The 452,093-nt window shown below is 72.9% G+C and carries 402 protein-coding genes, 7 tRNA genes and 3 pseudogenes (1 of these 412 cut by a window edge); 186 read left to right on the plus strand and 226 right to left on the minus strand.

The window, feature by feature from the left end; all coding sequences use genetic code 11:
• Positions 1-224, minus strand: partial view of a dicarboxylate/amino acid:cation symporter gene (locus tag DS079_RS02030; RefSeq protein ID WP_126984612.1) — the start only. Its footprint begins 1,087 nt before the window's first position; 224 of the gene's 1,311 nt are visible here — the first part of the coding sequence; the start codon lies at positions 222-224; the stop codon falls past the left edge of the window.
• 182 nt (positions 225-406) lie between these two features.
• Between DS079_RS02030 and DS079_RS02035 the strand changes: the two genes are divergently transcribed.
• The 8 genes from DS079_RS02035 to DS079_RS02070 all read left to right on the plus strand — a co-directional run bounded on the left by DS079_RS02035 (position 407) and on the right by DS079_RS02070 (position 10,513).
• Complete coding sequence (locus tag DS079_RS02035; protein ID WP_010551310.1) at positions 407-1,201, plus strand: ABC transporter permease; 795 nt, start codon at positions 407-409, stop codon at positions 1,199-1,201.
• A gap of 73 nt (positions 1,202-1,274) precedes the next feature.
• The gene (locus tag DS079_RS02040; RefSeq protein ID WP_126984613.1) at positions 1,275-2,060 is read left to right on the plus strand and encodes an ABC transporter permease; all 786 of its coding nucleotides are present in this window, start codon (positions 1,275-1,277) and stop codon (positions 2,058-2,060) included.
• Positions 2,057-3,109, plus strand: a complete 1,053-nt coding sequence (locus tag DS079_RS02045; protein ID WP_126984614.1) for an ABC transporter ATP-binding protein — start codon at positions 2,057-2,059, stop codon at positions 3,107-3,109. The genes DS079_RS02040 and DS079_RS02045 overlap by 4 nt, the downstream gene beginning before the upstream one ends.
• Before the next feature lie 201 nt (positions 3,110-3,310).
• Positions 3,311-4,606: a hypothetical protein gene (locus DS079_RS02050; RefSeq protein ID WP_126984615.1), complete on the plus strand. Its 1,296-nt coding sequence runs from the start codon at positions 3,311-3,313 to the stop codon at positions 4,604-4,606.
• A 147-nt stretch (positions 4,607-4,753) separates the two neighbouring features.
• The gene (locus DS079_RS02055; RefSeq protein ID WP_164736096.1) at positions 4,754-5,812 is read left to right on the plus strand and encodes a lipoate-protein ligase LplAB; all 1,059 of its coding nucleotides are present in this window, start codon (positions 4,754-4,756) and stop codon (positions 5,810-5,812) included.
• Between the two features lie 44 nt (positions 5,813-5,856).
• Positions 5,857-7,176 (plus strand): hypothetical protein, encoded by a 1,320-nt coding sequence (locus DS079_RS17000; protein WP_164736069.1) that lies wholly within the window; start codon positions 5,857-5,859, stop codon positions 7,174-7,176.
• 129 nt (positions 7,177-7,305) lie between these two features.
• Positions 7,306-9,972, plus strand: coding sequence for a valine--tRNA ligase (gene valS / locus DS079_RS02065; protein WP_126984617.1), 2,667 nt, complete (start codon positions 7,306-7,308; stop codon positions 9,970-9,972).
• Positions 9,973-10,000: 28 nt separating this feature from the next.
• Complete coding sequence (locus DS079_RS02070; RefSeq protein ID WP_010551303.1) at positions 10,001-10,513, plus strand: hypothetical protein; 513 nt, start codon at positions 10,001-10,003, stop codon at positions 10,511-10,513.
• 73 nt (positions 10,514-10,586) lie between these two features.
• Here the strand turns inward: DS079_RS02070 and DS079_RS02075 are convergent, their stop codons facing one another.
• On the minus strand, positions 10,587-11,894 hold the full coding sequence (locus DS079_RS02075; RefSeq protein WP_126984618.1) for a hypothetical protein: 1,308 nt from the start codon (positions 11,892-11,894) through the stop codon (positions 10,587-10,589).
• A gap of 264 nt (positions 11,895-12,158) precedes the next feature.
• Here DS079_RS02075 and DS079_RS02080 point away from each other — a divergent pair, with 264 nt between their 5' ends.
• Positions 12,159-12,635, plus strand: coding sequence for a hypothetical protein (locus tag DS079_RS02080; RefSeq protein ID WP_126984619.1), 477 nt, complete (start codon positions 12,159-12,161; stop codon positions 12,633-12,635).
• 95 nt (positions 12,636-12,730) lie between these two features.
• On the opposite strand, the gene selB is transcribed toward DS079_RS02080, so the two are convergent.
• The 3 genes from selB to DS079_RS02095 all read right to left on the minus strand — a co-directional run bounded on the left by selB (position 12,731) and on the right by DS079_RS02095 (position 16,153).
• Complete coding sequence (gene selB / locus DS079_RS02085) at positions 12,731-14,539, minus strand: selenocysteine-specific translation elongation factor (protein ID WP_206516130.1); 1,809 nt, start codon at positions 14,537-14,539, stop codon at positions 12,731-12,733.
• Positions 14,539-16,005, minus strand: a complete 1,467-nt coding sequence (locus DS079_RS02090; RefSeq protein ID WP_126984621.1) for an L-seryl-tRNA(Sec) selenium transferase — start codon at positions 16,003-16,005, stop codon at positions 14,539-14,541. The genes selB and DS079_RS02090 overlap by 1 nt, the downstream gene beginning before the upstream one ends.
• Before the next feature lie 53 nt (positions 16,006-16,058).
• A tRNA-Sec gene (locus DS079_RS02095) sits at positions 16,059-16,153 on the minus strand.
• 73 nt (positions 16,154-16,226) lie between these two features.
• Between DS079_RS02095 and selD the strand changes: the two genes are divergently transcribed.
• Positions 16,227-17,246 (plus strand): selenide, water dikinase SelD, encoded by a 1,020-nt coding sequence (gene selD, locus DS079_RS02100; RefSeq protein WP_126984622.1) that lies wholly within the window; start codon positions 16,227-16,229, stop codon positions 17,244-17,246.
• Positions 17,247-17,267: 21 nt separating this feature from the next.
• On the opposite strand, the gene nrfD is transcribed toward selD, so the two are convergent.
• The 7 genes from nrfD to DS079_RS02140 all read right to left on the minus strand — a co-directional run bounded on the left by nrfD (position 17,268) and on the right by DS079_RS02140 (position 25,983).
• Positions 17,268-18,383, minus strand: a complete 1,116-nt coding sequence (nrfD, locus tag DS079_RS02105; RefSeq protein ID WP_126984623.1) for an NrfD/PsrC family molybdoenzyme membrane anchor subunit — start codon at positions 18,381-18,383, stop codon at positions 17,268-17,270.
• The gene (locus tag DS079_RS02110) at positions 18,380-19,381 is read right to left on the minus strand and encodes a 4Fe-4S dicluster domain-containing protein (protein WP_126984624.1); all 1,002 of its coding nucleotides are present in this window, start codon (positions 19,379-19,381) and stop codon (positions 18,380-18,382) included. The genes nrfD and DS079_RS02110 overlap by 4 nt, the downstream gene beginning before the upstream one ends.
• The gene (gene fdnG / locus DS079_RS02115) at positions 19,378-22,674 is read right to left on the minus strand and encodes a formate dehydrogenase-N subunit alpha (protein ID WP_241237513.1); all 3,297 of its coding nucleotides are present in this window, start codon (positions 22,672-22,674) and stop codon (positions 19,378-19,380) included. The genes DS079_RS02110 and fdnG overlap by 4 nt, the downstream gene beginning before the upstream one ends.
• Before the next feature lie 142 nt (positions 22,675-22,816).
• A complete protein-coding gene (locus DS079_RS02125; RefSeq protein ID WP_126984626.1) occupies positions 22,817-23,161 on the minus strand; it encodes a chorismate mutase in 345 nt (114 codons plus the stop codon).
• Positions 23,158-24,498 carry an ATP-dependent Clp protease ATP-binding subunit ClpX gene (gene clpX, locus DS079_RS02130; RefSeq protein WP_010551292.1) on the minus strand — a complete coding sequence of 447 codons (1,341 nt, stop codon included), beginning with the start codon at positions 24,496-24,498 and terminating at the stop codon, positions 23,158-23,160. The genes DS079_RS02125 and clpX overlap by 4 nt, the downstream gene beginning before the upstream one ends.
• A gap of 158 nt (positions 24,499-24,656) precedes the next feature.
• On the minus strand, positions 24,657-25,325 hold the full coding sequence (locus DS079_RS02135) for an ATP-dependent Clp protease proteolytic subunit (protein WP_040367550.1): 669 nt from the start codon (positions 25,323-25,325) through the stop codon (positions 24,657-24,659).
• Between the two features lie 82 nt (positions 25,326-25,407).
• Entirely contained in the window at positions 25,408-25,983 is a 576-nt protein-coding gene (locus tag DS079_RS02140; RefSeq protein ID WP_050815762.1) for an ATP-dependent Clp protease proteolytic subunit, read from the minus strand.
• Positions 25,984-26,382: 399 nt separating this feature from the next.
• On the opposite strand from DS079_RS02140, the gene DS079_RS02145 reads away from it, so the two are divergent.
• Positions 26,383-27,219: a C40 family peptidase gene (locus DS079_RS02145; protein ID WP_126984627.1), complete on the plus strand. Its 837-nt coding sequence runs from the start codon at positions 26,383-26,385 to the stop codon at positions 27,217-27,219.
• Here the strand turns inward: DS079_RS02145 and DS079_RS02150 are convergent.
• The 3 genes from DS079_RS02150 to DS079_RS02160 form a co-directional block, all read right to left on the minus strand.
• Positions 27,206-27,940, minus strand: coding sequence for a dihydrofolate reductase family protein (locus tag DS079_RS02150; RefSeq protein ID WP_241237514.1), 735 nt, complete (start codon positions 27,938-27,940; stop codon positions 27,206-27,208). The genes DS079_RS02145 and DS079_RS02150 overlap by 14 nt on opposite strands.
• 143 nt (positions 27,941-28,083) lie before the next feature.
• Positions 28,084-29,622: a trigger factor gene (gene tig / locus DS079_RS02155; protein ID WP_126984628.1), complete on the minus strand. Its 1,539-nt coding sequence runs from the start codon at positions 29,620-29,622 to the stop codon at positions 28,084-28,086.
• A gap of 85 nt (positions 29,623-29,707) precedes the next feature.
• A tRNA-Pro gene (locus DS079_RS02160) sits at positions 29,708-29,781 on the minus strand.
• A 138-nt stretch (positions 29,782-29,919) separates the two neighbouring features.
• Between DS079_RS02160 and DS079_RS02165 the strand changes: the two genes are divergently transcribed.
• Positions 29,920-29,993: transfer RNA gene (locus DS079_RS02165), tRNA-Gly, on the plus strand.
• A gap of 107 nt (positions 29,994-30,100) precedes the next feature.
• Here DS079_RS02165 and DS079_RS02170 read toward each other — a convergent pair.
• Both DS079_RS02170 and DS079_RS02175 read right to left on the minus strand, forming a co-directional pair.
• Positions 30,101-30,745, minus strand: coding sequence for a response regulator (locus DS079_RS02170; RefSeq protein ID WP_126984629.1), 645 nt, complete (start codon positions 30,743-30,745; stop codon positions 30,101-30,103).
• Positions 30,742-31,842, minus strand: a complete 1,101-nt coding sequence (locus tag DS079_RS02175; RefSeq protein ID WP_100199741.1) for a sensor histidine kinase — start codon at positions 31,840-31,842, stop codon at positions 30,742-30,744. Before DS079_RS02175 ends, DS079_RS02170 begins: the two co-directional genes overlap by 4 nt.
• Positions 31,843-31,961: 119 nt before the next feature.
• Here DS079_RS02175 and DS079_RS17295 point away from each other — a divergent pair, with 119 nt between their 5' ends.
• Positions 31,962-33,512: an ABC transporter ATP-binding protein/permease gene (locus tag DS079_RS17295; RefSeq protein WP_241237515.1), complete on the plus strand. Its 1,551-nt coding sequence runs from the start codon at positions 31,962-31,964 to the stop codon at positions 33,510-33,512.
• Positions 33,513-33,569: 57 nt separating this feature from the next.
• Here the strand turns inward: DS079_RS17295 and DS079_RS02190 are convergent, their stop codons facing one another.
• From DS079_RS02190 to DS079_RS17675, 4 genes and pseudogenes are all read right to left on the minus strand, one after another.
• The gene (locus tag DS079_RS02190) at positions 33,570-34,025 is read right to left on the minus strand and encodes a DUF1801 domain-containing protein (RefSeq protein WP_126984630.1); all 456 of its coding nucleotides are present in this window, start codon (positions 34,023-34,025) and stop codon (positions 33,570-33,572) included.
• A gap of 31 nt (positions 34,026-34,056) precedes the next feature.
• Entirely contained in the window at positions 34,057-34,488 is a 432-nt protein-coding gene (locus DS079_RS02195) for a VOC family protein (protein WP_010551281.1), read from the minus strand.
• A gap of 10 nt (positions 34,489-34,498) precedes the next feature.
• The gene (locus tag DS079_RS02200; RefSeq protein WP_040367546.1) at positions 34,499-34,957 is read right to left on the minus strand and encodes a helix-turn-helix transcriptional regulator; all 459 of its coding nucleotides are present in this window, start codon (positions 34,955-34,957) and stop codon (positions 34,499-34,501) included.
• Positions 34,958-35,221: 264 nt separating this feature from the next.
• Positions 35,222-35,731 (minus strand): annotated as a pseudogene (locus DS079_RS17675) (methyltransferase domain-containing protein); the annotation flags it as partial.
• Between the two features lie 239 nt (positions 35,732-35,970).
• Here DS079_RS17675 and DS079_RS02210 point away from each other — a divergent pair.
• Entirely contained in the window at positions 35,971-37,179 is a 1,209-nt protein-coding gene (locus DS079_RS02210) for an aminotransferase-like domain-containing protein (protein WP_126984631.1), read from the plus strand.
• A 111-nt stretch (positions 37,180-37,290) separates the two neighbouring features.
• Here DS079_RS02210 and DS079_RS02215 read toward each other — a convergent pair whose 3' ends face one another.
• The 3 genes and pseudogenes from DS079_RS02215 to DS079_RS02225 form a co-directional block, all read right to left on the minus strand.
• Complete coding sequence (locus tag DS079_RS02215) at positions 37,291-37,989, minus strand: class I SAM-dependent methyltransferase (protein ID WP_126984632.1); 699 nt, start codon at positions 37,987-37,989, stop codon at positions 37,291-37,293.
• 13 nt (positions 37,990-38,002) lie between these two features.
• Entirely contained in the window at positions 38,003-39,529 is a 1,527-nt protein-coding gene (locus DS079_RS17575; RefSeq protein ID WP_126984633.1) for a hypothetical protein, read from the minus strand.
• Positions 39,526-40,086 (minus strand): annotated as a pseudogene (locus tag DS079_RS02225) (ABC transporter ATP-binding protein); the annotation flags it as partial. The gene DS079_RS17575 and the pseudogene DS079_RS02225, both read right to left, overlap by 4 nt.
• A 524-nt stretch (positions 40,087-40,610) precedes the next feature.
• Between DS079_RS02225 and DS079_RS02230 the strand changes: the two are divergent.
• Positions 40,611-41,147, plus strand: coding sequence for a CarD family transcriptional regulator (locus tag DS079_RS02230; protein ID WP_010551275.1), 537 nt, complete (start codon positions 40,611-40,613; stop codon positions 41,145-41,147).
• A 52-nt stretch (positions 41,148-41,199) separates the two neighbouring features.
• On the opposite strand, the gene DS079_RS02235 is transcribed toward DS079_RS02230, so the two are convergent.
• Both DS079_RS02235 and DS079_RS02240 read right to left on the minus strand, forming a co-directional pair.
• Positions 41,200-42,513: an MFS transporter gene (locus DS079_RS02235; protein WP_126984635.1), complete on the minus strand. Its 1,314-nt coding sequence runs from the start codon at positions 42,511-42,513 to the stop codon at positions 41,200-41,202.
• Positions 42,514-42,583: 70 nt separating this feature from the next.
• Positions 42,584-43,255 carry an SRPBCC domain-containing protein gene (locus tag DS079_RS02240; protein WP_126984636.1) on the minus strand — a complete coding sequence of 224 codons (672 nt, stop codon included), beginning with the start codon at positions 43,253-43,255 and terminating at the stop codon, positions 42,584-42,586.
• A 91-nt stretch (positions 43,256-43,346) separates the two neighbouring features.
• On the opposite strand from DS079_RS02240, the gene DS079_RS02245 reads away from it, so the two are divergent.
• From DS079_RS02245 to DS079_RS02280, 8 genes are all read left to right on the plus strand, one after another.
• Positions 43,347-44,093 carry an HAD family hydrolase gene (locus DS079_RS02245; RefSeq protein WP_126984637.1) on the plus strand — a complete coding sequence of 249 codons (747 nt, stop codon included), beginning with the start codon at positions 43,347-43,349 and terminating at the stop codon, positions 44,091-44,093.
• The gene (locus tag DS079_RS02250; protein ID WP_126984638.1) at positions 44,090-46,636 is read left to right on the plus strand and encodes a glycoside hydrolase family 65 protein; all 2,547 of its coding nucleotides are present in this window, start codon (positions 44,090-44,092) and stop codon (positions 46,634-46,636) included. Before DS079_RS02245 ends, DS079_RS02250 begins: the two co-directional genes overlap by 4 nt.
• 148 nt (positions 46,637-46,784) lie before the next feature.
• A complete protein-coding gene (locus tag DS079_RS02255) occupies positions 46,785-47,966 on the plus strand; it encodes a YihY/virulence factor BrkB family protein (protein ID WP_126984639.1) in 1,182 nt (393 codons plus the stop codon).
• Positions 47,963-48,529, plus strand: coding sequence for a peptide deformylase (def, locus tag DS079_RS02260; RefSeq protein WP_126984640.1), 567 nt, complete (start codon positions 47,963-47,965; stop codon positions 48,527-48,529). Before DS079_RS02255 ends, def begins: the two co-directional genes overlap by 4 nt.
• 137 nt (positions 48,530-48,666) lie before the next feature.
• Positions 48,667-49,092 (plus strand): QcrA and Rieske domain-containing protein, encoded by a 426-nt coding sequence (locus DS079_RS02265; protein WP_053918021.1) that lies wholly within the window; start codon positions 48,667-48,669, stop codon positions 49,090-49,092.
• 7 nt (positions 49,093-49,099) lie between these two features.
• The gene (trmB, locus tag DS079_RS02270; RefSeq protein ID WP_126984641.1) at positions 49,100-49,915 is read left to right on the plus strand and encodes a tRNA (guanosine(46)-N7)-methyltransferase TrmB; all 816 of its coding nucleotides are present in this window, start codon (positions 49,100-49,102) and stop codon (positions 49,913-49,915) included.
• Between the two features lie 34 nt (positions 49,916-49,949).
• A complete protein-coding gene (locus DS079_RS02275; RefSeq protein WP_126984642.1) occupies positions 49,950-50,993 on the plus strand; it encodes an LCP family protein in 1,044 nt (347 codons plus the stop codon).
• A 47-nt stretch (positions 50,994-51,040) separates the two neighbouring features.
• Positions 51,041-51,406, plus strand: a complete 366-nt coding sequence (locus DS079_RS02280; protein WP_126984643.1) for a DUF4235 domain-containing protein — start codon at positions 51,041-51,043, stop codon at positions 51,404-51,406.
• Between the two features lie 185 nt (positions 51,407-51,591).
• Here DS079_RS02280 and phoU read toward each other — a convergent pair whose 3' ends face one another.
• Positions 51,592-52,272 carry a phosphate signaling complex protein PhoU gene (phoU, locus tag DS079_RS02285; protein ID WP_126984644.1) on the minus strand — a complete coding sequence of 227 codons (681 nt, stop codon included), beginning with the start codon at positions 52,270-52,272 and terminating at the stop codon, positions 51,592-51,594.
• Positions 52,273-52,444: 172 nt separating this feature from the next.
• On the opposite strand from phoU, the gene DS079_RS02290 reads away from it, so the two are divergent.
• Positions 52,445-53,710 (plus strand): sensor histidine kinase, encoded by a 1,266-nt coding sequence (locus tag DS079_RS02290; RefSeq protein ID WP_126984645.1) that lies wholly within the window; start codon positions 52,445-52,447, stop codon positions 53,708-53,710.
• 1 nt (position 53,711) lies between these two features.
• The gene (locus DS079_RS02295) at positions 53,712-54,401 is read left to right on the plus strand and encodes a response regulator transcription factor (RefSeq protein WP_010551262.1); all 690 of its coding nucleotides are present in this window, start codon (positions 53,712-53,714) and stop codon (positions 54,399-54,401) included.
• Positions 54,402-54,492: 91 nt separating this feature from the next.
• On the opposite strand, the gene DS079_RS02300 is transcribed toward DS079_RS02295, so the two are convergent.
• On the minus strand, positions 54,493-54,990 hold the full coding sequence (locus tag DS079_RS02300) for a hypothetical protein (RefSeq protein WP_010551261.1): 498 nt from the start codon (positions 54,988-54,990) through the stop codon (positions 54,493-54,495).
• Positions 54,991-55,268: 278 nt separating this feature from the next.
• On the opposite strand from DS079_RS02300, the gene DS079_RS02305 reads away from it, so the two are divergent.
• Positions 55,269-55,751, plus strand: a complete 483-nt coding sequence (locus DS079_RS02305) for a CarD family transcriptional regulator (RefSeq protein ID WP_010551260.1) — start codon at positions 55,269-55,271, stop codon at positions 55,749-55,751.
• Between the two features lie 8 nt (positions 55,752-55,759).
• Complete coding sequence (locus DS079_RS02310; protein WP_126984646.1) at positions 55,760-56,497, plus strand: IspD/TarI family cytidylyltransferase; 738 nt, start codon at positions 55,760-55,762, stop codon at positions 56,495-56,497.
• Positions 56,498-56,604: 107 nt separating this feature from the next.
• Here the strand turns inward: DS079_RS02310 and DS079_RS02315 are convergent, their stop codons facing one another.
• Together DS079_RS02315 and DS079_RS02320 are read right to left on the minus strand one after the other, a co-directional pair.
• Entirely contained in the window at positions 56,605-56,916 is a 312-nt protein-coding gene (locus DS079_RS02315) for a hypothetical protein (RefSeq protein WP_010551258.1), read from the minus strand.
• 10 nt (positions 56,917-56,926) lie between these two features.
• On the minus strand, positions 56,927-57,703 hold the full coding sequence (locus DS079_RS02320; RefSeq protein WP_010551257.1) for an IspD/TarI family cytidylyltransferase: 777 nt from the start codon (positions 57,701-57,703) through the stop codon (positions 56,927-56,929).
• A gap of 159 nt (positions 57,704-57,862) precedes the next feature.
• Between DS079_RS02320 and DS079_RS02325 the strand changes: the two genes are divergently transcribed.
• The 3 genes from DS079_RS02325 to ilvA are packed head-to-tail and all read left to right on the plus strand — an operon-like array spanning position 57,863 to position 60,011.
• Complete coding sequence (locus tag DS079_RS02325) at positions 57,863-58,162, plus strand: PTS sugar transporter subunit IIB (RefSeq protein ID WP_126984647.1); 300 nt, start codon at positions 57,863-57,865, stop codon at positions 58,160-58,162.
• Complete coding sequence (gene ispF, locus DS079_RS02330; RefSeq protein ID WP_126984648.1) at positions 58,159-58,707, plus strand: 2-C-methyl-D-erythritol 2,4-cyclodiphosphate synthase; 549 nt, start codon at positions 58,159-58,161, stop codon at positions 58,705-58,707. The genes DS079_RS02325 and ispF overlap by 4 nt, the downstream gene beginning before the upstream one ends.
• Positions 58,704-60,011: a threonine ammonia-lyase IlvA gene (gene ilvA, locus DS079_RS02335; RefSeq protein WP_126984649.1), complete on the plus strand. Its 1,308-nt coding sequence runs from the start codon at positions 58,704-58,706 to the stop codon at positions 60,009-60,011. The genes ispF and ilvA overlap by 4 nt, the downstream gene beginning before the upstream one ends.
• Before the next feature lie 120 nt (positions 60,012-60,131).
• On the opposite strand, the gene galE is transcribed toward ilvA, so the two are convergent.
• A complete protein-coding gene (gene galE, locus DS079_RS02340) occupies positions 60,132-61,130 on the minus strand; it encodes a UDP-glucose 4-epimerase GalE (RefSeq protein ID WP_010551253.1) in 999 nt (332 codons plus the stop codon).
• Positions 61,131-61,213: 83 nt separating this feature from the next.
• The gene (locus DS079_RS02345) at positions 61,214-62,674 is read right to left on the minus strand and encodes a GuaB1 family IMP dehydrogenase-related protein (RefSeq protein ID WP_126984650.1); all 1,461 of its coding nucleotides are present in this window, start codon (positions 62,672-62,674) and stop codon (positions 61,214-61,216) included.
• 121 nt (positions 62,675-62,795) lie between these two features.
• On the opposite strand from DS079_RS02345, the gene DS079_RS02350 reads away from it, so the two are divergent.
• Entirely contained in the window at positions 62,796-65,714 is a 2,919-nt protein-coding gene (locus tag DS079_RS02350; protein WP_164736071.1) for an LCP family protein, read from the plus strand.
• A 155-nt stretch (positions 65,715-65,869) separates the two neighbouring features.
• Here DS079_RS02350 and DS079_RS02355 read toward each other — a convergent pair whose 3' ends face one another.
• On the minus strand, positions 65,870-67,297 hold the full coding sequence (locus tag DS079_RS02355) for a mycothione reductase (protein WP_126984651.1): 1,428 nt from the start codon (positions 67,295-67,297) through the stop codon (positions 65,870-65,872).
• Between the two features lie 353 nt (positions 67,298-67,650).
• On the opposite strand from DS079_RS02355, the gene DS079_RS02360 reads away from it, so the two are divergent.
• The 5 genes from DS079_RS02360 to DS079_RS02380 all read left to right on the plus strand — a co-directional run bounded on the left by DS079_RS02360 (position 67,651) and on the right by DS079_RS02380 (position 73,246).
• Complete coding sequence (locus DS079_RS02360) at positions 67,651-68,523, plus strand: C40 family peptidase (protein ID WP_126984652.1); 873 nt, start codon at positions 67,651-67,653, stop codon at positions 68,521-68,523.
• Between the two features lie 212 nt (positions 68,524-68,735).
• The gene (locus DS079_RS02365; protein ID WP_126984653.1) at positions 68,736-71,123 is read left to right on the plus strand and encodes an ATP-binding cassette domain-containing protein; all 2,388 of its coding nucleotides are present in this window, start codon (positions 68,736-68,738) and stop codon (positions 71,121-71,123) included.
• A 54-nt stretch (positions 71,124-71,177) separates the two neighbouring features.
• A complete protein-coding gene (locus tag DS079_RS02370) occupies positions 71,178-71,354 on the plus strand; it encodes a hypothetical protein (protein ID WP_010551247.1) in 177 nt (58 codons plus the stop codon).
• 106 nt (positions 71,355-71,460) lie between these two features.
• Complete coding sequence (locus DS079_RS02375; RefSeq protein ID WP_126984654.1) at positions 71,461-72,324, plus strand: putative RNA methyltransferase; 864 nt, start codon at positions 71,461-71,463, stop codon at positions 72,322-72,324.
• A gap of 79 nt (positions 72,325-72,403) precedes the next feature.
• Complete coding sequence (locus DS079_RS02380; protein WP_126984655.1) at positions 72,404-73,246, plus strand: HAD family hydrolase; 843 nt, start codon at positions 72,404-72,406, stop codon at positions 73,244-73,246.
• Here the strand turns inward: DS079_RS02380 and DS079_RS02385 are convergent.
• The 5 genes from DS079_RS02385 to sucC all read right to left on the minus strand — a co-directional run bounded on the left by DS079_RS02385 (position 73,243) and on the right by sucC (position 78,432).
• Positions 73,243-74,070 (minus strand): hypothetical protein, encoded by an 828-nt coding sequence (locus DS079_RS02385; protein WP_126984656.1) that lies wholly within the window; start codon positions 74,068-74,070, stop codon positions 73,243-73,245. The genes DS079_RS02380 and DS079_RS02385 overlap by 4 nt on opposite strands.
• Positions 74,071-74,183: 113 nt before the next feature.
• Positions 74,184-75,200 carry a C40 family peptidase gene (locus tag DS079_RS02390; protein WP_164736072.1) on the minus strand — a complete coding sequence of 339 codons (1,017 nt, stop codon included), beginning with the start codon at positions 75,198-75,200 and terminating at the stop codon, positions 74,184-74,186.
• Between the two features lie 189 nt (positions 75,201-75,389).
• Positions 75,390-76,109 carry a metal-dependent transcriptional regulator gene (locus DS079_RS02395; protein WP_126984657.1) on the minus strand — a complete coding sequence of 240 codons (720 nt, stop codon included), beginning with the start codon at positions 76,107-76,109 and terminating at the stop codon, positions 75,390-75,392.
• 250 nt (positions 76,110-76,359) lie between these two features.
• Complete coding sequence (gene sucD / locus DS079_RS02400; RefSeq protein WP_126984658.1) at positions 76,360-77,250, minus strand: succinate--CoA ligase subunit alpha; 891 nt, start codon at positions 77,248-77,250, stop codon at positions 76,360-76,362.
• 12 nt (positions 77,251-77,262) lie between these two features.
• Positions 77,263-78,432, minus strand: coding sequence for an ADP-forming succinate--CoA ligase subunit beta (gene sucC, locus DS079_RS02405; RefSeq protein WP_010551240.1), 1,170 nt, complete (start codon positions 78,430-78,432; stop codon positions 77,263-77,265).
• A 188-nt stretch (positions 78,433-78,620) separates the two neighbouring features.
• Here sucC and DS079_RS02410 point away from each other — a divergent pair, with 188 nt between their 5' ends.
• The 3 genes from DS079_RS02410 (at position 78,621) to DS079_RS02420 (ending at position 82,793) form a co-directional block, all read left to right on the plus strand.
• Positions 78,621-78,944 (plus strand): hypothetical protein, encoded by a 324-nt coding sequence (locus DS079_RS02410; RefSeq protein WP_010551239.1) that lies wholly within the window; start codon positions 78,621-78,623, stop codon positions 78,942-78,944.
• A gap of 13 nt (positions 78,945-78,957) precedes the next feature.
• Complete coding sequence (locus tag DS079_RS02415; RefSeq protein WP_126984659.1) at positions 78,958-79,602, plus strand: hypothetical protein; 645 nt, start codon at positions 78,958-78,960, stop codon at positions 79,600-79,602.
• Positions 79,603-79,976: 374 nt separating this feature from the next.
• The gene (locus DS079_RS02420; protein ID WP_126984660.1) at positions 79,977-82,793 is read left to right on the plus strand and encodes a multicopper oxidase domain-containing protein; all 2,817 of its coding nucleotides are present in this window, start codon (positions 79,977-79,979) and stop codon (positions 82,791-82,793) included.
• 32 nt (positions 82,794-82,825) lie between these two features.
• Here the strand turns inward: DS079_RS02420 and DS079_RS02425 are convergent, their stop codons facing one another.
• Together DS079_RS02425 and DS079_RS02430 are read right to left on the minus strand one after the other, a co-directional pair.
• A complete protein-coding gene (locus DS079_RS02425; RefSeq protein WP_126984661.1) occupies positions 82,826-85,684 on the minus strand; it encodes a UvrD-helicase domain-containing protein in 2,859 nt (952 codons plus the stop codon).
• Positions 85,685-85,837: 153 nt separating this feature from the next.
• Entirely contained in the window at positions 85,838-86,173 is a 336-nt protein-coding gene (locus DS079_RS02430; protein ID WP_126984662.1) for a hypothetical protein, read from the minus strand.
• A 60-nt stretch (positions 86,174-86,233) separates the two neighbouring features.
• Here DS079_RS02430 and DS079_RS02435 point away from each other — a divergent pair, with 60 nt between their 5' ends.
• Positions 86,234-87,379: a lysylphosphatidylglycerol synthase domain-containing protein gene (locus DS079_RS02435; RefSeq protein ID WP_241237516.1), complete on the plus strand. Its 1,146-nt coding sequence runs from the start codon at positions 86,234-86,236 to the stop codon at positions 87,377-87,379.
• A gap of 70 nt (positions 87,380-87,449) precedes the next feature.
• Here DS079_RS02435 and DS079_RS02440 read toward each other — a convergent pair whose 3' ends face one another.
• Genes DS079_RS02440 through DS079_RS02450 form a run of 3 tightly spaced genes read right to left on the minus strand, consistent with a single transcriptional unit; the run spans position 87,450 to position 89,225 of the window.
• The gene (locus DS079_RS02440) at positions 87,450-87,953 is read right to left on the minus strand and encodes a hypothetical protein (RefSeq protein ID WP_126984663.1); all 504 of its coding nucleotides are present in this window, start codon (positions 87,951-87,953) and stop codon (positions 87,450-87,452) included.
• Between the two features lie 31 nt (positions 87,954-87,984).
• Complete coding sequence (locus DS079_RS02445; protein ID WP_126984664.1) at positions 87,985-89,001, minus strand: alpha/beta hydrolase; 1,017 nt, start codon at positions 88,999-89,001, stop codon at positions 87,985-87,987.
• Entirely contained in the window at positions 88,998-89,225 is a 228-nt protein-coding gene (locus DS079_RS02450; RefSeq protein WP_050815757.1) for a BldC family transcriptional regulator, read from the minus strand. The genes DS079_RS02445 and DS079_RS02450 overlap by 4 nt, the downstream gene beginning before the upstream one ends.
• A gap of 311 nt (positions 89,226-89,536) precedes the next feature.
• On the opposite strand from DS079_RS02450, the gene DS079_RS02455 reads away from it, so the two are divergent.
• On the plus strand, positions 89,537-89,737 hold the full coding sequence (locus tag DS079_RS02455) for a DUF3073 domain-containing protein (RefSeq protein ID WP_029360640.1): 201 nt from the start codon (positions 89,537-89,539) through the stop codon (positions 89,735-89,737).
• 90 nt (positions 89,738-89,827) lie between these two features.
• On the opposite strand, the gene purM is transcribed toward DS079_RS02455, so the two are convergent.
• The 7 genes from purM to DS079_RS02490 form a co-directional block, all read right to left on the minus strand.
• Positions 89,828-90,982, minus strand: a complete 1,155-nt coding sequence (gene purM / locus DS079_RS02460; RefSeq protein ID WP_126984665.1) for a phosphoribosylformylglycinamidine cyclo-ligase — start codon at positions 90,980-90,982, stop codon at positions 89,828-89,830.
• Complete coding sequence (purF, locus tag DS079_RS02465) at positions 90,979-92,469, minus strand: amidophosphoribosyltransferase (RefSeq protein ID WP_126984666.1); 1,491 nt, start codon at positions 92,467-92,469, stop codon at positions 90,979-90,981. The genes purM and purF overlap by 4 nt, the downstream gene beginning before the upstream one ends.
• Positions 92,470-92,538: 69 nt before the next feature.
• Entirely contained in the window at positions 92,539-93,033 is a 495-nt protein-coding gene (locus tag DS079_RS02470) for a hypothetical protein (protein WP_126984667.1), read from the minus strand.
• Entirely contained in the window at positions 93,030-93,827 is a 798-nt protein-coding gene (locus tag DS079_RS02475; RefSeq protein ID WP_126984668.1) for a copper homeostasis protein CutC, read from the minus strand. Before DS079_RS02475 ends, DS079_RS02470 begins: the two co-directional genes overlap by 4 nt.
• Entirely contained in the window at positions 93,824-94,303 is a 480-nt protein-coding gene (locus DS079_RS02480) for a sterol carrier family protein (RefSeq protein WP_126984669.1), read from the minus strand. The genes DS079_RS02475 and DS079_RS02480 overlap by 4 nt, the downstream gene beginning before the upstream one ends.
• A gap of 1 nt (position 94,304) precedes the next feature.
• Positions 94,305-95,603: an adenylosuccinate synthase gene (locus DS079_RS02485; protein ID WP_070501027.1), complete on the minus strand. Its 1,299-nt coding sequence runs from the start codon at positions 95,601-95,603 to the stop codon at positions 94,305-94,307.
• A gap of 293 nt (positions 95,604-95,896) precedes the next feature.
• A complete protein-coding gene (locus DS079_RS02490) occupies positions 95,897-96,322 on the minus strand; it encodes a DUF3151 domain-containing protein (protein ID WP_053917892.1) in 426 nt (141 codons plus the stop codon).
• Between the two features lie 53 nt (positions 96,323-96,375).
• Between DS079_RS02490 and DS079_RS02495 the strand changes: the two genes are divergently transcribed.
• Positions 96,376-98,310 (plus strand): phosphotransferase, encoded by a 1,935-nt coding sequence (locus DS079_RS02495; RefSeq protein ID WP_126984670.1) that lies wholly within the window; start codon positions 96,376-96,378, stop codon positions 98,308-98,310.
• A 42-nt stretch (positions 98,311-98,352) separates the two neighbouring features.
• Positions 98,353-98,778: a D-aminoacyl-tRNA deacylase gene (gene dtd, locus DS079_RS02500; RefSeq protein WP_010551220.1), complete on the plus strand. Its 426-nt coding sequence runs from the start codon at positions 98,353-98,355 to the stop codon at positions 98,776-98,778.
• Between the two features lie 24 nt (positions 98,779-98,802).
• Here the strand turns inward: dtd and DS079_RS02505 are convergent, their stop codons facing one another.
• On the minus strand, positions 98,803-99,474 hold the full coding sequence (locus DS079_RS02505; protein ID WP_126984671.1) for an HAD hydrolase-like protein: 672 nt from the start codon (positions 99,472-99,474) through the stop codon (positions 98,803-98,805).
• A 194-nt stretch (positions 99,475-99,668) separates the two neighbouring features.
• Here DS079_RS02505 and DS079_RS02510 point away from each other — a divergent pair, with 194 nt between their 5' ends.
• Together DS079_RS02510 and DS079_RS02515 are read left to right on the plus strand one after the other, a co-directional pair.
• On the plus strand, positions 99,669-100,415 hold the full coding sequence (locus DS079_RS02510) for a phosphoglyceromutase (protein ID WP_053917896.1): 747 nt from the start codon (positions 99,669-99,671) through the stop codon (positions 100,413-100,415).
• 230 nt (positions 100,416-100,645) lie between these two features.
• Positions 100,646-101,269 (plus strand): C39 family peptidase, encoded by a 624-nt coding sequence (locus DS079_RS02515; RefSeq protein WP_126985092.1) that lies wholly within the window; start codon positions 100,646-100,648, stop codon positions 101,267-101,269.
• 49 nt (positions 101,270-101,318) lie between these two features.
• On the opposite strand, the gene DS079_RS02520 is transcribed toward DS079_RS02515, so the two are convergent.
• Positions 101,319-102,971 (minus strand): helicase HerA-like domain-containing protein, encoded by a 1,653-nt coding sequence (locus DS079_RS02520; RefSeq protein ID WP_126984672.1) that lies wholly within the window; start codon positions 102,969-102,971, stop codon positions 101,319-101,321.
• A 90-nt stretch (positions 102,972-103,061) separates the two neighbouring features.
• On the opposite strand from DS079_RS02520, the gene DS079_RS02525 reads away from it, so the two are divergent.
• Positions 103,062-104,069: an acyltransferase domain-containing protein gene (locus DS079_RS02525; RefSeq protein ID WP_126984673.1), complete on the plus strand. Its 1,008-nt coding sequence runs from the start codon at positions 103,062-103,064 to the stop codon at positions 104,067-104,069.
• 39 nt (positions 104,070-104,108) lie between these two features.
• Here DS079_RS02525 and DS079_RS02530 read toward each other — a convergent pair whose 3' ends face one another.
• On the minus strand, positions 104,109-104,738 hold the full coding sequence (locus DS079_RS02530) for a TetR/AcrR family transcriptional regulator (RefSeq protein WP_070500634.1): 630 nt from the start codon (positions 104,736-104,738) through the stop codon (positions 104,109-104,111).
• A 141-nt stretch (positions 104,739-104,879) separates the two neighbouring features.
• On the opposite strand from DS079_RS02530, the gene DS079_RS02535 reads away from it, so the two are divergent.
• The 4 genes from DS079_RS02535 to DS079_RS02550 all read left to right on the plus strand — a co-directional run bounded on the left by DS079_RS02535 (position 104,880) and on the right by DS079_RS02550 (position 109,425).
• Positions 104,880-106,649 (plus strand): MDR family MFS transporter, encoded by a 1,770-nt coding sequence (locus DS079_RS02535; protein ID WP_241237517.1) that lies wholly within the window; start codon positions 104,880-104,882, stop codon positions 106,647-106,649.
• 214 nt (positions 106,650-106,863) lie between these two features.
• Entirely contained in the window at positions 106,864-107,961 is a 1,098-nt protein-coding gene (locus DS079_RS02540; protein ID WP_126984674.1) for a GNAT family N-acetyltransferase, read from the plus strand.
• Between the two features lie 43 nt (positions 107,962-108,004).
• Positions 108,005-108,670, plus strand: a complete 666-nt coding sequence (locus DS079_RS02545) for a type IV toxin-antitoxin system AbiEi family antitoxin domain-containing protein (RefSeq protein ID WP_126984675.1) — start codon at positions 108,005-108,007, stop codon at positions 108,668-108,670.
• Positions 108,671-108,705: 35 nt separating this feature from the next.
• A complete protein-coding gene (locus DS079_RS02550) occupies positions 108,706-109,425 on the plus strand; it encodes a nucleotidyl transferase AbiEii/AbiGii toxin family protein (RefSeq protein ID WP_241237518.1) in 720 nt (239 codons plus the stop codon).
• A 100-nt stretch (positions 109,426-109,525) separates the two neighbouring features.
• On the opposite strand, the gene guaA is transcribed toward DS079_RS02550, so the two are convergent.
• From guaA to DS079_RS02565, 3 genes are all read right to left on the minus strand, one after another.
• Positions 109,526-111,127, minus strand: a complete 1,602-nt coding sequence (guaA, locus tag DS079_RS02555) for a glutamine-hydrolyzing GMP synthase (protein ID WP_126984677.1) — start codon at positions 111,125-111,127, stop codon at positions 109,526-109,528.
• 142 nt (positions 111,128-111,269) lie between these two features.
• Positions 111,270-111,671 carry a DUF3817 domain-containing protein gene (locus tag DS079_RS02560; RefSeq protein WP_083840098.1) on the minus strand — a complete coding sequence of 134 codons (402 nt, stop codon included), beginning with the start codon at positions 111,669-111,671 and terminating at the stop codon, positions 111,270-111,272.
• A gap of 2 nt (positions 111,672-111,673) precedes the next feature.
• Complete coding sequence (locus DS079_RS02565) at positions 111,674-112,639, minus strand: SURF1 family protein (RefSeq protein WP_126984678.1); 966 nt, start codon at positions 112,637-112,639, stop codon at positions 111,674-111,676.
• A 231-nt stretch (positions 112,640-112,870) separates the two neighbouring features.
• Between DS079_RS02565 and pta the strand changes: the two genes are divergently transcribed.
• Positions 112,871-114,979 (plus strand): phosphate acetyltransferase, encoded by a 2,109-nt coding sequence (gene pta / locus DS079_RS02570; protein ID WP_126984679.1) that lies wholly within the window; start codon positions 112,871-112,873, stop codon positions 114,977-114,979.
• A complete protein-coding gene (locus DS079_RS02575) occupies positions 114,976-116,241 on the plus strand; it encodes an acetate kinase (protein WP_126984680.1) in 1,266 nt (421 codons plus the stop codon). The genes pta and DS079_RS02575 overlap by 4 nt, the downstream gene beginning before the upstream one ends.
• A 59-nt stretch (positions 116,242-116,300) precedes the next feature.
• Here the strand turns inward: DS079_RS02575 and DS079_RS02580 are convergent, their stop codons facing one another.
• Positions 116,301-116,963 carry a hypothetical protein gene (locus tag DS079_RS02580; RefSeq protein ID WP_126984681.1) on the minus strand — a complete coding sequence of 221 codons (663 nt, stop codon included), beginning with the start codon at positions 116,961-116,963 and terminating at the stop codon, positions 116,301-116,303.
• Between the two features lie 207 nt (positions 116,964-117,170).
• Here DS079_RS02580 and DS079_RS02585 point away from each other — a divergent pair, with 207 nt between their 5' ends.
• A complete protein-coding gene (locus DS079_RS02585; protein WP_126984682.1) occupies positions 117,171-117,740 on the plus strand; it encodes a hypothetical protein in 570 nt (189 codons plus the stop codon).
• Positions 117,741-117,849: 109 nt separating this feature from the next.
• Here DS079_RS02585 and DS079_RS02590 read toward each other — a convergent pair whose 3' ends face one another.
• From DS079_RS02590 to DS079_RS02605, 4 genes are all read right to left on the minus strand, one after another.
• Positions 117,850-118,053, minus strand: a complete 204-nt coding sequence (locus DS079_RS02590) for a hypothetical protein (RefSeq protein WP_126984683.1) — start codon at positions 118,051-118,053, stop codon at positions 117,850-117,852.
• Positions 118,054-118,429: 376 nt separating this feature from the next.
• Positions 118,430-119,404: a hypothetical protein gene (locus DS079_RS02595; protein ID WP_126984684.1), complete on the minus strand. Its 975-nt coding sequence runs from the start codon at positions 119,402-119,404 to the stop codon at positions 118,430-118,432.
• Between the two features lie 13 nt (positions 119,405-119,417).
• Entirely contained in the window at positions 119,418-120,527 is a 1,110-nt protein-coding gene (locus DS079_RS02600) for a GuaB3 family IMP dehydrogenase-related protein (RefSeq protein ID WP_010551200.1), read from the minus strand.
• Between the two features lie 72 nt (positions 120,528-120,599).
• A complete protein-coding gene (locus tag DS079_RS02605; RefSeq protein WP_126984685.1) occupies positions 120,600-121,310 on the minus strand; it encodes an exonuclease domain-containing protein in 711 nt (236 codons plus the stop codon).
• Positions 121,311-121,431: 121 nt separating this feature from the next.
• Here DS079_RS02605 and DS079_RS02610 point away from each other — a divergent pair, with 121 nt between their 5' ends.
• The gene (locus DS079_RS02610; RefSeq protein ID WP_053917913.1) at positions 121,432-121,887 is read left to right on the plus strand and encodes a VOC family protein; all 456 of its coding nucleotides are present in this window, start codon (positions 121,432-121,434) and stop codon (positions 121,885-121,887) included.
• Positions 121,888-121,962: 75 nt separating this feature from the next.
• On the opposite strand, the gene guaB is transcribed toward DS079_RS02610, so the two are convergent.
• Positions 121,963-123,462 carry an IMP dehydrogenase gene (guaB, locus tag DS079_RS02615; protein WP_126984686.1) on the minus strand — a complete coding sequence of 500 codons (1,500 nt, stop codon included), beginning with the start codon at positions 123,460-123,462 and terminating at the stop codon, positions 121,963-121,965.
• 202 nt (positions 123,463-123,664) lie between these two features.
• Here guaB and DS079_RS02620 point away from each other — a divergent pair, with 202 nt between their 5' ends.
• A complete protein-coding gene (locus DS079_RS02620) occupies positions 123,665-125,323 on the plus strand; it encodes an inorganic phosphate transporter (RefSeq protein WP_126984687.1) in 1,659 nt (552 codons plus the stop codon).
• A 101-nt stretch (positions 125,324-125,424) separates the two neighbouring features.
• On the opposite strand, the gene DS079_RS02625 is transcribed toward DS079_RS02620, so the two are convergent.
• The 5 genes from DS079_RS02625 to groES all read right to left on the minus strand — a co-directional run bounded on the left by DS079_RS02625 (position 125,425) and on the right by groES (position 130,277).
• Positions 125,425-126,195: a hypothetical protein gene (locus DS079_RS02625; protein WP_126984688.1), complete on the minus strand. Its 771-nt coding sequence runs from the start codon at positions 126,193-126,195 to the stop codon at positions 125,425-125,427.
• 16 nt (positions 126,196-126,211) lie between these two features.
• Complete coding sequence (locus DS079_RS02630; RefSeq protein WP_241237519.1) at positions 126,212-127,087, minus strand: pseudouridine synthase; 876 nt, start codon at positions 127,085-127,087, stop codon at positions 126,212-126,214.
• A gap of 251 nt (positions 127,088-127,338) precedes the next feature.
• Entirely contained in the window at positions 127,339-128,040 is a 702-nt protein-coding gene (locus DS079_RS02635; RefSeq protein WP_126984689.1) for a hypothetical protein, read from the minus strand.
• Between the two features lie 347 nt (positions 128,041-128,387).
• Entirely contained in the window at positions 128,388-129,977 is a 1,590-nt protein-coding gene (groL, locus tag DS079_RS02640) for a chaperonin GroEL (RefSeq protein ID WP_010551192.1), read from the minus strand.
• A gap of 3 nt (positions 129,978-129,980) precedes the next feature.
• A complete protein-coding gene (gene groES / locus DS079_RS02645) occupies positions 129,981-130,277 on the minus strand; it encodes a co-chaperone GroES (RefSeq protein WP_010551191.1) in 297 nt (98 codons plus the stop codon).
• Between the two features lie 638 nt (positions 130,278-130,915).
• On the opposite strand from groES, the gene DS079_RS17005 reads away from it, so the two are divergent.
• Positions 130,916-131,080 (plus strand): hypothetical protein, encoded by a 165-nt coding sequence (locus DS079_RS17005; RefSeq protein ID WP_164736073.1) that lies wholly within the window; start codon positions 130,916-130,918, stop codon positions 131,078-131,080.
• Positions 131,081-131,212: 132 nt separating this feature from the next.
• Here DS079_RS17005 and DS079_RS02650 read toward each other — a convergent pair whose 3' ends face one another.
• The 4 genes from DS079_RS02650 to DS079_RS02665 are packed head-to-tail and all read right to left on the minus strand — an operon-like array spanning position 131,213 to position 135,231.
• On the minus strand, positions 131,213-132,067 hold the full coding sequence (locus tag DS079_RS02650; RefSeq protein ID WP_126984690.1) for a metallophosphoesterase family protein: 855 nt from the start codon (positions 132,065-132,067) through the stop codon (positions 131,213-131,215).
• A gap of 53 nt (positions 132,068-132,120) precedes the next feature.
• On the minus strand, positions 132,121-133,326 hold the full coding sequence (locus DS079_RS17310) for a molybdenum cofactor biosynthesis protein MoaE (protein WP_126984691.1): 1,206 nt from the start codon (positions 133,324-133,326) through the stop codon (positions 132,121-132,123).
• Between the two features lie 46 nt (positions 133,327-133,372).
• A complete protein-coding gene (moaC, locus tag DS079_RS02660; protein ID WP_126984692.1) occupies positions 133,373-133,921 on the minus strand; it encodes a cyclic pyranopterin monophosphate synthase MoaC in 549 nt (182 codons plus the stop codon).
• Complete coding sequence (locus tag DS079_RS02665; protein WP_126984693.1) at positions 133,918-135,231, minus strand: molybdopterin molybdotransferase MoeA; 1,314 nt, start codon at positions 135,229-135,231, stop codon at positions 133,918-133,920. Before DS079_RS02665 ends, moaC begins: the two co-directional genes overlap by 4 nt.
• Positions 135,232-135,483: 252 nt before the next feature.
• Here DS079_RS02665 and moaA point away from each other — a divergent pair, with 252 nt between their 5' ends.
• Entirely contained in the window at positions 135,484-136,584 is a 1,101-nt protein-coding gene (moaA, locus tag DS079_RS02670) for a GTP 3',8-cyclase MoaA (protein WP_126984694.1), read from the plus strand.
• 10 nt (positions 136,585-136,594) lie between these two features.
• Positions 136,595-136,870: a MoaD/ThiS family protein gene (locus tag DS079_RS02675; RefSeq protein WP_126984695.1), complete on the plus strand. Its 276-nt coding sequence runs from the start codon at positions 136,595-136,597 to the stop codon at positions 136,868-136,870.
• An 81-nt stretch (positions 136,871-136,951) separates the two neighbouring features.
• Here the strand turns inward: DS079_RS02675 and DS079_RS02680 are convergent, their stop codons facing one another.
• From DS079_RS02680 to DS079_RS02700, 5 genes are all read right to left on the minus strand, one after another.
• A complete protein-coding gene (locus DS079_RS02680; RefSeq protein ID WP_126984696.1) occupies positions 136,952-138,127 on the minus strand; it encodes a ThiF family adenylyltransferase in 1,176 nt (391 codons plus the stop codon).
• A 227-nt stretch (positions 138,128-138,354) separates the two neighbouring features.
• A complete protein-coding gene (locus tag DS079_RS02685; protein WP_126984697.1) occupies positions 138,355-140,097 on the minus strand; it encodes an ABC transporter family substrate-binding protein in 1,743 nt (580 codons plus the stop codon).
• A gap of 291 nt (positions 140,098-140,388) precedes the next feature.
• Positions 140,389-142,152, minus strand: a complete 1,764-nt coding sequence (locus DS079_RS02690) for an ABC transporter ATP-binding protein (RefSeq protein ID WP_126984698.1) — start codon at positions 142,150-142,152, stop codon at positions 140,389-140,391.
• A 10-nt stretch (positions 142,153-142,162) separates the two neighbouring features.
• Positions 142,163-143,176, minus strand: coding sequence for an ABC transporter permease (locus DS079_RS02695; RefSeq protein WP_126984699.1), 1,014 nt, complete (start codon positions 143,174-143,176; stop codon positions 142,163-142,165).
• Between the two features lie 4 nt (positions 143,177-143,180).
• Complete coding sequence (locus DS079_RS02700) at positions 143,181-144,173, minus strand: ABC transporter permease (protein WP_206516123.1); 993 nt, start codon at positions 144,171-144,173, stop codon at positions 143,181-143,183.
• A 269-nt stretch (positions 144,174-144,442) separates the two neighbouring features.
• On the opposite strand from DS079_RS02700, the gene DS079_RS02705 reads away from it, so the two are divergent.
• Entirely contained in the window at positions 144,443-144,760 is a 318-nt protein-coding gene (locus DS079_RS02705) for a hypothetical protein (RefSeq protein WP_010551179.1), read from the plus strand.
• A gap of 14 nt (positions 144,761-144,774) precedes the next feature.
• Here the strand turns inward: DS079_RS02705 and DS079_RS02710 are convergent, their stop codons facing one another.
• Positions 144,775-146,052 (minus strand): molybdopterin molybdotransferase MoeA, encoded by a 1,278-nt coding sequence (locus DS079_RS02710; protein WP_126984700.1) that lies wholly within the window; start codon positions 146,050-146,052, stop codon positions 144,775-144,777.
• Positions 146,053-146,256: 204 nt separating this feature from the next.
• On the opposite strand from DS079_RS02710, the gene DS079_RS02715 reads away from it, so the two are divergent.
• From DS079_RS02715 to DS079_RS02745, 7 genes are all read left to right on the plus strand, one after another.
• On the plus strand, positions 146,257-147,243 hold the full coding sequence (locus DS079_RS02715) for an NADP-dependent oxidoreductase (protein WP_126984701.1): 987 nt from the start codon (positions 146,257-146,259) through the stop codon (positions 147,241-147,243).
• 55 nt (positions 147,244-147,298) lie between these two features.
• A complete protein-coding gene (locus DS079_RS02720; RefSeq protein WP_126984702.1) occupies positions 147,299-148,576 on the plus strand; it encodes a class I SAM-dependent methyltransferase in 1,278 nt (425 codons plus the stop codon).
• Positions 148,573-149,325, plus strand: coding sequence for a DUF4129 domain-containing protein (locus tag DS079_RS02725; RefSeq protein ID WP_126984703.1), 753 nt, complete (start codon positions 148,573-148,575; stop codon positions 149,323-149,325). Before DS079_RS02720 ends, DS079_RS02725 begins: the two co-directional genes overlap by 4 nt.
• Positions 149,322-149,828, plus strand: coding sequence for a hypothetical protein (locus DS079_RS02730; protein WP_126984704.1), 507 nt, complete (start codon positions 149,322-149,324; stop codon positions 149,826-149,828). The genes DS079_RS02725 and DS079_RS02730 overlap by 4 nt, the downstream gene beginning before the upstream one ends.
• A complete protein-coding gene (locus tag DS079_RS02735; protein ID WP_126984705.1) occupies positions 149,825-150,832 on the plus strand; it encodes an AAA family ATPase in 1,008 nt (335 codons plus the stop codon). The genes DS079_RS02730 and DS079_RS02735 overlap by 4 nt, the downstream gene beginning before the upstream one ends.
• Before the next feature lie 230 nt (positions 150,833-151,062).
• On the plus strand, positions 151,063-152,322 hold the full coding sequence (locus DS079_RS02740) for a DUF58 domain-containing protein (RefSeq protein WP_126984706.1): 1,260 nt from the start codon (positions 151,063-151,065) through the stop codon (positions 152,320-152,322).
• A complete protein-coding gene (locus DS079_RS02745) occupies positions 152,322-152,876 on the plus strand; it encodes a hypothetical protein (RefSeq protein WP_126984707.1) in 555 nt (184 codons plus the stop codon). The genes DS079_RS02740 and DS079_RS02745 overlap by 1 nt, the downstream gene beginning before the upstream one ends.
• Before the next feature lie 51 nt (positions 152,877-152,927).
• Here the strand turns inward: DS079_RS02745 and DS079_RS02750 are convergent, their stop codons facing one another.
• Positions 152,928-154,400: an HNH endonuclease gene (locus DS079_RS02750; protein WP_126984708.1), complete on the minus strand. Its 1,473-nt coding sequence runs from the start codon at positions 154,398-154,400 to the stop codon at positions 152,928-152,930.
• A 355-nt stretch (positions 154,401-154,755) separates the two neighbouring features.
• Between DS079_RS02750 and msrA the strand changes: the two genes are divergently transcribed.
• The gene (gene msrA, locus DS079_RS02755; RefSeq protein WP_126984709.1) at positions 154,756-155,448 is read left to right on the plus strand and encodes a peptide-methionine (S)-S-oxide reductase MsrA; all 693 of its coding nucleotides are present in this window, start codon (positions 154,756-154,758) and stop codon (positions 155,446-155,448) included.
• 12 nt (positions 155,449-155,460) lie between these two features.
• On the opposite strand, the gene DS079_RS02760 is transcribed toward msrA, so the two are convergent.
• The 3 genes from DS079_RS02760 to DS079_RS02770 all read right to left on the minus strand — a co-directional run bounded on the left by DS079_RS02760 (position 155,461) and on the right by DS079_RS02770 (position 159,979).
• Positions 155,461-155,970, minus strand: a complete 510-nt coding sequence (locus DS079_RS02760) for an arsenic metallochaperone ArsD family protein (protein ID WP_126984710.1) — start codon at positions 155,968-155,970, stop codon at positions 155,461-155,463.
• 253 nt (positions 155,971-156,223) lie between these two features.
• Positions 156,224-158,914, minus strand: coding sequence for a S8 family serine peptidase (locus DS079_RS17580; RefSeq protein WP_126984711.1), 2,691 nt, complete (start codon positions 158,912-158,914; stop codon positions 156,224-156,226).
• Between the two features lie 240 nt (positions 158,915-159,154).
• Positions 159,155-159,979 carry a hypothetical protein gene (locus DS079_RS02770; RefSeq protein ID WP_126984712.1) on the minus strand — a complete coding sequence of 275 codons (825 nt, stop codon included), beginning with the start codon at positions 159,977-159,979 and terminating at the stop codon, positions 159,155-159,157.
• Positions 159,980-160,044: 65 nt separating this feature from the next.
• Between DS079_RS02770 and DS079_RS02775 the strand changes: the two genes are divergently transcribed.
• A complete protein-coding gene (locus DS079_RS02775) occupies positions 160,045-161,475 on the plus strand; it encodes a DUF2079 domain-containing protein (RefSeq protein WP_241237520.1) in 1,431 nt (476 codons plus the stop codon).
• A 57-nt stretch (positions 161,476-161,532) separates the two neighbouring features.
• Here DS079_RS02775 and DS079_RS02780 read toward each other — a convergent pair whose 3' ends face one another.
• From DS079_RS02780 to DS079_RS02790, 3 genes are read right to left on the minus strand one after another with little or no spacing between them, the layout of a single operon-like run.
• On the minus strand, positions 161,533-163,017 hold the full coding sequence (locus DS079_RS02780; protein WP_126984713.1) for an alpha/beta fold hydrolase: 1,485 nt from the start codon (positions 163,015-163,017) through the stop codon (positions 161,533-161,535).
• A gap of 39 nt (positions 163,018-163,056) precedes the next feature.
• Positions 163,057-165,282, minus strand: coding sequence for a prolyl oligopeptidase family serine peptidase (locus DS079_RS02785; RefSeq protein ID WP_126984714.1), 2,226 nt, complete (start codon positions 165,280-165,282; stop codon positions 163,057-163,059).
• A gap of 50 nt (positions 165,283-165,332) precedes the next feature.
• Complete coding sequence (locus tag DS079_RS02790; protein WP_126984715.1) at positions 165,333-165,920, minus strand: hypothetical protein; 588 nt, start codon at positions 165,918-165,920, stop codon at positions 165,333-165,335.
• A gap of 77 nt (positions 165,921-165,997) precedes the next feature.
• On the opposite strand from DS079_RS02790, the gene DS079_RS02795 reads away from it, so the two are divergent.
• Complete coding sequence (locus DS079_RS02795; protein ID WP_126984716.1) at positions 165,998-167,212, plus strand: glycoside hydrolase family 3 N-terminal domain-containing protein; 1,215 nt, start codon at positions 165,998-166,000, stop codon at positions 167,210-167,212.
• Between the two features lie 422 nt (positions 167,213-167,634).
• Here DS079_RS02795 and thiD read toward each other — a convergent pair whose 3' ends face one another.
• The gene (thiD, locus tag DS079_RS02800) at positions 167,635-168,510 is read right to left on the minus strand and encodes a bifunctional hydroxymethylpyrimidine kinase/phosphomethylpyrimidine kinase (RefSeq protein WP_126984717.1); all 876 of its coding nucleotides are present in this window, start codon (positions 168,508-168,510) and stop codon (positions 167,635-167,637) included.
• A gap of 205 nt (positions 168,511-168,715) precedes the next feature.
• Between thiD and DS079_RS02805 the strand changes: the two genes are divergently transcribed.
• Together DS079_RS02805 and DS079_RS02810 are read left to right on the plus strand one after the other, a co-directional pair.
• Positions 168,716-169,645 carry a hypothetical protein gene (locus DS079_RS02805; RefSeq protein ID WP_126984718.1) on the plus strand — a complete coding sequence of 310 codons (930 nt, stop codon included), beginning with the start codon at positions 168,716-168,718 and terminating at the stop codon, positions 169,643-169,645.
• Positions 169,646-169,679: 34 nt separating this feature from the next.
• On the plus strand, positions 169,680-170,477 hold the full coding sequence (locus tag DS079_RS02810) for a hypothetical protein (RefSeq protein ID WP_126984719.1): 798 nt from the start codon (positions 169,680-169,682) through the stop codon (positions 170,475-170,477).
• Positions 170,478-170,538: 61 nt separating this feature from the next.
• Here DS079_RS02810 and cls read toward each other — a convergent pair whose 3' ends face one another.
• From cls to DS079_RS02835, 4 genes are all read right to left on the minus strand, one after another.
• Positions 170,539-172,023 carry a cardiolipin synthase gene (gene cls / locus DS079_RS02815; RefSeq protein WP_126984720.1) on the minus strand — a complete coding sequence of 495 codons (1,485 nt, stop codon included), beginning with the start codon at positions 172,021-172,023 and terminating at the stop codon, positions 170,539-170,541.
• Between the two features lie 111 nt (positions 172,024-172,134).
• Complete coding sequence (locus DS079_RS02820) at positions 172,135-173,043, minus strand: Bax inhibitor-1/YccA family protein (RefSeq protein WP_126984721.1); 909 nt, start codon at positions 173,041-173,043, stop codon at positions 172,135-172,137.
• A 180-nt stretch (positions 173,044-173,223) separates the two neighbouring features.
• Positions 173,224-174,357, minus strand: coding sequence for a trans-sulfuration enzyme family protein (locus DS079_RS02825; protein ID WP_126984722.1), 1,134 nt, complete (start codon positions 174,355-174,357; stop codon positions 173,224-173,226).
• 343 nt (positions 174,358-174,700) lie between these two features.
• Positions 174,701-176,014 carry an MFS transporter gene (locus DS079_RS02835; protein ID WP_126984724.1) on the minus strand — a complete coding sequence of 438 codons (1,314 nt, stop codon included), beginning with the start codon at positions 176,012-176,014 and terminating at the stop codon, positions 174,701-174,703.
• A 189-nt stretch (positions 176,015-176,203) separates the two neighbouring features.
• On the opposite strand from DS079_RS02835, the gene DS079_RS02840 reads away from it, so the two are divergent.
• Positions 176,204-177,295, plus strand: a complete 1,092-nt coding sequence (locus DS079_RS02840; RefSeq protein WP_126984725.1) for an ROK family transcriptional regulator — start codon at positions 176,204-176,206, stop codon at positions 177,293-177,295.
• Between the two features lie 15 nt (positions 177,296-177,310).
• Here the strand turns inward: DS079_RS02840 and DS079_RS02845 are convergent, their stop codons facing one another.
• Together DS079_RS02845 and DS079_RS02850 are read right to left on the minus strand one after the other, a co-directional pair.
• Complete coding sequence (locus DS079_RS02845; protein ID WP_164736074.1) at positions 177,311-178,042, minus strand: YggS family pyridoxal phosphate-dependent enzyme; 732 nt, start codon at positions 178,040-178,042, stop codon at positions 177,311-177,313.
• A gap of 49 nt (positions 178,043-178,091) precedes the next feature.
• Positions 178,092-178,165: transfer RNA gene (locus DS079_RS02850), tRNA-Leu, on the minus strand.
• Between the two features lie 64 nt (positions 178,166-178,229).
• Between DS079_RS02850 and DS079_RS02855 the strand changes: the two genes are divergently transcribed.
• Both DS079_RS02855 and DS079_RS02860 read left to right on the plus strand, forming a co-directional pair.
• Complete coding sequence (locus tag DS079_RS02855) at positions 178,230-180,389, plus strand: helicase-associated domain-containing protein (protein WP_126984727.1); 2,160 nt, start codon at positions 178,230-178,232, stop codon at positions 180,387-180,389.
• A gap of 177 nt (positions 180,390-180,566) precedes the next feature.
• Entirely contained in the window at positions 180,567-180,842 is a 276-nt protein-coding gene (locus DS079_RS02860; protein WP_126984728.1) for a hypothetical protein, read from the plus strand.
• Between the two features lie 246 nt (positions 180,843-181,088).
• On the opposite strand, the gene gndA is transcribed toward DS079_RS02860, so the two are convergent.
• Positions 181,089-182,549 carry an NADP-dependent phosphogluconate dehydrogenase gene (gndA, locus tag DS079_RS02865; protein ID WP_126984729.1) on the minus strand — a complete coding sequence of 487 codons (1,461 nt, stop codon included), beginning with the start codon at positions 182,547-182,549 and terminating at the stop codon, positions 181,089-181,091.
• Between the two features lie 237 nt (positions 182,550-182,786).
• On the opposite strand from gndA, the gene DS079_RS02870 reads away from it, so the two are divergent.
• From DS079_RS02870 to DS079_RS02900, 7 genes are all read left to right on the plus strand, one after another.
• Complete coding sequence (locus tag DS079_RS02870) at positions 182,787-183,647, plus strand: hypothetical protein (protein WP_206516124.1); 861 nt, start codon at positions 182,787-182,789, stop codon at positions 183,645-183,647.
• A gap of 32 nt (positions 183,648-183,679) precedes the next feature.
• Positions 183,680-184,534, plus strand: coding sequence for a hypothetical protein (locus DS079_RS02875; RefSeq protein WP_126984730.1), 855 nt, complete (start codon positions 183,680-183,682; stop codon positions 184,532-184,534).
• A 131-nt stretch (positions 184,535-184,665) separates the two neighbouring features.
• On the plus strand, positions 184,666-186,321 hold the full coding sequence (locus DS079_RS02880) for a DNA repair helicase XPB (protein WP_126984731.1): 1,656 nt from the start codon (positions 184,666-184,668) through the stop codon (positions 186,319-186,321).
• Between the two features lie 138 nt (positions 186,322-186,459).
• A complete protein-coding gene (locus DS079_RS02885) occupies positions 186,460-186,915 on the plus strand; it encodes a LapA family protein (RefSeq protein ID WP_126984732.1) in 456 nt (151 codons plus the stop codon).
• Positions 186,916-186,969: 54 nt separating this feature from the next.
• Complete coding sequence (locus tag DS079_RS02890) at positions 186,970-187,692, plus strand: response regulator transcription factor (RefSeq protein WP_062948766.1); 723 nt, start codon at positions 186,970-186,972, stop codon at positions 187,690-187,692.
• 31 nt (positions 187,693-187,723) lie between these two features.
• Positions 187,724-189,310, plus strand: a complete 1,587-nt coding sequence (locus DS079_RS02895; protein ID WP_126984733.1) for a sensor histidine kinase — start codon at positions 187,724-187,726, stop codon at positions 189,308-189,310.
• A 211-nt stretch (positions 189,311-189,521) separates the two neighbouring features.
• A complete protein-coding gene (locus tag DS079_RS02900) occupies positions 189,522-191,810 on the plus strand; it encodes a PhoX family protein (protein ID WP_126984734.1) in 2,289 nt (762 codons plus the stop codon).
• A gap of 216 nt (positions 191,811-192,026) precedes the next feature.
• On the opposite strand, the gene DS079_RS02905 is transcribed toward DS079_RS02900, so the two are convergent.
• From DS079_RS02905 to DS079_RS02930, 6 genes are all read right to left on the minus strand, one after another.
• Positions 192,027-192,578 carry a DUF4031 domain-containing protein gene (locus DS079_RS02905; RefSeq protein ID WP_126984735.1) on the minus strand — a complete coding sequence of 184 codons (552 nt, stop codon included), beginning with the start codon at positions 192,576-192,578 and terminating at the stop codon, positions 192,027-192,029.
• Positions 192,578-193,945 carry a DUF418 domain-containing protein gene (locus DS079_RS02910; protein ID WP_126984736.1) on the minus strand — a complete coding sequence of 456 codons (1,368 nt, stop codon included), beginning with the start codon at positions 193,943-193,945 and terminating at the stop codon, positions 192,578-192,580. The genes DS079_RS02905 and DS079_RS02910 overlap by 1 nt, the downstream gene beginning before the upstream one ends.
• A complete protein-coding gene (locus tag DS079_RS02915) occupies positions 193,942-194,964 on the minus strand; it encodes a ribonuclease HI family protein (RefSeq protein ID WP_126984737.1) in 1,023 nt (340 codons plus the stop codon). Before DS079_RS02915 ends, DS079_RS02910 begins: the two co-directional genes overlap by 4 nt.
• A 122-nt stretch (positions 194,965-195,086) precedes the next feature.
• Complete coding sequence (locus DS079_RS02920; protein WP_241237521.1) at positions 195,087-196,103, minus strand: GNAT family N-acetyltransferase; 1,017 nt, start codon at positions 196,101-196,103, stop codon at positions 195,087-195,089.
• Positions 196,100-196,861 carry a class I SAM-dependent DNA methyltransferase gene (locus DS079_RS02925; protein WP_126984738.1) on the minus strand — a complete coding sequence of 254 codons (762 nt, stop codon included), beginning with the start codon at positions 196,859-196,861 and terminating at the stop codon, positions 196,100-196,102. Before DS079_RS02925 ends, DS079_RS02920 begins: the two co-directional genes overlap by 4 nt.
• An 84-nt stretch (positions 196,862-196,945) precedes the next feature.
• On the minus strand, positions 196,946-198,901 hold the full coding sequence (locus DS079_RS02930) for a glycoside hydrolase family 2 protein (RefSeq protein WP_126984739.1): 1,956 nt from the start codon (positions 198,899-198,901) through the stop codon (positions 196,946-196,948).
• A gap of 384 nt (positions 198,902-199,285) precedes the next feature.
• Here DS079_RS02930 and DS079_RS02935 point away from each other — a divergent pair, with 384 nt between their 5' ends.
• A complete protein-coding gene (locus DS079_RS02935) occupies positions 199,286-200,896 on the plus strand; it encodes a DEAD/DEAH box helicase (protein WP_126984740.1) in 1,611 nt (536 codons plus the stop codon).
• The gene (locus DS079_RS02940; RefSeq protein ID WP_126984741.1) at positions 200,893-201,342 is read left to right on the plus strand and encodes a rhodanese-like domain-containing protein; all 450 of its coding nucleotides are present in this window, start codon (positions 200,893-200,895) and stop codon (positions 201,340-201,342) included. Before DS079_RS02935 ends, DS079_RS02940 begins: the two co-directional genes overlap by 4 nt.
• A gap of 124 nt (positions 201,343-201,466) precedes the next feature.
• On the opposite strand, the gene DS079_RS02945 is transcribed toward DS079_RS02940, so the two are convergent.
• Complete coding sequence (locus DS079_RS02945; protein WP_126984742.1) at positions 201,467-203,020, minus strand: long-chain-fatty-acid--CoA ligase; 1,554 nt, start codon at positions 203,018-203,020, stop codon at positions 201,467-201,469.
• Between the two features lie 147 nt (positions 203,021-203,167).
• Here DS079_RS02945 and DS079_RS02950 point away from each other — a divergent pair, with 147 nt between their 5' ends.
• The 10 genes from DS079_RS02950 (at position 203,168) to DS079_RS02995 (ending at position 213,927) form a co-directional block, all read left to right on the plus strand.
• Positions 203,168-203,518: an ArsR/SmtB family transcription factor gene (locus DS079_RS02950; RefSeq protein ID WP_010550115.1), complete on the plus strand. Its 351-nt coding sequence runs from the start codon at positions 203,168-203,170 to the stop codon at positions 203,516-203,518.
• Positions 203,515-204,513 carry a cation diffusion facilitator family transporter gene (locus DS079_RS02955; RefSeq protein ID WP_126984743.1) on the plus strand — a complete coding sequence of 333 codons (999 nt, stop codon included), beginning with the start codon at positions 203,515-203,517 and terminating at the stop codon, positions 204,511-204,513. The genes DS079_RS02950 and DS079_RS02955 overlap by 4 nt, the downstream gene beginning before the upstream one ends.
• An 81-nt stretch (positions 204,514-204,594) precedes the next feature.
• Positions 204,595-205,131 (plus strand): hypothetical protein, encoded by a 537-nt coding sequence (locus DS079_RS17325; protein ID WP_126984744.1) that lies wholly within the window; start codon positions 204,595-204,597, stop codon positions 205,129-205,131.
• A 285-nt stretch (positions 205,132-205,416) separates the two neighbouring features.
• Positions 205,417-206,829: an FAD-binding oxidoreductase gene (locus tag DS079_RS02965; RefSeq protein WP_126984745.1), complete on the plus strand. Its 1,413-nt coding sequence runs from the start codon at positions 205,417-205,419 to the stop codon at positions 206,827-206,829.
• The gene (locus DS079_RS02970) at positions 206,829-208,085 is read left to right on the plus strand and encodes an aminotransferase-like domain-containing protein (protein WP_126984746.1); all 1,257 of its coding nucleotides are present in this window, start codon (positions 206,829-206,831) and stop codon (positions 208,083-208,085) included. Before DS079_RS02965 ends, DS079_RS02970 begins: the two co-directional genes overlap by 1 nt.
• A complete protein-coding gene (locus DS079_RS02975; protein WP_126984747.1) occupies positions 208,082-209,821 on the plus strand; it encodes an ABC transporter substrate-binding protein in 1,740 nt (579 codons plus the stop codon). Before DS079_RS02970 ends, DS079_RS02975 begins: the two co-directional genes overlap by 4 nt.
• The gene (locus tag DS079_RS02980; protein ID WP_126984748.1) at positions 209,818-210,843 is read left to right on the plus strand and encodes an ABC transporter permease; all 1,026 of its coding nucleotides are present in this window, start codon (positions 209,818-209,820) and stop codon (positions 210,841-210,843) included. The genes DS079_RS02975 and DS079_RS02980 overlap by 4 nt, the downstream gene beginning before the upstream one ends.
• Positions 210,840-211,721: an ABC transporter permease gene (locus tag DS079_RS02985; RefSeq protein WP_126984749.1), complete on the plus strand. Its 882-nt coding sequence runs from the start codon at positions 210,840-210,842 to the stop codon at positions 211,719-211,721. The genes DS079_RS02980 and DS079_RS02985 overlap by 4 nt, the downstream gene beginning before the upstream one ends.
• Entirely contained in the window at positions 211,718-213,418 is a 1,701-nt protein-coding gene (locus DS079_RS02990; RefSeq protein WP_126984750.1) for a dipeptide ABC transporter ATP-binding protein, read from the plus strand. The genes DS079_RS02985 and DS079_RS02990 overlap by 4 nt, the downstream gene beginning before the upstream one ends.
• Positions 213,415-213,927: a GNAT family N-acetyltransferase gene (locus DS079_RS02995; RefSeq protein WP_126984751.1), complete on the plus strand. Its 513-nt coding sequence runs from the start codon at positions 213,415-213,417 to the stop codon at positions 213,925-213,927. Before DS079_RS02990 ends, DS079_RS02995 begins: the two co-directional genes overlap by 4 nt.
• Before the next feature lie 12 nt (positions 213,928-213,939).
• Here the strand turns inward: DS079_RS02995 and DS079_RS03000 are convergent, their stop codons facing one another.
• Entirely contained in the window at positions 213,940-214,350 is a 411-nt protein-coding gene (locus tag DS079_RS03000; protein WP_126984752.1) for a type II toxin-antitoxin system VapC family toxin, read from the minus strand.
• Positions 214,347-214,598 carry a type II toxin-antitoxin system Phd/YefM family antitoxin gene (locus DS079_RS03005; RefSeq protein ID WP_126984753.1) on the minus strand — a complete coding sequence of 84 codons (252 nt, stop codon included), beginning with the start codon at positions 214,596-214,598 and terminating at the stop codon, positions 214,347-214,349. Before DS079_RS03005 ends, DS079_RS03000 begins: the two co-directional genes overlap by 4 nt.
• Positions 214,599-214,731: 133 nt before the next feature.
• Between DS079_RS03005 and DS079_RS03010 the strand changes: the two genes are divergently transcribed.
• Complete coding sequence (locus tag DS079_RS03010) at positions 214,732-215,553, plus strand: hypothetical protein (RefSeq protein ID WP_126984754.1); 822 nt, start codon at positions 214,732-214,734, stop codon at positions 215,551-215,553.
• 79 nt (positions 215,554-215,632) lie between these two features.
• Here DS079_RS03010 and DS079_RS03015 read toward each other — a convergent pair whose 3' ends face one another.
• Entirely contained in the window at positions 215,633-216,601 is a 969-nt protein-coding gene (locus DS079_RS03015; RefSeq protein ID WP_126984755.1) for an MsnO8 family LLM class oxidoreductase, read from the minus strand.
• 106 nt (positions 216,602-216,707) lie between these two features.
• On the opposite strand from DS079_RS03015, the gene DS079_RS03020 reads away from it, so the two are divergent.
• Both DS079_RS03020 and DS079_RS03025 read left to right on the plus strand, forming a co-directional pair.
• Positions 216,708-217,721, plus strand: coding sequence for an LLM class flavin-dependent oxidoreductase (locus DS079_RS03020; RefSeq protein ID WP_126984756.1), 1,014 nt, complete (start codon positions 216,708-216,710; stop codon positions 217,719-217,721).
• A gap of 110 nt (positions 217,722-217,831) precedes the next feature.
• Positions 217,832-218,311 carry a hypothetical protein gene (locus DS079_RS03025; RefSeq protein ID WP_126984757.1) on the plus strand — a complete coding sequence of 160 codons (480 nt, stop codon included), beginning with the start codon at positions 217,832-217,834 and terminating at the stop codon, positions 218,309-218,311.
• An 18-nt stretch (positions 218,312-218,329) separates the two neighbouring features.
• Here DS079_RS03025 and DS079_RS03030 read toward each other — a convergent pair whose 3' ends face one another.
• A complete protein-coding gene (locus tag DS079_RS03030; protein WP_126984758.1) occupies positions 218,330-219,148 on the minus strand; it encodes an endonuclease/exonuclease/phosphatase family protein in 819 nt (272 codons plus the stop codon).
• A 145-nt stretch (positions 219,149-219,293) separates the two neighbouring features.
• Here DS079_RS03030 and DS079_RS03035 point away from each other — a divergent pair, with 145 nt between their 5' ends.
• Positions 219,294-220,061 carry a CPBP family intramembrane glutamic endopeptidase gene (locus DS079_RS03035; RefSeq protein WP_126984759.1) on the plus strand — a complete coding sequence of 256 codons (768 nt, stop codon included), beginning with the start codon at positions 219,294-219,296 and terminating at the stop codon, positions 220,059-220,061.
• Between the two features lie 87 nt (positions 220,062-220,148).
• Here DS079_RS03035 and DS079_RS03040 read toward each other — a convergent pair whose 3' ends face one another.
• The 7 genes from DS079_RS03040 to DS079_RS03070 form a co-directional block, all read right to left on the minus strand.
• Positions 220,149-221,468 (minus strand): TRAP transporter large permease, encoded by a 1,320-nt coding sequence (locus DS079_RS03040; protein WP_126984760.1) that lies wholly within the window; start codon positions 221,466-221,468, stop codon positions 220,149-220,151.
• Positions 221,469-221,471: 3 nt separating this feature from the next.
• On the minus strand, positions 221,472-222,086 hold the full coding sequence (locus DS079_RS03045) for a TRAP transporter small permease (protein ID WP_126984761.1): 615 nt from the start codon (positions 222,084-222,086) through the stop codon (positions 221,472-221,474).
• Complete coding sequence (locus tag DS079_RS03050; protein ID WP_126984762.1) at positions 222,083-223,156, minus strand: TRAP transporter substrate-binding protein; 1,074 nt, start codon at positions 223,154-223,156, stop codon at positions 222,083-222,085. Before DS079_RS03050 ends, DS079_RS03045 begins: the two co-directional genes overlap by 4 nt.
• Positions 223,157-223,274: 118 nt before the next feature.
• A complete protein-coding gene (locus DS079_RS03055) occupies positions 223,275-223,736 on the minus strand; it encodes an SRPBCC family protein (RefSeq protein ID WP_126984763.1) in 462 nt (153 codons plus the stop codon).
• A gap of 114 nt (positions 223,737-223,850) precedes the next feature.
• A complete protein-coding gene (gene groL / locus DS079_RS03060) occupies positions 223,851-225,485 on the minus strand; it encodes a chaperonin GroEL (protein ID WP_126984764.1) in 1,635 nt (544 codons plus the stop codon).
• 397 nt (positions 225,486-225,882) lie between these two features.
• Complete coding sequence (locus tag DS079_RS03065) at positions 225,883-226,506, minus strand: LytR C-terminal domain-containing protein (RefSeq protein ID WP_126984765.1); 624 nt, start codon at positions 226,504-226,506, stop codon at positions 225,883-225,885.
• Between the two features lie 62 nt (positions 226,507-226,568).
• Complete coding sequence (locus DS079_RS03070) at positions 226,569-226,952, minus strand: DUF3263 domain-containing protein (RefSeq protein WP_126984766.1); 384 nt, start codon at positions 226,950-226,952, stop codon at positions 226,569-226,571.
• A gap of 132 nt (positions 226,953-227,084) precedes the next feature.
• Here DS079_RS03070 and DS079_RS03075 point away from each other — a divergent pair, with 132 nt between their 5' ends.
• The 3 genes from DS079_RS03075 (at position 227,085) to DS079_RS03085 (ending at position 231,520) form a co-directional block, all read left to right on the plus strand.
• Positions 227,085-227,762, plus strand: a complete 678-nt coding sequence (locus DS079_RS03075; RefSeq protein WP_126984767.1) for a uracil-DNA glycosylase — start codon at positions 227,085-227,087, stop codon at positions 227,760-227,762.
• A 188-nt stretch (positions 227,763-227,950) separates the two neighbouring features.
• Positions 227,951-229,729: a maltose alpha-D-glucosyltransferase gene (treS, locus tag DS079_RS03080; RefSeq protein WP_126984768.1), complete on the plus strand. Its 1,779-nt coding sequence runs from the start codon at positions 227,951-227,953 to the stop codon at positions 229,727-229,729.
• Between the two features lie 309 nt (positions 229,730-230,038).
• The gene (locus DS079_RS03085) at positions 230,039-231,520 is read left to right on the plus strand and encodes a variant leucine-rich repeat-containing protein (protein ID WP_126984769.1); all 1,482 of its coding nucleotides are present in this window, start codon (positions 230,039-230,041) and stop codon (positions 231,518-231,520) included.
• Between the two features lie 103 nt (positions 231,521-231,623).
• Here the strand turns inward: DS079_RS03085 and DS079_RS03090 are convergent.
• From DS079_RS03090 to DS079_RS03100, 3 genes are all read right to left on the minus strand, one after another.
• Positions 231,624-231,695, minus strand: a tRNA-Thr gene (locus DS079_RS03090).
• 74 nt (positions 231,696-231,769) lie between these two features.
• Positions 231,770-232,573: a DsbA family protein gene (locus tag DS079_RS03095; RefSeq protein ID WP_126984770.1), complete on the minus strand. Its 804-nt coding sequence runs from the start codon at positions 232,571-232,573 to the stop codon at positions 231,770-231,772.
• 148 nt (positions 232,574-232,721) lie between these two features.
• Complete coding sequence (locus tag DS079_RS03100; protein ID WP_126984771.1) at positions 232,722-234,812, minus strand: serine/threonine-protein kinase; 2,091 nt, start codon at positions 234,810-234,812, stop codon at positions 232,722-232,724.
• 160 nt (positions 234,813-234,972) lie between these two features.
• On the opposite strand from DS079_RS03100, the gene DS079_RS03105 reads away from it, so the two are divergent.
• The 6 genes from DS079_RS03105 to DS079_RS03130 all read left to right on the plus strand — a co-directional run bounded on the left by DS079_RS03105 (position 234,973) and on the right by DS079_RS03130 (position 242,890).
• Positions 234,973-235,650, plus strand: a complete 678-nt coding sequence (locus DS079_RS03105) for an AIM24 family protein (protein WP_126984772.1) — start codon at positions 234,973-234,975, stop codon at positions 235,648-235,650.
• Between the two features lie 82 nt (positions 235,651-235,732).
• Positions 235,733-237,988, plus strand: a complete 2,256-nt coding sequence (locus DS079_RS03110) for a circularly permuted type 2 ATP-grasp protein (protein ID WP_164736076.1) — start codon at positions 235,733-235,735, stop codon at positions 237,986-237,988.
• Positions 237,981-239,006: a transglutaminase family protein gene (locus DS079_RS03115; RefSeq protein WP_010550084.1), complete on the plus strand. Its 1,026-nt coding sequence runs from the start codon at positions 237,981-237,983 to the stop codon at positions 239,004-239,006. Before DS079_RS03110 ends, DS079_RS03115 begins: the two co-directional genes overlap by 8 nt.
• A 172-nt stretch (positions 239,007-239,178) precedes the next feature.
• Positions 239,179-240,096, plus strand: a complete 918-nt coding sequence (locus DS079_RS03120; RefSeq protein WP_126984773.1) for a formate transporter FocA — start codon at positions 239,179-239,181, stop codon at positions 240,094-240,096.
• Positions 240,097-240,246: 150 nt separating this feature from the next.
• Complete coding sequence (locus DS079_RS03125) at positions 240,247-241,713, plus strand: FAD-dependent oxidoreductase (protein WP_126984774.1); 1,467 nt, start codon at positions 240,247-240,249, stop codon at positions 241,711-241,713.
• A 199-nt stretch (positions 241,714-241,912) separates the two neighbouring features.
• On the plus strand, positions 241,913-242,890 hold the full coding sequence (locus DS079_RS03130; protein ID WP_126984775.1) for a zinc-binding dehydrogenase: 978 nt from the start codon (positions 241,913-241,915) through the stop codon (positions 242,888-242,890).
• 92 nt (positions 242,891-242,982) lie between these two features.
• On the opposite strand, the gene DS079_RS03135 is transcribed toward DS079_RS03130, so the two are convergent.
• Together DS079_RS03135 and DS079_RS03140 are read right to left on the minus strand one after the other, a co-directional pair.
• The gene (locus tag DS079_RS03135; protein WP_126984776.1) at positions 242,983-243,405 is read right to left on the minus strand and encodes an organic hydroperoxide resistance protein; all 423 of its coding nucleotides are present in this window, start codon (positions 243,403-243,405) and stop codon (positions 242,983-242,985) included.
• Complete coding sequence (locus tag DS079_RS03140; protein WP_126984777.1) at positions 243,402-243,998, minus strand: TetR/AcrR family transcriptional regulator; 597 nt, start codon at positions 243,996-243,998, stop codon at positions 243,402-243,404. The genes DS079_RS03135 and DS079_RS03140 overlap by 4 nt, the downstream gene beginning before the upstream one ends.
• 109 nt (positions 243,999-244,107) lie before the next feature.
• Between DS079_RS03140 and DS079_RS03145 the strand changes: the two genes are divergently transcribed.
• Positions 244,108-244,497, plus strand: a complete 390-nt coding sequence (locus DS079_RS03145; protein ID WP_126984778.1) for a DUF1304 domain-containing protein — start codon at positions 244,108-244,110, stop codon at positions 244,495-244,497.
• A gap of 31 nt (positions 244,498-244,528) precedes the next feature.
• On the opposite strand, the gene DS079_RS03150 is transcribed toward DS079_RS03145, so the two are convergent.
• Entirely contained in the window at positions 244,529-245,740 is a 1,212-nt protein-coding gene (locus tag DS079_RS03150) for a pyridoxal phosphate-dependent aminotransferase (protein ID WP_010550077.1), read from the minus strand.
• 81 nt (positions 245,741-245,821) lie between these two features.
• Positions 245,822-247,402 (minus strand): AbgT family transporter, encoded by a 1,581-nt coding sequence (locus DS079_RS03155; RefSeq protein WP_309298666.1) that lies wholly within the window; start codon positions 247,400-247,402, stop codon positions 245,822-245,824.
• Between the two features lie 246 nt (positions 247,403-247,648).
• Between DS079_RS03155 and DS079_RS03160 the strand changes: the two genes are divergently transcribed.
• From DS079_RS03160 to DS079_RS03175, 4 genes are read left to right on the plus strand one after another with little or no spacing between them, the layout of a single operon-like run.
• A complete protein-coding gene (locus DS079_RS03160; protein ID WP_126984780.1) occupies positions 247,649-249,895 on the plus strand; it encodes an alpha-galactosidase in 2,247 nt (748 codons plus the stop codon).
• A gap of 32 nt (positions 249,896-249,927) precedes the next feature.
• A complete protein-coding gene (locus DS079_RS03165) occupies positions 249,928-250,842 on the plus strand; it encodes a carbohydrate ABC transporter permease (RefSeq protein WP_010550074.1) in 915 nt (304 codons plus the stop codon).
• Positions 250,843-250,854: 12 nt separating this feature from the next.
• Positions 250,855-251,802 carry a carbohydrate ABC transporter permease gene (locus DS079_RS03170; RefSeq protein ID WP_126984781.1) on the plus strand — a complete coding sequence of 316 codons (948 nt, stop codon included), beginning with the start codon at positions 250,855-250,857 and terminating at the stop codon, positions 251,800-251,802.
• Between the two features lie 10 nt (positions 251,803-251,812).
• Entirely contained in the window at positions 251,813-253,228 is a 1,416-nt protein-coding gene (locus DS079_RS03175; protein ID WP_126984782.1) for an ABC transporter substrate-binding protein, read from the plus strand.
• Between the two features lie 71 nt (positions 253,229-253,299).
• Here the strand turns inward: DS079_RS03175 and DS079_RS03180 are convergent, their stop codons facing one another.
• A complete protein-coding gene (locus tag DS079_RS03180; RefSeq protein ID WP_126984783.1) occupies positions 253,300-254,478 on the minus strand; it encodes an ROK family transcriptional regulator in 1,179 nt (392 codons plus the stop codon).
• A 124-nt stretch (positions 254,479-254,602) separates the two neighbouring features.
• Here DS079_RS03180 and DS079_RS03185 point away from each other — a divergent pair, with 124 nt between their 5' ends.
• A complete protein-coding gene (locus DS079_RS03185; protein WP_126984784.1) occupies positions 254,603-255,286 on the plus strand; it encodes a hypothetical protein in 684 nt (227 codons plus the stop codon).
• A 52-nt stretch (positions 255,287-255,338) separates the two neighbouring features.
• Here DS079_RS03185 and DS079_RS03190 read toward each other — a convergent pair whose 3' ends face one another.
• Both DS079_RS03190 and DS079_RS03195 read right to left on the minus strand, forming a co-directional pair.
• Complete coding sequence (locus DS079_RS03190) at positions 255,339-255,932, minus strand: DUF4126 domain-containing protein (protein ID WP_126984785.1); 594 nt, start codon at positions 255,930-255,932, stop codon at positions 255,339-255,341.
• 58 nt (positions 255,933-255,990) lie between these two features.
• Positions 255,991-256,641, minus strand: a complete 651-nt coding sequence (locus DS079_RS03195) for a PH domain-containing protein (protein WP_126984786.1) — start codon at positions 256,639-256,641, stop codon at positions 255,991-255,993.
• A gap of 24 nt (positions 256,642-256,665) precedes the next feature.
• On the opposite strand from DS079_RS03195, the gene DS079_RS03200 reads away from it, so the two are divergent.
• The 6 genes from DS079_RS03200 (at position 256,666) to DS079_RS17010 (ending at position 263,779) form a co-directional block, all read left to right on the plus strand.
• Positions 256,666-257,292, plus strand: coding sequence for a hypothetical protein (locus DS079_RS03200; protein ID WP_010550067.1), 627 nt, complete (start codon positions 256,666-256,668; stop codon positions 257,290-257,292).
• Positions 257,293-257,593: 301 nt separating this feature from the next.
• Positions 257,594-258,229, plus strand: coding sequence for a DUF47 domain-containing protein (locus tag DS079_RS03205; protein ID WP_126984787.1), 636 nt, complete (start codon positions 257,594-257,596; stop codon positions 258,227-258,229).
• Positions 258,230-259,252 (plus strand): inorganic phosphate transporter, encoded by a 1,023-nt coding sequence (locus DS079_RS03210; protein ID WP_126984788.1) that lies wholly within the window; start codon positions 258,230-258,232, stop codon positions 259,250-259,252.
• Between the two features lie 71 nt (positions 259,253-259,323).
• Complete coding sequence (locus tag DS079_RS03215) at positions 259,324-260,115, plus strand: hypothetical protein (RefSeq protein ID WP_126984789.1); 792 nt, start codon at positions 259,324-259,326, stop codon at positions 260,113-260,115.
• Between the two features lie 108 nt (positions 260,116-260,223).
• Positions 260,224-261,861, plus strand: a complete 1,638-nt coding sequence (gene pgm / locus DS079_RS03220) for a phosphoglucomutase (alpha-D-glucose-1,6-bisphosphate-dependent) (RefSeq protein ID WP_206516133.1) — start codon at positions 260,224-260,226, stop codon at positions 261,859-261,861.
• 514 nt (positions 261,862-262,375) lie between these two features.
• Positions 262,376-263,779: a hypothetical protein gene (locus DS079_RS17010; protein ID WP_164736077.1), complete on the plus strand. Its 1,404-nt coding sequence runs from the start codon at positions 262,376-262,378 to the stop codon at positions 263,777-263,779.
• A 72-nt stretch (positions 263,780-263,851) separates the two neighbouring features.
• Here the strand turns inward: DS079_RS17010 and DS079_RS03230 are convergent, their stop codons facing one another.
• On the minus strand, positions 263,852-264,367 hold the full coding sequence (locus DS079_RS03230) for an arsenate reductase/protein-tyrosine-phosphatase family protein (RefSeq protein ID WP_126984790.1): 516 nt from the start codon (positions 264,365-264,367) through the stop codon (positions 263,852-263,854).
• Positions 264,368-264,523: 156 nt separating this feature from the next.
• Here DS079_RS03230 and DS079_RS03235 point away from each other — a divergent pair, with 156 nt between their 5' ends.
• From DS079_RS03235 to DS079_RS03245, 3 genes are read left to right on the plus strand one after another with little or no spacing between them, the layout of a single operon-like run.
• Entirely contained in the window at positions 264,524-265,009 is a 486-nt protein-coding gene (locus DS079_RS03235; RefSeq protein ID WP_010550060.1) for a GNAT family N-acetyltransferase, read from the plus strand.
• A gap of 5 nt (positions 265,010-265,014) precedes the next feature.
• Positions 265,015-266,121 carry an App1 family protein gene (locus DS079_RS03240; RefSeq protein ID WP_126984791.1) on the plus strand — a complete coding sequence of 369 codons (1,107 nt, stop codon included), beginning with the start codon at positions 265,015-265,017 and terminating at the stop codon, positions 266,119-266,121.
• The gene (locus DS079_RS03245) at positions 266,118-266,717 is read left to right on the plus strand and encodes a GNAT family N-acetyltransferase (protein ID WP_126984792.1); all 600 of its coding nucleotides are present in this window, start codon (positions 266,118-266,120) and stop codon (positions 266,715-266,717) included. The genes DS079_RS03240 and DS079_RS03245 overlap by 4 nt, the downstream gene beginning before the upstream one ends.
• A gap of 325 nt (positions 266,718-267,042) precedes the next feature.
• On the opposite strand, the gene ppc is transcribed toward DS079_RS03245, so the two are convergent.
• From ppc to DS079_RS03270, 5 genes are all read right to left on the minus strand, one after another.
• Positions 267,043-269,871, minus strand: coding sequence for a phosphoenolpyruvate carboxylase (ppc, locus tag DS079_RS03250; RefSeq protein ID WP_126984793.1), 2,829 nt, complete (start codon positions 269,869-269,871; stop codon positions 267,043-267,045).
• Between the two features lie 216 nt (positions 269,872-270,087).
• Positions 270,088-270,885 carry an ectoine/hydroxyectoine ABC transporter ATP-binding protein EhuA gene (gene ehuA, locus DS079_RS03255; RefSeq protein ID WP_241237522.1) on the minus strand — a complete coding sequence of 266 codons (798 nt, stop codon included), beginning with the start codon at positions 270,883-270,885 and terminating at the stop codon, positions 270,088-270,090.
• On the minus strand, positions 270,878-271,537 hold the full coding sequence (ehuD, locus tag DS079_RS03260) for an ectoine/hydroxyectoine ABC transporter permease subunit EhuD (protein ID WP_126984794.1): 660 nt from the start codon (positions 271,535-271,537) through the stop codon (positions 270,878-270,880). Before ehuD ends, ehuA begins: the two co-directional genes overlap by 8 nt.
• On the minus strand, positions 271,534-272,310 hold the full coding sequence (gene ehuC / locus DS079_RS03265) for an ectoine/hydroxyectoine ABC transporter permease subunit EhuC (protein ID WP_126984795.1): 777 nt from the start codon (positions 272,308-272,310) through the stop codon (positions 271,534-271,536). The genes ehuD and ehuC overlap by 4 nt, the downstream gene beginning before the upstream one ends.
• 46 nt (positions 272,311-272,356) lie before the next feature.
• The gene (locus DS079_RS03270) at positions 272,357-273,310 is read right to left on the minus strand and encodes a transporter substrate-binding domain-containing protein (protein ID WP_206516125.1); all 954 of its coding nucleotides are present in this window, start codon (positions 273,308-273,310) and stop codon (positions 272,357-272,359) included.
• Positions 273,311-273,575: 265 nt separating this feature from the next.
• On the opposite strand from DS079_RS03270, the gene DS079_RS03275 reads away from it, so the two are divergent.
• Entirely contained in the window at positions 273,576-274,376 is an 801-nt protein-coding gene (locus DS079_RS03275; protein WP_010550051.1) for a GntR family transcriptional regulator, read from the plus strand.
• Between the two features lie 60 nt (positions 274,377-274,436).
• On the opposite strand, the gene DS079_RS03280 is transcribed toward DS079_RS03275, so the two are convergent.
• From DS079_RS03280 to DS079_RS03310, 7 genes are all read right to left on the minus strand, one after another.
• Positions 274,437-274,525 (minus strand) — tRNA-Ser (locus DS079_RS03280).
• A gap of 108 nt (positions 274,526-274,633) precedes the next feature.
• A complete protein-coding gene (locus DS079_RS03285; protein WP_126984797.1) occupies positions 274,634-275,110 on the minus strand; it encodes a peroxiredoxin in 477 nt (158 codons plus the stop codon).
• Between the two features lie 41 nt (positions 275,111-275,151).
• Positions 275,152-276,888, minus strand: coding sequence for a potassium channel family protein (locus DS079_RS03290; RefSeq protein WP_126984798.1), 1,737 nt, complete (start codon positions 276,886-276,888; stop codon positions 275,152-275,154).
• Positions 276,889-277,241: 353 nt separating this feature from the next.
• Positions 277,242-277,916 (minus strand): helix-hairpin-helix domain-containing protein, encoded by a 675-nt coding sequence (locus DS079_RS03295; RefSeq protein WP_126984799.1) that lies wholly within the window; start codon positions 277,914-277,916, stop codon positions 277,242-277,244.
• Positions 277,917-278,003: 87 nt separating this feature from the next.
• Complete coding sequence (locus DS079_RS03300) at positions 278,004-278,621, minus strand: biotin transporter BioY (RefSeq protein ID WP_126984800.1); 618 nt, start codon at positions 278,619-278,621, stop codon at positions 278,004-278,006.
• A gap of 49 nt (positions 278,622-278,670) precedes the next feature.
• Positions 278,671-280,152, minus strand: a complete 1,482-nt coding sequence (locus tag DS079_RS03305) for a lipase maturation factor family protein (protein WP_126984801.1) — start codon at positions 280,150-280,152, stop codon at positions 278,671-278,673.
• Positions 280,153-280,256: 104 nt separating this feature from the next.
• Positions 280,257-280,967: a M50 family metallopeptidase gene (locus DS079_RS03310; RefSeq protein WP_126984802.1), complete on the minus strand. Its 711-nt coding sequence runs from the start codon at positions 280,965-280,967 to the stop codon at positions 280,257-280,259.
• Positions 280,968-281,061: 94 nt separating this feature from the next.
• Here DS079_RS03310 and DS079_RS03315 point away from each other — a divergent pair, with 94 nt between their 5' ends.
• The gene (locus DS079_RS03315; RefSeq protein ID WP_164736078.1) at positions 281,062-283,386 is read left to right on the plus strand and encodes a family 78 glycoside hydrolase catalytic domain; all 2,325 of its coding nucleotides are present in this window, start codon (positions 281,062-281,064) and stop codon (positions 283,384-283,386) included.
• 119 nt (positions 283,387-283,505) lie between these two features.
• On the opposite strand, the gene DS079_RS03320 is transcribed toward DS079_RS03315, so the two are convergent.
• Together DS079_RS03320 and DS079_RS03325 are read right to left on the minus strand one after the other, a co-directional pair.
• A complete protein-coding gene (locus DS079_RS03320; protein ID WP_010550042.1) occupies positions 283,506-283,709 on the minus strand; it encodes a cold-shock protein in 204 nt (67 codons plus the stop codon).
• Positions 283,710-284,203: 494 nt separating this feature from the next.
• Positions 284,204-286,708, minus strand: coding sequence for an ATP-dependent DNA ligase (locus tag DS079_RS03325; protein ID WP_126984804.1), 2,505 nt, complete (start codon positions 286,706-286,708; stop codon positions 284,204-284,206).
• Between the two features lie 100 nt (positions 286,709-286,808).
• Between DS079_RS03325 and ku the strand changes: the two genes are divergently transcribed.
• From ku to DS079_RS03355, 6 genes are all read left to right on the plus strand, one after another.
• Positions 286,809-287,795: a non-homologous end joining protein Ku gene (ku, locus tag DS079_RS03330; RefSeq protein ID WP_126984805.1), complete on the plus strand. Its 987-nt coding sequence runs from the start codon at positions 286,809-286,811 to the stop codon at positions 287,793-287,795.
• 170 nt (positions 287,796-287,965) lie between these two features.
• Positions 287,966-288,277, plus strand: a complete 312-nt coding sequence (locus DS079_RS03335) for a putative quinol monooxygenase (RefSeq protein ID WP_126984806.1) — start codon at positions 287,966-287,968, stop codon at positions 288,275-288,277.
• Between the two features lie 95 nt (positions 288,278-288,372).
• On the plus strand, positions 288,373-288,996 hold the full coding sequence (locus tag DS079_RS03340) for a TVP38/TMEM64 family protein (RefSeq protein WP_126984807.1): 624 nt from the start codon (positions 288,373-288,375) through the stop codon (positions 288,994-288,996).
• 201 nt (positions 288,997-289,197) lie between these two features.
• On the plus strand, positions 289,198-291,369 hold the full coding sequence (locus DS079_RS03345) for a PTS sugar transporter subunit IIA (RefSeq protein ID WP_126984808.1): 2,172 nt from the start codon (positions 289,198-289,200) through the stop codon (positions 291,367-291,369).
• A 5-nt stretch (positions 291,370-291,374) separates the two neighbouring features.
• Entirely contained in the window at positions 291,375-292,526 is a 1,152-nt protein-coding gene (locus DS079_RS03350) for a mannitol-1-phosphate 5-dehydrogenase (RefSeq protein WP_126984809.1), read from the plus strand.
• Positions 292,527-292,603: 77 nt separating this feature from the next.
• A complete protein-coding gene (locus DS079_RS03355; RefSeq protein ID WP_126984810.1) occupies positions 292,604-292,876 on the plus strand; it encodes an HPr family phosphocarrier protein in 273 nt (90 codons plus the stop codon).
• Between the two features lie 90 nt (positions 292,877-292,966).
• Here the strand turns inward: DS079_RS03355 and ptsP are convergent.
• A pseudogene (gene ptsP / locus DS079_RS03360) lies at positions 292,967-294,684 on the minus strand (phosphoenolpyruvate--protein phosphotransferase).
• Positions 294,685-294,883: 199 nt separating this feature from the next.
• Between ptsP and DS079_RS03365 the strand changes: the two are divergent.
• Positions 294,884-295,678, plus strand: a complete 795-nt coding sequence (locus tag DS079_RS03365; protein ID WP_126984811.1) for a DUF1684 domain-containing protein — start codon at positions 294,884-294,886, stop codon at positions 295,676-295,678.
• Between the two features lie 9 nt (positions 295,679-295,687).
• Here DS079_RS03365 and DS079_RS03370 read toward each other — a convergent pair whose 3' ends face one another.
• The 5 genes from DS079_RS03370 to DS079_RS03390 form a co-directional block, all read right to left on the minus strand.
• Complete coding sequence (locus DS079_RS03370) at positions 295,688-296,227, minus strand: hypothetical protein (RefSeq protein ID WP_126984812.1); 540 nt, start codon at positions 296,225-296,227, stop codon at positions 295,688-295,690.
• Between the two features lie 74 nt (positions 296,228-296,301).
• Positions 296,302-296,389 (minus strand) — tRNA-Ser (locus DS079_RS03375).
• Between the two features lie 57 nt (positions 296,390-296,446).
• A complete protein-coding gene (locus DS079_RS03380) occupies positions 296,447-297,163 on the minus strand; it encodes a hypothetical protein (protein WP_126984813.1) in 717 nt (238 codons plus the stop codon).
• A gap of 11 nt (positions 297,164-297,174) precedes the next feature.
• A complete protein-coding gene (locus DS079_RS03385; protein ID WP_126984814.1) occupies positions 297,175-298,059 on the minus strand; it encodes an ABC transporter ATP-binding protein in 885 nt (294 codons plus the stop codon).
• Positions 298,056-298,415: a GntR family transcriptional regulator gene (locus DS079_RS03390; RefSeq protein ID WP_070499812.1), complete on the minus strand. Its 360-nt coding sequence runs from the start codon at positions 298,413-298,415 to the stop codon at positions 298,056-298,058. The genes DS079_RS03385 and DS079_RS03390 overlap by 4 nt, the downstream gene beginning before the upstream one ends.
• 197 nt (positions 298,416-298,612) lie before the next feature.
• Between DS079_RS03390 and DS079_RS03395 the strand changes: the two genes are divergently transcribed.
• Genes DS079_RS03395 through DS079_RS03410 form a run of 4 tightly spaced genes read left to right on the plus strand, consistent with a single transcriptional unit; the run spans position 298,613 to position 301,463 of the window.
• Positions 298,613-299,590, plus strand: coding sequence for an MDR family oxidoreductase (locus tag DS079_RS03395; protein ID WP_126984815.1), 978 nt, complete (start codon positions 298,613-298,615; stop codon positions 299,588-299,590).
• Between the two features lie 44 nt (positions 299,591-299,634).
• Entirely contained in the window at positions 299,635-300,615 is a 981-nt protein-coding gene (locus DS079_RS03400) for an NAD(P)H-quinone oxidoreductase (RefSeq protein ID WP_164736079.1), read from the plus strand.
• On the plus strand, positions 300,612-301,034 hold the full coding sequence (locus tag DS079_RS03405; RefSeq protein ID WP_126984816.1) for a hypothetical protein: 423 nt from the start codon (positions 300,612-300,614) through the stop codon (positions 301,032-301,034). Before DS079_RS03400 ends, DS079_RS03405 begins: the two co-directional genes overlap by 4 nt.
• Positions 301,035-301,037: 3 nt before the next feature.
• Positions 301,038-301,463, plus strand: a complete 426-nt coding sequence (locus tag DS079_RS03410) for a hypothetical protein (RefSeq protein WP_126984817.1) — start codon at positions 301,038-301,040, stop codon at positions 301,461-301,463.
• Here the strand turns inward: DS079_RS03410 and DS079_RS03415 are convergent.
• Both DS079_RS03415 and serS read right to left on the minus strand, forming a co-directional pair.
• Complete coding sequence (locus DS079_RS03415) at positions 301,454-302,320, minus strand: HAD family hydrolase (protein ID WP_126984818.1); 867 nt, start codon at positions 302,318-302,320, stop codon at positions 301,454-301,456. The genes DS079_RS03410 and DS079_RS03415 overlap by 10 nt on opposite strands.
• A 94-nt stretch (positions 302,321-302,414) precedes the next feature.
• Entirely contained in the window at positions 302,415-303,686 is a 1,272-nt protein-coding gene (gene serS, locus DS079_RS03420; protein ID WP_126984819.1) for a serine--tRNA ligase, read from the minus strand.
• A gap of 62 nt (positions 303,687-303,748) precedes the next feature.
• Here serS and DS079_RS03425 point away from each other — a divergent pair, with 62 nt between their 5' ends.
• Positions 303,749-304,900, plus strand: a complete 1,152-nt coding sequence (locus DS079_RS03425) for a diacylglycerol/lipid kinase family protein (protein WP_126984820.1) — start codon at positions 303,749-303,751, stop codon at positions 304,898-304,900.
• Between the two features lie 60 nt (positions 304,901-304,960).
• Positions 304,961-306,481, plus strand: coding sequence for a glycoside hydrolase family protein (locus DS079_RS03430; RefSeq protein ID WP_126984821.1), 1,521 nt, complete (start codon positions 304,961-304,963; stop codon positions 306,479-306,481).
• Between the two features lie 52 nt (positions 306,482-306,533).
• Here DS079_RS03430 and DS079_RS03435 read toward each other — a convergent pair whose 3' ends face one another.
• From DS079_RS03435 to DS079_RS03460, 6 genes are all read right to left on the minus strand, one after another.
• Entirely contained in the window at positions 306,534-307,019 is a 486-nt protein-coding gene (locus DS079_RS03435; protein ID WP_126984822.1) for a hypothetical protein, read from the minus strand.
• Positions 307,016-307,555, minus strand: a complete 540-nt coding sequence (locus tag DS079_RS03440) for a YdeI/OmpD-associated family protein (RefSeq protein WP_126984823.1) — start codon at positions 307,553-307,555, stop codon at positions 307,016-307,018. Before DS079_RS03440 ends, DS079_RS03435 begins: the two co-directional genes overlap by 4 nt.
• A gap of 1 nt (position 307,556) precedes the next feature.
• Positions 307,557-308,534 (minus strand): prephenate dehydratase, encoded by a 978-nt coding sequence (gene pheA, locus DS079_RS03445; RefSeq protein WP_126984824.1) that lies wholly within the window; start codon positions 308,532-308,534, stop codon positions 307,557-307,559.
• Between the two features lie 87 nt (positions 308,535-308,621).
• On the minus strand, positions 308,622-310,253 hold the full coding sequence (locus DS079_RS03450; protein ID WP_241237523.1) for a 13E12 repeat family protein: 1,632 nt from the start codon (positions 310,251-310,253) through the stop codon (positions 308,622-308,624).
• 168 nt (positions 310,254-310,421) lie between these two features.
• Positions 310,422-310,943, minus strand: coding sequence for a GNAT family N-acetyltransferase (locus DS079_RS03455; protein ID WP_126984825.1), 522 nt, complete (start codon positions 310,941-310,943; stop codon positions 310,422-310,424).
• Positions 310,944-310,974: 31 nt separating this feature from the next.
• A complete protein-coding gene (locus DS079_RS03460; RefSeq protein ID WP_126984827.1) occupies positions 310,975-311,382 on the minus strand; it encodes a GntR family transcriptional regulator in 408 nt (135 codons plus the stop codon).
• Positions 311,383-311,461: 79 nt separating this feature from the next.
• Between DS079_RS03460 and DS079_RS03465 the strand changes: the two genes are divergently transcribed.
• Complete coding sequence (locus DS079_RS03465) at positions 311,462-313,456, plus strand: hypothetical protein (RefSeq protein ID WP_164736080.1); 1,995 nt, start codon at positions 311,462-311,464, stop codon at positions 313,454-313,456.
• On the opposite strand, the gene DS079_RS03470 is transcribed toward DS079_RS03465, so the two are convergent.
• Genes DS079_RS03470 through glsA form a run of 4 tightly spaced genes read right to left on the minus strand, consistent with a single transcriptional unit; the run spans position 313,457 to position 317,307 of the window.
• Entirely contained in the window at positions 313,457-314,941 is a 1,485-nt protein-coding gene (locus tag DS079_RS03470) for a glycosyltransferase family 2 protein (RefSeq protein ID WP_126984829.1), read from the minus strand.
• Positions 314,938-315,768 (minus strand): DUF5926 family protein, encoded by an 831-nt coding sequence (locus DS079_RS03475; RefSeq protein WP_070499081.1) that lies wholly within the window; start codon positions 315,766-315,768, stop codon positions 314,938-314,940. The genes DS079_RS03470 and DS079_RS03475 overlap by 4 nt, the downstream gene beginning before the upstream one ends.
• A gap of 10 nt (positions 315,769-315,778) precedes the next feature.
• Entirely contained in the window at positions 315,779-316,258 is a 480-nt protein-coding gene (locus DS079_RS03480; protein ID WP_126984831.1) for a GNAT family N-acetyltransferase, read from the minus strand.
• A complete protein-coding gene (glsA, locus tag DS079_RS03485; protein WP_010550011.1) occupies positions 316,255-317,307 on the minus strand; it encodes a glutaminase A in 1,053 nt (350 codons plus the stop codon). Before glsA ends, DS079_RS03480 begins: the two co-directional genes overlap by 4 nt.
• Positions 317,308-317,519: 212 nt before the next feature.
• On the opposite strand from glsA, the gene pulA reads away from it, so the two are divergent.
• Positions 317,520-323,420 (plus strand): pullulanase-type alpha-1,6-glucosidase, encoded by a 5,901-nt coding sequence (gene pulA / locus DS079_RS03490; protein ID WP_126984832.1) that lies wholly within the window; start codon positions 317,520-317,522, stop codon positions 323,418-323,420.
• Positions 323,421-323,430: 10 nt separating this feature from the next.
• On the opposite strand, the gene DS079_RS17015 is transcribed toward pulA, so the two are convergent.
• Positions 323,431-323,862, minus strand: coding sequence for a hypothetical protein (locus DS079_RS17015; protein WP_164736081.1), 432 nt, complete (start codon positions 323,860-323,862; stop codon positions 323,431-323,433).
• Between the two features lie 157 nt (positions 323,863-324,019).
• Here DS079_RS17015 and DS079_RS03500 point away from each other — a divergent pair, with 157 nt between their 5' ends.
• Entirely contained in the window at positions 324,020-325,150 is a 1,131-nt protein-coding gene (locus DS079_RS03500) for a C2 family cysteine protease (protein WP_164736082.1), read from the plus strand.
• A gap of 130 nt (positions 325,151-325,280) precedes the next feature.
• On the opposite strand, the gene DS079_RS03505 is transcribed toward DS079_RS03500, so the two are convergent.
• Both DS079_RS03505 and DS079_RS03510 read right to left on the minus strand, forming a co-directional pair.
• Positions 325,281-326,666, minus strand: coding sequence for an FtsX-like permease family protein (locus tag DS079_RS03505; RefSeq protein WP_126984838.1), 1,386 nt, complete (start codon positions 326,664-326,666; stop codon positions 325,281-325,283).
• The gene (locus tag DS079_RS03510; RefSeq protein WP_126984840.1) at positions 326,663-327,424 is read right to left on the minus strand and encodes an ABC transporter ATP-binding protein; all 762 of its coding nucleotides are present in this window, start codon (positions 327,422-327,424) and stop codon (positions 326,663-326,665) included. The genes DS079_RS03505 and DS079_RS03510 overlap by 4 nt, the downstream gene beginning before the upstream one ends.
• 108 nt (positions 327,425-327,532) lie before the next feature.
• Here DS079_RS03510 and DS079_RS03515 point away from each other — a divergent pair, with 108 nt between their 5' ends.
• The 6 genes from DS079_RS03515 to DS079_RS03540 all read left to right on the plus strand — a co-directional run bounded on the left by DS079_RS03515 (position 327,533) and on the right by DS079_RS03540 (position 334,686).
• Complete coding sequence (locus DS079_RS03515) at positions 327,533-328,732, plus strand: sensor histidine kinase (protein ID WP_126984842.1); 1,200 nt, start codon at positions 327,533-327,535, stop codon at positions 328,730-328,732.
• Complete coding sequence (locus DS079_RS03520; protein ID WP_206516126.1) at positions 328,732-329,418, plus strand: response regulator transcription factor; 687 nt, start codon at positions 328,732-328,734, stop codon at positions 329,416-329,418. Before DS079_RS03515 ends, DS079_RS03520 begins: the two co-directional genes overlap by 1 nt.
• 115 nt (positions 329,419-329,533) lie before the next feature.
• A complete protein-coding gene (locus DS079_RS03525; protein WP_126984844.1) occupies positions 329,534-330,802 on the plus strand; it encodes a sigma-54-dependent transcriptional regulator family protein in 1,269 nt (422 codons plus the stop codon).
• A 79-nt stretch (positions 330,803-330,881) separates the two neighbouring features.
• A complete protein-coding gene (gene exaC / locus DS079_RS03530) occupies positions 330,882-332,405 on the plus strand; it encodes an acetaldehyde dehydrogenase ExaC (RefSeq protein ID WP_126984846.1) in 1,524 nt (507 codons plus the stop codon).
• A gap of 109 nt (positions 332,406-332,514) precedes the next feature.
• On the plus strand, positions 332,515-333,537 hold the full coding sequence (gene adhP / locus DS079_RS03535) for an alcohol dehydrogenase AdhP (RefSeq protein ID WP_126984848.1): 1,023 nt from the start codon (positions 332,515-332,517) through the stop codon (positions 333,535-333,537).
• Positions 333,538-333,675: 138 nt separating this feature from the next.
• Positions 333,676-334,686, plus strand: coding sequence for an ornithine cyclodeaminase (locus DS079_RS03540; protein ID WP_126984850.1), 1,011 nt, complete (start codon positions 333,676-333,678; stop codon positions 334,684-334,686).
• Positions 334,687-334,740: 54 nt separating this feature from the next.
• Here the strand turns inward: DS079_RS03540 and DS079_RS03545 are convergent, their stop codons facing one another.
• The 9 genes from DS079_RS03545 to DS079_RS03585 all read right to left on the minus strand — a co-directional run bounded on the left by DS079_RS03545 (position 334,741) and on the right by DS079_RS03585 (position 344,142).
• The gene (locus tag DS079_RS03545; RefSeq protein WP_126984852.1) at positions 334,741-336,639 is read right to left on the minus strand and encodes a BCCT family transporter; all 1,899 of its coding nucleotides are present in this window, start codon (positions 336,637-336,639) and stop codon (positions 334,741-334,743) included.
• A 195-nt stretch (positions 336,640-336,834) separates the two neighbouring features.
• A complete protein-coding gene (locus DS079_RS03550) occupies positions 336,835-337,020 on the minus strand; it encodes an iron chelate uptake ABC transporter family permease subunit (protein ID WP_126984854.1) in 186 nt (61 codons plus the stop codon).
• Positions 337,017-338,330, minus strand: coding sequence for a uracil-xanthine permease family protein (locus DS079_RS03555; RefSeq protein ID WP_126984856.1), 1,314 nt, complete (start codon positions 338,328-338,330; stop codon positions 337,017-337,019). Before DS079_RS03555 ends, DS079_RS03550 begins: the two co-directional genes overlap by 4 nt.
• Before the next feature lie 40 nt (positions 338,331-338,370).
• Positions 338,371-340,068: a DUF7937 domain-containing protein gene (locus DS079_RS03560; protein WP_126984858.1), complete on the minus strand. Its 1,698-nt coding sequence runs from the start codon at positions 340,066-340,068 to the stop codon at positions 338,371-338,373.
• 112 nt (positions 340,069-340,180) lie between these two features.
• Complete coding sequence (locus tag DS079_RS03565; protein ID WP_126984860.1) at positions 340,181-340,846, minus strand: DUF6320 domain-containing protein; 666 nt, start codon at positions 340,844-340,846, stop codon at positions 340,181-340,183.
• The gene (locus DS079_RS03570; protein ID WP_126984862.1) at positions 340,843-342,294 is read right to left on the minus strand and encodes an alcohol acetyltransferase; all 1,452 of its coding nucleotides are present in this window, start codon (positions 342,292-342,294) and stop codon (positions 340,843-340,845) included. The genes DS079_RS03565 and DS079_RS03570 overlap by 4 nt, the downstream gene beginning before the upstream one ends.
• Positions 342,291-343,226 carry an alpha/beta hydrolase gene (locus DS079_RS03575; protein ID WP_126984864.1) on the minus strand — a complete coding sequence of 312 codons (936 nt, stop codon included), beginning with the start codon at positions 343,224-343,226 and terminating at the stop codon, positions 342,291-342,293. Before DS079_RS03575 ends, DS079_RS03570 begins: the two co-directional genes overlap by 4 nt.
• Entirely contained in the window at positions 343,223-343,720 is a 498-nt protein-coding gene (locus DS079_RS03580) for a flavin reductase family protein (RefSeq protein WP_126985116.1), read from the minus strand. Before DS079_RS03580 ends, DS079_RS03575 begins: the two co-directional genes overlap by 4 nt.
• A gap of 2 nt (positions 343,721-343,722) precedes the next feature.
• Positions 343,723-344,142 carry a YccF domain-containing protein gene (locus DS079_RS03585; protein ID WP_010549994.1) on the minus strand — a complete coding sequence of 140 codons (420 nt, stop codon included), beginning with the start codon at positions 344,140-344,142 and terminating at the stop codon, positions 343,723-343,725.
• Between the two features lie 81 nt (positions 344,143-344,223).
• Between DS079_RS03585 and argS the strand changes: the two genes are divergently transcribed.
• Together argS and DS079_RS03595 are read left to right on the plus strand one after the other, a co-directional pair.
• Positions 344,224-345,981, plus strand: coding sequence for an arginine--tRNA ligase (gene argS, locus DS079_RS03590; protein WP_126984866.1), 1,758 nt, complete (start codon positions 344,224-344,226; stop codon positions 345,979-345,981).
• A 133-nt stretch (positions 345,982-346,114) separates the two neighbouring features.
• Complete coding sequence (locus DS079_RS03595) at positions 346,115-346,822, plus strand: lysoplasmalogenase family protein (protein ID WP_126984868.1); 708 nt, start codon at positions 346,115-346,117, stop codon at positions 346,820-346,822.
• 9 nt (positions 346,823-346,831) lie between these two features.
• On the opposite strand, the gene DS079_RS03600 is transcribed toward DS079_RS03595, so the two are convergent.
• Entirely contained in the window at positions 346,832-347,767 is a 936-nt protein-coding gene (locus DS079_RS03600; protein ID WP_126984870.1) for an alpha/beta hydrolase fold domain-containing protein, read from the minus strand.
• 124 nt (positions 347,768-347,891) lie between these two features.
• Between DS079_RS03600 and mtnN the strand changes: the two genes are divergently transcribed.
• Positions 347,892-348,617, plus strand: a complete 726-nt coding sequence (mtnN, locus tag DS079_RS03605; protein WP_010549990.1) for a 5'-methylthioadenosine/S-adenosylhomocysteine nucleosidase — start codon at positions 347,892-347,894, stop codon at positions 348,615-348,617.
• A gap of 17 nt (positions 348,618-348,634) precedes the next feature.
• Here the strand turns inward: mtnN and DS079_RS03610 are convergent, their stop codons facing one another.
• Entirely contained in the window at positions 348,635-349,576 is a 942-nt protein-coding gene (locus DS079_RS03610) for a phosphoglycerate dehydrogenase (RefSeq protein WP_126984872.1), read from the minus strand.
• A 61-nt stretch (positions 349,577-349,637) separates the two neighbouring features.
• On the opposite strand from DS079_RS03610, the gene DS079_RS03615 reads away from it, so the two are divergent.
• Complete coding sequence (locus DS079_RS03615) at positions 349,638-351,431, plus strand: alpha/beta hydrolase (RefSeq protein WP_164736083.1); 1,794 nt, start codon at positions 349,638-349,640, stop codon at positions 351,429-351,431.
• 12 nt (positions 351,432-351,443) lie between these two features.
• Here DS079_RS03615 and DS079_RS03620 read toward each other — a convergent pair whose 3' ends face one another.
• Positions 351,444-352,304: a sulfurtransferase gene (locus DS079_RS03620; RefSeq protein ID WP_126984874.1), complete on the minus strand. Its 861-nt coding sequence runs from the start codon at positions 352,302-352,304 to the stop codon at positions 351,444-351,446.
• Positions 352,301-353,521 (minus strand): endonuclease/exonuclease/phosphatase family protein, encoded by a 1,221-nt coding sequence (locus DS079_RS03625; protein ID WP_126984876.1) that lies wholly within the window; start codon positions 353,519-353,521, stop codon positions 352,301-352,303. Before DS079_RS03625 ends, DS079_RS03620 begins: the two co-directional genes overlap by 4 nt.
• Positions 353,522-353,592: 71 nt before the next feature.
• On the opposite strand from DS079_RS03625, the gene DS079_RS03630 reads away from it, so the two are divergent.
• Both DS079_RS03630 and DS079_RS03635 read left to right on the plus strand, forming a co-directional pair.
• Entirely contained in the window at positions 353,593-354,474 is an 882-nt protein-coding gene (locus tag DS079_RS03630) for an NAD(P)-dependent oxidoreductase (protein ID WP_126984878.1), read from the plus strand.
• A gap of 107 nt (positions 354,475-354,581) precedes the next feature.
• Positions 354,582-354,824: a hypothetical protein gene (locus tag DS079_RS03635; RefSeq protein ID WP_126984880.1), complete on the plus strand. Its 243-nt coding sequence runs from the start codon at positions 354,582-354,584 to the stop codon at positions 354,822-354,824.
• Positions 354,825-354,856: 32 nt separating this feature from the next.
• Here the strand turns inward: DS079_RS03635 and DS079_RS03640 are convergent, their stop codons facing one another.
• From DS079_RS03640 to DS079_RS03660, 5 genes are all read right to left on the minus strand, one after another.
• A complete protein-coding gene (locus tag DS079_RS03640; protein WP_126984882.1) occupies positions 354,857-355,111 on the minus strand; it encodes an addiction module protein in 255 nt (84 codons plus the stop codon).
• A 65-nt stretch (positions 355,112-355,176) separates the two neighbouring features.
• The gene (locus DS079_RS03645; protein WP_126984884.1) at positions 355,177-356,844 is read right to left on the minus strand and encodes an FAD-binding dehydrogenase; all 1,668 of its coding nucleotides are present in this window, start codon (positions 356,842-356,844) and stop codon (positions 355,177-355,179) included.
• Positions 356,845-356,846: 2 nt separating this feature from the next.
• A complete protein-coding gene (locus tag DS079_RS03650) occupies positions 356,847-357,167 on the minus strand; it encodes a hypothetical protein (RefSeq protein WP_126984886.1) in 321 nt (106 codons plus the stop codon).
• Between the two features lie 42 nt (positions 357,168-357,209).
• The gene (locus tag DS079_RS03655) at positions 357,210-358,562 is read right to left on the minus strand and encodes a TFIIB-type zinc ribbon-containing protein (protein ID WP_224765440.1); all 1,353 of its coding nucleotides are present in this window, start codon (positions 358,560-358,562) and stop codon (positions 357,210-357,212) included.
• Between the two features lie 31 nt (positions 358,563-358,593).
• Positions 358,594-359,814, minus strand: a complete 1,221-nt coding sequence (locus tag DS079_RS03660; RefSeq protein ID WP_126984888.1) for an SPFH domain-containing protein — start codon at positions 359,812-359,814, stop codon at positions 358,594-358,596.
• Between the two features lie 92 nt (positions 359,815-359,906).
• On the opposite strand from DS079_RS03660, the gene DS079_RS03665 reads away from it, so the two are divergent.
• The gene (locus DS079_RS03665) at positions 359,907-360,833 is read left to right on the plus strand and encodes an arsenic resistance protein (RefSeq protein WP_126984890.1); all 927 of its coding nucleotides are present in this window, start codon (positions 359,907-359,909) and stop codon (positions 360,831-360,833) included.
• Here the strand turns inward: DS079_RS03665 and DS079_RS03670 are convergent.
• The 6 genes from DS079_RS03670 to DS079_RS03695 form a co-directional block, all read right to left on the minus strand.
• On the minus strand, positions 360,823-362,637 hold the full coding sequence (locus tag DS079_RS03670; protein ID WP_126984892.1) for an ABC transporter ATP-binding protein: 1,815 nt from the start codon (positions 362,635-362,637) through the stop codon (positions 360,823-360,825). The two genes, DS079_RS03665 and DS079_RS03670, sit on opposite strands and share 11 nt — an antisense overlap.
• A 96-nt stretch (positions 362,638-362,733) precedes the next feature.
• Complete coding sequence (locus DS079_RS03675) at positions 362,734-363,672, minus strand: Na+-dependent transporter (protein WP_126984894.1); 939 nt, start codon at positions 363,670-363,672, stop codon at positions 362,734-362,736.
• Between the two features lie 33 nt (positions 363,673-363,705).
• On the minus strand, positions 363,706-364,329 hold the full coding sequence (locus DS079_RS03680; protein WP_126984896.1) for a response regulator transcription factor: 624 nt from the start codon (positions 364,327-364,329) through the stop codon (positions 363,706-363,708).
• A complete protein-coding gene (locus tag DS079_RS03685) occupies positions 364,326-365,477 on the minus strand; it encodes a sensor histidine kinase (protein ID WP_241237524.1) in 1,152 nt (383 codons plus the stop codon). Before DS079_RS03685 ends, DS079_RS03680 begins: the two co-directional genes overlap by 4 nt.
• A 13-nt stretch (positions 365,478-365,490) precedes the next feature.
• Positions 365,491-366,291, minus strand: a complete 801-nt coding sequence (locus DS079_RS03690; protein ID WP_126984900.1) for an ABC transporter permease — start codon at positions 366,289-366,291, stop codon at positions 365,491-365,493.
• 62 nt (positions 366,292-366,353) lie between these two features.
• Entirely contained in the window at positions 366,354-367,325 is a 972-nt protein-coding gene (locus DS079_RS03695) for an ABC transporter ATP-binding protein (RefSeq protein WP_126984902.1), read from the minus strand.
• 102 nt (positions 367,326-367,427) lie between these two features.
• Here DS079_RS03695 and DS079_RS03700 point away from each other — a divergent pair, with 102 nt between their 5' ends.
• The 4 genes from DS079_RS03700 (at position 367,428) to DS079_RS03715 (ending at position 370,988) form a co-directional block, all read left to right on the plus strand.
• Positions 367,428-368,942 carry an amidohydrolase gene (locus tag DS079_RS03700; protein WP_126984904.1) on the plus strand — a complete coding sequence of 505 codons (1,515 nt, stop codon included), beginning with the start codon at positions 367,428-367,430 and terminating at the stop codon, positions 368,940-368,942.
• 65 nt (positions 368,943-369,007) lie between these two features.
• Positions 369,008-369,568, plus strand: a complete 561-nt coding sequence (locus DS079_RS03705; RefSeq protein ID WP_126984906.1) for a hypothetical protein — start codon at positions 369,008-369,010, stop codon at positions 369,566-369,568.
• Positions 369,565-369,978, plus strand: a complete 414-nt coding sequence (locus tag DS079_RS03710) for a BlaI/MecI/CopY family transcriptional regulator (protein ID WP_241237525.1) — start codon at positions 369,565-369,567, stop codon at positions 369,976-369,978. Before DS079_RS03705 ends, DS079_RS03710 begins: the two co-directional genes overlap by 4 nt.
• Entirely contained in the window at positions 369,975-370,988 is a 1,014-nt protein-coding gene (locus DS079_RS03715) for a M56 family metallopeptidase (RefSeq protein ID WP_126984908.1), read from the plus strand. The genes DS079_RS03710 and DS079_RS03715 overlap by 4 nt, the downstream gene beginning before the upstream one ends.
• A 28-nt stretch (positions 370,989-371,016) precedes the next feature.
• On the opposite strand, the gene DS079_RS03720 is transcribed toward DS079_RS03715, so the two are convergent.
• From DS079_RS03720 to DS079_RS03760, 9 genes are all read right to left on the minus strand, one after another.
• Positions 371,017-372,231, minus strand: coding sequence for an outer membrane protein assembly factor BamB family protein (locus DS079_RS03720; RefSeq protein ID WP_126984911.1), 1,215 nt, complete (start codon positions 372,229-372,231; stop codon positions 371,017-371,019).
• Entirely contained in the window at positions 372,228-373,106 is an 879-nt protein-coding gene (locus tag DS079_RS03725; protein ID WP_126984913.1) for a cytochrome c biogenesis CcdA family protein, read from the minus strand. The genes DS079_RS03720 and DS079_RS03725 overlap by 4 nt, the downstream gene beginning before the upstream one ends.
• A gap of 1 nt (position 373,107) precedes the next feature.
• Complete coding sequence (locus DS079_RS03730; protein ID WP_126984915.1) at positions 373,108-373,887, minus strand: DsbA family protein; 780 nt, start codon at positions 373,885-373,887, stop codon at positions 373,108-373,110.
• A gap of 128 nt (positions 373,888-374,015) precedes the next feature.
• Positions 374,016-374,852 (minus strand): carbohydrate ABC transporter permease, encoded by an 837-nt coding sequence (locus tag DS079_RS03735; RefSeq protein WP_126984917.1) that lies wholly within the window; start codon positions 374,850-374,852, stop codon positions 374,016-374,018.
• Positions 374,845-375,756, minus strand: a complete 912-nt coding sequence (locus DS079_RS03740) for a carbohydrate ABC transporter permease (protein WP_126984919.1) — start codon at positions 375,754-375,756, stop codon at positions 374,845-374,847. Before DS079_RS03740 ends, DS079_RS03735 begins: the two co-directional genes overlap by 8 nt.
• Positions 375,746-377,026, minus strand: coding sequence for an ABC transporter substrate-binding protein (locus DS079_RS03745; RefSeq protein WP_126984921.1), 1,281 nt, complete (start codon positions 377,024-377,026; stop codon positions 375,746-375,748). Before DS079_RS03745 ends, DS079_RS03740 begins: the two co-directional genes overlap by 11 nt.
• Before the next feature lie 48 nt (positions 377,027-377,074).
• A complete protein-coding gene (locus DS079_RS03750; protein WP_126984923.1) occupies positions 377,075-377,446 on the minus strand; it encodes a DoxX family protein in 372 nt (123 codons plus the stop codon).
• Positions 377,443-378,174, minus strand: coding sequence for a VOC family protein (locus DS079_RS03755; RefSeq protein ID WP_126984925.1), 732 nt, complete (start codon positions 378,172-378,174; stop codon positions 377,443-377,445). Before DS079_RS03755 ends, DS079_RS03750 begins: the two co-directional genes overlap by 4 nt.
• 59 nt (positions 378,175-378,233) lie before the next feature.
• Complete coding sequence (locus DS079_RS03760) at positions 378,234-380,588, minus strand: sialidase/neuraminidase family protein (RefSeq protein ID WP_126984927.1); 2,355 nt, start codon at positions 380,586-380,588, stop codon at positions 378,234-378,236.
• Positions 380,589-380,839: 251 nt separating this feature from the next.
• Here DS079_RS03760 and DS079_RS03765 point away from each other — a divergent pair, with 251 nt between their 5' ends.
• Positions 380,840-381,739 carry a serine protein kinase RIO gene (locus DS079_RS03765; protein ID WP_126984929.1) on the plus strand — a complete coding sequence of 300 codons (900 nt, stop codon included), beginning with the start codon at positions 380,840-380,842 and terminating at the stop codon, positions 381,737-381,739.
• Positions 381,740-381,743: 4 nt separating this feature from the next.
• On the opposite strand, the gene DS079_RS03770 is transcribed toward DS079_RS03765, so the two are convergent.
• The 4 genes from DS079_RS03770 to DS079_RS03785 form a co-directional block, all read right to left on the minus strand.
• Positions 381,744-382,229 carry a DnaJ family domain-containing protein gene (locus DS079_RS03770; protein ID WP_126984931.1) on the minus strand — a complete coding sequence of 162 codons (486 nt, stop codon included), beginning with the start codon at positions 382,227-382,229 and terminating at the stop codon, positions 381,744-381,746.
• Positions 382,226-382,678, minus strand: coding sequence for an SRPBCC family protein (locus DS079_RS03775; RefSeq protein WP_126984933.1), 453 nt, complete (start codon positions 382,676-382,678; stop codon positions 382,226-382,228). Before DS079_RS03775 ends, DS079_RS03770 begins: the two co-directional genes overlap by 4 nt.
• Positions 382,675-383,895 (minus strand): YncE family protein, encoded by a 1,221-nt coding sequence (locus DS079_RS03780; RefSeq protein WP_126984935.1) that lies wholly within the window; start codon positions 383,893-383,895, stop codon positions 382,675-382,677. The genes DS079_RS03775 and DS079_RS03780 overlap by 4 nt, the downstream gene beginning before the upstream one ends.
• 93 nt (positions 383,896-383,988) lie before the next feature.
• Entirely contained in the window at positions 383,989-385,029 is a 1,041-nt protein-coding gene (locus tag DS079_RS03785) for a GNAT family N-acetyltransferase (RefSeq protein WP_126984937.1), read from the minus strand.
• Between the two features lie 145 nt (positions 385,030-385,174).
• On the opposite strand from DS079_RS03785, the gene DS079_RS03790 reads away from it, so the two are divergent.
• Positions 385,175-386,233 carry a MerR family transcriptional regulator gene (locus DS079_RS03790; protein ID WP_126984939.1) on the plus strand — a complete coding sequence of 353 codons (1,059 nt, stop codon included), beginning with the start codon at positions 385,175-385,177 and terminating at the stop codon, positions 386,231-386,233.
• A 7-nt stretch (positions 386,234-386,240) separates the two neighbouring features.
• Here the strand turns inward: DS079_RS03790 and DS079_RS03795 are convergent, their stop codons facing one another.
• Both DS079_RS03795 and DS079_RS03800 read right to left on the minus strand, forming a co-directional pair.
• Positions 386,241-386,741 (minus strand): DUF1648 domain-containing protein, encoded by a 501-nt coding sequence (locus DS079_RS03795; protein WP_126984941.1) that lies wholly within the window; start codon positions 386,739-386,741, stop codon positions 386,241-386,243.
• Complete coding sequence (locus tag DS079_RS03800; protein WP_126984943.1) at positions 386,738-387,904, minus strand: AAA family ATPase; 1,167 nt, start codon at positions 387,902-387,904, stop codon at positions 386,738-386,740. The genes DS079_RS03795 and DS079_RS03800 overlap by 4 nt, the downstream gene beginning before the upstream one ends.
• A 519-nt stretch (positions 387,905-388,423) precedes the next feature.
• Here DS079_RS03800 and DS079_RS03805 point away from each other — a divergent pair.
• Entirely contained in the window at positions 388,424-390,133 is a 1,710-nt protein-coding gene (locus DS079_RS03805; protein WP_126984945.1) for an HNH endonuclease signature motif containing protein, read from the plus strand.
• Here the strand turns inward: DS079_RS03805 and DS079_RS03810 are convergent.
• A complete protein-coding gene (locus DS079_RS03810; RefSeq protein WP_126984947.1) occupies positions 390,084-390,704 on the minus strand; it encodes an isochorismatase family protein in 621 nt (206 codons plus the stop codon). The genes DS079_RS03805 and DS079_RS03810 overlap by 50 nt on opposite strands.
• 71 nt (positions 390,705-390,775) lie before the next feature.
• Between DS079_RS03810 and DS079_RS03815 the strand changes: the two genes are divergently transcribed.
• A complete protein-coding gene (locus DS079_RS03815) occupies positions 390,776-392,833 on the plus strand; it encodes an NADPH-dependent 2,4-dienoyl-CoA reductase (protein ID WP_126984949.1) in 2,058 nt (685 codons plus the stop codon).
• 32 nt (positions 392,834-392,865) lie between these two features.
• Complete coding sequence (locus DS079_RS03820; protein ID WP_126984951.1) at positions 392,866-393,342, plus strand: nucleoside deaminase; 477 nt, start codon at positions 392,866-392,868, stop codon at positions 393,340-393,342.
• On the opposite strand, the gene DS079_RS17585 is transcribed toward DS079_RS03820, so the two are convergent.
• Complete coding sequence (locus tag DS079_RS17585) at positions 393,336-395,210, minus strand: penicillin-binding transpeptidase domain-containing protein (RefSeq protein WP_126984953.1); 1,875 nt, start codon at positions 395,208-395,210, stop codon at positions 393,336-393,338. The two genes, DS079_RS03820 and DS079_RS17585, sit on opposite strands and share 7 nt — an antisense overlap.
• 29 nt (positions 395,211-395,239) lie before the next feature.
• Here DS079_RS17585 and DS079_RS03830 point away from each other — a divergent pair, with 29 nt between their 5' ends.
• The 9 genes from DS079_RS03830 to DS079_RS03865 are packed head-to-tail and all read left to right on the plus strand — an operon-like array spanning position 395,240 to position 406,127.
• Entirely contained in the window at positions 395,240-396,151 is a 912-nt protein-coding gene (locus DS079_RS03830) for a PfkB family carbohydrate kinase (RefSeq protein WP_126984955.1), read from the plus strand.
• Between the two features lie 37 nt (positions 396,152-396,188).
• The gene (locus DS079_RS03835; protein WP_126984957.1) at positions 396,189-396,677 is read left to right on the plus strand and encodes a glutathione peroxidase; all 489 of its coding nucleotides are present in this window, start codon (positions 396,189-396,191) and stop codon (positions 396,675-396,677) included.
• Positions 396,678-396,723: 46 nt separating this feature from the next.
• Positions 396,724-397,869 carry an SPFH domain-containing protein gene (locus DS079_RS03840; protein WP_126984959.1) on the plus strand — a complete coding sequence of 382 codons (1,146 nt, stop codon included), beginning with the start codon at positions 396,724-396,726 and terminating at the stop codon, positions 397,867-397,869.
• 30 nt (positions 397,870-397,899) lie between these two features.
• The gene (locus DS079_RS03845) at positions 397,900-398,388 is read left to right on the plus strand and encodes a hypothetical protein (protein ID WP_126984961.1); all 489 of its coding nucleotides are present in this window, start codon (positions 397,900-397,902) and stop codon (positions 398,386-398,388) included.
• Positions 398,389-398,422: 34 nt separating this feature from the next.
• Positions 398,423-399,490, plus strand: a complete 1,068-nt coding sequence (locus tag DS079_RS03850) for a hypothetical protein (protein WP_126984963.1) — start codon at positions 398,423-398,425, stop codon at positions 399,488-399,490.
• A gap of 25 nt (positions 399,491-399,515) precedes the next feature.
• Complete coding sequence (locus tag DS079_RS17340; protein WP_241237526.1) at positions 399,516-399,956, plus strand: hypothetical protein; 441 nt, start codon at positions 399,516-399,518, stop codon at positions 399,954-399,956.
• A gap of 54 nt (positions 399,957-400,010) precedes the next feature.
• Positions 400,011-402,191, plus strand: coding sequence for a PD-(D/E)XK nuclease family protein (locus tag DS079_RS03855; RefSeq protein WP_241237527.1), 2,181 nt, complete (start codon positions 400,011-400,013; stop codon positions 402,189-402,191).
• On the plus strand, positions 402,188-405,484 hold the full coding sequence (locus tag DS079_RS03860) for a UvrD-helicase domain-containing protein (RefSeq protein ID WP_126984965.1): 3,297 nt from the start codon (positions 402,188-402,190) through the stop codon (positions 405,482-405,484). The genes DS079_RS03855 and DS079_RS03860 overlap by 4 nt, the downstream gene beginning before the upstream one ends.
• A complete protein-coding gene (locus tag DS079_RS03865) occupies positions 405,474-406,127 on the plus strand; it encodes a nucleoside/nucleotide kinase family protein (protein ID WP_126984967.1) in 654 nt (217 codons plus the stop codon). The genes DS079_RS03860 and DS079_RS03865 overlap by 11 nt, the downstream gene beginning before the upstream one ends.
• Here the strand turns inward: DS079_RS03865 and DS079_RS03870 are convergent.
• The 4 genes from DS079_RS03870 to DS079_RS03885 form a co-directional block, all read right to left on the minus strand.
• The gene (locus DS079_RS03870; protein WP_126984969.1) at positions 406,111-406,611 is read right to left on the minus strand and encodes an FBP domain-containing protein; all 501 of its coding nucleotides are present in this window, start codon (positions 406,609-406,611) and stop codon (positions 406,111-406,113) included. The genes DS079_RS03865 and DS079_RS03870 overlap by 17 nt on opposite strands.
• A 355-nt stretch (positions 406,612-406,966) precedes the next feature.
• Positions 406,967-407,182, minus strand: a complete 216-nt coding sequence (locus DS079_RS03875; RefSeq protein WP_053916486.1) for a hypervirulence associated TUDOR domain-containing protein — start codon at positions 407,180-407,182, stop codon at positions 406,967-406,969.
• Entirely contained in the window at positions 407,179-407,736 is a 558-nt protein-coding gene (locus tag DS079_RS03880) for a DUF488 domain-containing protein (protein WP_126984971.1), read from the minus strand. The genes DS079_RS03875 and DS079_RS03880 overlap by 4 nt, the downstream gene beginning before the upstream one ends.
• A gap of 98 nt (positions 407,737-407,834) precedes the next feature.
• A complete protein-coding gene (locus DS079_RS03885) occupies positions 407,835-408,404 on the minus strand; it encodes an XRE family transcriptional regulator (protein ID WP_126984973.1) in 570 nt (189 codons plus the stop codon).
• A gap of 162 nt (positions 408,405-408,566) precedes the next feature.
• On the opposite strand from DS079_RS03885, the gene DS079_RS03890 reads away from it, so the two are divergent.
• A complete protein-coding gene (locus DS079_RS03890; protein ID WP_126984975.1) occupies positions 408,567-409,841 on the plus strand; it encodes an MFS transporter in 1,275 nt (424 codons plus the stop codon).
• Between the two features lie 62 nt (positions 409,842-409,903).
• On the opposite strand, the gene DS079_RS03895 is transcribed toward DS079_RS03890, so the two are convergent.
• From DS079_RS03895 to DS079_RS03930, 8 genes are all read right to left on the minus strand, one after another.
• Entirely contained in the window at positions 409,904-411,649 is a 1,746-nt protein-coding gene (locus DS079_RS03895) for a glycoside hydrolase family 3 protein (protein ID WP_126984977.1), read from the minus strand.
• Between the two features lie 35 nt (positions 411,650-411,684).
• Positions 411,685-413,022 carry an exo-beta-N-acetylmuramidase NamZ family protein gene (locus DS079_RS03900; protein WP_126984979.1) on the minus strand — a complete coding sequence of 446 codons (1,338 nt, stop codon included), beginning with the start codon at positions 413,020-413,022 and terminating at the stop codon, positions 411,685-411,687.
• Between the two features lie 107 nt (positions 413,023-413,129).
• A complete protein-coding gene (locus DS079_RS03905; RefSeq protein ID WP_126984981.1) occupies positions 413,130-413,771 on the minus strand; it encodes a TetR/AcrR family transcriptional regulator in 642 nt (213 codons plus the stop codon).
• Positions 413,772-413,843: 72 nt separating this feature from the next.
• Positions 413,844-415,034, minus strand: a complete 1,191-nt coding sequence (locus tag DS079_RS03910; protein ID WP_126984983.1) for an MFS transporter — start codon at positions 415,032-415,034, stop codon at positions 413,844-413,846.
• A gap of 82 nt (positions 415,035-415,116) precedes the next feature.
• Complete coding sequence (locus tag DS079_RS03915; RefSeq protein ID WP_126984985.1) at positions 415,117-415,977, minus strand: endonuclease domain-containing protein; 861 nt, start codon at positions 415,975-415,977, stop codon at positions 415,117-415,119.
• Positions 415,978-416,160: 183 nt separating this feature from the next.
• On the minus strand, positions 416,161-417,468 hold the full coding sequence (locus DS079_RS03920) for an alpha/beta fold hydrolase (protein ID WP_126984987.1): 1,308 nt from the start codon (positions 417,466-417,468) through the stop codon (positions 416,161-416,163).
• A complete protein-coding gene (locus DS079_RS03925) occupies positions 417,458-418,357 on the minus strand; it encodes a substrate-binding domain-containing protein (RefSeq protein ID WP_126984989.1) in 900 nt (299 codons plus the stop codon). Before DS079_RS03925 ends, DS079_RS03920 begins: the two co-directional genes overlap by 11 nt.
• Positions 418,358-418,470: 113 nt before the next feature.
• Positions 418,471-419,220: a GAP family protein gene (locus DS079_RS03930; protein WP_010549918.1), complete on the minus strand. Its 750-nt coding sequence runs from the start codon at positions 419,218-419,220 to the stop codon at positions 418,471-418,473.
• 102 nt (positions 419,221-419,322) lie between these two features.
• Between DS079_RS03930 and DS079_RS03935 the strand changes: the two genes are divergently transcribed.
• The 3 genes from DS079_RS03935 to DS079_RS03945 all read left to right on the plus strand — a co-directional run bounded on the left by DS079_RS03935 (position 419,323) and on the right by DS079_RS03945 (position 422,962).
• Complete coding sequence (locus tag DS079_RS03935) at positions 419,323-420,606, plus strand: sensor histidine kinase (RefSeq protein WP_241237528.1); 1,284 nt, start codon at positions 419,323-419,325, stop codon at positions 420,604-420,606.
• Positions 420,603-421,316, plus strand: a complete 714-nt coding sequence (locus tag DS079_RS03940; protein WP_126984991.1) for a response regulator — start codon at positions 420,603-420,605, stop codon at positions 421,314-421,316. The genes DS079_RS03935 and DS079_RS03940 overlap by 4 nt, the downstream gene beginning before the upstream one ends.
• A gap of 161 nt (positions 421,317-421,477) precedes the next feature.
• A complete protein-coding gene (locus DS079_RS03945) occupies positions 421,478-422,962 on the plus strand; it encodes a DHA2 family efflux MFS transporter permease subunit (RefSeq protein ID WP_126984993.1) in 1,485 nt (494 codons plus the stop codon).
• 4 nt (positions 422,963-422,966) lie between these two features.
• On the opposite strand, the gene DS079_RS03950 is transcribed toward DS079_RS03945, so the two are convergent.
• From DS079_RS03950 to DS079_RS03970, 5 genes are all read right to left on the minus strand, one after another.
• Positions 422,967-424,007 (minus strand): LacI family DNA-binding transcriptional regulator, encoded by a 1,041-nt coding sequence (locus tag DS079_RS03950; protein WP_126984995.1) that lies wholly within the window; start codon positions 424,005-424,007, stop codon positions 422,967-422,969.
• Between the two features lie 55 nt (positions 424,008-424,062).
• Positions 424,063-425,124 (minus strand): ArsA family ATPase, encoded by a 1,062-nt coding sequence (locus DS079_RS03955; RefSeq protein WP_126984997.1) that lies wholly within the window; start codon positions 425,122-425,124, stop codon positions 424,063-424,065.
• On the minus strand, positions 425,115-425,378 hold the full coding sequence (locus DS079_RS03960) for a cory-CC-star protein (protein ID WP_010549912.1): 264 nt from the start codon (positions 425,376-425,378) through the stop codon (positions 425,115-425,117). Before DS079_RS03960 ends, DS079_RS03955 begins: the two co-directional genes overlap by 10 nt.
• Positions 425,375-427,078, minus strand: a complete 1,704-nt coding sequence (locus DS079_RS03965; RefSeq protein WP_126984999.1) for a carbon starvation CstA family protein — start codon at positions 427,076-427,078, stop codon at positions 425,375-425,377. Before DS079_RS03965 ends, DS079_RS03960 begins: the two co-directional genes overlap by 4 nt.
• A gap of 179 nt (positions 427,079-427,257) precedes the next feature.
• Positions 427,258-428,355, minus strand: coding sequence for a 3-deoxy-7-phosphoheptulonate synthase (locus DS079_RS03970; RefSeq protein WP_126985001.1), 1,098 nt, complete (start codon positions 428,353-428,355; stop codon positions 427,258-427,260).
• A 334-nt stretch (positions 428,356-428,689) separates the two neighbouring features.
• Between DS079_RS03970 and DS079_RS03975 the strand changes: the two genes are divergently transcribed.
• The gene (locus tag DS079_RS03975; protein ID WP_126985003.1) at positions 428,690-428,890 is read left to right on the plus strand and encodes a CsbD family protein; all 201 of its coding nucleotides are present in this window, start codon (positions 428,690-428,692) and stop codon (positions 428,888-428,890) included.
• Positions 428,891-429,019: 129 nt separating this feature from the next.
• On the opposite strand, the gene DS079_RS03980 is transcribed toward DS079_RS03975, so the two are convergent.
• From DS079_RS03980 to DS079_RS03990, 3 genes are all read right to left on the minus strand, one after another.
• Positions 429,020-429,904 (minus strand): hypothetical protein, encoded by an 885-nt coding sequence (locus DS079_RS03980; RefSeq protein ID WP_126985005.1) that lies wholly within the window; start codon positions 429,902-429,904, stop codon positions 429,020-429,022.
• Positions 429,905-429,958: 54 nt separating this feature from the next.
• A complete protein-coding gene (locus DS079_RS03985) occupies positions 429,959-430,489 on the minus strand; it encodes a Dps family protein (RefSeq protein ID WP_126985007.1) in 531 nt (176 codons plus the stop codon).
• Between the two features lie 500 nt (positions 430,490-430,989).
• Positions 430,990-431,640, minus strand: coding sequence for a VOC family protein (locus DS079_RS03990; RefSeq protein WP_126985009.1), 651 nt, complete (start codon positions 431,638-431,640; stop codon positions 430,990-430,992).
• Between the two features lie 301 nt (positions 431,641-431,941).
• Between DS079_RS03990 and DS079_RS03995 the strand changes: the two genes are divergently transcribed.
• Positions 431,942-433,357, plus strand: coding sequence for an FAD-binding oxidoreductase (locus DS079_RS03995; protein ID WP_126985011.1), 1,416 nt, complete (start codon positions 431,942-431,944; stop codon positions 433,355-433,357).
• Here the strand turns inward: DS079_RS03995 and DS079_RS04000 are convergent, their stop codons facing one another.
• From DS079_RS04000 to DS079_RS04020, 5 genes are all read right to left on the minus strand, one after another.
• Entirely contained in the window at positions 433,358-435,031 is a 1,674-nt protein-coding gene (locus DS079_RS04000) for an ABC-ATPase domain-containing protein (protein WP_126985013.1), read from the minus strand.
• Positions 435,032-435,092: 61 nt separating this feature from the next.
• The gene (locus DS079_RS04005) at positions 435,093-435,545 is read right to left on the minus strand and encodes a hypothetical protein (RefSeq protein ID WP_126985015.1); all 453 of its coding nucleotides are present in this window, start codon (positions 435,543-435,545) and stop codon (positions 435,093-435,095) included.
• Positions 435,546-435,646: 101 nt separating this feature from the next.
• A complete protein-coding gene (locus DS079_RS04010; RefSeq protein WP_126985017.1) occupies positions 435,647-436,189 on the minus strand; it encodes a hypothetical protein in 543 nt (180 codons plus the stop codon).
• A 6-nt stretch (positions 436,190-436,195) separates the two neighbouring features.
• Positions 436,196-437,272: a helix-turn-helix domain-containing protein gene (locus tag DS079_RS04015; protein WP_126985019.1), complete on the minus strand. Its 1,077-nt coding sequence runs from the start codon at positions 437,270-437,272 to the stop codon at positions 436,196-436,198.
• 259 nt (positions 437,273-437,531) lie between these two features.
• Positions 437,532-437,909, minus strand: coding sequence for a PH domain-containing protein (locus DS079_RS04020; protein WP_062948362.1), 378 nt, complete (start codon positions 437,907-437,909; stop codon positions 437,532-437,534).
• Between the two features lie 172 nt (positions 437,910-438,081).
• Between DS079_RS04020 and DS079_RS04025 the strand changes: the two genes are divergently transcribed.
• On the plus strand, positions 438,082-441,528 hold the full coding sequence (locus DS079_RS04025) for an exonuclease domain-containing protein (RefSeq protein WP_241237529.1): 3,447 nt from the start codon (positions 438,082-438,084) through the stop codon (positions 441,526-441,528).
• Complete coding sequence (locus DS079_RS04030; protein ID WP_309298667.1) at positions 441,525-441,917, plus strand: biopolymer transporter Tol; 393 nt, start codon at positions 441,525-441,527, stop codon at positions 441,915-441,917. The genes DS079_RS04025 and DS079_RS04030 overlap by 4 nt, the downstream gene beginning before the upstream one ends.
• Here DS079_RS04030 and DS079_RS04035 read toward each other — a convergent pair.
• Positions 441,822-442,484: a CPBP family glutamic-type intramembrane protease gene (locus DS079_RS04035; protein WP_126985021.1), complete on the minus strand. Its 663-nt coding sequence runs from the start codon at positions 442,482-442,484 to the stop codon at positions 441,822-441,824. The two genes, DS079_RS04030 and DS079_RS04035, sit on opposite strands and share 96 nt — an antisense overlap.
• A gap of 120 nt (positions 442,485-442,604) precedes the next feature.
• On the opposite strand from DS079_RS04035, the gene DS079_RS04040 reads away from it, so the two are divergent.
• Positions 442,605-443,633: an NAD(P)H-binding protein gene (locus DS079_RS04040; protein WP_126985023.1), complete on the plus strand. Its 1,029-nt coding sequence runs from the start codon at positions 442,605-442,607 to the stop codon at positions 443,631-443,633.
• On the opposite strand, the gene DS079_RS04045 is transcribed toward DS079_RS04040, so the two are convergent.
• Complete coding sequence (locus DS079_RS04045; protein WP_241237530.1) at positions 443,617-444,939, minus strand: CynX/NimT family MFS transporter; 1,323 nt, start codon at positions 444,937-444,939, stop codon at positions 443,617-443,619. The genes DS079_RS04040 and DS079_RS04045 overlap by 17 nt on opposite strands.
• A 220-nt stretch (positions 444,940-445,159) precedes the next feature.
• On the opposite strand from DS079_RS04045, the gene DS079_RS04050 reads away from it, so the two are divergent.
• Entirely contained in the window at positions 445,160-445,402 is a 243-nt protein-coding gene (locus DS079_RS04050) for a hypothetical protein (RefSeq protein WP_126985025.1), read from the plus strand.
• Between the two features lie 38 nt (positions 445,403-445,440).
• Positions 445,441-445,965 carry an SDR family NAD(P)-dependent oxidoreductase gene (locus DS079_RS04055; RefSeq protein WP_126985027.1) on the plus strand — a complete coding sequence of 175 codons (525 nt, stop codon included), beginning with the start codon at positions 445,441-445,443 and terminating at the stop codon, positions 445,963-445,965.
• Between the two features lie 153 nt (positions 445,966-446,118).
• Here the strand turns inward: DS079_RS04055 and DS079_RS04060 are convergent, their stop codons facing one another.
• On the minus strand, positions 446,119-446,376 hold the full coding sequence (locus DS079_RS04060) for a metal-sensitive transcriptional regulator (RefSeq protein WP_010549885.1): 258 nt from the start codon (positions 446,374-446,376) through the stop codon (positions 446,119-446,121).
• Positions 446,377-446,515: 139 nt separating this feature from the next.
• Between DS079_RS04060 and DS079_RS04065 the strand changes: the two genes are divergently transcribed.
• From DS079_RS04065 to DS079_RS17020, 4 genes are all read left to right on the plus strand, one after another.
• Positions 446,516-447,403, plus strand: coding sequence for a sulfite exporter TauE/SafE family protein (locus tag DS079_RS04065; RefSeq protein ID WP_126985029.1), 888 nt, complete (start codon positions 446,516-446,518; stop codon positions 447,401-447,403).
• Between the two features lie 54 nt (positions 447,404-447,457).
• Entirely contained in the window at positions 447,458-448,900 is a 1,443-nt protein-coding gene (locus DS079_RS04070; RefSeq protein ID WP_126985031.1) for an MBL fold metallo-hydrolase, read from the plus strand.
• Complete coding sequence (locus tag DS079_RS04075) at positions 448,897-449,487, plus strand: rhodanese-like domain-containing protein (RefSeq protein ID WP_010549882.1); 591 nt, start codon at positions 448,897-448,899, stop codon at positions 449,485-449,487. The genes DS079_RS04070 and DS079_RS04075 overlap by 4 nt, the downstream gene beginning before the upstream one ends.
• Positions 449,488-449,634: 147 nt before the next feature.
• Positions 449,635-449,799 carry a hypothetical protein gene (locus tag DS079_RS17020; RefSeq protein WP_164736084.1) on the plus strand — a complete coding sequence of 55 codons (165 nt, stop codon included), beginning with the start codon at positions 449,635-449,637 and terminating at the stop codon, positions 449,797-449,799.
• A 100-nt stretch (positions 449,800-449,899) separates the two neighbouring features.
• Here DS079_RS17020 and DS079_RS04080 read toward each other — a convergent pair whose 3' ends face one another.
• Entirely contained in the window at positions 449,900-451,279 is a 1,380-nt protein-coding gene (locus DS079_RS04080; protein ID WP_164736085.1) for a plasmid pRiA4b ORF-3 family protein, read from the minus strand.
• Positions 451,280-451,403: 124 nt separating this feature from the next.
• Here DS079_RS04080 and DS079_RS17590 point away from each other — a divergent pair, with 124 nt between their 5' ends.
• Positions 451,404-451,532, plus strand: a complete 129-nt coding sequence (locus DS079_RS17590) for a hypothetical protein (RefSeq protein ID WP_271190673.1) — start codon at positions 451,404-451,406, stop codon at positions 451,530-451,532.
• Positions 451,533-452,093 lie beyond the last annotated feature (561 nt).

The raw sequence follows: 452,093 nt of genomic DNA on the forward strand, positions 1-452,093 counted from the left end.
GAGAAGATCCCGTTGAAGGTGGTGAAGACGCGGGCGATCGACTCGGGCATCACCAGGCCCAGACCGATCGCGAGCACGATCGCGACGAGGATCCGGGGCAGGAGGCCGAAGCGGGGGCGACGAGGAGCCGCGGAGGGGGTGCCCGCGGCGGAGTCAGCGGCGCCGCGCGCCGCCGCGGGATCCTCCGCGGCGGAGTCGACAGCGCTGTCGAGATTCGAGTTCATGAGGGTCCGGTTCGCTGAGGAGGGACGGGGACCGGGACAGCGTAGACGGCCGATGCCCGCGGGCGCTCCACTGCAGGGAGGACCGTCCGAGCGCCGGGGGCGCCGACGGGGCCGAGGTGCAGGCCCGCGCAGCACCCACCTCTGTCTTGTGGCACGTTCCACAGCGCACTAAGGTTGATCGAGTGCCTGCTCACGGACGGATCGCCGCTGCCGCCTTCCGCCAGTACTCCACCTACCGGATGGCGACCGCCGCGGGCATCTTCACCAACACGATCTTCGGGTTCATCCGCGCCTCGATCATGTTCGCCGCGATCGGCACGGCGGGCGGCGAGCTCGGCGGGTACACGATGCTGCAGGCGGCGACCTATGTATGGCTGGGCCAGGCGCTGCTCGCCCCGATCGAGGCCTTCGGCACCCGGGAGGTGTCCCAGCGGGTCCACCAGGGCGACATCGCGGTGGACCTTCTGCGCCCCGTGGATCTGCTCAGCCTCCACTACGCGCAGAAGCTCGGCCGCGCGGCGTTCCTGCTGCTGGCCCGCGGCATCCCTCCGCTGGTGGTGGGCGCCCTGGTGACCGGGCTCGCCCTGCCCGAGCATCCGCTGTCCTACCTGCTCGGCGCCCTCTCGCTGCTGCTCGCGATCACGGTCGCCTTCCTCGCCGACATGATGGTGAACCTCGCCGCCTTCTGGCTGGTGGAGACCCGCGGACTGACCGTCGTCTACAACGCGACGATGAACCTGCTCTCGGGCTTCCTCATCCCGATCGTGTGGTTCCCGGACTGGCTGCTGGCGATCGCTCGGGCGACCCCGTTCCCCTCGATGATCCAGACCCCGATCGACACGCTCTCGGGCCGCGTCCCGCCGGCGGAGGCGCTCGGACTGATCGGCGTGCAGATCGGCTGGGCGGCGGTGCTGGCGCTCGCGGCCTGGGCGATGCTGCGCGCCGGCACGCGGAGCCTGGAGGTGCAGGGTGGCTGAGCAGGAGAGGCCGGGCGCCGCGAGTGAAGGGAGCCGAACGGGGGCGCAGGACCGCCCCGTCTCGACCGCGCGCATGATCGCGACCCTCTACGGCTCGCGCCTGCGCTCGCAGGCGACGTTCCGCACCAGCTTCCTCGCCGACGTGCTCGGCCAGGTGCTGATCGTGGGCACCGAGTTCCTCGAGCTGTGGGTGGTCCTCTCCCAGGTCGGCGTCCTCGGAGGGATGACGCTCTCGCAGGTCGCGGTGGTCTACGGGCTCGGCGCCCTCGCCTTCGGGATCGGCGACTTGTTCTTCGGGGAGATCGACGGGCTCTCGGCGCAGATCCGCTCCGGGCGCCTGGAGACGCTGCTGATCCGCCCGGTGCCGCTGCTGCTGCAGATCTCGAGCCTGGACCTCTCGCTGCGACGCATCGGGAGGATCGCGGTGGGGCTCGGGATGTATGTTACCGCGCTGGCCATCGCGGGCTTCTCCCCGACCCCGGCGCTGCTGCTGCTCGCGGTGCTGGCCCCGTTCGCCGGGGCGCTCATCTTCGGAGCGCTGTTCACGATGGCCGGGGCGCTGCAGTTCTGGCTGGTGGACGGGCGCGAGTTCGCCAATGCCTTCACCTACGGCGGCAACTACGTCGCCACCACCCCCGGCGCCGTGTTCGCCCTGCCGATGCGGGCCTTCTTCACCTTCGTGATCCCGGCGACCCTGATCGCCTATGCCCCCGCCCTCGCGCTGCTGGGTCTGCCCGGCCCCGCCCTGGTCCCGTCCTGGGCGGGCTGGGTCGGCCTGCCCGTGGCGCTCCTCGCCTGGACCATCGCCCTGATCCTCTGGCGCGCGGGGGTCCGTCGCTACACAGGAGCAGGTGGATGACCTCTCACCCCGTCCCGTCCCTCCCGACCCCGTCGGACCCGTCGGCCGCCCGCAGCCCCGACGTCGAGTCCTCCCCCGCGCTCGAGCTTGCGCAGCTGCGTCGTGACTACGTCGTGCGCGCCGCCGCCCCGGGCTCCCGCCGGCGCCGGCGGCAGCGGGTGCGGGCGGTCGACGAGATCTCGCTGCGCATCGAGCGCGGAGAGGCCGTCGGCTTCGTCGGCGCGAACGGCGCCGGGAAGTCCACCACCATCAAGATGATCACCGGCATCCTGCAGCCCACGGCGGGCTCCGTGCGGGTGCTGGGGCGCGACCCGGTGCCGGAGCGTCGGCGTCTCGCCCGCGAGATCGGGGTGGTGTTCGGGCAGCGCTCGCAGCTGTGGTGGGACCTGCCGCTGCGGGACAGCTACCGGATCCTCGGCGCGATGCACCGCCTGACCGATCGGGCTCTCGCCGCGCGCCTGGACCGGCTCGTGGAGGGTCTGGACCTGGCGGGATTCCTGGACCGGCCGGTGCGTCAGCTGTCGCTCGGGCAGCGGATGCGCGGGGAGGTCGCCGCGGCGCTGCTCCACTCCCCCGCGCTGGTGGTCCTCGACGAGCCGACGATCGGGCTGGACATGGTCTCCAAGGAGGGGCTGCGTCGCTTCCTGCGCGAGGACCGGGCCGAGCGCGGCACTACCCTGTTCCTCACCACGCACGACATGGGCGACGTCGAGCGGCTGTGCGACCGGATCGTGGTGGTCGCCTCCGGGCAGGTCGCCTACGACGGCGCGCTCGCCGGCTTCCGGGAGCGGCTCGGCTCGCCGCGCGAGCTCGTGCTCGACCTCGCCGCGCCGCGTCTCGAGGCGCTCGCGCTGCCCGAGGGGGCGCGGACCCTCGCGATCGAGGCGGAGGGGATCCGTCACCGGATCGCATTCTCCGGGGCGGAGCTGACCGTGCCGGCGCTGCTGACCCGGATCGGCGCCCAGGCCGAGGTGCAGGACCTCTCCCTCACCGAGCCGGCCGTCGAGGACCTCGTGCGGCGCATCAACGCCGGGGACCGTCCGGGCTGACGACGGCGGGCTCGCCGGCGCCATCCTCCCCGGACCGGCCCGGCCGACGCCGCACCGGGCGCGCCCCTTCGTTCATGCGGGGACACACCGCGCCCCGCGACCTGCGCTGATGCACACTGGTCCCCGGGGGATACTGAGAGATCCCGTGTCCTGCCCGGCAGTCCCCGCCGCGGCAGGGCACGGCGCGAGAGAAGGAGGACCATGGCCCGCTCCTACGCCACCGTCGGACAGATGCTCACCTACGCCGTCGAGCGCACGGTCAACGCCCCGGAGAGCGCCGAGCGCACCGAGCGGCCCGTGCGCGCCGACGCGATCCTCCGCCACATGCTCGAGTTCGTGCTGATGGCCCCGCGCAGCCGCCGTGCGTTCCTGCGCACGGTGCTCCGGACCGAGCGCGCCACCGGCAGCATCGTCGCCGCGCCGCGCCTGCACCGCCATTCCCCCGACCTGGTCGCCGAGATCCTCCCGACCTCCCCCGAGTCCGACGACGGCGCCCGCCTCGGCATCGTGGTGAGCACGGACGGGCTGCTGCGCACCACCCAGCTCGAGAAGCACCTGGCCGCGCTCGGCACCTCGGAGCACCATCTGCTGCTGGCGGTCTCGCGCCGCAACGACCTCGTCGGCGGCGAGGAGCAGCTGCCCGAGCGGGTGCAGGCCACGAGCTGGCGCTCGCTCGCCCGGCGGATGTCGAAGGCCGATCCCGGCCATCAGGCGCTGTGGGAGACGATCGGGGAGATCGGCGAGAACTCGGGCCGGCCCATCGTGCAGTACCCGGTGGAGGCGAAGCGGCTGCTGACCAAGGCGTCGGTCGCCCGGGAGTTCCGCGGCCACCTCGACGTCATGCACCGCGCCTCCCGCGACCTGCTGGGCACCAGCCCGCACTTCTCGACCCGGCGCGGCCAGACCGACGCGCACCTCCAGGCCGGGGTGCGCCTGCACCGCACCGGCCTCGAGTTCGGCGAGGTCGAGCAGGGCACTCCCGTGCACCTCCAGCGCGCCGGCCACGAGCCGGTGCCGCTGGGCATCGGCCTGCCGCGCACCGACGAGGAGAGTGCCGAGGCCGCGGAGCGCCTGGAGACCCTCGCCCGGCGCACGGCCTGGCGCACCGACGAGGGCGCGCTGCCCGCGACGCCGGAGCTGATCGGCGCCCCCGCCTCCCCGGAGGTGGAGGGGGCGCGCCTGCTGCTGTGGGCGGTGCTGAACCCGATGCTGCTGCGGGATCGCGGCTTCGATCTCGCGCCCGCCCGGCGCCAGCCGGCGCTGACGGCGACCACGATGGGGCTGCGCCTGCTCCATCGCGGCGACGAGACCGGGACCACCTACCGGCTCTGGGTGGGCGGCGAGCGGGACTGGACCCACTTGATCCCGAAGGTGACGCGCGAGGCGACGGCGGATCGGCCGGAGGAGACCTACGCGGTGGCGCCCCGCAAGAGCCAGTCCACCGCGGACTTCGTGTGGGAGGTCCACCGGGCGCTGCGCTCGCTGACGATCCCGTGATCTCGCGGCCCGTGCTCGTCAGCCCCGTGCCCCGTCGGCACGGCGGCTCCGCATGGCCGGTCGGCCCGGCATGACTCGTCGGCCCCGCCGCGCCGTGCCGGGATGCGCGAGGATGGGGTCATGGATGCTTCGAGCGAGACCCCGGTGATGCACGGCGAGTACAAGGTCCGCGGCGGCAAGCTCGTCGCCGTCGACGTCACCGCCCAGGACGGCCGGATCGCCTCCGCGCACGTGTTCGGCGACTTCTTCCTCGAGCCCGACGACGCGCTCGAGGAGTTGAACGCAGCGCTCGAGGGCATGCCCACCGATGCGACGGCCGCCGAGCTCGGCGCCGCGATCACCGACCGTCTCGCCGCCCTCCCCGAGCCGGTGGAGATGATCGGCTTCGACGCCGAGGCGGTCGCGATCGCCGTGCGGCGCGCACTCGGGCACGCCTCGAGCTGGGACGATCTCACCTTCGACGTGATCCCGCCCGTCGTCCTTCCCCCGGTGATGCATGTGGCGCTCGACGAGGTGCTGCCGAAGGAGGTCATCGCCGGCCGGCGGCGCCCCCACTTCAGGATCTGGGACTGGGACTCCTCGCTGGTGGTGATCGGCTCCTACCAGTCGCTGCGCAACGAGATCGACGCCGAGGGCGCCGCGAAGCACGACATCGGGGTGGTGCGCCGCATCACCGGCGGCGGAGCGATGTTCATGGAGCAGGGCAACTGCATCACCTATTCCCTCGTGGTGCCCACCTCGCTGGTGGAGGGGCTGAGCTTCGAGCAGGCCTACGCGTATCTCGACGACTGGGTGATGGGCGCGCTCGCGGAGATCGGGGTGAGGGCCCACTACGTGCCGCTGAACGACATCGCCTCCGAGCAGGGCAAGATCGGCGGCGCCGCGCAGCGCCGCTTCGCCGGCGGCGTGCTGCTGCACCACGTGACGATGAGCTACGACATCGACGCGGACAAGATGGGAGAGGTGCTGCGGATCGGCCGCGAGAAGCTCTCCGACAAGGGCACCCGCAGCGCGAACAAGCGCGTGGACCCGATGCGCTCCCAGACGGGTCTCGCGCGCGAGCAGATCATCGGCGGGTTCCTCGAGTTCTTCCGCGCCCGCTACGACACCGTCGAATCGAGCTACACCGAGGACGAGCTCGCGAAGGCGGGCGAGCTGGTGGAGACCAAGTTCGGCACCGAGGAGTGGACCGCGCGGGTGCCGTGAGGCGAAGTAGGCGCGAGCGATCCCGCGAGACCCTACGATGAGCCGTGCTCAGCTACCTCCTCGCCCCGCGCTCGACGGTGCTCGACCTGCTCGAAGGCGACGACGACGCCTCCGTCGGCCCCGAATCCGCGACGGGCTGGACCGTCGCCTGGTTCGAGGATCCGGATCTCATCGAGGAGATCAGGACCGCGATCCTGGTGGACGAAGCGGGCGAGGTGGAGATCGCTCTCGGCGTCCGGCGTGACGGGGTGACCCGCTCCTGGTCGTGGGCCGTGGACGAGGACGAGAAGTGCGTCGACGATGCCGACGGCGTCGTCGAGGTCGGTGACGGCGAGAGTCTGGCCGACGAGGACGGGGCAGCGCGTGAGCTCGCCGCCGCGCTCGGGGCACCGGACGAGATCCGGTCGGCACTGCGAGAGCTGCTCGCCCAGCGCAGGGAGCCGGACAGCTTTGTCGACCGGCTCGCCACGCTCACCGGCCTCCCCGCGCCCTCGCCCCCGCATCCTGTACGCGCACTCGTGCTCTCCCGGACCACGCCCGCCGCGACGCGCCTGACCGGTCAGATCGCCGCGACCGGGCTGGGAGACATCGCGCTGGCCGACCTCGGGGATGGCTGGTCCGGCCTGCTGATGCTCGAGAATCCTGATCTCGGCCCCCAGCTGGCGGATGCCGTCGGGCGCTTCATCGCTGCACAGGGGCTGCGCTCGCGGAAGAAGCGGGCGCTGCTGCTGTGGCGCGGCGAGAACGGCGCAGCCGGGTTCGAGCTGCACCGCGGAGAGAACCTGTACGCCGCGCACTCCTGGGGCACCGGATGGACCGACATCGTCAGCGCCGAGCTGTCGGTGCGCGACGCCTTCGCCGAGGAGCTGCTCGTGCTCGCCCCTGATGCGCCAGAGCATCGTCCGCGCCTGCGCTCGCTGATGCGTGCTGACACCCGGGATCGCGACCCGCTCGCAGAACTCGTCGACCTCCTCGATCTGCCGTCCGACGCGATCGCCGTGCTGGATCCGGGGGTGGACGGTACAGCGGCGGCGCCTTGGGACGACCCGCCGGTGCCGCTCGAGCTGCTCGAGCCGGCCGGGCTCGGACGCTTCCTCCGCGGCCTCGTGACCGGTCGCGGCCTGCCGCCGCTCGCGCCCCGCTGGGTCCTGCGCGCCTATGGGGCACTCTGCGCCTCGCTCTCGCTGCTGAGCGCCCTGTGGGCCGCGACGAAGACGTTGGTCGTCGCGACTGACGGCGCCATCGTGGATCAGCCGACGGCCACCGCCGGGGACTGGATCTTCCTGTGCGTCGCCGTCGTCGCCACCGTCGTCAACGCGGTGATCGCCGCCGGGTCTTTCCTCCAGGCCCGCGCAGCGGAGTGACGGCGTCCGTCGAGGGAGTGCTGACGGACGAGCAGGTTCCGACCGGCCGCCGTCCCGGGCATGCGCGAGAGCGCTCACACTGCTGACGCCTGCGTTGCACGGGGGCGCAGACCTGGAACAATGACCCCCATGACCGACACCGCATCGCGCCCTGACGCCCAGACCTCGATCCCCGATCGCCCCTCCCTCGAGGGCCTCGAGGAGAAGTGGGACGGCGTATGGAGCGAGCAGCAGCTCTACGCCTTCGACGAGGACACCACCCGTGACCAGGTGTTCAGCGTCGACACCCCGCCGCCCACGGCGTCCGGCTCCCTGCACATCGGCCACGTCTTCGGCTACTCGCAGGCCGACATGATCGTGCGCTACCAGCGCATGCGCGGCAAGAACTGCTTCTACCCGCTGGGCTGGGACGACAACGGCCTGCCCACCGAGCGCCGCGCCCAGAACTACTACGGGGTGCGCTGCGATCCCTCGCTGCCCTACGACCCGGGCTTCACGCCCCCGATGGAGGGCGGCTCGAACAAGTCCTCCAAGGCCGCGAACCAGGTCCCGATCTCCCGCCGAAACTTCATCGAGCTGTGCGAGAAGCTGACCACGATGGACGAGAAGTCCTTCGAGGAGGTCTTCCGCACCCTGGGCCTGTCGGTGGACTGGAACCACAGCTACCAGACGATCGACGCCCACTCCCGCGCCACCTCGCAGCGCGCCTTCCTCGAGAACCTCGAGGCCGGCCAGGCGTACCAGTCCGAGGCCCCCACCATGTGGGACGTCACTTATCGCACCGCCGTCGCGCAGGCCGAGCAGGAGGACCGCGACCGCGAGGGCGCCTACCACCGCATCGGCTTCACCCGCCCCGATGGCGAGAAGGTCTTCATCGAGACCACGCGCCCCGAGCTGCTCCCTGCCTGTGTGGCCCTGGTCGCCCACCCCGACGACGAGCGCTACCAGGACCTGTTCGGCACCACCGTCACCTCTCCCCTGTTCGGCGTGGAGGTGCCCGTGAAGGCGCACCCGCTGGCCCAGGCGGACAAGGGCGCCGGCATCGCGATGATCTGCACCTTCGGCGACTCCACCGACGTGATCTGGTGGCGCGAGCTGGAGCTGCCCACCCGCTCCGTCGTCGGCCGCGACGGCCGCTTCCTGCCCGAGGCGCCGTGGATCTCCACCGCCGAGGGCCAGGCCGCCTACGCCGAGCTCGCGGGCCTGACCGTGTTCAGCGCGCAGAAGCGCGTGGTCGAGATGGTCACCGAGTCCGGCGACCTCGTCGGCGAGCCGAAGAAGATCTCCCACCCGGTGAAGTTCTACGAGAACGGCGACAAGCCGCTCGAGTTCGTCACCTCCCGCCAGTGGTACCTCACCAACGGCGGCCGCGACTCCTCCGAGGGCGGGCTGCGCGACGAGCTGATCGCGCGCGGCAAGGAGCTCACCTGGCACCCCGCCTACATGGAGTCCCGCTACCGCAACTGGGTCGAGGGCCTGGCCGGCGACTGGCTGATCTCCCGCCAGCGCTTCTACGGCGTGCCCTTCCCGGTCTGGTACGGCGTGGGCGAGGACGGCGAGACCGACTACGACACGGTGCTCACCCCGTCCGTCGACGAGCTCCCGATCGATCCGACGATCGACGTGCCGGCAGGCTTCACCGAGGAGCAGCGGGGCCAGGCCGGCGGCTTCGTCGCCGACCCCGACATCCTCGACACCTGGGCGACCTCGTCCCTGTCCCCGCAGCTCGCGGGCGGCTGGAACTCCGACCCGGCGCTGTTCGAGAAGGTCTACCCGATGGACCTGCGCCCGCAGGGCCACGACATCATCCGCACCTGGCTGTTCTCCACGGTCGTGCGCTCCCACCTGCAGCAGGACGCGCTGCCGTGGAAGCACGCCTCGATCAACGGCTGGATCCTGGACCCCGACCGCAAGAAGATGTCGAAGTCCAAGGGCAACGTGGTCACCCCGATCGGCCTGCTGCAGCAGCACGGCTCCGACGGCGTGCGCTACTGGGCGGGCCGTGCGCGTCAGGGCGTGGACACCGCCTTCGACGAGGGGCAGATGAAGATCGGCCGACGCCTCGCGATCAAGATCCTCAACGCCTCGAAGTTCGCGCTCGGCTTCGGCGAGGCTCCCGCGGACCCGGCCGGCCGACTCGCCGCGGATCCGTCGGCGGTCACCGATCCGCTGGACCGGGCGCTGCTCGCGCAGCTCGCGGACGTGGTCGACCAGGCCACCGCCGCGAACGAGGACATGGACTACGCCCGTGCCCTCGAGGCCGTCGAGCCGTTCTTCTGGGCGTTCTGCGACGACTACATCGAGCTGGTCAAGGAGCGCGCCCACGGCAACGCCCCGGCCGGCGAGGCCGGTGCCGCCTCGGCGCGAGCGGCGCTCGCGATCGCGCTCGAAGTGCTGCTGCGCCTGTTCGCGCCGGTGATCGTGTTCGCGACCGAGGAGGTCTGGTCGTGGTGGCGCGGCGGCTCCGTGCACACCCAGCCCTGGCCGGAGTCCGCGCCGCTGCGCGAGGCCGCCCAGGGCCAGGACTCCGCGCTCGTGGACTCCGTCGCCCAGGCCGCGATCGTGGTGCGCCGCATCAAGTCCGACGCGAAGGTCTCCCAGAAGACCCCGATCCTCGCCGTGACCGTCGAGGCCCCCGCAGCGGCGCTCGCGCATCTCGAGGCCGCCGCTGCGGACCTCACGGCGCTCGGCCGGATCGAGAGGCTCGAGCTGGTCGCCGGCGCGGGCGAGGAGATCACCACCCGCGACGTGGAGCTCGGCGAGCCGCCGGTCAAGCAGCCGCGCAGCAAGGCCTGAACGACCGGACGCGGGAGGAGCGAGGGCCATGCAGATCCGCACGTACCGTTCCGGGGTCAACCGGATGTTCCTGTGGATGGGCGTGGCCCTCGTCGTGGTCGCGGTCCTGCTCTTCGGCGCGGTGCCGGTGCTCGGCTGGTCCCTCACGCGCAGCCCCGCCCTGCTCGGGATGCTGCTCGGCCTGCCGGTGTTCGGCCTCGCCGGGGCGGTGATGGCGCTGGTCGGGGCTCGGCGCCGCGTGCTCGTCGGACCGGACCGGGTGACCTGGTACGGGGTGCTCGGGGCCCCGAGCGTCGTCCTGTTCTCGGAGGTCGCCCACGTCGAGGTGCCCTCGGGGCGCCGGGGTCCCCGCGCCGTCGCGCTGCATCGCCGCGACGGCAGGGTGCAGGTGATCGGCGCGCTGGCCATGTCCTCGGGAGAGGGCGGCAACAGCGCGGACGGCGCCTACAGGGAGGCGGCGAGCGACCTCGTCGCCTCGCATGCCCGGTGGTGGGCGCTGGCCCGGGGCCCTCAGCAGGGCCGGACGCCGGGACGACGCTGACCCGCCGCCGCTGACTGCAGGGCCTCGGAGCCGCGAGCGACCGCGAGGTGGCCGGCGGAGAGGCCGGTATCGCTCAGAACGGCCACTTGTCGGAGACGTAGTCCGTGGCCCCCTGGAACGCTCCGGAGGCGTCGCCGATCGCGTCGTCGATGTCGTAGTCGCCCGGGGTGAAGGTGTTCACGATCTGGTTCGGATGGACCGCCACGGTGGTGGAGCCGCCGAGCCCGAGCTCGGCCGCGAGCGAACCGGCGACGCTGACGGAGATCTCGTCGGCGGAGATCGTCTGCCCCGCGCCCGCCCCGACCCCGTAACCGGCCTTCTCGCTGATGGAGGTCGAGCCGGAGAACCATCCGCCGGGCGAGGTGGATTCGAAGGTCTGGGTCGCCTGCGCCCCGGCGAAGGCGCGGGCGTCGAAGCCCTGGCTGAAGCCGTTGACCTGACCGTCTTCGTTGCGCGTGACGTGCGAGTACGCGTTCGCGCTGGCGTTCGCGCCGGCGTAGAGGTCCTGCCGGATGGTCCCCGAATTGCCGAGCGGGCCGTCGACGGTGGCGTACTGCGAGGAATAGGCGCCGAGCCCGGCGCGGGCTCCGGCGGCGACGCCGTCCGGTCCGACGGTGCCTCCGGCCTCCGCGTAGCCCTCCGCCCCTACCCGGGCGCCGGCCTGGATCCCGGTCCCGAGAGGTCCGTCGAGGCGGTCGTCGATGCCGATCTCGGCGCTGCCCCGCGCACCGACGGTCCCGGTCACGTTGCCGTACGGATCGGTGGTGACGTTGGTGCCGGCGCTGTAGTCGTACCCCGCGTACCCGTCGAGGAATCCGTAGCTCTCGTCGATCTCGCGCCCGTCCCACAGCGAGTCGCCACCGGTGATCTGCTCGCCGATCGGTCGGTCGTCCCCGTACTTCGCGCCGCGCGAGGTGAAGCCTGGATCGCCGAAGAACTCCTGCGGCCCATCGCCGTCGCCGCCGGTGAACCAGTCCTCGAGGTCCTTGCGGAGGTGGTCGATGACGCCCGGGGTGAGGGGCAGCCCGGGGATCGGCGCGGGCAGCGGCATCAGCGGGCCCGGGAAGGGCATCGGGAACAGGTCGCGCAGGACGTCCAGAAGGCCGCCCCCGTCCCCGGCGGAGGCCTCGTCCTGCTCCTCGGCGTGGCGGCGGATCTCCTCGCCGCGGCCCTGGAGGTCTTCCGCCTTCGCGCGCAGGCCGGGCGCGATCACACCGTGCCACAGGGCGCGGAACGCTATCGCGTCCGGTCCCATCCACGGCACGGAATCGATGAGCCTCGTCGCCGCGTCGGTGATCTCGTCGACCGTCCGCGATCCCTGCTCGAAGGCGGTCCCCTGCTGCCGCATCTGCTCGGTGTCGCCGCCCTGGAAACCCGCCATCATCTCTCCCCCGAAGTCCTCGTCGTGCGACGGGACCGTGTCCGGTCCCGCCCCGCCCCTCTGCTTCTGTCGACCGAGCCGGGCACGGCGACGCCGCTCAGACTAGGCACCCTGCACCGCTCGGACCATGGGGAGTACTCCCCATCGACGCGCCCCGGGGCCCGCCGTGCTGCCACGACGGCGAGGAAGAGGGGTGACCACGCTGAGCTCGTCGCCCCGCGCTAGGGTGGGCAGCCGTCGTCCTCGACCCGCAGGGAGAACCTCGTGCAGGCAGTGATCCGCAGCGCCGGCGCTCAGGTGAACCTCGTCGTCGGCCCCATGGTCGCCCTGATCGGCGTGGCCGCGCTGCTCGCCGGGGTCGTCCTGTCGATCGTGCTGGAGACGATCTGGTTCCTGATGTTCCTGATCCCGGCGGCGATGGGGATCGGCGCCGGACTGCTCCTCCTCCGCGGCGCCCGCAGGTCCCGCCTGCAGATCGACCCGGAGGGCTTCACCTGGTGCGGGTTCGCCGGCGCGGAGCAGTCGCTGCGCTGGCAGGAGATCCACCAGCTGCTGCCGCCCCCGCCCGCGAGCCGACGGGTGGTCGCGATCGCGCAGCTGCGCGACGGACGCCAGGTCGAGGTGCGGGCGCTGTGGGAATCGCCGACCTCCCCGGCCGTGCTGCTCGGGCCCTCGGACCACAGCCGCGCCCAGAACGTCCTGCTCGGCGCGCACCGCGCCTGGCTCGCCGGCCACCGCTGACGCCCGCGGCGCGGCAGAGCCCGCCCCTGGAGGTCAATGCTCCACCAGGCTGCGGCCGAGGCGGGCGGTGCACCCGGGCGCGTCACGGCCCGCGCTCAGCGCACGATCTCCCGGTGCCCGGCGTCCACGCGACGGGTCCAGCCGCGGCCGTCGAGATGCTCGAGCAGCGGGATCGCGACGCGGCGCGTCGTCCCCAGAGCCTGGCGGGCCTCGCTGGTGGTGAAGGGCTGCTCGAGCCGCGCCAGCTCCCGCATCGCGAGCGCGGGCGCGGCGGGCAGCAGCACGACCTCGTCGGGCAGCCGCAGCAGCCGGCCCTGCGCCGCGGCGGCGGCGAGCTCGCGGGCGCCGAGGCGGAGAGCGGCGAGGTCCTCGGCCTCCGGGGCGCGGAAGGGCGTCTCGGCGAGCCGTCGTTCGAGCTGTGTGACCCCGGACTCGGCGGCGCCGAGACCTGCGACGGCGGCAGGGTCCTTCACCCGGCCGGCCTCGAGCGTGAGGCCGGCGGCGGCCACGACCGCGTCGAGCAGCTCCGGGGCGGGCAGCGCCAGCGCGTCGGCGGCGGCCTTGCGGGGCAGGCCGGCGGAGAGCGGATCGGCCTGCACGGCCTCGGCGACGAGGGCGGTCAGCATCTCCCGCCAGTCGGCGAGCGCCCGAGCGTCGACGAGCTGCTCGCCGCGGCGCTCCACCCCGTCGGGCAGCTCCTCGGGGACGGCGAGGCCGTAGCGGCGCAGCACCTGCTCGCTCACGGCGCCGCGGCGTGCGACCTCCCCGGCGAGGTCCCCGCCCGCGGGCATCGCCTCGAGCACGGCCTGGCGCCGGCGGCCGTCGCCGCGCCGCGCCAGGGCGGGCGGGTCGACGTCGAGGACGCGAACCCCGCTGCGCACAGCGTGGCTGCCGCTGCCGCGCAGCACGAGCGCATCGCCGACGGCCAACGGCAGCGGCCGCTCGAGGGTGAGCCGGGCATGCTCCTCGCCGAAGGGGCGCACCCGCGCGGTGACCTGGGCGGTGCCGAGGTGGGCGATCAGCTCGCCCGGGGCGCCCGCGAGGTCCTCGCCGGTGGTGCGGCGCACGTCGACCTGGGTGCTGAGGTGCCACGCCCCGGGGGTGATCAGCGCGTCGCCGCGACCGACCTGCTCCGCGTCGACACCGCGGAGGTTCACCGCGGCGCGGCTGACGGGGCCGAGCTCGGCGAGCCCTCCGCCGCGGGACTGCAGACCGCGGACCTGCACCTCGGTCCCCTCACCCCCGGGCTCCGCACCGCCGTGCGTGCCGATCAGCTCCAGCCGGTCCTCGCGGCACAGGGTGCCGGCGGCGAGGGTCCCGGTGATCACGGTGCCGGCGCCGGAGACGGTGAAGGCGCGGTCCACCCATAGCCGCACCCGCTGCCCGGGGTCGGGACGGCGTGCAGCGGCGACGAGCTCGTCGAGCTGCACGCGCAGCGCGTCCATCCCCTCCCCGGTCACGGCGGAGACCGCTAGAGCGGGCGCGGCGGCGAGTCCGGTGCCGGCGAGCTCCGTGCGGGCCTGGGCGATGACCTCCGGGACCCTGTCGGGAGCGAGGTCGGCGCGGGTGATCACGAGCAGGCCCTGGTCGATGCCGAGGGCGGCGACGGCGTCGCGGTGGTCGCTGGACTGCGCCTGCCAGCCCTCGTCGGCCGCGACGACGAAGCAGACGATGGGGGCGGGGCCGATGCCGGCGAGCATGTTGCCGAGGAACCGCTCGTGGCCGGGCACGTCGACGAAGGAGACCTCCTGGCCGGAGGGCAGGACGGTCCAGGCGAAACCGAGGTCGATCGTGAGGCCGCGCCGCTTCTCCTCGGCGAGGCGGTCCGGCTCGATGCCGGTCAGCGCGCGGATCAGGGTGGATTTGCCGTGGTCGACGTGCCCGGCGGTGGCGATGACCTGCATCATCGCGCAGGATCCTGAGCGGAGGCGTCCTCGGGGCGACGGCGGTTGTCGCGGTCGCGCAGCCGCTCCCGCGCCGCGGCGACGGCGCCGACCAGCGTGTCCTCGTGCTCGGCGGGCACGCAGCGCAGGTCCAGCAGGCAGGCGCTGCCCTGGACGGTGCCGACGACGGCCGGGTCCCCGGTGCGGAGCTCCGCGGCCAGCTCCTCCTCGAGCGCGATCGCCCAGCCGGGCAGCGGCACCTCGGCGCCTCCCCCGCCGCCGACGCGGCCGTCATGGGCGACGGTGCGGCCGCCGAGCCGGGCCGCGAGCGCGTCGGTCCGCTCCCGCAGCGTGTCCGGGTCCGTGCGCAGCGCCGCGAGGACGGGCGGGACGGGACCGGCGAGGGTCGCCTCGATCGCGGCGAGCGCGAGCTTGTCGGCGCGGACCGCACGGGCCAGCGGGTGGCGGGCGAGGCGCGCGATCACCTCGCGTCGGCCCAGCAGGATCCCGGCCTGAGGACCGCCGAGGAGCTTGTCGCCGCTGGTGATGACCACGTCGGCCCCCGCGGCGAGGGCCGAGGCGGCATCGGGTTCGTCGGGCAGCGCGGGCTCGGGGCGCAGCAGTCCCGAGCCGAGATCGGCGATCAGCGGCAGTCCGTGCTCGTGCGCGAGCGCGGCGAGCTCGGCGATCCCGACCTCGCTGGTGAAGCCCTCGATGCGGTAGTTGCTGGTGTGGACCTTGAGGATCGCGCCGACGGGCGACTCGTCCGCGGGAGCCGGCTGCGCGCCCGGTCCCGGGGCGGCGGCGCCCGGCCCCGGGGCGGCGGCGCCCTGCTCCCCGCCGGCGCCGGCCGTGAGCGCCTCGCGGTAGTCGCTCGCATGGGTGCGGTTGGTGGTGCCGACCTCTCGCACCCGCGCCCCGGCGGAGGCGACGAGCTCCGCGAGCCGGAACCCGGCCCCGATCTCGACGAGCTCCCCGCGGCTCCACAGCACTTCGCGGCCCGCGGCGAGCGCGGTCGTGGCCAGCAGCAGCGCGGCCGCGCCGTTGTTCACCACGAGCGCGTCCTCCGCCGCGGGGCAGGCGGCCAGCAGCGCGGCCCGCGCGCCGGCGCCGCGGCGGGAGCGGGCGCCGGTGGCGAGGTCGAACTCGACGTCGGTGTACCCGGCGGCGTCCTGGACCGCCTGCCGGGCCGCGGCCGAGAGCGGGGCCCGGCCGAGGTTGGTGTGGACGATGACGCCGGTCGCGTTCAGCACCGGGCGCAGCGAGGAGGCGCTGTGCTCCCCGAGGGAGGCGAGCACCGCGGCGGCCACGTCCTCCGGGGCGATCTCGCCGCGGCGGGCCCGGTCCTGGGCGGCGCGGACCAGGTCGTGCACCACGCGCTCCCCCATCGCGCCGCTCGCCGCGACGACCTCGGGCAGGGCGAGCAGGCGGTCCGTGCGCGGGATCCGCCGACGCGGGTCCTCCGCGCCGCTCGGGGACTGGGGCACGGGACCTCCTGCGCACGGGATCGGAGCGTCCGCCCGGCGGCGGACGGCAGTATTGGCGGAGGCGGACGGGAATCGAACCCGCCAGACCGAGATGCTCGGTCTCACCAGTTTTGAAGACTGGGGCGCCCACCAGGACACGTACGCCTCCGCGGGCGACGATATCACCGCCGGACCTGGGACGACGCTCGCCCTCCCCGGGCGGCCCGGGCTAGGGTCGGGACATGAGCGACTCCCCCATCCAGCCCCTGGCCCGCCCCGAGATCCGCCTGACCACGATGGCGCACGGAGGCGGCTGCGCCTCGAAGATCCCGCCGGGCGAGCTCGAGGAGGTCGTCTCCTCCCTCGCCGGGCAGCAGTACGACCAGGTGATCGTGGGCCTGGACGACGGGGACGACGCCGCCGCCGTGCGGATCGGCGGGCCCGACGGCGACACCGCCGTGCTCTCCACCGCGGACTTCTTCACCCCCGTGGTCGACGACGCCCACGACTGGGGCCGGATCGCGGCCGCGAACGCGCTCAGCGACATCTACGCGATGGGCGGCGACCCCGTGGTCGCGATCAACCTCGTCGGCTGGCCCCGCGAGGTCCTGCCCTACGAGCTGCTGCAGGAGGTGCTCGCCGGCGGTCTCGCGATCGCGACGGAGGCCGGGGTGCCGGTCATCGGCGGGCACTCGGTCGACGATCCCGAGCCCAAGTACGGCATGGCCGTCACCGGCACCGCCCGCCCGGACCGTCTGCTGCGCAACGACGCCGCGGAGGCAGGCCTGCCGATCACGCTGACCAAGCCGCTCGGGGTGGGCCTGCTGAACAACCGCATGAAGTCCACCGGCGAGGCCTCCCCCGCCGCGATCGAGGTGATGACGACCCTGAACCGGGACGCCTCGAAGTCTGCGCTCGAGGCCGGGGCGCGCGCCGCGACCGATGTGACGGGCTTCGGCCTGCTGGGCCACCTGTACAAGATGGGCCGCGCGTCCGGGGTCGGGATGATCCTGGACCGGGCGGCGGTGCCCCTGGTCGACGGTGCGGCGGAGGCGCTGCGGGACGGGTTCGTCTCCGGCGGGACGCGGCGGAACCTCGAGTGGGTGCGCCATGCGGTCCAGGCCGGCCCCGGCATCGACGAGGACGATCTGCTGTTGCTCGCCGACGCGCAGACCTCGGGCGGCCTGCTGGTGATCGGCGAGGTGCCCGGGTATCCGGTGATCGGCGAGACCGTTCCCGGTGAGGGCATCCAGGTCCGCTGACTGCGCCCCGGGCCTGCCCGTTCAGCCGGCAGTGGTGATCGAGTCGTCGGTGATGCCGGCGGCGCGGCGGGCCGCCAGGCGCGCCTTCTGCGGCTCTATCACGCGGCGCGGGTCCTTCACGGACTCGAGCCCGGCGTTCAGCACTCCGAAGCGGGTCAGGGCCGAGGCGGTCAGCAGCGCGGCACCACTCGCCGCGGCGACGACACGGCTGCGCCCGCCGAGGAGCGTGCCGATGCCGCCCGCGATCGCGAGGCGCTCCGCCCAGGTCAGGAGCTTGCCGGGGGTCCCGGTCTCGAGCGGCTCCCGCTCCAGGGGGTGCATCGACTCCTTCATCAGGTGCATGCTCGCCACGTCGCCGGCGACCCCGGCGGCCGCGAGGAGCCGGGCGGGAGCGGACTCGGCGACGGGGGTGGTGACCATCGCGGCGCCGCCCGCGGCGAGGCTCGCGGAGGAGGCGAAGAGGTAGGAGAGGTGGCCGCGGCCGGCCTCCCAGGTGGGGACCACGGTGTTGCCCAGCAGCGCGCCGGTGTACGAGGCGAGCAGGGGGGCGAGGGCGACCTGGCCGAGGGAGGCCGGTCCCTCGGCGGCCCTGAGCAGGGGGCGCAGCGCCCCGAGCGGGAGCTTCTCCCCCGCCAGGCGGTCGACCTCGCGCGCGCCGAGCACACCGGACAGCGAGGCGAAGCCTCCCACCACCCAGGTGCCGAGGCTCATGGGGCTGGTGACCTTGACCGTGCGCATCATGTTCAGGAACCGCTCGGGGCGGCCGAGGTCCTCGATGAGCGCCAGGGTGCCGAGCCCGACGGTGCCGAGCGCCGTGAGGCGCGCGCTGCGGCGCAGCACCGGGCGACCGGTGCACTGCGCCCCGAAGGCCAGCAGGCCCGAGCCGCCGGCGACGCCGCCGAGGAACAGGTAGACGGCGATCGGGGCCTTCCACGGCGGCGCCTTGACCACGGGCCGACCGTAGTAGGAGTCGTACTGCTCGGACCGCTCGATCTCGACGTCCTCGACGACGGCGCCCTCGCGAGAGCCGTCGCCCATCCCGACCTCGCCGAGGCCGCGGCGGCGTCGGCGCTTCCCTCCGCCGCGCCGGCGGGGCTTCTCCGGCGGACGGTCCGCGTCGTACTCGGTGATGCTCATCGACGCGCCCCCAGGAAGGACAGCGCGACGGCCGCGACCATCCCCGCGGCCGCGATGCCGGTGCGGGCGTAGAGCTTCGGCAGCGCCTTGGTGGGCACCTGCGGGTCCGGCGGGAGGCCGTACACCTCGGGCTCGTCCAGCAGCAGGAACACCGAGCCGGTGCCGCCCACGCCGTCCTTGGGGTTCGCGCCGTACAGCCGCGCCTCGGTCATGCCGCGCTCGTGCAGGTCCGCGACCCGCTGCTTCGCGTCGGCCGTGAGATCGGGGTGGTCGCCGAAGGTGATCGACTGCGTGGGGCAGGTGGCGGAGCAGGCGGGCTGCTCGCCGTCGACCAGCCGGTCGTAGCACAGCGTGCACTTGCTCGCGGTGTTGCGGCGAGGGTCCTCCTCCTCGCGCACGGCGAACGGGGAGACGGTCCCGTCGTCGCGGCGCTCGATGACGCCGAAGGGGCAGGCGCTCACGCAGGTGCCGCAGCCGTTGCACACGTCCTGCTGCACCACGACGGAGCCGTACTCGGAGCGGAAGATCGCACCGGTCGGGCAGACGTCCAGGCAGCCGGCGTTGGTGCAGTGCTTGCACACGTCCGAGGACATCAGCCAGCGGAACTCGGGGGTGTCCGGCGGGGTGCGGTCCACGTCCGAGAGGTCACCGGCGGGGGTCGCGCCCCGCTTGCCGGAGGACTTCGGGCCGATCCCCGGCATGCCGAGGCTGACGAGCTTGCGCCCGGACTCCCGCGCCTCCTCGATCCGCTCCTGGCCCTGCTCGACGAAGGCGACATGGCGCCAGGTGTTCGCGCCGAGCTCGCCGGTGTTGTCGTAGCTCGAGCCGAGGATCTCGAGGTTGCCGTCGATCGGGTTGCGGTTCCACTCCTTGCACGCCACCTCGCAGGCCTTGCAGCCGATGCAGATGGAGGTGTCGGTGAAGAACCCCTTGCGCTCGTGGTCGTGGTCCCATCCCGCGTCCGCGGAGGGTCCTTCCGGTCCGGCGAGCAGGCTCATCGGTTCCTCATCTCCTTCATCGACGGCTCCCCTGTGGGCACGGCGGTGGCCTCCTCCGGACCGCGCACCTCGTGCGGGGTCCCGCCCGTGGCCGGGCCGGCACCGGGAGCACCCTCGGCCCCGTCGACCTGCGGGTGCAGCGCGGGGATCAGCCCGGCCCTGCGGCGGTACTCCTCCACCAGCTCGGCACGGCCCGGCCCGCGGGGGCGGCGCCCGGGCAGGATCGTGCACGAGTTGTTCTTGCTGTTCTGGATCTGGGTGTTGGCGTCGAGGTTCATCCCGATCAGGTCGTTCGCCCCGTCGCCCTGCACCACCGCGGCGCTGCCGCGGCCCCAGTGGAACGGGAGGCCGATCTGGTGGACAGTGCGCCCGCCCACGTGGAGCGGGGTCATCCGCTCTGTGACCAGAACCTTCGCCTCGATCGCGTTGCGGGCCGAGATGATCGTCGCCCACCCGTAGGGTTCGAGCCCGATCTCCGCGGCGAGCTCCGGGGAGACCTCGCAGTACATCTCCGGCTGGAGCTCGGAGAGATAGGGCAGGAACCGACTCATGCCGCCGGCGGTGTGGTGCTCGGTGATCCGGTAGGTGGTGAACACGTACGGATACACCTCACCGCCCTGCGCCGACGCGCCCGGCGAGCTGAGGTTGTCCTCGTCCTGGAAGGTGACGCGGGTGGGATTGGACTGCTGGGGGTACAGAGGATTGGGGATGTTCGACTCCGGCGACTCGTAATGGGTCGGCAACGGCCCGTCCACCATGCCGGTCGGCGCGAAGAGCCATCCGCGCCCGTCGGACTGCATCGTGAACGCATCGTTCCCCGCCAGCGCCGCCACGCCGCCCTTGCCCGGGTCCCCGGGGTCGTCGGGACGCTTCGTGGGCGGGAAGTCGGGCACGTCCTTCCCGGTCCATGTCCCGGTCTCTTCGTCCCACCAGACCCACTTCTTCCGCTCGCTCCACGGGCGGCCCTCGGGATCGGCCGAGGCCCGGTTGTAGAGGATCCGTCGGTTCCCGGGCCAGGCCCAGCCCCATTCGGCGGCGGTCTCGTCCTGCTCCTGACCGGGTGTCCGCTTCCGGGCACGGTTGATCCCGTCCGCGTAGACGCCGGAGTAGATCCAGCAGCCTCCGCTCGTGGAGCCGTCGTCCTTCATCTCCCCGAAGGAGGCCAGCGGCTGCCCGGCCCTCTCACCGGAGATGTGGCGGCCGTTGATCTCGGCGAGCACCGCCTCGGCGTCCGGCTCGCCGTGCTCGTTGACGGGATAATCCCAGGTCAGTTCGAGAATCGGCCGGTCGCGAGGGTCGGAGGAGTCCTTGAGCTTCTCCCGCACGCGGCGTCCCAGCTCGTACATGAACTCGAGATCGCTCTTCGCGTCGCCCGGCGGCTCGACGGCCTGGTCGCGCCACTGCACCATGCGCTGGGTCTGCGTGAACGACCCGGCCTTCTCGGTGTGGTTCGCGGCCGGGAGGAAGAACATCTCGGTGCCGATCTGCTCCGGGGAGAGCTCCCCCGACTCGATCTCCGGTCCGTCCTTCCAGAAGGTCGCCGACTCGATCATGTAGAAGTCGCGCACCACCATCCACTTCAGGTGCGTCAGGCCCAGACGCTGCATACGCCCGTTGGCCGAGCCGACAGCGGGGTTCTGGCCGAACAGGAAGTATCCGTCGACCCCGCCCTCGAGCATCCGCATAACGGTCTGGTACGTGCCGTGAGCGCCGGTGAGCCGGGGCAGGTGGTGATACGCCCAGTCGTTCTCGGCGGTGGCGTGCTTCCCCCACCAGGCCTTCAGCAGATTGATCGTGTAGATGTCCGCATTGGCCCAGAAGCCCTTCTGCTCCTTCTTCCCCACCAGTCGCGTGTACTCGTCGAAGTCGTCCTGTCCGGCCTTCGGCATCGGAAGGTAGCCTGGCAGGATGTGGTAGAGCGTCGGGATGTCGGTGGAGCCCTGGATGGTGGCGTGTCCGCGCAGCGCCATGATGCCGCCGCCGGGGCGTCCCATATTGCCCATGAGCAGCTGGAGGATGCCGGAGGTGCGGATCATCTGCGCACCGCCCTGGTGCTGGGTCCAGCCCAGCGCGTAGGCGAACATCGTCGTCTTCTCGCGGCCCGAGTTCTCCGCGATCGAACTCGCGAGGTACTCGAAGTCCTCCGGAGCGATGCCGCAGGTCTCCTGCACCATCTCCGGGGTGTAGCGCGCGTAGTGACGCTTCAGGATCTGGAAGACGGTGCGGGGGTGCTGCAGGGTCTCGTCCCGCTCGGGCAGGCCGCGCGCGATCGCGTCGGGATCACCCGCATACGCCCAGGTGGTGTTGTCGTAGGTGCCGGTCTCCGGGTCGTAGCCGGAGAACAGGCCGTCGAGGTCCTCGGGGTCGCCGTACGCCTCGGAGATGAGCGTCGAGGCGTTGGTGTACGCCTGCACGTACTCCTTGAAGTACAGCTCGTTCTCGAGCACGTGCCGGATCACGCCGCCGAGCAGCACGATGTCCGTGCCGGTGCGGATCGGGATGTGCCGATCGGCGTTGGCGGAGGTGCGTGTGAACCGCGGGTCGACGTGGATGACCCGGGAGCCGCGCTTGCGCGCCTCGATCACCCATTGGAAGGCGACCGGATGGGCTTCGGCCATGTTCGAGCCCTCGATGACGATGAGGTCAGCGTTGGCGAAGTCCTGCACCGTGTTCGTGGCACCGCCACGACCGAACGAGGCTCCCAGACTGGGAACCGTGGCGGAGTGTCATATGCGGGCCTGGTTCTCCATCTGGATGGCGCCCGCGGCGGTGAAGAACTTCTTGATCAGATAGTTCTCCTCGTTGTCGATGGTCGCGCCGCCGAGGCTCGCGATGCCCATCGTCCGCCGGAGGGGGTTGCCCTGCTCGTCCTCGTCCTCCCAGTGCTTCCGGCGCGCCTCGAGGAAGCGGTCCGCGATCATGTCCATCGCGGTGTCGAGGTCGAGGTCCTCCCACTCGGTCCCGTAGGGGCGGCGGTAGCGGACCTTCGTCTGGCGCAGGTAGGAGTTCGCGAGCTGCTCGCTCGCGGCGCCCTTCGGGCACAGCCGGCCCCGGGAGACCGGGGAGTCCGGGTTGCCCTCGATGTTGATGACGCGTCCGTCCTTGTGGAAGACGCGCTGGCTGCAGCCGACGGCGCAGTACGGGCAGACGCTGTCGACGACACCGTCCGCCTCCGCGGTGCGCGGCATCGTGCTGCGGGTCCGCGGGGACGTGACGGCGGTGCCGCGTCCCGTCGGATCCGCCCCGCGAAGCTGCCGGATCACCGGCCAGTCGAGGAACGTCTTTCGAGCCATGTCCCCGATGCTATCAGCGGTTTCGGCCCGAAGGGCGCGGTCCGCGAGGTCCCGGCGCGGCTCGGGCGGGCAGACCCGCGGCCGACCGACCGGCAGGGCAATGCGGACCCGTCGGCGGGGCGGCGCGGACCCGCTGGGGGCGTCAGGCCCCGGCGGCGCCCTCGTGGCGGATCCGCTCGTGGTGGCGGATCACCTCGGTGACGATGAAGCGCATGAACGCCTCGGCGAAGGTGGGGTCCAGCCCCGCGGCGTCGGCGAGGGAGCGCAGTCGCTCGATCTGCTGCTGCTCCCGCGCCGGATCCGCCGGCGGCAGGCCGTGCTCGGCCTTCAGCAGGCCCACGCGCTGAGTGTGGGAGAAGCGCTCGGCGAGCAGGTGCACGAGGGCGGCGTCGATGTTGTCGATGCTGCGCCGCTCTTCGCCCAGCAGCTCCCGGGCCCGGGCGACGTCCGCCTCGCGCGGGGCGCCCGCGTGGCCGGATGCGCTCATGCGGTGCGCTCCTGCCGACCGCTCTCGTGCTCGCGGTCCGCGTCCTTGCCGGTGAGCATCAGAGGCGCCCGACCCTCGGTCACGACGCCCTCGGTGATGACCACCTTGACCACGTCGTCCCTCGAGGGGACCTCGAACATGACCGGCTGGAGGGACTCCTCGAGGATGGCGCGCAGGCCGCGCGCACCGGTCTCCCGCTCGACCGCCTTGTCCGCGATGGCCTCCAGGGCGCTGCGCTCGAAGTCGAGCTCGACACCGTCCAGCGCGAACATCTTGCGGTATTGCTTCACCAGCGCGTTGCGCGGCTCGGTGAGGATCGTGATCAGCGCCTCCCGGTCGAGGTTCGAGACGCTCGTGATCACCGGCAGACGGCCGATGAACTCGGGGATCAGGCCGAACTTCAGCAGGTCCTCGGGCAGCAGCTTCGAGTACAGCGCCTCCTGCGCGAGCGGGGAGTGCAGCTCGGAGCCGAAGCCGATCCCGCGCTTGCCGATGCGGGAGCCGATGATGTCCTCGATGCCGGCGAAGGCGCCCGCCACGATGAACAGCACGTTCGTCGTGTCGATCTGGATGAACTCCTGATGGGGGTGCTTGCGCCCGCCCTGCGGGGGCACCGCCGCGACCGTGCCCTCGAGGATCTTCAGCAGCGCCTGCTGCACGCCCTCGCCGGAGACGTCACGGGTGATCGAGGGGTTCTCGGCCTTGCGGCCGATCTTGTCCACCTCGTCGATGTAGATGATGCCGCGCTCGGCCTTCTTCACGTCGTAGTCCGCGGCCTGCAGGAGCTTCAGCAGGATGTTCTCGACGTCCTCGCCGACGTAGCCGGCCTCCGTCAGCGCGGTGGCGTCCGCCATGGCGAAGGGGACGTCGAGCATCTTGGCGAGGGTCTGGGCGAGATAGGTCTTGCCGCAGCCGGTGGGGCCCACCAGCATGACGTTGGACTTGGAGACCTCGATGTCCTCGTGGTCGTCGCTCGCCTCCTCGGCGAGGGTCGCGGCGGCGCTCTTCGCGTTCGGGGCCGTCTGCTCGGCATCCTGCGCACGCACGCGCTTGTAGTGGTTGTAGACCGCGACGGCGAGGGCGCGCTTGGCGGGCTCCTGACCGACCACGTACTCCTCGAGGAAGTCGAAGATCTCGCGCGGGGCGGGCAGCGGGGCCTGCTCCTCGGCGGCGGGCTGAGCGGCCTGGATCTCCTCGGCGATGATCTCGTTGCACAGCTCGATGCACTCCTCGCAGATGTACACCCCCGGCCCCGAGATCAGGCGCTCGACCTGCTTCTGCGACTTGCCGCAGAAGGAGCACTTGAAAACGTCTCCGTTCTCGCTCGTACGTGCCACAGCTGTCCTCCTCCTCGGCGCTCAGGTCCGTCCAGCCTACCCGCCGCTCCTCGCGTGACCGCGCAGGCTCGCTGTGGGCAGAACGACGGCCCCGCCGCAGCGGGGCCGTCGTGGTCGATCGTCGTGCGGCGGAGCCGTCGCGGCGGCCCGCCGGATCGTCAGCGCCCGAGCGCCGGACGCGGCTCCTTGCGGGAGGTGAGCACCTGGTCGACCAGGCCGTACTCGAGGGCGCCCTGCGCGGTGAGGATCTTGTCGCGCTCGATGTCGGCGCTCACCTGCTCCTTGGTGCGGCCCGAGTGGTGGGCGAGGGTCTCCTCGAGCCACTCGCGCATGCGCATGATCTCGTTGGCCTGGATCTCGAGGTCGGAGGCCTGGCCGCCGCCGCCCTCGCCGCCCATCGCGGGCTGGTGGATGAGGATGCGCGCGTTCGGCAGCGCGAGCCGCTTGCCGGGGGCGCCGGCCGCGAGCAGCACGGCGGCGGCGGAGGCCGCCTGGCCCAGGCACACGGTGGTGATCTCGGGCTTGATGTACTGCATCGTGTCGTAGATCGCGGTCAGCGCGGTGAACGAGCCGCCGGGGCTGTTGATGTACAGCGTGATGTCGCGGTCCGGGTCCTGGGACTCGAGCACGAGCAGCTGCGCCATGACGTCGTCGGCCGAGGCGTCGTCCACCTGCACGCCGAGGAAGATGATGCGGTCGTCGAAGAGCTTGGTGTAGGGGTCCTGGCGCTTGAAGCCGTAGGGCGTGCGCTCCTCGTACTGGGGCAGCACGTAGCGGGAGGTCGGCATCTGAGCGGCGGCGGCGGGCTGCGCGCCGGCCTGGGCCATGGGCAGCGCGCCGATGGTGCGGGGATCGAAGGTCACGGGGTCTCCTGGTCTCGAAGGTGTCGGAAGGTTCTGGAGGGGGCGATCAGCTGTCGGTGCCGCCGCCGCCCGTGACGTCGCCGGAGCCGGCGACGATCTTGTCGATGAAGCCGTACTCCAGGGCCTCCGCCGCCGTGAACCAGTGGTCGCGGTCGGAGTCGGCGTGGATCTGCTCGACGCTCTTGCCGGTCTGCTCGGCGATCAGCTCGGCGAGCTGGTTCTTCATCGAGAGGATGAGGTCGGCCTGGATGCGGATGTCGGTGGCGGTGCCGCCGAGGCCGCCGAGCGGCTGGTGCATGAGCACGCGGGTGTGCGGGGTCGCGTAGCGCTTGCCCTTCGTGCCGGAAGAGAGCAGGAACTGGCCCATCGAGGCCGCCATGCCCATGCCGACGGTCACGATGTCCGGCTTGACGAACTTCATCGTGTCGTAGATGGCCATGCCCGCGGTGATCGAGCCGCCGGGGCTGTTGATGTAGAGGTAGATGTCCTTGTCCGGGTCCTCGGCGGCCAGCAGCAGGATCTTGGCGCAGATCGCGTTGGCGTTCTCGTCGCGGACCTCCGAGCCGAGCCACACGATGCGCTCGCGCAGAAGGCGCTGGTAGACGTTGTCGTCGAGGCCCATCGGGGAATCGCCGGCCGCGTCACGGGGCGCGGAGGGCTGGCTGCTCTGCGGGGTCTGAGAGGTCACGGGGGCTCCTTGATCGCGGGAATCGTCGATGCGTCGACTCTAGGCGCTGGGCGGGAGGGTGACGGGCCCTGTTCGCCGCAGGCGCACTGGCGCGGCGCCGCAGCCCCTGTGGCGCCCCGCCCCCGGGTTCGTCAAGGTGGGGCGAGAGTCGGTCACGACTTCCTGCCGATCTGTAAAAAACAGACAAAGAGCGTTATCCGGGTCTGCCAAGCGCCTTCAGATGGGCCCCGGATCGCTCTTACCTTGAAGTCACCACCCCGACCCCAGAGGTCGCGACATCCCGCAGGAATGCCCCCGGCCCCCGGTCGGGATCGGAAGGAACTCCCGCTCATCATGGCTCAGCACAACTCCCACCGTCTCCCCGTCCGCGCCCAGCTCCCCACCCGCCAGGCCGGCACCGCGGCCCGCGGGCTCGGCGGCGCCGCCGTCCTCGGCACCGTGGTCCTCGGCACCGCCTTCACCGGCGCCTCGGCCCAGGCCGCGCCCGCCGCCCCGAGCGCCCCGGCCGCTCCGGCCGCCGCCGCTCCGGCCACGGCCGACGCGGCCCCCTCGGTCGCCCCGTCGGCCGCCCTGAACTCCACCCAGAAGCTCCGCTGGGGCTCCCGCGGCGGCGCCGTGCAGGAGCTGCAGTCGGCGCTGAACTCGAACGGCGCGGGCCTCGCGGTCGACGGCGTGTTCGGCAAGCGCACCCACGCGGCGGTCAAGGACTACCAGTCCTCCAAGGGCCTCCAGGTCGACGGGGTCGTCGGCCCGAAGACCCGCGCCGCCCTCAACGGCGGCGTCTCCACCGGCGGCGCCTCCGCCCCCTCCTCGAGCGCTTCGAGCTCCTCCTCCGGCTCCTCCAGCACCATCGTGAACGCGGCCCGCTCCGCCGTGGGCACCCCCTACTCCTGGGGCGGCTCCTCCCTCGGCGGCATGGACTGCTCGGGCCTCGTGAACTACGCCTACAAGGCCGCCGGCATCTCGCTGCCGCGCACCTCCGGCCAGATCGCCAACGGCGGCCGCTGGATCTCCCAGTCGCAGGCCCAGCCCGGCGACATCGTCGCCTGGTCCGGCCACGTCGCGATCTACGCCGGCAACGGCCAGATCATCGACGCCTCCGGCTCGAAGCAGCGCGTCGTCGAGCGCTCCATCTGGGGCAACCCGATCGGCTTCGTCACCTACCGCTGAGCCACCGGCTCCTCGGCCCACGGCCCGGCTCCCCTCGCGGGAGCCGGGCCGTGCCCGTCCATCCGGCCCCGCTCGATCCGGCCGCTGCGCCGCTCCCCGCCGTCCCGCGGGGACGGTAGAGGCGGCCGAATCCGGCCTCCGCGCCGGGGATCGACCCGACCAGCTCCCAGTCGATCCGCCGCCCGCCGGGCACCGAGAAGGCGCGCGTCCCGTCGCCGAGCATCACCGGCGCGGAGAAGATCTGCAGCTCGTCGACGAGGTCGAGCTCGAGGGCCTGGCGGGCGATGTCGGCGCTGATGATCTGCACGTCCTTGCCGTCCGCGAGCTCGTGGGCGCGACGGATCGCCTCGGCCACGTCGACGTCCAGGGCGGTCACCGAGGGATCGCCGGCGAGCTCCTCGGGCCGATGGGTCAGCACGATCTCGACCCCGCCCCAGGCCCCGCCGTAAGCCTCGGAGGTCAGCTCGCCGCGCTCGGCCGCCTGCGCGACCGCGGCGTCGTAGCCCCGCCGGCCGGAGATGATCACGCCGACGGGTTCGGCGAGCCGCGCCACGACCTCGCCGTCCATGGGCGGGCAGGCCTCGAGCCAGGCCATGTCGTGCTCGGGCCCCGCGATGAAGCCGTCGAGCGAGGCGGTGAACCCCCAGGTGACCCTGCCCTGCGGGGCCTGCGCGCCGGCCGCGGCGGGGTCCTCGGGACGGTCGGGTCGCTGCGGTGCCATGGGTCGCTCCCGGGCGTGGGCGGTCCCCGGCGCTCGCCGGGACTGGCAGTCTCCCACCGACGCCGACGGGCCGCCACCCCCGAGAAGGGGTGACGGCCCGTTCGATCTGCCGTGCGGGGCGGGGCCCCGTCAGCGGCGGAGGGTCACTCGGCGGTCTCGTCCGCGGCGGCCTCGTCCTTCGCAGCCGCCTTCTTGGCGGCCGGCTTCTTGGCGGGGGCCTTCTTAGCCGGAGCCTTCTTCGCGGCGGGCTTCTCGGCCTCCGCGTCCTCGGCGGACTCGTCGGCGGCGGCCTCGTCGGCCGCAGCGGCCTTCTTGGCCGGAGCCTTCTTGGCCGGAGCCTTCTTCGCCGGGGCCTTCTTCGCGGCGGGCTTCTCCTCGGCGTCCTCGGCCTGCTCGGCGTCGTCGGCCTGCTCGGCCTTCAGGCCGAGGTCGAGCACGTCGCCCTTCGCGTTCTTGACGGTGACGTCGGCGAGGACCACGTCGAGCGCCTTGGAGCGCTGCACCTCGGCGAAGATCTGCTCGAGCTGGCCGGACTGGGCGAGCATCTGCAGCAGCTGGTTCGACTCGATGCCGTACTGCGCGGAGAGCTGCGTCATGTAGCTCATGAGGTCGTTCTGGTCGACGTCGACCTGGCGGGTGCCGTTGATCTCGTCGAGCACGAACTGGGCGCGGATCGCCTTCTCGGTGTCCTCGCGGATCTCCTCGCCGTGCGGGTCGCCGGCCTCCTTGCCCTCGTTCTGCAGGTGGGAGAGGATCTCGTCCTCGACCAGCTGCTCGGGCACGGGGATCTCGAGCTCCTCGAGGAGCTTCTCGAGCAGGGCGTTGCGGGCGAGCGCCACGCGGTTGCCCTCGGCGTCCTTCTCGGCCTGGACCTTCAGGTCCTCCTTAAGCTCGTCGATGGTGTCGAACTCGGAGGCCATCTCGGCGAACTCGTCGTCGGCCTCGGGCAGCTCACGCACCTTCACGGACTGAGCGGTGACCTTGACCTGCGCTTCCTCGCCCGCGCGGTCGCCGCCGGCGAGCTTCGAGACGAAGGTGGTGGACTCCTCGGCGGACAGGCCGATGAGCGCCTCGTCGAGGCCCTCGAGCATGTTGCCCTCGCCGATGCGGTAGGAGACGCCCTCGACGGACTCGATCTCCTCGTCGTCGATGGTGGCGATCATGTCGACGGAGACGAAGTCGCCGTCCTCGGCCGGGCGGTCCACGCCCACGAGGGTGCCGAAGCGCTCGCGCAGCTCGTCCAGGCGCACCTGGACGGCGTCGGCGTCGACCTCGGGCTCCTCGATCTCGACCTCGTAGGAGGCGAAGTCGGGCAGCTCGATCTCGGGGCGGACGTCCTGCTCGACGGTGAAGAGCAGGTTGCCCTCCTCGGAGCCGTCCAGGCCCGGCACCTCGGTGACCTCGACCTCGGGGCGGCCGACGGGCTTGAGCTCCGCCTCGGCCGCGGCCTGCTGGTAGAAGTCGGGCAGGGCGTCGTTGACGGCCTCCTGCATGATCGCGGGGCGGCCGAAGCGCTGCTCGACGAGCTTGGAGGGGACCTTGCCCTTGCGGAAGCCGGGGATCTGCACCTGATCGGCGATCTTCGTGGTGGCCGCCTCGACGGCGGGCTTGAGCTCGTCGAAGGGCACCTCGACGGTGAGCTTCACCCGGGTGGGGCTGAGCTTCTCGGACTCGGTCTTCACTGGTCAGGTCTCCCTGTAGATGGACATCGGATGGACGTTTCTGGTGGCGCCCCGGAGCTCGCGCGGCGGCGACCCGGCGGCGGAGTCGGGGTGACAGGATTTGAACCTGCGACTTCCCGCTCCCAAAGCGGGTGCTCTACCAAGCTGAGCTACACCCCGGAGGGCAACCCAGGGGATATTACCCGTTCCGCCCGTGCGGCGGCGGGGAGCGCCCGGGGCCCTGTGAGCAGATGCATGTCGTCCCGGCCACGCCGGATGTGCTCGGACGGCTCTGATCTGGTTCAATAGGGGCCGCATGCGGGCGTAGCTCAATGGTAGAGCCTCAGTCTTCCAAACTGATTACGCGGGTTCGATTCCCGTCGCCCGCTCCAGCATCCGGGCCGCATCCTCCCTGCTCAGGGAGATGCGGCCCGGTCTCGTCCGGGCTCGTGCCCGCCCGCTCACCGCGCCCCTGCCCGCTCCCGTCGTGCCGCCCTGCTCATCCCAGCAGCCCCTCGCGCAGCGCCCGGAGCACCGCGCTGGTGCGGTCCCGGGAGCCGGTCTTCTGCAGGATCACCGAGAGGTGGTTCTTCACGGTGCCCTCGGCGAGATGCAGCACCTCGGCGATCTCCCGGTTGCTGCAGCCCTCCGCCACGAGCCGCAGCACCTCGATCTCCCGCACGGTGAGCGCCTGGAGCGGCGCCTCCTGCACCTCGCGCTCGGCCGTCCCGTCGCGGAGGGCGCGCAGCAGCGAGTCGGTGACCGAGGGGGACATGAGCGTGCCGCCGTCGGCGAGGACGCCGACCGCATGGGCGAGCCGCGCGATGGTGACGTCCTTGAGCAGGTAGCCGCGTGCCCCCGCCCGCAGGGCGCGCAGCACCAGCTGGTCGTCGTCGAAGGTGGTCAGCACCAGCACCGGCACCGCGGTGCCCTGCTCGCGCAGCTGCTCGAGCGCCCAGATGCCGTCGTGGCGCGGCATGCGCAGGTCCATGAGCGCGACCTCGGGCGCGTGCTCCTCGATCACCGCGACCGCCTGCGCACCGTCCTCGGCCTCCGCGACCACCTCGATGCCGGCGACCTCGAGCAGGGTCCGGATCCCCTCGCGCACGAGGGCCTGGTCGTCGGCGACGATCACCCGCGTCATGAGCCCGCCAGCCGTCCGCGCACCATGAAGCCGGGCCCCGGGTCGATGGTGATCTCCCCGCCGAGCTGCTCGAAGCGCTCGCGCAGTCCCCGGAGCCCGTTCCCGAGCGCCAGCTCCCCGGCCCCGGCGCCGTCGTCGCGGGCGAGCAGCACGATGTCGCCGTCCTGGGCGCTCACCTCGATCCGCAGCCGCGTGGCCTCGGCATGGCGCAGCGTGTTGGTCACCGTCTCCTGGGCGAGGCGGATGAGTGCGATCTGCTCGCTCTCCCCGAGTCTCAGCCCGGGATCGGTCTCGATCACGACGTCCAGCCCGGGCAGCCCCTCGACCATCCCGCGCAGGGCGGCGCCGAGCTCCGTGGACCGCTCCCGCATCTCCCCCACCGTCGCGCGCACATCGCCCAGCAGCTCCCGGGCCACCCGGTCGGCGCGCTCGACCTGGCGGGCGGACTCCTCGCCCTCGAGGTGGCGGGCGGCCTCGAGGCTGAGGGTGAGGACCGTGAGCTGGTGCCCGATGAGGTCGTGCAGCTCACGGGAGATCCGCAGCCGCTCCGCGGTCCGTGCCGACTGCTCCAGCAGGACGGCCGCCGCGCGCAGCTCGACGTGGGCGCGGGCGAGCTCCGTGCGCATCCGCACCTCGCGCAGCAGGGTCGCGGTGCTGAAGGCGCTCGCGACCTGGATCAGCAGATAGAACGACGAGAGGATCAGCGTCTCGATCGTGTCGCCGTGGGCGAGCTGGACTGAGGCCGCGACCACCCCCGTGTTCAGCAGGATGATCACGGCGGTGGCCGGCGCCGGGACGACGTACACGCTCGCGGCGGCCGTGAGCACCACGAGCACCTGGATCAGTCCGCCTCCGGCCGTCGAGAGGATCAGCGCCCAGGAGCACAGCACCGCGACCGCGAGCGAGGCGCGCTCCCACCACGGCCGGCCGACGACCCCCATGGCCCCGAAGCCCAGCAGGTACGCCACCAGGAGCAGGAACCACACCGGGCGGGGAAGCGCGGACTCGATCGCCCCCAGCAGCGCGGGCAGGGAGACGCCGACGGCGACCACCAGCATCACCGCCCCGGCCCAGCCCTCCGTCCTCAACCACGGCATGGCCCCAGCGTAGGGCGGCGGCTCGGGGACCGCCCGTGCCGATCGTCATGGTCCGCGGACCTCGAGCCGGTGACCGGCGGCACCGGCGCCGCGCACGGCCCCCTCCCTAGCGTCGAGGCATGGACGGACACAGCAGGCAGGACCCGGCGGTGCGGATCGTCGGGCTGCGCAAGAGCTATCGCGGGCGCCCCGCCGTGGACGGGCTCGACCTGGAGGTCGCGCGTGGAGAGACCCTCGGCGCCCTCGGCGCGAACGGCGCGGGGAAGACCACGACGGTCGAGCTGGTCGCCGGACTGCGCCGTGCGGACTCCGGACGGATCTCCGTGCTCGGCCTGGACCCGGTGCGCGACCGCGCCGCCCTGCGGCAGGTGCTCGGGGTCCAGCTCCAGGAGAGCTTCCTCCACGGCGCCCTCACCGTCGGCGAGCTCGTGGACCTGTACGGCAGCTTCTACCCCTGCCCGCGCCCCCGCGAGGAGCTGCTGGACCTGGTGGAGCTGCGCGAGCAGGCGGCGACCCGCTTCGAGCGCCTCTCCGGAGGCCAGCAGCAGCGGGTCTCGGTGGCGCTGGCGATGATCGGCCGGCCCCGCGTGCTGATCCTCGACGAGCTCACCACGGGCCTCGACCCGGCGGCGCGCAGGCGCATGTGGCGCACCCTCGAGACGCTCCACGCCGAGGGCACGACCATCCTCCTGGTCAGCCATGCGATGGACGAGGTGGAGCGCCTGTGCGACCGGATCGTGCTGCTCCGGGCAGGACGGGAGATCGCCGCGGGCACGCCCGCAGAGGTCACCGCCGCCGCAGGCGCCGCGTCCCTCGAGGACGCCTTCGTCGACCTGACCGGGAGCACGCCCCCACGCACAGGAGACCCTCCGATGACCGCCGCCCAGGACACCGCCTCCCCCGCCGCACCCGCGCCGCGCCCCCGACGACCCGGCGCGCGGGCGCTCATGATGATGGTCCGCGCCGAGGGGAGGATGGTCGCCCGCGACGTGGCGGGACTGGTCACGCCCTTCGCCCTCCCGCTGCTGATCCTGCTCACGAGCGCCGCGGGCGCGAGCCACCAGGAGATCGTCGCCGGCCGCACCGTGCTGGACCTGTACGTGCTGCCGCTCGTGCTGGTGATGGTGCTGGCGTTCGTGGGCGTGCTGAACATGCCGAGCTTCCTGGCCTACTACCGCAAGTCCGGGATCCTGCGCCGCCTCGCGGTGACCCCGGCCTCCCCCGTGCTGGTGCTGCTCGCCCAGACGATCGTCTCGGCGGTGCAGGCGGCGCTCGGGATCCTCGTCGCCGCCGCCGTGGCGGCCCTCGCCTTCGGCGCGAATCCCCCGCTGCGCCTGGGGTCGGCGCTGCTCGCCCTGGCCCTCACCGCCGCCGCGATGTACGCGACCGGGATGATCGTCGCCGCCGTCGCCCCGTCCCCGAGCGCCGGGACCGCCATCGGGCTGCTCGGCTTCCTGGGTCTCGGCGCGCTCGGCGGCATGTTCGGAGGGCGCGACTCGCTGCCGGGGCCGCTCGCCGAGATCGGCGCGCTGCTCCCCTTCGGCGCGGGGGTGGACGCGCTCGCGGCGGCATGGGCGGGCCAGCCCCTTCCCGGCCAGGCCCTGGCCGCGCTCGTCGGCGCCGTGGTGGTCGGGACGGTCGTGGCCGGGGCGCTGTTCCGCTGGGAGTGAGGCGGCACCGCGGGGCCCGGCACGGGGCGTCGCCGCCGTCGTGCCGGGCCCCGTCGGTCAGTCGCCGAGGGCGCGCGTGACGAGCTGTGCGATCCGCTCGGCGGCGGCGTCGTCCACCTCCGCGACCGCGAAGGCCGTCGGCCACATGCTGCCCTCGTCGAGGCGGGCGGCGGCGTTGAAGCCGAAGCTGGAGTAGCGCTCGTCGAACTTCGAGGACGGGGTGAAGAAGCACAGCACCTCGCCGTCGAGGGCCCAGGCGGGCATGCCGTACCAGGTGCGGGGATCGAGCTGCGGGGCGACGAGGGAGACGATCTCGTGGACGCGCTGCGCGTCGCGGCGGTCCCCTTCGGGCAGGCCGGCGATCAGCTCCTCGAGCTTCGTGCGGTCGCTCTCGCGCTTCTTCGCGCCGCGGCCCTGGGCCTTCTCGGCGCGGATCTCCTCGGCGCGGGCGCGCATCGCCTCCTTCTCGGCGGCGCTGAAGGTGCCGGGGGTGTCGTCGGCGTCTCTGCCCATGGTGGTCCTCCTGGGGTCGGGCTCGGGTCGTTCAGTCGGCGGTCTGCTGGATGCGGATGAGGTTCCCGGCGGGGTCGCGCACGGCGCAGTCGCGGATCCCGTAGTCCTGGTCGACGGGCTCCTGGACGATCTCGGCCCCGGCGGCCTCGAGCGCGGCGTAGGTCGCGTCGAGGTCGGTCGCGGCGAGGTTCGCGCCGAAGTAGGCGCCCTTGGCGATCACGGAGCGCAGCGCGGCGTGCTCCTCCGCGGTGATCCCGTTCCCCTCCAGCAGGGGGTGGAGCACGAAGGCGGTGTCGGGCTGGCCGACCGGACCCACGGTGATCCAGCGCATCGGGCCGCCGCCGACGTCGAGACGCACCTCGAAGCCGAGCACGTCGCGGTAGAAGGCGAGGGATGCCTCGGGGTCGGTGTGGGGCAGGAAGCTGGAGTGGATGGCGAGGGCGGGCCTGGGCGTTGTGGTCATGGGCAGAACGCTATGACGCGGAGGTGCCGGGCGCTTCTCGATTCCTGACCGGTCTGGAGACCCGTCGGGCGATGCAGGGCGGCATCCCCTCGAGCACCTCGGCGCCCTCGCCGCGGTAGGTGCTCGGCGGCACGCCCACGAGCTCCTTGAAGCGGGTGCTGAACGTGCCGAGCGAGCTGAAGCCGACGTCCAGGCAGATGTCGGTGACGCTGCGGTCGGTGCTGCGCAGCAGCGTCATCGCCCGTTCGATGCGGCGGGTCATGAGATAGGAGTAGGGCGACTCCCCGAACTCCTCCCGGAATCGGCGGCTGAGGTGGCCGGCGGAGAGATGCACCCCGGCGGCGAGCGCCTCGACGTCCAGCGGGCGGTCGTGCTCGCGGTCCATCCGGTCGCGGACCCGTCGCAGCAGCACGAGGTCGGAGGGCGTCTCCCGCGTCGCGGCGGAGGAGGGGGCGGGGCCGTCGGGCAGCGCCCGCACGCGCAGCACGGCGGTGCTGCCGTCCTCGCCGAGCACCTGGTCCACCGCCCCGAGCCGCCCGGTGGCGCGGGCGGCCTCGGCCGCGGCGCGGCACTGCCCGCGATGCAGCTCGAGGAGCAGCACGCCGCCGGGGCCGAGGCGGTCGGCCGCCCCGTCGAGCAGCGTGCGCACGTGGTCGAGCCCGTCCTGCCCGCCGAGCAGCGCCAGGAGCGGCTCGTGCTCGCGCACTTCCCGGGGCATCAGGGCGAGGCTCTCCCGCGGCACGTAGGGCGGGACCGCGGCGATCACGTCGAAGCGCTCGCCCGGTGGGAGCGCCGCCCAGCCGTCGCCGTGGTGGAGGCCGGCGCCCGGCGGCAGATTCTCCCGGGCCACGGCGAGCGCCGCGGCGTCGACGTCGGCGGCGTGGACGCGCGCTCCGGGCACGCGCCGAGCCACGAGCGCGGCGACGGGCGCGGCGCCCGCGCACATCTCGAGCACCCGAGGCGCGCGCCGGGCGCGTGCCTCCCGCACCGCCTCGGCGATCAGCAGGGCCGTGCGCCGTCGCGGCACGAACACCCCGGGCGCGACCGCGAGCTGCTCCCCCATCACCTCGACCCGCCCCACCACGTGCTCGAGGAACTCCCCCGCCTCGCGCCGACGGGTCATCGCCTCGAGCTCGGCGCCGTCGCGGGCGGCCGCGCACAGCACCTCGGCCTCCTCCTCGGCGAAGACGCTGCCCGCGCTGCGCAGCCGCGTCGTCGTCGTGCCCTGACCGCCCGGATCCATCCCCCCAGTGTCCTCGCCGCGGCGCGGCGTGGCCAGGGGCGCGGGCGGGCGGGCGGGCGGGCTCGGGCCGACGGGCGCGGGACGGTCGCCGTCGTCGCAGACCGACGACCCCGTCACCGTCCGGCGCGGCCCGGCGCAGTCCCCACCACGGACCCCACCACGGACGCCGGCCGCCGGGCCGGGCGGATCTCACGTCGACGCCGCCTGCTCCCGTGCGGCCTGCGTGACACGATGGGGCGATGACCACGCCCCCGAGCTCCGCACCGTTCCGCTTCCCCGTCGCCGCGCGCTACGCGGGGATGGAGTCCTCCCCGCTCAAGGACATCTTCGCCCTCGCCGCTCGCGAGGACGTGGTCTCCTTCGCCGGCGGCATCCCGGACCCGGAGCTGTTCGCGCTCGAGGAGGTCACCGCCTGCTACGACTGGGTGCTCTCCCAGCAGGGCGATCGCGCGCTGCAGTACGGGGTCAGCGAGGGCGAGCTCGAGCTGCGCGAGCAGGCCGCGCGCCGCGTCTCGCGCGACCTCCCCACCGACGCCTCGCAGATCCGCGTCACGTCCGGCTCCCAGGAGGGGCTGTTCGTCGTCGCCCAGGCCCTGCTCGAGCCGGGTGACGTGGTGCTGGTGGAGTCACCGACCTATCTCGCCGCGGTCCAGGCCTTCGCGGTGCACGGCGCGCGGATGATCGGGGTGGACACCGACGACGACGGCGTGATCCCCGAGGCGCTCGAGGAGGCGATCCGCACCCACCACCCGCGGATGGTGTACCTGATCCCCACGTTCCAGAACCCGACCGGGCGCACGATGCCGCTCGAGCGACGCCAGGCGGTCGCCGAGGTGCTGCAGCGCACGGACGTGCCGCTGATCGAGGACGATCCCTACGGCGCCCTGAGCTTCACCGGCAGCACCTGGGCGCCGATCGCGGCGCTGCCCGGCATGGGCGAGCGGACGATCCTGCTGAACTCGATGAGCAAGCTGATGAGCCCCGGCGTGCGCATCGGCTGGATGCGCGCGGAGGGTCCGGTGCTGGACACCCTCGCCGTGGCGAAGGCCGCGATCTCGATGCAGTCCTCCGTGGTGGACCAGCTGATGGTCGCCCGCTATCTCGAGACCGTGGACCTCGACGCCCACGTCGCCCGGGTCAGCGCCGTCTACCGCGAGCGGCGCGACGCGATGTCCGCGGCGATCGCCCCGGTGCTGCCGGACGGAGCGCACGTGACCCGTCCCGAGGGCGGGATGTTCCTGTGGGCCGCGCTCGGCGAGGGCTACGACGCGCAGGAGATGCTCGCCGACGCCGTCGAGGCCGGGGTCGCCTATCTGCCCGGCTGGTCCTTCTACGCCGACCATGCGGACCGCTCCACGATGCGGCTCAGCTTCGTCACCCACTCCCCCGCCGTGATCGAGGACGCCGTCGCCCGCCTCGGCGAGGTCATCGCCGCGCACCGCGCCTGAGCCGGCGCCCGGGCCGGCACCTGGGCCGACGCCCGACGGCCCGTCCTCCGACGCGCGGTGTCGCGGCGCACCGCGCCCCGGCTCGGCGGGCGCGGCGACAGGGCAGAGGCGTCAGATCGGCTTCTGCCACCGCAGCGTCGAGCGGAAGCCCTCGCGCCGGTGCAGCACGGCCCCCGGCAGGATCTCCCGGGACCGCTCGCGCAGCTCCTCGTGCGACCATGCCGGGTCTTGGACCGGGATGCTCGGCCCGGGGACGGGATCCCGCACGGGGCGCGGATGCTTCACGAGCCCGATCAGCGGGTTCGACAGCGCATCGCCGATGTCCCACAGCAGGCCGAGGCGCGTGCGGGGCACGGTGAGGGTGACCACGAGCAGACGCCCGCCGGGACGCAGCAGGTCGCGGGCCTGGGCGAGGGCTGGCTCGAGCTCCATGTGGTGGAGGGAGGCGATCATGGTCAGCGCGTCGTAGTGCCCTCCTGTCCCCTCGGCCCGCAGTGTCTCGGCATGCGCCGCGAGTCCGCGCCGGCGGATCGCGACGCCGTCGAGGTCACGGCACCGCTCGGCGGCGACGAGCGCCATCCGGGGGTCGGGGTCGATGCCGTCGACCTGCGCGACGCGCCCGGCGAGGGCGCGCACGAGGTCGCCGCGTCCGCAGCCGACGTCGAGGACCCGCGCCGCCCCCGGCGGCAGCGAGCGCAGCACCCAGCGGTGGAAATGGGCGTTGTGGTCCCAGGGATGGCGCGCGTTCAGGCGGTGCAGTGCCCGTTCCGCCCGGCGGATCACGGGGTTCGGCGTCGTGCGGATGTCCACCTCTCGCCTCCTCTCATGCCTGCAGCTCCCGCAGGCGTCGTCGGGTCAGCAGCACGAGCAGGCCGACGAGCGCGGCCGCGGTGAGGAGCACGGCCCCGGGGCCGGAGGGGAGCACGAGCAGCAGCGCCGCGGCGCCCAGCAGCGGCACGACGACGGCGTCGGCCTGCCAGGCCAGCATGACCAGCACCGACAGGTCCCCCTGAGGGGTCGGGATCGGCGTGGCGAGCGCGAGCGGCATGGTGCCCTTCGCCGCCTCCCAGGCCCGTGCGGCGAGGACCGTGGCGGCCACGGCGACGGGCAGCAGCACGGAACCGCTCCCCGCCCCGCCGCCCACGACCGCGGCGAGCGTCCCGCCGAGCGCGCCGAGCGCCACCAGGAGCAGCCCGGGCGCGGCGGCGTGCAGCAGCAGCTGCGTCCCCGCGCGCTGACCGAGCAGGGGCGGGGCGCCGAGGGTGTGCACCCCGTGACGGATCCCGTCGACGAAGGCTCCCGCCCCGGTCCGCAGCGCGAGGGCGCCCAGCAGCAGCGCCGTCCAGGCCGCCGGCCCCGGCAGCAGCGGCGCCCCGCCCAGGGCGACGGCGCCGAGCAGCACCGCGAGCGCACCGCCCGCGCACCGGTCGGGCGTCCGCAGCCAGGCGACCGCGTCCCGTCGTGCGTACAGCAGCGCCGTCGGGCCCCCGCCGATCGCCCGCAGACGTCGGCCCGCCGCGGGCAGGGCGCGGAAGGCGCCGGCCGCCCCGGCGAGGTCCGTCGACGCCGCGGCGGTGGTCGCGGCCTCCCAGCGCATCGCCTGCACGGCCAGCTCGGTCCCCCGCAGCCGACCGAGCAGCCCTGTGCACAGCGCGACGCCGGCCGCGCCCGCCGCCGCGAGGCCCACCGCCCAGGCCGCGACCTGCCCGCCCGACGGCGCGACGCTCTGGGACCACATGCCGCGGTCGGACTCCCGGACGGCCAGCAGCGGGGGCGCGGCCGCGATCCCCGCACCGAGCCCGAGCAGGAGGACCAGGAGGCGCCGGGGCGTCGGCCGCAGCAGCTGCCCCGCGGACCAGGCTCCTCCCCACAGCAGCCCCAGCCCGGCCCCGGCGAGCGCCAGGAGCGCCGCCGTGCCCGGCCCCGTCCGGCCTGCCGCCATCAGCGTCGCCGCCACCAGCACGGCGGGCAGCGCGGCGGCGAGCAGCGGCAGCAGCAGCGCCCGTGCGAAAGGGCGTCGCAGCACCCGGCCGCGTGGGAGCGGGCCGCCGGCCAGGGTCGCGGTGAAGAAGGGCGGGAGCAGGGCGGGGCCCCGCACCGCGCCGAGGCCGAGCAGGCCGGCGGCGACGGCGAGGGACAGCGCGGTCGCCGTGGGCGGCGCCCCGGCGCTCAGCAGGAGGGCGAGCACGTCCCCTCGTGCCAGCGCCCGGCCCGCCGACAGCAGCGCCGGCAGCCCGAGCACGACGGCTCCCATCGCGACGACGTAGAGCAGATAGAGCAGGTCGCCGCGGGAGCGGGCGCGGGACCGCTGCGCCCACACCTCGCGGACGGGGCCGAGGGAGGCGCTCACCACGGCTCCTCGAGCGCGAGCCGGCCGTCGGCGAGCTGATCGACCAGGCGCGGGCTGTGGCTCGCGAGCACGATCGCGGTCCCGGCCCGGGCCCTGGCGCGCAGCGCGTCGATCACCAGATCGAGCCGGTCGGGGTCCAGGCGCTGCTCGGGCTCGTCCAGGACCAGCACGGCGCTGGGGCGGGCGAGGACGAGTGCGAGGGAGACCAGCTGGGACTGGCCGCTGGAGAGCTCGTGGGGGAAGCGGTCCGCGAGCGGGAGGATCCGCAGCTCCTCGAGGAGCTCCCGGCCCCGCGCACGGGCGGCCGCGGCGTCGCTCCCCCAGGTCGCCCCCACGAACTGGAGGTGCTCGAGGACGGTGAGGTCCCGGGCGGTCTGCGCCGGTCCGATGAGCGCCGCGAGCGCCTCGCGGAAGACGCGGTCGCGGTCGTCGGGGCGCCTGCCCGCCACGCGCACCCGTCCGGCCGTCGGTGCGAGGAGGCCGGCGAGGACCCGCAGCAGGGTCGTCTTGCCGCTGCCGTTGGGGCCGGTGACGGCCAGGACCTCGCCTGCGGCGACGCGGCCGCTCGCCTCCAGCAGCAGCACGCTCTCCTCCCGCAGCACGCCGATCCCCTCGAAGGCCACGACCTCCGGCGAGGTCGAGGGCGGCGGGATCGTCGAGAGAGGGACCGGCATGGCCCCATTCCACCGCATCGGCCCGCCGCCCGACCCCGACGATCGTCGGCACTCCGTCGCGACTCCGGGGAGGAGCGTCCTGTCCGGAGCCACAAGCCCGCCGCCGTCCGATCGCGGCCGTGCGATCGCGGCCGTCCGATCGCGGCCGTCCGACCGGAGCGACCGGGCCCGGATGTGACCCACACGGAAACGTCAGGGCCTGGATTAATTGTCAGATCCGTGAGACCATGGTGAGGCGCTGTCGTAGGCCTCGCCACCCTGTTCCTGCAGGTCGAGCGGGGCTCGAGCCGCCCTCGTCCCCCTCATGGACCGGTCCCGCAGGGCCGGGCAGAGGTCGAGGACGGCCGCCTCGACCCCACCAGGGCCGCGGTACCGGCGGCGCACAGGTCCACCGAGGAGGAACCCCCTTGTCCGTTGCCACTGCGTCCGACTCCACCGCGTCGAAGGTCGGCAAGGTGCTCACGCACCCCGTCCACGGTCCGGTGCGCATCGTCTCGACCCTGACCCGCACCGTCCGGGGCGAGCAGCGCGAGTACGTGGACCTGGAGGTCATCGGCGACGAGATGCAGATCTCCGTGCCCGCCGACGGCAAGGACGTCGTCGGTCTGCGCCCGGTGCTCGGGACGAAGGAGATCGACGAGCTGATCGCCCAGCTCGGCGAGCCCATCGAGCCCCCGGCGAAGAAGGCGTCCTGGGCCCACCGCATCAAGTCCCTGCAGATGCAGCTCCAGTCCGGCCGTCTCACCGACCGCATCGAGGTCATCCGCTCGATCGTGCGCGACTCCGGCGGCACCCCGTCCTCCCTCGCGGAGCGGAACCTGCTCAAGCAGGCCATCGACCCGCTGGCGTCGGAGATCGCGATCGCCCGCTCCGTGCCCCGCGAGCAGGCCGCGGAGCTGCTGCAGAGCACCGCCGAGAACGCGCTGGTCGACGCCGCGGCCTGACCGCCGCTCCCGGTGCTCTCCCCGAGCCGCCGCACCGCCCCGCTGCCCCGTGTCAGCGCCCCCGGGTCCCCCCGGAGGGTGTGACGCGGGGCAGCGTGCGTGAGAGCCACATCCCGCCCGCGACGCAGAGCGCCCCGGTGGCGGCACCCGCGACGGCGACGGGGGCGAGCAGGGTGATCGCGGTGACCAGCAGCGGGGCGGAGAGCCGCCCGGCGCCGAGCATCGTGTTCCACCAGGAGAGGTAGCGGGTGCGCCCGTGGACCGGGGAGACGTCGATCCCGAGGGTCATCACGATCCCGGAGCCGAGCCCGTTGCCGAGTCCGATCAGCAGGCTGGGCAGGAGCAGCGCCAGCACCGCGGCAGTGCCGCTCCCGCCCGCCCAGACGGTGCCGAGCAGCGCCAGCAGGAGGAACCCCGCCCCCATCACGAGCGCGCAGGGCACCGCGACCGCGGAGCGGCCGTACCTGTCCATGAGCGTCCCCGCCGGGATCACCAGCAGGATCTCCAGCGCAGCGGAGATACCGAAGACCACCGAGATCCACACCGGGTCCAGGCCCAGCGCATCGCCCAGCAGCGGGACGATCACGGGCCGGTTCACCCGCGCCATCATCACCGGCGCGATCCCGACGCCGACGGCGACCATCCGCCGCAGCACCGCCCGGTCCAGCGCGACGCGAGCCGTGGTGCGCGGGGCGCGGCCCCGTCGGCCCGTCGCGCCGCCCGCCCGCGCCTCCCCCGGCGGGAGGAACACGGCCACCATCACGGTGCCGGCCGCGGCGGTGAGCGCGAAGAGCAGGAACACCCAGGCCATCGATCCGGCCGCCATCACGACCGCGCCGAGCAGCGGCCCGATCACCTCCCCCACCCGGATCACCCCGCCGAAGAGGGTCATGCCGCGTGCCCGCATCGTCGCGGGCAGGGCGGTGCCGAGATACGCCTGCCGTCCCAGCTGCCACACCTGGGTGCTCGCGGCCATCACCAGCAGCAGGACCACCAGCATGATCCGGTGCACGAGATCGCCGCCGCCCCCGAGCGCGGGCGCGATCAGCATGAAGGCCAGGACGTTCGAGACCACGAGCAGGCAGCCCGTGATCACCAGTGCCGCGCGCGCCCCGATCCGGGAGATGAGGCGTCCGGCGGGGATCGGGCCGAGGAAGGAGGTGAGGCCGAAGATGGTCGACAGCGCCGCGGCCTGCGGGACGCTGAAGCCGAGGTCGCGCGCCAGCAGGGGGATCACCGGCATCAGCGCGGCCAGGCCCACGAACTCCAGCAGGCTCGGCGCGTAGACCGAGGGGACCAGCCCGCGCAGCACCGCCGCGGGTGAGCGCCCGTCCCTCGAGGCGGGGCCGGGGGCAGGGGTGGTCACCGCCCGAGTGTGGCACCGGGTCGTGAGCCGGGGCAAAGACCTCCCGGGGACCGGACGCCGTCCCGCCCCCTCAGGCCTCCTGCGGGGAGGCCAGGCGGGAGCGGAGCGCCTCCGCCTCGACGCGCCGTGCGACGCCCTCGTCCACCCCGGCCGCGACCGCCTCGGCGGCCCAGCGCACGGACCAGGCGCGCAGGTAGCGACGCCCCTCCTCGCCCCGCATCCACTCGCGGGTGGGGACAGGCGCCTCGGCGAGGCAGCCATGGCGCCAGCCGTCGGTGTGCGCGACGAGCGCGAGCAGCGCGAGCTCCCAGCCGAGCGCCACCTCGCCCGGGCCGCCCCGGTCGAAGCGCTCGCGAGGCACGAGGACCGTGTGGCGCAGCCGCAGCAGCGTCGTGCCGTCGTCCTCCGGGTCCAGCCGGATCTGGAGCGGGTCCTCCTCGCCGATCTGCTCCCACAGCAGGGAGAGACGGTGGGGCTCCTCGACCTCGAGCACGGTCCCGCTCGCGCCGTGCGGCGCGGTGAAGCGCCCGCCCTCGTGCAGCTCGCCCCGGACGGGGCCGTACCAGGCCTCGAGCTGCTCGGGGCGGGTCAGCAGGGGCCACAGCCGCGCCGGGGCCAGGTCCAGGTTGGTGGTGAGGGTGAGCACCGCCCGCACCTGCGGGTGGCCGCCGGGGGCCTGCTCGTCGATCTCGAGCTCGCGCCGCACCGCGTCCAGGGCGGGCAGCGACTCGGTGGCAGTCATCGTCTCCTCGGAAGGTCTCGAGCCGTTCCGTGCCGGCGCACGGGCGCGGACACGGACCCTCGAAGCGTAGCCCACCGCGGAGGCCCGTAGCATTGCCGATGTGACTTCAGCGCGAACCTTCCGACCAGCAGATCTCACGGCTCATCTCTTCGATCTCGACGGGGTCGTGACCCCGACGGCCGAGGTGCACATGCGCGCCTGGGCGACGATGTTCGAGGAGTTCCTCTCCTCCCGCGGCGTCGAGGCGCCGTACACGGAGGCGGACTACTTCGAGCACGTCGACGGCCGCCCCCGCTACGACGGCGTCCGTGCGGTCCTCGCCTCCCGCGGCCTCGAGCTGCCCGAGGGCGAGGACTCCGACCCCGGCGAGCAGAGCGCCGGGGCGGAGACCGTGCGCGGCCTCGGCAACCGCAAGAACGAGCTCGTGCTCGAGCTCCTGCGCCGCGACGGCGTGGCGCCCTACCCGGGCACCGTCGCCTATCTGGACTCGCTCGGCGACGGGGCGCGGCTGGCGATCGTCTCCTCCTCCCGCAACGCGGAGGAGGTGCTGCGCTCGGCCGGGCTCCGGGAGCGCTTCGAGCACGTGGTCGACGGGAACGTCGCCGCCCGCGAGGGCCTGCCGGGCAAGCCCGCCCCGGACACCTTCCTCCGCGCCGCCGCGCTGCTGGGCGTCGAGCCCGCCGACGCGGTGGTCTACGAGGACGCCGTCTCCGGCGTCGCCGCCGGCGCCGCAGGGCGCTTCGGCGCCGTCGTCGGCGTAGACCGCGGAGCGGGGCGCGAGGAGCTGACCGCCGCCGGAGCCACCCTCGTCGTCGCCGATCTGGAGGAGCTGGCATGACCCGTCTGCGCTCGCTGCCCGAGGACCCCGTGGACCGCACCCGCCTGCCGGTCGACGAATGGCGCCTGGTCGAGTCACGGCCGGACGGGGACCTGGGCCTGATGGAGACTCTGTTCGCGACCGCGAACGGCTATCTCGGCATGCGCGGCACGCCCGAGGAGGGCCGGGACGCGCACAGCCACGGCACCTTCCTCAACGGCTTCCACGAGACCTGGGACATCAACCACGCCGAGTCCGCCTTCGGCTTCGCCCGCACAGGGCAGACGATGATCTCGGTGCCGGACTCCTCCACGCTCAAGCTGTACGTGGACGACGAGCCGCTGCTGCTGTCGATCGCGGACCTCGAGGAGTACGAGCGCTGGATCGACTTCCGCGAGGGCGTGCTGCGGCGCGAGCTGATCTGGCGCACCCCCGCCGGGAAGCGCGTGAAGGTCTCCACCGCGCGGATGATCTCCTTCTCCCAGCGCCACCTCGCGCTGATGACGATGCGGGTGGAGATGCTGGAGGGCTCCGCCCCGATCGCGATCTCCTCCCAGATCGTGAACCGGCAGGACTTCCGCGACGACTTCGGCAAGGGCGTGGACGGCGGCCCCGTCACCGACAAGGCCGATCCGCGCCAGACCACCGCCTTCACCCACCGGGTGCTCGAGCCGATGCAGGACTGGCACAGCGAGCGGCGGATGCTGCTGGGCTACCGGGTGGCGCGCTCGGGCATGACCCTCGCCGTCGGCGCGGACCACGTGATCGAGTCCGACGCCGAGACCGAGCACCTCATGGACACCTCGGCCGACTTCGGCCGACAGGTCACCCGCGCCCATCTCGAGGAGGGCTCGGTGCTGACGGTGCGCAAGTCGGTGGCCTACCACTCCTCGCGCTCGGTGCCCCATCGCGAGCTCTTCGACCGCTGCCGCCGCACCCTGGACCGGGTGCGTCGTGACGGCTTCGAGGCGCATCTCGCGGCGCAGCGGGAGTACCTCGCGGACTTCTGGCAGAGCTCGGACGTGCAGCTGCCGGGCCAGCCCGAGGCGCAGCAGGCGACGCGCTGGTGCCTGTTCCAGCTCGCCCAGGCCACGGCCCGCTCCGACCAGTGGGGCATCCCCGCCAAGGGCGTGACCGGCTCGGGCTACGAGGGCCACTACTTCTGGGACAGCGAGATCTACGTCGTCCCCTTCCTCACCTTCACCCAGCCGCGCTGGGCCCGCAACGCGCTGCGCTTCCGCACGACCATGCTGCCCAAGGCGCGCGAGCGGGCACGGGAGCTGAACCAGCGCGGGGCCCTGTTCCCCTGGCGCACGATCAACGGCGACGAGGCCTCCGCCTACTACGCGGCCGGCACCGCGCAGTACCACATCGACGCCGACGTCTCCTACGCCTTCTGCCAGTACGCGGACGTGACCGGCGACGTCGACTTCGAGCGCCGCGACGGGGTGCAGGTGCTGGTGGAGACCGCCCGGATGTGGGCGGACCTCGGGTTCTGGCGGGTCACCGCCGCGGGCGTCTCGAGCTTCCACATCAACGGCGTGACCGGTCCGGACGAGTACACGACGGTCGTGAACAACAACCTGTTCACGAACGTGATGGCGCGCTACAACCTGCGCCGCGCGGCCCGCGCCGTGCGGGACCTGCGCGCGGCCGACGAGGCCGCCTACGAGGCGCTGCGCGTCGAGCTCGAGCTGGACGAGATGGAGCTGGACCAGTGGGAGGCCTGCGCGGACGGCATGTTCGTGCCGAAGGACGGCTCCCTCGGGATCCACCTCCAGGAGGACCGCTTCCTGGAGCGGGAGATCTGGGACGTGGCGAACACTCCGGAGGAGGCGTTCCCGCTGCTGCTGAACTTCCACCCGCTGGTGATCTACCGCTTCCAGGTGCTCAAGCAGGCCGATGTGGTGCTGGCCCAGTTCCTGCGCGGCAGCGAGTTCACCGCGGAGGAGAAGCGCGCCGACTTCGAGTACTACGACCCGATCACCACCGGGGACTCCTCGCTCTCGGCCGTGGTGCAGTCGATCATGGCCGCCGAGGTGGGCCATCAGGAGGCGGCGCTGGACTACTTCCGGGCCGGGCTCTTCGTGGACCTCGGGAACCTCCACGGCAACACCTCCGACGGCGTGCACATCGCCTCGGCGGGCGGGGTGTGGAACGCGCTCGTGCACGGCTTCGGCGGGATGCGCCATGACGAGGGCCGGATCGGCTTCGACCCGCGCCTGCCGGCGCAGTGGCCCGAGCTCTCCTTCCCGCTGACGGTGCGCGGCTCCCGCTTCCGGGTGCGCCTGGTGCGCGAGGAGATCTCCTTCACCCTCGAGGCCGGCGAGGAGATCGAGGTCTCCGTGCGCGGCGAGAGCGTGCGGGTGACCGCCGAGGGCGTCTCCGTGCCGCTCGCGGACCAGGGCCCGCTGCTGGACGATGCGGTGCTGTCCAGGCCCGTCGGCCTGGGCGATGCCCGCGCGGACGGCTCGATCATGACCTCCTTCGTGCCGGGCGATCCCGAGGACCCGTGGGAGTACCCGGTCGCCTCCGACCCCGACGACATCGTCGACGAGGGCTGAGAGATCAGCGACGGAGGCTGACCGGCGCGTCACGAGGGCGGGGGCCCTGCGGTGCGGTGGACTAGGCTCCACAGCGCCCGCACGGCCCCCGTCCCTCCGTCCCGACCTCCCGGTCCGGGACCCGACATCCCTCCGGAGCAGCTCCACGGTGACCACCTCCCGTCCGCGTCGGCCACGGCCGCAGGTCGAGCTCGTCCGACCCCGGCTGAGCATCCTGCACGTCCTGAACCGGGTGCGGATGCGGCTGCTGGACATCCAGGTGTGGGACGTGGCCGGGACGATGACCTTCTACCTGCTGCTGTCGCTGTTCCCGGGCGCGGTGGCCGTCGTGTCGATGATGTCGCTGATCGGGATCGAGGCGGAGACGCTCTCCGCGCTCTCCGGACTGATCACCGAGATCTTCCCGACCCTGGATCCGCGCCCCTATCTCGGGGCGATCCAGGCCGTCTCCAGCACCGGCGGCGGCCTGCTGGGCCTGCTGCTGGGCACGCTCGGCTCGCTGGTCTCCGCGTCCAACGGCGTCGCCGCCTTCCATCGCGCGCTGCACAGGGTCTACGACACCCGCGAGGGGCGGCCCTTCCTGTGGTTCCGCACCATCGTGTTCGGCGAAACGGTGCTCATCACCGCGGTGGTGCTGCTCGCGATCGGCATGATCATCCTGGGCGGCGAGGCGAGCCAGCGCATCGGCGAGTTCATCGGTATCCCCATGATCGCCTTCCATGCCTGGAACATCGTGAAGTGGCCGGTCCTGCTGGTCATCCTGATCATCGGGGTGTCGCTGGCCTACTACCTGTTCCCCAACGTGCGCCTGCCGCGCTACCGGCTGATGACTCTGGGCTCGACCCTCAGCGTGCTCACCCTGTTCGGGACCGCGCTGGTGGCCGGGCAGCTGCTCGTCTACGCGACCCGCTTCGCGGAGGTCCTCACCGCCCTCAACGGCCTGATCGCGATCCTGCTGCTGATGTGGATCGCGAACATCGTGGTGGTCACCGGCGCGGCGCTGGACGCCGAGTTCCTGCGCGCCCGCCAGCTCGCCACCGGCCTGGAGGCATGGCACAAGCTCGAGCTCGCGCCGCACGCGACCCACACCCTGGACTTCCTCGCCCGTGACGCCGACGAGGCGGAGGAGCTGGGCCGCGCGGTCGCCGAGTCCGTCCGCAGCGGGGAGCCCCTGCGGCGGGAGCGGGGCGCCTGGATCGTCGAGTCGACCAACCCTCTCGCGGTGAACCCGCCGCGCCGACACCGGGTCACCAGCGACCCCCTCCCCGAGGAGAGCACCGACACGGAGCGCTCCGCCGACCCGTCGAGCCAAGGAGGCTCCCCCGCATGACCGTCCGCCCGATCACCATCGCCGGCCATCGCGCGCTCTCGCAGCGCACCCGCCGCGTCCGAGAGGTCACCGACGAGCTGCGCACGCTCGTCGCGGACATGTTCGAGACGATGGACGCGGCCAGCGGCGTCGGCCTCGCCGCACCGCAGGTGGGCTCCCGCTGGCGGCTGTTCGTGTACTCCTGCCCCGACGCGAGCGACACGCTGCGACGCGGCGTGGTGCTCAACCCGGTCCTCGAGCGCTTCGGCGGGATCGCCCTGGACGAGGAGACCCTCGAGGGATGCCTCTCCGTCCCGGGCGAGGGGTTCCCCACCGCACGGCACCGCGGCGCCCGGGTGACGGGCACGGATCTCGACGGGGCCGAGGTCGTGCTGGAGGACGAGGGCGGGGTGCTCGCCCGCGCGCTCCAGCACGAGGTCGACCATCTCGAGGGGACCCTCTATCTCGACCGGCTCACCCCGGCGAGGAAGCGGGAGGCGCTGGACGCGGTGCGCGACCGGGGCTGGCGCGCGGGCGGCATCCTCACCTGGGACCCGAGCGAGATGGAGGCCGCGGAGGTCTGAGCCGCGGGCGCGGCGGCGACGCTGTGCGTGCCCCGGCGCGCCTCCGGGGATCGTGGGACGATCACGAGGCGGTCGCGGCGGTCACACCCGCTCCCCGCCGCGCCCCGACGCACAGGGACCCTGACTATCCTGGCGGCATGGAACGTCCCTGCCTCTCCCGCCGCCACGCCCTCCTGCTACCCGCCTCCGCGGCCGGTCTCGGAGGCCTCGCGGCCTGCGCTCCGGAGGACCAGGGCTTCGGCACGGCCGAGCCGCTGCGCGCGGAGGAGGGCTCGATCCCGCTGGCGGACGTGCCCGAGAACGCCTCGACGCTGGTGAACTTCGGCGGCCAGCAGCCCTTCGTGCTCCTGGTCCGCGGGACCGGGGAGGACGTCTCCGCCTACTCCGGCTACTGCACCCACAACGGCTGCGCCCTCCGTCAGGAGGAGACCGAGCTGGACTGCCCCTGCCACGGCTCGCGCTTCGACGCGACCAGCGGCGAGGTGCTCGTCGGCCCCGCGACCCGTCACCTGCCGAGCGTGGAGATCGTCGTCGAGGGCGATCAGATCCGTCGCGCGTCCTGAGGCAGCAGTGACACCGCCCACCACTCCCCCGCCCCTGCATCCCGCCCGACGCGATGCCGGCACCACCCGCCGCGACGTCGTCTCCTTCGTGCGCCGCGGCGAACGCCTGACGCCCTCGCGCCGCGACTCCTGGGACCGGCTCTCTCCCGAGTACGTGCTGGACCCGCCGCGCGGCGAGCGCGACACGCTCCCGGCCGACGGGGCCCGGCTGGACCTCGAGGAGGTCTTCGGCCGCCGCGCGGAGCTGGTGGTCGAGGTCGGCAGCGGCCTGGGCGAGAACATCGTCGCGGCCGCGACCGCGCATCCCGAGCGCGACCACCTGGGCGTCGAGGTGTACCTCCCCGGACTCGCCCAGACGCTCAGCCGCGTCGAGAAGGCGGAGCACCCCCGGAACCTGCGCCTGCTGCCCCTGGACGCCCAGAGGGCGCTGCCCGCGATGCTGCCCGAGGCCTCGATCTCCGAGCTGTGGGTGTACTTCGCCGATCCGTGGCCGAAGGCCAGGCACCACAAGCGGCGCCTGATCAACCCGCCCTTCCTCGATGCGGTGCTGCCGCTGCTCGCCCCCGGCGGGCACCTGCGCCTGGCCACCGACTGGGCGCAGTACGCCCACCACATGCGCCGCCGGCTCGATGACAGGCCCGAGCTGGAGCTCGTGCATCCGGACGGCCCGCGCCCCGAGGGGGTCAGCTCCGACGGCGTCCCCGAGGGCATGGCGACCACCGGCTGGGCGCCGCGGTACGGAGGTCGTGTGAAGACCAGCTTCGAGGCCAAGGGGATGCAGGCCGGACGCCTAATATGGGATCTCGCCTACCGCAGGCTGTGACCGCCCCGGCGGCACCGGACGAGGGGACCGATCCATGAACCGCAACGACGACGTCGAGCTGCCCGCCGACTGGGACGACGACTCGGACGTCGGCGCGGAGCGCCGACGAGGCCGCCGCGCGGCCCTCATCGCGTTCGGCCTCGTGGCCGTGCTGGTGATCGGCGTCGGCATCGTGGTCGGCAGCTATCTCAACGGGCTGCGGAATTCCTACGAGAAGCGCTCCGTCGTGGACATCACCCGCGCCGAGGGCGAGCGCCCCGAGGCGGAGGAGGGCACCGGCCAGAACATCCTCCTGCTCGGCTCGGACAAGCGCTCCGAGGAGGCCGCGGCCGCGGAGGGCGTCACCGGTCAGCGCTCGGACGTGATGATGCTCGTGCACATCGCCGACGACGGCGAGAGCGTGTACATCACCTCCTTCCCCCGCGACCTCTACGTCGACATCCCCGGCCACGGCAAGGACCGCATCAACGCCGCCCTCGCCTTCGGCGGCCCCTCCCTGGCGGTGACGACGGTGGAGGACTACACCGGGGTGCCGATCGACCATGTGGCCCTGATCGACTTCGAGGGCATCGAGGGGCTCGTGGACACGCTCGGCGGCGTCGACGTGCAGGTCCCGACGGACTTCGAGGCGGACGGCATCGAGTACACCGCCGGCACGCAGTCGATGGACGGCCGCGAGGCGCTGGTCTTCGTGCGCCAGCGCAAGCAGTTCGCCGACGGCGACTTCCAGCGCAACCGCAACCAGCAGGCGGTCCTCAAGGGCATCGCCGACAAGCTCATCAGCGCCGACACCCTCACCGATCCGCGCAGGCTCGCCGACACGATCGAGGAGGTCTCCCCGTACCTGACCACCGACGAGGGCCTCACCGCCGGCGAGATGACGAAGCTCGGGCTGTCGCTCCGCTCGATCCGAGGGGACGACCTCTACTTCCTCTCCGTCCCCCACGGGGGCCCCACCACGACCAGCGGCGGCGCGAGCGTGGTGGCGACCGACGAGGAGGCGATGGACGTGCTGCGCGAGGCACTGCGCACGGACGACATGGGAACCTATTACGCTCAGTACGCCGGGGCCTACTGAGCCCCTTCGCAGGAGAGCACCCGCGAACCCGACGCCTGGAGGAAACCGTGGCCAATCCGCTCGTGAGCATCATCGTCCCCGTCGCGGGGATCATCGCCGCCTCCGTCGGCAAGAAGGCGGCCGAGACCGGCTGGGGAGTCGTGTTCGGCGAGGACGCCCCGACCACCAAGTCCCAGAAGGCCGCCAAGAAGGACGTCGCCGCGCGGCGCAAGCAGGCGAAGAAGGACGGCGCCTCGAAGGCGGAGATCCAGGCGATCAGGGATCCCGACGACGACCAGCCGGTCTGGAAGCTGATGCTGTGGACGCTGGTCTCCGGCGTGCTGCTGCAGGGCCTGCGGACGGCTGCCCAGCGCGGGGCGAAGAAGGGCGCGGAGCGGCTGACCACCAGGCGGCCCCGCCCGAACCGCGGCTGACCCGACCGGCCGACGGCCTGTCCGCCTGACGCCGAAGGGGCGCCCCGCAGACTCTGCGGGGCGCCCCTTCGTCGTGCTCGGACTCCGTCGGGCTCGGGCTCCGTAGTGCGTGCACTAGGTCATGCTCGGCCTCCCGCGGACCCGTCGGGCCCGGGTGCGGCCGGACCGGAGCTCCGGGGCCCGGCTCAGAACTCCGGGACGTCGACGCCCTCGGAGAGGGTGTCCATCGCGTCGCCGGTGACGAGGAACCCGACGCGGCGCACGAGGGAGACCGCGTGATCGCCCATCCGCTCGTAGAAGCGGATCAGCAACGTCATGTCGATGACCTGGCCGGCGGTGAAGGTGCCGGGCGCGGCCGAGGAGATCTCGCGGGAGACCTCGAGCATGAGCTCGTCCAGCTCGTCGTCGCCCTTCTCGACCTCGGCGGCCTGGGCGAGGTCGCGGTTGGCGATCACCTCGGAGGCCCCCTTGAGGGACTCCAGGCCCACCTCGGACATCCGCGCGATCTTCTCGCGGAACTGCTCGGGGACCGCGGCATCCGGGTGGGTGCGGCGCGCGATCAGCGCGATGTGCGCGGCGAGGTCGCCCATGCGCTCGAGGGAGGAGCTCATGCGCAGGGAGGCGACCAGGAGGCGCAGGTCCGTGGCGACCGGGGCCTGTCGGGCGAGGAGCTCGACGGCCTTCGCGTCGAGCTCGAGGTGACGGTCGTCGATGTGGGGGTCGGCGGTGATGACCCGCTCGGCGAGGGCCAGGTCGCCCTCGAGAAGGGCCCTGGTCGCGTCCGCCAGGGCCGTGCTCACCAGCTCGGCCATGTCCAGCAGGTCGTCGACGATGTGCCGCAGATCGCTCTGGTAGGCCTCGCGCATGTTCTCGCTCCTCTGTCTGATGGGGACTTCTCCCCGATCCTCGCAATGCCGGATGAACGCGCATCGCCCTTGGGTGAACTCGAAGCGTAGTCCCCGTGAACTCCTCCCCTCGTTCGTCCCGACCTGCGACAGGTGGCGGGAGGGTCGAGCGCACGGGGCCTAGGCTGTCCTGGTGCCCCAGTCTGCCCTGCTCCTGCTCGCCGCGGCGATCGGACTCGTGATCGGAGTCGTCGCCACGTCGGCGCTGCGCCGCTCCGAGAGCCGCCGCGCCGAGAAGCCGGCGGCACGGGACGAGGTGGTCCCCGAGGCCGCCGCGGAGGTGCTGGCGATCCTCTCCTCCGCCTATGTGGTGCTGGACTCCGTCGGCGACGTCCTGCGCGCCTCCCCCATGGCCTACTCCTACGGGATCGTGCGCGCCGCCGAGGGCGACTACCCGCGCCTGGCGAGCACGCAGCTGATGGAGCTCGCGTCGGACGTCGGCCGCAACGGCGGGTTCCGCGACGAGCGCCTGACGGTGCGCCGCTCCGCCCAGGGCGACACCGACGCGGTGATCGACGTGCGGATCGGTGCGCTCGGCGAGCACGGGGTGCTGCTGCTGGCCGACGACCTCACGCGAGCGGTGCGGGTGGAGGAGACGCGGCGAGACTTCGTCGCGAACGTGTCCCACGAGCTGAAGACCCCCGTCGGCGCGATCACGCTGCTCGCCGAGACGATGGAGGACGCCGCGGAGGATCCCGACGCGGTGCGCCGCTTCGCCGAACGGATGCAGACGGAGACCCGCCGCCTCTCCCACCTGGTGCAGGAGATCATCGAGCTCTCGCGCGTGCAGGGCAGCTCCGCCCTCACCGACGCCGAGCCGGTCGAGATCGACGAGGTGGTCGAGGAGGCGGTGGCGCTGAACCGCAACTTCGCGCTCGGCTCGAACATCGAGGTCGCCGTCGGCGGCAGCAGCGGGCTGCGCGTCTTCGGCTCCTCCTCGATGCTCACCACGGCGCTGTCCAACCTGATCTCCAACGCGATCACCTACTCCGACCCGCGCACCCGGGTCGGGATCTCGGTGCGGCGCGACGGCGGCATGGTCGAGGTGTCCGTGAAGGACCAGGGCATCGGCATCGCGAAGGACCACCTCGAGCGGGTCTTCGAGCGGTTCTTCCGCGTGGACCGGGCACGCTCGCGCAGCACCGGCGGCTCCGGCCTGGGCCTCGCGATCGTGAAGCACATCGCGACCGACCACGGCGGCGAGGTGACCGCCTGGTCGATGAAGGGCCAGGGGTCGACCTTCACCCTCAGGCTGCCGGAGATGGGCCGCACCGAGACGATCACCGTCGGCTCCCGCACGCTCGAGGTCTCCGCGAACCCGCGCGCGACCGCCTCGACCGACGCTCCCGGCGACGAGCGCCCCCGACCCTCCGACCGACCCTCTGGAAAGGGAAGTTGAGATGACACGCATCCTGATCGTGGAGGACGAGGAATCGTTCTCGGACCCGCTCTCCTACTCGCTGCGGAAGGAGGGCTACGAGGTCGCCGTCGCGGACACCGGCACCGACGGTCTGCGCATCTTCTCCGCCCACGGCGCCGACCTGGTGCTCCTGGATCTCATGCTCCCGGGGATGAGCGGCACCGAGGTGTGCCGGGAGATCCGCCGCACCTCCTCGGTCCCGGTCATCATGCTCACCGCGAAGGACGACGAGTTCGACAAGGTGCTGGGCCTCGAGCTGGGCGCCGACGACTACGTCACCAAGCCCTACTCCTCCCGAGAGCTGCTCGCCCGGATCAAGGCCGTGCTGCGGCGCGGCCAGGACACGGCCGAGGCGGAGGAGGACACGACCCTCACCGCGGGCGGCATCATGATGGACGTCGAGCGTCACGTGGTGCAGGTCCACGGCACCGAGGTGGCCCTCCCGCTGAAGGAGTTCGAGCTGCTGGAGATGCTGCTGCGCAACGTCGACCGGGTGCTCACCCGCGGCCAGCTCATCGACCGCGTCTGGGGCGCGAACTACGTCGGCGACACCAAGACCCTCGACGTCCACGTCAAGCGCCTGCGCGCGAAGATCGAGGACGACCCGAAGAACCCCGTCCACCTCGTGACCGTGCGCGGGCTGGGCTACAAGTTCGAGTCCGGGGCCTGAGCGCCGACCGACGTCGCCCCGAGAACGCGCGAGCGCCCCGCAGCCAGGCTGCGGGGCGCTCGTCGTCCAGGGGGCTCGCGCGGAGCCGGGCTCAGCCGGCGGCGGGCTCGCTCTCCCCGTAGTGGCTGAGGGTGGTCTCGAGCGTGGGCAGCGAGACCGTGGTGGAGAGGTCCCCGGAGGTGACCGCGAGATCGAGGATCGTCCCCGGGAGCACGTCGAGCGCGCCGATCTGCACGGCCTGCTGGCCCTCCTCGGGGCCGAGCTCGACCGTGCCCTGCGCCGGGACCTGCACGCGCGTGGAGAACACGGCGGCACCCTCGTCCTGGCCCTCGAGCTCGACGACGAGGTCCTCGTCGGAGTAGTTCACGACGGTCGCGGAGAAGGTCGGGGCCCCGGTCTCGTCCATCACCAGCACGGCGTTGCGCACGCCGACGTGGAAGGCGCCGTCGACCTCGAGGTTCGCGTTGGTGCCGTCGCCCGCCTGGTAGAACTCGTGGGTCTGCACCGGGCTCATGAAGGTGCAGCCGGACGCCGCGAGGGCGAGGCCCAGGGCGGCGACGGAGAGTGCGAGACGGCGGGGACGGCGCACGGAGGACTCCTGTTCGATGCCGCGGAGCGGCGGGGACGATCGGGGACAGCCCTCACAGGGTACCCCACCGCGGCACCTCGGACGGACCCCGCACCGCAGGTCCGGCGACGGGCTCCTCGGCGCTCGCCGCGCCGCGCCGGACGCTGCGGGCCGCCTGGCGACTCCCCCGCTCAGCACCGCTTTCCGCACCGGCGACGAGAGCGGGTCGGCGCTGGTCGGCGGGCATTTTACCATCCGACCCGGATGGTAGGATGAACGCCGGAAAGGGGACCCACCACATGAACTTCGCTGTCGGCGAGACCGTCGTCTACCCGCACCACGGTGCCGCGCTCATCGAGGAGGTCAAGACCCGCACCATCAAGGGCGAGGACCGCACCTACCTCAAGCTCAAGGTCGCCCAGGGCGATCTCACGATCGAGGTCCCCGCCGACAACGTCGACCTCGTCGGCGTCCGCGACGTCGTGGACAAGGAGGGTCTCGACGAGGTCTTCGAGGTGCTCCGCCAGCCGTACACGGAGGAGCCGACGAACTGGTCCCGCCGCTACAAGGCCAACGTCGAGAAGCTCGCCTCGGGCAACGTCAAGAAGGTCGCCGAGGTCGTGCGCGACCTGTGGCGTCGCGACCAGGACCGCGGCCTGTCCGCCGGGGAGAAGCGGATGCTGGCCAAGGCGCGCCAGATCCTCGTCTCCGAGCTCGCCCTCGCCGAGAAGACCGACGAGGCCGAGGCCGAGACCATCCTCGACGAGGTCCTCGCCTCCTGAGCGCCCCGGTGACGTCCTCGTCCGCCCCGGGGCGGGTCCGACCGCTCGTGCTCGCCCTGGCGCCGCCCGCGCCGGGGATCTCGCACGACGCCGAGACGCCGTCCCTCGAGACGCTCGGCGGCTCGCGCCTGATCGAGCGGCTCCTGGGCACGCTCCATGCGCTGGGCCTGCCCGCCCCGGTCGTCGTCGCCCGCTCCGAGGCGGCGGGACACTTGCGGGCGCTGCTCGATCCGCGCCTGAGGGTCCTCGCGGTCGACGGGGATCGCCGACGGGCGCTGCGCGCCGCGCTCGATGCCTGCGACGACCCGCTCCTGCTCGTCCACGACGCCGAGCGCGCCCTGACCCCGCAGACCGTGATCGCCGAGGTCCTCGCCTCCCTGCACGGAGGCCTGGACGCGGTGGTGCCGGTGGTCGCGATGACCGACTCGGTCAAGGAGGTGCTGCCGGGCGGGCTGCGCAACGTGGACCGCTCCACCCTCGCCGGGCTCCAGAGCCCCCGCCTGCTGCGGCGCGAGGTGCTCGAGGCAGCCCTCGACCCGGCGCAGACCCCTGCTGAGCAGGCGCCTCCGGGCGGGCGCTTCGACGAGATCCACGCCGCCCTGGCCGCCGGCGCCCGGGTGGGGACGGTCCAGGGATCGCACTCGGGCTTCGCGGTGCTGGACCGGCTCACCCTGTGGCAGGCGCAGATCTCGCTGGGCCTGGCCCGGGACACCTCGCACCGACGGGGACTGGCCCGCCGCGGCTGAGCCCCGATGCCGCCGTCGGGCGTCCGGCCGGGGTCGCGCTCGGCCGACGCGTCGGCCCCGCTCGACCGTCCGATCAGCCGTGGCGACCCGCCGTGCCGACCCCGCGCTCAGCCGTCCTGGCGGCTGCGCCAGACGGTGCGGAACTCCTGCGCCATCCGCAGCGGTTTGGACAGCGTGCGCTCGGGGAGACTGCTCGCGAGCTCGCCCGGGTCGCGGCGCAGCCGGCGCATGAGACGGCGCGGCTTGCTGGAGATGCGCTGGCGCAGGTCGGGGAGGTAGTCCTCCGAGACGTCCAGCCGGGTCACCGCGCCGCAGCCGGTGCAGCGGATCTGGGACACGAAGCGCCCTGCATAGACCACCTCGTGCTCCGCGTCCTGCTCGCACGCAGTGCACCGCAGGAAGCTCTCCTCGACGCTCATCGTCCCCTCCTCACGAAGACCTCAAACCTAGCGCGCTGACCACGTCCTGGGCCAGGAGGAGGTCCTGGGCATAGGTGATCTTGAAGTTGGTCTCCTCGCCGCGCACCCAGGTGACCGGGATGTCGGTGTACTCCTCGGCGCAGGAGGCGGTGTCGGTGCCGACGAAGCCGTCGCGCGCGGCCGCCTCGTAGGCGTCCAGGATGGTCGCGGCGTGGAAGCCCTGCGGGGTCTGCACGCGCACGAGCGCTCCGGCGCCCGGCTCCCCCGCTCCGGCGTCCTGATCCCCCGGGCCGGCGAGCCGCTCCCCCGGCGCGACCGGGGCGATGTCCACGGCGGGGATCCCGGGGACGGCGCCGCCGTGCTCGCGCGCGGCGTGCAGCACCGCGGAGGCCAGGCCGTGGGAGACCAGCGGGCGGGCCGCGTCGTGGATCAGCACGGTGTCCACCGCCCCGCTGTCTATCCGGTCGGCGAGATGGCGCAGGGCCGCGAGCTCGGACTCCTGGCGGGTGTCCCCGCCGGGGATGATCTCCAACGGCACATCGGTCTCGCGCGCCTCGACGAAGCGGGCATGCTCGAGGTCCTCGGGGCGGACCACGAACACGAGGATCCCCACCCCCTCGACGCTGGCGAGGGTGTTCAGGCCCCAAGCGGCGATGCTCCGCCCCGACAGCTGCAGGAAGGCCTTGTTGATGCCCGCCCCGACCCGGGTGCCGGAGCCCCCTGCGAGCACGACGCCGGCGGCCCGTCCGACGGGACGGGCCTGGCGCGAGCGGCGGGGCTGGGTCACGCAGGCATCGTAGACGGTGGCGCCGCACCGGCCGTCCCACGGGGGACCGCTGCGTGGTCCGGCCGGGCGGGACGTGACAGAATCGACCCGCTGGCGGACCGTCGGCGCCTTCGTCGCGCCCGGGACGCCCTTTCCACTTCCCCTGCACCAGGAGTTCGAATGCTCACCATCGCCATCGTGTGCGGCGCCGGGATCGCGACCTCCGCGCTGGTCGCCGAGCAGGTGCGCGAGCACATCGCCGCCCGAGGCCGCCGCGTCACCGTCGTGCAGGCCACGGTGATGGACCTGCTCTCCTCGGACTTCCACGCGGACCTCGTGGTCTCCACCGTGGACCTGCCCGATGCCCTCGGCATCCCGCGCGTCTCCGGGATGCCCCTCCTGCTGGGCACGAACCCGCAGGTCACCTTCGACGACATCGACCGCCTGCTGGAGCGCATCGACCCGGACGGGACCCGATGATGCCCGCAGCACCCAGGATCGGCATCGGCGTGGACGTGCACGCCGCCGCCCCCGAGGACTCCCCGCGCGAGCTGTGGATCGCGGGCCTGCGCTGGGAGGGCCAGCGGGCGCTGGAGGGGCACTCCGACGCCGACGTCGCCTGCCACGCCGCGTGCGACGCCTTGTTCTCCGCCGCCGGGATCGGCGACCTCGGCACCCACTTCGGCGTCGGCCGCCCCGAGTGGGAGGGCGCCTCGGGCTCCCGGCTGCTCGGGGAGGCGGCGCGCCTGGTCCGCGAGGCCGGCTACGAGATCGGGAACATCTCGGTGCAGGTGATCGGGAACTGGCCGCGGCTGTCCCGCCGCCGCGAGGAGGCGTGCGCGGCGATGACCGCCGCGGCCGGCGCGCCCGTCGCCGTCTCCGGCACCACCACCGACGCGCTCGGGCTGACCGGTCGCGGCGAGGGCCTCGCGGCGATGGCGACCGCGCTGCTCGTGCCCGCGGACGACGGCTCTGGGACCGGCCGCGCACCCGAGCAGACCCGCCCCGAGGAGGACCGCGCATGACCACCGCCTCCCGCTCCGAGCAGTCCCCGCTGCCCGTCCGCGCCCCGGAGGTCGAGCAGGCCGCGGAGCGCCTGGGTACGACGGTGCGCCGCACCCCGCTCGAGCACAGCGAGCGCCTGAGCGCCCTGGCCGGGGCGGACGTCTGGCTCAAGCGCGAGGACCTCCAGCCCGTGCGCTCCTACAAGCTGCGCGGCGCCCACCTCTTCCTCGACTCCCTCGACGCCGTCCAGCGCGAGGCGGGCGTGGTCGCGGCGAGCGCGGGCAACCACGCCCAGGGCGTGGCCCAGGCCTGCCGCACCCTCGGGGTGTCCGGCCGGATCTACGTCCCCAGCACCACGCCGCGGCAGAAGCGCGAGCGGATCACCTCGATCGGCGGGGACCTCGTCGAGCTGGTGCTGATCGGGGACACCTTCGACGACGCCGCGGAGGCCGCGGCCGACGACGCCGAGCGCACCGGCGCGGTGCAGGTCCCTCCCTTCGACCACCCCACGATCATGGCCGGCCAGGGCACCGTCGCGCTCGAGGCCGCCGAGCAGCTGCGCGAGGAGCACGGCCGGGAGCTGGGCACGATGGTGCTGCCCGTCGGCGGCGGCGGGCTGCTGGGCGGCTGCGGCGCCTGGCTGCGCGAGCGCTGCCCCTCCACCCGGATCGTCGGCGTCGAGCCCGCCGGCGCGGTCTCGATGGCCGCGGCGGTGCGTGCGGGCCGACCGGTCGCGCTCCACGAGATGGACCGCTTCGTCGACGGCGCGGCGGTGCGCCGCGTGGGAGCGGGCCCGCTGCGGATGGTGCAGGCGATCGGTCCCGAGCTCGTCGCGGTGGACGAGGGCGCGGTGTGCACCCAGATGCTCGAGCTGTACCAGGTCGAGGGGATCATCGCCGAGCCGGCCGGGGCGCTCGCCGCGACCGCGGTGGCGACCGGCGTGATCGAGGGCATGGCCGGCGCCGACCAGGACGGCGGGGACGTGGTGGTCGTCGTCTCCGGCGGCAACAACGACGTCTCCCGCTACACCGAGGTGGTCGAGCGCTCCCTCGTCCACGAGGGGCTCAAGCACTACTTCCTGGTGACCTTCCCGCAGGAGCCGGGCGCGCTGCGCCGCTTCCTGGACCGGGTGCTGGGCCCGGACGACGACATCGTGCTGTTCGACTACATCAAGCGCAACAACCGCGAGGAGGGCCCGGCGCTGGTGGGCCTCGAGATCGGGCACCGCGAGGACCTCGAGCCGCTGATGGCGCGCATGGCGGCCTCGAACATGGAGATCGAGCGGATCGACCCGCACGACCCGATCTACCGCTATCTCACCTGAGCGGGGGCGCGCCCGCCCGCGGCGAGGGCACGCCCGGGACAACCCACGCAGGGCCCCGCGCAGAACGGCGCCCCTGCTCCTCGTGGAGCAGGGGCGCCGTGGCATCGGGCGGCAGGGGGCTCAGGCCTCGGGATACGCCTCGACGTCGGGCGTGATCTCCGCCGAGCGGGCCTCTACCGCGGAGCGCACGATGTCGTCCAGGCCGTGCTCGGACTTCCAGCCGAGGGTCTTCGCGATACGGTCGGCGGAGCAGATCAGCCGGGCGGGGTCGCCGGCGCGGCGCTCCCCGATCTCGGGGGTGATCTCGATGCCCTTCGCGCGGGCGATCGCCTCGATCACCTCGAGCACGCTCGAGCCCTCGCCGGTGCCGACGTTGAAGGTGCGGTGGGGCCGCTCCTCACCGCGCAGGTAGTCCAGCGCCGCGATGTGGGCGTGGGCGAGGTCGAGCACGTGCACGTAGTCGCGGATGCAGGTGCCGTCGGGCGTGTCGTAGTCGTCGCCGAAGACGATCGGGGCCTTCCCCTGCTCGAGACGGTCCAGCACGATCGGGACCAGGTTCATCACGGCGGTGTCCGCGAGCTCGGGCCAGCCGGCGCCGGCAACGTTGAAGTAGCGCAGGGCGACGGTGCGCATGCCGTGGGCGCGCTCGGCATCGGCCAGCATCCACTCCCCCACGTACTTGGTCGCGCCGTAGGGGTTGATCGGCTGCGGGGCGAGGTCCTCGGTGACCAGGTCCACGTCCGGCACGCCGTAGACGGCGGCGGAGGACGAGAAGACCACGTCCCGCACCCCGGCGCTCGCACAGGCCGCGAGCACGTTGGCCAGGCCCGCGATGTTGTCGTGCCAGTACATCTCCGGGTTCTCGACGGACTCCCCGACCTGCTTGTGGGCGGCGAAGTGGATCACCGAGTCCGCGCCGGAGGCCCGCAAGTGGAAGGCGAGCTTCTCGCGCGCATCGGGCAGGGTGACGTCGAGCTCGATGAGCTCGGCCCCCTCCGTCCGGCTGCGCAGGCCGGTCGAGAGGTCGTCGACCACGACCACCTGCTGCCCTTGCTCCAGGAGGAGTCGCACCACGTGCGACCCGATGTATCCGGCACCACCGATCACGAGAGTCGTCATGGTCCGAAGCCTACCGGCCACGACGGGGCGGACCGGAACGGGGCCATGCCGCCATGCCGCTCCGGCCCGCCGCGCGGCCCGGCTCAGCTCCAGGAGCTGGCGACCGGACGGCCCTCGGCATAGCCGGCGGCGCTCTGCAGCCCGATCACGGCCCGCTCGCGGAACTCCTCGGTGCTGGCCGCGCCCGCGTAGGTGAAGGAGGAGCGCACCCCGGCGGTGATCTCGTCGAGGAGGTCCTCGACGCCGCCGCGGCCGTCGGCGAGGTACATCCGGGAGGTGGAGATCCCCTCCTCGAACAGGCCCTTGCGGGCCCGGGCGAAGGCGTCCTCGTGGGCGGTGCGATGGGAGACGGCCCGCTTGGAGGCCATGCCGAAGGACTCCTTGTAGCGTCGGCCGGACTCGTCGGTGCGCATCTGCCCGGGCGACTCGTAGGTGCCCGCGAACCAGGAGCCGATCATCACGTTGGAGGCGCCGGCGGCGAGCGCGAGGGCGACGTCGCGCGGGTGGCGCACGCCGCCGTCGGCCCAGACGCTGCCGCCCAGGCGGCGGGCCTCGGCCGCGCACTCGAGCACGGCGGAGAACTGGGGGCGTCCGACGCCGGTCATCATGCGGGTGGTGCACATGGCGCCCGGGCCCACGCCGACCTTGACGATGTCGGCGCCGGCCTCGATCAGCTCGCGGGTGCCCTCGGCGGTGACGATGTTGCCCGCGGCCAGGCGCACGGCCGTCCCCTCGCGGGGGCCGAGCTCGGCCCGTGCGGTGCGGATCGCCTCGATCATCTTGTCCTGGTGGCCGTGGGCGGTGTCCAGCACGATCACGTCCGCGCCGACGTCGACGAGGTCGCGGACCCTGCCCGCGACGTCGGCGTTGATCCCGACGGCGACGGCGATGCGCAGGCGGCCCTCGGCGTCGGTGGCGGGGCGGTAGATGGTCGAGCGGAGCACGCCGGTGGCGGTGAGCACTCCCCGCAGCACGCCCTCCGCGTCCACGACCACGGCGGCGTCGTGGTGGGTCGCGGCGATGCGGGCGTGCAGGCGCGAGGGCTCGACCTCGAGGTCGTCGGGGGTCAGGATCGGCACGTCGGTGCTGAGCTCGTCGCCGACCTGGGCGAACGAGTCCCGCCCGGTGATCTCCTCGGCGGAGATGGTGCCGAGGGGCCGGCGCTCCTCGTCGATCACGACGACGATGCCGTGGGGGCGCTTGGGCAGCAGGTCCGCGGCCTGGCCGAGAGTGCCGTCGACGGTCAGGGTGAGCGGGTGGTCCACGAGCAGGTCCCGGGACTTCACGGAGCGGACGATCGAGTCGATGCGCTCAGGGGCGAGGTCCTGGGGAAGGACGGCGAGGCCGCCGCGGCGCGCCATGACCTCCGCCATGCGACGTCCTGTGACAGCGGTCATGTTCGCGGCGATCAGCGGGATCGTGGTGCCGGTGCCGTCGTCGCTGCCGAGGTCGACGTCGAAGCGGGAGGTGATCGCGGAACGACCGGGCAGGAAGAAGCAGTCGTCGTAGGTCAGGTCGGTCGTCGGGGTATGGGCCAGGCGCATGGGCACCATGCTACGTACGGTGCGCGAGCACGGTCCCGTGCGGCGCCTGGGAGCGGACCTCCACGAGGCCCACACAGCGATCTGTGCGTCCTGTCGCGGGCATATCCCTAGGATGTGGCGTATGACGGACCCCTTCTCGGCCCCGCGCCGCAGCCGCCGTCGGTCCGGACGGCACAGGCAGCAACCGGTCCGACGCACGGAATCCACGCCGCTCCCCAAGGAGCAGGCTCGACGGAACCGTGACGCGGCCTTCGGCGCCCCGAACCCCAAGCGCACCTGGATCGACACCCCGGCGGCGCCCGCCTCCGCGCCCTCGGCACCCGAGGCCCCGGCCGACGAGCGGACCGCCGACGCCCGACCTGCTGACGCGCGCCCCTCGGACACTGTGCCCGTCGGCACCGGGCGTGCCGACGCGCGCCCTGCGGACCCGCGGGAGACCGACGCCCGGACCGACGAAGCGCGTCCGGCGGAGGCCCCCGCGCCCCGGGCCACGACTCCCACCAGCTCCTCGCGCACCGTCCGAGGCGCACGGTCCGCATCGCGGGCGTCCGCGGCCTCCTCGACCGGCTCCCTGCCGCACACCGCCGAGCGCCGCTCCTTCCCGGGCGCCACACCTCGCTCGGACGAGCCTGCCGCGGCGGCCTCTGCGACGAACGGCACCGCGCCGTCCCCCTCGGGAGCTGAACAGACCGGTGCGTCCGCGCCGCGGGGGCCCGAGCGGGCCGTCCCGCGACGGCCCCGTGGACGGCGCGCCGCCTTCCCCCTCGAGCAGCTCGAGACCTCCGCCGACGGCGGCCCGGGCGAGTCGGCACCGTCCCCGTCCCCGCGCGGACGACGCGCAGCGGGCGTCCCGACCCCGGCCGACGAGGCGACGCCGGCGAGCGCCGCCCCCTCCGGGAGCGGCCCCGCCGCTGCGGCCGCGGGCACCGCGGCGGCTGCCGGCGCCTCGGCGGCGGGCTCTGCGAGCTCCTCGCCGCAGGACGCCTGGACCACGTCCGACCAGACGCCCGCGCCGGCCGAGGCGCCCCTCGCCCCCGATCACGAGGTCGCCCCCGTCGTCCCCTCCCCCGCGGAGCCCGAGGACGACGCGGAGCACGCCTCCCCCCACGACGAGGAGAACGCCCTCGCGCACGACCGCACCGCACGCGGCACCGACGAGCCCGGCTCCTCCCCCGCGTCCGCGGCCCCTGCCGGGGACCACGACGCACCGCGGGACGAGGACCGCGAGGGTGTCCGTGACCGTCCGGTCGCCGTCGCCGCGGCCGCTCTCGGCGCGGGAGCCGGGGTCTCCGCCGCCGCGAGCTCGGGTGCCGCAGCCTCCGGTGCCGCGAGCACCGGTGACGCCGGCGGCGCGAGCCTCCAGGGCGCCGGCGACGGCGCCGGTCGGGGCGGAGAGGCCTCCGGCGGAGGCCGCAGCGGCTCGGGCGGCTCCGGCGACTCGCGCTCCGGCGGGGACCGTCCCTCGTCGGACGACGGCTCCCTCGCGAAGGTCGCCGGCTGGACCGTGCTGACCTCCGCGTTGCCCGGCTCCGGCCTCGTCACCACGCGGATGCGACAGATCGGCGTCATCATGCTCGCCGTGCTCCTCCTCGCGGTCGCGACGATCGCGGCGGTCCTCGTGATCGGCGACCCGCTGCGGATCGCGGCGACACTGGGCACCCACCGCGGGGTGCTGATCGGCGCGCTCCTCGTGGTGGTGGTCGTCGGCCTCGTGTGGTGCCTGCAGATCGTGCTGGCGAACCTCGCCCAGACCACCAAGGAACGGCTCGAGGGCGCGAAGCGCTATCTCGCGCTCGCCCTGGCGGCCGTGATGGTCATCGCGGTCGCGGTGCCCTTCGGCCGCGGCGTGCAGTCGCTCTGGGCGCTGCAGGGCCTGTTCGGCTCCACGAGCGTGTTCGGCGGCGACGGCGACGGCCTCGCCGAGGGCCCGGACCCGTGGGCGGACACCCCGCGCCTGAACATCATGCTGCTGGGCCAGGACGCCGGCGCCGACCGCACCGGCACCCGCCCCGACACGCTCATGGTCGCCTCGATCGACACGAAGACCGGCCAGACCGCCCTGTTCTCCATCCCCCGCAACCTCGAGAACGTCGAGTTCCCCGAGGGGACGGTCGCCGCGGAGGAGTTCCCCGACGGCTTCGACTACTACGGGAAGAACGAGAACCTCATCAACGCCGTGTGGGCGTGGGCCGAGGAGAACAAGGACCTCTTCCCGGGCGATCCCGAGCCGGGCCTGACCGCGACCCGCTGGGCCGTCGAGGAGACCCTCGGGATCTCCACCGACTACTACGCGATGGTGAACCTCAAGGGCTTCGAGGACCTCGTCAACGCCCTGGGCGGCGTGGACCTCGTCGTCGAGCGGCGGATCCCGATCGGCGGCGGCGCGAGCGAGGTCGAGGGCTACATCGAGCCCGGCGAGCAGAAGCTCGACGGCTACCACGCGCTGTGGTACGCCCGCTCCCGCGAGGGCTCCGACGACTTCAACCGCATGTGCCGCCAGCAGCGCATCGTGCGCGCCGTGAGCGAGGAGGCGGACCCCACCTCCCTCGCGCTGTCCATCCCGCGCCTGGTGACCGCGACCGAGGAGAACATCCAGACCGACATCCCCGTCGGCAACGTGGACGCCTTCGTGGAGCTCGCTCTGCGCATCAAGGACGGCGGCTTCACCTCGTATCCGATCACGCAGGACGTCACCTTCTCCGGGAACCCGGACTGGGAGTACCTCGAGGAGTGGACGGATGCCTCGATCAAGGACTCGATGAAGAACGACCCGCCGGAGTCCGTGGAGGGCGAGACCGAGCCCGGCTCGACCGAGCCCGCGGAGACCGGCGCCCCGCCGGAGGAGGACACCGCCACCACCGAGGAGCCGACCGCCGAGGCGACCACCACGGAGGAGGAGACCACCACCGAGGAATCCACCACCGAGGAGGAGTCCTCGAGCGCGACGACCTCGGCGCCCACCGAGGAGGCCACCCCGACGGACGCGCCGGAGATCGAGCAGGACCCGCTGAAGTCCTGCCTGCCGGGCGCGGAGGGCTGAGGACCTCCCTCGACGCGGAGAACGGGGGGGGGGGGGGGGGGGGGGGGGGCGGGCCGGCCCCCCCCCCCCCGCCCCCGTTCCGTGCGCCGTGAGACCGACGGCGGTCGGTCCACGAGCCGGATCAGTCCACGAGCTCGTTCAGTCCACGAGCTCGTTCAGTCCACGAGCTGGAGCAGCGCGTTCTCGATCAGCTCGGGCATCGCCGGGTGGATCCAGTACTGGGTGGTGGCGATGTCTCGGGCGGTCTGCCCGGTGCTCATCGCCTGGATCAGCAGCTGGATCAGCGTCGTCGCCTCGGGGCCGATCAGGTGGGCGCCGAGGATCTCGGTGGTCTCCGCGTCCGCGATGATCTTCGCGAATCCGGTGGTGTCCTCCAGCGCCCAGCCGTAGGCGATCGAGGCGTACTCCTGCACCGCCACGCGCACCTCGCGGCCGCTCGCGCGCGCGGTCTCCTCGTCCATCCCCACCCAGGCGACGTGGGGATGGGTGAACACGCCGCTCGGGACCGGCATCGTGTCGGAGCGCCGCAGCTGCTCGGGGTGCAGCACGTTGTGCCGCACGATCCGCTGCTCGTGGTTCGCGACGTGCTTGAGCTGGTGGGGGCTGGAGAGGTCGCCGAAGGCGAAGACGCCCTCGCGCACCTCTCCCCCGGCGAGGACGCGCTGGTACGCGTCGACCTCGACGCGGCCGTCCTCGGCGACGTCGATCCCTGCGGCCCGCACGTCCAGCAGGTCGGAGTTGGGACGACGACCGACGGCGACGAGCAGCTCCTCGGCCCGCAACGTCTCCTCGCGGCCCTCTCGCGTGCCCCGCAGCTCGACCCCGTCGGCCGTGCGTCGGGCCGAGGTGGTGTCGAAGCCGGTCACCAAGTGCAGCCGCTCACCGAGCAGCTCGGTGAGGCGCGCGGAGATGTCGGCGTCGGCGGCGCGCAGCACCCGCTGCGAGCGGGCGATCAGGGTGACCTCGACGCCGAGCGCGGAGAGCACGTGCGCCATCTCGACGGCGACCACCCCGGAGCCGAGGATCGCGAGGGAGGCGGGCAGCGCCTCCACGCGCATGATCGTGTCGGAGGTGTGCGGGGCGAGGTCCGCGAGCCCGTCGATCGGCGGGAGGACGGGGCGGGAGCCGGCGCCGAGCACGATGGTGTCGGCGGTGATCCGCTGCCGGCTACCGTCGTCGCCGTCCACGAGCAGCTCCTTCTCCCCCACGAAGCGGGCGGTGCCGCGCAGCAGGGTGAGGTTCGCGTTGTCCTCGTGGTCGCGGCGGTAGGCCTCGCCGCCGGCGGTGATCGGGTCGATGCGCCCGAAGATGCGGTCGCGGATCGCCGGCCAGTCCACGTGCTGCAGCTGCTCGGTCAGGCCGAAGCGGGCCGCGTCCGCGGGGGTCGCCGCGAGATCCGCGGTGTGCACGAACATCTTCGTGGGGATGCAGCCCAGGTTCAGGCAGGTCCCGCCGAACACGCGGTCGGGGCCGACGCCCCGATCGATCTGCACGATGGTGCGGTCGGCGAGATCGGGGCCCGGGAAGGAGTTCGCCGAGCCGGAGCCGATGAGGGCGATGTCGTAATGGGTCGTCTCAGTCACCGCCTCAGGCTAGCCCCGCGCCGATGCCGATGATGTGGCCCAGATCCCCCATGGACCGTCAAGTCACACCATGTCGCACCATGCTCGCCCGGCGCGGGCAAAACCTCGTTCAAAACGAGGGGGCGGCCCTTTCAACTCGGTGTTCCTCCCCGGGGCCCGGCTCCTACCGTGGATGCCACGTCCACAGCCCATCGGCCCGGCACCCGCCCCGCGGTGCGGCCGCGCGGCACGGGAACGGCCTCCCCGCCCGGGGAGCCGGGCACGATCCCCCTCCCCGAGGGTCGTCACCGAAGGACGCACAGACCCCGCAGGACACCCGCCTCGCCCCGAGGCCGTTAGGAACACACCGCATCATGGCTCTGAACAACTCGCACCGCGCGCTCGGCCGCGCCCGCACCCCTCTCCTCCCCGCCCGCCGCGCCGCGGCCGGAGCGGGCGGCGCCGCCGTCCTCGGCTCGGTGCTGCTCGGCACCGCCTTCACCGGCGGCGCCGCCCACGCGAACGACCTGGCGCTGATGGAGGACTCCTCCTCCTCGCAGTCCACCTCCGCCGAGCAGGCCCCGGCCGCCGACACCGCCTCCACCTCGGCCGAGTCCTCGGCCGAGACGCTGCGCCGCGGCGACTCCGGCACCTCCGTCGAGCAGCTCCAGTCCGCGCTCAACGACCGCGGCGCCGACCTGCCCGTCACCGGCTTCTTCGGCTCGATGACCGAGGACGCGGTCCAGGACGTCCAGTCCTCCGCCGGCATCGCCGTGGACGGCGTGGTCGGCCCCGACACCCGCGCCGCCCTCGAGGGCGGGAGCGGCTCGGTCGACTCCGGCTCCGAGGCCACCATCTCGACCACCTCCGTGTCCACCGGCGGTGCGTCGGTCAGCACCGCCTCGACCTCTTCCTCCGGCAGCGCGATCGTCGACAAGGCCCGCACCGCCGTCGGCACCCCCTACTCCTGGGGCGGCTCCTCGCTCAGCGGCATGGACTGCTCGGGCCTGGTGAACTTCGCCTACGAGGCCGCCGGCATCGACGTGCCGCGCACCTCCGGCCAGATCGAGGCCCAGGGCCGCAGCATCTCGCAGTCCGAGGCGCAGCCCGGCGACCTCGTGACCTGGCCCGGCCACGTCGCGATCTACGCCGGCGACGGCATGATCATCGACGCCTCCGGCTCCAAGCAGCAGGTCGTCGAGCGCCCGATCTGGGGCAACCCGACCGGCTTCGTCACCTACCGCTGAGCCGCCGGCTCACCCGCCGAGCCCCGGCTCCCTCGCCGGGGCGCTCGGCACCATCGCGCCGCAGGCCCGGTCCCGTTCCACGGGCCGGGCCTGCGGCATGTGCCGGGTGGGCGGAGGAGGCCGGCCGGCGGCGGGCAGGGTGGCATCGCGGCGGGGCGGCGGGGTGGCAGTATTGCCTCCGGTCCGTGTCCCGCCCGATCCGAGGAGACCTCATGTCGTCGAACCGTCACCCCGCCGATGCGCACGACGTGATCCGCGTGCGCGGCGCCCGGGAGAACAACCTCCGCGATCTCTCCCTGGACCTCCCCAAGCGGCGGCTGACCGTGTTCACCGGCGTCTCCGGCTCCGGGAAGAGCTCGCTGGTGTTCGGGACGATCGCCGCCGAGTCCCAGCGGATGATCAACGAGACCTACTCCTCCTTCGTGCAGGGCTTCATGCCGCAGCTGGCCCGGCCCGACGTGGACGAGCTCTCGGGCCTGACCACCGCGATCATCGTGGACCAGGAGCGGATGGGAGCGAACGTCCGCTCCACCGTCGGCACCGTCACCGACGCGAACGCGCACCTGCGCACCCTGTACTCCAAGCTCGCCGAGCCGCACGTGGGCGGGCCCGGCGCCTTCTCCTTCAACGTCCCCTCGGTCACCGCCGCGGGCGCGATGACGGTCCAGAAGGGCGCGAGGACCATCGCCGAGAAGACCACCTTCTCCCGCGTGGGCGGGATGTGCCCGCGCTGCGAGGGCATGGGGAAGATCTCCGACGTCGACCTCGCCGAGCTCTACGACGAGGACAAGACCCTCGAGGAGGGCCCCTTCACCATCCCCGGCTACGTGCCCGGCGGCTGGTACGTGAAGATCTTCGCGTCCTCCGGCCTCTACCCCGCCGACAAGCCGATCCGGACGTTCACGAAGCGTCAGATGCACGACTTCCTGTACAAGGAGCCCACCAAGATCTCGATCGACGGGATGAACATGACCTATGAGGGTCTGATCCCGAAGATCCAGAAGTCGATGCTCACCACGGACCGCGACGCGATGCAGCCGCACGTGCGCACCTTCGTGGACCGGGCCGTAAAGTTCATCACCTGCCCCGACTGCGAGGGGACGCGCCTGGCCGAGCACGCCCGCACCGCCCTGATCGACGGGGTCTCGATCGCCGAGGCGACCTCCTGGCAGATCACCGACCTCGCGAGCTGGGTGGAGCGGCTGCGGGAGCAGCACACCTCCGCGTCCGTCGCCCCGCTGCTGGGGAACCTCTCCGCGCTGCTGGACTCCTTCGTGCGGATCGGGCTCGGCTATCTCTCCCTGGACCGCCCCTCCGGCACCCTCTCCGGCGGAGAGTCCCAGCGCACCCGAATGATCCGCCACCTCGGCTCCGCCCTGACCGACGTCACCTACGTCTTCGACGAGCCGACGATCGGCCTGCACCCCCACGACATCGCGAGCATGAACGCGCTGCTGCTCTCGCTGCGGGACAAGGGCAACACCGTCCTGGTCGTCGAGCACAAGCCCGAGACCATCGCGATCGCCGATCACGTGGTCGACCTCGGCCCGCGCGCCGGCGCCCACGGCGGGCAGCTGCAGTACGAGGGCGATCTCGCCGGTCTGCTCTCCTCCGACACCCTCACGGGCACGCACCTGGAACGTCGGGTCCAGCTCAAGGAGCAGGTGCGCGAGCGCAGCGGCGCCCTCGAGATCCGCGGCGCCGACGCGCACAACCTCCGCCGCGTGGACGTCGACGTGCCGCTCGGGGTGCTGACCGTGGTCACGGGCGTGGCCGGCTCCGGCAAGAGCTCCCTGATCCACGGCTCCCTCCCCGCCTCGGAGGAGGTCGTGGTGGTGGACCAGAGCGCGATCCGCGGCTCCCGCCGCTCGAACCCCGCCACCTACACCGGGCTGCTCGACCCGATCCGCAAGGCCTTCGCGAAGGCGAACGGGGTCAAGCCCGCCCTGTTCTCCAACAACTCCGAGGGCGCCTGCCCGGTGTGCAAGGGCGCCGGCGTCATCTACACCGAGCTCGGCTTCATGGAGACGGTCTCCACCCCGTGCGAGGAGTGCGAGGGCCGACGCTTCCAGGCCACCGTGCTCGAGCACACCCTCGGCGAGGGCGAGCAGGCGCGCAGCATCGCCGACGTGCTCGAGATGTCGGTCGAGCAGGCGCGGGAGTTCTTCTCCTCCGCCGGCGCGAAGGTGCCCGCGGCCGCGAAGCTGCTGGGGCACATGGAGGACGTCGGCCTCGGCTATCTCACGATCGGCCAGCCCCTGACCACCCTCTCCGGAGGCGAGCGGCAGCGCCTGCGGCTCGCCACCCACCTGGGCGACAAGGGCGGGATCGTCGTGCTCGACGAGCCGACGACCGGCCTGCACCTGGCCGACGTCGACCAGCTCCTCGCCCTGCTGGACCGTCTCGTCGACTCGGGTAAGACGCTGGTCGTGATCGAGCACCACCAGGCCGTGATGGCGCATGCGGACTGGATCATCGATCTCGGGCCCGGAGCGGGCGCCGACGGCGGTCGCATCGTCTTCGAGGGCACGCCGGCGCAGCTGGTGGAGGACGCCTCGACCCTCACCGGGAAGCATCTGCGGGAGTACGTCGGCGGCTGAGCGCTCCCGCACCATCCGAGAACCACTCCTGCTCAGCACCCCGAGGAGAGCGCGATGCGCATCCACCACCTCGACTGCGGCACTCTGCGCACCCCCGTCGGCCGGATGGTCTGCCATGTCCTGCTGCTGGAGGTCGAGGACCGGCTGGTGCTGGTCGACACCGGCTTCGGCACGGAGGACGTGCGCGACCCGCATCGACCCTCGCCCTCGACCCGGAGGTGCGGATCGTGAACTCCCACGACCTCTCCCTGTTCGAGGAGGCCCGGGCGGCCGGCGGCGCCCCGGGCACGTCGGCCGTCTGACGGGCCCGGCGGCGACGGGACGTACGCTGTCCGTCGTGTCCCGTCCCGTCCCCGCCGCCCTGCTCCCCTGGCTCGACGCGCTGCTGTGCCCGCACTGCCGGGAGCCGTTGGCGCTCACCGAGCGCACCCTCCGCTGCCCGAGCGGCCACAGCTTCGACCTGGCCCGCGCCGGATACGTCTCGCTGCTGCCCGGCAGCGCCCCCATCAGCGGGGACGACGACGACATGGCCCGCGCCCGGGACTCCTTCCTCTCCACCGGCGCGTACGACGCCCTGCGGGAGCTCACCGCGGATCTCGCCGCCCGGGCGCTCGAGGGCACGGACGATCCGCGCGTGCTCGACATCGGCTGCGGCACCGGCCACTACCTCTCCTCGGTGCTGGACCGCGTCCCCGGGGCGCAGGGGCTCGGCGTGGACACCGCACCGCGGGCCCTGCGCTTCGCCGCCCGCGCCCACGACCGGGCCGCCGCGGCCGGCTGGGACGTGTTCTCGCCCTTCCCCCTGCGGGATGCCGGCGTCGACCTCGTGATGGACGTGTTCGCGCCCCGGAACCCGGCGGAGTTCGCGCGGGTGCTGCGCCCGGGCGGGCGCCTGCTCGTGGTACGTCCCGCGGACGAGCACCTGGCCGAGCTGCGCGAGCACGTGCCGGGGATGGTCCGGCCCGACCCGCGCAAGGAGGAGCGGCTCGCCGAGGCGCTCGCCCCGCACTTCACCGTCGAGGACTCCCGTCCGCTGCGGTTCACGGTCGCCCTCGACGACGCGATGGCCCGGGACCTGGTCGCGATGACCCCCAGCGCCCGGCACGTGGACCTCGCCGCTCTCGATGGCCTCGACGGCCCCGGCGGGGCGCCCCGCGAGGTGACCGTCTCGGTGCTCGCCAGCCTGCACCGTCCGCGCTGAGCGCTCGCCGCTCCCGCCCAGGCTCGGCGCCGCCCCTCGCCTAGGCTGAGGGTCCCGTCCGTCCCACCCCAGGAGCGTCGTGTCCTCGTCCGCCCCCTCCCGCCGCCGTGCCGCCTTCCTCGACTTCGACGGCACCCTCGCCGAGAGCGGGATCGTCCCGCGCGCCCAGGCCGAGGCGGTGCTCGCCGCCCGCGCGGCCGGCCATGCGGTCCTGCTGAGCACCGGGCGGCCCGCCTCGATCGTCGCCTCCGACGTCGCCGCGCTGTTCGACGGCATGATCACCTCGGCGGGCGGGCACATTCGGATCGGTGACGAGCTGCTGCGCGATGTGCGCTTCCCCGCCGCGCTCGCCCGGCGCACGGTCGAGGTGCTCGAGGCGCACGGCGCCGCCTACGCGCTCGAAGCGCCCGAGGCGCTGTGGTGCTCGGCCTCGTCGGCCGATCGGCTCGAGCGTCGTCGCCGCGGGGCGCCCGTCCCCTCCGCGGGCGAGCTGGGGCGGGGCTTCGCCGACATCCTCGAGGCGATCTCGGTGCCCGAGGATCCGGCCGCCGTCTCCTTCGCGAAGATCTCGGTGTGGAGCTCGCCGGTGCCGATCGAACAGCTCGCCGCGGAGGTCGGCCCCGAGGTCGGGGCGCTGCCGAACTCGATCTCGGAGGACGGCCGCGGCTCCGGGGAGCTGCACCTCGCCGAGGTCGACAAGGCCGACGGGCTGCGCCTGGCGGCCGAGCACCTGGGGGTGGGCATCGAGGACACGGTCGCGGTGGGCGACGGGGCGAACGATCTGGGGATGCTGCGGGCCGCGGGCACGGGAGTCGCCATCCGCGGTTCCCGTCCCGAGGTGCTCGCCGCGGCGGACATGGAGGTCGCTCCCCCGTCCGGGCACGGCGTGGAGGAGGCGTTCGCCCGCCTCGGCATGCTCTAGCTGCTGCGGCGCAGCCCGATCAGCACGAGCCCCGCGGCGGCGACCAGTGCCCCGGCCCCGAGCATGATGACGCCCTGGGGCATCACCTCGGCGGCGAAGCGCTGCTCGAAGACCTGCACGATCGGGCCGAGGAAGACCGCCTGGTCGACGGCATCGGGGACGAGGCCCTCGATGCGGGTGGTGAGCAGCCAGGTCGCGAGCCCGGCGAGCACGGCGCCGATCCCGGCGAGGGTGAGCATGAGGCGACGGTGCCCGGCGACGAGGACCGCGAGCACGGCCAGTCCCAGGGCGATCGGCCCGGTCCGGTGCGCCCAGGGGTCCAGTACGGTGGCGCGGTGCAGCAGCGGCACGTCGGGGATGCTGGCGAGGGTCACGCTCGCCTCCCCCGGGCGGGGAAGGTCGTCGATCAGCGGCAGGGTGTCCTCGACCCCGGTGAGCAGGGAGTCGATGAGCGGCAGCAGGTCCACGTCCAGGGGCGAGGCGCCGGGGGTGAACAGCGCACCGTGCAGCTCGACCATCGCCCGGTCCCACACCTCCGTATAGGCCTCGGTGCCGGTGAGCTTCGGGGCCTGCTCCTGGAGGAGCGGCGTGGCCCGGTCGGCGACGACGCCGGGGACGAGCTCGTGGTCCAGCGCCTCGTCCACGGCGCTGTCGGTGAGGGAGCGCTGCAGGGTGGCGTCCTCGGCGAGCGGCTGGGTGATCGAGAGGAACCCCTCCTGGTCCACGACGTTGCGCTCGATCCATGCGCCGGGCAGCCAGAGGGCACCGAGCAGCGTCGCCGCAGTCAGCAGCAGGACGGAGAGCAGGTCGCGCAGGGAGGACACCAGGACACGGTACCGCCGTGCGTCTCGTCCGTCGCCGTGTCCTCCCCCACGCACGACGACGGCCCCGCCGCGCCCGAGAGGGGCGCGACGGGACCGTCGAGGGGCAGGGTCGATCAGCCGCCGATGCGGATGAAGGTCCAGCTGCCGGAGTAGATGTTGCGCTCGGAGGTGTCCACGCGGCTGTTGCCGGCGTCGACGAACTGGTTGCCACCGGCGTAGATGCCGATGTGACCGGGCTTGTAGACGAGGTCGCCGGGGCGGGCCTCGGAGCGCGGGATCACGGTGCCGGCGGCGGCCTGGTCGCCCGCGCCGCGGGGAAGGCTGATGCCGTGCTGGGCGTAGACCCACTGCACGAAGCCGGAGCAGTCCCATCCCGACGGGGAGGTGCCGCCGTAGACGTAGGGGGTGCCGATGCCGGAGCGGGCGGTGGCGAGGATGGAGCTGCCCTTGGCGGCGGAGGGAGCCGGGGCGGACTCCTCCTGCTCCTCGGAGGAGCTGCTCTCGGAGCGCTCGGAGCTGCGGGACTCGTCCGCGCTGCTCTCCTGCTGCTCGTCCTCGGCCGGCTCCTCGCGCTCGTTGGAGCGGGAGGAGGTCTCCGCGGAGTCGTCCTCGCGGGTCTCGGTCTGCTCCTCGGCGGGCTCGGTCTCCTGCGCCTCGGCCTGCTCCTGCTCGGCCTGCTCCTGCTCGGCCTCCTCCTGCGCGGCCTGCTCGGCGGCCTCGCGCTCGGCGGCCTCGGCGGCGGCGATCTCCTCGGCGGCCTCGGCGGCGGCGATCTCCTCGGCGGCCTCGGCGGCGGCGATCTCCTCGGCGGTCGGGCCGACCTCGACGGAGAAGGCGGTGCCGGCGGCGGGGGCGAGGGCGGCGACGGCGGCCTCGTCCCCGGCGCCCTCAGCATCCTCGGCACCGCCCGCAGCGGGGATGCCGACGGCGGGGGCGGCGACGGCGGGCAGCACCGCGGCGCCGGCGTCGGCGCGGGGGGCCTCGGCCTGCGGCTCGGCGGTCGCGGCGGCGGCGCCGCCGAACAGCATCGCCGCGGCCATCGCCGCTCCGGCCCCGGCGCGCCCGGCGCGGGAGACGGGGGTGACGGTGCGCATGGCGCGGCGGTGGGTGTGGTGCACGGTGTTCGACACGAATTGCTCCCAGCCCCGGGCTCAGCCCCCGCGCGTGGTCACGTCTCGCACCCTGTTCTCCGGTGCGCGGTGGGGCTTCCGGAAGGGATGTCGCGGACCTCTGCGCCGCGACACGCCCTCGAGACTAAGGCCTGGTCGCGCCCTCGTCAGGGTGACTGGAAGCTTCTGGGGAAGGGCTTGACGGAGGCTTTACCCGGCGTCGAGCGGGGTCACGTGGAGCTGATCGGCGTCGAGGTCGCCGAGAGCGACCTCCCCGTCCTCGGGGCCCCGGACGACGACGCTCGCACCGACCCGCTCCACCGACAGCTCCGCGCCGGGAAGGATGCCGTGACGTGCGAGTTCTGCGAGGAGCTCGACATCGCTCTGGAGCCGCTCGCCGATCCGCTCGAGGCGGACCTCGCGGCTCTGGCCGTCCTCGACCGCGACGCGCAGCTCCTGGGCCGCGGAGGACTCGTCTTTACCCTCTCCCGTGGCCTGGGTCTCCTCGATGCCGAGGGCGGCGAGGCCGGGGATCGGGTTGCCGTAGGGGTCGACGTAGGGCGGGGCGATCTGGCGGGCGAGGCGCTTCTCGACCTCGAGGCTCATCACATGCTCCCAGCGGCACGCCTCCTCGTGGACGTGGGCGTAGTCCAGCCCGATCACGTCCAGCAGGTGCCGCTCGGCGAGTCGGTGCTTGCGCATGACGTCGGTGGCGACCTCGGTGCCCTCGGCGGTGAGCCGGATGCGCCGCTGGTCGTCGAGGTGGAGCAGCCCGTCGCGCTCCATCCGGGCGACGGTCTGGGACACGGTGGGTCCGGAGTGGCCGAGCCGCTCGGCGATGCGGGCGCGCATCGGGGCGATCCCCGCCTCGTGGAGCTCGAACACCGTCTTCAGATACATCTCGGTGGTGTCGATGAGATCTCCGGACACAGGCCCCTCCTCGGTCAGCGCGACTGGCGACGTCCAGCTTATCCGGCGCGCCGACATCAGGCGCGCAGTTCGCCCCGGGCCGAGCCGGGCCGCACGGCGCTCTCTCACCGGCCCCTCCCCCGGACGGCGACGTGCCCCGGACCCACATGGGTCCGGGGCACGTCGGTCTCGCGCTCACCAGCGCCGAGCCGCAGGGATCAGGGTGTCTTGATGCCTGATCTCCTGCCGCTCGTTCCGCGCAGCACGTCGATCAGGAGAGGCCCTTGATGATCTCGCGCATGAGATCGGCGGTCTCGGTGGGGGTCTTGCCCACCTTGACGCCGGCGGCCTCGAGGGCCTCCTTCTTCGCCTGCGCGGTGCCGGCGGAGCCGGACACGATCGCGCCGGCGTGGCCCATCGTCTTGCCCTCGGGGGCGGTGAAGCCCGCGACGTAGCCGACGACCGGCTTGGTGACGTTGGCCTTGATGTACTCGGCCGCGCGCTCCTCGGCGTCGCCGCCGATCTCGCCGATCATGACGATGCCGGCGGTGTCGGGGTCGGCCTCGAAGGCCTTCAGCGCATCGATGTGGGTGGTGCCGATGACCGGGTCGCCGCCGATGCCGATGGCGGTGGTGAAGCCGATGTCGGCCAGCTCGTACATCATCTGGTAGGTCAGGGTGCCGGACTTGGAGACCAGGCCCAGCTTGCCCGCACCGGTGATGTTCGAGGGGGTGATGCCCGCGTTCGACTTGCCGGGGCTGATCAGGCCCGGGCAGTTCGGCCCGATGATGCGGGTCGCGCCCTTGGCCTGCGAGTAGTTGAAGAACTCGGCGGAGTCCTTGACCGGGATGCCCTCGGTGATGATCACCAGGAGCGGGATCTCGGCGTCGATCGCCTCGATCGCGGCAGACTTGGCGAACTTCGGCGGCACGAAGACCACCGAGACGTTCGCGCCGGTGGCCTCCATGGCCTCCGCCACGGTGCCGAAGACGGGCACCTCGGCGCCGCCCTCGAAGGACACGGACTGGCCGGCCTTGCGCGGGTTCACGCCGCCGACGATGTTCGTGCCGGAGTCGAGCATGCGCTGGGAGTGCTTCATGCCCTCCGAGCCCGTCATGCCCTGGACGATGACCTTGCTGTTCTCATCAAGGAAGATAGACATGTCGGGTGCTGCTCACTTTCCTGCGGCGGCGGCCTCGGCGACCTTCGCGGCGCCGCCGTCCATGGTGTCGGCCTGGGTGACGAGGGGGTGGGCGAAGTCCGCGAGGATCTTGCGACCCTCCTCGACGTTGTTGCCGTCGAGGCGGACGACGAGCGGCTTGGTCGCCGCGTCGCCGAGCTTCTTCAGGGCGCCGACGATGCCGTTGGCGACCGCATCGCACGCGGTGATGCCGCCGAAGACGTTGACGAACACGGCCGAGACCTGCTCGTCGCCGAGGATCACGTCGAGGCCGTTGGCCATGACCTCGGCGCTCGCACCGCCGCCGATGTCCAGGAAGTTCGCGGGCTTGACGCCGTGCTTCTCGCCGGCGTAGGCGACCACGTCGAGGGTGGACATGACCAGCCCCGCGCCGTTGCCGATGATGCCGACCTCGCCGTCGAGCTTGACGTAGTTGAGGTCCAGGGCCTTCGCCTTGGTCTCCAGCGGGTCCTCGGAGGTGACGTCGACGAGCTCGGCGTGGGCCTCGTGGCGGAACTCGGCGTTGTCGTCCAGGGTGATCTTGCCGTCCAGCGCGACGATGTCGCCGGCGCCGGTCTTGACCAGCGGGTTGACCTCGACGAGGGTCGCGTCCTCCTCGCGGTAGACGTCCCACAGCTTCTGCAGCACGGGGGCGACCTTCGCGCCGGTCTCGGCGTCGAACTTCGCGGCCTCGACGATCTCCTTCGCCTTGGCCTCGTCGATCCCGACGTTCGGGTCGACGGCCACGCGGGCGAGGGCCTCGGGCCGCTCGACGGCGAGCTGCTCGATCTCCATGCCGCCCTCGACCGAGCACATGGCCAGGTAGTTGCGGTTGGCGCGGTCCAGCAGGAGCGAGAAGTAGTACTCCTCGGCGATGTCCGCACCGGCCGCGATCATCACGCGGTGCACGGTGTGGCCCTTGATGTCCATGCCGAGGATCTCGGAGGCCTTCTGCTCCGCCTCCTCGGGGGACTTGGCGACCTTCACGCCGCCGGCCTTGCCACGACCACCGGTCTTCACCTGGGCCTTGACGACGACGACCGGGGTGCCGAGCTTCTCTGCGCCGGCCTTGGCGGCTGCGGGGTCCTCCGCGACGACTCCTCCGAGCACGGGCACGCCGTGCTTCTCGAAGAGATCGCGGGCCTGGTACTCATACAGGTCCACGGGGTGCTTTTCCTCTCGATGTCGGCAGTGGGCGGCAGGCCGCACTGGCCTCGATGCCACCCCTGGGAACACCGCCAGGGTAACGCGTCCGCAGGCCCAGGCGGTCACGGGCCATGGCAGGGAGCCGACTGTGGCGCGACTCTCATCTCGTCCGGCTCGCGTCCAGGCGCCGCGTCTACGATGGGACGATGAGCCGCCGTTCCCGCAGCCTCGTCCAGCGCGTGCGAGACCACCTCGGATTCAGCATCGTCGCCATCGGGGTGCTGTTCATCGTGCTGCGCCTGCTGGGCATGCGCTCGACCCTGGGCGGCTTCGTGCTGTCCGTGGGCATCACCCTCGCGCTGAACGTCGGCCTGTCGTACTACTACGAGCGCCGCGCCCGGAACCCGCGCCCGCAGCGGGAGCCCCGCGGCGGCGGGGACATCCGCTTCCGCGAGGACGACCGGCGCCCCCGGGACGACCGACGCATCGAGCACCTGGACCCGCGGGACCGCGGCGACTGGCACCGCTGAGGCGAGGAGAGCCATGGCCGACTGGAAGACCTACGTGAAGGCGGCGCGGAACACCGCCCGCAAGCAGGCCCCTGCCGCGAAGGACGCCGCCCGGAGGGCCGGTGACCGCGCCGGCGGCTATGTGCGCGCCGCCGGCCGCGCGGTCGACGAGGGCTGGCGCGAGGACGAGCCGCGCGCGTCGGCCGGAGCCGACGAGAGCGACGAGCGCCGGGAGCCGAGGAGCGAGCGGACCCGCGAGAACTCTTCGGCCGACGTCCGCGAGCGTTCCTCGGCCGACGACCGCGGGCACGACCCCCGCGGCGACCGACCCCGCGAGCGCGACACGGACGGCGGGACGCGCACCGCTCAGCGCCCCCGCCCCTCCGGTGAGGAGCTGCGTCGCGAGGCCGCCGCGTACTACGCCGTCGCGAGCCGGCACGTCGAGCGCGCGAACATGTTCCCGCGCATCATGCGCGCCCTGCGCGACGCCCTGCTGATCGGACTCTCCCTGGTGGTGATCTGGGCGGTGCTCGCCGCCGCCGGGATCCCGATCCCCTTCACCACCGTGCTGATCGCCGTGGGGCTGATCGTGGTGGTGAGCTTCGGCGCGGGCCTGTACGCGCAGTGGAAGCGCAGCAGGGAGCGGCTCGATCAGGCCGAGGATCCCCGCGACCGCTGAGCACGCGTCGAGCGCTGCGCGCACCGCTCCCGAGTGAGCATCGGTCCGCCCCGCCCGGGACACATGACGTCGTGACCGTGACGCGGCGGCCCGAGCGGCCGAGCGCCGTGCTCTGACGTCGGGACCATGGCCGGACGGAGCGTCCTCGGCCGGTCCTAGCCTGGAACGGTCCCTGCCCGTTCCCGACCGGTCGCCTGCCGCCCGGACCGGGATCACGCCTGAGGTGGTCCTGCACCGTGCCGTCCTCCCCTGTCCCGTCGGCTCCCGGGCCGTCATCCTCCGAGCCGTCCTCCCCCGCTCCTGACCCTCGTCCCTCCAGGCGCTCCCCCGCCACCGGGCGCGGTGCCTGGCACCGGCGTGCCGCCCGCCCCGTGATGGGCTGGATGCTCGCGCTGGTCGTGGTGGTCCTGGTGCACCAGTGGCTGCCGCAGGCCCGCTGGCTGATGGTCCACATGGTCACGCTGGGACTGATCACCACCTCGATCATGGTCTGGGGGCAGCACTTCGCCGAGGCGCTGCTGAAGACCCGCCTGGGCGAGGAGTCCCGCCCGCGTCAGCTGGCGAGGCTGCGGCTGCTCACCGCCGGGGTGGTGGCGACGATCGCCGGAATGCTGCCGGGATGGCCGTGGCTGGTGGTGCTCGGCGCGCTGGCGGTCTCCGCGGCGCTCCTCTGGTATGCCGCCGCGCTCGGCGCGCAGATCCGGGCCGCGCTCGCGCCGCGCTTCGCGTTCACGGTCCGAGCGTACGTCGCCGCGGCCTGCCTGCTTCCCGTCGGCGCGATGCTCGGCGCGGTGATGGCGTTCAGCCCGGGCGAGCCCTGGCAGGGACGGCTGATGCTCGCCCACCAGATCGTGAACGTGCTGGGCTTCGTGGGCCTGACCGTGACCGGGACGCTGCTGACCCTGTGGCCCACCGTGCTGCGCACGCGCATCGAGCTCGCCGCGGCGACCCGGGCCGCGGGCGGGCTGCTGGGCATGTTCCTGGCCGTCCTCGGCGCGGTCGCCGGGGCGCTGATCGGCTCGACCCTGCTGGGCTGCGCGGCGCTGCTCGCCTATCTCGGCTCCTTCGCCTGGGTCGCGGTGACGCTCGTGCGGGTCGGGGTGCGCGGCGTGCGCCAGGAGCGCCGGGTGCCGCTCGCCCCCTTCCCGATCCTGTCGATCACCGCGGGGACGGGCTGGTTCGCGCTGACCACCGCCGGGCTGCTGGTGATGTGGTGGCGCTCGGCCGATGCGCAGATGGCGAGCTCCCTCGTCGCCGCCGACGTGCAGCAGCTCACCGTCCCCTTCGTCGCCGGCTTCCTGCTGCAGGTGCTGCTGGGGGCGATGAGCCATCTGCTGCCGGTGACCCTGGGCGGCGGCCCCCGCGCGACGACGGCGGCGCTGGCGGTGATGAGCCGCGGCGCGGTGCTGCGCGTGGTCGCGTACAACCTCGTCGTGGCCCTGTTCGTGCTCGCCGAGCGGGGCACGGCCGGCTCCGGGGCGCTGTTCTCCGCGCTCACGCTCGGCACCGCGGAGGTCGCGGGCTTCGGCTCGCTCTCCCGGGTGCTCCTCTCCCTGCTCGGCTTCGCGGTGCTGGTGAGCTTCGTGGTGCTGCTGGTCCTCGCGGTGCGGACGAGCTCGCGGCTGCGCGGCACCGCCGTGCCGCTGCCGACACCGAGCCGCCCCGAGGCCGCCGCATCGGTCTCCCCCGCGCGCAGCGAGCTGCCGTCGCCGTCGGTCGGCCCGTCGCCTTCCGTCGGCCCGCCGACGGGGTCCAGGACCGGGCCCGCTCCCGCCGCCGCAGCGCCCATGGACCGACGCGCGCTGACCGGCGCGCTGCTGGGCCTCGGCTCCGTGCTCGGGGCGACCGCGCTCGGCGGCTCCCTGGACCGCTCCCAGGGCTCGATCCCCGACGCCGCCGGCACCGCGGGCGCCGCCGCGGTGACGCCCACCGGGGAGACCACCACGATCTCGGTGTCCATGGCCGAGATGCGGTTCACGCCCGACCGGCTCGAGGTCCCCGCCGGGAACGCCCTGGTCATCGAGCTGAGCAACGACGATCCGCACGACGTGCACGACCTCGTGCTCGCCACCGGCGCGACCTCGGGGCGCCTGCAGCCGGGAGAGTCGACGGTCCTCGACGGCGGCGTGGTCGCCCATGACATGGAGGGATGGTGCTCGATCGTCGGCCATCGCGCGATGGGCATGACGCTGAGCATCGTCGCGACCGGTGCCGCGGCGGGCACGGCCGCCGACGGGGGCGCCGTGGCCGCGGGGTCCGGGGCCGACGAGCTCGCCCGCGTGGGCGCCGACATGATGGCCGCCCCCGGACCGGACGTCGCCGTGCGCGACGCGCGCCTCCCCGCCGCGACGGGTCCGCAGCAGCGGGTCACCCTGGAGGTCGACGAGGTCGCCGCGGAGATCGCACCGGGCGTGACCATGGACGCGATGACCTACGGCGGCACCGTCGTCGGGCCGGTGCTGCGCTCCGAGCTCGGGGCGCGCCTGACCGTCGACCTGGTGAACAACGGGTCGATGGGTCACTCCCTCGACCTGCACGCGGGCCGCGTCTCCCCCGACGAGGCGATGCGCACGATCCCGCCGGGCGAGCGGCTCGAGTACCCGATCGCCACCGATCATGCGGGGATCTGGCTCTACCACTGCTCGACCATGCCGATGTCGGTGCACCTGGCCGCCGGGATGGTGGGGGCGCTCGTGGTCCCGCCGCCGGAGCTCGCCGCCGCCGACCGGGAGTACGTGCTGGTGCAGTCGGAGCACTATCTCGTGCCGGCCGGCGCCACCGGCTCCGAGTCGGCGACGCATGAGGGCGCCCTGCCGGTCAGCGCCCCGAAGATCGCCGCGGAGCGCCCCGACCTCACCGTCTTCAACGGCCACGCCACCCAGTACGTCCACGCGCCGCTCGAGGCGCGGGTGGGCGAGCGGGTGCGTCTGTGGGTGCTCGCTGCGGGCCCGTCGCGCGGGATCTCCTTCCACGTGGTGGGCGGGGTGTTCGACACCGTGTTCAAGGAGGGCGCCTATCTGCTGCGTCCCGAGCACGGGGACGGCGGCGGGGCGCAGGCCCTCGATCTCGCCGCGGCCCAGGGCGGGTTCGTGGAGCTGGTCTTCGACGAGCCCGGCACCTACACCGCCGTGAACCACTCCTTCGTCGAGATGGAGCGAGGCGCCCGGGCCCTGATCCGCGTCACGGCCTGAGCCGCGCCGTCCGTCCCTCCCCCGCGCCCTGATCAGAGCTTGGTCAGCGGGGCGTAGCGCAGCAGCAGGCGCTTGCGACCGTGGGGATCGCGGAACTGGACCTCGACCTGCGTCTTGTCGCCCTGCCCGGAGACCTCCGCGACCGTGCCCATCCCGAAGGAGTCGTGGGTGACGCGGTCGCCGACGGCGAGCTGCGGGAGCTTGTCCGTGGGCGTCGCTGTGCGACCGGAGCCGAAGCTGGGGCGCTTCACGTCGGAGCGGCCGCCGCCGACCCCGCCGCTGAAGGACGGCCCCCGCCCCCCGCCGCGACCGCCGCCGAAGCCGGAGCCGCCGGAGAAGCCTCCGCCGCCGAACCCGGCACCGCCGAGGGTCGAGCCGGCGCGCGCCACGTCCAGGACCTCCTCCGGCACCTCGTCGAGGAAGCGGCTGGCGGGCATGTACTGGGACTGGCCCCACATCGAGCGCATCTGCGCGCGGGTGAGATAGAGCTTCTCGCGGGCGCGGGTGATGCCCACGTAGGCCAATCGCCGCTCCTCCTCGAGCTCGTCGGGATCCTGGAGCGTGCGGTTGTGGGGGAAGGTGCCGTCCTCCATGCCGGTGAGGAACACGACCGGGAACTCGAGACCCTTGGCGGTGTGCAGGGTCATGAGGGTGACGAACTGGTCCTCCTCCCCCGGCAGCTGGTCGGCGTCCGCGACGAGGGAGACCTTCTCCAGGAAGCGGTCCACGAGGCTCGCCTCGGGATCGTCCGGCGCGGTCAGCGTCGCATCCGGGGCGATGTCGCCGCCGACGGGGTCGGACGCGGGGGCCGCTCCGGCGACGACGACGCCGGACGCCTCGGGGACCGCGTCCGCGGAGCCCGCCGCGGCTGCATCCGCTGTGCCCTCGGCGGCTGCATCCTCCTCGGCCTCGGCGGCGCCTTCCGCGCCCCCGGCCGCGGCGTCGTCGCCCTCCTCGTCCTCCATCTCGCTGGCGAGCGCGTCGAGCTCCTCCATCTGCGCCTCGAACTCCGCGGCCACGCTGATCAGCTCGGCGAGGTTCTCCAGGCGGGACTCGTCCTGCGGGTCGTCGCTGCCCTGCAGCTCGGCGTAGTAGCCGGAGCGGGTGAGGATCGCCTCGAGCAGCTCGGCGGGGCCATCGCCGCGCTCGGCCATCGCCTGCAGGTCCTCGAGCATCGCCACGAAGGTGCGCACGGCGTTCAGCGAGCGGGTCGCGATGCCCGGCGCCTCCTCCGCGCGGCGCAGCGCCTCCCCGAAGCCGATCCGGTCCCTCTCGGCGAGCATGGCGATCGCGGCCTCGGCGCGGTCGCCGATCCCGCGCTTGGGGACGTTGAGGATGCGGCGCAGGTTGATCTCGTCGGCGGGGTTGGCGAGCACCTGCAGGTAGGCGATCGCGTCCTTGATCTCGCGCCGCTCGTAGAAGCGCGTGCCGCCCACGACGCGGTACGGCAGGCCCACGCGGATCAGCTGGTCCTCCAGCGCCCGGGACTGGGCGTTGGCGCGGTAGAAGATCGCGATGTCCCCGGCGCGGCGGCCGTCGTCCACGAGCGCGTCGATCTGGCGGCCGATGTAGCGGGCCTCGGACTGCTCGTCGTCGGCGACGTAGAGGGTGATCTGCTCGCCCTCGCCCTGGTCGGTCCAGAGGTTCTTCTCGCGGCGGCCCTGGTTCTCCTCGATCACGGCGTTCGCGGCGGTGAGGATGTTCTGGGTCGAGCGGTAGTTCTGCTCCAGCACGATGGTGCGCGCGGAGGGGAAGTCCTGCTCGAACTCGATGATGTTGCGGATCGTGGCGCCGCGGAAGGCGTAGATCGACTGGTCGGAGTCGCCCACCACGGTGAGATCGGCGTGCGGGTCCTCCCCCACCAGCTCGCGCACCAGCTGGTACTGGGCGGTGTTGGTGTCCTGGTACTCGTCCACCAGCAGGTGGCGGAAGCGGCGCCGGTAGCCCTCGCGGATCGCGGGGTTCTCGCGCAGCAGCGCGACGGTCAGGCCGATCAGGTCGTCGAAGTCGACGGCGTTGGCCTGGCGCAGGCGCTCGGTGTAGTTCGTGAAGATCTTCGCGAGCGTCTTCTCGAACGGGTTCTTCGCGCTCTCGGCCTGATCGGCGAAGTCGATCGGGTCCACGAGGTCGTTCTTCAGCGTCGAGATGCGGGAGGCGAGCGCGCGGGGGGCGTGCTTCTTGGTGTCGAGCTGGAGGTCCTTGGCGATCGTGGTGATCAGGCGCAGCGAGTCGGCGCTGTCGTAGATCGTGAAGGAGCTCTTCAGCCCGGCCGCGGCGGCGTCGCGGCGCAGGATGCGCACGCAGGCGCTGTGGAAGGTGGAGACCCACATGGAGCGGGCGGCGGGGCCGATCAGCTCCTCGACGCGCTCGCGCATCTCGGCGGCGGCCTTGTTGGTGAAGGTGATCGCGAGGATCTCGCCGGGCAGCGCCTCGCCGGCGCGCAGCAGGTGGGCGATGCGGCGGGTGAGCACGCGGGTCTTGCCGGAGCCGGCGCCGGCGACGATCAGCAGCGGGCTGCCCCGGTGCTCGACCGCCTCGCGCTGGGCGGGGTTCAGCCCGTCGACGAGCTCGGCGAGGGCGGGTGAGTCCGCCGGGACCCGCCGACGGGACGGCGCCGGGCCGGCGACGGGCGCGGGCTCCTCACGCGGCGGCTCGTCCTCGTAGGGCGGCTCCTCCTCGTACGGGGGCTCCTCGTGCTCGGGCGGCGGCTCACGGTCGAGCAGGTCCGGGGCCTCCTCCTCGTGGCGCGGCTCGCCGCCGTCGGTGCGTCCGTCGGCGCGCGCGTCGTCGTCGGCCGCGGCCCGGGAGGGCGAGGTCGAGGGCGTCACCTGCACGCCGTCCAGGCGGCGGAAGGCGTCGGGCAGCGAGAGGTCGTCGAAGAGTGAGCTCATGAGGCCTCCAGGATAGGCGCGGGGCCCGACAGCGGGTGCGCTGCCGGGCCCCGTGGGGACGGAGGGTCGCGGTGGAGGGGAGGTGGGCTCCCGTCGCCGCGCGCTCCGCCCGCGGCTCCGTCGCTCCGCGGGAGGCTCCCCGCGGGGAGCGGATCAGACGAAGACCGCCACGACGATGTTCACGATGATCGCGGTGGGGATGCCGAACCAGACGGCCGAGGGGGTCTCGGTCTGCTTCCTGTTCGCGATGTAGGCGAGGACGGTGGCGACGATCGCCAGGAGCAGCTTGATGCCGAGCTTCATGTGGTTCGGGTCGCCGCCGATGGAGACGAGGGCGGCCAGGACGATGCCGAACACGAGCGCGCCCGCGGTGGCATGGGCCATCCCCTTGTTCGGGACGCGGGTGCGGGCGGAGGCGACCCAGGTGCCGAGCGCCACGGCCCAGCAGATCATGTGCAGCACGACGAAGAGCGAGATCAGAAAGGACATGACACCATGTTAGATCCCGGGCCTGGGAACTCCAGGGGCACAGCGTGCGAGAATCACCGCATGTCAGAGGCACCTCCCGGCCCCCAGGACGCCGCACCGGAGCCCCCCGAGAGCGCAGAGCCGGCGCGGAGCACGGAGCGAACCTCGCGGGCGGGCCACAGCCCGGAGCGGCTCGCGCTGCTCACCGAGGACCTCGGCGCCGCCCCGCCGGAGCGGCCCGGCGCCGGGCGCCTGCTCGCCGCGGCAGCCTCGGGTCTGCTGGTGATCGCCCTGCTGGTCTGGGGCCTGCCGTGGGCGACCGGCGCGAGCTGGAGCGAGATCGTCGCGAGCCTGGGTGCGCTGCCGTGGTGGTCGGTGCCCGCGATGATCGTGCTCGGCGCGGGGGCGCTGCTGCTGGAGGCGATGACGGTCCGCGCCGCGGTGCCCGGCTCCCGCCCCTCCCCCGTGCTGCAGGGCCATGCCGCCTCCCAGGGCGCCGCGCTCGCCCTGCCGGGCGGGTCCGTGCTGGGCCTGGGACTGCTGGCCTGGGTCCTGCGTCGCAGCGGGATCGCCCTGCCCGTGGTGCTCACCGGCATCCTCGCCGCCTCGCTGGTCGAGATGGCGATCACCTCGGTGCTGGTGCCGCTGCTGGGCGCCGGCTCCTACCTGCTCGGCTCCGCCCTCACCCCGGCCGGCACGCTCGCCTCGGGCTGGCTGTGGGCGGCCGCCGTCGCCGCGGCCGGCGCCGTGATCGCCCTCGTCCTCAGCGCGGTGCTGCTGCGCCGCGGCGTGCTCACGGCGCTGCTCGCGCAGGCCGACGGGATGCTCCCCGCCGGGGCGTCGGCGGAGATCCTCCATCAGCGGGAGGCGCTGGTGGGGATGCTGCGGCGTCGGCTCCCCGCCCTCGCGCTGCCCACGCTCGCGGCGCGGACGCTCCAGCTCGCCGCCCTGTGGCTCGCGATCGAGTCGGTCGGCGCCGAGGTGCCCGCCCTGTTCGTCCTCGCCGTCTTCGCGCTGGGGAGGGTGCTCGCGCTGGTGCCGCTGACGCCGGGCGGCGCGGGGATCTCCGAGACGGTCAGCGGGGCGGCGCTGGTCGGCCTCGGGGTGGGCTCGGCCGACGCCGCCGCGGCGATGCTCCTGCTGCTGGTCGCGATGCTGGTGGTGCCGCTGCTGGCAGGGGCGGTCGCGGTGCCCGCGGCGCTCACGCGGACCCCTGCGCGGCGCTGACGCGTCCCACGGCGGCCGCGCGGGCGTCGTGCCAGCACCGACCGGGTCCAGGACCGGCCCGCGCCGCGGCTCAGCCCTCGTCGTCCTCGTCGAAGTCGGGGGTCTCGATGCCGAGGGCGGAGGAGGGATGCGCGAGGAACCCCTCCTGGACGCTCGGCTGCAGCGGGAAGCCGCCGATGCTCGCCCCGTGCTCGGTGCCGACGAAGGCGGGCTCGGCGGCGACGACAGCGGCGACCTCGTGCACGTGACGGCTCGCCTCCCTGCCGCGTCCCAGGAAGCCGGCGCCGGTGTAGCCGCCCATGCGGCGGCCGCTGAGCCGCTCCGCCCGGACCGCCTCCTGATCGAGTTGCCTCGCGGCCGCGCGCAGGCCCGTGGCCAGGCGTCCCAGCTCCGGATGCTCCTCGCGGATCCAGCGCTCGTGGACCCGCTCCCCGATCTCGCGGACCCCGGGCTCCTCTGCGCGACCGGCCTCGGCCAGCGTGTTCGCCAGGCGCAGGCGCAGGAGGGTGAGCCGATCCGCTCCACGGCGCTGGGCATCGGCGAGGGCTCTGAGGCCATGGGTGTCCGCGGTCATCGCGCTACTCCTTGTCACGAGGTCTCGGGGGTCACGAGGCCCCGGTCTCGGAGGCGTCGGGTCCCGCGGTGCGGCCTGTCCCGGTCATCGTAGGCGCTGCGAGCAGATCCGTGGCCAGCCAGTCGTCGAGGATCTCGATCGCCGTCGCCCGCACCGGCGGATCGGAGAGGAAGACGTCGTGACGCGCCCCGGTGACGGGCACGACCCGCACCCGGGGGCCGAGCCGTCGCGCGGCCGCGGCGAGGGAGCGCACGTCCAGGACGGTGTCCGCGTGGAGGGGGCGCTCGCCCCGCCTCGAGGTGATCGCGGTGCGGTCGGAGTGCATGACCAGCGCCGGTGCGGCGAGCGGGCCGGCGGCGGCCAGGCGCCGGTGCCCGTCGAGCATCGCCTTGAGGGTGCTGGCGGGGAAGCGGTGGCCCCCGGGAGGCTTCAGCTCGAGGTCGTAGTCGTAGTCCCCGCCCAGGTCACGATGGGTGGCGCGGGCGTAGGCGTCGTCACCGACGGGAAGGATGGGCCTGCTCCTCAGCCGGCGGGCCAGCAGGTGCACCGGGCGCTCGAGCAGCCTCCGCGTGCCCGGTCCGAGGTGCATCTCGAGCCACGGCGAGTTCAGGGCGAGGCCCCGGACCACGCCCGGATGGCGCAGCGCGTAGAGCGTCGCGACGAGTCCTCCCGCGGAGTGAGCGAGGATCACCGGGGGCGTGCTGCGGCCGATGCGGCGCAGCGAGGCGCCGATCTCCTCGTCGTATCGGCTGAGGTGGTCGATCTCGGTGGGCGTCTGACCGGGCAGGATGCTGCGGCCGTACTTGCGCAGGTCCAGGCCCCAGACGTCGTGGCCGCGGGTGCCGAGGTGGTCCATCAGGTCCCGGTCGAAGACATAGTCCGACCAGCCGTGCATGAGCAGCACGGGCGGGGTCCGATCGGCGCGGGGAGCGTCGCCCGGGACGGGCTCGCGATGGATGAGGCTCGCCCGCAGCGGTCCCTCGTCGTCGCTGCCGAGGTCGATCCGGTGGAGCGTGTAGCCCGCTCCGAGCACCGGGTCGGTGCTCACACGTCCTTGGAGCTCTCCCGCAGCAGCTCGACGACCTCGCCGCGGCGGTAGCGGCGGTGACCGCCGAGGGTGCGCATGTAGGTGAGCTTGCCCGCCTGGGCCCAGCGCGTGACGGTCTTGGGGTCGACATGGAACATGCTCGCGACCTCCGCGGGCGTCATCAGCTCAGCGGCGTCGTCCCCGTCGGGCACTCCACCGGGGTGCTGATCCGTGGAAGCGTTCATCGAGGAGGAGACCTTTCACTGGGGGAGACGGCTCGAGACGGGACGGGGGTCCCCACTGCACTCGAGTACCGACACAAGACTACCCGGTAAGGTGTGTGAGCCGGTAAAAGGCGGGCCGCGAAACGCCCAATTCCTTCGCCGGGCAGTGCTCCGCCCGTCACACCGGGCGCCGCGGAAGGGACGTCGGGCACGTCCGGAGGGTCGCGGTTCGCCGTCGGCCGGAGCGACCATGTACTCTGGGCATCCGAAACTAATGCCATCCTCCGGGTCGTCGAGCACACCCGGCACCCGACGCACAGGGGGTCAGATCCATGGGTCGCGGCCGACAGAAAGCCAAGCACACCAAGGTGGCACGGGACCTCAAGTACTACAGCCCGCCGACGGATCTCTCGGCGCTGCAGCGGGAGCTGCAGTCTCAGCGGAGCGAGACCTCCTCCGCCGACGGAGACGACTGGGGCGAGGACGCCGAGGACTGGGCCGACGAGGACGCCCCGTCCGCACATCGCCGCTGAGCGGCGCGCGGCAGGCTCCGCGGAGCACCGTGACACAGCAGGAGGGCCGACCCGATGGGTCGGCCCTCCTGCTGTGTGCGGGGTGGCCGCTCAGGCCCAGCCGGGGTGCTGGCCGGCGAGCATGACCGCGCCGCCCTCGACGCCCTTGGCGCCGGCGACGACGTGCTCGAGCGCATGGCCGGGCTCGGGCAGGGACTCCTCGGCCACGACCTCGCCGATCGCGCGGGCACCGAGACCGCGTTCGGCGAGCACGGCCAGGACCTGGTCGGCCTGCTCCTGCGCGACCAGGGCGACCATGCCGATGCCCATGTTCAGCGTGCCCTCGAGGTCGAGCTGCGGGACGGAGCCCCACCCGGCGACGCGGGAGAACACGGGGGCCGGCTCCCAGAGGGCGCGGTCCACGCGGGCCGCGAGGCCGTGCGGCATGACCCGGGCGAGATTCGCGGCGAGCCCGCCGCCGGTGACATGGCTGAGGGCGTGGACGGCACCGGCGGTGCGGGCATCGCGCAGCACGGCCAGGAGGTCCGCGGTGTAGATGCGGGTGGGCTCCAGGAGCTCCTCCCCCAGGGTGCGGCCGAAGTCCTCGACGCGCTGCTCGAGGGAGAGCCCGGCGGCGGAGACCACGGCGCGGACCAGGGAGTACCCGTTGGAGTGCAGGCCGGAGGCGTCCATGCCGATCACGACGTCGCCCTGGCGCACCCGGTCGGGGCCCAGCAGGTCGTCGGCCTCGACCACGCCGACCGCGGCGCCCGCGACGTCGTAGTCCTCGGGGGACATCAGGCCCGGGTGCTCGGCGGTCTCGCCGCCGACGAGGGCGCAGCCCGCGAGGCGGCATCCCTCGGCGATGCCGCGCACGATGTCGGCGATCCGCTCGGGCACCACCGCGCCGCAGGCGATGTAGTCGGTCATCGCCAGCGGTGCGGCGCCGACCACGACGATGTCGTCGACGACCATGCCGACCAGGTCCTGGCCGATCGTGTCGTGCACGTCGAGGGCGCGCGCGATCGCGATCTTCGTGCCGACGCCGTCGGTCGAGGAGGCGAGCAGCGGGCGGCGGTAGTCCTTCAGCGCGGAGACGTCGACCAGCCCGGCGAAGGCGCCGATCCCGCCGAGGACGTCGGGGCCGTGCGTCGCCGCGACGGCCTCCTTCATCAGCTCGACGGCACGGTCGCCCGCAGCGGTGTCGACACCGGCGGAGGCGTAGGTGATCGCATCGCCCGAGGCGGGGCGGGGGCTGGTGTTCATGCGTCCTTCCCGACGGCGGCCGGCTCGCCGGGGCGAGCCTGGAGGATGCCCTGTGCCCGGGCGACGGGCTCCGGCAGGGCGACCGGGTACTTCCCGGAGAAGCAGGCGGTGCACAGCCGCTCCTCGGGCTGGCCGGTGGCGGCGATCATCCCCTCCTCGGAGATGAACCCGAGGGAGTCCGCGCCGAGCGAGCGGGCGATCTCCTCGATGCCCAGGCCGTTGGCGATGAGCTCGGCCCGGGAGGCGAAGTCGATGCCGTAGAAGCAGGGCCAGCGCACCGGCGGCGAGGAGATCCGCACATGGACCTCGGCGGCGCCGGCCTCGCGCAGCATCCGCACCACGGCGCGCTGGGTGTTGCCGCGCACGATGGAGTCGTCGATGACCACGAGCCGCTTGCCCTGGATCACCTCGCGCAGCGGGTTGAGCTTCAGGCGGATGCCGAGCTGGCGGATGGTCTGGGAGGGCTGGATGAAGGTGCGGCCCACGTAGGCGTTCTTGACCATGCCCTGCCCGTAGGGGATCCCGGACTCCTGGGCGTAGCCGATCGCGGCGGGGGTCCCGGACTCGGGGGTGGGGATGACCAGATCGGCCTCGACGGGGTGCTCGCGGGCGAGCTGGCGGCCCATCTCGGCGCGGGACTCGTTCACGCTGCGCCCGGCGATTCGGGTGTCGGGACGGGCGAGGTAGACGTACTCGAACACGCAGCCCTTGGGCTCGGCGGGGACGACCTGCTCGCTGTGCAGGCCCTGCTCGTCGACGATCACCATCTCGCCGGGGGCGACCTCGCGCACGAAGCTCGCGCCGCAGATGTCCAGCGCCGCGGTCTCCGAGGCGATGACCCAGCCGCGCTCGAGCCGGCCCAGTACCAGCGGGCGGATGCCCTGCGGGTCCCGCGCCGCGTACAGCGCGGTCTCGTCCATGAGGGTGAAGCAGTAGGCGCCGCGCAGGCGCGGCATGACGTCGCGCAGCGAGTCGGCGAGGGAGCCCTCGGAGTTCAGCAGCGCGGTGACCAGGGCGGTGTCGGTGGTGTTGCCACGGGCGAGCTCGCCGGTGCGGGGCGTGCCCCGCCGCTCGTGGATCAGCTCGAGCAGCTCCTCGGTGTTGACGAGGTTGCCGTTGTGGGCGAGCGCCACGGTGCCCTCGTGCCGGGGGCCGAGGGTGGGCTGGGCGTTGGACCAGACGGAGCCGCCGGTGGTCGCGTAGCGGGTGTGCCCGATCGCGATGTGCCCCTGGAGGGTGCCGAGGGAGGCCTCGTCGAAGACCTGGGAGACCAGTCCCATGTCCTTGTAGACCAGGATCTGCGAACCGTCGGAGGTCGCGATGCCCGCGGACTCCTGGCCGCGGTGCTGCAGCGCGTACAGCCCGTAGTAGGTCAGCTTCGAGACCTCCTCGCCGGGGGCGAAGACTCCGAAGACCCCGCAGGCGTCCTGCGGGCCCTTCTCCCCGGGGAGCAGGTCATGGGAGAGTTTTCCGTCGCCGCGTGCCACCGGTCCATGATGCCACAGCGAGCATCTGCCGCCGCCGTGCGGTCCGTCTCGCGGGCAGCTCGCCAGCGCTCAGCCGCGGCGGCGGTCCTCGCGACGGTGGCGGCGCGCGTCGACGAACGAGGCGATCGCGGCGAGCGGGAGCCCGATCACGACCATGGCCAGCAGCACGAAGTTCACGACACCGCGGAGGTCGCCGAAGCCGAACAGCGGCACGCTCAGCAGGGCCAGGACCCCGGGCACCAGGAAGGACAGCAGGACCCAGAACCCGAGAGCGGGGGCGCGCCGGCGGCGGACGTAGAGCGCGGTGCGCGGACTCCCGGCCTCCCCGGCTCCGTCCGCTGTCCCGTCCGCCTCGGCCGGCGTCCCGTCGGCCCCCGTCGTCGCGACCGACGTCTCGTCCTCGGCCCGTGCGCGGCTCGTCGCCGAGGCGTCGGCGTCGGTCAGGTCAGCGTCGGGGGTCGCGTCGACGGCATCCTCCGTGGCGTCCGTGCGGCCCGTCAGGTGCTCGCGATCCTCGTCCTCGGGACGGGTCTGGGGGTTCTCGGTGGTGTTCACGGTGTTCACAGCTCTCCTGCGGCATCGACCGCCGCGGCGACGATCGCCGGGTCGGTCAGGGTCTCGGGGGCGTCGGGCTCGACGGGCGCACCGGGCCGCCGACGGGCGGAGAGGTGCACGGAGCCGACGCCGGAGCGACGGACGAGGTCCACGACGTCGGCGGGGCGGACCCCTCCCCCGGCGCAGATCTCGACGAGGTCCTCGGCGGCGTCGACCATCGCGGAGAGGTCGTCGGCGCCGTCGAGGGCCCGAGCCTGCCCTCCCGAGCTGAGAACTCGGTGGATCCCGAGGCCGATCGCGGCCTGGACGGCGGCGACGCGGGCCTCGCGCGAGGGCATCGCGTCGACGGCGCGGTGCAGGGTGAGGGTCAGTCCCCGGCCGGCGCGCTGGGCGGCGAGGAGGGCGCTGTCGCGCACGGCCTCGAGGGCGGGGAGGTCGAGCTCGCCGGCCTCGGTGAGCACCCCGAGCACGACGCCTGCGGCGCCGGCGTCGACGACGGCGGCCGCCTGGTCCACCATCCGCTCGATCGCGTCGGCGTCGGCCGCGAACTCGGCCGGCCTGCCGAGGAAGTCCGCGCTGCTCGCGCGGGGGCGGATCAGCACGTGGACGTCGAGGTGGGGCTTCGCGTCCCGGGCGGCGACCAGCTCGCGGGCGCGGCGCACGGCCTGCTCGACGAGCTCGGGCGCGGGGGTGGTGCCGCCGAGGTCGAGGTCCTGGCACAGCTCGATCCGGTCGGCGCCGGCGAGCGCGGCGACCTCGAGGCCGGCGAGGTCCTCCACGGCGATCTCGACGGCGGGGCTCATCGCGTCCCCTCGGCGGTCGGCTCGCCACGGTCCGGGGCCGACCCGTCGACGTCCGGCGCCTCGCCGTCGGCGGGCCGCGCGCCGGTGCCGCGTGCGGTGCGGACCGTGCGTCGCGGGCCGGGCAGGGGCAGCAGCTCGGAGAGGTCGCTGCGCTCGCCCGAGGCAGTGACCCGGCCGTCCGCGACAGCGTCCGCCCAGGTCAGGTCGCCGGTGACGAGCGCGAGCCAGGTCGCGGCGTCGGTCTCGACCACGGCGGGCGGGGTGCCGCGGGAGTGGCGGGTGCCTGCGATGGCCTGGACCGCGGCGTAGGGCGGGACCCGCAGCTCCACGGCACCGCCGGGATGCTCCTCGGCGAAGAGCTCCAGGGTGTGCCGCACAGCGGGGGCGAGCACCGCGCGGCGCGCGGCCGCGGGATCCGTCGCCCAGGCCGCGAGCGCGGCGCGGCCGGCCTCGGGGTCGGTACGGCGGGTCACCACGTCAGGCCGTCGTCTCCGGCAGGAGGTCGTGGACGGCGATGGTGTCGGCGCGGTCCGGGCCCACGCCGATGGCGCTGATGCGGCAGCCGGCGAGCTCCTCGAGACGTCGCACGTAGGCCTGCGCGTTCTCGGGCAGCTCCTCGAAGGTGCGCGCCTCGGAGAGGTCCTCGGTCCAGCCGGGCAGGGTCTCGTAGACCGGCACGGCGTGGTGGAACTCGGTCTGGGTCATCGGCATCTCGCGGTGGATCACGCCGTCCACGTCGTAGCCGGTGCAGATCGGGACCTCGTCGATGCCGGTGAGGACGTCGAGCTTGGTGAGCACGATGTCGGTGAAGCCGTTGATGCGCACCGCGTGTCGGATCATCAGCGCGTCGTACCAGCCGCAGCGGCGGGGACGGCCGGTGTTCACACCCACCTCGCCGCCGGTCTTCTGGAGGTACTCGCCCCACTTGTCCTCGAGCTCGGTGGGGAACGGTCCGGCGCCCACTCGGGTGGTGTACGCCTTGACGATCCCGATCACCCGGTCGATGCGGGTGGGGCCCACGCCGGTGCCCGTCACGGCGCCGCCCGCGGTGGGGTTGGAGCTGGTGACGAAGGGGTAGGTGCCGTGGTCGACGTCGAGGAAGGTGGCCTGGCCGCCCTCCATCAGCACGACCTCACCGCGGTCCAGCGCATCGCCCAGCAGCAGCGTGGTGTCCACGACCATGGGGCGCAGGCGCTCCGCGTAGGAGAGCAGGCCCTCGACGATCTCGTCGACCTCGACGGCGCGGCGGTTGTAGAGCTTGACCAGCAGCTCGTTCTTCTGACGCAGCGCGCCCTCGACCTTCTGGCGCAGGATCGAGGCGTCGTAGAGATCCTGCACACGGATGCCGAGACGGCCCACCTTGTCGATGTAGGCGGGGCCGATGCCGCGCCCGGTGGTGCCGATCGCGCGCTTGCCGAGGAAGCGCTCGGTGACCTTGTCGAGGGTCTGGTGATAGGGCGCGACGATGTGGGCGTTGGCGCTGATGCGCAGACGGGTGGTGTCCACGCCGCGCGACTCGAGCATCCCGATCTCCTCGAACAGCGCCTCGAGGTTCACCACGACGCCGTTGCCGATCACGGGCGTGACCTGCGGCGAGAGGATGCCGGCGGGGAGGAGCTTGAGCTCGAACTTCTCGCCGTCGACGACCACGGTGTGGCCGGCGTTGTTGCCCCCGTTGGGCTTGACGACGTAGTCGACGCGCTCTCCGAGCAGGTCGGTGGCCTTGCCCTTCCCCTCGTCACCCCACTGGGCTCCGACGATCACGACGGCGGGCATGGCGACTCCTGGGAACGATGTCGGGATTTCTGCACAGGTGACCGCGTGCGGTGCACAGGGCCGCGTGGATCCTACCAAGCGCCGTCCGGGAGCACGTCCGAGGGGTGACGGCTGCCGCTGCATCCGGTGGCGCTCAGCCAGCATCCGACCCCGCATGCGACGACGGCTGCGCACTGGGCACCACTGGTTGCACACGCACCGCCCGCGCTGTCCGGGCCGGCTCCGATCCTGCCAGGCCAGCGCAGGTCCAGCCGGTCCGGCCGGGCTCGCGCAGGCCCGGGCCGGGAGCCGGCTCAGTCCAGCAGGGTCGGGTCGGCCTCGCGCAGGAAGTCGGTGATGCGGTCGGCCTCGGACTGGTCGCCGAGGCGGCGGGAGACCTCTCCCAGCAGCGCGAGCGCCCGCAGCACGCCACGGTTCGGGGCGTGGGAGGCGGGGATCGGGCCCTGGCCGCGCCAGCCGTTGCGGCGCAGCGCGTCGAGGCCCCGGTGGTAGCCGGTGCGGGCGCAGGCGTAGGCGGTGATCTCGTCACCGTCGCTCAGCGCGTCCTCGGCGAGGGTGGCCCAGGCCAGAGGGGAGTCCAGATGCCGGGCGACGACCTCGCGCGGCTCGCCCTCGACGAGCTCCTCGGCGACCTGGACGTCGACGAAGTCGTCGGGGAGTCGGGTCTCGGGGATGCCCAGGAGATTCCCGCTGGTGAGGTTATCGGTACGATCAGCCATGCAAGCATCGTAGGCGCAGCCGCCCGATGACCACAGAACAGAGTGAATCGCCCATGTCACACACGCAGGACGGCTCCGAGCTGCTCACCGGGCCCGGAGCCGGTGGGCTGCTCCGCTCGGCCGTCGGCAACTCGGGCGGGGTGCTGCACAGCTGGCAGCTCGACCACGTCGACCACCGCCCCGGCCGCAGCACCAAGGCCCTGTACCGCACCCAGGTCTCCTGGCCCGAGCTGGACGGCCCCCAGGCCCCGGCCCGGGAGGAGCTGTTCGGCGCGAGCGCCCACATCGGGGAGCGCGAGAAGAACCTCTACGTCGCCGAGCAGACCCTGGTGATGACCGACGGGGACATCAACGTGCGCGTATGGCGCTACCCCCATGACCCCTGGCTGCCGATGCTCCCGCAGGTCTGCTATCCAGACATCGTCGGCCGCACCCTGCACGACCTGGGCGTCTCCCTCAGTCCGGACCCGTCCGAGCCGATCGCGATCGACGTCGTCTCCTACCGTCCCGGCCGGCGCGCCGTGCTGCGCGCCTCCCAGGGCGATGCGGCCGTGTACCTCAAGGTCATGCAGCCGCACCGCAGCGGCGAGATCGTGGAGCGCCATCAGCGCCTGCTCTCCGCCGGGGTGCCGGTGCCCGAGGTCATCGCGCACCATCAGGGTCTCGTCGTGCTCGCGGAGCTGCCGGGCCGGCCGCTCGCCCGCGCGGTGATCGACGAGGGCGTGGACTCCTGCCGCGCCGAGGACCTGGTCGCGCTGCTGGACCGCCTGCCCGCCTCCATGTACGGCCTGTCGCTGCGGCCGCCGTGGACCGACTCGGTCGAGTTCTACGCGGGGATCGTCGCCTCCGCCGTGCCCGCTCTCGGGCCGCGCCTGGACGCTCTGGTGCGGGAGATCCGCGAGGGCCTGGCCGCGATCGAGCAGCGGATCGACATGCGACCGCACGACGTCGTCCACGGCGACTTCTACGAGGCGCAGGTGTTCGTCCAGGACGGCAGGGTCGTGGGCCTGCTCGACATCGACACCGTCGGCCCGGGTCGCCGCGCCGACGACCTCGCCTGCCTGCTCGCCCATCTCAGCGTCCTGGCCGACTACGGCAACGCCGGGCGCATCGACCGCGGCATGCAGCAGCGGGTCGAGGACGCGATCCGCACCTGGCACGAGACCTTCCAGGAGCGGGTCGATCCGGTGGAGCTCGCGCTGCGCTCCGCAGGGGTCGTGCTCTCGCTCGCGACCGGGCCGCACCGTCAGCAGGAGGCGGCCTGGGAGGCCGCGACCGAGGCGATCGTGCGCGTGGCCGAGGAGTGGGTCGCCGCGGCACGGCACGCAGAGCGGCAGCGGATCGACCGGGCCGCGGCGGCGCAGTCCGCGACGCCCGCCCCCGGCCAGCCCGCCGCGCAGCAGGCTGGTCCGGCCGCAGGGGCGCAGCACGCCGCGCAGTCCCATCCGACGCAGGGGCCGACGGGCGTGCGGCAGGCCCCCGCCCAGGGCGTGCACGTGCCGAGCGGTCCCGGGATCGCTCCCCCGTCGGGCTCCTCGGCGGTGCACCAGTCCGCTCCGCCGCAGCGCTCGGCGCCCTCGCAGTCGGCGCCCCACCAGTCGGCCCAGCACCCGTCGGCCCAGCACGTTTCGGCCCCGCAGCACTCGGCACAGCAGCACTCGGCGCCGGCGCACCACTCGGCACCGGCTCAGCAGTCGGCGCCCCCGCAGCAGTCGGCACCGGCTCAGCAGTCGGCGCCCCCGCAGCAGTCGGCCGCGCCGCAGTACGTCGCCCCGCCGCAGCAGCACGGCGCCCCTGACCGCTCCGCGCCGCCGCAGCAGTTCGCCGCACCGGTCCAGCAGTCGGCACCGACGCAGCCGGTTCCCCCTCAGGCGGCGCCGCAGCAGTCCGCTCCCCCGACGGACCGCCCGTCCGAGCCGGTCGACCAGCACCCCGAGGACGACTCCCCCACCCAGGAGCGGAGGATCTCCTCGATCCCTCCCTGCTGACCCCGCGCCGACGGAGCCCGCACCTGTGCCACGATCGAGGGCATGCGTGCAGTGCTCCAGAGAGTCGACGGTGCCCGGGTCGAGGTCGAGGGCGAGGTGGTCGGAGAGATCACCGGCGAGGGCCTCGTCGCGCTCGTCGGCGTCACCCATGAGGACGGCCCCGAGCAGGTCGCCACGATCGCCCGGAAGATCGCCGAGCTGCGGATCCTGGACGGCGAGCGCTCGGTCCAGGACACGGGCGCGCAGGTGCTCGTGATCTCGCAGTTCACCCTCTACGCCGACGTGCGCAAGGGGCGCCGTCCGTCCTGGAACGGCGCCGCCCCGGCCCCGGTCGCCGAGCCGCTCGTGCAGCAGGTGGTCGACGCGCTGCGTGAGCGCGGGATCACGGTCGCGACGGGCCGCTTCGGCGCCCACATGCGGGTGGGGCTGACGAACGACGGGCCGGTGACGATCCTGCTCGAGGCCTGAGCACCCGGAGCCTCGGCTGGAGGATCAGCCGCGCAGCATCCGGTGGAGCTCGGGGACCGTCGCGGCGTAGGGCAGGTCGGCGGCGCGCTCGGCGTCCCCGCCGTAGCCCCAGCCAACCAGCACCGCGTCGAGGCCGTGCACGGCGGCACCTTCCGCGTCGTGCAGCCGGTCCCCCACCATCACGGCCCCGTCGGCCGCGGAGACGCCGAGCCGCTCGAGGACGCTGGCGATCACCTGCGCCTTGTGGGTGCGGCCCGCGGCGAGATCGGTGCCGCCGATCAGGTCGAGGTCCGCGGTGAGGCCCTGGTGCTCCAGCACCCTGCGCGCGGTGGTCTCGGGCTTGTTGGTCGCGATCGCGACGGTGCGGCCGTCGGCCCGCAGCCCGGAGATGAGGTCCGCCATCCCGGCGTAGGGGACGCTGAACGTGTATCCCTCGGCGAGGTAGTGGTCGGTGTAGGCCAGGCGCAGCGCCTCGGCCCGCTCGGCGTCCAGCCCCAGCTCGGAGCGGAAGGAGTCCACCAGCGGCGGCCCGATGAAGGACTGCAGGCGCTCCGCACCGGGATGCTCCTCGCCGCAGGCGGCGAAGGCGTGCTCGAGGGCGGCGAGGATGCCGGGCGCCGACTCGACGACGGTGCCGTCCAGGTCCAGCAGCACGACGGGCACGGAGGTGAGATCACGGGAGGTCACTGCGGTCATGGCCCGACCATATCCAGGTGGCCGGTCATCGGCCTCGATGGCCCGAGGCGCGGGCACCGGGCCGATGGCGAGCCGCGGCCCGGCCGGCACCCGCGCCGCCGAGCGCCCGTCGGCCGCGTCGGGATTCGACCCCGCCCGTGGCCACCGATGGCCACCGAATGCACGGCCGGCCTCGGCCCGCGTAGGCTGGGCCCATGACCTACACACTCGTGCTGCTCCGCCACGGCGAGAGCGACTGGAACGCGAAGAACCTGTTCACCGGCTGGGTGGACGTCCCCCTCACCGAGAAGGGACGCCAGGAGGCCACGGAGGGCGGCGACCTCATGAAGGAGGCCGGCATCCTCCCCGATGTCGTGCACACCTCGCTGCAGCGCCGCGCCATCATGACCGCGAACCTCTCCCTGGATGCGGCCGACCGCCACTGGATCCCCGTCAAGCGCGACTGGCGCCTGAACGAGCGCCACTACGGCGCGCTGCAGGGCATGAACAAGTCGGAGATCCGCGAGAAGTACGGCGAGGAGAAGTTCATGGCCTGGCGCCGCTCCTACGACACGCCGCCGCCCGAGATCGAGTTCGGCACCGAGTTCTCCCAGGACCAGGACCCGCAGTACGCCGACCTCGGCGATCAGCTGCCGAAGTCCGAGTGCCTCAAGGACGTCGTCGAGCGCTTCCTCCCCTACTGGGAGGAGGGCATCAAGCCCGATCTCGTCGAGGGGAAGACGGTGCTGATCGCCGCCCACGGCAACTCGCTGCGCGCGCTGGTGAAGTACCTCGACGGCATCTCCGACGAGGAGATCTCCGGCCTGAACATCCCCACCGGCCAGCCGCTGGTCTACGAGCTCGACGAGGACTTCCAGCCCGTCGAGAAGGGCGGCCGGTACCTCGACCCGGTCGCCGCGAAGGCCGCCGCCGAGGCCGTCGCCAACCAGGGCAAGAAGTGATCTGACCTCGCCCCGCGAGAACGGCGCCCCTCACCTCCGGGTGAGGGGCGCCGTTCTGCTCCCGGTCATGGTGGACCGGCTCGAGCCAAGCCGTTGACCTGGAGCTTCCTTCCGGCACGGTCTGTCAATGGGCAGTTCTCCCCTTCCCTCGCACCATCCGCCGTGCATAGCGTCGAGGCGCCGGGGCCTCCGGCAGCAGTGCACCCGATACCAAGGACGAGGTACTCCTCATGACGACCATCGCAGCCGACCGCAGGACGTTCCTGAAGACCCTGGGGGTGACCGCCGCGGCGGGCCTCGCCACCCTCGCCGTCGCCCCGCGCGCCTCCGCGGCGCAGACCGTGCTGCCCACCACCTACCAGCAGCAGCCGAACTTCTTCTACTGCGGGCCCACCGCCGTCGCGATCGCGCTCAGCGCGAAGGTGCAGCCTCCGAGCCTGGACACCCTCGCCGCCGAGCTCGCCACGACGGACAACGGCACGAACTTCGGCGCCGTCTCCCCCGTGCTCACCGCCCGGCTTCCCGGGGCGACCTATCGCGACCAGTGGATGGAGGGCACCTCCGCCTCGCAGGCCGATGCGGATCTGCTGTGGGAGCGGGCCACCACCAATGTCGACGACGGCTTCGCGACCGTGTGCAACTGGTGGGTCGTGGCCGGGGAGTACCCGAACTGGGGCGGGAACACCGGGGACATCTTTCACTTCGTGACGATCGACGGGTACGACGCCGCGAACCGCACGCTGCGGATCGCGGATCCTGCCGGGTCCACCCTCTCCGCCTCCCTGCCCAGCCATCACTGGCTGAGCGTGGAGCAGGTCGCGACCTACTGCGCGGGCCGCGGCTACTTCTGGTGAGCAGCGCCCGCCGCTGAGGCGCGGGATCGATGACGTCCGACGGTCCCGCTCAGCGGCGCTTGCGGGTCCCGAACAGGGAGCGGCTGATCTCGCGGCCGAGCACCGTCCCGGCGGACCGGAGGAAGGACTTCACGGCAGGGTTGCCCATCAGCCCCTCGGCCTTCTTCGCGGGCTTCTTCGCGGCGGGCTTCGCCTCGGGGTCCGCGCCCTTCGCGTCGCCCTTCCCCGCGGCCTCCTTCTCCGCGGCCGCGGCGTCCTCGGCCTCGGCGTCGGCCGCGGCGCGCTTCTGGAGGATCTCGTAGGCGGACTCGTTGTCCACCGCCTCGCCGTAGTCCTTCATCAGCGGCGAGGCCGCGGCGGACTCCTTGATGACCTGCTCGCCGGCGGGCTCCATCGAGCTCTCCGGGGCGCGCACCGCAGTGATCGCGACGGGCGTCGGGGCGCCGTCCTCGCTCATCACGGTCACGATCGCCTCACCGGTGCCGAGCGCAGGGATGACCTCCTCGAGGTCGTGCTCGGAGGTGGGGAAGGTCTTCGCGGTGGCCCTGAGCGCCTTCGCGTCGTCCGGGGTGAAGGCGCGCAGCGCGTGCTGGACCCGGTTGCCGAGCTGGGCGAGGACGTCGCCGGGGATGTCCTTCGGGGTCTGGGTGACGAAGAAGATGCCCACGCCCTTGGAGCGGATCAGGCGCACGGTCTGGACCACCTGGTCCAGGAAGGCCTTGGAGGCGTCCTTGAACAGCAGGTGCGCCTCGTCGAAGAAGAACACCAGCTTGGGCACCTCGGCATCGCCCACCTCGGGCAGCTCCTGGTACAGCTCGGCCAGCATCCACATCATGAAGGTGGAGAACAGCGCCGGGCGGGAGGCGACCCCGGGCAGCTCGAGGCAGGAGATCATGCCCGCGCCGTCCTTCGTGCGCAGCAGCTGCTGGGTGTCGAAGGCGGGCTCGCCGAAGAAGACGTCCGCGCCGGAGGCCTCGAAGGCGGTGAGGCTGCGCAGGATCACGCCCGCGGTCGCGCTCGAGATCCCGCCGATGCCCTTGAGCTCGTCCTTGCCCTCGTCGGAGGTGAGGAACTGGATCAGCGCGCGCAGGTCCTTGAGGTCCAGCAGCGCCAGGCCCTGGGAGTCCGCGTAGTGGAAGATCAGCCCGAGCGAGGACTCCTGGGTGGGGTTCAGCTCGAGCACCTTCGCCATCAGCACCGGCCCGAAGTCGCTGACGGTGGTGCGGATCGGGACGCCCTCGCCCTGCCCGCCGAGGGTGAAGAACTCCGTGGGCGCCGCGCGGGAGACCCACTCCTGACCGCGGGCCGCGGCGCGCGCGGTGAGCTTGTCGGAGGCGGTCCCGGGAACGGCGATGCCGGAGAGGTCGCCCTTCATGTCGGCGACGAACACGGCGGCGCCGGCGTGGGCGGCCTGCTCGGCGATGACCTGGAGGGTGCGGGTCTTGCCGGTGCCGGTGGCGCCGGCGATCAGGCCGTGGCGGTTCAGCATCGAGACGGCGAGGTTCACCGGCACGCTCGGGTCAGGCTCGTCCCCGTCGAGCATCGCGCCGAGGTGGATGCGCGCGCCCTCGAAGCCGTAGGCGGTGCGGATCGCTTCGGCCTCCTCCGAGCTCGCGGGCGGTGCGGCCGGGGCGTCCTGCGTTTTGGAAGCCGGGGCGTCCTGCGTCTCGGGCGTGGCGGGATCCTGCTGCGGGCTGGTCATCGTGGCCTCCTCGCCGGCGCACCGGCGCGCTCGTGGTCGGGACGCACCGATCGTAGCGGGAGGAGGCGGCTGACCCGTTACCGTGATCACATGAAGCCTCCCCCGCCGGCCGAGATCCGCGCCGAGGACGAGCTCGCCGCCGCGGACGTGCGCGTCATGCTCACCGCCCCCTCCCGCACCGCCCTGCTCGAGAACCTCGGGATCACCGACCAGGACGCCTCGGACCTGCTCCCCCTGCTCGACGCCGCCGCGGCCGACGAGGAGGTGCTCGCCGAGGTGACCGCGACCGCGAACCGTCTGCGCGCCGCCGCCGGGCTCGAGGTGCCCGAGGTCGACCTCGCCGCCGAGAAGGACCGCCACGACGGGCTCCAGCAGCGCCTCGCCCCCGGGGAGGGCCTGGTCGCGATCCTCGCACTGCTGGTCTCCACCTCGACGGTGCGCGCCTGGCACGACGCGCGCGGCCTCACACGAGAGCAGTCCTGGGAAGTGCTCGCCGATCTCGGCCAGCAGATGCGGGTCCACCGCGCGGGCACCGGGCGGCTGGGCCTCCACCAGCTGAACTGGATGAGCATGAACTGGGCGGGGCGGCTGGTGCACCTCGGGCGACTCCAGTTCGACCTGCACCGCCAGCCGGTCGCCCTGCTCGCGGGCACCGGCTCGACGCCGTCGGCCGACGACCCCCGCCGCTGGGTGCTCGGCACCCACATCCCGGCGCGCGGCCCGCTGGACCCGGCGGAGGTCGACGCCTCCTTCGACGCCGCGACCGCGTATTTCGCGGAGCACTACACCGAGCTCGGCGCGGGGCGCGGCGTGGAGGAGCCCGCGTTCGGCCATGAGTTCGTCTGCGACTCGTGGCTGCTGAGCGACCAGCTCGCCGAGATCACGGGAGTGGGCTCGAACCTCGCCCGCTTCGCCGCGCGCTGGGAGATGCTCGAGCACTCCCGGATGGACGACGGAGCGCTCTTCTTCGTGTTCGGCCGACGTCCTCCGGTCGACGTCGCCGCGCTCCCCCGCACCTCGCGCCTCGCGCGAGGGGTTGCAGAGCGCCTCGAGGACGGGCGCGGCTGGACCGGCGGACTCGGCCGCATGCTCCGCTGAGCCCTGCCCACCTCAGCCCGGGCTCGCGCGGCCTCCGGCTCAGATCTCGGTGCCCGACCCGTCGTAGAGAGTGAGCACCTGGTCGAAGGCGCGGACCGGGTCGATGCCGCGCCGCATGGAGATCGCGAACGCGCTGCGGGTCAGGGCGAAGCTCACCTGCACCAGGATCACCGCATGATCGCGGGCGAACTCGCCCTCGAGCGCCTCGGCGAGCTCCTCGACCAGCTCGGTCTGCATCGCCTGGAGGTTTCCGCTGGAGACCAGGTGCAGGCTCGGCTCCTGCTCCATGACCTGCTTCTTCAGCTCGCGCAGACCGCGGTCGACGGGGACGTTCGCAATCGCTTCGCGCATCATCGAGCGCATCGCCTCACGCGCCGGCATGACCAGGAGCTTCTCCCGCAACGAGGCGATCGCCTGTGCACCCTCCCCGCCGTTGATCCCGAGGATCGCGGACTCCTTGGTCACCCAGTGGTTGAAGAAGGTGCGGGTGGAGACCCCGGCACGCTCGGCGATCATCTGCGCCGTCACGGCCGAGAGCCCGTGCTCGACCACCAGCTCGAGGGCGGCGCGGTGCATCGCCATGCGGGTCTGGCGCTTCTTCTGCTCCCGCAGGCCGAGCTCCTCCGAGCCCGCGGGGTCATGGTCATCGGTCGTCTGCGCGGAAGTCACGCCCCCATCCTAGGTCCGACACATCACAAAATCTGCACTCGATGCAATAGTGCAGTCAATGCAACAGTTCTGTAGTGTGTGCGAGTCACAGCCCGACGGGGTGCTGCGGCCGTCTCCCCACCGCTCACTCCCGAGGACCTCATGACTGCATCCACCACCCGGGCACCGCAGCCGGCCGCTGCGGAGCCCGCCGCCTTCACCGGCCTCGACCGCCAGGGCAAGCTCGTCTTCGTCGGGCTCATGCTCGGCATGTTCGTCGCCTCCCTCTCCCAGACCGTCGTCGGCCCCGCGATGCCGCGCATCGTCGCCGAGCTCGGCGGCGTCGAGCACTACAACTGGATCGCGACCGCCGCGATGCTCGTCTCCGCCGTCGCGGTCCCCGTCGTCGGCAAGCTCTCCGACCTCTACGGGCGCCGCTGGTTCTACCTCGGCGGCCTCGCCGTGTTCATGATCGGCTCCGTGCTCGCCGGCCTCGCCCAGGGCTTCTGGTTCCTGGTCTTCGCCCGCGCCGTGCAGGGCCTGGGCATGGGCACCCTGATGCCCCTGAGCCAGACGATCATCGGCGACATCATCCCGCCCCGTCAGCGCGGCAAGTACCAGGGCATCATGGGCGCCGTCTTCGGCGTCACCTCGGTCGCCGGCCCGCTGATCGGCGGTGCGATCACCGACCACCTGGGATGGCGCTGGGCCTTCTTCCTGACCCTCCCGATCGGTGTGGTCGCCTTCGCCTTCATCCTGCGCTTCCTCCACCTGGAGAAGTCCCAGCAGCACGGCAAGGTCGACTTCTGGGGCATCCTCACCCTCACCCCGGGCCTCGTGCTCGCGCTGCTGGCCACCACGTGGGGCGGCGGCGACTACGAGTGGACCTCCCCCGTGATCATCGGGATGTACGCGGTGGCCGCACTCTTCCTCGTCGCCTTCGTGGTGATCGAGACCCGGGTCGAGGAGCCGCTGCTGCCCCTGCACCTGCTGCTGCGCCCGATCGTGGCGCTGTCGGTCGCGGCATCCTTCGCGATCGCGGTGGCGATGTTCGGCGCGATCATCTACATCCCCGTCTACGCGCAGGGCGTCATGGGCGTCTCCGCCACCAACTCCGGCATGATCCTCGTCCCGCAGTCGGTCGCGATGATCCTCACCTCGATCCTGGTGGGCCTGCTCATCTCCCGCACCGGCCGCTACCGCCCGTTCCTGATCCTGGGCGGCGTGGTGATGGTCGCGGGCTACCTGCTGCTGGCGAACCTCTCCTACGGCGACACGCAGTGGCACCTGACCCTCGCGATGATCGTGATCGGCCTGGGGCTCGGCCTGTCGATGCAGGTCTACACGCTGGTCGTGCAGAACGCCGTCTCCCGCCGCGAGCTCGGCACCGCGACCGCCGCGATCCAGTTCTTCCGCAACATCGGCTCGACGGTGGGCACCGCCGTGCTCGGCACCGTGATGACCGCCTCGATGTCCACCGCGATCCCCGAGAAGATCGCGGCCCTGCCGCCCGAGCAGCTCGCCGCGCTGCAGAGCACGGGCGGTGAGGTCGACACCAGCACCCTCGAGAACGCGGTGCTGGACCCCTCCGCCCTGGCGAAGCTGCCCGAGTTCCTCGTGGACCCGGTGCGCGGCGGGCTGAGCGATGCGATGCACGACGTGTTCCTCACCGCGGTGCCCTTCGCGGTCCTCGCGCTGGTGCTCTCGCTGTTCATCAAGCACGTGCCGCTGCGCGAGACCGTCGAGACCGCCGATGAGCAGGTCGCACAGCCCGGCCTCGACGCGGCCGCGGAGCTCAGCGGCACCGGCTCCGAGCCGGAGGACCTCCACCCCCGCACCGGGCCGATCCCGGTCGTGGACCCCGAGGCCGACGCCGACGCGGGACAGCGCCCCGCCGACGACGGACGCGATCCGGTGGGCACCGCCCGCTGAGCCGGCCCGTCGGCCCGTCGGCCGTCGACCCACTCCGGCGACGCACCTCGCCGAGACGCCGAGAGCTCCGTTCCACCCGCTCCACCCGGGAGGAACGGAGCTCTCGGCACTTCGGTCAGGGCGTCTCGACGGGCGGGGCCTCGACACGGGCCGGTGCCCGATGCGCCCGGACGAACGCCCAGGCGCCCCGTGCCCGTCGTGAAAAGATGGGCGGATGCTGCTCGTGGATCACTTCCCGCCCGCCCTCCCCGCATCGCTCGAGGGGAGGGTCACCACGCGCCTGCCGATCCCGGCGGACGTCGCCCCGGTGGCCGCGCTGATCACCGCCTCGATGCGCCGCTACGACCCCGAGGCCACACCCGACGAGGCCGGCCTGCGCTCGCGCATGGTGGGGCTGAAGTCGTGGGCCCGACGCCAGGTGGTCGTGGTCCCCGTCGCCGCCGACGGCGCCCCCTCCCTCGACCTGCCGCCGCTGGCCTGGATCTCGCTCGAGGACCGCGCCACCGGCCGCACCAACGTCCAGTTCACGATCGTGTCGGAGGCCCCGGAGCGGGATGCGCTCGCCGTCTCCCTGCTGGACTGGGCCGTCGAGGTCGGCGGGTCGTTCGCCCGCGCCCGCGGCGTGGAGACCTCCAAGCTCACCACCGATGCGAACGAGCTCGACACCGACAAGGAGCGCCTGCTCGCGGCGGCCGGCTACGCACAGGTCCGCACCTGGCTGCACATGCGCCGCCATGTCGAGGCGGAGGAGGCGACGTCGACGCCCGCCCCGCGCGAGGGCACGCGGGTGCGAAGGGTCAACCTCCACGACACGGGCCTGCCGGTCGCCCAGGACGTCCGCACCGTGCACCGGATGCTCGAGGAGTCCTTCGCCGACCACTTCAACTCCTACCGCGAGTCCTTCGCCGAGTTCGCCCAGCGCCTCATCGAGAACCCGGAGCAGGCGGACTGGGACCACTGGTGGATCGCCGAGATCGAGCGGGACGGACGCTGGCTGCCCGCCGGCGGCCTCGTCGCCGCGCCGATGAAGGCCACGGCCACCCGCGGCGAGGGCACCTACCTCGAGTACCTCGGCGTGCACCGCAGCGCCCGCGGCCACGGGGTGGCGAAGTCCCTGTTGCGCGCCGCGATCCGCGATGCCGCCGAGCGAGGACGGGAGTTCGTGGACCTCGAGGTCGACGACGACTCCCCCACCGGCGCCGACGGGATCTACGCCGCGATGGGCTGGGAGACCTTCGAGAGGACCCACTCCTGGCACGCCGTCGCCCCCTCGCACCCCTCGCGCCTGCTCGAGCCGCCGACGGAGGTCTGACGGGAAACCCGGCATTCATCGAGCACAGGTATACGAATGGCGTATGCTCACGCTCAGTGAAAGGGGCGAGATGAAGGATCTGGAGCTCGTGAGGACGATCGCCAGCGCCCCCTTGCGCACGATGCGGTTCCGCGATCTGCAGACCGCCGGGACCAACACGTGGCGTCAGCTGGATTCCCTCGTGTCCGGCGGTGCGCTGCTGCGTCTGGCACATGGCATCTACACCGTCCCTCCCGATGGCCGAGATGCACGGCGCTGGCAGCCCGGGCTGGAGAGCGCTGGATTGGCGATCGCGACGGCGCGGCACGGCGAGCGCCGCACGATCCTCATGGGGATCGGCGCAGCCCGCCACTGGGGTGCCATCCCGCGGGCGATCGGCACCACGGTCATCGCGGTCCCGACCGCAGGCCATCATCCTCTGACGATCGGATCCGGAACCGTCCACTTCGTGCAGCGCGACCTCGACCTCGTCGACGCCGCCCTGGAGGAGACCGAGCTGGGTCGAGCACTGGTCACGACTCCGGAGCAGACACACGTCGACCTGCTCATGCGCCCCGCCCAGGGCGGCGACCGCGACACCTCGCTGACCGCCGCCGAAACTCTCCGCCCGCAGCTGGATCCCGACGAGTACGCGCAGATCATCCGCACGGCGCCCCGGACGAATACCGCGATCCGTCGCACACTCGACGAACTGCGCGCATCACGATGATCTCTCGAGCACCAGGAGTACTCGATACAGGCGAGATGCACGAGATCGCCGAGCTCTTCGGTGTCGGCGAGGCCCAGGTGCGCCGCGACCACGTCATCTCCCACGCACTTGCCGCACTGTCGACTCTCGGGACCGACGACCTCGTCTTCTTCGGCGGCACGGCCCTGTCACGAACTCATCTGCCCGCTCTGCGCCTCTCCGAGGACATCGATCTGATCGCACTCGGCCCTCGGGCCGCCACCGCATCTGCTGTGGGGAAGACGCTCTCACGCCTGTTGCGGAGGAGTCTCGGGCGCCCGCGCTTCGCGCCACCCCTCGAGGAGACGCGAGACGCCGATCCGTCGACGATGACGATCGGATCAGTGCGGGTCCAGATTCAGCTGCTCAGCGCATCGCATCTGCCCCCATGGCCGACCGAGGTCGTCGACCTCGAACAGCGGTACAGCGATGCCCCGCCCGCCACGATGCGCGTTTTCACACCGGCATCCTTCGCCGCCGCCAAACTTGCCGCCTGGCATGACCGAGCCGCGCCGCGCGATCTCTATGACCTCTGGGCTCTGGCCTCCGCCGGGATGATCGATCAGGACGCAGCGACCCTGTTCTCACGCTCCGGTCCACTGACGTCACCGGAGGCGGTCTCGTTCGCACGGCTCCCCACGCCAGAGGAATGGGAGGCCGCGCTCGGTCACCAATGCCGGCCGGCGGTCACCGCCGACGAAGCCGCCGATGCCGTCCGCAGGGCCTGGGTGCGCTGAGCGACCTCGACCCGACGACGAACGGGCCGGGGCCCGAGCCCGCTGTGCGGCGGCTCGGGCCCCGGCCCGTTCGCGGAGGTCGCGGCTCAGGACGCGACGCTCACTCCCACTCGATGGTGCCCGGGGGCTTCGAGGTGATGTCGAGGGTGACGCGGTTGATCTCGGAGACCTCGTTGGTGATGCGGGTCGAGATCCGGGAGAGCACCTCGTAGGGCACCTTGGCCCAGTCCGCGGTCATCGCGTCGTCGCTGGTGACAGGGCGCAGCACGACGGGGTGGCCGTAGGTGCGGCCGTCGCCCTGGACGCCCACGGAGCGCACGTCGGCCAGGAGCACGACGGGGCACTGCCAGATGGTGCGGTCCAGGCCCGCGGCGGTCAGCTCGGCGCGGGCGATCGCGTCGGCCGCGCGCAGGATGTCCAGGCGCTCCTTGGTGACCTCGCCGATGATGCGGATGCCGAGGCCGGGGCCCGGGAAGGGCTGGCGCCAGACGATCTCGTCGGGCAGGCCCAGCTCGGTGCCGACGGCGCGCACCTCGTCCTTGAACAGGGTGCGCAGCGGCTCGACCAGCTCGAAGGAGAGGTCCTCGGGCAGGCCGCCCACGTTGTGGTGGCTCTTGATGTTCGCCGCGCCCTCGCCGCCGCCGGACTCGACGACGTCGGGGTAGAGCGTGCCCTGGACCAGGAATGCCTTGGCCTCGGCGTGGGCCGTGTCGCCCTCGCCCTCGACGACGCCCTGCTCGCGCAGGATCTCCGCCTGGGCCTTCTCGAAGGTGCGGATGAACTCGCGCCCGATGATCTTGCGCTTGGTCTCGGGGTCGGTGACGCCGGCGAGCGCGGTGAGGAACTGCTCCTCGGCGTCGACCATGACGAGCTTCGCCCCGCCGGTGGAGGCGCCGAAGGCCTTCTCGATCTGCTCGGACTCGTCCTGGCGCATCAGGCCGTGGTTCACGTACACGCAGGTGAGGCGGTCGCCGATGGCGCGCTGCACGAGCGCCGCGGCGACGGCGGAGTCCACGCCGCCGGAGAGTCCGCAGATCGCGGTGCCCTCTCCCACCTGGGCGCGGATCCGCTCGACCTGCTCCTCGATGACGTTGCCGGTGGTCCAGGACGGCTCGATGCCCGCGCCGCGGTGGAGGAAGTTCTCCAGCACCTCCTGGCCGCGGTCGGAGTGGCCCACCTCGGGGTGCCACTGCACGCCGTAGAGCCGCTTCTCGCGGTTCTCGAAGGCGGCGACGGGGCTGGCGGAGGAGGTCGCGACGACCTCGAAGCCCTCGGGCGCCGCGGTGACGGAGTCGCCGTGGCTCATCCACACGTTCTGGTCGACGTCCTGGCCGGAGAGCAGCTCGGAGGAGGCGTCGAGGGCCTCGAGGCGGGTCGCGCCGTACTCACGCACGCCCGTCGGGGAGACGGTGCCGCCGGCCGCCGCGGCCATCGACTGGAAGCCGTAGCAGAGCCCGAGCACCGGCACACCGGCCTCGAGCAGGGCCGGGTCCAGGCGGGGCGCGCCCTCGGCGTAGACGGAGCTCGGGCCACCGGAGAGGATGATCGCGCGGGGATCCTTCGCGAGCATCTTCTCGACGGCCATCGAGTGCGGGACGATCTCGGAGTAGACCCGGGCCTCGCGCACGCGACGAGCGATGAGCTGTGCGTACTGGGCGCCGAAGTCGACGACGAGGACGGGGCGCTGGTCGGTGTCGGTCACAGGCGCGAGTCTACGTCGCGCCCGGGCCACGGGGCGCCGCGGTCCGGCTCCCCCGAGGGCGAGCCTGCTCACGCCGGGCCCGCTCCTCGGGCGCGGGCCCGGCACCGCGGCCCCGGACAGGAGGGGTCCGGTCACCCAGCGGTCAGACCCGCTCCTGGTCCTGGATCGTGGGGCGTCGCGCGAGATCGGACTCGACGCGCTGGTGGGTCCAGCGCTCGCCGAAGAACGACAGCACCGGGACGACGCCGAAGAACATCAGCAGCAGCATCCGCGGCAGGCCCCAGCGCATCTTCATCCACAGGTCGAAGCCGAGCACCACGTAGACCATGTAGATCAGGCCGTGGATCGGGGACCACACCGAGGAGACCTGCTCCCAGAACGGGGAGGTCGAGGTGAACCAGGCGTCGCCGCCGAAGACGACATAGCGCATGGTCATGATGCCCACGAGCACCAGCAGCGCGATCCCCTCCACGATGGAGGCCACGCGGAAGCGGGCGAAGGAGGTCCTGGCGGCGACTTCGTCGAGGGGGCGTTCTGCGGGCACGGTCACACGTCCTTGTCGGGGTTCTGCTGGGGGGCGGGGCGGGAGCTCGGGGCGACGCCCGAGGGGGCGAGTCCGGCGGCGTGGTCCGCGCCGGCGGAGCGGTCGGCGGCAGGGTCGGCACTCGGGGCGGAATCGGCACCGTCGGAGGGGCCGGCACCGGCCGACGGCCCGGGGCGGGGCCCGTCGCCGGAGGCCTCGGCGAGCAGCCTCTCGACCTCCTCCCGGCGGTCGTCGAGCTCGTCGCGATAGGCGGTGCGCACCGAGCGCCACCACAGGTACAGGAAGAACACGCCGAACGCCACCCACTGGAAGGAGTAGCCGATGTTCTGCCAGTCCAGGCCGCGGGAGAACTGGGACTCCGCGGCGGGCAGCGCCGAGAGCGGGGCCTCGGCCTCGTCCGGCGCGAGATAGCCGGCGTACATGGGCGAGCCCCACTCGTTGACCAGCAGCGGGGTCGCGATCTCCCGCGCCACCCCGTCGACGACGCCGCCGGAGGCTGACTCGCTCGCCTCGAGGCGTCCGGAGAGGCGGACCTCCCCCTCGGGCGCGGCGGGGGCGAGGGAGGGATCGAGCGCGCCGTCCTCGCCGGTCACGTCCTCGGCGGGCAGCCAGCCGCGGGCCACGGGCAGTCGGGCCTCGGTGCCGTCCTCGAGCTCGACCAGGAAGGCGGTCACCACGATCACGGCGTCTTGCCCCTCGATCCGGCGGCCGGGGACGAGCACCTGCTCGCCGGCGGCGAAGCGTCCGTCGGCCGTGACGATGTCGCCGACGATCTCGTTGGTGACGGCGTCGCCGACGCCGACCACCTCGCGGATGTCGCCGATCTGCTGAGGGCCGTCGGCCTTGTCGGTCAGCGCGCGGTGGGCGCGGTCCCACTGCCATCCGGCGAGGAGACCGCACACGATCGTCGCCACGATCATCAGGGCGAGCAGCCCGAGGAATCGGGGGCGGAGGGCGACGCGGAGCATGGCCACCATGGTACGAGCCGGTGCCCGGACGGGACCTGGAGAGGGACCTCGATCACGTCGGGAACCCATCTCGCCCGGGGCCGGGCCGCCCCACCTGCACCGATGGGATCGCACTCGTCCCGCCGCGGTGCGCGCCGGCCCGTCGGCCGCTCCCCCGTACCCGAGCCGACGGCTCCCGGCCGGGACTCCCGGCCCGGTGCCACGGGAGGGCCGCGCGCCTATGCTGGGGTCGTGTCGCAGAGTGTCTATATCGCCAGCCCGGAGGGGATGACCGGCAAGTCGATGGTGGCTTTCGGTCTGCTCGAAGCCCTCGCCTCCCGATCCGATCGCGTCGGGGTGTTCCGCCCCGTCGTGCGCTCGACGTCCACGCGCGACTACGCGGTGGACCTGCTCATCCGCCATCCCGCCGTCGACCAGGCCTACGAGGACGCGATCGGGGTGGACCACCAGCTGGTGCTGTCCGATCCGGATGCCGCGCACGAGCGGATCCTCGCCCGCCATCGCGAGCTCGCCGAGCGCTACAGCGTGCTGGTCGTGCTCGGCTCGGACTACGACGACCTCGCCAACCCCACCGAGCTCGCCTTCAACGCCGAGGTCGCCGCCAACATGGGCGCGCCGGTGGTGGTGGTGCTCTCGGGGCTGGACCGCAGCCCGGACCAGATCGGGGCGCTCGCGGCGGTCGCCGTCGGCGAGTTCGGCGGTCACCATGCGATGCCGCTGGCCGTCATCGTCAACCGTGCCGAGGCCGCGTCCCTCGACGCCGTGCGCGAGGCCGTCTCGGCGAAGGTGCCCGGCGCGCTGGTCTCCGCGATCCCGGAGAACCCGGTGATCCTGGCACCGACGGTGCAGGAGCTGAAGGACGCGGTGGACGGCTCGCTGCTGATGGGCAATCCCGAGTGGCTCGAGCGCGTCTCCGTGGGCACGGTCATCGCGGCGATGAGCCTGCCCAACGTGCTCACCCGCCTCACCGAGAACTGCACCGTGATCGCCCCCGGCGACCGCTACGACCTGCTCCCCGGACTCGTCATGGCGCAGCAGTCGGGCACCTTCCCCGCGCTCTCCTCGATCGTGCTCACGGGCGGCTACGAGGTGCCCGAGGAGGTGGACCGGCTCATCTCCGGCGTGCAGCAGGACCTGCCGATCATCACCTCGGAGCTGTCCACCTTCGACACCGCGGTGCGGATCGCCCGCTCCCGCGGCCGGCTCAGCGCCGCGAGCGCGCAGAAGCTCGACGCGGCGCGGCGCGCGGTCGCCGAGCACCTGCCCACCGAGGAGCTGCTCTCCGCCCTCGAGGTGACGCGCAGCGAGGTGGTCACCCCGATGATGTTCGAGTTCGAGCTGCTGGCCCGCGCCCGCGGGGAGAAGAAGACGATCGTCCTGCCCGAGGGCGAGGACGAGCGGATCCTCGCCGCGGCGGAGTCGATCCTCGCCCGCGGCGTCGCGGACCTGGTGCTGCTCGGCGAGGAGAACACGATCCGCGCCAAGGCCTCCCAGCTCGGCCACGACATCTCCGAGGCGCGCGTGGTCTCCCCGCACGACCCGGAGCACGTCGAGCGCTACGCGGAGGAGTACGCGCGGCTGCGCGCCAAGAAGGGCGTGACCCTCGAGCAGGCCCGCTCGACGGTCCAGGACGTCTCCTACTTCGGCACGATGATGGTGCAGATGGGCGAGGCCGACGGGATGGTCTCCGGCGCGGTCCACTCCACCGCCCACACGATCCGCCCGTCCTTCGAGATCATCAAGACCAGGCCCGGCGCGAAGATCGTCTCCTCGGTGTTCCTGATGGCGCTCGAGGACCGGGTGCTGGTCTACGGCGACTGCGCCGTGAACCCCGACCCCACCGCCGAGCAGCTCGCGGACATCGCTGTGCAGTCCGCGGCCACCGCCGCGCAGTTCGGCGTGGACCCGCGGATCGCGATGCTCTCCTACTCCACCGGCACCTCGGGCAGCGGCGCCGACGTGGACAAGGTGCGCGAGGCGACCGAGCTGGTGCGCTCCTCCGACGCGTCGCTCGACGTGGAGGGTCCGATCCAGTACGACGCCGCGGTGGACGCCTCGGTCGCCAAGACCAAGCTGCCGGACTCCTCGGTCGCGGGCCGGGCGACGGTGTTCGTCTTCCCCGACCTCAACACCGGCAACAACACCTACAAGGCCGTGCAGCGCTCGGCCGGCGCGATCGCGATCGGCCCCGTCCTGCAGGGGCTGAACAAGCCGGTCAACGACCTCTCCCGCGGAGCGCTCGTGGACGACATCATCAACACCGTCGTGATCACAGCGATCCAGGCCCAGGCGGCCGACGCGGAGAACGCCTCGACGGAGCCGACGAAGGAGAACGCATGACCACCTCCGCCCACGCCTCCTCCGACAGCGCCGAGCATCCCCGGACGATCCCGGACGCCGCGACGGTGCTCGTGCTGAACTCGGGCTCCTCCTCGCTGAAGTTCCAGCTGCTGGACCCGATCGCGGAGGAGGTGTTCGCCTCCGGGATCGTCGAGCGGATCGGCCTGGACGACGGCGTCGCGCGGCTGGAGACTGGCTCGGTCACCCAGCCCTTCTCGGGCGAGGTGCCGAACCACGTCGTGGCCATGGAGGTGGTCATGCGGCTGTTCGAGCAGGCGGGGCTCTCCCTCGAGGAGGCGAACGTGGTGGCGGTCGGCCACCGCGTGGTGCAGGGCGGGGCGCGCTTCTCGGCCCCGAAGCTCATCGACTCCTGGGTGCGGGACCAGATCGCGGACCTCGGCGCGCTCGCGCCGCTGCACAACCCCGCGGCGGTCGACGGGATCGACGCGGCCCGCAAGCTGTTCCCCGCGATCCCGCATGTGGCCGTGTTCGACACCGCCTTCTTCACCTCCCTGCCGGAGGCGGCGCGCACCTATGCGCTGAACAAGCAGGTCGCCGACGAGTACCGGATCCGCCGCTACGGTGCCCACGGCACCAGCCACCGCTACGTCTCCGAGCAGGTCACCGCGTACTTCGCCGCGCAGGGGAAGGACACCTCCGCGCTGCGCCAGATCGTGCTCCACCTCGGCAACGGCGCCTCCGCCTCGGCGGTGCGCGGCGGCGAGCCGATGGACACCTCCATGGGGCTCACCCCGCTCGAAGGCCTCGTGATGGGCACCCGCACCGGGGACATCGACCCGGCCGTGTACGCCCATCTCTCCCGCAGCGCAGGGATGGGCATCGACGAGATCGACACCCTGCTGAACAAGCGCTCCGGCATGCAGGGGCTGTGCGGGATGAGCGACTTCCGCGACATCACCGCCGCGATCCGCGACGGGAACCAGGACGCGGAGCTGGCGATGCAGGTGTACGTGCACCGGCTGCGCAAGTACGTCGGCTCCTACGCCTTCGTGCTCGGCGGCCTCGACGCGATCGCGTTCACCGCCGGGATCGGCGAGAACGTGCCGGAGGTGCGCGAGCGGGTGCTCTCCGGGCTCGAGGGCTTCGGGATCCGCCTGGACCCCGCCCGCAACGCCGAGCGTGCCAAGGGCGTCCGGGTCATCTCGGCCGACGACTCGCCCGTGACGGTGCTGATCGTCCCCACCGACGAGGAGCTCGCGATCGCGCAGCAGGCGCTGGAGGTCGCGCGCTCGAAGCGCTGAGCAGGTCGAGCGGGCGGCGAGGTCGACCCGGCGGAGCACCGCCTCGCGCTCGCACGCGCTCAGGAGCTCGCGTCGGCGTCCGGGGCCTCGTCCTCGTCCAGCACGCTGGTCCCGCTCTCGTAGACGGAGGTCGGCGTGTAGACGCTGTAGGACGACGAGGTCGGGGTGTACAGCGAGCCGACGGCACGCTCGTCCGACGGCGCGGCCTCCGCCGACGCAGCGCCTGATGCCTCAGAATTCCTCGGCGCAGCAGTGGTCGGAGCAGCACCGGTCGGCGCAGCATCGGTCCCAGCGGCACCCGAGACGGCGGCGCTCGTCGGCACCGGGTCCGTCCGTGCGGCGTCGGGCGGGACGGCATCGGGAGTCACGGTCCGGGCGGCATCGGGACCGTCCGCCCCGGTCGCGCTCCGTGTCGCGGCGGCCGCGGCGAGCGCCGAGGCCGTCGCGGCGAGGCCCACGGCGCGGGCCGGTTCCTCCGGGCGCGGGGGTCGGGATCGCCCGGCCGGCCCGTCCTTCGCCGCAGCACCGGTGTCCGGCGAGTCCGTGCGAGTCCGCTGTACGCGGCGCACGGTCCGGGTCCGTGTGACGGACGAGCGGGGCTCCCGGCGAGCGGTCCCGATCCAGGAGTCGTCGCCGGGCTCCTCGTCCTTCGCGTTCAGGTGCTTGATGGCCGCGGCGAAGACCCCGACGACCACCAGCATCAGGACGAAGAATCCCTCCATCGTCGCTCCCCCTCGTCCGTCCACCACCGTCGGTCCGCATCGCTGCGGAGCAGGCCCAGTGTGCCAGGCGCCGCCGCCGCGCGACAGGGCTCACTCGCACGACGGCGCTCTCGTCGAGCGCGACGAGCCGCCCCGGTCGGAGGGCGCCGGTCAGCCGCTTCGCTGGATATCCTGTGCTTCGCATCCATGCGTCCTGAGGGGGAACCGATGACCTATCCGCCTGCCTACGGCCCTGCCCACAGCTACGCCCCGGCCCCGCGCCGTCGCCGTCGTGGGGTGAAGCGCACTGTCTTCGGCGCGCTCGGGCTCGTCGCCAACGCCGTCGGGCTCGTCGTGATGCCGATCGTCGCGGCGCTCATCGGCAGTGCGATGGTCATCGCCGGGAACACCGAGATGACGCCGCTGGACCCCTCCGGGGACACCTTCCAGGCCTCCTCCTGGTCGATGTACACGATCGCCGCGCCTGCGGACGACCACGGCACGACGAGCTGCGAGATCGAGGGCGCGGACATCTCCGTCTCGCCGTCGGAGGCCCAGGATGTCTCAGTGGGGAGCGTGGACGGCGAGCCCTATTACGACCTCTACGACGTGCAGGTCTACGGCGATCAGGAGGTGAGCGTGACCTGCACGGGCACCGAGGCCATCGCCCTCTGGGACGCGGGGATGGGAGGCATCCTGGTGAGCCTCGGGATCGGCGTGCTCCTGCCCGTGGTGCTCGGCCTCATCGCGCTGGTGATGACGATCTGGGGGATCATCGCGCTGGTGCGCTCCGCCTGAGCTCCTGCGCCGAGGAGCCTGCAGCTCGAGATCTCGCAGGGATCCCGACGCGAGGAGCTCGCGTCGCGCAACGGCGCGGCAGTCCGTCGCAGGGGTGCCTCCTCGCCGCTCAGCCGAGGGGGTCCGTGGCGCGTCGCTGCGCGGCCTCGAGGCAGGCGACGGCCCAGCCCTGATGGTCGTGGACGAACTCGTCGCGCCAGGTGATGTGGAGCGCCTCCGCCATCTCCCAGCGGTGCTGCGCGCCGAGCTCGCGGAATGTCCCGCCGGGGATCCGCAGACGCTCCCGCTCCCTGTCGGCCTCCCCGTCGTGCACCGCACCCGGGAGATCCCTCGCGGAGGCGATGCGCTCGGAGCCCTCGGACCGTCCCGCTCCCTCGCCGTCACGGGCGCGGGAGCGAGCACGCCCCTCCTGCTCCGCGTCGCCTCCGTCGCGTCCGCGCGGCGGGGCCGACGCAGCAGGAGCAGGGGCACCTGGACCACGAGCCCCAGGGCGAGGGTGAGCGGGATCAGACCGGAGCCGAGGTCGACCACCCAGCGGATCGAGAACCCCAGCAGGCCCGGCCGCAGCGCCCAGTGGTCCTGGGAGGTGAGGATCCACAGCGCGAGGAAGAACGCGGCTGCGAACAGGAAGTAGCTGCGCCGCAGCTTCGCCTCGAGGCGCTTGTCCTCCTCGGTCATCTCCTCGTCGCTCATCGCCCCTCCTCCCGGTCGCCGTCGTCATCGGAGAGGTCGTCCGTCGCGTCCTCGCCGCCCTGTCCGGAGCTGTACAGGGTGGTGGGGGTGTAGACCGAGCCGATGTCGCCGGGGCTCCACAGCGCGTGATCGGATGCTGCCGGATCCGAGGAGACCGTCGCCTCCCCGCCGACAGGGGCGGACGCCTCGGGATCGGAAGGCACCGCGTCGGAGCGCTCGACGGGCGCGGACTCCCCCACCTCGGTCACCGTCGCTGCCGTCGCCGTCGCGGCCGCCGCCGCGGTCCCCGCCGCCCGGCGGACCTTCGTCGGCCCGTCCCGGCGTGCGCGCAGGATCTCGAGGAAGCCCCGCGCCCCGCCCTCGGTCTCGTAGCGGGTGTGCCAGGGCAGTCCGGCCTCGTCCGCGAGGCCTCGCAGCTCGGCGATCCCGAGCCCGAGCCCCTCCCCCGGCGCAGCACCGGCCACGCCGATGCTGCCGTCGTCGGAGAAGACGAGGGAGCCGAGCCGGTCACGGCCCCGCCTCCCGGAGCGCGGCCTCCGGCCCCGGGCACCGCCCTCACGCGCGCGGCCCGTCCGGGAGTCCGTCGTGCCGGGGCGCGTCGCCCGGGCGTCGTCCGCGCGCGAATCGTCCTGCAGACGCCCGGCACCGGCGGCCTCGTCGTGCCGGGGCCGTCGGCCGAGCGCGACGGCAGCGGGCAGCACGGCCATGATCAGCACGAGCACCACGATCAGCAGCGGCACGAAGTCGTACCTCGCCCAGGAGGCGAGCCGATGGAGCATGTCGAGGCCGGAGGCCTGCGCGCCGCTGCTCATCAGGGATGCGAGGAACCGGTGCAGGTACCAGCCCGGTGCCTCGTAGTCCGCACCGTGGAACGGCCCGTACAGCAGCAGCATCACGACGGCGACGCCGACGAGCCCGAGGCCGAGCACGATGAGCGGACGGCGACCCCTCCTCGCCGCGGGAGCTGTCATCCCCGTGGTCGTCTCAGACGGTGGTGACGACCTCGACCCGCTGGAACTCCTTGAGGTCGAGGTAGCCGGTGGTCGCCATCGCGTGGCGCAGCGCGCCGACGAGGTTGGTGGTGCCGTCGGCGGAGATCGACGGGCCGAAGAGGATCTGCTCGAGCGGGGCGACGGTCCCGACGGGGACGCGGTGGCCGCGGGTGAGCGTGGGGTGGTGCGCCTCGCTGCCCCAGTGGTGGCCGCGGCCGGGCGCCTCCTCGGCGCGGGCCAGGGCCGCGCCGACCATCAGGCCGTCGGCGCCGCAGGCGATCGCCTTGACCAGGTCGCCGCTGCGGCCCAGGCCGCCGTCGGCGATGACGTGCACGTAGCGGCCGCCGGACTCGTCCATGTAGTCGCGGCGGGCGGCGGCGACGTCGGCGACGGCGCTGGCCAGCGGGACCTGGATGCCGAGGGTCTCGCGGGTGGTCTGCGAGGCGCCGCCGCCGAAGCCGACGAGCACGCCCGCGGCGCCGGTGCGCATCAGGTGCAGGGCCGCGGTGTAGGTCGCGCAGCCACCGACGATGACGGGGACGTCGAGCTCGTAGATGAACCGCTTGAGGTTCAGCGGCTCGCGGCCGGTGGAGACGTGCTCGGCGGAGACGGTGGTGCCGCGGATGAAGAACAGATCCACGCCCGCGTCCACGACCGTCTTCCAGTGCTCCTGGGTGCGCTGCGGGGAGAGGGAGCCGGCCGCGGTCACGCCCGCGTCGCGCAGCTGCTGGATGCGGTCGCGGATCAGTTCGGGCTTGATCGGCTCCTCGTAGACTCTGCGCATCACCTCGACCACGCCCTCCTCGGAGGCGGCGGCGATCCGGTCGAACTGCGCGGAGGGGTCCTCGTAGCGGGTCCACAGCCCCTCGAGATCCAGCACGCCGAGTCCGCCGTGCTCGCCGAGCGCGATCGCGGTCTCCGGGGACATCAGGGAGTCCATCGGGGCGGCGAAGATCGGGATGTCGAAGTGGTAGGCGTCCACCTGCCAGGCGGTGGAGACGTCCTCCGGGTCCCGGGTGCGTCGGGAGGGGACCACCGCCACGTCGTCGAAGCTGTAGCTGCGGCGTCCCCGCTTGTTGCGGCCGATCTCGATCTCGCTCATCACACCGGGGAGTCTACCGATCCCGGGGACCGCGGCGGGCCGGCCGCCGGGGAGGGACACCGCCCCGGATCGTCACAGCGGCCAGGCGGTGTTCACGTCCGGGGTCCTGCCCTTCTTCGTGAGCCACTCGTTCATTCCCTCGGCCCAGCGCCCATGCCAGCCCACCTGCTCGCGGTGGAGCTCCGCGAGGGCGGAGGAGGCGACCTGCGGGTACTTCGCGGCGATCGCGCGGACCACGTCCAGGGTGGCGGAGACGTCGACGTCGGCGGTGTGGAGGCGACCGTCCTGCTCGAGGCCGTAGTGGGCGAGGACGTCGGTGAGGGTGCGCTTGCCCTTGCGGTAGCGGTCCACGCCGCGGTCGATGACGAGCCCGTCGATCACGGGCGCGATGTCGTGGCCGAGCCGCTGGACGAGCGTGGGCAGGCCCCGGCGGGTCAGCTCGTTCTCGAGGATCGCCAGGTCGAAGCCGATGTTGAAGGCGACCAGCGGCACGTCCTTCCCGAGCGCCTCGACGATCATGCCCGCGACCTCGTCGAGCGCCTCGGCGGGCTGCATGCCGTGCTCGCGGGCGTGCTCGGTGCTGATCCCGTGCACGCGCTGGGCGGGCTCGGGGATCTCCACCCCCGGGTCGATCAGCCAGGTCGCGACGGTCTCGTTCTCGCGGCCGGGGCCGACGGAGTGCACGAGCGCGACCGTGACGATCCGGTCCCGCTCGACGTTCGTGCCGGTGGTCTCGGTGTCGAAGCCCAGCAGCGGGGCGTCGATCCAGGAGGGGGTGCTCATGCCCTCAAGACTAGAGCCCGGCGCCCGTGGTCCGTCCCGCACGGCGAGCGCTGTGGACGTGAGGGCCGTGGGGAGGAATGATCACGGGGCACGCCCCGCTTCCCGACCTCGAGGAGACCCGATGACCGCTCCCGCCCTGTACCTGCACCTGCCCGGCACCGCCGCCGAGGCGCTCGAGTTCTACCAGGGGGTCTTCGGCGGGGAGACCTCGACCGCGACCTATGCCGAGTTCGGTCGGACCGACGGCCCCGGCTCCGCGGTCGCCCACGGCACGCTGAGCGGTGCGGTGGACCTGTACGTCTCCGACGCGGGCGAGCACGACGAGCCGTTCTCCGCCCGCGGGCTCATGGTCGCGCTGCTCGGTGCGGCCGAGCCCACCACGCTGCGCACCTGGTTCGCGGCGCTCGCCGAGGGAGGCGACGTGGTCGACCCGCTGCAGCGGCGCGACTGGGGCGCTTCCGACGGCCAGGTCCGCGACCGCTACGGGGTGCTGTGGCTGATCGGCTACGAGCACGGCACGGACCCGACGGCCGACGCCACCAGCACGCAGGGGGACACCACCATCACGCAGGAGTGACCGGGCCGCCGGCCGACGGAGCGCAGCACCGCCGGGTGCCCGATGACGTCGGCGCGACGAGCCCGGCGGCCTCGCTCAGAGCGAGGAGTAGTTCGGGGCCTCCATGATCGCGGCCATGTCGTGGGGATGCGACTCCTTGAGCCCGGCCGCGGTGATGCGCACGAACTTCCCGCGCTCCTTCAGCTCGGGCACGGTGTTCGCGCCGACGTAGAACATCGACTGGTGCAGCCCGCCGATGAGCTGGTGGACGACGGAGCCGAGCTGCCCCTTGTAGGAGACTCGGCCCTCGATGCCCTCGGGGACGATCTTGTCGTCGCTGGGGACGTCGGCCTGGAAGTAGCGGTCCTTGGAGAAGGACTTCTTGCCGCGCGAGGACATCGCGCCGAGCGAGCCCATGCCGCGGTAGGCCTTGTACTGCTTGCCGCCGACGAGCACGACCTCGCCCGGGGACTCCTCGGTGCCGGCCAGCAGGGAGCCGACCATGACGGTGTCGGCGCCGGCGACGAGCGCCTTGGCGATGTCGCCGGAGTACTGCAGGCCGCCGTCGCCGATCAGCGGCACGCCCGCGGGGCCGCAGGCCTTGGCGGCCTCGTGGATCGCGGTGACCTGCGGGACGCCGACGCCGGCGACCACGCGGGTGGTGCAGATGGAGCCGGGGCCCACGCCGACCTTGACAGCGTCGGCACCTGCGTCGACGAGCGCCTGTGCGCCCTCGCGGGTGGCGACGTTGCCGCCGATGATCTGGACGTCGGCGAAGCAGGGGTCGTTCTTCAGGGTGCGGATCATCTCCAGCGCCAGGCGGGCGTGGCCGTTGGCGGTGTCGACGACGAGCACGTCGGCGCCGGCGTCGCGCAGCTGGCCGGCGCGCTCGAGGGAGTCGCCGAAGAAGCCGACGCCCGCGCCGACGAGGAGGCGGCCCTGGCTGTCCTTGGAGGCGTCGGGGAACTGCTCGGACTTCACGAAGTCCTTCACGGTGATCAGCCCGGTCAGGCGGCCCTCGGCGTCGATCAGCGGGAGGCGCTCGCGCTTGTTCCTGCGCAGCAGGGCGGTGGCCTGCTCGGGGGTGACGTCCTCCGGCGCGGTGAACAGCTCGGTGGTCATCACGTCGGCGACGCGGGTGGTGGACCACTCGGCGACGGGGATGAAGCGCAGATCGCGGTTGGTGCAGATGCCCAGCAGGCGCTGGCCCTGGTCGACGACGGGGAGGCCGGAGACCCGGAACTGGCCGCACAGGGCGTCGAAGTCCTCGAGGGTCGCCTCGGGGCCGATCGTGACGGGGTTCGTGATGCGGCCGGTCTGGGTGCGCTTGACGAGGTCGACCTGGTGGGCCTGGTCCTCGATGGAGAGGTTGCGGTGGAGGATGCCGATGCCGCCGTGGCGGGCCATCGCGATCGCCATCCGCGACTCGGTCACGGTGTCCATCGCGGCGCTGGCGAGGGGGAGCTTGAGGGTGATCTCCCTGGTGAGCCGGGAGGAGGTGTCCGCCTCGGAGGGGATCACGTCGGTCTCCCCGGGAAGCAGCAGGACGTCGTCGTAGGTCAGGCCGATGAAACCGAAGGGATCCGCGCTCGTCATGCAGAAATGCTACGTCCCGGAGAACCGGGGCGGGCAGGCCGTCCGACGTGGGAACGGCCACGTCCGCGACCCGGCCCCACCCCGGGAGTTCACCCCGATGTCACCACGAGGACACTTCTGGGCCTAGAGTGGCCGCGGCGCGCGAGGGCCGTCCGGCTCCCGCGCCCCTCCCCCCGCCCCTCCTCACCCCGGGAACGCGACGATGGCACGCACCTCCGCCCAGGACTCGACCGACGCCCCAGTGACCAAGGGCTTCCTCGGTCCCGACCGCAACTGGCACGTCGGTGCCGGGCTGATGACCCTCGCGACCGTGGTCGCGTTCACGATCTGGGCCTTCACCCACACCGGCACCGACGTCAACGCCTTCCTGCTGATCCTCGCGATCGCGTTCGGGCTGTTCATGGCGTTCAACATCGGCGGCAACGACGTCGCGAACTCCTTCGGCACGAGCGTCGGCGCCGGCACCCTGACCATGAAGCAGGCGCTCGTCGTCGCGGCGGTCTTCGAGGTCTCCGGCGCCGTGCTCGCCGGCGGCTCCGTCACCGAGACCGTGCGCAGCGGCATCGTGGACCTCGAGGGGATGGCGATCGACCCGCTCGCCTTCGCGCTGATCATGATGTCGGCCCTGCTGGGCGCCGCGGTGTGGCTGCTGCTGGCGACCAGGATGGGCTGGCCGGTCTCCACCACGCACGCGATCATCGGCGGCATCGTCGGCGCGGCGGTGACGACCGGCCTGGTCACGGGCACCGGCGGCTTCGCCATGGTGCACTGGGGTGAGATCGGGAAGATCGCCGTGTCCTGGATCCTCTCCCCGCTGCTGGGCGGCATCGCCTCCTTCCTCCTGTTCGGGGCGATCAAGCGCCGGATCCTCGCCCCCGCCGCCCGCGCGATCGCGCTCGGCTCCCGCGGCTACGACGACGCGGAGGACGACGAGGACGACGAGGACGACGACGATGAGGAAGACGACGCGGACGAGTCGTGGCAGCGCCACGTGCCCGCCTCCGAGCGCATGACCGAGCTGCAGCAGTCCGCCTTCGCCGAGTCCGCGGCGCTGGACCTCACCCCGGGCGGCCCCGGCGCCGAGCTCATCGAGGCCTCCGCGAACCTCACCAAGAAGGAGCGCAAGGCGGCCCGCAAGGTGGAGCGCAAGGCCGCCTACCACGCCCTGGAGAAGCGGGTCCCGCCGCTGGCCGCCGGCGCCGCAATGCTGCTGGCCGCGATGCTGGTGTTCAAAGGCCTGGACAACGTGGGGCTGAACATCTCCGTCGGCGGCGGCGTGCTGATGCTGGTCATGCTCGCGCTCGGGGTGTGGATGGCGACGACGATCTTCGCGCGCGCCCTGAAGAAGCAGTCGATCTCGCGCGCCACCTTCATCATGTTCAGCTGGATGCAGGTGTTCACCGCCTGCGCCTTCGCCTTCTCCCACGGCGCCAACGACATCGCCAACGCGATCGGCCCCTTCGTGGCGGTCCTCGACGTGCTGAAGACCGGGCAGATCGGCGCGGAGGCCGCGGTGCCCACCGCCGCCCTGATCGCCTTCGGCATCGCGCTGGTCTCGGGTCTGTGGTTCGTGGGCCGCAAGGTGATCCACACCGTCGGCACCGGCCTGACCGCGATGCACCCCTCCTCCGGCTTCGCCGCGGAGCTGGCGGCGGCGACGATCGTGCTGCTCGCCTCGGTGCTGGGCCTGCCCGTCTCCTCCACGCACATCCTGATCGGCGCAGTGCTCGGCGTCGGCATCGTCAACCACGCCGCGAACTGGCGGCTCATGCGGCCGATCTTCCTCGCCTGGATCATCACCCTGCCCGCCGCCGCAGGCATCGGCGCGGCGGTCGTGCTGGTGCTGCGCGCGATGTTCTGAGGCCCCTGCCTCGGCGGCGCACCGCCCGCAGCCCGCCGACGCGGCTCCTGCGCCCCGCACCCCGGCCGCGTCCTCCAGGACGCCGCCGGGGTGCGGTCGTCTCAGGGGCGCGGATCGCCGTCCCGGGGCTCCTCCCGCCCGCCGAGCACCCGTCGCACCCGGTCGAACTCGGCCTGGAAGGCGTCCTCGTCGTGCGCGTACTCCTCCCGCCAGGGCATGCCGAGGCGGGCGGCGAGCTCACGATGCGCCGCCTCGACGCGGCCGCGCCGCTCCTCGCGCACGAGCACCTCGCGCGGCGGCGCCGGACGGAATCCCGCCGCGGCCTGCAGGACGCGCAGCCCGTCGAAGGAGGCGGCGTCCCAGCCGATCTCCGGCACGACCCACTGCCGCACCTCCTGCTGCTCCGGCGCGCGCACGCCGATCAGCCCGAGGCTGCCGCGCACCGCCTCCCCCACCGCGTATTCGACCTCGCCGAGCGCGGCGCGGTCGCGGGTGCGCAGCCCCTTGCGCAGGCGCAGGGTGCGCGCCTGCTCGTCGAGGAGCACGACGGTGCGGGTCAGCAGCAGCGGCACCAGCGCCCACAGCGCGAACAGGGCCCAGAGGGCGAGCGCGCCGAGCAGCAGCTGGGTCCAGGCCGGGGCGAGCAGCTGCTCGAGCAGCCCGTCGTGCCCGTCCCGGAGCCGGGAGATCCGCCACTGCTGGAATCCCGCGCCGGCGAAGGGGCTCAGCAGCAGGGAGACCAGCGGCAGTCCGATCAGCGCGCCGGGCAGGTAGCGGCCACGGACCGAGGGGCCGACGAGCACCTCGCCGGTGCGGGTGCGCCGCGGGGCGGGGACGGTCGGGGCGGGGTCCGCGGGCGGGGTCGTGCTCACGATGACCAGCGTACGGTCAGGTGCCTGGGGGCTCGCCCGGGGCGAGGCCCCCGAGCAGCTGCCCGCTGCGGAACTCCCTCGTCCCACCGGTCACCGGATCGGTGAAGGCGAGCGAGCGGGCCAGCAGCTGGAGCGGCCCGGCCGGCTCCGGGGAGGGCTCGGGGTAGAGGTCCTCCCCGGCGATCGGGGCGCCGCGTGAGGAGAGCTGGAGGCGCAGCTGGTGAGTGCGTCCGGTGCGGGGGCGCAGCCCCAGCAGCAGCGCCCTATCTTTCGCGGGGCCGTCCCCCTCGGAGTCGCCCGCGGCGAGCACCTCGAGCTCGGTGTGCGCGTTCGGCGCGCCGGGCACGATCCTCGCGGTGAGCTCCCCACGGCACTTCTCCATCCGGTCCGCGAGCTCGGTCCGCTCCCCGACTTCCTGCGGCAGCGTGCACCCGGGGCCGGGCAGCACGAGCGCCTCGTAGCGCTTGTCGACCTCTCGCCTCGCGAAGAGCTGCTGATAGGCGCTGCGCTCCTCGGGACGCACCCCGAAGGCGAGCACCCCGGCGGTGCGACGGTCCAGGCGGTGCAGCGGCACCAGCTGCTCGATCCCCGTGTCGCGGCGCAGGCGGACCAGGGCGCTGGCGAGCACATGGGCGCCGCGCGGCATGGTCGCCACGTCATGGGGCTTGTCGATCACCAGCAGGTGCTCGTCGCGGAAGAGGATCGGCAGCGGCTCGGCCGGCACCTCCTCCGGGCGCAGCTCGCGGTGGAACCACAGCTCGTCGCCGGCGCCGACGGCATCGTCGGCCGCCCACGCGCGCCCGCGGGCGTCGACCACCTCCCCGGCGGCGAAGCGCTCGGCCAGCGGCGTGGCGGCCGGGTCCGCAAGGGCGGGGAAACGTGCGAGGAGCATCGAGGCCGCCGGTCCGACGGGAGCGTCCTTCGGCACGAGCCAGCGCACCGCGTCCAGACCGTCCCGCTGCGGCAGCGGGGGCGGGAGCCGGCGGGCGCGGCGGCGGGCGGCGCGGCCGGGCCCGCGCCCCTCCCCCGGCCCGCCCGTCCGCGCCCCGTCCGTCGGCCCTGCGCCCGACGGCGCCCCGCCCGACGGGCCCTCCTTCGGCAAGCCGGCCGCCGACCGCCCGGTCGACGTCGGGCCCTGCGGCGTCACAGCCCCCACACGGCGAAGGTCAGCACGTTGTGGCCGATGTAGAACGCCAGCAGCGCGAACAGCAGCAGCGTGGGGTGGCGGTCCACGAAGGTCAGCGCCTGCGGGGCCTCGCGCCTCAGCTCGGCGGGGGTGATCGCATCGATGTGCTCGATGCGGATCCCCGCCTCGCGTGCCCGCTGCAGCGCCATCCGCTGCGCCCTCTCGCCGAAGAAGCGGCTCGAGACGGCGAGGAGCCGTCGGCCCTGGTGGTCCAGCACGTAGACGCCGTCGTAGGCGGTCTCCGGCGGGTCGAGCATCTCCGAGGGACCGGAGCCGCGGGCGATGTCCCGCACCGCGATCACGGAGCCGACCTCGTCCCAGCGGGCCCTGCGCGTGGGCCGGAAGAGGCTGCGCAGCTGGAAGCCGTCCTCGTCCAGCTGCAGCCACAAAGTCACCACCCGCAGGGTCATCACGCTCGAGACGACGGCGACCAGCACCCACAGCACCAGCGGGAGGGTGAACAGGGCATCGTGCATGAGCTCCGGATGGCGCCAGAGCCGCTGCCCGACGAAGCTGATGATCACGAGGAACTCGAGCACGACCGCGAACACGAGGCCGATGATCAGCGCCCCGATCACCACAGCCGCGGGCGGCCCGTAGGTCCGCGTGGGGAGGTCCCCTCCGGCGGCTGGGGGCAGCGTGTCCGGCGTGCTCGTCACCACTGCTCCTCCGACTCTCGTTCCAAGGACGGTCCCGGCGCATCCCGGCCGGGTCCGCTCATCTTAGGACTCGCACAGGACCGGCGAGGGGATTGACCCGAGGAACGGACGTGTCCGTCGGCCCTGGTGGGACCAGGGCCGACGGGCACGTCATGGGAGGGCCGTGCGGCCGGGCCCCCTCGCGCTCCTCGCGCCTGTCGCGGGCAGGTCGGTCTCCTCGGGCGCGGGCCGGCCGAAGGGCGTGGCCCCGCGCGCACGACGACGGGGCGGGCGGCGCGGGGCTGCCCGCACCGCCCGCCCCGTCGGGTCGGACGCGATCGGCGGACGCCGATCGTCGACTAGGGGGATCAGGCCTCCTCGTCCTCGTCCTTCTTCTCGATGACCAGGGTCTCGGTGGTCAGCACCATGCCCGCGATCGAGGCCGCGTTCCGCAGGGCGGAGCGGGTGACCTTGACCGGGTCGATGATGCCGGCGGAGACCAGGTCGACGTACTCGCCGGTCGCGGCGTTCAGGCCGGTGCCGACCTGCGCCTCCTTGACCTTCTCCACGACGACGTAGCCCTCGAGGCCCGCGTTCTCGGAGATCCAGCGCAGCGGCTCGACGACCGCACGGGCCACGGCGCGCACGCCCACGGCCTCGTCACCGGTCAGGCCGAGGTCGTCGACCAGGACGGAGGACGCCTGCACGATGGCGGAGCCGCCGCCGGCGACGATTCCCTCCTCGATGGCAGCGCGGGTCGCGGAGACCGCGTCCTCGATGCGCATCTTCTTCTCCTTGAGCTCCACCTCGGTGTGAGCCCCGACCTTGATCACGGACACGCCGCCGGCCAGCTTCGCGAGGCGCTCCTGGAGCTTCTCGCGATCCCAGTCGGAGTCGGTGTTCTCGATCTCGGCACGGATCTGCGCGACGCGATCGGCCACGGCCTGGTCGTCGCCGGCCCCGCCCACGATGGTGGTGGAGTCCTTGGTGACGACGACGCGACCGGCATGGCCGAGCACGTCGGTGTCGACGGTCTTGAGATCCAGGCCGAGGTCGGAGGTGATGACCTGGGCGCCGGTGAGCACGGCGATGTCCTGGAGCATGGCCTTGCGGCGGTCGCCGAAGGCGGGAGCCTTGACGGCCGCACCCTTGAAGGCGCCGCGGATCTTGTTGACGACCAGCGTGGACAGGGCCTCGCCGTCGACATCCTCGGCGATGATGAACAGCGGCTTGCCGCCCTCCACCACCTTCTCGAGCAGCGGCAGGATGTCGGCCACGGCCGAGATCTTGCCCTGGTGCAGCAGCACCTGCGCGTCCTCGAGGACGACCTCCTGGCGGTCCGCGTCGGTGACGAAGTGCGGGGAGATGAAGCCCTTGTCGAACTGCATGCCCTCGGTGAAGTCGAGCTCCATCGCGGTGGTGGAGGACTCCTCCACCGTGATGACGCCGTCCTTGCCGACCTTGTCGAAGGCCTCGGCGAGCAGGTCGCCGATCTCGCGGTCCTGGCTCGAGACCGAGGCGACCGACGCGATCTGGGCCTTGCCGTCGACCGGGGTCGAGATCTCCCCGAGCTTCTCGGAGAGCGCCTCGACGGCCTTCTCGATGCCGCGCTTGAGGGCGGCGGGCGCCGCGCCCGAGGCGACGTTGCGCAGGCCCTCGTGCACGATGGCCTGGGCGAGGACGGTGGCAGTCGTGGTGCCGTCGCCGGCCACGTCGTTGGTCTTGGTCGCGACCTCCTTGGTGAGCTGAGCGCCGAGGTTCTCGTAGGGATCCTCGAGCTCGATCTCACGGGCGATGGTCACGCCGTCGTTGGTGATGGTGGGGGCGCCCCACTTCTTGTCGAGGACGACGTTGCGGCCCTTGGGCCCGAGCGTCACCTTGACGGTGTTGGCGAGCTTGTCCACGCCCCGCTCGAGCGCGCGGCGCGCGTCCTCGTTGTACAGGATCTCCTTGGCCATGGATCAGGCCTCGATGATCGCGAGGATGTCGCGCGCGCCGAGGACCAGGAACTCCTCGTTGCCGTACTTGAGCTCGGTGCCGCCGTACTTGGAGAAGACGACCTTGTCGCCGACCTTGACGTCCATGGGGACACGCTCGCCCTTGTCGTCGAAGCGACCGGCGCCGACGGCGACGACCTCGCCCTCCTGGGGCTTCTCCTTCGCGGTGTCCGGGATGACCAGGCCGGAGGCGGTGGTCTGCTCCGCCTCGAGCGGCTTGACGACGACGCGGTCCTCGAGGGGCTTGATGGAGACCGACATGCGGCTCACTCCTTCATGAAGAGACTGACTCTGTATGAGTTCGGGGTCGGGTCCCGGGTCCGATCGTCGTCGCGGTGCCGACCGGGGCGGGTCCCTCGTAGCAGCTTCTGGCACTCTCTGCCGTCGACTGCCAACGGCGCCCACTGTAGGACGAGGGCTGGCACTCACGCAAGGCGAGTGCTAAATCTGGGCCGGGTGTCGGCTCGATGCGTCGCGCTGCGCGCGTCGCCGCAGGCCACGCGCCAGGAGAGAGCCGCGCCCGCACACGACCTTCCCCGGCTCCACCGGCGCCGCGATCCCGGGGAGCGCGGCGATGGAGCTGACGACGAGCCGACTGCCGCGTCTCCAACTCCGCTCCTTCGGCTGCTCCGCTCCTGGGGCTGCGCGAACCCCTGGGGGTCGGCCTCGAGGGTCCGAGCTCGAAGGCCACGGCTTTCTCGTCACCCGCCCCTCACCCCGAGCGGCTCGAGGGATGCCCAGGTCACACCCTTCTTGTGAACCCGATAACTTGTCGTCCCCGAAGGCGTGACGCCACGCCCCGCGCGCGATAGGACTGGGGATGTCGAGACCGACGGCGCACCTGCGATCCAGGGCCCGTCCGCAACGCTCACGCCCCTCCGAACCCGAGGAGATCCTCCATGGCCTTCATCCGCACCCTCCGCTCCGCCCTCCGTCGCCGCGACGACCAGCTCGCGCAGCACATCGTCGAGACGGGCACGCACCGCGACCATCGCGCCGATGCCACCGCCTCCGTCGCCCGTCACGGCTCCCAGGGCATCCGGCCCTACGGCTTCGGCTACTGATCTCCCCGGCGGGCGCCTCGCGCCGCCGCCGACGACGCCCCTGCAGGCAGTGCCTGCAGGGGCGTCGTGCAAGGCGCGGCCGCCAGGACGCTCCGTGTCCGGCCCCGGAGCGGCCGGGCGAGGTCCCGCCGCTCAGCGCCCGGCGGCCTCGAGGATCTGCGCGACCTGATCGGGGGTGAAGCGGTAGACCGGGCGCTCCGCATCGGCGAGGGTGTCGCCGGCGTTCGGGAACACCGAGCTGACCACGCGCGGCGCCCCCTCCCCGAGCTCCACCAGGCTCACGCCGGACAGAGCGAGCGACTGCTCGTCCGCGCCCGCTCCGACGGGGTCGACCACGTTGGTGATCCCGGGGGCGACGTGCACCGGGATCCCGGCGATCTCGCCGGTCATCTCGTGGTGGTAGTGGCCCGAGAGCACGATCCGCACGTCAGAGCCGCCGAGCCCGGCGGCGAGCTCGTCGAGCCCGTCGAGGTCGAGGCCGCGCAGCAGCGGGGTCGCCGCGACGAGCGGAGGGTGGTGGATCGCGAGCACGGTCCCGCCGGGCGCGGGCTCGGCGAGGACTCCGCGCAGCCAGTCCAGCTGCTCGGGATCGAGGTGGCCGTAGCCGGCGCCGGGGACGCTCGAATCGAGCACGACCACGCGGGCCCCACCGGCGAGCGGCACGACCCGGTCCTGGCTCGGCGCGGTCCGCTCGCCCGGGGCGACCGCCTCGCCGTAGACGGCGGAGACGTCGTGGTTGCCCATGACGATCGCGAGCGGCGCGTCGAGAGCGGCGGCGAAGGGGTCGAGGATCTCGTGGAGCAGTCGGTAGCTCTCGGCGGTGCCGTCCTCGGAGGCGTCGCCGGTGTGGACCACGGCGTCGATGTCCGCAAGGCCCTCCAGACGGGCCAGGAGGCCGCGCAGGGCGGCGGTGGTGTCGATCCGGTCGTAGTGGCGGGCGTCCCGGTCGCCGTAGAGGTGCGTGTCGGTCAGGTGCAGGATGCGCATGCCGGGAACGGTAGCGGCCGCAGGTGTCGCGCAGGTGTCGGAGTCGACCGGGTTCAGCCCAGCGCCCCCACCCATTCGCTCGCGCCGTCGTCGAAGACCTGGTGCTTCCAGATCGGGACGCGCTGCTTGACGGTGTCCACGAGCTCGTCGCAGGCGATGAAGGCCTGCTTGCGGTGCGGGGCCGCGATCGCGCACACGAGGGCGGAGTCCCCGATGGCGAGGGGCCCGACGCGATGGGCGACCGCGACGAGAGCGTCCGGGTAGCGCTCCGCGATCTCGGCGGCGACCTGGGCGATCACGGCGGGGGCGGAGGGGTGGGAGGTGTACTCGAGCCGGTCCACGCCGCGCCCGCCGTCGTGGTCGCGCACCACGCCGTCGAAGGTGACCACGGCGCCGCAGCGCGGGTCGGCGACGGCTGCCGCCATGGCGGCCACGGTGATCTCCTCGGTGCCGACCGCGGCATGCCGCACCCGCTGCGGAGCCTCCCCCATCGCGGGGTCTCCCGCGATCCGCAGCCCCTGGGCCTGGGCGTCGCCGCGCTCGTCGGTGCCGTCCGCCGGGAAGGTGGTCGTCCCGCGGGTCGGGTCGGCCTGGTCCGACGGGGTCGCCGGGTCCGTCGCCTCCGCGATCGGGTCGGTCTCGCTCATCGCCGCCGTGGTCGTGGCGGCGCGGGCCGAGTCGTCGGACCCATCGGCCCTCGCCCCGCCCTCCGGCCCGTGGTCCCCTCCGTCGCGCTGCTCGAGCAGGTGGTCCAGCAGCGGGTCGATCACGGCGATGCCGTCCTTCACCCCGCCGCGGGAGCCCGGCAGGTTCACCACGAAGCTCCGTCCCGCCATCCCGGCGATGCCGCGGCTGAGCAGGGCGGTGGCCTTCGCCGACTCGCCCCGGCGGCGCACGGCCTCGAGGATCCCGGGCATCTCCCGCTCGATCAGCGGCGCGGTCTGCTCGGGGGTGACGTCGTTGGGGCTGATGCCGGTGCCGCCGGAGGTGATGACCACGTCGACGCCGTCGGCGATCGCCTCGGCGAGCGCGCGGCCCACCTCGGGGCCGTCGGCCACCACCTGCTTCTCGACGGGGGCAAGGCCCCGCCCGCACAGCCATCGCTCGAGCCGCGGGCCGGTGCGGTCCTCGTAGGTGCCGTCGGCCGCGCGGGTCGAGGCGATGATGATCCGGGCGCTGCCGTGCAGGAGCGGCGGCGCATCCGGGTCCTCGCGCACCGCGCAGTCCTCGTCGGTGCGCTGGGCGGGCATCTGCCTCATCGTTCCTCCTCCTGCGTCATCGCTCGTGGCGCGCAGTCATCGCTCATCATGCGCGGTCATCGCCTGTCGCGCGCGGTCGTCGCGGTTCCTCGCGGCGCCAGTCCCCGCTCTTGCCGCCGGACTTCGCGAGCACCCGGATCTCCTCGATGACGGCGAGGTGGTCCACGGCCTTGATCATGTCGTAGAGGGTCAGCGCGGCGGTGCTCGCTGCGGTCAGCGCCTCCATCTCGACGCCGGTGACGCCCTTGGTGCGCACGGTCGCGGTGATCTCGACGCGGTCCCCGCGCGGGTCTAGGTCGACTTCGATGCCGGTCAGCGGCAGCGGGTGGCACAGCGGGATCAGCTCGGCGGTGCGCTTGGCGCCCATGATCCCGGCCAGGCGCGCGGTGGCGAGCGCCTCGCCCTTGGGCAGGTCGCCGCTCGCGATCCGGGCCACCACGTCCTCGCGGGTGACGAGGACGGCGCGGGCGGTCGCCTCGCGGGAGGTGACCTGCTTGGCGGTCACGTCGACCATGTGGGCGGTGCCGTCGGCCCGCACGTGCGAGAGCTCGCCCGCGGCGGTCGACCGGCCGGCAGGGTCGGGGGCGGTGGTCATGAGTCTCCTCCGGGGATCAGCAGGGTCTCGAGCAGGTCGCCGTCGCGCACGACGGCGGCGCCGACGGGGACGATCGCGAGCGCATCGGCCGCTGCGTACCCGCCGATGAGGTGCGAGGACGCGCCGCCGACCAGACGCACGGCGCCCGAGGGCAGGACCCGCGCTCGACGGTACTGCTCCAGGTGCTCGGGCGAGGACTCCTCGGCCTCCAGGCGGACGGGCAGGCGCAGCCGTCGGCGCGGCGGGGCGCCGAGGGCGGGGCGGGCGATCAGCTCGCAGCTCAGCAGCGCGGAGACGGGGTTGCCGGGGAAGGCGAGCCAGGGCACGCGCCGCCCGTCCACCTCGAGGGTGCCGATGCCCTGGGGGCCGCCGGGCTGCATCGCGAGGGTGGGGAAGGCGAGGGTCGTCCCGGGCAGATCGGCGGCGTGGCGCACCACCTCGAAGGCGCCCATGCTCACGCCGCCGCTGGTGACGATCAGGTCGGCGTCGTGCGCGAGGACCTCGTCGCGCAGTCGCTCCAGCAGCAGCGTCGCGTCGTCGGGCACGGCGCCGCGGTGGACCACCTCGGCGCCCGCCTCGGTGAGCGCGGCGGCGAGTCCGGGTCCGTTCGCGTCATGGAGGGTGCCGGGGGCGGGCTCCGCACCCGAGGGACCGCGCACCTCGGAACCGGTCGAGAGCACCACGACCCGCACCGGCGCACCCACCTCGACCTCGCCCAGGCCGCAGGCGGCGAGGTGCGCGATCCGTGCGGGGGTGAGCATCTGCCCCTCGCGCAGCACGGTGTCGCCGCGGTGGGTGTCGGAGCCGCGGCGGCGCACGAAGCGGCCCGGTGCGGCATCGGCCGGCGTGAGCGTCACGGTCGCCGGGTCCGTGCCGCGCGCGGCGTCCGCTCCTCGGGCACTCGCTCCGCCTCCCTCGGCCCCCGCGCCGCCGGTGTCGAAGCGCCCCTGGGCGCTCTCCTCGACCGGGACCACGAGGTCCGCGCCGTCCGGGACCGGCGCACCGGTCATGATCGGCCGCGCCTGCCCGGGTTCGAGCCGGCCCGGCGCGTCGCCGGCCGCGATCGTCGGCCCGAGCGGGAGCGTCACCGCGGCGTCGGGGCCCGCGAGATCGGTCGACGCGACGGCGAAGCCGTCCATCTGCGAGTTGTCCACCCCGGGCACGTCCACGTGCGAGCGCAGCGGCCGGGCGGCGACGCGGCCGACGGCCCTGCCGTCCAGCGCGACCGGCTCTGTCGCCCGCACGGCGGCGAGCAGTGCGACGGCGTCGGCCACGTGGTCGGCGAGCGGGCTGCGCTGCGCACCGGTCATCTCTCGGGCCTCCCTCTGCTGTGCGTCATCGGCCTGTCCTGGTCCCTCCAGTATGGCGCTCGCGACCGCCGCTGCCCGACCGCCCCGTGCGCGAGAAGCACTCGCCGATGCCCGGTCCGTGCCCAGCCGACGCCCGGTCCGTGTCGAGCCCGTGCCCGGTCCCACCCCGAAGTCCCGCCCCCGTCCCGCCGAGCCGTCCTATCCTGGAGGGACCCCCCGGAGCTGCCGGGCCGCTGAGCAGGAGGTGCGCGCATGTCGTCTCGACGGGTCTCCCTCGGCATCCCGGTGCCGCGCCGCACCGACGAGGCGGCTGGCGCGCTCCCGGACACCACCGACCGACCGGACACCCCGGCGCTCGCGGACCGCTTCGGACGCGAGGCCACGGACCTGCGCCTGTCGCTGACGGACTTCTGCAACCTGCGCTGCACCTACTGCATGCCCGAGTCGGGGATGGTGTTCCTCAAGAAGGACCAGCTGCTCTCGGTCGAGGAGATCGTGCGCCTGGTGCGCATCGGGGTGGAGCGGCTCGGCATCCAGCAGGTGCGCTTCACCGGTGGGGAGCCGCTGACCCGGCCCGATCTCGAGGAGATCATCTCCGGGGTCGCCTCCCTCGAGCGCCGCCCCGACATCTCCCTGACCACCAACGCGATCGGCCTGGACCATCGCGCGGAGCGGCTGCGGGAAGCGGGGCTCGACCGGATCAACGTCTCGCTCGACTCGGTGGTCTCGGAGACCTTCGAGCGCCTCACCCGCAGGCCCCTGCTGCACCGTGTGCTCGCCGGGATCGACGGGGCGCGCGCGGCGGGCCTGGACCCGATCAAGGTCAACGCCGTCCTGATGCCCGGGATCAACGACCACGAGCTGCCCGACCTGCTGGACTGGTGCCTCGAACGGGACCTGCAGCTGCGGGTGATCGAGCAGATGCCGCTGGACGCGGACCACCGCTGGGAGCGCTCGACGATGATCACCGCCGGGGACGTGCACGAGATGCTCGCGCCCCGCTACGCGCTCGCCCCGGTCGCCGAGCCGCGCGACGGCGCACCCGCCGAGCTGTACGAGGTCTCCGACCGCGCCACCGGCCTGCACCGGGGCCGGGTGGGGATCATCGCCTCGGTGACGCGCCCCTTCTGCGCCGACTGCCGCCGCACCCGCCTGACCGCCGAGGGCCGCGTGCGCACCTGTCTGTTCTCCCGCGAGGAGACCGACCTGCGCACGGCGCTCCGCTCGGGAGCGGACGATGAGGCGATCGCCGACATCTGGCGCGCCGCCCAGTGGGGCAAGAAGGCCGGCCACGGCATGGACCGGGCCGATTTCGTGCAGCCGGAGCGCCCGATGAGCGCGATCGGCGGATGAGGAGGACCCGATGACCGACACCCGTGCCACCGAGATCGCCGCGCCCGAGATCGCGGTGCGCCTCTTCGCGGGCGCGGCCGCCGAGTTCGGGGCCGACGACGCGACCGTGCGCGCCCGCACCGTGGGCGAGCTCGTCCAGGCCCTCACCGCCGGCGCCTCCCCGGAGGCGGCCCGGGTGATCGGCCGGTCGAGCCTCCTGGTCGACGGCGTGGCCTGCACCGATCACGATCGTGCGCTCGGTCGCGGCACCCGCGTGGACGTGCTCCCTCCCTTCGCCGGCGGCTGAGCTCGCCTCCTGCCCGGCGGTTGAGCCCGGGTACTTCCCGACAGCTGAGCTCGGGTCGGGGTCGCACCCTGCCGGGCCGTGTCAGAGCCGCTGGATCTCGACCCCGCTGCCGGCCAGCCCGTCGAAGCCGCCCGCGAGCGAGCGCACCTGGATCCCCCGCTCGGCGAGAGCCCTCTGCGTGCTCGCCGAGCGCGTTCCCGCCGCGCAGTACAGCACCGCGCCCGCGACCTCGTGATCGGCACCGCGCAGCAGCTCGCCCATCGGGACGTGCTCGGCGCCGGCGATCATGCCGCCCTCGGCCAGCTCCCGCTCCTCGCGGATGTCGATCACCCGCGCCCCGGCCGCGAGCAGGGCTGGCAGCTCCGCGGCGGTGACCTCGTCGCGGGCGGGGCCCGTCGGCCCCGGCAGCCCGCAGGTGAGCATCACGTCCTCGATCTCCGTGACCGGCAGGCGCTGCGGGTCCCGGGCCAGCGGCAGCTCGTCCCACCGGGCGCGCAGCGCGTCGTAGAGGGCGAGTCGACCGAAGAGCACGTCGCCCATCCCGGCGAGCACCTTCACGGCCTCCATCGCCATGGTCGAGCCGATCACGCCGCAGAGCATCCCGAGCACCCCGGCCTCCGCGCAGCTGGGCACCTCGCCGGGCCGCGGCGGGACGGGGTGGACGTCGCGATAGGTGACGCCGCGCCCGCCTGCGCCCCAGAACACGCTGACCTGTCCGGAGAAGGCGAGGATCGAGCCCCACACCAGCGGCAGGTCGAGGATCTCGCAGGCGTCGGAGGCGAGATAGCGGGTGGGGAAGTTGTCGGTCCCGTCCAGGACGAGGTCGTGGCCCGGGAGGAGCTCGAGGGCGTTCGCGGGGGTGAGGGTCTCGACCACGGCGCGCACCGTGACCTGCGGGGACCGGGCGCGCAGGTGCTCGGCGGCGGCGACGGCCTTGGACCGGCCGAGATCCGCCTCGGTGAACAGCACCTGCCGGTGCAGGTTCGTCGCGTCGACGGTGTCGGGGTCGAACAGGGTGATCTCGCCGACCCCCGCCGCCGCGAGATAGGTCAGGGCCGGGGCGCCGAGCCCGCCCGCACCGATCACCGCGACCCGCGCCCCGGCGAGGCGGCGCTGACCGGTCTCGCCCAGCTGCGGCAGTCGCATCTGGCGCAGGTACCGGCCGAGATCGTGCCGCTGCGCCGCGGGCCGGTCCGCCGGCACGGCGCGGTCCAGGATCCGGGGCGGGACGGGAACGGGCAGGTCGGCGGAGCTCATGGGCCCAGTCTCCCCCACCTCCCGCGGCGAGGCGCGACCTCGGTCCCGCAGGTCCCGCGGGCGCCGTCCCGGGGCCGAGATCATGAGGCCAGGTGTCCGAACGTCGGGCACGGACCGCGACGTCCGGCCCCGCGGTCCGGGCGCCGCAGTCCAGCCGGATCCGCCCACGAACGGGGACGGGGCCCCGGGCGCTTCCGCCCGGGGCCCCGTCCTCAGGGCGCGTCCGCTCAGCCCTCGAGCTTGGCGGAACCCGTCACGTAACCGATCTTGGTCCAGTCCGGCAGCTCGAAGCCCCACGCGCCGAAATTCGCGAGGTCCTCGTTCTGGACGAAGAAGTCGTAGGACTGCCACAGCGGGATCGTCCCGGCGAGCTCCCACAGGTTCGCGTCGATCTGGTTGATCAGCTCGAGGCGCGCGGCATGATCGGTCTCGACGGCGGCCTGGTCGATGAGCTTGTCCGTGTCCGGATCGCCGATCTTGCCGAAGTTCTGCTCGCCCTCGGACTTCCAGATCGAGTCGCCGGAGGAGAGGAACGGGTTGCCGACCCAGCCGAAGAGGGTGAGGTCGAACTCGCCGGGGATGACGTACTTCGAGAAGAGGTCCGTCGGCGGCACCTTCTGCACCTTCATGGTGATGCCCACGGCCTTGAGCTGCTCCTGGACCACCGGGACCACGGCCTCGTTGGTCTTCGAGCCGTCGTTGTACACGTAGGTGATCTCGATCGGCGTGCCGTCCTTGGAGGCGACGAGGCTCTCGCCCTCGCCCTCCAGGGTGTAGCCCGCGTCCTCGAGCAGCTTCTTCGCGGCCTCGGGGTCGTAGCTGCCGAGGTCGCCGGAGTTCTCCTGGTACCCCTCCTGGTTGGTCATCAGGAGGTGGTTGTTCAGCGGCTCCGTGTTCTCCGGGTAGGGCATGGTCGAATTGACCGAGAGGAAGACGTCCTCGCGGTTGATCGCACGGAAGATCGCCTGGCGCACGGCCTGATCGGCGAGCGGCCGGCCCTCGGCGCCGTTGAGGGTGATGTGGGTCCAGTTCGGGCCCGCGGCCTGACGGAGCACCGCACCGTTGCCGATCAGCGGCTCGACCACCGAGTAGGTCGCCGGGACGGTGGTCTCGATGACGTCCAGCTGGCCGTTCTGGAAGCTGGTCGCGGTCGCGGCCGGATCCTCGATGGTGGTGAACAGGACCTGCGAGAGGAACGGCTTGTCGCCCCACCAGTTCTCGTCGGGCTCGACCAGCACGGTCTTGTTGCCGGAGTCGATCTTGCCGATCTTGAAGGGGCCGGCCGTGACCTGCGGCCCCTCGAGCCAGCCGGTGTTGAAGGCCTCGGCCGATTCGGCGAGGGAGTCCGGCATGACCGCGGCGAGGCCGATCCAGTCCGCGTACTTCTCCTTGAAGGTGATCACGGCGATCAGGTCGCTGTCGCCCTGCTCGATCTTCTCGACCTTGTTGTAGCCCTCGGAGGACGCGATCGCGTACTCCTCCTGGGAGCCGTCCATGACCTTGAAGACGTTCTCGATCGACTTGTAGTCGATCGGGGTGCCGTCGGACCAGCTCATGCCCTCGTTGAGCTCGATCTCCATGACCTGCGGATCCTCGGAGGTCAGCTCGATGCGCTTGGTGTAATGCGGGTTCGCGGAGACCTCACCGGCAGCGTTCGACCACCACACCTCGAGCGGGAAGATCGTCCGCAGGATGTCGGAGGTGTTGGCCTCGTTGCCGTCGGAGTGGAATGGGTTCCAGTTCGCGGGGAACGCGTTGTTGGCCAGGCGGAGCACGCCGCCCTCGCCGATCTCCTCGCGCTCCTTGGTGTTGATGTCGTTCTGGTCGGAGGCGATCTGCTCGCCCTCGCCGCCGCCGTCGGAGGCGCCGCCGCTGCCGCCGGTCCCCGGGTCCTGGCTGCACGCCGCCAGCGCGGTCATCGAGACGGTCAGAGCCGTCGCCCCCAGGATGGAACGCCGCGTCACACGCATATGAATCTCCTTCGCTCACGGTCCTCGAGATCATCGAGCCCGCTGGATGCACTGTCCCGGCAGATGTGGTCGGCGTTGACCACCGTGGTCGCGCCCTTCTCGCCGGTGTGAGCAGTCTGTCACCGGCGAGTTCCCGACGCGGACCAGGAACGCCCTTGTTACCCGTTCGCAACATGCAGGGCATCTGTCCGCGACCGACCCGGCACGGCCCCTCTTCCGGCGCGCCGACGACGGGCGGCGCACTGTGCGCGCCGCCCGTCGTCTCGAGCGTCCTCCCTGGTCAGGGAAGGGTCACTGGGAGTCCTCCCGGTCCGCGAGGAAGCCGCCGAAAGTTCCTTCGAAGGCCTTGCGGTCGATGGCCTCTCGCCGCCGCGAGCGAGCCACCTCGGGGTCCGGGATCGGCACCGCGGAGAGCAGCTCCTTGCTGTAGGGATGCTGCGGGTTCGTGAAGACCTCCTCGGTGTCGCCCAGCTCGACGATCCTCCCCTTCTGCATCACGGCGATGCGGTCGGAGATGTGGCGGACCACGGAGAGGTCGTGCGAGACGAACAGGAAGCTCACCCCGAGGCGCGCCCGGAGGTCGGCGAGCATCGCGAGCACGCCGGCCTGGACGGTGACGTCCAGCGCCGAGGTGGGCTCGTCGAGGATGATCAGCTTCGGGTCGCAGGCGAGCGCGCGGGCCACGCCGACGCGCTGGCGCTGGCCGCCGGAGAACTCGGTGGGGAAGCGGGCGGCGTGCTCGGGCAGCAGGCCCACCATCTTCAGCAGCCAGTCCACCCGCTCGTCCATGCGCTCCTTGCTGTACCCCTGGACGCGCATCGGCTCCTTGATGATGTCCGCGATCGGCATCCTGGGGTCGAGGGAGGCCATCGGGTCCTGGAAGACCACCGTGATGTCGGAGCGCAGCGTCGACCGCTCCTTGCGGGTCAGGGCACCGGTCTCCTTCCCGCCGATGCGGATGGTCCCCTCCTGCGGGGTGCGCAGCTGCATGATCTCCATCAGCGTGGTGGTCTTCCCGCTGCCGGACTCGCCGACCAGCGCCAGGCACTCCCCCTCGCGGATGTCGAAGGAGATGCCGTCCACGGCGCGCTGCTCACCGATCTTCCGGCGCACGATCGCACCCTTGGTGATCGGGAAGACCTTCGCCAGGTCCTCGACCTCGAGCACCGTCGGCAGCTCCTCGCGCGGCGGCCGGTCCTCGCCGAGGTCGGCGATCTTCTGCATCGCGGAGCCGGCGACGCTGCGGGAGGCGCCCGCCTCGCCGGCGTCGACCCGCGGGACGGCGGCCAGCAGGTCCTGCGTGTACTTCTCGCGGGGGCTGTAGAAGATCTCGTCGACGGTCCCCAGTTCGACCATCCGCGACTCCTTCATCACCAGGACCCGGTCGGCGAAGCCCGCGACCACGCCCATGTCATGGGTGATCAGCACCGTCGCGGCACCGATGAGCTCCTGCGCGGACTTCAGCAGGTCCATCACCTGCGCCTGGATCGTCACGTCCAGGGCGGTGGTGGGCTCGTCGGCGATGATCAGCTCGGGCTCGTTCGCGATCGCCATCGCGATCATCGCGCGCTGGCGCATGCCGCCGGAGAACTCGTGGGGGTACTGGCTCGCACGACGGCCGGGCTCGGGGATGCCCACCGCGTCCAGCAGCTCCTCGGCCCGCTGACGGGCCCGGGTCTTGGAGATCTCCGGATGGTGGATCCGCACCACCTCGGCGATCTGGTCCCCCACCCGGTACACCGGGGTGAGCGCGGAGAGCGGGTCCTGGAAGACCATGGAGATCGTGTTGCCGCGCAGGCGCGAGAGCTGCTTGTCGTTCAGCTCGAACATCCTGTGGCCGAGCATCTCGATCTCGCCGCTGATGGTGGCCGTGCGCGGCAGCAGGCCCATCACGGCCAGGGAGCTGACGGACTTGCCGGAGCCGGACTCGCCGACGATGGCGAGGGCCTCGCCCTTGTGCACCTCGTAGCTGAGGTCCTGGACGGCGTGGACGGTCCCGTACTCGGAGGGGAAGGAGACGCTCAGGTCCCGCACGGAAAGGATCGGGTCGGACATTCTTTCTTCCTCAGATCCGGCTGGAGCCGCTGGTCGGGTCGAGGGCGTCGCGCAGCGCTTCGCCCATCAGGTTGATGGAGATGACCAGGGCGGCCAGCACCACCGCGGGCGGGATCCAGGTATAGGGCGCGGAGATGTTGTAGTCCTGCAGGACGGTGCCGAGGGACACCTGCGGGTACTGGATGCCGAATCCGATGAACGACAGTCCGGTCTCGCCGAGGATCGCGGCGCTCACGCCGAGCGTGGTGTCGATGATGATCCAGCTGGCGATGTTCGGGATGATGTGCCGCGTCATCGTGACGATCGGGTTCACGCCCATGAACCGGGCCGCCTCGACGTACTCGGTGCGCACCAGCTGCTGGGTCATCGCGCGCAGCACACGGGCGGTGAGCATCCAGGCGAAGCCCGCCAGCAGCGGGATCATCCACAGCCAGCTCGCCTGCTGCAGCGCGGGGCTGAACAGCATCAGCAGCAGGATCGAGGGGATCACCAGGAACAGGTTGATGAGGTTCACCAGGGCGCCGTCGACGAACGCGCCCGACTTCCCCTTGTGGCTCACGTACCCGGCGACGATGCCGACGAGGAGAGCGAGGAAGGTCGTCAGGACCGCGGTGCCGATTCCGATGACCAGCGAGATGCGCAGGCCCTGCATCGTCCGGGCGAAGATGTCCAGACCGTTCTCGTTCACGCCGAACCAGTGGTATGGGCTCGGGCCGGTCAGGGCGTTGCGCAGGTCCCGCTCGAAGGGGCCGTACTGGTAGACCATCGGGCCGATGATCGCCATCAGCACGAGCGCCGCGAAGATGATCATGCCGATCCATGCGCTCGGGTTGCGCAGGAACCGTCGCCGCAGCAGCTCGCCGCGGCTGAGCGACTCGATCGCCGGTCCGCTCTCGTCGACCTCGGTGTCCCGCAGGTCGGGGTCGTCGACGGCCGAGCCGATGACGGGGTTCGCCTCGGGATCGGTGGCCCGGCGCAACGCGGAGGCGTCGTCGGTGCCGCGGATGTCGTTGGGGTTCGTCATCGTGTCACCGGATCCTCGGGTCGAGCGCACCCTGCAGGATGTCTGCGAAGGTGGCGGAGAGCAGGGTCAGGATCGCCGTGTACAGGACGACGCCGGCGGTGCCGTTGACGTCGGCCATCTGGATCGCGGAGATCGCGAAGCGGCCGATGCCCTGCCAGTTGAACATCAGCTCGACGAACAGCGAGCCGGAGAACGCGCCGCCGACGGCGAAGGCGAAGTACTGGCCCATGGGGATCAGCGCCATCCGCAGGCCGTGGCGGTTCATCGCCCGTCCGCGGGTGAGGCCCTTGGCCCGAGCGGTGCGGAGGTAGTCGCTGCCCAGCACGTCCAGGGTCGTCACCTTCATGTACCGCGAGTAGGAGGCGGCGGCGGTGACGGCCAGCACGATCGTCGGCATGACCAGGGCCTTGGCCTGGTACTTGAAGGACTCCCAGGAGCCCGGTTCGAGCAGCGGGTTGATCGGGTTGATCGCCGGGAGCCCCCAGCCGGAGAGGTCCATGATCCCCTGGTTGGCCTGCTGGACGATCAGGATGATCACCGGCGTGGGCAGGGAGAGGATGAAGAAGGCGAGCAGCGTCGAGAGGCGGTCGCCGACCGAGTCGCGGCGCACCGCGGCGAGCATGCCCAGGACGATGCCGAGCACGGTGCCGATCGCGGTGCCGAGGACGACCAGGCGCAGGCTGATCGGGATCCGGGTGGCCAGCTCGTCGATCACCGGGACCATCGACTTGTTCGTGCCGGTGGTCACGCCGAGGTCGCCGCGGATGAGGCCGCCGAGCCAGTTGGCGTACCGCTCGAACAGCGGGGTGTCGGGGTTGACGTTGCGCACGTCGAGGTAGTGCTGGGCGGTCGCCGCCGGGACCGGCTCCGTCGCGATCGGCGGGTACAGCACCTCTTCGGGATGCATGAGCGAGGCGGACAGGAGATACGCGAAGCTCGTGGCGACGAACGCCAGGATCACGTAGGTCAGCACTCTGAGGGAGACGAATCTAATCACGCTTCCCCCTCGACACGCTGTTGCTCATCTGTCGGGTCCCTTCCCTGCGTCATCCGTCTCGTCGTCGCGGGCTCGCCATGGGCGGGCCCCGTCCCATTGAGGCGGCACCACGCTCGGTCACGTCGAGGCGACCCGGCGGCCGTGCACAACCGGGTCCCGGTTGTGGTCCAGGTCTCTCGGCAGGCACGGCACACCATAACGCCTGCGATGGACGCGGCTTGACGAAACTGACCCACGGGTACGCGGTAGGGCGAAGCTATGCTCGAATCGTGACCTTTCTGCACCTGCTCGTGCTCGCGCTCGGCATCGTCGCCGCGATCGCGCTGAGCGATCTGCTCGGACATCGGGGAGTCGGCGCGTGGCCCATCGGGCTCGGCGCCCTCGCCCTGGCCCTCGGCGCCGGGCTCCTCTACAGCCCCTGGCTCGCCGCCCTGTCCCTCGGTCTCGCCCTCGGGGCGGCGATCTCGATGATGGCCTCCTGGACTCGCGACATCGTCCGACGCCGCCACGCCCGACGCGAGCAGGCGCGGCGGTCCCAGGACGCTCGACGGAGCCAGCTGGAGAAGTCCGGCACCTCGCGTCGCTGAGGGACGCAGGAGCGTCACAGCACCAGGACGAGCACGCTCCGCTCCGGCGCACCGGCGAGCTCGCCGCTCCCCGGCGCCGCGCCGCCGTCGGGTCCCTCCGACTCCAGGAGCACCATCGCGTCCGCCCGTCCGTAGGGGGCGAGCCGCCGACCCGGCACGAGGCGCACGACCTCCCGGCCATCGGCCACGACCTCCCGCCGCCCGGGCATGGCGTGCACGGTGCCGGCGGGACCGCGCCGGGGCCCGTCCCCCTCCCCGCCCAGGAGCATCCGTCGGGGCGTGGCGCCGTCGCGATCCAGCAGCGGGCGCACGAACAGGTGGTAGCCCACCAGCGCGCCGACGGGAGTGCCCGGCAGGTGCACGACGGGGACGCCGCCGCGCAGCGTGCCGTGGCCCTGGGGACCGCCGGGGCGCAGGGCGAGGTGCGCGAAGCGGGAGGTCCCCGCTCCTCGCTCGCCGAGCAGCAGCTTCACCACGTCGTAGGCGCCGTGGCCGATCCCGCCGGTGGTGAGCACGAGGTCGGCCTCCCGGGCCGCGACGTCGAGCGTCTCCCGCAGGTCAGCCGGGTCGTCGCCGCTGTGCCGGGGCGGGAGCGCGTGCGCGCCGCCGGCGGCGAGGGCGGCGGCGAGCATCGTCCCGTTGGACTCGCGCACCGCACCCGGCAGGGGGTCCGCGCCGAGTCGGTCGGAGGAGCTGTCCGCGGTGAGCTCGTCGCCCGTGACCACCACGGCGACGCGCAGCGGGCGGAGCACCTCGAGGGCGTCGATCCCGAGCGTCCGGGCGAGTCCGACGAGCCCCGCGCCGACGCGGTCCCCGGCCAGGGCCAGCGGCGCATCCAGCGGGATCTCCTCCCCCGCCCCGCGCACGTGACGGCCCGGGACGGGAAGGCTCTCGAGGGCGAGGGCGACGACGGCGGGGGCCGGACCGAAGGGGTCGGAGTCGGTCGCCTCCACCTCGACGACGGCGTCGGCGCCGCGGGGCACGGGGGCGCCGGTCATGATCCGGGCGGCGCTGCCCGGGGGCAGGTCGGGGACCTCGCCGGGGCGGGCCGGAAGCTCGGCCGCGACCGGGAGCACGGTGGTGCCGGGAACGGTGAGGTCCGCCCGGCGCACGGCGAAGCCGTCCATCGCCGCGATCGGCAGCGCCGGGACCTGCTCCGGGCTGCGCACCGCGGCGGCGAGGACCCGGCCGCGGGCCTGCTCGAGCGGCACCCGCTCAGCGCGGCGCGGCGGCGCGACCGCGGCGAGGATCTCCTCGCGCCACTGCCAGGGCGAGAGTCTCTCGGAACTCATGGTCCTCCTTCGGCGGCGGGTCGCGGCGCAGGTCACGGCGGGCGATGTCGCCGCGGGCGAAGTCCCATGATCCCCCATCCACGGCCTCGGGAGACGGGACCGTCGCCGGCTCGCCGCGGACTTCCGGCCGCTGCCGCTCCGCTTCTCCGCCGACCCGTCCACAGACATGGCCACGGGGAGAGCGGCAGGTGCATCATGGAGGGCATGCGCGAGATCCGATTCGACAGCTTCGGGGGCCCCGAGGTCCTGACCCTCCACCACGACGCCCCGGTGCCCGAGCCGGGCCCCGAGGAGGTCCTCGTCCAGGTCGGCTTCGCAGGGCTGAACCCGCTGGACTACAAGATCCGCGACGGCTCCTCGGGACGGGCGAAGGACCTCGCGCTGCCCGCGGGGACCGGCCGTGAGATGGCCGGCACCGTGATCGGCGCGGGCTCCGGCCTGGACGAGGCGGAGCTCGGCTCGCGCGGCCTCACCGTCGGCACACGCGTGTTCGGCATGCGCGGCCCGAGCGACTCCCGCGGCGTCGCCGCCGAGGTCATCGCGATCTCGGCCGACGACCTCGCCCCGATCCCCGGCGAGACCGCCGAAGAGGACCTGCCCCGCTGGGCCGGGCTCGCACTCGTCGGCCTCACCGCGATCGCCGCCGTGCAGGACACCGCCCGGATCGCCGAGCACGAGACGGTGCTGGTCCACGGCGGCACCGGCGGCGTGGGCCAGCTGCTGATCCCGATGGCGCTCGAGGCCGGGGCCTCCCAGGTGCTCGCCACCGGGCGCGCCGCGAACGCCGAGCGGATCCGGGAGCTGGGCGCGACCCCGATCCCCTACGACACGAGCGACTGGGGCGAGGAGGTCCAGCGCCTCACCGACGGACGCGGCGTCGACGTCGTGCTGGACACCCACTACCACTCGACCTTCCTGCCGAGCCTGGACCAGCTCGCGGACGGCGGCCGCATCGTCGCCCTGCCCAGCCTCGCCGACCTCTCCCCTGCCCTCGAGCGCGGTATCGAGGCGCGGGTGCCGTCGATCGTGCCGGGACGGGACCGGCTGGATCGCCTCGCGCAGGGCATCCGCTCGGGCCGCTATCCGCTGGAGGTCTCCGAGGTGCTGCCGCTGGCGCAGATCGCCGAGGCGCATCGTCGGCTCGAGGAGGGCCACACCCGCGGCAAGCTGGTCCTGGACGTGCGCGCCTGAGCGACGGCCCGTGCCGCGATGGTCGGCGCCCCGGCACGGGCGGTACGCTGGCACGATGGTCGCCCCCACCTCCGATGACGCCGCTGCCGCGATGCGCGGGATCGAGCCCGTGCTGCAGCCCTCCGGGTGGGCGCTGCTGAACTCCCTTCCGCCCTACGACGAGAAGGAGGCGCTGCGGGTCTCGACCCGTCTGCGCGAGGCGGGGCACTCCCCCGAGCTCGTCTCCGCGGTGCTCACCCAGTCCCGTCTGCGCGCCCGCGCCGCGGAGAAGTTCGGGGAGTTCGCGAACACCATGCTGTTCACCCCGCACGGGCTCGAGCAGGCCACGCGCCTGCCCGTCGCCGCGATGCACGCCGAGCGCTTCCAGCGCGCCGGAGTCGCCTCCGTCGCGGATCTCGGCTGCGGCATCGGCGGGGACTCGATGGCGATGGCCGCGCTGGGCCTGGACGTCCAGGCGATGGACCGCGATCCGGTCACCGTCGCCGTCGCCACCGTGAACCTGCGCCCCTTCCCGAACGCGAGCGCGCGCCTGGGCCGGGCGGAGGGCCACGACCCCCGCGACACCGAGGGGATCTGGCTGGACCCCGCCCGGCGCGCCCCCGCCCGCGGCGGCTCCCGCCGCCTCCACGACCCCGAGGAGTACGAGCCGCCGCTCTCGGCCGTGCTCGACCTCGCCCGACGTCTCGGCCGCGACGGCGCCGCCGGTCCGCTCGGCGCGAAGCTCGGCCCCGCCATCGCCCGCGACGCCCTGCCGGACGACGTCGAGGTGCAGTGGCTGTCCTTCCACGGGCAGGTGCTCGAGGCGACCGCCTGGTGCGGACCGCTCGCCCGGGAGGGCATCGCCTCCTCCGCCGTGCTGATCGGCCGCGACGGCGCGCACCGCCTGGACCGCGGCGCGGACTCCGCCGGCGACCCCGCCGTCGGCCCGCTCGCCGACCACCTCTACGAGCCCGACGGCGCCGTGATCCGCGCCGGGCTGATCGGAGAGCTCGCCGCCCGGATCGGCGGCCGCACCCTGGATCCCACGATCGCGTACCTGACCTCCGAGCGCCGCGTCACCACCCCCTTCGCGAAGGGTTACGCGGTGCGGGACGTGATGCCCTTCGGCCTCAAGCGCCTCACCTCCTACCTGCGCGAGCACCGGCTCGGGGTGCTCGAGATCAAGAAGCGCGGCACCGCGGTCGAGCCCGACGAGCTGCGTCGCAAGCTGCGGCCCCGCCGCTTCGGCGACGAGAGCGCCACGCTGATCCTCACCCGCATCGACGGGGAGCAGTCCGTCGTCGTCGCCTCCCCGCACGCCGCACCGCCCGGCGAGGAGCCCGATCGGCCGTGAGCACCGCCCGGGGGACGCAGCGTCGCGTCATCGCCCTGCTGCTGCTCCTCGCCGCGCTGGGAGGACTCGGCGCCGTCGCCCTCGGCGCCGCCGCCGAGCGTGCTCCGATCACGACCGTCGCCGGCACGACGGAGCGTGAGCGGCCCTCCAGCGCCCCGACCGCCGAGGTCCCCTCGGACCCCGGCTGGAGCACCCCGGAAGCCCCGGACCGGCCGCCCCGGACCGAGCTCGGCGCCGCCCCGCTGCTCGTGCTGCTCTCCCTCCTCGGCCTGGCCCTCGCGGTCCTCGCGGTGTGGCTCGCGGTGCGGATGAGGGCGCTGGCCCGACCCGCTCCGGCCACGGCGACCGCCGCCTCCGAGGACGAGCTCACCGCCGCGCAGGCCCGGACCGCGCTCGCCGAGGCCCGGGACCCGCTCGCCCGTCTGGTCGACGCGCAGGACGCGGTGATCGCGGCGTGGACCGCGTTGGAGCGCTCCCTCGCCGCGGCGGGCGTCACCCGGCACCCCTCCCGCACCACCTTCGAGTTCGTCGTGGAGGTGCTGGCCGCGCTCGACCTGGACCGCGCCGCCCTCGACGACCTCGCCGCCCTCTACCGTCGGGCGCTGTTCGATCCGGAGCCGCTCACGGAGGAGGACCGCGTGGTCGCGATGACGAGCCTGGACCGCCTCACGGCGGGGCTCGAGGCCACCTCTGCGGCGGCGAGCGCCGGCGAGCACCCTCGCGCCGAGGACGGGAGCACCGAGCGATGAGCCGCACGCTCCTGGGCCTGATGTGGCGGACCATCGTGACCACGGCGGCCGCGGTCCTGCTCACCCTCGCTCTCGCGCTGATGGGCCTCGTGCTCCCGCTGCCGCTGCCGATAGCGCTGGGCCTCCTCGCAGGGGCCGCCTGGTGGTTCCTCCACGTCGGCGCCGACCGGGCCGAGCCCTCGCGAGCCCCGCGCCTCGACCACGACGCCGACTACGCCCTCCCCCATGCCCAGGACGTGCGGGTGCGACGGCTCGAGGACCTGATCCACGGCGCGCAGCCGCACCGCCGCATGACCGGCCGCGGCCTCGCCCTGGTCCTGGCCGACATCGCCGACGAACGGGCTCGCGACCCGGACGCCCCGCCGCTCGGCCCGGAGCTCTCCGAGCTCCTCCGCGCCGCCCGCGCCGCAGAGGGCTCCCAGCAGCCCTTCCCGCCGATCGACCGCAGAGCCCTGCACCGCTATCTCGACGAGCTCGCCCCGCGCGAGGAGAGGCCCCGATGACCACCACCCCCGCCCTCAGCACCACCCCGCTCAGCACCACCGCCGCGACCGACGCCGCACGGCGCGTGCTCGACGCCGTCGAGACCGCCGTCGTCGGCAAGCGGCAGTCCCTCGAGCTGGTGCTCACCGGACTCCTCGCCGGCGGCCACGTCCTCCTCGAGGACCTGCCCGGGCTGGGCAAGACCCTCGCCGCCCGCTCCTTCGCCCAGGCGCTCGGCCTGCCCTTCGCCCGCGCCCAGTTCACCCCCGACCTGCTGCCCGCCGATCTCACCGGCGCCGAGGTGTTCGACCAGCGCACCGGCGAGTTCGTGTTCCGTCCCGGCCCCGTGTTCACCGGTCTGCTGCTGGCCGACGAGATCAACCGCACCCCGCCGAAGACCCAGTCGGCGCTGCTCGAGGCGATGCAGGAGCGACAGGTCTCCGTCGAGGGCACGACCCGGCCGCTGCCCGTCCCCTTCCATGTGCTCGCCACCGCCAACCCCATCGAGCACGAGGGCACCTATCCGCTGCCCGAGGCGCAGCTGGACCGCTTCCTGCTGCGGCTGTCCTTCGGCTATCCGAGCGCCGAGCAGGAATGGGAGGTGGTCTCCCGACGGATCGACCGCCGGCGCGAGGAGCAGACCGTCGCACAGGTGCTCGACGCGGAGCAGCTGCTCGCACTGCAGGCGGCGGTCGAGGAGGTGCACGTCGAGGACGCCGTGGGCCGCTATGCCGTCGACCTCGTCGCCGCGACGAGGCGTCACCAGAACGCCCTGGTCGGCGCCTCGCCGCGCGGGACCCTCGCCCTGATCACCTGCGCCCGCGCCCTCGCGGTGATCCGCGGCCGCGGCTACGTGGTGCCGGAGGACGTCAAGGAGCTCGCGCATCCGGCGCTGGACCATCGCGTGACCGTCCGGCCCGAGCTGTGGCTGCAGAACGCGACCGGCGCCGGCGTCGTCGACGCGGTCCTCGAGCAGGTGCCGGTGCCGGTCGCCTCCCCGCAGCCGGCCCGGTCCCCGTCATGAGACCGGCCGCGGGAGACGGCGCAGCGGAAAGGGCCTCGGGGGCACCGGGGACCGAAGGAGCGACAGGAAACTCGGGAGAGCCGGGGACAAGGACGGCGAGGACGACCTCCGGTGCGGCGGGTGCTCAGAGGACAGCAGGGACCACGGGCACGCCGGGTCGCACGCAGCCGCCCGCACCCTCGCTCCGCCCCCGTCCCACCGCCGCGCTCGTCCGCGCCTCCGCGGTGGGCGTGCTCGCCCTGGCCCTGGCGCTGCTGCGCGGAGAGCCTGCGCTGGTCCTCGCCGGGCTGCCACTGCTGGCCTGGTCTCTGCTGGCCGTCGCCCGCCGCACGGCACGCGGCGAGGAGCGCTCCTACCCCGCCCCGTCCCTGCACCTGAACCGTCGGCGGATCGACGAGGACGGTGCGGCGCGCGCCACGGTGACCGCAGGCCCGGGCCTGCTGACCACGGCGAACGTCCCGAGGCCGCCGCATGCGGATCTCGCCCCGCGCCACGGCTCCCTCACCGGCGACGGCGGGGCGGCGCTGCGCATCGGCGCCCGGCGCTGGGGCCGGATCGAGGTGGGGCCGGTGCACGTGCTGGTCGCGGATCCGCTCGGCGCCTTCCGGGCGCAGGTAGACCTGCCCCCGGTGTCGCTCCAGGTGGTCCCCTCCTCCGTGGTGCTCGATGCCCCTGTGGACGTCCCCACCCCGATCGGGGTGAGCGGTGCGCACCTCTCGCGGCGCCGCGGCGACGGCACCGCGCTGTCGGAGGTGCGCGCCTTCCGGCCCGGGGACCGACTGCACCGGATCAACTGGCGGGTCACGAGTCGCACCGGGCAGCTGCACACCAATGCGACCTTCACCGAGCAGGACACCGAGGTCCTCGTCGTCACCGACACCACCGCGGACGTCTCCCCCGCCCCCTGGGCCGGCGAGGTCGCGCCCACCAGCCTGGACATGACGATCCGGGCCACGACCGCCGTGGCGCGTCACTATCTCGGCGTCGGCGACCGGGTCGCGCTGCTCGACATCGGGCGGCTGATAGGCGCGGTGCCGCCCGGCTCCGGCCCCCGTCAGCTGCGGGTGCTCACCGATGCGCTGTCCCGCGCGGCCCGGGACCCGGGCGCGCTCCGCCCCCTCCCCCGCCTGCCCGCGGTGCGGACCGGCACGCTGACGGTGGTGTGCTCGCCCCTGCTCCGCCCCGAGGTGATCACCAGGATCGGGGAGCTCGTCGCCCAGGGCGCGGACGTGATCGTCGTGGACACGCTCCCGCCGAGCGTCGGGGACACCTCCGTGCTGCGCGGGCGGCCGCTGCGGCTCGACGGCCGGGTCTCCGAGCGCTTCTGGCCCGAGGCGTGGGCGCTGCGGAGGCTCGAGCGGGAGCGGACGGTGCGCGAGCTGCGGGAGGCGGGCGTCCCGGTCACCGCTTGGGAGGGGCCCGCCTCGCTGGCTCCGGTGCTCCTGTCCCTGTCCGCCGCGCGCGGCGCACCGCGACGGAGGAGGTCCTGATGCGGCTGACGTCCTTGCTCGACCCGATCGCCGGTGCTCTTCTCGCGCTGCGCGGGATCAGTCCGGTGCAGTGGGCGCTGCGCGGCACCGGTACCGCGGCGACGGTCGCCGCGGCGGCGCTCGCGCTGTCCGGCCCGGGACTCGCGGCGATGCACCTGGGTGTCGTGCTGGTGGGGCTCGTCTGTCTCACGGCCCTCGCCGCGCAGTGGCTCGATCCCGACACGGACCTCGGAATGCTGGCGCCGACGGCGGTGGTGATCGCGCTGGCGGTGCGGGCCGATCTGGACGTCGTGCTCGCCGGGTCGACAGGTCTGCTGCTGCTCGCGGGACATGCCTCCTTCGCGCTCGCGGCCGTCATGCCCGCGCACGGGGCCCTCGACCGCGACGCCCTGCGCCTCGCGCTGCGGGCGCTCACCGGGGTGCTCGTGCTGACGCTGGTGGGCGGGGTGCTCGTGGTGCTGCTCGCGCAGGTGCAGCTCGGGCCGTGGGCGGTGGTGGTCGCCGCGGTCGCCGTCGTCGTGCTGTGGATCGCCGTGATGCCGCGAGGGCGCTGAGGTCAGGGGGCCGGGCCGCGGTGCGGGCCGACGCGTGTCGACCCGTGCTGATCAGCCGGTGCGCGCTTCCGACAGGCCCTCGGGATCCGACGGCCGGTCGCCGTCGTCCACGGTGGTCGGGCTCGACCGACGAGAGGGATCCGAGGCGTCGTCGAGGTCGACGGGCTCGTCCGCGAGGATCTCAGCGCGGGCCCCGTCCTCCCCGTCCAGGAGATGCCTCAGCAGCGGGGAGGTGGACTGATAGATGTGCCCGGTGGGGGTCCTGATCGTGAGGCGGTGCGGTCGGTCGTCGCTCGCCGGGTCGACCGTCGACTCCCATCCCGGCATCTCCTTGACGAGGTTGAAGCGCTGGCAGTGGCCGATGCCGTTGTCGGCGTCGGTGCTGCCGCCGTCGGCGAAGCGATGGGCGTGGTCGATGTCGTGGATCGGCGCATCGCACCATGGCGTGCGGCAGCGCTGATCGCGCAGCAGGATGAATCGGCGGACCTGCCCACGGAAGAGGCGCCGTCTGCCGTCGACCTCGGTCAGGTCTCCGACCTTGGCGTCGGCGTAGAGGCGACGGATCCATCGCGCCGCGCTGCTGATCTCCGGCGGGGGTGCGGGAGCATCTGCGGCCACGTGTGCTGGGGGCGGGAGCGTCGGCACACCGAGCGCGAGGTCGCGGGCGACTCTTCCGGGGAGCGGATGGCCCTCGATCCAAGCCGTCGCCTCCTCGTCGGCGAGGAGGGTCATGTCGGTCATGAGCAGCTGGATCTCGACGGGGATGTCGTCGGGGCTCTCGAGCCCGCAGGCGCTGGCCGTGAGGGTGTCGGCCATGATCTGGCCCTTGGTGCGCGGGTCCCCGGTGGCCTTCGCCGATCGCGCCGCCTCGGTCAGCACTTTCAGCACTGCGACGCCGTCCTTCACGGGGAGCGTGGCGCGGAGGATCGACATGCCGTCGACGGCCGGCTGGAGCGAGACCCGTCGGTCGGCGACCGCGCGCTGGTGCCGGCGCACCGCGGCGTCGGCGTCGAGCTCCTGTGCCCGGGCGCGGGCGAGGTCCCCGGCCCGGCGCGCGGTGACCGATGGCAGCTGGTCGGCGAGGTCGACGTCGACGCGGGCCCGGTCCTCCTCCTCGAGCACCAGCACGTTCTCGGCGATCCTGCGGGCGGCGTACTCGCTGATCTCGCCCGCCTCGAGCAGCTCGCTGGTGCGCGGCAGGGATCCGAGCAGCACCCGGTGCAGAGCAACCTCGTCGGACGCCTGCTTCGGGGTGATGCGACGGGCGAGGGCGACCTGGTCGGCGATGCCGCGGCCTCGCTGCCCTCTGGGCACTCCCTGTCGCTCCTGCTCGCGGAGCTGCGCATCCCAGAAGGCGGCCTCTGCCCGGGCCTGTGCGGCGGCGAGCCGTCCGTTGGCGCGCTCCGTCGCGGTGATCAGATCGATCAGTGCGGCGTCCTCCTCTGCGGCGAGCGCCTCGGCCGACGGGGCAGTGTCGAGGAGATGCGACAGCTGATCGGCCCAGTCCAGTGCGGACGTTGACATGGCTCCCCTCCCCTCGCTCTGCGGTGGTCGCGGTGGCTCCGAGAACGATGCGACCTGATGAGCCCAGCCTCGTCGCCCCGTCGACGACGTGCCAGCGTCGGCGCAGGCATGTGGATCGGCACGGCATGTGGAGGAGACGTCCGACAGCGGACGGCATTGGACTCGCCCAGGGCTCTCGATGCGTGACTCCGGGGCGTCGCCTTTTCTCCCGTTGCGTGGCGCCAGGGCCTCACTCCTTCTCCCGCTGCGTGGCGCCGGCGTCTCTCCTGCCCACCGTCACGCCCTCGGCGGAACCGGCGTGACCGGCGTCGCTCGCCCTTCCCGCTCGGCGCCGACCGGGGCTACCGTGCTGAGCATGTGGCAGATGATGGATCTCCTGTACGCGCACAAGAAGGACATGGTCGCGCCGGAGGACGCCCTGCCCGGCCGCGACGCCTACCCCTACCCGCTCGCGCGCGAGCACCTCGTGCTCGGCACCGACATGCTCGGGCCCGACGCTCCCCGTGACCCGCACCCCTGGCCCGAGGACGCCGAGGAGCTGATCCTCGCCGGCGGCTGCTTCTGGGGCATCGAGCGGATCGCCTGGCAGATCCCTGGCGTGCACACCACCTCGGTCGGCTACGCGGGCGGCTACACGCCGCACCCCACCTATGAAGAGGTGTTCTCCGCCCGGACCGGCCACGCCGAGGCCGTGCGCGTGATCTACACCGGCGGCGAGGACACGCTGCGGGCGCTGCTGACCGAGTTCTGGCAGCAGCACGATCCGACCACCGCGAACCGCCAGGGCAACGACGTGGGCACCGAGTACCGCAGCGCCGTGTACTGGACCACCGACGTACAGGGCGAGGTCGTGCGCGACTCCGCCACCCGCTACCAGGAGGCGCTGGACTCCGCCGGTCGCGGCGCGATCACCACCGAGTTCGCGCCACTGGCCGAGGCCGGAAACGGCGTCTACTACACCGCGGAACCCGAGCACCAGCAGTACCTCGAGAAGAACCCCACCGGCTACTGCAACCACGGGTTCAACGGGGTCGCCTGCTCGCTCTGAGCCGCAGGCCGGTCAGCGCTGCGGCAGGCCGTCCCCGGTGTCGCCGCCCATGAGGTTGCGCCGCCCGCCGATCTCGGGGCCGCCCGTCGGACGCGGCGCGGTGGGCGCGGCGCCCATGAGCTGCGCCGCGAAGCCGCCGGCCTCGCGCGGGAGCGGGGCCGCACCGCCCGGACCGCAGGCCGCGGCGGCCGCCGAGGGCTTCGCCCGTTCGACCGCGCCCGCCTGCGCGAAGCGCTGCATCTGCGAGGTGGTCGGGTAGATGCCGCTGACCACGATGTCCAGACCCAGCAGGGTCACCGGCAGCACCGACTCCCCCGCGGATTCCATCAGGGCGCGGACGGGCTCGCACTCCTCGAAGGCCCAGGCGTCCTCGTCCTGCAGATAGACCGTGATCGGCTGGCCGTCGAGGGCGAGCGCCGCGGCCTCATCGAGGAAGGCTTCCTGCCGCTCCGCGTCGGGCGGCGGGGACGGCAGGAAGATGTCCAGCCCCGCGAGCTGCGGGGCGTCGTCGGCGTCGGTCATGGCCCCACCGTAGCGCGGGACGGGAACACGACCGTGCGGTCGTGGAACCGTGGCGGCCCTGCACGGGACCCGCGCCGACGGGGCGGAGCTCGAGCTGCACGGCGACATGCTGGGGCTCGTCCACGAGTTCCGGTACGGCCAGGTCGTCGCCGCGGCGCGCTCTCGACGGTCGCGGCGAAAGGCGACGACGAGGACGGGGCGGCGGCACCCTCGAGGTGCCGCCGCCCCGTCCTCAGGTGGCGTCTCGCCGGGCTCAGCGGGCCCCGGGCTGACGCGGGTTCGCGTAGTCGATCGTGAACTGCGGCGAGGTCCAGGTCTCCCAGTGCTCCGGGTTCTCCGGATCGCCGAGGGGCTTGAGGACCTTCATCTCCAGGACGTAGTCGCCGTCCTTCACGCTGCGGGACTTCTGGTTCTTCATCGAGAAGGTGCCGTCCCAGGCATACAGCTCGGGCTCGGGGGAACGGCTCAGGTGATCGGTCGCGTCGATCGTGCCCACGGAGGGGTTGACGACCTTGAGCTTCCCGTTGGCGCGCACCTCGTAGGCCGAGATCTCCAGCCGCTCGGCCGGCAGCGCGAAGGCGTAGGCGAGGTAGGGCACGTCGCCGTCGGCCATCGTGTAGGTGTGGCCGCCCTCGGGATCCAGCAGCACGCTGCCGGCGCCGTCGCTGACGCCGAGGCCGGGCAGGCCCATCCCCTGGTCGTCCAGGACGGTGAGGGCCTGGTAGTCGCCGGAGAGTCCGGCGAAGGGGACCACGAGGTCGTCGTCGGTGCCGGTCAGGGTGATCCAGCCGCCGTAGATGAGGCCGTCCGTCCCGAAGTCCTCGCCGAGGGTCACGGTGACCTCCGCGCTGCCGTGCGCGGGCACGGTCACCTGCTCCGCGGAGGTGCCGGTGGTCGCCTCGGCCGTGTAGAACTCGGGGTTGCTGGTCGGGATCGCGGTCGCGACGCCGCTCTCGAAGCCGACGTCGTACACCTTCTCGGCGTCGGAGTCGTTGGTGACCGTCAGGGTGACGTCCTTCGGCCCGGCCTCGCCCTCGCCGAGGGAGATCGTCGGGGTCGTGACGGTCGAGGTCGCGTGCACCGCGGCGACCATGTTCAGCATGCCCGCGCCCTGACGGTGGACGGGCTCGAGATAGCCCTGCTCCGGCAGCAGCGACCAGGTGAGCTGGTCGGCGGTGTTCATCATCGCGGTCTTCACGTCCGCGGGGGCGAGGTCGGGCTTCGCCTCCAGCAGCAGCGCGGCCGCGCCGGCGACGTGCGGCGCCGCCATCGACGTGCCGGACATGGAGCCGTGGCCGCCGCTCTCGAGCGGCAGCGTCGACCAGATCGAGCCTCCGGGCGCGGCGACGTCGGGCTTGAGGTCGAGGTCGGCGGTCAGGCCGTAGGAGGAGAAGTCGGAGACGAGACCGCCGGTCCCGTTCTCGACCGTGGTGGAACCGGACTGCCAGGCCCAGGTGACCGGGCCGGCCGCGAGCGCCTCCTGCAGGGCCAGGCCGTCGGCCTGGGAGAGCATCACGACCGGGACGGTGAGCGCGGGATCGCCCTCGACCGTCGGGTTCAGGGCACCGGGCGCGTTGTCGTACAGGATCACGGCGTCGTAGCCGGCCTGCTCGCCGGCGAGAGCCTTCTCGCGGAACGCGCAGGTGCCGCGCTCGACGAGCAGTGCCTGGCCCGGCTCGGCGGCGGGCACGGCCGCCGGATCGCAGGCCTGCGCGGCGGGGGTGCCGGGAGCGCCGGCGGCGACGAGGGCGAGCTCGCCCGAGGTCGGCGGCTGCGGCGCGCCGGTCGCGGCCGAGTAGGGCCGGTCGGCCCCGCCAGCGGTCGCGAAGGGCGCGGAGCGGTGGGTGTTGTCGACGGAGGCGACGGTGATCGCGCTCTCGGCCACGCCCGGGGCGCCGCTCGAGAACAGGCCCGCGGCCCCCTCGTTGCCCGCGGAGATGACCACGGTGACGTCGTCGTCGACGAGCGTCTCGACCATCTGCGCGGTCGGATAGTCCTGCCAGGTCATGAAGGAGGCGCCGAGGGACATGTTGACCACGTCCGCGCCGTCGTCCATCGCCCGCTCCATCGCCTCGAGGATCACCTCGGTGTCGCTGGAGCCCTCGCAGCCGAACACGCGGTAGGAGAGCAGGTCGACCTTCGGGGCCACGCCGACGACCTCGCCGTCGGCGCCGATGATGCCGGCGACGTGGGAGCCGTGGCCGCCGCAGTCGTCGGGGAACTCGTCGGGGACGGGGGCCTCACCGGTGCGGGAGTCGTAGGCGTCGCCGACGAGGTCGTAGCCGCCGACGACGCGGTCGTTCGGGAAGTCCTTCGTCTCGTCGTCCACGCCGGAGCCGCCGAGATCGGGATGGTTGTAGTCGATGCCGGAGTCGATCACCGCGACGGTGACTCCCTCGCCGCTGAGGCCGTCGACCTGCTGGACCTGGTCCACGCCGGTCATCGCGTTGCCGTAGACGTCCGAGGGCGTCGCGTCGGCCGGCTCGGGGGCGGCGACCTCGAGCACGGGGTACACGGCCCGCACGCCCTCGACCTCGCTGAGCTTCTGCGCATCGGCGTCGTCCATCTCGACGGACATGCCGTTCCAGCCGGTGGTGAAGTTCTCCTGGACCTCGAGCGGGATCGCGGCGTCCTCGGCGCGCTCGGCCACGGTCTCCTGCGCGGCGGTCGCCGACGCCTTCGAGCCGCCGCGGAGCGTGGGCTGCCCCTCGACCTCGACCAGCCAGCGGCCGGGGACGGTCGTCTCCCCCGCGGCGCGGAGCTCGTCGGCCGTGGGGACCTCGACGCCGAGCTCGGCGGCGGTGGCGAGCTTCTCGGGGGTCTCGCCGTCGGCGAGCGCGGGGGCGCTCACCAGCATGCCGGCGACGAGCGCCGTGCCGGCGGAGGCCGCGAGCAGGCCGCGGGGTCTGGGAAGATCTGGTCTGGGCAGAGGCATCGGCGCCATCTTTCGAGGAGAGAGGGAGGACGGTGCGCGCGCGAAGGGTCGCCCCGGGGATGTCCGGTGCGCACCGCCGCTCACCATTTCACCATGTGACCCCCCTCACCGGGAGGCGAACGACCGGATTGCGGGAGGGAGGGTCCCGATCAGGTCACGGATCCGCGCCGGCGGCGGCCGCGAGGTCGTTCAGGGGGTACGGCTCAGGGCGGCCCGTCCGCCGACGCCGGGGCGGGCCGATCTCCCGGCTCAGGGCGCCTCGGTCTCCCGGCGCAGCGCGATCCGGTCCGGGTCGGGCAGCACGAAGGCCGGGGAGGCGAGCTGGGAGAGCGCGTGCTCGAGCCGGGGCTCCTCGTCGGGGACCATCACCGAGAGCATCCCGAGCCGTCCCCCGTCGATCTGGAGCTCGAGCTCGTAGCGGATCCCGCCGCGGAGGAACTCGCCGCGCACCGGCCACTGCTGCTGGCGCGGCACCGCGAGGCGCCGGGGATCCTCCACCACGAGCTGCAGGTCCGCGCCGACCCCGCCGGTGTCGAGGACCCGTGCGGTCTCGAGCTGCTCTCGCAGCGCCTCCGCGCCCGGCGGGGCCGGGGCGTCCGGGGCATCGGCCAGGAGCGCCTCGATCAGGGCCCGCACCTCGGAGGGCAGCGGCACCCCGGCGGGCTCCCCGAAGGTCTCCTCGCGCAGGGACCAGCTGCGATCGGGGTCCCCCAGGTGGGGCAGCGCGATCACGGCCGCGGTGCCCGCCGCGCCCAGCGCCGCGAGCGCGAGGCGGGGCCGGGTCATCCCCAGCCCGCGCAGGGCGTCGACCATCCGGGCGTCGAAGCTCTCGACCACGTCCATCAGCCCCAGCGTCACGCCGCCGGCGACGACGCCGTCGCGCACCGGGTCCAGCACCGGCAGGTCGTAGCGGGAGGAGTCCGCGACGAGCGCGGCGGTCGCCGCGGCGACGCCCACCCGGTAGGCACCGTGCGCGAGCGGACCCAGCCGACGCGGCTCGACGAGCGACAGCGCCCCGACGGCGCCGGCACCGGCGACGACTCGGAGCATCCGTGCCCTGGTCAGCGAGATCATGCTCGGAGTCTAGAGCCCCGCGGGGCGGGATGGACGTGCGGTCCGCGGCGACTACCCTCTCCTCTGTGAGCCAGGCACCCGAGATGTCCCGCCCGGCGCGCCCCGCTCCCGTGCCCGCCGAGCCGACGCGCCTGCGCCTCCTGGTGCCCGCGCTGCTCGCGCTCGCCGGCACCCTCGCCTACGGCCTGCTGGGCAGCCAGCAGTTCCGCAACCTCGTCGCGCAGTCCTGGGACCTGGGGATCTTCACCCAGCTCCTCCGCGCCTACGGGGAGCTGCGCGCCCCGATCGTGCCGATCAAGGGCGATGCGGTGAACCTGCTGGGCGACCACTTCCATCCGCTGCTCGCGCTGCTGGCCCCCGTGTGGTGGATCTGGCCCAGCGGCGAGGCGCTGCTGTGGACCCAGGCGCTGCTGTTCGGGATCTCCGCGATCCCGCTGACCCGTCTCGCGATCGACCGGCTCGGAGGGGGCCTCGGCACGGTCGCGGGCGCCGCCTACGTCTTCTCCTTCGGGCTGCAGTCCGCGGCGGCGGTGCAGTTCCACGAGATCGCGCTCGCCGTGCCCCTGCTGGCCTTCTCGCTGACCGCCCTGCTGCGGGAGAAGGTGCTCGCCGCGGCGCTGTGGGCGGCGCCGCTGGTGCTGGTCAAGGAGGATCTGGGGCTGACCGTCGCGATGCTCGGACTCGTGATCGCGCTGCGGGGCCGGCAGCACCGCCCGCTCGGCGCGCTGCTCGCCTCCTGGGGCGCGGCATGGTTCGTGCTGGCGACCTTCGTGATCCTCCCGGCGCTGAACACCGCCGGGCAGTACGACTACACCGACAACCTCGGCTCGCCGCTGGAGGTGGTCTGGCCGCCGGTGAAGTGGCTGACCGTGCTGATGCTCCTCGCGCTCGCCGGCGGGATCGGCGCCCGCTCGCCTCTGATCTGGCTGATGGGGCCGACCCTCGCATGGCGCTTCACCGGGACGGTCGAGTTCTACTGGGACTGGTACTGGCACTACAACGCGGTGCTCATGCCGATCGCGCTCGCGGCCCTGCTGGACGCCCTCGGCGACCGCCGCACGGGACGGGCCACGGCCTGGCTGCGCCGCGACGCGCCGCTGCCGCCCAGGCCGGTGCGGACCGCCGCCGTCGCGCTGTGCGCCGCGGTCACGCTGGTGCTCGGCCCCCAGATGCCCGTGCTGGACGTGCTGCGCCCGCAGCAGTGGGAGCCGACGTGGCGGGCCGAGCCCGCGCAGGCCGCGCTCGAGGCTGTGCCCGACGACGCGGTCCTCGCGGCGGACATCACGCTCCTCGCCCAGGCCGTGCCCGACCACGACGTGCAGTGGCTGCACGGCCCGAACGACCGCGTCCCCGACTGCGTGCTCGGGGACTGGTACGCGTTCTCCTGGAACTCGATGCCGCCCGACGACCTCGCAGTCTGGGCGCAGCAGAGGTGGGGCGTCGAGTACCGGGCGGTGTTCGACGAGGGCGGCTTCACGGTGGCCTGCCGGGCTTGAGCCGCGCACCGGAAGGCAGGGCGGTCGGGTCTCGTCAGGCCGGGCCGGCGGTGCTCCTCAGACCGGGTCCTCCCGGACGGTGCCGGCGCGTCGGCCCCGCTGACCTCGGGAGGTCGCCTGCGCCCGCTCCAGCAGGTGCCGCTCCCGCTCCGCCCGCGCGGACTCGAGCCGGAGCCGCCACGGCGAGTGCCGTTCCGCCGCCAGCGCGATCTGCAGGCCCCGCGAGAGGGCCCGGTCGGTCGCGGAGACCGGCAGCGCCGCGAGCTCCGCGGCGTGCTCGGGCAGACGGTGCGCGACCCCGCAGGCGCTCCAGCGCGCCGCGATCTGGAAGATGCGGCTGCGGGTGTCGAGCATCGAGTGGCCCGCGCCGCGGATCTCCAGCAGCTGCGCGCCGGGGATCCGCCCGGCGACCTCCCGGGCGACCCGGGTCGGGCTGACCAGGTCCTGGCTCCCCGAGATCACCAGGGTCGGGGCGGTGATCGCGGGGGCGAGGGCGTGCAGGTCGATCGGCTCGCGCGCGAAGGGCGGCACGGCCCGGCGCTCCTCGCCCGTGAGCAGCAGCGGGTCCAGCGGTCCCCCGTCGGCATGCGCCCCGTACCCGAGCTCCGTGTGCACGAGACGGGCCACGAGGTCGTGCTCGACCACGAACGGGGTCGACTCGAGCCAGGCCCGGTTCAGCACCTTCCGCACGCTGGACCAGGTCAGGGAGCCGCGACCGACGGCGAGCAGGTCCATCAGATCGCGCACCGCGGCCGGTCCTCCGTGCTCGTGGACGGCGAGCACGACGGGGCCGGCGCGGGAGGCCTCCACCTTCCCCTCCGCGGCGAGGCGGCGCAGCACGGCGGCGGTGGACGAGGTGGTCGCCTCGCCGCCGTCCCAGTACAGCTCGCGCAGACGTCGCTGGGCGACCAGCTCGTCGGTCGCGGCGCTGCGCGGGGAGTCCAGCACCAGGGAGTGCACCCGCTCCGGGTGCAGGATCGCGAGGATCTGGGCGAGCTGGGCGCCGTAGCCGGTGCCGACCAGCGCCGCCCGCTCGACGCGGGCGTGGTCGAGCACGGCGAGCACGTCCCGCACCACCTCCCGCAGCGTGATCGCCCGGGCGGGCAGGTCCTCCCCGACGGCGTCCAGCCGGGAGAAGCCGACGCCGCGGTGCTCCATCATCAGCACGTCCACCCCGCGCGCGGCGAGGCTGCGGCGCAGCACGTCGTAGGGCAGCACCGAGGCCCGCGCCGGACCGTCAGGCAGGATCAGGACCGGCACCTCGGGGCTGAGGGACTCGGGCGGGGGGCTCCCGTCCGCTCCCCGCACCCGGCGGGGACGGCGCGGGGTCGCGCGGGCGTAGCGCAGCGGGAACAGCTCCGGGCCCTCCCTCTCCACCTCGCGGTAGATGGTCATGAGGTCGTTGCGGATCTGCAGCAGCTCGTCCTGGGTGGCGCGCTCGATGATCTCGACCGGTCGTGCCCAGGGCGCGATCCGCCGGGGAAGGGGCAGGGCGGGCAGCCCGGACGTGGGAGTCCGGGAGGTGCGGGGCTCCTCGCTCATCGCCGTCCTCTCATCGGTCCCGTCGCGGCTGGGCGCGTCTCATGCGTCGTCACCCGTCGCACCGGCGACCGACGAAGCGACGCCCGTCGAGCCGCCGCCGATCGTGTCCCACAGGAAGGTGTACAGCAGCGCGTTCATCCGCGCCGCCTGCTCGTTGTTCGCCGCGCCGCCGTGCCCGCCCTCGATGTTCTCCCAGGAGCGCACGTCGGCGCCGAGCGACTCGAGCGCCGCGGTGAACTTCCGGGCGTGGCCGGGATGGACGCGGTCGTCGCGCGTGGAGGTGAGCACGAAGGTGGGCGGGTAGTCCGCCGCCCGCTCCTCGGAGAGCAGGTGGTACGGGCTGAAGGTGCGCACGAACTCCCAGTCCTCGGTGTCGGGGTCGCCGTACTCCGCCATCCACGAGGCTCCGGCGAGCAGGTGGCTGTAGCGCTTCATGTCCAGCAGCGGCACCTGGATGATCACCGCGCCGAACAGCTCCGGGTACTGGGTGAGCATGTTCCCGGTGAGCAGGCCGCCGTTGGAGCCGCCGCGCACCGCGAGGTGGTCGCGGTCGGTGACGCCCCGCTCGACGAGGTCCTTCGCGACCGAGGAGAAGTCCTCGTAGGCGCGGTGGCGCTCCTCCTTCAGCGCCGCCTGGTGCCAGGCGGGGCCGTACTCGCCGCCGCCGCGGATGTTGGCGAGCACGTAGGTGCCGCCCCGCTCGAGCCAGGTCTTCCCGATCGCGCCGAGGTAGGAGGGGGTCAGGGAGATCTCGAAGCCGCCGTAGCCGTAGAGCAGGGTGGGCCGCGGAGAGTTCGCTGCCCGGTCTCCCAGACTCTGCGAGATCTCGAAGTACGGGATCCGCGTGCCGTCGTCGCTGGTGGCGAAGTGCTGGGTGACCTCGAGTCCCTCGGCGTCGAAGCGGGCCGGCGCGGACTTCACCGGCTCGAGGTCCGACGGCTCGCCGCCGCCGGCGACCTCGGAGAGGTCCCCGAGCAGCAGGGCGGTCGGCTCGATGAAGTCGGTGACGGTCACCCAGATCTCGTCGCTCTCGTCGGCGTCGACCGCGGAGACGCCGATCGAGCCGCGCAGCTCGGGGTACAGATCTCGGCGCACCCACTGCCCGTGCTCGTCGCGGGTGTGGACCTCGAGGCGGTGCACGACGTCCTCGAGGATGGAGAGGACCACGGCGGTGCGGGTGATGGTCATGTCCGCGAGGGAGGTGGAGGCGGTGGGCTCGAAGAGCATGTGCAGCTCGGGCTCGCCCGCCTGGAAGCGGGCGAAGTCGCCGACGACGAGGGATCCGGCCGGGTAGACGTCCTCCCCCACCTGCCAGTCGCTGCGGGGGCTGAAGATCCCCAGGTCCCGGTGGGCGGTCGCCTCGAGGTCGCGGGGCACCTCGATCCTCGTCAGCTCCGGCGGGGTCGCGGAGCGGTCCACGACGTGCACGGTCTGGTCGTAGAAGGCGTGGGCCTCGACGATCCAGTCCCGCTCCCAGCCGGGGGTGTGGTCGTGCGCGGCGAAGACCGCCATGTCCGAGGCGGGGATCTCGTGGACGAGCTCCGCGTCGGCGAGCGGCGTGCCGCGTCGCCAGATCCGGGCCTGGCGGGCGTAGCCGGAGCTGGTCATGGTGTCCTCGCCGAAGTCGGTGCAGGCCCAGACGGTGTCCTCGTCGATCCAGGACAGCGAGCCCTTGGCCTCGGGGCGCACGAAGCCGCCCTCGGACTCGGGGACGAAGGAGAGGGTCTCGAGGTCGAACTCGCGCGTGACGTCCGCGTCGGAGCCGCCGTGGGAGAGCGCGACCAGGGCGCGGCGATAGGGCTCCCCGTCGGCCAGGCCCTCCGGGCGGAGCAGGCGCGCGCCGTGCCACACCCAGTCCTCGCCCTCGGCCTCGTTCAGCGCGTCGACGTCCAGCAGGATCTCCCACTCGGGCTCGTCCGTGCGGTAGGACTCCATCGTGGTGCGTCGCCACAGCCCGCGCTCGTGCTCGGCGTCGGTCCAGACGTTGTAGAGGTGCTCGCCGCGCTTGACGACGCCGGGGATGCGGTCCTTCGCGTCGAGGATCTCCCGGATCTGCCCCTGCAGGGTCTCCGCGAGCGGGGCGCCGTCGGGATCGGCGGGGTCCTGGACGCTCTCCAGCGCGGACTCGGCGCGGGCGTTGCGCTCGCGCACCCAGTCCAGCGCCTCCTCGCCGGTGACGTCCTCCAGCCAGGCGTGCGGGTCGGTGCTGCCGTCGGGGGCGGGGAGCTGCGCGGTGCGCTCGGCCTGGTCGGTGCTGTCGGTCATCGTGGGGATCTCCGTGGTCGTGGTCCGGTCGGTCGTGGGGGCGGGGTCCGTCACCGGTCGCCCTGCCCGGTGCTCGTCGTGGCGGGAAGCGCGGTGAACTCGCCGAGCACGCCCTTCCAGGCGTCCTTCCAGGCGGTCCGCGCGTCGGCCGTCTCCAGGCCCTTGTGCTCGATGCCGAGGGTGCTGCGGCCCTCGTCCTTCGCGGTGATGTTCACCGAGACGCGGCTGCCGTCGGCGACGGCCGCGCGCCAGTAGCGCCACGTCGCGGTGTCGCTGAGCGAGGGCTCCTCGAGCCCGAGGCCGTCGCGGCGGGCCTCGGCCATGAACGCGTCCCAGCGGTCGCGCACCTGCGTCGGCGTGCCGGGCACGGTGCGGGAGGCGGAGGCGGAGAAGTCCCCGTCGCAGCTCTGCCCCACCACGCGGCGCCCGATCACCTGCTCGTAGGCGACGGTGACGCCCTGCGCCCACCACTCCTCGACCTCCCACCGCTGCACCAGCATCCGTGCGATCGCGGTGTGGTCGAGGTCGCGCCCGCCGGCCGCGTCGAGCCGGTCCGTCCACTCGGCCAGCGAGGTGCCGGTGCCGTTCTCGAGCCGCGCGGCGTGCGGATGGTCCTGCGGGAGGATCTGGTCGCTCATGGAGGACACGATACGGCGAGCGCCGGGCCCGGGGACCCGGTCCGACGGGCCCGCTGCGTGCATGGAACACTGGCGGGATGCGACGTCGTCACCTGCTCGCCCTCGCCCCCGCGGCCGCTCTCGCCGCCTGCACGGCCCCTGAGGAGGACCCCGCCTCCCCGGGCAGCGACGGCGGGGGCGCGGCCCCCTCCGACGGCGGTGACGGCGGCACCGCCCCGTCCGACGGCGACCCGTCCGACGGCGAGGAGCCGACGACGACCGCCCCGCCGAGCGCCGCCGAGCAGCTGCTCGAGGGGCTCTCGCCGCGCGAGATCGCCGGGCAGCTGGTCCTCGTCGGCATCGCCGCCGGCTCCGAGATCCCGCCCGCGACGTTCGAGGAGCACCACGCCGGAGGGATCTTCCTGCTGCAGGTGTGGGAGGGCGCCGAGCAGGTCGACGCCGTCGTCGACTCCGCCCTCGCGCTCGCCCGCCCCGAGCTGCCGCCGCTGCTGGCCGTGGACCAGGAGGGCGGCCAGGTGCGGATGCTGCGCGGCGACGCGGCACGGGAGACGGCCTCGGCCGAGACCCTCGGCGCCGAGGGCCCGCAGGCGGTGGCCGACGCGTACACGAGCATCGGCGAGGACCTCTCCGCGCGGGGGCTGCACGTGGCCCTCTCCCCCGTCGCCGACGTCGTCGACCCGGAGCTCGGCGACGCGAACGAGCCCGTGGGCGGGCTGGACCGCGGCTTCGGCACCGATCCCGAGCAGGTCGCCGACTGCGTGACCGCCGCGGTCGAGGCGCTCTCCGAGCAGGGCATCGGCGCGACGCTGAAGCATTTCCCGGGCCTGGGCCGGGTGGAGCAGAACACGGACTTCTCCGCCGAGGGGATCGAGGATGCGACCACCGGGCCCGAGGACCCGTTCCTCGAGTCCTTCCGTGCCGGGATCGACGCCGGCGCGCAGCTGGTGATGATGTCCTCCGCGATCTACCCGCGGATCGAGCCGGACGTCCCGGCGATGTTCTCCGCCGCCGCGATCCAGGACCTGCTGCGCGACGGCCTCGGCTTCGAGGGGCTCGTGGTCACCGACGACATCGGCGCCGCGCAGGCCGTCGCCGACGTCCCCGTCGCCGAGCGCGCGACCCGGCTGCTCGAGGCGGGCGGCGACGCGGTGCTCACCGCCGACCCGTCGCTGACCGGCGAGCTCGTCGACGCGATCGAGGAATGGGCCGGGCGCGGCGAGGAGCAGGAGCAGCGGGTGCGGGAGTCCGCCGGCCGGATGCTCGCGCTGAAGGAGGAGCTGGGGCTGCTGTGACCGGGCGGCGGGTCTGGACGGGACCACCATCGGCGAGTTCCAGGAGCACGGCGCGTGCCGCCCGCTGCCGACAGGCATGGTCAGTTGCTGGCGTACGGCGTGCCGGTACGCCTATATAGGCGTAGTGGTACGCCGTACGCCAGCACTCGACCATGTCTCGACGGTGCAGGGGATGACAGCGAGCGGGAATCGGGCGCGGCCGGATGCGGCGCCGGGCCGACAGCAGCGGGCCGGGCCGCGCGCTCCGCCCGGTTCAGTCCTTCCCCCTCGACCGAGCTCCTACCGGCTCGTCCCTCACCAGTACGTCGCTCAGTCCTTCACCCTCGACCGAGCTCCTACCGGCTCGTCCCTCGCCAGTACGTCGCTCAGTCCCAGTCTCCTCGACCGAGCTCCTACCGGCTCGTCCCTCGCCAGTACGTCGCTCAGTCCTTGCCGAGGGTGATGAGGTGGTTCACCGGGCCGTGGCCGCCGGCGGTGCGGGAGAGGCGCCAGTCCTGCGCGTTCTCGGTCGCGCTCGCCACGAACTCGCGCGCCGAGGCGACGATCGTGGGCATGTCGTCGTCCGTGCCCGACTCGCCGATCTCCTGCAGCTCCCCCGCCCGGTCGAACTCGGCGATCCGTGCGAGCTGGGCCGTCAGCGCGGCCGACAGGGTCGTGCCCGCTCCGCGCAGCGCCCGGCCCTCGATCCGCTGCGCCCGCAGCAGATCCGTGCCGCCGGGATGGACCAGCACGTCCACGACCTCGTCGCCCGGGAGCGCGCCGCCCGTGATCAGGACGGACCGGGGCCCCTTCGCGACGAGCGCGAGCGCGTGCTCGCGCATCTCCTCGATCGAGGTCGCCACCGCCCGGCGCAGCAGCTGCGCGGACTCCCTCATGGTCAGCACCAGCACGTCCACGAGCGGGAGCAGGTCGTGCTCGATCGCCGCGGCGCCCTCCGCCGAGATCAGCGCCGTGCCGTCGGCGCTGATCATCACCGGGTCCAGCACCACGGTCCCGAAGCGCTCACGATGGGCGCGCAGCGCGGCCACGACCTCGGCGACCACGGCGGCGCTGCCCAGCGAGCCGATCTTCGTCGCGTCCAGCAGCAGCTCCTCGGAGACTGCGTCGATCTGGGAGCGCACCACCTCGGGCGGCAGCGGGTGCACCCCGCGCACGCCCTGCGGGGACGCGGAGACCACCATCGTCACGGCGCTCGCACCGTAGGAGCCCAGCGCCGTGAAGGTCTTCAGGTCCGCCTGGACGCCGGCGGCGCCGTCGGACTCCGATCCGGCGATGGACAGGACGAGGGGCGGGCGCATGCGATCTCCATCCGACGAGTGGACCGGGTCCCGGGTGACCCGTGAGCGGAGAGTACCAACCGTCCCTGGCATCCCCCTGCCGGGACGCGGCGGCCCGGATGCCCGGCGGACGCACCCGGTCGTGGGACAATCTCCCCCGGACGGGGGTCACGGGGACCCCGTCGGGAGGCGACCGGGGACAGGGCCCGGGACAGGGGAGGTGCCGATGACGCAGGAGCCGCACGGCGAGGGTGTGCCCGAGAGCGCCCCCCTGCCCGACTTCGCCTCCTCGTCCTCCCCGACGGGACTCCCCGACTTCAGCGAGGACCACGGGCCGGCGACCCTCGGCGAGCCGAGCGAGCGCGCCCGCCACCGCACCCGGCTGACGATGATCGCCGTGATCGGCGGCTCGGTCGTCATCCTGCTCGTGCTGGCGCTGATCCTCTCCCAGACCGTATTCCGCTCCGTGCTCGAGGATCCGGACCCGTCGGCCTACTCGACCGGGCCCCGCAGCGCCGAGGGCCAGTCCGAGTACGTCCCCGATCCCGAGGACCCGGACATCGCCCCTCCCCCGCCGATCTTCACCCAGGCCCCCACCACCGAGTGCACGGTCCCGCAGAACACGACCCCGCCGCAGCCCTCCGGCGCCGGCACGGTGCGCGGCGGCGGGCTGGAGTACACCAGCCCCGAGGGCTGGGGCGACGGCTGGGCCGTCCACTCCCTGCCCTATCTCACCGAGCTCGCGGCCGACGGCCGACGGGTCGAGGGCAGCTGGTACAGCGTCGTGAACCTCGGCCGGGTCACCTTCCCCGAGGACGAGGGCGGCTATCCCGGCCTCGAGGCCGCGGCCGTCGCGATCTTCCAGTGCTACGCGACCACCTCCGGGGTCGTCTCCCACTTCGGCGAGCACCCTGAGGTGACCGACTACCGCTCCGAGGTGATGACGGTGGACGGGACCGCCGCCTGGATCGTCCAGGCCACCTACCACTTCGAGGACCCCGAGGTGCTGGACACCTCGAGCGCCTCGATCGTCACGTCGATCGTCGTGGAGACGCCGAACGGCCCCAGCGCCCTGGCCAGCGACGTCGCCGCCGACCAGCCCGAGCATGTCCAGAACCTCGAGGACATCATCGCGAGCCTCGACGTCGTCGAGTGACCGACCGCGTCCCGATACCCCTGCAGGAGCAGCCGTGCACACCGGACCGCAGTTCACCTCCACCCAGCCCTCCACCCCCGGCGGGGGCGGCGGCCGGGCGACGCCGCTGCTGATCGGCGGGATCGCCTTCGCCGCGGTGTTCCTGCTGATCGTCGGCGGCACGATCGGCTATCTCGTGCTCCGCGGGAACGGCGGCGATCCCGCCTCCGGCGGGACCACGCCCGCGACGGACCCGTCGAGCGCCTCGGCGAGCGCGTCGGCGACCCCGACGGGCGAGGTCGAGGAGGAGCGCTGCTGGCAGCCGGAGACCATGGAGCGAGCCGGCGACAACCCCTCCGGGAAGCTGCGCGGCGGGGGCCTGCAGTTCATCCCGCCCGCGGTCTACGACCAGCGGCAGACGCCCCGCGGCGTCGCCTACGTGAACGACGCCCAGGGCGCCTACGCGCAGGTCGAGGACGGCTGGTACTCGGGGATGTTCGTCGGCGCCGTCGAGTGGCAGCCCGGCATCGAGTACCCGGGCAACGAGGTCGCCTCCGAGAAGATCGTCGCGTGCTACTTCGCCGCGTCGATCTGGGGCGACACCGAGGGGCGCACGCTCGACGACCAGGTCACCGAGCCGGTGACGATCGCGGGCCTGCCCGGCTATCGCACCACCGCGACCGTGAACTTCGCGAAGGCCCCGATGGAGAAGACCTCCGCGACGAGCCTGACGGTCATCGTGCTGGACACCCCGCAGGGTCCGAGCGTGTTCATGCTCGAGACCGCGGTCGGCGTCGCCGAGCACGAGGAGGCCGCCGCCGAGGCCCTGGAGTCCCTCACCGGCGTCGCCTGAGCTCCTCCCCTCGCCCGGGTCCTCCCCTGGGCCGGGCCCGCCGCTCGGCCGGGGTGCTCCCTCACACCACGGAGGAGGCGAGGCGGCAGAGGTTGTCGATGACCTGCATGGTGCGGGGCCGGGACTCCCACTCCTCGCGCGTCAGCTGCCGGCTGCGGGAGCGGTAGGTGTGCTCGACCTCGCGCATCTTCTCCATGAAGTCGGTGCCGCCCACCATCAGCGAGCACTCCATCTGCAGCAGGAACGAGCGCATGTCCATGTTGGAGGAGCCGATCACGCTGACCGAGTCGTCGATCGTGACGTGCTTGGCGTGCAGGATCGTCGGGGCGCGGTAGAGCCAGATCTTCACCCCCGCGTCCAGCAGCGTCGAGTAGTAGGAGCGCTGGGCGTGGAAGACCAGGAACTGGTCGCCGATCTCGGAGACGAACAGCTCCACCTCGACCCCGCGCCGCGCGGCGGTGATGAGGGCGGAGAGCATCGACTCGTCGGGCACGAAATAGGGCGAGACCGCGACGATGCGCCGGGTCGCCGAGTAGAACAGCTGGTTGAACAGCAGCAGGTTGTTCTCCTCGACGAAGCCGGGGCCGCTGGGCACGAGCTGGCACTCGTAGGTGCCGGAGGTGTCCGGCGAGGGCCGCACCAGCGTCTGCTCGTCGAGCATCTCGTCGGACTCGTAGTACCAGTCGGAGGCGAACAGCAGGTTCAGCTCCGAGACGATCGGGCCGCGGAAGCGGGCCATCGTCTCCTGCCAGTGCAGGCCGCGGCGGATGTTCGCGGGCTTGTCGTAGTGGGCGGCGATGAGGTTCTGGCTGCCCATCCAGCCGATCTCGCCGTCGACGATGACCATCTTGCGGTGGTTGCGCAGGTCCGGGCGCTGGAAGGCGCCGTCGCGGAACAGACGGATCGGCATCATGGGGGCGTGCTGGATGCCGTGGGCGTCGAGCTTCTCCCGCATCGCGCGGTATACGGCGCGGTGGCTGACCGCGCCCCAGTGGTCGTACAGCACCCGCACGGTCACGCCGGCGTCGGCCCGCTCCGCGAGCGCCTCGAAGAAGTCCTCGGTGACCTCGTCGAGGCCCATGATGTAGAAGAGCACGTGGACGCTCTCGCGCGCGGTGCGGATGTCCTCCGCCATCCGCGCGATCGAGGTCTCGTAGTCGATCTCGAGCTCGGCCGAGTTGTTGCCGGTCAGCGGGAAGGCGCCGAGCTCGCGGTTCAGCTGCACGGCGGACTGCAGCCAGCTGGGCGCGTCCTCGTCGAGCTCGCTGTCGGGGATCTCGTGGGCCCGCACCCGCAGCAGCCGGTTCACGGCCTTCTGCTTCGCGAGCCGGCGCTTCGGGAGCTGGGAGCGGCCCAGCAGCAGGAACAGCGGGAAGCCGACGATCGGCAGCACCATGATCGCCAGCAGCCAGGCGAGCGCCGAGCCGGGCCGACGGTTCCGGGGGACGACGACGAGGCTGATCAGCCGCAGGACGACATCGATGCCGACGTAGAGATAGGTCCACACCAGGGCCCAGTTGTCGAGCACCCACTGCCACAGTCCCATCGGCGGTCTCCTCCTGCGTCGTCGGGTCCCCGGAAGGCGGAACGGCGGGCCCCCGAGGGGACCCGCCGTTCAGCATACGGAGTGCGGCGCCGGCGGCGCCGCGCGGTGACGTCAGTCGTTGCCGCGCAGGATCATCAGGATCCGCAGCACCTCGATGTACAGCCACACCATGGTCACGGCGATGCCGAAGCCGAGGCGCCAGGCGTAGTTCCGCGACACCCCTGCCTCGACGGAGCGCTGGACGTCCTCGAAGTCCATCACCAGCGAGTAGGAGGCCATGACGACGGCGATGCCGCCGATGACCAGGCCGAGCAGGCCGTCGCGCAGGCTCTGCCCGGAGAGCAGCAGGTAGCCGATGTTCACGAAGCCGAAGAGCAGGTACGCGACCATCGCGACGAAGAAGATCTTGTTCAGGCGCGGGGAGGTGCGCAGGATGCCGACGCGGAAGAGGATCAGCACGGTGGCGGCCACCGCGAGGGTGCCGAGCACGGCCTGCAGGCCGATGCCGCGGTAGGCGCCGCCCGCCGCCCACTCGAGGCTGCCGGTGATGCCGCCGAGGAACATGCCTTCGAAGGCCGCGTAGGCGAGCACCGCGATCGCCGAGGGCTTCTTCTTGAAGATGTTGATCAGCGAGGCCACGAGCCCGCCGATGACGCCGACGAACGTCAGGACGCCGGTGACCGCGAGACCGATCTGGATGCCCTGCGTGCCGGCGACGAGGCCGAGGGCGAGCGGCAGCATCGCGACGGCGAAGCCGACCACGACGATGACGCCGAGGGTGGCGCTGATGGCGTTGAGCGCATCGCGCATGGTCAAGCGGCCGGTGTCGTGGCCGGTGGCGGACGGCCGGGCGTACATCGCCTCGAGCTGGTCGCCGCCCTGCCGGTCGAAGCCGGAGGACCACTGGGTGTCGGGGGCGGGTCCGGACTGCGCGGCCTGGCCGAAGCGGGGGCCGTTGTACGCGCTGCCGCCCTGCTGCACTGCCTGGTCACGGCCGAACACGATGTTGTGGCGTGCCATGTGACTCCTCACGTGGGAATGATCGGGGGTCGACGGCGGAGCCCACGGGTCTGCGGGAGGATCCACCGGACCGACCGGTTCAGCCTATCGGCCGTTCCCGAGATATGCCTGGGCACGGCCTGCGCCGTGAGCGAAGCGTGACCCGGCCCGCGAGGAGGCTCCGAAGGCGGGCCGGGAGGATCAGCCGGCGGCGGCGAGAGCCTGGTCGAGGTCCTCGAGGAGATCGGCGAGGTCCTCGATGCCGACGCTGAGGCGCAGCATCTCGGTGCTGATGCCCGCCGCGGCCTGGCCCTCGGGGGTCATCGCCTCGTGGGTCATGGTGGCGGGGCGGCAGATCAGCGACTCGACGCCGCCGAGGCTCACCGCGTAGGCCGGGTAGCGCAGGGCGCGCAGGAAGGCGACGCGGTCCAGACCGTCCGCGAGCTCGAAGGAGAGCACGGCGCCGCGGCCGGTGGCCTGGGCGTCGTGCAGGCGCGCCTCCTCCTCGCTGTGCGAGCCGGGGTACCAGACCCGGGCGATGCGCTCGTGACCGCGAAGATGCTCCACGATCGCCTCGGCGTTCGCCTGCTGGCGCTCCAGACGCAGCGGGAGGGTCTTGATCGACTGGATCAGGCGGAAGGAGTCCTGCGGGCCGAGCACCCCGCCCTGGGCCTTCTGGGCGAGGCGGAGCGCGTCGGCGAGCCCGTCGTCGTCGGTGGTGACGGCCCCGGCGAGGAGGTCGGAGTGGCCGGCGAGGTACTTCGTGGCGGACTGCACGACGATGTCGACGCCGAGCGCGAGCGGCTTCTGCAGCACGGGCGTCATGAAGGTGTTGTCCACGATCACGAGGGCGTCGTGGCGGTGGGCGAGCTCGACGATGCGGCGCAGGTCGGTGATGCGCAGGGTCGGGTTCGCGGGGGTCTCGACGAAGACGGCGCGCGTGGCGGGGGTGAAGTCCTCGTCGGTGAGCTCGGCGAGGTCCGCGACGAAGCGGCCGGTGATGCCCCGTCCCGGCAGCACGAGGTCGACCAGGCGATAGGTGCCGCCGTAGACGCTCGCGGGGAGGATCACCTCGTCGCCGACCTCGAGGGTGGACAGCGAGGCGGCGGTCGCGGCCATGCCCGAGGCGAAGGCGAAGCCGTGACGGGCGCCGTCCAGCGCCGCGAGGACCTGCTCGAGCTGGGCGCGGGTGGGGTTCGCCCCGCGCTGGTAGGCGTAGGCGCCGTCCTCGGTGGCGGGGTCGAGCTCGAAGGTCGAGGCCAGGTGCACCGGCGGGACGACCGCTCCGTGCTCGAAGTCGCGCAGGGTGTGCACGGCGGCGGTCTGGATGTGCACGGCAGCTCCTCATCGGGGGACGTCGGGGATGCGGTCACACTAGGTCGCCGCGTCCGGCGCGGCCCGGTGGGATGAACGACTGTGACGCCCAAGTGGAGCCGATGCTACGCCCAAGGCCGCTTTATGGGCAGGGGCGACGGTCCCGCACCCGCCGAGCCGTCCGTCGGCCTCACGGCGGGCCACGGGGCGGGCCCGGCGACCCGGCGCACGCGGCGACCCGGCGGCCCGGCGCACGCGGCGCCCGTCGGCCCCGAGGATGCGCGAGGGCCCGCGACCGTGATGGTCGCGGGCCCTGGCGGCGGGGGTCCAGCGGGATCGGGCGCCGACGGGACGCCCGCCGCGCTCAGACGCCGGCCGGGACGACGGGGATCGAGCCGGTGATGGTCTCCTCGTGCTCGCTGAGCACCTGGAGGGTGCGGCGCGAGCGGACCTTCAGCGCGATCAGCGTGGTGACGACCATGGCGAAGCCGGTGCTCGCCAGCACGATCGCGACGACCATCGGCGCCTCGTAGCCGAAGCCCGCGGCGATCACGGCGCCGCCGAGGGTGGCGCCGAGGGCGTTGGCGACGTTGAACGCGGCCTGGTTCATCGAGGCGCCCAGCAGCTCGGAGCGGTGCGCGATCCGGATCATCCAGGTCTGCATCGCGGGGCTCAGCGAGGAGTTCACCAGGTTCGCCGCGAAGAACGCGATGATCAGCGCGGTCAGCGAGGTGTGGGCGACGGCGAAGAGCACCACGAGCGCGGTGATGTAGAGCGGGAAGCCGATCAGCAGGGTGCCGCGCAGGGAGCGGTCGGTGGTCACGCCGCCCACGACGTTGCCGATCGTCATGCCGAGGCCCGCGGCGGCGAGCACCCACGGCACCGCGCTCTCGGGGGCGCCGGTGACCTGGGTGGTGATGTCGGCGACGTAGCTGAACACGGCGAAGGCGCCGGAGAAGCCGACCGCGGCGATGCCGATGACGATCCACAGCTGGAGGCGCTTGAGGGCCACGAGCTCGTCGACCATGCGGCGGCCGATCGCCTTCTCCTGGTGCGGGACGGTCAGGTAGAGGGCCGCGAAGGTCGCGACGAACACGCCGGCCAGCAGCAGGTAGACCACGCGCCAGCCGGCCGCCTGGCCGACGGCGGTGAGGATCGGGACGCCGATCAGGTTCGCGACGGTCAGCCCGGACAGGGCGAGCGCGGTGCCCTTGCCCTGGCTGCCGGGGCCCATCAGCGAGGCGGCCAGCAGCGAGGCGACGCCGAAGTAGGCGCCGTGCGGGATGCCGGCGACGAAGCGGGCGAGCACGGTGAGCTCGAAGGTCGGCATCACGCCGGAGAGCAGGGTGCCGACGGCGAGCGCGATCGCGAGCAGCATGATCATCGTGGTGCGGCTCCAGCGCACCGAGAGGAGCGCCAGGGCGGGGGCGCCGACGACGACGCCGAGCGCGTAGGCGGTGATCGCGATGCCGGCGCGGGCGATGCCGCCCTCGGGGTCGGCGGCCATCATCTCGGGCAGCAGGCCGTGGGCGATGCCGGGAAGCAGGCCCATGGAGACGAACTCGGAGCCGCCGATGCCGAAGCCGCCGAGCGCGATCGCGAGCAGGGCGAGGCGGCGGCGAGCAGGGGTGAGCTCGGTGGACGCGGGGCGGGGTGCGCGGGTGGGGGTGAGGGTCATGAGGGGACCTCGGCTGTCGGGAGCGGGCGGGCGGGGACGGGCTCCATCGACCCGACGCACAGAATAAGCAAACGCTGTTGCGTTAGGTCAAGGGGGTGGCGGGGATCTGTTGGATCACACCGGGTCGCGGCACCTCGCCTCGGAGCGCTACTGCCCGGTCACAGCGTCGTGGCGTGCGAGGATGACCGGGTGAGACCGACCACCCCGCTCGACCGCATGGCGGGCGCGCACGACGCCGCCGTCCTCGCCGTCGCGCGCCGCGGCGACCCGGTCTCCCGCTCCGCCCTCGCCCAGGAGCTGCAGGTGACCCCGCAGGCGATCTCGAAGATCCTGGCGCGGCTGATGGAGCGCGGCCTCGTCGAGGAGGCCGGCACCGTGACCTCGGGCCCCGGCAAGCCCACGACCCTGTACGAGATCGTCTCCGGCTCGCGCCGTGCGATCGGGCTGCACCTGACCCGCTCGCGGCTCCACTCCGTCGTCGTCGACCTCACCGGGGAGATCCTCGAGCGCCGCGAGCTCGAGATCGGCCGCCTCCAGCCGGTGCCCGAGCTGGTGGCCACGCTCGCCGACGAGGCCCGCGCGCTGCAGGACGTCGGCCCGGGGATCCTGCTCGGCGTCGGCGTCGGGATGCCCGGCCCGGTCGACGGCGAGGAGGGCGTCTACCGCGGCACCTCCGACCCCGATCCTTGGCGGGGCGCGCCGATCCGCCGCCTGCTCGCCGAGGAGCTCGGCATGCCGGTGCTGCTGGACCACGACTCCCGTGCGGCGCTGGTGGGCGAGGCCTGGTCCCAGCCCGGGTTGCTCCGCAACGCCGCGCTGCTGCTGGTCGAGGACGGGCTCGGTGCGGCGCTGTGTCTCGACGACCAGATCGTGCGCGGCGCCCACTCCCACGCCGGCGAGATCGGGCACACCGTGGTGCGGATGGACGGGATCCCCTGCCCCTGCGGCCGCCGCGGCTGCGCGCAGATGGAGCACCGGGCCGCGCTCGAGCGAGGGGAGGACGAGCTCGCCGCGCGCATCCTCGCCGAGGTGGTGGTGAACCTGGTGCGCCTGGTGGACGTGGACCGCGTGGTGCTCGGAGGGCGGACCGTCCACGAGCAGCACGAGGCGTCGATGGACGCGATCCGCGAGGCGCTGACCGCCGGGCTCAGCGACGAGCCGTGGGTGCACGTCGAGGTGATGCTCTCCACCCGCGGCACGGACCTGATCGCCGTGGGCGCGGCCTGCGAGGTGCTCGAGCACGAGTACGGGCTGCCGCAGGTGCTCGTCGGCCCCGAGTGACGAGACCGGGGCTGGTCAGTCCCGGGGGCCGAAGAGCGCCGAGCCGACGCGCACGATGGTCGCGCCCTCCTCGACGGCGATCTCGAGGTCGCCGCTCATCCCCATCGACAGCTCGGTGAGCTCGGGGATCTCGAGCCGCTCGCGCACGGCGTCCCGCAGCTCGCGCAGGGAGCGCAGCGAGGCGCGCACCGCGGTCTCGTCGCTCGTGTTCGCCCCGATGGTCATGAGGCCGACGGGGCGCAGGTGCTCGCTGCCGCGCAGGCGCTCCACGATCGGTGAGAGCGCCTCGAGGGTCGGGCCGAAGCCGCCCTTGGACTCCTCGCCCGAGGTGTTGACCTGCACCAGCACGTCGCGACGGACGTCCGCGAGCTCGGCCCGGCGCTCGAGGGCGTCGGCGATGTCGTCCCGGTCCACGCTGTGCACGAGCTCGGCGAAGGCGATCACGTCGCGGGCCTTGTTCGTCTGGAGCCGGCCGATGAAGTGCCGGGGCACGCCGTTGCCCGCGAGCAGCGGGTCCTCGTGCTTGGCGATCTCCTGGGCGCGGTTCTCCCCCACCGCGATCCGTCGGCCGCGCTCGCGCAGCAGCTCGATCATCTCCGCGATCTGCGCGGGGGTGCGGGTCTTGGTGGCCAGCAGCAGCGTGATCTCCGCGCCGTCGCGCCCGGCACGGGCCGCGGCGGCGTCGATCCGCCCGAGCACCTCGTCGAGGCGGGCGATGAGCTGGGGGTCGGCGGAGGAGGCGGTCATGGCCTCCATTGTGGCCGATCCCGGGCGTGCCCGGCACGTGGGCATGCGGTGCCCCCAGCGGGACTCGAACCCGCACTGTGCCGCTTTTAAGGCGGCCGCCTCTGCCGATTGGGCTATGGGGGCGTGCACGTGCCGGCGGTCGCGGTGGTGCGACCGGCGGCGGCGTCACCCTATGCTGGAATGCATCATGACCGCTGTGATCCGGTCCCTCGCGGACTCCCTGCGACGGTTCGGCGACGACCGCCTCGAGGCCCTGCTCGTCGCCCGACCGGATCTCGCCTCGCCCCTGCCCAGGGGGATCGGCCCCCTGGCCGCGCGCGCCGGGGGCAGCACCTCCGCCCGACGCGCGCTGGACTCGCTCACCCTGCCCGAGCTGCATCTCGTCGAGGCGCTCGCCGTGCTCGAGGACGGCGCCTCCCCCGCCTCGCTCGCCGCCGCGGTCTCCTCCGACCCGGCGACGATCGCCCCGTCCCTCGAGCGGCTGATCACCCTCGCGATCGTGTGGGGCGAGGACGAGCTGCACCTGCTGCGGCCGCTGCGCGACGGCCTGCGCGCCCCGGCCGGGCTCGCCGCCGCGACCGCCGCCGATCCCGACGCCGAGGAGGCCGCGCGCCGCGTCGAGGCGGCCCGCGACGGACTCGGCCCGGCGCTCGACGCGCTCTCCTGGGGGCCCAGCGCCGTCACCGGCAGCGGGAAGCTCGCCGCCGCGCTGCGTCGGGCCGGGATCGTCGAGCCCGACGGGGAGAGCCTGCACATCCCCCGCTCCGTGCACCTCGCCCTGCGCGACGGGAGGGTGCGTCGCAGCCACACCGCTCAGCGCCCCATGCCCGAGGGTCCGGAGGTCACCGAGCGGATCTCCGGCTCCCGCACCGCGCAGGCCGTCGAGCGGGCCTTCGAGGCGCTGCGCCTGCTGGGCACCGTGCGCGGCTTCGACGAGGACCCGCCCGGGGTGCTCAAGCGCGGCGGGCTCCCCCAGCGGGACCTGCGCCGCCTCGCCGAGCGCGCCGGCGCCCCGCTGCTGGACCACGCGACCGTGCTGCAGAGCGCCTGGCAGGCCGGGCTCATCGGGCACGACGGCCAGGAGTGGCATCCCACCCGCGACTGGGACGTGCACCGGATGCTGCCCCCGTCCCAGCGCTGGGCCGAGCTCGTGCTCGCCTGGGCGCGCGGGCACCACCTCGCCGCCGTGGTCGGCACCCCCGACTCCTCGGGGACGGGCCGCTCGCTGCTGTCGGACCTCACCCGACGCGACGGCGTGCGCACCCGGCGCGGCAGCCTGCTGCGCCTGCTGCGCACGAGCCCGGGCGTGGACGCGACAGAGGACTCGCTCGTCGCGGCGCTCGCCTGGGCGTTCCCGCTGGTGCCCTCCGAGGTGCTGCGGGAGGAGACCTCGGCGCTGCTGGTCGAGGGCCGGGCACTCGGCGTTCTCGACGGCGGCAGCCTCACGGTGCTCGGCCAGGCCCTGGTCCCGGCCCTCGACGAGGACATCACCACCGCCGATGCCCGCCTCGCCGCGGCGCTGGAGGAGGTCGCTCCCGCCCCGGTCGAGGAGGTGCTGCTGGACGCGGACCTCACCGCCGTGATCCCGGGCCGCCCCGCCGAGCGCCTGCTGCCGCTGCTGGACTGGACCGAGGTGGTCTCCCGCGGCGGCGCGCTCACGCTCCGCTTCAGCGCCGCCACGGTGCGGCGGGCCCTCGGCGACGGCCGCGATGCCGAGGCGCTGCTCGCCCTGCTCGAGGACGTCTCCCGCTCCCCCGTCCCGCAGGCCCTGACCTACCTCCTGCGCGACGAGCAGCGACGGCACGGCCGGGTGCAGGTCTCCCGCGCCTCGACCGTCCTCACCGCCGAGCCCGAGGTGCTGGACCTGCTGCAAGCCGCGTCCGAGGCGGTGCCGCTGGGGCTGCACCGTCTCGCGCCGACCGTCGCCGTGACCCTCTCCGATCCGGGCTTCGCCCTGCAGATCGCCCGCCAGGCAGGGCTGTCGCCGCAGGCCGTCGGCCCCGACGGGAAGCCCGTGTTCGAGGAGCTGTCGCACTCGCTGCGCCCCGGACCGGTCGATCCCGATCTCGTGACCGTCGAGGGCCCGGAGCTGCGGATCCCCGCCGCGGAGGCGGTCGCGCGGATCCGCGACGCCGAGGAGGGCGGCACCGACCTCAGCGTCACCGACCGGCTGCTGGACGCGATCGCCCGGTCCACCGCGATCCCGCTCGGCATCGTCGACGGGCAGGGCGGCGTGGTCGTCAAGCAGGCCCTCCCGCTCTCCCTCGAGGGCGGCCGGCTGCGGGCCCGCGAGTCCGGCAGCCAGGAGGAGTTCACCGTGCTCGTGCACCGGGTGACGCTCGGCTGAGCACGCCCCTGCGGCAGTGCAGGTCACGGATCGGTCCATGGGGAGCACTCCCCATGGCGGAGCACCTCCGGCTCCGGGGTACTATTCCGCTCGCCAGGCACGGGGCGACCTCAGCGCCTCCCTGGGGCCCGGGCGCATCCGTCTCGGGGCATGATCATCAGGAAAGAGGGGATTCCCATGACCAACCAGCCCTACGCCGCAAGCACCGGCGCTCCGGTCTCCAAGACGAAGTGGATCGTGCAGCTCGTCGTCTCGGTGCTCTGCTTCTTCAACATCATCACCATCGTGCTCGCGATCCTCGGCCTGACCAAGGCCGACACCGATCTCGCGACCGCGAACAAGTACTACAAGTGGGGCTGGATCGCCTACATCATCTGGGCTGTGCTGGTCATCGGCATCAACCTGCTGCTCCTGCTCACGGGCGCCTTCACGGCCTCGTTCGAGACCTACTGAGTCGACCGGCTCCAGCACGAAGGCCCCGGACCGTTCGGTCCGGGGCCTTCGTGGATCAGCGGCGAGGTCGCCGAGTGATCAGTCCTGCATCAGTCCGACTGATCTCCTACCGCTCGTACCTCGCAGTACGTCGATCAGTCCTGCGTCAGATCGACTGATCTCCTACCGCTCGTACCTCGCAGTACGTCGATCAGTCCTGCGTCAGATCGACTGATCTCCTACCGCTCGTACCTCGCAGTACGTCGATCAGTCCTGCTTGGTCTCGCGACGGTCCTGGGTCCACTCGACGTGGAAGGTGCCCTCGGTGTCCACGCGCTGGTAGGTGTGGGCGCCGAAGTAGTCGCGCTGGGCCTGGACCAGGGCGGCCGGGAGACGCTCGGCGCGCACCGCGTCGTAGTAGGACAGGGTCGAGGAGAAGACCGGGACCGGGTAGCCGGAGGCCGCCGCGAAGGCGACGATGCGGCGCCAGGCCGGGATGCACTTGGCGATCTCCTCGGTGAAGTACGCATCGGCCAGGAGCAGCGGCAGGTTCGCGTCGCGCTCGTAGGCCTCGGTGATGCGGTTGAGGAAGCGGGCGCGGATGATGCAGCCGCCGCGCCAGATCCGCGCCATCGCGCCGAGGTCGATGTCCCAGCCGTACTCCTTCGCGCCGGCCGCGATCTCGTCGAAGCCCTGCGAGTAGGAGACGAGCTTCGCCGCGTACAGCGCCTTCTGGAGGTCGTCGATGAACTGCGCCTTGTCGGCGATCTCGAGGGTCTGCGCCTCGCCCTTCAGCACGCCGCGGGCGGCCTCGCGCTGCGGGGTCGAGCCGGAGGTGGAGCGGGCGAAGGTCGCCTCGGCGATGCCGGTGACCGGGACGCCGAGGTCCAGCGCGGTCTGCACGGTCCAGGCGCCGGTGCCCTTCTGGGCGGCGCGGTCGAGGATGACGTCGACGAAGGGCTTGCCCGAGGTCTGGTCGGTGTGGTGGAGCACCTCGGCGGTGATCTCGATGAGGAAGGACTCCAGATCGCCCTTGTTCCACTCGGCGAAGACGTCACCGATCTCGGAGGCACCCATGCCGAGCGCCTTCGACATCATGTCGTAGGCCTCGGAGATGACCTGCATGTCCGCGTACTCGATGCCGTTGTGGACCATCTTCACGAAGTGGCCCGCGCCGTCGGCGCCGACGTGGGTGCAGCAGGGGACGCCGTCCACGTGCGCGGAGATCTTCTCGAACATCGGGCCGAGGCGGTCGTAGGACTCCTTGGTGCCGCCGGGCATGATCGAGGGGCCGTTCAGGGCGCCCTCCTCACCGCCGGAGACGCCGGAGCCGACGAAGTGCAGGCCCTTCTCGCGCAGCGCGGCCTCACGACGACGGGTGTCGCCGAACAGGGCGTTGCCCGCGTCGACGATGATGTCGCCCTCCTCCATGAGGGAGGCGAGCTCGTCGATCACGGCGTCGGTGGGCTTGCCGGCCTTGACCATGATGATCGCCACGCGCGGCTTCTGCAGGGAGGCGACGAAGTCAGCCATGGACTCCGACGGGTAGAACTCGCCCTCGGAGGCGTAGTTGTCCATGACCGTCTCGGTCTTGCCGACGGAGCGGTTGTGGATCGCGACCTTGAAGCCGTTGCGGGCGAAGTTGCGGGCGAGGTTCGAGCCCATCACCGCCATACCGGTGACGCCGATGTCCGCGACATCGGCAGGGGACGGGGCAAAGCTGGCCATGGGATCTCCTCAGGTCGAGTGACTGTCGAGCCGGGCCGAACCGCGGCGCCGAAGGCGTCGGCGGGCATCGCGGGCCCGACCCATCGCGGTCCATCCTAGGGAATTCCGCCACGGAGCGTCCCCGTGTGCCAGCGCTTGCCGCGCGAGGGTGGCCGCGGACACGGTACCGTCGCCCCGGGGAAAGCGGGAGGATGCTCTCCCCGCACGCCCGGACACACCTCGAGAGCGAGCCACCCGATGACTCAATCCCCGTACGATCCGCAGCCGACTCCCGGCGCCCCGCGCGCCCACGACCCGTACGGGCAGGACCCCTTCGCCCACGGCGCACAGCCGCAGGGCGCTCCGGCCCACGGCTCCCCCGGTGCCGCACCGCAGGGCTCCGCCGGCGCTCCCGGCCCGGCCCCGGGCACCGACCTCGGCGCCGACCTCGGGGCGGGCCTGCGCTTCGCGCGCGATGCGATGCTGCGCAACCCGGTCGCGTTCATCGTGCCCGGCGTGATCTACGGCGTCCTCGCCTTCGTCCTGATCATCGGCGCGACGATCCTCGGGTTCGTCCTGGCAGCTCCCCAGATCGAGGCGGCCGCGTACTCGGAGGACCCGCCCCTGGGGGTGTTCCTGACCATCTACGGGCTGATCGCGCTCGGCGGGCTCGCGTCGATGCCGCTGATGTGGTTCTGGCAGAGCGGGGCCGTCCGCGCCGGGGCCGAGGTCATCGCCGGGCGACGCCCGTCCTTCGGGCAGGCGATGATCGGCACCGGTCGGATCCTGCTCACCATGCTGCTGGTGACCGTGATCGTGTGGGTGGGCCTCGTGCTGTTCTACATCCCGGGGCTCATCGCCTCCGTGCTGCTCGCCTACGCCCTGCCGGCATCCGCTCGCGGCGCACGCCCCGTCGAGGCGATCAAGGAGAGCTTCTCCCTGGTGAAGAACAACCTGGTCACCGTCATCGTGGCCGCACTGGTCATCGCGGCGATCGGCACCGTCGCCGGCTTCCTCGTCATCACGCTGGTGGTGATCATCCCCTTCACGGTGCTCTTCCAGCAGGGGATCTACGAGCGCCTCTCCGGGCGCGAGCTCGCCGAGCCCGTGCGCGCCTGACCCCGGCCTCGAGAGAAGGAGACTCCCACGTCATGACCGTCCCTCCCCCGCCCGGCCCCTCCGCCCACGACCCGTACGGGCGGGATCCCTATGCACAGGGCGCACCGGCCCACGGCGCACAGCCGCAGGGCGCTCCGGCATACGGATCCCCCGGTGCCGCACCGCAGGGCTCCGCCGGCGCGACCGGCCCGGCCCCGGGCACCGACCTCGGCGCCGACCTCGGGGCGGGTCTGCGCTTCGCGGGCACCGGCCTGCTGCGCGGCGCGGCCGCGCTGCTGGGCGGCGGCGCGCTCTACGCCGTGGCCATGGTCGTGGTGCTCGGCATCGGATTCGCCCTCACGCTCTTCCTCTCGATCGCGATGGTCGAGACGTCCTCGTCGGCCGGCGGCGACCCCTCCTTCGGCCAGATGATCATGATCTTCGCACTGTGCTTCGTGCTGGTGCTGGTCACCGGAGTGGTCGGAGCGCTGTGGCAGGCCGGTGCCGCGCAGGCCGGCGGGATCCTCGCCGGCGGCGAGCGGCCGAGCTTCCGGCAGGGCCTGACCGGCCCCGGCCGGGTGGTCACCACCGCCGTGCTCGTGCTCGTGATCGTGATGATCGGCTCGGTGCTGCTCTACCTCCCCGGCATCATCGCCGCCGTGCTGCTGTTCTACGCGATCCCCGCGGCGCTGCGCGGGGCGTCCCCCGGCCAGGCGCTGCGGGAGTCCCTCTCGACGGCCACGTCGAACCTCGGCGTCACGATCGTCGGCTTCCTGATCACGATGGTGGCCTCCTCGGTCGGCGGGACGCTGGTCGTCGGCTTCATCGCGGTCATCCCCTTCACCGTGCTGCTCCAGATCGGGCTCTACGAGAGGGTCAACGGGCGCACGCCGTCCCTGCCCGCCTGATCCCGGCCCCGCCGCACCCCGCATCCGAGCCCGCGCCCCGTCCTGGGAGCGCGGGCTCGTGCACGTGCCGGCCCGGGGAGGCGCCCCTCACGTCGCCCCTCCCCGGCCCGGCCGGGACGTAGCCTGATCCGATGACCGACGGCCCCCTCATCGTCCAGAGCGACAAGTCCCTCCTGCTCGAGGTCGACCATCCCTCGGCGCAGGCCGCCCGGATCGCGATCGCGGCCTTCGCCGAGCTCGAGCGGGCGCCCGAGCACGTGCACACCTACCGCATCACCGACCTCGGGCTGTGGAACGCGCGCGCCGCCGGCTACGACGCGGAGACCGTCGTCGCGGCGCTCGTGGACCACTCCCGCTACCCGGTCCCCCACTCGCTGCTGATCGACGTGGCGGACACGATGGACCGCTACGGGCGCCTGCAGCTGCTCTCCGACCCGCAGCACGGGCTCGTGCTGCACGGCCTGGACCGCGCGGTGCTCGAGGAGGTCACCCGCGCCAAGCGGGTCCAGGGCATGCTCGGCGAGCGCGTCGACGACACCACGGTCAGGGTCCATCCCTCCGAGCGGGGCGCGCTCAAGCAGGCGCTGCTGAAGCTCGGCTGGCCCGCCGAGGACCTCGCCGGCTACGTCGACGGGGAGGCGCACCCGATCGCGCTGGCGGAGGACGGCTGGCAGCTGCGTCCGTACCAGACCGAGGCGGTGGACGGCTTCCGCCACGGCGGCTCGGGGGTCGTGGTCCTCCCCTGCGGCGCGGGCAAGACCCTCGTCGGCGCCGGGGCGATGGCCGCGATGCAGCGCACCACGCTGATCCTGGTGACCAACACCGTCTCCGCCCGCCAGTGGCGGGACGAGCTTCTGGCCCGCACCACCCTCACCGAGGACGAGATCGGCGAGTACTCCGGCACGACGAAGGAGATCCGTCCGGTCACGATCGCCACGTACCAGGTCCTCACCATGAAGCGGAAGGGCATCCACCCGCACCTGGAGCTGATGAGCGCGCGCGACTGGGGTCTGATCCTCTATGACGAGGTGCACCTGCTGCCTGCGCCCGTGTTCCGGATGACCGCGGACCTGCAGGCCCGGCGCCGCCTGGGTCTGACCGCGACGCTCGTGCGCGAGGACGGCCGCGAGGGCGAGGTCTTCTCGCTGATCGGGCCGAAGCGCTACGACGCGCCGTGGAAGGACATCGAGGCGCAGGGCTACATCGCCCCGGCCGTGTGCACCGAGGTGCGGGTGACCCTGCCCGCCTCGGACCGCATGGCCTACGCGATGGCGGAGGCCTCCGACCGGCCCCGCCTCGGCGCCGCGCACGGCGCGAAGGTACCGGTGGTCGAGCGGATCGCCCGCGCCCATCCCGGGGAGCCGCTGCTGGTGATCGGCCAGTACCTCGACCAGCTCGAGGAGATCGCCGAGCACCTCGGCGCGGAGCTGCTGACCGGGCAGACCCCGGTCAAGCGCCGCCAGCAGCTGTTCGCCGACTTCCGCGAGGGCCGGATCGACCGCCTGGTCGTCTCGAAGGTCGCGAACTTCTCGGTCGACCTGCCCGAGGCCTCGGTCGCGGTCCAGGTCAGCGGTGCCTTCGGCTCCCGCCAGGAGGAGGCCCAGCGCCTCGGCCGACTGCTGCGCCCCAAGGCCGACGGGCGCTCCGCGCACTTCTACACCGTCGTCATGCGCGACACCCAGGACCAGGACTTCGCCGCGCACCGTCAGCGGTTCCTCGCCGAGCAGGGCTACGCCTACTCGATCGTGGACGCGGAGCAGCTCGACGGGGCGCTCGACGCGGGCTGAGCGGTCCCGGGCCGCATGTCCGTCGGCCCGGCTCCACAGCGAGGGGACGCGACGTCGTTACAGTGGGCACGCACGACATCCCCGCCGGCTCTGCCGGCGCTTCCCCGCCGCCCCGTCGGCCGTCCCCAGGAGATCGACATGACCGCACCCGACGATCCCACCCGCACCCCCGGCCCCGACGGCGCCGCGCGCCCCGCGGACGACCCGACGCCCGCCCCCGAGGCGACCCGTCCCGCGGACACCGCACCGACCGACCGACGCGCCGCCGAGCGCCCCGCCGCCCAGGACCCCGCCCCGCAGAAGGACGAGGTCCCCTCCTCCGGCGGCAAGACCGCGACGACCTGGATCGCGCTGATCCTCGGCGCGATCGTGCTGGTGCTGCTGCTGATCTTCGTGATCCAGAACAACGTCTCGGCCCGCTTCCAGTACTTCGGGGCGGAGTTCGACCTCCCCCTCGGCGTCGCGATGCTGCTCGCCGCGATCGCAGGTGCGCTGGTCATGGCCCTGGTCGGCTCGGTGCGCATGATCCAGATGGGCTGGACGATCCGCAAGCTGCGCAAGCAGCAGGAGAAGGTCCAGCGCACCCTGCGCTGAGGCCGCCCAGGAGACGTCCAGCCATCTCCCAAGCAGAGGGAGGACGGTAGAGCCATGACTGCTGCGAGCGAGGAGAACGACTACGAGGCACGCCTCCTGGTCGTCGACGACGAGCCCAACATCCGCGACCTCCTGGCCACCTCCCTGCGCTTCGCAGGCTTCGAGGTGTTCACCGCCTCCACCGGCAACGAGGCGATCCGGGAGGCGACCGAGCACCAGCCGGACCTCGTGGTCCTGGACGTGATGCTCCCGGACATGGACGGCTTCACCGTCACGCGCCGCCTGCGCGACCGCGGCGAGCAGTACCCGATCCTCTTCCTCACCGCGAAGGACGAGACGCAGGACAAGGTCGCCGGCCTCACCGTCGGCGGCGACGACTACGTCACCAAGCCCTTCAGCCTCGAGGAGGTCGTCGCCCGGATCCGGGCCGTGCTGCGCCGCACCCACGGCGGCTCGGAGACGGCCGTGGACAGCGCCCTCGTCGTCGGCGACCTGCGCCTGGACGAGGACTCCCACGAGGTCCACCGCGGGGACGTGAACATCGAGCTGTCCCCCACCGAGTTCAAGCTCCTGCGCTATCTCATGCTGAACGCGGGCCGCGTGGTCTCCAAGACCCAGATCCTCGACCACGTCTGGGACTACGACTGGTCCGGCGAGGTGGGCATCGTCGAGTCCTACATCTCCTACCTGCGTCGCAAGATCGACGTGGTGGGCGAGCCGATGATCCACACCAAGCGCGGCATCGGCTACGTGCTGCGCGCCGCCGAGGGCGCCTGACCCCGACGCCCGACCCGAGGAGCACCGCCCCGTGGCCCTGCCGAGCCTGCGCACCGAGCGTCCGATGTCCCTGTGGACCCGGATCGTCGCGCTGATCTCGCTGCTGCTGGTGCTCGGCGTGGTCGTGACCGGGAGCCTGTCGCTGTTCCTGCTGAACCGCACCCTGATCCAGTCGGTCGACAACAACCTGCAGTCCTCGATCAGCGAGATGCTCTCCCTGGCGCAGCACGAGCTCGCCGGGGACGACGACGCCGTCACCTCGAGCACGTACATCCCCGTGGAGTACGCGGTCGAGATCCGCGACGAGCAGGGACGGCCGATCGAGCAGGAGGTCTTCCACTACGGGCCCGGGAAGGTCTCGGTGCAGTTCCCGGACCTCACCGACGAGCAGATCCTGCAGCGCGGCGGGCGCCCCTTCACGGTGCTGGACTCCGCCGAGAACCGCTGGCGGGTCATCGCGATGGTGAACTCCGGGCCGGACAAGGGCAGCGTGTACTTGGCCCTGCCGCTGACCTCGGTGGACCGCACCATGCACGAGATGGCGCTGATCATCGTGCTGGTGGGCACCCTCGTGGTGCTGGTCGGGATGGGCGCGGGAGGCTATGTCACCCATCGGGCGCTCGAGCCGCTGCGGGACGTGGAGGCCACCGCCTCCCAGATCGCCGGGGGCGACCTCTCCCAGCGCGTGCCCGTGACGGACACGAGTCTCGAGGTGCACGACCTCGCGCTGTCGCTGAACGAGATGCTGGTGCGGATCGAGCAGGCCTTCGCCGCGCAGTCCGCCTCGGAGGAGAAGGCCACCGCCTCGGAGGCGAGGATGCGCCGCTTCGTGGGCGACGCCTCCCATGAGCTGCGCACGCCGCTGGCCGCGATCCGCGGCTTCGGGGAGCTGTACCGGATGGGGGCCCTGCGCACCGACGAGGACACCGCCTCCGCGATGCGTCGCATCGAGGACGAGGCGAGGCGCATGGGCTCCCTCGTGGAGAACCTGCTGCGTCTGGCACGGCTCGACGAGCGCCCCGACCTCGACCTCGAGCCGCTCGACCTCACCGACGCCCTCTTCGACGCCGCCCAGGACCTGCGCGCCCTGGACCCCGACCGGCAGGTCATGGTCGTCTCCCTGCAGGGGACGCCGCTGTCGGTGCAGCCGCACGTCCCGTTCGGGGTGCTGGGCGACGAGGCCTCGCTGCGCCAGGTGATCCTGAACCTGGTGGGCAACGCGAACCGTCACACCCCAAAGGGATCGCCGGTCGAGTTCGCGGTGGGCCGCCTCGAGGACGGCCGGGTCCGGATCGAGGTGCGCGACCACGGCGAGGGCATCGACGACGACCAGCGGGAGAAGGTGTTCGAGCGGTTCTACCGCACCGACTCCTCCCGGGTCCGCTCGGCGAGCCAGGGCGGCGGCGCGGGCCTGGGCCTGTCGATCGCGGCGACCATCGTCCAGCAGCATCGCGGCGCGATCGGCGTGCAGCCGACGTCCGGGGGCGGTGCGACCTTCTGGATCGAGCTCCAGGGCACGGACCTCGATCCCGAGCAGCAGGTGGAGCCGGACCAGCTGCGGGCGCTGACGAGCTCCTCCTCCCCCGCGAGCCCGTCCGTCCCGCCCGCGCAGGACTGATCCGCGCATTCCCCCGCCGCTCCCTGCGGCGATGCTCTGACATGCGCATTTACGCAACATCTCCATGTCGCAAATCGGACATTTGTCGCCCATCGACTGTTCATCGCGGCTTCACCGGGACCCCATGTCGTGCTCCACCTCACCGTCCATGGTGGAGGGGTCGCGAGCTCCACCCACTCGCGGACACCCGCTCACGACCTGAGGAGCCCCCATGCTCAAGCGTCATCTCCCCATGCTCGGCCACACCCGTGGCAACCGCCTCGCCATCACCTGCGAGCTCAAGTGCGGCAGCGCCTGCTCGCACCCGGTCCCCAACACCTCGGACAACTCGCACTTCCGCGACATCGCCGACGCCGCGATCTCGCGCCGCGCCGCGCTCGGCGCGGGCGGCGGCCTGGCCGCCGCGGTGGTCGTCGGCGCGACCGTCGCCGGCGCCCCGGCGGCGCGGGCCGACCACGGCGCCCGCCCCCAGGGCGACGGGACCCTCACCTTCCAGGCCATCGACCCGGTGCCCCGCGTCGTCGACGACATGACGGTGCCCCGCGGCTACGACTGGACCCCGATCATCCGCTGGGGCGACCCGCTGTTCGAGGACTCCCCCGAGTTCGACCTCGAGAACCAGACCCGCGAGTCGCAGGAGAAGCAGTTCGGCTACAACTCCGACTACCTCAACGTCATCGTCGACGACGAGGAGGGCACCACCGGCTATCTCGTGAACAACCACGAGTACACCAACGAGAACATCATGTTCTCCCCGGAGTACATCGCCTCGAACCCCGAGGACGTCGTGGGCACCGCGATCGCCGCCCACGGCCTGTCGATCGTGGACCTCGAGCGCACCGGCGCGGGCGAGCCCTGGTCCTACGTCGTCGGCGGCCGCCGCAACCGGCGCATCACCGGCTTCACCCCCTTCGCCGTGGACGGCCCCGCCGCGGGCTCGGACCTGCTGAAGACCGTCGAGGACCCCGAGGGCATGACCGTGCTCGGCACCCTGAACAACTGCGCCGGCGGCACCACCCCGTGGGGCACCGTCCTCTCGGGCGAGGAGAACTTCGACCAGTACTTCGTGGGCACCGCGGGCGTCGAGGAGCAGGAGCGCGTGGGCATCTCCCCCGGCCCCACCTCGCGCCGCTGGGACCTCGTCCACCCCCGCTTCAATCTCAACAACGAGGACTACGAGAACGAGGCCAACCGCTTCGGCTGGATCGTCGAGATCGACCCCGACGATCCGACCTCGACCCCGGTCAAGCACACGGCGCTGGGCCGTTTCAAGCACGAGGCCGGCACCGTGCACATCGCCCGCACCGGCCACGCCGTCGTCTACTCCGGCGACGACCAGACCGACGAATACATCTACAAGTTCGTCTCCCGTCGCGTGTACCGCGAGGGCGACAAGGCGAACAACATGAAGCTGCTCAGCGAGGGCACGCTCTACGTCGCGCGCTTCGAGGGCAACTCCCCCGCCGGCGAGATCGACGGCTCCGGCGACGTGCCGTCCGACGGCGCCTTCGACGGCGCGGGCACCTGGGTCCCGCTGGTGCGCAACAACCGCTCCCTGGTCCCCGGCTTCACCGTCGAGGAGGTCCTGGTCAACACCCGTCTCGCGGCCGACACCGTCGGGGCGACCAAGATGGACCGCCCCGAGGACGTCGAGCCCAGCCCCACCAGCGGCAAGATCTACGTGGCGCTGACCAACAACTCCAAGCGCTCCCCCGACTACGTCGACGAGGCCAACCCCGTCGCCGTGCCCGACGGCGGCAACCGCGACGGCCACGTCATCGAGATCACCGAGCAGCGCGACGACCACACCTCGACCCGCTTCAACTGGTCGATCCTGCTGCTGGCCGGCGATCCATCCACCTCGGAGACCGCCTACTTCTCGGGCTTCCCGAAGGACCAGGTCTCCCCGATCTCCTGCCCGGACAACCTGGCCTTCGACTCGAAGGGCACCCTGTGGATCTCCACCGACGGCCAGCCGGGCAAGATCGGCTACTCCGACGCTCTCCACAAGGTCACCCTCGAGGGCGAGGACCGCGGCAGGGTCGAGCAGTTCCTGGCCGTCCCCGCCGACGCCGAGACCAGCGGCCCGGTCATCCACGACCTCGACGACTCGGTCTTCGTCGCGGTCCAGCACCCGGGCGAGGGCGGCGAGTGGGGCGCCCACACCTCCTACTTCCCGGACTTCGCTCCCGGCGGCGGGCTGAAGGGCGACCTGGTCGCCGTGCCGCGTCCCGCCGTGGTCCAGGTCTACCTCGACGTCCTCGGCGACTCGGACGACGAGGAGCAGGGCTCGGACGGCGGCGCCGGCAACGGGAACGGCAAGGGCCGGGGCCAGGCCAACCGCGGCAAGGGCAGCGACAACGGCAAGGGCAAGGGTCGCGGCAACGGCCGCGGCAAGGGCCGCCGCGACGAGGAGAACCGTCGCAAGGGCCGCTTCGCCGAGGACGGCCGGCGCAGCCGGGACTGGAACAACGGCAAGGGCCACGGCGTCGAGGGCTGACCTCGTCCTGCGCGCCGCCTGATGCGGACGGGCTCCTCGCTGCGGTGAGGGGCCCGTCCCGTCGTCCGGGGCGCATCGCGGGCGGGGAACGGTGTCGACGGGCCCGGCCGGTTCATCCTGTCGGCGGGCCCGGCCGGTTCGTCCTGTCGGCGGGCCCGGCCGGTTCATCCTGTCGGCGGCCCGACCGGTTCGTCCCGTGGTCGGACCCGTCGTCGCTCAGCCCGTCGGCGCGCCGTCCATCGCCTGGCCGACGAAGCCGGGCTCCCCGGCCTCGCGGGCGAGCGCGTCGAGCCGTGCCAGCAGCGCCTCGGCGCGGCGTCGGCCCTGCGCGTCGTGCGCCTCGACCCGTGCGTCCCCGTGCGGCTGGTCGCGGGTGAGGCGGAAGGAGCCGGGCTCCGCGGGCAGCGGGTCCGCGTGGCCGACGAGTCCGACGATCAGGTCGCGCGGCACGGGGTCGAGGCCCAGCTCCGCGGCGTGGGCGGCGCTGCGTCGGGCACGGGCGGCGGGGCGCTCGGAGAGCTTCACCCGCAGCCCCGAGCGCAGCAGGATCCGGGTCAGCTCGCGGTCGCCGACGAAGCTCACCCCGGCGGCCTCGAGGTCCTCGCGGGCGGAGGCGGGCCAGTCGTAGTGGTCGAGGTCGAAGGCGCGCGGGGGCAGTCCGGCACGGGCGGCGGCCTCGTGCAGCTCCTCGAGGGAGCGGTCCGAGACGAGATGGCCCCACACGGTGCCGTGGCGGGGCCAGCGCGGGGTGTCGGCGAAGACGGTCATCAGGTTCCTCCGCGGGCTCGGTGGGCGTCGGCGGTGCGGGGTATGCGCGGGGTGCGGGGTGTGCGCGGGGTGCGGGGCGTGCTCGATCCTGCCAGAGCGCGCAGCACGTGCTCCATCGGACCGCGTCGTCCGCTCCGGCGCAGCAGCACGGCGGGCGGGAGCATGAGGAGCCAGCCGGCGAGCACGAGCGCCGCGGCGCCCGCGCTGCCGAGCTGCGCGCCGAGGTCGAGGGTGTACGGCGGGAACAGGAGCAGGCTCAGGACCGACTGGGCGAGATACGCGCTGAGCGAGACCGCGCCGAGCGCCTCGACGGCGCGCACCGCCGCACCGAGGGGGCCGCGGGCTCCGACCGGAGGCGGGTCCGTGGCGGAGGCCGCGGCGGTGGCCGTGGCCGCGGCGGTGGCCACGGCCGCAGACGCGGCCGCGAGGCCGCGGTCCGCGCCCGGTGCGCGCGTCACGGGGCGCGGGTCCCACCGCGCGGCCAGCAGCGCGGTCCCGGCGGCGAGGCCGACGGCCCCGGCGAGGCCGCTGACCTGGTGGAGCACGCCGAGGATGCCCAGCACGACCTCGACGTCGAGCCGGGCATGGGCGGGGTCCAGGACCAGCACGGCGGTGAGCGGCACCGCGCCGACCAGGCCGATCGCGAGGCCCCACCGGGCGAGCCGGCCGAGCCGTCGGCGATGCGCGGGGACGTCCTCGAGCAGGGCGCCGCGGGCCATGAGCGCACCGAGCGCCATCGGGGAGAGCAGGCCGATCTCCTCGATCGGGGCGAGCATCAGTCCGTGCAGGGCGTCAGGCGCTCGGATCCCGACGCCGGCCAGGTAGTCCGGTGCGGAGGCGGCCGCATAGCCGGTGCCGCCGCCGAGCCCGACCGTGCCGTCCACCCATCCCCACACGCCGAGCGCCGGCAGCGTCACGATCGCCGCGGCGGCGAGCACCACCCGGCCCCGGGTCATCAGCAGCGCGCAGAGCATCCCGATCACCGCGTACCCGACCAGGATGTCCCCGCTGAACAGCAGGATCGCGTGGGTGAGGCCGATCGCCAGCAGCACGGCGAAACGGCGCAGCATGCGCCGCAGGAACCGTCCCGTACGCTCCCCGCGCTCGAGGGAGCGGCGGCGGAGGATCCCGATCCCGTACCCGAACAGCAGCGCGAACAGCGGGAAGCCGCGGTTGTCGACGAGCAGGGCGAGCAGCACGTTCACGACGCGGTCCGCGGCGCTCGCGTCCTGCTGCTTCAGCAGCACCGTCCAGGCGGAGCCGTGCAGCCAGCCCACCAGGTTCGCCAGCGCGATGCCGAGCAGGGCGATCCCGCGCGCGAGGTCGGGACCGCCCGCACGGGCGTCGAGCGGGACGGAGACGGTCACCGTCCTCCGGCGCCCTCCGGGGTGCCCTGGTGGTGGCGCAGCAGCCAACGGCCCCGCTCCTTCACCCACACCGAGCTGCGGCGGACGGTGCCGTCCGGGCCGGTGGTGACATAGCGCAGGAGGATCGCGCCTGGCGCGATCTCGTCGGCGAGGAACTCCTCGGCCTGCACGTCCTCGAGCGGGGCGAGGGCGGAGAGGATCTCGTCGCGGTCGTAGCTGCGCCCGCTCGCGCCGATCTCGGTGAAGGCGGGGTGCAGCAGCTCGGCCGCGCTCGGGGCGTCGGCGCGCAGCGCGTCGGTGAGCAGCGCCTGCTCACGGGTGATGACCTGCTCGAAGTCGCTGGTGCCGGGGGCGTCGGCGACGAGCACCGTGTCCTCGACCGCGGTGGAGCAGGAGGCCGCGGGGGCGGGATCGGCGGTGTCGAAGAGGCTGAAGAGGTCGCCCGGATCGCCGGCCGCGCCGGTCTGCGAGGAGGACGGCGCGGCCGACGGGGAGCCCGTCGACGAGGAGCCGGCCGACGGCGCGGGAGAGGTGCCGCCCTGCGCGGTGCCGCTCCCCCGGTATCCAGGCCCGACCTGCGGGTCCTGCTTCTTGGAGAACGCGGTCGCGGCGGCGTTGGCGCGCTTGTCGGCCGCCTCGTTCATGGCGTGGCCGGCGTGGCCCTTGACCCACTCGAACTCGACGCTGCGGCCGGCGAGCGCCCGGTCGATGTCCTTGAGCAGCTCGACGTTCATGACGGGCTTGCCGTCCTTCTTCCGCCAGCCCTTGCGCTTCCATCCCGGCATCCACTTGGTGATGGAATTGATGACGTACTGGCTGTCGCACAGGATGTGCAGGTGCTGGTCGGCGTCGACGGCCGTCGCCTCGAGGAGGTCCAGGACGGCCTTGAGCTCGCCCATGTTGTTGGTGCCGTGGGGCCAGCCGCCCGCACGCCAGGTGTCCTCGTCGATGTACCAGGCCCAGCCGGCGGGTCCGGGATTGCCGAGGGCGGAGCCGTCGGCCGCAGCGGTGATCGTCATGGACGCAATCGTTCCACAGCCCGGCGACGTTCCCCGCTTCGGCCAACGATCGCTCGCGGTCCGCTGCGCGATCCGCTGTCCGCTCCCCGTGCGTCGCGGAGCACGGCCCCGCGGACTCCAGCTCAGCCCACCGGCTTCTCGTAGGTCGCGTAGACGTGGGCGCGATGGAAGCCGACGGCCTCGTAGAGCCGGGTCGCGCCGGTGAGGGACTCGGCATCGACCTCGAGGACGGCGGCGGTGAAGCCGGCCTCCGCCCCGGAGGCGAGGGTGCGGGCGAGCACCGCGCGGGCGAGGCCCCGGCCGCGCGCCTCGGGGCGGGTGCCGACGAGCGCCACGTGCAGCACGCCGGGGCGGTCCTCGGAGGTGACGGCATAGGCGAGCACGGTGCCGTCCGGGGCGAGGGCGATCGTGGAGTGCTCGGGGCGAGAGGTGTGGGAGGTGGTCCACAGCTGCCAGGTCTCCGCATCGATCGGGGCGGAGCCCCAGTGATCGGCGAAGGCGGCGACGTGGGCGAGCCGCACGGCCTCGCTCCGCTCCGGGGCGGGGGCGAGGATCCGGGCCCCTTCCGGGGCGGGGAGCTCCAGCGCCGGCCCGGGCAGCTCGCGCTCCATCTCGAGCCAGGAGCGGACCCGTCGGTACCCGCGCCGCTCGAGCACGGGGCGGATGTCGGCCCCGCCCGGGCCGGCGTCCGGCTCGGGATCGCGACCGCCGCTCGTGCGCAGCACCGCGGGCAGTCCGGGGTGCCGCTGCGCGGCGAGCGAGCTGCCTCGCGCCTCGAGCAGCTCCAGGATCGAGGTGCCGATCCCCTGACGCCGGTGCTCGGGGTGCACGGCGCCGCTGAGCTGGACGCGGGCGCGGCCGTCGCGGTCGGGATGCGCGGAGACGGTGACCAGTCCGAAGCCGACGATCTGCTCGCCGTCGCGCAGGGCGACCGTGTCCTCGGCGAGGTCCAGGCGCGGCGTCTGCAGCCATTCGCGGATGCTCGGCTCCTCGACGGGCTCTCCGAGCTCGTCGTGGCCGTCGACCGTGTTCAGCAGCGCGGTGAGCGCGGGGACGTCCTCGAGGGTCAGCGAGTCGCGGCGGAGGGCCGTGGGCGAGTCCGCGGGACGGATCGACGAGTCGGGAGCGGGTCGGGTCACGGGGTTCCTCCGGGGAGTCGGTAGACGGTGACGTGGCTGCGGGAGTCGGCGGTGAACTCGCTGCGGTCCCAGTCCGCCCAGCGGGACTCCCTGGTGAATCCTGCCAGCTGCGCCATGAGGTCGAGCTCGGCGGGCCAGACGTAGCGCTGCGGGGTGCGGCCCAGGCGCGCCCCGCGCGCCCCGTCGACCGCGGGGTCGAAGCGCACATGATGGGAGACGAGCTGCTGCGAGACAGGGTCGTAGGTGTCCACGAGCAGGTAGCCGGGCTCGGAGACCTCGACGGTGCCGCCGTGGCCGGGGGCGAGGGAGCGCAGCTGCGGCACCCCGAGCTCGACGACGAAGCACCCGCCGGGCGCGAGGTGCCGGGCGGCATTGCGGAAGCAGGCCACCTGCTCCTCCTGCGCGAGGAGGTTCCCGATCGTGTTGAACACGAGGTAGACGAGGGAGAACCCCTCCCCCGCGGAGGTGGACGTCATGTCGCCGGCGACGACGGGCAGCGCCGACTCGTCGGCCTTCTCCCGCAGCCGGGCGATCATCGGCTCCGACAGCTCGATGCCGGTGACGGGCACCCCCGCCTCCCGCAGCGGGATCGCGACGCGGCCGGTGCCGACCGCGAGCTCGAGCGCCGGACCGCCCGCGGCGAGGTCGGCCAGCACCTCGACCGTCGGCCCCAGCACCTCGGGCGCGAACATGCCCTGACCGGGGGTGTCGTACTCGGCGGCGGCCTGCGCGTCCCAGAGGCGGCTCTGATCGATCATGCGCCCATGGTCACGCCCCGCCGCCGTCGGCGCCACGGATTTCTCCGGCACCGACGCCGACGGGGCGCGAGAGCGCCCGGAGGCTCAGCCCTCGGTCTCGTACGCCGCGGGCTGCTCCTGGACCGCGCGGAGCCGGGCGAGGTCGAGCTTGCGGCCGCGGGCGAAGTCGACCACGCCGTTCTTCTCCTGGAACACGTCGGTCATCTGCGTGTAGCAGTAGCCGAACATCAGCGGGTCCTCGAGCAGCACCCGGGTGAGCCCCTCGAAGCGCGCATACAGCTCCTCCTCGCTGGTGATCCGCTGGCCGTAGCCCCAGGACTCGGCGGCGTTGTTCCCGGCGCGCGCCGCCTCGGCGGCCTCCTTCGCCTCCTGCGCGTTCCACCAGATGCCGCCGTACTCCGAGACGAAGTAGGGCTGGCCGGCGAAGGGCAGGGAGAACTCGCCGTCGGCGAAGGGGTACTCGTCCGGGGCCAGGTCGCGGCGGTTGGCGAAGGGTCGGCCCTCGGCGAGCCCGGCCTGCTCGGCGCGGAACCGCTCGGGGTCCTGCTCGTAGGAGTGGGAGTCGTAGACGTCGGCGCCGCGCACCCGGTGGGAGTAGCCGGAGGCGTCGAGCACGGGGCGGGAGGGGTCGGCGAGCTTGGTCGCGTCGTACATCGCCTGGGTGACGACGTCGAGCTGCGTGAAGCGGTCGTGGAGGATCTGATGGGTCTCGTTCAGCGGGCACCAGCCGATGATCGAGGGGTGGTTGATGTCGCGGGCGACCGCCTCGATCCACTGCCCGATGAAGGAGGCGGTGGGCTGCTGGTTGTCGCCGAGCGGGCCGAGGCCCGAGACGCCCCAGTCCCCGAACTCGCCCCAGGTGAGATAGCCGTGCAGGTCCGCCCAGAAGAGCATGCGCTGGTCGAAGACCTTCTGGTGGAGACGGGCGCCGTTGAAGCCGGCCTCCATCGCGAGGCGGATGTCGGTGGTGAAGGCATCGTCCGACGGGGCGGTCATGAACGAGTCCTCCCAGTAGCCCTGGTCCAGGACCAGGCGCTGGAAGATCTTCTCGCCGTTCAGGCGGTACTCGTGGGCGTTCAGGGAGGTCGAGCGCAGGCCCGCGTAGGAGCGGACCTCGTCGAGCACGGCGCCGTCGGCATCCAGCAGCCGCACCTGCAGGGCGTAGAGCTCGGGCGCGCCGGCGCCCCACACGCGCACGTGCTCCTCGGGAATCGTCAGCGCCAGGTGCGGGGCGAGGTCGAGGTCGGCGCGGACGCTCGTGCGCGCGACCGCCTCCCCACCGGGCACGGCGGCGATGACCTCGAGGGACGTGCCGGGGGTGCTGCGCGAGAGCGGCACGTCGATCGCGAAGGAGGCGGAGGCGAGCGAGGGGATGATCCGCAGGGAGCGGATCTCGTCGGCCGGCACGCCCTCGAGCCAGACGCTCTGCCAGATGCCGGTGGTGCGGTGGTAGTTGGCGTGGGTGGGGCGGAACCACGTGGACTGCTTGCCGCGGGCCTGGGGCGCGTCGTGCGGGTCGCGGGCGCGGACCACGATGCTCACCTCGTCGCCGGCGCCGAGGCCGGGGACCTGGGAGAGGTCGGCGGCGAAGGGGGTGAAGCCGCCGCGGTGACGGGCGACCTCGACGCCGTTCGCCCAGACGGTCGCGTCCTGGTCCACCGCCTCGAAGCGGAGGACCGGGCGCAGGCCCTCCCAGTCCGCGGGGATGGTGAGGGTGCGGCGGTACCAGACGGCCTCGAGGAAGTCGCGGTCGCCGATCCCGGAGGCCGCGGTCTCGGGCGCGAAGGGCACCGTGATCTCGTCCTCGAGCGCGCGGTCCAGCAGGCCGCGCTCCCGGCCCGTGTCGCCGCGGTCGATCTCGAACTCCCAGGTCCCGTTGAGGTTCAGCCAGGTGGGGCGCTGCAGCTGGGGGCGCGGGTGCTCGGGGCGGGGCACGTCGGATGCGGCGGAGAGCGGGGCGTCCAGCTGGGCCGCGAGCTCGTCGGCTCGCGTGAACAGCGCGGCGAGCGCCTCGGGCAGCACGGGGGTCGGAGGGGTCATCACAGGGGCTCCTGGCGCGTGATCGGCGGTGATCTGTCGGGAGCCAGTCAACCCCATCGCCCCAGAATATGCAACGTTGGAAATCCAGGGCGGGCGGCCGACGGGGAGACAGGCCGCGGCAGGATGACACGGTGGTATCTCACATGCGGGGCATCGCCCGTCGCCTGCGAGGTGACCGCCGCGTAAGGTGGGCGGGAGTGCCGTCCTCCCGCCGCGGCACAGGTCCCGTCCGGGCAGCCCCGCACCCCTCGACGCACGGCGTCGGGCACGAGGAGCGGCAGGCCCCGCCGACGGCGACAGCGTCGGCCGGAGAGGACCGCCCCCGGCGGTCCCGACGTGACGACGACGTGCGGGGTGCAACGCACAGAGAACGGATCACCCTTCGTGACCACCCCTGACTTCGCACGCCTCGGCGTGCCCGCCTCCCTCACCGCCGCCCTCGCGCCGCTGGGGATCACCGACCCCACCCCCATCCAGGCCGCGACCCTGCCGGACTCCCTGGCCGGGCGCGACGTGCTCGGCCGGGGCCGCACCGGCTCGGGCAAGACCTACGCCTTCCTGCTGCCGCTGGTGGCGCGCCTGCTGGAGACCCCGAAGCGTCGCACCGCCCGTCGGCCGCGCTCGCTCGTGCTCGCCCCCACCCGCGAGCTCGCCTCGCAGATCGCCGACTCGCTGAAGCCGCTGGAGAAGGCCGCCGGCCTGCGCAGCGCCGTCGTCTTCGGCGGCGTCGGCCAGAACCCGCAGGTGAACGCCCTCGCGGGCGGCGTCGACGTGCTCATCGCCTGCCCCGGACGGCTCCTGGACCTGATGGGCCAGGGCCACGCCGATCTCGGCGCCATCGAGATCACCGTGATCGACGAGGCCGACCACATGGCCGACATGGGCTTCCTGCCCATGGTGCGCCGCATCCTCGAGGCGACCCCGCGCCGCGGCCAGCGCATGCTGTTCTCCGCGACCCTCGACTCCGGCGTGAACAAGCTGGTCAAGGAGTTCCTCCACGACCCGGTCACGCACTCCGCGGACCCCGCGACGAGCCCCGTGGGCACGATGGAGCACCACGTGCTCGAGGTCGACAAGGAGACGCGCTTCGACGTGCTGCGCGACCTCGCGGCCGCCCCCGGCCGCACCATCATGTTCACCCGCACCAAGTACGGCGCGAAGAACCTCGCCCGCAAGCTCTCCGCCCGCGGCGTGGACGCGGTGGACCTGCACGGCAACCTCTCGCAGAACGCCCGCACCCGGAACCTCGAGGCCTTCGGCTCGGGCACCGCGACGACGATGGTCTGCACCGACATCGCCGCGCGCGGCATCCACGTGGACGAGGTCGCGCTCGTGGTCCACGCCGACCCGCCCGTCGAGCACAAGGCCTACCTGCACCGCTCGGGCCGCACCGCGCGCGCCGGCGAGTCCGGCACGGTCATCACCGTGCAGACCCCGGACCAGAAGCGCGACGTGAACGACCTGATGCGCAAGGCCGGGATCACCCCCACCTACCACCAGCAGGTCGTCTCGACCAGCCCCGTCCTCACCGAGCTCGCCCCCGGCGAGCGCGTGGCGACCCATGAGCCGCGCCAGCCGGAGGAGCCGCTGGACGAGCGCCGCATGGCGGGCGAGCGCCGCGGCGGCGGCCAGGGCGGTCGCGGTCGCGGCGGTCAGGGCGGCGGACGCGGTCAGGGCGGCCGCGGCCAGGCCGGACGCGACGGCCAGGGCGGCGGCCGCGGGCGCGGCGAGGGCCAGCAGGCCGGTCGCGGCCAGGGCGGCCGCGGCGGCGAGGGCGGCTCTGGCCGCTCCGGCGGCCAGGGTCGCTCGAACGGCCAGGGTCGCAGCGGCGGCCAGGGCGGCGGGCGCCGCGGCGGTCAGGGTCAGGGCTCCGGCGGCGGGCGCCGTCAGGGCCGTCCGGCCCCCACCACCTACTCGACCAGCTCCGAGGGCTCCGGCAGCGGGAACACCGTCGGCGGCGGCCTCGCGGCCTTCTCCTCCGGGCGGCGCCGATGACGGAGCCGTCGGCCGTCCACGGCCGTCGGCGCGCCGAGGCGCCCGCAGGCCACGGGATCGACGAGGTCCTCGCCGCCGCGCGTCGGGGCGTGGACCGCGTCGAGCCCGCCGACCTCGCCGCCGCGCAGGCGGCCGGGGCGCACCTGATCGACATCCGCTCGGCCGTGACGCGCGAGCCCGAGGGGCACGTCCCCGGGGCGACCGTGGTCGAGCGCCTCGTGCTCGAGTGGCGGCTGGACCCCTCCTCAGCGCACCGCATGGACTGCGGGCCGGGCCACGACGACCCCGTGATCGTGCTGTGCAACGAGGGGTACTACTCCTCGCTCGCCGCCCGCGACCTGCGCGACCTCGGCTTCCACCGGGCCACCGACCTGGTCGGCGGGTTCCGCGCCTATGCGCAGGCCGGCCTCCCGGTCGACGAGGAGCCCACCCGCTACGTGGACTGAGGCAGTCCGCTGCACGACCCGAGCCCGCCCGCGGCGACCGTGACACCGGTCCCCGCGGGCGGGCTCGTGTTCGCCGGGTGCGACGCCGCCCGATCCGACGCCGCCCGATCCGGCGCCGGAAGCGTCAGCGCAGCTCGCGCTTGAGGATCTTCCCGGTGGAGGTCATCGGCAGGGACTCGGCGAGGACGATCTCGCGCGGGTACTTGTAGTCCGCCATCTGCTCCTTCGCCCAGGCCTTCAGCTCCTCGGCGGTGGCGGTCGCGCCGTCGACGAGGATGAGGTGCGCGACCACCTCCTCCCCCAGCCGCTCGTGCGGGACGCCCACCACGGCGGCGAGGGAGATCTGCTCGTGGGTCAGCAGCACCTCCTCCACCTCCCGCGGGTACACGTTGTAGCCGCCGCGCACGATCATGTCCTTGGAACGGTCGACGACCCAGTAGAAGCCGTCCGCATCGCGGCGTCCCAGGTCGCCGGTGCGGAACCAGCCGTCCCGCAGCACCGCGGCGGTCTCCTCGGGGCGGCCCAGGTAGCCGGTCATGACGTTGTGGCCGCGCACGATGATCTCCCCGATCTCGTCGACCCCGCCCACACGGGCCCAGTCGGGATCGGCGGGGTCGATCAGGTCCATCTCCACACCCCACACTGGCAGGCCGATCGATCCGGGGCGCGGGCTCTCGCGGCGGGAGAACGAGGCGACCGGCGAGGTCTCGGAGAGCCCGTAGCCCTCCATGATCGAGATCCCGAGGTGCTCCTTCACGCCACGCAGGATCTCGACCGGCAGCGGGGCGCCGCCGGACACGCCCAGGCGCAGGTGCTCGGCGAGCCCCTCGGCCGCCGCGCCGCCGGTGAGCAGGCGCAGCAGCGCCCACCACATGGTGGGCACGCCCGCGAAGACGCTCACGCGGTGGCGAAGCAGCAGCTCGAGGGCCTGCTCCGGCTCGAAGCGGGGAAGCATCACCAGCGTCGCCCCCATCGAGAAGCCGGCGTTCATGTTCACCGTCGCCCCGAAGGTGTGGAACAGCGGCAGGACGACCAGGTGGGTGTCCTCACCCGGCCGCGAGTCGAACAGCCGGTTGCAGGTCAGGGCGTTCATCAGCTGGTTGGAGTGGCTGAGCTCGGCGCCCTTGGGCCGCCCGGTGGTGCCCGAGGTGTAGAGGACCACGGCGGTGTCGGTCTCGGCACGCTGCATGGTGGGGAAGGTCCCGGGCCGCTCGGCGACGGCGCCGGCGAGGGTGGGCACCCCCTCGTAGGGGCTCTCGGCCGACGGGTCGGCGGTGATCAGCACGATCTGCGGCGGACGCGCCGCGGCAGCGGCGCCCTCGACCACGTGGCGGCCGATGGGCAGCTCCTCGGTGCCCTCGAAGCAGAAGGCGACCGCGGCGTCGGTGTCGTCGAGGTAGTAGGTGATCTCGCGGGGCTTGTTCAGCACGTTCAGCGGGACGACCACCGCACCGGCCTTGAGGATCCCGAAGTAGACGATCGGGAACTGCGGCAGGTTGGGACAGCTCAGCGCCACCCGGCCCCCCGGCTCGACCCCGAGCTCGACCAGGAGATGCGCGACGCGGCAGGCGGCGGCGTCGACCTCGGCGTAGGTCAGGGAGGTCTCGCCCAGCACCAGGGCGGGACGGTCGGGGGCGGTGCGGGCGCTGTCCTCGAGCACCACGGAGAGGTTGTACATGCGGAGACTCCTTCGTCGACGTCGCTGTGACGGGGGCCTCACAGTACGACGCGCCGCCGCCGCTCAGGGCGCACTTCCCGTCGGGCGCGCCACATCGTCCATTTCGTCAGTTGCGCGAATGACGAAACGTTAGGGAGGATGGCGGGCATGACGACGCCCCCGGAGGACCGCGCGCCCACCGAGCCGCAGCTCGCCGCGGCCGCGGACACCTTCTCGATGCTGGCCAGCCCCGCCCGCCTCCATCTCGTGCAGCTGATGAGCACGGGCCGCTACGACGTGGGCGAGCTCGCGGAGCGGGTGGGCCTGAGCCTGCCCACCACCAGCCAGCACCTGCGCAAGCTGCGCCTGACCGGCATCGTCTCGGCGACCCGCGAGGGCCGCCACAGCTACTACACCGTCGAGGACCCGCACGTGGTCCAGCTCGTCGAGCAGATCTTCGAGCACATCGCCCCCGACGGCTCCCTCGCCCCCGACCCTCCCCGCAAGGACCATCCGTGAGCAGCACCGAGACCTCCTCCCGTCCCGTCCGCCAGAAGGTGGACCTGACGAAGTTCGCCTGGCTCTCGATCGCCGCGGCGATCGTCACGATCACCCTCAAGGCCGGCGCCTGGGTGATGACCGGCTCCGTCGGCCTGCTCTCCGACGCGGCGGAGTCGGTGGTCAACCTCGTCGCCGCGGTCGTCGCGCTGATCGCGCTGCGCGTCGCGTTCCGCCCGGCCACCGAGCGCTTCCTCTACGGCCGCGCGAGGGCGGAGTACTTCTCCGCCGCGGTCGAGGGCGTGATGATCTTCGCCGCCGCCGGCGTCATCCTGGTCACCGCGGTCGAGCGCTTCCTGAACCCGCGGCCCCTCGAGAACGTCGGCTGGGGCCTCGCGATCTCCGTGATCGCCTCGCTGGTCAACGGCGGCGTGGCGCTCGTGCTGCTGCGCGCCGGGAAGCAGCACGACTCGATCACCCTTCGCGCCGACGGCAAGCACCTGATGACCGACGTGGTCACGAGCGCGGGCGTGCTGGTGGGCGTGGCGCTGGTGGTGCTGACCGGCTGGGAGCGACTGGATGCGCTCGTCGCCTTCGCGGTCGGCGTGAACATCATCGTCACCGGCATCGGCCTGATCACCGAGTCCGTCTCCGGCCTGCTGGACAAGGCGCTGCCGGACGAGGAGCACGAGGTGATCACCGAGATCCTGCGCCGCCGCACCGACGGGACCGTCACCTTCCACGGCCTGCAGACCCGCGAGGCGGGGCAGGAGAAGTACATGAACGTGCACGTGCTCGTGCCCGACGACTGGACGGTCAAGCGCGGCCACGACTACATCGAGGGACTCGAGCACGAGCTGATGGGCGTCATGCCGACCCTGCACGTGCTCACCCATCTCGAGCCGATCTCCGATCCTGCGAGCTACGAGGACATCCCCGAGGCGCACGTCCCGATCCACGGCGAGGACGAGGCCGCGCTGCGCCCGCCCCGGGACGACGCGGACGCGCAGGGCTGACCCCGTCCACATCCTCGTCGGCCCCGGACAGGTGTCCGATCCCGCCCGTACGATGAGCGGAGTCGACCGAGGGGGACTCCGATGACACATCCGGGGCACGACGGGCACGGGCCCGTGATCGAGGGGACGACGGTGCCGCCGCGCGGCCTCGCACCGCAGGGACGGGAGTACGACCCGTTCGCGACCGGCGCGCCAGGGGGCGCGCACGGCGGGCCGACGGACAGGGCCGTCCCGCACGGCGCGGTGCAGCCGTGGGTCCCGGCGCAGGGTGCCTACGGACCGCCGCCGGTGGTCGTGATGCCCGCCGAGAAGAGCGTGGGGGTCGCCTTCGTGCTGACCTTCTTCTTCGGGGTGCTCGGTATGTTCTACGCGACCGTGCCGGGGGCGCTGATCCTGCTCGGCATCACGCTCGGCGCGATCCTGCTGGCCTCGATCCTGATCGGCGTGCTCTCGGTGCTCACCCTCGGGTTCGGGGCGGTCCTGTTCACCCTGGTGCCGCTGATCGGGATCGCCGCGTGGATCACGAGCATCGTCTGGGGGTGCCTGGCCGCCTCCCGCCACAACGAGCGCCTGCGCGCACAGTACGCACAGGCCGGGTTCCGCCCGCCCGGGCACTGACCAGGACCTCGAGAGGTCCTGTCGACGAGGCCCCGCCGCTCTGTGACCGGCGGGGCCTCGTCACGTCCGGACGCGGGAGGCCGGACCTGGAGGGGCGGATGCGGAGGGCACGGACACGGAGAGGGCCGGCGCAGAGCAGGTCGACGCGGAGAGGGCGGACACACCCCTCGGGATGCCGCAGATCACCCACCGTGACGACTTATGACGGTCAGCACTTGCGCTTATGGAGGGCGAGGGCGCACCCTGGGCCACGACCACAGCCCGGCCCACCTGGAGTCCCGCCCCGTGACCAGCCTCGCCAGCCCCTTCACCGACGCCCGCCCCGCCGAGCGCCTCGCCGAGCTCGCCGCGCACCTGCGCCCCCTGCTCGGGGACGAGGCGGTGATCGAGGACCCCGCGCCGCGCTACGCCGGCGACACGGCGGTGCAGGCTCCGGACGGCACCGCCTTCCTCCTGGTCCTGCCGGCGGACACCGCCGGGGTGCAGGAGGTGCTGCGCCTGGCCCACGAGACCCGCACCCCCGTCGTGCCGCGCGGCTCCGGCTCCGGACTCTCCGGCGGCGCCGCCCCGAGCACCGGCGCGATCGTGCTGGGCCTGGAGCGGCTCACCCGGATCCGCGAGATCGACCTGCTCGACGAGGTCGCGGTGGTCGAGGCCGGGGTGATCACCGCCGACCTCTCCGCCGCCCTCGCCCCGCACGGCGTCTTCTACGCCCCCGATCCCGCGAGCGCGCGGCTGTCCACGATCGGCGGGAACGTCGCGACCAACGCGGGCGGGCTGCACTGCGCGAAGTACGGGGTCACGCGCGAGTCCGTGCTCGGCCTCGAGGCGGTCCTCGCCGACGGCACGCTGCTGCGCACCGGGCACCGCACGATCAAGGGCGTCACCGGCCTCGACCTCACCCAGCTGCTGATCGGCTCCGAGGGCACCCTCGCCGTCATCACGGCCGCGACCGTGCGGATCCGTCCGCTGCCCGTCGCACGACGCACCGTCCTGGCGCGCTTCGACTCGGCGGGCGCCGCGGCCGAGGGCGTGAACGCGATCTCCCGCACCCCCGTCCGGCCCGCCGCGACCGAGCTGATGGACGGCCCCACCCTCACCGACATCGATGCGCACACCGGCTCCGAGCTCGCCCGCGGTGAGAGCACGATCCTGCTGATCGAGCTCGACGGCTACGGCATCGACGAGCAGCTCGCGGACCTCGCCGCCGCGCTCACCGCGGCCGGCGGCACCGTGCGCGAGATCGAGGAGGAGGCCGAGGCGGAGCACCTGTGGGAGCTGCGCCGCTCCGGCCGCGGCTCCGGCGCGGGCGGGCACCGCCTCGGCGAGGACGTCGCGGTGCCGAAGTCCCGCCTCGGCGAGATGTTCGAGGCGCTGCCCGGCATCGGACGGCGCCACGGTGTGGAGACCTCCGCGATCGCCCATGCCGGCGACGGGAACCTCCACCCCTCCCTCGCCCTCCCCCGCTCCGAGGACCACGCGCCCGACCAGCTGCCCGCCCCGCTGCTGGCGGCGGCCGACGAGCTGGTCCGCACCGCGCTCGCGCTCGGCGGCACCGTCAGCGGGGAGCACGGCATCGGCACCGCGAAGCGCGGCTGGCTCGACCTCGAGCTCTCCCCCGCCTCCCGCGACCTCCAGCACCGCCTGAAGACCGCCTTCGACCCCCATCAGCTCCTCAACCCCGGGAAGGCCCTGTGATGAGCACGACCGCCCTCGACCCCGCCGCCCTGACCCCGGAGAGCCTCTCCGCGGGGTTGCTCTCCCGACTCGGCGCACGCGAGGACCTCGCCCGCGGCTTCGGCCCCGCCGCCTCTCCCCTGCCCGGCGCCGTCTCCCTCCTCGGCGGCGCGCCGAGTGCCGGGGACCTCCCGCTGGAGGCGCTGCACCGCGCGGCCGAGGACCTCACCTCCGATCCCGCCGCGCTCGTCGGCGCGCTGCAGTACAGCACCCCGGCGGGCATCGCGCCGCTGCGGGAGTGGATCGCGCGCCGCGAGGGCGTGGACGCCTCCCGGGTGCTGCTCACCAACGGCGCCTTCCACGGCCTCTCCCTGCTGTTCGACGCGCTGCTGGACCGCGGCGACCGGATCGTGGTGGAGGACCCGACCTATCCGCTGATCTTCCGCGACCTCCAGCACCACGAGGTCGAGGTGCTGCCCCTGCCGCTCACCGCGGAGGGGCTGGACCTGGACGCCCTCGAGGACCGGCTCGAGGCCGGGGCGCGGCCGAAGCTGCTCTACACGGTGCCCGACTTCCACAACCCGACCGGCCTGATCACCCCGGCTCTGCAGCGCGAGCGGCTGACCGCCCTCGCCGAGCACTACGGCTTCGTGATCGTCTCCGACAACGCCTACGCGGGCCTCGCCTTCCCCGGCGTCCAGGTGCCCGAGGACTATCCGACCGACTCGGAGCTCGTGGTGCGCGTGCGCACCTTCTCGAAGATCCTCGGGCCCGGGCTGCGCCTGGGCTATCTGGTGCTGCCGAGCTGGCTCGTCGGCCCCGTGACCCGCCTGCGCGCCAACCAGGACCAGCACTCCTCCGTGCTGGTGCAGTCGGTGGTCGAGCGGGTCGTCGGCGCCGGGGGACGCGAGGGGCTCGACGGAGGCCTCGAGGCGATCGCGGACCGCGCCCGCACCCGCTACGCCCTCCGCGCCGACCTCCTCGCGCACCTGCTCGAGACCGGTGTGCCCGGCGGCGTGCGCATCGAGCAGCGCACCGGCGGGATCTTCCTGTGGGCGCGGGTGCTGGACGACGGGATCGACCTCGCCGCGGCGCAGCGCCTGGCCCGGGAGCGCTTCGGCACCGACATGGCGCTGGGGCGGTACTTCTTCCTCACCGGGGACGACGAGGACCACGGCCGCCTGCGCGTGGGCATCAGCCACCTCGACGAGGCCGCGCTGACCGACGGCGCCGAGCGCCTGATCGCCGCCCTGACCGCCCCCGAGGCCCGACGATGAGCGCCCGCCGCCCCGCGCCGGGACCCGTCGGACCGCCGGAGGACGGGGCCGCGATCGACGGGCGCGCGATCACCGCACGCCCCGACGGGACGAGCCGCCGCCGTCTGCTCCAGGGCCTCGGCGCCGGTGCGCTCGGCCTCGCCGCGCTGCCCCTGGCCGGCTGCGCCCTGGACGGCGCCCTCGCCGACGGGGGCGGCAGCGGCGGCGCGGGAGACGACCTCGAGCTCTCCTTCCTCATCTCGAACCTCGACGGCGGCTGGGTCCCCTCCAAGAGCGCGATCTCCAGCTACGAGGCGAACGTGTGGCAGCAGCTGACCGACAAGCTCGTCCACACCGATCCCGAGGGAGCCGTCACCCCCTGGATCGCGACGCACTGGGAGCAGAACGAGGAGGCGACCGAGTACGTGCTGCACCTGCGCGAGGGCGTCACCTTCTCCGACGGCACCCCGCTGGACGCCGAGGCGGTGCTCGCGAACCTCGAGGCCTGGGCCGTCGGCCGCCCCGACGAGGGCCTGGCGCGGGTGGGCCTGTTCCCCGGCGGCACCTACGAGGGCGCCGAGGCGCTGGATCCGCTGACCGTGCGGGTCACCTTCACCGCGCCGACGCTGTCCTTCCTGCCCACCCTCGGCTATCACGGCTGCCAGCTGATGGCCCCCTCCTCTCTCGCCCTCTCCCTCGAGGAGCAGGCCGACCTGGCCAGCCAGATCGGCTCGGGACCCTTCGTGCTGGAGAGCTGGGAGCCGCGGCAGCGCGTGCGCCTGGTGCGGCGCGAGGACTACGACTGGGCTCCGGAGGCGCTCGGTGCGAGCGGGCCGGCGCAGCTCGCCGCGATCACCTTCACGGTCCTGCCCGACGACACCCTGCGCGCCTCCGCCGCGCGGGCCGGCCAGACCGATCTCTCCTACAACGTGAACCCGCAGGTGCTGGATGCCTTCACCGAGGCCGGCTTCGTGATCGAGGTGCCCCGCTATCTCGGCTTCGTGCACGGCTACAGCCTGCGCACGCAGGTCGCGCCCTTCGACGACGTGCGCGTGCGGCAGGCCGTCACCCGCGGCATCGACCGCGCCGAGATCCTCCGCACCGTGTTCACCGACGCCTGGCAGCCGGCGACCAGCTGGCTGCAGGCCGGGGTGCCGGAGACCACCGACCTCACCGAGCTGTTCTCCTACGATCCCGAGCTCGCCGCGACCCTGCTCGACGAGGCGGGCTGGACCGGCCGGAACGAGGACGGCTTCCGGGAGAAGGACGGGGTCGAGCTGGGCTTCACCATCTACCCCACCCCCTACCTCACCGGCTCGGTGCCCGAGGCGGAGCTGATCTCCCAGCACCTGGGCCGCCTCGGGATCCGGGTGCGCACCCAGAAGCTCGACATCCCCACCTGGACCGAGCGGGTCACCAACGACCCCGAGCAGGGCGTGGGCGAGGTGACGCGCAGCTTCGTGGACGTCGGCACGGTCGCCGGGGTGATCACCGACGAGGGCGAGGACTGGTTCCAGACCGGCTCCTCCGATGCGGAGCTGGTGCGGCTGCGGGACGAGGTCGCCGGCGCCGCGACCCGCGAGGAGCGCGCCCCGCTGGTCGAGGAGCTCTCCCGGCACGTGCTCGAGCAGGCGTACTTCATCCCGCTCGAGCAGAACGTGCAGCGCATCTACGTCCAGTCCCCCGAGCTGACCGGTATCACCTTCAACGCGGTCGCGATCCCCTCCTACCACGCCGCCCGCAAGGAGCCCTCATGAGCGTCCTGACCCCCACCGCCCCGGGCGGGCCGACGGGGACCCTCGCGGCCTCGTCGGCCGCCGCGCGCACCGCCCGCCGCTACGCGTCCTTCGCGCTGCGTCGCACAGGGCAGGCGCTGATCGTGGTGGTGCTCGCCTACGTGCTCGTGTTCGCGGTCCTCGCCGCGATCCCGGGCGATCCGATCTCCGCGCAGCTGGACGACCCCCAGGCCGGGTACAGCGAGGCGGAGAAGGCGCAGATCCGCGCCTTCCACGGCCTGGACCGGCCCGTGCTGGTCCAGCTCCTCGTCTCGCTGGGCCATGCGCTGACGGGCGACCTGGGCACCTCGCTGTCGACCGCGCAGCCGGTCACCGCGATGCTCGGCGCCGCGATCCCCTCGACCCTGGCGCTGGCCGCGACCGCGCTCGTCCTCGCCGTGCTGATCGCGGCGGTGCTGGCCCTGGCCTCCCGGCTGCTGCCCGAGGGCCCCGCGAACACCCTGGTCCGTGCCCTGCCCGCGGTGTTCCTCTCGACCCCGAACTTCCTGATCGGCCTGGTGCTGATCCAGGTGCTCGCGGTGACGCTGGGGCTGTTCAGCCTCGTCGAGCCGCACAGCCCCGGCTCCACCCTCGCCGCCGCCCTGACCCTCGCGATCCCGGTCTCCGCGCAGATCGCGCAGGTGTTCATCACGGCGCTGGACGAGGCGGCCGGTCAGGACTACGCCGAGGTCGCCCTCGCGCGCGGCCTGCGCCCGGGACAGGTCGTGGTGCGGCATCTGCTGCGCCCCTCCCTGCTGCCGACGGTGACGATCATCGGGCTCGTGCTCGGCGAGGTCCTCGGCGGCTCCCTGATCACCGAGGCGATCTTCGGCCGCTCCGGCGTGGGCACGCTGGTGCAGAAGGCGGTCGCCGCGCAGGACGTGCCGGTGCTGCTCGCGGCCGTGGTGCTCTCCGCGCTGGTGTTCGTGGTGGTGAACCTCGTGATCGACCTGCTCTACCCGCTGCTGGACCCGCGCCTGCGCGGGAAGGAGGATCTGCGATGAGCGTCCTGGATGCCGCCCCCGGCCCGGTCGCCGGCGGTCCCGTCGCCGCCGCGACGGCCCCGGCCCGTGCCCTCTCCCGTCGCCTCCCGCCCGCGAGCGTGCTGGCGAGCCTCGCCGTGCTCGCCGTCGTGCTCCTGTGGTCGCTGGCCCCGGGCCTGGTCACGGGGCACGATCCCGCCGTCGGCGTGCCGGACGACAAGTTCACCGCGCCCGGCGCCGGGTACTGGCTGGGCACCGACCACCTGGGCCGGGACCTGCTCACCCGCATCGTCCACGGCTCCGCCTCCTCGATGACCAGCGCCCTGATCGCGGTCGCGATCGGCGTGCTCGCCGGCGGGCTGCTGGGCCTGCTGGGCGGGTACCTGGGCGGCTGGGTCGACGCGGTGATCGGCCGCGTGGTCGAGGTGCTCCTGGCGATCCCGGGCTTCCTGCTCGCGGTGGTGATCGTGACCGCGCTCGGCTACGACACCCGCAATGCGGCGATCGCGACCGGCGTCTCGGCGGTGGCGGTGTTCGCGCGGCTGATGCGCTCGGAGGTGCTGCGGGTGCGCACCAGCGTGTTCATCGAGGCGGCCCGCCTCAGCGGCGCCTCGGCCGGATACGTCCTGCTGCGCCATGTGCTCCCGAACGCGGTGCGCCCCGTGCTCTCGCTCGCGGTGCTCCAGTTCGGCATCGCGATCCTGGTGATCGCCGGGCTCGCCTTCCTCGGCTACGGCGATCCCCCACCCGCCTCCGACTGGGGCCTGCTCGTCTCCGACGGCCGCGAGCACCTCCTGCACGCCCCGTGGCTCGTGATCGCCCCGGGCCTCGTCATCGCCGTCGTCGTGCTGTCCGTGAGCCGCCTGTCCAGCTGGCTCGACCTCGGGAGGAACCGATGAACTCCACTGCCGCATCCACCGCCGACGCCTCCGCCGCCGAGGCCTCCGCCGCCACCGCGGCGGCCGCCGACACCGCCGTCCCTGCCCCGCCGCTGCTGCAGGTCGAGGACCTGCGCGTCGCCTACGGCCCCGCCGAGGTGGTCCACGGGGTCTCCTTCGCCGTCGGCGCGGGCCGTGCCCTCGCCCTGATCGGCGAGTCCGGCTCGGGCAAGTCCACGATCGCGCGGGCCGTGCTGCGCCTGCTCGGCACCCGCCGTGCCCGCGTGGACGGGTCGATCCGGATCGAGGGCCGCGAGGTGACGGGCCTGCGCGAGCGGGAGTTCCTGCCGCTGCGCGGGAGGGTGCTGGGCTTCGTGCCGCAGGACCCGGGCTCCTCCCTGAACCCGGTGCGCACGATCCGGGCCCAGGCCCTCGAGGCGGCGGCGCTCGTGCCCGGCGCCCGTCGCAGCGAGGAGCGCGAGGCGCTCGTGCACGCGGCGCTCGAGCGGGTGGGCCTGCCCGAGCCGGGACGGATCCTCGACTCCTTCCCCCATCAGCTCTCCGGCGGGCAGCTGCAGCGGGTGCTGATCGCGCTCGCGATCCTGCCCGGCCCGCGGCTCCTGATCGCCGACGAGCCCACCAGCGCCCTCGACGTCACCGTCCAGAAGCAGATCCTCGACCTGCTCGACGAGCTGCGGGCCGAGCTCGGGATCGGGATCCTGCTGATCACCCACGACCTCGCCCTCGCCGCCTCCCGCGCCGACGAGGTGGTGGTGCTGCAGCAGGGCGAGGTGCAGGAGGCCGGCCCCACCGCGACCGTGTTCACGACGCCGCGCGCCGAGTACACCCGCACGCTGCAGGCCGACGTGCCGGGGCTGAACCCGGACCGCTTCGCGCCGCTGCGCGCCGAGCGGGACGGGCGCCACCCGGCCGGCGTCGCGCACGTCGAGGCAGGCCGCATCTCCCGCACCTTCCGCACCCGCGACCGGGAGGTGCGCGCCCTCGCGGACGTCTCCTTCGCGATCCCCCGCGGCCGCACCCACGCCCTGGTCGGCGAGTCCGGCTCGGGGAAGTCCACCGCGGCCCGGGCGCTGCTGGGGCTCGAGACGCTGGATGCCGGCGCCCTCTCCGTCGGCGGCCGTCCCGTCGACCCCGCCGATCCCGTCGGGCTGCGTGCGCTGCGGCGCGACCTGCAGCTCGTCCACCAGAACCCCTTCACCTCGCTGGACCCGCGCTTCACCGTCGAGCGGATCGTGCGCGAGCCGCTCGAGCACTACAAGGTCGGCGACCGCGCCGACCGGGCGGAGCGGACGGCATGGGCGCTCGAGGCGGTGCGCCTGCCCGAGGCGCTGCGCAGCCGGCGTCCGGGGGCGCTCTCGGGCGGGCAGCGGCAGCGGGTCGCAATCGCCCGCGCCCTCGCGCTGCGTCCCGAGGTGCTCGTGCTCGACGAGCCGACCAGCGCCCTGGACGTGACGGTGCAGGCCTCGATCCTCGAGGTGCTCGCCACGCTGCAGCGGGACCTGGGCCTGACCTACCTGTTCATCTCGCACGACCTCGGCGTGGTGCGGCAGTTCGCCGACACCCTCACCGTGCTCCGCCGCGGCGAGGTGGTCGAGTCCGGGATCGTCGAAGAGGTCTTCGCCGCCCCGCGCGAGGAGTACACGCGCCGGCTCATCGCCTCGATCCCCGCCCGCCAGGACGTGGGGGCCAGCGCATGACCACCACCGCCTCCTCCCTCGCCGTCCTGCCGGGCGGTCGGATCCTGACCTGGGCCGACACCGACTGGGACGACCCGCGCGGCGCAGCGCTGCGGGAGTCGATGGACGTCGAGCTCTCGCCCCGCTACGCGGCCCTGCGCCAGGGCTCCCCTCGCCCGGCCCCTCCGAGCGCCGAGGACGTGGCCGTGGTGGTGCTCGCGCTCGTGGACGGGAAGCCCGCCGCGACCGGGACGCTGCGCCGCCTGCCGGACCGCTGGGAGGTCAAGCGCCTGGTCGTCGACGCGGACCATCGGAGGCTGGGCCTCGCGAGCCGGATCCTGGCCCGGCTCGAGGACGCGGCCCGGGACCGCGGCGCGGGCGAGCTGTTCCTCCAGACCGGCAACCGGCAGCCCGAGGCGATCGCGCTCTACGAGCGCGAGGGCTGGGAGCGGATCGAGGTGTTCGCGCCCTACGACCCGGCCGACGGGATCAGCGTGTGCTTCCGGAAGGTGCTGCGGGCGGAACCCTGAGCTCCTTACGGCTCAGCGAGTCCACGGGTCGAAGAGCGCCACCGGAACCCTGGTGAAGTCCTTGATATTCCGGGTGACCAGCGTGAGGCCATGGACCAGCGCGGTCCCGGCGATGAGCGCATCCATCTCCGGCATGGGGTCCGGGACGTGCAGGGCTGCTGCCGCGACCGCGACGTCATCGTCGACCGGGAGCACTCGCCGTGCGAAGGTCGCGCGAACGTCCTCCTCGAGCCATCGTCGCAGCGGGCCGGCGCCGACGGGATCCGTGCGCTCCTTCCGACGGACTCCACGCTCGAGCTCCAGCAATGTGATGGCGCTGAGGCGGAGATCGACCATCGGCTGCTCCTCGAGCCAGGCCATCAGCTCGGGCGACCTCTTCGCTCGGGCATCGCTGAGGACGTTCGTGTCCAGCAGATATCTCACAGGTCGTCCTCGCGAGGAGCTTCGATCCGTCTCGGCGGCAGCTCGAGGTCGATCTCCTCCGTCCCCCGAGCCCAGAGCCGATCCCCCAGATGCTCGCGCGCCCCGCTGAGCCGGTCGAACTCCTCGGCTGTCAGGAGCACGTGCGAGCGCCGGCCGTGATCGGTGATGGTCACCGGCCCGTCCTCCGCGGCACGCTTCGCCGCCGAGACGTCGCGATTGAACTCCCTGCTCGTGATCGTGGTCCCCACGCCGCCCTCCTCCCGAGGTGTACCTTCAGTAGGTATTTTACGAGGGGTCGAGGCAGGGCGCCAGAGCCATGACAGCTGTCATGGAATCGGGCGAATCACCCCCGCGCAGCTCTCGGGGTGCCACTATCTGAGCATGGCTCTCGACGACAGAGATTCCATGCCCCTCCCCTCCTCCCGCACCCTCCTCCTGAACAGCCTCGTCGCCGCGCTGATCGCGAGCGCGCTGATGATCTTCCTGCACGAGATCGCCCATCTCGTCGCGGGACTCCTCCTCGGCCACGGCGGGACGCTCTATCCCTTCGGCGTCCTCCACCACGGCGATCTCGCCGTCTCCGCGGAGGTCGTGGCCCTGCTCGCCGGACCGGCGTTCAGCCTCGTCACGGGTGTCCTGCTGCAGCGGTGGACCCCGCTGCGGGGCCGCGGGGACCTCGCCCACCTGGTCTGGGTCTGGTTCGCCTTCGTCTCCGTGCAGGAGGCCGTGACCTACCTGTGCCTGACGCCGTTCGGCGCCGGGGACACGGGAATGGCGGCGCAGCTGCTGGGCCTGCCGATCGTGGCCCAGTTCGCCCTGCTGGGCGTGGGCGTCGGCGGGATGTTCGCCAACGCCTGGGCCTTCGCCCCGCACATGGCGCGCTTCGCGGGTGAGGACCCCGTGCGGCGCAACGCCGTGACCCTGTTCCCCTGGCTGTGGGGGATGATCGCCTCGGTGCTGCTTGCCCTGCTGTATCTCGTGCTCAGCGGGGCGGAGATGGGAGCGGGCGAGCAGATCGCGATCCTCGCGGCGGGCACGGCCACCTTCGTCTTCGCGCCGATGGCGAACATCTTCGCCGGCCGTGTCCGCGAGGTGCGACCCGAGCCGCTGCGGCTGAGGGCCGTGCCGGTGCTCGGCCTGGTCGTGCTCGCGGCGATGATCGCCGGGAACATGGCGCTCAGCGCCGGGCTCGACATCGGCTGAGCGGCGGACGGGGGTCGGCAGGCAGGCGGAGCCGGCTGGCAGATAGGTCGGGGCGGCACACAGACCGGGCCGACGCCGCTCAGCCCAGCAGCTGCATGACCCGTGCGTCGGTGTCGGCGAGCGCGGCGCGGTCGAAGGTCGCACCCGCGGCGAGGAGCTCGTCGGCCCCGGTCGCCTCGAGCACCCGCTCCACGCGCGGCCGCAGGCTCGCGGGGCTGCCCGCCCACGCGCTTTCGAGGCCCTTCTCCACCCGGTCGCGCTCGCGCGAGGAGAGCTCCTGTGCCCGGATGCGGGCCGGGTCCTCCAGCGGCGGGAAGGCACCGGTCTCCCGGGAGCGGACCATCGCCCACACCTCGGGGAGCGCGAGCTCGCGGGCCTCGGCGTCGGTGTCGGCCACCAGCAGGTCCATCGAGACCATCACGTGCGGGGCGCTGCCGCGGTGCGGGCGGAACTCGCGACGATAGGCGGCGATGCGCTCGCCCACGTCGTCGGCATGCAGGACGGGCCCGCCGAGCACCACACCGAGCCCGAGCCGGGCGGCGATGCCGAGCCCGGCGCCGGTGGCGAGCAGGTGCATCGGCGGGGGCTCGGCCGTGACGGGGCGGGCGGTCAGCGGCGCGGTGCCCTCGAGCAGGTCGCGCACCTGCCCCACCTCGGCCGCGAAGTCCTCCGTGCTGGCCTCGGTGCGGCCCAGCGCCTCGCGGACCGGGGCGGTGAAGCCGAGGGAGCGGCCGAGCCCGAGGTCGATGCGTCCCGGGGTGAGCGCCTCGAGCATCAGGAACTGCTCGGCGACGACGAGGGGGCGGTGGTTCGGGAGCATCACCCCGCCGGAGCCGAGCCGGATCCGCTCGGTGCGCTGCCCGATCGCGGCGAGCAGCACGGCCGGGGCGCCGCTGGCGATGCCCGGCACGGTGTGGTGCTCGGCGACCCAGAAGCGGTGATGTCCGAGTTGCTCGGCGGTGACGGCCCGCTCGATGCTGTCGGCGAGGGCTGCCTGCTCCGAGCGGCCGGCACGGGTGCGTGAGCGGTCGAGCAGGGAGATCCTCATGCCGCCGGGAACGCACAGGCCCTCGCGGATCTTCCCGTCCGAGGGGTCGAGATCCTCTCACCGCGGTCCCGCCCCGGAGCGATCCCGCGTCGATAGCCTGAGCAGTATGAACGCTCCTCACGTGCCCCTGTCGATCCTCGATCTCGTCTCCATCTCCGACGGCCAGAGCACCCGCGACGCCATCGCCGCCTCGATGGAGGGCGCGCAGGCCGCGGACCGGCTCGGCTACGAGCGGTACTGGTTCGCCGAGCACCACAACACGGACTCCCTCGCCTCCTCGGCGACCTCGCTGCTGATCGACCGCGCCGCCTCGATGACGAAGCGGATCCGCGTCGGCTCCGGCGGGATCATGCTCCCGAACCACTCGCCGCTCGCGGTGATCGAGCAGTTCGGCACCCTCGTGCAGTTCCACGGCGACCGGATCGATCTCGGGCTCGGCCGCGCGCCCGGCACCGATCAGCTCACCGCGCAGCTGCTGGCCCGCACCTCCGCCGAGCCCGGCGCCTTCGTCGCCGCGGTCGAGCAGATGCGGGACTGGTCCCGTGAGGTGCCCGCCTCCGGCGGGCTGCCGATCACCGCGGAGGTCGCCCGCGGCACCGAGGTGCCGATGTGGATCCTCGGCTCGACGGCGAACGGTGCGCGCCTGGCGGCGCAGCTGGGCATGCCCTTCTCGGTCGCCTCGCACTTCGCGCCCTTCCAGTACCTGCACGCGCTGGAGACCTACCGCGCCCACTTCGACCCCGACGCCGCCTCCGCGCAGATCGAGCGGCCCCACACGATGGTGGGCGTGAACCTCGTGGTCGCCGAGACCGACGAGGAGGCGCAGCGCCAGTTCACGACCCTGCAGCAGATGTTCCTCGGCGTCGTCACCGGGCAGCGGCAGAAGATCCAGCCCCCGCGGGACATCACCGAGGTCGCCCCGGAGCACCTCTTGCAGAAGGTGGACCAGACCCTGTCGATCAAGGCCGTCGGCTCCCCCGCCACCGTCGTCTCCCAGCTCGAGGAGATCGTCGCGGCGACGCAGGCCGACGAGCTGATCCTCACCGCCTACCACTACGACCCCGCGGACCGGCTGAGGAGCCTCCAGCTGCTCGCCGAGGCCTGGGGGCTGGGGCTCTGACCCCCGCGCCCCGTCTCCGCACCTGCCTCACCGGCGCGCTCGTCACCGCGGCGCTGCTCGGCGGCTGCGGCCCGCTGGGTGGCGGCACCGACCGGGACGAGCCCGACTGGGTGCGGGACGAGGCCTCCGAGCGGTACTTCCGGCCGGATCTCGTCGGGCACTCCCCCGAGCTCGTCGAGGAGCACTTCCCCGTGCTCGAGGGCGTGGGAGCGGTGACCGTCGCCGACGGCCGTTTCACCGACCCCTACGAGAGGGTGCCGATCCCGGCCCAGGACGACTACTGGTGGCAGTCGGCGATCGAGCTGGAGCCCGCACAGGTCGACGAGCTCGTCTCCGCCACGGCGGCGGCCGGCGCCTCCGACCACGGCGGGGCGGGCGCGCCGGAGCCGGTCTCCGAGGACGAGGTGCTCGACGCGCTCGTCCCCACCCTCGAGGGCGAGGTCCAGGACTGCCCGGGCGGCTGGGTCGACGTGTCGCCCGCGCTCGCCCAGGAGAAGGGACCGGACGTCTCCGACGCGGGCGACCTGCTCGAGCTGACCGCCGTGTGCGAGGGCGGGTCGCAGCTGCTCACCTCGGCCCGCGACATGTGAGGCGCGCCGGGCGGCGCGTCAGCGCCCCGTCGGCCGCACCCGCGCGGTGACCGTCGCGTGGTCGCTCGCCGCGCGGCCCTCGTGCAAGGGCACCCGGGCCGTGTACTCCTCGACGACGAGATCGCGGACGAGGATCCAGTCGATCCGGATCCCGCCCGTCTCCGGCGTGCCGTAGTCGGGGAAGGTGCCGATGTCCTCCCCCACCTGCGCGGCGGCGACGTCGTGGGCGTCCTCGAAGCCGGCGTCGCGCAGCACCCGCCACGGGATGCTGTCGCCGCCTGCGGCGTTGAAGTCGCCCAGCAGCACCACGGGCGCCCCGTCGGCCGCCTCGCGCAGGTGCTGGGCGAGCAGTCCCGCGCCCTTCGCCCTCGCCTCGTGCCCCTCGTGGTCCAGGTGCGTCACCGCGGCCACCAGCTCGCCCCCGCTCTCCCGGTCCCGCACCCGGGCCCACACCGCGATCCGCGGGCACATCCCGTCCCAGCCCGTCGACCCGATCCTGTCGGGCTCCTCGGAGAGCCACAGCTGGTCCCAGTCCAGCACCTCGAACCGGTCCCGGCGCAGCAGCAGGAGGTTGTGCTCCCCGCGTCCGCCGCCCTCGCGGCCGATGCCGAGGCGCAGGTGGGTGGCGGCGAGCGTCTCGTCGATCACGGGGATCTGCGAGGCGAGCACCTCCTGCAGGCCCACGACGTCCGCGCCGGCCTCGTCGAGGAGCCGGGCGAGCACCGGTGCCCGCTCGGGCCAGTGGTCGGCCTGACCGGGGAGGGTGCTCTCGTCGTGGTACCGGATGTTCTGGGTGAGGAGCGAGAGGGCGGGCGGCTGCGCGTCGGTGGGTGCCATCGCTCCATCCTCGCGCACGACGGGCGCGTCCCGACGCGGCAGGGCGTGTCCCGTCGCGGTGCCGCTCCTGCCATGCTGAGGACATGACGACGCCGTCGGCCGCCGCCCCCGCGGACCCCGCGGAGCCCTCCCCCGCCTCGCGCTGATGCCGGCGGTCGGGGTCTCCGCCTCCGCGTTCCTGCTGTTCGCCCTGCAGCTGGCCGGCTGGGGCCACCTGCTGCTGGCCCTCAGCCTGCTCGGCGCGGTGCTCGTCTCCCGGGAGCTCGCGAAGGACCTCGCCCTGATCGGGGTCGGGATCACGATCGTCTCGACCACCTCGGTCGTCGCCTCGGTGGACTGGGACCGCTTCCTCACCATCGGCGCCGTGCTGCTGCTGGCGGTGCTGGTGCCCGTGGCGGTGGACCGCCTGCTGCTGCGCCGGCGCGCGATCCGGTTCCCGCTGCGCACGGGCGAGCCGTGGACCCGACTCGAGAAGGGCTACATCGTGGCCGTGCCCTTCCTGGGCTGGCTGATCCTGCCGTTCTACTTCATCACCTCGGGCGTCTACCGCAACTGGCCCCCTCTGGCCGACGGCGGGGAGGTGGCTCGCTTCTTCGCGGGCGTGAACTTCGTGGGCACCTGGGACGAGCTGTTCTTCATCTGCACCTGCTTCGCGCTGCTGCGCCGGCACTTCGGGGTGTGGACCGCGAACCTGCTGCAGGCGACGATCTTCGTGTCGTTCCTGTGGGAGCTCGGCTACCAGGCCTGGGGGCCGCTGCTCACCGCGCCCTTCGCGCTGCTGCAGGGCTGGCTGTTCGCCCGCACCGGCTCGCTGCTGTACGTGCTGATCGTGCACCTGCTGTTCGACGTGGTCGTCTTCCTCGCGATCGTGCACGCCCGTCATCCGGGGGCGATCCCGATCTTCCTCGTCTGAGCGGTCGCGGGCCGGACGGCGCGGACCCCGCCGCCCGACCCTCCTTGCGAGGATCGGACGACGGGGTCCGCGACGGGACGGCGGGGACTACTCGGCCGCGCTGCTCATGCCCAGCAGGTCCGGCAGCAGCATCGTGATCTGCGGGACGAACACCACCAGCAGCAGTCCGATCAGCAGCGCCGCGAAGAAGGGCAGCATCTGCCGGATCACCGGCTCGACCCTCACGCCGCCGACCTTCGCGGCGATGAACAGGATGTTCCCCACCGGCGGGGTGATCGTGCCCAGCGAGAGGTTGAAGGTGATCATGAGGCCGAAGTGGATCGGGTCCACCCCGAGCTCCATCGCGATCGGCAGGAAGATCGGCGTGAAGATCAGGATCGCCGGCGTGGGGTCCATGAAGGCGCCCACGATCAGCAGGATCAGCATCATCAGCAGCAGGATCACCGTCTTGGAGTCCGCCAGGCCCAGCAGCGCCGAGGAGATCGACTGCGGGATCATCGCGTAGGACAGCACCCAGCTCAGCGCCGAGGACACCGCCACCAGCAGCATCACGACCGCCGTGGTGCGGGCGGCGCCCGCGATCACGGTGGGGAGGTTCTTCAGGGTGAGCTGTCGGTAGATGAGCCCGAGGATGAACGAGTAGGCCACGGCGATCACCGCGGACTCGGTCGCGGTGAAGAAGCCGGCCAGCAGGCCGCCGATCACGATCACGATCATCAGGATCGCGGGCACGGCCTTCAGCAGCGTGGTGATCGCGAGGCCGAAGGGGACCTTCTCGCCGCGGGCGCTCATGCCCGGACGGGTGCGGGAGAGGATCGCGACGACCACGAGGCAGGCGAGCACCCACACGATGCCCGGGCCGTAGCCCGCGACGAACAGCGTGGCCACGGAGGTCGAGGAGACAAGCGAGTACACGATCAGGGTGTTCGACGGCGGGATCATCATGCCGGCCGGGGCGGAGGCCGCGTTCACGGCCGCGGAGACCGAGGGGTCATAGCCCTCGCGCTTCATGCGCGGCCCGAGGGTCGAGCCCATCGCCGCGGCCGACGCGACGGCCGCGCCGGAGACGGAGCCGAACAGCGCATTGGCGACGACGTTGGTCTGGGCGAGGGAGCCGGGCATCCGGCCCACCAGCACCTTGGCGGCGTCGATGAGCCGTTCGGCGATGCCGCCGGTGTTCATCAGCGATCCGGCGAGCACGAAGAACGGGATCGCCAGCAGGGTGAACGAGCTGGCGCCGGTGAACATGCGCTGGGAGGCGACGAACACGGCCTGCTCGGTGCCGACCACGGCGGCGAGCGCCACGATCGAGGGGAGGCCGATCGCGATCGCGATCGGGGCGCCGACACCGATGAGCACGACGACTCCGGCGATGAGGATGACTCCGGCGAGAGTTGCGGGATCCACGGCTCAGGCCTCCTTCTGCTCGGTCGGGCTGGTCGGAGAGGCCGGGGTCGGCCCGTCGGCCGACGGGCGCCCGTCCTCGGGCGCGCCGTCCGCGTCGGCGCCGGCCGACTGGAGAGCGGCCTCGGTCTGGGCGTCGTCGCCGGCGAGCATGTCGTCGCCGCGCGCGGCGCGCACGAGGTCCTCGAGGGCGAACAGGGCGATGAGGACGCCCGCGATCGGCAGGGCCAGGTACATCTGCCCCACGGTCACCGGCAGGCCCGGGATCGCCTGGTCGAAGGAGATCGACATGCCGCGGATCCCGCCCCAGACCAGGCCCAGCAGCGCGAAGGCGAGGACGGAGAGCTCGACGAGCACGGACGTGACGCGCTGCGCGGGACGGGGCATCAGGCGGGCGAAGAAGTCCACCGCGACATGGCCCCGCTCCCCGAACACCATCGCGACGGAGAACAGCACCAGCCAGATGAACAGGTACTGCGAGACGGTGGTGGTCCAGCCGCTGGGCGACTGCAGCACCTGGCGGGTGAACACCTGCCAGATCACCACGAGCACCAGCACCACGAACAGCGCGATGCTGATCCAGGTCAGGCCCTGGACGAGCCTCCTGCGCGGCGCGCTCATCGCTCCACCCCCATCTCGTCGGCGAGCGCGCGGACGCGCTCGTACAGGTCCTCGTCCTCGGGGCTGTCGAGGAAGGAGCGCCCCACCTCCTCGATCGCCGGGGTGAAGGCCTCGGGATCGGGCTCGGTGATCTCGACGCCGGCCTCCTCCATCGCCTGGATGCTGGACTCGGTCTCCTGCGCCCACAGCGTCACGAACTCCTCCTGCGCGGCGGCGAAGGACTCGGTGAACGCGGCCTGATCGGCCTCGTCCATCTCCTCGATCCGGTCCACGTTGGCCATGACGTAGTCCAGGCCGACGAGGTGGTTGGTGAGGGTGAAGTGCGGGGCGATCTCGTAGTGGCGCTGGGTCACGTAGCTGACCTCGTTGTTCTCGGCGCCGTTGAGCACCCCGGCCTGCAGGGCGGTGTACACCTCGCCGTAGGCCATCGGGGTGGGCGAGGCGCCGAGCGCACGGGTCAGCGCCATGAACACGTCGGACTCCTGGACGCGGATCTTGAGCCCGGCGAGGTCGTCGGGGCCCTCGATGGGGCCGCGGTCGGTGTAGACGTGGCGGGAGCCCTGGGTGAATCCGCCGAGCACGCGCAGGCGGCGCTCGTACTCGAGGGAGGAGAACAGCTCGCCGACGATCGAGTCGTCCTTCAGCACGGCGGTCTGGTGCTCGATGTCCACGAAGGCGCCGGGCAGGTTCAGGGGCCGGAACGCCATGGAGAGGTTCTCGACCTGCGGCGCGGAGATCACGGCCATGTCGACGCTGCCGTCGGAGACGAGCTGGACCACCTCCTGCTGCGCGCCGAGCGCCTCGTTGGCGTAGACGCGGGCTCCCCAGCGGCCCTCGGTCGCCTCGGCGAGCTTCTCGCCGAAGGCCGTCAGCGCGAGATAGCTGGGGTGCGTCTCGGTCTGGTTCAGGGAGATCGTCAGGATGTTCTCGACGTCGGTGGCGGCGCCGGCGTCGTCCGGGGCGCAGCCGCCGAGTGCGAGCGCTCCGGCGCCCAGCAGCGGGATCCCTGTCAGCAGTGTGCGCCGCGCCGGCCGTGGCGTCGGCGGTCTCGGGGTCGTCCTCGACCTCATGCGTTCCTCCTCCTCAAGGCGTCGAGGAGTCGCTTCACGGCGTCCTCGACGGGGTACGCCGCCCATCCTGTCCGCGAACGCGGCGGGCCGCCGGTCCTTGCCGGAGGTTTCCCGGAGGTCAGCGGGCGGTGAGCACCGCGCGGATCGCGGCGAGGGTGGCGGGGATGCCCTCCCGTGCCGCCGCATGGCGGATCGCGTTCTCCTCCTCCGCCCGCTCGCCGTAGCGCTCGACGAACACCTTCTCCAGGTGCTCGGTGGTGCGGGTGTACTCCGTCAGCTCGGTCCCGCCGCCGTCCGCCGGCCGCATCCGGTAGCCCCATTCGGCCCGCCCCGGGCCGACGGACCAGGCGAAGTGCTCCCCGGGCACGTCCGCGATCACCTCGGAGACGGTCTGCCACTCCCTCTCCAGGGTGCGGTTGTGGCCGATGAACCGGGCGCCGACGCCGCGCCGCTCGTCCTCCCACTCGCAGCGGTGGCACTGCCGGCTCCACTCCCCCGTCCGGGTGACGTCGCTGAGCAGCGCGTGCACCTCCTCCGGGGCGGCGTCGACGTGGATCGAGTCCTGCAGCTCATAGGTCATGGCGTCATTGTGCCGTGCACGACGCCCCCGGGCCCGGACAGCGACGAGCCCCGACCCTCGTCAGAGGATCGGGGCTCGTCGAGCGCTCGGGTGGAGCGGCAGGTGATCAGGAGATCACATCATGCCGCCCATGCCCCCCATGCCGCCCATGTCGCCGCCGGCGGCCGGGGCCTCGGGCTCCGGCTTGTCGGCCACGACGGCCTCGGTGGTGAGGAACAGGCCCGCGATGGACGCCGCGTTCTGCAGCGCGGAGCGGGTCACCTTGACCGGGTCGATGATCCCGGCCGAGACCAGGTCCTCGTACTCGCCGGACGCGGCGTTCAGGCCCTGGCCGACGGGCAGGCCCTTGACCTTCTCCGCCACGACGCCGCCCTCGAGACCGGCGTTGACCGCGATCTGCTTGAGCGGGGCCTCGATGGCGACCTTGACGATGTTGGCACCGGTGGCCTCGTCGCCCTCCAGGGCGAGCTTGCCGAAGGTGTCCGCACCGGCCTGCAGCAGCGCGACGCCGCCACCGGCGACGACGCCCTCGTCCACGGCGGCCTTGGCGTTGCGCACGGCATCCTCGATGCGGTGCTTGCGCTCCTTGAGCTCGACCTCGGTCGCGGCGCCGGCCTTGATGACGGCCACGCCGCCGGCCAGCTTCGCGAGGCGCTCCTGGAGCTTCTCGCGGTCGTAGTCCGAGTCGGAGTTCTCGATCTCGGCGCGGATCTGGGAGACGCGGCCGGCGATGCGGTCGGCGTCGCCGGTGCCCTCGACGATGGTGGTCTCGTCCTTGGTGACGACGATCTTGCGCGCCTGGCCGAGCTGCTCGAGACCGGCGGTCTCCAGCTTGAGGCCGACCTCCTCGGCGATGACCTGGCCGCCGGTGAGGATGGCCATGTCCTCCAGCATCGCCTTGCGGCGGTCGCCGAAGCCGGGGGCCTTGACGGCCACGGACTTGAAGGAGCCCTTGAGCTTGTTCACCACGAGCACCGCGAGGGCCTCGCCCTCGACGTCCTCGGCGATGATCGCCAGCGGCTTGCCGGCCTGGATGACCTTCTCCAGCAGCGGCAGCAGGTCCTTGACGGAGGACACCTTGGAGGAGAGCAGGAGGATGTAGGGATCCTCGAGCACGGTCTCCTGGCGCTCGGCGTCGGTGACGAAGTACGGCGAGATGAAGCCCTTGTCGAAGCGCATGCCCTCGGTGAGCTCCAGCTCGAGGCCCATGGTGTTGGACTCCTCGACCGTGATCACGCCCTCCTTGCCGACCTTGTCGAGGGCCTCGGCGATGAGCTCGCCGATGGCCGGGTCGGCCGCGGAGATGGCGGCGGTGGAGGCGATCTGCTCCTTGGTCTCGATCTCCTTGGCCTGCTTGAGCAGGGTCTCGGAGACCGCGGCCACGGCCTGGTCGATGCCGCGCTTGAGCGCGATCGGGTTGGCGCCCGCGGCGACGTTGCGCAGGCCCTCCTTGACCAGGGCCTGGGCGAGGACGGTGGCGGTGGTGGTGCCGTCGCCGGCGATGTCGTCGGTCTTCTTGGCGACCTCCTTCACCAGCTCGGCGCCGATCTTCTCGTAGGGATCGTCGAGCTCGATCTCCTTGGCGATCGACACGCCGTCGTTGGTGATGGTGGGGGCGCCCCAGGACTTCTCGAGCACGACGTTGCGACCCTTGGGGCCGAGGGTGACCTTGACGGCGTCGGCGAGCTGGTTCATTCCCCGCTCGAGGCCGCGCCGGGCCTCCTCGTCGTAAGAGATGAGCTTGGCCATTGTGGAATCTCTCCCGTGTCTGTGATGTCCACCCGGCCCAGTGCCCGCGACGGACGGGAGCCGGCACCGTGTTCATGTCCCACGGCGCCGACGCCCTCACGGGGCCGGAATGTTCAGGTCCCGGTGCGCGGGGGCTGTCACTCCCGTGCACCGAGTGCCAGATCATCATAAGCACTCTGCCCCTGAGAGTGCTAACTCTCCGCGAGGAGCGGACACGGCCCCGTCGGCCGGGCCGGACGTCGCCCGGGGGCCGTCTCGCCGAACGGCGCCGACGGGCTCGCCGGACGGCGCCGACGGGCACGCCCTGTCCCGCCCCACGGCCCGCACACGCGGACGCGCCGCCCCTCCCGGAGGAGGAGCGGCGCGTCGCGGGGCCGCAGGGGCGTGCGAGGAGGGATCAGCCCTCGCCCTCGCCGCCCTCGCCGCCCTGATCACCCTGGTCGCCGTCGCCGCCCTCGCCGCCGCCGTCACCGGGCTCGGTGACCGCGATGAAGGTCAGGGGCGAGTCGTACTCGTCGCTCTGGCGGGCCTCGCCGGCGCCGACCTGCTCGGCGAGCGCCTGGGCGGTGTCCGCGTCGGCCTCGTCGCGGTAGAACACGACGGGCTCCTGCTGGGGGCTGTCGGCGGTGGCGACGCTGACGTCCTCCCAACCCTCGCCCTGGAGCTCCTCCTGCCAGGTGCCGGCGAGGCCGTTGATGCTGCCGGCGTTGATCACCTGGACGGGCACGGAGAGGTCGGGCTCCGGGGCGGGCTCCTCCGAGGGGCTCTCCTCGGGGGCGGCCTCGCTCGAGGCGCTCTCCGACGCGGAGGCCGGGCCCTCGGCGCCGTCGTCGCCGCCGCCCATGCCGCCGATCACGAAGAGCAGCACCACCAGCAGCACCACGGCCGCGCCGATGATGATGATGTACAGCAGGTTCTCCCGCCAGAAGGGGAGCTCGGCGCGGTGGGCGCCGTGGAAGGTGACGGCGTCCGCCTCGTCGTCGAATCGGTCCGGCGGGTAGGGATACTGGGAATCAGCCACGGACCCATTTAACATGGTCGACCCGGATCGGGGGTGGAGCACACGCCCCGGAGACGGATGGCTCAGGCCACGCGATGGTCGCCGCCGAGGGAGGCGCCGCCGTCCTCGGAGGTGCGCCGGGCGCGGAGCCGGTTGACGACGGCGGGGGCCGCGCGCAGCGCCGCCGGCTCGTCGAGCAGGGCGTTCAGCCGCACGTAGTAGGCGACCTTCGACAGGCCGATCTCCTCGCGGATCGCCCGCTCCTTCGCGCCGACGTAGCGGAAGGTGCGCCCCTCGAGCGCGAGGATCCGGCGGTCCCGCTCGGTGAGCGCCCCCTGCGGCCCCGGCAGCGCGACCTCGGACGGCACGCGCTCGGACGCCGAGCTCTCCGACGACATGCGCTCCGACGAGGGGGCGTCGGTGGCGCGCACGTCGGCGCGGGCGGGCTCGTCGGAGGCGGAGGGCATGGACCGAGGCTACGCACCTGCGCCCGCTCCCCCGCGTTGCCACGCCGCCGCCCTGCGCAGGTCGTGAGGGATGCCTCGCCGGGAGGGCCGATGCGCCCCGACGGCGCCGTCCGCGGATGGTTGACTGCCTCCATGCCTGCTCCCCTGACCGAGATCATCGCCCCCGACTGGGCCGAGGCCCTCCGCCCCGTCGAGAACCGCCTCCACGAGATCGGCGGCTTCCTGCGTGAGGAGGTCCGCGCGGGCCGCGGCTACCTGCCCGCCGGCGAGGCGGTGCTGCGCGCCTTCACCCGGCCGATGTCCGAGGTGCGGGTGCTGATCGTCGGCCAGGACCCGTATCCCACGCCGGGTCACCCGATCGGTCTGTCCTTCGCGGTGGAGCGGCACGTGCGCCCGCTCCCCCGCTCCCTGACCAACATCTACAAGGAGCTCGAGAGCGATCTCGGCATCGTCCCCGCCGCGCACGGCGACCTCTCCTCCTGGCAGGCCCAGGGGGTGCTGCTGCTGAACCGGGTCCTCACCGTCGCGCCCGGCGCCCCGGCCTCCCACCGACGTCGCGGCTGGGAGGAGGTCACCGAGCACGCGATCCGCGCCCTGGTGGCACGCGGCGGGCCGCTCGCGGCGATCCTCTGGGGCCGCGACGCGCAGTCGCTGATCCCGCTGCTGGGCGAGGTGCCGCATGTGGCGAGCCCGCACCCGAGCCCGCTGTCGGCCTCCCGTGGCTTCTTCGGCTCCCGTCCCTTCTCGCAGGTGAACGCGCTGCTCGAGGCGCAGGGAGCCGGACCCGTGGACTGGCGGATCCGGGACTGAGGCCGGGTTGGGACCGGGCCCGGTCCGAGAGCGCGCCGGTCCCGCCGCGGGGGCGGGCCCCCGGCCTCGCGCCCGACGGGGCGGGAGGAGACCGCCCGGTCCGTCGGCCTCCCAGGGCCTCGCACGACCGCGCCGGACACTACTGTGGGGGCATCGCGTCCGCCGTCCCAGCCGCCGTGGAGGTCCCGATGCCCCTGAACCCCGCCCAGTTCTCCCCGCAGGGCCCAGGGGTCGACTACGACCCGCACTGGTACCGCAAGGCCGTGTTCTACGAGGTGCTGGTGCGCGCCTTCGCCGACGGCAACGGCGACGGGACCGGGGACTTCACCGGGCTCATCGAGCGCCTGGACTACCTGCAGTGGCTCGGCATCGACTGCCTGTGGCTGCCGCCCTTCTTCGCCTCCCCGCTGCGGGACGGCGGCTACGACATCTCCGACTACGAGCAGGTGCTGCCGGAGTTCGGCTCGATCACCGACTTCGAGCGGCTGGTCTCCGAAGCGCACCGGCGCGGGATCCGCGTGATCATCGACCTGCCGATGAACCACACCTCCGACAAGCACCCCTGGTTCCTCGAGTCCCGCTCCGACCCCGAGGGCCCGTACGGGGACTTCTACGTCTGGTCCGACACGGACGAGAAGTACCAGGACGCGCGCATCATCTTCGTGGACACCGAGGAGAGCAACTGGTCCTTCGACCCGGTGCGCCGGCAGTTCTTCTGGCACCGCTTCTTCTCCCACCAGCCGGACCTGAACTTCGAGAACCCCGCGGTGCGCGAGGCGATGTTCGAGGTGGTGCGGTTCTGGCTGGACAAGGGCATCGACGGTTTCCGCGCCGACGCGATCCCGTACCTCTTCGAGGAGGAGGGCACCGACGGGGAGAACCTGCCGGCCACCCACGAGTTCCTCGCCGAGCTGCGAGAGTTCGTGGACGAGAGCTGGCCGGGCCGCGTGATCATCGCCGAGGCGAACCAGTGGCCGGCCGACGTGGTGGAGTACTTCGGCACCCCTGAGCGGCCCGAGTGCCACATGTGCTTCCACTTCCCGGTGATGCCGCGGCTGTTCTACGCGCTGCGCGAGGGCAGCGCCCGCCACATCATCGACATCCTCGAGGACACCCCCGAGATCCCCGCCGGCGCCCAGTGGGGCACCTTCCTGCGCAACCACGACGAGCTGACCCTCGAGATGGTCTCCGGCGAGGACCGCTCGGCGATGCTCGGCTGGTACGCGCCCGATACGCGGATGCGCGCGAACGTCGGCATCCGTCGGCGACTGGCACCGCTGCTGGACAACTCCCGCTCCGAGCTCGAGCTGATCCACGCCCTGCTGCTGTCCCTGCCCGGCTCCCCGTTCCTCTACTACGGGGACGAGATCGCGATGGGCGACAACATCTGGCTCGAGGACCGCGACGCGGTGCGCACCCCGATGCAGTGGACCCCGGACCGCAACGCCGGATTCAGCGAGATCACCGACCCGGGCAAGCTCTACCTGCCGGTGATCCAGTCGCTCGTCTACCACTACTCGACCACCAACGTCGAGGCGCACATGGCGCACTCCGGCTCCCTGCTGCACTTCGTGCGGTGGATGCTCGCGGTGCGCAAGGAGCACGACGCCTTCGGGCTCGGCGCGTACCGGAACATCCCTGCGGACTCCGAGCGGGTGCTCGCCTTCACCCGCACCTACGACGGCGCCGAGCACGGCGAGGACGCGGAGGCGCACGCCGAGACGCTGCTGTGCGTGTTCAACCTGTCCTCCCAGCCGGTCACCGCGAGGCTCGAGATGACCGGGATGGACCGACGCACCGTCCGGGACCTCTTCGGCGGGCACGAGTTCCCGGCGGTGGACGAGGCCGGCACCCTCACCCTCACCCTCGGCGGGCACGGGTTCTACTGGCTGAAGGTGCGCCCGCTGGACGCCCACGGCGAGCCGATGACGACCACCACCGCGCTGCCGGTGATCACCGCGGACTGACCGCGCCCGGCCCCGCACGCGGGCCGACGGCACCCGCGCCCCTTCTGCCGCCTCCACGGCCGAGACCCCCGTCACATGCATGCTCTGCGGCGCCTCGAGCGGCCGGGGTGCAGGGTCACCGCAGGTCAGAGCACGCCCCGGGCCGTTCGACGAGCGTGGCGCGAGAGCTCTGCGACCCGTAGGTCACCGCTGCGCGGGGCGGACGCGCAGGGCCTCCGAGCGCGCCGGTGTGCCATTCTCATGGATCGGCAGGCCGCCCCCGCGAGCCGCGAGCGCCCTGCCGTGACCCCGTAAGGAAGGGAGAGCACGGTGGCAGAGCACCGTTCGACGGCGGAGGAGGCGGCCGATCCGGGCACGAGTCCGGAACGCCTCCTCGAGCTCACCGAGAAGCACCCCCAGCTGCATCGGCTGATCGTCATGAACCCCTCGGCCCCCGAGGTCGCGCGCCAGTGGATCCTGGCCACGAACCAGTGGGCGAAGCAGGCCTACGAGGCCGGCACCGAGCAGTCCGACGAGGACGACGACCTCGACGAGGGCGAGCCCACCCAGCTGCATCAGGTGGTCCCCGACGAGGATCGGGCGCCCGAGGAGTCGGCGTGGACCGCCGCGCAGGAGTCGCAGGCTCCCGAGGAGCGGCCCGCGACGGCACCGCAGGCCGATCCCGACGACAGCGCGTCCGCCTGGGACGAGGTCCCCGAGGCACTCGTCTGGGGGACCGCCGGAGCGACCGGCGCCGCCGCAGCCGGCGCCGTGGGCGCGGGAGCCGCGGGAGCCGACGCCTCCGCCGGCGAGCGCCCCGGCACGACGCCGCCCCCGGCCCCGCCCGCGCCGCAGGCCCCCGTGGGCGGGCCGGCGTCTGCCGCGCAGCCGTCGCCCTCCGCGCAGCCCCCGGCCGAGGGCTCGCCCTCGGTACGGCTGTCGCCGAAGGCCTCCGTGGTCCCGCTCGGCGCCGCCCCCGCCTCGCAGACGTCCCCGACCTCGCAGACCTCTCCGGCGCCGCAGGCCTCGCCGGCCCCGCAGGCCGGTCCGCCGACCCGGCAGATGCCGGCCGTCGCCGCGTCCGCCGCCGCCACGGGCGCCGCCGCCTCCGCCGCGCAGCATCCGACCGGCCCTCAGGGTCCCTCCGGACAGCAGCAGCACCCCTACGGACAGCAGAGCGCGGCGGCCCAGGGCCCCGCCTCGGCCCCGCCGCCCGTCGGCCGTCCTCCCCAGGACGAGGACGATTCCGACGACGGCAGCCGGAAGCGGGCCCTGATCGCCTGCGGCGGCTGCCTCGTGCTCGCCCTGATCCTGCTGCTCGTGATCGGACTGGGCGCCCGCGCCCTGTTCGCCCCCGACGAGGAGCAGTACCAGCGCGACAGCTCGACGACCAGCGCCGAGGCCGCTCCGGAGGAGACCACCGAGGAGACGACCGAGGAGACCACCGAGGATCCCGTCTCCCCCGCCCCCGAGGGCGCCGAGGAGATGTCCGAGCTGCTCTCCCCCACCGGGAACATCAGCTGCCACCTCGAGGAGGACTCCGTCTCCTGCTCCCTCGTGGAGCGGGACTTCTCCGAGGCGGGGCTCGAGGACTGCGAGAACGGCCCGTTCTCGATCACCGTCGCGGGCGAGGACGCCGAGCGCGCCTGCGGCACGTCCTTCCTCAGCGACTCCGCGCCCACCCTCGAGTACGACCGCAGCGCACAGCGCGGCGACGTGGCGTGCACCAGCCGCTTCGATGGGATGACCTGCTGGAACGTCATGACCGGCAAGGGCTTCACGGTGAACAAGGTGTCCTACGAGACGTTCTGACCCACCGGGCCCGCCCCGCATCGACGAGCCCCTCGCCGGAGTGATCCGGCGAGGGGCTCTTTCCTGCGTGGCTGCCGCACGGTCCTGCGGGGACCGGGGCGAGAGCTGGAGACGGGAATCGAACCCGCAACCACCTGTTTACAAGACAGGTGCGCTACCGTTGCGCCACTCCAGCGAGAGGGGACCGACCGCGATGCGGCCGGTCCCCTGAGAGTGTAGAGGCCCGCGGGCCTCGGGGCGGCCTGCGGCTCAGCCCTCGCCGCCGTCGGAGGCGGACCCGCCGCCCGCGGCGAGCACGGCCTCGCGCATCGCACCGGGCTGGGACCACTGGTCCGAACCGAAGGTCTCGCTGTCGATCTCGACGTACGGGGTGCCGCCGCCGGTCTCCTCGCCGTAGGGGTCCACGACCTGGCGCACCCACGGCTGGTAGGTCTTCGAGCTCATGCAGGACTGGACCTCGTCGGAGGCGCCGGCCTCCTGGGCGTAGCCCCAGATCTGCTCGTCGGTCAGGCCCGCGCTGCGCTCGGCGGGCTGGTTGGCGAACATCAGCTGCTGGAAGCCGATGGCGTTGTCGGGGTTGTCCTCCCAGACGCAGGCGAGAGCGTTCGCGGCGCGGGAGGAGTAGTCACCGGTGGTGGACTGGGTATCCAGGAAGCGGCGCGGCACGAGGTGCACGGTCGCCTCCTCGTTCTCGACGATCTGCTGGAGGTCCGCGCCGTTGATCTCCTCGAACTGGCCGCAGACGGGGCACATGAAGTCGAGGTGGATCTCGAGCACCGGCTTGCCCGAGTCCTCGGGGGCGCCGATCGGGAGATAGGGCTGGTCCTCGGCGACGCCTTCGGGGGTCGCGACGGGACCTGCCGGCTGCGCCTGGCGATAGATGAACAGACCGGCGGCGGCGACCAGCACGAGCGCGACGACGGTGACCGCCGCGATCACGATGGTGCGGACGGTGCGCTGACGCTTGAGCTCTGCCTGGCGCTGCGTGCGCAGGGCCTCGCGCTGTGCTTCGCGGCGCTCCTGCGCCGACTGGGACGGACCGGACGCGGCCATGTGATCTCCTCGCCCCGGGCTGGGGCAGCGGTCGGTGGTGGGTCGTGCAGAGTTTAACCGTGGCCACCTGGACGGGGCCGGACGGGATGAGCGACCTCACCCGCCCCCGCGCGGTGAGCACCCGCGCCCCTGTGCAGGAGTGCCGTCGTCACCGTCTCCACAGCGCGATGTCGTCCAGCCGCGGCCCCTGCGGGAAGGGGAGGTAGTCCACCATCCCCTCGCGGGCCACGAGCGCGAAGACCACCGCGCCGAGCAGCAGCAGGAGCAGCACCAGCACGATCGCGCCCCACAGCATGTCGGGCGCGGCCGCGTCGAGCATCCGGTGGGCGCCGTCGCGGGTGGTGCGGCTGCCGATCCCGACCCAGGTGATCAGCAGGGTGATCGCCATGGCGGTCGCGAAGGCGACCCCGTCGGGCAGGGGCGAGCCCTGCAGCAGCGTCCAGGCGGCGTCGAGGGCCAGGCCCACGAGCAGGCCGAGGACCAGCGGGAACAGTGCCTGCAGAGCGATCTCGAGCAGTCCCAGCAGGAAGCGGAAGGGGCTGGCGAGCCCTGCCGCCCAGGTCGGTCCGGAGCCGGTCGCGCCGCGCATCCGCTGCGCGGTCACGGAGCGGTGGCTGCGCTCCCAGGTGCGGGCGAGCGCGCCGAGCAGGAGCAGGACGCCGAGCGAGATGTAGGGGGCGAGCGCGGCGAGGGCGACGATCAGCAGGTGCCCGGTCCATACCAGCAGCGGCCGACGGGGCGGGGCCGGCGGCGCCGCCCACATGCCCTGCCCCGGAGCCATCTGCTGCGGCGCCATCGGGTGGGGCGCCATCTGCTGGGGCGCGAGCTGCTGCGGAGGCACCCCGTGCTGCGGGGCGAGCTGCTGGGGCGCGGTCTGCCCGCCGCCGTGGGCGGGCCGCTGCATCGGCCCCGGCTGCGGGTATGGCTGCGAGTGCTGCTGCGGGGCCGTCCGCTGCGGCGACGCGGCCGCGCCGTAGGGCGAGGCGTCCTGCGGCGCGGCGCCGTACGGGCCCGCCGCTCCGACGGGCCCGGCCGACGGCGGCACCACGGGCAGCGCCCGGGTGGGCGTGCCCGTCACCGGGATCACCTCGGTGGGCGGATCGTCCGGGGTCGCATAGCGGGGCAGGGCCTCCGTGGGCTGCTCGCCCGCGTCCGCGATGCGCGGCAGCGCCTCGGTCGCGGCGTCGCCGGCCGGCAGGGCCTCGGTCGCGCCGTCGGCGCCCGTCCCCTCCACCTCGTCCGTCGGGGTCGCGGCGCCGGCCGCGGGGGCTCCGTCCGCCCCGAGGACGGGCAGCACCGCGGTGCGCGGACCGGCCTCGAACGCCTCGGTGTCGCCGGGGTCGTCGTAGCGGTCCAGGTCGAGCTCGGCGAGGCGCGCCAGCAGCTCCTCGGGCGTCGCGCGCTCGGCGGGGTCGGCGCACAGGGCCGAGCGCAGCCAGCCGCCGAGCTCGGTGGGCACGCCGTCGATGTCGATCTCCCCGCGCTCCGCGCGCAGGAACACGAGGTCCGCCCGTCCGGTGCCGAAGGGCTCCCACCCGGTCGCGGCGAAGGCGAGCATCGCCGCCCAGGACCACCAGTCCCCCGCCTCGACGGTGCGGTCGGTGCGCACCACCTCCGGGTCGAGATAGGCGGCTGTGCCCATCACCAGGCCGGTCGAGGTCAGCCGCGACTCCTCCGCGGCGATCGCGATGCCGAAGTCGATGATCACGGGGTCCAGGCCGTCCCCGTCGGGGTCGAAGCCCGAGAGGTCCCCCTCGGTCGCGCCGCGCAGCAGCACGTTGCTGGGCTTGAGATCGCGGTGGATCACGCCCGCCTCGTGGATGACCCGCAGCGTCTCCCCCAGCACCAGGCCCACCTCGCGCACCGCCTCGGGGTGCAGGCCGCCGTGCGCGCGCACCGCGTCCTCGAGCGTCGGCCCGGGCACGAACTCGGTGACCACGAAGGCGTCGGAGGACTCCAGCTCCGCGTCCAGGATCCGCACGATGTTGTCGTTGCGCAGCCGCTGCTGGGCGGCGACCTCGCGGGCCAGCCGCTCCCTCGCACGAGGGTCGTCGGCGATCTCGTGGCGCAGCATCTTGATCGCGACGTCGTTCCCGTCGGCGTCGTGCGCGCGATAGACGATGCCCATCCCGCCCGTTCCGATCCGCCCCAGCACCTCGTAGCCGGAGTCCTCGGCGAGCGCCTCCAGCCGCGGATCGCTGGCGGCCGGAGGTCGTCGGGGCGTGCGCGAGTCGGACATGGGCCCCATGCTACGAGGCCCTGCACGGGCGAGCGGCGGCTTCACCGCACCCCCACAGGGTCCCCACGCGGCCCCGGACGTGAGACGATCCCACCGCGGCGCGGTGGGCGTCGCAGGGAATCCATCGACCGATGCCGGTCGACCGACGAGATGAGGGGCCATGCGCTCGAACCTGTTCGACGCCTCCAACCAGGAGCGCCAGACCAACGACCGATGGGCGCTGCAGTCCTCCAAGATGCTGCGGTGCGCGCTGAAGCCGCAGGCCCCGGAGATCATCTCCGCCGCGGGCGCGATGGTCGCCTACCAGGGACAGATGGACTTCTCCTACCAGGGCTCCGGCGGCGGCATGAAGCTGTTGAAGAAGATGGCCACCGGCGAGGGCGGGAACATGATGCGCACCCGCGGCCAGGGCGAGATCTTCTTCGCCCGCCAGAACAACGAGATCTTCCTGCTCCAGCTGGAGGGCGACGCGCTGACCCTCAACACCCGCAACATGCTCGCCTTCGACTCCTCGATCCAGTGGGACATCCGTTCGCTGGGCGGGGCGGGCTTCATGGCCGGCGGCCTGTTCAACCTGTTCCTGCAGGGGCAGGGGATGGTCGCGGTCACCTCCGACGGGCCGCCGATGCTGCTGGACTGCTCCCAGCAGCCCACCTTCGTGGATCCGCAGGCCGCGGTGTGCTGGTCCGCGAACCTCCAGCCGCAGATCAAGAACGACTTCAAGATGGGCTCGCTGATCGGCCGCGGCTCCGGGGAGTCCTTCCAGCTGGGCTTCCACGGCCCGGGCTTCGTCGTCGTCCAGCCCTCCGAGGGCGCGCCGGTGGTCGCCGCCTCCTGAGCGTCCCCGCGGCGACCCGGCGGGGCCGACCGCTCGGCCCCGCCGTCACCGCACGTCCGGGCGGCGTGTCTACGATGTCCCGGTGACCATCACGCATCCGCAGGCCCTGGCCGAGGAGCTCACCGCCCTCGGCCCCACGGGTCGACGGCGGGCGGCGGCGAGCGCCGCGACGATGTTCGCGGCAGACGTCTCCGCCCCGTCCCCCGCCCTCGATCCGGTGCCCGTCGTGCTGGACGCGGAGTCCTGGGCGGAGCTGTCGGCGGGGCTCGTGCAGCGGGCGCGGCTGCTGGACGCCCTGTACGCGGACCTGTATGGACCGCGCACCGTGCTCGACACCGAGGTCGCGCCGGCGGCCGCGCTGCTCGCGGACCTCGCCTACCTGCGCCCGGCGGTGGGGATCCCCGCCCGCGGCGCCCATCACCTCTTCGCCGTCAGCACCACCGTCTCCCGCACCGCCGAGGGCGCCTGGGTGGTGCACGAGGACGCGGTGGACGTCCCGCGCGGCGCGGGCCTCACCCTCGAGCTGCGGCGGGTGCTCTCCCGCAGCGCGCCGTCGCTGTACCGCAGCACGGAGATGCGCCGCCTCCATCCCTTCTTCGACACGCTGCGCACGTCCTTCCATCAGCGCACCCGGGCCGACGGGCGCGCCGGGCGCCCCGTCGTGCTCCTCGACGACGCGGAGGAGCCGCTGTCCGCCTTCGACCACAGCTGGCTGGCGAACCTGCTGGGCGCGCCGACGGTGTCGGTCGGGGACCTGCGCGCCGGTGCGGGCGCCGTGACCCTGCGCCTGTCGGGCCTGGCCTCCGCCCCGGGCGAGCCGGTCGACGCGGTGCTGCGGCTGGTCCCCTCGCCGCTGCTGGACCCCCTGGACCTCGGGCCGACGCCGCTGGGCGGGGTGACGGGCCTCGTCGAGGCGGCGCGCTGCGGCGACGTGGAGATCCTGAACCCGCTGGGCACGGGCCTGCTCGAGAACCCGGCCCTGCGCGCGGCGCTGCCCGACCTGTGCCGGCAGATGCTGCACGAGGACCTGCAGCTGCGGCCCGCACCCGCGGACGCCGCCCCTGCGCTGTGGCCCTCGCTGGATCCGTCGGGCGGCGAGGAGCTCACGGGACGCCCGGTGACGCTGAGCCTGCTGGTGATGGGGACCGAGGACGGCTTCGAGGTGCTGCCCGGCGGGATCGCGCGCACGGCCGACGAGGGCCCCGAGGCGCTCAAGGACGTGTGGGTCGCCGTCCCCGACACGTCCGCGGTCCCCGACGAGGAGCCGACCGGCCGCCCGGCCGTGGAGCCGGCGTCGCGGCGCGCGAGCGTCTCCGCCTACCCGACGATGACCCGTTCGGTCGGCTCGGACCTGTTCTGGTTCGGCCGCTATCTCGAGCGCGTCGACTCCACCGCCCGCCTGCTGCGCACCGTGCTGGACACCTCCAACGACCTCGACGCCGAGCACAGCCGCAGCGCCCGCGCCGCCCGCACGGTGCTGCTGCGGGCGGTGACCGAGGTGACCACCACCTATCCCGGCTTCCTCGACCTGGACCTCCGCGACGGCGAGGCGGTGCGGCTGGAGATCGAGAGCCTGCTGGGGGACGTCGGCCGGCCCGGATCCCTCGCGCAGTCCGCCGCGGCGCTCGCCCACACCACCCGCACCCTGCGCGACCTCCTCTCCGACGACGTGTGGCCGGTGATCACGCGGATGCGGCTCCAGGTGCGCGGCGGGAGCGTGGACCCGCGCCCGCTGGAGCAGTGGCTCACCGACATCGTCGACGGCTGCCTGACCCTCTCCGGCGCGGTCGCCGACGCGATGCCCCGCGACCTCGGCTGGGACCTCACCGAGATCGGCCGCAAGATCGAGCGGACGATGAGCCTGCTGGCGCTGCTGCGGGCGGCCCTCGGCCATCGCCGCGGCCGCGCCGCGGAGGAGCGGATCGCGAACGCGGTCGCGCTGATCACCGAGTCCGGCGCCTCCTACCGCCGCTCCTTCCACGCCGCCGTGCAGCCGGAGCTGCTGGTCGAGCTGCTGCTCAGCGACACCACGCTGCCGCGCTCGCTCGCCTTCCAGCTGGACCGGCTCGGCCAGGCCCTGGACCGGCTGCCCGAGACCGCGCCCTCCCCCGAGCTGCGCGCACCGCTGTCGGCGCTGCGCACCCGCCTCGCCGCCTGGGAGCCCCACGAGCTGCTGCGCCCGCTGCCGGGCGCGCCGGCCGGCGAGGACGCGCCCACCGCGCTGCCGGCGGAGATCGACGCGGCGACGGAGTCCCTGCGCTCCCTCGCCACCGCCCTCGAGGACCGCTTCTTCCGCGCCTCGGAATCCACCTCGCGATGGGGGGTCGACGATGTCTGAGAACGCACACGAGACCCGGTCCGGACAGGACGGCGCGACCCCTCACGGCGCGCGGCCGCTGATCCCGCTGCGCCAGGAGGACGCCCCCGCCCTGGACCCGGTGCACTACCGGGTCCACCACCTCACCTCCTACCGCTACGCGAAGCCGGTCACCCGCAACTACGGCCGCGCCCACGTCGAGCCGCGCGCCACCCCGCACCAGCGCGTGCTCTCGCACGAGGTGGTCGTCGATCCGGCACCCGCCCGCCTCACCGCGCACACCGACTTCTACGGGAACTCCTCGACCTACCTCCTGGTCGACGCCCCGCACGAGCAGCTCGACGTGCACTCCCACGCCCGGGTCTCCGTCGCCGAGCGCCGCTACGGGCTCGAGCCGATGTCCCGCCCCTGGGAGCAGTGCACCCCCGAGCACTGGGGCGCGCCGATGCCCGGGGCGAGCCTGGACTTCGTCCACCCCTCCCCACGGGTCCCGGGAGGGACCGCCGCCCGGGAGATCAGCGCCGAGGTGTTCCGGCCGGGACGCGCCGTCGGCGAGTGCCTCGCTGAGCTGACCGCGCTGATCCACACCGAGTTCACCTACGACTCCGCGGCCACCACGGTCACCTCCACCCTCGAGGAGGTGCTGGGGGCCCGGCACGGCGTCTGCCAGGACTTCTCCCACGTGGGGGTCGCCGCGGTGCGGGAGGCGGGGCTCGCCGCCCGGTACGTCTCCGGCTACCTGCGCACCGCCCCGTCTGCCGGCGGGGCGCTGGGCACCGAGCCGGCCGGGGAGATGATCGGCTCGGCCGCCTCGCACGCCTGGCTGAGCGTGCTCGTGCCCGGCACGGGATGGGTCGACATCGACCCCACCAACCGCACCTTCGTGGACCAGCGCTTCGTCACCACGGCCTGGGGCCGGGACTACGCGGACGTGCCGCCGCTGAAGGGCATCGTCGTCGGCCCGCCCGGTGCCAGCAGCACCCTGAGGGTCGCCGTCGGCGTCGTGCCCGAGACGGCGGGGACCGAGTCCGCAGACTGACGCAGGTCCCCTCCGCCGCGCCGGACCGGGCGTACCCTGGCTGCTGGTCACCGAAGGGGAACCCGCCCGGCTCCCCTCGTGCCGCACCGCGCGGCACGGCGGCCGACCCCTCAGACCTCCGTCCCCCGACCGCGCCGGGACGCCCCCTGCCCCCAGAGAAGGACCTCCTCCGATGACCAGCCCCGCCCCCGGATCCCGCAACGCCGCGCCGGCACCCGCACCGTCCACCGCCGCGACCGCTCCGAAGCCCCTCACCAAGGCGCTCGAGGACGCGATGTTCGCGAAGGCGACGGCGCCGCTGGGGAAGATGTTCCTCGCGTCCCTCAGCGGCGGCGCCTTCATCGCGCTCGGCTTCGTGTTCATGGTGACCTCGCAGCAGGGCATGGGCGAGTGGCCGGTCGGGATCGCGAAGCTGATCGGCGGCGTCGTCTTCTCCGTCGGCCTGGGCCTCGTGGTGATCAGCGGCTCCGACCTGTTCACCGGCACCACGATGACCTCCATGCCGCGCCTGTCCCGCCGGATCACGACCGGGCAGATGCTGCGTCACTGGGGCGTCTCCGCGGGCGGCAACCTGATCGGCTCGCTCACCGTCGCGCTGCTGATCTTCCTCGCCGGCACGCACGCCACCAACGGCTCCGCCTGGGGGATGGTGGTGCTGGACACCACCCAGGCGAAGGTCTCCCACGACTGGCACCAGGCGTTCTTCCTGGGCGTGCTCGCGAACTTCGCCGTGTGCCTGGCCGTGTGGGCGGCGACGGCCGGCAAGACCGTCGCCGACAAGGTCCTCGCCGTCGCCGGCCCCATCGCGCTGTTCGTCGCCACCGGCTTCGAGCACTCGGTCGCGAACATGTTCATGCTCCCCATGGGCCTGCTGGTCAAGTACGGCGCCGGTGCCGGCTTCTGGGAGGGCGAGGCGCTGACCGAGGCCGGGAGGTCGCTCGGGGACTACTCCTCTATCACGGTCGGCGCCGCGATCTGGGACAACCTCATCCCCGTGCTGCTGGGCAACATCGTCGGCGGCGCGGTGCTGGTCGGTGCGTACTTCTGGTCGATCCACCGCCGCGGCGCCGAGGACCTCGCGAAGAGCTGAGACCCGCCCGGCGGCTCCCCCGCGATCTCAGGAGCCGCCGGTCGTGGCGTCGAGCGGCTCACAGTGACCGGGGTGATGACGAATTCCGCGTATAGAGTGGTGCGGAAATCATTGCGACCCGGCGCCACGGCGCCACGAGACCGAGGTGTGATGTCCTCCTCCCAGCAGCCCTTCCGCCTGGCCGTCATCGGCTCCGGCCCCGCCGGTGTGTACGCCGCAGAGACCCTGCTGCGCTCCGCCCCGGTCAAGAGCGGCGAGCTCGAGGTCAGCATCGACCTGTTCGACCGCTTCCCCGCCCCGTTCGGCCTGATCCGCTACGGCGTCGCCCCCGACCATCCGCGCATCAAGGGCATCATCACCGCCCTGCACCGGATCCTCGGCCGCGGTGACATCCGCTTCCTCGGCGACGTCGAGTTCGGCACCGACCTCACCGCCGAGGACCTCCGCACCCACTACGACGCGGTGATCTACGCGACCGGCGCGCTCAAGGACGCGGACCTCCGGATCCCCGGCATCGAGCTGGAGGGCTCCCACGGCGCGGCCGACTTCGTGGCCTGGTACGACGGGAATCCCGACTACCCCCGCACCTGGGAGCTCGACGCGGAGTCCGTGGCCGTGATCGGCAACGGCAACGTCGCCCTCGACGTCGCCCGCGTGCTCTCCAAGAGCGCCGACGAGCTGCTGCGCACCGAGATCCCGGCGAACGTGCACGAGGGCCTGCAGGCCGCGCGCACGACGGACGTGCACGTCTTCGGCCGCCGCGGCCCCGCGCAGACGAAGTTCTCGCCGCTCGAGGCGCGCGAGCTCGCCCATCCCAAGGGCCTCCAGGTCGTCATGGATCCCCGCGATCTCGAGCAGATCACCGAGGCGCAGTGGGAGGCCATCAAGGCCGACAAGCGCACCGACCAGGTCGTGCAGACCTTCGTCGGCTGGCTCGAGGAGCAGCAGCGCCGCGAGGCCGCCGGCGAGGAGCCGACGGACCGCGAGGGCGGGCCGGTCCAGCGCCGCCTCCACATGCACTTCTGGCACCGCCCCGTCGAGGTGCTCGGCGAGGACGGCAAGGTCACCGGCATGCGCTTCGAGCGGACCCGCCTGGACGAGGACGGCGAGCTCGTGGGCACCGGCGAGATGGTCGACTACGACCTCGGCGCCGTCTACCGGGCCGTCGGCTACCACGGCTCCGAGCTGCCGGGCGTGCCCTACGACGCCCGTCGCGGCGTCATCCTCAACCAGGCCGGCCGCGTCACCGAGGCCGACGGCTCCGTCATCCCCGGCGCCTACACCAACGGCTGGATCAAGCGCGGCCCCGTCGGCCTGATCGGCGCGACGAAGTCCGACGCGATCGAGACCATCACCTGCCTGCTCGAGGACATCGAGGCCGGTCGCCTCTCCCCCGCTCCCGAGCGGGACGACGACGCGATCCTGCGCCTGCTCGAGGACCGGGGCGTGCAGTACACGACCTGGGACGGCTGGATGGCGCTGGACGAGCACGAGAAGAGCCTCGGCGCCGCCGCGGTGGACGCCGACGGCGAGCCCCGTGCCCGCATCAAGGTCGTCGAGCGCGAGGAGATGGTGCGCGTCTCCCGCGAGGGCGCACCGCAGCCCACGCACGCCTGAGCCGCGCACGAGCAGCAGGCACCCCGCCGCAGGGCCGGGGGTCGGACCGGAGCACCGGTCCCGGCCCCCGGCCCTTCTGCATCGCCCGGCGCCGTTGCGGCCGCGGCTGTGAGACCCGGAACAGCGCGGCCCGCGCACGGTGCAGGGGTCGCCCCGCCGCTATAGTGGAATGACTGTTCCACAATCGAGAGGCGATCCCATGCTCACCGTCACCTACGACCGCTTCGGCGATCCCGCCGACGTCCTGCGCACCGCCGAGGTCGACGCCCCCGCCCCGGCCGCCGGCGAGGCCCTGCTGAGGATGTCGCTGAGCCCGATCCACCACCACGACCTGTGGACGATCCGCGGCTCCTACGGCGTCCGGCCCGCGCTGCCCTCGGGCGCCGGCAGCGAGGCCGTCGCGGTGGTGGAGGCACTCGGCGAGGGCGTCGAGGGCCTCGCCGTCGGCGACCGCGTCGCGGCGACCGGGATCACCGGAGCCTGGGCGGAGCTGTTCACCGCCCCCGCCTCCTCGCTGGTCCCGCTGCCCGCCGAGCTGCCGGACGAGGCCGCCGCCCAGCTCGTGGCCATGCCCTTCAGCGCCGTCTCCCTGCTCGAGCACCTCGACCTCGCGCCCGGCGAGGTGCTGGTGCAGAACGCCGCGACCGGGGCCGTCGGCCGCCTCGTCGCGCAGTTCGCACGACTGCGCGGGATCCGCGTCATCAGCCTGGTGCGGCGCGGCAGCGGGGTCGAGGAGCTCGCCGCACAGGGCATCGGCGACGTCGTCCCCACCGACCGGGACGACTGGCAGGAGCAGGCGCGCGCCCTGATCGGCGAGGCGCGCGTCGCGGCGGGGCTGGACTCCGTGGGCGGCGAGGCCGCGGGCCAGGTGCTCTCCCTGCTCGGGGACGGCGGTCGACTGGTGGTCTTCGGGGCGATGGGCGGCTCGACCATGGCGCTCCCCTCGGGTCCGATCATCTTCCGCGACCTGAAGGTCGAGGGCTTCTGGGGCTCCCGGGTCTCGGCGGAGATGGCGCCGGAGGTGCGGCGCCGGCTCATCGGGGAGATCTTCTCCGGGCTGCTCTCCGGCGAGGTCACGCTGCCGGTCGCGGCCACCTTCCCGCTGGACGAGGTCGTCGAGGCCGTGGCGGCCACGCTGACCGACGGCCGACAGGGCAAGGTGCTGCTGCGCCCCTGAGAAGGATGCCGCAGGACGAGGAGCCCCGGCGGGAGCGATCCCGCCGGGACTCCTCGCACCTGACCGATGCCTTCAAGCAGGTCGCGGATCAATCAGTCATCGGTGACGGTGACGACCACCGGGATGTTGCCCCGGGTGGCGTTCGAGTACGGGCACACCTGGTGCGCGGCGTCGGCCAGCGCCTGGGCGGTGTCGTGGTCGAGCTCCGGGATGACCACCTCGAGCTCGACGGCGAGCGAGAAGCCGCCGGACTCCTCGGAGCCGATGGTGACGCGGGCGCCGACGCTCGAGCCGTCGATCGCGACCTTCTGCTGCCGGGCGACGGCCTGCAGGGCGGAGTGGAAGCAGGCGGAGTACCCGGCGGCGAAGAGCTGCTCGGGGTTGGCGCCGGCGCCGCTGCCGCCCATGGCGGTCGGGACGGCGAGGTCGAAGGCGAGGTCCGACTCGGCGACGTCGACGTGTCCGTCGCGGCCGCCGCCGGTGGCCAGGGCTTCGGTGGTGTAGAGGGGCTTCATGGGTGTCCTTGCTCCTGATGCTGGATTGCGGTGAGGGCGGAGTCGAGCGCGGCGGTGGCCGCATCCCGGTCCACCCGGGTCATGACCAGCGCGCTGATCAGCAGCGCGACGCAGGTCTCGACGAGCTGCGCGCGCTCCTGCGGCGACTGGTCGGGGCGTCGGGCCTGCGCGCCGCGGGTGAAGGCGGCGAGCAGCTCGGCGCGATAGGCGCGCACGGCCTCGGCGATCCCGTCGTCCCGGGCGAGCCCGGAGCAGGCGGTGTTCACCAGCAGGCATCCGTCGGGGAGGGTGCGGCCGGACGGGTCCGCGAACAGCGCGCGGGCCGCGAGGAAGTAGCGCTCGAGAGCATCGGGGGCGACCTCGGGCGCGCGCAGCGGGGCGAGCCCGGGGCGGACGACGCGCTCGAGGTAGTCCTCGATCGCGGCGTCGAACAGACCGCGCTTGGAGCCGAAGGCGTGGTAGATGCTGCTGGGGTTCAGTCCGGTGGCCCGCTGGAGGCTCGCCATGGAGGCACCCTCGTACCCTTCGCTCCAGAACACGTCGCGGGCGGAGCGCACGGCGTCCTCCCGCACGAAGGCGGACTGTCGTCCCATGGCCACTCCTGCTCGCTGCCTGCTCGTCGTCGTTCCTCGCCCGGGCTGTCTGCGCCGGGCACGACCCACCATAGTGGAACGATCATTCCAAGAGACCTCGGAGGTCGCGATGCTCACCCTCGGCTCGATCCTGGCCCTCGCCGCGGCCGCTCTCCACGTGGTCATCTTCCGCCTGGAGTCCCTCGCCTGGGGCGGGGCGCAGGCGCAGAAGGTGTTCGGCGAGCAGAGTCCGCAGGAGGTCGCCGCGACCCGCGAGCTGGCGTTCAACCAGGGCTTCTACAACCTGTTCCTCGCCGTGCTCGCGGCGCTCGGCGCGGTGCTCGCCCTCGCGGGGACGACGACCGTGGGGGCGACCCTGCTGCTGGCCGGGACCGGGTCGATGCTCGCCGCCGCGACCGTGCTGCTGCTGAGCTCCCCCGCGCACCGCGCCGCCGCCGTCAAGCAGGGCGCGCTCCCGCTGCTGGCCGTGCTCGCGACGGCGATCGGCCTGCTGCTCTGACCCTCCCCGTCCGCGGAGCGCCCGGGCGCCCTCAGCGGCGGATCGAGGCGAGGTGGTCGGCGATGCGGTCCACGGCGTCGGCGAGCACGTCGGCCTGTGGGAGGGTCACCAGGCGCAGGTGGTCGGGCTCGGGGTAGTTGAAGCCGGTGCCGTGGTTGACCAGCAGCTTCTTCGAGCGCAGCAGGTCGTAGGCGAACTGCTCGTCGTCCTCGAGGCGGTACATCTCGCGGTCGATGCGCGGGAACATGTACAGCGCCCCCGAGGCCTTCACGACGCTCACGCCGTCGATCGCGCTGAGGCCCTCGTAGGCGACGTCCCGCTGCTCGCGCAGGCGACCGCCGGGCAGCAGCAGCTCGTTCACGCTCTGGTAGCCGCCCAGCGCCGTGGCGACCACGTGCTGGGCGGGGACGTTCGGGCACAGTCGCATGTTCGAGAGCACGTCGAGGCCCTCGATGAAGCTGGCCGCATGCTCCTTCGGCCCGTACAGCGCCATCCAGCCGGCGCGGAAGCCCGCCACCCGGTACGCCTTGGACAGCCCGTTGAAGGTGATGGTCAGCAGGTCCGGGGCGAGCTTCGCGATGTGGGTGTGGACCGCGTCGTCGTAGAGGATCTTGTCGTAGATCTCGTCGGCCAGGATCATCAGCCCGTGCTTGCGGGCGACCTCGACGATCTCCCGCAGCACATGCTCGGGATAGACCGCACCGGTGGGATTGTTGGGGTTGATGACCACGATCGCCTTGGTGCGCGGGGTGACCTTGTCGGCGATGTCGGAGACGTCGGGCCACCACTGCTGCTCCTCGTCGCAGCGGTAGTGGACGGCGCGTCCGCCCGCGAGCGCGATCGAGGCGGTCCACAGCGGGTAGTCCGGGGCGGGGACGAGCACCTCGTCGCCGTCGTCCACGAGGGCCTGGCAGGTCATCTGGATCAGCTCGGAGACGCCGTTGCCGAGGTAGATGTCGTCCAGCCCCATGCCGGGCATGCCCTTGGTCTGGTAGTACTGCGCGACCGCGCGACGGGCGGAGACGATGCCCTTGGAGTCCGAGTACCCCTGCGCGGTGGGCAGGGTCCGGATCATGTCCACGAGGATCTCGTCGGGCGCCTCGAAGCCGAAGGGGGCGGGGTTGCCGATGTTGAGCTTGAGGATCTTGTGGCCCTCTGCCTCCATGCGGGCGGCCTCTGCGGGGACCGGCCCGCGGATCTCGTAGCAGACGTCGCGCAGCTTGGAGGACTGGGTGAAGATCATGCGGGGCTCCTGGCCTTCTCTGGGGTGGGCGACAGGGTATCGCCGCAGTCCCGGTGACGCCGAGTCGTCTCGCCCTGCCGCTCAGCCCAGGCGGATCCCGTTGCCGGGGCCGACGGGGAGGTCGAGCCCCCAGAACACCAGCAGCACCGCGGTCCAGGCAGTGAGGAACACGAGCGTGAACGGCAGCAGGCGCGCGACGAGGGTGCCGAGGCCGGCGCCGGGCTCGTAGCGGCGCACCATCCCCAGCAGCACGATGAGATAAGGGCTCAGCGGCGTGATGATCTGGGTGGAGGAGTCGCCGATGCGGAAGGCGGCCTGCACGAAGGCGGGCTCCAGTCCGCTGAGGGCGAGCATCGGCACGAACACCACCGCCATCAGCCCCCACATCGAGGTGCCGGAGGTGATCAGCAGGTTCGTCAGCGCGCACAGCACCACGAAGCCGAGCACCACGGGGAGGCCGCCGAGGTCGGCGTGCTCCAGCAGCGCGGCGCCGTGCACCGCGAGATAGGTGCCGATCCCGCTCCAGGAGAACAGGGCCAGGAACTGGGCGAGGGCGAAGGCGACCACGAGGAAGCCGGTCATCGAGCGCAGGCCCTGGCCCATGAGGGCGGCGACGTCGGCCCCGGAGCGGACCGTGCCGGCGATCGCGCCGTAGACGATGCCGGTGACGGAGAAGGCGACCACCAGGTAGAACACGATCGATCCCATGAAGGGCGAGTCGGGCAGCAGTCCCCCGCCCTCCTTCTGCCACGGCGAGCCGGGCACCGTCGCGAGCGCGGCGATCAGCACGACGACCGCGACCAGCGAGACCGCCGCCCAGCGCAGCCCGCGCCGCTCCAGCGGGCTGATCGAGCCGTCGGCGTTCGCCTCGGAGCCCGCGGCGGCGCCGTCCTCCTCGGGGGCGAGGGTGCGGGGCACGCCGGCGCGCTCCAGCCGCGGCTCGAGCACCCGGTCGATCAGGAATCCGCAGGCCACGACCAGCACGAGGGAGGAGGCGAGGTTGATCCAGTAGTTCGAGACCACGGTGACCGGGGCCGCGCCGAGCGAGGCGGGCAGCGACTCCATCACCGAGGCGGTGATGCCGGAGAAGTTCGCGTCGATCGGCGAGGGGATCATCGCGGTGGAGAAGGAGGCGCCGACGGCGGCGAAGCCCCCGATCATGCCGGCCAGCGGGTGCCGGCCCGCGGCGGCGAAGACGAGGGCGGCCAGCGGCGGGATCACCACGAAGGAGGTGTCGGACATGAGGTTGCCGTTGACGCCGACGAGGGCGACCACGTACGGCAGCAGCCAGCGCGGGGCGGAGCCGAACAGGCGCCGGATCGCAGCGCTGAGCAGTCCGGACCCCTCGGCGATGCCGACGGCGAGCACGATCGGCAGCACGTTCACCAGCGGTGGGAAGCCGATGTAGTTCTCCCCCAGCGTGGTGGTGAACCAGGTCAGCCCCTCGCCGCTGAAGAAGGAGCGCACCGGCTGCGGCTGCTCCTCGCCGGGCACCTGCACCTCGGCGCCGGTGGCCGCGAGGAGCGTGGTGAGCAGGGCCGTGACCAGGAAGAGCCCCGCGAAGAGCACCAGCGGGTGCGGGAGCCGGTTGCCGGCCCGCTCGACGAGGTCGAGCACGCGGTCGAGTCGGCGCGGCCCGGCGGCCGTGGTGGTGGAGGGCATCATGCTCCCGCGGAGATCGAGGACGGCGTCCGACGGTGCGGGCGGAGCGCGCGGGGGCGCGCTCGGCCGTTCACCATAGTCGGGCGCCGCCGACCCCTGCGGGGACGCCCGGCCCCGTCTGACCGGGCGGTGACCGAGCTCTCGACGAGCATTACTTTCATGGTTATAGTTAATCCGTCGCGCTGTCGCGCCGCCGCTCGGCGACCGTCCGCGACAGCACACAGAGCCGCAGACCGGAGGTCGTCGATGTCCCCGCAGCCCGCCGCACCGGACCGCGAGGTGACCGTGCCCCGCCCCGGGGCCGCTCACCGCGTCCACCTCGCCGCGAGCGGGGTCTCCGTGCTGCTGGACGTCACCGACGGGCGCGTCCCCGCGATCGCGCACTGGGGTCGTGCTCTCGGCGCCCTCGGGCCCGAGGGCATGGATGCGCTGTGCGAGGCGACGGTCCCGCCGGTCCCGCAGAACCTCGTGGACGTCCCGGTGCGCGTCGGCCTCCTCCCCCAGGTCTCCGACGGCTGGCTCGGCCGCCCGGGCCTGGCCGGCTCCCGCCCGGACGGCTCCGGCTGGACCCCGCGCCTGATCACCCGCGGCCTGCGGATCGACGGGACGCCGCTGACGGGCGCCCACGCCGAGACCGGCGCGGCGCACGTCGAGATCGACCTCGAGGACCCGGAGGAGGGCCTCGCGGTCCTGCTCGAGCTCGAGCTGCTGCCCACGGGCCTGCTGCGCCTGCGCGCACGCCTGACGAACACCGGCACCGGCCCCTACCGCCTCGACGAGCTCACCCTCTCCCTCCCCGTCCCCGCCACGGCCGACGAGCTGCTGGACTTCGCGGGTCGCTGGACGAAGGAGCGCACCCCGCAGCGCCGCGCCTTCACCGTCGGCACCCATCTGCGGGAGAACCGACGCGGCCGCACCGGAGCGGACTCCGCCCACTTGCTCCACGCCGGACGCCCCGGATTCGGCTTCCGCGAGGGCGAGGTATGGGCGGTGCACACCGCCTTCTCCGGCAACCACCGCCACCTCGCCGAGCGCACGAGCTCCGACCAGCGCCTGCTCGGCGGCGGCGAGCTGCTGCTGCCCGGCGAGGTCGCCCTCGAGCAGGGCGGGACGTACGAGAGCCCGTGGCTGTACGCCTCCTACGGCGACGGCCTCGACCAGGTCGCCGCCCGCTTCCACCGCCACCTCCGCTCGCGCCCCCATCACGTCGACGCCCGCCGCCCCGTCACCCTGAACGTGTGGGAGGCGGTCTACTTCGACCATGACCTGGAGCGGCTCACCGACCTCGCCGACCGCGCCGCCGCGCTCGGCGTCGAGCGCTTCGTCCTGGACGACGGGTGGTTCGGCTCCCGCCGGGACGACACCTCCGGCCTCGGCGACTGGGTCGTCTCTCCCGAGGCGTGGCCGGACGGGCTCGGCCCGCTGATCGACCACGTGCGGGCGCACGGCATGGAGTTCGGGATCTGGTTCGAGCCGGAGATGGTGAGCGAGGACTCCGATGTCGCCCGCGCGCATCCCGAGTGGATCATGGCCCCCTCGCCCGAGCGGATGCCGCTGCGCTCGCGGAACCAGCAGGTGCTGAACCTGTCGATCCCCGAGGCGTACGCGCACGTGCGCGACCAGATGCTCGCCCTGCTCGGCGCCCACGAGATCGGCTACATCAAGTGGGACCAGAACCGGGACCTGCTGGAGTCCGCGACCCGCGCCACGGGCCGGGCCGCCGTGCACGACCAGACCCGCGCCGCCTACCGCCTCATGGACGAGCTGCGCGCGGCCCACCCGGGCCTGGAGATCGAGGCCTGCGCCTCGGGCGGGGCGCGTGTGGACCTCGGCGTGCTCGAGCACACCGACCGGGTGTGGGTCTCGGACTGCATCGACCCGCTCGAGCGCCAGCAGATGCACCGCTGGACCTCGCAGCTGATCCCGCTGGAGCTCATGGGCAGCCACATCGCCTCCGGCCGCTCCCACACCACCGGGCGCCTGCACACCCTCGGCTTCCGCGCTCACTCGGCGCTGATGGGCCACCTCGGCATCGAGTGGGACCTCGCCGCCGCGAGCGAGGAGGAGCTCGCCGAGCTCACCGCCTGGATCACGCTCTACAAGGAGCGCCGCGAGCTGCTGTTCACGGGCGATCTCGTGCGCGCCGACCGCGGCGAGAGCCCCCTGTGGCTGCAGGGCGTGGTCTCCCCCGACCAGGGCGAGGCGCTGTTCGCGCTGAGCGCCGTCGGCCGCGCCGACACCGCCCAGCACCCGCGCCTGGTGCTGCCGGGCCTGGATCCCGCCGCCGCCTACCGGGTGCGCGCCCTGCTGCCCAGCGGCCCGCCCTCGCATCTCACGCCCCCGCCCTGGCTCTCCCGCGTGCTCGAGGCGGACGGGGCGGTGCTGCCCGGCGCGGTGCTGGCCGTCGCCGGCCTCGCCGCTCCCCTGCTCGACCCCGAGCAGGGCCTGCTGCTGTCCCTGACCCGCGAGAGCGCCGCCGGCGCATCCCGCTGACCCGACCCCCACCACCACGGAAGAAGGCACCCATGTCCACCGCGACGACGTCGACGCGGTCGGCCCCGACGAGGCGCCGCCGGAAGGACGACACGAAGCTCGCGCTGCTGTTCATCGCGCCCGCCTCGGTCGGCCTGCTGGTGTTCCTCGTCTGGCCGCTGCTGACCGGCCTGTACTACTCCTTCACGGAGTACACGACCCTCACCCCGCCCACCTGGGTCGGGCTCGAGAACTATCGCCGGCTCCTGGCCGACCCCGTCTTCTGGAACTCGCTGAAGGTGACGGTGCTGTACGTCCTCATCAACATCGGCGTGCAGACGGTCGTCGCGCTCGTCATCGCGGTGCTCATGCAGCGCCTGACCCAGTCCACCGTGCTGCGCTCGCTGGTGCTGGCGCCCTATCTGGTCTCGAACGTGGTCGCCGCGATCGTGTTCCTGTGGATCCTGGACACCCAGCTGGGCATCTTCAACATCCTCCTGCAGTGGATCGGCTTCGACCCGATCGCCTTCTGGGCGAGCGAGACCTGGGTGATCCCGACGGTCGCGCTGGTGAACGTGTGGCGGCACATGGGCTACACGGCGCTGCTGCTCTTCGCGGGCCTGCAGTCGATCCCCGCCCACCTCTACGAGGCCGCGCGCACCGAGGGCGCCGGGGAGATCGCGATGTTCCGCCGCATCACCCTGCCGCTGCTGCGCCCGATCCTGGCGCTGGTGCTGATCATGACGATCATCGGCTCCTTCCAGGTGTTCGACACCATCTCGGTCACCACCCAGGGCGGTCCCGCCGACGCCTCCAAGGTGCTGCAGATGTACATCTACGAGAACGCCTTCGCCCAGTACGAGTTCGGCTACGCCTCGGCGCTGTCCGTCGCGCTGCTGGTGATCCTCATGGTGATCACCTTCGCGCAGTACTGGATGAGCCGTGCCGGCCAGTCGGACCTGGACTGAGAGGACAGTGCGATGACAACGACCACGCAGCGGCCCGACAGCGCGCCGCGCACCGACGCCGACCGCCCAGCTCCCCGGCATCGCCGCAGCATCCCCTGGGGGAGGATCGCGGCCTGGGCCGTGATGGTGATCTTCCTGCTGATCACCCTGTTCCCCTTCTACTGGATGCTCCGCACGGCGCTGTCCAGCAACAACGCGCTGGCCACGGATCCGGCCAGCCTCCTGCCCGTCGGCCTGAACACGGGCGGCTTCGAACGCGTCTTCGGCCTGCAGGACGTCGAGACCGCGATCTCGCAGGGCGGCTCCGGCGCCTCGATCAACTTCTGGCGCTACCTGCTGAACTCGGTGATCGTCGCGACCACGATCACCGTGGTCCAGACCTTCTCCTGCGCGATGGCCGCCTACGCCTTCTCGCGCCTGCGCTGGCGCGGCCGGGACACCGTGTTCCTGATCTTCCTGGGCTCGCTGATGATCCCGCAGATCTTCACCCTGCTGCCCAACTTCATCCTGATCAAGAACCTGGGGCTGGTGGACACGCTGCTCGGGATCATGCTCCCCACCCTGTTCATCTCGAGCTTCGCGATCTTCTTCCTGCGCCAGTTCTTCAACAACATCTCGCGCGAGGTCGAGGAGGCCGCGCTGATCGACGGGGCGAGCAAGGCGAGGGTGTTCTTCACCCTCATCCTGCCGATCGCCTCAGCACCGCTGGCGACCCTCGCGCTGCTGACCTACATGACGGCCTGGAACGAGTACTTCTGGTCGCTGATGGTCTCCTACACCGATCAGTCCCGCGTGCTCACCGTCGCGCTCGGCGTCTTCCGCGCCCAGGCCCCGGGCACGGGCCCGGACTGGTCCGGGCTGATGGCGGCGACCCTCGTCGCGGCCGCGCCCATGCTGATCCTCTTCGCCCTGTTCGCGAAGAAGATCGTGAACTCCATCGGCTTCAGCGGGATCAAGTGAGGTGCCCGAGATGACACAGAACCGCCTTCCCCTCCCGCCCTCCGACTCCCCCGCCGGCGCCCCTCCGCGCGGGCTGAGCCGTCGCCGGCTCCTCACGGGCACGGCGGCGCTGGCCGCGGGCGCCGCGGGCACCGTCGCGCTCAGCTCCTGCGGGACGAGCGCCGCCCCGCCCGGCGCCATCGAGATCGACTACTGGCTGTGGGACGCGAACCAGCTGCCCGCCTACTCCGCCGCGATCGATGCGTTCATGGCCCAGAACCCGGACGTCTTCGTACGGATCACCCAGCTGGGCTGGGACGACTACTGGACGAAGCTCACCGCGGGGTTCGTCGCCGGCGCCGGCCCCGACGCCTTCGCCGACCATCTGGCGCGCTTCCCGGAGTTCGTCAGCCTCGGCGTGATCGCACCGCTGGACGATCTCGCGCCGCTGGCCGACGTCACCGCCGACCGCTTCCAGGACGGTCTGCAGGAGCTGTGGACCGGCCAGGACGGGAAGCGCTACGGCATCCCGAAGGACTACGACACCATCGCGGTGATGTACGACAAGAGGATGCTCGAGGAGGAGGGGCTGACCGAGGACGACCTCGCGAGCCTGGATTGGAACCCCGAGGACGGCGGCTCCTTCGAGCGCCTGCTCGCCCGGCTCACGATCGACGAGAACGGCGTGCGCGGCGACGAGGAGGGCTTCGACCCGACGCGGATCGCGCGCTACGGCATGGGCGCCGACGCCGGCATCGACTACGTCGGCCAGTCCACCTGGTCGGCCTTCGCCTTCTCGACCGGCTGGACCTTCACCGACGCCGACACCTGGGGCACGACCTTCCACTACGACGACGACCGCTTCGCGGCGACGATCGACTGGTACTTCGGGCTCGTGGACAAGGGCTTCTTCCCGCCCTTCGGCATGTTCGGCGACTCCAGCCCCGTCCAGACCCAGGTGCAGTCCGGGAAGGCGGCGCTGGGCCTGGCCGGGTCGTGGATGATCACGACCTGGGCGAACCTCGAGGGCGTCGACCTCGGGATCGCCCCGCTGCCGACGGGGCCGATCGGCACCCCGATGTCGATGTTCAACGGCCTGGGCGACTCGATCGCCGCGCAGTCGGAGAACAAGGAGGAGGCGGCGCGGCTGATCGCCTTCCTCGCCTCCGACGAGGCGCAGCGGATCATCGGCGAGCGCGCCCCGTTCTTCCCCGCGACCGACGTGGGCACGGAGACCGCGATCTCGGCCTATGCGGAGCGGGGCCTGGACGTCACCCCGTTCACGGACCGGGTCGCCGAGGGCGAGACCGGCCGGTACCCGCTGGTGGAGAACTCCGCCGCGATCATGTCGATCATGCAGCCGGCCTTCGACCAGTGCTGGATGCGGCGGATCGACGGCGCGGACTTCGCGGCCTACAACGAGCGGGTCAACGCGCTGTTCGAGTGACGGCTGCGTCCACGTGACGTCCATGCCCGGGCTCCGACGCCCGGGAGCCGGGGCGTCGGCGGCGGGGTCGCTCAGACCTCGCCGCCGACGAACTCCTGGATCGCGATGACCGCGGCGCCGCGCGCCCACTGGTCGAAGTCCCCGCCGAGCTCTCGCAGGACGAGGTCCTGCTGCGCGATGGGGAGCGAGGCGCGCAGGGTCCGCTCGAACTCCCCGTCGGCCGCGAGCACCAGGTCGATCGTCTCCCCGCCGAGCACGATCGCCTCGGGGTCGACGACGGCGACCACGGCGGCGGCGGCGCGCGCGAGGGTGCGGGCGAGGTCCGCGCTGAGGGCGCGGGCGGCGGGGTCGCCGGCCGCGAGCCGGGCCCGCAGGCGCTCGACGCCCTCGCCCTCCCCCAGCACCCCGGCCTCCCGCGCCGCCTCGACCACCGCGGCGGTCCGCGCCGAGCGCCAGAAGGGCTCGGGGGCGCCGTCCTCCCGTGCGGCGACGGGCAGGCGGCCGGTGAGCCCGGCGAGATGGGAGCGGCCCTGCAGCAGCCGCCCCTCGACGACGGTGCCGATCGCGACGCCGACCCCGATCGTGAGGACCGCGAAGGTGCGATAGGCGCGGCCGATCCCGAACCAGTTCAGGCCGTGGATCATGGCGGCGATGTCGTTGTCGACGGTGACCGGCAGGGCGAGGCGCGCCTCGAGCCGGTCGGCGAGGTCGACGGGGTGCTCCCAGCCGAGGATCCAGGAGGAGTCCACACGGCGCCGGTCGGCGACGCGGCCGCCGATGCTGACGCCCACCCCGGCCACGTGCGGATGCGCGCCGGCGAGGGCGAGGACCGGGTCGACCACCGCCTCCGCGACCGCCTCGGCGGAGGTGTCCCCGAGCGGCATCACGAGCTCCTCGAGAGCGTTGCCGCGCGCGGTGGTGACCACGGCGTGGACCTCGTCGGCCGTGACCTTGACCCCGATGAAGCGGGGGCCGTGGTTCTCCTCGATGTCCAGCGGCTGCTGGGGACGGCCCTTGGCGAGCGCCACGGTGTCCAGCGGGTGGAGGTGGCCGGCCTCGAGCAGATCGCGGGTCACGCGCGTGACCGTCGGCGCGGACAGGCCGAGGCGCTCGGTGAGATCGCGGCGGGAGCGGGGGCCGAAGCGCAGCAGGTCCCGGTACACGGCACGGGCGCTGGTGCCGCCGAGGTCGGGCACCGCCGTGACGTGCCCTGCGACGTGCTCCGCGTACTCGCGCTGCTCCCCGTGCATCCCGCGAGTCTAGCTGCGGGAGCAGGTCGCACCCTCCCGGCCCGATCTGCGATGCTTTCGTCGACAGCTGCGCCCGGCCGCCGCAGGAGGCGGCCGGCTCCACGACGCCCGAGGGGGAACACCGATGAGCGAGTCCGCGAGCGCCGGCACCGACCGTCCCGAGGTCACGATCTACACCGCCTACGAGATCGACTTCATGCTCGGCCTGCGCGACACCGAGAACGCGCGGATCACGCGCGAGCAGATCGGACTGCGCAGCGCCCCGGAGCAGGCGCGCGAGTTCGTCACCGCCGCGGTCACCTCGGGGCTGCGCGCCCGCGGGAAGGTGGAGCGCTCCGCGGACGGCCAGTGGCTGCTGGGCGAGGAGGGCCAGGTCATCGCCGGCACCCTGACCTCCGCGGACCGCTGGCTCGGGATCGCGCTGGCCGAGGGCGAGGCGATGAGGATGGCCTTCATCATCAAGGCGAACGACGCGATCCTCATGCTCACCCAGGACGAGCTGGACTCCTTCGTGGTCTCGGCGCTGCCCGACGCCGCGCACGTGCCCGCCTCGGTCTCCGACATCGTCCTGGCCTTCCTCGAGGACGGCGCCGAGCGGACCGTCTCGCTGCGCCGCACCGAGATCTCCTCCCCCGCCGATCCGGTGCCGCTGATGGTGCACGTCGAGGCCGACGGCTCCTGGCGCCTCGGCCACCTGCCGCTGGACGATCAGGGCGTGCTCACGGTCTCAGAGGTCACGGCCGCGCAGCTGCCCGAGGTCGCGCGGGCCCTGTGGGAGGACGGCACGAGCGCGGCGCCCGCCGCCTGAACGAGGGCCACGACGTCGTCGGCGGCGTCCACCGGCCGGTCCCGGACCGGTCTCAGGCCGGCCTGTGGGTCCCGTCCGCACGTCGGGCCCTGACCTCCCGCAGCCGGGCACGCAGGTCCCGGTAGGCGCGGTGGATCCGCACGATCGCCCAGATCCCGAGGCCCAGCAGCACCAGCGCGAGCAGCGCGGCGAGGGCCGGGAACACGATCGCGAGCAGCCCCATCACGGCCGCGGCGACGTCCTCCCCGCTGGAGACCAGGACGTTCGAGACCGGCTCCGGGGAGACGTTGACCGCCGCCCGGGTCGTGGTCTTCGCGGCGTGGGACCCGAAGGCCGCGGCCGCGCCCAGCACCGCCATCACGATCGCGGAGGTCGTGTCCGTCTCCCCGCCGAGCAGGAAGCCGATGGCGCCGCCCGCGATCGGCCGCACCACGGTGTGCAGCTGGTCCCAGAAGGAGTCGAGGAAGGCGATCTTGTCCGCCGCGAAGTCCACCAGCAGCAGGATCCCGGTGATCACCAGCAGGTCGGTGCGCTGCAGCACCTCGGGGACCTGCTCGAGGGAGAAGAGCCGACCGCTCAGGCCCAGCAGGAAGATCATGAAGTACGGCCTGATCCCGCTGACCCAGCCCGAGCCCAGGGTCATCATCAGAGCTTCCACGGCTTCCCCTGTCGTGAGTCGCTGTCGTGTCCGGCGCCCTGGCCTCTCAGCGCCGCCCGGGGCCCGCCTGTCGGCGCCGGTGCAGCTCCGTGCGCAGCGCGCGGATGTCCTGCCCGGAGGGCCGAGTGTAGGTCCACACGGGGCGGTCGAAGGCGGGCATCACGATCCGAGTGCCGTCCTCGAGGCGCAGCGCGGCGGTGAGCCAGTGCACCGGATGCACCACGCGGGACTCGATCGCCGCGATCCGCTCCCAGGCCACGTCCCGGTGCCGCACCGGGCCGAACACCCGCAGTCCGTCCGCGGAGATCTCGACCCGGGCGCGCGCCGTGCCCAGCGCCACGATCCCGAAACGGACCCCCAGCAGCCCCAGCACCAGCGCGAGCGCGCCCAGCGCCCCGACGACCACCAGCAGTCCGAGCCCCGGGGAACGGCCGTCCGGCACCGTGCCCAGCAGCAGCACCGTGCCCAGCACGCTCACCAGCGCCGTGCCCAGCAGCGCGGCCGCGACGACGGCGCGCGCGGCGGTGTCCCGCGTGGCGTGCGCGGGCAGCAGCGCCCGCACCCGTCCCCGGTCGCGGCCCGTGCGGGACGGATCGAGCGCGGCGACCATCCGCTCGACGGTCGCGCTGCTGCGGGAGTAGTCGGGCAGTGCGGTGCGCGGCCCGGTCTCGGGGCCGAGCCGGCGAGGGATGGTCATGGCACCCAGCGTAGGGTGCGGGGCATGTCCTCGCACGACTCCTCCGCCCCTCGCTTCCGCCGTCCCGCCTCGATGTATCCCTCGGTCGCCGCGTCGATCCCCGGGGAGCCGGATCCCGCGACCTCGATGGATCTCGCGCACGACTCGGCCCGGGCGCTGCTGGACGGCGTGTTCCACAGCTCCGACCCGGAGGTGGTGCGCCGGGTCGTCGCGCTCGCGGCCGACGACGGGCTGACGGAGCTGGCGGCGCTGTGGTCGGCCGCGCCCGCCTCGACCCTGCCCGGTGCGCTGTGGCGGCTGTACGTGCTGCACACCTGGGTGCAGCGCAGCGGCGACGAGGTCGCCCGGCGCTACCGGGCCGGCTCCCGCACCGTCCCCGGGCTGCGCTATCTCACGGGCTTCGCGGAGCCGCCGGAGGTGGCCCAGGTGCAGGAGACGATGGACGACATCCTGCGCGGCGCGTTCACCGGCGATCTCGGCCTCGCCCTGCGGCGCGCCGGGGCGGTCGCGACGCTGCTCGCCCACGGCACGGCGCACCTGGCGGACGAGGATCCCGGGGAGGAGCGGACCCGGCAGGCGGAACGGCTGCTGCGCACCGGCGAGGAGCTCACGGAGGCGGGCCGGCACGCGGAGGAGGGACGCCTCGACTGACGCCCCGAGACATTGCCGCCACCCCGTCGGCCGGTGCCCGTCGGGCGCTGTGATCTGCACGGACTGAGGTCCTCGCCATACTCCCCGGGGGCGGTGCTTGCACCGTCTCGGGGCCCGTGCTCTACGATGGACGAGCGCCGGGCCGCGGTTGCCCCGGGCTCCAACATCTGCCGCTTCGAGCGGCCTTCGCGCCGACAGGCGCATCCCGGTCCGGCGCCTCAGCATCACGAGCAGGAGCCCGCGTCCGACCGCACGGATCGCGAGGCGTTCAGGCGCCCACGGCGCGAGGAGGCGACGCGAGGTGGTGCAGTTCTTCTCCCGACTGTTCCCCACGCGCACGGAGCGCCCCCTCAGCGATCTCCTCTCCGAGCTCGCGGAGCTGCTCGTCCAGGCGGCCGACACCCATTCGAAGCTGCTGGGGAACGGCTATCGCGAGCGCACCCGCATCGCGCCGACGCTGCACGAGCAGTCCACGGTCGCCGAGGAGCTGTGCCGCCGCATCGCCCAGCGTCTCGCGCACTCGCTGATCACCCCCTACGAGGCGGAGCTGCTCTACGACTTCTCGCTCACGCTCGCCGACGTGGTCGACGCGATGGAGCACACCGGCGAGCTGCTGGTCGTCTCCCAGGTGGGGACGCTGCCCACCCCGCTACTGGATGCGGCCAAGGGGATCGAGCGCGCCGCGGAGCTCACCGTCGCCGCATCCTGGAAGCTCAATGACACCCAGGACCTCGGCGACTACTACGTCCAGATCCGCAAGCTCAAGCGCCAGGGCGAGCGCCTCGTGCGGCAGTCCCTCGGCGCGCTGTACAAGCGCGGCGGCTCCACCCAGGAGCTGCTCCCCCTGCACGACGTCTCCGAGTCGATCCGCCACACGATCGCGCTGCAGGAGCGGGCGGCGCGGATCGCGGACCTGCTGCGGATCAAGGACGCCTGAGTGACGCCGCTGCTGCTCGCGCTGGTGGTGGCCCTGGCGCTGGTCGTGGCCTACATGAACGGCTTCCACGACGCCTCCAACGCCATCTCGACCACCATCACGACCCGTGCGCTGAAGGCCTCCTCGGCGCTGTGGGCGGCGGCGCTCCTCAACACCCTCGGCGCACTGCTGGGGATGGCGCTGCTGGTGATGACCGTGCCGTGGGCGGTGCGCCTGCTGGGCCTCGGCCCGATCGTCGAGCAGCTCGCCGCCCGCCCCGACACACTGGGCGCGGCGCTGCTGGTGCTCATGCTCGGCACCTTCCTCTGGGACCTGCTGACCTGGTGGATGGGTCTGCCGGCCTCGACCTGGCACGCCTTCTTCGGCACCTCCTTCGGCGTCTCCCTCGTGATCGGCACCTCGGCCGCCTGGGACCGGCTGGGGCTGATGCTCGCGGTCTCCGTCGTGGGCCCCGTCATCTCGGCGACGGTCGCGTACCTGCTGATGCAGCTGATCCTGCGCCTGGCACGGTCCGAGCTGCTCGGGCCCGGCCACATCCGGTTCGCGCAGACCTTCTCGGCGAGCACGGTCGCGGCGGGTCACGGCCTGAACGACGCCCGCCTCCCGCTCGCGGTGGTCGTGATCGCGCTGGGCAGCGCCGGGGCGGACCTGTCCGGGACCACGACCACGGTGCTCATGAGCACGGTCGCGGTCGCCGTCGGCGCCGGCACCCTGATGGGCGGGCACCGGATCATCCGCACCCTGGGCCGCCGGCTCACGGACCTCACCGCGGCGCAGGGACTGGCGGCGGAGTCCTCCGCGGCGCTGACGATGTCGCTGGGCGTGTTCGGGCTCGAGTCCCCGGTCTCCACCAGCCAGGCGCTGGCCTCGAGCGTGGTCGGCGCCGGCGTCGCCCGGGGCCGTCGCACCGTGCGCTGGTCGGTCGCGCGGGAGATCCTCCTGATCTGGCTGGTGACCCCGCTGGCCTGCGCGGTCGTCGGGGCCGCACTGCTCGGGGTCGTGCTCGAGCTGCCCGGGCTCTGAGCGGAGGGCCCGCCCGGCCCGCGTGCAGGCGGGACCACTATCCTGGGCGGAGCCGAACCGAGAGGGAGCCGATGTCCGACGGTGAGTCCACCACGCCCGCCCCGAGGAAGCGTCCGAGCTTCGGGCTGCCGGGGCCGACGACGCCCGGTCCGGGCGCGGACCCGCAGCCGGGCGCCCCGGCCCACGCCCCCTACGGCCAGGCCCCGCAGCAGGGGCACGGCCAGGCCTCGTACGGGGCCTCCTTCGCCGACGGCCCCCAGACGGGTCCGCTGCCTCCCAGCGCCCTCGCCGCCTCGCACACCGGCGGCCCCTCGGCCTCCGGTCCCGGGCGGTCCGGTCGGCCCGGGCGCCGGCGCGGCGTGCTGCCGCTCGTGATCGGCCTGGTGCTCCTGCTGGTCATCGCCCCGGCCGCCACGATCGTCGGGATCGTGTGGTCGCTCGGATCGCTCGTCGGCGATGCGTCCGAGGGGCCGACGCCGATGGAGGCGAGCTCGGCGACGCTCGAGCTGTCCGCCAACGAGATGGTCATCGTCTACGTGCCCGCGGCGGACGCCGCCACGGCCGAGTGCACCGCGGAGGGCTCCGACCCCGGGGCGGTCACCACGGTGCCGAGCTCGACCGCGACCACCTTCGGCAACGGCGAGGAGTACGTGCAGGTGCTCGGGGTCGCCTCCCTCCAGGACACCACCGCCACGATCTCCTGCACGGGCACCGACGCCCCCGCCCATCTGGGCCCCTACAGCCTGTTCGGGATGATGGCCCCGCTGGTGATCGGTCCGATCATCGGCGTGGTCGCGGGTCTGGCGGGCCTGGTGCTGACGATCGTGGGGATCGTGCTGCTGGTCCGCTCCCGCCGCGCCTGAGGTCCTGCCGACCCGCCGCCGTCTCACTCCGGGCGCTCCTGCGCTGAGGTGCCCTCGAAGGACCTAGAGTGGCGATCAGCCCCAGCTACCGAGGATGGAGTGGTGATCATGCACCCCCGTGCAGGCCAGAAGGCACAGCAGGAGGACCTCGTCGACGTCGACGCGCTCCTCGACTCCTACTACGACCTCCACCCGGATCCCGCGGATCCCGACCAGGCGGTCTCCTTCGGCACCTCCGGGCACCGCGGCTCCTCGCTGGACGTCGCGTTCAACGAGGACCACATCGCCGCGACCACGCAGGCGATCGCCGAGTACCGGGCGGCGCAGGGCATCCGCGGCCCGCTGTTCATCGGCCGGGACACCCACGCCCTCTCGCGCCCCGCCTTCGACACGGCGCTCGAGGTCCTCGCGGGCAACGACGTCTCCGCCCAGGTCGACGCGCTCGACGGCTACACCCCCACCCCGGCGGTCTCGCACGCGATCCTGGTCCACAACCGGGGCCGGGCGGCGACCGATCCCGGCCGGGCCGACGGCATCGTCGTCACCCCGAGCCACAACCCGCCGCGCGACGGCGGCTTCAAGTACAACCCGCCCCACGGCGGTCCCGCGGACACCGAGGCGACCTCGTGGATCGCCGACCGCGCGAACGAGCTGCTGCGCGACGGGCTCAAGGGCGTGCGCCGGCACGGACGACAGAAGGCTCTGCAGGACGCCGCCCGCTACGACTACCTGCGCACCTACGTGCAGGACCTCCCGAGCGTGGTCGACCTCGAGGCGATCCGCCGGGCGGGCGTGCGCATCGGCGCGGACCCGCTGGGCGGCGCGGCGGTGGACTACTGGGCCGAGATCGGCGAGATGCACGACCTCGACCTCACCGTCGTCAATCCCGCGGTCGACCCGCAGTGGTCCTTCATGACCCTGGACCGCGACGGGAAGATCCGCATGGACTGCTCGAGCCCGTGGGCGATGGCGTCGCTGCTGGAGAAGCGCGACGAGTACGACATCGCCACCGGCAACGACGCGGATTCGGACCGCCACGGGATCGTCACCCCGGACGGCGGCCTGATGAACCCCAACCACTACCTGGCTACGGCCATCACCTACCTGTTCGCGCACCGCCCGGACTGGCCGGCGGGTGCGAAGGTGGGCAAGACGGTGGTCTCCTCGAGCCTTATCGACCGCGTCGTGGCGGACCTCGGCCGGGAGCTGTTCGAGGTGCCGGTGGGCTTCAAGTGGTTCGTGCCGGGCCTGATCGACTCCTCGGTCGGCTTCGGCGGCGAGGAGAGCGCGGGCGCCTCGTTCCTGCGCCGCGACGGCTCGGTGTGGACCACCGACAAGGACGGCATCATCCTCGCGCTGCTGGCCTCGGAGATCCTCGCGGTGACCGGGCGCTCCCCCAGCACCCTGCACGCGGAGCTCGTGGAGAGGTTCGGCAGCAGCGCCTACTCCCGCACCGACGCCCCGGCGGACCGCGAGGCCAAGGCGAAGCTCAAGGCGCTCAGCCCCGCGCAGGTGACCGCGACGGAGCTCGCGGGCGAGCCGATCGTCTCGGCGATCACGGAGGCCCCCTCCGGCGGCGCGATCGGGGGGCTGAAGGTCTCCACCGAGTCCGCCTGGTTCGCGGCGCGCCCCTCGGGCACCGAGGACATCTACAAGATCTACGCGGAGTCCTTCAAGGGCGAGGAGCACCTCGCCGAGGTGCAGCAGGCCGCGAAGGACCTCGTGGACGGGGCGCTCGCGGACTGAGCGCAGGGGCGGACCGAGCGCAGGGGCGGAGCCGACGATCCGCGCGGCGCCGCGGGAGCGACTGTCCGCTCCCCTGCCCCGGTGCGGTCGCTGCGACCGCACCGCTCCTGGCCGACCGTTCCTCCACATTCCGCTCCTCGGCCCCGCCCCCTGCTCCACCCGATGCTGTCGACGGACGGCGCGACACCCTCGCGCCGTCCGTCGACGCGCGTCGAGGGTTTCGCGCACCCGGTGCTGACCTGCAGGTCCGTAACGTTTCAGCAACGACCGCAGCCTCCGCGCGGCAAAGGAATGGTCAAGCGCGCCCCAACTTGAGGCACATCACCCGTCGGTGGCGCCGTCCACACTCTCCTTGCGTGGCCCAAAGAGCGCGTGAACCATGGGGTGGGTAGGTAAAGGATCAGTAGGGTAGTGTGCTTCGGATCAGTAGGGTAGTGTGCTTCGTCGGACCCGCCGGTAAGCACACCGACCGCAGCGCTCGCGCGCGGCGAGAATGACGGAGAGGGGGCAGGACATGCGACTGCGGACATGCGTCTGCGCGGCCTCTGCCACCCTGGCTCTGACCGCTCTCCCCTTCGCCACCACCAGCGCTCTCGCCGACGGGCCCGGCGATGCCGCCGAGAGCACGGACGCCGCCCCCGCGGACGACGACCCCGCGACGGGCACCGTGGACGGGACGATCACGCCCGGGGCCACCACCACCCTCACCGCCCCCTCCGAGACTTCCGAGGAAGTCGCCTCCCCCGAGGGTGAGGAGCCCCCCGAGCAGGACGAGGACTCGAAGATTCCTGCCGAGGAGACCCCGGACTACAAGGCGGACGGCGCCCCAAACGATCCCGAGGTCACCGAGGAGCTGGAGCAGTCGCCGGAGGAGCACGAGGCATCGGGGGAAGCCAAGGACGAGGGCTCTACGACCTCGACCTCTCCCTACGCCGACCCGCAGGGCGGGAAGATCACGACGAGGGAGTCCGGGACGCCGACGAAACCCGGTGGCACGGACGATCCCCCGGTGACGTCAACCGAGACCGAGACCGAGACCGCGACCGAGACCGAGACCGCGACCGAGACCGACGGCTCCGCCACCTGCGACGACGGCAGCGACGACACCGAGGGAGACACCTCCGCTGAGGAGCCCAAGCGCACCGTCAGGGGCGCTCTTGTCCCCCGCCCGATCGCGCAGCAGAGCGCGACGGCCAAGCCCCAGAAGTCCCAGAGCCCGACCGCGAGCACCGGCACCGACGGCGACGCCACGGACTGCCCCTGCAACTGCCCCACCGATTCCGGGGGCGACGGCTCGGACGATTCCACCGACGGCGAGGAGTCGGACGACGCGTCGGACACGTCGACCGACGAGGACACCACGGACGAGGGCGATGACACCTCGACCGGCGGAGGCAACGGCGAGACGACCGACGACGAGAAGACCACCCCCGTGCCGGACCAGGGAGCCACTCCGACCGCGAGCCCCTCGGCCACCCCGGAGATGTCCGAGCCGTCGACGCCCGCGCAGCCGGCCCCCGAGCCGAAGCGGCGCGCACAGCCGCTTCCGGCTCCCCCGCCGAGCGAGGAGCCCGAGCCCACCGCGGAGCCGGCCCCCGAGCCGGCCCCGGGGACCCCTTCCGAGACCCCGGTCGAGGAGCCCGAGACGACCGCCGAGTCGAGCACCACCGAGGAGACCGAGGTCGCCGGCGTCGGCACCGAGGAGCCCAGCACTCCGGCGCCGCAGGCCGCACAGCCCACGTCCTCCGGCGACGGCGGCCCCGTGGTGCGCCTGTTCAACGCGATCTCCGACGACTCGAGCACGGCCTTCGGCCAGATGCGTCAGGTCCTGATCGCCGCGCTCGCGATCGGCTTCCTCACCACCGCCGGCTTCGTCGGCGCGACCTGGCACTCGCGCCGCAGCAACCACCGCCGCTGACCCGTCGGCCCACGGCCGGACAGGCGCGCCGCCGCTGAGCAGGTGCTACCGCCGGCGGGCGGGCTCCACCGCTCAGCGCTGGGCGAGCAACTCGCGCACGCGCTGCAGGATCCCCGGCACGGCGCGCTCCATCTCCGTCACCGTGCGGTCGAAGGCCGCCTGCCCCTCGTACCAGGGGTCCTCGACGACGAGCTCGGTCTCCGGGCGCCCCTCCGCCCCCGGCTCGAAGGCGCGCCACATCGTGATCGACGGCGGCGTCGCGCCCTCGGGGGCCTGATCGGCCATGCGACGCATCGTCTGGGCGTGCTCGGGCGTCATCGCCAGCACGAGATCCCAGGCCATCAGCTCGGTGAGGTGGATGGTGCGGGCGGTGTGCTCGAAGGGACGCGGATAGCCAGCGCGCTCCAGCGAGAGCTCGATCCGGTCGTCCATCGGCATCCCCTCCACCTCCCAGGTGGTCCCGGCCGAGCCGACCTCGACCTCTGAGTCGAGGCCCTCGAGCTCGAGGGCGCGGCGCAGCACCACCGCGGCGGCCGGGGAGCGGCAGACGTTGCCGGTGCACACGGTGAGGAGTCGGAGCGGCTTCATCCCCCCATTGTGTCAACCTCCAGGCGGTGAGAGCGTGGAACCGCCGATCGCCGTACACTGTGAGGCGGAGTGCATGCGGTTCTCGGGTCAGCACGAGAGCATGATCGCCAGGGCACCACGCCCGTGACCACGCCACCACGGCTCAGGAGGACACCGATGGCCGAAATCATCCGCGCCCACGACGAGGACTGGTCGCTCGTGCGGGAGATCCGACTCCGTTCGCTCAGCACGGACCCCAGCGCCTTCGGGCAGAGCTGGGAGAAGGAGTCCACCTACGAGGACTCCGTCTGGGAGCAGCGCGTCTCGGACGCCGCCTGGTTCCTCGCGGTCGAAGGTGATCAGCCCGTCGCGGTCGTCGCCGTCCGCCAGGAGGACGACTCCCCCGCCAACGAGCGGGAGCTGCAGGCCATGTGGGTCACCCCGGGATCGCGCCACTCCGGCATCGCCGGCCGCCTCGCGGAGGCCGTGTTCGAGTGGGCCCGCGAGGACGGCGCCGACACTGTCACCCTCTACGTCGGCCCCGAGAACACCGGCGCCCGGGCCCTCTACGAGAGCCTCGGCTTCTCCGACAGCGGCGAGCGCTGGCAGATCGTCGAGGACGATCCCGATGGCGCCTGGCTGAAGATGACCCGCGGCCTCTGAGGCCCGTGCGCATCCCCGCGCCCCTCTCCTTCGCCCGCTCCGCGCTGCGTCACGACGCCGCCGGGGCGGGCTCCGACCGTCCCCACTGGGCGGCGCGCGCAGAGGACGTGAAGAACCGCCTCGTCGGCAGCACCCTGCGCCGTCTGCACTGGGACCTGCGCCTGCAGCCCTTCCACGGATACGGCTCGGCGACGCAGGCACGGGTCCTGGCGAAGGTGCTGTACGCCTCCCCCCGCACCTCCGCGGACTTCCACGACCAGCCCGTCCACGACATGCGGACCGTCGCGGTGCGCGGCTGGCGGAACTTCACCAGCCAGGTCGCGCCGCACCGCACCGTCCACATCCGCCTCGGCGGCGAGGAGTTCACGGTGCGGGCGGACCGCTCCGGCATCGTCGATGCGACCCTCGAGGTGTCCCTGAGCCCCGGCAAACACCAGGCGGTGCTGTGGACGGTCCCCGGCAACGAGGTCACGGCCGACGTCACGATCGTCCCGCCCGAGGCGCGCGTGGGCATGGTCAGCGACATCGACGACACCGTGATGGTCACGTGGCTGCCCCGTCCCCTGCTGGCCTTCTGGAACGCCTTCGTGGTCCACCAGTCCTCCCGCCAGGTCGTCCCCGGGATGCCGATGCTGTACCAGCGCCTGGCGCGGGAGCACCCGCACATGCCGGTGTTCTACCTGTCCACGGGCGCGTGGAACGTGTTCCCCGTGCTCAAGCGCTTCCTCTACCGCAACGGCTATCCGGACGGGCCGCTGCTGCTGACGGACTGGGGCCCCACCCACACCGGCTTCTTCCGCTCCGGCCCCGAGCACAAGACACGCTCGCTCGAGCGCCTCGCCGCCGCGTACCCGGACGTCCGCTGGATCCTCGTCGGCGACGACGGTCAGCACGACCCCTCGCTCTACGCCGCCTTCGCCGAGCGGCACCCGGAGCTCGTCGAGTCGATCCTGATCCGCCAGCTCACCGAGCCCGAGCAGCTCCTCGCCCACGGCACCCTGCGCCCGCTGGTCGGCTCCAGCCCCGGCGGCCGGGGACCGCTCGCCCTCGCCGCCCCGAACGGCCACGGTCTGCTCGCCGCCCTGCAGCGACACGGGAGGATGTCCCGGTGATCTCCCTGCGACCCGCCGCCGAGCCGGACGTCCCCCGGATCGTGGAGCTGGTCCAGGCCGCGTACCGCGGCCAGGGCGGCTGGACCACCGAGGCGCACCTCGTTGACGGCCACCGCACCGACGCCGCGGAGGTCCGCGCGATGCTCGCCGACCCCGCGGTGACGCTGCTGGTCGCGACCGGGGACGGGAACGGCGCGGACGACGGAGGAACGGGCCTCGAGCGCGGGAGCTCCGCCGAGCGCGTGCTCGGATGCTGCTACACCCGCCGCGAGGCGCCCGACGAGCACGGAGCGGTCCGGGCCGAGCTCGGGCTGTTCGCGGTCGACCCCGCCGCGCAGGGCGCGGGGCTCGGCGGGCGTCTGCTCGAGGCGCAGGCGGCCTCCCTCGCGGCCGACGGGGTGGACGTGCTGATGATCCAGGTGCTCCAGTCGCGTCCCGAGCTGCACCGCTGGTACGAGCGCCACGGCTTCACCCGCACCGGGCAGGCCGTGCCCTTCGCGGGCGATGCGGCGCTGTTGAAGGTCGAGGGCCTCGCGATGGACATCATGGAGCGCCCGCTGCCCGTCGAGGACCGGATCGCCCGCCCCTCCGCGTGAGCCCGGCGCCCGGCCCCCGGAGCACGAAGCCCGATCGCGAGCACCCGGCCGGTGCCGCGGCCTGCGCACCGCACACCGCAGACCGCACACCGCACACCGCACACCGCACACCGAAAGGCGTATTTCGACCGGTATGGCTCTCCCATAGCGGTCGAAATACGCCTCTCGGTGCGAGGCCACGACCGTCGGAAGCCAGACAGGCCCCGCCCCACCCGACCGACGCAGGGACCCGGCCGACATGACGACGGGGCCGGGCGGGGCGTCTGCCCTTCCCGGCCCCGTCGGCCGCCGCGAAGACGCGGCCCGGGGGTGACGTGCTTCCGGCTCAGCCGGTGTTCTTCAGCCCCGCGGCGACGCCGTTGATGGTGGTCAGCAGCGCGCGCTGCAGCTCGGGCGAGAGCTCCTCGCCCCGCTCCTTCGCCGCCCGGACCCGCTGCAGCATCGCGACCTGCATGTAGGAGATCGGATCCAGGTAGCGGTCGCGCACGGCGAGGGTCCGCTTGAGGATCGGCTGGTTGTCCAGCAGGTTCAGCACGCCGGTGAGGCGCTCGATCTCGGAGACCGCGAGCTCGTACTCCTCGCGGATGCGGTCGAAGAGGTACCAGAGGTTCTCCGGCACCAGCGAGTGCACGTAGTGCGCCGCGATCTGCATGTCCGTCTTCGCCAGCGTCATCTCGACGTTGCTGATGACGGTGCGGAAGAAGTGCCAGGAACGGTACATCTCGTGCAGGTCGGGCTCGAGGCCGGCCTCGCGGGCGGCCTTCAGGCCGGAGCCGGCGCCGAACCAGCCGGGCACGATCTGGCGCGACTGGGTCCAGCCGAACACCCACGGGATCGCCCGCAGGCCGTCCAGGCCCTTGTCGGAGGTGGTGCGCTTGGAGGGGCGTGAGCCGATGTTCAGGTCGCCGAGCTGCTCCACGGGGGTGGAGGAGACGAAGTACTCGGGCAGGTTCTCGTCGTCGACCAGGGTGCGGTAGCGGGTGAAGGCGGCGTCGGAGACGTGCTGCATCACCTCGCCGAAGCGCTCGAGGGTCTTCTCCGGGGTGCGCGGGGCGGTGTGCAGGGCCGAGCCCTCGAGCACCGCGGCGAGCGACAGGTCCAGGTTCTCCCGGGCGAGGGAGGGGAGCATGTACTTGTCGGAGATGACCTCGCCCTGCTCGGTGAACTTGATCTCGCCCTCGAGCACCCCGTAGGGCTGGGCGAGGATCGCGTCGTAGGTCGGGCCGCCGCCGCGGCCGACGGAGCCGCCGCGGCCGTGGAAGAGGCGCAGGGTGACGCCGTGCCGGGCTGCGGTGTCGCGCAGGGCGCGCTGGGCCTGGTGGATCTCCCACTGGCTGGTGATGACTCCGGCGTCCTTGTTGCCGTCGGAATAGCCGAGCATGACCTCCTGGCGGTCGCCGCGCAGGCGCACGATCTCCCGGTAGGAGGGATCCGAGAGCAGCTGGTCGAGGATCTCGCCGGCGTGGCGCAGCTCGGAGACCTCCTCCAGCAGCGGCACGAATCCCAGGTCGGCGCGCTTCTCCTCGCGACCGGTGAGGTCGAGCAGACCGGCCTCGCGGGCGAGCAGCGCGGCGGCGAGCACGTCGTCGGCGCCGTGGGTCATCGAGATGATGTAGGTCTCGATGACGGAGGTGCCGTACAGGCGGTGCGCATCGCGGATCTCGCGGAACACCCCGTAGGTGGTGCGCGTCGCGTCGTCGAGGATCGACTCGTCCTCGGTGATCGCGGAGCCGACCAGCGGGCGGCGGCTGCCGAGCTCGCGGGAGAGCACGGTGGTGCGCTCGGCGCGGCCGAGCTCGGTGTAGGGGCGGTCCAGCTCGCCGACGCGGTCGAAGAGCCGCGCGACGACCTCGTGGTGCTTCTCGGAGTGCTCGCGCACGTCGAGGGCGGCGAGGTTCAGGCCGGAGGCGGCCAGCACCTGCTGGGCGATGGCGAGCGCCCCGTCAGCGGCGCGGCGGCCGCCGTGGCGGCGCAGCGCCGCGCGCAGGACCTGGAAGTCGTCCTGCAGCTCCTGGGTGTCGCCGTAGTCGGCGCCGTGGACGTGCGCCTCGCCGGAGCGGATCCGCTCGCGGGTGGCGCTGAGCTTGGAGCGCATCGCGCCGAGCTTGAGCCGGTAGGGCTCCTGGTCGTAGAGCGACTGCTGGGTGCTGTCGACCTCGGAGTCGTGGGAGAGGTCCTCGGCGAGGCTGGCGCGCAGCTCCTCGTCGTCCCCGGTCAGCTCGGAGGAGACCGAGAGCTCGAGGATCAGGTCCGAGATGATCTCCAGGGACACGTCGATCGCGGCCTCGGCCTGGAGCTTCAGCACGTCGCGGGTGACCTCGGCGGTCACGAAGGGGTTGCCGTCGCGGTCGCCGCCGATCCAGGAGCCGAAGTGCAGCGGCACCTGGCCGTCGTGCAGGTCGGCGCCGTGGGCGCGCAGCTCCTCGCGCAGGTCGTCGAGCATCTCCGGCATGGTCTGGCGGAAGATCTGGCGCAGGTAGTAGAGGGCGTTGCGGGCCTCGTCCTGCGGGGTGGGACGGGAGCGGCGCAGCTCGTCGGTCTGCCAGAGCGTCTCGATCAGCTCGGCGAGGTCGCGGTCCTGGCGGCGGCGCTCGGGGGTGTCCTCCTCGGTCTCCTCGGCGAGGAGGTCGGAGATGCGGCGCAGCTTGGTCAGCACGGCGCGGCGCGAGGCCTCGGTGGGGTGCGCGGTGAACACCAGGCGCACGTCGAGGGAGTCGACGGCCTTCTGCAGGCCCTCGGCGCCGAGCTCCTCGTGGACGGCGCGCACGGTGCGCGGCACCCACGACTCGCTCGAGGGCCGCTCGTCGAGGGCGCGGACGCGGTAGACCTGCTCGGCGGCGTTCGCCAGCAGGAAGTACTGGGTGAAGGCGCGGGTCAGCGCGGTCGCCTGCTCGATGGGCAGGGAGGCGAGGCGGGCCTGGACGTCCTGGGCGCTGGCCTCGGAGTCGGCGGACTTCGCCTCCTTCGTCAGCTTGCGGACCTGCTCGACGAGGTCGAGCATCTCCTGACCGTGCTGGTCGGCCAGGGTGCGGCCGAGCAGTGTCGAGAGGCGGCGGACCGTCGCCCGCAGCGGGGCGTCGATATGGGGGTCGTCGCCGACGACGGGGAACTCGCTCGTCAGGGTCGGGACGGCGATGGCGTCGGAATGTGGCACAGGGCCTCCTGGGGTCGGCACGCCGACGGACGGCCGCCTGCCGACGCGCCGAAGGCGCGCTCAGGGCGACCGCGTCGGCGCGGAACGAACGGGCACAGACTACAGGCGCTCGCAGCGGAGCCGTCCCGGTCCTCACTGGGCGGACAGCACGCGGGCGGGCGCGTCGGTCGCAGAGGGGGCGGCCGACGGACGCTGGATCCCGTCGGCCGCACCCGCTCAGAGCACCGCGCGGAGGAAGTCGCGGGTGCGCTGGTGCGCGGGCTCGGAGAAGATCTGCGCGGGAGGGCCCTCCTCCACGATCGAGCCCTGGTCGAACATCATCACGCGGTCGGAGACGTCGCGGGCGAACTGCATCTCGTGGGTGACGATGAGCATCGAGATGTCGGTCTCCGCGGCGATGTCCTTCAGCACTGCGAGCACCTCACCCACCAGCTCGGGATCCAGCGCCGAGGTCACCTCGTCCAGCAGCAGGATCTCGGGGTCCATCGCGAGCGCGCGGGCGATCGCGACGCGCTGCTGCTGGCCGCCGGAGAGCTGCGAGGGCTTCATGTCCCGCTTCTCACCCATCCCCACCTTCGCCAGCAGCCCCTCGGCCTTCGAGACCGCGTCGGCCCGGGAGAGGCCCTTCACGTGGATCGGCGCCTCGACGATGTTCTCCAGCACCGTCATGTTCGGGAAGAGGTTGAAGTGCTGGAACACCATCCCGATGTCCGTGGTGGTGCGGCGCCGGCGCTTGTCCGGGATGCGCACCCGCTTCCCTCCCTTCTCCTCGTACTGCAGCGGCACGCCGCCGACGTGGATGTAGCCGCCGGTGAGCTCCTCGAGGGTCATCACCAGGCGAAGGATCGTGGTCTTGCCCGAGCCCGAGGGGCCGATGAGGGTGACCCGCTCCCCGCGGGAGACGGTGAAGTCCAGGCCCTGCAGGACGGTGTTGTCGCCGAACCGCTTCAGGACGTCGCGGAACTCGATGTGGGGCGCGCTCCCGGCGGCGGGCGCGGCGGTGTTCTCAGGCAAGCTTCTTCTCCAGTTTCCGGATCAGGAGGGAGGTGGGATAGCTGGCGGCCAGGAAGATCAGGCCCGCGAGCGTGATCGCCTCGGTGTAGCGGAAGTAGGTCGAGCCGTAGTTCTGCGCGACCCGCACCAGCTCGGGGATGTAGATGACCACGAAGAACGGGGTCTCCTTGAACATCGAGATCGCATAGTTGCCGAGCGCCGGCAGGGTGTTGCGGATCGCCTGCGGCACCACGACCGCCCGCCACGTGCGCAGTCGCGGCAGGGACAGCGCGGTGGCCGCCTCCCACTGGCCCGTCGGCACCGAGTCGATCCCGGCGCGGTACACCTCGGCCATGTAGGTCGTGTAGTGGATGCCGAGCACCCAGATGCCGATGGCGAGGGTCGAGTCGATGTACGGGGAGAGCACGAGGTTCGCGAACACGAGCTGGACCACCAGCGGCGTCATCCGGATGAACTCCACCACCCAGGTGAAGGGCGTGGCGATCGCGGTGGGGGCGGTGCGGCGGATGATCGCGACGGCCAGGCCGAGCACGAGCGCGATGAGGGTGCCGAGCACCGTCGCGATCAGCGTGATCTTCAGGCCCTCGAGCAGGAGCGAGGGCAGGACGGCGGCGGCGTGGCTCCAGTCCCACCAGGACGTGGACGGGTTCATGCCACGGCTCCTTCCTTGGTGTTCGCTCCGGGCGCCTGGAAGAGCGCGCGCCAGGAGGAGCTGAGGGCGGGGCCGCGTCCGATCTTGTGCTTCGCTCGGATCTCCAGGCCGTTCATGATGATCACGATGACCCAGGCGATCAGGTAGTAGGCCAGCAGCGCGAAGAGATAGGCGAACCAGGTGCCCGTCCGGTCACGGACCTGCTCGACCTGGAAGAAGAGGTCGTACAGCGAGACGGTGCCGACGATCGCGCTGCCCTTGAGCAGCTGGATCCAGAGGTTGGACAGGGAGGGCAGCATGAGCGCCCACGCCTGCGGGATCACGATCCGGAACATGCCACGGGCGGGGCTGAGGCTCAGCGCGCTGATCGCCTCGTACTGCCCCTTGGGCACCGAGCCGATCGATCCGCGCACCACCTCGGCGCCGTAGGCCCCGTAGTTCAGCCCCAGCGCGAGCACGCCGATGAGCAGCGGCTCGAGCTGGAAGCCGAAGGGATAGGGCAGCGCCGGCAGCACGAACGCCAGCCAGAACAGCTGGACCACGAGCGAGGTGCCGCGGAAGAACTCCACGAAGATGCGCGCGACCACGCGCACCGCGGAGAACTTCACGACCTGCGCGATGCCGAACACGAACGAGATCAGCAGCGCGAGCAGGCCGCCGAGGATCGTCGCGAGCACCGTGATCTGCAGGCCCTGCAGGATCTGCGGCGAGCGGTCGAACAGGATCTGCAGGTTCGGCCCGAGGTCCTGGAAGAAGCCGATCACGCCGTCCATCGGCACCTCGCCTCACGGGCCGGGGCGTCCTGGAAGGGTGCGAGGCTCACTGCAGGGAGGAGAGATCGCCCGAGCAGAGGATCTCGGCGGTCATCTCCTCCGGCGGCAGCTCCTGCTCGCCGAAGCCGAACTCGCCGACGATGGAGAGGTACCGCTCGGGATCGGCGATGATCTCGGCGAGCTTCTCGTTGTAGGCGTCCAGCAGCGAGGTGTCCTCCTGACGGAACACGGTGCCGCCGGCGCCGACCTGCTTCACGCCGTCGATCTCCTGCACGAAGCTCTCGGTGACCTCGACGTCGTCGACGGTGTTGTCCGCGAGGTAGTTCAGGGAGATGGCGGTCAGGGCGAAGGCATCGGCGTTGCCGGACTTCAGCGCGTCCACGCCGTCCTGCGGGCCGCCCACCTCGATGCTGTCGAGCTCGAGGGCGGCGGCGTAGTCGGACTCGACCGCCCCGGCCATCGTCGCGACGGTCAGGCCCGAGTCCACGAAGGAGTCCATGGTCTCGAGACCCTCGGGGTTGCCCACGGGGACCATCAGCGCGGTCGTGTACTGGAACTCGGGCTCGCTGAAGGCGGCCTGCGCGCAGCGGTCGGGCAGGATCGACATCCCCGCGCTGACTGCATCGAACTGCATGCCATTCAGCCCCGGGATGAGCGAGCCCCAGTCGGTGAGCTTGCCCTCGACGGTGTCGATGCCGAGCTCGCCGAAGATCTCGCGGTGCAGGGCGACGGTCGCGCCGATGACCTCGCCGCCCTCCTCGAAGCTGTAGGGCGCCTCGCCGGCGAAGCCGACGGTGATGGTGCCGGCCTCCTGCAGACGGCTGAGCAGGTCCCCACCACCGCCGCCGTCGCTGCCGGACTCGCCGCCGCCGCCGGTGCTGGTGCGGCTGCAGGCGGCGAGCCCGCCGCCCAGGGCCGCGGCGGAGAGCACCAGGCCCGTGCCGCGGAAGAAGGTTCGTCGGTCGTGCGTGCTGCGGTGCGTCGTGCGGCCCATCTGCATGGTTTCCCTCTCGCCGGGAGATCCTTGCCGTGCCCGCTCGTCGTGTCGGACAATCGGATCTCTGGATATCGGATTCCTGGTCACCGTACCGGTGAGTCGACAGTCGTCCACGACCTGCGGCTCTTTTGTGATGGGGTCGTGATCCTTCCGCGACGCCCGTGACTGTGACAGCGATGACTCCCTCTGCGCGTGCGCCGGGGCGGGGAGGGAACGGATGATGGTGTCCTCGCACGCCCACCGGCGGCGCACCGTCACAGGAGGACCCATGCCCCCTCGTCAGGACTCCGTCCGGCTGCCGATGATGCAGCCGATCCGTCGTCCTTCGATCATCGACCAGGCCGAGCTCGAGCTGCGCAACGCCATCTTCGTCGGCGACCTCCGCCCCGGGGACACCATCCCCGAGGTCCAGGTCTCCAAGCAGATGGGCATCTCACGCTCCTCGCTGCGCGAGGCGTGCCAGCGCCTGGTGCGCGACGGGCTGCTCACGCAGATCCCGGGCCGCGGCCTGTTCGTGACGACGATGGACGCAGGCACCCTGTCGGACTTCATCGACTACCGCCTCGGCATCGAGATGCAGGCGGCGACCAACGTCGCCGAGCACGTGGCCGCGCTGCGCGCCGACGGCGACGAGGAGCAGATCCCGGCGCTGCTGTTCCCGCTGCGGGAGTGCGTGGAGCGGACCCGTCGCGCGCTCGCGGCGGGCGAGGTGATCGAGGCGGGCAACGCCGACCTCGACCTCCATCAGCGCCTCGCGGAGATCTCCCGCAACCGGTTCCTGGTCACGGCGATGAACACGATCGTGATCCTCACCCGCATGGGCACCTTCTCCGATCCGCGCGGCTACGGCGTGCGCGCGGACCTCACCGACACCCATGAGCAGCTCGTCGCCGCGCTCGAGGCGGGCGACGCCTCCACCGCGCGCAAGCTCCTGCGCGAGTCGCTGCGGGCGCTCGCGGCACGGCTGCGCGGGGACGTGGAGGAGCAGGACCTGGTGCGCGACCCGGACCTGCTGGAGTCCGACGGGCCGGAGTGGACCACCCTGGAGGGCGAATCGCCGGCCCTGTGAGGGACGGACACGAGAAGGGCCCCTCCCGGCGAGATCATCGCTGGTGAGGGGCCTTTTCGGCGGAGACGAGAGGATTTGAACCTCCGAGGCGATTGTAGTCGCCTACTCCCTTAGCAGGGGAGCGCATTCGGCCGCTCTGCCACGTCTCCTGGCGCCGCGGTGTCGCGGCACGCCGAGCCAGCATACGGGAGCGAGCGGGGTGCGCCAAAGCGAGGCGGAGCGGTTCGCGTCACACCTCTCCCCTGCCCGCCTGCGGCTCAGAGGCCGAGCTTCTCCTGCAGCAGCGCGATGTGCTTCGGGGTGCCCACGCGGTACTTCACGAAGGTGAGGACGCCCGCCTCGTCGATCGCGAAGGTCGAGCGGATCGTGCCCTGGACGATCTTCCCGTACATGTTCTTCTCGCCCCAGGCGCCGTAGGCGGTCATCACCTCATGGGACTCGTCGGAGGCGAGGGTGTAGGGCAGGTCCTGCTCGGCGGCGAAGCGGTCGAGCTCGGGGACCGGATCGGGCGAGATCCCGATGACGCGGTAGCCGGCGTCGAGGAACATCCGGTGGTTGTCGCGCAGGTCGCAGGCCTGCTTGGTGCACAGCGAGGTGTTCGCGGCGGGGTAGAACCACAGCAGCGCCGGCGCGCCGCGGAGGTTCTCGAGGGTGATCCTCCCGCCGCCTGCGGTGGGCAGGTCGAGGGCGGGGGCGGCATCGCCGACGGCGAGCTTCACGGGGGCGGGCGACATGATCCTCCGAAACGGGTCAGGGGCGGGGCAGGACGTCCAGCCTAGCGACGGCGCCGGCGGCGGCCGAGATAGGTCTCGCGGAAGCGCCGCTCGGCGTGGCGGTCCCCGAGCAGGAGCAGCTGCACCTCGGAGGAGGCGGGGATCGACTCGGTGTCGTAGCCGAGGGTGCCGTCCGCCTCGAGCACCGCGACGATGTCGCAGCCGGTGCGGCGGTGCACCTCGTCGTCCCGGAGGGGGCGGCGCATGAGGGAGGCCGGGCAGGGGGCGAGGAACAGCTCGTTGCCCTCGGCCAGCAGCACGCGGTGGCTGAAGCCGGCATGGTTCCACAGGTCGGTGGCGCCGATGGTGGCGTAGGAGAGCACCCCGTCGGCCCCGGCGCGGTAGAGGGTGGCAACGTTGCGCTCGTAGGTGGCGCGGGAGACGATCTGCAGCTCGGGGCGCAGTCGGCGGCAGAACAGGGTGAGGTAGACGTTCAGGTCGTCGTCGCGCGGGGTGACCAGCACGGCGGAGGCGTGCTCGAGGCCGGCGCGGCGCAGGATCCGCTGGTCGGCGGCGTCCCCGTGGACCACGGCGTAGCTCGCGGTCCCCTCGAGCACCGAGTAGGAGTTCTCGACCCGGCCCGGTGTGATCTCGACGATCGTGTTGGGGACGCCCTCGTCGCTGAGCGCCCGGGAGGCGGCGCGGCCCACGCGCCCGCCACCGAGGATCACGACCGGCTGTTCCTCGGAGACCTCGCCGCACTGGAACCGGCGGTCGTACTGGGCGAGGTCCTCGGCGGTGCCCGCCAGGACCAGCACGGTCCCGTCGGTGATCCGCAGGTCGGGGGTCATCGCGCGCAGCCGGCCCTTGCGCAGCACGGCGAGGATCCGCACCCGGGAGCGCTGCATCTCGACGGCCTCGCCGAGGAACTTCCCCACCAGCTCGGTGCCGCGCGCCGCGGCCTCGGCGATGATCGTGTCGCCGATGGTGCCGATCGCGTGGACGCGGCCGGTGGAGCCGAGCACGCGGGAGGCCATCTCGCGGCCGAGGACCTGCCCGAGCTCGAGCACGTGGTCGGCGCCGGCGAGGTTCAGCACGTCCACCGAGGCGGGCTTCGAGGCGGTCACGGCCACGGGCACGGCGGCGGCGGCCTGGCGCACCGTGAAGGCGACGTTGGTGTTGGCGTGGTCGGAGAGGGTGGAGATCACCAGCCGCGCCCGTGCCGCGCCCGCGTTGCGATAGGTGAACGCGGAGTCGAGAGGACCGACCACGACCTGCCGGCCCTGGTCGTGCAGCTCCCCCGCCTTCACGGCGTCCTCCAGCAGCATCACGGCGGGGATGCCGGAGCGCTCGGCGCGGGCGGCGAAGGCCTGGGTGACGGCGTCGGAGCCGACCAGCAGCACGTGGTCGCTGACCCCCGGGGCGACCTTGCGCGGGGTGCGGGTGGCGCGTCGATGGTCCAGCCACGGCGTGACCAGGTACTGGATGACGAAGAAGGGCAGCAGCACGAGCATGTAGACCACGCCGCTGAGCAGCACCCAGAGGGAGAACAGGCGCCCCGCGTCGTCGTCGAAGGTGATGTCGCCGTAGCCGAGCGTGGACATCGTGGTGATGGTCCAGTAGATCGCGCTCGGCCAGGAGTGCTCGTCGCCCTCGAGGTGCATGAGGAGCTTGAAGCCCGCGGCATGGGCGATGACCATCGCCGCCCCGACGCCGAGGATCACGAACCCCGCCTTGGAGCGTCGGCCGACGAGCGGATGCCGCTCCGCACGTCGGCGCTCGCGCGCCGTCTGGCCCATGGCTGCCCCCGCTCTCCGGTCGGTGTCCCGCGGCCGCGCGGTCGCGGCCGCTCGAATCGTAGGCCCACGGCGGGCTGAGGACGACCCCTCTCCCGATGCCTGAGCCGAGCCTCACCTCGTCCCCACCCCGCCCGGCGCCCGGAGGGTCGCGGCCGACCAGATCGCCTTCACCCTGATCGACCGGCTCGGCCGGGCGATGTTCTACGAGGTCGCCTTCATCGTGCTGGCCCGTTGATCATCGCGGTGGCGCACCAGGCGAGGATGCCGTTCATGAAGCTGGCGATCCCCGCCGGTGGGCCCCGGGATCGTCCTGCTGCTCTCGCTGTTCGTCGGCCGATCCGAGGGTTGCGGGCTCAGCACGCGGTGCCGGGCCCGCTCTCCCAGGCATGGGCGACGAGCTCCTCGAGCACCGACTCGTCGATGTCCGGCAGCTTCTTCACCCACACGCAGCCCACCCCGCGGCGATGCCTTCCGAGGCGCTCGAGCAGCTCGTCGGAGCGGGGGAAGCCCTGGATGCCGTAGAGAGCGAGGTCGGCCTTCCGGGGGCTGAAGCCGAGCTGGAAGGTGTCGCCCTCCCGGCCGGTGGCGTAGCGATAGTGCACCTCGCCGTAGCCGATCATGCTCGGACCCCACATCGTGGCCTGCTCGCCGGTGGCGCGGCCGAAGAGCTCCAGCAGCCGCTCCCCCTCCTCGCGGCGCCTGCCGTCGAGGCCGTCGACGTAGTCGGCCGGGTCCACGGCGGTGGCGTGGGTCGTGATGTCCTTCGCGCCCTTCCCGGTCGCGCCCCGGGTGACGGTGGAGCGGCCCCGAGCTGGGGCAGGCGGGTTCGTCATCCCCTCGCCGTGCTCGAGCAGCAGGGCCTGCAGCCGCCTGCCCGAGGCGGGGCCCACCCCGTGCAGCTCGGCGAGCTCGGCCCAGTCCCGACCGACGAGCTGGTCGACGGTGGTGATCCCCTGCTCGGCGAGGGCGCGGGCAGCGGGGGCGCCGACGCCGGGGACGTCGCTGATGGGTGTGCTCGGTGCGCTCATGGCAGGGAGTATGACCGAGCCCCGCGGCCGACGGGAAGGCGTCGGCCGCGGGGCTCGGGACGGTGCGGCGGGCAGGACCGCCGGGGATCAGCGGCGCTCGTCGAGGGCGCGCACGCCCTTCCACGCGGCGGGGATCAGAAGCGCGGCGAGCGCGGCCTTGACCAGGCCGCCGGGGATGAAGGGCCACAGGCCCGCGGCGAGCACGGCGCCGAGGTCGGCGCCCGCGCCCATCACGGCGTTCAGGATCATCGCGAGGTACGGCACGCCGACGAGGAAGGGCACGACGCTCGCGGCGACGAAACCGGTCATGGCGAGCACGGGGCGGCGGTCCCAGGCGCGCTCGGCGAACCAGCCGGCGACGAAGGCGGCGGGGATGAAGCCGAGCACGAAGCCGAAGCTCGGCGAGAGGACCATCGCGGGCCCGCCGGAGAACTCGGCGAAGACGGGCGCTCCGGCGAGGCCGACGGCCATGTAGGTCGCCAGCGAGATCGCCCCGCGACGGGAGCCCAGCGCCGCGCCGACGAGGATCACGCCGAGGGTCTGCCCGGTGATCGGCACGAGCGGCAGCGGGATCGTGACCTGGGCGAGGACCGCGACGACCGCGGCGCCGGCGAGGACCAGCAGGGCGTCGCGCAGCAGGGTGCGGTGCGGGGCCAGGGCGTCGGCCAGGACGGGACGGCGAGCCGGGACGGCGATCGCGGACATGGGACTCCTCGGGGGCTGGGAAGCTACGACGAGGTCTCAGGGTACGCACTCACCGCCGCGCGATCACCCCGAGGTCCGTCGCGACCCATCGTGCGCCGCCGCTCCGCTCCTCGCGGCGGGCGAAGCGGTAGAGGCTGTACCGCACCCGCAGCGCCGTCGGCGCCCGGCCGTCGAACGGGTCGCGGGCGAGCAGGCGGCGCACGCCGGGATCCCCGTCGGCGAGCCGCTCGAGCAGCGCCACGAACCACGGCTCGGCGCCGGGCCGCAGCGCGAGGAACCACATCTGCCAGTCGAGCCGCAGGTGATAGGGCGCGACCTGCCGGGGCAGGCGGCGCAGGTCGCCGGGCTTGCCGCGGAACTCGAAGGCCCGCCAGGTCTCCTCGTCGGCGTGGTGCCCCGCGGCGTCCTCGGTCCCCTCGATGAGCACCTCGTACCGCCGCTCGGTCATCGATCCGAAGGCGCCGTAGGCGTTCACGAGGTGGAAGCGGTCGAAGCTCGCGTTCATCAGCTGGTGCGAGGAGAACAGGTTCGCGAGCGGCTTCCTGGAGAGCACGGCGAGACCGACGAACGCGGCGGCGACCAGCACCGTCCACCACAGCGGCGAGGACACGTCCGCGCCCGCGCCGCCGCCGTCGGCCCCGAGCGGCACCCCGAACCAGCTCCACCCCGGGAACGGGCCCCCGAGCAGCCAGCGCCAGAACCCGTCGGAGATCGCGGCGCAGGCCACGAGGATCGTCAGCCAGTTCAGCCAGGCGTAGTTCCCGGTCACGACCAGGAACAGCTGGGTGGCGATCACGGCGCAGGCGGCGAAGGACGCGACCGGCTGCGGGGCGAGCACGAGCCAGATGATCCCGAGCTGCACTGCGTGGCTGCCGAGCACCTCGGCCCGGTGCCACCAGCGGGGCATGAGGTGGGCGGTGCGGCTGAGAGGGCCGGGCATCGGCTGGGTCTCGTGGTGGTGGTCCATGGCGGTGAGGTCCCGCCAGGAGCGGTCCCCGCGCATCTTGATCATCCCGGCCCCGAACTCGAGGCGGATCAGCAGCCAGAGGAGGAACAGCATCATCAGCTGCGGCGGCGGGACGGCGTGCGAGCCGAGCAGGCCCACGAGCGCACCGCACTCCAGCAGCATCGACTCCCAGCCGTAGCCGTAGAAGATCTGCCCCACGGAGACGATCGACAGGTACATCGCCCACATCGTCCCGAACACCGCGAGCATGCTCCATGCGGGTCCCTGCTGCGGCAGTCCAAGCACGACGGCGAGCCCGAGCAGCATCCCGGCCGCGCACATCCCGCGCAGCAGAGCATCGCTGTAGGGGACGTGGCGGAAGAGCGTGGGCCCGGCGCTCCCGCCCACCCGGTCCAGGAAGGCGGGGACGGGAAGCAGTCCCCTCTCCCCCAGCAGCACCGGGAACTGATGGAAGGTCGAGAGGAAGGCGAGGACGTACACCGCCGCGACGCCCCGCTGCACGATCTCGCGGGCGATCCACGAGTCCTGGGCGTCCAGCAGGCCGATCCAGCTCGTCCAGTCCATGCTCCTCACCTCCGCGTCGCAGGTGCTCCCCGATTCTCACCCTCGCCGCCTGCGCGCGCCATCGCGTCGGCCGCGCTCCGGGGCGAGGGAGATCCCGGCGGGCCTCAGCGCAGCAGATCCACCAGGGTCGCGCCCGCCCACCAGCTGCCCAGCGCGATCACGAGCGTGAAGCTGAGGTTCCACAGCGCGGCGGGGACCGGGGTGAGCTGGGCGAGCTGACCGGGGTCGTCCTGCCGGCCGCCCCGGCGGAGCACGGAGCCAAGGTGGCGCCAGGCCCCCAGCAGCAGGAACACGCCGGCGGCGAGGGTGAGCAGGGCGGTGAGCGCGGGGCTGCCCCACCACCACAGCGCGCCGATCCCGGCGGCGCTGGCGAGCACGGCGAGGACGGTGTGGCCGGAGCGGGTGAACACGAGGGAGACCACCAGCACGACCAGCGCCGCGAACAGGGCGGTGCGCGCCCATCCGTGCAGCGCGATCTGCACGAGCAGCGCGCCGAGGACCGCGGGTGCGGGATAGCCGGCCCAGGTCGAGAGGATCCGGCCGATCCCGCGGCGGGGGCCGACGGTGACGGCGTGGCCGGACATGTCGGCGGAGACGACGAAGCCGGTGAAGCGCCTGCCCATGAGGATCCCGACGGCGGCGTGGCCGAGCTCGTGCACGATCGTCACGCCGGGGCGCAGCAGCCGCCACAGCGGCGGCACCACCACGGCGAGCGCCGCGACGGCCAGGGCGAGCAGGATCCAGGGCCCGTCGTCGGGGACGGGTCCGGGCGCGAGGCGCCCTCCGATCGCGTCGAGGATCTCGCCGATGTCCATCGGGCCATGGTGGCACCGCTGCCCCGGAGGCCGCTGGGAGCGTGGAAGACTGGCGGGACCCGTCGTCGAGGACCCCAGGAGCAGGTGGCACCGCATGTCCCCCCGCGATCACCGCATCGATCCCGCTCTCGCGTCCTGGATCACCGCCCCCGGCGAGGACCCGCAGAACCCGCTGCTGCGGCTGTCCTTCGCGCTGGTCTCCCCGCCGGTCTCGGCCCGCCTGCTGGTGACGGGGCTCGGCACCTTCCGCGCCGCGCTCAACGGCGCCGAGGTGGACGATGCACGTCTGGACCCCGGCCTCACCGATCCCCGCGCGCGCATCCAGGTGCGGGAGCTCGAGGTGGGCGCGCTGCTGCACCGAGGCGAGAACGTGCTGGGCATCGAGCTGGGACGCGGCTTCCATGCGATGACCACCCCGAACGAGTGGCGCTGGCACCTGGCGCCCTGGCGGGGTCCGGTGCGGGCCTGGGCGCATCTGCGGATGCATCTGGCCGACGGCTCCTCCCGGGCGGTCGCCACCGGCCAGGACTGGCGCACCCGCCCGGGCCCGGTGGCCTTCGACTCGATGTACGAGGGCGAGACCTTCGCCCCGGTCGAGGACCCGGAGGCCTGGCTGCTCCCCGGCTACGACGACTCGGACTGGGCGCCGGTGCTGGCGGCGTCCTCCCGGCGCGGCGCCCGACGGGGCGGACACGGCCGCGAGGTCCCTGAGCCGATGATGGTCCGACAGGTCCAGGAGCCGATCCGGGAGCAGGAGGAGATCACGCCCGCGGTCGTCTCCTCCTCGCCCACCCGCACCGTGCTGGACATGGGGCGGGTGATCGCCGGCTGGTGCCGCGTCGAGCTGCGCGCGGACGTCCCGGCCGACGACCCGCCGCTGCTGCTGGTCGCCCGCCATGCCGAGAAGCTGCGGGAGGACGGCCGGGTCGACGCGCGCAACGAGCACGTGCACACGGACCGCTTCCAGGAGGACCGCCTCCGCCTGGAGCCCGGGTGCGCCCGCTCCTTCGCGCCCCGCCATTCCTACAAGGGCTTCCGCTACGTCGAGCTCGAGGCATCGCCCGGGGACCTCGCGCGCGTGCAGGTCACCGGGATCCTCGCCCATGCCGACCTGAGCCCCGCGAGCACGCTGACCAGCTCGGACGCGCACGTCGAGGCGATGGATCGCGCGATGCGCGCCTCGCTGCTGAACAACATGCACCACGTCCCCACCGACACCCCGAGCCTGGAGAAGAACGGCTGGACGGGTGACGCGCTGACGTCGCTCGCGGCGATGACGACAGGCTTCGACATGCGCCGGATGCTGCGCAAGTGGCTGGAGGACCAGGTGGACGGCCAGCGGGGCGACGGCTCCCTCGCGGTCATCTCCCCGAGCCCCGGCTGGGGCTACGAGGAGCTCTCCCCCGCCCCGGAGTGGACGTGCCTGCTGCCGGTGCTGCTGGACGAGATGGTGTGCGAGTACGGGGAGACGGACCCGGTCGCACGGCACGCTGCGGCCGCGGCCCGGTATCTCGCCCATGAGCTGGGCCGACGGGACGAGGACGGACTGATCTCCTCGGTGCTCGGCGACTACCTCTCCCCCGGCAGCCCGGGCCCCGCCCCGGAGGTCAGGCGCCTGTCGGGCACGCTCCTGGTGGCCCACGCCCTGCGCCGCCTGGCCCATGCGCTCGAGCGTGCAACATCGGCCGGCGAACCGCTCGCACCGGACCTCCCCGCCCCGGACACGCTCCGCACCGACGCCTCCACCCTCGAGCAGGCGGTGAACTCCGTCTTCCTCGACGCGACCCGCGGCCTCTACCGCGACCCGGGCACGGCCGCGGAACCCGGCACGAGCACGTACCGCCAGACCTCGAACATCCTCCCGCTGGCCTTCGGGATCGTGCCGCCCGAGCGCAGCGGCGCCGTCGTCGATCACCTCGTCGCCGACCTCACCGCCCGCGGCGACCACCACGACTGCGGCCACCTCGGGGTCCGCTTCCTGCTCCCGGTCCTCTCCGCGCACGGCCACGGCGCGCTCGCGTGGCGGGTGCTCTCGAATCCGACAGCGCCCGGCTGGCGGGCCTGGCTCGAGGCCGGCAACTCGACCTTCGCGGAGATGTGGGAGCAGCCGCGCTCGCACTCCCACTACTTCATGGGCACGCCCGTGACCTGGCTCCACGAGCACGTGGCCGGGCTGCGCCGCGGCGCCGAGGGCTGGGAGGAGTTCGTCGTCGCCCCAGACCCGGACGTCCCCGTCGGCCGCATCGCGATGACCCGCGCGACAAACGCCGGCGAGATCGCCCTGGACCTCGACCGCGAGGCCCGCACCCTCGCCCTCACGGTCCCGGACGGCACCCGCGCGACGGTCGTCCTCCCGCCGGAGCCGGGCACCGCGGCACCGCAGGAGCTCGGCCCCGGAGAGCACCTGCTCCGCTGGTGACAGTGCCGCGGCCGCGGGCGCTCAGCCCCGTCGACCGCTTCCTCCGGCTCCCCCGGGAACGACGACGCCCGCCGCCCCGGCAGGTGCCGGGACGACGGGCGTCGAGGTGGTGCGGAAGCTCAGAGAGCGCGGATGTTCGTCGCCTGCAGGCCCTTGGGGCCCTGCTCGACGTCGAACTCCACGCGCTGGTTCTCCTCGAGGTCACGACGGCCGGTGCCGACGATCGCGGAGAAGTGCGCGAACACATCAGCGGAGCCGTCCTCGGGGGCGATGAAGCCGTAGCCCTTGTCGGAGTTGAACCAGTTGACGATGCCAGTAGCCATGGCGGTATTTCCTTCGTTGTCGTGAGTCACGGTCCGTGACCCGTAGATCCGTGACGGCGGCGCCGTCGCGGATGGGAGCATCCCGGGAGCACGGCGACCGGTGTGGTCGTCGCGGCGGGTTGCGGGGGCGGCCACGGGGGCCGCCTGAGCCGCGGCCGACGACGTGACGTCGCCGATGCGGCCGTTCTGGGGCCCGGAGGCCGTGGGTGCCCCTCCGGCGAGCGCGGCGACGAGGGCGTCGGCATCGGCTCGCAGCCGGGAGGGGGCGGAGCGCTCGGCGGGGACTGCGAGCGACCGGGGATGGTGCGGAGAGGAGTTCGTGGGCAGTGCGGAGGAGGTGATGGAGTCCCTGTCTCGTCGGAGATGCGCGACCGTCGTCGGTCGCCCCCGAGGGAGGCATCCTGCGCCGTGCACACTAAGACTACGTCATCGGCGGGGCTGCGGGGGCCCGGGTGTGATCCAGGAGACCCCGCCATGGGTCCGGGGCCCCTCCCTCATGTCTCCCACCGCACCTGTTCGGCCCGCTTGTCCGGGCGCCATCCGCGCCACACGGGATGGCGCAGCCGGCCGTCGTCGGTGCGTTCGGTGTGCTGGACCTCCCCCACCAGGTCGGCGCGGACCCATTCGGCGTCCCGCCGGTCCGCGGAGGGGACGTCGTCGACCGGTGAGGTCTTCCGGGAGCGGGAGCGGAGCCGGCCCGCGATCTCCTCGAGATCGCGGGCGGAGAAGCCGGTGCCCACGCGGCCGGCGTAGTGCAGATCCCCGCTCGGGTCGGGGACGGCGACCAGGAGGGAACCGATCGTCCCGGAACGCTCCCCCTTGCCGTGGCGCCACCCGATCACCACGACCTCCTGGTGACGGGCGTTCTTGAGCTTGATCCAGGTACGGGTGCGCTTGCCCGGCCGGTAGACGCCGCTCTCCGTCTTCGCCATCACCCCCTCGAGCTGGAGCTCCTTCGACAGGGCGATCGCCTGGTCCACGTCGCCGTGGTCGGCGTGCGGCAGCTGGACGTGCTCGGTGGCGTGCACCGCCTCGAACAGCCGGTCGTGCCGCTGCCGGTAGGGGGTGCGCAGCAGCGAGTCGCCTCCCTGCACGAGCAGGTCGAAGAGCATGACGTGGACCTCGACGTCCTTCCGGGCCCGCTCGACGTCGCGCTCCCGGGTGAGGCCGAGCCGCTGCTGGAGGCGGGAGAAGGAGGGCCGGTCACGGCCGTCCAGGGCCACGATCTCCCCATCGAGCACGGTCTCCCCCGCCTCCCGCAGGGGCGGCGCCACGGCGTCGACGAGCTCGGCCAGCTCGGGGAACGTGACGGTGAGGTCCTTGCCGCCGCGGCTGGTCAGACGGACCCGGTCGCCCAGGACGGTCGCGATGACACGCACCCCGTCCCACTTCATCTCGAAGGCCCACTCGTCCTCCTCGCGGATGTCCTCCCGGCTCCCGAGGGTGGCGAGCATCGGCGCGATCGGGTCGCCCATCTCGACGTCCTCCGAGGTCCCCGTGGAGGCGGGGCCTGGCCCCTCTGCGCCGTCGGCCTCGGGCTGGTCCTTCATCAGGTGCAGCAGCCAGTTCGCCTCCGCCTTCTCCTTCGCCGCGGCGGAGCGGCGCGATCCTCCCATGCCGCCGGTGTGGAGGAAGGCGAAGCGTCGGGGCACGCCGCCGAGCCCGCCGTCAGGACGTCCGTGGCAGACCACGATCACCTCGCGGCCCTCGCGCCACTTCTCGATCTCGATCGTGCCGGTGTCCCAGAGGGTGACGTCGCCGCCGCCGTACTCGTCCTTGGGGATGGTGCCCTCGAAGGTGCCGTACTCGAGCGGGTGGTCCTCGGTCTGCACGGCCAGGCGGTTGACGCCCGTCTCGAGCGGCGGCCCCTTGGGCACCGCCCAGGAGACCAGCACGCCCTCGTGCTGGAGGCGGAAGTCCCAGTGCAGACGACTGGCGTGGTGCTCCTGGACCACGAACATCGGCTCCGCGTCCTCGAGCGCCTCCTGCGCGGCGGCGCTGCCGACGTCGGGGGCGGGGACGGGCTCGGGCGTGCGCTCGGGGTCGCGCTTCGAGCGGTACACCTCGAGCCGGTCGCGGGCCCGCCCGGCCGGCGCGCCGCCGCCCTCCTCGTCCTGCCCGAGGGGCGCGAGGAGGTCGATCCCGCCCTCGACCCGTTCGAGCACCTCGGCCATCTCGAGGTGTGCGAGCGCGGGGTCCTCGATCTCCTCCCACGTGCGCGGGGCGGCGACGGTGGGCCGCAGGCGTCCGCGGAGGGAGTAGGGGCAGACGGTGGTCTTCTTGCCGTTGTTCTGCGACCAGTCCACGAGGACCTTGCCGGTGCGCTTCGAACGGGACTGGGTGCTGATCACCTCCTCGGGGTGGTCGGTCTCGAGCGCGCGGGCGAGCTCGTGCGCGACCTGGTCGACCTCCTCGGAGCTCGCACTGCCGTCCAGCGGCGCGTAGAGGTGTATGCCCTTGGAGCCGGAGGTCACCGGGAAGCTCTTGAGGCCCATGTCGGTGAGGATCTCGCGGCACCAGGCCGCCACACGGGCGCACTCCGCCAGGCCGGCCCCCTCGCCGGGGTCGAGGTCCAGGACCATCCGGTCGGGATGGGCGGGCTCGAGGTCCGCGTCGAAGCGCCACTGGGGCGTGTGGACCTCGAGCGCGGCGAGCTGGGCGAGCCAGACGAGGACGGCCGGCTCGTCCACGAGCGGGTAGGTGGAGACGCCGTCGCTGTGCTCGATGTCGGCGCGCGGGATCCAGTCGGGGGCGTGGTCCTCGAGGTCCTTGCGGAAGAACGCCTTGCCCGGCGACTCGGCGGTGCCCACCCCGTCCACCCAGCGCTTGCGCGTCGCCGGGCGACGCATCGCCTGCGGGACCATCACCGGGGCGATGCGGTGGTAGTAGTCGATCACCTCGCCCTTGGTGGTGCCCGTGGCCGGGTAGAGGACCTTGTCGAGGTTCGACAGCCTCAGCCGGCGCCCGTCGATCTCCACCTGCTGCTCTCGAGTGGCCATGTCCCCACTGTGCCCCCGATCACCGGATCCGTCCCGCGCCGGGCCGCGGCGCCGACCGATCGTTCCTGGCGGCGCGCCGCGCCCCGTGGTGTCATGGGGCATGCGCGCGATATGGAGCGGTGAGATCACCTTCGGACTCGTGAACGTGCCGGTGAAGCTCTACGGGGCGACACGTTCGCACGACATCTCCTTCCACCAGGTGCACGACGACGACCACGGGCGGATCCGCTACGAGCGGCGCTGCGAGGTGTGCGGGCGGGAGATCGACTACGAGCACATCGACAAGGCCTACGAGGACGGCGACAAGACGGTCGTGCTCTCCGACGAGGAGCTCGATGCCCTCCCGGCGGAGGAGAGCGACGAGATCGACGTGGTCCAGTTCGTGCCCTCGGACCAGGTGGACCCGATCCTGCTGGGCACCTCGTACTTCCTCGAGCCCGTCGGCCGCTCCTCGAAGGCCTACGTGCTGCTGCGGAGGACCCTCGAGGAGACCGAGCGCACCGCGATCGTCACCTTCACGCTGCGGACGAAGACGCGCCTGGGCGTGCTCCGGGTGCACGAGGACCTGCTGGCCCTGCAGACCCTGCGCTGGCCGACCGATCTCAAGGACGTCGACTTCGGGCCCTCGAGGTCGAAGGTCTCCGCGAAGGAGATGGAGATGTCCGCCGCGCTGGTCGAGCAGTTCAGCGACGACTTCCATCCCGAGCAGTTCACCGACGAGTACCAGGCGGAGCTGCGTCGGCTGCTCGAGGCGAAGCTGGAGGAAGGCGACACGGTCGACACCGACGCGACCTTCGGGAAACAGAGCTCCGGGGAGGACTCGGAGGAGGGCGGCAAGGTCATCAGCCTCATGGACGCCCTCGAGCGAAGCGTGCGGAGGCGCCGCGGCGGCGACACAGGAGCCGGCGACGACGGAGAGAAGTCGGGCGGCACCACGAAGTCGGGCGGCAGCAAGAAATCCGGCGGCGCCAAGAAGTCCGGCAGCAAGAAATCCGGCAGCACCAAGAAGTCCGGCAGCAAGAAATCCGGCAGCACCAAGAAGTCCGGTACCGCCAAGAGATCAGGCGCTTCGAAGAAGTCCGCGTGAGGCCGCGCTGTGACCGGGGGGAGCGCCACGCCTGCACTCGAGGGCTGCGCCTCGCGGACACCGTCCGCCGAGGAGCACGGCTGAGTGACCGCGTGGGACGCGGTGGAACGGTTCAGTCGAGCACGGCACCATGGGGGACGATCAGTGTTCCTGCACCCCGAGGAGTTCCCATGACCGTCGTCGTCACCGCCGTGTTCCAGCCCAAGCCCGGCAAGCAGAAGGAGCTCGCCGAGGCCATGCGCCGCGGCATCGAGGCCGTCCACACCGAGAAGGGCTGCGAGCTCTACGCGATCCACGACGCCGAGGACGGCACCGTGACCATGATCGAGAAGTGGACGACGGCTGAGGACCTCGACGTCCACGGCGACAGTGACCAGGTGAAGATCCTCCGCGCGGACATCGCGGACCTCATCGAGGGCCCCGCGACCGTCACCCGCATGACCCCGATCCCCGCGGGGACGGAGTCGCAGGGCGCCCTCTGAGCACCTCCGAGCGCACGAGCCCCGGGGCGGAGCGGGACAGCACGCCCTGGGGCTCCATCGCGCGCAACGTCGCGCTCGTCGCAGCGTCGCTGGCGATGGTGTGGCTCGCGCTGAACGTGCGCCTGCCCTCGCTGGACGAGCTGCGCACGGACATCGACGACTTCGGCGCCTGGGCACCGCTGGCCTTCATCGCCCTCTACGCCCTGGTGGCGCTGACCCCGATCCCGGTGACGATCATGGCGGTCGCCGGCGGGATGCTGTTCGGCCTGGGTCCCGGCACGCTCCTGTCGATGATCGGGGTGACGGCCGGCTGCCTCGGCGCGTACTGGCTCGCCCGGGCGCTGGGCCGCGAGACGGTGATGCGGGCGCTCGGCTCGCACCGTGAGGTCGTCGAGGAGCGCCTCGAGGGCGGCGGCTTCTACGCGGTGTGCACACTGCGGCTGATGCCCGGGATCCCCTACTGGCCGGTGAACTACGGCAGCGGCGCGCTCGGCATCCCGAGCCGCGAGTTCCTGCTGGCCACAGCGCTCTCGGCGCTGCCCGGCCAGGTCTCCCTCATTGCGATCGGCGCCTTCCTCGCCTCCCCGAACGTGTTCCACGGCGCCGTCGTGGTGGCCTCCTGGGTCGTGGTGCTCGTCCTGACCGTCGTGTCGTACCGGCGCTGGCGGGCGACCCGTGCCGTCACGACCGAGGACGACGAGGCGGCCGACGCGGTCTGATCCCCGCTCACCTCGCACGACGCAGGACCGGCGACCGCCGTCCGAGCCCGGTCCGGGTCTAGACTGCGGGGCACGCCGACGGAGCAGGCCCACGGTTCCTCGAGAGGGCACGGCCCCGACCGGCCGCAGCGAGCCGCCCGGCCCGCGCCGTCGCCCACCGAGGACCAGGCTCGTGGTCCCGCACCCCCGTGAGGATGGCTCATGACCACCACGACCGAGACCAAGAGCGGGGCCGGCCCGCGAGTGGCCCTGCAGAAGGTCGGCACATCACTGTCGAACATGGTGATGCCGAACATCCCGGCCCTGATCGCGTGGGGCATCCTCACCGCGTTCTTCATCCCTGAGGGGTGGACCCCGAACGAGCCGCTCGCCGCGGCCGTCGGCCCGATGATCCACTACCTGCTGCCGCTGCTCATCGCGAACACGGGCGGCCGGATGGTCTACGAGGCGCGCGGCGCCGTGGTCGGCGTGATCGCGACGATGGGCGTCATCGCCGGCTCGGACTGGCTGATCGACCAGGAGAACGCCGCCGAGCTCGGGAAGTGGCTCGCCGCCGGCAATGCGGAGTCAGCCTTCGAGGCGCTCCCCCAGGTGCACATGTTCATCGGCGCGATGATCATGGCGCCGCTCGCGGCCTGGATCATGAAGAAGCTCGACCGGCTGTGGCAGGACCACATCCCCGCCGGCTTCGAGATGCTCGTGAACATGTTCTCCGCCGGCATCGTCGGCTTCGCCCTGCTGGTGGCGGGCTTCTTCGGACTCGCGCCGCTGGTGAACGGCCTGATGTCCCTGCTGGCCAGCGGCGTGGCCGGACTCGTGAACGCGGGTCTGCTGCCGCTGGTCTCGCTCCTCATCGAGCCCGCGAAGGTCTTCTTCCTCAACAACGCCATCAACCACGGCGTGCTCACGCCGCTGGGCATCTCGCAGGCCGCGACCGACGGCAAGTCCGTCCTCTTCCTGCTCGAGTCGAACCCCGGCCCCGGCGTCGGCATCCTGCTGGCCTACACCGTCTTCGGCCGAGGGGCCGCGAGGGCCTCCGCCCCGGGCGCCGCGATCATCCAGTTCTTCGGCGGGATCCACGAGATCTACTTCCCCTACGTGCTCATGAAGCCGATCCTCATCCTCGCCGCGATCGGCGGCGGCATGACCGGTGTCGCGATCAACGTCGCCTTCGGCACCGGCCTGATCTCCGCCGCGGCGCCGGGCTCGATCATCGCCATCTTCGGCGTGGCCGCCCGCGACTCCTATCTCGGCATCGCCCTCGCCGTCCTGGGCGCGGCGACCGTCAGCTTCCTGCTCGCCGCGCTGTTCCTGAAGATCGGCAAGCAGGACGACGGCGACATCGCCGCCGCCACCGCCAAGATGGAGCAGATGAAGGGCAAGAAGTCCTCCGTCGCGGGCGCGCTCACCGGCGCCGGCGCGGCGGGCGCGGGTGCGGCCGCCGCGACCGACGACTCCGGCCACACCGGCCCGATCAGGAAGATCGTCTTCGCCTGCGATGCGGGCATGGGCTCCTCCGCCATGGGCGCGACCGTGCTGCGCAAGAAGGTGCGCGCGGCCGGCTTCGACGACGTCGAGGTCACGAACAAGGCCATCTCGAGCCTGAACGACGAGTGGGACGTGGTGGTGACCCAGAAGGAGCTCACCGATCGCGCTCGCCAGCGCACCGGCTCGGCCGTGCACGTCAGCGTCGACCAGTTCATGAACTCGCCCCGCTACGACGAGGTCGTCGAGCTCGTGGGCCAGCGCAACGATCCCGACGCGACGACCGGCGCCGGGGCTGACGGCGACACGGGTGCCGGGGCAGGCACCGCCGCGGCAGCCGGCGCCGGCACAGCCGCCGGAACCGGTGCGGCGACCGCCGCCGCGACCACCCCGTCGGCCGACGAGTCCCCGCGCGGCCGCCACGCCGCACCCCGACCGGAGGACGAGACGGCGAAGGACACGATCCTCGCCCCCTCCAGCATCGTCCTGGACGGCACCGCCACCGACTCCGCCTCCGGCATCGACGAGGCCGGCGCCCTGCTGGTCGCCGCCGGCGCCGTGGACGAGGGCTACGTGAAGGCGATGCACGACCGCGAGGCGACAGTATCCACCTTCATGGGCAACGGCCTGGCGATCCCGCACGGCACGAACGAGGCGAAGTCCTCGATCACCCGCTCGGCGATGTCCTTCGTGCGCTACCCGGGCGGGATCGACTGGAACGGCAACCCGACCACTTTCGTGATCGGCATCGCCGGGGTCGGCAACGAGCACCTCACCCTGCTCCAGAAGGTCGCGATGACCTTCTCCGATCCCGCCCAGGTCACGCGCCTCGAGAACGCCACCACCACCGACGAGATCCTCGAGATCCTCGGGGACGAGAAGGAGTGAGCACCATGAAGGCAGTGCACTTCGGTGCAGGGAACATCGGCCGCGGCTTCGTGGGCCTGCTGCTGCACGAGGCCGGCTTCGAGGTGGTCTTCTCCGACGTGGCCGCCCCGCTGGTCGAGTCGCTGCAGGCGGCGGACTCGTACACGGTCCGGACCGTCGGCCAGGAACCGACCACGACGGTGGTCGACGGCTTCCGGGCGATCAACTCGAGCGAGGACCCGGAGGGCCTGGCCGAGGAGATCGCCTCGGCGGACATGGTCACCACCGCCGTCGGCGCCCGGATCCTGAGGTTCGTGGCCCCGAACATCGCCGCCGGCATCGCGGCCCGCCCCGCGGGGGCGCCGCGCATCGCGGTCCTCGCCTGCGAGAACGCGATCAACGCGACCGATCTGCTGGAGGCCGAGGTGCGCGCCGCCTACCAGGGCGAGGACCTCGACGAGAAGGCGCTGTTCGCGAACACCGCCGTGGATCGGATCGTCCCGGTCCAGGCCGAGGGCGCGGGCCTCGACGTCACGGTCGAGGACTTCCACGAGTGGGCCGTCGAGCGCGGCCCCTTCGAGGGCACCGAGCCGGACGTCCCGGGCATCACCTGGGTGGACAGCCTCGGCCCGTACATCGAGCGGAAGCTGTTCACGGTGAACACGGGCCACGCCACCACGGCCTGGCACGGCGCCCGCACCGGCCACGCGACGATCGCGGAGTCGATCGCGGACCCGGAGGTCGCCGAGCAGGTCGGGGCCGTGCTGGAGGAGACCTCCTCGCTGCTGGTCACCAAGCACGGCTTCGCCGAGGAGGAGATGGCGGCGTACCGCACGAAGGTGCTCGGCCGCTTCGCGAACGAGGCCCTGCCGGACCCGGTCGAGCGCGTCGGCCGCTCCCCGCTGCGCAAGCTCTCCCGCCAGGACCGCATCATCGGCCCGGCCGCGGAGCTCGCCGAGCGGGGGCTCGGCCACGAGGCGCTGCTGAACTCCCTCTCCGCCGCGCTCGTGTTCACTCCCGAGGGCGACGAGGAGGTCGATCGCCTGCAGGAGATCCTCGCCTCCGCCGATCCGGACGCCGCCACCGCGGAGATCACCGGGCTCGAGCCGTCCCACCCCCTGTACGCCGAGGTGCGCGAGCGGATCGCGTCCCCGGTATATTCGCGTCACACGGACTGAGCACCCCGCCCGAGCCGTCCCCGACTTCTCGCCCGCGGCCCGCGGCCGCGGGACCACCCGATCGAAAGGCATCCACCATGGCAGAGCGCACCGTCACGATCGCCAGCGCCTCCGGGCTCCACGCCCGCCCCGCCGGCATCTTCGCCCAGGCCGCTGCGCAGCAGCCGGCCACCGTCACCATCGAGAAGGCCGGCGGCAGCGCCGTGCAGGCCTCGAGCATGCTGATGCTCATGACCCTCGGCGCCGGTCACGGCGACGAGGTGACCCTCCGCGCCGAGGGCGAGGGAGCCGAGGAGTCGGTCAACGCCCTCGCGGACCTGCTCGAGAAGGACCTCGACGCCGAGGACTGAGCGACAGCTCCCCGCGACGAGGAAGGCGCCCCACCGACCAGGTGGGGCGCCTTCCTCGTTCAGGAGCGCCGAGAGGCGGAGCTCAGCCCGTCACAGCCCCAGCTCGCCCAGGATCGGCAGGTTCGCGCGGACCAGGCTCACCGCGTCCTCGGAGGTGCGGGCCGCGAGCGCCTTCGCGGCGAGGTCCTTGGCCTGCTCGAGAGTGACGGTCGAGAGCACCTTCGCGACCGCGGGCAGGGAGCGCGGGGTCATCGACAGAGAGTTCACGCCGAGGCCGACGAGCACCACCGCGAGGCCGGGGTCGCCCGCGGCCTCGCCACACACGCCGACGGGCTTGTTCGCGCTCTCCCCGAACGCCTCGGGGTCGCCGCCGGCGGCGCGGGCGCCGTCGCAGGTGGCCTTCACCAGGGCGAGCACGGCGGGCTGCCAGGGCGAGTTCAGGTGCGCGAGGGAGCCGAGCTGGCGGTCGGCGGCCATCGTGTACTGGGTGAGGTCGTTGGTGCCGATCGAGGCGAAGTCCGACTCGGCGAGGTGGCGGTCGGCGGTGATCGCGGCCGAGGGGTCTCGACCATGATCCCGGCCGGTTCGAGGCCGCGCTCGCGGCACAGGCCCACGAAGTCCTCGGTCTCGTCGACGGTCGCGATCATCGGCGCCATCACCCAGGGCTTCGCCTCGGTGCTCTTCGCGGCGGCGGCGATCGCGTCGAGCTGGTTGGTCAGCACCGAGCGCTTCTCCCAGGAGGTGCGATAGGCGCGCACGCCGAGGGCGGGGTTGGGCTCGTCGGCGTCGGTGAGGAAGGGCAGGGGCTTGTCGGCGCCCGCGTCGATCGTGCGCACCACGACCTTCTTGCCCGGGAAGTGCGCGAACGTCTCCGAGTACGCGGCGGTCTGCTCCTCCACGCCGGGCTCGTCCTCGCGGTCCAGGAACAGGAACTCGGTGCGGAAGAGGCCCACGCCGTCGGCGTGCGCGGCGGCCGCCTTCTCGGCGTCCTTCGCGCCGCCGATGTTGGCCAGCAGCTGCACGCGGGTCCCGTCGGCGAGGACCCCTCCCCCGCCTTCGTAGGTCAGGGGGTTGCGCTGCAGCTCGGCCCACGCCTCGGAGAGGCGCTGGTGCTCCTCGGTGACCTCGTCGGTGATGGTGCCGAAGCCGGCGTCGATGAACACCTCGGTGCCGTCGGGGAACTCGTGGATCCCCTTCGCGGCGACGATCGCGGGCAGGCCCAGCTGGCGGGCGAGGATCGCGGTGTGCGACTGGGGACCGCCGTCGGAGGTGACCAGCGCGAGCACCCGCGCGGGGTCGAGGGTGGCGGTGTCGGCAGGGGCGAGGTCGATGGCGGTGAGCACGAACGGCTCCTCGACCTCGGGGATGCCGGGGGCCTGCTCGCCGCGCAGCTCGGCGACGATGCGGGCGCGGACGTCGCGCACGTCGGTGGCGCGCTCGGCCATGTACCCGCCGAGGTTCTCGAGCATGGAGGCGACCTGATCGCCGGCCTCCCACACGGCCCGCTCGGGCGTCTTCCCGCCGGAGAGGACGAGGCCCTGGGCGGTCTGCGTGAGGGAGGGGTCGGCGGCCATCTGTGCGGTCGCCTCGAGGATCTTCTTCCCGTCGCCGTTCGCGCGCTCGGCGAGGCGGGCGAGGGTGGTCTGCACGGCGGCGGCCGCGGCGGGGATCCGCTCGGACTCGGTCTGCGCGTCGGCGCCCTCGGGCAGCGTCGCGCCCGCCGCGGGCTCGGCGACCGGCGGGGCCATCGTGCGGATGGTCCCGATCACCCGTCCGGGGCTCACTGCCACACCTGTGTACTGCGCCATCGTCGTCATCTCCTCGATCCGGCCGGATGCTCCTGGTTGGCGCACATGCTACGCGGCGGAGGGAGGGCAGGCTCAGCGCGGGGAGTCCGCGGAGGTCGACGGCCTCGGCGGATGACCGCGCATGACGCGGGCCCTCGACGTGCGGGGTGAGAGGGAGCAGACTGCGAGCGTCCCCGTCCGAGACCTGCAGGAGGCTCCCATGACCGCATCCGCCCCCGAGGACTTCCTCGCCTTCCGCGACCGTCGCGACCGCGGCCTCGCCGAGCCGCACGGGATCCTCTCCCAGGTGGGACTGCACTGGATCGACCCGGCCGACGGGGCGCGCGAGATCGAGGGCGTGCCCGGCACCTGGCGGCGCGAGGGCGACGTGCTCGAGGCGGAGTGGGAGGGCGAGGCGCTCGAGCTGCTGGCGGACGCCCCCGAGGCGCTCGTCGAGCACCATGGCGAGCACACTCGTGTCACCGTCGGCGCGGCCGCCGACGTGCGCCTGGCCCGCTTCGGCGAGGACGTGCAGATCGACGTGATCCGCCGCGGCGACCGGATCGGGCTGCGCCTGCTGGACCCGTCGGCCCCGCGCCGCACCGCCTTCGAGGGCGTGCCGACCTTCGACCACGACCCGGACGCGGTGCTGACCGGCACCTTCGTACCGCGTCCGGCGGAGGTCACGGTCGGTTCGGTCCTGCCCTGGCTCACCTCGGAGATCCCCTCTCCCGGCGTCGCGCGCCTCACGGTCGGCGGCCAGGACGTGGAGCTCGTGGTGACCGGCCGTTCCACCCTCGTGTTCACCGACGAGACCTCCGGCGCGGAGAGCGCGGACTGGCGTCAGGTGGAGGCGCGGATCGACGGGGACCGCATCGAGGTGGACCTGAACCGGGCGCTGAACTTCCCCTCGTCCTTCAGCACCTCGGCGACCTGCCCCCGCCCGCCGGAGGGCAACCACCTGCCGGTCCCGGTCCGCGCCGGCGAGCGCCGCGTGGATCCGACGGACCGCTGAGCGCGCAGGTCAGTGCAGGGCCCGCGGGTCCTGTCGACCCTGCATCCGCGCGTTCGCCGCGGCGATCCAGCGGCGGTGCGCCTCGATGGCGGCGAGGGTGGGGTAGCGCGGTGCATTCCCGGCTCGGACGGTGTCGAACGGGTTCTCCCCGCGGTACAGCATCATGCGATCCGTGGTCGCGAGCGCGGTGATCCGTCGGCCGGCGGGCTCGCGCAGCACGACGACCGCGGCGCCCGTGGTCCAGTAGGAGCTGCTCTGCTCGATCACGGCGACCCGCTCCCACGGGATCCGATGGGTGCGCACGTAGTGGACGATCGTGATCCCCTCGTCGTCGACGAGGAACTGGATCCTGGTGCCCACGAACCAGACCAGGCCGATGAAGAGCACGAGGGACAGGCACAGCAGAAACCCGAGCACCCCGGCGACGGACTCCGTGCTCAGCAGCATGACGCCGCTGCCCAGCATGAGGAGCGAAACGGGCACGAAGACCACGCCGAGCGCGGCCCGGACCCACCAGATCCGCATCGCGCGATACCTGACCTCGGCCACGTTCCCCCTCACCACGACGTCGCCCGCCCCCGCGGGACACTGCCCCTGCGACGGACACTAGAAGCGCAGGTCAGCGGAGGGTGCGGGATTCGAACCCGCGGTACAGGGTCACTGCACAATGGTTTTCAAGACCATCTCATTCGGCCGCTCTGACAACCCTCCCGGTGCCCGGAGGCACCCGCGGAAGTCTACCGTCCGGCCGGACCGCGCCCCGACCGCTCAGCGCGTCTGGGTGCGGCGCACCAGCAGCAGCCAGACCCCGGCGGAGGCCGCGCCGATCACGGTGATCACGGCCATCCACGGCCCCCAGCCCATCGTGAGCACGTCCAGTAGGCCGCTTCCGAACCCGTCGAGCAGGATGATCCCGGCCAGCAGCGCCACCGCGAGCACGGCGAGCACCGCTCCGGCGATCCACAGGAACGCCTGGCCGAACCGCAGGTAGGCGGCGGTGATCGCCGCCCCCAGGAACAGCACGCCGAGGATCAGCAGGAAGGTCTGGATCAGGGTCTGCCAGGCGGGTCCGGTGCCGGTGTAGAAGACGTCGAAGAAGCGGATCTGCAGTCCGAAGCCGCCGGTGGCGACCTCGATGATCTTGCCGATCGTGATGACCACGGAGTAGACGACCGCGTTGGCGAGGAAGACGAGGCTCACCCCGGTCGCGAACTCCCGTCGGGTCAGGCCGAGGCCGAGTGCGAGCGGGAAGTACTGGCCCATCGAGGTGAAGCCGTAGCCGATCATGGGCCCGAGCAGGGCGAAGATCGCGCCGTTCCAGGTCATGCCCTCGTACATGCCGGCCCGGGCCTCCGGCCCCTGGCTGCCGACGATGGCGCCGATGGCGAGGACCAGCAGGAGGGAGATGGCGCCCATGATGGGCTGCCATCCGAATGCCTGCATGCGGTTGACGACGTGCATGTCGATGACGCTGCGATATCGCATGGGAGCTCCTCTCAGGAGACCGTCGCGGGGTGCTCCGCGGCGGTGTTGGTGCGGTGGACGATGTAGTTCTGCAGGGACACGGGCCCCACCTGCAGCCCGGCGGCCCGGGCCCGCTCCTCGCGCCCCTGCTCCGCGTGGACCGTGGCGGTGGCGAGCGCGCCGATCTCCTGGAAGTGCAGGAGGTCGGCGTCCCCGACGAACCCGCGGACCTCGTCGGTTCGGCCGGAGACCTCGATCGCCGCGGCCTGCAGCTCCTCGGCCTCGGCGTCGATCACGACCCGGCCGCCGTCCAGCAGCACCACGTGCTCGAGGAGGTTGGAGACCTCGTCGATGTGATGGGTGGACAGGATCACGGTGCGGGGATGCTCGGCGAAGTCGGCCAGCAGCCGGTCGAAGAACAGTCGCCGCGCGACCGCGTCGAGGCCCAGGTACGGCTCGTCGAAGAAGGTCAGCGGGGCCCGCGAGGCGAGGCCCAGGATGATCCCGACGGCCGAGAGCTGGCCGCGCGAGAGCTTGGAGATGGGGCGCTTCTCGGGGAGGCGGAACTCGCCGATCAGCTCGTGGGCGAGCTCCTGGCTCCAGGCGGGGTAGAGGCCTTCGGCGATGCGCAGCACGTCTCGGGGCCGGAAGCCGTCGGGGTACTTCTGGCTCTCCTGGATGAAGCAGGTCCGCGAGAGCACCGCGGCGTTCTCCACGGGGCCCTCGCCGAACACGCGCATCTGCCCGGATGTGGCGAAGGTCTGGCCGGTGAGCAGCTTCATCAGGGTGGTCTTGCCCGCGCCGTTGCGGCCGAGCAGGCCGTGGATGCGCCCCTCGTCGAGGTCGAGGTCGACGTGGTCGATCGCGGCGACGTCGCGGAAGTGCTTGGTCAGGTCTCGGGTCTCGACGACGGTCATCGGTGGTCCTCCTCGGTGAGCATGGTGATGACCTCCTGGGCGGTGAGCCCCAGGTGGTCCGCCTCGCGCAGCAGCGGGGCGATGTAGGCCTGACGGAAGTCCTGGCGGCGACGGCGCCGCACCAGGTCGGTGGCGCCGGGAGCCACGAACATCCCCACGCCGCGCCGCTTGACGAGCACGCCGGCGTCGGCCAGGCGGTTCAGGCCCTTGCCGGCCGTGGCGGGGTTGATGCGCAGAAAGGCGGCGAGCTCGTTGGTCGAGGGCACGGGGGTCTCCTCCGGGTAGGTGCCATCGAGGACGCCGTCCTCGATCTGCTCCGCCACCGCGATGAAGAGGGGCTTCGACTCGTCGAGCACGAGGACCTCCGGGGTCGGAGCCGCGACTGCGGCTCATTGGTTAATTACCCCACTAATGAACCATGGGACCGGGGGGCCGTCAAGGGTCGGGTCGACGTCGAGGGCGGGATCGGTGTCGAGGTCCGGGTCGAGGTCAGGATCGGGGTCGGGGGCATACGCTGGTGCCGACCGTGATGCCCGACCGTGAGGAGCCTCGAATGCGCGCGATCCTGATCGAGTCCGAGGGCGCCTCCCCGCGCCTCCTGGAGGACGCCGACGAGTCCCTGCTGACCGGCGAGGTGGCGCTCGACGTGGAGTGCTCCTCGCTGAACTACAAGGACGCGATGGCCCTGGCCGGCAAGGGCATCGCCCGCACCCACCCGCTCATCCCGGGCATCGACCTGGTCGGCACGGTGACGGAGTCCGCCGATGCCCGCTTCTCCCCCGGCGACGGCGTCGTCCTGAACGGCGACGGGATCGGCGAGTCCCGCCACGGCGGCTTCGCGACCCGCGCCCGCGTGCGGCCCGACGCGCTCGTCCATCTGCGCGACGCCCTCACCCCACAGCGCGCCGCCGCGCTCGGCACCGCCGGCTTCACCGCGATGCTCGCCGTGCTGCGGCTCGAGGACGCGGGGCTCACCCCGGCCGACGGGGACGTGCTGGTCACCGGCGCCTCCGGCGGCGCCGGCTCGGTCGCGATCGCGCTGCTCGCCGGACGCGGCCACCGCGTGATCGCCTCGACGGGGCGCGTCGAGGAGCACGGCGAGTACCTGCGCTCCCTCGGCGCCGCCGAGGTCGTGGACCGCCGCGAGCTGTCGGAGGAGCCGGGCCGTCCCCTGCAGTCCCAGCGCTTCGCCGCCGCGGTCGACGGGGTCGGCTCGACGACCCTCGCGAACGTCCTCGCGCAGACCGCGTGGGGAGGCACGGTCGCCGCCTTCGGCCTCGCGCAGGGACCGGACCTGCCCGCGACGGTGCTGCCGTTCATCCTGCGCGGCGTCACCCTCGCCGGCATCAACTCCGTCGAGTGCCCGCTGCCGCTGCGCGAGCGGGCCTGGGCGGCGCTGGCGAGCGAGCTCGACCTGGCCCTGCTGGACTCGATGACCACCACCATCGGCCTCGCCGGCGCGATCCCCGCCGCGCAGCAGGTGCTGGCCGGCCAGGTCCGCGGCCGCACCGTCGTCGAGGTGGGACGATGATGGCGAGCCCGGACACTGAGAGCCCGACGACCGAGAAGAGGACCATGCGCGCGATCACCATCGTCGGCGAGGGCGAGCTCGAGCTCGCCGAGCTGCCCGAACCCACGCCCGGCCCCGGCGAGGTGCTGGTCGACGTCGTCGCCGCGGGCGTGAACCGCGCCGACCTGGCGCAGGCCGCAGGGAAGTACCCGCCGCCGCCCGGCGCCTCCGAGCTGCCGGGCCTCGAGGTCTCCGGCCGCCGACGGGACACCGGCGAGGAGGTCGTCGCCCTGCTCGCCGGCGGCGGCTACGCCGAGGTCGTCGCGGTCCCCGAGGCGCAGCTGCTCCCGGCTCCGGAGGGCATGGGCCTGATCGACGCGGCCGGGGTGGTCGAGGCCGCCGCGACGGTCGTGTCGAACCTGGTGCTCGAGGCGGGGATGCGCGAGGGCGAGACGGTCCTGGTCCACGGCGGCACGGGCGGCATCGGCACGGTCGCCATCCAGCTCGCGAAGGCCATGGACGCCCGGGTGCTCACCACCGTCGGCAGCGACGACGCACTGCCGATCGTCGCCCAGCTCGGCGCCGAGCAGGCGTGGAACCGCCGGATCATCGACCTGCCCGCCGCGGTGCGCGAGGCGGGCGGCGCGGACGTGATCCTCGACGTCGTCGGCGGCTCGGCGCTGGCCGACAACGTCGCGATGCTCAACGAGGGCGGTCGCCTGGTGATCATCGGGACGCTCGGCGGTGCGAGCGGCGAGCTGCCGATCGGGCAGCTGATGGCCAAGCGCGCCCGCGTGATCGGCTCGACCCTGCGCTCGCGCCCGGTGGAGAACAAGGCTGCGATCCTCGAGGCGACCCGCTACCTGGTCTGGCCGCTGCTGGCCTCCGGGGAGCTGCAGATCCCGATCCACGAGCGGCTCCCGCTGGCCGAGGCCGCTCGCGCCCACGAGATCCTCCGCATCGGAGGCCACCTGGGCAAGGTGATCCTGGAGGTCGAGGAGTCGGCCGACGGGCACCGGCGAGGGCGCCGCCGCCGGAGCGCATGAGCGATCAGCTCACGACCCGACTCCTCGTATCCGCAGGCCTCACACTCGTCGGCGTCTTCTGCCTCGCCTACACGGCCTGGGCCCGGCGAGGCCGCTCCGAGCGAGCTCGCGCCTGGATGGGCGACGAGTTCGGCGAACGCCTGCGCGACGAGCGCTGGGCGGTGCTCGGCGCATCGATGTTCGGCGTCATGTGCCTGTGCTTCGCTGCCTTCGTGCTGCCGGTGGTGGGGATCTACCTCGGCCTCGTCACACTGCCGCTCGCCGCGCTGTCCTTCGTCCTCTTCCTGTGGGCGATGATGTACTTCATCCCGCTCCCCGACCTCTTCTACCCCCGCTGGGCCCGCCCTCTGCGGGAGCGGAACCGCCGCGTCGAGGCGGCCTGGAAGCGGGGGTTCCGACGCCGTCGCAAGGAGCGCTGAGCAGTGGTCGACCAGGTGACCATCCGACTGTTGTTCTCCGCAGCCGCCTTCGTCGTGGGAGCGGCCCTCTTCGCCTTCGCCATCTGGCAGCGCCGTGGACGCTCCCCTGCGGCACGACGATGGATGGGCCGGGGCCGCGGGAATCCAGACTTCGAAGAGCGCATGTCGCTGATCGGGTTTCCAGCGACCGGGGTGCTGTGCTGGTGCTTCAGCGCGGTGGTGCTGCCGGTGATCGGGGTCTATCTGATCCTGCCCCTCGCGCCGATCGCCGTCCTGTGCTTCATCCCGCTGATCATCTGCCGGCTGGACTTCATCCCGATCCCGGACGCCGTCTACCCGAAATGGGCCCGCCCGATCCGTCACGCCAACGAGCAGGCCGTCAAGGACTCCGAGGCCTGGCTCCGCGCATACCGTCGTCGTCAGCGCTGAAAGCGCTCCAGCACCAGCACCGTCCCGTCCTCGTAGATCGAGTCGGTGACCACGTCGGCGACGTCCTTCACGCCCTGTGGCGCCTGCCCCATCGCGACGCCGACCTCGGCCCAGGCGAGCATCTCGGTGTCGTTGAAGCCGTCGCCGACGGCGACGGTCGCGCGCCGCTCGATGCCGAGCCGGTCGCGGATCACCTCGAGGGCGCTGGCCTTGGAGATGCCGGGCGCGGCCATGTCCAGCCAGGCGGTCCACCCGATCGAGTACTCGACGCCGTGCACCCCGGACTCGGCGATGACCTTGCTGAACTCCTGCGGGGAGAGGTCGGGGACGTGGACGACCACGCGCACCGCCTCGAGCTCCATCAGGTCCTCGAGCGCGGTCTCGGTCGCCTCGACGCCGAAGCTCGCGTCCTGGAAGCCGGTGGTCGAGTGGAAGCCGCCGTCGGCCGTCTCGACCGCGTAGTGCGCGTCGGGGGCGACCTCGCGCAGGGTGCGCAGGGCGTGGCCGGGCTGGAAGGAGCGGGTGTCGACGATGCGGTGCCCGCCCTCGGCCTCCGGGTCCATCTCGACGGTGACCGCGCCGTTGGAGCAGACCGCGTAGCCGCGCGTGATCCCGGCGGCCTCGACGATCGGGAGGGTCGCGCCGAGGGAGCGGCCGGTGGCGATGACGACGGTGTGCGTGCTCGCGGCGCCGCGCAGCGTGTCCCGCATCTCGGGGGTCATCCGCCCGTCGTGGTCGACGAGGGTGCCGTCGACGTCGAGGCCGATCAGCAGCGCCTTCCCGTCGAGCCGGTCGAGGTGCTCGGCCAGACGCTCCCGCGCGGCGATCCGGTCGGTGGTCGTGGTGGAGGCGCTCATGCGCGGCAGTGTGCCATCGGCCGCCGACGAACGGGTGAACCGACGGTGGCGAAGAGCCGCGCGCAGTCGCTGGAGGGGGCGGGGGAAGGGCATCTCAGGCAGCGCCACCCACGACCTCGAAGACCTCGCGCCCGCCGAGATAGGGCCGCAGACCCTCCGGCACGACGACGGAGCCGTCGGCCTGCTGGTGGTTCTCGAGGATCGCGGCGATGAAGCGGGTGGTGCCGAGGGTGCCGTTGAGGGTGGCGACGGGGCGCAGGCCGTCCTCGGTGCGCTCGCGGATGTTCAGCCGACGGGCCTGGAACTGGGTGGTGTTCGAGGTGGAGGTCAGCTCGCGGTAGGTGTCCTGGCTGGGCATCCACGCCTCGCAGTCGTACTTGCGGGCGGCGGAAGTGCCGAGGTCGCCGGCGGCGGTGTCGATGATGCGGTAGGGCACGTCGATCCGCGCCATCATCTCCCGCTCCCAGTCCAGCAGCCGCTCGTGCTCCTCGTAGGAGTCCTCGATGCGGCAGTAGGAGAACATCTCGACCTTGTGGAACTGGTGCACGCGGATGATGCCGCGGGTGTCCTTGCCGTAGCTGCCGGCCTCGCGGCGATAGCAGGCGCTCCAGCCGGCGTAGCGGATCGGACCGTCGGAGAGGTCGAGGATCTCGTCCTTGTGGTAGCTCGCCAGCGCCACCTCGGAGGTTCCGACGAGATAGAGGTCGTCGCCCTTGTCGAGGTGGTACACCTCGTCGGCGTGCTCGCCGAGGAAGCCGGTGCCCTCCATCGCCTCGGGCAGCACCAGGGTGGGCGTGATCATCGGGGTGAACCCGGCCTTCGTGGCCTGGTCGATCGCGGAGTTCAGGATCGCGAGCTCGAGCTGCGCGCCCACGCCGCGCAGGAAGTAGAAGCGGGCGCCTGAGACCTTCGCGCCGCGGGCCATGTCGATCGCCTGCAGGCCCTCGGCGATCTCGAGGTGATCCTTGATCTCGACGTCGAAGCTCGGGGGCTCGCCGACGGTCTCGCGGACGACGAAGTCCTCCTCGAGGCCCTCGGGGGCGCCCTCGGCGAGGTTCGGGATCTCGCGCAGGGCCGCGTCGCGGACGGCGAGCGCCTCGCCGGACTCGGCCTCGAGTCGCTTCACGTCGGCGGCGAGCTGCTTGACCTCGGCCAGCAGCGCCTGCTTCTCCTCGCCCTTGGCCTGCGAGACCTTCTTGCCGAAGGCCTTCTGCTCGGCGCGCGCTGACTCGAAGGCGGAGGTGGCCTCGCGCCAGCGGGAGTCGGCCTCGAGCACCGCATCGACGGTGGAGGCGTCGCGCCTCCGGGCCCGCTGGGCCGCTCGGACGACGTCGGGATTCTCTCGCAGGAGCCGCAGATCGATCATTGCTCCAGGGTACCTGCGTGCGCGGGCCTATCGCGGCGGGGCCGCGCCGCTACTGTGGGCACATGGATCTGACCCTGCTGCTGCTGAGCATCGCCTCGGTGGTCACCACGATCATCGCCGTCGTCCTGCTGGTCGTGGTGCTTCGACGCCTCGGCCGGCACCGCCGTGAGCTCTCCGCGCTGAAGTCCGAGAGCGCAGCCCGGGCCGAGGCGCACGAGAATCCGGACGACGGCGAGGACGCGGAGGCCGCCGACCGCCTCCGCCGCATCGCCGTGGTCCTGAACCCCTCGAAGTTCGAGGGCACCGACGACTTCCGCCGACGGATCTCCGAGGTCGTCGAGCGGGTCGAGGGCGCGGAGGTCGAGTTCTACGAGACCACGATCGACGACCCGGGGCGCGGGCAGACGCAGCGGGCGGTCGCCGACGGCGCGGACCTGGTCATGGCCGCAGGCGGCGACGGGACCGTGCGGATGGTCGCCTCCGTCCTCGCCGGCACCGACACCCGCATGGGCATCATCCCCTCCGGCACCGGCAACCTCCTGGCCCGCAACGTCGACATCCCCCTGGAGGACCCGGCCGCGGCGATGGTCGCGGCGCTGACCGGAACCGACCACCAGGTCGACGTCGGCTGGCTGCGCTATGGGGACTCCCCCGCGGCGGCGCAGTCCGCGCCGAAGCAGATCTTCCTGGTGATCGCGGGCTTCGGCGCCGACGCCGAGATGATCGGCTACACCGACCCGCGGATGAAGAAGCGCATCGGCTGGGTCGCCTACGTCTTCGGCGGGGTCCGCACGATCCTCGGCCGCTCGGTCGACGTCGTCGTCGAGCTGCCCGACCGCACCCGCCACGCCCACAAGGCCCGCACCGTGCTGCTGGGCAACGTCGGCAAGCTCCCCGGCGGCTTCGTGCTGATGCCGGATGCGACGATCGACAACGGCCGCCTCGAGGTGGTCGTCGCCGGCTGGCGGGGCGCGGCGGGCTTCAGCCAGGTCGCCACGCAGGTGATCAACCCGAAGCTGGTCCCGAAGGTGGGGCCGAAGCTCTCCACGATGGAGCGCTACCTGACCACCGGCATCCGGGTGACGACCGCGAAGGCGCAGCCTGTCCAGCTCGACGGGGACACCGACATCGAGGCGACGCACCTGATCGCGACCGTCGATCCCGGCGTGCTGCGGCTGCGCGTCCCGGAGAGCACGGAGCCTTCCCGCGCGTGACCAGCGGGTAAGGGTCCCGGAGGTCTTCGATTACCTCGGTGGCGCGACTAGGCTCGCCCCATGGGCAACGAGCCCCCCGCCCCCCATTCGACCCGTCCGGTGCACCCCTCCCGTCGCCGGCTGCTCGGCTCCGCCGCTCTCACCGGCGGATTCGCCGCCGTGCTCGCCGCCGCCGGGAGCAGCAGGGCCGAGACACCCGCAGCCCCCACCGATCCCGTCGACCGTCCCGTCCCCGGAGCCGACGCCGCGCACGGCACCACCTGGTCTCCCGAGGAGTTCGGCGCCGTCGGCGACGGCCGGACGGACGACACCGGCGCGCTGCAGGCCGCGGTCGACGCGGTGCGCGACGCGGGCTCGGGGACCGTCGAGCTCCGCGAGGGCGCGGTCTATCTCGTCTCCAGCGTCGACATCCAGCACGGTCTCACTCTGGAGGGCCACGGCGCGCGGATCCTCCGCCCTCCGCACCATCCCCAGGGCGTGCGCACCCTCACCACGCAGCACCGCCCCGCCCGGACCGCCGAGCAGCACGCGAGTGCGATCGTGCTGCGCGACCTCACCGTCGACGGCGCGATCCACGAGCAGGGCGCGTTCCGCGACTACGAGCAGGAGCAGTCCTCCCTGATCTTCCTCAACGGGCAGAGGGACGGCCCGTACCGCCAGGTGGTGCGGATCAGCGGGGTCACGGTGCAGAACTCGGTCTCCGACGGCATCCACCTGTGGACGGCGACGGACGCGACGATCACCGACCTGCGCGGCGTGGACTGCTTCCGCGGCGGCCTCACCATCACCGGCGGCGACAACCGCGTGCGCGTGGACGGCTACCGCGGCTCGGGCGAGTTCACCGGTGCGCACATCGACATCGAGCTCGACACTCTCTCCAACGGACGCTTCCACGGCGACTTCGAGATCCGCGACGCGATCGTCGAGGACGGCCCGCACACGCGCCCCACCGACATCGAGTGCGGGGACGGCGGGCGAGCGGTGCTCGAGAACTGCGCCTTCCGCTCCGGCTTCACGATGATGGGCCTGAACGGCACGATCCGGGTCACCGACTGCGAGCTGCACGGCAAGGACGGCGACGAGGGGCTCGTCCCGCGCGTGGTCCATCGCGGGGACGACGTCGTCTTCACCCGCTGCGACTTCCGCGCGCACGGCACCCGCGTCGGCACCCCGAGGTCGGAGATCCTCGCCGGCGTGCGGATCCAGCAGACCTACTCCTTCGACGCCGCGGCGCTGTTCAACCCGCGCAAGGTCGTCTTCGACCGGTGCACCTTCTCCCCCGCTCCGGCGGAGGGCACCAACGACGGCGGCGAGCCGGTGGTCGGGGTGTGGGTCGCGGGATCCCGCCCGTCCGACGGGCAGGTCGTGGTCCGGGGCTGCTCCTTCGGGCAGGGACTCGACCACGCGGTGGACCTCACCCTGGGCGGGCACCTCGTGCTCGAGGGCACCAACCGGATCGACTCGCGGATCGGGTTCCGCGTGGGCAGCCTCCCGCCCGGGGACTCCCGCCACCGGATCGAGGAGAACGGCTCCCTGACACCTGGCGAGCACACCGTCGAGATGTGGCAGCGCGGCGGCTGAGAGCGGTCCGCGGGATCCTGGGAACGGCACCGTCCCCGTCAGCGTCACTTTCTCAGGCGTCGGGGTCCTCGAGCTGCGTGCCCTGCTCCGGATCCCACACGAGCCGCGTGCGCGGACCCCACCAGGCCCCTGCTCCGTGCGCCAAGAATTCGAAGCCCGAGGGCGCGCCCCGCACGGCGGTGCCGTCCCGATGGAAGACGAAGAGGACCTCCTGCGTGGAGTAGCGCTCGCCGGTCTCGACGATCACCCCCGACTCTTCGTTGATCGTCGTCGCGGGCGTGCCGATCGTGTAGACCGCGAAGCGGTCCCAGTCGAATTCCTCCTCAGTGGCCGAGGCGACGTCACGCGGCTCATGGTCCTCGCCGACCGCGATGACGGCATCGGTGAGACCGCTGCTCGCGGCCACCTCGATCTCCCGTCGGCGCCCGGGCAGGAGCCCACAGCCGCCGAGGACCAGGCCGACCCCCGAGAAGACGGCGACGGCCGCGAGATCACGTCGCGAACTGCGGCGCTGCAGCACTGCCACCGTTCCGCTCACTCCCGCAGCTTGCCGCTGCGGGCGAGCTCCGGGTCGGTGCAGGAGGAGAGGTCGAAGCAGCAGGGGCGGCGCGAGCCGTTGCGGAGCTTGTCGATGGAGACGTCGACCCTCTTCGCGCGGGTGCTCTCGCTGCGGGTCGAGCCGACCCAGCGCACCCACTCCCAGCGCGCCATCGGGGTGAGCGACGGCCAGGTCTCGGCGAGGTCGTCGGCGTCCTCGAGCGCGGCGGCGAGGTCGGCGGGGACCTCCGGCTCGGGCCAGTCCTTCGTGGTGGTGAGTGTGAACTCGACGGTGCTGCCCTCGCTCGCGCCGAGAGCGCCGACGAGCTCCGCGTCGAGGTCGATCCAGTGCCCCTTGCGCCCGTCGGGCTCGACGACGGTGTCACGCTCCTGACCGCCGAGCACGGCATGCACGGCGACCTGCCCGCGGGAGGGCAGCTGCGCGCTCGCCTCCTCGGGCAGCGGCAGGATCAGCCGCTCGTCGATCGCGCGCACCTGGGCGGTGCCGGTGACGGTGACGGGTGCCTTCGGGGCCATCTCAGATCTCCGTGGTCGGATCGGCGGGGGTGATCATGCCGGTGAGGCGCTCGAGCCAGTCGTGCGCCTCGTCGTAGGCGCCGTCGGCGAAGTCCTCGCGCACCTCGGGCTGCTCGCCATCGACCCGCGGGTAGGAGCCGAGGTAGTGCACCACCGGGCAGAGCCGGTGCAGGGAGCGCAGCGCCGCGGAGACCCGACGGTCCTCGATGTGCCCCTCGAGGTCGAGGGAGAAGGAGTACCGGCCCAGGAAGTCGCCGACGGGCCGGGACTCGATCCGGGACATGTTCACGCCGTTGGAACCGAGGATCTCGAGCGCCTCGAGCAGGGCGCCGGAGCGGTTGTGCGGCAGCTGGATCACGACGGTGGTCTTGTCGGAGCCGGTGCGGGCGGGGATCCGCCCCTCGCGGGTGACGAGCACGAAGCGGGTGATCGCGCCGGCATGGTCCTCGATTCCCTCGGCGAGGACGGTGAGGCCGAAGTGCTCCGCGGCCAGCGGCGAGCAGACCGCGGCGCGGCCCCAGGCCTCGTCCTCGCTCATGCTCGCGAGGTCACGGGCCGCGGCAGCGGTCGAGGAGGCGGCGGCGATGTTCGCGCCGGGCACGTTGCTGCGCAGCCATCCCTGCACCTGCGCCTGGGCGTGCGGGTGGGAGGAGACGGTGGTCAGCTGCTCGAGCGCGGTCTGCTCGCGGGCGGCGAGCACGAAGGTGATCTGCACGGTCTGCTCGGCGACGATCGTGATGGAGTCGGTCGCGGCGAGCACATCTAGGGTTCCGGAGACGCCGCCCTCGACGGAGTTCTCGATCGGCGCCATGAGCGCGTCGATGTCCCCGGCGATCAGGTCGGTGGTGGCGGTGGCGACCGAGGCGAAGGGCACCAGCTCGGGCTCCGTGGCCCGGAACTCCTCGGGGATCTCCGTGAGCGCCTGGAGCAGTGCCTGGTGGGTGAAGGTCGTCTCGGGACCGAGAAATCCGTACCGCATGAGGGAAGGGTACTCGGGTGCCGATGCCCGGTGCGGGGCCCGGTCACGGTGGCCGAGCTGGGCGGAGACGGGCAGGGCATCCCCGTCTCAGAACGGCGGGCCCTGCTCCCAGTACGCGCGGTTCTCCTCATCGGGGTCGGGCGGTGGGTCGTGCAGGGGGTCCGCCGGTCCCCATTCCTGCAGGATCCGGTCGATCTCGCCGATCGCCTGCATCTGGTCGAGGTCCCGGTGCCAGCAGAACTCCTCCCACGACTCCATGAGCGCCTTCGCGTGGTGGGGCGCGGCGAGGTCACCACGGGGTGCGACGCGGGTGGTGATCAGGGCCGGGGAGCCGACCGTCCAGGTGGTGGCGCCGTCGGGCTCGCGCACGGGATCGATGCGCCCGGCGGTCTTCAGATCGTGGTGCCTCCAGTCGAGGCGGTGGAGGTTGTGGAGGCTGGTCGGTCCGCCGCGGGCGGGATCGGCGTGGTCGAACTCCTCGATGTGGTCGTTCTCGGCGTCGTCGGTGGTGGTGTGCGTGCAGCAGGGGGCGGCGCAGCGCGGGTGCAGGAGCCGCAGATGCTCCACCTGCTCGGCGGAGGGGCGGTAGCGCTCAGCGGGCAGCGGGAGGAATCCGCCGTCCGCGGGGTCGGCGAGGACGCGGTGCCAGACGGGCTCGGCGGCGGCGAGGTCGCGGGCCATCTGCGCGGGCAGCGGGTGGATCCCGTCGTACAGGGCCGGGGTATCGCTGAGACCCATCAGGGTGAGCACGGGGACGACGACGTTCACGCGGTGCCGCGGCGCGGGGATCTCGACCCCGCCGGTGTCGAGCTCGGTGCGCAGGAGGGTCGCATAGCGCAGCGCCGCCTGGCTCATGGTCTTTCCGTCGCGGGCCACGTCCCCGTCGAGGTCGAAGGGGATCGGCTCGCCCTGTTCGAGGGCGCGGCGCTGCCGGGCCTGGACGGTCTTCGCGGAGCGGTCGAGGCGCCGGGCGAGATCGAGGATCTCGGGGATCGGGCCGGTGATGCGCAGGCAGGCGGTGCCGTCGTCGTGCAAGGAGTTCTCGAGGGACACGTCGCGCAGCGACTCGGGCCGCGGGGCGCTCATCTCGCGCTCGAACCAGGAGCGCAGCTGGCGCAGCTCGTCACGGAAGCGGTCCGCAGGCACAGAGGCGAGATCCCAGGAGGCGACGATCTCGTCGACCTGGGCGCGCTGGACGACGGTGAGGTCGCGGACCGCCTTCAGCATGCGCGTGTGCCATTCGACGGGCATGTCCCCGGCGGTGAGACGCGCGAAGGTCGCGGGCATCTCGGTGACGGCGGTGTGCGCGTCCGCGATCCGATAGGAGGCGATCGCGGTGGTGGTGCGGGTCGCGATCGCGACGGCGAGGCTGCGCTCCTCGCGGTCGTCGTCGAGGTCGGGGTCCTCGTGGTCGATCCAGAAGGGGGCGAGGTCGGCGAGCCGGCGCGCGTGGCGCCTGGAGTCCTCCCGCTCCTCCTCGAGCAGGCGGGCGATCGTGCGGGCGTCGGAGCTCGCTGGCTCGACGTGCCCGCGGCGCAGCAGGGAGTCCTCGGTGAGGCGGGTGCGGGCACGGACGCGTGGACGGGGCGGGGCCGTCGCGGTGCGCGGCACACGGCCGTGCGAGGCGGGAGCGCGGGAGGCCGACGGTCGGGCCGACGAACTGCGCGAGGACCGCGTAGAGGCGGGAGACGGCACGGAGCGGTGGTCCGTCGTGGTCATCGGCCCCACCTCCTCGTGGACTCGTCATCGAAGCCGCTGATCCGGGTGTTCCTGCTGGTCAACACCCTACGGACCCACCCTGACATTCGAAGCGCCCGACCGCCACGGACCGACGGGAGATGTGGATCCGGAGGCGATGTGGAGGAACGGTCGAAACGCCGATCGAGGTCAGCTCCCCCGCAGGTCCAGCACCCAGCGCTCCGCCTGACGGCTGCCGCCCGCGGGGTGCGCGACGAGCGCGCCCGTCGGCCGGGCGTCGAGAGTGCGGGCGACGGTCTGCGAGGCGATGTTGTCCGGGGCGATCAGGAGCACGGCCTCCTGCAGAGTCGTGCCGCGCTCCGACGGCAGACCCCGCGCCCGCTCGACGAGAGCCGCCGCGAGCGGTGCCCCGAGGCCGCGCCCGCGTGCGCCCGGCAGCAGCCAGTAGGTCAGCGCCACCTGGCCCGGTCCGAGTCCTGGCGCGAGGCGGTTCAGCCCTCCCCCGCCGAGCAGCCGGCCGCTGCCCTCCTCGAGCGCGGCGAACTCGACCACCGGACCGTCCTCGCGCCAGCGCGCGCAGCGGGCGAGGAACTCCTCGAGGCGCTCTCGGTCCCAGGGGCGGCCGATGATCTCCCTGGCCAGCGCCTCGTCCTGGCCGGTGAGGATCTCCTCGGCATGCCCCGGGCCCAGGCGCTCGAGACGGATCCTCACACCAGGCCCGGCTCCGGACCGTCCTGCGCGTTCATCGGCTCCCGCCCGCGCTCTCCCCCGCGAGCACCGCCCGCACGGTCGCGAGGATCTCGACGTCGCGGGCGCCGCGGGTGCGGGCCTCGGCGACGGGGCCGGCGAACAGGGAGAGCAGCGCCGGATCGACGGGTCCGCCGTCCTCGCGCTCGGCGGTCTCGGCCTCCCGTCGGGCGTTCTCCACGGCGCCGGGAGCGATCGTCGTGCCCGCGCCGCGGCGGGTGACGATGATCTGAGTCTCCTCGAGCATCTTGTAGGCGCGGGCGACGGTGCCGGCGGCGAGGCCGAGGTCCGCGGCATGCGCCCGGATGGCGGGGAGCCGGTCGCCGGGCCTGAGCTCGCCGCCGCGCACCTGCTCGACGATCTCGCGGCGGACCTGCTCGTACGGGGGCTGGGGTGAGGGCATGAGGACACGATAGGCGGAGGACGTGGAGGCCTCGTGCACGTCACGGCCGGTGTCGAGGACCGCCCCGTAGCATCGGAGCGTGCCCGCCTCCCCCGCCCGCTCCGCCTCCCCGGCCCTCGCCCGCACCCTCCGGGTGCTGCTGCTCGCACTCCTCGCCGCGCTCGCGCTGCTGCCGGGCGCCTCCGCACGGGCCGATGGCGGCGCGGAGGCCGACGCACCCGTGCGCCTGGTGATCGCGACCGCAGGTCTGACCTGGGAGGACATCGACGCGGAGAGCACGCCGACGCTCCAGTGCCTCGCGGACCGCTCCGGCGGCGGCGCCATGAACACCACCTCCACCACCGTCGTCTCCACGAAGCGGCAGGGACTCGAGACGCTGCACACCGGCTACCGGGGCCTGGCCGAGGAGGCGCCGCGCACCAGCGGCATCCCCACCCCGCCGACGGACCAGTGGGAGCAGCTGCCGGGAGAGGTGACCGAGACCGACGACCCCGCCGCCGTCGCCGGCGCGCTCCAGGACGGGGACGTGGTCGAGCTGATCGCCCCGTCGGTCCCCGACCACGACGACCCCTCGCGCGAGCAGGCGCTCACGGAGCTCGACGGCGCCGTCGCCGCGGCGCTCGAGGAGCTCGGCGGCTGCGAGGCCACAGGCCTGCCGCGCACCCTGCTGGTCTCCGTCGCCGCGACCGACCCCGAGCATCCCGAGGAGGTCGAGCGCACCGGCGCGGTCGCCTCCCGCACCGTCGGCCTGCAGGTCGCGATGGACACCGCCCTGCCCGGCCAGGCCCTCACCTCCGGCGCCACCAAGCAGACCGGCGTCGTGATGATCACCGACGTGGTCGCGACCGTGCTCTCCTCCCACGACGCGAGCGCCGACGGGCTGATCCCCGGCCAGCCCTTCCGCGGCACCGACAGCGACGACGCGCAGCAGCTCGCCTGGGACCGCTCCGAGGCGGCCCGGCTGGTGGATGCCGCGACCGTCCCCGCGCTCGGGTCCTGGCTCGCCCTCGGCGTGATCGGCCTCGTGATCGTGCTGGTCCCGGCGCTCGCCCGACGCCGGTGCCTCGCCGCCGTCGGCCGCGCACTCGCGGCGGTCGCGCCGCTCGCGCTGCCGGTGGGGCTGTGCGCCTCGCTGGTGCCGTGGTGGCGGGCCGACAGTCCGACGCTCGCCCTGGCGGGCGTGGTGTGGGGCGGGTGCGCGTTGCTGTCCGTGCTCGTGCTCGCCGGGCCCTGGCGCCGCAGCCGCTTCGGCCCCGTCGGCGTCTCCGCGGCGCTGGTCGCGGGGATCATCCTGGCCGAGTCCGCGGTCGGGTCGCGACTGCAGCTCTCCTCCCCGCTCGGGGCGCAGCCGATCTCCGGCGGGCGCTTCTACGGGCTCTCCAACCACCTCTTCGGGATGGTGCTGGCCGCGGCGATGATGGCGCTGCTGTGCCTGTTCACGGCGGTGCGCACGCCCCGGGCGCGGGTGCTGTGGACCGTCGGCGTCGGGCTCGCGGTCGCCGCGGTGTGCGTCGCGCCGTCGATGGGTGCGGACTTCGGCTCGGGCCTCGCCACGGTCCCGGCCTTCGGCCTGCTCGCGCTGCTCGTCTCCGGGATCCGGCTGCGGGTGTGGCACGTGCTCGCCCTCGGCGTCGGCGGGGCGGCGGCGGTGCTGTCGGTGTCCTTCCTGGACTGGCTGCGGCCGCCCGAGGACCGCACCCACCTGGGGCGCTTCATCGACGAGCTGCTCAGCGGCGAGCTGCTCTCCGTGATCGTGCGCAAGCTCGCCCAGAACATCGCCATGGCCACCGGGTACTGGGCGCTCGCGCTGGTGCTGGTGCTCGCGGTGCTCGCCTCGATCGCGATCCTCATGCCGCGCCGACTGCGGTGGCGGCGGCTCGCCGCGCTCGATGCGGCCCAGCCCGTCGCGCACCGGGTGCGGATCGCGCTCGTGGTCGGGGCGTGGGTGGGCTACGCCGTCAACGACACCGGGCCGGTGCTGATCGCCGCGATGCTCGGGATCTGGCTCGCGCTGCTGCCGCCGACGCTGCCGGACCCGCTCCCGGCCGGCAGGACGACGGAGCAGCGCGTCTGATCAGCTGTTCTCGGCGTCGACCGCGGCGTGCACGACCAGGGAGGTGTACTCCTCGGGCGTGAGCGGCGCGGTGAGCGAGGCGGGGATCTGCGGCTCCCCCACCTGCAGGTGGGACGCGATGATGACCGCGTGCGCCGGCTCGAAGCGGCCCTCGACGGGCGCGGCGTCCAGCCGCTCGGCGAGCTGCTCGAGATCGGTGCCGGCGAGATAGACGATGTCGTCGGACGCGAAGTCGCCCTCGACCTTCAGGGCGCGCAGCAGCGCGTCGAGCTCGGCGGGGTCCACATCGCCCAGCGCCCGGGTCTCGTCGTCGGAGAACTCGCCGTCGACGGGGAGGTCGGCGAGGGTGAGCCGTCGCTGATCGGCCAGCTCGGCGTCCGGCTCGTCGAGGTCCGCGAGGCCGGCCCAGACCTTCGCCTCGTCGTGGTCGGCGCCGCCGACGGGGAGGGGTGCGGGGACTCCGGCCGACGGGGCGGCGGGCCGCTCGGGCTGCGGCTCCGCTGCTGCGTCCGCTTCCGTTCCGGGGCCGGTCCCCGTCGTCGGCGCCGTCTCCGGGATGACTGCCGACGGAGTCTCGGGCGCGGCGGCGTCCTGGCTCTCGGACGCCGTCGCCGGGAGGGCTTCGGGCGTCTCCGCCGCCGCGGCGTCCTCCTCCAGCTCCGGGCTCAGGTGGCGCGTGCGGGCGAGCGCGCGCAGCACGTCGCGGAGCTGCGCGGCGCGGTGCAGGCGGCCGCGCAGGTCGTTGCCGGTGGCGCGGTGGTGGAGATCGGCGGGGACCTCCTTGACCCAGAAGCCGGCGGTCAGCGCGTCGATCGTCAGCGAGGTCTCCACGCCCCAGCCGGGGGCGAGGGGCTGGCAGGCGTCCCAGGTCTCGCGGGTGATGCAGCGGGTGCCGGACAGCGGCTGCGTCGCCTCCCAGCCGGTCGCGCGGAGGATGCCGCGGCGGGCGGTGCGCACCACGACGCCCATCCCGCCGGCGCCCGACTGCGGCGGCAGCAGCGCGATCGCCATGTCGACGCCCTCGCCGAGGACCGCCTCGACCAGCGGCTGCGCGGCGGCGGCGCTCCCGCCCATGTCCGCATCGAGGAACAGCAGGGCGCGGGGCTCGGAGGCGCGGTCGTCGATCACGGGCAGCGGGCCGGTGTGGCCGGGCGAGCGGGGCTCGGCGTGCAGCTCCTCGGAGAAGCTCTCCCCGCCGTCGGCCCGCTCGGCGCCCTCCTGGATCGCGACCATCTGCGCGCCGGTCGCCATCGCCGCGGCCTTGCCGCGATTGGTCTTGTGCCGCACCACCAGGGCGTCGGCCCCCATCGCCACGGCGGAGGTGGCATCACTCGAGCCGTCGTCGACGACGACCACCAGGTCGACCCCCGGGATCCCCCGGGCCGACGCGATGGTCGCCTCGATCCGCTCCGCCTCGTTCTTGGCGGGGATCACGACGGCGACCCGCTCGGGGCGGTGCGCCGTCAGCGGCCCCGCGGCGCTCATCGCAGCGTCACCTGACGGGCGACGATGCCGCCCCGGGCGCGACGCTCCATCGCGGTGAGCGGCTCGGTGGAGGTCAGCGCCTCCTCGAAGCGGGCGCGGAACGCCTCGGCCTCCGCCTCGGCGGCCTCGACCCCGGCACCCTTGGGCAGGTCCCAGACGGGGATCGACAGACCCTCGGCCCGGAAGGAGCCGACGTACTTCGCACCCTCGCAGAGCGCGGACTCGCGCCGGGCGTGGAGGCGGGTGACGGCGTCGATGACGCGGTCCTCGTCGGCGTCCAGCACCCAGCGCACGTGCTCCTTGGGGCCGGCGTCGACCCAGTAGGCGTGGGGCAGGCCCTCGACCGGTCGGGTGGGCATGATCGAGTCGTTCGCCTGGGTGATCGCCTGCTCGATCTCGCCGGTGCGCTCGGCGCTCGGGTCGAGCCAGAACTCGAAGGTGTCCTGGACCCGGATCGCGAAGTCGCCGGAGAGGTCCAGCACGTCCTGCAGGCGCGGGGAGTCGTCCTCGAGGGTGACGGAGGTGATCGGGCTGCCGGGCTCGAGCGCGACCGCCTGGCGGATCGCCTGGCCGAGGCCGCGGGAGAGGTCGCCGCCGGGGAACGGGGCCTGCACGCCGACGGTGACGGTGCCGTCGGTGCGGCGCACGGCGGGCCAGGCCATCGGCAGGATCGTGGCGAGCTCGACGTCGACCGCGCCGTACTCCTCGGTGGTCCTCGCCGACATGGTCGCCGCGGGGATCAGCTGGCGCATCGCGACCAGGTCCTGCTCGTTCGGGAGGCCCTCGAAGGGGCGACGGACCAGCTCGTTGCGCGAAGGGGAACTCATGGCGGGGAGTCTACCGATCGGGAACGTGCTCCATGACGATCTCGGCCGCGTCCTCGGGGTTCGGGCCGACGACGACGAATCCGCAGCGGGAGTAGAGGCGGCGCGCGGGGAGGTTGGTCTCGACCACCTCCAGGCGCAGCGTGCGTCCCGGGTGGTGCGCGGCGAGCCAGTCGAGACCGGCCGTGATCAGGCGCGCGCCGACGCCCCTCCCCCGTGCTTCGGGCGCGACCCACATCGAGTACAGGTGCGCGGGGCCGTCCTCGACCACCACGCGCGCCATCCCGACGGGGGCGCCGTCCACCTCGGCGATCAGGACGGGGCCGGGGCGCGTGAAGTAGCCGCGCCAATAGGCCTCCCCGTCCTGCGTGTCCCGCTCGAGGGCGGTGGCGAGGGTGCTGGCGAAGGCGTCCGGGTCCTCGCGCAGCGCTCTCAGGCGCAGCGCGCGCCAGATCCGCCAGTCCGAGGCGGAGATCTCCCGCACCGTGCTCACGGATGCGTCCCCGCGTCCATCAGCTCCCGCGCGCACTCCTCGAGCTCGCGCGGCTCGACGCCGTCGAGCATGTGGAGGGCGAAGTCGGCGCTGAGCCGCTCGAAGAAGAGCGTGCCGCGCACGGAGTTGCCGTGCAGGTCCAACTGCGGGGCATAGCTCGCGACCCCGAAGCGCGAGGGCAGGCCCGCGATGATCCCGCCGCCCACCCCGGACTTCGCGGGCAGGCCCACGTCGCTGACCCAGTCGCCGGCGTTGTCGTACATGCCGCAGGTGAGCATCACCGAGAGCACCTGGCGCGCGGCGACGCGGGAGAACACCTCCTGGCCGGTGAGCGGGTTCGTGCCGCCGGAGGCGAGGGTCGCGGCCATGACGGCGAGGTCGGTCACGGTGGTGAGCACCGAGCAGCCCTCGATGTAGCCGTCGACCACCTCGATCGCGTCCTCCGTCATCGAGCCGGCGGCGCGCAGCATGTAGGCCAGCGCGTAGTTGCGGTCGGCGCTCTTGAGCTCCTCGCGCCAGGTCACCTCGTGCGGGGCGAGCGGGCGGCCCGCCGCGGCGTCGAGCACCGCGCGCAGCCGCTGCGTGCGCTCCTCCCGGGTGGTGCCGAGCATGGCGTGGGTGCGGATCGCACCGATGTTGACCAGCGGGTTCTTCGGCTTCTTGGTGTACGGGTCGAGGCTGAGGGCGTTGAACTCCTCCCCCGTCGGCTCCTCGTCGACGAGGGATTCGACATACTCCGCGCCGTGCAGGTCGATCGCCGCGCCGTAGGCGAACGCCTTCGAGATGGACTGCATCGGGAAGGCGTGCCCGGTGCCCGAGGCGGTGATCTCGCCGTCGATCGTGCAGACGGCGACGCCCAGGTGATCCTCCCGGGCCCCGGAGAGGAAGGACAGCTCGGGGATGTCGCCATCCTCCTCCGCGCTGCCGGAGATGCCGCGGTCGGGGAGCACCAGGTCACCGGGGTCGTGCGCATCGGCGACATCGGAGGTCTGCGCGGAGGCGAGGGCCGCGGTGAGCCGGTCGAGGTACGTGGTCAGTGCGCTGGTCACGCCTCGACGGTACCGCCCCCACCGCCCTGAAAGTTCTTGCAGGTTCTGCGGGTTCCCTTGAGCGTGCGACCTGGCCCGCCTACGGTGGTCGACGCGTCGGCCGCACAGGAGCGGCAGATGTACTGCAAGTTCTTGCAGGTCGGGTGCTCCGCACCGCCTGCCTCTCCCGTCGGCCCCGGTCGACGCTGTTGCCCGGACAGAGGAGTCCCCGCATGTCGATCCAGCCCTCCGCCCGCCCGATGAGAACCCGTCTGCTCGCGATCGCCGGAGCACTGGCGATGGGCACGGCGACGATGCTGGGCACCGCCCCGCTCGTGCACGCCGTCGGCCCCGGGCAGCCGGTGCTCACGGGCTCCCTGCAGGACGAGCTGGGCTGCGGCGAGGACTGGGACCCGGCCTGCGAGGCCACCGCCCTTTCCCCCACCGACACGGCCGGGCAGTGGGAGTCGACCTTCGAGGTGCCCGCTGGGCAGTTCGAGGTCAAGGCCGCGATCGGCGGCGGCTGGGACGAGGCCTACGGCCTGGACGGCGGGGAGGACAACATCCCGCTGGCCGTCGCCGCGCCCGCCGAGATCACCTTCCGCTTCGATGCGGAAACCTCGCGGCTGTCCGTCGAGTTGGCCGAGCAGGGCGGGGAGTACACCGAGGCGGACGACGAGCTGGCCGCGGCCCCGTACCGCCATCCCGGCGGCGGGCAGACCTTCTACTTCGTGCTCACCGACCGCTTCGAGAACGGCGATCCGAGCAATGACACCGGCGGCCTCGAGGGAGACCGCCTCGACCACGGCTTCGACCCCACCGACAAGGGCTTCTACCAGGGCGGGGACATCGCCGGGCTCCACTCGCAGCTCGACTACATCGAGGGCCTGGGGATGAGCGCCATCTGGCTGACCCCGTCCTTCACGAACAACCCCGTGCAGGGCGAGGGCGCCGACGCGAGCGCCGGCTACCACGGCTACTGGATCACCGACTTCACCACCATCGACCCGCATCTGGGTACCAACGAGGAGCTCAAGGCGCTGATCGAGGACGCGCACTCGCGCGGGATCAAGGTGTACTTCGACATCATCACCAACCACACCGCGGACCTCATCGACTACGAGGAGGGCGAGTACGGCTACGTCGACCAGGCCACCGCCCCCTACCTCGACCAGGACGGGAACCCGGTGGACGTCACGGCGCTCGCCCAGTCCCCGGACTTCCCCGCCTTCGATGCGGAGACCTCGTTCCCCTACACCCCGGTCCGCTCGGAGCAGAACCGAGTGATGGTCCCCGAGGCGCTCAACGACGTGACGATGTACCACAACCGCGGCAACTCGACGTGGGAAGGCGAGTCCGTCACCTTCGGCGACTTCGACGGCCTCGACGACCTGATGACCGAAGACCCGCGCGTGGCCGAGACGATGACGGACATCTACACCACCTGGATGGACTTCGGGATCGACGGATTCCGCATCGACACCGTCAAGCACGTCGACTTCGCCTTCTGGCAGACCTTCACCTCCGCCCTGGTCGACCACCAGGCCGCGACCCCGGCCGGGGACCAGTTCTTCACCTTCGGCGAGGTGTACGACGCCGACGCGACGCTGCTGTCCCCCTACGTGCGGGACACCGAGATGGACTCGGTGCTCGACTTCGCCTACCAGGCCTCCGCGACCAACTGGGCCAAGGGCTACACCGCGCAGGGCATGGCCGGGCTGTTCGCCGCCGACGACCACTACACGACCGCCGACTCCTCCGCCGCGGACCTGCCCACCTTCGTGGGCAATCACGACATGGGCCGCATCGGGAACCTGCTCAGCAGCTCCGACCGGCTCGACGAGCGCGCCGCTTTCGCGCACGAGACCATGCTGCTGACCCGCGGCCAGCCCGTCATCTACTACGGCGACGAGCAGGGCTTCGTGGGCGACGGCAACGACAAGGACGCCCGTCAGTCGATGTTCGCCAGCCAGGTGCCGTCCTACCTCGACGACACCCTGATCGACGGCACCCCGTACGGGAGCGGCGAGCACTTCTCGACCGAGGCGCAGCTGTACCCGCTGATCAGCGAGCTCGCGGCACTGCGCGGCGAGACGCCTGCGCTGTCCACCGGTGCGCAGATCGAGCTGTACGCCGAGGACGGCGCCGGCGTCTACGCGTTCTCCCGCGTGGACCGCGAGGAGAAGCTCGAGCACCTGGTGGCGCTGAACAACGCATCCGAGGAGCGCACCGTCACCCTCACCGCCCTCACCCCGGGGGCGACCTACTCGCCGCTGTACGGCGACCACGCCGCGGTGACCGCCGCGGCCGACGGGACCCTCGAGGTCACCGTCCCCTCGCTCGGCGCCGTGGCACTTGTGGCCGATCAACCCGTCGCCGCCGCAGGAGACGCACAGGAGATCACCCTGGATCTGGCCGACGGAGGGAAGGTCGAGGGCCGTGCCCCGATCTCCGCGACCGTGGCCGCGGACCGCTGGGCCGAGACCTCGTTCAGCTGGCGACTGGCCGGCGAAGTGGCGTGGACCCCGCTCGGCACCGCCGAGGACGACACCCCGCGCATCTTCCACGACGTGGCGGACCTGCCCGTCGGCACCCTGATCGAGTACCGCGCCGTCTCCACCGACGCGAGCGGCGAGCGCGTGGCGGACTCCGCGACCGCGGTGGTGGGCGCGGACCTCTCCGCGACCGGTTCCCAGGACGGGGACACCGGCGAGGTCGATGAGCAGTCCGTGACCCTGCCCGGATCGCACAACGCGGCGATGGGCTGCGCGGGCGACTGGCAGCCCGACTGCACCTCCGCCCAGCTGGACCTGGACGCCGACTCCGGCAAGTACACCGGCACCTTCGACGTGCCCGCCGGCGGCTACGCCTTCAAGGTCGCCATCGGCGGCAGCTGGGACGAGAACTACGGCGCAGGCGGTGTGCCCGGCGGCGGCGACATCACCTACACCCACGACGGCGGGCCGCTCACCTTCTGGTACGACCCGGTCACGCACGTCGTGCAGAACAGCGCCCAGGGCCCCTTCCTCACCCTCCCCGGCTCGATGAACGCCGCGCTCGGCTGCCCCGAGGACTGGATGCCCGGGTGCATGCGCACCTGGATGCAGGACGCCGACGGCGACGGGATCTACACCTTCTCCACCGAGGACCTGCCCCGCGGGTCCTACGAGGTGAAGGTCGCCCATGGGGGATCGTGGGCGGAGAACTACGGCGTGGACGGCGTGCTCGACGGCGCCAACCACACCTTCTCCACCCAGGACGGAGAGATCGTGACCTTCGAGTACGACCCGGCCACCCATCAGCTGACCATCGAGGCCTCCGATCCGCTGACCGCAAGCTCCGGCAAGCAGCTGGCCCACTTCGTCGACACGGACACGATCGCCTGGCCCGCGGACCTCGTGACCGATGCGGAGGCGACGCGCTGGGAGCTGTTCACCGCGCCCGGCGGCGGGATCTCCGCCGACGGCGACGAGGTCACCGGCGGGCAGAGCCTCGGCGAGCTGACCCTGCGGGACGGCGGCCTCGCCGAGGACGAGCTCGTCGGCCGCGCGCACCTGGCCGGCCACCTCGCCCTCGACCTGCCCGAGCTCGAGCGCGGAGTGCTCGAGAAGGCGCTGCGCGGCCAGCTGGTCGTCGCCCAGCACGGACCGGACGGCCTCGAGGTGCTCACCGGGCTGCAGATCCCCGGCGTGCTCGACGCGCTCTACGCCGAGGCCGCCGCGGAGCAGCAGCTCGGCGCGAGCTGGGAGGACGGCGCGCCGAGCCTCGCGCTGTGGGCGCCGACCGCCCGCGCCGTCACCCTGCAGCTGCACGGCCCGGCGGACGAGGCGACCGCCCCGTCGGACCCCGTGCGGACGTACCCGATGCGGCGCGGCGCGGACGGGGCGTGGACGTTCGAGGGCAGGAAGCACTGGACCGGCCAGGCCTATACCTTCGCGGTCGAGGTGTACGTGCCCGCCCTCGACCAGGTCGTCACCAACGTCGTCACCGACCCGTACTCCGTGGGCCTGACCGTGAACTCGACACACTCGGTGCTCGTGGACCTGGACGACCCGCGCTGGGCGCCCGAGGTGTGGACCGACACGCCCGCCCCCGAGGTCGCGCAGTTCGCCGACCAGACCATCTACGAGATGCACCTGCGGGACTTCTCCGCCGGCGACGAGGCGCTGCCCGAGGGGATCCGCGGCTCCTACGCCGCCGTCGGCCACCCGGACTCCGCGGGCTCCGCGCGCCTGGCCGAGCTCGCCGAGGCGGGCATGACCACCGTGCACCTGCTGCCCACCTTCGACATCGCCACCATCGAGGAGGACCGCGCCGCACAGCTGCGCCCGGACATCCCCGCCGACGCCGGCCCCGCCTCCCCCGCGCAGCAGGAGGCCGTCGCGGGCGTCGCGGGCGAGGACGCCTACAACTGGGGCTACGACCCGCTGCACTACATGGCGCCCGAAGGCTCGTACGCAACCGAGGGCCACCAGGTCGGCGGCGAGCGCACCCGCGAGTTCCGCGCCATGGTGGGCGAGCTGCACGGCATGGGCCTGCAGGTCGTGCTCGACCAGGTCTACAACCACACCGCCGCGCACGGACAGTCCGAGCGCTCGGTGCTCGACCGCATCGTCCCCGGCTACTACCAGCGCCTGGACCTCGCCGGCGGCGTCGAGAACTCCACCTGCTGCTCGAACATCGCCACCGAGCACGCGATGGCGCAGAAGCTGATGGTCGACTCGACCGTGACCTGGGCGCGGGACTACGGCGTCGACGGCTTCCGCTTCGACCTCATGGGCCATCACAGCCGCGAGAACATGCTCGCCGTGCGCGAGGCGCTGGACGAGCTGACCCTCGAGTCCGACGGCGTGGACGGCAAGGGCATCTACCTCTACGGCGAGGGCTGGGACTTCGGCGAGGTCGCCGGCAACGCCCGCTTCACCCAGGCCACGCAGGGGCAGCTCGGCGGCACCTCGATCGGCACCTTCAACGACCGGCTGCGCGACGCCGTCCACGGCGGCAGCCCCTTCGACACCGACAAGCGCACCTCCCAGGGCTTCGGCAACGGGCTCGCCACCATGCCCAACGGCCACGCCGAGGTGGGCGAGGCCGAGCAGCTGACCGACCTGCGCCACCGCACCGACCTGATCCGACTCGGGATGGCGGGCAACCTCGCCGACTACGAGCTGCTCGGCTCCACCGGCGAGGTGGTGCGCGGCGACCAGCTGGACTACAACGGCGCGCCGGCCGGGTACGCGACACGGCCCGAGGAGACCGTGAACTACGTCGACGCGCACGACAACGAGGCGCTGTACGACATGAACGTGTGGAAGCTGCCGCAGGACGCCCCCATGGACGTGCGCGTGCGGATGAACACGCTCTCGCTCGCGACCGTGGCGCTGGGACAGTCGCCCTCCTTCTGGGCCGGCGGCACCGACCTGATGCGCTCGAAGTCCCTGGACCGCGACAGCTACGACTCCGGCGACCACTTCAACGCCATCGACTGGACCGAGCAGGACAGCGGGTACGCGAACGGCCTGCCGCCCGAGGGCAAGAACGGCGAGGCCTGGGACCTGATGGTGCCGATGCTGGAGGACCCGGCCAAGAACCCCGCCCCCGAGGACATCGCGAGCAGCAGCGAGGCCACCCTGGACCTGCTGCGCCTGCGCTCCTCCACGCCGCTGTTCACCCTCGGCGATGCGGAGCTGATCCGCCAGAAGGTCACCTTCCCGAACGCTGGCCCCGAGGCGACCCCGGGCCTGCTCGTGATGCGGATCGACGACACCCTCGGCCCCGACGTCGACCCCGCCCTCGACGGCGTGGTCACCGTCTTCAACGCCTCCGACGAGCCGCTCACCGAGCAGATCGAGCACATGGCCGGGCTCGGCTACACGCTCCACGAGGTGCAGGCGGACGGCGCCGACGAGGTCGTCAAGGGCGCGAGCTGGGATGCGGAGACCGGGACCGTCAGCGTGCCTGCGCACACCGTCGCCGTGTTCGTCGCCGAGCAGGGCGCAGGCGAGGACGGCGGCAAGCGCACCGGTCCGCCGGAGCACGCCGGGCAGACGGGGAAGCCCGGGCATGCCGGGGAGCAGGGCCCGCCCGCGCACTCGAACGGGAAGGCGAAGGGGCGCGCTGCGGGCGAGGGGTGAGCGGGAGCGCTCAGCCGTCGCACTCCGAGGGCTCGACGGGGACGCCGGACAGGCGGATCACCGTCTGGCCGGGGACGGAGTACAGCTGGAGGCGCGCTCCGTCGGGTCGGGTCGTGTCGAAGCCGTAGGCGGGGGCGCTGTGGCGGCGGCCCGCGCCGCCGACGGCGTCGAAGCCGTGGGGGGCGAGGACCTCGTCGACGGCCTCGGCGCGCTCGCTCCAGGACGGATCGTCCTCCGGGATGCCGACCGGGGCGACGCTGTCCCCCGGCGACCAGCGGCACACGCCGTCCTCCTCGAGGAACGCCTCCGCTCCCGCCTGTGACCAGGTGACGCCTGGGTCGGACAGCATCGCCTGCTGGAGGGGGCGGAGGCTCTCCTCGTACTGCGAACGGGCGTCCTCGAGCGGGACGGGCTCGGGGGCTCCCGAGCTGCAGGCGGTCATCAGCAGCGCACCTCCTAGTGCGAGAAGGACAGGGCGCGCACTGCGTGCCCAGCCCCGCGATCGTGAGTCGTCCACAGTCTCCCCATCCAGACCCGGAGCCGCACACCCCGCATCTAGGATGACGTGGGTCACAGCATTCCTTCGGAGAGGGTACGCGATGCTCGGAGCCGACACCGATGCACTTCGAGCACAGAGAGACCGGCTCGCCCGGGCCTCGGAAGTCATCTCCGGCCTCGCCGACTCGATCCCGGGCCAGACTCTGCTCGTGGAATGGAGGGGTCCCGATCGCGACACCTTCGACAGGAGAGTTCGCGAGACGAGCGAGCGGCTGCGGGGCATCGCGGGCGACCTCGACGCAGCATCCACGGACCTCGACGGGCACGCCGAGGACCAGGACCGAGCCAGCGACCCCGATCCAGCGTTCACGCACACCTCCATGGACGCGGTACGAGATGCCTTGCGCACAGCGCAGGACTCCGGGCTTCTCGACGAGGCGCTTCGAGAGCTGTTCGGAGCATCAGGAGATTCCACTCCCGGTTCACTCGGAGGGTACGAGGACCCTGCACGCGTGCGCTCACGGCAGATCGCGGTCGACGAAGCATCGCTGGAGGACTTCGACCCGAGGACCGTCGTCCAGGGCGACAGCTTCGGTGACTGCTGGTTCCTCGCGACACTGGCAGCAGTTGCAGATCAGAATCCCGAGCTGATCTCGGAGAACATCCGGCTCGTCGAGGGCGCGACGCCCTCCGAGGACTACTGGGTGGTCACCTTGTACGACAACGGCCGGCCGGTCGAGCACATCGTCACCCAGGACGAACTCGTTCGGGATGGCGTGCGCGAACGCGTGGACCATCCCGACGGAACGTACAGCGAGCAGATCTCGTGGATGAGCATCTACGAAAGAGCTGCCGTCGAGCATGTCGGGGGCGACTACGGCGATCTGGAGGCGAATTTCGCCGGGAACGGATTCGACATGATCACCGGCGACGACGGAGACCTGCACCTCTCGGGAGGCTTCGACGACATCAGACGGGATCTCGATGACGGGCATTCCATCGTGACCAGCACCCCGCCGGGATGGCTGCTGGGCGGGGCCCCCGACGACGATGTGGTCGACGGGCACGTATACGTCGTCGAAGGGTTCTCGACGAATGAGCAGGGCGAGGAAGTGATCGTCCTGGTGAATCCGTGGGGCAAGCCCGATGGCTCGCGTCCGCCGGTCATCGAGCTCACTCAGGAGGAATACCTCGCGAACTTCGTCTCCCGCAACAATCTCCAGCACGACTGAGCACGCCCGCGCGTCGCGACCGTGGCACAGAGCTGCAGGGACGCGCGAACTCGTCGAGATGCTCATCGAGGCTCTTCAGATGGGCCGCACCCACCGCACTCTCGTCATGCATCTGCCGACAAGGTCGAGTTCACTCGGCCGCGAGCGAGGAGCGCAGCGGTGCACGCAGCGCACGGGCCGACGGGATCGCCAGCGCCAGGGCGAGCACGACGAACGTCCCTGCTCCGGAGACGGCCATCTCCGCCCACGGGAGCACGAGACGCACCGGCAGCGCTGCCGCGGCGGCGGCACGGACGACGAGCCCGGTCGAGAGGCCCGTGGCGAGCAGCGTGAGGAGGAGGACCGCACCGGTGAGCAGCCACGCCTCCAGGGCCGCCGACCCCAGCACCTGGCGCGGGGTCATCCCCGCGATCCGCAGCTGGGCGACCTCCCGGCGACGGTCCCCGGCGTCCAGCGCGACGACGCAGGCACCGCCGACAGCGCTGAGCAGCCCGATGATCCCGCAGATGATGTAGGTGTCGACGAGGTTGTACTCCTCCGTCGAGCCGGCCGCGCGAGCGATCGCCTCGCTCGTGCGCGCCATCCCGATGATCGCCCCGAGCAGCCCTGTTCCGCAGGCGAGGGCCACGACGGCGCCGCCGCTCGAGCGCGCCCGCGCCGAGGCGCCGTCCCGCGCTAGACGCCGGAGCGCACCAGGGACCGGGACCATCGCGCCGAGCACGGAGACCGCAGCGGGCACGATCACCGACGCTCCGATCCCCGCGGCCACGAGCACCAGGACGAGGAGGCCGAGACCCGCGGTGAGCGCCTCTCCCTCCCTCATGTCCGGAGGATCACGGAGGAGGATCACGGCGACACCGAGGACGGCGCCGACGCCGAGGACCACCCCCACGAGGTCCCGCCTCCGGCGCTCCCCCGCCGGCGCCGGATCGCGCCGCACGGCGCGCACCGCCGGGACGCGGGCGCCCCGGAGCGCCGCGGGCAGTCCGGAGAGCAGTGCTGCCGTCGGCGGGACCAGGGTCGCTGCGAGCAGGGCCGTGGGAGCCGGCCGCACGCGCAGGCCGCGCAGCTCAGGAAGGATCGCCGCATTCAGGAGCTCGGCGAGAGATCCTCCGAGGAGTGCGGTCGCCGCCGTGCCGAGCAGCGCGCCGAGGAGAACTGCCAGCAGCAGCCTGCCCATCACGATCGCGCTCAGCAGCGGGGCGGCGGCACCTGCCAGGCGCCAGCGCGCCAGGTCGCGGGTCGTGCCCCTGATCGCCGAGGTGAACACCACGGCCAGCACGATCACGGCGACCGGCACCGTCATCACCGCGATCCCGGTCCCCACGCTCGAAACGTAGCTCGGGGTCAGTCCTTCCCGTCGCAGCACCTCGCGGATCGCTGGATTCGTGGCACCGGTGCCGAGCGCCTGGACGGCGCAGACACCGATCATCACCGACACGAGCGCGGAGACGAGCGCCGGCGCCCACCATGCCGCGCGTTCCGCCAGGAGCGCGCGCATCGCCGTGCCGGTCATCGGCCCTCCTCCGCCATGTGCACCGCGAGGTCCAGGGCCGTGGAGCGTCCGTGCTCGGACTGCACGCGTCCGTCGCGCAGGGCCACGATCCGATCGGCGCGGGCTGCGGCCTCCGGGTCATGGGTCACGAGCACCACTGCGGCGCCGGCGTCCGCCCGGGCCCTCAGCTCCTCGAGCACCACCGCGGAGGATGCGCGGTCGAGCGCCCCCGTCGGCTCGTCGGCGAACACGACGGACGGGCGACCGGCCAGGACTCTCGCGAGCGCGACGCGCTGCTGCTGGCCACCGGAGAGCCGAGCCGCAGGGGTCGAGGCGTGTTCCGAGAGCCCGAGTGCACCGAGCGCCTCGTCGGCGGCTGCGAGCGCATCTCGACGACGATCGAGCAGCCCCGGCAGCGCGGCGTTCCGCCGCGCATCGAGGTACGGCACGAGCTGGTAGTCCTGGAACACGAAGCCGATCTCCCGCCGATACAGCCGCGACATCCGTCCGGCACGACACCGCGCGGGGTCCACGCCGAGGAGCTCCACCGCACCCCGTGCTGCGCTCTCGAGACCGGCGAGGCAGCACAGCAGCGTCGACTTCCCCGAGCCGCTGGGGCCGATGATCGCCGTGAAGCTGCCCGGACGGATCTCCAGGTGCACGTCCGCGAGCACGGTGCGGGCGGTCGGCCCCGAGCCGTAGGTCTTGCCGAGCGCGCGAGCGGTGACGACGGGTTCGGACGTCCCGAGGCGGGGCGGGAAGGAGGGGTCAGGGGTCATGTCCCCACTCCATCGCCCCACCGCGAGCTTCGGCAGGGGCCCTCGCCCCACACCGGGGTGGGCAGATGCCCACCCCGTCGACCCCGCCCCCGCCGTAGTGTCGAGCACGTGCCCCGTCCCGATCCCTCCCCGCTGACGCGTCCGCTGCGTCTGCTGCGCACCCGTGCGCCGTGGACGGCGCTGCTCTATCTCGTGCTCGAGGCGATCGCGGGCGCGATCTCCATCGCCGTGTGGCTGACGATCCTGCTCATCCCGGTATGGCTGCTGACCTGGCCGCGCCTCGAACGCCGCCTCCTCCCCCTTGCCGGGCGGGACGCCCCCGAGCCGCCAGGCCGCTGGGAGCTGCGCTGGCAGGACGTCGTGCTCGTGCTGCTCACGGCGGTGATGGCGGCGGCCGGGTTCTTCGCGGGCATCCTCCTCGTCGTCGTGCTCGGGATGCTCTTCGCGACGCCCTTCGTGGTCCTCTCCGGACGGGAGGTGACCGGATGGAACGCCGATCAGGTGCTCCCGTCGCTCCCCGCCGCCGTCCTCGCGCCGCTGCTCGGACTGGTCCTTCTCGCGCTCGTGCTCTGGGGAGCCGCGGCGCTCGCCCACGGATGGTCCGGGATCAGCCATGCACTTCTGCGGGACGACGAACGACGGCTCGCGCGGCAGGTCGATGCGCTCGGCGACCAGGCTGTCCTGCGCGACGACGTGATCGCCCTGGAGCGCCGGGCGCTGGAGCGGGATCTGCACGACGGCGCGCAGATGCATCTCGGCGCCGCGGGGATGCGTCTGGCGATGCTGCAGCTGGACGCGGAGCAGCTGCCCTCCGGGGACGCGCGAGAGAGGATCCTCTCCGGCCTCGACGCCGTGCGGGAGCAGATCGACCACGGCGTGACCTCGGTCCGCGAGGCCACGGCCGGCCTCGTGCCCACGACGCTCCGCGACGGAGGACTCGAGGCCGCGCTGGGAGAACTCGCCGACGCCCTCCCGCTGTACGTCGAGGTCGACTGCCGGATGCCGCGCCTCGCCCCCGAGGTGGAGCACGGGATCCTCCTCATCGCGCGCGAGGCGCTCACGAACGTCGTGCGCCACTCGGAAGCGGAGCAGGTGCGGATCGAGTGCACGATCCCCGACGACGCCGACGGGCTCCTGCTCGAGATCGTCGACGACGGCCGCGGCGGTGCCGCCCCCACCGGAACAGGGCTCGTGAGCATGCATGCGCGCGCCCGACGGCTCGGGGGCTCCCTCACGCTCGAGAGCCCCGCGGGCGCGGGGACGACGGTACGGGTCCGGGTGCCGGTGGACTCGCGGAGGGCTGCCTGATGAGGATCCTCCTCGCCGAGGACGCCGCCCTGCTGCGCGACGGGCTCGTCGCGCTTCTCGAACGCGCCGGGCACGAGGTCGTCACCGCGGTCCCGACGGCGACCGAGCTGCTCGCGGAGGCGAGGACGCTCCTGCCCGCCGATGCCGTCGACCTCGTGCTGACCGACGTGCGCATGCCGCCCGGGAACGCGGACGACGGGCTCCGCGCCGCGCTCAGGATCCGTCAGGACCACCCGTCCGTCCCGCTCGTCGTGCTCTCCCAGTACGTCGAGCAGCGCTACGCGAGCACTCTGCTCGGGCTGACGGGCGGCGAGGCCCGCCCGGCAGGCGGGGCAGGGCTCGGCTATCTCCTCAAGGACCGGGTCTCCCGCGTCCACGACTTCCTCGACGCCCTCGAGGTGGTGCGCGGCGGGGGGATCGTGGTGGATCCGCAGGTGGTCAGCGCTCTCATGCGTCAGGAGTCGACGGCACTGGACCGGCTCAGCGGGCGGGAGCGAGAGGTGCTCGAGCTCGTCTCCCGTGGGGAGACCAACGATCAGATCTCCGCCCGGCTGCATCTGTCACGGGGCGCCGTCGTGAAGCACATCAGCGCGGTCTTCGACAAGCTGGGACTGATGGAGAGCGAGGGGAACAGACGCGTTCTCGCGGTGATCGAGTTCCTGCGAGGGCAGCGACCTCCGGGATGAGGGCCTTGAGGCCGATCTCGCGTCGTCGGGATTCGTTGCCACCCCTCCCCCGCCGGGGTACCGTCGTCGCACCTGTGGCACGAACGACGACGAGGTGGATCGTGAGCGAGGCAGGATGACCGTCACCGACTGGTCGCCGACGGATTCCGTCTACCAGGCGCAGCTGCGGCGAGCGCACGAGGAGCTGCGCGCGCAGAGCGTCCCCGACGAGACGCCGTGGCCGGTGCGCGCCCCGGTGCTGGACTCCTGGCGGCGCTCTCTGGCCGCACTGCCCGACGGGGCGGGCACCGCACGCGCCGTGCTCGAGGGGGACGAGCTCGCCCGGGCGCGCCGCGCGCACCCCTTCTCCGCCATGCTGCCGCTGCTGCGCTCACGCCTGATCGAGCCGGCCGTCGACGCGGGGCTCGTGGTCGCGCTCGGCGACGCCGAGGGCCGGTTGCTCTGGGTCGAGGGGCGCTCCTCCGTGACCTCCCGGGCCGATGCGATGGGGTTCGCCGCCGGCGCCGACTGGTCCGAGGGCGCGATGGGCACCTCCGCCCCGGCGCTCGCGCTCACCACCGGGTCCGGCATCCAGGTGGTGGGGGCCGAGCACTTCCAGGAGGCGGTGCACCCCTGGAGCTGCAGCGCGGTGCCCGTGCTCGATCCCCGCACCGGCCGCACCGTCGGGGTCCTCGACGTGACCGGCAGCGCGGATGCCGTCGCCCCGCTCGTGCTGCCGCTGCTCGCGGCGACCTCCCGCGCCGTCCAGGAGGAGCTGCGCCGGCAGGGGCCCACCGCCTCGCCCCCGGCGAGCGCGGCCGTCGACCTGCTGCTCACCGGACGACGCACCCCGCTGCTGCGCTGCGGCGAGCAGGAGGTGGCGCTCGGCGGCCGGCACGCCGAGCTGCTCACCCTCCTCCATCTCGCCGGCGACGGCGTGCGCGGGGCGGAGCTCGCCGAGCAGCTGCACGGCACCGCCTCCGCCGAGGGGACCGTGCGCGCCGAGGTGGTGCGGCTGCGTCGGGTCCTCGCCGAGGCGAGCACGCTCGAGATCGCCTCACGCCCCTACCGTCTGCTGGGCGAGGTCGACTCCGACCTGCGCCGCACCCGCTCCGCCCTCGACCGCGGCGACCTCGACGCCGCCCTCGCCGCCTCCCCCGGCGAGCTGCTGCCGGGCTCCGAGGCGCCCGCCATCCGACGACTGCGCGACCGAACCGGGGGTCACCTGCGCGAGCTCGTGCTCGAGCGCGGCACCGCAGCCCAGCTGTGGGCCTACGCCCAGCGTCCCGAGGCGGCGGAGGATCTCGACGTGCTGATGGCGATCCTGCAGGTCGCCGCGCCGGATGCGCCCGAACGGTCCGCGGCGTCGGCCCGGGCGCAGGAGCTGCGGGGCGAGAAGGGCTGAGCCTCGCAACCTTCGTGCAACGTGACGCGGGTTACATTCAGTGGTACCGACCGTCCGCGATCGCACCGAAGGGAACGCCATGACTGTCTACGCACACCCCGGCACGGAGGGCTCGAAGGTCACCTTCAAGCCCCGCTACGAGAACTTTATCGGAGGGCAGTGGGTGCCGCCTGTGAAGGGCGAGTACTTCGAGAACCCCACCCCCGTCACAGGCCAGGTCTTCACCGAGGTCGCCCGCTCCACCGCCGAGGACGTCGAGCTCGCCCTCGACGCCGCCCACGCCGCCGCCCCCGCCTGGGGGAAGACGTCGGTCGCCGAGCGCGCGGTGATCCTGAACAGGATCGCCGACCGCATCGAGGAGAACCTCGAGATGCTCGCCGTCGCCGAGACCTGGGACAACGGCAAGGCGATCCGCGAGTGCCTGAACGCTGACCTGCCGCTGGCGGTGGACCACTTCCGCTACTTCGCCGGCGCGATCCGCGCCCAGGAGGGCGCGCTCTCCCAGATCGACGACGACACCGTCGCGTACCACTTCCACGAGCCGCTGGGCGTGGTCGGGCAGATCATCCCCTGGAACTTCCCGCTGCTGATGGCGGTGTGGAAGCTCGCCCCCGCCCTCGCCGCCGGCAACGCCATCGTGCTCAAGCCCGCCGAGCAGACCCCCGCCTCGATCCTGGTGCTCGCCGAGCTGATCGGCGACCTGCTGCCCGAGGGCGTGCTGAACATCATCAACGGCTTCGGTGTCGAGGCCGGCAAGCCGCTCGCCTCGAACAAGCGGATCGCGAAGATCGCCTTCACCGGTGAGACCACCACGGGCCGGCTCATCATGCAGTACGCGAGCCAGAACCTCATCCCGGTCACGCTGGAGCTCGGCGGCAAGAGCCCGAACATCTTCTTCGAGGACGTCGCCTCGCAGGACGACGCCTACTACGACAAGGCGCTCGAGGGCTTCGCGATGTTCTCCCTGAACCAGGGCGAGGTGTGCACCTGCCCTTCGCGCGCCCTGGTGCAGGAGAGCATCTTCGACTCCTTCGTCGCCGACGGGCTGAAGCGCGTCGAGGCCACGAAGCAGGGCGACCCGCTGGACACCGACACCATGATCGGCGCACAGGCCAGCAACGACCAGCTCGAGAAGATCCTCTCCTACATCGACATCGGCAAGCAGGAGGGCGCCGAGCTGCTCACGGGCGGCGAGCGCGCCGACCTCGGCGGCGACCTCTCCGGCGGCTACTACGTCACCCCCACCGTGTTCCGCGGCGACAACTCTATGCGAATCTTCCAGGAGGAGATCTTCGGGCCGGTGCTGGCGCTGACCTCGTTCAGCGACTACGACCAGGCGATCTCGATCGCGAACGACACCCTGTACGGGCTGGGCTCAGGCGTGTGGAGCCGCCAGCAGAACATCATCTACCGCGCCGGGCGCGCCATCCAGGCCGGACGCGTATGGGTGAACAACTACCACTCCTACCCGGCGCACTCCGCGTTCGGCGGCTACAAGTCCTCCGGCATCGGCCGCGAGAACCACCTGATGATGCTCGACCACTACCAGCAGACCAAGAACCTCCTGGTCTCCTACTCGGAGAACAAGCTCGGCTTCTTCTGAGCCGACCCTCCCCGAAGCATCCATCGCACCACCGCAGCGGCCTCTCGACGATCTGTCGACGGCCCGCCCTCACGCCCTGCCCGAGAACGGGCCGACCAAGGAGCACGAGATGAACACCACCATGACCGCCGCCGTCGTCCACGAGTTCGGGAGCGACCTCGCCGTCGAGGAGTACACCCTCCCCGAGCCCGGACCGGGCCAGGCCCTCGTCAAGCTGATCACCTCCGGCGTGTGCCACACCGACCTCCACGCCGCCGAGGGCGACTGGCCCGTCAAGCCGTCCCCGCCCTTCGTCCCCGGCCATGAGGGCGTGGGCACCGTCGTGAAGGTCGGCGAGGGCGTCACCGACGTGCAGGTCGGCGACCTGATCGGCAACGCCTGGCTGTGGAGCGCCTGCGGCGACTGCCAGTACTGCCGCACCGGCTGGGAGACCCTCTGCGAGGAGCAGCAGAACGGCGGCTACAGCACCGACGGCTCCTTCGGGCAGTTCATGCTGGTGGAGACCAAGTTCGCCGCCCGCATCCCCGAGGGCGCCGATCCCTACGAGATCGCTCCCGTGCTGTGCGCCGGGGTGACGGTGTACAAGGGTCTCAAGCGCACCGAGGTGCGGCCCGGCCAGTGGGTCGTGATCTCCGGGATCGGCGGGCTCGGCCACATCGCGGTGCAGTACGCGGTCGCGATGGGGATGCGCGTGATCGCGGTGGACATCGCCCAGGAGAAGCTCGACCTCGCCACCAAGCACGGCGCGGAGATCGTGGTGGACGCGAGCCAGGTCGACCCGGTCGAGGCGATCCAGGAGCAGGTCGGCGGCAGCCACGGCGTGCTCGTCACGGCCGTGCACCCCAAGGCGTTCGGGCAGGCGATCGGCATGACCCGCCGCGGCGGGACGATCGTGTTCAACGGCCTGCCCCCCGGGGACTTCCCCGCCCCGATCTTCGACATCGTGCTGAAGGGCCTGACGATCCGCGGCTCGATCGTCGGTACCCGCCAGGACCTCGCCGAGGCGATCGAGTTCTACGCGGCCGGGAAGATCCACCCCACCTATTCCCGCCGCTCACTGGAGGACATCAACCAGATCTTCGGCGAGATGAGAGAGGGGAAGATCGACGGCCGCGTGGTCATCGAGTACTGAGCAGGACATCGAGAGACCGGGCCCGGGCGGGGGCGGAGCAGCAGCTCCTCCCCCGCCCGGGCCCGGTCCGCGTCTACCCTGGGAGTGGGAGCGACCCTCGCTCCGGCGCGACGAGGCGCCGACCGAGAGGAGAGGACCATGCCGCACCTGCTCGACGTCCCCGGGACGATCCGCTGGATCCGACGCGACGGCATCGAGAACATCCTCGCGGGGATGGTGAGATACCTGGAGTCCGACCTGCTGCGCTGGGAGGAGTTCGAGAAGGTCCCGCGACTGGCCAGCCACAGCCTGCACGGGGTGATCGAGCTGATGCCGACCAGCGACGGATCGCTGTACTCCTTCAAGTACGTCAACGGCCACCCGCACAACCCCGCCCGCGGGCTGCAGACCGTGACGGGCTTCGGCGTGCTCGCCGACGTCGACAACGGCTACCCGATCCTCCTCTCCGAGATGACGCTGCTGACCGCGCTGCGCACCGCAGCGACGTCGGCGCTCGCCGCGCGCGAGCTCGCCCTGCCCGGCGCCCGCGTCCACGCCCTGATCGGGGCGGGCTCGCAGGCCGAGTTCCAGGCGCTCGCGATGCGGACCGTGCTCGGGATCGACCGTCTGCGCGTCCTGGACCTCGACGAGGCGGCGGTGGAGAAGGTGCGGCGCAATCTCGTCCCGCTCGGCTTCGAGATCCACGCCGCGAGCTCGATCGAGGACGTGCTCGAGGGCGCCGACGTGGTCACCACCTGCACGGCGGACAAGGCCCGGGCCGCGGTGCTGCACAGCGAGCAGGTGCGTCCCGGCATGCACCTCAACGCCATCGGCGGCGACTGCCCGGGCAAGACCGAGCTGGACCCGACGATCCTCGAGGAGGCGCGGGTGGTCGTCGAGTACGAGCCGCAGACCCGGATCGAGGGCGAGATCCAGCAGCTGTCCGCCGACGTCGAGGTCACCGAGCTGTGGCGGATCCTCGCCGGGGACGCCTCGGGCCGCACCTCCGACGCCGAGGTGACGGTGCTGGACTCCGTCGGCTTCGCGCTCGGGGACTTCTCGGCGCTGCGCTGCGCGCTGGACGCGACCGAGGGCACGGACCTGCTGGGATGGGTGGACCTCGTCGCCGACCCCGACGACCCGAAGGACCTCTTCTCCCTCGTGACATGACGACGGCCGGCGCCCTCAGCAGGGCGCCGGCCGTCGGCACGGGAGGCGGGAGGGTCAGTCCTCCGCGGGCGGAGCGCTCGGCGCGCTGGGCGCGCTCTTCCTGCCCTCGACCCGCGTCCGGTGTCCGCCGCGACCGATGCCGCCGCGGGTGCGGGTGAGGCGGTAGTCGATGCGGTCGTCGACCAGCGAGGCGATCTCGTCGGTCGAGGCGTGGGTGCGGCTCACCTCGCCGGTGATGTGCGCGGTGACCCGCTCCAGGCGGGCGAGGCGCTCGTGCTCGGCCAGCACCGCCCGGTCCAGGCTCAGCGCCTTCACCAGCGCCACGCACATCAGCAGCAGGATCACGCTGAACGGCAGCGCGGTCATCAGCGAGCCGGCCTGCAGGGAGGTCAGGCCGCCCGAGAGCAGCAGCGCCGCGGCGAGCAGGCCCTCCAGCAGCGCCCACAGCACGCGGGACCACATCGGCGGGTTCGGATGGCCGCCCGAGGCGAGCATGTCCACCACCAGCGAGCCGGAGTCCGAGGAGGTGATGAAGAAGACCGCGACCACGATGATGCCGAGCACCGACAGCAGCTGTGTGGCGGGGAACTGCTCGAAGATGCGGAACATCGATTCCTCGGCGGTGATGTCGCCGAGGTCGCCGGTGCCGAACCACTGGCGGAACAGGCCGTTGCCGCCCCAGATCGAGAACCAGATCATGCCCACCAGGGTGGGGACCAGCAGCACGCCGGCCACGAACTGGCGCACGGTGCGCCCCTTGGAGATGCGGGCGATGAACACGCCGACGAACGGCGCCCAGGCGATCCACCAGCCCCAGTAGAACAGGGTGTTGCCGGCGAACCAGCTCTGCGCCTCCTCGGAGCGGGTGTACGCGCCGACGTCGAGGGTCAGGTGGAAGACCTCGCTGAGGTAGATGCCGAGGGACTCCACGAAGTTCTGGAAGATGAACACGGTGGGGCCGAACAGCAGCGCCGCGACGGCGAGCAGGCCCGCGAGGGTCAGGTTGCCGTTGGAGAGCCACTTGATGCCGACGCCGACGCCGGAGACCACGGAGAGGGTCGCGATGAAGGTGATCACCACGATCAGGATCACCAGGAAGTTCGTGGAGACCTCGTCGACCAGGCCGATGACCTGCATGCCGGCGGCGATCTGCTGAGCGCCGAGGCCCAGCGAGGTCGCGATGCCGAAGACGGTGCCGAAGATCGCGAGCACGTCGATGACGTCGCCGATCCAGCCCTTGACCCGGTCGCCGAAGATCGGCTCGAGGGCCCAGCGGATCGAGACGGGACGGCCGCGGCGGTGCATGGCGTACGCGATGGCCAGGCCGATCACGGCGTAGGCGGCCCAGGGGTGCAGGCCCCAGTGCAGGAAGGTCTGCGCCATCGCGAGGCCCGAGGCCTCTGCGCCCTCGACGTCCCAGCCCGGCTTGGGGCTGTTCGTCGTGTAGCCGAGCGGCTCGGCGACGCCGTAGAAGACGAGCCCCACGCCCATGCCGGCGGAGAACAGCATCGCGAACCACGACATCAGCCCGAACTCGGGCTCGTCGTCGTCCCGGCCGAGGCGGATCGAGCCCCACCGGGACAGCGCGACGATGATCGCGAAGGCGACGAAGATGCCGATGGCCAGCATGTAGAACCAGCCGAGGTTCGCCACGATCCAGTTCTGGGATTTCTCCATCACCGACCCGGAGGTCTCGGGGAAGACGATCGCCAGCAGCGCGACGCCGAGCACGACGACCATCGCGGGCCAGAACACGGCCGGGGCGATCGTGCCCTTGCTGATGCGCGCGCCCTGTCGGCGCAGCTTCTCCGTGATCTCGTCGTCGGAGTCGTCGGTGGCGATCTGCTGGGACCGGGGAAGATGAACGGTCCTGGGGAGCTCTTCGGGCCATGCGGAGATGTCGGAGCCCTGCGCGGGCGCCTCCGCTCCCTGGCCGTGACCTGAGCTGCTCATAGCGGTCCCTTCTTGTCGATTATCGGATTCCCACCAACTGTGCAGGATGCCCGGGGTATAGAGAGAATAGGCCGATCCGGAGTCCGAAGGTCGGACAACCGGCATCTGCGCAGTTCAGCACGCTTCCCCGCGCTGAGGCGCCGTCCGTCGCGACGGTCGGGGAACTCACATGCCCGACCCGGCGCACGTGGCGCATCACACTCGCGAGCGCCAGAGCAGCCACGCCAGGTACGGCGCCTCGATCAGCGAGACCATGAGCCCGGCGGGGACTTGGGCGGGCGCGATCAGGGTGCGCCCGAGCACGTCTACGAGGGCGACGAGCACCACTCCCGACAGCATCGCGAAGGGAGCGCACGCGGGTGCGCTCCAGTCGCACCTCATCGCCGGCGTCGAGCAGGCTCCTGATCCCGGTCGGCGCGCTCGTCGGCCGGGCCGCGCTCGGTCCCGGTGAGGCGGCCGATGCCGCGCATGCCGTGGAAGATCGCCAGCGCCGCCACGGTCCCCAGCGCGATGCCGGTGAAGGCGAAGCCGCCGACCTCCCAGTGCAGGTCCGCGATCGCGATGACGAGGGCGACGCCCGCGGTCATCTGGTTCACGGGACGGGCGAAGTCGACCTTCCCGTCGATCCACATGCGGAAGCCGACGATCGCGATCAGTCCGTAGAGCACGAAGGTCACGCCGCCGAGCACGCCCGGGGGGATGGTGTTGATCAGCGCGCCGACCTTCGGGGAGAGCGACAGGCCGATCGCGGCGAGGCCCGCGACCCAGTACGCGGCGGTGGAGTAGACGCGCGTGGCGCTCATGACGCCGATGTTCTCGCCGTAGGTGGTCGTCGGCGAGCCGCCGAAGGTGGCCGAGAGCGCGGTCGCGGCGCCGTCGGCGAAGAGGGTGCGGCCCACCATGTGGTCGAGGTTCTTCCCGGTCATGGTGCCGACGCTGGTCACGTGGCCGACGTTCTCCGCCAGCAGCACCACGATCACGGGCAGGAAGATCGGCAGCAGGCCGAGGTTGAACTCCGGGTGGTGGAACTCGGGCAGGCCCAGCCAGGCCGCCTCCCGCACCGGGGTGAAGTCGACCTCGCCGCGGGCGAGCGCGATCAGGTAGCCGACGACCACGCCGACCAGCACGCTGATGCGTCCCAGCAGCCCGCGGAACAGGGCGGTGCACAGCAGGATCGCGATCAGGGTGAGGGTCGCGGTGACCGGGGCCTGCGAGAAGTTGTTCTGGTAGGTGGTGGGCACCAGGTTCAGGCCGATCAGGGCGACGATCGAGCCCATCACCACCGGCGGCATGAGTCGGCCGATCCAGCCCGTGCCGATCCGCTGCACGAGCAGGCCCAGCAGGGCCAGCAGCACGCCGGTGACGAGCACCCCGCCGAGCGCGGCGCCCATCGAGTCGGCCTGGGTGGAAGCGGTGATCGGGGCGATGAACGCGAAGGAGGAGCCGAGATAGCTGGGCACCCGGTTCCTGGTGATCGTGAGGAACAGCAGGGTGCCGATGCCGGAGAAGAGCAGCGTGGTCGAGGGTGGGAAGCCTGTGATGACGGGGACCAGGAAGGTCGCGCCGAACATCGCGATGACGTGCTGGGCGCCGATCCCGATCGTCAGCGGCCAGGCGAGCCGCTCCTCGGGCAGGACGATCGCGTCGGGGGCGACGGTGCGGCCGTCTCCGTGCAGGCTCCAGCGGAACATGGTTCTCCAGGGGTGGGGAGGGACGGGGCCGGCGGGCCGGTCAGCGGCCGGGGAAGATCTTCCGCTCGGCGGTGGCGCCGGAGACGTCGGGGACCAGGTCGAGGAGGGAGACGCGGCCGTTGTCGCGGGCGCGGAAGTCGGCGAACATGCGGGTGATGTCCGGGGCGCCGAACTCGTCCCGCACGGGGGCGGGGACCGTGAGCATGAGCGCGGTGGCGATGCCGAGCACGAGGGCGACGCCGCCGGTGACCAGGCCCGCGCCGCTCGCGGTCGCGATCGAGCTGACGATGACGTCGAGGAAGCCGACGACGACCAGGACGAGCGAGGCGACGACCCCGCTGGCCCGGGCGCTGACCGCGGGGCGGGAGAGCAGCGCGGTGCGGCCGAAGACGGAGACCACCACGAAGCAGGCGCAGACCGCGGCGTCGGCCAGGTGGAGGACGGGGCCGCCGGGGCGGGGCACAGAGGTCGCCGCGAGGGCGCCCATCAGGTGCCACAGCACCGCGGCGGAGTGCATCAGGGCGCTGAGCTCGAGGGCGCGCACCGAGTACACCAGCCAGTCGGTGCGGCGGAACGACAGCGGCATGGAGCGCACGAAGGAGCGGGAGATCATCAGCCCCAGCGCGGCGAGGAGGAAGGGCAGGTAGACGAAGCCGCGGGCGACGCTGATCGGGGCGGCGAACTGCAGCCCGAGGGTGTTGTCGGCCAGCGCCGCGATCGCGAGCCCGGCGACGACGGCGGTGGAGAAGACGTACCAGGAGCGCTCCCGGCGCAGCGCGGAGGCGAGCACCACGGCCAGCAGCAGCGCGGAGATCAGCGTGTTCGCGAAGGTCATCAGCGAGAACGCCCAGCCGGTGGTGAACAGGCGGCCGACGATCATCACCAGCGCCAGCAGCAGCGCGGCCGCCGCGGCGATCCCGACCCCGAGGAGCAGCCGTCGAGCGACACGACGGGCCCGCTCCTGCGGGAGATAGCCCTCGTGGGCGCGCGGCTCGATGCCGAGGATCGCGCCGAGCAGCAGCAGGGAGACGCCGACGCCGATCCCGACGGGAGGCCCGTCGGGCAGGGGGGCGAAGAGCACCGGGAGGGAGAGGACGAGGTCCGCGCCGAGCACGAGCAGGGCGATGGCGAGGGCGGGGGCCATGCCCGCCACGCGCAGCGTCCGGATCGCGTGCAGCGGCGGCGCGGCGGGGATCCAGCGCAGGGCGTGGACGGCGACCAGCGCGACGAGTGCGACGCCGATCGAGATCCGGCCCAGCAGGTCCAGGACCGGGTTGTCCGCGACGGTGAACGTCGTGGTGAGGGCGGAGGTGAGGCAGATCAGGGCGAGCACGTCGCGCAGCGCGTCGAACAGGCCCAGGTCCTTGAAGCGCTCCGGCAGCTGGAAGCCGGCGATCGGGATCTCGTCGTCCTCGGCGTTCGGGGTGGTGCCCGACCGGGCGTAGGAGACGACGCGGGGGCGGGCGAGCGGGGCGACGGTGCCGTCGTCGGTCCCGTCGGAGCCGTCCTCCTCGCCGTCCACGGCGGGGATCGCGCCGGTGACCGCGTCGGGCTCGGCGCCGGGGCGGTCCTGGTCCGGCAGCGCCGGGCCCTGCCCGCGGCGAGCGAGCAGCGGCTGGGCGTAGCGGTCGAACTCCTCGCGGCCGGGGAGGCGATCGGTGGGGAGGCTGTGGGGGTCGTCGATGGCGAAGATCCAGTCGGCGTCCTGGTCCTCCTCCGAGCGCGGATCCCTGTCCATCGACCTTCTCTCCTGCTGTTCGTCGCCCGGACGGTCGCCCGGGCGCAAGCCTGCCCTCGCATCCTAGGGAGCGCGGGGACGCAGGGGCCGTCGGCGCGCCGTGGGATCTTCGCTACAGGTGCAGGCGCGTGGCCAGCTCCTGCCGCACCGCGCCGCCGCGCACGGTCAGCAGCAGCACGATGGAGAGCACGCTCAGGCCGCCGCAGATCGCCGAGGGGATCACGGTGCCCACCCAGCCCAGCGCCAGGAACACGATCGGGGTGAGCCCCAGCAGCACCGTCAGCCCGAGATAGACGATGTAGTCGCCCACCTGCATCCGCACCGCCCGCACCGTGATCACCAGCCCGATCAGGGAGGCGGCGCACAGGATCGGCACCACGAAGGTGAGCGACCAGGCGTCCCAGCCGGTCAGGTAGTCCCAGTACACGCAGACGCCGCCGGCGAGCGCGACGAGATAGACGATGAACTTCGCGAGGTTGCGGCGCTTGCTCACCGCGACCAGCACCACCAGCCAGGTCGCGACCACGCCCAGCCACACCGAGCGCAGCGCCCCCAGGCCCTGCTCCTCCGGACGGAACAGCAGCTGGGCGAGGAAGGACAGCGAGATCACCGCGAGCGAGGTCAGCGTGAGCACGCGCAGCACGCGGCGGCGCCGGAAGCGCAGCGGCACCGCCGGATAGGGGCTCGGCGAGGCGTTGCCCTCGAGCGTCGCCGCGCACAGGGGACAGCGGGTCCACTCCCCCTCGACGCCGACCGCGCAGTCGGGGCATCTCCTCATCGGCCGACCTCCGCGAGCTCCGCCTCGGTGGTCCGGGACGCGGCCACGGACACCTCGATGCCGGCCTCGGTGAGGATCCGCGCGTACTCCCGCACGTGCTCCGTCTCGACGAAGGGCGAGGTGAAGGAGATCGTGAGCAGGCCGGCGTGGGAGATGGCGCAGAACTGGGGACGTGCGGCGGAGACGTGGAAGAGCATCCGGCCGACGTGCGGGGCGGCGGCCTCGGGCAGCGTCACCCGGCCCAGGTTCGAGATCGCGACGGTGAGCGAGCGGTTGTTCGCCCGGTTGGCCAGCCCCAGCAGCACGTCCTTGAGCGGGCGGGGCACGATCCGGGCCAGCGGAGCGCGCTCCACCCGGATCAGGCGGCGCAGCCTCTCCTCGAGCGCCTCCGGCCTCGCCTCGGCGCCGAAGTCCTCCTGGAGCCGGCGCGCGACCTCGCCGAGGGAGTCGCCGCCTTGACCGTAGGTGTGGGAGACCGTGATCGTGGCGAAGAAGTTGCGGGCCGAGTCGGAGGGGAAGAACTGGCGCAGGTTCACCGGCACCGAGGCAGCGAGGGTGCGGGCGCCGCGGGCGTCCCGCTCCAGCGCTCCCGTGCGGCGGATCGCCTCGAAGAACGCGGCGGTGAGGAACATCGACATCGCCACCCCCTCCCCCTTCGCGAGGGCGAGCACGGGCGACACGGGCATCGTCAGCTCGAGGACACGGGTGCGGTGGTCGGGGGTGCGGGTGCCGCGCAGGCGCAGCACCCGTCGCGGCGCGGGCGGGGCGGGGTCGGGGGCTCCAGAGGTCTCGCGGTCCTCGCCCACGGGCTCCTCCTCCTCGGCGCGCAGCATCGCGGAGGCGGCCTCGCGGCTGAACTCCTCCTCGTGCGCGGCCCGCTCCTGCTCCTCCCGCGCCCGGGCGGCGCGCTCGGCCCGTGTGCGCCGACGGAAGTGGTGGGCGAAGGAGTCGGCGGCCAGCTCGTGGACCTCCGGCTCGACCGAGCCGGCCACGTCCGCCGTGCCCTCGGGAGCGAAGCGGCGACGGCAGTACTCGTCCAGCAGGGCGGTGAGGAACCACAGCGCCCCGGTCCCGTCGGAGAGGGCGTGGAACACCTCGAGGCTCACGCGGCGGCGGTGGTGGACGACGCGGAACAGCAGGGTGCGGCGGTCGGCCTGGTAGATCGGGGCGCAGGTGTGCTCGGTCTCCGGCTCGAGGACGGGGCGGAGGTCGCTGTCCTGGAGGTAGTACCAGAACACGCCGCGGCGCAGCACCGCGTGGTAGAGCGGGAAGCGCTCGTAGGTCGCGTCCAGGGCCTCCTGCAGCAGCGCCGGGTCGACCTCGTGGTCCAGCTCGGCGGCCATGCGGAAGACCTTGGTGTCCACGTCGCTGCGGGCGGCGAGGAAGATGTTCGAGGCGTTGTCCAGGCGCACCCAGTGCCGTCGCCGGACCGGCAGGGAGAGCTTCACGGCCCCTGCTCCAGGAACTCGTCGATCACCTCGTACGCCTCCTTCAGGGGGCGCGCGAAGCGGGGCAGGGTGATCACCCCGTGCAGCGCCTCCTCGAGGCGGTGGATCCGCACCCGGTTCCCGGCCTCGGCGAGCGCCCGGCCGTAGGCCTCCCCCTCGTCGCACAGCAGGTCCAGGCCCGCGCTGAGCAGGAGGGTGTCCGGCTGTCCGGAGAGGTCCTCGGCCATCAGCGGGGCGACCAGGCGGCTGCGGCGCAGCGCGGGGTACGGGACGTACAGGTCGAGATAGTCCTGGACCTCCGTGCTGGTGAGCCGGTAGCGGTCGCCGAGCCGGCGCACGGACTCGAAGGGGGAGGTGGCGGGGTCGTGGTCGAAGTGGGTGACCGGGTAGAGCAGGATCTGGCGCGAGGGGACGCGGTGGCCGCTCTCGCGCAGCAGCAGCGAGACGGCGGCGGCGAGGTTCCCTCCCGCGGAGTCCCCGACCAGCACGATCCGGTCCGGGTCCGTGAGCCCCGCCCGGCCCGGGTCCTCCAGCAGGCCGCGGGCGACGCCGTAGCAGTCCTCGAGCCCGGCGGGGAAGGGGTGCTCGGGCGCGAGGCGGTAGTCGACGGAGGCGACGTGGCAGCCGGTGAGATCCGCCATGGTGGCGCAGGCGGGGGTGTAGCTCTCGATGTCGCCGGTGACCCAGCCGCCGCCGTGGAAGAACAGCAGCAGGTCCTCGCGGCGCCGTTCGGCCGGCGCGAACACCCGCACCGGTACGCGGTGCCCGTCCGGGGCATCGGAGAAGGTGTCCCAGGTGGGGGTGCGGTAGCGGGCCGTCGGCAGCGCGGCCAGACGCCGCTGGAGGGCGCGGACGCGCTGGTAGTCCTCGCGCACGTCGAAGCGGCCGGCCCGGGCGACCGCGCGCAGGGCCAGGCGCAGCAGGGCGCTCACGGCCGCAGCTCCCGCTTCTCCCCCGCGAAGCGGATCGCGGGGCCCGCCTCGGCACCGCCCTGTCCCATCTCGACGACGGGACCGATCAGCAGGCGGTGGGTCGCGGCGTCGACGCCCTGCTCGATGCGCAGCGCGAAGTGGGCGAGCGCGCCGGGGAGGATCGCGTCCCCGTCGGCGGTGCGCCCCGCCTCGATCCCGGCGAGCATCCCCTGCAGCGGCGCGCCGGGGGTGCCGAAGCGGTCGGCGAGCGCCTGCTGGTCCTCGGCGAGCAGGCTCAGGCAGCAGTGGCCCGCCTCCTCCACCGCCTCCGCGGCGCGGGAGAGCCCGTACAGGGCCAGGCCCATCGTCGGCGGGTCGTAGGAGATGTCGAGATAGGAGTCGACGGTGACGAGCAGGTCGTGGGGCCCCTGCCGGGTGCTGACCACGGCCAGGCCCACGGCGATCAGGTCGCTGAGGCGGCGGTACTCGTCCTGGACGACGCCGGGATGCGCCATGCTCACCGCGCGGTGGGGAGCATGCGGGCGCGGGCCGAGTCCGCGTCGAGGATCTCCTTGCCGAAGGGGAAGCAGGTCACGGGGATCAGCTTGAGGTTCGCCCACGCGAGCGGGATGCCGATGATCGTGACGGCCTGGGCGAGCGCGGTCACGACGTGGCCGAGCGCGAGCCACCAGCCGGCGATCACGAACCAGATCACGTTGCCGATCGTGCCGGCGGCGCCGCCGCGGCCGGTGTCGACGACCTCGCGGCCGAAGGGCCAGATCACGAAGCCCGCGATGCGGAAGGACGCGAGTCCGAACGGGATGGTGACGACGAGGAGACAGGCCAGGATCCCGGCGAGGAGATAGCCGAGGAAGAGCGACCAGCCGGCGGTCAGCAGCCAGATGATGTTCAGGACCAGGCTCAGGAGGGAACGCATGGAGACAGGGTAGGCACCGCTGCTGTCCGCGGCCAGGGGGCTGTCCCCCGACCGAGCGGGAGGGCCACTACTCTGGGACGCATGCCAGCTCCCGAGATCGCGCTGACCGAGCGCTTCCAGTCCGCCTTCGCCGCCGCCTTCGGGCCCGAGTTCGCGGACGCCGACCCGATCATCCGCCCCTCGCAGTTCGCTGACTTCCAGTGCAACGCCGCGATGGGACTGGCCAAGCGCCTCGGCCGCAAGCCCCGCGACATCGCCGCGGACATCCTCGCCGCCGTGGACCTCTCGGACATGGCGGAGACCCCGGAGATCGCCGGACCCGGCTTCCTGAACATCCGCCTGCGCACCGACTGGGTCGCCGCGCAGGCCGCCGAGCTCGCGGCCGACGCCCGCCTCGGCGTCCCCTCCCCCGAGCGGGCGGAGACCGTGGTGCTCGACTACTCGGCGCCGAACGTCGCCAAGGAGATGCACGTCGGCCACCTGCGCACCACCGTCGTCGGCGACTCGATCGCCCGCACCCTCGAGAAGCTCGGCCACACCGTGGTGCGCCAGAACCACATCGGCGACTGGGGCACCCCCTTCGGCATGCTCATCGAGCACCTCCTCGAGGTGGGCGAGGACAGCGCCGAGGCGGAGCTGCTGACCACCGACCCCAACGCCTTCTACCAGGCGGCGCGCGGGAAGTTCGACGCCTCCGAGGCCGCCGCCGACGGCGAGTCCGGCTTCGCCGCGCGAGCGCGTCGGCGCGTGGCGACCCTCCAGTCCGGGGACGCCGAGTCGCTGCGCATCTGGACGCACCTGGTGGGGCTGTCCAAGGAGTACTTCCACCGCATCTACGAGATGCTGGACGTGACGCTGACCGACGAGGACCTCGCCGGCGAGTCGACCTACAACGACCAGCTCGAGACCACCTGCACCGACCTGGAGGCCGCCGGGATCGCCCGGATCTCCGACGGGGCGCTGTGCGTCTTCCCGGAGGGCTTCACCGGGCGCGACGAGCAGCCGCTGCCGCTGATCATCCGCAAGTCCGACGGAGGCTACGGCTACGCCACCACCGATCTCACCGCGATCCGCCATCGCGTGCGGGACCTCGGGGCGGACCGCATCGCCTATGTCGTCGGCACCGCGCAGGAGCTCCACTTCCGGATGGTGTTCGCCACCGCACGGGAGGCGGGCTGGCTGCCTGACGAGGTCGAGGCGACCCATGTGAAGATCGGCTCCGTGCTCGGCGAGGACGGCAAGATCCTGCGCACCCGCTCCGGCGCCTCGCTGCGGCTGATGGCACTGCTGGAGGAGGCCGTGGCGAAGGCCCGCACCGTCATCGACGAGCTGCGCCCCGACCTCTCCGACGAGGAGCGCGAGCAGATCGCGCACGCGATCGGGATCGGCGGCGTGAAGTATGCCGACCTCTCCACCGCGCACGACTCGGACTACACCTTCGACCTCGACCGGATGCTGGCGCTGACCGGCAACACCGCGCCCTACCTCCAGTACGCGGTGGCCCGGATCCGCTCGATCGGCCGACGGGCCGAGACGGCCGGCGTCACCGCCGCGGCCGCGCCCCTGGTCGTGAACGACGCCGAGCGGGCGCTCGCGCTGCAGCTGCTCGAGTTCGGCCCGGTCCTCGCCTCCGTCGGCGCGGAGTACGAGCCGCACCGCCTGTGCGCGTATCTCTTCTCCCTCGCGCAGGCGTTCACCGCGTTCTACGACGCCTCCCCGATCCTCAAGGAGGACGACGCGGAGGTGCGCGCGGGCCGTCTCGCCCTCGCACAGCTCGCCGAGCGGGTTCTCGTCGAGGGCCTCGACGCGCTCGGGGTGGAGGCGCCGCAGCAGATGTGACAGCACCCCCGGCGCGGCATTTCGGACATCCCTCCCCCGTCGTGACCGAACCGTGTCCGCCGTTACCCAAACGTGCCCCAGTCCGGCGGTCGATCCCTGGTCAGAGCCAGGATCTGCTTCCTACGCTGGGACGGTGTCCACGATCCGCTCGGCCCATCGTGCCCTGTGGGGGGCCTATGCGCTCCTCGCACTGGTCCACCTCGGCGCGCTCCTGGCCGACGCGGATCTGATCGGCCGGATCACCCAGCCGATGTTCGCCCCGGTGCTCATCGCCGTGGTGCTCACAGCGGCCCCGTACCGCTCCCGCACGACGGGGCTGATGCTCGGCGCCCTGGTCTGCGCATGGATCGGCGACAGCGTGGGGCAGGTCCCCGTCGAGGGCAGCGGGATGCTCGTCGTCGTCGGCTTCCTGGGCGCGCTGATCTGCTACTCGGCCGCCCTCGTGCCGCTGTGGACCCGTTCCCGCGACTCGATGCGCATCGCGCTCGCGATCCCCTACGGCGCCGTGGTGATCGGGCTGTTCGTCGCCTGCGCGGACGGGGCCGGCTCCCTGCTGCCGATGGTGGCCGCCTATGCGGTGGCGCTGGCGACGATGGCCTTCCTCTCGGCCGGCGGCAACGGTCTGACCTGGACGGGGGGCACCCTGTTCCTGCTGTCGAGCTCGTTGCTGGGGATGGACTGGTTCCTGCCCGGCGCGGCGATCGCGTTCAGCACGGAGCTGGTGATGCTGACCTACCTGGTGGGCCACGCCCTGCTCGTGGCGGGGCTGGTGAAGGCGATGCCGCGGCACCGCTGGACCGTCGCCGCCCCCGCCCCCTCGCTCGTGGTCGTCGAGGGCTGACGGGGCCGCTCAGCCCTCCCGGCCCTCCTGGTCCTTCCGGCCCAGGGCGCGGCCGATCAGCTCGGACTGCTCGCGGTGCAGCCGCTCGATGTCCTCGCCCTTGCGCGGGATCAGCTGCAGCCCGAGGCGGCCGCCGATCTCCCGATAGGCGACCTCCTCGCCGTTCTCCTCGAGCTGGAGCCGCGCGACCCGCGCGTCGGAGGCGAAGAGGTCCTTCTGGCCGACGCCCAGGTGCAGCGGCGGCAGGCCCTCCAGGCCCCGGTTGATCGGGGAGAGGTCCGGATCGTCCAGCGGGGTGCGCCCGGCGTAGCGGCGGGCCGCATCGCGCAGCAGGCGCCGCTCGTGCACCGGATCGGACTGGTCCGTCTCGCTCATCCACGCGGCGGACAGCTCCAGGTCCAGCCAGGGCGACATCAGCACGATCGCGGCCGGGGCGGGCACCGGCGCGAGCGCCTCGGACTCCTGCTCGACCAGTCGCCGCGCGACGACCACGGCGAGCCCGCCGCCGGAGTGCTGGCCGCTGAGGACCCACGGGCCCTCGCCCAGCCGCCCGTCGGCCGCGAGCGCGGCGAGGACCGCCTCGACGTCGTCCCGGGCGACGGGGTGCTGGTGATCGGGGGCGTTGCGGTAGTCGACCATGAGCCCGGCGCAGTCCTGCGCCTCGACCTGGCGGGAGAGCCAGGCCCAGTCGCTGGTGAAGGGGCCCGAGACGTAGGCGCCGCCGTGGAGGTGGATGATCAGGCCGTTGCCGCGGTGGTGGCGGTCCAGCCACACGGTGCGGGTGCGGCCGATCATCTCCTGCTCGATCGCATGGGACTTCAGCACGTGCGAGGGAGGCTGCGGGCTGCGGGCCTCGCGCAGCGCCTGATGGGTGAGGGCGGAGGGAATCGGGATCCTCGCGGCGGCGCGAGCCCCCGTCGCCACGGCGTCTCGGATGCGACCCATCGCTTGCCCTCCTGTCCGCGGCCGCTCGGGCCGCCTCTGTGCCGGTCCGCCCAGACTAACGAACGCGCCTGGACGGTGCGGGAGCGGCACCGGCCGGGCTCCGTCCCGCCGGTACGCTTCGACCATGCCTGAGACCTCCGCCCCCGCTCCCCTGCTGGTCCTCGTCGCGATGCCCGAGGAGGCCGCGCCGCTGACCTCCCGCCTCGAGGACCCCGCCCCCGTCGAGGTCCCCTTCCCCGCCCCGGTCGCGGCCGTCCGCGGTCGCCTCGGCGGGTCCGAGGCCGTCGTGGTCACCACCGGCATCGGCGTCGCCGCCGCGACCGCGGCCGCGACCTGGGGCGTCCTCGCCCTCTCCCCCGCCCTCGTGGTCGCCGCCGGCTCCTGCGGCGGCCTCGCCGCCGACGTGGAGGTGGGCACCGTGATCGTGGGCGAGACCTTCGCCTGGTCGATCGCGGACGCGACCGCCTTCGGCTACGCCCCCGGGCAGCTGCCCGGCGGGCCCGAGCGGATCGTGGCCGAGACGTCCTGGGTGGACCGGGCCGAGCGCGCCGCCCGCGCCGACCAGACGGCCGCGGTGCGGCGCGGGCTGATGCTCGCCGGCGACGCCTTCGTCACCGCACCGCTGGCGGACCCGATGCGGGAGCGGTTCCCCGGCGCGCTCAGCGCCGACATGGAGACCACCGCCACCGCCCGCACCGCCGAGGCGCTCGGCGTGCCCTTCGTGGCGCTGCGCGCCGTCTCGGACCTGTGCGGTCCCGCCGCCGGTCAGCAGTTCCACCTCGAGATCGACGTGGTCGCGGAGACCTCGGCCCGGGCCGTCGAGCGCCTCGCCGTCGATCTCGCCGGCTGAGGCGCCCCGGCGCGGCGTCAGCGCGCGGCCGGGTGCAGCACCTCGCCGCCCTCGACCAGGGCGCGGAGGTTCGCGGCGATCCGCTCGTCGGCGCCGACGGGCCGGCCTCCTGCGCCGTGCGGGGTGATCAGCAGGCGCGGCGCGTCCCACAGTGGGTCGCCGGACGGGAGCGGCTCGGGCTCGGTGACGTCGAGGCCGGCCGCGCCGAGGGTCCCCGCCTCGAGCGCCTCGCGCAGCGCGACCTGGTCGACGGTCGCGCCGCGGCCGACGTTGACGAGGATCGCGTGGTCCGGCAGCGCGGCGAGCACCTCGCGGCCCACGATCCCGGCGGTCCGCTCGGTGGCGGGCAGGATGTTCACCAGCACGTCGGTGCCCGGCAGTGCGGCGGGCACATCGGCCTCGGCGATCACCTCGACGCCGGCGCGGGTGCCGGCGCTGCGAGCGGCGCCGCGCACCTGGGCGCCGAGGCCCTGCAGCATCGGGGCGAGGGTCTGCCCGATGCTGCCGAAGCCCCAGATCAGCACGCGCGCGCCGAGCAGCGTGGTGAGGCGTCCCTCGGGGTGCAGGGGCTGCAGGCCCCCGAGCTCGTCGCTCCACTCGTGGCGCTCCTGCGCCTCGCGGGCCTCGGGCAGGCGCCGCACGAGGGCGAGCAGCACGGCGAGCGCATGCTCGCTGACGGTCCTCGAGTGCAGGCCCGCGCCGGTGGCGACGACGACGTCGTCCGCGAAGCCGGCGGCGAGGATCCCCTCGACCCCGGCGGCGAGGGACTGGACCAGCCGCAGCTGCGGCAGGTCCACGGCGGCGGAGGCGAGGTGGCGGCGGGAGGAGCCCCAGACCACGAGGGCGGCGGCGTCGTGATGGGCGGCGGGGATCTCGGCGCGGGCGTCGACCACGACCGCCTCCCAGCCCTCCGGCAGCGTCGGGTCCAGGGGCATGGTGTCGGGAAGCAGGATCTTCATGCCCCCAGGGTACGGAGGAAGCGCATCGCGCCTGCCGGACGTCCTCCGATAGCCTTCCCCCATGCGCTTCGGCCCCGCCTCCGCACTGTCCTCCCTGACCGGCCTCACCGGCGGCGCCGCGCGAGCGCTGCGACGCACCACCCGCCGGGCGCGTCGCGGGGCGCGCCGCTCGGCGATCGCCGCCCCGCTGGACACCGGCGGCTTCCTCGGCGCCTCGCTGACCGCATGGATCTCGACCTCCCCGAGCCTGCTGCCCCGCACCTGGTGGATGTGGGCGGCGAACATCGGGCTGTCGGAGGTCTACGGCTACGCCGCCGGCGCCCTCGCCGGCGGTGCCGTGCGCCGCGCCGGCGCCGCGATCGGCCTCGAGGTGGACATCGCCCCGGACCATCGCCGCCGCGCCCGCTGGGCGGGGGCGTGCGCTCTCGTCGGCATCACCGCCTACTCGTGGGTGCGAGGGGTGATGCGGCAGCGGGAGATCAGCCATCTGGTCCACCAGGAGCCCAAGAACCTCGCCACGCACCTGGTCGGCACGGCGGCCGGGGCCGGGTTCTCCCTCGCCGCGCTCGTCGCCGCCCGGTCCACCGTCGCGACCGCGCACTTCTACCGTTCACTGCTGCGTCCCTACCTGCCGGCGCGGGTGGTCGGCGTCGCCTCGCTGCTGCTGACCGCCGCGACGGTCGCGGTGGTGGTGGACCGGCTGATCCGCGGGCGGGTGCTCGAGGGCATGATCGAGCGGGCCGACGCCGCGAATCGGCTGATCTCCCCCGACGTGCCCCGCCCCACCTCCGCGCTGCGCTCGGGCGGGCCGGGTTCGCTGGAGACCTGGCAGTCCCTCGGCGCGCCGGGCCGCAAGATCGTCTCCGCCGGCGCGGAGGCGGCCACGATCTCCCGCACCGTCGGCCGTGAGGCGGCCGAGCCGATCCGCGTGTATGCCGCGAAGTCCGGCTCCCGCACCCTCGAGGACACCGTCGACGCGGTCATCGCGGAGCTGGACCGCACCGGCGCCTGGGACCGGGAGGTGCTGGTGCTGTTCACCGGGACCGGCACCGGCTGGCTGCAGGAGTGGTCGCTGTCCGCGATCGAGTTCCTCACCGCGGGGAACTGCGCGACCGCCTCCCTCCAGTACTCGTACTTCCCGAGCCCCCTCACCTATCTCGCCGACCGCCGCTCCCCGCAGCGCGCCGGCGCGCTGCTGGTCCAGGGCGTGCGGCGCCGGATGGCGCAGCTCCCGCCTGAGCGGCGTCCGCGCCTGTACGTGGCCGGCGAGTCGCTGGGCGCCTTCGGCGGCACCGCCGCGTTCCGCGACCTGCCCGAGCTGCTGCGCACGGTCGACGGGGCGGTGTGGACGGGCACCCCGAGCTTCACCCCGCTGTGGGAGCAGCTGACCTCCCGTGCCCGGCCCGGCTCCCCCGCGGTCGCGCCGATCATCGACGACGGGCGGCACGTCCGCGTGGTCACCCGACCGCGCGACCTGCACCGCAACTACTGGGGCGGCCTGTACGTGCCGTGGCAGAGCCCCCGCGTGGTCTTCGCCCAGCATCCCTCGGACCCGGTGGTGTGGTTCGATCCCTCGCTGCTGTGGCGGGAGCCGGCCTGGTTGCAGGAACGGGTGGGGCACGACGTCACCCCGGCGATGCGCTGGTTCCCGTGGATCACCTTCTGGCAGATCGCCTCGGACATGCCGCTGTCGATCGCGGCGCCGGGCGGGCACGGGCACTCGTACCGCGAGGAGATGGTCCCGATCTGGGCGGCGGTGCTGGGCCAGGACGTGCCCGAGGAGCAGCGTCCCGCGCAGCGACGCCGGCACCGCGAGATCATCGCGGCGATCCGGGAGATCAACCCGGGAGCGTGAGCGGGAAGGGGCTCAGGGGTTCGGGCCGACCGCGACGGGCCGTTCGGGGTCCGCGCTCCACTGCGACCAGGAGCCGGGGAAGAGCCGCACCCGCGGGAAGCCCGCGGCCTCGAGCGCGAGCAGGTCGTGGGTGGCGGTGACGCCGGAGCCGCAGTACACGACCGCCTCGCCGTCCGCCGTGACGCCGGCGGCCTCGAAGCGCTCCCGCAGCTCCTCGGGGGGAAGGAAGCGCCGCTCCGGATCGAGGTTGCCGGCATAGGGCAGGTTCACGGCGCCGGGCACGTGGCCGGCGCGCGGGTCGATCGGCTCGACCTCGCCGCGATAGCGCTCGGGGGCGCGGGCGTCGATCACGACGGCCTCCTCGGAGGCGGCGAGCTCCGCGACCTCGTCGGCGCTCGCGATCCGGTCCGCAGGCCAGTCCCGCACCGGCACGTCCCCGGGCTCCGGGGTGACGGGCCCGCTCTCGAGCGGTCCGTTCCAGGCGTGCAGGCCGCCGCTGAGCACGGAGGCCTCGTGGCCGAGGGCGCGCAGCATCCACACCAGGCGGGCGGCGGGGCCGCCGTCGGTGTCGTCGTAGGCGACGATGCGGGAGCCCTCGGTGACGCCGAGACGGCGCAGGGTCGCGGCGAAGTCCGCGGGGTCGGGCAGCGGGTGACGGCCCGCCTCGGGGCGCGCCGGGGCCGCGAGCTCGGTGCCGAGGTCGACGTAGACCGCGCCGGGGAGATGCCCGGCGAGGTGGTCGTGCTCGCCCTTGCTGCCGTCGAGCGCCCAGCGCACGTCGAGCAGGACCAGGGGGCGACCCTCCTGCCCGATCTCGTCGATCAGCGCGTGCAGCGCGGCGACGTCGAGGAGCGGGGCGGAGGTCGGGCTCACGCCTTCACCTGCAGGTCCACCCGCACCAGGCGGTGATCGGAGGTGGGGAAGGGGTGGCTGCCGGTCAGCTCGCTGCCCGGCTCGCCCCGGCGCGGCCAGTACACGGCCGAGGAGGCGATCTGCAGCCCGCGGGCGGGCAGCACGTAGTCGACGCGGAGGTTCCCCGGGGTGGGCTCGGCGAAGTCGGCGGTGTCGTACCGCGCCTCGCCTCCGTGCTCGGCGTTCGCGCCGCCCTGCGTCTCGGCCGCCTCCACGGCGCCGTCGCTGCTGGGCTTCGGGTCCTGGACGCGGGGATGGCGCAGGAGCTGCTCGATCGCGCCGGGCCAGGAGTCGCCGTCGGCCGGATCGGAGTTCAAGTCGCCGAGGATCACGAAGGGGGCGCTGGGCTCCAGGCCGCCGCGCGTCCCGGCGTCGTCGACGATCCACTGCGAGCGACGGCCGGGCTGGAGGTAGTCCACCCACAGCCGGATCTCGTCGTGGTTGCGTCGCTGGTTGCGCTTCTCGGGGCCGTCGAAGCTCGGCGGGGTGGGGTGGGCGGCGAGGACATGGAGGACGTCCGTGCCGATCTGCACCGGCACGTCCCAGTGCGACTTCGAGCTCAGCCGCAGCTGCGGGGAGATCTCCGGCCCGTAGAACTCGGTGGGCAGCAGGTTGTGCGGCATGTCCGCCCAGCGCAGGTTCTGGAAGGTGCGCACCTGATCGGCGAGGATCGGGTAGCGGGAGAGGACCACCATCCCGTACTGGCCGGGGAACTGGCCGAACCCCCAGGCGTCGTCCGGGCCGCCGACGGTGCCGTCGCGGTTCAGGTCCAGGCCGGAGGGCACGCCCGTGTTCACGGGGGCGGTGAAGGCGTAGGGGTAGAAGGCGGGGCTCTGCCCGTTCTGCGGCACCTCGAGGTACTTCTCGCGGAAGAGGTCCACGCCGCGTCCCTCGTCGTCGTGGTCGAACTCGTTGAGCAGCAGGATGTCGGGGCTGTTGATCTGGATGACCTCGGCGACCGCCCGGATCTGGGCGTCCTTCCCGGTGGCGAGGTCCTCGAGCAGCTGCCCCTCCCGGCCGCGGTTCAGGGAGGCGTTGAAGGTCGCGGCGCGCAGCGACTGGAACGGACCGCCCCGACGCGCGGGCTCCGCGGCGGTGGCGGTGGCGGCGGCGGGCAGTCCGAGCCCGGCAGCGGCGGCGGCGACGAGCGCCCGGCGACGGGAGAGGCGAGGAGTCATGACTTCCATTGTGCACGTTCCCGGGGCCGGACGACAGGCCGCTGTGGACGGCCCAGTGGCACACTGGCGGCATGAGAATCGCGTTCCTGGGCACCGGCCGCATGGGCACCGAGCTGGCCCTGCATCTGCTCCCCGACCACGAGCTCACCGTCTGGAACCGCACCGCCTCCCGCACGCAGCGCCTCGCCGAGGCGGGCGCCGCGGTCGCCTCCACCGCCGCCGAGGCCGTCGCGGACGCCGAGCTGGTCGTCACCTCGCTGTTCGGCCCCGACGCGGTGCGGGAGACGGTGATCGCCCCGTCCCTGATCCCGGCCGGCGTGACCTGGGTGGACACCACCACCGTCTCCCCCGCCGACGCCGAGGAGTTCGCCGACGCCGTCCCCTCCTACGTGGGCGCGCCCGTGGTCGGCACCCTGGGCCCGGCCCGCAGCGGCACGCTCGGCGTCTACGTCGGCACCCCCGACGACGGGCGGCGCGAGCAGGTCCTCGACCTCGTCGCCCCCTGGGCCGATCCGGAGCGCCTGCGCGGCGTCGGCTCCGGCCGCGAGGCCGCCGTCGGGAAGCTGCTGGCGAACCTGGCCCTGGCCGTCTCCGCGCAGGGCCTGCGGGAGGCGCTCGCCCTCGGAGAGGCGACCGGCACCTCCGCGGAGGCGACCCTGGACATGCTCGGCGCCACCGGGCTCGCGTTCATCGCGGGGATGAAGGGGCCGTTCGTGCGCGGGGAGCGCTCGACCGAGGGAGGGGACTTCACTGCGGACGCCATCGCGAAGGACGCCCGGCTGATGATCGACACCGTCGACGGCGCTGCGTCCGACGGCTCGTCTCGCCCCGGCAGCGACCTGCCCGCGCTGCGCGGCGCCCTGGCCTCGCTCGACGCGGAGATCGCCGCCGGCCACGGCGAGGACGACTTCTCGACGATCCTGCTGGAGGGTGCCGAGCGCACCGGGGAGTGAGGCCTCGGGTCAGACCGAAGGGGCGTCGCGCGGCTGATCTCCACGGCCTGAGCCGCTCATCCGTCAGCAGACCCCGCTGCACGGCCGCGCCAGTATCCCGGTCGCTGATGGTCATGGACATACGCCAGGATGACGATCTCGGCGCGATGGTGGATGTAGACGACGCTGTAGGGGAAGGCCCGTACAGATCTGCGCCGTGCGACGACCCCGCCGCCGGCGTCGGCGACCGGCGGCCAGCTCTCGGGTCCAGCACCGATGCTCCGCACCGCTTCGGCGACCCTGATCATGAACTCGTGTCCGAGGCCTGGCACCAGGCCTTCGTAGTACTCAGCGGCGGCGAGGAGCTCTGATCCTGCGGACGGGTGCTCGCGGACCGGGTCCGTCATTGCGCGGTACGGGGATGACGACGCTCGAACTCTGCCTTCGTGGCGGCGAATGTCCCCAGCTCCACACGGCCTTCGACGACGTCGTCGGCACGGCGCTTCAGCTCATCGCGCCACTCGTCGGCGGCGACCGTTCCCTCCGGAGCTGCGTACCCCTCGTCAAGGCTCCGCAGACCCCGCCGGATGACCTCGGCGCGCGCTTCGGGGTCGAGCGCCAACAGCGCTCGTTCCACCTCCGCGATCTCCAGTCCCATACCTCGAGTCTACGAAGCTCGTTCACCCTGTACCAGTGCGCGGACCTTCTTGTGGACAGTGCGCTTCAGCGCAGGTCCGCGAGGATCCCCTGCCCGGCCTGCCGGCCGGAGAACAGGCAGCCGCCGAGGAAGGTGCCCTCGAGCGCGTTGTGGCCGTGGATGCCGCCGCCCCCGAAGCCGCTCGCCTCGCCGGCCGCGTAGAGGCCGGGCAGCGACCCGCCGCCGGGGACGCCCTCGCGCTGCACGCGACCGCCGAGATCCGTCTCGAGACCGCCGAGGGTCTTGCGCAGCAGCACGTGCAGGCGCACCGCGATCAGCGGACCCGCCGAGGGATCGAGCAGCCGGTGCGGGGAGGCGGTGCGGATCAGGCGGTCGCCGAGATAGCCGCGCGCGCCGCGCAGAGCGGTGATCTGGGCATCCTTCGAGAAGCGGTTGCCCACCTCGGCGTCCCGGGCACGGATCGTGCGCTCGAGCGCACGGGCGTCGATCAGGTCCTCCCCCACCAGCGCGTTCATCTGGTCGACGAGCCCCTCTACGTCGCGGGCCTGGAGGAAGTCCTCGCCGCGGTCGAGGAAGGCCTGCACCGGGCCGGGCGCGCCGGGCCGCACCCGTCCGAGCACCTGCTTCCAGTCCTTGCCGGTGAGGTCCGGGTTCTGCTCGCTGCCGGAGAGCGCGAACTCCTTCTCGATGATCTTCCGGGTCAGCACGAACCAGGAGTGGTCGTGGCCGGTGGTGCGCAGATGGCGCAGGGTGCCCGTGGTGTCGAAGCCGGGATAGGCGGGGGCGGGCAGGCGGTGGCCGCACGCGTCGATCCACAGCGAGGACGGTCCGGGCAGGATCCGGATCCCGTGGCCGCGCCAGACGGGGTCCCAGTTGCGGATCCCCTCGGTGTAGTGCCACATGCGGTCACGGTGGATCCAGCGCGCCCCGGCCCGCTCGGCGGCGAGCATCCCGGAGCCGTCCACGCTCGCCGGCACCCCGTGCACGAAGCCCTCCGGCATGGTGCCGAGCTCCTCGGGCCACAGCGAGCGCACCAGCTCCTCATTCCCGCCGATCCCGCCGGTCGCGAGGAGCACCGCCGCGGCCCGTTCCTCGAAGTCGCCGACGACCTCGCGGGTCGAGCCGGCACCGCGTGGGGAGTCGTCGTCCGCGAGCACGCTGCCGCGCACCCCGACCACGCGTCCCTCCTCCACCAGCAGGTCCTCCACCGCGTGCCGGGTGCGCAGCGCGATCCGCCCCGCCTCGCGGTGGGCGGCGAGACGCCGGGCGAAGGGCTCGACGAGGCCCGGCCCCGTCCCCCAGGTGAGGTGGAAGCGGGGCACGGAGTTGCCGTGCCCCTCGGCGCGGCCGTCGCCCCGCTCGGCCCAGCCGACGACGGGGAAGAGCCGGTGCCCCATCGACCGCAGCCACTCGCGCTTCTCCCCCGCCGCGAACTGCAGGTACGCCTCCGCCCAGCGGCGCGGCCAGTGATCATCGGAGCCGTCGGGCTCCTCGAAGGAGGCGGAGCCCAGCCAGTCCTGACGGGCGAGCTCGAGGGAGTCGCGGATCCCGAGGCGGCGCTGCTCGGGGCTGTCCACGAGGAACAGCCCTCCGAAGCTCCACCAGGCCTGCGCGCCGAGGTCCTGCTCCCCCTCGCGCTCGAGCAGCAGCACGCGCCCTCCGCCGTCGGCGATCTCGGTCGCGGCGACCAGGCCCGACAGCCCGGCGCCGACGACGATCACCTCGGCCTCCATGGTCACTCCACCCTGATCCGTCGGACCCGCTCGAGATGGTCGCGGCTGTTGACGCCGGACATGGTGCGGCTCTTCTGCCGGTTGTTGCTGCCGACGCGCCGGTCGCCGGTGCGGAGGTTGCCCACTGCGACGTCGGTCTTCTTCTCGAACTCGTGCCGCTTGTCCCGGTTGCGGTAGTAGCGGTAGATGCCGATGTAGGTCCCCAGGAACACGGCCGGTCCCAGCAGGAAGGGGAAGGCGATCCCGGCGGCGCCGTCCCCGGAGTCGGCCAGCAGCATCGCGGCGGTCGGGTCCGCGGCGATCTCAGCGAGCAGCGGGTGCATGCGGGCCTCCTCGGGGGTGGTCGGTCGTGGTCGGCGTGCTCATCAGAAGAACATGTAGGCGAGGCCGGCGAGCGCGCCGACCACGGCGGCGACGGCGCCCGCGGCGCAGGAGGCGGCGAAGATCTTCGGATGGGAGACGGGCACGGAGCCCATCGTGGTGCCGGTGCGGCCGTTGACCGCGATGTAGTGGGTGAGCGCGCCCTCGCCCTTGGCGGAGTCGGCGTAGCTGTACAGCCACACCGGAACGTAGATCGACACCCAGCGGGTGCCGTGCACGGCCACGCCCTCCTCCTTCCAGCGCACCCCGCGGTCGTAGCGGGAGATGGTGGGCGTGGCCTTCGCCCGGGCGATCGCGAGGAACTTGTCCTCCACCTCGGCGTCGACGTCCCGGACGTTCAGGTCGCGCCGCTCGGAGGTGAAGCCCTTGAGGTAGTTCGAGTTGTAGGTGACCGCGTTCTCGGTGTCGTAGGGCTGGACGGCGTTGAGGATGTTGTTGGTCGCCTCCTCGTTCTCGTCCGCGTCGAAGCGGCTCGCGGACTCGACGGTGAGGTCGTCGACCAGCAGGTCGAAGGCGCGCTGGACGGCGTAGACGTCCGCGTCGTAGTAGGTCTCGGTGACGTAGTTGTCCTTGCCCACGCGGCGCCGCACCGTGTACTCGCGGGTGGTGACCTCGCCGGTGCCGCGCAGCACGGCGTGCATGTTCCCGTCGACCACGAGATACGGGATGTACACGCCCATCACGTTCTCGGGCACGAACTCCTGCGTGAAGCGGCCCAGCGCGAAGGTCTTGCGCTTCCCGGCGAAGGCGTCGATCCGCTCGACCGCCTCCTCGCGGGTGAGCAGGAAGGGCAGCACCGCGTCCGGCACCGCGCCGTTGGGGATCTGCGAGTTGATCGAGAGGGTCTGGCGGCACCAGTGGCAGCGGGCCTGCATCTGCTGGTCGACGTTGAGGACGATCTCCGCGCCGCAGCCCTGGCACTTCAGGGTCACGGTGGTGAGGTCCTCCCGCACGTCCGCGGTGCCGGAGGCCATGGTGTGGCCGCGCAGCTCCGCGATCGAGGAGTCGAGCCCGAAGCGCTGCTCGGCGATGTCCTCGTTCCAGCTGTGGCGGCAGTACGAGCACACCAGCGCCTTCGCGGTCAGCGAGTACTGGATCTCGGTGCTGCCGCAGCGGGGGCACTTGTTCAGCCCGTCGTCACGGCCGGAGCTCGTGTCGATGATCCGCTCGGAGCTGTGGCCGGCGGCGGCCTCGGCGGCGCGCGCGACGGCCTCGTCCCCGAGCATCGGGGCGTCGGTGCTCGACGACGCCGCGCCTCCGGGCTGCGGGGCCCGGGGCGGCTGCGGCGGGCGCGCCCACGGCGGGCCCTGCGGATCCTGCGGAGGGGGTGAGGTCATCGAGAGAGTGCTCCGGGAGTGCGGGCGCGGCTCAGAGGCCGAGCGCGGCCTTCTTCGCCGCCTCGTAGTCGTCCTCGCTGATCAGCCCCTGCTCCAGCATCTGCTTGTACTGGGCGAGCTTCGCGACGGGGTCCTCCTGCGCGGGAGCGGCCTGCTGCTGCGGGGCCTGCTGCCCCTCGGCGGGGGCCTGCTGCTGCGGGGCGCCCTGCTGGCCGGGCGGCGCCCACGGCTGGACGGGGTTGACCATCCCGCCGGCGGCGCCCATGCCGGCCCCGAACATCGCCAGTCCCGCGCCGCCGCCGTTCTCGCCCGCGGCCTGCACGCCGCGCGCGGCGGCCTGGTTCATGAAGGACTGCGAGCGGGCGCCGGAGAGCGCGTCGGCCTTCTGCACGTCGGCCAGCAGCTCGCGGGTGCGCTGGTCGTACTCGATCGAGACGATCGCGGTCTTCACGATCGCGAGCCCGCGGTCGCTGGACCAGCGGTAGCCCTCCTCGACGGCGGCCGAGAGCGACTGGGCGAAGCCGACCGAGTCGCCCTGGATGCGGGAGATGCGGTTGCCCTTGTCGGGATCGTTCGTGTAGCGGGAGAACGCCTGGGCGAGGGAGCCGACGACCTCCTGGAACATCTGGTTCCCGGCCGCGTTGTCAGGGTCGGAGAAGTCGAACACGGGCGCGTTCGCGGAGATGAACGAGGCGGGCACGAAGTTGTGCACGAACAGCAGCGGGTCGATGATCCGCAGCGTGTAGGAGCCGCGCGTGATCGCGCCGACCTGCGCGTTGAGGTAGGCGTCGTCCCAGTAGATCTCCGACTGGGTGCCGAAGCGGTTGTCGGGGATCTCCTTGAGGCTCACGTAGAAGGCGAGCTGCTGCGAGGAGGGGCGGCCGCCGTACTTGAAGCGCTCCCAGGAGGTGCCCACGGTCGAGGCGAGCAGGTCGTCGCCCGCGAAGACGGAGCGGGCGTCCGGGGAGGAGTCGTTGAACTCGTAGCCGCCAGCCTCGGTGATCAGGCCGGTCGCGCGGCCGTCGACCACGGTGATCAGGCCGTACCCCTGGGGTACGAGGATCTTCGAGCCGTTGGTGATGACGTTCTCGGAGCCGCGGGTGTTCGAGCCGCGGCCGGCGTTGGTGCCCTGCGCGACCGCCGGGAACAGCGCCGCCGTCTGCGGCAGCCCGTTCGGGACGGTGAGGAAGTCCTTCCACTGATCGGCGAGCATGCCGCCGACCGCGCCCTTGAATGCCTGGATGAATCCCATGTGAGCTCCTTCGTCGCCCCCGAAGTTGTGATCGCGGCCATGCTACCGCCCGTCCCCGGGCGTCCGCTGAGGGCCCGGATACAGTTCCCCGCATGGACCTGCTGCAACTGCTCGAGCGCCTCCAGGTCCCCCTCTATCTCGCCGCGATCGCGGCCGGTGTCCTGATCGGTGCCGCGGCGCCGGGCACCGCCCCGGCGCTCGAGCTCGCCGTCGAACCCGCGATCGCCGCGCTGCTGCTGGTGACCTTCCACGGCATCCCCCTCACCCGCCTGAGCGCCGCCCTCGCAGGCCCCCGCTTCCTGCTCGCGCTGCTGGCGGTGAACCTCCTGGTGGTGCCCGTGATCGTCTGGGCCCTGACCCGCCCGCTCGCCGGCTCGCCCGATCTGCTCCTCGGCGCGCTGCTGGTGCTGCTCGCCCCGTGCATCGACTACGTCGTGGTGTTCACGGCGCTCGCCCGCGGCGCGCACGAGAAGCTCCTGGCCGCCACGCCCCTGCTGATGCTGGGGCAGATCCTCGCCCTGCCGGTGCTGGTGCCGCTGCTCGGGGGCGGCGCGGCGTCGTCCGCGATCGACCCCGCCCCGTTCGTGCGGGCGCTCGTGCTGCTGGTGCTCCTGCCGCTGCTGGCCGCCGCGCTGCTGCAGCGCCTGGCCCCCCGCCTCGACCTCGCCCCGGCGATGGTGCCGCTGATGGTCCTGGTGCTGCTCGCGGTCACCGCCTCGCAGACCCCGCGGGTGCTCGGCGCGGGCGGCGCGCTGCTCGCCCTCGTGCCCGTCTACGCGGCCTTCCTCGTGCTCGCCGCGGCGGCCGGGCTGCTGATCGCGCGCCTGCTGCGCCTGAACGCCCCCACCGCCACCGCCGTGGCCTTCTCCGGCGCGACCCGCAACTCGCTCGTGGTGCTGCCGCTGGCGCTCGCGATGCCGACCCCGCTCGCCCCGGCGGCCGTGGTCGCCCAGACCCTCGTCGAGCTGATCGGGATGGTGGTGCTGGTGCGGGTGCTGCCGCGGCTGCTCAGCCGGTGATGTCGAACCGTGCCAGGCGCTTGCGGTCGCCGCTGTTCTGCAGGTCCAGCAGCTGGGCGTAGATCCCCCCGGAGGCGGCGAGCTCGGCGGGGGTGCCGATCTCGTCGATCCGCCCGTCCTCGAGCGTGATGATCCGGTCCACGGCCGCGATCGTCGAGAGGCGGTGGGCGATGATCAGGGAGGTGCGGCCCTCCATCAGCTCGTCCAGGCCCTTCTGCACCTGCCGCTCCGCCTTCGTGTCCAGGGCCGAGGTCGCCTCGTCGAGCACGAGCACCGGCGCGTCCTTGAGGATCGCGCGCGCCACCGCGATGCGCTGGCGCTGCCCGCCGGAGAGCTTCAGCCCCCGCTCGCCGATCACCTGCTCGTAGCCGCCGGGGAAGCGGCGCACGAAGCCGTCGGCGTTCGCGCGGCGGGCCGCGTCGGCGACCTCCTCGTCGCTCGCGCCGGGCCGGCCGTAGGCGATGTTCTCCCGCAGCGTGCCGGAGAACAGGGAGGCGTCCTGGAAGACGACGCCGATGCGGGAGCGCAGCTCGTCCAGCGGCAGCTCGGTGCTGGTGCGTCCCACCACCTCGATCTCGCCCGCGCGCGGCTCGTACAGGCCCAGCAGAAGGTTCACGATCGTGGACTTCCCGCCGCCGGACTCGCCGACCAGCGCGATCTTCTCCCCGCGGGCGACGGAGAAGTCGATCCCGTGCAGCACGTCCTCCCCGTCCTCGTACGCGAAGGACACGTCCCGGAAGCGGACCACCGGGGCGCCGGGCACCGGCTCGATCGCCGGCGGCGGCACGTCGTCCTCAGCCCGGGCGAGCATCGCGGCGGTGCGCGGGTCGACCTCGGTCCCCATCACGCGGAAGTAGTCCTTGGACCCGGCGATGGCGCGCTGGGAGGAGTCGATCACCCAGCTCATCGACTCCACCGGGGCCTTGGCCATGCTCATCAGCTGCACCAGCAGCACCATCTCGCCGAGCGTGAAGGCGCCCTGGACGGTGCGCACGAAGATGATCACGTAGATGCCGAAGAACACGAGGTTCAGCACCGCGCGTCGGATCACGTCCATGCGGTGCCAGTGCGTGGACTGGGCGCGGGTGGTGGCGTCGGTGGACCAGAAGCGACGACGGAAGTCCTCGAGCTCCGAGCGCTCGCGCACGAAGGACTTCACGACCCGGATCTGGCCGACGACCTCGGCGAAGCGGCCGGAGGCGATGTCGACCTGCTCGTTCTTCTCCCCCTCGAGCCGCTGCCACTTCACGGAGGTGAGCGAGGTCAGCCACACGTACAGCGGGAACACGATCAGCAGCAGCACGGTCAGCGGCCAGGCGTACCAGGCGCTGATCGCGAGCACCGCGACCGTGGTGATGAGCATCGACGCGAAGGAGTTCGACATCATCTTCGCGAAGTTGGTGATCTCGGTGATCGAGCGGTTCAGCCGCGCCACGATCGTGCCGGTGATCTCCCCGTCGAACCAGCGCTGGGGCAGGTGGAGGAGCTTGTCGTAGTAGCGCACCGAGAGGATCGTGCGCATCCGGTTGCTCATCACGTCGCCGTACCAGCCGCCGATGTTCGACACGACGGTGTTGAACAGCTCCGCGACCAGCACCGCGGCCGCGATCAGCACCACGGCGCGGACGGCGGTGCCGGTAGGGGTCTGCCCGCCGACGGCCCCAGCGACCGTGTCGGTCGCATGGCCGATCAGGAAGGGGACGGCGAGGGCCGCCGCCGCGGTGAGCACCGAGCAGAGGATGATCGCGGTGTACAGCGGGGCGAGAGCACGGGTGAAGCGCACGATGCGCAGGAGGGATGCCACGTCCCACCACCTTACGGAGGCGGTGCGGCGCGGTCCATGGGCCGCCTCACCCGGGCGCGACGCCCTGAGCGAAACGCCCGGCTCCCTCGTGCCTGCTCAGTCGTCCTTCGGTCCGACGATCCCCAGCAGCACCGCGAGCGTGGCCCGCTCCCCCGCGCGGCGTCGACGGACGTAGCCGGTGGCGAGCGCATAGGGCACGAGCATCACGAAGCCGACGGCGCTCAGCAGCAGGATCGCGACGACGATCGAGCCGGTCTGCGCGCTGCCCTCGGCGCCGGTGCGCGCGACCAGCAGCGCGGCGGCGATGTTGCGCTGGCTGGTGAGGATCGCGGGACCGTCGGGGACGGTGAGGGTGTCCCCGGCGAGGTCGCCGGCGAAGCGGCCCGCCGCGAAGGCGAGGGCGACGAGACCCGCGGCGACGAGGAGCACCGGGGAGAGCAGCAGGTCCAGCACAAGGCCTGAGTTCGCGCCGAAGCCGGAGAGGAACATCAGCACCGCCGAGACCGCGGCGACGCCGCCCGCGATCCGGGCGAAGAGATCGGCGCGTCCCGGCCAGACCGCGGCGATGACGATGCCGGCGATCATCGGGGAGAGCATCGTGCCCAGCAGCAGCTGGGCGACGGACCAGCCGTGCACCTCGACGTCCCGCAGGAGGAAGGGCACCACCAGCGGCATGAAGGCGATCGAGCCGAGCAGCAGCACCGCCATCGGCCCCGCGGTCTCGCCGTAGGGGATGCGGGCCATCGCCCCGAGCTGCAGCACGAACGGGGCGCCGGCCGCGCACAGCGCGATGACGAACCCCTCCCCCGTGTGGTGGGGCAGCAGGCCGGCGAGCAACCAGATGAGCAGGGTGCCGACGGCCGGGACGACGACGAAGTTCGCGCCGAGGACGGCGAGGACGGTGCGGCGGTCCCGCAGCTGGTCGCGGAAGGCGCGCAGCGGGGTGCGCAGCCCCATCGAGAGCATGGAGGCGATCGCGAAGGCGGGCACGCTGATGTCGATCAGCGCGCCGAGCAGAGCCTCGATCGCATCCACCCCGGCAGACTACGCGTCACCGGAGGCAGGGGCTCAGATCCAGCCGTTGTCCGAGGCGGTCCTCACGGCCTCTGCCCGGTTCGCGACCCCCAGCTTCCCGATCGCGGCGGAGACGTGGTTGCGCACCGTCCCCTCGGAGAGGAACAGCCGCCCGGCGATCGCGGCGGTGGTGCCGCCGACTGCCGCGGCCTGCAGCACCTCGGTCTCCTTCGCGGTCAGGGGGCTCGGGCCGACGGCGAGGGACTGCGCGGCGAGCTCGGGGTCCACGACCCGCAGCCCCTGGTGGACGCGGCGGATCGCGTCGACGAGCCGTTCGACGGGGGTGTCCTTGACCATGAACCCGCCGGCCCCGGCCTCCATCGTGCGCCGCAGGTAGCCGGCCCGGCCGAAGGTGGTCAGCACGATGATCCGCGGGGCGCCGTCGATGCCCTGCAGCTGCTCGGCCACGCCGATCCCGTCGGCCGGTGCGCCGTCGGCGCCGGCGGGCATCTGGACGTCCAGCAGGAGCACGTCGGGGCGCCGCTCCTCGACGAGGTCGAGCGTCCCGGCGCAGGTCGCGGCCTCCCCCACCACCTCGAGGTCGGGCTCCAGGCGCAGCAGGGCGGCGAGGCCGCCGCGGAGGATGGCCTGGTCGTCGGCGACGGCGACGCGGATCATGCCGCCCGGTCCATGGTCGCCCTCAGGGTGGTGCCGGTCTCGGAGGTCTCGACCCGGAGCCGTCCCCCGGCGAGCACGACGCGGGCCTCGAGGCCCTGCAGGCCGCTGCGGGAGGCGCCGTGGGGGATGCCGATGCCGTCGTCGGCGACGGTCACCGCGTCCTCCTCGACGGTGATCCGGGCGCGCGTGGCGCGGGAGTGGCGCACGATGTTGGTGACTCCTTCGCGGATGACGTAGCCGAACAGCTCGGCGAGGTCCTCGTGCAGGGGCGGCAGGGCGGTGGGGACCTCGGCCTGGATCCCGACGGTGCCGAGCACGGTGCGGGCGGAGGCGATCTCGGTCGCGGCGCGCACGGTCTGCATGCCGGAGGCGGTGGCGCGCACGTCGGCGAGCGCCTGGCGGGTGGTGGTCTCGATGTGCTCGAGCTGGGCACGGGCCGCCTCGGGGTCCTTGTCCAGCAGGCGGCGGGCGAGCTGGGCGGAGATGGTCAGCGAGGTGAGGGAATGGCCCACGAGGTCGTGCAGGTCCCGGCCGATCCGTTCGCGCTCCGCGGCGACCGCGAGGACGGCGTTGCGCTGTTGGGCGGCCTCGAGCTCCTCCTGGAGCATTTGCTGGCGCACCCCGTAGCCGATGCCCCAGGCCATCACGGTGCCCATCACCGCCAGGCCCGCGGCGATCGGCACCCGGAGCACGAAGGCGAGCACCAGCACGGTGAGGCTCATCAGCAGCATCGAGGGCAGCGCCCAGCGCCACGGCAGCAGCAGCACGTGCGTCATGGCCTGGAACATCACCATGAACAGCACGTTCGGGCCGAGGAGCGGGATCAGTGCCAGCAGCACCCCGGTGCAGAGCGCGAACCAGATCAGTCGCACCTTCAGCGGGTACAGGCCGATGCCGCAGGTGGTGACGAACAGCGCCGCGTACAGCAGCAGCATCGCCGTGACCAGCGCAGCGGCGGGACCGGGCGCCTCCTGCCAGGCGAGCACGATGGGGATCAGCACGAACATCACCGGCGGGAGGGAGAACGCGAGCCCGCCCGAGTCCTTCGCCGCTCGGAGGATCCCGCGCGGGGTGACGGGGCGTGCCGCGGCCTCGGCCGGGGTGCCGTGCACCCAGGTCTCCCGGTCCGTCGCCTCCGGCGTCTGCATGAGGGTCATTGTGTCAGCGCCGGGTCAGACCCACGGCGCGGCGCAGGCTGACAGCGCACAGCACACCGAGCCCGAGGGTCCAGGCGCCGATCACCAGCAGGCCGGTGACCGGGACCTCGCCGCCCTGCAGCGACCAGGTGCCCAGCTGCGAGATCCAGTAGGTGGGGATCGCGTGCCCGATCTGCTGCATCCATCCCGGGAACATCTCCAGCGGCATCCACAGCCCACCGAAGATCGCCATCGCCATCATGGTGATCACGCCGCCGGCCATCGCGGTGCCGCCCTTGAGCACCATGCCCAGCACGATGCCGATCAGGATGGTGGGCAGCAGCCCCAGCCAGAGCACCGCGATGGTGGCCAGGAACGTCGCGACGCTCACCTCGACGCCGGAGGCGATCCCGACGACGCCGACGGCGAGCAGGGCCGGGACGATGACGGCGCTCGCGGCCATCACGGAACCCACCAGGAAGGAGCGCGGCGACAATCCGGCCACGATCAGCTGGCGCAGGAAACCGCTGCGCTGGTCCTCCTGGATCTGGGTGCCGGCGGTGACGGCGGCGCCGAGCCCGCCGTAGGCGGCCATGTTCACCATGATCATCCCCTGGGCATCACCCCCGCCCTGGTCGCCGAACATCATCCCGAACAGCAAGTACATGCCCACCGGCATCGCGATGGTGAAGAGCATGAACATCACGTTGGTGACGGTCATCCGCGTGGTGTGCAGCGCGTAGCGGACGGTGCGGGTCGCGGCCGACGGGGCGGCGGCGGTGCGCGGCCTCGCGGAGCTGAGGGCGGTGGTGGGTGCGGCGGTCATGGCGGCGCTCCTCGGTCGGGTCGGGGCGGGTGAGGTGGTCGAGGCCGGGTGGGCGTCGGTGCTCATCGCTGCGTCTCCTCGTCGGTGTGGTCGGTGATGCGGAGGAAGGCCTCCTCGAGGCCGGGCGCGGAGACCAGGACCTCGTGGACGTCGGCGGCGAGCTCCGAGGTGAACAGTGCGGCGAGCGCCCGGTCGGAGTCCGAGCAGTGGGCCCGCACGCGGCTCGGGTCGGTCTCGTCCACCTCGGCGCCGCGGACGCCGGGCAGCTGCGCGATCCGTGCCGGGGCGACGCCGCGCAGGGTGATCACCCGACCGGCGACGAGGGCGCTGATCTCGGTGCCGGTGCCGTCGGCGACCACGCGACCGCGATCCATGACCACGACGCGGGCGGCCTCTCGCTCGGCCTCCTCGAGGTGGTGGGTGGCGAAGACGACGGTGCGCCCGGTGGCGGCGACGGACCGCATCTGGTCCCAGAAGGCGCGCCGGGCGCCGACGTCCATGCCGACGGTGGGCTCGTCCAGCAGCAGCACCTGCGGATCGCCGAGCAGGGCGATCGCGAAGCGGACCCGCTGCGCCTGGCCGCCGGAGAGCGCGCCCATCTTCCGCGTGACCAGGTCGGCGATGTCGGCCTGGGCGATGACCTCGGCCATCGGCATGGGGTGGGCCTGCAGGGAGTGGAGCATCCGCAGCATCGAGCGGACGGACTGGTCAGGCAGCAGCGCTCCGGCCTGGAGCATGGTGCCGATCAGCCCGGTGCGGGTGGCGGTAGCCGGATCGGTGCCGAGGATGCGCACCCGTCCGGTGTCGGGGCTCGCCAGGCCCACCATCATCTCCATGGCGGTGGACTTGCCGGCGCCGTTGGGACCCAGCAGGGCGACGATCTCCCCGGCGCGGATCTCGAGGTCGAGGCCGTCGAGCGCGCGGACGTCGCCGTAGCGCTTGTGCACGCCGGCGAGGCTGATCGCGGTGCCGGTCGCGGGGTCGGCGGTGGTCTCGGGGGTGGGGGTCTCGGGGGCGCGTCGAGTCGTGGTCATGGCTCCAGGCTCCTGGCTGCGGGGCCCTCACCCCAGTCCCCGTGATCACCTCGCGCCCATGACAGTCGTCATGCCCCCTGGGGCGCGGGCTACTCTGGATCGGTGCTGATCAGACAGGTGCGGCCGTTCGACGCCGCCACGGGCGGAGCCCCTGACGCGCCGGTGGACCTGCGGATCCGCGACGGCGTGATCGCCGAGCTCGCCGCGGGGCTGTCCCCCGCCCCGGGCGAGGAAGTCCTCGACGGGGGCGGGGCGCTCGCGATCCCCGGGCTGTGGGACCAGCACGTCCACTCCGGGCAGCTCGCCCAGGCGCATGCCCGGCTGGACACCTCCGGGGCGGGCAGCGTGGGCGTGATCCTCGAGCTGGTGCGGGCCGAGCTCGCCTCCCGCCGCGAGACCGCCGTCGATCCGGTGCAGGCGCTGATCGGCTTCGGCCACCGCCTGGTGGACTTCGCCGTGCAGCCCACGGTGCCGATGCTGGACGAGGCGACCGGCTCGGTCCCGACGGTGCTGATCGGCGGGGACGCGCACCATGCCTGGATGAACTCGGCGGCGCTGCGGGCGCTGGGCCTGCCGCCCCGTGACGGGATCGTCGCGGAGGAGGAGTGGTTCGTGCTGGCCCCGCGCCTGCCGGAGCTGCCGGGGGTCGCCGATGCGGTGGCGACGGGCTCGGCGATGATGCAGCGCCAGGCGCTGCAGCGCGGGGTGGTGGGCCTGGTGGACATGGAGTGGGGCCGGCCCTGGGAGGTCTGGCCGCAGCGGTCGCCGCGGATGCGGATCCGCACCGCCGTCTACCCCGAGGAGCTCGCCGCCGCGCCCGGCCCCACGGGCACACCGCTCGAGGAGCGGGGCCTGGTGACGATGGGGCCGCTGAAGGTGATCGTCGACGGGGCGCTCGGCTCGCACTCCGCGTACACCCGCGAGACGTACACCGACGGTCACGGCTACGCGGGCCGGGGCGTGCTGAGCGTGGGCCCGGAGGCGCTGCGCGACGCGCTCGTGCGGGCGCGGGCGCAGGGCCTCACCGCGGCGGTGCACGCGATCGGGGACGCCGCCGCGCAGGTCGCTCTCGCGGCGATCCGTGCCGTCGGCCTCGGTGCGCGGATCGAGCACGCGCAGATGCTCACCGACGACGACATCGCCGCCATGGCCGCCCTCGGCGTGACCGCGTCCGTGCAGCCCGCACATCTGCTGGACGACCGCGACGCCACCGAGGCGGTCTGGCCCGGCCACGGAGGGCAGGCCTTCCGGCTGCGGGACCTGCTGACGGCGGGGGTGCCGCTCGCCCTGGGCTCCGACGCCCCGGTCGCGCCCCTGGATCCGTGGCTGGCGATGGCGGCGGCGGTGCACCGCAGCGCCGACGAGCGCCCGGGCTGGCACCCCGAGCAGCAGCTCCAGCCGCGCGAGGCGCTCGCCGCCTCGACCGACGGGATCACCTCCCTGCGACCCGGCGGCGTCGGCGACGTGGTGCTGCTGGAGGGCGACCCCTTCGCCGACGTGCCCCTGGGGGCCGACGGGCTGATGGTCGAGGCCGCGGCCCGGGAGGCCGCGGAACGGCTGCGGGAGACGCACGTGCTCGAGACCGTCGTGGCCGGCGTCCCGTCCATCGGCCGCTGACGGCGTGGGCAGCGCCTCCCCCGATCGACTATGCACGGTAGTAATGGATGGGGCATAGTGGGGCCATGCCGCAGATCTCTCGATGGCCCCGACGCCTCGGGGAGACGCTCCGCCTCGCCGCCGCCGCGCTGCGCGCCTGGGGGCCCCGGCAGGTGCTCACCGCCGTGGTCGCCGGGACCGCCGTCGCGGTCGTGATGGGCGTGGCCACGGTGCTGATCCCGAACTCGCTCTTCTCCCGCGACATCCCCACCCTCGCCTGGAACTACCCCGTCTGGATTCTCACCTCCGCGCTGATGGGCCTGCTCATCGCCACCTACGTGGCCCCTGCGGAGGGTCGGGGCTCCCGGGAGGCGAGCTCGGTCGAGGTCGGTGAGCGCCGGGACGCGCGCACCGGCACCGCCGCCGGGATGCTGGCCTGGTTCGCGGTCGGCTGCCCGGTGTGCAACAAGCTCGCGCTGCTCGCCCTCGGGTACGGCGGGGCGCTGACCTGGTTCGCGCCGGCGCAGCCCTTCCTGGCCGCCCTCGCCCTGGCACTCGCACTGATCGCCGTGGTCTCCCGCCTGCGGGGCCAGGTCGCCTGCCCGCTGCCCGCCGCGGCCCGTTCCCGCCGGGCGGCCGCCCTGTGAGCGGCGCCGAGGGCTCCCACCCCTTCGACCAGGTGCGGCTGGGGCCGCTGGAGCAGCAGGTGATGGAGCAGCTGTGGGCCCACGACGAGCGGACGATCCGTGAGCTGATCACCGGCCTGGGCGGCCATCACGCCTACACCACGATCGCCACGGTGCTCACGAACCTGGAGCGCAAGGACCTGGTGACCGCGAGCCGGAAGGGCCGTTCCGTGCGCTACCGGCCGCGCCATCCGCGCTCCGAGCACGCGGCACGGCTGATGGAGCAGGCGCTGTCGAGCAGCAACGACCGCGGCGCCTCGATCCTCCACTTCGTCCGCAGCATGGACGAGCGCGAGACGGCGCTGCTGCGCCGCTACCTCGACGACATGGACGCCGGCGGCACCCCGGGGTCCGGATCGGCAGCGCCGTGACCGTCGGCCTGTTCGTCCTTTTCGCGCTCGCGCTCGTCGTCCTCGCGCTGGGCGGTCGCCGTCTGGTGCGCTGGAGCACCCCCGTGCTGGTGCGCGCGCCGCGCCTGGCCTCCGCGCTGCTGCTCGGCACGCTGGCGGTGTGGTCCGTCGCGGCGGTGGTGCTCAGCGTGGCCCTGGCGGGCCTGGCCCGCGGGCCGCAGCTGCTCGCCGGCGCCGCCGCCGATGTCTGCCAGCGCTGCCTCTCCGCCGCGAGCCCGTTCTCCACCGGCGGCCCGATCCACCTGCCGGTGCCGATGGCCGTGCTGGTGATGCTCCCGCTGGCCGGGACGGCGCTGATGGGTGCCCTCGCCGTGCGCGGTCTGCTCCGCCGGGCGGCGTCGAGCCGGTCGGTCCTCGCCCAGGTCCGGACGACGGGTTCGCGCACCGTCGTCGCCGGGCACCCGGTGCTGCTCGTCCCGGACCGGGCACCGCTCGCGTTCGCGCTGCCGCGCCGCCACGGGGGCATCGTGATCTCCCGCGGCCTGCTGGACTCGCTTCCGTCGCGCGAGCTCCGCGCGGTCCTCGCGCACGAGCAGGCGCATCTGGCCCAGCACCATCACACGGTGCTCGCCGTGCTGGCCGCGCTGACGGGCCCGCTGCGGATCATCCCCCTGTTCGACGCGGTCGCGACCACGGTGCCGCATCTGCTGGAGATCGCCGCGGATGACGTCTCGCGCCATCGCAGCGGCACGCCGGCCCTGGCCAGTGCGCTGCTGCGGCTCGCCGAGGTCGGCGCCGCCGCGCCGTCGGCGCCCCTCGCGACGGCGCCGGGCGCCCTGCTGCACGCGACCGGACCGGCCGGCAGCGGCCCGGATCGGATCGGGCACCTGGTCTCCCCCGCCGCCGCGCGTTCGGCGCTGGTGCCGGCCACCACCCTCGCCGCCCTGCTCGCCGTGCTGGCCCTCTCCGCTCTCACCCTCGTCGCGCCGTACGCGGCGCTGCTGCTGGACGGCTGCGCCGTGCCGCTGTGAGCATGCGGGGACCGGGCCGCTCAGCCGGTCATCCCCGCAGGCCGTACTCCTCGTCGAACTCGGTGGTGACCAGGAAGTGCCGCTCCTGGACCCGCACGGCGGCCGCGGAGTCCGCCGAGAACCGCTGGGGCACGGCGAGCGGCCCCTCCTGGTCCACGTCGTAGGGCTGGACCATCACGCCGCGGTTCGTGTCGAGCACCACGAGCGTGCCCTCCTCGGGGCGGACAGCGTAGGCCAGGCGCTCCCCGGCGCTGAGCAGCTGGAGCGGCTCGGAGTCCTCGTGGGTCCACTTCTCGGTGCCGTCGTCCTCGAGTCCGCGCACGGTCGTGCCGGAGACGACGACGGTGGTCTCGAGGACGTGATCGCGGGCGACGACGTTCGCGTCACGGGCGATCACGCGCCCGTCGGCGAGGTCGACGACCGCGCCGTGGGAGTCCTGGTCGGTGACCACGGCGAAGGAGGTGGTGGGGTCGATGTCGCCGAGCAGCCGTGCCCGGGACGGTTCGATGCCGGCGGGCAGCGGGATGCTCCAGAGCTCCTCGCCGTCGGCGCCGCTCGCCCGCAGCTCGGAGCCCGCCAGGTGCACGACCGTGCCCAGGTGCTCGCCGAGGATGCGGCCGCCGGCGAGGTCCTCCTCCCGCAGCAGCGGCTCCCCGGTGGCGCCGGACAGCGCCGTGCGCGGGCCTCCCTCGCCCATCGGCTGATCGGTCGGTGCCGCGTGGACCAGGCCCGGGGCGGCCTGCGGGCCGAGCGCCCCGACCGGTCCCCACAGCGGCTCGGCCGTGCGCAGGTCGTAGCCGGTGAGCGTCGTCGCGGGGAGCTCGTCCCCGGTGGCCTCGGCGAGGTCGGCGAGCACGGCCACCGGTGCGCCCTGCGGGCCCCGGGTGAGCACGAACCCGGTGCAGCTGAGCGGGCGGTCCGCCCGCCACAGCACGGTGCCGTCCTGGTCGACGGCGAGGAACCGCAGATGGGCCTCCTCCTCGCGGTAGCCGAGGAAGATGCCGTCCAGCTGGAGCGGGACGGCGGTCCAGCCGGGATCGACGACGATCATCGGGGTCATCTCGAGCGGGAGCCGCAGCTCGGTGTGCTCGACCACGTCGGCGCGCTCGCCCACCTGCACGGGTTCGGTGTGCTCGACCGGGGGCGGGGCCGTCGGTGTCTCGGGCCCGCTCTCCTCCGGGCCGCATGCGGCGAGGCCGAGCAGGCCCAGGGGCAGCGCCGCGAGGACGTCCCGGCGCCTCATGGCCGACGCCCCGGGGTGAGGGTGATGGTGGCAGGGGCGTCCTCCGCCTTCCGTCGACGGCGGTCCCACCGCCACCACAGCACGAGGGCCAGGATGCCCAGACCGGCGATCACGGCGACCTGCACGAGGGGGTCGTCGAGCCCGGCGCTGCTCGACTGCCAGCGGGCGAGGGTGCTGGTGGGCACGAGCGACGGCAGGCTGACCAGGCCGTTGGTGGCCCAGAACAGGATGCCGAGCGCGATGATCACGAGCCCCGTGACGAAGGTCGTGGTGTGCAGGCGCCGCCCCAGCAGCGTGAACTCGCGTCCGCGCAGCCTGCTGCGCCCCCGCTCCCCCAGCCGGTTCCAGACCGCCGCGAGGAGGGTCAGCGGCACCACCATGCCGGCGCCGTAGACGGCCAGCAGGATCCCGGCCAGGAACATGCTCCCCTGCCCCATGGCGAGGGTGAGCACGGCGCCGAGGATCGGCCCCGCGCAGAACCCGGCGATCCCGCCGACGGCTCCGAGCACGAAGCTGCGGGGTAGCCCGGAGCCGCGGGTGGAGCGCCGCTGGAGCCGGTCGAAGCCCGGCAGCACCCGGCCGAGGTCGAAGCCGAGGCCCAGGGCGTGCAGCGCGCCGAGCAGCACCAGCACCGCGGAGGTGAGCCCGATCAGCAGGGTGCGGTGCCCGGCCACGAGCGCACCGAGCGCCCCCACACCGATGCCGAGCGGGACCAGCGTCACCGCGAGGCCGAGGTAGAACACCAGCGCGTGCGGGAGCAGCGCCGCCCGCGAGGTCACGGTGGAGGCGAAGAATCCCGGCAGCAGGAGCGCCCCGCAGGGGCTGAGCAGTGCGAGCGCCCCGCCGAGGAAGGCGGTGAGCAGTCCGACCTCCATCTCAGCCCTCGCTCTCGGCCAGCGCCTCGTCCACCATCTGAGTGAACACCTCGGTGGGCTGCGCGCCGACGGTCGGTGTGCCGCCGATGATGAAGGCGGGGGTGGACATCGCGCCGAGCTCGATGCCCTGCTGGGCGTTCTCGGCGATCGTGGTCTCGACCTCCTCGGAGTCCATGTCGGCCTCGAACTGCTCGGCATCCAGCCCGAGCTCCTCGGCGAGCGCGACCAGGGACTCGCGGTCGAGCTCGCCGGAGGAGCGGATCTCGCCGTCCTCGAAGAGCCGGGCGTGGTACTCGGCGTGCTTCCCCTGCATAGCCGCCGCGAGGCTCGCGCGGGCGGCGCGTTCGGAGTCCTCGCCGTAGATGTTCACGTCCCGGTACTCGATCCGCAGCTCGCCGCGCTCGACGTACTCCCGCAGCTCCGGCAGGGTCTCGTCGGACCACTTCGCGCAGTAGGGGCACTGGTAGTCCGAGAACACCACCAGCACGACCGGGGCGTCGGCCGGTCCCTCGGCGAGCAGGTCGTCGGGGTCCCTGCCCTCCTCGGAGCTGAGATCGGGAGCGGCCACCGACTCCGGGTGCTCGACGGCCGCCGGAGCGTCGGCGCTCGGGGTGCCGGTCGCACCGCCCTGAGCGGGCGGCTCCGACGGGTCCTGCTGCATCCAGAACACCCCGATGATCAGGGCGGAGACGGCGACCACGATCCCCAGCGGGACCGCCCAGCGACGTAGGACGCCGCCGAGTGCGGACGGCGTCGTTTCGGATCGGTCGGCGCGGGCCATGGTGCCTCCGGTCGGGTCGGGAGAACGGTCGAGCGCCACTATTCCACATAGTTACTATGGGTGATAGTAATCAGTGGGGTGATCCGTGCCGCCCCCGCGGAGGTGCGCGGACGCGGTCAGCGGGCCCGTCAGCCCTTCATGCCCGAGTGGGCGAGCCCCTCGATCACGCGGCGCTGCAGCACGATGAACAGGATCATCAGCGGCAGCATCGCCATGAAGCTCGCCGCCATCATCACCGGGTAGTCGGTGGTGAACTGGCCCTGGAGGCTGGACAGCCCCACCGCGAGGGTGGTGCGGTCGTCGTAGGTCGCGACGATCAGCGGCCACATCAGGTCGTTCCAGGAGGCGAGCGCCGTGAGGATCGCGACCGCGCTCAGCGCCGGGCCGGACAGCGGGAACATGATCCGCCAGAAGGTCTGCCAGGGGCTGGCGCCGTCGAGCCGTGCCGCCTCCTCGAGGGAGCGCGGCATGCCCAGGTAGTGCTGACGCATCAGGAAGGTGCCGAAGGCGCTGAAGATGCCCGGTGCCGCGATCCCGGCGACCGTGTTGAGCCAGCCCAGCTCCTGGATGATGTCGTACTGCGGGATGAGGTAGATCTGGTACGGGACCATCAGGATCGACAGCACCAGCGCGAACAGCAGGTTCTTCCCCCGGAACTCCATCCGGGCGAAGGCGTATCCGGCCAGCGCGCACAGCAGCAGCTGGCCGATCACGCGTGCGCCGGTCACCGCCGCCGTGTTCAGGAACTGGTTCCAGAACGGCACCTGCTCGAACACCGCGGGATAGTTCCCCCACTGCGGCTCGGCCGGCAGCCAGCTCGGCGGGACCGAGGTGACCTCGGCCTGCGTGGACAGCGACATGCTCAGCTGCCACAGGAACGGGAAGACCATCACCAGCCCGCCGAGCAGGAGCACCAGGTGGGTGCCCCAGCGGGGCCGCGCGGTCCGGGTGCGGCGCTCACTCATAGTGGACCCACCTCCTCTGCATCCGGAACTGGGCCAGCGTGAACACCCCGATGATCAGCAGGATCAGCAGCGCGATCACCGAGGCGTAGCCCTGGTCGTTCTGTCGGAACGCCTCGGAGTAGAAGAGGTAGACGAGCGACTGCGTGTCGGCCATCGCGGGGTTGGCCTGCCCCATCATCGCGAACAGCAGGTCGAACAGCTGGAAGCCGTTGATCGCCGTGATGATGGTCAGGAAGAAGATGCTCGGGGTCAGCAGCGGCACGGTCACGGAGCGGAACTGCCGCAGCGCGCTCGCGCCGTCCAGCTGCGCGGCCTCGTACAGCTCCGACGGGATCCCCTGCAGTCCGGCGGAGAGGATGATGATCGCCAGCGGCAGGCTCGCCCACAGGCCGACGATCGACACGGCCAGCAGCGCCCACCAGGGCGCCGTGATCCAGTAGGGGCCCTCGATCCCGACGAGCGAGAGAGCCCAGTTGACGACCCCGAACTCCTGGTTGAAGATCATCCTCCACACGAGCGCGACCGCGACCGGCATCGACACGGCCGGGAGGAAGAACAGCACCTGGTAGAAGCGCGTCAGCCGCAGGCCCTTCTGGTTCATGAGCGAGGCGACGCCGACGGCGATCGGGATGCCCAGCAGCACGATCGCGGTGTAGATCGCGGTGTTCAGCACGGCGCGGGGGACGAAGGTGTCCGACAGCAGCGCGCGGTAGTTCTCCAGCCCGGCGAAGCTGCGGTCGCCGAAGGGGCCGAAGCTCGAGAAGGAGTTCAGGAACGTGGCCAGGATCGGCCAGAAGTAGAAGACGATCACCCCGATCATCAGCGGGGCGAGGAACACCAGCGGCCACAGGCCGTCGCGCGAGCGGCGTCGGCGCGAGGTGTCGTGCGAGGTGTCATGACTCATCGGCGAGCACTCCGTCCATGCGCTCGGCGAGCTCCGCGGCCGTGGCCTCGAGCCGCCCGTCGCCGCCGAGGATCTTCGGGAACAGCAGCTCCTCGAGCTGCAGCCACGCGCTCGTGTTCTGGCTGGCGGGATAGGCTCGGGCGGTCTCCGCCGCGTCGACGAACACGTCCAGCGAGAACTCCGGGATCGCCTCGACGTAGGCGTCGTTCGTGCCGAGGAACGCGGGGTTGGCCGCGCCCGCCTCCGCCTGGATGCGGTGCGCCTCCTCGGAGCCGAGGAACGCCAGGAACGCCGAGGCCGCGGGCTTGTGCCGGCTGCGCGCGGACATGGCGCACCCGATGCCGTGGATGACGTTGGCCTCCTCGGCGCCGTGGATGAGCGGCGCGACCCCCAGCTGCTCGCGCACCGGGGAGTCCTGCAGGAGCGCCGCCTCCCAGTTCCCGGACAGGTACAGCGCCGCGCGGCCGTTCGAGAACAGGTCCTTGGGCTGGTTCTCGGCGGTGTAGCGCACGTCGGGCGCGATCCCGTCGCGGATCATCCCGTCGAGGAACCGGAACGCCTCGATCGCCGCGGGCTCGCCGTAGCCGGAGCGGGTCTTGTCCTCGGAGAGGACGTATCCGCCCGCCTGCATGATCAGCGGGTAGATCATGGCCTGGTTCGCGACCCCGCCCGGGTTGCCCCAGATCTGCTCGCCGCCCAGCGCCCGGGTGACCGCCTCGGAGGCGTCGCGGTACTCGTCCCAGGACCAGCTGCCGGTCGGCTCGTCCACACCGGACCGGTGCAGCAGGTCCCGGTTGAACCACAGGGCGATGGTGTCGAAGTCCTTCGGCACCGCATAGGGCGTGCCGTCGTAGGTGTACAGCTCCACGAGGTTCGGCGGGTAGTTCGCCGGGTCGAAGCCCTCGAGCTCGCTGAGGTCCTGCAGCATCCCGTGGGAGGCGTAGAGCTCGAAGTTCGGGCCGTTGATCCAGAACACGTCCGGCAGGTCGTCGCCCTGCGCCTGGATGCGGAGCCGTTCGAAGTAGGGGCCGAAGGCCGTGGTCGAGATGCTCACGCCGATGCCCGGGAAGTGCTCGTGGAAGGCGTCGACGATCTCGAGCATGGCCGGCTCCTGCGCCTTGTCCCAGATCCCGAAGGTGATCTCGTCCTCGGTGTCGGGGGTCGCCGGCGGGCCGATCGCGGGATCGACCTCGGGGTCCGACGAGCATCCGGCGAGCGCCGCCGCGCCCGCCGCCCCGGCCAGACCGAGGAAGGTTCGTCTGGAGGTCACGTGAACTCCTTTGTCCGACAGATCACACGAGCGTCCACGTTAACCCATTCACTCGGCGTTCCGCGCGATGTGGAGGGCCTGCGCGATGAGCACGCCCTGCAGCGGGAGCCGCCCGTACGCGATCGCCCGACGGCGCGGCCGGGCACGGCGCCAGTCGTACGCCATCTGCACGTTCGCGGGGAACACCGCGACGAACAGTGCCGCCGCCGCGGCTCCTCCCAGGCGCCTGGTCCTGGGCGCGGCCAGCAGCCCCGCCACGGCGAGCTCGGCGACGCCCGAGGCATAGGTGTATCCGCGTGCGGGTCCCGGCAGCGCGGGCGGGACGATCGTGTCGAAGGGCTCGGGCCGGAGCATGTGCAGCGTCCCCGCCCCGGCGAGCAGGGCGCCGAGGAATCCGGCGGTGCGGCGGCCGCGGCTCATGCGCCTGCTCCCACGGCGGGCAACAGGCAGAGCTCGTTCCCGGAGGGGTCGCGGAACACGCGCCAGGGCAGCTCGCCCCAGTCCGGGAAGAACTCCTCACCGCCCCGTGCGGAGATCCCGGCCGCGACGGCGTCCGGGTCGTCCTCCGGCTCGAGCCGCACGTCGAGGTGGATCGGGTTCTTGGCCCCGGGCTGCTTCGGCGCCGGCTCCGGGCACAGCTCGAGCAGGGGTCCTCGTCCCGAGGGGTGGCGCAGGGTGCGCGGCGCGACGCCCGGCGCGGGCGTCCAGCCGCTCAGCCAGGCCCAGAACTCCGCATCGCGGGCAGGGTCGGCGGAGTCCAGCGGCAGTGCCGCGATCGGCCCCGTGCCCACGTATGCTTCACGCTCCTCCATCACGCAGAACGCCCCGCCCTCGGGGTCGGCGAGCACGATCCACGGCACCTCGCCCTGCCCGATGTCGAGGTCGCTCGCGCCGAGCTCCCGCAGCTTCTGTGCGATCTGCTCCTGCGCGGCGCCGCCGCGGAGGTCGAGATGGAGCCGCTGCGGGGCCACGTTGCGTGCCGGGACGCGGGCGAAGCACAGGTCGAGGTAGGCGTCGCCGTCGATGCTCAGCCTGGTCTCGAAGATGTCGGGCGCATCGGTGAGGGTGGTGGTGCCGAGGGCCGCCTCCCAGAAGCGGCCCAGGCGCTGCGGGTCCAGGGCATCGATGCCAAGGTTCTCGAGGAACATCCCGCCACCCTATGGCCGCCCCGGCTCAAGCGGGAAGGACGGTCAGGTCGCGTCGCCCCTCACTCGCCCTCCTCGCCGAGGACGTCGGCTCGGGCGCCCCTTATCCAGTACCCATGTGGAACGTCGGGGTCGTCGAGGATGACCAGCACGTCGTCCCCATCCGCGCGCACGTGAACATCAGGGAAGCGCCCCTCCTGCCCTGGCAGCATCGTCGCCTGCCAGCTCTCGCCCCCGTCGAGGCTCGCCCACAGGCAGGCCCCGATCCCCGTCTCGCCGGCGTCGTCCTCGCTGCCTGCGGGCACGTCGATCCACCCTCCCGCGAGCAGCGCCCCCTCCCCCAGGTCCAGCGCCGGGCCCCGCCTGCCGCGGTCGTCGGCGCGGTAGGTCTCCGTGAGGGCGCCGTCCGCCGTCAGGCTCCAGCGCCCCGTACGTCCCGCCACGGAGCCATGGACCCCGTCCTCGCCGATCCCTGCGATCGAGTCGCCGCGCACGGCGCCGTCGAGCGGCACGGTCCGCCAGGTCTCCCCGTCCTGGACGAAGGTCACCGGGCTCCACTCGTCCAGGGCATCGATCACGGACCCCAGGCCGATCAGGACACCATCGACGGAGGTCATCACATCGACATGGGCGCCGAGCGCGGCCTTCTCCGGCTCCGGATGGTCCGGCACGGGAGGCGGAACGGCCTCCCAGGCGATCCCGTCGGTCGAGCTGTACAGCCTCGGGGTCAGCACCGAGGGACCCCCGTCTTCAGGGAAGATCCACTCAGCGACCGGCAGGTAGTGCACGCCGTCGACCGTGCTCGCCTCGCCCACCGCCACGTCGTTTTCGGACCGAGGGAGTCCCGTCACGCTCTGCCACGTGCTGTGATCGGTGCTCGCCTCGACGGCGAACCCGGGTTCAGCCAGGGGATCGCCCACCGGTACGACCCCCGTGCACAGCGTCAGATCCCCGTCGAGCCGATGGATGTGCACGGACCGGGGCTTGGCGGTCCCGAGCAGGGACTCGTTCCGTCGTACGAGCTGGTCGCCCTCGCCAGCTCCGAAGGCCGTGCCGTAGGTCGGAGACCGCCAGTTGATCTGCTCAGCGCCTCGGTCGATGGTGGAGGTGGTCCAGGTGATCCGTCCGGCGAGCCCCGTGCCGGTCGCCGCCGAAGCGACCGAGAGTCCCCGCGCCGGATCGACCCGCAGCCCTGCCTCCTCACTGCTTCCCGCCTCCTGGACGTACACCCGGCCGTTCTCCCGGAAGATCGTCCCGGTCGCATCCCCGACCGCCTCGAGAACATAGGCCGGGACATACTCCTTCGGCTCTCCAGCCGACCAGGTGCCGTCGGCGTCGCGGCGGAGCATCCGCATGTCATCACCCCACCAGGTCGGGACGCTGATCTCCGATCCGTCCGGCGAGCGCACCGGGCGACCTGCCGAGAGGTCGGTGAAGTCGATGGGGGTGTCGGGGTCGAGTTCGCCACGGCCGTCGTGCTGATGGAAGTTCTCCAGCCCCCACCGCGGCAAGGGAACCTCTTCGGCGTGCAGGCCCTCCGCACCGGCACCCGTCCACGCCGCCGCGCGAGAGGTGCGGGTGTGCTCGTCCCAGTCGACCGCCGTTCGCCATGACCCGACGAGCACGAACGCGCCGTCCTGCGCGAAGATGGCATGCACCGACTTCTGGTCCGCGTCGCCGGGCAGCGGCGTCGGGGCGCTCCACGTCACGCCGCCGTCGGACGAGGAGACGACGACGGCCGCTTCCTCCGAGGTCCCCTTCCGATCGATGGCCACGAGGACCGCATCGTCTGCACGACCGACCGCCTGCACGGACCACTTCTGCCCCTCGGGCACCGGGACCGGGGTGAGGGCAGTCGCCGCCCCATCGTCCGAGACGTCCCAGACCTGCAGCTCACCGTCCCGCTGCGAGGTCGCGACGAGTCCGTCGCCCGCTGCGACGAGGGCGGCGCCGATCCCGCCGTCCACGTCCACGCTCCCCCATTCCACCAAGTCCGTCGACGTGTGCATGACCGTGCGCCGCGCGGCATCCACGACGCGGCTCGCGTAGACCCGCACCGTCTTCCCGTGCCCGTCGATGACGAGGCCCGTGGTGAGCGGATCGATCGGGACGGCGACACCCTCCGGCTCCTCGAGCGTCACCGCCCGCAGATCGGCCTCGAGCGCTCTCTCACGATGCACGAGCATCGCCATCGGCCGTTCCGAGCTGGGAGAGATCCCCCAGTCCTCGCGGTAGACAGGCATCTCGGGCTGCAGCTCAGCGGCGGTGGTCATCGGCGCCAGCGTCACCGTGGCACGGGGCGTGCTCCACGGCAGGCTCACTCCGTCGCACCCCGCGAGCCCGAGCGTGCCGAGCAGCGCCCCGGACAGCAGCAGCGAACGACGGGACGGACGGAGCACGGGACACGCAGCAGTCATGCGCACACCCGACCACACTTCCGACAGGGCACCTCGAGTTCTCCACACTCCGCAGGTCAGAGCCTCGAACTCGTCGGCCGGAATTCGCTGGCCCGGCAGCGCCGCCCCGCATAGGCTCACCCCATCGCCGCGCCTCCCGGGCCGGCCCTGAGGGAAGGAGGACCAGATGAGCGTCACCGTGCTGACCCCTGCCGTCCTCCCCTCCCTCGCGCACCGCTGAGAGCGGGCGCCCTCCCTCAGGAGACCCTGACATGACCACGTCCTTCGACCCGGACGGCTTCTTCGCACGCTCGATGTACTCCCTCTCCCTCGCCGAGCTCGACGAGGACCAGCGCTGGTCCACCTGGCCCGAGACCGCCCACACCCTCGACCGCGGCCCGCAGCCCTTCCCCGACTGGGTGGTGCAGCACGACGGCGCGATCGACACCGAGCTCGGCATCCTCAAGACCGGCAAGGAGGCCGACGCCTTCCTCATCGACCGCGCCCTGCCCGCCGAGCAGCTGACCGGCGCACCCGGCGAGGCGTCGCTCCTGGTCGCCAAGCGCTACCGCGACCCCGACCAGGTCACCTTCCACCGCTCGAGCGCCTACGCCGAAGGACGCCGCGGAAAGGACTCCCGCGAGGCCCGTGCGATCGCGAAGGGCACCGCCTTCGGCAAGCAGGTCGCGGCCGGCCAGTGGGCACGCGCCGAGTTCGACGTGCTCGGCCGGCTGTGGGAGGCCGGGCTGCCGGTCCCCTATCCGGTGCAGATCCTCGGCACCGAGCTGCTGATGGAGTTCATCGGCACCGACGACGAGCACGGCGCGGTCGCCGCGCCCCGTCTCCAGGAGACCTCCCCCGATCCCGCGACCGCCGAGCGCTGGGCGCGCCTGATGCGGGAGGCGGTGATCGACCTGGCCGCCCTGGGCCTCGTCCACGGCGACCTCTCGCCCTACAACGTACTGGCCGACTCGCGCCTGGCGGATCCGGATCCGGTGATCATCGACGTCCCGCAGACCATCGACCTGATCGCGAACCCGCACGGCACCGAGTTCCTGCGCCGCGACTGCCGCACCATGTGCACCTGGCTGCGCTCGCAGGGCGCCCCGCCGTCGGCCGCCGATCCCGAGGAGTGGGTCGCCGCGGCCTGGCGCGGGTGGGAGGTGCGCTGACCGCTCACCCCCGTCGGCCGAAGGGCCACCACCGCCGGCGCCGGGCCGGCGGCGCGGCACCCGGCGGGGAGGGGGCCGCCGGCACGGCGGGACCCGCTGCCCGCACCTCCTGCCAGCGCGCGACCGCGTCGTCCCCGTCCCACGCCGGCGCGAGCATCTTCTGGAAGGGGTTCGCGCGCCGGTCCTCGTGGACGCGCTCGGTGAAGTCCGCGGCGTACTCTCGCACGGCCTTCTCGTCAGGCAGCGCGGCGAGGGTCTCGTCGCGGCGCTCGTACTCCTTGCGCAGCAGCACCACGACGGGCAGCAGCGCCTCGGAGTCGATGTCGCCGCTGGCGATGCGCTGGTTCACCCACCAGTCGGGGTCATCGGTGACCGGCAGGTCCAGCGGCTTCCCGGCGCCGGGCAGGTCGTCGAAGTCACCGCGCCGCGCGGCCGCCTCGATCGCCGACTCGACCCTGGCGACGTCCGGGTCCCTCCACGGCGTGCTCACGAGCCCTCGGCGAGCTCCGCGAGGCGGTCGATCGAGGCCATGAGCTTCTCCGGCGTCATCTGCCGCGCCTTCGCGAGACGCGCCTCCTGCGAGGCGGGCAGGTCGGAGAAGTCGTAGACGTGGGTGACCAGGGTGCGTCCGTCCTCGAGCGGCTCGAGGACCCAGCCCCACTGGTGGCCCGCCGGCTGCTCCCCGTGGGGCGCGGGGCGCCAGGCGATCTCGCGACCCTCGACGAAGGCGACGACGTGGTTGTCGCGCACCCCGCCGCCCTGGTTGGTCATGACGAACACGTCGCCGACTGCGCGGACCCGCTGGCCGGCCTCGGCGCCTGCGAGGTTGTCGTTGCCGTCCCAGCGCGGCTGCTCGGCCGGGTCGGCGATGAGGTCGAAGAGGGCGGCGGCGGGGGCGGCGATCTCGCGGGAGGCCGTCACGACGGCGTGGGCGTTCATGGCTCCATCGTGCCATCACGCGGGGCGGTGTCGTCGAAGACGTCGATCGACCCGGCATAGTTCGCGACCCACACCCGGCCGTGGGTGGGCTCGTAGGTGATGCCGATCGGGTTCTGGCCCACCTCGACCGTCTGGATCTCCTCGAGCGTCTCGGCATCGAACTTCGTCACCGTGTTCGCGTAGTAGTTCACGACGTACAGGGCGAGCCCGTCGGGCGAGATCGCCATGGTGCGCGGCTCCCGGCCGGTGGCGACCTCGCGCAGCACCTCGCCGGTGGCGGTGTCGAGCTCGAGCAGCCGATCGTTCCCGGACTCGGTGAGGTACATGCGGGACGCGTCCGGGGAGAGCACCAGGTGGCGGGGCTTGCGGCCGGTCTCGAGCACGAGCTCGCTCTCGCCGGTCTCGAGGTCCACGCGATACAGCTCGTCGGCGTACATCGCCGTGACATAGGCGGTGCGGTTGTCGGGCAGCACCACGGAGCCGCGCGGCGCGGAGTCGACGGGGATCTGCCGGATCTCCTCGCCCTTGTCGAGGTCGACGACGGAGACGCTCGAGTCGCACCAGTTCGAGACCAGCGCGACGGAGCCGTCGGACGAGAGGGAGATGAACTTCGGGACCCGCCCCACCTCGATGACCTGGTCCCATTCCTTCGTCTCGAGGTCGAGGCGGTAGACGGCGCTGTTCCCGATCGCGTCGCCGGCGGCGCAGTCGTCGGTCGCGGTCTCCCCCGCCCCGGGTCCCTTGAGCGAGTACTGGGAGACGTAGGCGAACCTCCCGTCGGGCGAGAACACCGCCTCGACCGGCGCGCCCGTCGTCTCCCCGGCTCTGTCCGGGAACCCGAACTCGGCGAGGTCCACGGTGTCGGGGACCGTCGCGGCGAGCTCGAGGCTGCTCGCGTCGTACAGCGTCGAGGTGTGGTTGTACATCATGTTGTTCGCGATGACGTCCCCGGCCGGGCTCGCGACCACGGACTTCGGCGAGATGTCCCCGGTGATCCGGTCGCGGTGCACGAGACGGGTCGTGTTCGAGGGGTCGCCGATCGGATCGTGCACGGCCGCCTCGGCGGGAGAGGCGGCGTCATCGGGACGCAGCATCGAGGTGCCGAGCCCCGTGACGGCCCCGCCGGCGAGCACGAGCGAGAGGATCGCCATCGCCACGGTGAACTGGTGCGAGCTGCGGCCGCGGCTCGGCGGCTTCCTGCGATGCTTCGCCTCCACGGCTCCCCCTGACCGCTCTGCCCGATTCCTCAGGCATGAACCTACGGGGCGGAGCAGGGCGATGGGGTCAGGCGCGCTCGGCAGGCGTGTCGCTCAGCCCGTCCGCCTGCCCTGCATCACGACCTCGTGGAAGAGCAGCTCGTACCCGAGCTTCTCGTTGACCTGGATCATCCACGGGTTCACGTGCGAGTTCCAGGTGACCAGCGAGCGCAGCTGCGGGGCGCGCTCGGCGAGCTGGCGGTGGGTGGCGACCTTGAGCCCGAGGCCCAGCCGGTGCCCGCGGTGCTCGGGCATGACCAGGGTGTTCTCCTGATAGCCGAGGGTGCTGCCGGGCGCCTCGTGCACGTGCACCTCGGAGTTGCCGACGAACTCGCCGTCCGGCGCGACAGCCACCGCGACGATCCGGATCGTGCCCGCCTCGCGCATCCGCCGCTCGCTCACGCGGATCCGCTCGGGGGTGTACTCGGCGGGCTCGTGCTCGACCTCCTCGTCGGGCTCGTCGATCTCGAGCTGGGTGAGCAGGCGGCCGTAGGCGCTCAGGTGCTCCTCGGGGATCTCCCCGACCCACTGCTCGATCCGGTACTCGCCGCGCTTCCGGACCGACTCGGCCTCGAGCGCATCGAGCCGGTCGGGGTCCAGCGGCAGCCGCAGCGCCCGGCACACGGCGAGGTTCTTGCGGGTCACGCCCAGCCGGGCGGCGATCCGGTGCACGGGATGGGCGGGATCCTCCGGGTCGACGCCCGCCTCGATCTCGCCGTACGCCTCGACGAGCGTGCGGCCGGACTGCGCGATCGCGGGCAGCAGCGCCTCCTCGACCAGCGCGGTCGCGATGCCCTGACCCCGGTGCGCGGGATGCACGGCGACGCCGACGGAGATCGACTCGAGGTTCTCCTGCTGCGGCGTGAAGGTCATCGCGCGGCCGACGAGCATCTCCCCGCCCTCGAGCGTCTCGGCGAGGGCGATCCAGCGCCGCACCGACCAGTACGGGGTGTCCTCGAGGCCGGCGCGCAGCTGCGCGAGGCTCTCCTCCTGATGACCGCCGTAGACATGGTCGTCGAGCGCCTGCTCGAGGGCGCGGTACTGCTCGAGCTCCACGTCGGAGGAGGCGTCCAGGGGACGGATCGTCAGCTGCATGCGCGCAGTCCACCACGGCGCGGGACCACCGGTCGACGGAATATCCTCGTGCCTCCTTGACCCTCCCCTCGGGGCAGGGCCCAGCGTGGTCCGCGCCGGGACGGACCCGGTGCCCGAGACCGGGCGAGGCACGACGGAGGAACGCATGGACGAGAGCCTGCTGAGCATCGGGGAGCTGGCCGCACGCAACGGCCTGAGCCCCAAGGCGCTGCGGCTGTACGACGAGTCGGGGCTGCTGGTGCCCCGCCGCGTCGACCCCTCGACCGGCTATCGCTCCTACGGGACCGACCAGGTGGGCCGGGCCCGCCTGATCGCCGCCCTGCGGGGGCTCGGGATGGGGCTCGCCCGGATCCGGGTGCTGTGCGACCTGGACGGCGTGGCCGCCGCGACGGAGCTGCGCTCCTGGTGGCGGCAGGAGGAGGCCGACGCCCTCTCCCGCGCCGTCGCCGTCGGCGACCTCGCCTCGTCGCTCGGGCAGCACCCCACGGAGGACGCCGTGACCACCACGACCACCCCTGCTCGCAGCGCCTCGGCGCTGCACATCGGCCTCGAGCGCACCGCCCAGGAGGACGCGGTGCTGGTCCGGGCCCTGCCCGGCCGCCGCACCCTGCTCGCGGCGGCCGACGGATTCCATGACGCCGACGACCTCGCCGCACGGATGCTCTCGGCGTTCGCCGACGCCCTGGTCGAGACCCCGTCGGCCGACGTGCTGACCGCCCTCGAGACCGCCTGGACCGCCGCCGAGGCGCTGGTGCCGACGGACGGCGGCGCCGGCTCGACCCTCACCGCTGCGGTGCTCGACGGGGATCGCCTGCACATCGCCCACCTCGGCGACACGCGCGCGATACTCGTGCGCGCCGGCCGGCTCGAGCACGTCACGCAGGACCACACGCAGGTGCGCTCCCTGCTCGAGGCGGGCCGGCTCTCCCCCGAGGAGGCCGCCTCCCATCCGGATCGGCGGGTGCTGAACCGGGCCCTCGCCGCAGGTGCGCCGTCGGCCCCGGACCTGCTGGTGCGGCAGCTGGAGCCCGGCGATCTGGTGCTCGTCACGTCCGACGGGCTGCACGCCGTGGTCGACCCGTCGGCCCTCGCCGAGGCGCTCACCGGCGAGGAGGAGCCCGAGGCGCTCGCGCAGCATCTGATCGACCTCGCCCTCGACGCCGGCGGCCCGGACAACGTGGCCGTGGCACTGGCCCGGGCGTGAACCGGGCTCAGCGGGCGGCGCGCACCATGCGCACGATCGCCAGGATCGACGCGCCGATCAGCCCGACGATCCCGAGCACGAGCAGCGGCCCACCGCCGCCGAGCACCACCGACCAGCCGATCCCGAGGTAGACGACCTGCAGGAACAGCAGCGTCCAGACCATCAGCCGCTCCCCCTCGCGGTACATGGTCTGGGCGTTGCTCTCGGTGACCTCGACGGGATAGTTGAATGCCCGCGGATGGGCGGAGATCGCCGCGAGCGGGAGCGACAGCAGCAGCATCACCCCGGCGACGACCAGCAGCGACCACTTCGGACCCCAGTCATCGGCCTCGCCGCCGGGGCCGAAGTGGGTCACGACGGTCTCCGGAAGGGTCGGGTAGACGGTCAGCAGCCAGGCGGTGACCGCGACCATCGCCAGCACGGCGACCCACCGCAGCACCCGTGTTGCCGGTCCGGTGCGGTAGGTCCGGGCGGGCCGGTCGGCCTTCGTCGTGGGGGTGCCCGTCATGCGCGCCTCCCGCGATGGGACCGTCGGACGCCGCGATCGGGTTCGACGTCGGCCCCTACCCCCTCGCGCTCCTCGTGACGCAGCGCCTCGTCGAGATAGGGCAGCGCGTACTCGACGAAGCCGCGCCCGGCGGGGCGGATCAGGTCGTCCTCGATGAGCCGCTCGCGGTAGGTGGACTGGTTGCGCGGGTCGATGCCCATGCGTCGGGCGATGTCGCCGACGGCGCTCGGCCCCTCGTCCTCGAGCATCGCCCTCAGGTACTCGCGCTTGCGGGCGCTGAGGCCGCGCAGCGCCGGGCCGTGGACGTTCTTGATCATCGCCGCGACGACGGCGTCCCGCGCACCGCGGACGTCCTCGACCTCGATCACCTCGGCGTCACCGCTGTTCTGCCAGGCCTTGGAGCCGATGAGCTGGATCAGGTAGGGGTAGCCGCGGGAGATCTCGCCGGCGAGCACCGCGGCCTCCGGGGTGATCGACTTCGCGGTGTCGGCGACGGTCATCCGGATCGCCTCGGCGGCGGTGCCGACGTCGACGCTCCCCACCTCGAGCCGGTGCGCACGGCGCAGGAAGGTGGTGCGCTCGTGGTCCAGCAGCGCATCGACCCCGGTGCGCACCCCGGCGGCGAGGAAGGCGACGGCGTGGCCGGAGCCGATGAGGTCCTGCACGTGCTGGGTGAGGGCATGGAGCTGGTCGCGATCCACGGACTGCAGCTCGTCGAGCGTGATCAACAGCCCGCCGCCCTCGGCCTCGGCGAGCTCGGCCAGGCGGTCGAGCACGACGGCGAGCGGCTCCCCCTCCCCCTCGTAGCGCTGGACGATGTCGCGCTGGGCGGAGACGTTCATGACGCGCGCGGAGGTGAGGCGGGAGGTCTCCGCCTCGGGATCGATCTCGCGCAGCCGGGAGATGGCCTGGCCGCGCAGCTCCTCGAGCAGCGAGGTCGAGGAGGTGTGCATCCTGAGATCGGTCCAGCCCGCCTCGAGGGCGAGCTCGCGGAACTCGGTGAGCAGCACGGTCTTGCCGGCGCCGCGCTGGCCGGAGATGAGGATCGCCCGCGCCTCGGGCACGGTGCCGGCGAGCGCCGCGGCGAACTCGTCGATCGCGATGTCGCGGCCCGCGAGGATGATCGGCGTGAGGCCGAAGCCCGGGGTGAAGGGATTCGTCATGGAGCCATCGTGCCGTGTGTGTCGGTGTATGTACAGGGCGGCGCGGGGACGGGGCAGTGCGGACCCGCTCGGCAGCGCCCGGCTCGACGAGGCGGCCGACGGGGGCCGACGGAGCACTCCCCCACATTCACAGAAATGGCCATTTCGCAATAGTCACTCCATCGAATCCCGAAAAGCACCCATGGCAACGCTCCTCGATCCATTTTCACCCCACCCTCACCAGGCCGCCACCGGTCCGCTCGTCCGCCGCCCCAACAGCCCCACCCACAACTCCACGCAACACCCGAGCACCCGCGCCACCTGCAGACACGCCCTACCAGACAGGTCCGACAGTCGACCCCGCCCATCCACACACCCACCCCTCCCACCCCTATCTCCCCTCCACACACCTGGGTTATCCACAGATCCATCCCCATTGCGCCCCAGGCCTTCCCTGGTGGCGCCCTCACGAATATCCTGGAGGCGTTACGCGATGGAGCGATCCGGCATTCTCCCGGGCAGAGGAAGGAGGGGGGCACGATGGGCGAGTTCGACCAGCCAGGTGACTGCGCGGCACAGCTGTCCGAGCACGGTGCGGCGCCGTCAGCACAGCGGGCTGCCGCCGCGTCCTCCGTCGGCCCCGCCTCGATCTCGACGTCGGCCCCGACGTCGCGCTCCGGCACCCTCCTCCCGCCCGTGACGGTCCCGGAGCTGCCCGCATGGCGCGCCCGCGCCCGTCGGCCGCTGACCACGGAGCGCATCCTCGAGGAGGTCGGCGAGGGGACCGTCGAGTCCGGGCGGGTGATGGCGCTGCACCGCACCGCGCTGACCCGTGCCCGGCTGTACGCCCATCACCTGCGGCTGCTGGAGACCTTCTTCCGTGAGGACCCGGAGGTGCAGGGCCGTCCCGAGGACGCGGACATGACGGCGCTGAAGGTCGCGGCCGGACTTCGCTGCACCTACAACCAGGCCTGGAGCCAGGTGCTCGATGCGCACCGGGCGGTCGAGATCATGCCGCTCACCTTCGAGTACCTGCGCCGCGGCGATCTCACCGAGGCGATGCATCAGATGCTCCTGCGTCGGGTGCGGCGACTGACCGACGAGCAGGCCTCGCAGGTCGACGCCCACATGGCGACGATCGAGCTGCCGTCCGTCTCGCTCGACACCTTCTCCCGGCACCTCCGTCTCGCCGTCGAGCTCGCGAGCGCCGGCGCCCTGCCGGCCCCGCCCTCGCAGAGCCGCGACGTGGAGATCGTCGACGTCGACTCCACCACCGGCACCGCCTCGCTGCTGGTCACCGGCCCGATCCTCGAGATCAAGGGGCTCGCCCACCGGCTCGACGTCGCCGCCCGCGACGTGCAGCGAGCCCAGCGCGCCGCCCTCTCGGACGGGACCGAGGGGCCGCTGCCCTTCGACCTCGACGGGAACCTCGCCGAGCGCGGCGCACCGCTCTCGCTGCGCACCCTGCGCTACGCGATCCTCGCCCACACCGTGCTGGACACCGCCCCGGTGCAGGAGACGGCCTCGCCGTACAAGCTCCTGGTCACGGTGCCGGTGATGACGCTGCTCGGACAGGACGACGCACCCGCCATGCTCGAGGGCACCACCCCTATCCCCGCCGAGCTCGCCCGGGACCTCGCGGCCGGGGAGAGCGTCTGGACCCGGATCCTCACCGATGCAGTCCGCGGCACGCATCTTCCCGTGCTGCCCGAGACCTACCGGCCCAGCGCCGCGATGCGGCTGCAGCTCCGATTGCGCCACCCCGTCTGCGCAGCGCCCGGCTGCACCCGCCCGACCGCGACCGCCGCGGAGGACGACCACATCCTCGAGTACGACCACGAGCATCCGGAGCGCGGCGGCCCGACCTCCCTGGCGAACCTCCATCGACTGTGCTGGCAGCACCACCAGATGAAGACCGCCGGCCTGATCGACCCGACCCGCGAGCCGGTCGACGACAGCGCGCCCGCCCGGCCGCTCACCACGCACTGGACCCTGGGCGAGGACCTGCGCACCACCACCGAGGAGGCCACCGACCTGCTCACGCCGCACACGGTCAGGCTCCTCGAGCATGCCGCGGCCGAGCACGAGCGCCGAGCCGCCGAGGCCCGCAGCCTCCACGCCGAGGAACAGGCCCGACCCCGCGCGGAACGCGTCGCCGAGGACCGGCGGGCCGCCCTCGCGAAGGCCGCCGGCCGGAAGATCATCCCTCCCGGGAACCCGCCGCCGGATCTCGGCGATCCGCCGTTCTGACCACCTCGACACCCGCCGCGGCCAGCTCCTCCTCGAGCTCCGCGACGCCCGAGGGGTGCACAGCGGCCGTCATCTCCCGCAGCACCCGCACCGACGCGCCGGCCTCGCGCGAACCGAGGGCCGTGGCGCGCACGCAGAAGTCGTAGGCGAGGCCCACCACGTCGATCTCGCAGCCGGGGACCAGCGCCTGCACCGACTCGCCCGTGCCGATCACGATCCCCTCGAGCACGCTGTACGAGGGGACGCCGTGCCCCTTGTGCACGACCTCCCCCCGGTCCTCCACCGCTGCGATCGCCGGATGCAGCGCCGCGCCCTCCGTGTCCGCGACGCAGTGCACGGGCCAGGTGTCCACGAAGTCCGGCGCGGCCGGCGGCACCGCGAAGTGCCCGCCGTTGTCGGTGTCCCCGCGGTGCCAATCCTGGCTGACGAGGATCCGGTCGTAGTCCCCGCCGTGCTCGCGCACGAACTCGGCGATCCGCTCCGCGACCGCGCCGCCGCCGTCGACGCCGAGCGCACCGCCCTCGCAGAAGTCGTTCTGGACATCGACGATGATCAGCAGGCGCGTCGTCATCGGGGGCTCCTCGCAGCAGTGTGGGACCGGTCCGTTCCAGCGTACGCAGGCGAGCTGGCAGAATCGCGGGCATGTCTTCTCCTCAGCACTCCGCCGCAGCGTCGCGGTACCGATCCCTGCTCTCCCCGCTCGACCTCGGCCCCTTCGAGGTCCGCAACCGGATCGTCATGGGGTCGATGCACACGGGACTCGAGGACGACCCGTCGGACGCGAAGAAGCTCGCCGCCTATCTCGGCGAGCGCGCCCGCGGCGGCGTGGGGCTGATCGTCACCGGCGGCTTCTCCCCCGACCGCAGCGGCCGCCTCACCCCGCGCGGCTCCCAGGCCGACGCCCGCACCCTGCGCGCCCACGAGCTGATCACCCGCGAGGTCCACGAGGCCGACGGACGGATCGTCCTACAGCTCCTCCACGCCGGCCGCTACGCCTTCCACCCGCTGTCCGCCTCGCCGAGCGGCGGGAAGTCGCCGCTGTCCCCGTTCCGCAGCCGACGCCTCACCCGGGGCGGGGTGCAGCGCACTATCGACCACTTCGCCGAGGCGGCCCGCCGCGCCGTCGACGCAGGCTACGACGGCGTCGAGATCATGGGCAGCGAGGGCTATCTGCTCAACCAGTTCCTCGCCCCGGCCACGAACCATCGCCGGGACCGCTGGGGCCGCACCTCCGAGGGCCGGCGCGCGGTGCCGCTCGCGATCGCCGCCGCGGTGCGGGACGCGATCGGGGACGACGCACTGCTGAGCTACCGCATCTCCCTGCTGGACCTGGTGCCCGAGGGGCAGACCTGGACCGAGACCACCGCGCTCGCGCAGTCCCTGGTCCGCGCCGGGGTGGACGTGCTCTCCACGGGGATCGGCTGGCACGAGGCCCGAGTGCCCACCATCGTCACCTCCGTGCCGCGCGCCGCCTTCGCCGAGCAGACCCAGCACCTGCGCGAGCTGGTCGGCGTGCCCGTGGTCGCCTCGAACCGGATCCACGACCCTGACGTCGCCGAGCAGGTGCTCGCCTCCGGGCAGGCGGACCTGATCTCGATGGCGCGCCCGCTGCTGGCCGATCCGCAGCTGCCGAACAAGCTCGCGGACGGCCGCGCCGGACAGGTCCTCGCCTGCATCTCCTGCAACCAGGCCTGCCTGGACAAGGTGTTCGACGGGAAGCGGGCGAGCTGCCTGGTGAACCCGCGCGCCGCCCACGAGACCGAGCTGGTGCTGACGCCGGTGATCGAACGCCGCATCCGGAAGGTCGCCGTCGTCGGCGCGGGCCCGGCGGGGCTCGAGGCGGCGCTGGCCGCCGCCGAGCGCGGCCACATCGTCACCCTCTACGAGGCGACCGACGAGATCGGCGGGCAGCTGCGGCTCGCGGCACGGATCCCGGGCAAGGAGGACTACGCGCAGGCGCTGCAGTCCTGGCGGATGCGGCTGGCCGCGGCGGGCGTCGGGATCCGGCTCGGGATGCGGCCGACGGCGACCGAGCTGCAGGGCTTCCACGACGTCATCGTCGCCACCGGCGTCGCGCCGCGGGAGATCGCTCTGGAACGGAGCGGCGGGCCGGAGGTGATCAGCTACGCCGATCTGCTCGAGGGCCGTGCCGAGGCCGGCGAGAAGGTCGCGATCATCGGCGCGGGCGGGATCGGCGTGGACGTCGCCGAGTACCTCACCGCGCCGCGCCCCTCCCCCACCCTGGACGTCGGGCGCTGGCGGGAGCACTGGGGCGTGGTCGACGCCGACTCGACGCGCGGCGGCGTGATCACCCGCCCCCGCGAGGAGGCGCGGCGCGAGGTCCACCTGCTGCAGCGCAAGGAGACGCGGATCGGCGCAGGGCTCGGCCGGACGACGGGCTGGGTGCACCGGGCGGAGCTGCGCCATGCCGGCGTGATCCAGCACCGCGGCGTGACCTACGAGCGGATCGACGAGGCGGGCCTGCACATCACCGAGGACGGCGAGGCGCGGGTGCTGGATGTCGACACGGTCGTGGTGTGCGCGGGGCAGGTCAGCGTGAACGCGCTGGCCGACGAGGTGATCGCCGAGCGGCGCGGCCGGGCGCCGCGGGTGCACGTGATCGGCGGGGCCGACGTCGCCGCGGAGCTCGACGCGGAGCGGGCGATCCGCCAGGCCGTGCAGGTCGCGGCGGGGCTGTAGTCTCGGCGGTCCCGGCCCCGAGGAGGCCAGCGATGGACCATCCCGATCCCACCGAGACCCTGCAGCGCACGATCGCCCTGGCCACCGCCAACGTCGCCGACGGCGGCGGTCCGTTCGGCGCCGTGGTGCGCCTGACGAGCGGGGAGCTGGTCGAGGGCGTGAACCGGGTGACCGCCACGAATGATCCCACCGCCCACGCCGAGGTCGCCGCGATCCGGGAGGCCTGTGCGCGCAGCGGATCGCCGGAGCTGCGTGGCGCGGTGCTGTACTCGAGCTGCGAGCCGTGCCCGATGTGCATGGCGGCCGCGCTCTGGGCGCGGCTGGACCTCGTGGTGTTCGCCGCAGGCCGCGGGGACGCCGCTCGGGCCGGCTTCGACGACTCCGCCTTCTACGACTACTTCGCCCGGCCGGGCCGCCACGCCGTGCTCCCCGTCGAGCAGCACCGGCACGCGGACGCGGTCGCCCCGTTCGACGCGTGGCTCGCCCACGAGGGGCGCACCGCCTACTGACCCGCGAGCACCTCCCGGGCGATCGGACCAGCGGTGACTGAGCCGTAGCTGCCGTCCTCGACGAAGGCGGCGACGACCAGGTCGCCCTGGGCGACGATCACCCAGGAGTGCAGGGCGAGCTCGCCCTCCTCGTTCGTGTACTCCGCGGTGCCGGTCTTGCCGATCACCGGTTCCCCGGGCAGGTCCGCGAAGTCGTCGAGGCTGCCGTCGGTGACCACGCCGCGCAGCATCTCCTGCATCTGCGCGGCCTCCTCCTCGGTGAGCGGGGTCGGGATCTCGGGGGCGGCCGGCTCGGAGTCGGCGAGGATCCGGGGCGTGACCGTGGAGCCGTTCTGGACCGAGGCGAGCACGGTCGCCATGGCGAGCGGGGAGGTGAGCACGCGGCCCTGGCCCATCATCGCCGCGGCGTGCTCGACGCCCTCGTCGGCCGGGTCGATCGAGCCCATGAAGGCGTCGAGCCCGGCCGGGGCCTCCTGGCCGATGCCGAGGGTGGTCGCGGCGTCGGCGAGCTCGGCCTGGGAGACGGTCTCGTGCTGCAGCAGCAGCGCGGTGTTGCAGGAGTGCGCGATCACGGAGCGCAGCGGCATGGTGCCGAACAGGGAGGGGTCCATGGAGTCGGCGTTCTTGAAGGAGCGTCCGGCGACCGAGGCGGTCTCGGGGCACTGCAGCTCGGTGTCGGGCGTGACGCCGGCGCGCAGCAGCGACAGCGCGGTGACGGTCTTGAAGGTCGAGCCGGGCGCGTACTGGCCCACGAGGCCGACGGGATATGACTGGCCCGTCGGCCCGAGCGCCGCGGCGAGCACGTCGCCGGTGGAGGCGCTGAGCGCGATGACGGCCGACGGGGAGTCCTCGTCGGCGATCGCGGCGGTGGCGCGGCGCTGCAGGTCGTCGTCGAGGGTGGTGCGCACCGTGGTGCCGGCGACGGGATCGACCTCGTGGAGCGGGCGCTCCTGCTCGCCGCCGGTGGCGACGATCTCGAGGCCGGAGGTGCCGAGGATCGCGTCCTGCTCCGCGGCGAGGACGCCGCCGGTCGCGACCTGGTCGCCGGCCTGGATCTCGCCGCCGGAGCTCTCGACGTCCTCGGCGGTCGCCTCGCGCAGGGAGCCGAGCACGCCGGGGGCGTAGTCCCGTTCGACGGCGAGGGGGCGCTGCTCCTCGAGGGCGTGGAAGCCGGGGACCTGGCCGGCCCTGGCGAGGTCGTACTCCCCCTCGTCGCTGACGCGGATGGTGAGGGCGGGGACGAAGGCCTCCTCGCCGGCACCGGCGACGGACTCGGCGTAGCGGTCCGCGTCGGTGCCGAGCGCGGCGGCGAGGTCGCGGGCGGAGGAGTCGAGCTGGTCGGCGGCCAGCTGGGACTTGTCCAGGCCGAGGACCTTCACGTCGCGGGGGCCGTAGAGCTGGGTGCCGTCACGGTCGGTGATGGTGCCGAGCTCGGGGTCGACGGCGCGCACGGCGAGCATCTCGCCGTCCTCGAGCTCGGGGCCGAGGGCCGCGGGGGTGAGCTGCGGCGCCCAGCCGTCCTCACCTTTCGTCAGGGTGGCGGTGGTGGTGTACTCCCAGGTCCCGGCGTCGTCCGGGAGGGTCCAGGTCCAGTCGTAGGTCGCGGTGCGCGTGCCGTCCTCGGCGTCACCGGCATCGGCCAGGGCGACCTCGGCGGTCGCTCCCGCGTCGCGGAGGGCGCCGAGCACCTCGGCATCGAGGTCGGAGCCGCCCTCGGCGAGGGTGCCGGCGAGCTGCTCGGCGGCGTCCGTGCCGTCGTCGGCGGTGGAGCGCCAGAAGGCGATGCCGCCGACCACGAGGGCGATGACCGCCAGGGCGGCGATCACGATGACGACGGGGGTGCGGCGGCGGGCGGAAGTGGGGGCCATCGGGCCATGCTCCCACCTACACTCAGCCCATGTCCCGTGTGCTCCACACCGCCCAGGCCCTCGTCGACGTGATTCTGGAGGTCGACGCGCTGCCCGCGCGCGGCGGGAACACCAACGCCCGCACCGAGCGGCGCTACGCCGGCGGGGCCGTGACCACGCTGCTCGCCGCGGCGCGCACCGGGGCGGAGGCCGTCCACGGCGGCGCGCACGGCACCGGCCCGAACGGGGACCTGATCCGCGAGGTGCTGGGGGCCGACGGGGTCGCGGTCTCGGACGTCCCGCGCGAGGACGCCGACACCGGGTACTGCGTGGTGCTGCTGGAGCCGTCGGCCGAGCGGACCTTCCTCACCGTGTACGGGGCTGAGCGGGACGTGGACTCGGAGTCGTTCGCGCGGATGGCGCCCCGTCCCGGGGACCTCGTGTGCGTCTCCGGATACAGCCTGTTCGAGCCGACCCGGGAGCCGCTGCTGGAGTTCCTCGAGGGGCTCGAGGGGGGCGTCGACGTGGTGCTGGACCCGGGCGACCCCTTCGCCACGTTCCCGCGCGCGCTGCAGGACCGGATGCTCGCCCTCACCACCGTGTGGACCTCCAACGCGGACGAGGCGCGGGCGCTGACCGACCTCGACCACCTCGAGGACACCCCGCAGGCGATCCGGCGGCGGCTGCGGCCGGGCGCCGTCGTCGTGGTGCGCGACGGGGAGCGGGGATGCCACGTCTTCCATCACGGGCGCGGCACCGAGATCCCCGCCTTCCCGCAGACGCCGGTGGACACCAACGGCGCCGGCGACACCCACACCGGGGTGCTGCTCGCGGAGCGCGCGCTCGGCGCGGACTGGGAGTCCGCGGCGACCCGCGCCAACGCCGCCGCGGCGATCGCGGTGACGCGGCGCGGGCCGCAGAGCGCCCCCTCGCGCGCAGAGGTGGACGAGTTCCTCTCCTGACCTACGATGGCGCAAGGACGGCCTCGGGAAGGAGACCATGGACGACCGCACCTTCCACGACTTCTCGGCGACGAGCATCGACGGCGAGCCGGTGGACCTCGGTGCCTACCGCGGCCGCCCGGTGCTGGTGGTCAACACCGCCACCCAGTGCGCCTTCACCCCGCAGCTGCGGGGCCTGCAGGAGCTGCACGAGCGCTTCTCCGCGCTGGGCTTCAGCGTGCTGGGGTTCCCCTCGGACCAGTTCCACCAGGACCCCGGCAGCGACGAGGACACCCGGGAGACCTGCACCTCCCAGTTCTCGGTGACCTTCCCGCTGTTCGCGAAGACCGACGTGAACGGGCCGGACGCCCCGCCGATGTGGCGCTGGCTGTGCGCGCAGAGGCCGGGGGTGATGGGCGGGCGGATCGCCTGGAACTTCACCAAGTTCCTCGTCTCCGCCGACGGGCACGTGGTCCGCCGCTTCGCCCCGCCGGTGCCGCCGACCCGCATCGCCCGCAGGATCGAGGCGGAGCTGGCCCTCCGGTGAGTTGGTAGCGTGTCTCACACGTTCCTCCCACTCGAAAGGGGTCCCTGTGGAAGGCCTCATCATCACCATCGTCGTGCTCGTCGTGATACTCGTCGTGCTCGCGATCCTCGCCGCGCTGCTGTTCGGGGGTCTGCGCACCTCTCTGATGTTCACGGTGCACACGCAGGAGGCGATCATCGTCGAGCGCTTCGGCAAGTTCCGCCGCGTCGCGCACGCCGGTCTGAACTTCAAGACGCCGTTCATCGACAGCACCACCAAGCCGGTCTCGCTGCGCGTCCAGCAGCTCGAGGTCAACATCGAGTCCAAGACCAAGGACAACGTCTTCGTGACGGTGCCCGTCGCGGTGCAGTACCGCATCCGCGAGGAGCAGGTCGTGGACGCGTACTACAAGCTGTCCAACCCCGAGGCGCAGATCCGTTCCTACGTCTTCGACACCGTCCGCTCGGCGCTGTCGGGCCTCGAGCTCGACCAGGCCTTCGAGTCGAAGGACGACATCGCCCGCAGCGTCGAGAACACGCTCTCGACCCGGATGCAGGAGTTCGGCTTCAACATCATCAACACCCTGGTCCAGGACATCTCCCCGGACTCGCGGGTGCGCGACTCGATGAACTCCATCAACGCCGCCCAGCGCGACCGGGTCGCCGCCCAGTCCCTCGCCGAGGCGGACAAGATCAAGCGCGTCACCCAGGCGGAGGCCGAGGCCGAGTCCAAGCGCCTTCAGGGCGAGGGCGTCGCCGCGCAGCGCAAGGCGATCGCGCTCGGCATCGCGGAGCAGTACGAGATGCTGCGCAAGGTCGGCATCGAGAACTCCGCCGAGCAGCTGCTGCTGATGACGCAGTACTTCGACACTATGCAGGACGTGGCCCGCAACGGCCGCTCCAACGTGCTCTACCTCCCCAGCAACCCCGGCTCCGTCGGCTCGATGGGCGAGGAGATCCGCTCGGCGATGCTGCAGTCGCAGGCCGCGGCCGAGGCGAGCCAGAATGCTGACGCTGCGGATTCCGTTCAGCGCCAGCGCGCCTCCGCCGAGCAGCGGCGCCAGCGCGAGGAGGCCCGCGCCCAGCGGGCCCGCCAGGAGGCCGAGCAGAAGGCGCGCGAGGCGCAGCGGCAGGCCCAGCAGCAGGTGCCGGACGGCTACCCCGGCGGCGACGTGCCGCCGTGGGCGCACCCCGGCAGCGCGAACCAGGGCTGACGCCCCTCTCCCGGCGTGGATCGCCCTGCCGTGAGCGATCCGCGCCGGTCGGCGCAGCTCGCCGTGCTCGACGCGCTGCTCGCCCTGGTCGTCCTCGGCCTGGCGCTCGCCGTCGCGGCGATGACGGCGTTCGCCGCGGCGATCAGCATCGGCGAGATCTTCACACCCACCCCAGACGGGGTCGAGACCATGCGGCGGGCCGAGGCCAGGACCGCATGGCTCGGCCGCCTCGCCGTGGCCGCCGGGATCCTCCTGCTCCTAGTCGATGCGCTGGTCGTCGTGCTGTCGCTGCGCCGCCTGTGCTCCGGCGACCCCGCCCGTCCCACGGCGATCCTCTCCCTCGTCGCGATCGCGACCGGATCCGTGCTCCCGCTGCTGGTGCTGCTCACGAGCGCAGACGGCGTGCTGGCGCTCCTCACGCTCGTCATCGCCCTGCCGCCGGTGCGTCTCGCACAGCTGATCGCAGGAGCGACGGCGACATCCGCCCAAGGTCGTAGCGGAGTCGAGACCGCCGGGTGATCAGCGCAGCCGCCCGCGATGATGGGCTGGGGGCATGGCCACCACCGATGAGATCGAAGACCACGCGCCCGCCCCCGCCGACTACTCCACCGAGAAGCGCCTGGCCCGCACCGCCGGGGTGACGCTCGCATGGTGGGCGCACGGCGGGGTGCGGCTCGCCCTCGCGCTGGTGCTGATGTACTACGGCGCCGCGAAGCTCGTTTTCGGCCAGTTCGGGTTCTCCGATGCGGGAGACGCCCTGATCGCCCACGGGGAGATGAGCCCGATGGGGCTGCTGTGGCGGATGGTCGCCTTCTCCCCCGTCTTCCAGTTCCTCTCCGGCCTCGCCGAGTTCGGGGCCGGGCTCGCGCTGCTGTGGCGGCGCACGGTCGTGCTCGGCGCGCTGATCGGCGCGGCCTCGATGAGCTTCGTGCTGGTGCTGAACATCGGCTACGACGTGATGGTCAAGACCCCGTCGGCCGTGTACATCGCGATGTCGCTGCTGGTGCTCATCCCGTGGATGCCGCGCCTGTGGCGCGCGGTGCTGGGACGCGGGGAGATCGGCGAGGCGCCGCGGCCGCGTCTGGTGCCGTGGCGGCCGGCGGAGCGGGTCGGGGCCGTGGCCGGGCCTGTCGCCGCCGCGGTGATCGCGGGCCTGGTGCTGTGGGGCGTGACGACGATGTACCCGCCGCGGAGCGTGGACGAGTCGGCGCCGGCCGGGGTGTGGGCCGTCGCCGAGGACACCGCCGCCCCCACCGACCAGCTCTCCGAGGACGTGCGCTGGAGCCGTCTCGCGCTCGGCTCGATCTCCTACGGCGGGGCCGCGAAGGCGCAGCTGCGCACGGCCGACGGGACGCTGCGCGCCGGCTCCTGGACCCGCGGCGAGGACGGCACGATCGAGTTGACGCTGAAGGACCTGCGAGAGGAGGGGCAGCCCGTGCAGGAGTACCTCGAGGACGAGGGCGAGACGCTCACACTGACCGTCGAGCAGCAGGCCGATGGGACGCTGCACGTCACCGGCGAGGGGCAGGACCTGATGCTCGCGCCCGATCCCTCCGGCGAGGTGCTCCACGAGCGTGGCTTCTCCTGGGGGATCCGGCCGGACGATCCGTTCAACCGGTGAGCGGCCGCCGCCCTACAGTGGCCCCATGCGTATCGAGTTCGGCTGGTCCCTGGACGGTGCGGCCTGGGCCGACGGCGGCGGGGCCGCGGGCATCGCGCGGCTCGGCCCGCGCGGCCTGGTGCAGCTGCTGCAGGGACGGCTGGGGCTGACCCGGCCCGCGGTCGAGCCGGCGGTGCGGGTGGCGCAGTACCTGCGGCTGCTCGAGGAGCACCCCCAGCCCTGGCCCGCGCGGTCCTTCGCGGTGGATCCGTGGAGCACCGCCGCGCAGCTGCTGCGCTGGCGGGATGCCGCGATCGAGACCGGGTGGAGGCCGGGCCGCAGCGAGGGGCCGCTGCCGGAGCGGCTCGCGACGCTGCGGGAGCTGGAGCGGGTCGCGGAGGTCGGGGTGGCCGGGACGCTCGCCCCGTCGGGCGCCGACGACCTGGCCGAGGTCATCGAGCTGCTCGAGGAGGCGGGCGGCGCCTGACCGCTCGGGATCGAGGAGATCGTCCTCGCGGAGGAGCCGGAGGCGCTGCCGGGGATGTGGCCGCGCCTGCTGGGGCTGCTGGAGGCGGCGGGGGTGCGGCTGGTGGCGGTTGCCGCCGCGCGCGAGGGGACGCCGCGGGTGAGTGTCGTCGAGGCGCTGGACGAGTGGACGGCGGCGGATGCCGCCGCACGGTTCCTCGCCGCGGATCCCGCCGCCGCGGTGCTCGCCTCGGCGGACACCGACGTGCTCGACCGCGCGCTGCACCGGCGGGGCATGCCCGCGATCGGCGCCGTCGGCCCCTCCCGCGACCGGGCCCACCACCAGGTGCTCGGCCTGTTCCTGGACGTCGCGACCGCGCCCGTGGACGTGCACCAGCTCGCGGCGCTGCTGGACCTGCGGGTGCTGCCCGGCGCCGAGGCGGAGGCGGAGCCCGTCGGCCTCGTGCCCGCGCTCGCCCGGCGCGAGCTGCTGCGCGCCCTCGGCGCCGAGCCCGGCGTCGGCGGACCGGCCTGGCGCTCGGCGCTCGCACGGATCGCGGAGGGCGACAACGAGCGTGCTCTCGAGGCCGCGCGGGTCATCGATCGGCTCGTCTCCGACCCCCTGCCCGCGGACGCGCTGCGGCCTCGCGCGATCGCGCAGCGGCTCGACTGGCTCGCGGAGCGGCTGCGCGCCGTCGGGCGCGGGGACGGGGATCTCCTGGCGAGTCTCACCCAGGTGCAGGTGCTGCAGCGGGTGCTCGGCATGCTCGCCCCCGAGGCGCCCCTCACCCGGCGCACGCTGCAGCAGGTCATCGACAGCTGCGGCGGCTCCGGTCCCTCGCCGCGCGCGGTGCGGGAGGTGTCGGAGCGGCAGGTCACGACCTCTCCCGCCCAGGTGCGCGGCGGCGCCGTGCTGTGGTGGGGGCCGAGCTCCGACGATGCCCCGCGCACGCAGCGCTGGGACCCGGCCGAGGTCGACGCGCTCGCAGCGGGCGGGGGGCGCGTGCTCTCCCCCGCGCAGCATGCGGCCCTGCAGGTCGATGCCGCGCTGCGGGGTCTGCGGCGGGCCGAGGAGATCGTCGTCGTGCTGCCCGGGAGGCGGCTCGAGGAGGTGCCGGGGCCGAGCGGCCTGCTCGCGCATCTCGGCGCGGGTGACCGGCTGCGGCCCGAGGAGCTGATCGAGGACGGACGGTGGACGCTCGCGGGGAGGTCGCTGGAGGTCGTGGCGCCTCCGCAGGAGGAGGAGCCCGCCGCGCCGCCGACGGAGCACCGGATCGCGCCGGCCCCGCACCTGCTGCCGCGGAAGCTGTCGTTCACCCAGGTCTCCTCGCTGCTCGCCTGCCCGCACCACTGGGCGCTCGAGTACGCGCTGGACGTGCGGCCCGCCGACGTCGCGGTGCTGCCGACGGGTGCGCGGATGATCGGCACCCTCGTCCACGCCGTGGTCGAGACGCTGGTCGAGAAGCGCTACGACCCGGGCCTCGGCGGCACCCCGCTCGACTCCCCGTCGGCCGAGGAGATCGGCGAGGTGCTGGACCGCCTGGTGCCCCAGCTCGCCTCCGAGCTCGACCTGCCCGGACGCGCGGCCGCGCGGGAGGACGTGCGCGACCGGGCCGTGCGCTCGGTCGGGGCGCTGTTCTCCGGGGCCGCCGCCGCAGGACTGCGGATCACCGGGACCGAGACCCGCTTCGAGCTCCCGCTGACGCTGATGCTGGCCTCCGGCGAGCGGACCGTGCCCTTCGTGGGCAGCCGCGACGTCGACGCGATCGCGGCCGACGGGCGGCGCACCGTGCTGGACCTGAAGTGGTCCCGCAGCCGCAGCCGCTACGGCGACCTCTTCGACACCTCCGAGGCGATCCAGCTCGCCTCCTACGCCTGGGCACTCGCGCAGGAGCACCCCGGCGAGCAGCCCGCCGACGTCGGCTACTTCCTGCTGCGCAGCGGCGAGTTCGTCTCCGCCGATCCGGCGCTGGACCCCCACGACCGCGCCCCGATGGACACCGGCGAGGCCTGGCGGCGCATGCTCGCCGCCGTCACCGCACGGCTCGACGAGGTCGCCGACGGACGGATCCGCTGCGGCTGCCGGGAGCTGCAGGAGCGGACGGGTCTGGACGCCTCGGCGAGCTGGTCGGCGAGGTCGAGCGCGCTCGCGAAGGCGCGCGCGGCCGAGCGGGAGGCCGGCGGGCTCCTCGTCGAGGAGCACTGCGGGACCAGCGAGCACGCACAGCTGTGCGGGACGACGGGAGCGATCCGATGACCTCGACCTTCACTCTGATCAACGCCTCGGCCGGCTCCGGGAAGACCCACACCCTCACCCACCAGATCGCCGACCGGATCGCCCGCGGGCTCGACCCCTCGCAGCTCATCGCGACGACCTTCACCACCAAGGCCGCCGCCGAGCTGCGCGACCGTGTGCGCCGCACCCTGCTCGAGACCGGGCAGGTCGACGCCGCCCGCGCCGTGGACAGCGCCCTGATCAGCACCGTCAACTCCGTCTCCGGGGAGCTGCTGCGGGAGTTCGCGCTCGACGCCGGCATCTCGCCCGACGTGCAGGTGCTCGACGAGGACCGGCAGAAGGCCGCCTTCCGCGCCGCGATCGACGAGACCGCCGCGGAGGCCGGGGCCCGGGCCGCGGACCTCCTGGCCCGCACCGAGCACGACGGCGAGGAGGAGCCCGAGATCCCCTGGGGCGCCTCCCCCTCGTGGCGGGGCCATGTGCGGGACCTCGCCGGTCGGGCCCGGACGAACCTGCTCGATGCGGAGGCGCTGCGCCGCGCAGCGGAGGCGTCGTTCGAGGAGTACCGGGCGGCGGCGCTGCCGGAGGCCGCGGAGGCGGATCGGCGCGAGGCGTGGCGGTCCGAGCTCGCCGCCGCGGTGCGGGGGCTGTGGGCGCAGGTGCGCAGCTCCGAGGCCGGGGACGGGCCGTTCACGGAGAAGGGCGCGGGCACCGTGCGCAAGCGCCTCAAGACCCTCGACGGCCTGCTGCGGGACGTGGCGCGGCTCGAGCGGGCGCCGTGGAGCGTGTGGGCCAAGGTCGCCAAGGTCGCGGAAGGCAAGGCCGGGGACCCCGATGCGAAGGGGTACGTGTACAGCAAGGACGTCGATCTCGCCCTGGTCGGGGTCGCGTCGACGATCGCCGAGGAGCTGCTGGCGAACCCGGCGCTGCAGGAGGACGTGCGCGCCCTGATCGCGCTGGTCATGGACACCGCCGCCGAGTCCCTCGAGGCGTACCAGCGCTTCAAGGACGAGCTGGGGCTGATCGACTTCATCGACCAGGAGGTGCGCACCCTCGAGCTGGTGCGCAGCAGCGGACGGGCCCGCGAGGTGATCCGCGACCGCTTCCACCTCCTGGCCGTCGACGAGTTCCAGGACACCTCCCCCGTGCAGCTCGCCCTGTTCCTCGAGCTGTCCCAGCTGATCGACGACAAGATCTGGGTGGGCGACCCGAAGCAGGCGATCTACGGCTTCCGCGACGCGGACCCCTCCCTCATGCTCGGGATCATCGAGCGTATCGAGGCGGGCACCGCCGGGCTCGGGGACGCGGAGGTGCTGGACCTCAAGCATTCCTGGCGCTCGCAGGAGCCGGTGCTCGACCTCGTCACCGCGGTGTTCCCGCAGGTGTTCCCCGAGCTGCCGCGCGAGCGGGTGGTGACCACCGCGGCCCCGGAGGCGGTGGCGCGCCGGAGCGAGACGGGGCACCGTCCCGGGCGGCTCGAGGCCTGGGTGCCGGAGGTGCCGAAGAAGCTCACCTACCCGCAGCACGCGACCGCAATCGCCGACGGGGTGCTGGAGCTGCTGCGCGAACCGGGCACCTCCCCCGCCGACGTCGCCGTGCTGGTCCGCTCGAACCGTCGGGCCCAGGACGTCATCGCCGCGCTCACCGAGCGGGGCATCCCCGCCTCCGGCGAGGGCCGGCCGATCCTCGCCACCCGCGAGGGACGCCTCGTCCGCGCCGCGCTCGCGGTCACCCTCGACCTCAGCGACACCCTCGCCCTCACCGAGCTGGTGGACCTGCTCCCGGACCACGCCGCGCACGGGACCTGGTTCGCGGACCTCGCCGCCCGGCCCGGCCGGGAGGCGCGGCGGGAGCTGTTCGACCAGTGGTGGCGTGACCCGGTGCTGGACGGGCTCCGCGACCTGCGCGAGCAGTGCATCTCCCTCTCCCCCGTCGAGATGATCACGGCGCTCGTCGACGCGCTCGACCTGCCCGAGCGGATCCGTGCCTGGCCCGCCCCCGACCAGCGCCTGCGCACCCTCGACGCGCTGCGCGCCGTGGCCGGTCAGTACGCGGACCGGGCCCGCGCGGACTCCGCCCCGGTCACGCTGACCGGGCTGCGGATCGCGGTGGACGCGGTCGACCGCGGCCCCGACCTCACCGGCACCCCGGACACGGTGTGGGTGGGCACGATCCACGGCGCGAAGGGCCTGGAGTGGCCGCACGTCGTGGTCATGCTCGACCACGACCCGAGCGAGCGCTCGCAGACCTCGGGCGCCTTCGTGGTGCCGGCCGCTGAGCTAGATGTCGCCGCGCCGCTCGCGGGCCGGGTCCCGCGCTACTGGCCCGCGCTGCTGACCTCGCAGGCCGCGCTGCAGGAGGGGCTCTCCGCCTCCGCGCATGCGCTGCGGCGCACGGACCGGGAGCGGGAGGAGTCCGGGCGCCTGCAGTACGTCGCCCTCACCCGCGCCGCCGACGTCACCGTGCTGAGCGGCGACGGCTCGGCGCCGGTGCTGGACATGCTCGTGCCCGCGGCGCACGAGGATGCCTCGCCCCTGCTGTCCTGGAGCGTCGGCGGGGAGGGGATCGCGGTGCGGGGCGGCGGGGTGCTGCCCGCCGTGGTGCGGGCCCCCGCCGGGATTCTCGCCGAGGGCGCGGAGCGCTTCGATGCGCGGCGAAGTGCGCTCGCGGCGAGCGATCTCGTCGGCCCGCGACCGCGAGAGGCGCATGTCGCCGCTCGCTTCCAGGCTTCCGGGGTGGGGTCCGAGGGGGTCGCCGGCGCGGTCTCGGAGCCGAGACGGATCGGGCGGCGCCTCGTCACCGGCGGCGGCCCGCAGTGGGAGCGGGTGGGCGAGGCGATCCATGCCTATCTCGCGATGCCGCTCGCGCACCTCGAAGACGCGCAGCGCCGGGCGGCCGCGGCGCGGCTCGTCGAGCGGTGGGCGGTCGCCCGGGCCGTCGAGCCGTCGGTGCTGATCGAGGCGGGCGAGGCCTGGGCAGGGTTCCTCGCCGCGGAGCTGCCCGGCGCCGAGGAGCTCACCGAGCAGCCGATCACCTGGTGGAACGAGGACGACCAGGTGATGGAGGGCTGGATCGACACGCTGCTGCGCCTGCCGGACGGGCAGGTGGTGCTGGTGGACCACAAGAGCTACCCCGGGGACCACCCGGTGGAGCACGTGCGGGAGAAGTACCTGGGGCAGATGGCGACGTACTCGCAGGCCCTCGCGGCGGCCGGGCTCGCGCCCTCGCGGGTGCTGATCCATCTGCCGCTGCGCGGGGAGGTGGTCGAGGTGGAGCTCGGAGCAGCCGAAGGGGCGCCGGTCGATGCCCACTGAGCTGAGCGCCGAGCGGGCGGTCGACGCGGCGCGGACCCTGCTGGACGAGGCGCTGCGCAGCGGGAGCCGACGGATGCTGGGCATCGCCGGGGCGCCCGGGGCGGGGAAGTCCACCCTCGCCGAGCGGCTCGCCGAGCAGCTCGGCACGCAGGCGGTGCTGGTGCCGATGGACGGCTTCCACCTCGCCGACGTCGCCCTCGCGCGCCTGGGGCGGCTCGCGCGGAAGGGCGCGCCGGACACCTTCGACGCCGGCGGCTACGTGGCGCTGCTGCAGCGCCTGCGCACCGCCCGGCCGCAGGATGCGCCGGTGTGGGCGCCGATGTTCGAGCGGGAGCTCGAGCAGCCGCTCGCCGGGGCGATCGAGGTGCGGGCCGAGGTGCCGCTGGTGATCACCGAGGGGAATTACCTGCTGCTCGAGGACGGGCCGTTCGCGCAGGTCCGGACGATGCTGGATGCCTGCTGGTTCGTCGAGGTGCCGGAGGAGCTGCGGCGCGAGCGGCTGATCGCCCGGCACGAGCGCTTCGGGAAGCCGCCGCGGGCGGCACGTGACTGGGCGCTCGGGCCGGACGAGGACAACGCCCGCCTGGTCGCGGCGACCCGCGACCGGGCGGACGTCGTGGTGGGGGTCAGCTCCGCTCGATGACCGTGCGCACGAAGGCGGTCGAGCGCTCCTGGAGTCCGGCGATCCTCTGCTCGCGGTGATACGCCAGCAGCGCCGGATCCTCGGAGCGGACCTCGAAGGAGCTCGGCTCGCGACGCACGTTGCGCGAGCAGCGGAAGTCCGCGCAGATCGCGGTGCCGACGGTGTTGCCGCGTCGGCCGGACGCGCCGGCGAGCGGCGCGACGAAGCTCGCCGCGTGCACGCCGTCGACGATGTCCTCGCACCACGCGCACAGCATCTTCTTCGCCGGCGGGTTCTCCGGGCCGCGCAGCAGCAGCACCGCCACCTCCCCGTCGAGCTCGAGGGCGACGTAGTGATGGCGCGGCTTCTTCGCGTCCTGCCATCCGAGGTAGTCGAGGCGGGAGAAGTCGACCTGGTCGAGGTCGGGGATCATCGCGCGCTTCGCTTCGCCCTTGGAGGCGTTGACGAAGGCGTCGCGGAGCTGGGATTCGGTGAGGGTGTTCATTGGGTGTCCTCGCGGAGGGCACGCTCGCGCTGCGGGGGGTGTGCTGGGGTCGGGGGTGGTCGTCGCGGCGCGCTCGAGGGCGCGCGGGCTCAGACCGAGCAGGCCGCTCGGGCCGCCTCGCTCCCTGCATGCGTGGCGGGCATGCCGACTCCTCTCCGTACGTGGACGGAGGCCACGGTACGCTCACCGCCGTCCGGACGCGAGGTGATATCCCTCAGGTCACCCGGCGACCCTCAGGCGATGATGCGGTCGAGCTCGGCGCGCTCCTCGTCGGACAGCTCGAGGGTGAGCGCTTCGGCGGAGTCGGTGATCGAGAGTTCGCCCGGGGAGCGAGTGATGCCGCCCTTCGTGGCGGTCAGCTCTCGACCTTCCTCAGCGCCGAGCCCTTGTGCGCGGCGACATGGTCGGTGCGGTCGCTCTCGATCTCGTACTGCGGCTCGTCCTGGCTCGCGCGGCGTCGATGCCCCTTGTAGTCGAAATCTGCGGTGTGGACCTTCGTGATCGTGCCGCTCACACGGCCGGCCTCGGAGTTCCAGCTGACGTGGTCGCCGACGGCGAACTCGGTGCTCATGCTTCCTCCTGTGCTTCCGGTGGATAGATCACGGTGCCGTCCTCGCGGACGACGGGACGGGCGCCCCAGGCCCCCAGCTCGTGCTCGACGAGGGCGGCGCCGGCGCGCAGGTGCACGACCTCCCAGCCGCGTGCGACGAGGGTGTTCGAGATCAGCAGCCGGTGGCAGCGCCAGGGCATCGGCTCACCGCACATCACTGCCACGTGATGCTCCGCGGCGAGCGCGGTGAGCTGCGCGATCCCGGCCTCGTACTCCTCGCCGAGGGTGTGGTCGGCGTAGTTGCGGAAGCTCGTGTTCTGCCAGCCCGCATTCAGCTCCGGGTCCACGTCCCGCTGTTTCGGACGGCGCCCGGTGAGCTCGGCCAGGCGCCGGTAGCCGATGCCCGCCTCACCCAGCCAGCGGGTCATCTCCTCGGCGTCGAACTGTGGGCTGCGGCGGGAGCCGGGGAGGCGGCGCACGTCGACCAGCTCGTCGATCCCGGCGCCGCCGAGGGTCTCGAGCACGACCTCCTCGGGGCAGGTCCAATGCCCGATCGTCCAGATCGTGCCGGCCATCGCGCCTCCTTTCGTCTGCCCTCCATCATGCCTCGGCGCGGATCCCCAGCGGGCGGATCGTGAGCCCTCCCCTGCCCCAGCCGCCGCCGGTGATCGGCTCAGCCCCGCCCGGGCCGCGGCAGCAGCGCGACGGAGAAGAACACGGCCGCCTGCGCGTCGCGGGCGCGGTAGCGGTAGGGGCCCGGGGAGGCGATCCGGGCGGACCCGCCCGCCTCGATCACCTGCAGCCCGTCGGCGTCGTCGATCTCGAGGGCGCCCTCGATGACGTGGTGCATGATCCCGGGCAGGGCGATGCCGGAGCCGCCCTCGTAGCAGTCCTCCCCCACCAGCTTCCACTTCCAGGTCTCGACCGACAGCGCGTCGGTGTCCACGGCGCCCAGCAGCACCGCCCAGCTGCCCGAGTCGGTGGACCAGATCTCCACGCCGTCGGGAGCATCGTCGGCGCCGACGCCCATCAGCGCGGCGAAGGTGGTGCCGAGCCCGGCGGCGATGCGGTCGAGGATCGCGACGGAGGGATTCGCCTGGCCGAGCTCGATCTGGGTGAGCATGCGGCGGGAGACCTCGCTGGCCTCCGCGAGCGCGCCGACGGAGAGGTCCAGCTCCTGGCGGGCGGCGCGGATCCGCTCGCCGAGCCGCTCGACCACGGCCGGGCGCATCCCACCGCTCATCGGGGCCTCCTGGTCGCTCGGGCGTTCCGTGCCCGGAAGCCTATCGCCGACCGGGGTGACGGGAACTATATTGCGCACCCTCGGCATTGCGCACTATGTTGCGCAGGAGCGGCCGGTGCGCCCAGCCGCCCCCTCTCCCCTGCGCCCCGAAGGAGGTTCCCCATGACCGCGCCCGCCCCCGCGCCCGCGACCCCCGCGACCGCCCGGCCCGAGGCCCGTCTGCTGCGCTGGTTCGGCTCGTACGGGACCTTCGCGGTGCCGCAGGCCGCCGCGCCCATCGCCTTCTCCCTGATCGCCCTGCCGCTGACCGGCAGCGCCTCCGCCGGTGCCGCGATGATGCTCGCGATGACGATCGCGCAGGTCCTCGGCGCGGTCCCGCTCTCCCGGCTCGGCCGACGCTTCGCCCCGGTCCCCTTCGTCCGCGCGCTCATCGGCCTGCGCACGCTCGCGCTGATCGCGATCGCGGTGCTCGCCGGGATCGGCGCCCCCTTCGCCCTGGTCGTCGCGGGTGCGGCGCTCGCGGGACTCGTCAACGGCGCGGCCTACGGCACGCTGCGCTCGGTGCTCAACCACCTCGTGCCCGCCAGCCGCCTGCCCCGCGCCCTCGGCATCGCGGCCACGCTGAACGAGGTCACCTTCGTGGCCTCGCCGGTGATCGCCGCGGCCCTCGGCGGGATCTCCCCGCAGCTCGCCGCCTGGGCGATGGTGCTGCTGGGCGCGGCGCCGCTGCTCCTGCTGCCGTCGATCCCCTCGGCCACTGCACCGGGCCCCGAGCAGCGCGGCAGCGCGCTGCGCCTGAGCCCGATGATCGTGCTGTGGCTGGTGTGCGGCGGGGCGAGCGCCGCCTCGATCGCCGCGATCGAGATCGGTGCGGTCTCCCTCGCGGTCTCCTTCGGCATGCCGGCCGCCTGGGGTGCACTGTTCCCCGTCGCGATCTGCGTGACCTCGGTCGCCGGCGGCGTGTGGGTGAGCATCCACAACCGCGAGCCGCGCCGCCGCACCGTGCTGGTGTGGCTGGGCGTGACCGCGCTCGGCGTCGCGATCGTCGGCTTCGGCCACTCGGTCGCCGCGACCATCATCGGCGCGCTGCTGGTCGGCGCGGTGCTCGCACCGCTGGCGACCTACTACTCCCTGGTGCTGGACCGCCTCGTCGCCCCCGAGCACCGCGCCGAGGTGTTCGCCCTGCTCCGCACCGCGAACGCGCTCGGGATCATCACCTCCTCGGCGCTGATCTCGCTGGTCTCCCTGCAGGCGACCTTCACCGTGGTGATCGCGGTGATGGCCGTGGTGCTGGCGGTGACCGGGGCGGTGTTCACCTCCGGCTGGGTGAAGGCCCGCCGCCGGCGCCTGGCCCGCGAGGCCGCCGAGGCGCGGGCGCACGGCGAGGCCGCGGACACGATGGATCAACAGAAGGGGGCCTCCAGCGGCACGCGCTGAGGCTCAGCGCCGCGCCGTGCCGCTGGAGTCCCGATCCTGCAGAAGGAGGGCCGAGGGCCGGCTCAGCCGAGCCCGTGGCCGAGCGGGAAGGCCTCCCCCGTCCCGTCGGCCGTGGGGATCGCGACCGGCAGCTTCCCCCGCGTCTTCACCTCGCCCGCGAGCACGCCGGCGAGCGCGCGCAGGGAGGCGTCGGCGTTGCCGTAGGCCGCGAGCGAGGCGGCCACCTCCCCCACGTGCACCACGTCGTAGGGATTGCGCAGGGAGGCGTGCACGACGGACGTGCCGGTCGCGGCGAGCGCCCGCACCAGGGAGACCTGCGCGGCGGGGGTGGTGAAGCCGGAGGACGAGGTGAGCACGAGGACCGCGTCGACCGCGGCGGCGGCCTCGGCGGCCTGCTCGGGCGTCGCGCCGGCGAGCGCTGTCGCGGCATGGCCCAGCGAGGTCAGCGCGTCGACCACCACCTCGAGCTTCGCCGCCGTGGCGGAGCCGGTGACCAGCACCGTCGCCCCGTCCGCGAGCGGGAGCGCGCCGTCCTGGGCGGTGATCAGGGTGATCGAGTCCTCGGCGATGCGCTCCGCGGTCGAGAGCGCGCGGGAGGTGCCGATCGCGCCCTCGGCCCGGGAGGCGTCCACGTGCACGTCGTCGAACAGGCCGCGGCGCAGCTTCTGGGCCAGGATGCGCCGCACCGACTGATCCAGCCGCTCCTCGGTGATCTCCCCGCTCGCGACCGCGTCGCGCACCCCGCCGATCGCGACGACGAGGTCCGGCGGCATGAGCATCTGGTCGGCGCCGGCGAGGATCGCCTCGACCGGGACTCGGTCGTCGCCGAACAGGGTGCGCACGCCCTCCATCGCGAGGGAGTCCGTGACGATCACGCCCTCGAAGCCGAGCTCCTCGCGCAGCAGCCCGGTGAGGATCGGGCGGGAGAGCGTGGCGGGGACGCCGGAGTCGTCGAGCACGGGCACGACGATGTGCGCGGTCATGATCGAGTCGATGCCCTCGTCGATCGCGGCGACGAAGGGCGGCAGGTCGAGGGTGTCGAGCTCCTCGCGGGTGTGGTCGATGACAGGCAGGCCCAGGTGCGAGTCGGTCGCGGTGTCGCCGTGGCCGGGGAAGTGCTTGGCGGCGGCGGAGCAGCCTGCCCCCTGCAAGCCCTTGATCTGGGCGGCGGCGAGGCGGGAGACCGCGCGGGGGTCGGCGCCGAGGGAGCGCACCCCGATCACCGGGTTCTGCGCCTCGACGTTGACGTCGACCACCGGGGAGAAGGCCTGGTGGAGGCCGGCGGCGCGCATCTCGGCGCCGACGATCTCCCCCGCCTTGCGGGCATGGGCGCGGGAGCCCGTCGCCCCCAGCGCCATCTGACCCGGCAGCGGGGTCGCGGGGGCCGGCAGGCGGTAGACGACGCCGCGCTCCTCGTCGGCGCTGATGATCAGCGGGATCCCACCGCTCTCGAGCGCCGCGTCCTGCGCGTCGTTGGAGAGCGTCGCGACCTGCTCGATGCTCTGGAGGTTCTCGCTCCACACGAAGTAGATCAGCCCGCCCACGTGGTGGGTGCGGACGATCTCCGCGATCGTGTCCACGCCGGTGGTGGAGGTGTTCGAGGCATGAGGCTGGTCGGCGCGGGAGCCGTAGCCGACGGCGACGAAGAGCTGGCCGATCTTCTGCTCGACGCTCATGCCGGCGAGGATCTCCTCGATCCGGTCGGCATGCCCCTTCGAGGGCGCGGCATGGGCGGCGACGGGCAGGGCGACAGCGGCGCCGGTGCCGGCGAGGGCCGCGGTGAAGGCGCGGCGGGAGGGGGATGACATGGGGATCTCCTGGGGTTCTCGGGACGTCGGCGTGCTCAGTACAGGCGGTAGCGCTTGGTGGTGACCTCGAAGCGCCTCGCCTCGCGGCGCCAGGCCGCGACGATCGCCTCGGGGGATTCGCCGTCCTCGAGCATCGCCCGGGTGCGCTTGGTGCCGGTGAGCTTGTCGATCCAGCACACGTGGTCCTCGGTGCGGCAGTCATCGCCCTCGCGCCAGTCGACCTCCTCCACCGTGCGCAGCAGCGCGGCGATCACGTGGATGCCGGTGCGGACGGGCTCGTAGGCGGCGGCATCGGTGACGTGCAGCTGCAGGCCGCCGCAGAAGACGCCCGCGTGCTTGGAGGTGGTGGGGGTGGCGAACATCGGCCGGTAGAGCACGCCGGGCAGCTCGGCGGCGCGGAGGGTCTCGAGGAGCTGGTCGACCTGGGCCTCGGTGATGAAGGGGGCGCCGAACCAGAGGAAGGGTGTGGTGGTGCCGCGGCCCTCGGAGATGTTCAGCGACTCGATCAGTCCCGTGCCGGCGTAGACCACGGCGGTGTCCGGGGTGGGGATGTTCGGGGAGGGCAGCACCCAGGGCAGCTCCTGGACGGGCGGCTCCTCGGGGTCGTAGCCGCTCATCTCGACCACCTCGAGGGTGACCTCGCCGTTCAGGAACTCGCCGTTGAACAGGCGGGCGAGCTCCCCGACGGTGAGGCCGTGGGTCTGGGGGATCTCGCGCAGCCCCACGAAGGAGGACAGCTCCGGCTCGAGCACGAATCCCTCGATGTCGGTGCCCAGCGGGTTCGGCCGGTCCAGCACCACGAACCGCTTGTCGTTCTCGCCCGCGGCCTGCATCGCGTAGTAGAGGGTCCAGATATAGGTGTAGAAGCGGGCGCCGATGTCCTGGATGTCGAAGACGAGCACGTCGACGTCGGCGAGCATCTCCGGGGTGGGCTTCTGGGTCGCGCCGTACAGGGAGCGGACCGGCAGTCCGGTCTTCTCGTCGATGTAGTCGCCGACGGCGCCTCCGGCGGGCTCCGCGCCGCGCACCCCGTGCTCGGGCCCGAACAAGGCGGTCATGGTGAAGCCGCCGGTCCCCTGCGCCTCGACCAGGAGGTCGATCGTGGAGCGCAGCGCGCGGTCCGCGCCGGTGGGATTCGTGATCAGGCCGACGCGCTGGTCGCGCAGGGTCTCGAGGGCTGCGGGATCGAGGAGGTTCTCGACGCCCAGGCGGAAGTCCCCGTCGACCCTCTTCCCCCGGGAGGGGGCGGCCTGGGCGGAGGCGGCGCCGGCGAGGACGGCGCCGGCGGGGAGCGCGCCGAGGGAGGCGAGCACGCGGCGTCGCCCCGGTCGGGCCGACTGCGCGGCGGGATGTGGCGAGGGTGCAGGGTTCACGGGGGACCTCCGTCGTCGTCGTCGGATCGTGGCGCACAGGCGCGATCAACCACGCTACCGGGGCGTGGTGCGGGTCACAACCGATTCGGGGAGGTCCGAGGCAGGTGTCAGGAGAGCTCGGCGGGGCCCGTCCCCCAGCGGCGTCGGAGCTCCTCGACATAGCGTCCGAGCTCGGCGGGCATGTCCACCGAGGGGTCCAGGAGCCACTGCACCTGGAGCCCGTCCATCAGGGAGATGGTGGTGCGGGCGATGTGGCGGGCCGGGGCGTCGGCGGCGATCTCGCCGGTGCGCTGCCCCTCGCGCACCGCGTCCTCGAGCAGGGCGAGCGAGAGCTCGTAGTGGCGGAGCATCCAGTCGTGGGCCGGATGGTCGGGGCCGACGGCCTCCCCGATCACGGTGGTGTACAGGGCGACGAGCTGGCGGCGTCCGGCGTTGACGCGGGCCAGCTCGACCAGCCCGTCGAACACCGCCCAGGGCCCGGCGCCCTCCGCAGCGGGGAGGGTGTCGATGGAGTCGCGATGATCGAGGACTGCGCCCAGCAGCGCGGCCTTCGAGGGGAAGTGGTGGGCGAGGCCGGAGGGGGAGATCCCGGCGGCCTCGGCGACCTGCGCCATGGAGGTGGCGGCGTAGCCGTGCTCGGCGATGAGGTCGATCGCGGCGCCCAGCGCCGCCTCGCGCACCACGGAGGAGTCCTGGCCGCGGGGCCTGCCGGGTCGTCGGCGGCCGGGGCGGGGCTCCGTCGTGCTCATGGCGCTCCTTCGAGAGGGTCGAAGGACAGTGTTCCACGAGCCGGGAGGAGCCCCGCCCTCAGAGGCCGGCCGTCACTTCACGCCGCGGATGAACATCGTCAGCACGGCACCGATCACTGCGGCGACCAGCGCGGCGACCAGCAGCGCCGTGAAGTCGGTGCCTCCGCCGAGGTTCGCCAGCAGGAAGCCGCCGAAGGCAGGGGCGAGGGACTGCGGGAGGGCGTTGGCGATGTTGAACACGCCCATGTCCTTGCCGGCCTGCTCGCGGTCGGGCAGCACCTCGAGGACGAGCGCGAGGTCGACGGCGATGTAGGTGCCGTACGCGAGGCCCATGATCGCCTCGACCACGTAGAAGGCGGTGACGGTGTCGGCGTGCAGGAGCAGGTAGGTGGCCAGGCCGAAGATGAGGATCGAGGCCGCGACGAGGATCTTGCGCCGGCCCAGCACGTCCGAGAGCCAGCCGGCCGCCAGGCTCGCGACCATCGAGGTGACGGTGTAGATGGTCACGCCGGTGGCGACGGCGCGGACGGCGTCGCCGGGCTCGAGCCCGAGGTGGTTCTCCATGTACAGCACCCGGAAGGTGGTGAACATGAAGGAGGCGAGGATGATCGTGAAGCGGCCGCCCCAGGCGAGGCCGAAGTCGGGGAACTTCACGGGGTTGCGCCAGAAGGTGAGGACGAGCTCGCGCAGATTGAAGGGCAGGCGGTTCTCGCGCAGCACGGGCTCGGGGAGCATGAACGTGAAGATCAGCACGAGGACCATGCCGATCAGGCCCGGCACGAGGAACAGGGCGATCATGTTCCCGGTCAGGACGGAGGCGAGCCAGGTCGCGATCATGACGGCGAGGTTGCCGGCGATGCCGACGAGGCCGGAGGCGCGGCCGTACTGGGCGGGCGAGAGCTGGTCGGCGATCGAGGCGACGTAGGCGGCGAGCGCCAGGTTGCCGGCGGCCTGGGCGAGGAACCAGCCCACTGCCATCAGCGCCGCACCGGGCGCCAGGGCGATCAGCGCGAGGCCGACGAGCATGCCGAGGGCGCCGACGATCAGCCAGGGGCGACGGCGGCCGAAGCGGCTGGTGGAGCGGTCGGAGATGCGGCCGCCGAGAGCATTGAAGATGACCGCGGCCAGCGCCCCGGGCGCGACGGCGAAGGCGGTGATCGAGGCGGCCTCCGCCGGGCTGCTCGCGAGCTGGCTCGCCTTGATCTGGATCGACACGGTCGCCGGCCCCATCAGGGCGATGAAGATGCCGAGCTGGCCCAGCATGATCGGGTGACGTCTGCAGGAACGGCACTCCTGTGGCACACCGAGGAGCTCAGCGCCGCGGCGTGCCGTGAGAGTCCCCTTTCTACAGGCCGGCCCCGCCGAGGCGCTGCCCACGATGCACGCGCCGCCTGATCAGCGTGTCCAGCGCTCCCCTGGTCTCCTCCCAGCGGAGCCAGATGTCCTCCCAGGTCAGCCGCAGCACCAGGCAGCCTTCGATCAGGGATGCCCGATCCCTCGACCGGTCCGCGTAGTACCGGGACCGCTCTCCGTGATGCCGGACGCTGTCGCACTCGATGACGAGGCGATCGCCGACCAGCAGGTCGACCCGCCCTCCCTCGAACACGGCCACCTGCTCCCGCACCCGCACCCCGCGCCGCTCGAGATACCTGCGCACCCGGGTCTCGGACCCGGAGCCCGCGAGCGCGCTGACCCGACCGATTGCACGCCGTCGACGGGCGGGTGCCTCGGCGAGCAGGAGGTCGACCTGCGAGGGGACGAGCAGCCGGCGCTCGAGGGCCGATTCGAGGAGCACCGCAGCGGAGTCGGCGTCCAGACAGGAGAGGGCGTGGGAGAGAGCCGCATCCAGCGGCAGCACCGGCTCGTCATCCGGCCAGCGACGAAGCGCTGGACGGTGCCTCGAGACCACCCCTGCATGCTCCTCGCTCGTGGGGCGGCGGGAGGTCTCGTGCACGTCGGGACCGAGGTCCGGCGTCCACAGCCCGTGGATCCGCGCGGCCGAGAGACAGGTCAGGCGATTGCCCCGGAAGAGCGCACCGGCCACGTCGTCCGGGGTCTCGGCGGTGCCGAACCAGCCACCGCCGTATCCGCGCAGCGACCCGTCGGCGACGAGGCGCTGCTGCCGGTGCCGGGAGATGCCGGCCGCGCGCAGGTCGGCGGCGGTCCAGACGTGCAGGCGTCGGCGGAGCGGGGAGCGCGGAACCATTCCCGGAGCGTCCCCGGATCTCGATCTCGACGGGGCCGGCAGGCGAGAGATGTGGACGGGGCGGCGTGGGGAGGAACGGCGGGCCCCTGCAGAAAGGGGATTCCAGCGGCACGGCGAGGAGCTCAGCGCCGCGGCGTGCCGCTGGAGTCCCCTTTCTGCTGATCAGGGGGGTGAGGGCGGGGGTCAGGCGGCGCGCAGCCCCGTGGCGAGGTCGAGGAGGTGGTCGAGCACGCCCTCGCCGCTCGCGCGCAGGCCGTTGTGCTCGTACTCGCTGGTGACCCAGGTGCGCAGGCCGGGCAGCAGCGCGGCGGTGGTCATCGAGTGCTCGCGGGGGACGTAGGCGTCGTCGTAGTAGACGGCGGCGGCGCCGGGCACCTCGGTCGCGCGCAGGGCCTGCTCGTCGTAGAGGCGGGGCCATTCGTGCGCGGCGAGGAGGTCCGCCGCCTCGGCCCACACGGCGAGCTCGGGGTCCTCGGCGAACAGGTCGCGGTGGATGTGCTCGCCGGCCAGGAGCGTCGGGTCCTCCGCGACCGCGGCGGGCATGGTGCGGTCCGCGGCCCAGCGGGTGGCGACCCCGTCGGCCCAGCAGCTCTCGTGGATCACCGCGTACAGCGGGTTCCGGCCGGAGAAGGGCAGGGCTGCGGCGAGATCGTGGGCGAAGGCCGGGGAGGCGGGGTCGAGGTCCAGCAGGAGGTGGAGACGCTCGGCGCCCTGGGAGGCCCCGAGCAGGTGGCCGAGACGGCGCAGGGACTCGACGCCGATGCGCCTCCCGCCCGGGGCGCGCAGCCGGCCCGCGGCGGCCTCGTCGGCGAGGCGGCGGAAGCGGTCGCGGTCGCCGGGGAAGCGGGCCCAGTACCTCTCGGAGCGGGCGATCATGCCCTCCCACGTCGTGGCGTAGACCTGGTCCATGTGAGGGCCGACGGTGGGGAGACCGCCCGTGAACAGGGCCTTCTCGACGCTGCCCGCGGCGGCGGAGAGATAGCGCAGGGTGGTGAACCCGCCGAAGGACTGCCCCAGCAGCGACCAGCGGGGAAGGTCCAGCGCCTCGCGCAGCAGCTCGGCGTCGGCCACGATCGCGTCGGCGCGGAAGAAGGTGAGATAGCGGGCCTGCTGAGCGGGGCTCGCCTCGCGCAGCGTGCGGGCGCCGGGGATCGTGCCCTCGGGCAGCGGGGCGTCGGGTCCGACGGGGGTGGAGCGGCCGGTGCCGCGCTGGTCGAGCATGAGCACGCGGTGCTCACGCAGGGCGCGCGGCAGCCAGGGCGGGGAGGCGGGGGCCAGGGGCCGCGGCGCCTCGGAGCCGGGCCCGCCCTGGAGGTAGACGAGGACGGGGAGGTCCTCGCCGCCGGGCCGGGTGACGAGGCGGGCGAAGAGCTCGATCGAGGGCCCGGCGGGGTCGGCATGGTCCAGCGGGACGGGGAGGGTGAGGTCGGCGAGCGCGAGGCCCGGCAGGGTCCAGTCGGTGCGTGCGGGGCGGGCGGTCTCAGCGGTCATCGGGATTCCTGGGGGTCTCGTCGTCGCGGGTGGTGGTGCCGGGGAAGTACTCCCAGTCGAAGCGGTGCAGGCGGCCGGGGCGGTCGCCGCGCTCGACGGCGCGGTCCACGACCACCCCGGACAGGCGCGCGAAGACGTCGTCGACGCCGTAGTAGCTGATCGGGCCGAGCAGCTCGGCCTCGGCGGGGACGTCGCCGATGGCGATGATCTCGAGCTCCTCCGGGACCTCCACCCCGGCCCGCGCCGCGGCGAGGCGGAGGGCGACGGCCTGGTATCCGGTGTAGCAGAGGACAGCGGAGGGGCGGTCGGGGCCGTTCAGCCAGTCCAGGGCGATCTCGAAGGTGCCGCGGGTTCCCTCCGGGGTCAGGCGCATGTGCTGCTCGGCCGGAGCGTCGTCGTGGACGGCGACGGCGTCGACGAAGGCGGCGACGCGGGGCATGCTGAGCACGCCGCCAGGCCGGGAGCGCAGATCGGGGGCGAGGAGGTGGACGCGGTCGTGGCGGGCGCGGAGGCGGGCATAGGCGTGATGCACGGCGGGGACGGGGCTGGAGCTGACCACGTCGAAGCGCTCGGGCTCCATCTGCGCGCTGAAGGCGACGAGGCCGCTGCGGGTGCGGTCGGAGAGGCTGCGCACGCGGCGCGGACCGTCCTGCTCGAGATCGATCGCGGTGAGCAGCGCGGCGTCGGCCTCGGCGCCGAGGAGGTGCTCGTACCAGCGCGGGTCGGTGAGGACCAGCGTGGACAGGCCCGTGCACAGCGCGTCCTGACGCACCTGGCTGGTGAGCTGAACGCCCCACGGATCACCCAGGCTGCTGAGCGCCAGGACGACGCCCCCGCCCCGTCTCGCGGCGGCCGGAGGTGCGGCGTCGTCGTAGTTCGCTGCGACCATCGGCAGGCACCTCCGTGAGAAACGGGCATTGCGGCCGAAATGACCACAAGGTAGCAGAGTACACGCTGGTCACAGCGATGTCCCGTTCTTCGTCGCAGAGCCCTCGCACGAGGTCAGGCGATGGCTCCCCCGCTCAGCCAGCCGATCGCCGGACCTGCGGTGTTCAGCAGCAGGATCACGCCGATGATCCCCACCGTCCAGGAGAAGGCGCCGCTCGCGTGGCGCACCGCCCCGTCGTGGACCCGCTCGAGGAATCGGTCGCCGCGCTCCCCCAGCAGCACCCGCGCACCGCACAGCAGGAGGGCCGGCAGGATCATCACCGCGCAGTAGCCGAGGAGCACGAGCGCCCCGCGGGGCAGGCCGATGCCCATGTCCGCGATGATCCCGAGCGCTGCGAGATAGGGGATCATCGAGGCCGCCTCGATCAGGCCCGCTCCGAGGGCGAGGGGGACCAGCGCGGAGGGCCGTCCCGAGGCGCGGCGGGCGCGGGCGGTCCATCGCCGCGCGGACGCCTCCGGGTCCCCGCCGCGCTTGGCGATGGCCTTCGGGTCGAGTCGGAAGGACCACCACAGCAGGGCCGCCCCGGCGGCGGCGAGCAGCACCATGGTCTGCGGGGCCGCGAGCAGGTGGCCGAGGCGCTCCATGAGCGGGAGCAGGCCGGCGAGCAGCGCCACACCGAGCAGCAGGTAGAACACCCCGATCACCGCGAGGTACAGCAGGGTGCGCCCGGCGACGCGGCGGGCCCCGCCCTCCCCCACCACGAGCAGGATGAGGGGGATGACGAGGGTGCCCATCGAGGTCGAGTCGACGAGGGCGAGCACCACGAGCCCGAGCGGGCCGGCGAGGGAGGCGAGCTGGTCCATGGCTCCATCGTGCGCGGCGGTGAGCGCGCCGGTCCTCCTCCCTTGGGACGAGACCCGGCGGAGGCCCGAGGCCGGGCGGGCGCGGCCGCGTAGGCTCGCACCATGCCCGCCGACGTCCGTGCCGACGCCTCCGCCGCCCCCGACACCGCCGCCGTCGGCGCGCCGCGGGTCACGGGGCGCGACCTGCTGACCGCGGGGATCTATGCGGCGCTCGTCGTCGGGCTGGCCCTCTCCGGGATCTCGAACTCGGGCTTCCTCGGCGAGGGCCCGCAGTGGTCTCGGGGGGTCTCGGTCGCGCTGCTGCTGACGGCGTGCGCGAGCCTGTGCTGGCGACGCAGCCGCCCGCTGGTGCCCTTCGTCGTCGCCGGGCCGCTTGCGACCGCGGAGATCATCGGCGGCGGGCAGATCTCCGCCTACTTCCTGCTGTGCGAGGCGCTGTTCGTGCCCGTCATGCACGGCTCGCGGCGGGAGGCTCGCACCTGCACCGCGATCTCGATCGCCGCCGCGGCGGCCGCGATGCTCGCGGCGCTGCTCGGGGGCCTGCCGGGACCGGCGGTGTTCCTCGTGGCGATGATCGCCGGGCTGATGGCGAGCACGCCGCTGCTGTGGGGATGGGAGGTGCGCCACCACCGGGAGGCGCGCGGCGCGGCCGAGCGCCTGGCAGGCCTCGAGCACGAGCTCGCCGAGAGCCGGGCCGCGCAGGCCGTCGAGGCGGAGCGGCGCTGGATCGCCCACGACCTGCACGACGTCATCGCCGGCCATCTCAGCGCCGTCGCCCTCCACTCCTCCCTCGCCGCCTCGCTCGAGGATCGCGAGGCGAGGGAGGGTTCCCTGGCCGCCTCCCGCTCCTCCGCCCAGGCCGCGCTGCGGGATCTGCGCTCGATGATCGGGGTGCTCGCCGACGAGGGCACCGGCACCCTGCCGAGCGCCACCCTGGACTGGCCCTCCCTCGCCGCGCGTCTGCGGGCGCGGGACCCGTCGGCCCAGATCGAGATCGCGCACGCGCTCACCGATCCCGCCCGGGTGGGGCCCGCGGTGCAGGCCGCGGCGCTGCGGATCGGGGCGGAGGCGGTGACCAATGCGGTGCGGCACGGCCGGGCGCCGATCCGGCTCACGGCGGGGATCCAGGAGGGCGCGGTGCGGATCGAGCTGGTCAACGGCCGCGACGGTGCGGAGCCGCTGGGGGCCGGGATGGGGCGTGCGGCCCTCGCGCACCGGGCGCTCGCGGTCGGCGGGACGGCGAGCTCGGGCCCGGTCCCGGACGCGGACGGGCCCCCGGGGTGGCGCGTGGAGGCGGTGCTCCCGGTCGACGCATCGGGCGACCCGCCGGCCGAACCGCCCCTGACCGGCACGACTCTCACCGCCACGGAGGCCTCGCCGCGATGACCGATCCGTCCCCCTCCCCTGCGGCGTCCGACCGCCCCTCCTCCGCTCCGATCCGGGTGGTCGTCGCCGAGGACCATCCCGCCGTGCGCTCCGGGCTGGTCGCGCTGCTGGGCTCCGCCCCGGACGTCACCGTGGTCGCCGAAGCGGCCGACGGCCCCGCCGCCCTCGAGGCCGCCCGCGCCCACCGCCCCGACGTGGTGCTCACCGACGTGCGGATGCCCGGGGCGACCGGCATCGAGATCACGCCGCGGCTGCGGGAGACCGGGGCGAGCGTGCTGGTGATCTCCGGCTTCGACCTCGACGAGTTCGTGCTCGGCGCGCTCGCGGCGGGGGCCGACGGCTATCTCGTGAAGTCCGAGGACCCGCAGCGGATCCTCGCCGCGGTGCGGGATGTGCATCGCGGCGACGCGGTGCTCTCGGCGGCCGCGACCCGCACCGTGCTCTCGGCGCTGCGGGGCCGGGAGGGCGGTGCACCCGACGGGGCCCCGCCTCTCGATCCGGCGCCCGCCACCCCGGAGCCCGCGCTCACCCGGCGGGAGGAGGAGGTGCTGGCGCTGGTCGCGCAGGGGCTGACGAACCAGCAGATCGCCCGCGAGCTGTTCGTCGAGATCACGACCGTGAAGTCCCATCTCTCCCATGCGCTGATGAAGCTGGGCCTGAACTCCCGGGTGCAGGCGGCGCTGTGGTGGCAGCAGCACCGAGGCTCCTGATCGTCCCTGCCCAGCCGCCCCTCTGTCCCTGATATCACGGTGACGAGAAGCAGGGCCGCATGGGACGATCTATGCGGGCCCGGACCTCGTCCGCCGCCCCTCCGACGGGTGGCCTTCCGGTCCCGGCCCGTCGGACCGCACTCGACGAAAGCGCGCCAGCCATGCACGCCCCCTCCCCCACCCCGACCGGTGAGCTGCCCGCCGTGGACGCCGGCCCCTCGACCTCCGCCCCCGAGCCCGCCGCGACGACCCGGGTCACGCCGATCATCGCCGTGCTCGTGGTCTCCGCCTTCGTCATGATCCTCAACGAGACGCTGCTCTCGGTCGCGCTGCCGGTGCTGATGGAGGATCTGTCGATCACCGCCGTGACCGCGCAGTGGCTCTCCACCGGCTTCATGCTCACCATGGCCGTGGTCATCCCGACCACCGGCTTCCTCATGACGCGCCTGTCGGTGCGCTCGGTGTTCCTCCTGGCGATGGCGCTGTTCCTCGCCGGGACGGCGCTGGCCGTCATCGCGCCGAGCTTCCCCGTGCTGCTCGGGGCGCGCGTGATCCAGGCGGCGGGCACCGCGATGGTGCTGCCGCTGCTGATGACCACCGTCCTCGCGCTCGTCCCGCTGCGCTCCCGCGGCCTGGTGATGGGTCTGGTGGGCGTGGTGATCTCAGCGGCGCCCGCGCTCGGGCCGACGATCTCCGGCGCCATCCTCGCCCACGGCACCTGGCACCACCTGTTCGTGATGATGCTGCCGATCATCGTGGTCGCACTGGTGATCGGGCTGCTGTTCATCCGCAACTACACCGAGCCGCGCGCGGTGCGCCTGGACGTGCTCTCCGTGGTGCTCTCCGCGATCGGCTTCGGCGGCGTGATCTACGCCCTCGCCTCGATCAGCGCGATCGTCGACGGGCATGCGCGTCTGGTGCCGCTGCTCGCCGCCGCCGCGGGCCTGCTCTCCCTCGCGGTGTTCGCCGCGCGGCAGGTGCGGATGCGCGCGCGGGGCCAGGAGCCGCTGCTGGACCTGCGCCCGCTGACGGTGCGCACCTACCTGGTCTCCCTGCTGGTGATCCTGCTGTGCTTCGCCACGATGCTCGGCACCGTCGTGGCGCTGCCGCTGTACATGACCGGGGCGCTCGGCATGTCGACCCTCGCCGTGGGGCTGACGATGCTGCCCGGCGCGGCGGCCTCGGGGCTGCTCGGGCCGTTGGTCGGCGCGCTCTACGACCGGGTCGGCCCGCTGCCGCTGGTGCTGCCCGGCGCGGCGCTGATGGCGCTGGTGAGCTGGGCGTCGATGCTGCTGCTGGACGGCGACGCCACCCAGGGGCTGGTCATCGCGCTGAACGTGCCGCTCGGGATCGGCATGTCCATGGTGATGACGCCGCTGATGGCGCTGTCCCTCGGTGCGCTGCCGAAGGAGCTGTACGGCCACGGGTCCGCGATCCTCAACACCCTGCAGCAGCTCGCCGGGGCGCTCGGCACCGCGGTGTTCATCGCGCTGCTGACCCTCGGCGCGGCGGTCGCGGCGGAGTCCGGGGCGGGCGCCGAGCTCGCCCAGGCCTCGGGCGCGACCTGGGCCTTCGTCGCCGGCGGCGTGATGTGCTCGATCGCGGCGCTGCTCGCGACGACGCTGCGGCGGCCGCAGGCCGCCTGACCGCTCAGGCGTCGTCGGCCGTGGTGGTGCCGGGGAAGAAGCGCCAGTCGAAGACGTGCTTGGTCCCGGGCCGGTCGGTGCGGTCCACCGCCCGGTCCACCAGGATCCCGGCCAGCCGCGAGAAGACGTCCTCGACGCCGTAGACGCTGATCGGGCCGAAGAACTCCGAGCTGGCGGGGATGTCGCCGATCGCGACGAACTCGAGGTCGTCCGGGACCGACAGGCCCGCCCGCTCGGCCGCGAGCTGCAGCGCCACCGCCTGGTAGCCGGTGAAGCAGACGACCGCCTCGGGCCGCTCCGGGTCCGCGAGCCAGTCGAGCGCCGCGCGGTAGGTGTCGTGGCTGCCCTCGGGCACGACGTGCACGAGCGCCTCGGCGTCGTCGCCGTGGGCGCGGGCCGCCTCGAGGAAGGCACGGGTGCGCTGATGGGCGAGGACGCCGCCGGGCCGGTCGACCTCCGGGGCGAGCAGGTGCACCCGTTCGTGCCGTGAGCGCAGCCGCTGGTAGGCGCTGCCGATGGCGGGCAGCGGCGAGGAGGAGACGACGTCGAAGCCCTCGGGCTCCATCTGTGCGCTGAAGGCCACCAGCCCCGTCTGGGTCGAGCCGGCCAGGCGCCGCATCTGCTCGGGCCCGCCGGGGACGAAGTCGATGCTGGTGACGAGGGCGGCGTCGGCGGAGGCGCCGAGGAGGTACTCGTACCAGCGCTCGTCGGCGAGGACCAGGGTGGACAGCTCGTGCGCCAGGGCCCGGTCGCGGACCCGGGTGGCGAGCTGCACGCCCCAGGGGTCCTCCAGAGTGCCCAGCGCCAGCACGATCCCGCCGCCGCGGCCGGTGCGCATGGCCTGCGCGTGACGGTTGGGGACGTAGCCGAGCTGCTCCGCGGCGGCGCGCACCTTCGCCTTCGTCGCGGCGGAGCCCGCCGAGCGCAGTCCGCCGCGGCCCGAGAGCACGAAGGACGCGGTCGCGATCGAGACGCCGGCCTCGCGGGCGACGTCCGCGAGGGTCACGGGGCCGCGCGGCGGCCGACCGCCGTCGTCACTGGTCATGCGGCGGTCCTCCTCGGCACGTCTCCTCGCGCCGTCCGGCGCGGGTCCCGCGAGTCTAGCCGCGGCGCGGCCCGGGGCCGTCGGCGGTCGCGGGGGCGAGCAGCCCGGCGAAGCGGGCGAGTGCCGCGGGGCCGACGACGTCCTCCTCCCCCAGCGGGACCTCCTGGCACGGCACCTCGGGCAGCGCGGAGTGGAGGGTGGCGAGATGCTCCCCCTCCACCGCGCGGCGGCGGGCGAGGAAGTCCCCGCGGTCCGAGGGCGAGCGCTTGTTCACCACGAGCGCGCCGACGTGGACCCCGGTCCGGGTGAGCTCCTCGTGCAGCTCGATCGTCTCGAGCACCGGCAGCCGTTCGGCCGCCAGCACGATCGCGAAGGAGGTGACGGCCGGGTCGGTGAGGGTCTCCCGCAGTCCGGCGAGCCGGTCGCGGCGGCGCAGCAGGATCGCACGGATCTCCTCGTCCCGCTCCTCGAGCGGGTCCCGCGGCGCGGTGGAGCCGAGCACGGAGGCGCCGAGGTCGCCCTCCCCTCGTCGGCCGGGTCCGCGCCGTTCCAGTCCGCGCCGTGCCGCGCCCAGCCGGGCGGACTTCTCCCGCCGGGCGAGCAGCCCGTCGGTCCAGGCGGTCATCACCTCCGGCAGCGCCATCAGGCGGGCTGTGTGGCCGCTCGGGGCGGTGTCGAGGACGACCAGGTCGAACTCCTCCCGCCCCCGCTCGACCAGCTCGGTCATCCGCTCGAGCACCGCGGCCTCGTGGGTGCCCGGGGAGCGGCGGGAGAGGTCCATGTGCTTGTCGACCTCGCCGTGGAGGGTGCGGGGCATGAGCCGCTTGAGGGTGGTGGCGACGTCGCGCAGGTGCTGGTCGGTGGTCGCGTCGGGGTCGATCTCGATGCCGTGGACCGCTCCGCCGCCCGCCCCGTCGGCCAGCGGCGTGACCCGGTCGCCGATGCGCCGCTCCCACAGATGGCCGAGGTTGTGGGCGGGGTCGGTCGAGACGACCAGGACGCGCCTGCCGGACCGGGCGGCGTCGAGAGCGACCGCCGAGGCGATGGTCGTCTTGCCGACCCCGCCCTTCCCGCCGAGGAACAGCACGCGGCGGGACTGCGCGAGGCTCAGCAGCATCGGTACTCCTCCAGCGGCGAGCGCTCCATCCCCATCCTGCGGTGCCAGTCATGGAAGCCGTCGTAGAGGACCGGGAGCAGCTCGGCCGTGTAGTAGGAGGCGGGGTTCGGGACGCCGAGCATCTCGCTCATCACGAGCATGCGGAACAGGTCGTCCTCGTCCCGCTGCGCGCGGGCGAAGGTGCGCCGGTAGGGGCCGACGTAGAACTCGTGCAGCCCCTCGGCCAGGGCGCGCAGACGGGACGAGGCCGTCATCGGACCGAGGAGTCCTCGAGCGGCTCCTCGTCGGCGCCCTCGACCTCGGGCGGCTCCGTCCGGGCGCGGGTCAGCGCGATCGCGGACTCGACGATCACCCACACCGCGGCGACGAGGATGATGACGTCGAGCACCAGCAGCAGCCAGCTGCCCTCGGCCGCGTACTGACCCACCTGCACCAGCAGCGCGAACACGCTCACGAAGAGCACGAACAGCAGCGGCAGCAGGACCGGCAGCACCGGGCGACGCTTGCGGGTGAGCATCACGGCGAGGATCGCCAGGGTCAGCGCGGCGAGGATCTGGTTGGTGGTGCCGAACAGCGGCCAGATCACCATGCCACCAGTGCCCCCGGAACCGGCGCCGAAGGCGAGGGCCAGGCACACCACGAGCACGATCACGGTCGCGACCAAGGTGCCGAGCCGCAGGCCCAGGATCTGCCCGATCTCCTGGACCACGAAGCGCTGCAGGCGCACCCCGGTGTCCATGGTGGTGGCGGCGAAGAGCACCGCCATGGTGGCGAGGATCGTGGCGGACAGAGAGGTCGGGATGCCGAGGCCCGCGTTCAGGATGGAGCCGCCGCCGGCGACGAACGCCTCGACGCCGCCCTCGTTGAACGCGGAATAGACCGCCTCCCAGTCGGCGAGGGTGCGGAAGCCGGCGGTGGTCGCGATGATCGCGCCGAGCGCGAGCAGGCCCTCGCCCACGGCGCCGAAGTAGCCCACGAACCGCGCGTCGGTCTCCTTGTCCAGCTGCTTGGAGGAGGTGCCGGAGGAGACGATGCCGTGGAAGCCGGAGATCGCGCCGCAGGCGACGGTGACGAACAGCAGCGGCATCATGCCCGGGGTCCCCTCGGGCACGGCCTGGTTGAGCATGGGGGCGACGACCTCGGGGCGGAAGATCAGCACCGCGCCGTACAGCAGGGTCAGGCCGACGAACAGCTGCAGGCCGTTGATGTAGTCGCGCGGCTGCAGCAGCACCCACACCGGCAGCATCGAGGCGATGCCCGCGTAGAGGAACAGCACCAGGATCCAGAACGGCTCGGCGCCGATGCCGAGGAAGCCCTCCGGCAGCGCGACGGGGAACCGGTCGCCGAGCAGGATCAGGCTGTACAGGGCGACCACGCCCACCACCGACACGATCGGCAGGTTCCATTTCAGGCGGTAGATCGCCTGCCCCACCAGCACCGCGACCACGAGCGCTCCCCAGGTGGGGATCACGGCCGACGGGGTCGAGACCAGCAGCCCCGAGATCACCACGGCGAAGACCGTGTTGACCATGAGCAGCAGCAGGAAGATCACCACGAGGAACAGCCGGCTGCCGCGGCGGCCGATGTACTTCGCGGCGAGGGTGCCGATGGACTGGCCGCGGTTGCGGGTCGAGGCCCACAGCGCGCCGAGGTCGTGCATGCCCGCGAAGAACACGGTGCCGAGGGTGACCCAGAGGAAGGCGGGGCCCCAGCCCCAGATCACGGCGACGGCGGGGCCGACGATCGGCGAGGCGCCGGCGACGGAGGTGAAGTGGTGGCCCCACAGCACGAACTTGTTGGTGGGGACGTAGTCGACCCCGTCCTGCAGCTCATGGGCGGGGGTGCGGAAGTCGGCGTCGAGCCGGTACACCTTCTTGGAGAGATAGCGCGAGTACAGCAGGTAGCCGGCGATCATCATGCCGACTCCCACGATGGCGAGGACCAGGGAGTTCACGAGGAGTCGTCCTTCGGGGCGGGGGCGGGAAGCGCGGCCGCCGTGGTGCGGGGACGGGCGACCTCCCTCGGCCTCCGGCTCCTCCGCGTCCTCGTCGAGCGCGTGGGTCCACTCTAGGGCAGGGGCCCGGCCGACGCACGGAGCTCGAACTCCGCACCGGCGCCGGGAGACCGAGTCGCTCAGCCCCGTCGGCGGCGCGCCCCGGCGGCGAGCTCGCGCAGCGCCTCCTCGGTCGCGTCCCAGCCCATGCAGGCATCGGTCACCGAGCGGCCGCGGACGAGCCCGACGGGGCCGACCTCGGGGTCGAGCTTCTGCGCGCCGCCGAGGAGGTTGCTCTCGAGCATGATCCCGGCGATCGCGGCGCCGTCGGTCGCGACCTGCTCGGCCAGCAGCCCCGCGACCTCGCGCTGGCGCACGTGGTCCTTGCCGCTGTTGGCGTGGGAGGCGTCGATGATCAGGCGCTGCGGCAGTCCGGCCGCCTCAAGCCGACCCGCGGCCTCCGCGACCTGGGCGGGAGCGAAGTTCGGTCCGTCGGCCCCGCCACGCAGGATGAGGGAGAGGTCGGGGTTGCCGGTCGTGGCGACCAGCGCCGCCCTCCCGTCGGCCCCGATGCCGAGGAAGGACTGCGGGGCGGAGGCCGCGCCGAGCGCGTCGAGCGCGACCTGGATCCCGCCGTCGGTGCCGTTCTTGAACCCGATCGGCATGGACAGCCCCGAGGCGAGCTGGCGGTGGATCTGCGACTCGGTGGTGCGCGCCCCGATCGCGCCCCAGCTGACGAGGTCGGTGATGTACTGGGGACTGATCGGCTCGAGGAACTCGGTCGCGGCGGGCAGGCCGAGCGCGGTGACGTCGCGGAGGAAGGCGCGGGCCGTGCGCAGCCCCGCGGCGATGTCGTGGGAGCCGTCCAGGTGCGGGTCGTTGATCAGGCCCTTCCAGCCGACGGTGGTGCGCGGCTTCTCGAAGTAGGTGCGCATCACCAGCAGCAGGTCGTCCTGCATCTCGGCGCGCAGCTCGGCGAGCCCTCGGGCGTAGTCGAGCCCCGCCTCCGGGTCATGGATCGAGCAGGGGCCGACGACGACCAGCAGGCGGTCGTCCGCGCCGGCGAGCACGTCGCGGATCTGCTCGCGGTGCGCGGCGACCTGGGCGGCGGAGACGCCGGTCAGCGGCATCTCGGCGCGGAGCTCGGCGGGGGTGGGCAGCGCGGTGAAGCTCGCGACGTGGCGGTCGGGGGCGACGTCGGTGTCGGCCTGGACGGTGGTGGTGGCGAGAAGGGTCATGGATCCTGTCCTCCGGGTGGGGGCGGACCCGCTGCTGCAGAGCCCGCCGGGAATGGCGAAGGGCAGAGCGGATGCTCTGCCCTTGTCGGCTCTGGAGAGGGTCGGTGGCGCTATACGGCGGCCGGCCCCTCCGGAGCCGACTTCGCATAGAACTGCCAACGCTTCTGCATGGGAGGGACCCTACACGCCTCCGGCGCCCGCGACATCTCGGGAGTCGAGGAGGAGAAGTGAGGCCGAGCCGATCGACCGGAGGGTCGGACGGCGTGCAGGGGCGGCGCGTAGGCTCGAGCCATCGCACGGGAGCCGTGCGTCCACTCGATCGAGGAGGTCCGCGATGAGCACCGACGAGAAGTTCGAGAACAGCAAGGACAAGCTGGGCGGCCAGGCCAAGGAGGGCCTCGGCAAGCTGACCGGCGACAAGGAGACCCAGGCCGAGGGCCAGGCCCAGCAGGGCAAGGCCGACGCGAAGGACAAGCTCCAGGACGCCCGCGACACCGTCAAGGGCGCGCTGAACGGCCTCGATAAGAAGGACTGATCGCCGCCGGGCCGAGGCCCGAGGCACGTCTCCGTCGATGAGGGCGGCTCCATCGGGTGGGGCCGCCCTCGTCGCGCGCTCCGGCGTCACCGCCGCGCGGAGCCACGGGGCTCACGGCCACGGTGACGCTCAGTCGGGATCCTCGAACATCTCCAGCGCGCCGTACGCCTCGACCATCACCTCGACGGTGCCGAGATACCGGACGGCCTGCCCGTCCGGGAGCGGCTCCCGGTGCAGCAGCCCGTAGGCGGCGAGCGTGCCGAGGTCGCGCTCCGCCTGCCAGTACCGGTTGATCTCGTCCATGTCCGGGTCGCCGGCGGGATCGGCCGGCACCAGGCCCTGATCGAGGGCGATGCGGATCGTCGCCGGGAGCAGGAGCCCGCCGGGCGCGACCGTGTGCAGCAGGGCGGTGAAGGTGTCCGAGCCGCCGAACAGCCCACCCTCCTCACCGCCCTGTCGAAGGCTCTCGAGGACCAGCAGCACGATCACGGCGCGGGCGAAGCGGACGAAGGCCACCGGATGCTCGGACCGCGCCGCCGCGGGCACCATCCCCTCTCCGGGCACGACCTCGCCGCCGCTCACTCTGAGCCACTTCCCGGCGATCAGGGAGTTCCAGGGGCCGACGATCGCCCCGATCTCGCGCATCGAGACCGGCTCCTGCTCGTCGAGGTCGAGGTCCATGGCCGCCGCGAGCGCGCGCACGTCGGCCGGGTCGAGCTCGCCCTCCGAGGTGAGCGGACGGCCGGAGCCGATGTGCTCGAGCAGGGTCACGGCCCTGCGCACCAGCGGGATCCGTGCGAGCGACTCGGCCGCGTCCCGCGGGTCCTCGTCGACCGCATGGACCAGGTCCTCGTGCCGCAGCCCGTCCTGGGGGAGGAACCACGGCCAGCCGGTGAGCGCGGCGGCGTCGGCGGGCGCGGCGTTCTCGGCCTCCGGTGCCGGGGCGGCGGAGAAGACGACCGACAGGTCGTCGGGAACGGGGCGGTCATCTCGCGAGCTGTGCGTCTCCCTCATGACGTCCATGATGACGGCGCGCCGTGCCGGTGGCGATCGCCGAGGACGTGAGGGTCAGCGCTCCTTCGGGGTGCGGGTCTCCGCGCTGAGGAACCAGGCCTGCTGCTCGAGCTTCTCGATGATCCCGTGCAGGATGTCCGCGGAGGTGGGATCCGCCTCGTCCACCTCGTCGTGGACCGAGCGCATCGTGCCCACGGTCCCCTCGATGGACGCAGTCATCAGGTCGATCGCATCGTGCGTGAGCACCTCGCCCTGGGGGAACTCGGGCAGCGTGCTCTGCTCGGCGACCACCGCCGGGCGGGCATCGGGCGCGGCGTGGAGGGCGCGCATGCGCTCGGCGACGTCGTCGGCGCTCGTGCGGGCGATGGCGACCACCTCGTCGAGGTTCAGGTGCAGGTCACGGAAGTTCGGGCCCACGATGTTCCAGTGCGCCTGCTTGCCCACGAGGTGCAGGGCCGTGAGGTCCACCAGGACGGCCTGGAGATTCTTGGTGAGTGCGGCGGGGGCGAGGAAGCCCTGCTCGGCGTTCTCGCGCCCGGTGCGCGTCGATCCGGCCGGATCGGGGACGGTGACGGTGTCATTCATGAGAGGTCCTCCTTGTCGATGACCTGCGCGATCCGCGAGGTCCACGGACCGCGATCACTGCTCGGCACGCTAATCAGCGGCACCGGGCACGGCAAGATTCCGGGCCGAGCGGTCGAGGTGGCGCCCGCCGGCGGGCGCCGCAGGAGGGCCGAGATCCGGCACGGCAGGAAGGACGGCGCGTCCTGATCGGGCGGGGCAGTGCCGTGCAGGCCCGGCCAGTGCTTCCGAGCCGCGTGCCTGTGTTTCCAGTGCCGCGCGCGCGTCGGCTCTTGTGCCCGGCTGCGAGCCCGACGCCTCGCACCCTGGGCTACGGGCCCCGTTCCTCGCACTCTGGTCCTCGAGCCCCGTTCCTCGCGCCCTGGTCCTCGAGCCATGGTCGAGTACTGGCGTGTGGCGTACCAGTACGCCTATATAGGCATAGCGGTACGCCATGCGCCATCACCTGACCACATGCGGCACGCACCCCCGGCAGGAGGACGCCGGGGCGGCCGTGGACCGTCTCAGATTTCGATCTCGCGCCCGTCCTCGGTGCGCAGCTGGAGAACGAAGCGAGAGCCGGGGCCCTCGTGGACCGGAGCGACGCCGTCGCCGAGGTCGAGCGCGGCCAGCGCCTTCTTCAGCGGCTCGGGCTTGACCTCGATGCGCTCGAAGGAGACCAGCTCGATCGTGGGCAGGTCGGTGAGGCCGGGCTGCTCGGTGGTGCCCCAGTCGATGAGGAAGGGGACGCCGTAGTTGCGCGGGGCGCGGGCCTGCGTGAGCCGCCACTGCAGCAGCTCGCCGCCCGCCGTGGTGCGGGAGAGGTCCTCGACGGGGCCGGGATCGACGCCGGCGGCGCGGGAGCGCTCGGCGACCTGGTCGATGCCCTCGGGGTGCACGGCGTAGGTGATCAGGGTGGGGCGCTTCAGCCGGTTGATGCTGAAGGTCTTCGGCAGCTCCTCCCCCTCGCGCTCCGGGTCGGGGCCGATCAGCTCGAGGTAGTGCGGGCGTCGCTCGCCGCCGACGGTGAGGGCGACCAGGGCGTTCGCGGTGCCGGTGGGGTGACTGCCGCCGGGTGCGGGGGTGACGCCGGTGAGCTCGCGGAACCACTCGACGGTCTCGGCGAGGTCGGGGCCGGCGATGACGATGTGGTCGAGCAGATGGGGGACGGACATGGTGCTCCTTCGTCCGGGGTGGGGCGGGTGTGCCCAGCCTGCCACCTCGCGCGGCCGGGATGAGCATCGGCCGCGTCGGTGCGGTCATAGGCGTCGACGTGCCAGGGCACCACGAGCGGGAGGCCCGTTGCCCTCCCCCTCGCCGCGCAGTACCGTCGAGATCAGCTCCACCCGCCTGCCGACGGGCCGCCCGCCCGCTGGTCAGGCACAGTCCGCGGAGGGCGCCCGGGCGGTGCGTCCCGGCACCCTTCCTTGGTCATGGGCGCTCTGTTCGCCCACCATTCCAGGAGGTCGCCAGGCCATGACATGGAAGACGGGCGAGGATCCGATCCCGGAAGCACGCGCGGCCCTGGACCGGCTGCGCGACCGGGTCGCGGGCGAGGTCGTGGAGCCCGGCCATCCGGACTACGACGCGGCGCGGGCGGTGTGGAACGGGCGCGAGGACCGCTTCCCCTACCTGGTGGTGCGCGCCGCGACGGTGGACGACGTGCTGCCCGTGCTGGAGGCCGTGCGGGAGACGGGCCTGCCGCTCGCAGTGCGCGGCGGCGGGCACTCCGTCGCAGGGCTCGGCACCGTCGACGACGGGATCGTGCTGGATCTCGGCGCGCTGCGCGAGGTCACCGTCGATCCCGCGGCCCACCTGGTCACGGCCGCGCCCGGGGCGCGGGTCGGGGACGTAGACGCCGCGACCGCGCCGCACCGGCTCGCCGTGCCGCTGGGCACCGTCCCCTCCCCCGGCATCGCCGGGATGACCCTCGGCGGCGGGGTGGGCTGGCTGTCGCGGAAGGCCGGGCTCAGCCTGGACCGGCTCGAGGCCGCCGACGTGCTCCTCGCCGACGGCCGGCTCGTGCGCGCGAGCGAGGAGGAGCACCGGGACCTGTTCTGGGCCCTGCGCGGCGGGGGCGGGAACTTCGGCGTGGTCACCGCGTTCACCTACCGGGCCGTGCCGATGCCGGAGACGGTGCTCGGAGCGAGCCTGTACTACCGACGGGCGCAGTGGCGGCGAGCGCTCGGCGCCTTCGAGCGCTGGAGCCGCGACCTGCCCGACGAGCTCGCCGCGGTGGTCTCGGTCGCCTCGCCGCCGCCCGAGGGCGGGTTCGGGGACGCTTCGTGGCTGGCGATCCACAGCGTCTGGATCGACGAGGACCATGCCGCGGGCGAGGCGCTGATCGGCGCGCTGCGCCGCGCGCTGCCTCCGGACCGCGAGCTGATCGGGCCTGTCAGCTGGGAGGCCTGGCAGGGCGCGCGCAGCGAGGCGGTGCCGACCGGGGCGCGCGGGCTCTGGCGCAACGCGAGCTTCCGCAGCCTGGACGAGGAGGTGCTCGACGCTCTCGCCGCCGTCGCCGAGGCGCTGCCCGGGCCGGGCGCGAGCCTGGACCTGCACCTGCTCGGCGGGGCGTTCGCCCGCGTGCCGGAGGGGGCGACCGCCTTCCCTCACCGCGGCGGGCGGCTCATGGTCTCGATCCATCTCGCCTGGCAGGACCCCGGGGAGGACGCCCGCTTCCGCGCCTTCGCCGAGCGGGCCGCGGCCGAGCTCGCCCGGCTGCGTGAGCGCGGCGAGTACGTCAACTTCCGCTCCATCGAGCGGACCCGGCCCGTGCCCGAGGTGACCCGCGAGGCGTACGGGGCGGAGACCTACCGGCGCCTGCAGCGGGTCAAGCAGGTCTACGACCCGGGGAACATGTTCCGCCGCACCCTCAACGTGGCGCCGCAGTGATCAGACCAGCCGCAGGCCCCGCCACCGGTTCACTGCGGCGTGGATCTCGAGCGCGCGGGGCCGGGCGAGATGGCCGGGATGGCCGCGGTGGGGCGAGAGGGTCTCGAGGCCGCCGCTCTCGATCCGGTCGACGAGCACCTGGACCGCGTCCTCGAGCGGGAGCCGACCGTCCTCGGCGAGCAGGTCCGCGAGGCGGTCCAGGGCGTGGGCGACGCCCTGGGTCTGCGCGGGATCGAGCAGCTGGGAGACGGCGGAGAGGTCGAGGTGCTCGCGGCCGAGCCGGATCGTGTCGCGGCCGCGGGCGGAGGCGGGCTTGCGGGCGTCCGCGGGGCGGAGGGAGACCGGGTCCGGCAGCCGGGGCCGCGGCGCGGTGAACACGGGCGCTGCCGGGGGCTGCGCCTCCTCGGCGAGGGCGCGGGCCTCGGCGGTGACGTCGCAGGGGGCGTAGGAGTCCATCGCGATCACGTGGTCGGCGACGTCGAAGAAGGCGCCGGAGCCGCCCGCGACCAGCACGGTGGAGACCCCGCGCTCGGCGAACAGGGGCCGGACACGATCCACGAACGGGGTGATCGGTTCGCGCTCGGAGGGGATCAGCGCGCGCATCCTCGCGTCGCGGAGCATGAAGTTCGTGGCGGAGGTGTCCTCGTCGATCAGCAGCGCCGACGCGCCGGCGTCGGCCGCCTCGATCAGCGAGGCAGCCTGTGAGGTGGAGCCCGAGGCGTTCGAGGTGGTGAAGGAGCGGGTGTCGGTCCCCGAGGGCAGCCCGCTGATGAACGGGGAGATGTCGACGCCGGTCACGGCCCGGCCGTCCTCGGCGCGGATCGCGGCGGCGTCGGCCCGGGTGATCACCCATTCGCGGCCGTCGCCCGCCACGTGCGGATGGATGCCGCGTTCGAGGGCGCGCAGCAGCGTGGACTTGCCGTGGAAGCCGCCGCCGACGATGACGGTGACCCCCTCGGGGATGCCCATGCCGCTCACCCGTCGGCCGCTGGGCAGATCGATCTCGACGCGCAGCGAGGCCGGGCTCTCGAAGGGGACTGCGTCCTCGATCAGCGGCAGCTCGGAGTCTCCGGAGCGGCGGGGCAGGATCGCGCCGTCGCCAACGAGGGCCACGAGACCCCGCCCGGCGAGCCGGTCGCGCAGCGCCTCCTGGTCGCGGTGGAGGGCGACATGGGCGCGCAGCGCCTCCGCGTCGTGGCGGGCGTGGAACAGGACGGCCTCGGCGATCCGGGGCAGGTCCTCGGTGAGCAGGCGCGCAGCGCGTCGGCCCTGGATGCGGCGGCCGGAGGCGGGCAGCTCGGCCGCGAGGCGCGCCTCGATCCCGTCGTCGGCGACGGCGATGGTGGTGCGCTCGAGCACCTCCTGGCCCGGGGCGCCGACGTCGACCCGCTCCCCGCTGTGCGAGGCGGTCTCGGTGAGCGCCCGCGCCAGGAAGTCAGAGGTCGCGACGTGTCCGTGCCGGTCGGCGAGGAGGTCCTCCGGGAAGCCCGCCGCGGCCCGGTCCACGACCAGGCGCATGAGCGAGGGCGGCGCGAAGGGGTCGGCCTGCACGTGGTCGATCAGGAGTCGGCACGTGCCCAGGTCGTAGCTGCCGCGCAGCTGCTTGTAGGAGCCGTAGCCGCGGCCGTCGATCGAGGAGAGGAGCTGGGTGAGGCGGGCGGAGTCGGAGGTCATCGCCCGGCCCATGCTAGGGGTGGACGAGTGAGCGGACGACACCGCGACAATCCGCCGGCCGTCACTTCCTGCCGGCGGAGGCGTCCTCGCCGAGTTCGGTGACGTAGGCGGCGAAGATGTCCTGGCGCAGCGAGTCGATCTGCTTCTTCAGGGTCTTGCGCTGCTTGGCGGTCGATCCCGGAGCGGCCAGGAGCTGCGCAGCGCGCGAGGCGGAGTCGAGCTTCGCGGACCAAGCGGCCGCCTTCGCGGCCTCCTGCTCGTCATCGGCCGACTCGGTCAGCAGCGTGACCTGCTCGCGGAGGGCATCGAGCGTCGCGAGCATCGCCTCGGGCGTGGCCTTGTCGTGGCGCCTCAGCTTCTCGAGCTGCTCCTTCACGTAGTCCCAGACCTCGGGGTTGTCCCTCAGCATCTGAACCAGCCGGATCACGAACGGCGTGGCCATGCCGAGGAAGGAGATCGCCTTCTTCAGCCCGCCGCCCTTGGTCTCCACCTGTGCGCTCTTCTTCGCCGCCATCGCTGCCCCCCTCGTCGAGTACAGCGTCACGATACGGCGTGGGACCGACGGGATCCGGGAGGCCGGCGACGGGCTGTACAAACGCCGCGCATCGCTCGTGGTCACTCGTACGTGGCGACGAACTGACTCAGCGTACGGATCGTCGACGGTGGCGTCCCGCCCGCGCCGACGAACTCCTGCCAGAGCGCCTTCGCCTCTTCCATCGTGACGAGGCCCCTCCTGCGAGCCAGACGGAGCAGACGCCATGTTCCGACGCACTCGATCGGCTTCGCCCAGTACATGGCCGCGCGGTCGTCCGTCACGAATACCGCGCGGAGCCTCCGTTTCTGGATGAGCGTGATCGACTCGGCCTCGCCCAGATGCTGTTGGGGGTGGTCTCCCGGCGATGCCATCTGGCGGCGGAGCTGTCGGATCGAGAGGTGCTCGGAGGGTTCAGGCAGGAGCGGCTCTCCCAGGAGGCGATCCGCAGCGTCGACCAGTCCGGGCAGCAGCTGTTGCTCCTTCCTCGCACACTCGGTGCGGATCGACCCCGTCCAGCGGACGTTCTCGCGCAGGAGCGGTCCGAGCACAGGGATCAGCCCTGGGCGATGGAAGTTCACGAGGACCGACGTGTCGTGGAAGAACAGCAGGGGCGCGTCGGTCACCGGTGATCAGCCGATCAGCTCGGCGAGCGCGTCGTCGGAGAGCTCCTCGGCGGCCGCCGGTTCGTCCACCTCGAGGGACGTCACGGGGACGCCGAGCATCCACGCGAGCGTCCCCTTGCCGACAGCACCCTCCGCGATCTGCTCGAGGTGCGCCTCCTGGAGCCAGGTCGGGAAGCGTCGCTCCCCCGCGTCCCGCATGCGCCGGGTGATGGGATCGCCGACCTTCGCCCCGGTCCAATGTCGGCGCAGCAGCTTCTGCGTGCTCCACGTCAGGACCTCGGCAACCTCGGCCGACGGGGTGAGCTCCAGCTTCTTCAGCCTCCGTGACAGAGCACCGGTGGAGATGCCCCAGGTCCAGACGAGCTCGGCGACCTCTGCAGGACGGATCTCTGCCCAGTCGATCTGCTGCAGTGTGACGGCAGGCAGCAGCAGCTCGGCGGCGAAGGCGTTCGCCTCACGCTCCTTCACATCGGCGAGCGCGGTGCCCGGGACGACGCCCTCGTGCCTGAGCGCGAGATGTCCCAGCTCATGGGCGAGCGACCAGTTCTCGTGGAACCAGTTGCCGCTCTCAGGCAGCAGAATGACCGGCCGCTCCTCGACGAGGAACGAATAGGCGGTACTGGGGCCATCGATCCGGACCACGTCGACCTCGATCTCCGCCAGACGATCGACGAACGGCCGCACGAAATCGGGATGGAGAAGGCGCCGGATCCCCTCGACGTCCGACGGGAGCTCGAGAGGCGCTCGCACCGGCGAGATTTGCGCGTAGGCGAGCCGCACGTCGGCGAGCAGGGAGTGGTCCTCGTCGAGGCCGGCGACGCTGCGCGCCCCCGTGTCGTGGTCGAAGGAATGGCGCGCGGCGAGCACAAGGCGATGAGGATCCGGCGCCCCGGTGATCAGCTCGTGCACGTCCGCATCCAGCACCTCTGCGATGGCGGCGAGCTCGACAGCAGCGAAGCCTCGCTGGTCGCGGAGCGCACGGGAGAGCGCGTCGGGAGTCATCCCGACGCGCTGGGCGAGCTCCTTCTGCTGCATCCCTGCGCCGTGCATCGCCGCACCGACACGGCCGCCGATCGTCGTCATGCCTCTACCGTACGCCCCGATTGGGATTATCCCAATCGCTATGTGGACGAGGCCACGCGGGGGGCAGAGGTTCCCGTCCCGGTACAGCGCCAGAAAAGCTCCTGCACCTGCGCCGAGTACTCGATGACGGTGTACGACGTCTCCCCGGAACCCCTGGTGCGCTCGACCTCGACCACTCCCAGCAGCTCTCGCGCCAGCGACGGCGTTCCCTTCGACGGGCGGCGAGCCGGGCCTCGACCCACCGACCGTCCCGCCGCGCTCAGGACGAGCGCAGCACCGCGTTCGCGATCAGCAGGTCGAGTCGGCGCACGTCGATGTGCTTGCCGACGGCGATCTTGATCCGGCCCGCGCGGGTCCACAGCTCGATCTCGGCGTTGAGGTCGAGGGTGCCGGCGTTCTCCGAGGACCACATGTTGATCGCGGAGTAGGGCAGCGAGTAGATCTCGACCTTCTTGCCTCGGATCCCCTGGGCGTCGCGCACGATCAGCCGCTTCGTGGTGAACACGGCCGAGTCGCGGAACGTCTTGTACGCCGCGATCGCCCGCTCCTCGGGCACCAGCAGGGCGGTGACGTCCTGCGGGATCGGGCACTCCTCGACGAAGGTCCACGACGTGATCGCCGATACCGATGCGTCCAACTTCTTCTCCTCATCTCCCCCGGCGGCGCCGGTGCGCCGCAGTGACGAGATCGAAGATAGCGCCAGGTGGGGACGGACGAATCATCGATGGTCCCCTCGCGGACAGCGCCTCCTCTGTCCCCGCTCCCTGAGATGATCGAGCGATCACCACCCCTGCCCGGAGAGGATCCTCGTGGGACTGCTCGATCGCTTCCGCGGCCGCGCCTCGGCGTCGTCCGCGACGCCGCCTCCCGCTCCGTCGGGGGCTCCTCGTTTCGCGGTGATCGACGTGGAGACGACGGGACTGGATCCGGAGCGTGAGCGAGTGCTGGAGCTCGCGATCCTGCGGGCCGACGAGCAGGGCCGGCCCATCGACCAGTGGGTGACGCGCTTCCACCCGGGCGGGCCGGTGCGCGCCACGCACATCCACGGCATCACCGAGGCGGACGTCGCCGGGGCCCCGCGCTTCGCGGACCTCGCCGTGCAGATCGGCACCGCGCTGCAGGGCCTGGTCCTCGTCGCGCACAACGCCGAGTTCGATCTCGCGTTCCTCCAGGCGGAGTTCGCCCGGGCCTCGCTGCCGATGCCGCGGGTGTCCACCTACTGCACCCTGCAGGGAAGCACCGTCTATCTTCCCCACCTGCGTCGGCGCACGCTCGCCGAGTGCTGCGCGGCGCTCGGGGTGACCCACCAGCAGGCGCACTCCGCGCTCGGGGATGCCTATGCGGCGGCCGGGCTGCTCGAGCGGTATCTCGCGATGGACCGGCAGACGGGGTACGAGGCCCCGCTGACCGCGTCGCGGGCGCTGCGGGGTGGGGCGGCGGCTCGAACGTCCGCGGCTCCGGTGTCCCCGGGGCCGACGGCCGCGGCAGTGCCGTCGTCTCCGCGCCCGGCCTCCGCGGCACAGGCCTCCGCACCCGCCCCGCCCTTGCCCAGCAGCGCCCTCAGGCCGACGGCGTCGTCCGCGGCGATGCCGCGCCGAGCGGTGCCCGCGGCCTCGGCTACGTCGGCCCCCGGGAAGCCTGCCGGCGCGGCACAGGCCACCGGTTCGAACCCGGTCGACGCGCCGGCCCCAGACGTGGACCTCTCCCCCACCGCGATCCGGGCGTGGGCGCGCGAGCAGGGCATCCCCGTCGGCGACCGTGGGCGGTTGAAGGCCGAGCTCGTGGCGCAGTACCGAGCGGCGATGGGGCTGGAGGCCGAGGCATCGGCGGCGCCCTGTGCTTCGTCGGCCCGGCCCGCGCCCTCCGCGATGCCGGCCCCTCCCATGATCACTGAGCCGCCGGCGCAGCCCGCGCCCGCTACCCCGTCGGCAGCCTCCGCATCCGCCGAGACGTCGTCGGCCCCGCTGGTGATCACCGACGAGTTCGCCGCCGCGCTCGAGCACCTGCACGCCGGCCACCACCTGTTCCTCACCGGCAAGGCCGGCACCGGCAAGTCGACGCTGATCAGGCACTATCTCGAGCAGACCGACCGCTCCACGATCACCGTCGCACCCACCGGCATCGCGGCGCTGAACGTGGACGGGTACACGATCCACCGCCTGTTCTCCTTCCCGCTCGGGGTCACCGAGGAGCAGGTGCGCGGCGGCTCCTATTACCCGGGCCGCTTCGCGAGGGCGCTGAAGGAGCTGGACACGCTGATCATCGACGAGGCGTCGATGGTGAGGGCGGACCTCTTCGATGCGCTCACCGCCGCGCTCGAGCAGTACGGCCCGCGGCCCGGCACCCCCTTCGGCGGGGTGCAGCTGGTGCTCGTCGGCGACCTGTACCAGCTGCCGCCGGTGGTGACCGATCACGAAGCGGGCTGGATCGAGGAGCGCTACGGCACCCCGTTCTTCTTCTCCGCCCACTCCTTCGACGAGGACACGTTCCCGGTGGTGGAGCTGTCGACCGTGTTCCGCCAGCAGGGCGATGACCAGCTCGTGGACCTGCTGAACGCGGTGCGGGAAGGGACGCTGCTGGAGGAGCCGCGGGGCGAGCTGAACCGTCGGACCGACCCGGACTTCGAGCCCGGGCTGGACGAGTTCTGGCTGACGCTCGCCACCACCAACCGGATCGTCGGCGCGCGGAACCGGCAGATGCTCGAGCGTCTGCCCGGCCCGGTGCAGACCTTCACCGCGCAGACCAGCGGGGACACCGACGGATTCGAGAAGCCCACCGAGGAGACGCTGCGGATCGCGGTGGGCGGGCAGGTGATGCTGCTGAACAACGACCCTCTGGATCGCTGGGTCAACGGCACGCTCGGCCGGATCACCGCGATCGGCGCCGACTCCAACGGGCCGGTGGTCACCGTGCTGCTGCGCGACGGCCGCACCGAGCAGGTGCGCGAGTACACCTGGGAGATCACGCGCCCGAGCGTCGAGGGCGGTGCACTGGTGCATCAGGTGATCGGCACGTTCACGCAGCTGCCGATGAAGCTGGCCTGGGCGATCACGATCCACAAGTCCCAGGGTCAGACCCTGGACCGGGTGGTCGTGGACCTCACCGGCGGCACCTTCGCGAACGGCCAGCTGTACGTGGCGCTGTCGCGGTGCACGAGCCTCGAGGGGCTGGTGCTGAGGCGCGAGGTGCTGCCACGGGACCTGAAGACCGATCAGCGCGTGCGGCGCTATCTCGCCAGCGGCACGTCCGGGACCGAGACGCTCGGCGAGGCGTACCTGTCGGTGCTGACCGTGGGCACGACCGGGGACCGCTGGCGGCCGCGGCCGGTGGAGATCGCGGTGGTCACCGACGACGGCGACGAGATCTCCACCGTCGTGAACCCCACCTCCGACCTGTTCTCCGCACGGGACGAGTTCGGGATCACCACGCGGGACGTGCAGCTCGCGCCGCGGCTTGCGGAGGCGTGGCCGGCGCTGTCGGCGCTGCTGGCCGGGCGGGTGCCCGTCGGCGTGCACATCGACCGTCAGCTCGCCCACATCGACTTCGAACTCAAGCGCAACGGGATCGTCGAGCCGGTGCCGCTCGGGCTGGACGTGCCGGGCAGGCTGCTCGGCGCCGGCGAGCGCGCCCGGTTGAACGCGCCGACAGCGCTCGAGCGGGCCCGGGCGGTGCGCGACGCGGTGCGGCGCGTGCGGGCCGCGGGAGCGGAGCTGCCCGGCAGCGGGATGGCGTTCCGGCAGGTCGTGGCGGGGCACGGCTATCTACTCGCCCGCACGACGGGGCCGACGGGGACCAGCGCCCCGACGGGCTTCGTCGTCGGCGGGAACCTCGGCGCGCAGGACGACGCCGCCGAGGTGCTCGCCCACCTGCTCGAGGGGACCTGGCAGCGGATCCTCTCCCCCGATCAGGAGGTCCTCGAGCGCCTGCGCGGGGTCGAGGAGCACTTCGGCGTGCGGGTGCTGCCCGAGGGCTTCGAGGCGACAGGCCCGACCATCGCGGCCGACGTGCTCGTGCCGGGGGCGCGGGTGTGCTTCTCCGGCACCGTCCACTCGCCCCGGCACGGCTGGCTGGAGAAGGAGCAGCTGCACGCCATGGCCGAGGCGCGCGGGCTCCGGGCCGTCCCGACCCTCACCAAGACCCGGACGGACGTGCTGGTCGTCGCCGAGGCCGGCTCGCAGTCGAGCAAGGCGAAGAACGCGGCGAGGTGGGAGAAGCCGGTGATCACGGCGGAGGAGTTCCTGGAGTGGGTGGGATGAACCGCAGCGACGACCGCTACCTGGTCATCCGGGGAAGGAGATGGCGACGCACGGACCCGGCGCTGGACGCCGACGTGGTCCGGGCGCTGAAGAGCCATCTGGGCAGAGCCCGCTCCCAGATCGGGCGCGCCGGCCGCGACGACGACCCGGCGAGCGTCCGCTCAGCTCGCGACCGCGTCCAGCTTGCCAAGGAAGGCCTCGGAGAGCGCGGCCCCGCATGGTGGGAGCGCCCCGAGGACGAGCGCCGCCGCCAGGCCGCGGACCGACTCGCTCGACTCGAGCGGCTGGACGCCTCAGCCCGCGATGCCGACACGGACGACGACGGCGGGGAACAGCCCCACCATGGTGAGCGTCCAGAGGGTGTGGACGAAGAGCGCCCCGGCGAGTGAGCCGGAGGTCTCGCGAGCCCACATCGCCACCGGTCCCAGCAGGAGGGCCATCACCGCGAGAGCAGGGCTGCCGGTGCACAGCGTGACGAGCGCGTACACCGCGGTCGGGACCACCCAGCGGGCCGAGCCGGTGAGCAGCCGAGGCAGCGCACCGCGGAAGAACACCTCTTCAGCGGCGCCCGCCACCAGCGCGACCGCGAGCACACCCCAGCGCCCGTCGGCCGCTGCGGCGACGGGACCTGCCACCCACGGGGCAGTGGCCGGGACACCGGCCAGGACCAGACCGCCCGCCAGCGAGGCCGCGGCCAGGCCGACGCCCGCGACGGCCACCGCGACCACCGGTGCGCGCCCCGGGGCCCGGCCGGCGAGATCCGAAGGTGCCAGGCGCATGATCAGCAGCCCGCCGACGGTCCAGGTCAGGGCGATTCCCAGTGCCCAGCCGGCGACGCTCCCCGACCCCCCGCCCTCGGCGCGCAGCGACGCGGCCAGGAGCGGCGCAGCCACCACGACGGCGAGGCCGGCCACCCACCACGCGCCGGGACGGGGGGCGGGAGGATCGGGGCTCATCCGCCTAGCGTACGAGGCCGCTCCCCGCGCCGGGGCGAGCCGGGTCTTGCTCGGGGCCGCGGGCTCGTATAGACCTGACGCACGGCTCGCGACACGGGAGCACGGACACGGAGGTAGAGCATGCGCGTTCTCGTCATCGGAGCCGGGGGGTATGTGGGGAGCCGGCTGATCCCCGCACTGCTGGAGGACGGGCACCAGGTGGTCGCCGGGGCCCGGAACCTCCACAAGCTCGACGCCTTCTGGTGGAGCGACACCGTCGACAGGGTCGAGCTGGATGCGACCGAGGACGACTCCGTGCGTGCCGCGATCGCCGCGGACCCGGCGCTGGAGGCGGTGGTCTACCTGGTCCACGGCATGGGAGGAGAGGACTTCCGGGAGGTGGATCGCGCCGCCGCCCGGCGCGTGCGCGCCGCCGTCGACGCGTCCGAGGTGAAGACCCTGGTCTACCTCTCGGGCATCATCCCGGACATCCCCCGCGAGGAGCTCTCCGAGCACCTGGCCTCCCGCCTCGAGGTCGAGGAGGAGCTCTCCGCGGCGCGATGCCGCTTCGTGGGCCTGCGGGCCGCAGTGGTGCTCGGCGCGGCCTCGACCAGCTTCGAGCTGATGACCCAGCTGGCCCACCGCCTCCCGGTGACCGTGTTCCCGGACTGGATGGACCATCTGGTCGAGCCGATCGGCGTGGTCGACGCCGTCGCCGCGATCCGGGCCGCCGTGACCACCGAGAGCGCCCACGGCGTGTACGACATCGGCGGGGGCGAGGTCATCGCCTATCCGCAGCTCGTCCAGAAGGTCCTCGAGCTCACGGACCAGGAACGGCCCGGGTTCTCGGTCCCGGTGATGCCCCAGGCCCTGGTCACGGCGGTGGGATCGTGGCTCTCCGACATCCCCGCCCCGACGGTCACCGCGCTGATGGAGAGCCTGCGCGAAGACATGGTCGCGCGGGACGAGCGGTGGCTCTCCGAGCTGCTGCCGGACGGCCATGCAGCGCGGGTGACGATCGACGAGGCCCTGCGCCGCAGCCTGGCCGCACCGGACGTGAGCCGCAGCCCCCGGGATCGGGATCCGCTCGCGGTCATGCCCGGCGATCCCTCCTGGGCGACCAACGGCGAGGGTCAGGAACGGGTGCTGGAGTTCAAGCAGGGCGGATGAACACCGGCCGGCTCGCGACGACCCCGGCGAGGAGCTGCCCGACCAGCACCACGCACAGCACGATCAGCGGCACGGTCCAGCTGCCGGTCGCGCCGTGGAGCGCGCCGATGCCGAGCGGGCCGAGACCGGCGATCAGGTAGCCGAAGCCCTGCGACATCGTCGAGAGATGGCCGGTGAGGTGCGTGGTCGGCGAGCGCCACACGATGTAGGTCAGCGAGAGACTGATCGAGGCGCCGAGCCCGAGGCCCAGCAGCGTCATCCATGCCACGGCTCCGCTCGCGGGCGCGATGATCAACCCGAGATAGGCGGCGCCGAGGAGCAGCACGGCCACGACGGGCGGCAGCCACGTCGGCCGCATCCTCGCCGCGAGCGTCGGTGCGAGCAGGGCGGCGAGCGCCGCCGGGAACGCAGAAAAGGCGATCATCCCGCCGGCGGCGGTCACGTCCATCCCGGCGTCCTGCAGGATGGTCGGCACCCAGGTCACCGTCGTGTAGTAGCTGACGCTCTGCAGCCCCATGAACCCGGTGACGGCGATGGCGGTGGGGTCGGTGAGGATCGCTCGCAGCGGCGTGCTCCCCCGGGTGCTCGGGGCGTCGGCGACCGCGCTGCCGGAGCGCAGGCGTCCGGGCGAGCGGAGCAGCTGTGGAAGCCACACGAGAAGGGCCAGCCCGGCCGGGAGCGCCCAGATCGCCAGCGCAGAGCGCCAGCTGCCGCCGAGGACCGGCAGCAGCGGCGCGGTCAGCCCGGAGGCGAAGGCCGCACCGACGAACAGCGACATCGTGTACAGGCCCATCAGCAGCCCGGCGCGGTGGGCGAAGTCCTGCTTGATCGCCGCGGGCATCACGACGTTCCCCACCGCGATCGCGATGCCGACGAGCACGGTGCCGGCGAAAAGGGCGGTCATGCTCGGCTCGTGCCGCAGCAGGTTCCCCGCCGCGAGCACCAGCAGCACGATCCCGAGCAGTCGGTGCATGCCGAGCCGCCGGGTCAGGCCCGGGGTGAGGAACGCGAACGCCCCGAACACGAACACGGGGATCGTGGTCAGCAGGCTCACGACGGTCGCCGACAGGCCCAGCGAGGCACGGATCTCGCCGATCACCGGCCCGATCGCGGCGACGCCGACGCGCAGGTTCAGCCCGATCAGGATCAGTCCGACGCCGAGCAGCAGCAGGGCCGCGCGGCCGGGGGGCCTCCCGGCGGGCTCGCGCACCTCTGCGGGGGCGGGCGGCGCGCCGGTGGGGACGGGGAACACCTCCGCCGCGGCGGTGTCCGTGGAGCCGGTCGTCATGGGGGCCTTGCCGATCACGAGGGGATGAGAGGGGTGCCGGCCCGGCGGGCCGCTGCGCTGCGGGGTGCCGGGAGTCGGTCACTCGTTGCAACCTACGCCCCTTGGTTGGCGTATGCGCAACCCTCGTCCGGAATCGTGCGGGCCGCGGTGTGGCACGCCGTGCTCTCGGTGTTCGTCGGGAAGTGCGCCGGTCGGGGGGACACGATGATCTGTCGGATCCCCGCCCTACTCTCATCCCATGATCATGATCCTCGGCGACGAGCCGCCGGAGCCGTATGCGGAGCCGCGCGGCACCTGCCCCGTGTGCGGTTCACACCAGGTGATCCACCATCCGCTCGGCGGTCCGGACCCGCGGCTCACCGAGGAGGACCCGCCGTGGGTCCACTGGCAGGGATGCCTCCTGGTCTTCAGCGACCGGACGTGCGAGGGCTGCGGTGCCGGGTGGAACATGGAGCGCGACGAGGAGGACGACGAGGAGTGAGCAAGGGCTGATCCCGGCATCCGGCTCCGGCCCGGCCGGTGAATCTGCTGGTCAACAGTGCCGGCTTCGGCCTGCCGCTCGCCTTCGAGCGCAACGACATCGAGGACGAGGCACGGCATCTGCGCCTCCACGTCGAGGTGCCGATGCGGCTGATGCACGCGGCGCTGCCGGGCATGCTCGAGCGCCGCTCCGGCACGATCCTGAACATCGCCTCTGCCTCCGCGGTGATGCCGCGCTCCACCTACGGGGCGGTGAAGAACTGGCAGGTGCAGTTCTCCCGCTGGGCCAGCGGCGCCTACCGGCCCCGCGGCGTGACCGTGACCGCGGTGTGCCCGGGCTACACGCACACCGACTTCCACGCCCGGCTGGGCCTGCCCCGCGGCGAGGAGGGGATCCCGGACTGGCTGTGGCTGGAGGCGCCGCGGGTGGTCGAGGAGTCACTGCGCGATGCCGGACACGGGAAGGCCGTCTCCGTCCCGAGTCGGCGCTACACCGCGATCTGGACCGCCGCCCATCTCGCCCCCTCGGGGCTCATGGCACGGCTCGCCGCGCGGGGGCGGTGAGCGAGGCAGTTCCCGGGGAGTGCCCGTCGGCCGCCGCTCCCAAACGCGGCGCTCCGAGCCGATGTCGGCACCCGTCGCCGCGGGAGAACGGCGAGGCGAGCCCGGAGTGTCTGCTGATGGGGCGTCGGGGGGCGTCGGGCTGCACCCCGCCTCTCATGCGAGCGTGAGGAACAGCTTCTCGAGCTCCTTGCGGTCCAGGTCCTTCTCCGGGCTGGTCATGCACTGCTCCATACCGCTGGCGATGATCGCGAAGCCGGCGCGGTCCAGCGCCTTGGAAACGGCGGAGAGCTGCGTGACGACGGCCTTGCAGTCCTTGCCCTCCTCGATCATCCGGGTGACGGCCGCGAGCTGCCCCTGGGCGCGCTTGAGGCGGTTGACCACAGGGGTCATGTCGTCGGGGTTCAGGTCCATGGCGCTCTCCTCGGGTCGGTCCGCACACCCCAGACTATACCCCCAGGGGTGTCTTGCATACCCCCCAGGGTATATGGCAGGCTCGGCGGCGGAGGCGGTCGCGCCGCGAGCCTCCGACCCTTCTCTCGAAAGGCCGCTCGTGACACCCACCCTCGCGCTCACCCTGCTGCTGGCCGTGCTCATCGGAGTCTCCCTGGGACTGCTCGGCGGCGGGGGCTCGATCCTGACGGTGCCGATCCTCGCCTACGTGGCGGGACTTCCGGCCAAGGAGGCGATCGCCGCCTCGCTCGTCGTGGTCGGCGTGACCTCGGCCGTCGGCGCCGTCAGCCACGCCCGCGCCGGCCGGGTGCGGTGGCGCACCGGGGTGAGCTTCGGGGCCGCCGGGATGGCCGGGGCCTTCCTGGGCGGGCTCCTCGGCGGACACATCCCGAGCGCGGTGCTGATGATGGCGTTCGCACTGATGATGATCGCGACGTCGGTCGCGATGCTCCGGGGCCGACGGGGCGCGCCCGCGGAGGAGGGACCGACCCGGGAGCCGTCCGCGGGCAGGATCGTGCTCGAGGGGCTCGCGGTGGGCCTGGTCACCGGACTCGTCGGCGCGGGCGGCGGCTTCCTGGTGGTGCCCGCGCTGGCGCTGCTGGCCGGACTGCCGATGCCGGTCGCCGTGGGCACGTCGCTGGTGGTCATCGCGATGAAGTCATTCGCAGGTCTCGCCGGCTATCTCACCTCCGTCTCGCTGGACTGGGCCCTGGTGGGCGGGGTGACGCTGGCGGCCGTACTCGGCTCCCTGCTCGGCGCGCGAGCGGCAGGCCATCTCCCCGAACGGGCGCTGCGCACGGGCTTCGGGGTGTTCGTGCTCGCCATGGGGGCCCTCGTCCTCGTGCAGGAGCTCCCGCGCGCCGCCGGCGCCGTCGTCGTCGGAGTCGTGGCGCTTCTCGCCCTGCTCGCCGCCGGATGCTGGATGCTGGTGTCGTCCCGTCCGCTGCGCATCGCCCGACCCGCCTCGCATACCCCCCGGGGTACCTGATACCCTCGGGGGTATCCCATTCGGCGCCCATCCCGCACACCCACTGGAGGAACGATGCTTCTCGAACGGATCTATGACGAGGACCTGTCCCAGGCCGGCTACTTCATCGGCTGTCAGGCGCAGAAGGAAGCGCTGGTGGTCGATCCGCGGCGCGACATCCAGGTCTACCTCGATCTCGCCGCCCACCACGGCATGACGATCACGGCCGTGGCCGAGACCCACATCCACGCCGACTTCCTCTCCGGCACCCGCGAGCTCTCCGCCGCCACCGGCGCCACGGCGTACGTCTCCGGCGAGGGCGGCGAGGACTGGCAGTACGGCTTCGAGGCCGAGCGCCTGCACGACGGCGAGTCGATCCAGCTGGGCAACATCACCGTCACCGCCCGCCACACCCCGGGCCACACCCCCGAGCATCTCAGCTACCTGGTCACCGACGGCGCCTTCGCCGACGAGCCCGGCTACTTCCTCACCGGCGACTTCGTGTTCTCCGGCGACCTGGGCCGCCCGGACCTGCTGGACGAAGCCGTGGGCATGGAGGACACCCGCTTCGCCGGCGCGAAGCAGCTGTTCGCCTCCCTGAAGAGCGCGTTCCTCACCCTCCCCGATCACGTGCAGGTGTTCCCCGGCCACGGCGCCGGCTCCGCCTGCGGGAAGGCGCTGGGCGCGCTGCCCTCCACCACGGTGGGCTACGAGCGGAGGTTCGCCTGGTGGGGTCCGTTCCTGGAGAACGACGACGAGCAGGGCTTCATCGACGAGCTGCTGGACGGCCAGCCCGACGCCCACGCCTACTTCGCCCGCATGAAGCGGCAGAACACCGACGGCCCCGCCCTGCTGGGCGAGCGCCCCGACCCGCGCGAGGTGGCTGCCGGGGAGCTCTCCGGCGGCCTCGCCGACGGCTCGCTCGCCCTGGTGGACACCCGTCCCGTGGCGGAGGTGCATGCGGGCACGGTGCCCGGCGCGCTGTCGATCCCCTCCCTCGGCAAGGCCGCCACCCACATCGGCTGGGCCTTCGACCCCGAGGCCGACGACGCCCAGCTGGTGGTGCTCGCGCCCGACGCGGCCACCGCCGCCGCCTACGGCGACCACTTCGTGCGGGTGGGCGTGGACGCGCTCACCGGCTACATCCCCTCCCTGGACGGGCTGGAGCTGTCCGCCCCCGCCACCGTGGCCCCGGCGGACCTCGCCGCGCTGCGCGCGCAGGAGCCGCATGCGCACCTGCTGGACGTGCGCACGCGCACCGAGCACGCCGCCGGCACGGTGGACGACGCCGACCAGCTCTCCGCCGGCAAGGTGCTCTTCCACCCCGGCGACCTGCCCGCGAAGGACGCCGGGCGCCTGATCACCTTCTGCCAGTCCGGGCTGCGCAACTCCGTGGCCGCGGCCGCTCTGCGCCGCGCCGGCTACGACGTGGTGGAGCTGGAGGGCAGCTACGCCGGCTGGTCCCGCTGGGCCGCCGCACAGAACGACCTGGGGACCGCCGGAGAGGACGCCCGATGACCGCCACCCCCACCACGCGCACCGTGACCCCTGCCGAGCTCGCCCACCGCCTCAGCACGGACCCCGAGCTGATGGTGATCGACGTGCGCACCCCCGGCGAGTTCGAGACCGTCCACATCCCCGGCTCCCACAACGTGCCGCTGGATCTGCTCACCGCCCACACCGACACGCTCGCCGGCCGCATGGGCGAGCACGTGGTGCTGGTGTGCCGCTCCGGCGCCCGCGCCGGGAAAGCCTGCGAGGCGCTGCAGCAGTCCGGCCTGGAGGGCATCGACGTGCTCGACGGCGGCATCGCCGCCTACCAGGACGCCGTGGGCGGCGTGAACCGCAGCGGCGGCCGCTGGGCGATGGACCGCCAGGTGCGGATGACGGCAGGCACCCTGGTGCTCGCCGGCACCCTCGCCGGGCAGCTGGTCCACCGGCGCCTGGGCCTGGTCGCGGGCGCGATCGGCGCAGGGCTCACCTACTCGGCGCTCAGCGACACCTGCGCCATGGCCGCGGTACTCGCCAGGATGCCGTGGAACCGCACGGCCGACTCCCCCACCGTCGAGACCGCCCTGGTGCCCGGCGGCGTCGCGGCGCGCTGAGGCCACCCGACGAGGTCACCCGACCGGCGCCGGAGCCCGCCGCTCCGGTGCCGGGCGGCCTCCCCCCCCCTCCCCGGGGCGTGCCGGACCGTGCCCCGCACCCCGCTCATACCCCTCCTCTCTCACCTCTCACCGAAGGAGCACGCCATGTGCCGAGCCACCACCTGCAACACCTGCGGCAAGACCACCTGGGCCGGCTGCGGCCAGCACGTCGACCAGGTCATGAAGAACGTCCGCCCCGCCGACCGCTGCCCCGGCCACGCCGAGGCGGCCCCGGAGAAGGGCTTCTTCGCCCGGCTGCTGGGTCGCTGAGGCCGCCACCGCTTCGCCCTCCTGCAGGGCGACCGCGTCCTGGCCGTTGACCTGCATCCACACGATCCGCTTCGCCGGCCCCCTGACCCGACACCGCGGCTCAGCGGGTCAGCGCCTCCCGGGCAAGGGAAGTCGCCTCCGGGGAGAAGCAGAAGCCCCGCTCGCTGAGCCGCGACGTCACGGTGCCGGTGTTGGCGAGCAGATGCCAGGCAGGCAGGTCGAGGATCGCCCCGGTGGTGACGGGGCCGGACTCGCTCGGTCCGATGGTCGCGGTGAGGACGCGCGCGATCTCGACCATCGGCAGCGGCAGTCCCGGTTTCGTCGTCGCGACGTAGGTCAGGAGCACCACCTGGGCGAGCTCCTCGGTCTCGTACCTGCTCGGGACGAGGGAGTCCAGGAAGAGCTCTCGCACATTGCTGGTCCGGTAGTACGCCCTGGCGCGTCGCGTGAACAGGAGGGCGCCTTTGTGCTTCCGCAGGATCCCGGCGCGCTGCAGGGAGGTGCGGAACATCTGCAGCGGAACGGCGTGGACCTCGCGGTCGTTCATGCCGATCCAGTCCGCCATCTGCGGCAGGACCGCACTCGCGGCCTCGACGTCGGCAGGACGGAGGTAGCCGGCGCCGGTCAGCGGGATGCCGCCTTCGGCGTCGGCTCGCTCGAGGAACCAGGTCAGGGCGCGCAAGGCCGACTCGACTGCGCTGTCCGGGAGCGGGGCGAGCGGGGCGCCGAGCAGCAGAGCTCGGTCCATCAGGTCCTGTCCTGCGCGGGCGCGGCCGATCAACGTCAACGGCTCGACGAGGAGCGTGGGAACGACGTCGGCCTCCGGGCCGGTCAGCATCGTCGTGCCCGACCAAAGTTCCAGGTCCAGGGCCGCGACGTCGAAGAACGCCGGGTCCTCCAGGAGGGTCTTCAGGTCCTCCTCGTCCCGCAGGCCGCCGCAGTCCTCGGGCGGTGCTGCGCGGCTCCCGCCCGTGGCCCGGGCCGGGGCGTCGCCCTCCCCCGCCTCTCGCACGGACTCGACGACGATCCCGAGATCCCAGCCGTCGCCGTAGTCGTAGAGGTACTCCAGGGTGTCGCCCTCGCTCTGCAGCAGTTCGCCGAGCCGCACCTCGCCGGCGGGAATGCCGTCCGGATCCTCTCCCTCCTCTACGTCGAACTCGCACAGGAACTGCTGCGCGTCCCCATCGAACGGGGCGCCGCCGGCGGCGAAGCGCCACAGGTGGTAGCCCGCCCAGCCGAAGGCGGTCTGGAGCACGGTGTGCACGTCCTCGAGGGAGAGGTCGCTGCGCAGCTCGAGACGGCGCCAGATCGGCGGGGTCGAATGGTGGAGGTCGACGCGGACGGTGAGTACCTGGACGGTCGCAGGCTGCCGCCGGCGTCGGTCGACGGACACGTCACCGAACACCTCGGCGTCGAGCCCGGACGTGATCTCGTGGAAGCGGGCGAGGACGTCGTCCTGGGCGTCGTCGGTGGAGGACATGAAGTGATCGTAGAGCGGGGGCGGGGCGTCGACCATGCCGTCGTGCAGTCCAGCATCCTCGACAGCGGCGAGTCCGATTGTGTTTCGGTCGCGAGGTCCCTACTCTTCCGACGAAGAGGGTCCCGTGGGTCCCTCGCTCGTGATCGCCGAGCAGGTCGTCGAGCCGAAGAAGCAGGGCTTCGCCACGGGATCGAGACCGCTCTTCCAGGACCATCACTCTCTGCGCCCGGCTCGGCGCGCGCTGGAGTCATGATGCCTGCCACCCAGCTCAGCCGCCGTGCACGTCTGCGCCAGAAGGTCCTTCGCGAGCCATACCAGAGCGCTTTGCGGGAAACTCGTGCCACTCCCCCGGGATCACCGGTCGTGCCGGCGGCCACCACGGCGCAGGCGATCCTCGAAGGAGCGATCTTCTCAGGGATCCGCACTCTCCACGTCCCCTACCACGCTCGGTCCCGCCTTCCAGCAACCGTCCCGGGATGGCTGGACGTTCAGCGATTGCGCCCGGAACCCGCGCACCTCGACATAGAGGTCGGTCGCACAGGGGCCGCGCAGACACTCGCCGGGCTCTTCGCCGACTACCTCGAGGAGCCGGGCAATGGCCCGATTGCCGCCGCAGGCATTCGTATGAGGGACAGTCGAGGGGCCGCAGAGTTCTTCCGGCCCGGCCACTCCGGCGCAGTGCGATTCAGTTGAGTCCCCGATAGTGGTGTAGCGCGGTGGCCCTGTGATCGTCCCGGACAAGGACGCGGCCACCGTGTGATCCTTCGAGTGAACCTCTCACAGCACTCTCGAACGGAGTCATCACGATGACCGC

The sequence above is a fragment of the Brachybacterium paraconglomeratum genome (assembly GCF_003994255.1).
GTDB lineage: Bacteria > Actinomycetota > Actinomycetes > Actinomycetales > Dermabacteraceae > Brachybacterium > Brachybacterium conglomeratum.

Bases quoted from the DNA above. Each gene is read 5' to 3' on its own strand.
- DS079_RS02040 (WP_126984613.1), top strand. From the start codon at position 1,275: ATGATCGCGACCCTCTACGGCTCGCGCCTGCGCTCGCAGGCGACGTTC.
- DS079_RS02045 (WP_126984614.1), top strand. From the start codon at position 2,057: ATGACCTCTCACCCCGTCCCGTCCCTCCCGACCCCGTCGGACCCGTCG.
- DS079_RS02050 (WP_126984615.1), top strand. From the start codon at position 3,311: ATGGCCCGCTCCTACGCCACCGTCGGACAGATGCTCACCTACGCCGTC.
- DS079_RS02055 (WP_164736096.1), top strand. From the start codon at position 4,754: ATGCACGGCGAGTACAAGGTCCGCGGCGGCAAGCTCGTCGCCGTCGAC.
- valS (WP_126984617.1), top strand. From the start codon at position 7,306: ATGACCGACACCGCATCGCGCCCTGACGCCCAGACCTCGATCCCCGAT.
- DS079_RS02070 (WP_010551303.1), top strand. From the start codon at position 10,001: ATGCAGATCCGCACGTACCGTTCCGGGGTCAACCGGATGTTCCTGTGG.
- DS079_RS02075 (WP_126984618.1), bottom strand. From the start codon at position 11,894: ATGGCGGGTTTCCAGGGCGGCGACACCGAGCAGATGCGGCAGCAGGGG.
- selB (WP_206516130.1), bottom strand. From the start codon at position 14,539: ATGCAGGTCATCGCCACCGCCGGGCACGTCGACCACGGCAAATCCACC.
- selD (WP_126984622.1), top strand. From the start codon at position 16,227: ATGAGCGACTCCCCCATCCAGCCCCTGGCCCGCCCCGAGATCCGCCTG.
- nrfD (WP_126984623.1), bottom strand. From the start codon at position 18,383: ATGAGCATCACCGAGTACGACGCGGACCGTCCGCCGGAGAAGCCCCGC.
- DS079_RS02110 (WP_126984624.1), bottom strand. From the start codon at position 19,381: ATGAGCCTGCTCGCCGGACCGGAAGGACCCTCCGCGGACGCGGGATGG.
- DS079_RS02125 (WP_126984626.1), bottom strand. From the start codon at position 23,161: ATGAGCGCATCCGGCCACGCGGGCGCCCCGCGCGAGGCGGACGTCGCC.
- DS079_RS02135 (WP_040367550.1), bottom strand. From the start codon at position 25,325: ATGGCCCAGGCCGGCGCGCAGCCCGCCGCCGCCGCTCAGATGCCGACC.
- DS079_RS02140 (WP_050815762.1), bottom strand. From the start codon at position 25,983: ATGGGCCTCGACGACAACGTCTACCAGCGCCTTCTGCGCGAGCGCATC.
- DS079_RS02145 (WP_126984627.1), top strand. From the start codon at position 26,383: ATGGCTCAGCACAACTCCCACCGTCTCCCCGTCCGCGCCCAGCTCCCC.
- DS079_RS02150 (WP_241237514.1), bottom strand. From the start codon at position 27,940: ATGGCACCGCAGCGACCCGACCGTCCCGAGGACCCCGCCGCGGCCGGC.
- DS079_RS02170 (WP_126984629.1), bottom strand. From the start codon at position 30,745: ATGACGCGGGTGATCGTCGCCGACGACCAGGCCCTCGTGCGCGAGGGG.
- DS079_RS02175 (WP_100199741.1), bottom strand. From the start codon at position 31,842: ATGCCGTGGTTGAGGACGGAGGGCTGGGCCGGGGCGGTGATGCTGGTG.
- DS079_RS17295 (WP_241237515.1), top strand. From the start codon at position 31,962: ATGGACGGACACAGCAGGCAGGACCCGGCGGTGCGGATCGTCGGGCTG.
- DS079_RS02190 (WP_126984630.1), bottom strand. From the start codon at position 34,025: ATGGGCAGAGACGCCGACGACACCCCCGGCACCTTCAGCGCCGCCGAG.
- DS079_RS02195 (WP_010551281.1), bottom strand. From the start codon at position 34,488: ATGACCACAACGCCCAGGCCCGCCCTCGCCATCCACTCCAGCTTCCTG.
- DS079_RS02210 (WP_126984631.1), top strand. From the start codon at position 35,971: ATGACCACGCCCCCGAGCTCCGCACCGTTCCGCTTCCCCGTCGCCGCG.
- DS079_RS02240 (WP_126984636.1), bottom strand. From the start codon at position 43,255: ATGACTGCCACCGAGTCGCTGCCCGCCCTGGACGCGGTGCGGCGCGAG.
- DS079_RS02250 (WP_126984638.1), top strand. From the start codon at position 44,090: ATGACCCGTCTGCGCTCGCTGCCCGAGGACCCCGTGGACCGCACCCGC.
- def (WP_126984640.1), top strand. From the start codon at position 47,963: ATGACCGTCCGCCCGATCACCATCGCCGGCCATCGCGCGCTCTCGCAG.
- DS079_RS02265 (WP_053918021.1), top strand. From the start codon at position 48,667: ATGGAACGTCCCTGCCTCTCCCGCCGCCACGCCCTCCTGCTACCCGCC.
- DS079_RS02275 (WP_126984642.1), top strand. From the start codon at position 49,950: ATGAACCGCAACGACGACGTCGAGCTGCCCGCCGACTGGGACGACGAC.
- phoU (WP_126984644.1), bottom strand. From the start codon at position 52,272: ATGCGCGAGGCCTACCAGAGCGATCTGCGGCACATCGTCGACGACCTG.
- DS079_RS02295 (WP_010551262.1), top strand. From the start codon at position 53,712: ATGACACGCATCCTGATCGTGGAGGACGAGGAATCGTTCTCGGACCCG.
- DS079_RS02305 (WP_010551260.1), top strand. From the start codon at position 55,269: ATGAACTTCGCTGTCGGCGAGACCGTCGTCTACCCGCACCACGGTGCC.
- DS079_RS02315 (WP_010551258.1), bottom strand. From the start codon at position 56,916: ATGAGCGTCGAGGAGAGCTTCCTGCGGTGCACTGCGTGCGAGCAGGAC.
- DS079_RS02325 (WP_126984647.1), top strand. From the start codon at position 57,863: ATGCTCACCATCGCCATCGTGTGCGGCGCCGGGATCGCGACCTCCGCG.
- ispF (WP_126984648.1), top strand. From the start codon at position 58,159: ATGATGCCCGCAGCACCCAGGATCGGCATCGGCGTGGACGTGCACGCC.
- ilvA (WP_126984649.1), top strand. From the start codon at position 58,704: ATGACCACCGCCTCCCGCTCCGAGCAGTCCCCGCTGCCCGTCCGCGCC.
- galE (WP_010551253.1), bottom strand. From the start codon at position 61,130: ATGACGACTCTCGTGATCGGTGGTGCCGGATACATCGGGTCGCACGTG.
- DS079_RS02345 (WP_126984650.1), bottom strand. From the start codon at position 62,674: ATGCGCCTGGCCCATACCCCGACGACCGACCTGACCTACGACGACTGC.
- DS079_RS02350 (WP_164736071.1), top strand. From the start codon at position 62,796: ATGACGGACCCCTTCTCGGCCCCGCGCCGCAGCCGCCGTCGGTCCGGA.
- DS079_RS02360 (WP_126984652.1), top strand. From the start codon at position 67,651: ATGGCTCTGAACAACTCGCACCGCGCGCTCGGCCGCGCCCGCACCCCT.
- DS079_RS02365 (WP_126984653.1), top strand. From the start codon at position 68,736: ATGTCGTCGAACCGTCACCCCGCCGATGCGCACGACGTGATCCGCGTG.
- DS079_RS02370 (WP_010551247.1), top strand. From the start codon at position 71,178: ATGCGCATCCACCACCTCGACTGCGGCACTCTGCGCACCCCCGTCGGC.
- sucD (WP_126984658.1), bottom strand. From the start codon at position 77,250: ATGTCTATCTTCCTTGATGAGAACAGCAAGGTCATCGTCCAGGGCATG.
- DS079_RS02410 (WP_010551239.1), top strand. From the start codon at position 78,621: ATGAGCCGCCGTTCCCGCAGCCTCGTCCAGCGCGTGCGAGACCACCTC.
- DS079_RS02415 (WP_126984659.1), top strand. From the start codon at position 78,958: ATGGCCGACTGGAAGACCTACGTGAAGGCGGCGCGGAACACCGCCCGC.
- DS079_RS02420 (WP_126984660.1), top strand. From the start codon at position 79,977: ATGGGCTGGATGCTCGCGCTGGTCGTGGTGGTCCTGGTGCACCAGTGG.
- DS079_RS02425 (WP_126984661.1), bottom strand. From the start codon at position 85,684: ATGAGCTCACTCTTCGACGACCTCTCGCTGCCCGACGCCTTCCGCCGC.
- DS079_RS02430 (WP_126984662.1), bottom strand. From the start codon at position 86,173: ATGTCCTTTCTGATCTCGCTCTTCGTCGTGCTGCACATGATCTGCTGG.
- DS079_RS02435 (WP_241237516.1), top strand. From the start codon at position 86,234: ATGTCAGAGGCACCTCCCGGCCCCCAGGACGCCGCACCGGAGCCCCCC.
- DS079_RS02440 (WP_126984663.1), bottom strand. From the start codon at position 87,953: ATGACCGCGGACACCCATGGCCTCAGAGCCCTCGCCGATGCCCAGCGC.
- DS079_RS02450 (WP_050815757.1), bottom strand. From the start codon at position 89,225: ATGAACGCTTCCACGGATCAGCACCCCGGTGGAGTGCCCGACGGGGAC.
- DS079_RS02455 (WP_029360640.1), top strand. From the start codon at position 89,537: ATGGGTCGCGGCCGACAGAAAGCCAAGCACACCAAGGTGGCACGGGAC.
- purM (WP_126984665.1), bottom strand. From the start codon at position 90,982: ATGAACACCAGCCCCCGCCCCGCCTCGGGCGATGCGATCACCTACGCC.
- DS079_RS02475 (WP_126984668.1), bottom strand. From the start codon at position 93,827: ATGAGCCCCGCCGTCGAGATCGCCGTGGAGGACCTCGCCGGCCTCGAG.
- DS079_RS02485 (WP_070501027.1), bottom strand. From the start codon at position 95,603: ATGCCCGCCGTCGTGATCGTCGGAGCCCAGTGGGGTGACGAGGGGAAG.
- DS079_RS02490 (WP_053917892.1), bottom strand. From the start codon at position 96,322: ATGGCTGATCGTACCGATAACCTCACCAGCGGGAATCTCCTGGGCATC.
- DS079_RS02495 (WP_126984670.1), top strand. From the start codon at position 96,376: ATGTCACACACGCAGGACGGCTCCGAGCTGCTCACCGGGCCCGGAGCC.
- dtd (WP_010551220.1), top strand. From the start codon at position 98,353: ATGCGTGCAGTGCTCCAGAGAGTCGACGGTGCCCGGGTCGAGGTCGAG.
- DS079_RS02505 (WP_126984671.1), bottom strand. From the start codon at position 99,474: ATGACCGCAGTGACCTCCCGTGATCTCACCTCCGTGCCCGTCGTGCTG.
- DS079_RS02510 (WP_053917896.1), top strand. From the start codon at position 99,669: ATGACCTACACACTCGTGCTGCTCCGCCACGGCGAGAGCGACTGGAAC.
- DS079_RS02515 (WP_126985092.1), top strand. From the start codon at position 100,646: ATGACGACCATCGCAGCCGACCGCAGGACGTTCCTGAAGACCCTGGGG.
- DS079_RS02520 (WP_126984672.1), bottom strand. From the start codon at position 102,971: ATGACCAGCCCGCAGCAGGATCCCGCCACGCCCGAGACGCAGGACGCC.
- DS079_RS02525 (WP_126984673.1), top strand. From the start codon at position 103,062: ATGAAGCCTCCCCCGCCGGCCGAGATCCGCGCCGAGGACGAGCTCGCC.
- DS079_RS02535 (WP_241237517.1), top strand. From the start codon at position 104,880: ATGACTGCATCCACCACCCGGGCACCGCAGCCGGCCGCTGCGGAGCCC.
- DS079_RS02540 (WP_126984674.1), top strand. From the start codon at position 106,864: ATGCTGCTCGTGGATCACTTCCCGCCCGCCCTCCCCGCATCGCTCGAG.
- DS079_RS02545 (WP_126984675.1), top strand. From the start codon at position 108,005: ATGCTCACGCTCAGTGAAAGGGGCGAGATGAAGGATCTGGAGCTCGTG.
- DS079_RS02550 (WP_241237518.1), top strand. From the start codon at position 108,706: ATGCACGAGATCGCCGAGCTCTTCGGTGTCGGCGAGGCCCAGGTGCGC.
- DS079_RS02565 (WP_126984678.1), bottom strand. From the start codon at position 112,639: ATGCTCCGCGTCGCCCTCCGCCCCCGATTCCTCGGGCTGCTCGCCCTG.
- DS079_RS02575 (WP_126984680.1), top strand. From the start codon at position 114,976: ATGACCACCTCCGCCCACGCCTCCTCCGACAGCGCCGAGCATCCCCGG.
- DS079_RS02580 (WP_126984681.1), bottom strand. From the start codon at position 116,963: ATGGAGGGATTCTTCGTCCTGATGCTGGTGGTCGTCGGGGTCTTCGCC.
- DS079_RS02585 (WP_126984682.1), top strand. From the start codon at position 117,171: ATGACCTATCCGCCTGCCTACGGCCCTGCCCACAGCTACGCCCCGGCC.
- DS079_RS02595 (WP_126984684.1), bottom strand. From the start codon at position 119,404: ATGACAGCTCCCGCGGCGAGGAGGGGTCGCCGTCCGCTCATCGTGCTC.
- DS079_RS02600 (WP_010551200.1), bottom strand. From the start codon at position 120,527: ATGAGCGAGATCGAGATCGGCCGCAACAAGCGGGGACGCCGCAGCTAC.
- DS079_RS02605 (WP_126984685.1), bottom strand. From the start codon at position 121,310: ATGAGCACCCCCTCCTGGATCGACGCCCCGCTGCTGGGCTTCGACACC.
- DS079_RS02610 (WP_053917913.1), top strand. From the start codon at position 121,432: ATGACCGCTCCCGCCCTGTACCTGCACCTGCCCGGCACCGCCGCCGAG.
- guaB (WP_126984686.1), bottom strand. From the start codon at position 123,462: ATGACGAGCGCGGATCCCTTCGGTTTCATCGGCCTGACCTACGACGAC.
- DS079_RS02620 (WP_126984687.1), top strand. From the start codon at position 123,665: ATGGCACGCACCTCCGCCCAGGACTCGACCGACGCCCCAGTGACCAAG.
- DS079_RS02630 (WP_241237519.1), bottom strand. From the start codon at position 127,087: ATGCTCCTCGCACGTTTCCCCGCCCTTGCGGACCCGGCCGCCACGCCG.
- groL (WP_010551192.1), bottom strand. From the start codon at position 129,977: ATGGCCAAGGAGATCCTGTACAACGAGGACGCGCGCCGCGCGCTCGAG.
- groES (WP_010551191.1), bottom strand. From the start codon at position 130,277: ATGTCGGTCTCCATCAAGCCCCTCGAGGACCGCGTCGTCGTCAAGCCG.
- DS079_RS17005 (WP_164736073.1), top strand. From the start codon at position 130,916: ATGGCCTTCATCCGCACCCTCCGCTCCGCCCTCCGTCGCCGCGACGAC.
- DS079_RS02650 (WP_126984690.1), bottom strand. From the start codon at position 132,067: ATGCGCATCCTGCACCTGACCGACACGCACCTCTACGGCGACCGGGAC.
- DS079_RS17310 (WP_126984691.1), bottom strand. From the start codon at position 133,326: ATGAGGCAGATGCCCGCCCAGCGCACCGACGAGGACTGCGCGGTGCGC.
- moaC (WP_126984692.1), bottom strand. From the start codon at position 133,921: ATGACCACCGCCCCCGACCCTGCCGGCCGGTCGACCGCCGCGGGCGAG.
- DS079_RS02665 (WP_126984693.1), bottom strand. From the start codon at position 135,231: ATGACCGGTGCGCAGCGCAGCCCGCTCGCCGACCACGTGGCCGACGCC.
- moaA (WP_126984694.1), top strand. From the start codon at position 135,484: ATGTCGTCTCGACGGGTCTCCCTCGGCATCCCGGTGCCGCGCCGCACC.
- DS079_RS02675 (WP_126984695.1), top strand. From the start codon at position 136,595: ATGACCGACACCCGTGCCACCGAGATCGCCGCGCCCGAGATCGCGGTG.
- DS079_RS02680 (WP_126984696.1), bottom strand. From the start codon at position 138,127: ATGAGCTCCGCCGACCTGCCCGTTCCCGTCCCGCCCCGGATCCTGGAC.
- DS079_RS02685 (WP_126984697.1), bottom strand. From the start codon at position 140,097: ATGCGTGTGACGCGGCGTTCCATCCTGGGGGCGACGGCTCTGACCGTC.
- DS079_RS02690 (WP_126984698.1), bottom strand. From the start codon at position 142,152: ATGTCCGACCCGATCCTTTCCGTGCGGGACCTGAGCGTCTCCTTCCCC.
- DS079_RS02695 (WP_126984699.1), bottom strand. From the start codon at position 143,176: ATGACGAACCCCAACGACATCCGCGGCACCGACGACGCCTCCGCGTTG.
- DS079_RS02710 (WP_126984700.1), bottom strand. From the start codon at position 146,052: ATGAGTTCCGAGAGACTCTCGCCCTGGCAGTGGCGCGAGGAGATCCTC.
- DS079_RS02715 (WP_126984701.1), top strand. From the start codon at position 146,257: ATGCGCGAGATCCGATTCGACAGCTTCGGGGGCCCCGAGGTCCTGACC.
- DS079_RS02720 (WP_126984702.1), top strand. From the start codon at position 147,299: ATGGTCGCCCCCACCTCCGATGACGCCGCTGCCGCGATGCGCGGGATC.
- DS079_RS02730 (WP_126984704.1), top strand. From the start codon at position 149,322: ATGAGCCGCACGCTCCTGGGCCTGATGTGGCGGACCATCGTGACCACG.
- DS079_RS02735 (WP_126984705.1), top strand. From the start codon at position 149,825: ATGACCACCACCCCCGCCCTCAGCACCACCCCGCTCAGCACCACCGCC.
- DS079_RS02745 (WP_126984707.1), top strand. From the start codon at position 152,322: ATGCGGCTGACGTCCTTGCTCGACCCGATCGCCGGTGCTCTTCTCGCG.
- DS079_RS02750 (WP_126984708.1), bottom strand. From the start codon at position 154,400: ATGTCAACGTCCGCACTGGACTGGGCCGATCAGCTGTCGCATCTCCTC.
- msrA (WP_126984709.1), top strand. From the start codon at position 154,756: ATGTGGCAGATGATGGATCTCCTGTACGCGCACAAGAAGGACATGGTC.
- DS079_RS02760 (WP_126984710.1), bottom strand. From the start codon at position 155,970: ATGACCGACGCCGACGACGCCCCGCAGCTCGCGGGGCTGGACATCTTC.
- DS079_RS17580 (WP_126984711.1), bottom strand. From the start codon at position 158,914: ATGGCGCCGATGCCTCTGCCCAGACCAGATCTTCCCAGACCCCGCGGC.
- DS079_RS02770 (WP_126984712.1), bottom strand. From the start codon at position 159,979: ATGATCTCGCTGACCAGGGCACGGATGCTCCGAGTCGTCGCCGGTGCC.
- DS079_RS02780 (WP_126984713.1), bottom strand. From the start codon at position 163,017: ATGAGCGAGGAGCCCCGCACCTCCCGGACTCCCACGTCCGGGCTGCCC.
- DS079_RS02785 (WP_126984714.1), bottom strand. From the start codon at position 165,282: ATGACCGACAGCACCGACCAGGCCGAGCGCACCGCGCAGCTCCCCGCC.
- DS079_RS02790 (WP_126984715.1), bottom strand. From the start codon at position 165,920: ATGAGCGACCAGATCCTCCCGCAGGACCATCCGCACGCCGCGCGGCTC.
- DS079_RS02795 (WP_126984716.1), top strand. From the start codon at position 165,998: ATGCGACGTCGTCACCTGCTCGCCCTCGCCCCCGCGGCCGCTCTCGCC.
- thiD (WP_126984717.1), bottom strand. From the start codon at position 168,510: ATGCGCCCGCCCCTCGTCCTGTCCATCGCCGGATCGGAGTCCGACGGC.
- DS079_RS02805 (WP_126984718.1), top strand. From the start codon at position 168,716: ATGACGCAGGAGCCGCACGGCGAGGGTGTGCCCGAGAGCGCCCCCCTG.
- cls (WP_126984720.1), bottom strand. From the start codon at position 172,023: ATGGGACTGTGGCAGTGGGTGCTCGACAACTGGGCCCTGGTGTGGACC.
- DS079_RS02820 (WP_126984721.1), bottom strand. From the start codon at position 173,043: ATGGCACGCCACAACATCGTGTTCGGCCGTGACCAGGCAGTGCAGCAG.
- DS079_RS02835 (WP_126984724.1), bottom strand. From the start codon at position 176,014: ATGACCCTCACCCCCACCCGCGCACCCCGCCCCGCGTCCACCGAGCTC.
- DS079_RS02845 (WP_164736074.1), bottom strand. From the start codon at position 178,042: ATGACCGCCTCCTCCGCCGACCCCCAGCTCATCGCCCGCCTCGACGAG.
- DS079_RS02855 (WP_126984727.1), top strand. From the start codon at position 178,230: ATGACCGCTGTGATCCGGTCCCTCGCGGACTCCCTGCGACGGTTCGGC.
- DS079_RS02860 (WP_126984728.1), top strand. From the start codon at position 180,567: ATGACCAACCAGCCCTACGCCGCAAGCACCGGCGCTCCGGTCTCCAAG.
- gndA (WP_126984729.1), bottom strand. From the start codon at position 182,549: ATGGCCAGCTTTGCCCCGTCCCCTGCCGATGTCGCGGACATCGGCGTC.
- DS079_RS02870 (WP_206516124.1), top strand. From the start codon at position 182,787: ATGACTCAATCCCCGTACGATCCGCAGCCGACTCCCGGCGCCCCGCGC.
- DS079_RS02875 (WP_126984730.1), top strand. From the start codon at position 183,680: ATGACCGTCCCTCCCCCGCCCGGCCCCTCCGCCCACGACCCGTACGGG.
- DS079_RS02880 (WP_126984731.1), top strand. From the start codon at position 184,666: ATGACCGACGGCCCCCTCATCGTCCAGAGCGACAAGTCCCTCCTGCTC.
- DS079_RS02885 (WP_126984732.1), top strand. From the start codon at position 186,460: ATGACCGCACCCGACGATCCCACCCGCACCCCCGGCCCCGACGGCGCC.
- DS079_RS02890 (WP_062948766.1), top strand. From the start codon at position 186,970: ATGACTGCTGCGAGCGAGGAGAACGACTACGAGGCACGCCTCCTGGTC.
- DS079_RS02900 (WP_126984734.1), top strand. From the start codon at position 189,522: ATGCTCAAGCGTCATCTCCCCATGCTCGGCCACACCCGTGGCAACCGC.
- DS079_RS02905 (WP_126984735.1), bottom strand. From the start codon at position 192,578: ATGACCGTCTTCGCCGACACCCCGCGCTGGCCCCGCCACGGCACCGTG.
- DS079_RS02915 (WP_126984737.1), bottom strand. From the start codon at position 194,964: ATGACGATCACCGCTGCGGCCGACGGCTCCGCCCTCGGCAATCCCGGA.
- DS079_RS02925 (WP_126984738.1), bottom strand. From the start codon at position 196,861: ATGATCGATCAGAGCCGCCTCTGGGACGCGCAGGCCGCCGCCGAGTAC.
- DS079_RS02930 (WP_126984739.1), bottom strand. From the start codon at position 198,901: ATGACCCCTCCGACCCCCGTGCTGCCCGAGGCGCTCGCCGCGCTGTTC.
- DS079_RS02940 (WP_126984741.1), top strand. From the start codon at position 200,893: ATGACGGAGCCGTCGGCCGTCCACGGCCGTCGGCGCGCCGAGGCGCCC.
- DS079_RS02945 (WP_126984742.1), bottom strand. From the start codon at position 203,020: ATGTACAACCTCTCCGTGGTGCTCGAGGACAGCGCCCGCACCGCCCCC.
- DS079_RS02950 (WP_010550115.1), top strand. From the start codon at position 203,168: ATGACGACGCCCCCGGAGGACCGCGCGCCCACCGAGCCGCAGCTCGCC.
- DS079_RS17325 (WP_126984744.1), top strand. From the start codon at position 204,595: ATGACACATCCGGGGCACGACGGGCACGGGCCCGTGATCGAGGGGACG.
- DS079_RS02970 (WP_126984746.1), top strand. From the start codon at position 206,829: ATGAGCACGACCGCCCTCGACCCCGCCGCCCTGACCCCGGAGAGCCTC.
- DS079_RS02975 (WP_126984747.1), top strand. From the start codon at position 208,082: ATGAGCGCCCGCCGCCCCGCGCCGGGACCCGTCGGACCGCCGGAGGAC.
- DS079_RS02980 (WP_126984748.1), top strand. From the start codon at position 209,818: ATGAGCGTCCTGACCCCCACCGCCCCGGGCGGGCCGACGGGGACCCTC.
- DS079_RS02985 (WP_126984749.1), top strand. From the start codon at position 210,840: ATGAGCGTCCTGGATGCCGCCCCCGGCCCGGTCGCCGGCGGTCCCGTC.
- DS079_RS02990 (WP_126984750.1), top strand. From the start codon at position 211,718: ATGAACTCCACTGCCGCATCCACCGCCGACGCCTCCGCCGCCGAGGCC.
- DS079_RS02995 (WP_126984751.1), top strand. From the start codon at position 213,415: ATGACCACCACCGCCTCCTCCCTCGCCGTCCTGCCGGGCGGTCGGATC.
- DS079_RS03010 (WP_126984754.1), top strand. From the start codon at position 214,732: ATGGCTCTCGACGACAGAGATTCCATGCCCCTCCCCTCCTCCCGCACC.
- DS079_RS03015 (WP_126984755.1), bottom strand. From the start codon at position 216,601: ATGAGGATCTCCCTGCTCGACCGCTCACGCACCCGTGCCGGCCGCTCG.
- DS079_RS03020 (WP_126984756.1), top strand. From the start codon at position 216,708: ATGAACGCTCCTCACGTGCCCCTGTCGATCCTCGATCTCGTCTCCATC.
- DS079_RS03030 (WP_126984758.1), bottom strand. From the start codon at position 219,148: ATGGCACCCACCGACGCGCAGCCGCCCGCCCTCTCGCTCCTCACCCAG.
- DS079_RS03035 (WP_126984759.1), top strand. From the start codon at position 219,294: ATGCCGGCGGTCGGGGTCTCCGCCTCCGCGTTCCTGCTGTTCGCCCTG.
- DS079_RS03045 (WP_126984761.1), bottom strand. From the start codon at position 222,086: ATGAGCGCGCCGCGCAGGAGGCTCGTCCAGGGCCTGACCTGGATCAGC.
- DS079_RS03050 (WP_126984762.1), bottom strand. From the start codon at position 223,156: ATGAGGTCGAGGACGACCCCGAGACCGCCGACGCCACGGCCGGCGCGG.
- DS079_RS03055 (WP_126984763.1), bottom strand. From the start codon at position 223,736: ATGACCTATGAGCTGCAGGACTCGATCCACGTCGACGCCGCCCCGGAG.
- groL (WP_126984764.1), bottom strand. From the start codon at position 225,485: ATGGCCAAGCTCATCTCTTACGACGAGGAGGCCCGGCGCGGCCTCGAG.
- DS079_RS03070 (WP_126984766.1), bottom strand. From the start codon at position 226,952: ATGCCCTCCGCCTCCGACGAGCCCGCCCGCGCCGACGTGCGCGCCACC.
- DS079_RS03075 (WP_126984767.1), top strand. From the start codon at position 227,085: ATGCCTGCTCCCCTGACCGAGATCATCGCCCCCGACTGGGCCGAGGCC.
- treS (WP_126984768.1), top strand. From the start codon at position 227,951: ATGCCCCTGAACCCCGCCCAGTTCTCCCCGCAGGGCCCAGGGGTCGAC.
- DS079_RS03095 (WP_126984770.1), bottom strand. From the start codon at position 232,573: ATGGCCGCGTCCGGTCCGTCCCAGTCGGCGCAGGAGCGCCGCGAAGCA.
- DS079_RS03100 (WP_126984771.1), bottom strand. From the start codon at position 234,812: ATGTCCGACTCGCGCACGCCCCGACGACCTCCGGCCGCCAGCGATCCG.
- DS079_RS03105 (WP_126984772.1), top strand. From the start codon at position 234,973: ATGCGCTCGAACCTGTTCGACGCCTCCAACCAGGAGCGCCAGACCAAC.
- DS079_RS03115 (WP_010550084.1), top strand. From the start codon at position 237,981: ATGTCTGAGAACGCACACGAGACCCGGTCCGGACAGGACGGCGCGACC.
- DS079_RS03120 (WP_126984773.1), top strand. From the start codon at position 239,179: ATGACCAGCCCCGCCCCCGGATCCCGCAACGCCGCGCCGGCACCCGCA.
- DS079_RS03125 (WP_126984774.1), top strand. From the start codon at position 240,247: ATGTCCTCCTCCCAGCAGCCCTTCCGCCTGGCCGTCATCGGCTCCGGC.
- DS079_RS03130 (WP_126984775.1), top strand. From the start codon at position 241,913: ATGCTCACCGTCACCTACGACCGCTTCGGCGATCCCGCCGACGTCCTG.
- DS079_RS03135 (WP_126984776.1), bottom strand. From the start codon at position 243,405: ATGAAGCCCCTCTACACCACCGAAGCCCTGGCCACCGGCGGCGGCCGC.
- DS079_RS03140 (WP_126984777.1), bottom strand. From the start codon at position 243,998: ATGGGACGACAGTCCGCCTTCGTGCGGGAGGACGCCGTGCGCTCCGCC.
- DS079_RS03145 (WP_126984778.1), top strand. From the start codon at position 244,108: ATGCTCACCCTCGGCTCGATCCTGGCCCTCGCCGCGGCCGCTCTCCAC.
- DS079_RS03150 (WP_010550077.1), bottom strand. From the start codon at position 245,740: ATGATCTTCACCCAGTCCTCCAAGCTGCGCGACGTCTGCTACGAGATC.
- DS079_RS03155 (WP_309298666.1), bottom strand. From the start codon at position 247,402: ATGCCCTCCACCACCACGGCCGCCGGGCCGCGCCGACTCGACCGCGTG.
- DS079_RS03160 (WP_126984780.1), top strand. From the start codon at position 247,649: ATGTCCCCGCAGCCCGCCGCACCGGACCGCGAGGTGACCGTGCCCCGC.
- DS079_RS03165 (WP_010550074.1), top strand. From the start codon at position 249,928: ATGTCCACCGCGACGACGTCGACGCGGTCGGCCCCGACGAGGCGCCGC.
- DS079_RS03170 (WP_126984781.1), top strand. From the start codon at position 250,855: ATGACAACGACCACGCAGCGGCCCGACAGCGCGCCGCGCACCGACGCC.
- DS079_RS03175 (WP_126984782.1), top strand. From the start codon at position 251,813: ATGACACAGAACCGCCTTCCCCTCCCGCCCTCCGACTCCCCCGCCGGC.
- DS079_RS03180 (WP_126984783.1), bottom strand. From the start codon at position 254,478: ATGCACGGGGAGCAGCGCGAGTACGCGGAGCACGTCGCAGGGCACGTC.
- DS079_RS03185 (WP_126984784.1), top strand. From the start codon at position 254,603: ATGAGCGAGTCCGCGAGCGCCGGCACCGACCGTCCCGAGGTCACGATC.
- DS079_RS03190 (WP_126984785.1), bottom strand. From the start codon at position 255,932: ATGATGACCCTGGGCTCGGGCTGGGTCAGCGGGATCAGGCCGTACTTC.
- DS079_RS03195 (WP_126984786.1), bottom strand. From the start codon at position 256,641: ATGACCATCCCTCGCCGGCTCGGCCCCGAGACCGGGCCGCGCACCGCA.
- DS079_RS03200 (WP_010550067.1), top strand. From the start codon at position 256,666: ATGTCCTCGCACGACTCCTCCGCCCCTCGCTTCCGCCGTCCCGCCTCG.
- DS079_RS03215 (WP_126984789.1), top strand. From the start codon at position 259,324: ATGTCCGACGGTGAGTCCACCACGCCCGCCCCGAGGAAGCGTCCGAGC.
- pgm (WP_206516133.1), top strand. From the start codon at position 260,224: ATGCACCCCCGTGCAGGCCAGAAGGCACAGCAGGAGGACCTCGTCGAC.
- DS079_RS17010 (WP_164736077.1), top strand. From the start codon at position 262,376: ATGCGACTGCGGACATGCGTCTGCGCGGCCTCTGCCACCCTGGCTCTG.
- DS079_RS03230 (WP_126984790.1), bottom strand. From the start codon at position 264,367: ATGAAGCCGCTCCGACTCCTCACCGTGTGCACCGGCAACGTCTGCCGC.
- DS079_RS03235 (WP_010550060.1), top strand. From the start codon at position 264,524: ATGGCCGAAATCATCCGCGCCCACGACGAGGACTGGTCGCTCGTGCGG.
- ehuD (WP_126984794.1), bottom strand. From the start codon at position 271,537: ATGAACCCGTCCACGTCCTGGTGGGACTGGAGCCACGCCGCCGCCGTC.
- ehuC (WP_126984795.1), bottom strand. From the start codon at position 272,310: ATGGACGGCGTGATCGGCTTCTTCCAGGACCTCGGGCCGAACCTGCAG.
- DS079_RS03270 (WP_206516125.1), bottom strand. From the start codon at position 273,310: ATGCAGATGGGCCGCACGACGCACCGCAGCACGCACGACCGACGAACC.
- DS079_RS03275 (WP_010550051.1), top strand. From the start codon at position 273,576: ATGCCCCCTCGTCAGGACTCCGTCCGGCTGCCGATGATGCAGCCGATC.
- DS079_RS03285 (WP_126984797.1), bottom strand. From the start codon at position 275,110: ATGTCGCCCGCCCCCGTGAAGCTCGCCGTCGGCGATGCCGCCCCCGCC.
- DS079_RS03290 (WP_126984798.1), bottom strand. From the start codon at position 276,888: ATGGGCCAGACGGCGCGCGAGCGCCGACGTGCGGAGCGGCATCCGCTC.
- DS079_RS03295 (WP_126984799.1), bottom strand. From the start codon at position 277,916: ATGAGCGCACCGAGCACACCCATCAGCGACGTCCCCGGCGTCGGCGCC.
- DS079_RS03300 (WP_126984800.1), bottom strand. From the start codon at position 278,621: ATGTCCGCGATCGCCGTCCCGGCTCGCCGTCCCGTCCTGGCCGACGCC.
- DS079_RS03305 (WP_126984801.1), bottom strand. From the start codon at position 280,152: ATGGACTGGACGAGCTGGATCGGCCTGCTGGACGCCCAGGACTCGTGG.
- DS079_RS03310 (WP_126984802.1), bottom strand. From the start codon at position 280,967: ATGGACATCGGCGAGATCCTCGACGCGATCGGAGGGCGCCTCGCGCCC.
- DS079_RS03315 (WP_164736078.1), top strand. From the start codon at position 281,062: ATGTCCCCCCGCGATCACCGCATCGATCCCGCTCTCGCGTCCTGGATC.
- DS079_RS03320 (WP_010550042.1), bottom strand. From the start codon at position 283,709: ATGGCTACTGGCATCGTCAACTGGTTCAACTCCGACAAGGGCTACGGC.
- DS079_RS03325 (WP_126984804.1), bottom strand. From the start codon at position 286,708: ATGGCCACTCGAGAGCAGCAGGTGGAGATCGACGGGCGCCGGCTGAGG.
- ku (WP_126984805.1), top strand. From the start codon at position 286,809: ATGCGCGCGATATGGAGCGGTGAGATCACCTTCGGACTCGTGAACGTG.
- DS079_RS03335 (WP_126984806.1), top strand. From the start codon at position 287,966: ATGACCGTCGTCGTCACCGCCGTGTTCCAGCCCAAGCCCGGCAAGCAG.
- DS079_RS03340 (WP_126984807.1), top strand. From the start codon at position 288,373: ATGGTGTGGCTCGCGCTGAACGTGCGCCTGCCCTCGCTGGACGAGCTG.
- DS079_RS03345 (WP_126984808.1), top strand. From the start codon at position 289,198: ATGACCACCACGACCGAGACCAAGAGCGGGGCCGGCCCGCGAGTGGCC.
- DS079_RS03350 (WP_126984809.1), top strand. From the start codon at position 291,375: ATGAAGGCAGTGCACTTCGGTGCAGGGAACATCGGCCGCGGCTTCGTG.
- DS079_RS03355 (WP_126984810.1), top strand. From the start codon at position 292,604: ATGGCAGAGCGCACCGTCACGATCGCCAGCGCCTCCGGGCTCCACGCC.
- DS079_RS03365 (WP_126984811.1), top strand. From the start codon at position 294,884: ATGACCGCATCCGCCCCCGAGGACTTCCTCGCCTTCCGCGACCGTCGC.
- DS079_RS03380 (WP_126984813.1), bottom strand. From the start codon at position 297,163: ATGCGATATCGCAGCGTCATCGACATGCACGTCGTCAACCGCATGCAG.
- DS079_RS03385 (WP_126984814.1), bottom strand. From the start codon at position 298,059: ATGACCGTCGTCGAGACCCGAGACCTGACCAAGCACTTCCGCGACGTC.
- DS079_RS03395 (WP_126984815.1), top strand. From the start codon at position 298,613: ATGCGCGCGATCCTGATCGAGTCCGAGGGCGCCTCCCCGCGCCTCCTG.
- DS079_RS03400 (WP_164736079.1), top strand. From the start codon at position 299,635: ATGCGCGCGATCACCATCGTCGGCGAGGGCGAGCTCGAGCTCGCCGAG.
- DS079_RS03405 (WP_126984816.1), top strand. From the start codon at position 300,612: ATGAGCGATCAGCTCACGACCCGACTCCTCGTATCCGCAGGCCTCACA.
- DS079_RS03415 (WP_126984818.1), bottom strand. From the start codon at position 302,320: ATGAGCGCCTCCACCACGACCACCGACCGGATCGCCGCGCGGGAGCGT.
- serS (WP_126984819.1), bottom strand. From the start codon at position 303,686: ATGATCGATCTGCGGCTCCTGCGAGAGAATCCCGACGTCGTCCGAGCG.
- DS079_RS03425 (WP_126984820.1), top strand. From the start codon at position 303,749: ATGGATCTGACCCTGCTGCTGCTGAGCATCGCCTCGGTGGTCACCACG.
- DS079_RS03430 (WP_126984821.1), top strand. From the start codon at position 304,961: ATGGGCAACGAGCCCCCCGCCCCCCATTCGACCCGTCCGGTGCACCCC.
- DS079_RS03440 (WP_126984823.1), bottom strand. From the start codon at position 307,555: ATGGCCCCGAAGGCACCCGTCACCGTCACCGGCACCGCCCAGGTGCGC.
- pheA (WP_126984824.1), bottom strand. From the start codon at position 308,534: ATGCGGTACGGATTTCTCGGTCCCGAGACGACCTTCACCCACCAGGCA.
- DS079_RS03450 (WP_241237523.1), bottom strand. From the start codon at position 310,253: ATGACCACGACGGACCACCGCTCCGTGCCGTCTCCCGCCTCTACGCGG.
- DS079_RS03460 (WP_126984827.1), bottom strand. From the start codon at position 311,382: ATGCCCTCACCCCAGCCCCCGTACGAGCAGGTCCGCCGCGAGATCGTC.
- DS079_RS03470 (WP_126984829.1), bottom strand. From the start codon at position 314,941: ATGAGCGCCGCGGGGCCGCTGACGGCGCACCGCCCCGAGCGGGTCGCC.
- DS079_RS03475 (WP_070499081.1), bottom strand. From the start codon at position 315,768: ATGAGTTCCCCTTCGCGCAACGAGCTGGTCCGTCGCCCCTTCGAGGGC.
- pulA (WP_126984832.1), top strand. From the start codon at position 317,520: ATGTCGATCCAGCCCTCCGCCCGCCCGATGAGAACCCGTCTGCTCGCG.
- DS079_RS17015 (WP_164736081.1), bottom strand. From the start codon at position 323,862: ATGACCGCCTGCAGCTCGGGAGCCCCCGAGCCCGTCCCGCTCGAGGAC.
- DS079_RS03500 (WP_164736082.1), top strand. From the start codon at position 324,020: ATGCTCGGAGCCGACACCGATGCACTTCGAGCACAGAGAGACCGGCTC.
- DS079_RS03505 (WP_126984838.1), bottom strand. From the start codon at position 326,666: ATGACCGGCACGGCGATGCGCGCGCTCCTGGCGGAACGCGCGGCATGG.
- DS079_RS03510 (WP_126984840.1), bottom strand. From the start codon at position 327,424: ATGACCCCTGACCCCTCCTTCCCGCCCCGCCTCGGGACGTCCGAACCC.
- DS079_RS03520 (WP_206516126.1), top strand. From the start codon at position 328,732: ATGAGGATCCTCCTCGCCGAGGACGCCGCCCTGCTGCGCGACGGGCTC.
- DS079_RS03525 (WP_126984844.1), top strand. From the start codon at position 329,534: ATGACCGTCACCGACTGGTCGCCGACGGATTCCGTCTACCAGGCGCAG.
- exaC (WP_126984846.1), top strand. From the start codon at position 330,882: ATGACTGTCTACGCACACCCCGGCACGGAGGGCTCGAAGGTCACCTTC.
- adhP (WP_126984848.1), top strand. From the start codon at position 332,515: ATGAACACCACCATGACCGCCGCCGTCGTCCACGAGTTCGGGAGCGAC.
- DS079_RS03540 (WP_126984850.1), top strand. From the start codon at position 333,676: ATGCCGCACCTGCTCGACGTCCCCGGGACGATCCGCTGGATCCGACGC.
- DS079_RS03545 (WP_126984852.1), bottom strand. From the start codon at position 336,639: ATGAGCAGCTCAGGTCACGGCCAGGGAGCGGAGGCGCCCGCGCAGGGC.
- DS079_RS03550 (WP_126984854.1), bottom strand. From the start codon at position 337,020: ATGAGGTGCGACTGGAGCGCACCCGCGTGCGCTCCCTTCGCGATGCTG.
- DS079_RS03555 (WP_126984856.1), bottom strand. From the start codon at position 338,330: ATGTTCCGCTGGAGCCTGCACGGAGACGGCCGCACCGTCGCCCCCGAC.
- DS079_RS03560 (WP_126984858.1), bottom strand. From the start codon at position 340,068: ATGGACAGGGATCCGCGCTCGGAGGAGGACCAGGACGCCGACTGGATC.
- DS079_RS03565 (WP_126984860.1), bottom strand. From the start codon at position 340,846: ATGAGGAGATGCCCCGACTGCGCGGTCGGCGTCGAGGGGGAGTGGACC.
- DS079_RS03580 (WP_126985116.1), bottom strand. From the start codon at position 343,720: ATGGCGCATCCCGGCGTCGTCCAGGACGAGTACCGCCGCCTCAGCGAC.
- DS079_RS03585 (WP_010549994.1), bottom strand. From the start codon at position 344,142: ATGCGTTCCCTCCTGAGCCTGGTCCTGAACATCATCTGGCTGCTGACC.
- argS (WP_126984866.1), top strand. From the start codon at position 344,224: ATGCCAGCTCCCGAGATCGCGCTGACCGAGCGCTTCCAGTCCGCCTTC.
- DS079_RS03600 (WP_126984870.1), bottom strand. From the start codon at position 347,767: ATGGGTCGCATCCGAGACGCCGTGGCGACGGGGGCTCGCGCCGCCGCG.
- mtnN (WP_010549990.1), top strand. From the start codon at position 347,892: ATGCCTGAGACCTCCGCCCCCGCTCCCCTGCTGGTCCTCGTCGCGATG.
- DS079_RS03610 (WP_126984872.1), bottom strand. From the start codon at position 349,576: ATGAAGATCCTGCTTCCCGACACCATGCCCCTGGACCCGACGCTGCCG.
- DS079_RS03615 (WP_164736083.1), top strand. From the start codon at position 349,638: ATGCGCTTCGGCCCCGCCTCCGCACTGTCCTCCCTGACCGGCCTCACC.
- DS079_RS03625 (WP_126984876.1), bottom strand. From the start codon at position 353,521: ATGACTCCTCGCCTCTCCCGTCGCCGGGCGCTCGTCGCCGCCGCCGCT.
- DS079_RS03630 (WP_126984878.1), top strand. From the start codon at position 353,593: ATGAGAATCGCGTTCCTGGGCACCGGCCGCATGGGCACCGAGCTGGCC.
- DS079_RS03635 (WP_126984880.1), top strand. From the start codon at position 354,582: ATGGTCATGGACATACGCCAGGATGACGATCTCGGCGCGATGGTGGAT.
- DS079_RS03640 (WP_126984882.1), bottom strand. From the start codon at position 355,111: ATGGGACTGGAGATCGCGGAGGTGGAACGAGCGCTGTTGGCGCTCGAC.
- DS079_RS03645 (WP_126984884.1), bottom strand. From the start codon at position 356,844: ATGGAGGCCGAGGTGATCGTCGTCGGCGCCGGGCTGTCGGGCCTGGTC.
- DS079_RS03650 (WP_126984886.1), bottom strand. From the start codon at position 357,167: ATGCACCCGCTGCTCGCTGAGATCGCCGCGGACCCGACCGCCGCGATG.
- DS079_RS03655 (WP_224765440.1), bottom strand. From the start codon at position 358,562: ATGACCTCACCCCCTCCGCAGGATCCGCAGGGCCCGCCGTGGGCGCGC.
- DS079_RS03660 (WP_126984888.1), bottom strand. From the start codon at position 359,814: ATGGGATTCATCCAGGCATTCAAGGGCGCGGTCGGCGGCATGCTCGCC.
- DS079_RS03665 (WP_126984890.1), top strand. From the start codon at position 359,907: ATGGACCTGCTGCAACTGCTCGAGCGCCTCCAGGTCCCCCTCTATCTC.
- DS079_RS03680 (WP_126984896.1), bottom strand. From the start codon at position 364,329: ATGATCCGCGTCGCCGTCGCCGACGACCAGGCCATCCTCCGCGGCGGC.
- DS079_RS03685 (WP_241237524.1), bottom strand. From the start codon at position 365,477: ATGCAGACGCCGGAGGCGACGGACCGGGAGACCTGGGTGCACGGCACC.
- DS079_RS03690 (WP_126984900.1), bottom strand. From the start codon at position 366,291: ATGACCGCCGCACCCACCACCGCCCTCAGCTCCGCGAGGCCGCGCACC.
- DS079_RS03695 (WP_126984902.1), bottom strand. From the start codon at position 367,325: ATGACCACGACTCGACGCGCCCCCGAGACCCCCACCCCCGAGACCACC.
- DS079_RS03705 (WP_126984906.1), top strand. From the start codon at position 369,008: ATGCCGCAGATCTCTCGATGGCCCCGACGCCTCGGGGAGACGCTCCGC.
- DS079_RS03720 (WP_126984911.1), bottom strand. From the start codon at position 372,231: ATGAGGCGCCGGGACGTCCTCGCGGCGCTGCCCCTGGGCCTGCTCGGC.
- DS079_RS03725 (WP_126984913.1), bottom strand. From the start codon at position 373,106: ATGGAGGTCGGACTGCTCACCGCCTTCCTCGGCGGGGCGCTCGCACTG.
- DS079_RS03730 (WP_126984915.1), bottom strand. From the start codon at position 373,887: ATGGCCCGCGCCGACCGATCCGAAACGACGCCGTCCGCACTCGGCGGC.
- DS079_RS03735 (WP_126984917.1), bottom strand. From the start codon at position 374,852: ATGAGTGAGCGCCGCACCCGGACCGCGCGGCCCCGCTGGGGCACCCAC.
- DS079_RS03740 (WP_126984919.1), bottom strand. From the start codon at position 375,756: ATGAGTCATGACACCTCGCACGACACCTCGCGCCGACGCCGCTCGCGC.
- DS079_RS03750 (WP_126984923.1), bottom strand. From the start codon at position 377,446: ATGAGCCGCGGCCGCCGCACCGCCGGATTCCTCGGCGCCCTGCTCGCC.
- DS079_RS03755 (WP_126984925.1), bottom strand. From the start codon at position 378,174: ATGTTCCTCGAGAACCTTGGCATCGATGCCCTGGACCCGCAGCGCCTG.
- DS079_RS03760 (WP_126984927.1), bottom strand. From the start codon at position 380,588: ATGACTGCTGCGTGTCCCGTGCTCCGTCCGTCCCGTCGTTCGCTGCTG.
- DS079_RS03765 (WP_126984929.1), top strand. From the start codon at position 380,840: ATGACCACGTCCTTCGACCCGGACGGCTTCTTCGCACGCTCGATGTAC.
- DS079_RS03775 (WP_126984933.1), bottom strand. From the start codon at position 382,678: ATGAACGCCCACGCCGTCGTGACGGCCTCCCGCGAGATCGCCGCCCCC.
- DS079_RS03785 (WP_126984937.1), bottom strand. From the start codon at position 385,029: ATGCAGCTGACGATCCGTCCCCTGGACGCCTCCTCCGACGTGGAGCTC.
- DS079_RS03790 (WP_126984939.1), top strand. From the start codon at position 385,175: ATGGACGAGAGCCTGCTGAGCATCGGGGAGCTGGCCGCACGCAACGGC.
- DS079_RS03795 (WP_126984941.1), bottom strand. From the start codon at position 386,741: ATGACGGGCACCCCCACGACGAAGGCCGACCGGCCCGCCCGGACCTAC.
- DS079_RS03800 (WP_126984943.1), bottom strand. From the start codon at position 387,904: ATGACGAATCCCTTCACCCCGGGCTTCGGCCTCACGCCGATCATCCTC.
- DS079_RS03805 (WP_126984945.1), top strand. From the start codon at position 388,424: ATGGGCGAGTTCGACCAGCCAGGTGACTGCGCGGCACAGCTGTCCGAG.
- DS079_RS03810 (WP_126984947.1), bottom strand. From the start codon at position 390,704: ATGACGACGCGCCTGCTGATCATCGTCGATGTCCAGAACGACTTCTGC.
- DS079_RS03815 (WP_126984949.1), top strand. From the start codon at position 390,776: ATGTCTTCTCCTCAGCACTCCGCCGCAGCGTCGCGGTACCGATCCCTG.
- DS079_RS03820 (WP_126984951.1), top strand. From the start codon at position 392,866: ATGGACCATCCCGATCCCACCGAGACCCTGCAGCGCACGATCGCCCTG.
- DS079_RS17585 (WP_126984953.1), bottom strand. From the start codon at position 395,210: ATGGCCCCCACTTCCGCCCGCCGCCGCACCCCCGTCGTCATCGTGATC.
- DS079_RS03830 (WP_126984955.1), top strand. From the start codon at position 395,240: ATGTCCCGTGTGCTCCACACCGCCCAGGCCCTCGTCGACGTGATTCTG.
- DS079_RS03835 (WP_126984957.1), top strand. From the start codon at position 396,189: ATGGACGACCGCACCTTCCACGACTTCTCGGCGACGAGCATCGACGGC.
- DS079_RS03850 (WP_126984963.1), top strand. From the start codon at position 398,423: ATGGCCACCACCGATGAGATCGAAGACCACGCGCCCGCCCCCGCCGAC.
- DS079_RS17340 (WP_241237526.1), top strand. From the start codon at position 399,516: ATGCGTATCGAGTTCGGCTGGTCCCTGGACGGTGCGGCCTGGGCCGAC.
- DS079_RS03855 (WP_241237527.1), top strand. From the start codon at position 400,011: ATGTGGCCGCGCCTGCTGGGGCTGCTGGAGGCGGCGGGGGTGCGGCTG.
- DS079_RS03860 (WP_126984965.1), top strand. From the start codon at position 402,188: ATGACCTCGACCTTCACTCTGATCAACGCCTCGGCCGGCTCCGGGAAG.
- DS079_RS03865 (WP_126984967.1), top strand. From the start codon at position 405,474: ATGCCCACTGAGCTGAGCGCCGAGCGGGCGGTCGACGCGGCGCGGACC.
- DS079_RS03870 (WP_126984969.1), bottom strand. From the start codon at position 406,611: ATGAACACCCTCACCGAATCCCAGCTCCGCGACGCCTTCGTCAACGCC.
- DS079_RS03875 (WP_053916486.1), bottom strand. From the start codon at position 407,182: ATGAGCACCGAGTTCGCCGTCGGCGACCACGTCAGCTGGAACTCCGAG.
- DS079_RS03880 (WP_126984971.1), bottom strand. From the start codon at position 407,736: ATGGCCGGCACGATCTGGACGATCGGGCATTGGACCTGCCCCGAGGAG.
- DS079_RS03885 (WP_126984973.1), bottom strand. From the start codon at position 408,404: ATGAGCGGTGGGATGCGCCCGGCCGTGGTCGAGCGGCTCGGCGAGCGG.
- DS079_RS03890 (WP_126984975.1), top strand. From the start codon at position 408,567: ATGACCGCGCCCGCCCCCGCGCCCGCGACCCCCGCGACCGCCCGGCCC.
- DS079_RS03895 (WP_126984977.1), bottom strand. From the start codon at position 411,649: ATGTCATCCCCCTCCCGCCGCGCCTTCACCGCGGCCCTCGCCGGCACC.
- DS079_RS03905 (WP_126984981.1), bottom strand. From the start codon at position 413,771: ATGAGCACGACGGAGCCCCGCCCCGGCCGCCGACGACCCGGCAGGCCC.
- DS079_RS03910 (WP_126984983.1), bottom strand. From the start codon at position 415,034: ATGCTGGGCCAGCTCGGCATCTTCATCGCCCTGATGGGGCCGGCGACC.
- DS079_RS03915 (WP_126984985.1), bottom strand. From the start codon at position 415,977: ATGGTTCCGCGCTCCCCGCTCCGCCGACGCCTGCACGTCTGGACCGCC.
- DS079_RS03920 (WP_126984987.1), bottom strand. From the start codon at position 417,468: ATGACCGCTGAGACCGCCCGCCCCGCACGCACCGACTGGACCCTGCCG.
- DS079_RS03925 (WP_126984989.1), bottom strand. From the start codon at position 418,357: ATGGTCGCAGCGAACTACGACGACGCCGCACCTCCGGCCGCCGCGAGA.
- DS079_RS03930 (WP_010549918.1), bottom strand. From the start codon at position 419,220: ATGGACCAGCTCGCCTCCCTCGCCGGCCCGCTCGGGCTCGTGGTGCTC.
- DS079_RS03935 (WP_241237528.1), top strand. From the start codon at position 419,323: ATGCCCGCCGACGTCCGTGCCGACGCCTCCGCCGCCCCCGACACCGCC.
- DS079_RS03940 (WP_126984991.1), top strand. From the start codon at position 420,603: ATGACCGATCCGTCCCCCTCCCCTGCGGCGTCCGACCGCCCCTCCTCC.
- DS079_RS03945 (WP_126984993.1), top strand. From the start codon at position 421,478: ATGCACGCCCCCTCCCCCACCCCGACCGGTGAGCTGCCCGCCGTGGAC.
- DS079_RS03950 (WP_126984995.1), bottom strand. From the start codon at position 424,007: ATGACCAGTGACGACGGCGGTCGGCCGCCGCGCGGCCCCGTGACCCTC.
- DS079_RS03955 (WP_126984997.1), bottom strand. From the start codon at position 425,124: ATGCTGCTGAGCCTCGCGCAGTCCCGCCGCGTGCTGTTCCTCGGCGGG.
- DS079_RS03960 (WP_010549912.1), bottom strand. From the start codon at position 425,378: ATGACGGCCTCGTCCCGTCTGCGCGCCCTGGCCGAGGGGCTGCACGAG.
- DS079_RS03970 (WP_126985001.1), bottom strand. From the start codon at position 428,355: ATGACCCTTCTCGCCACCACCACCGTCCAGGCCGACACCGACGTCGCC.
- DS079_RS03975 (WP_126985003.1), top strand. From the start codon at position 428,690: ATGAGCACCGACGAGAAGTTCGAGAACAGCAAGGACAAGCTGGGCGGC.
- DS079_RS03980 (WP_126985005.1), bottom strand. From the start codon at position 429,904: ATGAGGGAGACGCACAGCTCGCGAGATGACCGCCCCGTTCCCGACGAC.
- DS079_RS03985 (WP_126985007.1), bottom strand. From the start codon at position 430,489: ATGAATGACACCGTCACCGTCCCCGATCCGGCCGGATCGACGCGCACC.
- DS079_RS03990 (WP_126985009.1), bottom strand. From the start codon at position 431,640: ATGTCCGTCCCCCATCTGCTCGACCACATCGTCATCGCCGGCCCCGAC.
- DS079_RS03995 (WP_126985011.1), top strand. From the start codon at position 431,942: ATGACATGGAAGACGGGCGAGGATCCGATCCCGGAAGCACGCGCGGCC.
- DS079_RS04000 (WP_126985013.1), bottom strand. From the start codon at position 435,031: ATGACCTCCGACTCCGCCCGCCTCACCCAGCTCCTCTCCTCGATCGAC.
- DS079_RS04005 (WP_126985015.1), bottom strand. From the start codon at position 435,545: ATGGCGGCGAAGAAGAGCGCACAGGTGGAGACCAAGGGCGGCGGGCTG.
- DS079_RS04015 (WP_126985019.1), bottom strand. From the start codon at position 437,272: ATGACGACGATCGGCGGCCGTGTCGGTGCGGCGATGCACGGCGCAGGG.
- DS079_RS04030 (WP_309298667.1), top strand. From the start codon at position 441,525: ATGAACCGCAGCGACGACCGCTACCTGGTCATCCGGGGAAGGAGATGG.
- DS079_RS04035 (WP_126985021.1), bottom strand. From the start codon at position 442,484: ATGAGCCCCGATCCTCCCGCCCCCCGTCCCGGCGCGTGGTGGGTGGCC.
- DS079_RS04040 (WP_126985023.1), top strand. From the start codon at position 442,605: ATGCGCGTTCTCGTCATCGGAGCCGGGGGGTATGTGGGGAGCCGGCTG.
- DS079_RS04050 (WP_126985025.1), top strand. From the start codon at position 445,160: ATGATCATGATCCTCGGCGACGAGCCGCCGGAGCCGTATGCGGAGCCG.
- DS079_RS04060 (WP_010549885.1), bottom strand. From the start codon at position 446,376: ATGGACCTGAACCCCGACGACATGACCCCTGTGGTCAACCGCCTCAAG.
- DS079_RS04070 (WP_126985031.1), top strand. From the start codon at position 447,458: ATGCTTCTCGAACGGATCTATGACGAGGACCTGTCCCAGGCCGGCTAC.
- DS079_RS04075 (WP_010549882.1), top strand. From the start codon at position 448,897: ATGACCGCCACCCCCACCACGCGCACCGTGACCCCTGCCGAGCTCGCC.
- DS079_RS17020 (WP_164736084.1), top strand. From the start codon at position 449,635: ATGTGCCGAGCCACCACCTGCAACACCTGCGGCAAGACCACCTGGGCC.
- DS079_RS04080 (WP_164736085.1), bottom strand. From the start codon at position 451,279: ATGTCCTCCACCGACGACGCCCAGGACGACGTCCTCGCCCGCTTCCAC.